Here is a 459248-nt window from a genome sequence, read left to right as displayed (position 1 = left end):
CTCCGCGCGTTCCCGCTCATCCGCAGCTACAGCACCGAGAGCCGTCCGCCGTCGACGCTCGTGATCCGCATCGTCGAGCGCACGCCCGTCGCCGTGATCCAGTCCGGCGCCGGCTTCGACCTGGTGGATCCCGCGGGCATCACGATCGAACGCGCGACGGCCCGCCCCGACGGCTACCCCCTCATCGACCTGCCGAGCGCCGACTTCTCGTCCCCGCGCTTCCAGGCGGCCGCGGCGGTCCTGGTCGCGCTGCCCGCCGACTTCCTGCCGCAGGTCGACAGCATCCAGGCCAACACGACCGACGACGTGATGCTCACCCTCCGCAGCGGCAAGAAGGTGCTGTGGGGGAGCGGCGAGCGCTCGGTCGACAAGGCGCAGGTGCTGCAGGCGCTCGTCAAGGCCCGCGGGGACGTCGGGTCCTACGACGTGTCGGCGCCCGACGCGCCGGTCGCCGGACCCTGATCCCGCCCGGCCTTCGCGACACGCGGCACGGGAGTCGTCGCGCCGACCCCGAGCCCCCTAACGTCGGGATCAGGAAATGCATACTGAGTAAACTCTAAGCCTCCACCGGAGGTCGAAGGTTCTAGCGGAGGCCCGTCGTGTCGAACAACCAGAACTACCTCGCCGTCATCAAGGTCGTCGGCATCGGCGGTGGCGGCGTGAACGCCGTCAACCGCATGATCGAGCTCGGTCTGCGGGGCGTGGAGTTCATCGCGATCAACACCGACGCCCAGGCCCTGCTCATGAGCGACGCCGACGTCAAGCTCGATGTCGGCCGCGAGATCACCCGGGGCCTCGGCGCCGGCGCGGACCCCGAGGTCGGCCGTCGCGCCGCCGAGGACCACGCGGAGGAGATCGAGGAGGCCCTGGCCGGCGCCGACATGGTCTTCGTCACCGCGGGCGAGGGTGGCGGCACCGGCACCGGCGGCGCGCCCGTCGTGGCCCGCATCGCCAAGTCGATCGGCGCGCTCACCATCGGCGTCGTGACGAAGCCGTTCGGCTTCGAGGGCAAGCGCCGCTCGGCCCAGGCCGAGCTCGGCGTCGCGACGCTGAAGAACGAGGTCGACACGCTCATCGTCGTCCCGAACGACCGCCTGCTGGAGATCAGCGACCGCGGCATCAGCATGCTCGAGGCCTTCGCGACCGCCGACCAGGTGCTCCTCGCGGGCGTCCAGGGCATCACCGACCTCATCACCACCCCGGGCCTCATCAACCTCGACTTCGCCGACGTCAAGTCGGTCATGCAGGGCGCCGGATCCGCGCTCATGGGCATCGGCTCGTCCCGCGGTGCCGACCGGTCCATCAAGGCCGCCGAGCTCGCGGTCGCGTCGCCCCTCCTCGAGGCGAGCATCGAGGGCGCCCATGGCGTGCTCCTCTCGATCCAGGGCGGATCCAACCTCGGCATCTTCGAGATCAACGACGCGGCCAAGCTCGTGCAGGAGGCCGTGCACCCCGAGGCGAACATCATCTTCGGCGCGGTCATCGACGACACCCTCGGCGACGAGGTGCGCGTCACCGTCATCGCGGCGGGCTTCGACGGCGGCGAGCCGGCGTCCAAGGTCGAGAACCGCCGCAGCGGCTTCGTCGCCGCGGGCGGGGGAGCGGTCGCCGCTCCCGAGGCCGTCGAGTCCGCGCCGGCGCGCCCGCAGGCGGAGGCGCCCGTCGCGTCCGTCCCCGCGAGCGACCCGACGTTCGAGGACGACGGCGACGACCTGGACATCCCCGACTTCCTGAAGTGACCGACGCTCCGCAGACAGGCGGCGCGCACGCGTCGGACGCCCACCCCGGCGAGGCCCACGCCGGCCTCGCCGAGCGGTGGGCGTCCGTGCAGGCGGACGTCGCCGACGGGATCCGCGAGGCCGGCCGCCGTCCCGACGAGGTGACCACGATCGTGGTCACCAAGTTCCAGCCCGTCTCCCTCCTCCGCGCCCTCGTCGACCTCGGCGTCCGCGACCTCGGCGAGAGCCGGCACCAGGAGGCGCAGGGCAAGGCCGCCGAGCTCGAGGGCGCGGGCGTGGCCTGGCACTTCGTCGGCCAGCTGCAGGGCAAGAAGGCCAGGCAGGTGAGGCGCTACGCCTCGGTGATCCACTCGGTCGACCGCCCGTCCCTCGTCGACGCGCTCGCGTCCGACGAGCAGGAGACGCGCGTCTTCCTGCAGGTCAACCTCACCGACGACGACGGACGCGGCGGCGTCCGGCCCGCCGAGGCCGAGGCGCTGGCTGAGCACGCGGCGGCCGTCCCGGGCATCCGCGTCCTCGGCGTCATGGCGGTCGCGCCCGACGACGGGGAGCCCCGCCGCGCCTTCGCGCGGCTCCGCGGGATCTCGGACGACGTGCGCCGCATCCTGCCCGATGCGGACGCGATCTCCGCCGGCATGTCCGGCGACCTGCGCGAGGCGCTCCTCGAGGGCGCGACACACCTTCGGATCGGGTCGGCAATCACGGGAAAGCGACCCGACGGCCCTTAATGTCGGGAGTGCGGTCCGGTTCGTCAGGCCGAAACGGAAAGAGGAATGATGGCCAACCCACTTCGCAAGACCATGGTGTACCTGGGACTCGCCGACGAGGAGCTCGACTACCAGCAGGGCCAGCAGCCCGCGCAGCAGCAGCAGCAGTCGCCCGTGCAGGCCGTCCCGACGCCCGCCCCCGCTCCCCAGCAGCAGGCGAAGCGCGCACCCGTGACCCCCCTGCACAAGCCCTCGACCACCACAAGGAATGCGGCGCCGGCTGAAATGAACGAGATCCTCACCGTCCACCCCAAGGCCTACAAGGACGCCCAGGTCATCGCCGAGAACTTCCGCGAGGGCGTGCCGGTCATCATCAACCTCTCGCAGATGACGGACGACGACGCCCGTCGCCTCATCGACTTCGCCAGCGGCCTGTCCATCGGCCTCTACGGCAAGATCGAGCGTGTCACGGCCAAGGTGTTCCTCCTGTCGCCGTCGCACGTCGCCGTGTCCGGCGAGCAGTCGGCCACCGAGGCCGAGGTCGAGGCCTCCTTCTTCGGACGCTGATCCACCCAGCACCGCCATGGCGGGCGCCGACGGGACCTCCCATCGGCGCCCGCCATACTTGTGTCCGTGATCATCGTCAACATCGTCGCCACCGTCCTGTGGTTCGCCCTCCTGGCGTTCATCATCTGCATGTGGGGCCGGTTCGTGCTCGACCTGGTCCAGTCGCTCTCGCGGCAGTGGCGTCCGCGCGGTGCGATGCTCATCGTCGCGGAGGCCTCCTACACGGTCACGGATCCGCCCATCGGCTTCGTCCGGCGCCTGATCCCGCCGCTGCGCCTCGGCCCCGTCGCGCTCGACTTCGGCTGGATGATCACGATGCTCGTGGCGATCATCCTGCTCAACGTCGTCCGCGGCTTCACGGGCTGACGCCCGGCGCTCCTTCCGCCGTTCCGCGCTCCCGTCCCCGGAGCGACGCGTTCCGCTGATAGCGTTGGGTCGCACGTTGTCCCGAATCCCCCGTCCGCACCTGCGGACCCCGCTCTACGCACAAAAGAGGTGGCAGGCCATGGCTCTCACTCCTGAAGACGTCGTCAACAAGCGTTTCCAGCCGACCAAGTTCCGCGAGGGATACGACCAGGACGAGGTCGACGACTTCCTCGACGAGGTCGTCGTCGAGCTGCGACGCCTTCACCAGGAGAACGAGGAGCTGCGCCAGCGCCTCGGCTCGGGCGACGCCGCCCCGGCCGCGACCACGGTCATCGAGACCCCCGCTCCCGCCGCCGTCGAGCAGGCCCCCGTCGTCGTCGAGCCCGAGCCCACCCCGGAGCCCGAGCCGGCCCCGGTCGTCGCGCAGGCGCCCGCCGCCCCCGCCGCGGACGTGGACGACGAGACCTCCAGCACGAGCAGCCTCCTCAAGCTCGCCCGCAAGCTCCACGAGGAGCACGTCCGCGAGGGCATCGAGAAGCGCGACGCGCTCGTCGCCGAGGCGCACGCCACCGCGGCCCGCATCGCCGCCGAGGCCGAGGCCGAGCAGCGCTCGAAGACCGCCGTCCTGGAGAAGGAGCGCCAGGTCCTCGAGGGCCGCATCGACGAGCTCCGCACCTTCGAGCGCGAGTACCGCACGAAGCTCAAGGGCTACATCGAGGGCCAGCTCCGCGAGCTCGACTCCGCCGGTTCCAGCGAGGCGCCCGCCACCGCCTCGTTCGGCAACTAGCACCGCACCACCCGCACGCCCGACGGCGGCGCGGGACCCGGCTCAAAGGAGCGACGGGGTCCCGCGTCGCCGTCGTCGTTCGCGCAGCCCGCGTCACCGCCGCACCGCCAGTACCGCACCGGAAGAGGTCACCCGATGGAGCACCGAACCATTCCCGTCCCCGACGGGCTCGACGGGCAGCGCGTCGACGCCGGCCTCGCCCGCCTCCTCGGCTTCTCCCGCAGCTTCGCGGCCGAGGTCGCCGAGGCCGGCGGCGTGACGCAGGACGGCCGGGAGACCGGCAAGTCCGACCGGCTCGTCGGCGGATCCATGCTCGCCGTCAGCTGGCAGCCGAAGCAGGAGCCGACCATCGTGCCGCTCGCGGTGCCCGACCTCGGCATCGTGCACGACGACGACGACATCGTGGTGGTCGACAAGCCCGTCGGCGTCGCGGCGCACCCGAGCGTCGGCTGGACGGGGCCGACCGTGCTGGGCGCGCTGGCCGCCGCCGGGTTCCGCCTGAGCACCTCGGGCGCGGAGGAGCGGCAGGGCATCGTGCACCGGCTCGACGCGGGCACCAGCGGCCTCATGGTGGTGGCCAAGACCGAGCGCGCGTACACGGAGCTCAAGCGGCAGTTCCACGACCGGGAGGTCGAGAAGGTCTACCACGCGGTCGTGCAGGGGCATCCGGATCCGCTCGCGGGCACGATCGACGCGCCCATCGGGCGCCACCCCCGCAGCGACTGGAAGTTCGCGGTCACCGCGGACGGCAAGCCGTCGGTCACGCACTACGAGACGCTCGAGGCGTTCCGCCGCGCGGCGCTGCTCGAGGTGCACCTGGAGACCGGCCGGACCCACCAGATCCGCGTGCACATGGCCGCGCAGCGCCACCCCTGCGTGGGCGACGCGATGTACGGCGCCGATCCCACGATCTCGGCGCAGCTCGACCTGCACCGGCAGTGGCTGCACGCGATGCGGCTCGAGATCACGCACCCCGCCACGGGCGACCGGGCGTCGTTCTCGAGCACCTACCCGGCCGACCTGCAGCACGCGCTGGACGTCCTCGAGGACTGACGCGCGACACGCCCGGAGCGCCTCCGGGAGCCTGCCTATGATTGCTGCACCGCCGACCGATCAGTAGAAGAGACCCGTGCCCCGCAACGACTCGTTCGTCCACCTCCACGTCCACAGCGAGTACTCGATGCTCGACGGGGCGGCCCGCGTCGGCCCGCTCGTGCAGGCCGCGGCCGAGCAGAAGATGCCGGCCGTCGCGATCACCGACCACGGCAACGTGTTCGGCGCGTTCGACTTCTGGAAGCAGGCGAAGGCCGCGGGCGTGAAGCCCATCATCGGCACGGAGGCGTACATCACGCCGGGCACGCACCGCGGCGACCGAACCCGCATCAGGTGGGGAAACGGCGGCCAGGACGACGTCTCGGGATCCGGCGCCTACACGCACCTCACGATGCTCGCCGAGACGACGGAGGGCATGCACAACCTCTTCCGCCTCTCGTCTCGCGCCTCGCTCGAGGGCTACTACTTCAAGCCCCGCATGGACCGCGAGCTGCTCAGCACCTACGCGAAGGGCCTCATCGCCACCACCGGCTGCCCGTCCGGCGAGGTGCAGACGCGCCTCCGCCTCGGCCAGTACGACGAGGCCGTGAAGGCCGCGGCGGACTTCCGCGACATCTTCGGCGCCGAGAACTACTTCTGCGAGGTGATGGACCACGGGCTGGGCATCGAGCGCCGGATCATGACCGACCTCCACCGGCTCGCGAAGGACCTCGGCCTCCCGCTCGTCGCCACGAATGACCTGCACTACACGCACGAGCACGACGCGACCAGCCACGCGGCCCTCCTGTGCGTCCAGTCCGGCACGACGCTCGACGACCCCAACCGCTTCAAGTTCGACGCCGACGAGTTCTACCTGAAGACCGCGCAGCAGATGCGCCACCTCTTCCGCGACCACGAGGAGGCGTGCGACAACACGCTCCTCATCGCCGAGCGGTGCGACGTGCAGTTCAACGAGTCCGCGAACTACATGCCGCGCTACCCGGTGCCCGAGGGCGAGAGCGAGCAGACCTGGTTCGTCAAGGAGGTCGAGCGCGGCCTCGTGCGCCGCTACCCGCGCGGCTTCTCCGACGACGTCCGCAAGCGCGCCGACTACGAGGTCGGGGTCATCGCGCAGATGGGCTTCCCGGGCTACTTCCTCGTCGTCGCCGACTTCATCAACTGGTCGAAGGAGAACGGGATCCGCGTGGGCCCCGGCCGCGGTTCGGGCGCCGGCTCGATGGTCGCGTACGCCATGGGCATCACCGACCTCGACCCGCTGGAGCACGGCCTCCTGTTCGAGCGGTTCCTCAACCCCGACCGCGTCTCCATGCCCGACTTCGACGTCGACTTCGACGACCGGCGCCGCGGCGAGGTCATCCGCTACGTGACCGACAAGTACGGCGACGAGCGCGTGGCGCAGATCGTCACGTACGGCACCATCAAGGCGAAGCAGGCGCTGAAGGACTCCAGCCGCGTGCTCGGCTACCCGTTCTCCATGGGCGACAAGCTCACGAAGGCCATGCCGCCCGCGATCATGGGCAAGGACATCCCGCTGTCCGGCATCCTCGACACCGACCACCCGCGCTACCGCGAGGCGGGCGACTTCCGCGAGGTCCTCGCGATGGACCCCGAGGCGCAGAAGGTCTTCGAGACCGCGCAGGGCATCGAGAACCTCAAGCGGCAGTGGGGCGTGCACGCGGCCGGCGTCATCATGTCGAGCGAGCCGCTCATCGACATCATCCCGATCATGAAGCGGGAGCAGGACGGCCAGATCGTCACGCAGTTCGACTACCCCGCCTGCGAGTCGCTCGGCCTCATCAAGATGGACTTCCTGGGGCTGCGCAACCTCACGATCATCGACGACGCGCTCAACAACATCGAGTCCAACCGCGGCGAGAAGCTGGTGCTCGAGGACCTGGGGCTCGACGACCAGGGCGCGTACGACCTGCTGGCCCGGGGCGACACGCTCGGCGTGTTCCAGCTCGACGGCGGGCCCATGCGCTCGCTCCTGCGCATGATGAAGCCCGACAACTTCGAGGACATCTCGGCCGTCATCGCGCTCTACCGGCCCGGCCCCATGGGCGCGAACTCGCACACCAACTACGCGCTGCGGAAGAACGGGCTGCAGGAGATCACCCCGATCCACCCGGAGCTCGAGGAGCCGCTGCGCGAGGTGCTCGGCACCACGCACGGCCTCATCGTCTACCAGGAGCAGGTGATGTCGGTGGCGCAGAAGCTCGCGGGCTTCACGCTCGCGCAGGCCGACCTCCTCCGCCGCGCCATGGGCAAGAAGAAGAAGTCGGAGCTGGACAAGCAGTTCGAGGGCTTCTCGCAGGGCATGAAGGACAACGGCTACTCGATGGCCGCGGTCAAGGCCCTCTGGGACATCCTGCTGCCGTTCTCCGACTACGCGTTCAACAAGGCGCACTCGGCGGCGTACGGCGTCGTCTCCTACTGGACTGCGTACCTCAAGGCGCACTACCCGGCCGAGTACATGGCCGCGCTGCTCACGAGCGTCGGCGACTCCAAGGACAAGATGGCGCTCTACCTCAACGAGTGCCGCCGCATGGGGATCAAGGTGCTCCCGCCGGACGTCAACGAGTCCATCGGCTTCTTCGCGGCAGCCGGAGCAGACATCCGCTTCGGCCTGGGCGCCGTCCGGAACGTCGGCGCGAACGTCGTCGAGGCGCTCCGTGGCGCGCGCACCGAGCAGGGCGCGTTCGAGTCGTTCGACGACTTCCTGAAGAAGGTGCCGCTGCCGGTGGCGAACAAGCGCACCGTGGAGTCGCTCATCAAGGCCGGTGCCTTCGACTCGCTGGGCGACACCCGCCGGGCGCTGCTCGAGGTGCACGAGGGCATGATCGACGCCTCCGTCAGCGACAAGCGCGCCGCCATGAACGGCCAGGTCGGCTTCGACTTCGACAGCCTGTGGGACGAGCCGCAGCACGCGCGCAAGGTGCCCGAGCGGCCCGAGTGGGCGAAGCGCGACAAGCTCGCGTTCGAGCGGGAGATGCTCGGCCTCTACGTGTCCGACCACCCGCTGGCCGGGCTCGAGATCCCGCTGGCCAAGCTCGCCTCGACGGGCATCGCCGAGCTGCTGGCGACCGACGCGTCGATGGACGGGGAGACGGTGACGCTCGCGGGGCTCCTCACCAGCGTGCAGCACCGCACCGCGCGCAACTCGGGCAACCAGTACGGCATGGTGCAGCTGGAGGACTTCGGCGGCGAGATCACCTGCATGTTCATGGGCAAGGCGTACCAGGAGTTCGCGCCGGCCCTGCAGAGCGACACCGTGGTGGTGATCCGCGGCCGCGTGTCCACGCGCGACGACGGCATGAACATCCACGCCTTCTCGATGTTCCAGCCCGACCTCGGGCAGAGCCTCGGCTCGGGCCCGCTGCTCATCAGCCTCGCGGAGAACCGCGCGACGACGGAGACCGTCATGGGCCTCAACGACGTGCTCATCCGCCACTCGGGCGACACCGAGGTGCGGCTGCAGCTCGTGAAGGGCGACAGCGGGCGCGTGTTCGAGATCCCGTACCCGGTCACGGTGAGCGCCGACCTCTACGGCGAGCTGAAGTCGCTGCTCGGGCCGAACTGCCTGGGGTGATCCGCCGCTCGCCCGATCAGGGCGCCTGCGCTCAGGCCTCGGCGCCCGGCCGGAGGTAGCGGCGCGCGTGGTAGACGAGCGGCTCGTCCTCCACGCCCGCTCCGCCGTCCTCGATCCGCACGATCACGACGATCGCGTCGTGCACGTGGACCCGCTCGACGATCCGGGCGACGAGGAGCGCCGTCCCGCCCGCGAGCACGGGCAGGCCGTGCGGGCCGGCGGACCAGTGGTCGCCCGCGAAGCGCTCGGACGCCGGGCCGCTGAGGCGCTCCGCGAGGTGCCGGTCGCGCGCGCCGAGCACGTGGATCGCGACGTGGTCGGCGGCGGCGATCGCTGCGGCGCTCGACGCCGTGCGCGCCAGGCTGAAGCTGGCGAGCGGCGGATCCGCCGACACGGAGGCGAGCGACGTCGCCGTGAAGCCGACGGGGGAGCCCTGGGGATCGCGGGTCGTGACGACCGCGACGCCCGCGGCGTGGCGCCGGAACGCGGCGCGGAAGGCGGCCTGGCCAGGGGCCTCGGCGAGCGTGGTGGCGGGGTGCGCGTCCATGCCTGGTGACGCTAGCCGCCGGATCCGCCCGGCGCCCGCTCGGTAGACTTCCGGAGTCATGATGCGCATCCAGGACCTCCGCGGCACCACGCCCAGCACCGCCGACCTGCTCGACCTCCTCCCGCGTCCGGTCACCGACGTCGCCGTCGCGCTGGACGTCGCCCGCGAGCTCGTCGAGGACGTGCGCACGCGGGGGAGCGCGGCCCTGCTCGACCAGGCGGAGCGGCTCGACCGGGTCCGTCCAGAGTCGCTGCGCGTGCCCGCCGAGGCGATCGCCGCCGCCGTCGACGGCCTCGACCCCGCCGTCCGCGCCGCGCTCGAGGAGGCCATCCGCCGCGTCCGTCTCGGCTCCGCCGCGCAGGTCCCGCCGGAGACCACCACCACGGTCGTGCCCGGCGGCACCATCGTGCAGCGCTGGCAGCCCGTCCGCCGCGTCGGCCTCTACGTGCCGGGTGGCAAGGCCGTCTACCCGTCGAGCGTGGTGATGAACGTGGTCGCCGCGCAGGTCGCCGGCGTCGCGAGCATCGCCCTCGCCTCGCCCGCGCAGGCCGCGCACGGCGGATCCGTGCACCCCGTCATCCTCGGCGCCGCCGGCCTGCTCGGCGTCGACGAGGTCTACGCGATGGGCGGCGCGGGGGCCATCGGGGCCTTCGCGCACGGCGTCCCGGATCTCGGCCTCGACCCCGTCGACGTCGTCACGGGCCCCGGCAACATCTACGTCGCGGCCGCCAAGCGCGTCGTCCGCGGAGTCACCGGAATCGACTCCGAGGCCGGCACGACCGAGATCCTCGTCATCGCCGACGCGCACGCCGATCCCCGCCTCGTGGCCGCCGACCTCATCAGCCAGGCCGAGCACGACGAGATGGCGGCCTCCGTCCTCGTGACCGACTCGCCGGAGCTCGCGCGCGCGGTCGACGCCGAGGTCGAGGCCCTGGCGGCGACCACGGGTCACTCGGCCCGCGTCGGCCAGGCGCTCACCGGACCGCAGTCGGCGATCCTCGTGGTCGACGACCTCGTCACGGCCGCGCGCTACAGCGACGCCTACGGCCCCGAGCACCTCTCCGTCCAGACCGCCGACCCGGACGCCCTGCTCGCGCACCTGCACAGCGCCGGCGCGATCTTCCTGGGCCCGCACTCGCCGGTGAGCCTCGGCGACTACCTCGCCGGATCCAACCACGTCCTCCCCACGGGCGGCCAGGCCCGCTTCGGCTCGGGCCTCGGCGCGTACACGTTCCTCCGCCCGCAGCAGGTGGTGCGCTACGACGCCGACGCGCTGCGCGAAGCCGAGCCGATGATCGTCGCGCTCAGCCGGGCCGAGGACCTGCCCGCGCACGGCGACGCGGTGACGGCGCGCCTCACGCCCTGACGTATCCTGGCCACACCATGTTCTGCCCCTTCTGCCGCCACCCCGACTCCCGCGTCGTCGACTCCCGCACCAGCGACGACGGCCTGTCGATCCGCCGGCGCCGGCAGTGCCCCGAGTGCGGCCGCCGCTTCAGCACCACCGAGACCGCGAGCCTCAGCGTGATCAAGCGCAACGGCGTGGTCGAGCCGTTCAGCCGGGAGAAGATCGTCACGGGCGTCCGCAAGGCGTGCCAGGGGCGTCCCGTCACCGACACCGACCTCGCGGTCCTCGCGCAGCGCGTGGAGGAGGCGATCCGGGCCACCGGCGCGTCGCAGATCGAGGCCAACGACATCGGCCTGTCGATCCTGCCGCCGCTGCGCGAGCTGGACGAGGTCGCGTACCTCCGGTTCGCCAGCGTCTACCAGGGCTTCGATTCGCTCGACGACTTCGAGTCGGCCATCGCGCAGCTCCGCGTGGCGCACGCCGCGACCCCCGACGCGGACGCGCTCTGACCCGCGGCGGGTCCCACGTCCGTCCCGCGGGACGCCGCCCGCGCAGGCGCTAGCCTGGTGCCGATGTATCCCCTCCTCTTCCGCACGGTCCTGTCGCGCATGGACCCGGAGGACGCCCACCACCTCGCGTCCACGGCCATCGCCCTCCTCCCGTCGTCCGGCCTCGGCTGGATCGCCCGGCGGCTGACGGCACCGGATCCGTCGCTCGCGGTCGACGCCCTCGGCCTCCGCTTCCCGTCCCCGTTCGGCGTCGCCGCGGGCTTCGACAAGGACGCGCGGGCCGTGCTCGGCCTCGGCCAGCTGGGCTTCGGCCACGTCGAGGTCGGCACCGTCACGGCCGAGGCGCAGCCGGGCAACCCGCGGCCGCGCCTGTTCCGCCTGATCGAGGACCGCGCCGTCATCAACCGCATGGGCTTCAACAACGGGGGAGCGGCCGCTCTCGCCGACCGGCTCCGTCGCCTGAGGTCCCGGCGCGACCGGCCCGTGATCGGCGTCAACATCGGCAAGACCCGCGCCGTGGCCGTCGACGACGCCGTCGCCGACTACGTCCGGTCCACGCGCCTCGTCGCCCCGGTCGCCGACTACCTCGCGGTCAACGTCAGCTCGCCGAACACGCCGGGGCTCCGCGGGCTGCAGGAGATCGAGCTGCTCCGGCCCCTCCTCACGAGCATCCGCGACGCCGCGGACGGCGTGCCGGTGCTCGTGAAGATCGCGCCCGACCTGCAGGACGCGGAGGTCGAGCGGATCGCCGAGCTCGCGACGGAGCTGGGCCTCGCCGGCGTCATCGCCACGAACACCACGCTGTCCCGCGCGGATCTCCGCACCGACGCCGCGGTCGTCGAGGCTGCAGGCGCGGGCGGGCTCTCGGGGGCGCCGCTCGCCCCGCGCGCGCTCGAGGTGCTCCGGATCCTGCGCCGCGCGCTGCCCGCCGAGGCCTGCGTCATCTCCGTCGGTGGCGTGGACACCGCGGAGGACGTGCAGGCACGGCTCGACGCCGGCGCCACGCTGGTGCAGGGCTACACGGCGTTCCTGTACCGCGGTCCGCTCTGGGCGAGGTCGATCAACGCCGGCCTCGCGCGGATCCGCCGCACGCGGTGACGCGCACGCGCCGACGGCGCGTGCACGCGATCAGCTGAAGGTGACCTTCTCGCGCCGCTTCACCTGCGGCTTCGGCAGGCGCATCGGTCGCATCTGGATGGTGCGCATGCCCGTGTACCACCGGATCCCGCGCTCGACGCGGTCGGCGCCGACGCGGGCGGCGATGGCGGCCCGGACGCGTCGCCCGGTGAGGTAGGCGTCGATGATCGCGGCGATGACGAACACGTAGATCGACAGCAGCGGGATGGCCGACAGGTTCGGCAGCACGAAGGTGAGCACGACGACGACGCCCATCACGGGGAGCAGCAGCTCGCCGACGCTCCAGCGTGCGTCCACGACGTCGCGGGCGTACCGCTTCTGCGGGCCCTTGTCGCGGACGGGCAGGTAGCGCTCGTCGCCGGCGGCCATGCCGGCGTTGGCCCGGGCGCGCGCCTCGCGCGCCTTCTCCTTGGCCTGCTGCGCCGCGAGCTTGCGGTCCTGGGGCACGAGCGGGCGGAGGTTCGCGGCCTCCCGCTCCCGACGGGTCGGGGTGGGGCCCTTCTTCCCGTCGGCCGTGCGACCGTCGACGGGCGCCGGGGCGCTCGTCTCGGCGGGGGTCTCTGCGGGGGTGTGCTGCTTCGCCACGTCTCTCGTCCTTGCCTGGAGTGAATCTAAGATTACCTGCATGACGCCTCCCGACACCTCCGCAGACGCCGTGACCGCACCGGACCAGGAGGTCGTCGACCGACTCGCCGCCGCCGTCGCGGGAGGGCTGCCCACCACGATCGCCGACCTCTCGGCGCTCGTGCGCATCCCCTCCGTCTCCTGGCCGGCCTTCGATCCGACGCACGTCGCCGCCAGCGCGGACGCCGTCGCAGGGCTCCTCGCCGGGCTCGGCGTCTTCGACGACGTCTCCGTGCACCGCGCCACGACCCCCTCGGGCGACGACGGGCAGCCCGCGGTCCTCGCCATGCGCACCGCGCGGAACGGCAAGCCCACGGTGCTCCTCTACGCCCACCACGACGTGCAGCCCCCCGGAGCTGACGAGCACTGGGAGACCCCGCCCTTCGAGCCGACCCTCCGCGGCGACCGCCTGCACGGGCGCGGCGCCTCCGACGACAAGGCCGGCATCATGACGCACGTCGCGGCCATCCGCGCCCTCGTCGAGGCGGAGGGCGACGACCTCGACCTCGGCCTCGCCGTCTTCATCGAGGGGGAGGAGGAGGCCGGATCCCGCTCCTTCTCCGACTTCCTCGCCACCCACCACGACGCCCTCGCCGCCGACGTCATCGTCGTCGCCGACAGCGACAACTGGGACGTCGACACCCCGTCGATCACGATCGCCCTCCGCGGCAACGTCACGTTCCGCCTCACGGTGCGCACGCTCGACCACGCCTCGCACTCGGGCATGTTCGGCGGCGCCGTCCCCGACGCGATGATGGCGGCCGTCCGCCTCCTCGACTCCCTGTGGGACGAGCGCGGATCCGTCGCCGTCGCGGGCCTCACCTCGACCGACATGGAGACGCCGGACTACGACGACGCGCGCCTCGCCGAGGAGGCCGCGCTGCTGCCGGGCGTCTCCGCGGTGGGCACCGGCCCGATCCTCACCCGCCTCTGGGCGCAGCCGGCCATCACGGTCACGGGCATCGACGCGCCCTCCGTCGCCAACGCGAGCAACACGCTCCTCCCGGAGGTCTCCGTCCGCATCAGCGCGCGCATCGCGCCCGGCCAGACGGCGGCGGACGCGTACCGCGCCCTCGAGGCGCACGTCGAGCGGAACCGTCCCTTCGGCGCGCACGTGGAGATCAGCGACGTCGACCAGGGCGATCCCTTCCTCGTCGACACGACGGGCTGGGCCATGGCCGAGGTCACCGCCGCCATGACCGCCGGCTGGGGCCGCGCGCCCGTGCAAGCCGGCATCGGCGGATCCATCCCGTTCATCGCCGACCTCGTCGAGGCGTTCCCGTCCGCTCAGATCCTCGTGACCGGGGTCGAGGACCCGGACACGCGGGCCCACAGCCCGAACGAGTCGCAGCACCTGGGCGTGCTGCGGCGCGCGATCCTCAGCGAGGCCGTCCTGCTGTCGCGCATCGCCCGCCGCGGCTGACGGGCCCCTCCCGACCGCCGAAAGGATCGGCCCGACGGTCGGGAACACCCGGGTGACTCCCGCGGTTGCACGACGTAGACTCCACCGGAGTCGCCCGACCGCAGATCCCACCACCCGAGGAGTGCTCATGACCGACACCACGCTGACCGAGACCGCCCACGCGGCCCACCGCGTCGGACTCACGGACACCGCGGCGAGCAAGGTCAAGAGCCTGCTCCAGCAGGAGGGCCGCGAGGACCTCCGCCTCCGCGTCGCCGTCCAGCCCGGCGGCTGCTCGGGCCTCATCTACCAGCTCTACTTCGACGAGCGCGAGCTCGACGGGGACGCCACTGTCGACTTCGACGGCGTCGAGGTCATCGTCGACAAGATGAGCGTCCCGTACCTCGACGGCGCCACGATCGACTTCGAGGACACCATCCAGAAGCAGGGCTTCACCATCGACAACCCGAACGCCGGCGGGTCGTGCGCGTGCGGGGACTCGTTCCACTGACACACGGAACGGTAAGCGGATCTGGGCCCGGAAACACGGGGCCCGAGCAGGGAGTCGTCCTTCGGGCGGCTCCCTGTCGCGTAGTGTGGGACCCGTCACATCCGGTTCTTCGAAGGGTCTGCACGTGCGCTTCACTCGCCGTCAACGTTGGCTGACGATCCCCGTCGCCCTGGGCATCTCGGTACTCCTCGCGGGGTGCACGCAGCAGCAGCTCCAGGGCTTCCTGCCGACGGAGCCGGGCACGACCAACCACGTCGACTCGGTCATCGGCCTGTGGGTCACCGCCTGGATCGTCCTCCTCGCGGTGGGCGTCCTCACCTGGGGCCTCACCATCTGGGCCGCGGTCGTGTACCGCCGCCGCAAGGGCCAGACCGGCCTCCCCGTGCAGATGCGCTACAACATGCCGATCGAGATCTTCTACACGATCGTGCCGCTGATCCTCGTCCTCGGCTTCTTCGCCTTCACCGCGAAGGACCAGGCTGCCATCGAGGCCCGCTTCGACAAGCCCGAGGTCAAGGTCCAGGTCTTCGGCAAGCAGTGGGCATGGGACTTCAACTACCTCGGCGGCGAGACCGAGGCCGGCCAGCCCATCGAGGGCGGCGCGTACGAGCAGGGCGTCCAGGCGGTCGACGACCCGAACGGCCCGCAGGGATCCATCGACAAGGACAAGCTCCCGACGCTGTACCTGCCGGTCAACACCAAGGTCGAGCTCGAGCTCAACACCCGCGACACGCTGCACTCCTTCTGGGTCGTGGACTTCCTGTACAAGAAGGACCTCATCTCCGGCAAGACGAACTACATGACGTTCATCCCGGAGAAGGAGGGGACGTACATGGGCAAGTGCGCCGAGCTCTGCGGCGAGTACCACTCCCTCATGCTGTTCCAGGTGAAGGTCGTCTCCGTCGACGAGTACAACGCCTACATCGAGAAGCAGAAGGCCGCCGGCTTCGAGGGAGACCTCGGCAAGGACTACGACCGCCTGCAGAACCTCCCCGGCACCGACGTGCCGGCCACCACCGAGTCGTCCGAGAAGTAGGGCACACACCGTGACATCGACACTCAACCGTCCCACCGCAATCCCCGCGGGACAGGCGAAGGTCCTCGAGGACTCCGGCAAGGCCGAACGGCGTGGGAACGTCGTCGTCAACTGGATCACCTCCACGGACCACAAGACCATCGGGTACCTGTACCTCATCACCTCGTTCCTCTACTTCTGCCTCGGCGGCGTGATGGCCCTCGTCATCCGCGCGCAGCTCTTCGAGCCGGGCCTGCACGTCGTGGAGACGAAGGAGCAGTACAACCAGCTCTTCACCATGCACGGCACGATCATGCTGCTCATGTTCGCGACGCCGCTCTTCGCCGGCTTCGCCAACGTGCTCATGCCGCTGCAGATCGGCGCCCCTGACGTCGCGTTCCCGCGTCTCAACGCCTTCGCCTACTGGCTCTTCAACTTCGGCTCGCTCATCGCGGTCGCCGGATTCCTCACCCCGGCCGGCGCGGCATCGTTCGGCTGGTTCGCCTACGCGCCGCTGTCGAGCACGACGTTCTCGCCAGGGTTGGGAGGGAATCTCTGGGTGATGGGCCTCGCGCTCAGCGGCTTCGGCACCATCCTCGGCGCGGTCAACTTCGTGACGACCATCATCACGATGCGCGCACCCGGCATGACCATGTTCCGCATGCCGATCTTCACATGGAACATCCTCGTGACGTCGATCCTCGTGCTCATGGCGTTCCCGGTCCTCGCGGCCGCGCTCTTCGGCCTCGGCGCCGACCGCATATTCGACGCGCACATCTACGACCCGGCGAACGGCGGCGCCATCCTCTGGCAGCACCTCTTCTGGTTCTTCGGTCACCCCGAGGTGTACATCATCGCGCTGCCGTTCTTCGGCATCGTCTCCGAGGTCTTCCCGGTCTTCAGCCGCAAGCCGATCTTCGGATACAAGACGCTCGTGTACGCGACCATCTCCATCGCGGCCCTCTCGGTCACGGTGTGGGCGCACCACATGTACGTGACCGGGTCCGTCCTGCTGCCGTTCTTCTCGCTCATGACCATGCTCATCGCGGTCCCCACCGGCGTGAAGATCTTCAACTGGATCGGCACGATGTGGCGCGGCTCGGTCACGTTCGAGACGCCCATGCTGTGGGCCATCGGCTTCCTCATCACGTTCACGTTCGGCGGCCTGACCGGCGTCATCCTGGCGTCGCCCCCGCTCGACTTCCACGTGTCCGACACGTACTTCGTCGTGGCGCACTTCCACTACGTCGTGTTCGGCACCGTCGTGTTCGCCATGTTCTCCGGCTTCTACTTCTGGTGGCCCAAGTGGACGGGCAAGATGCTCAACGAGCGTCTCGGCAAGGTCCACTTCTGGCTGCTGTTCATCGGCTTCCACACGACGTTCCTCATCCAGCACTGGCTGGGAGTCATGGGCATGCCGCGTCGCTACGCGACGTACCAGCCCGAGGATGACTTCACGTGGATGAACCAGCTGTCCACCATCGGCGCCGGCATCCTCGCGCTCTCGATGATCCCGTTCTTCCTGAACGTCTGGATCACCGCGCGCACGGCACCCAAGGTCACGGTGAACGACCCGTGGGGCTACGGCCGTTCGCTCGAGTGGGCTACCTCCTGCCCGCCGCCGCGGCACAACTTCACGTCCATCCCGCGTATCCGCTCGGAGGCCCCGGCCTTCGACCTCAACCACCCCGAGGCGGGCATCCCCGTGGGAATCGGTCCGGCCAAGGACGCTCCCGATGCCGCGACCTACGACATCTCCAGCGACAAGGTGAAGTGACGTGCGCGCCAATAGGAACCTCTTCTACGTGCTCGCGGCGTTCTTCGCAGTCGCGGCGGCCGCGTACACGATCTGGCACCTGATCGACCAGAACACGGTCGAATGGGTCGGCACGTTGGCCATCGCCCTCTCTGGCGTGCTGGCCGCGTTCATCGGCTTCTTCGTCGCGCGTCTCTACTCGGCGCAGAACGGGGAGCTCCCGGAGGACCGTAGCGATGCCAACGTCGACGACGGCGACCCGGAGCTCGGGTTCTTCAGCCCGTGGAGCTGGTGGCCCGTGATCCTCGCAGCCGGCGCCGCGTCCGTGTTCCTCGGCCTCGCCGTGGGCATCTGGATCGCGATCATCGGCGGCGGGCTCGCCATCATCGCTCTCGTGGGCTGGACCTACGAGTACTACCGCGGCTACTTCGCGCGCTGATCCCATGGTCGACATCCGGCACGCGCAGGCAACCGACGGGGATGCGGTCTTCGCCCTCTGCCAGCAGCTCGACATGATCAACGCTCCGGCTACCCGGGACGACTTCGACGTCACCTTCTTCCACATCCTCCGGGCCAACAAGGACGAGGGGCGGGACGTCCTGCTCGTCGCGGAAGAGGCGGGGGCGGTCGTCGGATACGCGTACCTCGTCGTGAGCCGCCTGCTCTACGCGGGCGGATTGAGCGCCCACCTCGAGGAGCTCGTCGTCGACGCCGGAGCCAGGAGCGGCGGCACGGGCTCCGCTCTCGTGCGGGCCGTGGAGCGCCTCTGCGGTGATCGGGGCGTCGGGCAGATCACCATGAGCACGCGGCGTGCCGGGGAGTTCTACAAGCGCCTGGGATACGAGCGCACGGCCGAGTTCTACAAGAAGCTCCTGCGGTAGATCCGCTCCGCTCGTCGCGATGCCCGGTCTCCTCGGGAGGCCGGGCATCTGCGCGTCCTGCGGGCATCGTCGCGCCGTCGCGCCGTCGCGCCGTCGCGCCGTCCCGCCGTCGCGCCGTCGCGCCGTGGGCCGTGCGTCCGATGCGCCGCCGGCCCTCGTCGCGCGTACCAGGCGGTGGTCAGCGGGGTGTCGTGGAGGGGAGTCGACGGATCGCCACGACCGTGACGTCGTCCGGTGGCGTGGTCTCCGCGGCGAGGCGGGTGATGCTCGCGACGGCCGCGGCTGCTGTGCTGTCGGCGTCCATCGCCGTCCGGGCGGCGATATCCATGGACGCGATGGTCCCGTCGAAGAGGTCGAGCACGCCGTCGCTGCACACGAGGAGCATGTCGCCGGGGTCCAGCCGCACCGTCGACGGGGACCACCGCTGGGTGCCCAGGGCGCCGAGCGGGAGGTTCCGCGATGGGATGGGCTGGCGGGAGCCGTCAGCACGGCAGACGACGGCGAGGCCATGGCCGGCGTCGACCAGCGCGATGTCGCCGCTCTGCGCGTCGAGCCGGAGATGCAGGAGGGTGACGAAGGCGTCGTTCGCGTCGAGGTCGGATTCGACGGCGCAGTCGACCCCGGCGAGCGTCCGCCCCGGATCCAGGGACGTCGATGCGACCCGCAGCGCGGCACGCACGGTGGCCGCGATCATGGCCGCGCCCACGCCCTTGCCCATGACGTCGGCGAGCGTCACCACGAGGCCGTCGGGGGTGCGTTGCCAGTCGAAGAAGTCGCCGCTCACCGCCCCGCTGGGGACGCACGCGCCGGCGACCTCGTAGCCGGGCAGATCGGGGACGCGCTGGGGGAGGAACCGACGTTGCACGCTGCCGCCGTCCACGAGCTCCTGCCGGGATGTCGCGGCACGTGCGGCGAACATCTTGGCTGCCTGCTCGCCGCTGAGCGAGGCCATGCTGAACGACACGACGACGAGGAGCACCAGCGTGATGAGCGTCGTGCTCGGCGTCCCGAACCAGGTCGTGAAGATGCCGCTCCGAGGACCCGTGGCGAGGAACACCACCAGTCGGATCGCGTAGTACGCGGCGAGGGTCCCTGAGGCGAGGATGAGCGGCCAGCGCGTGCGCGACATGCCCGCGTCCAGCATGACGATCTCCCGGGTCGAGAGCCCGATGAGCCCGGCCATCAGCGCCAGGAACAGCGCACCGCCTGACCAGTCGTTCGTCGCGGGGGAGTCGGTCGCCGACACGGCCACCATGACGGCTGCCGGGGACACGACCAGCCACCACGGTGTCGCGCGGATGCGCAGGGATCTGCTCCCCATCCAGACGCAGGCGGCGCCCGCGACGATCAGCCCGTTCCCGAGCGGGTCGGCCCACGCCTGCGAGGCGGTGCCGTCCTGCAGGTAGGCGAGGGATCCGCTCATGAAGAGCACCAGGGCGGCGCACCACCAGAAGCTGAACGGCGATCGCGTGCCGCGGAACGTGACCAGCGCGAAGAGCAGGAACAGGGTGAGGGTCGTCACGCCGAAGGCGACGCGGAGGGTTATCGAGTCGAGCAAGATGCGGTCCGTGATCCATGGGTCGGGCCGGACGCGATGCCCCGTCGAGGATCAGCCGGTGGATGGAGTGGCGCTGCGATCGGGAGGCACGACACGATGGCGACCGCTTCCCCCCCCGGACAGCAGCTGTGTGACGTCCAACACGCTACTCCGTCACGCAGTCCCCGGTCCGGGGCGGGATGTCGCTGTCGGCGACGACCGTCGTCGAGGGGAGCCCGGCGAACGGGCGGGGTCAGCCGAGGTCGACGTCGTCGCGTCGACGCAGGACGTGGACCATGACGTCGATGGTGACATCGTGCCGAGCACCGCTGCCCGCGGCCGCCTCGACGGTCCCGCGATCGGCCACGGCTGCATGATGCGCGGACGGACCCATCCCCAGCAGCAGGCGGACGTCGTCCTCCGAGAGGCGGAGCACCCGTTCGACCCGCGTCTCCGACTCGGTCTCGAAGTACGGGTCAGCCGCCTCGAGGATCCGCTCCCGTTTGTCCGCCTGCACGCCGACCGCACGCCCCGACGCCCGCAGCTGCTCGAGGTGCTGTGGTCCCGCAGCGACGATCGCGACGCGGCCGCGCGGGGCGAGCACGCGATGGAACTCAGGCAGGTTGCGCGGCGCGAAGACGTCGAGGATCAGGTCGGCGACGCCCTCGCGCATCGGGAGGGCGGTCCAGGTGTCCGCGACGACGCCGTCGACCTCGGGACGGCCGCGGACGGCGATGGCGACCGCCGCAGGGGAGAGGTCGGCGGCGAGGCCGATCGACCCTGGCACGGCGTCCAGGAGGGCCCGGAGGTAGTGCCCGGTGCCGCAGCCCGAGTCGACGACGCGCAGACCTGCATCAAGGTGTGCAGCGCGGGCGACCGCGGGCCGTGACGGCCCATCCGATGCCGGCTCGTGCGGAGTGACCGTCGCGTGGGTCAGGGCGTCGACGAGCGGAGCGTAGTGCCCGCGGTCGAGGAAGGTGCCGCGCGCGGCGAGCATCTCGGCGGTGTCACCGGTGACGCGCGTACCCGGTGCGAGCAGGTTGGCGTAGCCCCGCTTGTTCGCGTCGACGGTGTGCCCGTGTTCGCACCGGAGCACGAGGGGCGGCACGGCATGCAGGTCCGACCCGCAGGAGGGGCAGCGGAGCCAGCTGGCGAGCCGGTCGAGATCCACGGGTCCTCCTGGAGACGATGCGGGCGGCGATCGAGCCGGACGCACGAGAGCCGGTCCGGCGTGACGCCGGACCGGCTCTCGATGCGCGTCCGCGCTGGACGCGGACGGGTCGTGCCTAGTGGTGGTCGCTGTGGCTGCGCTCGACGTCCTTGGTGGTGACCGGGGAGATCCGGTCCTCGAAGAACCACTTGGAGAGCGCCGCGCGGGCCCGCTGGTTGACCGTGATGCGTCCACGGCTGTCCGGGCGGATCATGAGCGGCTTGTAGTCGTCGTAGCTGACCAGGCGCCAGCGCTCGTACTCGTCGAGCTGCTCGTGCACCTCGATGAACTCGCCGCCGGGCAGCTTCACGATGCGGCCCGACTCGACGCCGTGCAGGGCGATCTCGCGGTCCTTCTTCATGAGCGCCAGGCAGATGCGCTTGGCGACCTGGTACGCGATGACCGGCCCGAGGATCAGCAGCGCCTGCAGCGTGTGGATGACGCCCTCCATCGACACCTTGAAGTGGGTGGCGATGAGGTCGGAGCTCGCAGCGGACCAGAGGACCGCGTAGAACGTGACGCCGGCGGCGCCGATCGCGGTGCGCGTCGGGGCGTTGCGCGGGCGGTCGAGGATGTGGTGCTCGCGCTTGTCGCCCGTGATCCACGCCTCGATGAAGGGGTAGAGCGCGACGAGCACGATGAACAGACCCAGGACCGTGATCGGCAGGATGATGTTGAACGAGAACGTGTGGTCGAACAGCACGAACTCGAGTCCCGGCGGGACGAGGCGCAGCGCGCCGTCCGCGAAGCCGATGTACCAGTCGGGCTGCGTTCCCGCCGACACCGGCGACGGGTCGTAGGGGCCGTAGTTCCAGATGGGGTTGATCGTGAAGAACGACGCCATGACGACGATCACGCCGAAGACGACGAAGAAGAACCCGCCGGCCTTCGCGGCGAACGTGGGGAGCACCGGGACGCCGACCACGTTCTCGTTCGTGCGGCCGGGGCCGGCGAACTGGGTGTGCTTGTGCACGACCACGAAGAGCAGGTGGAGCGCGAGGAACGCTACGAGGATCGCCGGCAGCAGCAGGATGTGCAGCGTGTAGAGCCTCGGGATGATGTGCGTGCCCGGGAACTCGCCTCCGAACAGGAGGAACGAGATCCACGTGCCGATGACCGGGATGCCCTTCACCATGCCGTCGATGATGCGCAGGCCGTTGCCGGAGAGCAGGTCGTCGGGGAGGGAGTAGCCGGTGAAGCCCTCGGCCATCGCGAGGATGAAGAGCACGAAGCCGATGAACCAGTTGAGCTCGCGCGGCTTGCGGAACGCACCCGTGAAGTAGATGCGGAGCATGTGCAGGCCGATGGAAGCGACGAACAGCAGCGCCGCCCAGTGGTGGATCTGCCGCATGAGCAGGCCGCCGCGGATGTCGAACGAGATGTCGAGCGACGAGGACATGGCCACGGACATCTCGACGCCCTTGAGGGGCGCGTAGGAGCCGGCGTAGTGCGTCTCCGCCATCGACGGGTTGAAGAAGAACGTCAGCCACGTGCCCGTGAGCAGGATGACGACGAAGCTGTAGAGCGCCACCTCGCCGAGCATGAATGACCAGTGGTCCGGGAAGATCTTCCGCCCGAACTCCTTGACGGCGACGCTGACGCTGGTGCGCTCGTCGAGGTAGGTCGCGGCCGCGGCGGTGAGGCCGCCCCCGCTCTTGGCGGCGGGTGCGGCGGCACCCGTCGTGGTCGGATCAGCTGTTGTAGTCACCACGACGCTCCCAGAAACTCGCCCCTACGGGCTCGGTGAAATCACTCTGTGCAATGAGGTAGCCCTCGTCGTTGACGGCGATGGGCAGCTGCGGCAGGGGCCGCTTGGCCGGTCCGAAGATGACCTCGCAGTGGTTGGTCACGTCGAACTGGGACTGGTGGCAGGGGCAGAGCAGGTGGTGGGTCTGCTGCTCGTAGAGCGCCACCGGGCATCCCACGTGCGTGCAGACCTTGGAGTAGGCGACGATCCCGTCGTAGGACCAGCCCTTGCGCTCCGGGGTCTCGACGAGGTCCTCGGGGCGGAGCCGCATCAGCAGCACCGCGGCCTTGGCCTTCTCCTCGAGCTTGCCCTCCTCCATCTCCATGAGGGAGGCGGGGATGACGTGGAACGCGGATCCGATGGTGACGTCCGACGCCTTGATGGGCGTGCCGGAGGGATCGCGGGTGAGGACCTCGCCCTTCTTCCACAGCGTGTGGCTGAGGGCGGAGGCGGGCTCCTCGGCACTGCCCGGGTACAGGTCGCGGAACAGGATCACGGCCGGCAGCGGGAAGGCGACGAGGGCGCCGATGAGGCTGTTGCGGATGAGGGAGCGGCGACCGAAGCCGGACTCCTCGTTCGCCTGGGCGAAGATCTCGACGGCGCGGGCCTGCGTGGCGGGCGAGCCGCCCTGCGGGTGGCGCTCGTCGATCAGCTCGTGGTCGCTCATGAGGGCCTTGGACCAGTGGATGGCACCGATGCCCAGGCTCAGGAGCGCCAGCGCGATGCCGACGCCGAGGAACAGGTTGTTGAGGCGCACGCTACCCGGGTCGTCCGCGTAGATCGGGAAGCCGAAGTAGGCGCCGATCGCGAAGACGCTGCCCACGATGGACAGGTAGAACCATGTGTAGACGACGCGCTCGGCGGTCTTCGCCTTCTTCGGGTCCTTGTCCGTGACGCGGAGGCGGTGCTCCGGGAAGCCGGGGTTCTGGAACGCGTCGCGCGTGGCGACGGCGGTGCCGCCGGGGAGCACGACGTCACGGCCTGCCGGCTCGAGCTCGCCGGCTTCGTAGCCCGCGGGGACGACGCCCGACTCGTCCTTATCGTCGTGTGCCATGTGCGTGCCTCTCCTGTGTGCTGATGCGGGTCATCGATGCGGGCGTCAGTTGGACCGGGCCGTGAGCCACACGGTCAGGGCGACGATGCCGCCGAGACCGAAGATCCACATGAAGAGCCCCTCGGACACCGGGCCGAGCCCGCCGAGGTTCGCGCCGCCTACCGTGCTGTTCTCCTCGATGTACTGCAGCGACGTGATGATGTCGCGCTTGTCCTCGGGGGAGATGTTGGTGTCGTTGAAGACCGGCATGTTCTGCGGGCCGGTGACCATGGCCTCGTAGATGTGGACCGGGGCGACGCCCTCGAGGCTGGGGGCGAACTTGCCCTCGGTGAGCGCACCTCCCGCCGCGGCCACGTTGTGGCACATGGCGCAGTTGATGCGGAAGAGCTCGGCGCCGTTGGCGGGGTCGCCCTTCCCGTCGAGGTACTGGCCGTCGGGGATGGCCGGGCCGGGAGCGAGCGAGGCGACGTAGGCCGCGAGCTCCTTCACCTGCGTGTCGGTGAACTGCGTGGGCTTCTCCGGCGCCTGGACCGTGGTGCCCTGGAGCGGCATGCGGCCGGTGCCGACCTGGAAGTCGACGGAGGCCGCGCCGACGCCGATGAGGCTCGGGGCGACGCCCGTACCGGTGGCGTCCATGCCGTGGCAGGTGGCGCAGTTGGAGCCGAAGAGCTTCTGGCCCTCGTCGATGGTCTGCGCGGACTTGAGGTCGACCTCGGCCGACGCGCTGCCCGCCTGGATCATCGCGTAGGCGCCGCCCGTGGTGAGCAGGCCGATGGCGAGCAGGGCGATCGTGGTCAGGGGGCTGCGGCGACCGGTTCGACGGGCGCGTGCTGTCTTGGTGCTCATACTGTGGTTGATGCTCCCGCTCGGTGCTATTTGAGGACGTAGATGACCAGGAAGAGCCCGATCCAGACGACGTCGACGAAGTGCCAGTAGTAGGACACGACGATGGCGCTCGTCGCCTCCCTGTGCCCCATCGACCGGACGGCGAAGATGCGCCCGATGACGAGGAGGAAGGCGATGAGCCCGCCGGTGACGTGCAGGCCGTGGAAGCCCGTGGTCATGTAGAACGCCGAGCCGTACGCATTGCTGCTGAGCGTGATGCCCTCGGTGACGAGGGTGGCGTACTCGAAGATCTGGCCCACGACGAAGATGGCGCCGAGGGCGTAGGTGAGGAAGAACCACTCGACCGTGCCCCACTGGCTGGGCTTCCAGCCCGTGGCCCGCGCCTGCAGTCGCTCGGCCGCAAAGACGCCGAACTGGCAGGTGAACGAGCTCGACACGAGGATGAGCGTGTTCACGAGGGAGAAGGGCACGTTGAGGCGTCCTGCCTCGAACTCCCAGAGGGCACCGGACGTGGAGCGGAGGGTGAAGTAGATCGCGAAGAGACCCGCGAAGAACATCACCTCGCTGCCGAGCCACACGATGGTGCCGACGGCGACCGTGTTCGGCCGGTTCACCACCGGCGCGGTCGATACTGGGGAGATTGAGGTGGTCGTCACAGGTTCCATTATGACCCAGGCCGACGACACCCGATGCCCACCCGGCCGCCCGTGAGATCCGATCCAGCCGCTCGTTAGGCTGATCCGCATGCCCTCCGCCCCGACCTGGCCCGCGCTCATCACCACGCTGATCGAGGGGCGCCACCTGTCGGTGTCCGAGTCCACCTGGGCCATGCGCCAGGTGATGCGCGGGGAGGCCACTCCCGCGCAGCTGGGCGGGCTCCTGGTCGCGCTGCGGGCCTCCGGCGAGACCGTCGACGAGATCGTCGGCTTCCGGGACGCCGTGCTCGAGGAGGCGCTGCCGCTCGACGCGGATCCGCGCGCCCTCGACATCGTGGGGACGGGAGGTGACCCTTACGGCGCCGTCCTCAACATCTCGTCGGTGGCGTCCATCATCGCGGCCGCCACGGGCGTGCCCGTGATCAAGCACGGCAATCGCGGCGCGAGCTCCGCCTCGGGCGCGTCCGACGTGCTGACGGCCCTCGGCATCGACCTGACGATCGCGCCCGAGCGCGTGGCAGAGGTGCTCCGCGAGACGGGGATCACCTACGCGCACGCCGCCCTCTTCCACCCTGGCTTCCGGCACGCAGCGGCCACCAGGCGCGAGCTCGGCATCTCGACGCTGTTCAACGTGCTCGGGCCGCTCTGCAACCCGGCGCGCCCGGAGGCGTCGGCGGTGGGCGTGGCCGACCTCTCGCGCGTGCCGCTGATGGTGGGCGTGTTCCGGACCCGCGGCGCCACCGCGCTCGTGTACCGGGGCGACGACGGGATCGACAAGCTCACGACCACCGGGCACAGCCACATCTGGGAGGTCAGCCGCGGTGCGGTCACCGAGCACGACCTCGACCCGCTCGAGCTCGGGATCCCGCGCGCTCCCATCGAGGCGCTCCTCGGCGAGGGCGTGGAGCAGAACGCGGAGGTGATCCGCCGGGTCCTCGCCGGCGAGCCCGGCCCGCAGCGCGACGTCGTGCTGCTGAACGCGGCGGCCGGCCTCGAGGCCTTCGACCTGATGGGGGATCCGACGCGCGTGCAGCAGCCCGTGGCGCGCCGGCTGCGGGAGAAGCTCGCCGTCGCGGCCGACGCCGTGGACTCCGGCCGCGCCGCCGCCAAGCTCGAGGAGTGGGCGGCGGCGACCCGCGCCTGATCGTCATCGCGCTGTCGATGTCGCGCGTGCGGCGGATGATGGACGCATGTGCGGCAGATTCGTGGTGGCGCGGGCGACGGGCGACCTCGTCGGGGACTGGGCGGTCGACGACGTGGACGGCGACGATCCGCCCCCCTCGTGGAACGTCGCCCCGACGACCACGGTCCGCATGGTCGCCGACCGGCACCCGCACGGCGACGCGGACGGCGCGGGCCGCCGGGTGCTGACGGCGGCCCGCTGGGGGATCGTCCCGCCGTGGGCGAAGGCGGTGCAGGGCGCACCGCTCATCAACGCGCGCGTCGAGACGGTCACGGAGAAGCCGACGTTCCGGAGGGCCGTGCTCACGCGGCGGGCGGTCGTGCCGGCCGACGGGTACTACGAGTGGCAGATCACCGCCGCGGGGAAGCAGCCCGTGTACCTCCACGGCGAGGACGAGCGTCCGCTGGCCTTCGCGGCCGTGTACGAGCACTGGAGGGATCCCGCCGTCCCGGAGGGGGAGCCCGGCGCGTGGCTGCGGAGCCTCGCCATCATCACGTCCGCCGCGAGCGACGCGCTCGGTCACATCCACGACCGCACGCCCGTCATCGTGCCGCGCGACCGCCTGGACGACTGGCTCGACGCCGGGACGACGGCGGTCGACGACGTGCGTCACCTGCTCGGTTCGCTGCCGGAGCCCCACCTCGTTCCGCGACTCGTCTCGACCCGCGTCAACAGCGTGCGGAACGACGGACCGGATCTCGTGGCGCCCGTCGACGAGGCGCCCGCGGACGACGGGCAGCCCACGCTCATCTGACGCCGCGGCGAGCCGTCGGATGACCGCCCGGACACGCCGCACGCCCCGTCACCTGGGGCGACGGGGCGTGCGGATCGTGCGGGTGCGGTCTACTGCACGTCGTCGTCGACCCAGTCGAAGGTCTTCGTGACGGCCTTCTTCCAGAGGCGCAGCTGGCGCTCGCGCTCGGCGTCGTCCATGTCCGGCGTCCAGCGGCTGTCCTCCTGCCAGTTCTGGCGGAGGTCGTCGAGGTCCTTCCAGAACCCGACGGCGAGGCCCGCGGCGTACGCGGCGCCGAGCGCGGTGGTCTCCGCGACGACGGGGCGGACGACGGGCACGCCGAGGATGTCGGCCTGGAACTGCATCAGCAGGTTGTTGGCGATCATGCCGCCGTCGACCTTGAGCTCCGTGAGGTCGACGCCGGAGTCGGCGTTGACCGCGTCGAGCACCTCGCGCGTCTGGAAGGCCGTGGCCTCCAGCGCCGCGCGGGCGATGTGGCCCTTGTTGACGTAGCGCGTGAGGCCCACGAGCGCGCCACGCGCGTCCGAGCGCCAGTAGGGCGCGAACAGGCCCGAGAACGCGGGGACGAAGTACACGCCGCCGTTGTCCTCGACGGTGGCGGCCAGCGTCTCGATCTCCGCGGCGCTCGACACGAGGCCGAGGTTGTCCCGCATCCACTGCACGAGCGAGCCCGTGACGGCGATGGATCCCTCGAGCGCGTAGTGCGGCTCCTGGTCGCCCAGCTTGTAGCCGAGCGTCGTGAGGAGGCCGTTCTGCGAGTGGATGATGTCGGTGCCGGTGTTGAAGATCAGGAAGTTGCCGGTGCCGTACGTGTTCTTCGACTCGCCCTGGTCGAACGCGGCCTGGCCGAACGTGGCCGCCTGCTGGTCGCCCAGGATGCCCGCGATGGGCACCTCGCGCAGGAGGCTCGAGGACTCGACCTGGCCGTAGACCTCGGAGGAGCTCTTGATCTCGGGGAGCATCGAGCGCGGCACGTCGAACGCCTTGAGGATCTCGTCGTCCCACTGGAGCGTCTCGAGGTCCATGAAGAGCGTGCGCGACGCGTTGGTGACGTCGGTGACGTGCACGCCGCCGTCGGTGCCGCCGGTGAGGTTCCACAGGACCCAGGTGTCGGTCGTGCCGAACATGAGCTCGCCGGCCTCGGCCTTCTCGCGGGCGCCGTCGACGTTCTCGAGGATCCAGACGATCTTCGTGCCCGAGAAGTAGGTGGCGAGCGGCAGCCCGACGGTGGGCTTGAAGCGCTCGACGCCGCCGTCGGCCGCGAGGCGGTCGACGATCTTCTGGGTGCGGGTGTCCTGCCAGACGATGGCGTTGTAGACGGGCTTGCCCGTGGTGCGGTCCCACACGACGGCGGTCTCGCGCTGGTTGGTGATGCCGACGGCCTCGACGTCATGGCGTGTGATGTCGGCCTTGGACAGCGCCTGGCCGATGACCTCGCGCGTGTTCCGCCAGATCTCCATCGGGTCGTGCTCGACCCAGCCGGCGCGGGGGAAGATCTGCTCGTGCTCGAGCTGGCCGGTGGACACGATGGATCCGCTGTGGTCGAACACGATGGCACGCGTGCTGGTGGTGCCCTGGTCGATGGCGACGATGTACTTCTCGCTCATGTGGTCTCTCCTATGAGGGGTCGGGGGGGGGGAATTAGAGGATGGGGAGCAGCGCGTAGGACGCGAGGCCGGCGAGGACGCCGCCGATGGCGGGCCCGACGACGGGGACCCAGGCGTAGGACCAGTCGCTCGAGCCCTTGCCCTTGATGGGCAGGAACGCGTGCGCGATGCGGGGTCCGAGGTCACGGGCCGGGTTGATGGCGTAGCCGGTCGGGCCGCCGAGGGACGCGCCGATGCCGACCACGAGGAGGGCGACGGGGATCGCGCCGAGGGCGGAGAGTCCGGCGGGGGTGGCCGCGTCCGAGTCGGGGTTGTTCGCGAGGCTGAAGCCGAGGATCACGATGACCAGCACGAAGGTGCCGATGATCTCCGTGACGAGGTTCCAGGCGTAGTTGCGGATGGACGGGCCCGTCGAGAAGACGCCGAGCTTGGTGGCCGCGTCGGGCTCCTCGTCGAAGTGCTGCTTGTAGGCGAGCCAGCAGAACACGGCGCCGATGATGGCGCCGACCATCTGGGCGAGGATGTACACGGGGACGCTCGCCGGGTCCTGGATCTTGCCGGCGGCGAGGAGGCCGAGCGTGACGGCCGGGTTCAGGTGCGCGCCGGACGCGTACGAGACGGTGACACCGGCGAAGACCGCGAGGCCCCAGCCGAAGTTGACCATCAGGGTGCCGCCGGCGAGCCCCTTCGACTTGATGAGCGCGACGTTCGCCACGACTCCGCATCCGAGGAGGACGAGGAGGGCGGTGCCCACCGTCTCCGACAGGAAAATGACTCCAAGATCCACTGCGTGGTGCTCCGATCGTTCGTCGAGGCGCGGGGGCGACCTCTTCCGCATCATCGCGGTGGCTCCAATCTAGTGCCGGTGGGGCGCCCCTCCCTGTCGCGGCTGGCCGCTCGGCGACGCGGATCCCTGCCCCTGAGGGAGGGTCGGCGGGGCTGTCGGAGCCCGTCCTCCCGGGCGTATGTTGGCGACACACCCGAGTCGCCGCCGACCGAGTCCCGTCCTCGATCCGGCTCGGATGCGCGGCTGCCGTCCGGCCGCCCGAGACCCGCGAGGAGCCGGCCGTGAAGAAGCTGATCAACGACCCGAGGGCGGTGGCCGACGAGGCCGTCGCGGGCTTCGCTGCCGCCCACCCCGACCTGGTCGCCCTGAGCGCGGACCCGCTCTTCGTCCGTCGCGCGGAGCCCACCCGCCCCGGGCGCGTGGCGCTCGTCAGCGGTGGTGGCAGCGGGCACGAGCCGCTGCATGCCGGCTTCGTGGGCCACGGCATGCTCGACGCGGCCGTGCCAGGACCCGTGTTCACGAGCCCCACCCCGGATCTGGTCGTCGCCGCCACGCTGGCCGTGGACGCCGGCGCGGGAGTGCTGCACATCGTGAAGAACTACACGGGCGACGTCCTCAACTTCGAGACCGCGGCCGAGCTCGCGGAGGCGGAGGGCGTGCGGGTGCGGACCGTGGTGGTCGACGACGACGTCGCCGTCACCGACTCCCTCTACACGGCCGGCCGCCGCGGGGTCGCGGGGACGGTGCTCGTCGAGCACATCGCGGGCGCCGCCGCGGAGCGCGGGGACGATCTCGACGCCGTGGCCGCGATCGCCGAGCGGGTGATCGGGCGGGTCAGGAGCATGGGCGTCGCCATCCGCGCGTGCACCGTCCCGCACGCGGGCGAGCCGAGCTTCGCGCTCGAGGACGACGAGATGGAGATCGGCATCGGGATCCACGGGGAGCCCGGTCGCGTCAAGCTGCCGCTCGAGCCGGTGGACGCCATCGTGGAGCGGCTGCTCGACCCGGTGCTCGAGGACCTCGCCGCGCCGGCGGGCAGCCGCGTGCTGCTGATGGTGAACGGGATGGGCGCGACACCGCTGTCCGAGCTCTACATCGCGTACCGCCGGGCGGCCGCCGTGCTCGAGGAGGCCGGCCTGACCGTCGCCCGGAGCCTCGTGGGAGACTACGTCACGGCCCTCGACATGGAGGGACTGTCCCTCACGGTGCTGCTGCTCGACGACGAGCTCGTCGACCTGTGGGACTCGCCCGTGCAGACCGCCGCGCTGCGGTGGGGGAGGTAGCTCATGGCACTCGGTACCGACTGGGTCGTCGCCTGGATCACGGAGGCGGCGCGCGTCGTCGCCGACCAGCGCGGTGAGCTCATCACCCTCGACCGCGAGATCGGCGACGGCGACCACGGCGAGAACCTCGACCGCGGCTTCGGGGCCGTCACGGAGAAGCTGGCGGGCCTCGCGCCCGACGCCTCGCCCGCCGACGCGCTGAAGACGGTCGCCACCACGCTGATCTCCACCGTCGGCGGCGCCTCCGGCCCGCTGCTCGGGACGGCGTACCTCAAGGCATCAGCGGCCGTCGCCAGCCTCGCGGACCTCGACGCGTCCGCGATCGCCGACCTCCTCGAGGCGGCGGTGGGCGGCATCGTCCTCCGCGGCAAGGCCGAGCCGGGCGACAAGACGATGGTGGACGCGTGGGGTCCCGCCGCCGAGGCCGCGCGTGCCTCCGCCGACGCGGGATCCGGCCCGGCCGACGCCCTCGAGGCCGCCGCCGACGCCGCCGCGCGCGGGGCGGAGGCGACCGAGCCGCTCGTGGCCCGCAAGGGACGCGCGTCCTACCTGGGCGACCGCGCCATCGGCCACCGCGACCCGGGCGCGCAGTCGTCCGCGCTCATCCTGCGCGCGGCGGCCGTCACCGCCCGCGCCGCGCAGGGGGCGGGGTCGTGAGCGTCGGCATCGTCCTCGTGTCCCACAGCGCCCTCATCGCGCACGGGCTTGCCGATCTCGCGCGCCAGATGGCGCCGACCGTCGCGCTCGTGCCCGCGGGCGGATCCGGCGACGGCACGCGGGACGACGCGGGCATCGGCACGAGCTTCGACGTCGTCTCCGCGGCGCTCGCCGAGGCGGAGGGCGGCGAAGGGGTGGTCGTCCTCGCGGACCTCGGATCCGCGTACCTCACGGCCGAGACGGCGGTCGACATGCTCGACGAGGACGCCGCCGCGCGTGTCCTCGTGGTGCGCGCACCGCTGGTCGAGGGCGCGGTCGCCGCCGCGGTGGCCGCCGAGACGGGCGGTTCCCTCGAGGATGTGGCCGCGGCCGCAGCTTCGGCCGCCGGTGCCGACGCCGTGGATGACGCCGATGCCGGCCTCGCGCCGGATCCGCGCGCCGACGGCTCCGAGCCCGCACCGGCCGGCGCATCGGGCACCGTCCGGGGCGAGGCGACCCTGGTCAACCGCGACGGCCTGCACGCCCGGCCGGCCGCCGACTTCGTCACGCGGGCGTCCGCCTACTCCGCGGCCGTCACCGTCAACGGCCAGAACGCCGCGTCGCTGCTCGGTGTCATGGCCCTCGGCCTGACCCGAGGCGCGCACGTCGTCATCGAGGCGACGGGCGAGGACGCCGAGGAGGCCGTGACCGCGCTGGTCGAGCTGATCGAGTCGGGGTTCGGGGAGGCCTGACTCGGGGCCTCCCGCCGCGCCGCGGTCAGAGGGCGTCGAGGTAGACCCAGGATCCCGCGTGCCGCACGAAGCGGCTCGCCTCGCGCTGGCTGCCGCGCTCCCCGTCGTGCCGGAACGACGCCTCGAAGTCGACGACGCCCGTCGCGTCGTCGGGACCGCCGAGCGACGTGCGGTGGATGGTGAGCCGAAACCAGCGGACGGACGTGTCGAGGTCGATCTCCTCGGGCCGCGAGGACGGGTGCCAGCTGCGGGCGAGGTACGCCGCATCGCCGCGCGCGTAGGCGGCGAAGCGGGAGCGCATCAGCCGCTCGGCGGTCGGCGCGGCCGTGTCGCCCCGGTGCAGCGGGCCGCAGCACGCGCCGTACGCATCGCCGCTCGTGCACGGGCACCAGGCGTCGTCGTCCGGCGTCGACCACGGGGCGTCGGGGGTGAGGCGCGTCATCCTCCGAGCCTCCCACGCCGGCGACCCGGAGCAGGATGGGGGAGCGGCCGCCCCCGCGGACCCGCTCGATCCACGACATGAGGAGCGCACCATGACCCCCGCCACCGACCTGCTCGTGGACGCCTACGGGCGCATCGCCGAGATCGTGCGCGATGCCGTCGACGGCCTCGACGCCGACGACCTCGCGTTCCGCCCGGATCCCGAGGCCAACCCCATCGGCTGGCTCGTCTGGCACCTCGCCCGCGTGCAGGACGCCCAGGTCGCCGACGTCGCCGGCCAGGACCAGACGTGGACGACCGGGGGATGGGCGGCGCGCTTCGCCCTCCCGTTCGAGGAGTCGGCGACCGGATACGGCCAGTCACCCGAGGACGTCGCGGCGCTGGAAGGCGTCACAGCGGAGCTCCTCGTCGGCTACCTCGACGCCGTGCAGTCCGCCACGCTCGCCTACCTCGCGGGACTCGATGACGCCGAGCTCGCCCGCGTGGTGGACGAGGACTGGACCCCGCCCGTGACGCTCGGCGCCCGCCTCGTCAGCGTGCTGTCCGACGACCTGCAGCACGCCGGGCAGGCGTCCTACCTCGCGGGTCTCCTCGCCCGTCGCCGCTGACGGCGGAGGGACGCCTGGACGAGCGCGGATCCGAGGGAGCCGGGCTCAGGCGGGCAGCTCGGCCTCGATCAGCGACACGATCTCGGGTGCGTCCGGCTCGACCGTGGGCCGGAAGCGGTGCACGGCGCCCGACGGCGTGACGACGAACTTCTCGAAGTTCCACTTCACGCGGCCGGCCTTCCCGTCCGCGTCGGGCGTCTTCGTCAGCTCCGCGTAGACGGGGTGGGCGGACCGGCCGTTGACCTTGACCTTCTCCATCATCGGGAAGGTGACGCCCCACGTGGTGGAGCAGTACTCGTCGATGGCCTCCGCGGACCCGAGCTCCTGGAGGAACTGGTTGCTCGGGAAGCCGATGACGGTGAAGCCCCGCTCGCCGTAGGTGCGCTGCAGCTGCTCGAGCTTCTCGTACTGCGGCGCCAGGCCGCAGCGCGAGGCGACGTTGACGACGAGCACGACCTTGTCGGCGTACGCGCCGAACGTGGTGGCCTCGCCCTGGAGGGTGGTGAGCGGGATCGGGTCGAGCCGGGGATTCGTCATGGCCCGAACGTAGCCCCGTCCCCTGACAGCGGCGCCCTCACGACGCGAGGCCGGCCGCCTCTCGGCGACCGGCCTCCCGGGTGCGGATCGGATCCGCCGTGCGTGGTGCTAGTTCGCGAACTCCGTGACGGTCGCGTCGGCCGCGACCTTCGTGGCGCCCACGTCGACGCCGTGGTACGTGCGCAGGGTGTCGACGGTGTCCTGGATCTCCGCGTCGCGCTCGTCGTCGCTCCAGCCGATGGCCTCCTGCAGGACGTCCGCGATCTCCGCGAGCATCTCGTGCGTCACGCCGCCGACGAACGCGAGGTTCGTGCGACGCAGGACGACGTCGGCGAGGTGCACCGCGTCCTCGTGCGTGGCGAAGTACGCGATCTCGGCCCGCGTCAGCTGCGGGTCCGTCGCCAACGGCGTCGACGGCTGTCCGGAGAGGACGTCGATGACGCTCGTGGCACGCGTGCCGTAGCGGTTGAGCAGGCGGTCGACCTGCTCCGTGCCGATGCCCTCGGCGCGAGCGGCCTGCGTCGCGATCCAGCGTGCGCGGGCGGTGCTGGAGGACGGGAAGTCCTTGCCGCCGCCGATGGGCATGCCCGTCGTGTCGACCGAGCGCTCCACGCCGAGGCGCGTGGTGGCCTCGGTGGAGAGGTGCGCGGACAGCGCACGGAACGTCGTCCACTTGCCGCCGACGAGGCTCAGCACCTTGCTGTCGGCGAGGCCCGCGATCTCGGTCTCGACGATGCGGTAGTCGCGCGACACGAAGCCGGGCGCCGTGTCCTCGTGGCGCGGCAGCGGGCGGATGCCCGAGTAGCGGTACACGATGTGGTCGCGGTTCAGCTCGATCTGCGGGAAGACGTGCTTGACGAGGTCGAAGAAGTAGTCGACCTCCTCCTCGGTGCAGACGGCGGGCTCGCTCGGGTCCGCGTCGATGTCCGTGGTGCCGATGAGGACGCGGCCCTTGAGCGGGTAGATGAGGACGATGCGGCCGTCGTTGTTCTCGAAGAAGATCTCGCGGCCCTTGGTGGCCTCGAGCAGCTCGGCGTTGTCGACGACGATGTGCGATCCCTTGGTGCCGCCCATGAACTTCGTGTCGCCGCCCATGGCCTCGTTGGTGAGGTCGGTCCAGGGGCCAGACGCGTTCACCACGACGTCCGCCGTGACGACGAACTCGGTGCCGGAGATCACGTCGCGCAGCTTCACGCCGCCGTCGGCGACGCCCACGGCCTCGAGGTAGTTGGCGCTGCGCGCGTGGTCGCCCGCGGCGAGGCCGTCCTTCAGCACGTCGAGCGCGAGGCGTTCGGGCTCGTGGACGGAGGCGTCGTAGTAGGTGCCGGTGAACTTGACGTCCTTGTTCAGCGCGGGCATGTCCTCGCGGGCCGCCTTGCCGATCCGGAAGCGGTGGCGCGGGACCGAGCCGCCGTCGCGGGAGAAGGAGTCGTACAGGGTCATGCCGACGCTGATGAGGAGCGCGCCGCGCTCCTTGGTGGAGCGCTGCTTGTGGGTCAGCATGCGCAACGGGGCGTTGAGGATGCCGGAGAAGGTGGAGAAGATCGGCATCGTCGTCTGCAGCGGCTTCACGTAGTGCGGCGCGATGCGGATGAGGCCGTTGCGCTCCTCGACGGACTCGCGGACGAGGCGGAACTCGCCGTTCTCGAGGTAGCGGATGCCACCGTGGATCATGTGGGAGCTCGCGGCCGAGGCGCCCGAGCCGTAGTCGGCGCGCTCGACGAGCACGACGTCGACGCCCTGGAGCGCGAGGTCGCGGAACGTCGCGATGCCGTTGATGCCGCCGCCGATTACGAGCACCTTGGCGCTCGGGCGGTCGTGGATGCGGGCGACGTTGTCCCGCAGGTCGGTCTTCTTCGACGTGGTCACGAGGAGGCTTCTCTCTGTTGAGACGTGCGTGGTGCGCGTGCTGTGACACCATCCTGCGCCCGCGAACGGATTCGACCTAGCCCGTGCACGGATGTGCAAGGCTCGCGTCATGGTCGACGGCATCGCGCACGAGCGCACCCAGGACGCCCTGCGCGCGGCGCACCTCTACTACATGCAGGACCTGACGATGGAGGCCATCGCGCGCGAGCTCGGCACGAGCCGCTCGTCGGTGTCCCGGCTCCTCTCGTTCGCCCGGGAGACGGGCCTCGTGGACATCCAGATCCGCTCGCCGCTCGACCTCGCCACGGTGCTGGGGGAGCAGCTGCACGAGCGCTACGGCGTGGTCGCGCACGTCGTCCCCGTGCCGGACCAGACGAGCGACGTCGACCGCGTCGACCGTGTGGCCCTCTCGGCTGCACGGATGCTCACCCAGTACGTCGACTCGAACATGGTCGTCGGCGTCGCGTGGGGCTCCACGGTGAGCGCGGTGAGCCGCTACCTCGTGCCGAAGCCGACGCACAACACCCTCGTGGTGCAGCTCAACGGGGCCGGCAACGTGCGCACCACAGGGATCATGTACGCGAGCGAGATCCTCCGCCGGTTCGGGCAGGCGTACGGCGCCACCGTGCAGCAGTTCCCGGTGCCGGCGTTCTTCGACGACCCGGCCACCAAGCAGGCGCTGTGGCGCGAGCGGAGCACGAAGCGCGTGCTCGAGCTGCAGGAGCGGATGGACATGGTGCTGTTCGGCGTCGGATCCCCGGTCGCGCTCGTGCCCAGCCACGTCTACTCGGGCGGCTACCTCGAGCGGTCCGACCAGCGCGCGCTCGATGCGGACGGCGTGGTGGGCGACGTCTCCACCGTGTTCTTCCGGGAGGACGGGTCTTCGGCCGACATCGCGATCAACGCGCGGGCGAGCGGTCCGGACCTCGCCACGATCCGCAAGGCGCCGCGACGCGTGTGCGTGGTCGCGGGGGCGTCCAAGGCTCGGAGCGTGCGCGGCGCGCTGGCCGCCGGGCTCGTGACGGACATCGTCCTGGACGAGGGGACGGCACGGGCGCTGCTCGCGTGACGCGACGGATCGACCTGTCGAGCGGGAGAGGGGACTGCTTCGGTGGGCGATACCGGACTCGAACCGATGACCTCTTCCGTGTGAAGGAAGCGCGCTACCAACTGCGCCAATCGCCCTGCTCGCACCGCGGACGGTGCGCGTCAATGATGCCATACCGCGGGGGTGGTCGCGGTCACGGGGCGGTGGCGGCTGCACCGCGGGACGGGCGTCGTCGCGACACGCCCGGGTCGTCATCGTGTGCGCGTCCACCGGATCCGCGTGAATACGCGGAGAACGGTGGATGAGCGCCGTGCAGGCAGCCTTCGGGCGGGCGTCGTTTTGCACCCGTGCCAGGAGATCGGCTAGAGTCATCGAGCACGCAGGGTTGCCGGGAAGCCGGGAGCGGCGAGCGAAATGCGGATGTGGCGCAGTGGTAGCGCATCACCTTGCCAAGGTGAGGGTCGCGAGTTCGAATCTCGTCATCCGCTCGAACAGGGGCCCTGAGAGGGGTCCCTTTCGCAAGGTGGGAACCACCGGTGTGGAAGCACCCATGGTGGGGTGGCCGAGAGGCGAGGCAGCGGCCTGCAAAGCCGTCCACGCGGGTTCAAATCCCGTCCCCACCTCCAGCAAGTGCATGAGCGATTGGCGCAGCGGTAGCGCGCTTCCCTGACACGGAAGAGGTCGCTGGTTCGATCCCAGTATCGCTCACCACCAGAAGGCCCCGGGAGACCGGGGCCTTCTTCTTTTCCCGGGCCCCCGCGCGCGCCGCGCTCCTCTCGTCGATGGGGCCCCGTCGCGCGCCGGTAGTCTGGATCGGTTCCCTCCCCGTCCCGCAAGGAGCCCGCAGTGGTAGACGCCGCCCAGCCCGAGATCCACGACGAGGCCGCGCCCGCGGAGACGACCGCCCCCGTGGCGACGCCCGTCGAGGCCACCGAGGCGGGGACCGGGTTCACGCTCTTCTCCGACCGCGCCGTGGTCGCCATGCGCATCGACGGGGAGCTGAAGGACCTCGCGGCCGCGGTCGCCGCAGGCGACGTCGTCGAGCCCGTGCGGATCGACTCGCCCGACGGACTCGCGATCCTGCGCCACTCGGCGGCGCACGTCATGGCGCAGGCCGTGCAGCAGATCAACCCGGAGGCGAAGCTCGGCATCGGCCCGCCCGTCACCGACGGCTTCTACTTCGACTTCGACGTCGCCGAGCCCTTCACGCCCGAGGACCTCAAGGCCATCTCCAAGAACATGGAGCGCATCATCCGGCAGGGCCAGCGCTTCACGCGCCGCGTCGTCTCCGAGGAGCAGGCCCGCGAGCTCATGGCGGATGAGCCCTACAAGCTCGAGCTGATCGGACTCAAGGGCGGATCCGCCGAGGAGCTGGGCGAGGACGGCGAGTCCGTCGAGGTCGGCGGCGCGGAGCTCACGGTCTACGAGAACGTCGACGGCAAGACCGGCGAGGTCTTCTGGCGCGACCTGTGCCGCGGCCCGCATCTGCCGAGCACCCGCATGGTCGGCAACGGCTGGGCGCTGTCGCGCGTTGCCGCCGCCTACTGGCGCGGATCCGAGAAGAACCCGCAGCTGCAGCGCATCTACGGCACGGCGTGGCCGACGAAGGACGAGCTGCGCGCGTACCAGGGCCGCATCGAGGAAGCGCTCAAGCGTGACCACCGCCGCCTCGGCGCCGAGCTCGACCTCTTCTCCTTCCCCGACGAGATCGGCTCGGGCCTCGCGGTCTTCCACCCGAAGGGCGGCATCATCCGCCGTGAGATGGAGGACTACTCGCGTCGCCGGCACGAGGACGGCGGCTACGAGTTCGTCTACTCGCCGCACATCACGAAGTCGAACCTGTTCGAGACGAGCGGCCACCTCGACTTCTACAAGGACGGCATGTTCCCCGCGATGCACCTCGACGAGGCGCGGAACGCGGAGGGCGAGATCACGCGCCAGGGCGCGGACTACTACCTGAAGCCCATGAACTGCCCGATGCACGTGCTGATCTACCGCTCGCGCCAGCGCTCGTACCGCGAGCTGCCGCTGCGCCTGTTCGAGTTCGGCACGGTCTACCGCAACGAGAAGTCCGGCGTGATCCACGGCCTCACCCGCGTGCGCGGCATGACGCAGGACGACGCCCACATCTTCACGACCCGCGAGCGCATGGCCGACGAGCTGAAGGGCACGCTCGAGTTCGTGCTGTCGCTGCTGCGCGACTACGGCCTCGACGACTTCTACCTCGAGCTGTCCACCAAGGACCCGGAGAAGTTCGTCGGATCCGACGAGGTGTGGGAGGAGGCCACCGAGACGCTCCGCCAGGTCGCGGTCGACACGGGCCTCGAGCTCGTGCCGGATCCCGCGGGCGCCGCGTTCTACGGCCCCAAGATCTCCGTGCAGGCGCGTGACGCCATCGGGCGCACGTGGCAGATGTCCACCATCCAGCTCGACTTCAACCTGCCCGAGCGCTTCGGCCTCGAGTACACGGCGAACGACGGCACGCGCAAGCAGCCCGTCATGATCCACCGGGCGCTGTTCGGATCCATCGAGCGCTTCTTCGGCGTGCTCACCGAGCACTACGCGGGCGCGTTCCCGGTGTGGCTGTCGCCCGTGCAGGTCGTCGGCATCCCCGTGGCCGAGGACTACGAGGAGTACCTCGGCGGCGTCCTCGACCGGCTCCGGGCCGAGGGCGTCCGCGTCCAGCTCGACACCTCGGACGATCGCATGCCCAAGAAGATCCGCACGCACACCAAGGCCCGCGTGCCGTACCAGCTCATCGCGGGAGAGGACGACCGGGCTGCCGGATCCGTGAGCTTCCGCTTCCGCGACGGCACGCAGGTCAACGGCGTGCCCGTGGCCGAGGCCGTCGAGCGGATCACGGGCGCGATCGCCCGGCGCGAGCAGGTGGTGACCGCGTGGCCCGTCTGACGATGTCGGACCACGAGCCCGCGGGCGACGACGAGCGGGGGGAGGTGCGCGTCGACGACCCCGGCCATCTCGCGGGCGTCCCGGACGAGTTCCAGCGCCTGTGGACCCCGCACCGCATGGTCTACATCCAGAAGGGCCAGCAGCCGGACCGGGACGAGTGCCCGTTCTGCATCGCGCCGTCGATGTCGGACGAGGACGCGCTCATCGTCGCGCGGGGCGAGCACGCTTACGTCCTGCTCAATCTCTTCCCGTACAACAGCGGCCACCTGCTCGTCTGCCCGTATCGTCACATCGCGACCTACGACCTCGCGAGCCCCGATGAGGTCGCCGAGATCGGCTCCCTCACGCAGACCGCCATGCGGGTCGTGCGCGAGGTGTCGCGGAACGACGGCTACAACATCGGCATGAACCAGGGGCAGGTGGCGGGTGCAGGCATCGCCGAGCACCTGCACCAGCACATCGTGCCGAGGTGGGGGCAGGACGCGAACTTCCTGCCGATCATCGCGAAGACCAAGGCGCTGCCGCAGCTGCTGGGCGACGTGCGCGCATCCATCGCCGCAGCCTGGCCCGCCCCCGCGGGCGAATAGGATAGGGATCACAATGACTGACACCAACACCCCCGGACAGGTCGGCTCGAGCCGCGTCAAGCGCGGACTCGCGGAGATGCTCAAGGGCGGCGTCATCATGGACGTCGTCAACGCCGAGCAGGCGCGCATCGCGGAGGACGCGGGAGCGGTCGCCGTCATGGCGCTCGAGCGCGTGCCGGCCGACATCCGCTCGCAGGGCGGCGTCGCCCGCATGAGCGACCCCGACCTCATCGACCAGATCAAGGCCGAGGTGTCCATCCCCGTCATGGCGAAGGCCCGCATCGGGCACTTCGTCGAGGCGCAGGTCCTGCAGTCCCTCGAGGTCGACTACATCGACGAGTCCGAGGTGCTGAGCCCGGCCGACTACGTGAACCACATCGACAAGTGGGGCTTCACCGTCCCCTTCGTCTGCGGCGCCACCACGCTCGGCGAGGCGCTCCGCCGCATCACCGAGGGCGCGGCCATGATCCGCTCCAAGGGCGAGGCGGGGACGGGCGACGTCTCCGAGGCCACCAAGCACATCCGCACCATCAAGTCCGAGATCCGCGCGCTCAGCGCCCTCACGCACGACGAGATCTACGTCGCCGCCAAGGAGCTGCAGGCGCCGTACGACCTCGTGCTCGAGGTGGCGAGGACGGGCCAGCTGCCCGTCGTCCTCTTCACCGCGGGCGGCGTGGCCACCCCGGCCGACGCCGCGATGATGATGCAGCTCGGCGCCGACGGCGTGTTCGTCGGATCCGGCATCTTCAAGTCGGGCAACCCGGTCGCGCGGGCCAAGGCCGTCGTCACCGCGACCGCGCTGTTCAACGACCCCGACGCCATCGCCGAGGCCTCGCGCGGGCTGGGCGAGGCCATGGTCGGGATCAACGTCGCCGACGTCCCCGCCCCGCACCGCCTCGCCGAGCGTGGCTGGTAGCACCGCGGCTCCGCACGGCGACGGCCCCATGGTGGGCGTCCTCGCGCTGCAGGGAGACGTCCGCGAGCACGTGCGCGTCCTCGAGGGCTTCGGCGCCCGGACGCGGCTCGTGCGTCAGCCGAAGGACCTCCCCGGCCTCTCTGGCCTCGTCATCCCGGGCGGCGAGTCGACCGTGATGGACAAGCTGTCGCGCCAGTTCGGGATCGCGCGGCCGCTGCGTGCGGCCATCGACGACGGCCTGCCCGTCTACGGGACGTGCGCGGGGCTGATCATGCTGGCCGACGAGATCGTCGACGCGATCCACGACCAGCGCGGCATCGGCGGCCTCGACGTGTCCGTGCGGCGGAACGCGTTCGGATCCCAGACGGCGTCCTTCGAGGTCGACCTCGACGTGCCCGCGCTGGGGGATCCGCCCGTGCACGCCGTCTTCATCCGCGCACCCGTGGTCGCGTCGGTCGGGCCGGCAGCCTCGGCCCTCGCCTCGCTCGACGACGGCCGCGTCGTGGCCGTCCGGCAGGGCGCCCTCCTCGGCACCTCGTTCCACCCGGAGGTCACGGGCGACCTGCGGTTCCACCGCCTCTTCCTCGACATGGTCGAGGACGCGGGCCGCACCCTCTGACCCCTCGGGTCCCAGTCGGCGTGCCCCGATGGTCCATCATTGACAGCGAGCAGACGCCGCGTAAGGAGAACCACCCGTGTCCGGACATTCCAAGTGGGCGACCACGAAGCACAAGAAGGCGATCATCGACTCGCGGCGCGCCAAGTCGTTCGCGAAGCTGATCAAGAACATCGAGGTCGCGGCCAAGATCGGCGGCGCCGACATGTCCGGCAACCCGACCCTCGTCGACGCGGTGCAGAAGGCCAAGAAGACCAGCGTCCCGAACGACAACATCGACCGCGCCGTCAAGCGAGGAGCCGGGCTGCTCGGCGAGGTCGTCGACTACCAGACGATCATGTACGAGGGCTACGCCGCCAACGGCGTCGCGATGCTCGTCGAGTGCCTCACCGACAACAAGAACCGCGCCGCCGCCGAGGTCCGCACGGCCATGAGCCGCAACGGCGGCACGATGGCCGACCCGGGCAGCGTGGCCTACAACTTCCACCGCAAGGGCGTCATCGCGGTGCCGCACGACGAGGCGCCGACCGAGGACGACGTGCTCGCGGCCGTCCTCGACGCGGGTGCCGAGGACGTGACCGACCACGGCGAGGTGTTCGAGATCCGCTGCGAGCCGTCCGACATGGTCGCCGTGCGCCAGGCGCTGCAGGACGCGGGCGTCGACTACGACTCCGCCGACGTGGAGTTCGTGCCGCAGGTCAAGGTCGAGGTCGACCTGGAGACCGCGCGCAAGGTCAACAAGCTCGTCGACGCCATGGAGGACCTGGACGACGTCCAGAACATCTACGTCAACAGCGACGTGCCCGCCGACGTGCAGGCCGCGCTGGACGACGACGACGAGGAGTAGGACCCCATCGCCGGGGCGCGGGGGAGCGGCGCGGGTGGCAGCGGCCCGTCCGTGCGGATCCTCGGGATCGACCCCGGGCTGACGCGCTGCGGCGTCGGCGTTGTCGACGTCTACCCCGACCGCTCCGCCCGGCTCGTCGACGTGCAGGTCGTCCGCACCAGCCCGACGGCCGAGCTGCACCACCGGCTGCTCGCGGTCGGCGACGGCATCGAGGAGCTCGTCGACCGGCACCGGCCGTCCGTCGTCGCCATCGAGCGCGTGTTCGCGCAGGACAACCTCTCGACCGTGATGGGAGTGGCGCAGATCACGGGCGTGGCCCTCGTGGGCGCGGCGCGGCGCGGTCTCGACGTCGCCCTCCACACGCCGAGCGAGGTCAAGGCCGCCGTCACCGGGTACGGGCAGGCCGACAAGAGGCAGGTGGCGACGATGGTGGCGCGGATCCTCGGCCTCGACGCGCTGCCGACCCCCGCCGACGCGTCCGACGCCCTGGCCCTCGCGATCTGCGCCGGCTGGCGCGCGGGCATGTCCCGCGCCGGCATCGCCGGGACGCCGGCGCCGACGCCACGGGCGACCGGCCCGGACGCGGCGTCGAGCGCAGGACCGACCGCGGCGCAGACCGCGTGGCTCGCGGCCGAGCGTGCGCAGCGGGGTCGGCGCTAGCTCGTAGGGTTGGGACGTGATCTCCTCCCTCCGCGGCACCGTGCTGTCCGTCTCCGGTCAGACCCTCCTGCTGGAGGTGCACGGGGTGGGCTACGGCGTCTCGGTGACGCCTCGGCACGCGCTCGAGCTGCGGCATGGATCCGAGGCCACCGTGCTCACGTCGCTGGTCGTGCGCGAGGACTCGCTCACCCTCTTCGGCTTCCCCGGGCCGGACGAGCTGCGGGCCTTCGAGCTGCTCTGCGGCGTCACGGGCGTCGGCCCCAAGTCGGCCCTCGCCGTGCTCGAGCACCTGGATCCGGAGGCCATGGCCCAGGCCGTCGCCGCGGAGGACGACGCCGCCTTCCGCCGCGTGTCGGGCATCGGACCGAAGACCGCCAAGCTCATCGTGCTGCAGCTCGCGGGGAAGCTGTTCGTCACGCAGCCGCGCAGCCGCTCGACCGGGTCCGCCGCCTCGACGGTCACCGCCGACGTCGTCACCGCCCTCATCGGCCTCGGCTGGTCCGAGCGCGTGGCTCGCACCGCGGTCGACGACGCCGCGGCCGCGGCTGCCGAGCAGGGCGCGCCCGCCGACATGCCCCGCCTGCTGCGCGTCGCGCTCGGCATGCTCGGGCCGCAGCAGCCCGCGGGCGCGACCCCGACCGGTCAGGCGGCCGACCGGTGAGCGGCCTCGAGCACGGCGACGCGTCCAGCCCCGTCCCGGAGTCCGACGCCGAGCTGGCGTTCGAGGGCGCGCTCCGCCCGCGATCGCTCTCGGAGTTCGTCGGCCAGGTCAAGGTGCGCGGCCAGCTGGAGCTGCTGCTCACGGCCGCGGCCATGCAGAACCGCTCGCCCGACCACATCCTGCTCGCGGGCCCGCCCGGGCTCGGCAAGACGACGCTCGCCATGATCGTCGCGGAGGAGAGCCGCCGGCCCCTGCGGCTCACGAGCGGCCCCGCCATCCAGCACGCGGGCGACCTCGCGGCCGTGCTGTCCGCGCTGGTGCCGGGCGAGATCCTGTTCGTCGACGAGATCCACCGCATGGCCCGCTCGGCCGAGGAGATGCTGTACCTGGCGATGGAGGACTACCGCATCGACATCATGGTGGGCAAGGGCGCGGGGGCGACCTCCATCCCGCTTGAGCTGTCGCCGTTCACCCTGGTGGGCGCGACGACGCGCTCGGGGATGCTGCCGAGCCCGCTCCGCGACCGGTTCGGCTTCACCGCGCACCTCGAGTTCTACGAGACGCACGAGCTCGAGCAGGTGATCGAGCGCGCCGCCCGCATGCTGCACCTGGAGATCGAGCACGAGGCGGTCGCGGAGATCGCCGGTCGGTGCCGGGGGACCCCGCGCATCGCGAACCGCCTGCTCCGGCGGGTGCGCGACTACGCCCTCGTTCACGGCACGGAGGCGGGCCTCGAGTCCGTGCGCGCGGCGCTCGACCTCTACGACGTGGATCCGCTCGGCCTCGACCGGCTCGACCGCGCCGTCATGCGCGGCATCCTCACGCGCTTCGGCGGCGGGCCCGTCGGGCTCAACACCCTCGCCGTGTCGGTGGGGGAGGAGGCGGAGACGATCGAGTCGGTCGTCGAGCCGTTCCTCGTCCGCATCGGCCTGGTGGCGCGGACGCCGAGGGGTCGCGTCGCGACGCCGGCCGCGTGGGAGCACTTCGGCCTCGAGGCCCCCGCGGCGCCGGGCGCTCCCGCCCGCGCATCGGGTGCGTCAGGTGCCGCCGGGGCCCTCTTCGGCGATGAACTATGATTCAAGCTGGCCTCCCGCGGAACGTCGCCGGTTCGTCGTGTCCGTCACCTCCCAGCATCTGAAAGGCCCGTCCCGCATGGACCCGTTCACCTTGATCATGTTCGCCGTCCTGGCGCTGCTCATCTTCTTCATGTTCCGCAACAGCCGGAAGCGCCAGAAGGACCTCGCGTCGCTGCAGACGCAGATGGTCCCCGGCGCCGAGGTCATGACCGCGTCCGGCATCTACGGCACGCTCGTCTCCTTCGACGAGGAGAACAACCTCGCGTACCTCGAGGTCTCGCCCGGCACGGTGCTGAAGCTCCACCGCCAGACCATCGCCCGCGTGGTCGAGCCCACCGTCGCCGACGACGCCTCCGCCCTCGCGGACGACGCGCCCGCCGCGGACGTGGTCGACGAGACCGGCACGAGCGACGTCTCGCGCCGCGTCGACGACGGCGACGCCCCCACCGCGCGCTCCTGATCCTCCGGGCGGGCGGCCACCGGTCGCCCGTCCCTCCGGGCGTCTCCTCGCCCGGACCCGCTCACCCCTCCATCCGGAGCGCCGCGCGGATCCCGCCGGCCCACCGCGAAGAAAGTCGAGTGTCCAGGTGGCCAAGTCGCCCACACCGGTACGCAAGGCCAGGCGCAAGCTCATCTGGCTGCTGGTCATCATCGGCCTCCTGGCCGGCGGCAACGCCGCGAGCGTCGCGTTCAGCAACGGCTCCTGGAGCCCCAAGCTCGCGCTCGACCTCGAGGGCGGCACGCAGATCATCCTCGCGCCGCAGCTCGACGGAGCCTCCTCCGGGCCCACGAGCGAGCAGCTCGCGCAGGCCGTCTCCATCATTCGCCAGCGCGTCGACGCGAGCGGCGTCTCCGAGGCGGAGATCACCACGCAGGGCGGCAGCAACATCGTCGTCAGCCTGCCCGGTGAGCCCGACGCGGCGACCATGCAGCGCCTGCAGTCCTCCGCGAAGCTCGAGCTGCGCCCCGTGCTGATCGGCGCGGCGGGCACGGCGTCGGTCGCCCCGACGCCCACGCCCACGCCCACCGATGGGTCGGCGCCCGCGGATGGCTCCACTCCCGCGGCCGAGACCCCGGCCGCGGAGGCCACCCCGGATCCCTCCACCCTCTCCGACGAGCCCACGGCCGAGCCCACGGGCCCGAGCGACGTCTCGTGGGTCACGCCGCGTCTCCAGGCGGAGTTCGCCGCCTACGACTGCGCGACCGCCCCCGAGAACGACGGGCAGGCGGCACCCGCCGACCGCGCGATCATCGCCTGCTCCGACGACGGCGCCGCGAAGTACGTCCTCGGCCCGGTCGAGGTGGACGGAAGCACAATCTCCGACGCGACGAGCGGCCTCCAGCAGTCGAGCCAGGGCGTCAGCACCGGCACGTGGTCGGTCAACCTGGTCTTCGACGGCGACGGCACGAAGCAGTTCGGCGACATGTCCACCCGCCTCATCACGCTCGAGTCGCCGCGCAACCAGTTCGCGTTCGTGCTCGACAACGAGGTCATCTCCGCCCCGGTCACGCAGGGCGTCGTCACCAACGGCAAGCCCTCCATCACGGGCAACTTCACGCAGGAGAGCGCCAAGGCGCTGGCCGACCAGCTCAAGTTCGGCGCCCTGCCGCTCAGCTTCACGCTGCAGAGCTCGGATGTCATCTCGGCGACGCTCGGATCCTCGCAGCTCACCAGCGGACTGATCGCGGGACTCATCGGCCTCGTGCTCGTGGTGCTCTACTCGCTCGTGCAGTACCGGGCGCTCGGCATGGTCACCATCGCGTCGCTCGTGATCGCCGCGGTGATCACCTACCTCCTGATCACGCTGCTCAGCTGGCGGGAGGGGTACCGGCTGTCGCTCGCCGGGGTGGCCGGGCTCATCGTGGCCATCGGCATCACAGCCGACTCGTTCATCGTCTACTTCGAACGCATCAAGGACGAGCTGCGCGACGGCCGCGGACTCGTCTCGTCGGTCGAGCAGGGATGGAAGCGCGCGCTGCGCACGATCATCGCGTCCGACACGGTGAACTTCCTCGCGGCGGCGGTGCTGTTCATCCTCGCCGTGGGCAACGTCAAGGGCTTCGCGCTCACGCTGGGGCTCACGACGATCATCGACCTCATCGTCGTCTCGCTCTTCACGCACCCGATCCTGCAGCTGCTCGCGAACCGGCGCTTCTTCGCCGAGGGCCACCGCATGAGCGGGCTCGACCCGCGGGCGCTCGGCGCGGTGTACCGGGGCCGCGCCACGTTCCGCACCCCCACGGCCACCACCGGACGCGGTGCCGCGGCGGCCAAGGAGGCGGCGCGCCGGCAGACCATCGCCGAGCGCAAGGCCGCCCAGGGTCAGGCGACCGGATCCACGAAGACCGCGACGATCGACGCGCCGCGGGCCGACGACACGAGCAGGGACGACTGATGGCTGGCTTCTCCGAGTTCGGCAACGACCTCTACACGGGCAAGCGCTCGTTCGACATCGTCGGCCGCCGCCGTCTCTGGTACTCCATCGCGGCGATCTGCATCCTCATCTCGGTCCTGGGGCCGCTCGTGCGCGGCGGCTTCACGTTCGGCATCGAGTTCACGGGCGGATCCGAGTACACGGTGAGCGGGGTGCAGTCGCAGTCGCAGGACATCGCCAGCGACGCCGTCGCCACCGTGACCCCGGTGCCGGCCCGCGTGTCGTCGGTCGGGTCCGACGGCGTCCGCGTCCAGACCGACCAGCTGCAGCCCGCGGACAGCTCCGCCGTGCGGCAGGCGCTCGCGACCGCCTACGGAGTCGAGACGTCCAGCGTCACCGAGTCCTTCATCGGGCCGTCCTGGGGACAGGACATCACCCGGCAGGCGCTCTGGGGCCTCGTGGTGTTCCTCGCGCTGGCCGCGGTCGTCATGTCGGTCTACTTCCGCACCTGGAAGATGTCCGTCGCCGCGATCATCGCGCTGCTGCACGACCTCGTCCTCACCGCCGGCATCTACGGCATCACGGGCTTCGAGGTCACCCCGGCCGCAGTCATCGGCTTCCTCACGATCCTCGGCTACTCCCTCTACGACACCGTCGTGGTGTTCGACAAGATCCGGGAGAACACGGCGGAGGACGGGCAGGAGTCGCGGCGCACGTTCGCGCAGTCGGTGAACCTCGCGGTCAACCAGACCCTCGTGCGGTCCATCAACACGTCGATCGTCGCCATCCTCCCCGTCGGGTCGATCCTCTTCATCGGCGCCGTCGTGCTCGGCGCCGGCACCCTGCGCGACATCGCGCTGTCGCTGTTCATCGGCATCATCGTCGGCACCTACTCGACGATCTTCATCGCGGCTCCGCTCTACGCGCACCTCCGTGAGGGCGAGCCGAAGGTGAAGCGCGGCGACGCCCTCGCGAGATCGGCCGCGAGCCGCGCCCAGGCCGAGCGTGCCGCCGTGACGGTGGAGTCGTGACGAGCTCGCAGGGCGCGGGCGTCCCCGAGGACCTCGACGCCGCCACCGCGAAGGCCCGCACCACCACGGGCGAGTCCTGGCTCCTCGACGTGCGCGAGCCCGACGAGTGGGAGGCCGGCCACTCCGCCGTCGCCCACCACATCCCGATGGGCGAGCTCGAGGCGCGAGTGGGCGAGATCCCGACCGATCAGCACATCGCTGTCGTCTGCCGCTCCGGACACCGGTCGGCCATCGCGACGCAGGCTCTGCTGCGCGGTGGGTTCGCGGCCTCCAACATCACGGGCGGCATGCACGCGTGGTCCGAGATGGGCGGCGACGTCGTCACCGGCGACGGGCAGCCCGGCCGCATCGCCTGAGCCTGACGGCCGGTCGCGTCGCCCGGCCGCGTCGCCCGACTCGGACGGCCGCCCCACGCGTCCTCGGGTGAGGTGCTCATGGAGGCGCTCTGCGCGTCGCCGGACGCCCGCCCGTGGTCGGGAGCTCTCGGGCGCGGTGATAATTTGGTCTCCAGCACACGCCTGGGAGGCTGAACGATGACGGAGACGACCTCGAGCACGGCTTCCCTCCGGCGCCTGGTGCCCCGCCTCTTCTCCCGGGCGCAGCCGGCCGGTGCCGTCGAGCAGCTCATCCGCACCGCGCGCCTGCACCACCCCAAGGCCGACATGAGCCTGATCGAGCGCGCCTACGCCGTCGCCGAGCGGGCGCACGAGGGCCAGAAGCGCAAGAGTGGCGAGCCGTACATCACCCACCCGGTCGCGGTCGCGCAGATCCTCGCGGACCTCGGCATCGGCCCCAAGACCCTCGCGGCCGCCCTCCTCCACGACACGGTCGAGGACACCGACTACACGCTCGACATGCTCCGCCACGACTTCGGCGACGAGATCGCCATGCTGGTCGACGGCGTGACCAAGCTCGACAAGCTGAAGTACGGCGACAGCGCCCAGGCCGAGACGGTGCGCAAGATGGTCGTCGCGATGTCCAAGGACATCCGGGTCCTCGTGGTCAAGCTGGCCGACCGCCTCCACAACGCGCGCACGTGGGGGTTCGTCGAATCCGCGTCCGCCGAGAGGAAGGCCAAGGAGACCCTCGAGATCTACGCGCCGCTCGCGCACCGCCTCGGCATATCGACCATCAAGTGGGAGCTCGAGGACCTCTCGTTCGCGGTGCTCTACCCGAAGATCTACGTCGAGATCGAGAACCTCGTCAAGCAGCGCACGCCGCAGCGCGAGGAGTTCGTCCAGCAGGTGATCGACAGCGTCAACGACGACCTCCGCGCCGCCAAGATCCGCGGCAAGGTGGCCGGCCGGCCCAAGCAGTACTACTCGATCTACCAGAAGATGGTCGTGCGCGGCCGCGAGTTCGACGAGATCTACGACCTCGTCGGGATCCGCGTGCTGGTCGACTCGCTGCGCGACTGCTACGCCGTGCTCGGCGCGATCCACGCCCGCTGGACTCCCGTGCCCGGGCGCTTCAAGGACTACATCGCCACACCCAAGTTCAACCTCTACCAGTCGCTGCACACGACGGTGATCGGGCCCAAGGGCCGCCCGGTCGAGATCCAGATCCGCACGCACGAGATGCACCAGCGCGCCGAGTTCGGCGTCGCGGCGCACTGGAAGTACAAGGAGCGCATGAACGGCGGGCGCACCCCCGAGGTGTCGCCGCAGGGGGACACCGACCTCGCCTGGCTCGCGCACATCTCCGACTGGCAGTCGGAGACCGCCGACCCGGGGGAGTTCCTCGACTCGCTGCGCTTCGAGATCGGCGCGAAGGAGGTCTACGTCTTCACCCCGCACGGCAAGGTGATCGGCCTGCCCGCCGGCGGGACGCCCGTGGACTTCGCCTACGCCGTGCACACGGACGTCGGCCACCGCACGATGGGCGCCAAGGTGAACGGGCGGCTCGTGCCGCTCGAGAACCCGCTCACCACGGGCGACGTGGTGGAGGTGTTCACGTCGAAGAACCCCGACAGCGGACCGAGCAAGGACTGGCTCGCGTTCGTGAAGAGCGCTCGGGCGCGCAACAAGATCAAGCAGTGGTTCACCAAGGAGCGCCGCGAGGAGGCGATCGAGCAGGGCAAGGACGCCATCGCCCGCGCCATGCGCAAGCAGAACCTCCCGCTGCAGAAGCTCATGAACCAGGACGCGTTCTCGGACGTGGCGCAGAGCATGAAGTACGACGACGTCGCGGCGCTCTACGCCGCCGTCGGCGAGGGTCACGTCTCGACCCAGTCGGTGATCGAGAAGGTGCTGTCGTCGATCCAGGGCGACAGCGGCGGCGAGGCCGAGGAGGTCTTCGCGGTCACGCAGCGTTCGCGGGTCTCGCGCAACAGCGACTCCGGGGTCCTCGTGCGTGGGGCGCCGGACATCCTCGTGAAGCTCGCGAAGTGCTGCACGCCCGTGCCCGGGGACGAGATCATCGGGTTCGTGACGCGCGGCGCGGGGGTCTCCGTCCACCAGGCCAACTGCCACAACGTGGACTCCCTGCGCGCGGAGCCCGATCGCATGATCGAGGTGGAGTGGGCGCCGTCGTCCAAGAGCCTGTTCCTGGTGCACATCCAGGTCGAGGCGCTCGACCGTTCCGGCCTCCTCAGCGACGTGACGCGCGTGCTGTCGGAGCACCACGTGAACATCCTCTCGGCGTCCGTCTCGACGTCGTCCAACCGGCTCGCGATCAGCCGCTTCGTGTTCGAGATGGGCGACGTGACGCACCTGGACCGCGTGCTCAACGCGGTGCGCCGCATCGACGCCGTGTACGACGTGTACCGGGTCAACGGGGGCTGACGGGATCCGCTGCCGACTCGCCCTCCGCGAGGTCGGACGATGCCGCGCGGCGTGCCAGCGCATCGAGACGGACGAGCGCGCGTCGCTTGTCGGGGAGGGCACCCGACGCGGCCAGGTGCTCCCGCGCCGCCGCGTCCGTCACCCCGGGCAGCGCCAGCAGCCCGAGGCACGCGGCCTCGTGGGCCGGCGAGAAGTCGGCGACCGTGCGCGCGATGTCGCACAGCGTCCGCAGAGGCGTGGTGACGCGGAGGCCGGCCAGCACGACCGTGTCGCGCTCGTCGAGCACGACCTCGCGGATGCGCACGTTGCGCAACGCCGGAGGATGGCAGCGCGCGACGCTGTCGACGCAGTACTCGTGCGTGCGCGGCGGGGTGCGGACGGCGCCGTGCACCCAGGCCGCCGTCGACCGCTCGGCGATGAGGCGCGAGGGGACCTGCGCGGCGAGCGCCGCGGCGCGGAGCCAGGGCGAGGCCAGCTCGTCGACGGGGGAGTAGCAGGCGTCGACCTCGTACACCTCGCCGTCTAGGCGGGCGGAGCAGAGCTCGGCGAGCGGGAGGTCGAGGACGGACAGGACGGGGGCGAGTCGGGGTGACATGGGCGCACCATGCCATCGGGCATGGGGCCACGGGCGACGGCCCGGGATCCTGTGGAGGATCCCGGGCCGTCGCCGCGCTGCGGAGGGGTCGGGCTAGGAGCCGAGGGCGTCCAGCCACACGCGGCGGGCGGCCAGGGCCTCCTCGGCGTCCTTGATGCGTCGCGCGTCGCCGTCGGCCTTGGCCGCGTCGAGCTCGCGCTGCAGCTTGTCGATGGCGGCGCCGAGCTGCGACGCGAGCCCCTCGGAGCGCGCCTTCGTCTCCGGGTTGTTCTTGCGCCAGAACTCCTCGTCCAGGGTGCGCACGTGCGTCTCGACCTTGCGCAGGCGGTCCTCGACGGTCTTGACGCTGTCCCGCGGCACACGACCGATCGCGTCCCAGCGCAGCTGGACGGCGGTGAGCTTGTCACGAGCGGCCGTGCGCTCCGTGATCTGGAGGATGGGCTCGGCCTCGTCGAGGAGCGCGAGCTTGGCCTGGAGGTTGGCCTGCTGCTCCTCGTCGTCCGCCGCGTCGACCTCGGCCTTGGCGCCGTAGAGCACGTCGCCCGCCGCCTTGAACTGCGCCCACAACGCGTCGTCGTAGCGCTTCCCCGCGCGTCCGGCCAGCTTCCACTCGTCGAGGAGGCGGCGGTAGGCGGGGATGCCGCCGACGCCCTGCGGCTCGAGGGCGCGTGCCTGCTCGACGATCGCCTGCTTCTTCGAGCGGGCGTCCTTGTGCGCGTTGTCGAGCTCGGCGAAGAACGCCTTGCGCTCGGTGTCGATCGTGGAGCGCGCTGTGCGGAAGCGCTTCCAGAGCTCGTTGGCGTCGTTCTTGGGGAGGCGAGGCCCCGTCTGCTGGTGCTGCTGCCACCGGCCGAAGAGCGCGTCGACCTCGGCCGTCAGCTGCTTCCACTGGACCTTCGAGAAGTCCTGGCTCGCGAGGCGCTCGGTCTCCTCGACGATGGCGGTGCGCTCGGCGATGGCGCCCTGCACCACCTGGCGCTGCTCCTCGCCCTGCTTCTCGGTGAGCTCGCCGACGGTGGCGGCGAGGACGTCGAGACGCGTGCGGAGCGCGGCGAGGTCGCCGACGGCGTTCGCACCGTCCACGGCCTCGATGAGGTGCGCGACCGCCTTGGAGACGTCGGCGGCGGGAGCGCCGCGCTTGGCGCGCTGCTCGAGCAGCGTGACCTGCCCGGCGAGGTCCGTGAACTTGCGCTGGAAGTAGGCCAGCGCCTCCTCGGGGGTCCCGTCGGGGTACTGGCCGACGGCGCGTTCACCGTCGCCCTCGCGCAGGAAGACGGTGCCCGTCTCGTCGACGCGGCCCCAGGGGGTCTGATCGTTGTCAGCCACGGATTCCACCTTGTTCGTAGGACCGGACGGACCGGTGCGGAGACGTGCACGTCAGCCTAGAGCACGGGCATCGAGCGGGTTCGCCGCGGGCGGCGGCGGGCTGACCTCTCGATCATGCCCCAGCGCACGTCGCGGTCGCTCGTGTGGCCGCGGATCGGACGCGGCTCGCAGGGGCCCGTGAGGACCGGCCGGCTCCTCGAGCCGTGCCGGCCGTGCGCACGTGGATGAGGGCCTCGCGTCGGCGCTGCGGTCCGGGCTCAGGGCGTCGGCGTGGCGTCCGGCGTCGCGGGGGCGGTCGCGGGGGACGACGGCGATGACGAGGGGGCGGGTGCCGGCGCGGGGGCGCCGGGGCCGGACTCGTACGCGAGCTGCGCGCCGATCGCGAGCGCGGCGACGAGGACCACCGCCACGACCGCGCCCAGGTCGTCGCGACGGCGGCGTCGGACGGCGCGCGCGTGGAGCTCCTGGCGGGCCGCGTAGCGGCGGAGTCGGGCCTGCGCCTCGCGGGCTGCGCGGTCGTTCTTCGGGGCCACGGCGTCCTCACGGTCGGTCCCGCCCGAGGCGGCGGTACGGGAACCATAGCCGGTCGCGCCTACCATCGAGATCATGACCGACACGCGACCGGGCCTCCGTTCGGGGGCGACGCCCCTGGCCGTCCGGATGCGTCCCCGCAGCCTCGACGAGGTCACCGGCCAGCGCCACCTGCTGACGCCGGGCTCGCCCCTCGTGAGCCTGGCGTCGGACGTGGCGGGGGAGCAGGGGTCGGTCTCGATCATCCTGTGGGGCCCGCCCGGGACGGGCAAGACGACGCTCGCCCAGGCCATCGCGCACGGTTCCAGCCGCCGCTTCGTCGAGCTCTCGGCCGTGACCGCCGGCGTCCGCGACGTGCGGCAGGTGATGGAGAAGGCGCTCAGCGACCGCGACCTCTTCGGCGTCTCGACCGTGCTCTTCCTCGACGAGATCCACCGCTTCACCAAGGCGCAGCAGGACGCGCTGCTGCCGGGCGTGGAGAACGGGTGGGTGATCCTCATCGCGGCCACCACGGAGAACCCGTCGTTCTCCGTCATCTCGCCGCTCCTCTCGCGGAGCCTCCTGCTGACGCTGGAGCAGCTCGACGACGACGACCTCGGCGTGCTCGTGGACCGCGCCGTCGCCGACGACCGTGGCCTCGGCGGCCGGTTCGCGCTCGACGACGACGCGCGGGCCATGATCATCCGGCTCGCGTCCGGCGACGCCCGGCGCGCGCTGACGGCGCTCGAGGCGGCGGCGGTGTCGGCGCAGGCGGACGCGTCGGGCAAGGCGCGCGCCGCGGCCGAGGACGAGGACGAGGACGACGACGACGACCAGGACGGCCTGGAGCCCGAGCCCTCCGAGGCTCCCGCGCCGATCCCCATCTCCACCGAGCAGGTCGCGCTCGCGGTCGACCGGGCCCTGCTGCGCTACGACCGCAACGGCGACGAGCACTACGACGTCATCAGCGCCTTCATCAAGTCGATCCGCGGGTCCGACGTCGACGCCGCGCTGCACTACCTCGCGCGGATGATCGAGGCGGGGGAGGACCCGCGCTTCATCGCCCGGCGGATCATCGTCTCGGCCTCCGAGGACATCGGGCTCGCCGACCCCCAGGCGCTCGTGGTCGCGGTCGCGGCCGCCGACGCGGTGCAGCTCATCGGCATGCCGGAGGGGCGGATCCCGCTGGCGCAGGCGGTCGTGCACCTCGCGACCGCGCCCAAGTCGAACGCCTCCTACCTCGGGATCGACCAGGCCATCGCGGACGTGCGCGCGGGAGCATTCGGCCGCGTGCCCCTCCACCTCCGCGACGCGCACTACCCGGGCGCGAAGCGGCTCGGCCACGGCAAGGGCTACCGCTATCCCCATGACGCGGACATCGGCGTCGTGAGGCAGCAGTACCTGCCGGACGAGCTCGTCGGACGCACCTACTACTCGCCCACGCAGCACGGGCACGAGCGGGACCTCTCGGCCCGGCTCGAGAAGCTGCGCCGCATCGTCCGCGGGGGCTGATCCCGGCGCGGCGCATCCCCGGGATCACGCCGATCGCGTGCTACGCTTGCTGACGCCTAGATGGGGTGTCGCGTGCGGCTGCGTCGACATCCAGATCCAAGGGACACGTCCTGTAGCCGGACGACCCGTGGCGAATCCCTCTACTTCCGCAGGACCCGCATCAGCGGGATCGATCGTCGCGCGCCCATGCGTGTGCGCGGACGCCCTGCATCATCCGTAGTCAGAGACTTTCTCCCTGGAAGGAAAACGTGTCCACCAAGTCACGCACCCGCAGCAAGACCCGCCTCTCCCGCGCGCTGGGCATCCCGCTCACGCCGAAGGCGGCCAAGTACCTCGAGAAGCGCCCCTACGCACCGGGCGAGCACGGCCGGTCCAAGCGCAAGCAGGACAGCGACTACGCCGTCCGCCTGCGCGAGAAGCAGCGTCTGCGCGCCCAGTACGGCATCCGCGAGGCCCAGCTCAAGATCGCCTTCCAGGAGGCGCGTCGGACGCAGGGCCTGACCGGTGAGAACCTCGTCGAGATCCTCGAGCAGCGCCTCGACGCGCTCGTCGTCCGCTCCGGCCTCGCGCGCACCACGGCGCAGGCCCGCCAGCTCGTCGTGCACCGCCACATCATGGTCGACGGCAAGATCGTCGACCGTCCCTCCTTCCGCGTGAAGGCCGGCCAGATGATCCACGTCAAGCCGCGCTCCGAGGGCACCGAGCCCTTCCAGGTCGCGGCCGCCGGCGGTCACGCCGACGTGCTGCCGAAGCTCCCCTCGTACCTCGAGGTCGAGCTCGACAAGCTGCAGGCCCGCCTCGTGCGCCTGCCGAAGCGCGCAGAGGTCCCCGTGACCTGCGAGGTCCAGCTGGTCGTCGAGTACTACGCGGCACGCTAGCCACCCCGCTCCACCGTCCGCGAGGCGGGTCGCCCCATCCCGGGGCGGCCCGCCTCGCGTCGTATCCGGCCGCGGCCGCGCCACCCCGGCCCGGGCGGCGCGGACCCCGGCCGGTAGGATCGCCCTCGGCCCCGAAGGCCGCCAGCCCGTCGCGTCACCTCCCGGAAGGGGAGCAGCATGAAGAACCTCGTCCTCATCGTCGTGGGGGTCGTCATCGGCTTCGCGGTCGCCCACGTGGTCGACCGCACCCCGGCCGGGCACCGCCTGTTCCAGGACGTCGACGCCCGGGCCCGCCGCTTCGGCGAGTCCGTCGAGCACGGCTACCGGCGCCGCGAGGCCGAGCTGCGCTCCGCCGTGGGCGAGGCCGAGGACACCATCACCGAGCTGGGAAAGCAGTAGACCGCATGCAGACCGCAGACATCCGCAACGCCTGGCTGACGTACTTCGGCGACCGGGGGCACACCGTCGTGCCGTCCGCGTCGCTCGTGAGCGACGACCCGACCCTGCTGTTCACGGTGGCCGGCATGGTGCCGTTCGTGCCCTACCTCACGGGCGTCGTGCCCGCGCCGTTCCCGCGCGCGACGAGCGTCCAGAAGTGCATCCGCACGCTCGACATCGAGGAGGTCGGCCGCACGCCGCGCCACGGCACCTTCTTCCAGATGAACGGCAACTTCTCCTTCGGCGACTACTTCAAGGAGCAGGCCATCGCGTACGCGTGGGAGCTGCTCACGACGAGCGAGGCCGACGGCGGCCTCGGGTTCTCGCCCGACGACCTCTGGGTCACCGTCTACCACGAGGACGACGAGGCCAGGCAGGCGTGGAAGCGCATCGCGGGCCTGCCGGACGAGCGGATCCAGGGCCTCGGCCGCGACACGAACTACTGGCACACCGGCCAGCCCGGCCCCGCGGGCCCCTGCTCGGAGATCTTCTTCGACCGCGGCCCTGCGTACGGCGCGGACGGCGGCCCGGCGACCGACGACGACCGCTACGTGGAGATCTGGAACCTCGTCTTCATGCAGTACCTGCGCGGGGCCGGCACGGGCAAGAGCGACTTCGAGATCCTCGGCGACCTGCCGAAGCGGAACATCGACACCGGCATGGGCCTCGAGCGCGTCGCGTTCCTCAAGCAGGGCGTCGAGAACATGTACGAGATCGACCAGGTGCGCCCCGTGCTCGACCGCGCGGCCGAGCTGTCCGGCCGTCGCTACGGCGCCGACCACGAGGACGACGTGCGCATGCGGATCGTCGCCGACCACGTGCGCTCCTCCCTCATGCTGATGTCGGACGGCGTGCGGCCGTCGAACGAGGGGCGCGGCTACATCCTGCGCCGCCTGATGCGACGCACCGTGCGCGCGATGCGCCTCATGGGCGTGGACGCCGCGACCTTCGGCGAGCTGTTCCCCGCGTCGCGCGACGCGATGAAGGCCGCCTACCCCGAGGTGTCCGACGACTTCGACCGCATCTCGCGCCTGGCGTACGCGGAGGAGGAGACCTTCCTCCGCACGCTCTCCGGCGGCACGACGATCCTCGACGTCGCGGTCGGCGAGACCAAGGCGAAGGGCGGCGAGCGGATCGCGGGCGACACCGCGTTCCTCCTGCACGACACCTTCGGCTTCCCCATCGACCTCACGCTCGAGATGGCGGAGGAGAACGGCCTCACGGTCGACCGCGAGGCGTTCGACCGGCTGATGCTGGAGCAGCGCACGCGCGCCAAGGCGGACGCCAAGAGCAAGAAGACGGCGTTGGCCGACCTCACCGTCTACAGCGAGTTCCGGGCCGCGGGCGAGACCCGCTTCACGGGCTACGACGAGCTGGAGACCGGGACGACGATCCTCGGGCTCATCGTCGGCGGCCACAGCGTCGACCACGCGGTCGCGGGCGACATCGCGGAGGTCATCCTCCCCGAGACGAGCCTCTACGCCGAGTCCGGCGGCCAGGAGGCCGACGCCGGCAGCATCGTGGGCAACGGCTTCGACCTCGAGGTGCTCGACGTGCAGAAGCCCGTGAAGGGCCTCATCAGCCACCGCGTGCAGGTGCGCTCGGGCGAGGTGGGCGTCGGCGACGCCGCCACGACGGTCGTCGACGCCGACTGGCGCCGCGGCGCGACCCAGGCGCACTCGGGCACGCACCTCGTCCACGCCGCGCTCCGCCAGGTGCTCGGCCAGGACGCGCACCAGTCCGGGTCCTACAACCGGGCCGGCTACATGCGCCTCGACTTCGCGTGGAACCAGACGCTCAGCCCCGAGACGCGCAGCGAGATCGAGGACATCGCGAACGGCGCCGTGCGCGACGACCTGCAGGTCGTGACGCGCGTCATGCCCATCGACGAGGCCAAGCAGCTCGGCGCCATGGCGCTGTTCGGCGAGAAGTACGGCGACACCGTGCGCGTGGTCGACATCGGCGGCCCGTGGTCGCGCGAGCTGTGCGCGGGCACGCACGTGTCCTCCAGCGCGCAGATCGGGCTCATCAACGTCGTGGGGGAGTCGTCGGTCGGATCCACGAACCGCCGCATCGAGTCGCTCGTCGGCCGCGAGGCGTTCCAGGACCTGGCCGTCGAGCGCGCCATCGTGTCGCAGCTCACCTCGAGCCTGAAGACGCCGCGCGAGCAGCTGCCCGACCGCATCGCCGACCTCATGCAGAACCTCAAGACCGCGGAGCGGCGCATCGCCGACTTCGAGGCGCAGGCGCTGCAGCAGCGCGTGCCGGCGCTCCTCGCACAGGGATCGCGCGTCGGAGCCGTGACGCTCATCCAGGAGTCGCTCGGCAGCGTCCGCTCGGCCGACGAGGTGCGCCAGCTCGTGACGCTCGTGCGCGAGCGCGCGGGATCCGAGCCCGTCGTGGTCGCCCTCGCGGGCGACGCGGGCGGCAAGCCGACGGTCATCGTGGCCACCAACCAGGCCGCGCGCGACGCGGGCGCCAAGGCCGGGCAGCTCGCCCGGGCGGCGGCTGCGGCGCTCGGCGGCGGCGGGGGCGGCAAGGACGACCTCGCGCAGGGTGGCGGATCCGACGTCTCGGCCATCGGCGACGCGCTGACCGCGGTGCGCCAGGCGCTCGACTCCTGATGCGGATCGGATCCCGGCTCGCGGTCGACGTGGGCAAGGCCCGCATCGGCCTCGCCCGGTCGGATCCGCACGGGCTGATCGCGACGCCCGTCGAGACCGTGCCGCGCGACGCGGCCGGTTCGGCGGACGTGCGGAGGATCCTCGCGGTGGCCGCCGAGATCGACTGCGCGGAGCTCCTCGTGGGCCTCCCGCTCGCGCTCTCCGGCCGCGCCACGGCGTCCACGGACGACGCGGAGGGGTTCGCCCGGCGGCTCGCGGACGCGACGGAGATCCCCGTGCGGCTGGTCGACGAGCGCCTCTCGACGGTCTCCGCGCAGGGCGCCCTGCGCGCCTCGGGCAGAGGCTCCCGTAAGCAGAAGCCGGTGATCGACCAGGTGGCGGCCGTTATAATCCTTCAACATGCGCTCGAGACCGAGCGCGCCGCCGGCTCCCCACCCGGTGCTCTCGTCCCGAGGAACCGAGTCGATCCTGACCGACACGCCTGAGAACGATCCCACCCGACGCGCCACGGCGGCCGCGGGCGGAGGCGGCGACCCCTTCGAGAGCCTCTTCGGCGAGCAGGCGGCGGCACCCGGACGTCCGTCGTCTCCCGCTCCGGCACCGCGCGGCGAGGGACCGGGCATCGGCACCGGCGCGCCCATGACGCGCCGCGAGCTCCGTGCCCTGCGCGAGGCGGCAGAGGCGCGGGCAGCGGCTCCCGCTCCCGCTGCGGACGGCGCGCCCTCGTCCGCGGCGGCCGACGAGCGTCCCACCGTGCGGGAGACGGCAGCCCGGCCCCCCGCTCACATCCCGCGTCCCGCCGTCGAGGAGCGCCCGCACGCCGCCGCGTCGACCTCCGCAGCGTCGGCCGCCAGCGACGTCTCCGCCGCGTCCGCGTCCGCTGCCGGCATCGCAGCCACCACCACGCCCACCCGCGAGAGGCGGGGTGGCGGACGTCGGACCCCGCCGCCCGCGGCGGCTCCCGTCGCCCCGAAGCCGAAGCGCCGCCATCCCAAGTGGCCGTACGTCGTCCTCCTGCTCGTCGTGCTGTTCGGCGGTGCGGCCGTCATCGCGACGTCGCTGTTCGGCCCCGTCGTGTCGGCCCTGATGACGCCCGCCGAGCCGACCGACTACGACGGCGACGGATCCGGGGAGGTGCAGGTGGTCGTCAAGACGGGCGACACCGGCAGCACCATCGGCGACACGCTCGCCTCGCAGGACGTCGTGAAGACGTCGAAGGCGTTCTACCGGGCCGTCGTCGCGTCCGGCGGCGAGGTCGTGTTCCAGCCGGGCACGTACACGCTGCGGAAGCAGATGAGCGCGGCGTCCGCGCTCGCGCTGCTGCAGGATCCGTCCAGCCAGAGCCAGGCCAAGGTCACCATCCCCGAGGGCCAGACCGCCGCGCAGGCGTTCGAGCTCATCGCGGAGGGCACGGGCACGCCCGTCGCCGACCTCGAGGCCGCCGCGTCGGATCGCGCCGCGCTCGGCATCCCCGCGGAGGCGCCGAACATCGAGGGCTACCTCTTCCCGGCCACCTACGACTTCCCGCCAGGCACCTCCGCGACGGACATGGTGAAGGCGATGGTGAGCCGCACCTTCCAGGCGCTCGACCAGGCCGGCGTCGCGCCCGCCGACCGGCACCGCGTGCTCACGCTCGCCGCGCTCATCCAGAAGGAGGCCCGCTTCGAGGGGGACTTCTACAAGGTGTCGCGGGTGTTCCAGAACCGCATCGCCATCGGCATGCCGCTGCAGTCGGACGCGACGGTCGCCTACGGCGCGAACTCGGTCGGCCGCGTGACGACCACCGACGCCGAGCGCGCCGACGACAACCCGTGGAACACCTACGTGCACCCCGGCCTGCCGATCGGCCCCATCTCCAACCCGGGCGACCTCGCGATCAAGGCCGCGCTGGCGCCCGCCGACGGCCCGTGGCTGTACTTCGTCACCGTCAACACCATCACGGGCGACACCGTCTTCTCGCAGACGTACGAGGAGCACCAGAGGGCCGTCGCGCAGTGGCAGCAGTTCATGAAGGACAACCCGGGCAATGGCTGATGCGCGGACGCCGGCCGTGCGGCTGGCGGTCCTCGGCAGCCCCATCGCGCACTCGCTGTCGCCGCGGCTGCACGCCGCGGCGTACGCGGTGCTCGGGCTCGACTGGACGTACGAGGCGATGGAGTGCACGGGGGCGGACCTCGGCGCGTTCGTCGCGGGTCTCGGATCCGAGTGGCGCGGCCTCTCGCTCACGATGCCGCTCAAGCGCGACGTGCTGCCGCTCCTCGACCTGATCGACGACACGGCCCGGCTGGCGGGCGCGGCCAACACGCTGCTGCTCGAGCGCGACGCTGCGGGGGCCGTCGTCCGGCGGGGCGCGAACACGGACGTCGCGGGCATCGTGCGGGCGCTCGAGGCGGCCGGCGTCGAGCGCTCGGAGAGGGCCGTGGTGCTGGGCGCCGGATCCACGGCGCGCTCGGCCGTCGTCGCGCTGGCCCGCTCGGGCGCGCGCGAGGTCGTCGTCGCGGCCCGCCGGCCGGAGCAGGGGCGGGAGCTCGCCCCGCTGGCCCACGAGCTGGGCCTCGCGCTCCTGACCACCCCGCTCGACGCGGCGGTGGGCGCGCTCCGCGACGCCGACACCGTGGTCAGCACCCTCCCGGGCGACGCCGCCGCGGCCGTGCCGCTGCCCGCCGCCCTGACCGAGACGACGGTGCTCCTCGACGTGACGTACGCGCCGTGGCCCACCGGCATCGCGTCGGCGTGGGAGCGCGCGGGCGGCCGCGTCGTGCCGGGGATCGACATGCTCGTCCACCAGGCGCTCGACCAGGTGCGGCTGTTCGTCGCCGGAGACGCGGAACGGCCGCTGCCCGGCGAGGAGCGCGTGCTGGCGGCGATGCTGGCGAGCGTCAGCCGCGATCCGCGGAGGCCCTGGACCGGCGCCTGACCCGCGGGTCGCTCCCTGCCGCTGCGGGAGGCCCCGGATCGGCGCCTGACCCGCGGGTCCGTCCCTGCCGCTGTGGGAGGATGGGGGCATGCTGCGTTGGCTCACCGCCGGGGAATCCCACGGCCCCGAACTCATCGCCGTCCTGGAGGGCCTGCCCGCGGGCGTGCCCGTCAGCCTCGACGGCATCCGCGCCGACCTCGCCCGTCGCAAGCTCGGCTACGGCCGCGGCGCGCGCATGGCGTTCGAGCAGGACGAGCTGAGCCTCTCCACCGGGGTGGTCCACGGGCGCACGCTCGGCAGCCCCATCGCGGTGCGCATCGGCAACACGGAGTGGCCCAAGTGGGTGGACATCATGAGCCCCGAGCCGGTGGATCCGGAGAAGCTGCAGGGTGCGCGCGCCGCGGCCCTCACGCGTCCCCGCCCCGGCCACGCCGACCTCGTGGGCATGCAGAAGTACGACTTCGACGAGGCGCGACCCGTCCTCGAACGCGCGAGCGCACGGGAGACCGCGGCCCGCGTGGCCCTCGGCGCCGTGGCGCGCGCGTTCCTCGCCGAGCTCGGGATCACGCTGGTCAGCCACACGCTCGCCATCGGGCCCGTCCGCGTGCCCGAGGGCGCGCCGCTGCCCACGCCCGACGACGTGGACGCGCTGGACGCGGATCCGCTGCGCTGCTTCCACCCCGAGACCAGCGCCCGGATGGTCGCCGAGGTCGACGACACGAAGTCCAGCGGCGACACGGTCGGCGGCGTGGTCGAGGTCCTCGCCTACGACCTGCCGCCCGGCCTCGGCTCGCACGTGCACTGGGACCGCCGCCTCGACTCCAAGCTCGCGGCCGCGCTCATGGGCATCCAGGCGATCAAGGGCGTGGAGGTCGGGGACGGCTTCCTCACCACCACGCGTCGAGGATCCGAGGCGCACGACGAGCTCTTCTCCACGGCCGCGGGCATCGGCCGGTCCACGGATCGTGCCGGCGGCACCGAGGGCGGCATGTCGACGGGCACGGTCCTCCGCGTCCGCGCCGGCATGAAGCCCATCGCGACCGTGCCGCGCGCCCTCCGCACCATCGACACCGCCACGGGCGGCGCGGCCCCCGCGAACCACCAGCGCTCCGACGTGTGCGCGGTGCCCGCCGCGGGCGTCGTCGCCGAGGCCATGGTCGCGCTCACGCTCGCCGACGCCGTGCTGGAGAAGTTCGGCGGCGACTCCGTGGGCGAGACCCTGCGCAACCTCCGCGGCTACCTCGACGCGATCCCCGAGGGCCGCCGCACCGGCGCCGACCTCGTGGACGAGGCCGACGCCGCGCCGCCGGCGGCACCCGAGGCCTGAGCGTGCCGGTCGTCCTGATCGGCCCCCCCGGCGCGGGCAAGACCACGGTCGGCCGCCGCGTGGCGAAGGCCCTGGGGCTGCCGTTCACCGACACGGACCGCGCGATCGTCGAGGCGCACGGATCCATCGCCGACATCTTCCGCGAGCACGGCGAGCCGCGGTTCCGCGAGCTCGAGCGAGCCCAGGTCGCCGCCGCGCTCGCGGACGACGGCGTCGTCTCGCTCGGCGGGGGAGCGGTCCTCGACCCCGCGACGCGCGCCGACCTGGAGGCCTGCCGGGTCGTGCTGCTCACCGTGAGCGAGCACGCCGTGCGCTCCCGGATCCGCGGCCACGACCGCCCGCTCGTCGACGGCCTCGAGAGCTGGCGGCGCATCGTCGCCGACCGCGAGGAGCTGTACCGCTCGCTCGCCGACCTGACCATCGACACCTCCGATCGCCCGCTCCCGCGCATCGCGCGCGAGATCGAGCGCTTCGCCCGGGAGAGGCAGCCATGACCGAACCGACCCCCACCGCCGCCGGGAGCGACGCCCTCGAGCCCGCCGCGCCCACCGTGATCCGCGTCTCCGGCACCCCCGGCTACGACGTCACCGTGGGACGCGGCCTCGTCCAGGGCGTGGGCGCCCTGCTCGGCCCGCGCGTGCGCAAGGTGCTCATCGTGCACGCGCCCGCCCTCGCCGAGGAGGCGTCCCGGCTGCGCGAGCGCCTGCAGGGCGACGTGGAGGTGTACCTCGCGGAGGTGCCGGACGCGGAGGGCGCCAAGCGCGTCGAGGTCGCCGCGTTCTGCTGGAAGATCATGGGCACCACCGACTTCACGCGCTCCGACGCCGTCATCACGCTCGGCGGCGGCGCCACCACCGACCTCGGCGGGTTCGTCGCGGCCACGTGGCTGCGCGGCGTGATGCTCATCCAGGTCCCCACGACCGTGCTCGCGATGGTCGACGCGGCCGTCGGCGGCAAGACCGGCATCAACACGTCCGAGGGCAAGAACCTCGTGGGCGCCTTCTACGCGCCGACCGCCGTGATCGTCGACCTCGACCTCCTGGCGACCCTGCCGCGCAACGAGATCGTCACGGGCTTCGCGGAGATCGTGAAGGCCGGGTTCATCGCGGTGCCGGAGATCCTGGACATCATCGAACGCGACGTCGGGCGCGTCACGGATCCCACGAGTCCCGAGTTCCGCCGCGTCGTCGAGCTGTCGATCGCGATGAAGGCCGAGGTCGTGGGGGAGGACTTCACCGAGAAGGGCCGCCGCGAGATCCTCAACTACGGCCACACGCTCGGCCACGCCATCGAGCACGCCGAGCGCTACCGCTGGCGGCACGGCGCGGCCGTCGCGGTCGGCATGGTCTTCGCGGCGGAGCTCTCTCGCCTCACCCGTTCGCTGTCCGACGAGGCGGTCGACCGGCACCGGCGGATCCTCGACTCGCTCGACCTGCCCACCAGCTACCCCGTCGGCCGCTGGCCGACGCTCGTCGCGAGCATGAAGCGCGACAAGAAGGCGCGCGGCGACATGATGCGGTTCATCGTGCTCGACGGCGTCGGCCGCGCGAGCGTGCTCAACGGGCCCGAGGAGGCGCTGCTGTTCGCGGCGTACCAGGAGATCGGCTCGTGACGGATCCCGCGCATCCCGAGACGCCGCATCCCGAGACGCCGCGGCCCGTGGCGCTCGTCACGGGCGTCGGCCGGGTCGCGGGGCTGGGCGCGGCCATCGCGGAGGACCTCGCGCTCGGCGGATGGGACGTCGCCTTCTCGTACTGGTCGGCCTACGACGCGCGCATGTCGTGGGGCCCGCAGCCCGACGACCCCGCGCGGGTCGCCGAGGCGGTCGCGCGCGGCGGCGGGCGCGCGCTCGCGGTCGAGGCCGACCTCATGGACACCGACGCGGCCGAGCGGATCCTCGAGGCCGTCGAGCAGGCGCTCGGTCCCGTCACGGCGCTCGTCCTCTCGCACGCCGAGGGGGTCGACAGCTCGCTGCTGGAGACGAGCGTCGAGAGCCTCGAGCGGCACCTCGCCGTGAACGTGCGGGCGTCGCTGCAGCTGATCCAGGGCTTCGCGCGCCGCTACCGGGCGGTCCCGGGAGCCGGGCGCATCATCGCGCTCACGAGCGACCACGTCGTGGGCAACGTGCCCTACGGCGCCAGCAAGGCGGCGCTCGACCGCATCGTCATCGCGGCGGCGCGCGAGCTCGAGGACGTGCGGATCACGGCGAACCTCGTCGACCCGGGACCCATCGACACGGGCTGGTTCACGCCCGAGATCCGGGCGCACCTGCAGGAGACGACGCCGCGCGGCCGTCTCGCCGAGCCCCGGGACGCCGCCGCGCTCGTCTGCTTCCTCGCCTCGGCGGAGGGCGGCTGGATCAACGGCCAGCGCATCCGCTCCGACGGCGGACAGAGCGTCGGCTGAGCGGGCCCGGGCCGCGCCCTAGGCTTGTGCGCATGTCACGCGTGCTCGTCCTCAACGGCCCCAACCTCGGACGGCTCGGCAGCCGCGAGCCCGACGTGTACGGCACCGGGTCGCTCGACGACCTCCGCCGCGAGCTCGTCGCCTTCGCGCCCGACGACGTCGAGATCGACCTCAGGCAGACCGACGACGAGGCGACCCTCATCGGCTGGCTGCACGAGGCCGTCGACACCCGGAGCCCCGTGATCATGAACCCCGCGGCGTTCACGCACTACTCGTACGCGCTCCGCGACGCCGCGGCGCTCGTCACGAAGGCCGGCATCCTCCTCATCGAGGTGCACATCTCGAACCCGCACGCGCGCGAGGAGTTCCGGCACACCAGCGTCATCTCGCCCGTCGCGACGGGCGTCATCGCGGGGTTCGGGCAGGGCTCGTACCTCCTCGCCCTCGCGCACGTCGTCACCGCCACCCGTTAGGCTGATCCCTCGGATCGCCACGCCGCCCGCACCGGGTCGGCCCCGGCATCCCCGTGCGGCCGCATCGACGCCGCACCTCCCGCTCGTCGAACAGGCAAGGACCCTCCCGCATGGCCTCTACCGCTGACATCAAGAACGGCGTCGTCCTCAACATGGACGGCCAGCTGTGGACCGTCATCGAGTTCCAGCACGTCAAGCCGGGCAAGGGCGGCGCGTTCGTGCGCACCAAGGTCAAGAACGTGATGAGCGGCAAGGTCGTCGACCGCACGTTCAACGCCGGCGCGAAGATCGAGACCGAGACGGTCGACCGCCGCGACTTCCAGTACCTCTACGCCGACGGCGAGAACTTCGTGTTCATGGACACGAGCGACTACGACCAGATCACGCTGTCCGCCGCGCAGGTCGGCGACGCGAAGAACTTCATGCTCGAGAACCAGGACGTCACCGTGGCGCTGCACAACGGCGAGGGGCTCTACGTCGAGCTGCCCGCGTCCGTCGTGCTCACGATCACGTACACGGAGCCGGGCCTGCAGGGCGACCGCTCGACGGGCGGCACCAAGCCCGCGACCGTCGAGACCGGGCACCAGATCCAGGTCCCGCTCTTCCTCGAGCAGGGCACGCGCGTCAAGGTGGACACCCGCACGGGCGACTACCTCGGCCGCGTCACCGACTGACCCGTGAGCGCACGCACCAAGGCGCGCAAGCGCGCCCTCGACGTCCTCTACGTCGCGGACATCCGCGGCGAGTCCATCCCCGCGACCCTCGCGGTCGAGCAGCAGCGCGCCGCCGCCGAGCCCGACCGGCAGGCGTCGTGGCAGTACGCCCGCGAGATCGCCGAGGGGTTCGTCGCGCACCAGGACGAGATCGACGAGCTCATCGAGACGTACTCGGTGAACTGGACCCTCGCCCGCATGCCCGCCGTCGACCGCGCGATCCTGCGCATCGGCATCTGGGAGATCCTCTTCAACGCCGACGTGCCCGACGGCGTCGCCATCTCGGAGAGCGTCGACCTCGCGTCGTCGCTCTCGACGGACGAGTCGGCGTCGTTCGTGAACGGCATGCTCGCGCGCATCGCGGCGACGCAGGCGTAGGCATCGCGCGGCGTGCGTCCCGCCAGCCCGTTACGTCGCGTGACGCCCCGCGACCGCGTGTGACGCGGGACGGTCCGAGTGTGCTCGGGCCGTCCTAGCGTCGGGTCATGCCCGTCACCGCATCCGCCCCGCGACCCGACCGGACGACCGCCGCGTCGCCCGCTCCCGCCCCGGATGCGGCCGCGGGCTCCGCCGGCGCGGTCGAGCTCCGCGGGGTCGGACGGTCGTTCGCCGGCGATGGATCCCGGGCTCCGCGCACGGTGCTGCGGGACGTGGACCTCGACCTCGCCGCGGGCGACGTCGTGGCGATCCTCGGGCCGTCCGGCTGCGGGAAGTCGACGCTCCTGCGCCAGGTGAGCGGGCTCGACCGGCCCGACGCCGGGTCCATCCGCATCGACGGCACGCCCGTGCGCGAGGTCGACCAGCGCTCCGCGGTCGCGTTCCAGGAGCCGCGCCTGCTTCCGTGGCGCACGATCCGCGCCAACGTGCGTCTCGGCCTGCCCCGCGACGTGCCGCGCGACGAGGGCGACGCCCGCGTGCGCGACCTGCTCGAGCTGACCGGCCTCGCCGAGGCCGCCGACCTCCGTCCCCGGCAGGTCTCCGGCGGCATGGCCCAGCGCGCCTCGCTCGCCCGCGCTCTCGCCCGGCGGCCCCGCGTCCTCGTGCTCGACGAGCCGTTCGGCGCGCTCGACGCCCTGACGCGCCTGCGCATGCAGGACCTGCTGCTCGACGTGCACGCCGCGATCCCGACCACGGTCCTCCTCGTCACGCACGACGTGGACGAGGCCCTGCACCTCGCCGACCGCGTGGTGCTGCTCGGCCCGGATCCCGCGGAGGGCGCCGCGCCCGGCGCGACCGTCCGCCGCGTCCTCGAGGTGCCGGGCGCCCGCCCGCGCGACCGCGGCGACGCCACGCTCGCCGCCCTCCGCGCCGAGCTGCTCGAGGGGCTCGGCGTGCCGGGCCACCGGGCGCGCTGAGCCGGACCCGCGCCACCACCACGACCACCCGCACCACCCGACACCGCACCGAGGACCCACCGTGACCCGTCTCCTGCCCCGCAGATCCATCCCCGCCCTCGCGCTCGCGGGCGCCGCCGCGATGCTCCTCGCCGGATGCGCCGCGGGGGAGGGGTCAGCCGTCGCGCCCGCCGCCGAGGCATCCGCGGATCCCGCCGGCTGGAGCGCGGACACGCTCACCCTCGACTGGGCGACCTACAACCCGCTCAGCCTCATCGTGAAGGACCAGGGACTCGTGGAGAAGCGGCTCGGGTCGGACGTGAAGGTCGACTGGGTGCAGTCCGCGGGCTCCAACAAGGCCAACGAGCTGCTGCGCGCGGGAGCCGTCGACGTGGGATCCACCGCCGGATCCGCCGCGCTCCTCGCCAGGGCCAACGGCTCGCCCATCCGCACCATCGACGTGTACTCGCAGCCCGAGTGGACCGCGATCGTCGTGCCGAAGGGGTCGCCCATCACGAGCGTCGACCAGCTCCGCGAGGCCGACATCGCGGCGACGAAGGGCACGGACCCGTACTTCTTCCTGCTGCAGACGCTGGACGAGGCGGGCATCCCGGCGTCCGACGTCACCATCCAGAACCTCCAGCACGCCGACGGCCGGGCCGCGCTCGAGAACGGCTCCGTCGACGCGTGGGCCGGGCTCGACCCGCTCATGGCCGCGAGCGAGGCCGAGGCGGGATCCACGCTGCTGTACCGCAACGTCGACTTCGCGACCTACGGGTTCCTCAACGCCACGCAGTCGTTCCTCGACGCCTCGCCCGACCTCGCGCAGGCCGTCGTCGACTCCTACGAGGAGGCGCGCGCCTGGGCCGTCGACCACCCCGACGAGACCGCGGCGATCCTCGCGCAGGCCGCCGCGATCGACCCGGCCGTCGCCTCCACCGTGATCGACCGCACGAACCTCGGCGTGGATCCCGTGCCCGGCGACGCGCAGCGCGACGTGCTCGAGCGCGTCGGCCCGATCCTCGTGGAGTCCGGCGACGTGCCGGACCAGGGGAAGGTCGACACGGCCCTCGACGAACTGTTCGAACCCCGGTTCGCCGAGGCCGCGGATCCCGCGTCGGGAACGGCCGGATGACCGCGCTCCGGCCCGCGCGGGAGGACGTCCGCACGGGCGGCCGCGCGGGCGCCGACGCCCCGGACGACGACGGCGAGCGCGTCGCGCGCCCGGCGCCCGGCCGCGCGACACGTGGCGTCCTCCTCCGGGTCGCCGTGGGCCTCGTGGTCCCCGTCCTGGTGGTCGGGCTCTGGGCGGTCGTGACCGCCACGGGCGCCGTGCCCGCCCACCTCCTGCCCGCGCCGCTCGACGTGGTGCGCGCCGGGGTGCAGCTGGCCGAGCAGGGGATCCTCGGGCAGTATGTCGCCATCTCGCTGCAGCGCGTGCTGCTGGGCTTCGCGCTCGGGGCCACGGTGGGACTCGTGCTCGGCGCCGTGGTCGGCCTCTCGCGCGTCGGCCGGCTCCTCCTCGCGCCGACCGCGGGCGCGTTCCGCACGGTGCCGTCGCTCGCGTGGGTGCCGCTGCTGCTGCTCTGGATGGGGATCAACGAGGACTCCAAGGTGACGCTCGTCGCCATCGGCGCCATGTTCCCCGTCTACACGACCGTCGCGGGCGCGCTCCGGCACGTGGACCCGCACCTCGTGGAGGTGGGACGCGCGTTCGGGCTCACGCGGATCCCGCTGCTCGTCACCGTGCAGCTGCCCGCCGTGCTGCCCGCCGTCGTCTCGGGGCTGCGGCTCGCGCTCGCGCAGTCGTGGCTGTTCCTCGTGGCGGCGGAGCTCCTCGCCGCGTCGATGGGGCTCGGGTACCTGCTCACGGAGTCGTCGTCGAACGGACGCGTCGACCGGGTGCTGCTCGCGATCGTGCTGCTCGCCGTGCTGGGCGCCGTCACCGACGCGGTCGTGGGCCTGGTCGAACGCGTGCTCGTGCGCCGCTGGGGCTGACCCCGCCCACTCCGTGTCGCCGCGTGACGTCCCGGTTCCTGATCCCGGCCGCGTCGCACGTAGCGTCGGCGCATGACCTCGCAGCGCACCGAGCAGGCCGAGACCGCACCCGATGCCGTGGAGGGCACCGCGACCGAGCAGGCGCTCTTCCCGCCTCCCGCCGCGCTCGCCGCCTCCGCCAACGTGACGGCGGAGGCGTACGCGCGCGCGAAGGCGGATCCGGTCGCCTTCTGGGAGGAGGCTGCCCGCCGCCTCGACTGGGAGACGCCGTGGGAGACCGCGCACACGTGGATCCCGCCGGTCGCCGCCGACGGCACCCCGCAGGTCCCCGCCGCCACGTGGTTCGCGGGCGGACGCCTCAACGTCGCCGCCAACTGCGTCGACCGGCACGTCGCGGCCGGCCGCGGAGAGAAGGTCGCGCTGCACTTCGAGGGCGAGCCGGGCGACCGGCGCACGGTCACCTACCGCGACCTCCAGGACGAGGTGTCCCGCGCCGCCAACGCCCTCACCGCCCTCGGCGTCGGGCCGGGCGACCGCGTCGTGATCTACCTGCCCGTGCTCGTCGAGACGATCGTCGCGACCCTCGCGGTCGCGCGCATCGGCGCGGTGCACTCGCTCGTCTTCGGCGGCTTCTCCGCGGAGGCGCTGCGGTTCCGCGTCGAGGACACGGGCGCGAAGCTGCTCATCACGAGCGACGGCCAGAACCGCCGCGGCACGGCGGTCGCCACCAAGCCGCAGGCCGACGAGGCCGTCGCGGGCGTCGCGTCGATCGAGCACGTGCTCGTCGTCCGCCGTACCGGACAGGACGTGCCGTGGACCCCGGGACGCGACGTCTGGTGGCACGACGCCGTGGGATCCGCCTCTCCGCTGCACGAGCCCCGGGCGTTCGACGCCGAGCACCCGCTCTTCATCATCTACACGTCCGGCACGACCGGCCGCCCCAAGGGCCTGGTGCACACGAGCGGCGGCTACCTCACGCACGCGTCGTGGGCGCACTGGGCCCACTTCGACGCGAAGCCCGACGACGTGCACTGGTGCACGGCCGACCTCGCCTGGGTCACCGCCCACACCTACGAGATCTACGGGCCGCTCTCCAACGGCCTCACGCAGGTGATCTACGAGGGCACGCCCGACACGCCCCACCGCGGCCGGCACCTCGAGATCATCGAGCGGTACGGGGTCACGACCTACTACACGGCGCCCACGCTCATCCGCTCGCTCATGGGCTGGTTCCCCGACGGCGTCTCAAGGCACGACCTGTCGAGCATCCGGCTGCTGGGTTCCGTGGGGGAGGCCATCAACCCCGCCGCGTGGCGCTGGTTCCACCGGGAGCTCGGCGGGGGATCCGCGCCCGTGGTCGACACGTGGTGGCAGTCCGAGACGGGGGCCGCCGTCATCGCCCCGCTGCCGGGCGTCTCGACGCTCAAGCCCGGCGCCGCCGGCCGCGCGCTGCCCGGCTTCCGGGTGGACGTGGTCGACGACGACGGCGAGCCCGCCGCGGACGGGGAGGGCGGCCTGCTCGTGATCCAGCGCCCCTGGCCCGGCATGGCCCGCACCGTGTGGGGCGACCCGGCCCGCTACCGCAGCGCCTACTGGGAGCGGTTCGCCGACCGCGGCTGGTTCCTCGCGGGCGACGGCGCCCGGCGCGACGTCGACGGCGACGTGGCCCTGCAGGGCCGGATCGACGAGGTCGTCAACGTGTCCGGGCACCGCCTCTCCACCATCGAGATCGAGTCGGCGCTCGTCGCGCACCCGCGCGTGGGCGAGGCCGGCGTCACGGGCGTGGCCGACGAGCTCACCGGCCAGCGCGTGGTCGCGTTCGTCGTCCCGCGCGGCGACGACCGCCCCGCGGACGACGACGCGGCCGGCTGGGCGGCGCTCGCCGCGGAGCTGGGGCCGGTCCTCACGACGCACGTCGCGCGCGCGATCGGGCCGGTGGCGAAGCCGCGCCGGATCGTCGCCGTGCCGGACGTGCCCAAGACGCGCTCGGGCAAGATCATGCGCCGCCTCCTCGCCGACCTCGTGGAGGGCCGGATGCTCGGCGACGCCACGAGCCTGCAGGACGCCGCCGTGATCGGCAGGATCCGCGCGGTGCTCGACGCCTCCCGCTGACGGACACCGCGGCCCGTCGAGCCGGGGACCGTGCTCCGAGGGGTGGTCCTGGCGTCGCCCGGGTGATGGGATGAGGACATGTCCATCGTCCTCACTTCCCCCGGTCCGGACGAGCTCGGTCCTGTCGTGGACGCGCTCCGGCGATGGCAGCGCGACGATGCGCCCGTTCAGCTCCACCCGGGCGACATCGGCTGGGCGGAGCGGCACGGGTCGCGTGCGGTCGCCGACGCGCTCCGCGTCTGGCGCGACGACGGCCGGATCGTGGCGATCGGGTTCCTCGACGGGCCTGGCCTCCTCCGGACGACGGTGGCGCCGCAACGGTGGTCGGACCCGGCGCTCGCCGACGTCGTGCGGGCGGACATCGCGGACCCCGAGGCCGGCGTGCTGCCCGTCGGTCGGGCATCCGTCGAGATCCCCGCGGGCACGGCACTCGACGCGGCCCTCGCCACCTCCGGCTGGTCGGCGGGCGAGGCGTGGACCCCCCTGGTGCTCGATCTCTCCGAGCCCGTTCGGATCCCGGGCGGGCTCCGCGTCGAGCGCGTCGTGCCCGGTGCCTCTTCCGCGTTCACGGCCGTCCACCGGTCCGCGTGGGCCAACGCGACCTTCACCGATGCGCAGTGGGCGACCATGGCATCCGGCATCACCGCCCGTCGCGAGACAGGTGCCGACACGGCGTCGATGGTGTGCCTCCTCGGCCGCGACCCCGACGGGGTGCCCGTGGCGGGAGTCACGGTCTGGTCGGCAGGGCAGGGGCGGCCTGGCCTCCTCGAGCCGATGGGCGTGCGCGCGGACCAGCGCGGGAAGGGCCACGGCAGAGCAGTCTGCCGCGCAGCAGCGGCAGCGTTGCGCGAGCTCGGCTCCTCGGCGGCCCTCGTGTGCACGCCGAGTGACCTCCGCGGCGCCGTCGCGACGTACCGCTCGGCGGGATTCGTGGCGCTGCCCGAGCGCCGGGACCGCACCCGCGCGGCGTGACGGTGACCGACGGGCCGACACCCGCTAGAGTGACCCGCGGAACAGACCACCTTTAACATCCGTCCCGAGAGGCGGGGAAGGAGGTCGGATTGCCTCAGCGCATCGTGCTGCAGCCCTCTGACATCACCCGTGCGCTCACGCGCATCGCCCACGAGATCCTCGAGTCGAACCGCGGTCCGCACGGCCTGCTGCTCCTCGGGATCCCCACCCGCGGCACCGTCCTCGCCGAGCGCATCGGCCGGATCATCGCCCGCCTCGAGCCCGAGGCCCCCGCCGACCTGGTGGGGTCGCTCGACGTCACGATGTACCGCGACGACCTGCAGCGGAACCCGACCCGCGCGCCCGCGCCCACGCGTCTGCCCGCAGGCGGCGTCGACGGCCGCACCGTCGTGCTCGTCGACGACGTGCTCTTCTCCGGCCGCACCGTGCGCGCCGCCCTCGACGCGATCGGCGACCTCGGCCGTCCCACGGCCGTGCGGCTCGCCGCGCTCGTCGACCGCGGCCACCGAGAGCTCCCCATCCGCGCCGACTTCGTGGGCAAGAACCTGCCCTCCAGCCTCGCCGAGCGGATCTTCGTCCGGCTCGAGGAGACCGACGGCGAGGAGTCGGTGAGCATCGCCGGCCCGGACGACGCGCCCGCGCCCGCCTCCGACGGCGAAGGGGCGACCCGATGAGGCACCTGCTCTCCACGCGCGACCTGTCCCGGGACGAGGCGGTCCACATCCTCGACGTCGCGGAGGACATGGCCGACGTCGGCACGCGCGAGATCAAGAAGACGCCCGCGCTCCGCGGGCGCACGGTCGTCAACCTCTTCTTCGAGGACTCCACCCGCACCCGCATCTCGTTCGAGGCCGCCGCCAAGCGCCTGTCGGCCGACGTCATCAACTTCAGCGCGAAGGGGTCGAGCGTCTCCAAGGGCGAGAGCCTCAAGGACACCGCGCAGACGCTGCAGGCGATGGGCGCCGACGGCGTGGTCGTCCGGCACCCGTCGTCGGGCGCGCCGCACACGCTCGCCGGCAGCGGCTGGATAGACGCCGGGATCGTCAACGCGGGCGACGGCACGCACGAGCACCCCACGCAGGCGCTGCTCGACGCGTTCACCATCCGCCGCAGGCTGCACGGATCCGCCGCGCGCGGGAAGGGCCTCGACGGCACGCGCGTCGTGATCGTCGGCGACGTGCTGCACTCCCGCGTCGCCCGCTCGAACGCGTGGCTGCTCACGACGCTCGGCGCCGAGGTCACGCTCGTCGCACCGCCCACGCTCGTGCCGGTGGGCGTCGGATCCTGGCCCGTCACGGTGCGGTACGACCTCGACGCGGCGCTCGTCGAGGGCGCGCCCGACGCCGTGATGATGCTCCGCATCCAGGCCGAGCGCATGCGCGCCGCCTTCTTCCCGAACCCGCGCGAGTACGCGCGCATCTGGGGCCTCGACGACGCGCGGCTCGCGCTCCTCGGGCCCGATACGATCGTCATGCACCCGGGGCCCATGAACCGCGGGCTCGAGATATCCGCCGCCGCCGCCGACTCGGAGAGGTCCACGGTGCGCGAGCAGGTCGCCAACGGCGTCTCGGTGCGCATGGCCGTCCTCTACCTCCTGCTGTCCGGCGACGGGAAGGCCGACCGATGACCCAGAACGACACGAACCCCGACGACACCCACCTGATCCGCGGCGCGACCCTGCCGTCGGGCGAGCGGGCCGACATCCTCGTCGCCGACGGGCTGATCCGCGAGATCGGCCCCGACCTCGCGGCGCCCACGGGCGCGCACGTGATCGAGGCCGACGGGCTCATCGCGCTGCCCGGCCTCGTCGACCTGCACGTGCACCTGCGCGAGCCCGGCTACGAGCAGAGCGAGACCGTGCTCACGGGATCCCGCGCCGCGGCCCTCGGCGGCTTCACGGCGGTCTTCGCGATGGCCAACACGATGCCCGTGCAGGACACGGCGGGCGTGGTCGAGCAGGTCAAGGCGCTCGGCGACGCCGCCGGGTACGCGACCGTGCGCCCCATCGGCGCCGTCTCGGTCGGCCTGGCGGGGGAGTCGATGGCGGAGATCGGCGCGATGGCCTCCAGCCGCGCAGCCGTCCGCGTCTTCTCCGACGACGGCAAGTGCGTCTCGGACCCGCTGCTCATGCGCCGCGCGCTCGAGTACGTGAAGGCCTTCGACGGCGTCATCGCGCAGCACGCGCAGGACCCGCGCCTCACCGAGGGCGCCACCATGAACGAGGGCGCGCTGTCCGGCGAGCTCGGCATCACGGGCTGGCCCGCGGTCGCCGAGGAGTCGATCATCGCGCGCGACGTCCTGCTCGCCGAGCACGTGGGATCCCGCCTCCACGTCTGCCACGTCTCCACCGCCGGCTCCGTCGACGTGATCCGCTGGGCCAAGGCCCGCGGCGTCGACGTCACGGCCGAGGTCACGCCGCACCACCTCCTCCTCACCGAGGAACTGGTCGCGGGCTACGACGCGCGCTACAAGGTCAACCCGCCGCTGCGCCGCCGTGAGGACGTCGAGGCACTCCGGGCCGCGCTCGCCGACGGCACGATCGACGTGGTCGCGACCGACCACGCGCCGCACCCGACGGAGGCCAAGGACTGCGAGTGGGACGCGGCCGCGTTCGGCATGGTCGGCCTCGAGTCGGCGCTCTCCGTGGTGCAGCTCGCCATGGTCGACACGGGCCTGATCGACTGGGCCGGCGTCGCGCGCGTCATGTCGCACGCGCCCGCGCGCATCGGCCGCCTCGACGAGCACGGGCACGCCCTGGCCGGCGGATCCCCGGCCGACATCACGCTCTACGACCCGTCCGCGTCGCGCGTCTTCGGGCGCGACGACCTCGGCGGGCTCAGCGGCAACTCGCCCTACCTCGAGATGACGCTGCCCGGCCGCGTCGTCGCGACCTTCCACCGCGGATACCCGACCGTGCTCGACGGCGCGCTCGTCGATCGCGAGACCGTCGCCCGCGCCGCCGTCCTCCGCGACCGCGCGGACGCCGACGCACGCGACGCCGCGACCTCCGCAGGCGTCGCGGAGGCACGCGCATGAGCGGTCGCCTCGTGCCCGCGATCACGGTGATCGCGCTCCTCGTCCTGCTGCTCGCGCTCATGGTGCTCGGCTGGCGCGCGCGCCGACGACGCCAGCGCGCGCTGCCCGAGCCGCCGCGCCCGCCCGCCGGCCTCGGCGCGCCGACGTTCGAGGTCGACGTGCTCTACGTCGCCACGACCACCGCGGGGGAGCCGCTCGACCGGCTGACCGTCGCGCCCCTCGGCTTCCGCGGTCGCGCGGCTGCCCGGGTGCATGACGCGGGCCTCGTGCTCGCGATCGACGGCGAGCGCGAGGTGCTCGTGCCCGCCGACCGCATCACGGGATCCGGGCTCGCGACCTACGCGATCGACCGCGTCGTGGAGGAGGGCGGCCTCGTGGCCGTCACCTGGATCCTCGACGCGGCGGCCGAGACCTCGGTCGACACGTACCTCCGGGTGATCGACCCGCGCGAGAAGACCGCGCTCGTCGACGCCCTCCACCACATCACGCGCCCTGCGCACGACGACGACAACGAAGGGAAGTGACCGACATGGCCCGACACGAACCGGCGGTCCTGGTGCTCGAGGACGGACGGAGGTACGTCGGACGCGCGTACGGCGCCCGCGGCGTGACCCTCGGCGAGGCCGTCTTCGCGACCGGCATGACCGGCTACCAGGAGACGATCACCGACCCGTCCTACGCGGGGCAGATCGTGCTCCAGACGGCGCCGCACATCGGCAACACCGGCATGAACGACGACGACATGGAGTCCCGCCGCATCTGGGTCGCCGGGTACGTCGTCCGCGACCCCTCCCGCGTGGTCTCCAACTTCCGCGGGCAGCGCACGCTCGAGGACGACCTGGTCGCGCAGGGCGTCGTCGGCATCTCCGGCATCGACACGCGCGCGGTCACCCGCCGGATCCGCGACGAGGGCGCCATGCGCGCCGGCGTCTTCTCCGGCGACGCCTTCGCGCTCGGCGACGAGGAGCAGCTCGCGCAGGTGCGCCAGGCGCCCGACATGGCGGGCCGCAACCTCTCCGCCGAGGTCTCCACGCAGGAGACGTACACGATCCCCGCCGTCGGCGAGCGCATCGGATCCGTCGCGGTCCTCGACCTCGGCATCAAGACCGCCACGGTGAAGCACCTGGCCGCCCGCGGCCTCGACGTGCACGTCGTGCCGCAGTCGATCACCACGGCCGAGCTCGAGGAGCTCGCGCCCACGGCGGTCTTCTACTCGAACGGCCCCGGCGACCCCGAGGCCTCGCAGTACCACGTGGAGCTGCTGCAGGACGTGCTCCGCAAGGGCATCCCGTTCTTCGGGATCTGCTTCGGCAACCAGCTCCTCGGCCGCGCCCTCGGGTTCGAAACCTACAAGCTGCCGTTCGGCCACCGCGGGATCAACCAGCCCGTGCTCGACCGCCGCACCGGCCGCGTCGAGATCACGAGCCAGAACCACGGCTTCGCGGTCTCCGCGCCCCTCGACGGACCGGTCGACAGCCCCGCCGGCTTCGGCCGCGCGGAGGTCAGCCACGTCTCGCTCAACGACCAGGTGGTCGAGGGGCTGAGCTGCCTCGACATCCCCGCCTTCAGCGTGCAGTACCACCCGGAGGCGGCCGCGGGTCCGCACGACTCGTCGTACCTCTTCGACCGGTTCATCGAGCTGATCCACGACGCGTCGGGCACCGCACCCGCCGCCGCGACCCCCCAGGAGACCGTGTAATGCCCAAGCGCGACGACATCAACAGCGTCCTCGTCATCGGCTCCGGGCCGATCGTCATCGGCCAGGCCGCCGAGTTCGACTACTCGGGCACGCAGGCCTGCCGCGTGCTCCGCGAGGAGGGCGTGCGCGTCATCCTCGTGAACTCGAACCCCGCCACGATCATGACCGACCCGGGCTTCGCCGACGCGACCTACATCGAGCCGATCACGAGCGAGGTGCTCGAGAAGATCATCATCAAGGAGCGCCCCGACGCGGTGCTCCCCACCCTCGGCGGGCAGACGGCGCTCAACGCGGCCATCCGCCTCGACGAGCTCGGCATCCTCGCCAAGCACGGCGTCGAGCTCATCGGCGCGAAGGTCGAGGCCATCCAGAAGGGCGAGGACCGCCAGCTCTTCAAGGACCTCGTCATCGAGTCCGGCGCCGACGTCGCCCGCTCGCACGTCGCCAAGACGCTCGAGCAGGCCGTCGAGTTCGCCGAGGACCTCGGCTACCCGCTCGTGATCCGCCCCTCCTTCACCATGGGCGGCCTCGGCTCCGGCTTCGCGCACACGCGCCAGGAGCTCGAGCGCATGGTCGCCGACGGCCTCCAGTCGAGCCCCACCACCGAGGTGCTCCTCGAGGAGTCGATCCTCGGCTGGAAGGAGTACGAGCTGGAGCTCATGCGCGACACGGCCGACAACACGGTCGTCGTCTGCTCCATCGAGAACGTCGACCCGGTCGGCGTGCACACGGGCGACTCGATCACGGTGGCGCCGGCCCTCACGCTCACCGACCGCGAGTACCAGCACATGCGCGACATCGGCATCGACATCATCCGCCGGGTGGGCGTCGACACGGGCGGCTGCAACATCCAGTTCGCGGTGGATCCCGTGGACGGCCGTCTCATCGTCATCGAGATGAACCCGCGCGTCTCCCGCTCCAGCGCGCTCGCGTCGAAGGCGACCGGCTTCCCGATCGCGAAGATCGCCGCGAAGCTCGCCATCGGCTACCGCCTCGACGAGATCCCCAACGACATCACCAAGGTCACGCCCGCGAGCTTCGAGCCCACGCTCGACTACGTGGTCGTGAAGGTGCCGCGCTTCGCGTTCGAGAAGTTCCCGGCCGCGGACGCCGAGCTCACCACGACCATGAAGTCGGTCGGCGAGGCGATGGCCATCGGCCGCAACTACTCCACCGCGCTGCAGAAGGCGCTGCGCTCGCTCGAGAAGCGCGGATCCTCCTTCCACTGGGGCGCCGAGAAGCGCTCGGTCGACGAGCTGCTCGAGACGAGCCGCACGCCCACCGACGGCCGCATCGTCACGGTGCAGCAGGCGCTCCGCGCGGGTGCCACGGCGGAGCAGGTCTTCGACGCCACGAAGATCGACCCCTGGTTCATCGACCAGATCGTGCTCATCAACGAGGTCGCCGACGCCGTGCGCGACGCAGGCTCCCTCGACGCGGACACGCTGCGCGAGGCGAAGGACCACGGCTTCTCGGACGCGCAGATCGCCGAGATCCGCGGGCTCACCGAGCAGGAGGTGCGCGACGCGCGCCACGCGGCCGACATCCGGCCCGTCTACAAGACGGTCGACACGTGCGCGGGCGAGTTCCCGGCGCTCACGCCGTACCACTACTCCAGCTACGACTCCGAGACGGAGATCGTGCCGTCCGAGCTCCGCAAGGTGATCATCCTGGGCTCGGGCCCGAACCGCATCGGCCAGGGCATCGAGTTCGACTACTCGTGCGTGCACGCGTCCTTCGCGCTGGCGGACGCCGGGTACGAGACCATCATGATCAACTGCAACCCGGAGACGGTCTCGACCGACTACGACACGAGCGACCGGCTCTACTTCGAGCCGCTCACGCTCGAGGACGTGCTCGAGATCGTGCACGTCGAGCAGCAGGCGGGCGAGCTCGTCGGCGTCGTCGTGCAGCTCGGCGGCCAGACGGCGCTCGGGCTCGCCAAGGGCCTCGAGGCCGCGGGCGTCCCCATCCTCGGCACGAGCCCGTCGGCCATCGACCTCGCGGAGGAGCGGGGCCTGTTCTCCGGGATCCTCGACGCAGCGGGGCTCGTGGCGCCGCGCAACGGCACGGCCGTCGCGATCGACGAGGCCGTCGTCGTCGCGGAGGAGATCGGCTACCCCGTCCTCGTCCGCCCGAGCTACGTGCTCGGCGGCCGCGGCATGGAGATCGTCTTCGACACCTCCACGCTGCATGACTACTTCCTGCGCATGGCCGACCAGGGGATCATCGGCGAGGGCAAGCCCCTCCTCATCGACCGGTTCCTCGACGACGCCATCGAGATCGACATCGACGCCATCTACGACGGCACCGAGCTGTACGTGGGCGGCGTCATGGAGCACATCGAGGAGGCCGGGATCCACTCGGGCGACTCGAGCTGCACGCTCCCGCCCGTGACCCTGGGCCGCGGCCAGATCCAGCAGGTCGTCGACGCCACGCGCGCCATCGCCGAGGGCGTGGGAGTGCGCGGCCTGCTCAACGTGCAGTTCGCGATCGGCGCCGGCGTGCTCTACGTCCTCGAGGCGAACCCGCGCGCGAGCCGCACGGTGCCGTTCGTCTCCAAGGCGCTCGGCATCCCGCTCGCGAAGGCCGCGTCGCTCGTCATGGTCGGCACGTCCATCGCCGAGCTGAAGTCGTCCGGGCTCCTGCCCGAGCGCGACGGATCCGACGTCCCGATGGACTCGCCCGTCGCCGTCAAGGAGGCCGTGCTGCCCTTCAAGCGGTTCCGCACGAAGGACGGCCTCATCGTCGACTCCGTGCTCGGCCCGGAGATGCGCTCGACCGGCGAGGTCATGGGCATCGACCGCGACTTCCCGCGCGCGTTCGCGAAGAGCCAGGAGGCGGCGTTCGGCGGCCTCCCGCTCTCGGGCACGGTGTTCGTCTCGGTCGCCGACCGCGACAAGCGCTCGATCGTGCTGCCGGTGCTCCGCCTCCAGCAGCTCGGCTTCGAGGTGCTCGCGACCGCGGGCACGGCGGAGATCCTCAGCCGCAACGGGATCCAGGCGCGCGTCGTGCGCAAGTACAGCGAGGAGCCCGCCGAGGGCGACTCGCCGTCCATCGTCGACCTGATCAACCGCGACGAGGTGGACGTGGTCATCAACACCCCGTCGGGCCGCACGGCGCGCGCCGACGGCTACGAGATCCGCGCGGCGGCCGTCGCGGCCGACAAGGCGCTGTTCACGACCATCGCGCAGCTCACGGCGGCGGTCGCGTCCTTCGACGCCATCCGCGCCGGCTTCGACGTGACGAGCCTGCAGGACTACGCGATCGCCCGCGAGGCCCGCAGGTGACGACCGCGGACGGCGGGGCGGTTCCCGACGCCCCGTCGTTCGGCGCGCGGCTGGCCCGCACGTTCCGCGCGCACGGGCACCTCTGCGTCGGCATCGACCCGCACCGCTCGCTGCTCGACGCCTGGGGCCTCGCCGACGACGCGCGCGGCCTCGAGGAGTTCGGCCTCCGCGTGGTCGAGGCGACCGCGGGGCGCGCCGGCATCGTCAAGCCGCAGGTCGCGTTCTTCGAGCGCCACGGATCGGCCGGCTACGTCGCGCTGGAGCGCGTGCTGGCCGCCGCGCGCGACGCCGGCCTCCTCGTCATCGCGGACGCAAAGCGCGGCGACATCGGCTCCACCGTCGACGCGTACGGCGCCGCCTGGCTCGCGCCCGACAGCCCGCTGCGCGCCGACGCCGTCACCCTCACGGCGTACACGGGCGTCGGATCCCTCGACGGCGTGCGCGCCGCCGCGGACGGCTGGGGCGCGGGCGTCTTCGTGCTCGCCGCGACGTCCAACCCGGAGGCGCGCGACCTGCAGCGCGCCGTGCTCCCCGGCGACGGGTCCGCGGCCGCCCGCACCGTCGCCCGCGGGATCCAGGACGCGGCCGTCGCCGCGAACGGCGCGCTCGACGACCCGTCGGCCGACCCCGGGTCCTTCGGGCTCGTCGTCGGAGCGACCGTCGACGCCGCCGACGCCGGCCTCGACCTCGCGCGGCTCGTCCGCACCCCGATCCTCGCGCCCGGCTTCGGCCACCAGGGCGCGCTGCTCGGCGATGTCCGGAAGCTGTTCGGCCCGGCCGCCGGCGTTGTGATCGCGGCCGCGTCGCGGAGTATCCTCACGGCAGGGCCACGGCGTGTCGCGGAGGCCGTCACCGACCACGCCGGACGACTCGAAGAGGTGCTGCCATGAGGCCCGAACCACCCGAGGTCGACCGGGTCGCCGCGTCGCAGGCCGCCGTCGCCGCCCGCCGCGCGCGCGCGCAGGTGAAGCACGACATCGTCACGGGGGAGCGGACCCCGCTCGGCGTCCTCGACGCGTCCGCGGATCCCGCGCACCGCGCCGAGGCGACCCTCCGCGTCACCGAGTTCCTCACGAGCATCCCGAACATCGGCCCCACCAAGCTCGAGCGGATCCTCGGCGACCTCGGCATCTCCACCGCCAAGCGCCTCGGCGGGCTCGGCGTCCACCAGCGCGTGCGCCTCACCCGCTTCCTCGAGGAGTGGCAGGCCGCGAAGCAGATCGTCGAGCCCAGCCGGCTCGTGGTGCTCGCGGGACCCACCGCGGTAGGCAAGGGCACCGTCTCCACCTTCATCCGCGAGAACGAGCCCGACGTGCTGCTCTCCGTCTCCGCCACCACGCGCGCGCCGCGTCCCGGCGAGGTCGAGGGCGTCAACTACTTCTTCGTGTCGGACGCCGAGTTCGACCGCATGGACGAGCAGCACGAGCTCCTCGAGTGGGCCACGGTGCACAACGCGCACCGCTATGGCACGCCGCGCGCGCCCATCGACGCCGCGCTGGCCGAGGGCAGGAGCGTGCTGCTCGAGATCGACATCCAGGGCGCGCGCCAGGTGAAGGCCGCGATGCCCGAGGCGCGGCTCGTGTTCCTGCTGCCGCCCACCTGGGAGGAGCTCGTGCGCCGCCTGGTCGGCCGCGGCACCGAGGGACCCGAGGAGCAGCAGCGCCGGCTGGACACCGCGAAGGTCGAGCTGGCCGCCCAGGACGAGTTCGACCACCTCGTCGTCAACCGCGATGTCGCGGAGGCGGCGCGCGAGGTCGTAGACTTGATGAAATCCAGGAAGGCCGTCGGTCCATGACACGGACCCGTGCGGCCTTCTTCCATGCAATGAGGAAGCGGCACATCCATGGTTGACAAGACCCAGGGCATCATCGACCCGCCCATCGACGAGCTCCTCTCGAAGGTCGACTCGAAGTACGCGCTCGTGATCTTCGCCTCCAAGCGGGCCCGCCAGATCAACGACTACTACGCCGACCTGCACGAGGGCAGCCTGTTCGACAACGTCGGACCGCTCGTCGACAGCACCATCGACGACAAGCCCCTCTCGGTCGCCATGCACGAGATCAACGAGGACAAGCTCGTCGCCACGCCCATCGTGGAGCCCGCGGCCTCCTAGCCGCCCGCCGTCCCGGATGCCCCGCGCCGACCGCACGCCGCACGCCGTTCCCGCCCACGGGCCCAGGAGCGCCGCCGCGTGATGGTCGTCGTGGGGATCACGGGCGGCATCGCGGCCTACAAGGCCGTCGGCGTGGTCCGGGGCCTCGTGCTGCTCGGCCACGACGTGCACGTCGTGCCCACCGAGGCGGCGCTCCGCTTCGTCGGGAAGCCCACGCTCGAGGCCGTCAGCCGGAACCCGGTGACGAGCGACCTCTACGACGGCGTCTCCGAGGTCCGCCACGTGGCGCTCGGCCAGAAGGCCGACCTCATCGTCGTCGCCCCCGCCACCGCGCACACGCTCGCCACGATGGCGCTCGGCCTGTCGGACGACCTGCTCGGCACCACGATCCTCGCCAGCCGCGCGCCCCTCGTCGTCGCCCCCGCGATGCACACCGAGATGTGGCAGCACCCGGCGACCCAGGCCAACGCGGCCCTCCTGCGCTCCCGCGGCGCCACCCTGGTCGGCCCCACGTCGGGCCGCCTCACGGGCACGGACTCCGGGCCCGGCCGCATGGCCGAGGTGGAGGACGTCATCGCCGCGGCCCTCGCCGCCGTCCGTCCGGGCGGTCGCGACCTCGAGGGCCGCCGCGTCCTCGTCTCCGCGGGCGGCACGCGCGAGCCGCTGGATCCCGTGCGCTTCCTCGGCAACCGCTCCTCAGGTCGGCAGGGCATCGCGCTGGCCGTCGCCGCGCGCGACCGAGGCGCCGACGTCGTGCTCGTCGCCGCGCACCTCGAGGTGCCCGCGCCCGCCGGCGTCCGCGTGGTGCCCGTCTCGACCGCGCTCGAGCTGTCGGACGCGATGCTCCGCGAGGCGGACGGCGCCGACGTGGTGATCATGGCCGCGGCCGTCGCCGACTACCGGCCGGTGGCCGTGTCCGCGGGCAAGATCACGAAGGAGGAGGCGGGCGACGCGCTCTCCGTCGAGCTCGTGCGGAACCCCGACGTCCTGCAGCGGCTCGCGTCCGACGCGTCCGTGCCGCGCGCCGACGGCACCCGCCGACTGGTCGTGGGCTTCGCGGCGGAGACCGAGGAGGACCCGGCCGAGCGGCTCAGGATCGGCCGCGCGAAGCTCGCGCGGAAGGGCTGCGACTTGCTCGTCCTCAACAGGGTCGGGTGGTCCGAGGGGTTCGCCACGGAGGGCAACACGATCACGGTGCTCGGGAGGTCCGGCGATACACTTGCCGAGGCCTCCGGCTCCAAGGAGCAGGTCGCCCATCGAATTCTCGACGTAGTGGGCGCGCCGACGCAGTAGCGAACGGCGCGCGACCACGCGATCCCCTGGAGGCACCCGTGACCGACCTGCGCCTGTTCACCTCCGAGTCCGTCACCGAGGGTCACCCCGACAAGATCTGCGACCAGATCTCGGACAGCATCCTCGACGCGCTCCTCACGCAGGACCCGACGAGCCGCGCGGCCGTCGAGACGCTCGTCACCACGGGGCTCGTGCACGTCGCCGGCGAGGTCACCACGAGCGGCTACGTCGACATCCCGCAGATCGTGCGCGACCGCATCCGGGACATCGGCTACGACTCCTCCGAGGTCGGCTTCGACGGCAGCAACTGCGGCGTCACGGTGTCCATCGGCGCGCAGTCGCCCGACATCGCGCAGGGCGTCGACCGCTCGTACGAGTCGCGCTCGGGATCCGCGTCCACCGACGCGCACGACCTGCAGGGCGCAGGCGACCAGGGCCTCATGTTCGGCTACGCGTCGCGCGACACCCCCGTCTTCATGCCCCTGCCCATCTACCTCGCGCACCGCCTCGCCGAGCGCCTCGCGGCAGTCCGCCACTCGGGCGAGCTCGCGTACCTGCGGCCCGACGGCAAGACGCAGGTCACCATCGGCTACGAGGGGCTCGTGCCGCGCACGGTCGACACTGTCGTGCTCTCGACGCAGCACGGCCCGCAGGTCTCCCAGGAGGACCTCCGCCGCGAGGTCGAGGAGCACGTGATCCGCCCGGTGCTCGCCGCCGCGGCCGAGATCGGCATCGAGCTCGACTCGCGCGACGCGACGCTGCTCATCAACCCCACCGGCAAGTTCGAGATCGGCGGGCCCAAGGGCGACGCAGGGCTCACCGGACGCAAGATCATCGTCGACACCTACGGGGGATTCAGCCGGCACGGCGGCGGCGCGTTCAGCGGCAAGGACCCGTCGAAGGTCGACCGCAGCGCCGCGTACGCCATGCGCTGGGTGGCCAAGAACGCGGTCGCCGCGGGCCTCGCCGACCGCCTCGAGGTGCAGGTCGCCTACGCCATCGGCAAGGCCGCGCCCGTGGGCCTCTACGTCGAGACCTTCGGCACGGCGCACGTGCCCGAGGAGCGCATCGTGCGCGCCATCCGCGAGACCTTCGACCTGCGTCCCGCCGCCATCGTCGAGCGGCTCGACCTGCTCCGTCCCATCTACGCGCAGACCGCCGCATACGGGCACTTCGGTCGCGAGCTGCCGGACTTCACCTGGGAGGCGCTCGACCGTGTCGCCGACCTGCAGAGCGCCGCGGGCCTCTGACGCGCCCCGCCGCCGGGCTCCCGGCATGACCGGGAGGGTCGGGTGACCGCGGGGGAGGCCGAGCGCGGATCCGCGACACCCGCCGCCGAGGCGGGCACGCGCCCGCCCGTCGTGCGGGTGATGGTCGACTCGCCGCTGCCGCAGCTGGACCGGCTCTTCGACTACGCCGTGCCCGAGGAGCTCCGCGCCACGTGCGTGCCCGGTGTCCGGGTGCGCGTGCCGCTGCGGTCCGCGGGCAGGGTGGCCGACGGCTACGTCGTCGAGGTCGGCGACGGCGGGGGCTACGACGGCGCGCTCAGCGAGGTGGAGCAGGTCGTGTCGCCGCTGCCCGTGCTGCGCCCGGAGATCTGGACGCTCGCGCGGGAGGTCGCCGACCGGCAGGCCGGGACCGCGTCCGACGTGATCCGCCTGGCCGTGCCGCCGCGGCAGGTGCGCGTGGAGAAGGCGCACCTCCAGGCGGTGGCGGCGGCCGACGCGGATGCCGACGGCGCCGCTGGGTCGTCCGCACAGGCGGACGCCACCGCCGCGGACGCCCCGCCGGCGGTAACCTCCCCGGCGGAGACCCCGCCCGCGGACCTCCCGCTCATCGACGGCTACGCGCCCGGCACGCTCGACGCGGCGGTCGACGGCACAGGTCGCGTGGCCGTCGACGCCATCCCCGAGGTCGTCGAGCTGCCCGGCGGCATCTGGGCCGGCCGCTGGTCCGTCACGCTCGCGCAGGCCGCGGCGCGCGTGCTCGCGTCGGGACGCAGCAGCGTCCTCGTGGTGCCCGACTACCGCGACCAGGACCAGCTGGAGGCCGCCCTCGCCGCGCACGCGCCCGTCGGCTCCGTGCTGCGCACCGACGCGCGCCAGTCCGGCCCCGACCGCTACCGCTCCTTCCTCGCGGGCCTGGGCGACGCGCCCCGCATCGTCGTCGGGAACCGCTCGGCCGTCTACGCGCCCGCGCCGCGCCTCGGCCTCGTCGCGATGTGGGACGAGGGGGACCCGCTGCACGCCGAGCCGCTCAGCCCGTACGCCCACGCGCGCGACGTCGCCCTCCTGCGCAGCCGTCAGCAGGGCACTGCGCTCGTGCTGCTCGCGCACTCCCGGAGCACGGAGGTCGAGCGCCTCGTCGCGATCGGCTACCTCACGAGCGTCTCGCCCGCGGCCACCCGGACCCCGCGGGTGATCCCGACCACGTCGCAGACGGGCGACGAGGGCTTCGCCCGGCAGGCCAGGATCCCGTCGGGCGCATGGCGCGCGGCGAAGGACGCCGTCGAGCACGGGCCGGTCCTCATCCAGGTCGCGCGCCCCGGCTACGCGCCGCTCGTCGCGTGCCGCGCCTGCCGCCAGGCCGCCCGCTGCACCGTCTGCACGGGTCCGCTCGGCATGTCGACCGCCACGAGCACGCCCACCTGCGGCTGGTGCGGGCACCTCGCGGGCGACTGGCGCTGCGCCAACTGCGGATCCGACGAGCTGCGCCTCGTCACCATCGGCGCGGGCCGCACGGCGGAGGAGCTCGGCCGCGCGTTCCCCGGCGTGCAGGTGGTGCTGGCGGACGGCGAGCGCCACGTGCAGGAGGTCGACGCCGAGTCGCGGCTCGTCGTCGCCACGCGCGGGGCCGAGCCCGTCGCAGCGGGTGGATACCGCGCGATCCTGCTGCTCGACGGGGAGCGGATGCTCGCGCGCGAGAGCCTCCGGGTGGGGGAGGACGTGCTCCGCCAGTGGTCCAACGCCGCGGCCCTCGCGGCTCCGCGCGCGCCCGTGATGCTCGTGGGCGTCGGCGGCCAGGTCGCGCGCGCCCTCGCCACCTGGCAGCAGGCGAGGTACGCCCGCGAGGAGCTGCTCGAGCGCCGCGCCCTGCGCTTCCCGCCCGCCGTGCGCGCCGCGAGCGTCGAGGGGCTCCCTGATGCGGTCGGCCAGGCGGTCGAGCGGCTCGACGGGATCGAGGGGATAGACGTCCTCGGCCCGGTGCCCACCGAGCAGGGTCGGGTCCGCGCCATCGTCCGGCTCGACTACGCCAGCGGCCCGGACGCGGCGCGCGAGCTCCGCGCCGCCGTCGTGAAGAACGCCTCCAGCCGCCGCAAGCCCGTCGCGGGCCGCACCGGGTTCCGGCCCACGGTCCCGCTCCGTGTACGGTTCGACGACACGGGGCTGTTCTGATGCGCGTCCGTCGAGCCGACCGCGCATCCGGCCCGACAGCTCGTCCCGCATCCACCGCTCGCCCCGCACGCCGTCCCCGGGAGGGAACCGCATGAGACTCGTCTTCGCCGGCACGCCCCGAGCGGCCGTGCCGTCGCTCGTCCGCCTGCACGCCTCGGGCCACGAGGTCGCGCTCGTCGTCACGCGGGCCGACGCGCCCACCGGCCGCAAGCGCCTGCTGACGCCGTCGCCCGTCGCCCGGGAGGCCGAGGGGCTCGGCATCCCCACGCTCCGCACCAACCGGCTGGACGAGGAGGCGACCGCCCGCATCGCCGCGGTCGGGGCCGACCTCGGGGTGATCGTCGCCTACGGCGGCCTCGTGCGGGAGCCGCTGCTGTCCACACCCGCGCACGGCTGGATCAACCTGCACTTCTCCCTCCTGCCCCGGTGGCGGGGAGCGGCGCCCGTGCAGCGCTCGATCATGGCGGGCGAGACCGTCACGGGCGCCAGCGTCTTCCGACTGGAGCGGGGCATGGACACCGGTCCCGTGTTCGCCGTGGAGGAGCGGCCCACGGGCGCGCACGAGACCGCGGGGGACGTGCTGCACGCGCTCGCGATGCAGGGCGCCGACCTCCTCGTGCGCACGGTCGACGGGATCGCCGCGGGCAGCGCCGTCGCGCGTCCCCAGGAGGGCGAGCCGACGCTCGCGCCCAAGACCACCATCGCCGACGGCCGGATCGACTGGGCGCGCCCGGCGGATGCCGTGCTCGCGCAGATCCGCGGCGTGACGCCGGAGCCCGGCGCGTTCACCTCCGTGGACGACGTGCGCGTCAAGGTCCACCGTGCAGCCGAGCTGCGCGACGCCGCCCCGCTCGAACCCGGGCGCATCGAGTCCGTCGGCGGCGCCGTGATGGTCGGCACCACCAGCCATCCCGTCGAGCTCATCCAGGTGCAGCCCGCGGGGAAGAAGCCCATGCCCGCCGCCGACTGGTGGCGCGGCGTCACGACGAGGGACATCACCGCACGATGAGCGACAGCACCGGATCCCCCGCCCGTCGACCGGACGGCCGCCGTCCCACGGGAGGCGCGCGCCGCGCCGCCGACCGCGGGTCCCGCCCCGCCGACGACCGGTCGGCGGTCGGCGGCCCCGCCTCCGTCAGCCCGGCCCGCCGGGTCGCCTACGAGGTCGTGAGCGCGGTCCGCGAGTCGGACGCGTACGCGAACCTGCTGCTGCCGGTCAGGATCCGCCGCGCCGCCCTCAGCGCCCAGGACGCGGCGCTCGCCACCGAGCTCGCCTACGGCACCCTGCGCATGTCCGGCTACTACGACCGCGTGATCGAGCTGGCGGCCGGCCGCCCCGTCGCGGCGATCGACGCGCCGATCCTGGACGTCCTCCGCCTCTCGGTCCACCAGCTCCTCAGCATGCGCGTCGCCACCCACGCCGCCGTCAACGAGGGCGTCGACATGGCGCGCGCGGTCGGATCCCGGTCCGCCACGGGCTTCGTCAACGGCGTCCTCCGCACCATCACCCGCTCGGAGCCCGCCGAGTGGCGGCAGCGCGTGCTCGACAGCGCCGCGAGCGACGACGAGCGGCTCGCCCTCGAGCACTCCCACCCGCTCTGGGTGCTGCGCGCCCTGCGCCAGGCGCTCGCCCGCGAGGGCCGCGCCGACGAGCTCGAGGACCTGCTCCGCGCCGACAACGCGGCGCCCGCCGTGAGCCTCGTCGCGCTCCCGGGCCTCGCCACCGTCGAGGAGGTCGGCGAGCAGCCGGCCGCCTTCTCTCCCGTCGGCGCCTACCTCGAGGGCGGCGATCCCATGGACGCGCCCGGCGTCGCCGAGGGCCGCGTCCGCGTGCAGGACGAGGGATCCCAGCTCGCCGCGCTCGCCCTCAGCCGCGCACGACCCGTCACGCCCGGCGAGCGCTGGCTCGACCTCTGCGCGGGTCCCGGCGGCAAGGCCGCGCTGCTCGCCGCCGAGGCCGGTCGCTCCGGTGCCCTGCTCACCGCCAACGAGCTCGTCCCCGCCCGCGCCGGGCTCGTCCGCGACGCCCTCCGCGCCGTCCCGGGCGACACCGAGGTGTGGGAGGCCGACGGCACGACCGTGGGGGATGAGCACCCGGGCGCCTTCGACCGGATCCTCCTCGACGCGCCCTGCAGCGGCCTCGGCGCCCTCCGCCGCCGACCCGAGGCGCGTTGGCGCAAGACCCCGCGCGACGTCGCGGGCCTCGGCGCCCTGCAGACGGGGCTCATCGACTCGGCGATCGGCGCGCTCGCGCCCGGCGGGATCCTCGCCTACGTCACGTGCTCGCCGCACCTCGCCGAGACGCGCGCCATCGTGCAGGCCGCGCTCCAGCGCCACCCCGACGTGACCGCGCTCGACACGCGCGCCGTGCTCCAGGAGGTGGCCGACGGCGACCTCGAGCTGCCGGAGGCCGACCCCGACGCCGGGACCCGCGGATCCAGCGTGCAGCTCTGGCCGCACCGCCACGGCACCGACGCCATGTTCATCGCCCTGCTGACCCGCCGGTAGGGTCGGGACCATGCCCGTCCGCATCGAACCGAGCATCCTGTCCGCCGACTTCGCGAACCTGGAGCGCGAGATCCAGCGCCTCGCCACCGCCGACCTCGTGCACGTCGACATCATGGACAACCACTTCGTGCCGAACCTCACCTTCGGCCTGCCGATGGTCGAGCGCCTCCAGCAGGTGACCCCGGTCCCGCTCGACATCCACCTGATGATCGACGACGTCGACCGCTGGGCCCCCGGCTACGCGGAGGCGGGCGCCGCGAGCGTCACGTTCCACGCCGAGGCCACGCGCGAGCCCGTCGCGCTCGCCCGGCGGCTGCGCGAGATCGGCGCGCGCGCCGGCATAGCGCTGAAGCCCGGCACGCCCGTCGACGACTACCTCGAGCTACTGCACGAGTTCGACCAGGTGCTCGTCATGACGGTGGAGCCCGGCTTCGGCGGCCAGTCCTTCATGCCCGAGACCATGCCGAAGCTCCGCGCCCTCCGCTCGCGCCTCCGCGAGTCCGGCCACGACGTGTGGCTCCAGGTCGACGGCGGCATCGACGTCGAGACCATCGGCCGCGCGGCCGAGGCCGGCGCGGACACGTTCGTCTCCGGATCCGGCGTCTTCCGCGGCGGCGACCCCGAGTCGGCCATCGCGGAGCTGCGCCGGGCCGCCGAGGCGCACACGCACGCGCACTGACGGAAGGCGCACGCGGATCTGCTTGACTGGATCCATGACCGACACCACCAAGCCCGAGGTCGAGCCCGTCGACGGCCCGGCCCCCGCAGAGCTGACCATCTCCGACATCACCGTGGGCGACGGCCCCGAGGCCCAGCCCGGCGACACCGTCGACGTGCACTACCTCGGCGTCGACTTCGAGTCCGGCGAGGAGTTCGACTCCTCCTGGAGCCGCGGCCAGTCCGTGCGCTTCCCCCTCCGCAGCCTCATCGCCGGCTGGCAGCAGGGCATCCCGGGCATGAAGGTCGGCGGACGCCGCCAGCTCGTCGTCCCGCCTGAGCTCGCCTACGGCCCCGCGGGCGGCGGCCACCGCCTCTCCGGCCGCACGCTGATCTTCGTGATCGACCTGCAGGGCGTCGGCTAGCACGCGTCCTCCGCACGACCAGCACCACCACCGGGAGGCCGGGAGCATCGCGCTCCCGGCCTCCCGTCGTCGTGCCGGGCGCCCGTCGTGCGGCTGTACCCTGGAGCACGTGAAGACCTTCGATGACCTGTTCGGCGAGCTGACCCGCATCGCCGCCGAGCGGCCCGAGGGGTCCGGCACCGTCCGCGAGCTCGACGGCGGCGTGCACGCGATCGGCAAGAAGGTCGTCGAGGAGGCCGCCGAGGTCTGGATGGCGGCCGAGCACGAGTCCGACGACCGCGCCGCCGAGGAGATCTCGCAGCTGCTGTACCACGTGCAGGTCATGATGATCGCGCGCGGCCTCACCCTGGAGGACGTCGGCCGACATCTGTGACGCGCATCCGTCACCTGAGTCGTCCCCTCCATCGGAAGAAGTGATCCCCATGCTCCGTGTCGCCGTGCCCAACAAGGGCTCGCTCTCAGAGACCGCCGCCCAGATGCTCGCCGAGGCCGGGTACGCCGGCCGGCGTGACCCCAAGGAGCTCTACGTCCTCGACGCGCGCAACGACGTCGAGTTCTTCTACCTCCGCCCGCGCGACATCGCGACCTACGTCGGATCCGGCGCGCTCGACGTCGGCATCACCGGCCGCGACCTCCTCATCGACTCCGCCTCGGACGCCTCCGAGACCGCGGAGCTCGGCTTCGCGGGATCCACGTTCCGCTTCGCCGGCCCGGTCGGGCGCTTCGCCGACCTGGCCGACCTCGCCGGGGTCCGCATCGCCACCAGCTACCCCGTCCTCGTGGGCGGCTTCCTCCGCGAGCACGGCGTCGAGGCCCAGCTCATCCGCCTCGACGGCGCGGTCGAGTCCGCCATCCAGCTGGGCGTCGCCGACGCCATCGCCGACGTGGTCGAGACCGGCACCACGCTGCGGAAGGCCGGGCTCGAGATCTTCGGCCCCGTGATCCTCCGCTCCACCGCCGTCCTCATCTCGGGCTCCGAGGAGAAGCCGGGCGCGTCCACGCTGCTCCGCCGCCTCGAGGGCGTGCTCGTCGCGCGCCGCTACGTGCTCATGGACTACGACGTGCCGCTGTCGCTCCTGGACGCCGCCACGGCCATCACGCCGGGCATCGAGTCGCCCACCATCTCGCCGCTGCAGGATCCCGCGTGGGTCGCCGTGCGCTCGATGGTGCCGCGCGACGACACGAACCAGATCATGGACCGCCTGCACGAGGTCGGCGCCCGCGCCATCCTGGTCAGCCCGATCCACGCCGCCCGGATCTGAGCATGGCCGCCTCCGCCACGCCCGGCCCGGCCGCGCAGCTCGCCGTCCGCGTGATCCCGTGCCTCGACGTGGCCGCCGGTCGCGTCGTCAAGGGCGTCAACTTCCTCGACCTGCAGGACGCGGGCGATCCCGTCGAGCTCGCGCGCCTCTACTACGAGCAGGGAGCCGACGAGCTCACGTTCCTCGACGTCACGGCCACGGTCGAGGACCGGTCGACGATGTACGACGTCGTGAGCGCCACCGCCGAGCAGGTCTTCATCCCGCTGACGGTCGGCGGGGGAGTGCGCAGCGCCGACGACGTGGCGCGGCTGCTCGCGAGCGGCGCCGACAAGATCGGCGTCAACAGCGCGGCCATCGCGCGTCCCGACCTCGTCGGCGAGATCGCCGACCGCTTCGGCGCGCAGGTGTGCGTGCTCTCGCTCGACGTCACGCGCGGCGACACGGCGTCCGGCTTCGTCGTCACCACGCACGGCGGCCGCACGCGCACGACGATCGACGCCGTCGAGTGGGCCCGCGAGGCCGTCGAGCGCGGCGCGGGCGAGCTGCTCGTCAACTCCATCGACGCCGACGGCACGCGCGACGGCTTCGACCTCGAGCTCGTGGCCGCGATGCGCGCCGCCAGCCGCGTGCCCGTCATCGCCTCGGGCGGTGCGGGCGAGCTCGACCACTTCGCGCCCGCGATCGAGGCCGGCGCCGACGCCGTGCTCGCCGCGAGCGTCTTCCACTCCCGGCGGTTCACGATCGGCGACGTCAAGGGCGCCCTCGCGGACGCCGGTCAGGTGGTCCGACGATGAGCGCAGCAGCGGCCTCCCCCGACGTGGACGGCGTCCTCGCGCGCGCGTCCTTCGCCGACGACGGGCTGCTCCCTGCCGTGATCCAGCAGCACGACACGCGCGAGGTGCTCATGCTCGGCTACATGGACCGCGAGGCCCTGCGCCGCACGCTCACCACCGGACGCGTCACCTTCTGGTCCCGGTCCCGCCGCGAGTACTGGCGGAAGGGCGACACCTCCGGGCACGGCCAGTACGTGCGCGACGCGGCCCTCGACTGCGACGGCGACACGGTCCTCATCCAGGTCGACCAGGTAGGAGTGGCCTGCCACACCGGCACGCGCACCTGCTTCGACGCCGACCACCTCCACCCCGTCACGGGCGCGCGCCCCGCCGCCGACGAAGGGCCCACCCCATGAGCGAGTCCCCGCGCCCCACCGCGCCGTCCGTCCCCGCACCCGGCACCACCACGCGGGATTCGTTCCGCGCCCTCGCGGCCGACCACCGCGTGATCCCGGTGCTGCGGGAGGTCTTCGCCGACGGCGAGACGCCCGTGGGCGTCCACCGCAAGCTCACGGCGGGCCGCCCCGGCAGCTTCCTGCTCGAGTCGGCCGGCCAGGGCGGCATCTGGACCCGCTTCTCGTTCGTCGGCGTCTCGTCCTTCGGCGTGCTCACCCAGGAGGGCGACTCCGCGCGCTGGCTCGACTACGGCATGGACGCGCGCCGCGCCCTCGGCGACGACGCGCCCGACGGCCCGCTCGCCGCCCTCGCCGCGCTCTACGCACGCTGGGAGACGCCGCGGATCCCGGGCCTGCCGCCCCTCACCGGGGGCCTCGTCGGCTTCATCGGCTGGGAGGCCGTGCGCCAGATCGAGCGCCTGCTCGACCGCCCGCCGGCGGAGGTGCCCGTGCCGGGCCAGGCGCTCAGCTTCGTCTCGGAGCTCGCGGTGCTCGACCACCGCCGCGGCACCGTCACGCTCGTCGCCACAGCGCTCAACGACGGCGTCGACGGCGAGGACGCCATGTGGGCCGACGCGCAGGCGCGCCTCGACCGCATGCAGGCCGACCTCGCGCGCCCGTCGGAGACGTTCCTCGCCGAGGTCGACCTCCAGGCCCAGCCGTCGGCGACGCTCCGGACCGAGCCCGCCGACTTCCACGAGGCGATCGCGCGCAGCAAGCACCACATCCACGAGGGCGACGTCTTCCAGGTCGTCGTCTCGCAGCGCTTCGACCAGCCGACCACGGCCGACCCGATCGACGTCTACCGCATCCTCCGCGTGCTCAACCCGAGCCCGTACATGTACCTCCTCACGCTCGAGGACGCGGACGGCAAGCCGTACTCGATCGTCGGCTCGTCGCCCGAGGCCCTCGTCACGGTCACCGACGACCACGTGTACATGCACCCCATCGCCGGATCCCGCCCGCGCGGCGCGACCGTGGAGGAGGACGTCGCCCACGAGGAGTCGCTGCTCGCCGACCCGAAGGAGCGCGCCGAGCACCTCATGCTGGTGGACCTCGCGCGCAACGACATGCTGAAGGCCTGCGCCCCGGGATCCGTCGAGGTCACCGAGTTCATGCGCGTCGAGCGGTTCAGCCACATCATGCACCTCGTCAGCTCGGTCGAGGGCACGCTGCGGCCCGGCGTCTCGAGCATCGACGTCTTCCGCGCCACCTTCCCGGCCGGCACTCTCTCGGGTGCGCCCAAGCCGCGCGCGCTGCAGATCATCGACGAGCTCGAGCCCGCCCAGCGCGGCGTCTACGGGGGAGTGGTGGGCTACTTCGACTTCGCGGGCGACGCCGACCTCGCCATCGCGATCCGGACGGCCACCATCGTCGACGGCATCGCGCACGTGCAGGCAGGCGGCGGCATGGTCGCCGACTCGGACCCGGACGCGGAGTACCTCGAGTCGCAGAACAAGGCCGCCGCCCCGCTGCGCGCCGTGGCCGTCGCCGAGGCCATGCGGCGCGTGCGCTGATGCGCGTCACCCGCCGCACGAAGTCCCTCGCCCTCCTGCTCGTCCTCGCGACGAGCGCGGCCACGTTCCTGGGATGGTCGCAGGACTGGTCCACGCTCCGCATCGGCGGCCAGGCGCCGACGCTCGTGCCCGTGGCGGGCAGCGTCGCCGCCCCCGCGCTCAGCGCCCTCGCGCTCTCCAGCCTCGCCCTCGCCGGCGCGCTCGCCATAGCCGGCCGCGTGCTCCGCGTGGTGCTCGGGATCCTGCAGGCGCTCATCGGCGCGACGGTGGCGCTCACGGCGTTCGCCGCGACCGCGGGGCCCGTCCAGGCAGGCGAGGCCGCGGTCACGACCGTCACGGGCGTCGCGGGCTCATCGGCCGTTGCGGAGCTCGTCGACGGGTGGACCACGACCCCCTGGGGTCCGGTCACGCTGGTCGCGGGCATCGCGTCCGCGCTCACGGGCCTCCTCGTCGCGATCACCGGACCGCGCTGGCCCACCCGCCGGTCCCGGTACGACGCGCCCGACCAGTCGCCCGCCCGCCGGATCGTCCCGCGCGAGGATCCCGTGGCGGCATGGGACAGCCTGAGCGGCGGCGCGGATCCCACCCGCCGCGAGTCCGGCGACCCCGACGACACCCCGACCGGCGGGACCTCGTGAGGGTCGGCTGACGGCCCCATCCGACCCTCCCCAAGCCGACGGCCGCCCGGACGCCGCCGGGTAGACTCGATCCGTCCCCATCGCACGATCCCCGAGGAGCACGCATGTCCACAGAGTCCGCAGAACCCGGCCACGGCAACTCGCCGGCGGCCTGGACGGCTGTCGTCATCATGCTCGTCGCGTTCACCGTCGGCACCATCGCCTTCTGGTTCGCCATCGAGCCCGTCGTGTGGGCCTCGGCCGTCCTCGCGATCCTCGGCTGGATCACCGGCGGCGTCATGAAGAAGATGGGCTTCGGGGTCGGCGGGCACCGCACGGTCTCCACGCACTCGAAGGCGCACTCCTAGATGCTGGGCGACCTCCTCGCCGGCGCCCTCGAGGACGCGGCCGCACGCCGCGAGACCCGTCCCCTCGCCCAGGTCGAGGCCGACGCGCTCGCGCGTCCCGCCGCCCTCGACGCGCTCAGCGCCCTCGCACCCGCCGACCGCGTGAAGATCATCGCCGAGGTCAAGCGCTCGAGCCCGTCGCGCGGCGCCCTCGCCGAGATCCCGGATCCCGCGCTCCTCGCGTCCCGCTACGAGACCGGCGGCGCCAGCGCCATCAGCGTCCTCACCGAGGGCCGCAAGTTCCGCGGATCCCTCCAGGACCTCGAGCAGGTGCGCGACACCGTCTCCATCCCGGTGCTCCGCAAGGACTTCATCGGCGAGCCGTACCAGGTGCTCGAGGCCCGCGCGTCCGGCGCCGACCTCGTCCTCCTCATCGTCGCCGCGCTCGACCAGAAGACGCTCGTCGAGCTGCACGCGCTCGTGGGCGAGCTCGGCATGACCGCGCTCGTCGAGACCCACTCCGCGGATGAGGTGTCCCGCGCGCTCGACCTCGGCGCGCAGGTCGTCGGCGTCAACGCCCGCAACCTCACCACGTTCGAGCTCGACCGCGACCTCTTCGGCCGCCTGGCCGACTCCATCCCCGCGGGCGTCGTCCGCATCGCCGAGTCCGCGGTGAAGACCGCGGACGACGTGGCGCACTACCGCCGCTCGGGCGCCGACGTCGTCCTGGTGGGCGAGGCGCTCGTCACAGGTGATCCCGTCCGCACGCTGGGCGAGTTCCTGGACATCCGCTCATGACGGACCTGCGCAGCGCGACCGGCCCGTACTTCGGCGACTTCGGCGGGCGATACGTCCCCGAGTCCCTCGTCGCCGCCCTCGACGAGCTGGCCGAGGCGTGGGAGGAGCTCAAGGTCGACCCCGCCTTCATCGCGGAGCTGAAGGAGCTGCACCGCAGCTACACCGGACGCCCGTCGCTCATCACGGAGGTGCCCCGGTTCGCCGAGCACGCGGGCGGCGCCCGCATCATCCTCAAGCGCGAGGACCTGAACCACACCGGCTCGCACAAGATCAACAACGTGCTGGGCCAGGCCCTGCTCACCAAGAAGATCGGCAAGAAGCGCATCATCGCGGAGACGGGGGCGGGCCAGCACGGCGTCGCCACCGCCACCGCGGCCGCGCTCTTCGGCCTCGACTGCGTCATCTACATGGGCGAGGTCGACACCGAGCGCCAGGCGCTGAACGTGGCGCGGATGCGCCTGCTCGGCGCCGAGGTCATCCCGGTCCGCTCGGGCTCGCGCACGCTCAAGGACGCCATCAACGACGCCATGCGCGACTGGGTCACGAACGTCGAGACCACGAACTACGTCTTCGGCACGGTCGCGGGCCCGCACCCGTTCCCGGCCATGGTCCGCGACCTCCAGAAGGTCATCGGCGAGGAGGCCCGCGAGCAGGTCCTCGCGCTCACCGGACGCCTGCCCGACGCCGTGGCCGCATGCGTCGGCGGCGGATCCAACGCCATCGGCATCTTCCACGCCTTCCTCGACGACGCCGACGTCGCGCTCTACGGCTTCGAGGCCGGCGGCGACGGCGCGGACACCCCGCGCACCGCCGCCACCATCACCAAGGGCCGCCCCGGCATGCTGCACGGCGCGCGCAGCTACCTCCTGCAGGACGAGGACGGCCAGACCATCGACTCGCACTCGATCTCCGCGGGCCTCGACTACCCGGGCGTGGGCCCGGAGCACTCCTGGCTGTCGGACCTCGGCCGCGCGTCGTACCGTCCCGTCACGGACGACCAGGCCATGAGCGCTCTGCGCCTGCTCAGCCGCACCGAGGGCATCATCCCCGCCATCGAGTCCGCGCACGCCCTCGCCGGCGCGCTCGAGCTCGGCAAGGAGCTCGGCCCGGAGTCGATCATCCTGATCAACCTCAGCGGCCGCGGCGACAAGGACATGGAGACCGCGGGCAAGTACTTCGACCTCATCGACGCCGGGGCGGAGCAGTCGTGACCGCTCACGCGGCACCGCCCGCGGTCAGCCCCGTCGAGCGGGCCATCGCGGTCCGCCGCGAGCAGGGATCGGGCGCCCTCGTGGGGTACCTCCCCGTCGGCTTCCCCGACCTCGCCACGAGCATCGAGGCGGCCGTCGCGCTCGTCGAGAACGGCGTCGACGTCATCGAGCTCGGCCTGCCGTACAGCGACCCCGTCATGGACGGCCCGGTCATCCAGCGCGCGACGCAGACGGCGCTTGCGCAGGGCTTCCGCCTCCGCGACGGCTTCGACGCGCTGCACGCGATCACCCAGCGCGTCGACGCGCCCGTGCTCCTCATGACCTACTGGAACCCGGTCGTGCAGTACGGCGTCGAGCGCTTCGCGGACGACATCGTCGCCGCGGGCGGCGCCGGCCTCATCACGCCCGACCTCATCCCGGACGAGGGCGCCGACTGGCTGGCCGCGTCCGAGCGCACGGGCCTCGACCGCGTGTTCCTCGCGGCCCCGTCGTCCAGCGAGGCGCGGCTGCACCAGGCGGTCGAGCGCAGCCGCGGGTTCGTCTACGCGGTCTCGACCATGGGCATCACGGGCGCGCGCCAGGACGTCGACCAGGCCGCGCGCGGACTGGTCTCGCGCCTGCGCGACGCCGGCTCCACGAGCGCCTGCGTGGGCATCGGCATCTCCACCGGCGACCAGGTGCGCGAGGTGCTCGACTACGCCGACGGCGCCATCGTCGGATCCGCCCTCGTCGCGGCCCTCGCCGACGGCGGCGTGCCCGGCGTCGCCCGCGCCGCGGCCGATCTCGCGCGGGGAACCGCGCTACAGTAGCCCCCGGCCCGCGGTCCCGCCGCGCCCGCCGACCCCCCTGCGAAAGTGAGCGCCATCCGTTGTTCGACCCGATGAGCATCCCCAGCCCGGATCCGTCCGACACCCGGTTCGACGTCACGGCGTGGCTCCAGGGCTTCGGCATCGACCTGCCGCTCACCTTCGTCATCCACGCGTACGCCGTGTGCATCCTCGTCGGCATCCTCATCGCCGCGTTCCTCACCAACCGCCGCCTGGTGGCGCGGGGCGTGGAGTCGGGCACCGTCATCGACTTCACGCTGTGCGCGCTCGTCCTCGGCATCGTCGGCGCCCGCGCGTTCCACGTGCTCACCCACCCCGGCGACTACTTCTACGAAGGCGCGAACCTCTGGCGCGTGCTCTACGTGTGGGAGGGCGGCATCGCCATCTTCGGCGCCCTCATCGGCGGCGCTGTGGGCGTGTGGCTCGGCTCCAAGTGGACGGGCGTCCGCTTCTGGACCTTCGCCGACGCGCTCGCCCCCGGCCTCCTCCTCGCGCAGGCCGCGGGCCGCATGGGCAACTACTTCAACCAGGAGCTGTTCGGCACGCCGACGACGCTGCCCTGGGGCCTCGAGGTAGACCCGACGAACGCCGCGTTCCCGGCCGGGCTGCCCGCGGGCACGCTCTTCCACCCCACGTTCCTCTACGAGATCGTGTGGAACGTCGCCGGCGCGCTCGTCATCATGGCGCTGGGTCGCGCCGTCCGCCTGCAGTGGGGCCGCGGGCTCGCCGTCTACCTCATGTGGTACGGCCTCGGGCGCATGGTCTTCGAGTCGATCCGCATCGACCCGAGCGAGATCTTCTTCGGCATCCGCACCAACGTGTGGGCCGCCTTCCTCGCGGTCGCCCTCGGCCTCGTCCTCTTCATCGTGCAGACGAGGCGTCACGTCGGCAGCGAGCCGAGCCCGTACCTGCCGGGCCGCACCCCGGAGGACGTAAGCGCCCGTGCGAAGGCGGGCCGCGACGGCGAGGTAGCATCGGTGTACACGGATTCGGATTTCGCCGACGTCGACGACGATCGGGCATCCACCGGTTCGGACTCCCACGCTCTCCCCGCCACAAGCGGACGCGGCGCCTAGTCCCCAGCGCGGGCACCCCCGCGGTCACCGCCTCCTCTCTCTTCCCGCGAGGCGGTCCCCACCACAGGGCCAGCGACGTCCCTCCGCAGTGCATCTAGGACGGTTCCCATGGCGTTCTCCTCCACCTCACCTCCCGGCGGCTCGTTCCCCGCGAAGCAGGGCCTCTACGACCCGGCGTTCGAGAAGGACGCGTGCGGCCTGGCCATGGTGGCCACCCTGCGCGGCACCCCCGGCCACGACATCATCGTCAACGCGCTGGACGCGCTCCGGAACCTGGAGCACCGCGGGGCCATCGGCTCCGACGCGGGCACCGGCGACGGCGCCGGCATCATGACGCAGATCCCGGACGCGTTCCTCCGCGGCGTCGTCGGCTTCGACCTCCCGGCCATGGGGGAGTACGCGGTCGGCATGGCCTTCCTGCCCACCGACGACGCCGAGCGCGAGGAGCTGCAGTCCGGCATCGAGCGCATCGCGGGCGACGAGCGCCTGCGCGTCCTCGGCTGGCGCGAGGTCCCGGTCGACGCGACGCACCTCGGCAACCTGGCGCGCAAGGCCATGCCCTCGTTCCGCCAGCTGTTCCTGACCTCCGACGCGGCGCGGCCGGAGGACCGACCGTCGGGGCTCGCCCTCGACCGCCTCGCCTTCCGCCTGCGCAAGCGCGCGGAGCGGGAGCTCGGCGCCTACTTCATCTCGCTGTCCTCGCGGACCCTCGTCTACAAGGGCATGGTCACCACGCTCCAGCTGGAGCCGTTCTACCCCGACCTCTCCGACGAGCGCTTCGCATCCAAGCTCGCGATCGTGCACTCGCGCTACTCCACCAACACGTTCCCGTCGTGGCCCCTCGCGCAGCCGCTGCGGATGATGGCGCACAACGGCGAGATCAACACGGTCGCGGGCAACCGCAACTGGATGCGCGCCCGCCAGTCCCAGCTCGAGTCGGAGCTTCTCGGCGACCTGTCGCCGCTCATGCCCATCGTCACGCCGGGCGCGAGCGACTCCGCCTCGTTCGACGAGGTGCTCGAGCTCCTCAGCCTCAGCGGCCGCAGCCTGCCGCACGCGATGATGATGATGGTCCCCGAGGCGTGGGAGAAGCAGACCGACATCGACCCCGTCCGCCGCGACTTCTACGAGTACCACTCCATGGTCATGGAGCCGTGGGACGGCCCGGCGGCGCTCACCTTCACCGACGGCACGCTCGTCGGCGCCACCCTCGACCGCAACGGCCTGCGCCCGGGCCGCTACCTCGTCACGCACGACGGGCTCGTGGTGCTGGGCAGCGAGATCGGCGTGCTCGAGATCGACCCCGCGCGCATCATGCGGAAGGGCCGCCTGCGGCCCGGCAAGATGTTCCTCGTCGACACCGAGGCCGGCCGCATCATCGAGGACGACGAGATCAAGTCGGAGCTCGCGGCCAGCGCGCCGTGGGGCGAGTGGCTCCGGAACCGGATCCACCTCGCCGACCTGCCGGAGCGCGAGCACGTCGTGCACACGCCCGCGTCCGTCGTCCGTCGCCAGCGCACCTTCGGCTACACGGAGGAGGAGGTGCGGATGCTCCTCATGCCCATGGCGAAGGTCGGCGCGGAGCCCCTCGGCGCCATGGGCTCGGACACGCCCATCGCGGTGCTCTCGCAGCGCCCGCGCCTGCTGTTCGACTACTTCACGCAGCAGTTCGCGCAGGTCACGAACCCGCCGCTGGACTCCATCCGCGAGGAGGTCGTCACCAGCCTCCGCCTCGGCCTGGGGCCGCAGCGCAACCTCCTCGACGCCGGCCCCGAGCACACGAAGCAGGTCGTGCTCGACTTCCCCGTCATCGACAACGACGAGCTCGCCAAGGTCATCCACATCGACCACCGTCCGGGCAGCCGCACCACCACCATCGTGAGCGGCCTCTACCGCGTCGACGACGGTCCGCTCGCCATGCAGAAGCGCATCGACGCCATGTGCGACGAGGTCGACCGCGCCATCGCGCACGGCGCGCAGTTCATCGTCCTGTCGGACCGTGACAGCAACCGCGACCTCGCCCCCATCCCGTCGCTCCTCATGATCGCCGCGGTGCACCACCACCTCATCCGCAAGCAGACCCGCATGAAGGTCGGCATCGTGGTCGAGGCCGGCGACGTGCGCGAGGTGCACCACATCGCGCTGCTCATCGGCTACGGCGCCTCGGCGGTCAACCCGTACCTGGCGATGGAGTCCTGCGAGGACCTCGTCCGCAGCGGCATGCTCACGGGCGTGACGCCGGAGAAGGCCACGCGGAACCTCATCAAGGGGCTCGGCAAGGGCGTCCTCAAGATCATGTCCAAGATGGGCATCTCGACGGTGTCCTCGTACGCGGGCGCGCAGTGCTTCGAGGCGGTCGGCCTCTCGCAGGGGCTGGTGGACCAGTACTTCTCGGGCACCACCACGCGCCTCGGCGGCGTCGGCATCGACGTCATCGCGGCCGAGAACGCCGCGCGCCACCGCAGCGCGTACCCGACGGACGGCGCCGTGCTGTCCCACGAGCGCCTGCAGACGGGCGGCGAGTACCAGTGGCGCCGCGACGGATCCCCGCACCTCTTCAACCCGGACACGATCTTCCGGCTGCAGCACGCCACCCGCACGCGCCGGTACGACATCTTCCGCGAGTACACGTCCATGGTCGACGCGCAGTCGAAGGACCTCATGACCCTCCGCGGCATGTTCCAGCTGCGCACGGGCACGCGGCCGCCGGTGCCGCTCGACGAGGTCGAGCCCATCAGCGACATCGTGAAGCGCTTCTCCACGGGCGCGATGAGCTACGGATCGATCTCCGAGGAGGCGCACGAGACGCTCGCCATCGCGATGAACCGGCTCGGCGCGAAGTCGAACACGGGCGAGGGCGGCGAGAACGTCGAGCGCCTGCTCGACCCCGAGCGCCGCAGCTCCATCAAGCAGGTCGCGTCCGGGCGCTTCGGCGTCACGAGCATGTACCTCACGCACGCCGACGACATCCAGATCAAGCTCGCGCAGGGCGCCAAGCCCGGCGAGGGCGGTCAGCTGCCGCCCGGCAAGGTCTACCCGTGGGTGGCGCGCACGCGCCACGCGACCGCGGGCGTCGGCCTCATCTCGCCGCCGCCGCACCACGACATCTACTCGATCGAGGACCTCAAGCAGCTGATCTTCGACCTCAAGCGCGCGAACCCGAGCGCCCGGATCCACACGAAGCTCGTCAGCCAGTCGGGCATCGGCGCGGTCGCGGCGGGCGTCGCGAAGGCGCTGAGCGACGTGATCCTCGTCTCGGGCCACGACGGCGGCACGGGCGCGAGCCCGGTCAACTCGCTCAAGCACGCGGGCACGCCGTGGGAGCTGGGCCTCGCCGAGACGCAGCAGACCCTCCGCCTCAACGGCATGCGCGACCGCGTGGTCGTGCAGGTCGACGGGCAGATGAAGTCCGGCCGCGACGTCATCGTCGGCGCCCTGCTCGGCGCCGAGGAGTTCGGCTTCGCCACCGCGCCGCTCGTCGTGTCCGGCTGCATCATGATGCGCGTCTGCCACCTCGACACCTGCCCCGTGGGCGTCGCCACGCAGAACCCGGAGCTACGCAAGCGCTTCCCCGGCAAGGCCGACCACGTCGTCAACTTCTTCGAGTTCATCGCGCAGGAGGTGCGCGAGCACCTCGCTGCCCTCGGCTACCGCTCGCTCGACGAGATCGTGGGCCGCAACGACCTGCTCGGCGTCGAGGACGCGGTCGACCACTGGAAGGCGTCGGGGCTCGACCTCACGCCGATCCTGGTCGGCCCGACCTTCGCCGACGACGAGCCCATGAAGCACGGCCGGTCGCAGGACCACGAGCTCGAGGACCACTTCGACAACGAGCTCATCCGCCTCAGCCGCGACGTGCTCGACCACGGCGGCCGGGTCGAGATCGACCTGCCGGTGCGGAACACGGCGCGCGCGGTCGGCACGATGCTCGGCCACCTGGTCACGAAGGCGCACGGCGAGGACGGGCTGCCGACGGGATCCATCGACGTCACCCTCCGCGGGTCCGCCGGCCAGTCGTTCGGCGCGTTCATGCCGTCGGGGATCACGCTGCGCCTCGTCGGCGACAGCAACGACTACCTCGGCAAGGGCCTCTCGGGCGGCGACATCGTCGTGCGGCCCGACGCGAGGGCCGGCTTCCCCGCGGAGGAGAACGTCATCGCGGGCAACGTCATCGGCTACGGCGCCACGCAGGGCACCATGTTCATCCGCGGCATGGTGGGGGAGCGGTTCCTCGTCCGCAACTCCGGCGCCACCGCGGTCGTCGAGGCGGTGGGCGACCACGCGCTCGAGTACATGACCGGCGGGCTCGCGCTCGTCCTCGGCGGCACCGGCCGGAACATCGGCGCCGGCATGTCGGGCGGCACCGCGTACGTGATCGACCTCGACCGCGACCGCATCAACACCGACGCGCTCGCGTCGGGCGAGCTCGAGCTGCACCCGCTCGGGAGCGCCGACGTCGAGATCGTGCTCGACCTCCTCCGCCGGCACCTCGCCGAGACCGGATCCACCGTGGCCGAGCGCCTGCTCGCCGACCCGGAGACCTCCATGGAACGCTTCACCAAGATCCTGCCGCGGGACTACGCGGCCGTCCTCGCCACCCGCCAGACCGCGGTGGACGAGGGCCTCGACCCCGACGGCGACGTCGCCTGGAAGCGCATCCTGGAGGTGACCGGTGGCTGACCCCAAGGGCTTCCTCAAGGTGACGGAGCGCGAGCTCCCCAAGCGCCGACCCGTCTCGGTGCGGCTCATGGACTGGAAGGAGGTCTACGAGCAGCAGGAGCGCGGCGAGCTCGTGCGCCAGGCCGGCCGGTGCATGGACTGCGGCATCCCGTTCTGCCACCAGGGCTGCCCGCTGGGCAACCTCATCCCGGAGTGGAACGACCTCACGTGGCGCGGCGAGGGCCGCCAGGCCATCGAGCGCCTGCACGCCACGAACAACTTCCCGGAGTTCACCGGCCGCCTGTGCCCGGCGCCCTGCGAGAGCTCGTGCGTGCTCGGCATCAACCAGCCGCCCGTGACGATCAAGCAGGTCGAGGTGTCGATCATCGACGACGCCTTCCAGAAGGGATGGGTCGAGCCGCATCCGCCCGAGCGGCTCACGGGCAAGACCGTCGCGGTCGTGGGATCCGGTCCCGCGGGGCTCGCCGCCGCCCAGCAGCTCACGCGCGCCGGCCACACGGTCGCGGTGTTCGAGCGCGACGACCGCATCGGCGGCCTGCTGCGCTACGGGATCCCCGACTTCAAGATGGAGAAGCGCCACCTCGAGGCGCGTCTCGCGCAGATGACCGCCGAGGGCACCCGCTTCCGCGCGGGCGTCGACATCGGGAAGGACATCACCTGGTCCGACCTGCGCCTCCGCTACGACGCCGTCGTGGTCTGCACGGGCGCGCTCGTGCCCCGCGACCTCGACATCCCCGGTCGCGACGTCGACGGCGTCCACTTCGCCATGGACTACCTGCGCCAGTCGAACCACGCGACGGCCGGCGACCAGGTGCCCGAGCAGATCCACGCGGAGGGCAAGCACGTCGTCGTCCTCGGCGGCGGCGACACGGGCGCGGACTGCATCGGCACCGCGCACCGGCAGAAGGCGGCATCGGTCACCAACCTCGCCATCGGCCAGCAGCCGCCGACGGAGCGACGCCCCGACCAGCCGTGGCCCACGTACCCGACCCTCTTCGAGGTGTCGAGCGCGCACGAGGAGGGCGGCGAGCGCCACTACCTCGCCACCACGGTGGAGTTCCTGAAGGACGACGACGGGCACGTCCGTGCCGTCCGCGTCGCCGAGACCGAGTTCCGCGACGGGCGCCGCGTGCCGAAGTCGGGCACCGAGCGCGAGATCCCCGCCGACCTCGTGCTCCTCGCGCTCGGCTTCACCGGCCCCGAGAAGGCAGCCCTCGAGAGCCAGCTGGAGGTCCCCTTCGACGAGCGCGGCAACGTCGCGCGCGGCGAGGACTACCAGACCGACCAGGCCGGAGTCTTCGTCGCGGGCGACGCGGGTCGCGGCCAGTCGCTCATCGTCTGGGCCATCGCGGAGGGACGTTCAGCGGCCTCCGCCGTCGACCGGTACCTTGAGGGGGACACGGAGCTCCCGTTCCCGGTCCGTCCCACGGACCGCGCTCTCTCCATCTGACCCGGCCGCCGCGCCATGTGCGCGGGCCGCGACCACTCACCCGAACCGCGTCCGTGTGCGACGCAGAAACGCGAGACAGACAGAGCATGACCAGACGAGCGAAGATCGTCGCGACCCTCGGGCCCGCGACCAGCTCCTATGAGAGCATCCGCGCCATCATCGATGCCGGCGTGGACGTGGCCCGCATGAACCTGAGCCACGGCACCTACGACGTCCACGAGGGCATCTACTCCACGATCCGGAAGGCCGCCGACGATGCGGGCCGCGCGGTCGCGGTCCTCGTCGACCTGCAGGGCCCGAAGATCCGGCTCGGCAAGTTCTCGGACGGCCCGCATGACCTGGCCTTCGGCGACACCTTCGTCATCACGGTCGAGGACATCCTCGGCACGAAGGACATCTGCTCCACCACGTACAAGGGCCTCCCCGGCGACGTGAAGCCGGGCGACCCGCTGCTCATCGACGACGGCAAGGTCACGCTCCGCGTGGTCTCCACCGACGGCACCCGCGTCACGACGACGGTCGAGGTGGGCGGCGCCGTCAGCAACAACAAGGGCATCAACCTCCCGGGCGTCGCGGTCAACGTGCCCGCCCTCTCCGGCAAGGACGAGGCCGACCTCCGCTGGGGCCTCCGCCTCGGCGCCGACCTCATCGCGCTGAGCTTCGTCCGGGACGCCTCGGACATCGTCCGCGTGCACGAGATCATGGACGAGGAGGGCCGTCGCGTCCCCGTCGTCGCCAAGGTCGAGAAGCCGCAGGCCGTGGACGCGCTCGAGGAGATCGTCGACGCGTTCGACGCGATCATGGTCGCCCGCGGCGACCTGGGCGTCGAGCTGCCGCTCGAGGCCGTGCCGATCGTGCAGAAGCGCGCGGTCGAGCTCGCCCGCCGCAAGGCCAAGCCCGTCATCGTGGCCACGCAGATGCTCGAGTCCATGATCACGAGCCCCCGCCCCACACGCGCCGAGGCCTCCGACTGCGCCAACGCGGTGCTCGACGGCGCCGACGCGCTCATGCTGAGCGGCGAGACGAGCGTGGGCGAGTTCCCCGTCGTCACGGTCAAGACCATGGCCCGCATCATCGAGTCGACCGAGGAGCACGGGCTGGAGCGCATCCCCAAGCTCGGCACGCGCCCCTTCACGCAGGGCGGCGCCATCACGCTCGCGGCCGCCGAGGTGGCGGAGTTCGTCGAGGCGAAGTTCCTCTGCGTCTTCACCGAGTCCGGCGACTCCGTGCGCCGCATGACCCGCCTCCGGAACGGCATCCCGATCCTCGCGTTCACGCCGAACGAGGGCATCCGCCGCCGTCTCGCGCTGTCGTGGGGCGTCCAGTCCTACCTCGTCGAGCCGGTCACGCACACCGACCAGATGTTCCACCAGGTCGACGACGTGCTCCTCGCGGAGGGCCTCGCGGAGGTCGGCCAGAAGGTCGTCGTCATCGCCGGATCCCCTCCCGGCATCGCGGGCTCGACCAACGAGCTGCGCGTCCACGTCGTCGGCGACGCCGTGAACGAGGCCGCTCCCGCGTACGAGAAGTAGCGCGCGGACGCGGGGGCCCCGGCCCCCGCGGAGACGTCGGAGGGCGGGCGACCTGCGTGGTCGCCCGCCCTCTCGCGTCTCCCTCGCGGGCTGCGGTGCCGGATGTGGGACTCGAACCCACACGCCCTCACGGACAGAGCATTTTGAGTGCTCCGCGTCTGCCATTCCGCCAATCCGGCGCACCCCGGTCGACCCGGGATCTGGCGGGCACCCGCCGTCCCGGCGCGCACCGGCCCGCCCGACGATACCGTAGGCTCCTATCCGTGAGTGACCAGGAAGCAACCCCCGCAGCCCCCCGCCGTGTCGTCGTCGCCGAGGACGAGTCGCTCATCCGCCTCGACATCGTGGAGACCCTCCGCGACAACGGCTTCGAGGTCGTGGGCGAGGCCGGTGACGGCGAGACCGCCGTCGCGCTCGCCACGGAGCTGCGTCCCGACCTCGTCATCATGGACGTCAAGATGCCCCAGCTCGACGGCATCTCCGCGGCCGAGCGGCTGAACCGCAACCACATCGCGCCCGTCGTCCTCCTCACGGCCTTCAGCCAGAAGGAGCTCGTCGAGCGCGCGGGCGAGGCCGGCGCGCTGGCCTACGTCGTCAAGCCGTTCACGCCGAACGACCTGCTGCCCGCGATCGAGATCGCCCTGGCGCGCTACGCGCAGATCATCACCCTCGAGGCCGAGGTGTCCGACCTCGTCGAGCGCTTCGAGACCCGCAAGCTCGTCGACCGGGCCAAGGGCCTGCTCAACGAGAAGATGGGCCTCACGGAGCCCGAGGCGTTCCGCTGGATCCAGAAGGCGTCCATGGACCGCCGCCTCACCATGCACGACGTGGCGCAGGCCATCATCGAGCAGCTGAGCGCCAAGAAGGCCTAGCCGCCGCCGCGCGTGACGCGCGGTACGGGGTCGCCGCGGTCAGCGCCGCGAGCGCTCGCGGATGATGTTCGTGATCCGCACGGTCGAGAGCCGTCGTCCCTCGTCGTCCGTCATGACGATCTCGTGCGTCGTGAGCGTGCCGCCGAGGTGGATCGCCGTGCAGGTGCCGGTGATGGTGCCGGTCGACGCCGAGCGCGTGTGGCTCGCGTTGAGCTCGATGCCGAAGGCGACCCGGTCGGGGCCGGCGTGCACGTTCGCCGACATGGATCCGAGCGACTCGGCGAGCACGACGTACGCGCCGCCGTGCACCACGCCGTACGGCTGCGTGTTGCCCTCGGCGGGCATGGTGGCGACGGACCTCTCGGGGCTCAGCTCCTGGAAGACGATGCCCATCTTCTCGGCGAGCGCGCCCACGTCCTGGGGCTGGCGGAGGAGCCGCGCGGTGGCGGACGGCTCGGATGCGGGCTGGGTCATGGGGGATCCTCCAGGGCCGGTCGGACGTCGGGAGCCCTCTATAGGCTGGACCCGTGCCGAACACGGAAAAGCCTACCCTCCTCGTCATCGACGGCCATTCCCTGGCGTTCCGGGCCTTCTACGCCCTGCCGGCGGAGAGCTTCCAGAACCGCGAGGGGCAGCACACGAACGCCGTGCACGGCTTCATCGCGATGCTCATCAACCTCCTGCAGAAGGAGAAGCCCACGCACGTGGGCGTCGCGTTCGACATCTCGCGCTTCTCGTTCCGCACGCGCGAGTACCCGGAGTACAAGGGCACGCGCGGCGAGACGCCCGTGGAGTTCACCGGGCAGGTGCCGCTGCTCGAGCGCGCGCTGAAGACCATGAACATCCCCACCCTCACCAAGGAGGACCACGAGGCGGACGACATCCTCGCGACCCTGGCCACGCAGGGTCGCGAGCAGGGCTTCCGCGTGCTCGTCGTCTCGGGCGACCGCGACGCCATCCAGCTCGTCAACGACGACGTCACGCTGCTCTACCCGTCCACCCAGGGCGTCTCCCAGCTCACGCGCTACGACGCCGAGAAGGTGTTCGAGAAGTACGGCGTGCAGCCGGAGATGTACCCGGACATCGCGGCGCTCGTGGGGGAGACCAGCGACAACCTCATCGGCGTCGACAAGGTCGGCCCGAAGACGGCCGTCAAGTGGCTCAACCAGTACGGGTCGCTCGACGCGGTCCTCGAGCACCGGGGCGAGATCTCGGGCAAGGTCGGCGACAACCTCCGCGCCCAGTACGAGAACGTCATCCGCAACCGCCGCCTCAACCGGCTGCTCACCGACGTCGAGCTGCCGCTCGGGCCCAGGGACCTCGAGCGGAAGCCCATCGACGAGCCCGCCCTCCGCGAGGTGTTCCAGGTGCTGGAGTTCAAGCAGCTGCTGGATCGGGTGCTGAAGCTGGAGGGATCCGGCGCCTCCGCGTCGAGCGAGGGCACGCCCGTCGGCGTGGTCGAGCAGGAGCCGTCCACGGCCCCCGCCGCCCCGCGGCCGCAGCAGCTGCTCGACGAGGAGCTCGCGAAGTGGATCGAGAGGCAGAGCGCCGCTTCGCCCCACGGCCTCGGCCTCACGGTCGAGACGCAGGACGGGAGGCCCGTCGGCTTCGGCCTCGCGAGCGCGACCGAGGCGGTGACCCTGCCGTGGCAGGAGGGCCGCGCCGACTACGCGCCGTTCGAGCGATGGCTGGCGAGCGACGCGCCGAAGATCATGTCGGACGCCAAGCTGCAGGTGAAAGCGATGCGCCGCGCCGGCCTCGAGGTCCAGGGGCTCGCGTTCGACGTGCTCGTCGCGGGCTGGCTGCTGCGTCCCGGGTTCACCGACAAGACGCTCGCCGCGCTGGTGAGCCGGTACCTCATGGAGGACCTGCCCGAGCCCGACGCCAACCAGCTCGTCCCCGAGACGGAGGCGCTCACGGCGCCGGTCGAGGCCTGGTACACGCTCCGGGTCGAGCACGCGCTGCGCGAGGTGCTCGACGAGCGCACGCTCGGCGTCATGGTCGACATCGAGATGCCGACGCTGCTCGTGCTCGTGGAGATGGAGCTGCGAGGCGTCGCGACCGACCGCGCCGGCCTCGCCGAGCTGTCGGCGCAGCTGCAGGAGCGCATCACCGACCTCGCCCAGCGCGCGTTCGCGGAGATCGGCAAGGAGATCAACCTCGGCTCGCCGAAGCAGCTGCAGGAGGTCCTCTTCGACCAGCTCGGCATGCCGAAGACGCGCGCCAACAAGACCGGCTTCTCCACGGATGCCGGCGCGCTGGCCGACCTCCAGGCGTCGAACCCGCACCCTTTCCTCGACCTGCTGCTCGAGCACCGCGACGCGAGCAAGCTGCGGCAGATCATCCAGACGCTCGAGCGCGGCATCGGCGACGACGAGCGGATCCACACCACCTACGTGCAGACCGGCACGACGACCGGCCGCATCTCCTCGAACGACCCGAACCTGCAGAACATCCCGGTGCGCACGGAGGAGGGCCGCCGCATCCGCAGCGCCATCCGCGTCGGCGAGGGCTACGAGACCCTGCTCACCGCCGACTACTCGCAGATCGAGATGCGGATCATGGCGCACCTCTCCGGCGACGCGGGCCTCATCGAGGCATTCGCGGCGGGGGAGGACCTGCACCGCTTCGTCGGATCCCGCATCTTCGGGGTGGAGCCCGCGGATGTGAGCGCCGAGATGCGCACCAAGGTCAAGGCCATGAGCTACGGCCTCGCCTACGGGTTGAGCGCGTTCGGGCTGTCCAAGCAGCTGCGCATCCCGTCGTCCGAGGCGAAGCAGCTCATGACCGACTACTTCGCGCGCTTCGGGGCCGTGCGCGACTACCTCCGCCAGGTCGTGGAGGAGGCGCGCGCCGCCGGGTACACGGAGACGATCTTCGGCCGCCGCCGCCCGTTCCCCGACCTCAACAGCCCGAACCGCGTCCTCCGCGACAACGCCGAGCGGGCTGCCCTCAACGCGCCCATCCAGGGCTCGGCGGCCGACATCATGAAGATCGCCATGATCCGCATCGAGGCCGACATGCGCGAGCGCGACATGGCGTCGCGCATGCTCCTGCAGGTGCACGACGAGCTCATCCTCGAGGTCGCAGCGGGGGAGTGGGACGCGCTCGAGGCCATCGTGACGGACCGCATGGCCCACGCGGCGGACCTCCGGGTGCCGCTCGAGGTGCAGGTGGGCCGCGGCGACTCGTGGGCCGCCGCCGCGCACTGATCGGCGGATCCCCTCCATCCACCCAGCACGAGGAGCACAGCGCATGACGACAGCACGACTCTCCGACCTCCTCGCGGACGGCGCGATCCGCCTGGACGCGCACGCCGACGACCGCGAGTCCGCCATCCGCCAGGCGGGCGACGCGCTCGTCGCGGCCGGCGCCGTCGAGCCCGGCTACGTCGAGGCCATGGTCGAGCGCGAGCGATCCGTGTCCACCTTCGTGGGCGAGGGCGTCGCGGTGCCGCACGGCACGCTCGCCGCGGGCCGCGACCTCGTCCGGGCCGACGCGATCAGCCTGCTGCGCCTGCCCGACGGCGTCGACTGGGACGGCCACGACGTCCGCATCGTCATCGGCATCGCGGCGACGGGAGGCGGGCACATCGCGCTGCTGTCGCGACTCGCGGAGATCCTGCTCGACCCCGTGCGCGCGGAGCAGCTGCGCGGCGCGACGGATCCGGCGACCGTCCGGTCCCTGCTGGGAGCCGCTACGGTCGAGGGATGACGACGACGCCGAAGGCCCCCCGACCGCAGACGGACATCGACCGGATCGCCGAGGGCTGGATCGACGCCTCGCTCGACCTGCACCCCGAGGAGCGCGTCTACCTCGGCCGCCCCGGACGCGAGGGCGAGTACGGCGACATGTCGCCCGCGGGCCACGCGGCGCACGCCGACGCCGCTCGCGCGGTCGTCCGGCAGCTCGCCCGGGCCACGCCCGTCGACGCGATCGACGAGGTCACCCGCATGGACCTCACCCGGGAGCTGGAGCTCGACGTCGAGATGCACGACGCCGGCGTGCACCTCTCCGACCTCAACGTGATCGCGTCGCCCGCGCAGGGCATCCGCGAGGTGTTCGACATCTCGCCCACCTCCTCCGCGGACGACTGGGAGCGCATCGCGACGCGGCTCGGCAACGTCGCCGGCGCGGTCGACGGCTACATCGCGACCCTGCGCGAGGGCGTCCGCCGCGGGCAGGTGCCGGCGAAGCGGCAGATCCGCGAGGTGCTCGGCCAGGTCGAGCGCCAGGCCGCGCCCGACGGGTTCTTCCGGTCCTTCGCCGACGAGGCGCGACCGGACGACGGCGAGCTGCCCGCGTCCCTCCGCCAGGACCTCGGGGCGCGCGCCGAGGAGGCCAGGTCGGCGTACGAGCGGCTGGCGTCGTTCCTCGGCTCCGAGCTCGAGCCCGCTGGCCGCGACGCCGACGCCGTGGGCCGCGAGCAGTACGCCCTCCGGTCGCGCTCCTTCCTCGGCGCCGAGGTCGACCTCGACGAGACGTACGAGTGGGGCGTGGGCGAGCTCGCGCGCATGGTGGAGGAGCAGGAGGCCATCGCCCGCGAGATCCTCCCGGGCGCGAGCGTGCTCGAGGCCATCGCGCACCTCGACGGCGACGCGTCGCGCAAGCTGCACGGCACGGAGGCCCTCCGTGCGTGGATGCAGGAGACGAGCGACCGTGCGGTGGAGGAGCTCGGCCGCACGCACTTCGACATCCCCCAGGAGATCCGCGCGCTCGAGTGCATGATCGCCCCCACGCAGGAGGGCGGCATCTACTACTCCGGCCCCGCCGACGACTTCAGCCGCCCCGGCCGCATGTGGTGGTCGGTGCCCGAGGGCGTCACGGAGTTCGACACCTGGCGCGAGCTGACGACCGTCTACCACGAGGGCGTCCCCGGCCACCACCTGCAGATCGCGCAGGCCACATACAACAAGGCGGAGCTCAACACGTGGCGCCGCTTCGCCGGCACGTCGGGCCACGCGGAGGGCTGGGCCCTCTACGCCGAGCGCCTGATGCAGGAGCTGGGCTACCTCGACGACCCGGCCGACCGCCTCGGGATGCTCGACGGGCAGCGGATGCGCGCCGCCCGCGTGGTGCTCGACATCGGCGTCCACCTCGGCAAGACGCGCCCCGACGGCGAGGGCGTCTGGGACGCCGACTTCGCGTTCGACTTCATGGGCCGGAACGTCAACATGGATCCGTCCTTCGTGCGCTTCGAGGTCAACCGCTACCTCGGCTGGCCCGGACAGGCCCCCTCCTACAAGGTCGGCCAGCGCATCTGGGAGGACCTCCGCGACGAGTCCCGCCGGCGCGAGGGCGACGCGTTCGACATCCGCGCGTTCCACCGCCGCGCGCTCGACGTGGGCGGCGTCGGCCTCGACACGCTGCGGGCGGCGGTCCTCCGCTGACCGCGGGCGGGGCGGTCGACACGCGCAGGGCCGACGTCCCGCGCGGCGCGGTTGTCCCGCCTCCGCGGCCGGGTCTAAGATCTACTGTCGCACTTCTGCGACGACCCATCCGTCCGCCGCTCGACCGGTACCCGCGCGGGTCCGCGCCAGCGGCCTTATTCATGCCCATCCTGGAGCACTAACTACATGACAATCGCAACGACCGACAAGGCGCCCAAGCAGGTCGCGATCAACGACATCGGATCTGCTGAGGACTTCCTCGCCGCGGTCGAGAAGACACTGAAGTTCTTCAACGACGGAGACCTCATCGAGGGCACCGTCGTGAAGATCGATCGGGACGAGGTCCTGATCGACGTCGGCTACAAGACCGAGGGCGTCATCCCCTCGCGTGAGCTGTCGATCAAGCACGACGTCGACCCCACGGAGGTCGTCAAGGTCGGCGACACCGTCGAGGCCCTCGTCCTCCAGAAGGAGGACAAGGAAGGCCGTCTGATCCTGTCCAAGAAGCGCGCGCAGTACGAGCGTGCGTGGGGCGACGTGGAGAAGATCAAGGAGTCCGACGGCGTCGTCACCGGCACCGTCATCGAGGTCGTCAAGGGCGGCCTCATCGTGGACATCGGCCTCCGCGGCTTCCTCCCGGCCTCGCTCATCGAGCTGCGCCGCGTCCGCGACCTCACGCCGTACCTCGGCCAGGAGATCGAGGCCAAGATCCTCGAGCTCGACAAGAACCGCAACAACGTGGTCCTGTCGCGCCGTGCGCTCCTCGAGCAGACGCAGTCCGAGAGCCGCAGCACGTTCCTCAACAACCTCCAGAAGGGCCAGGTCCGCAAGGGCGTGGTCTCCTCGATCGTCAACTTCGGCGCGTTCGTGGACCTGGGCGGCGTCGACGGCCTCGTGCACGTCTCCGAGCTCAGCTGGAAGCACATCGAGCACGCCAGCGAGGTCGTCGAGGTGGGCCAGGAGGTGACCGTCGAGATCCTCGAGGTCGACCTGGACCGCGAGCGCGTCTCGCTGTCGCTCAAGGCGACGCAGGAGGACCCGTGGCAGGTCTTCGCCCGCACGCACGCCATCGGCCAGGTCGCGCCCGGCAAGGTCACCAAGCTGGTGCCGTTCGGTGCGTTCGTCCGCGTGGCCGAGGGCATCGAGGGCCTCGTGCACATCTCGGAGCTCTCCGGCAAGCACGTCGAGCTCGCGGAGCAGGTCGTGTCCGTCGGCGACGAGGTGTTCGTCAAGGTCATCGACATCGACCTCGAGCGTCGCCGCATCTCGCTGAGCCTCAAGCAGGCCAACGACGGCGTCGACCCCGAGGGCACCGAGTTCGACCCCGCCCTCTACGGCATGCTCACCGAGTACGACGACCAGGGGAACTACAAGTACCCCGAGGGCTTCGACCCGGAGACCAACGAGTGGAAGGAAGGCTTCGAGTCGCAGCGCGAGACCTGGGAGCAGCAGTACGCCGCAGCCCAGGCCCGCTGGGAGGCCCACAAGAAGCAGGTCGCGGCGGCAGCCGAGGCCGAGGCGGCCGACACGGGCATCACGTCCGCCGGCCCCGGCTTCACGAGCGACTCGACGGGCGCCGGCACGCTGGCGGACGACGAGAGCCTCGCCGCCCTGCGCGAGAAGCTGTCCAGCTCGAAGTAGCACCACCGCACGATCACGAGGCCGCTCTCCCTCCGGGGAGGGCGGCCTCCGTCGTCGCCGGGCGAGCCGCCCGCCTAGGCTGGATCCATGCAGGTGATCGGACTGACGGGCGGCATCGCCGCGGGCAAGACGGTGGTGGCCGACCGCCTGGCGGAGCTCGGGGCCGTGCGCATCGACGCCGACCGGCTCGCCCGCGAGGTCGTGGAACCCGGCACCCCCGCCCTCGCGGAGATCGCCCGGCGCTTCGGCCCCGGCGTGATCGCCGCGGACGGCTCCCTCGACCGGCCCGCGCTCGGCGCGGTCGTGTTCCAGGACCCGGACGCGCGACGCGACCTCGAGGCCATCACGCACCCCGCGGTGCGCGCGCTCTCCGCCGCGCGCATGGCCGCGGCGGGAGAGGCGGACGCCGACGCGGTCGTCGTCTACGACATCCCGCTCCTCGTGGAGTCCGGCCGCGTCGACGAGTTCGACCGGATCGTGGTGGTCCACGCGCCGCGCGAGGAGCGCATCCGCCGCCTCGTCGAGCTCCGCGGGATGTCGACCGAGGAGGCCGAGCGCCGCATCGCGTCGCAGGCCACCGACGAGGAGCGCCTCGCCGTCGCCGACGAGGTCGTCGACTCCGGGATCTCGCTCACGTCGACGCTCGCGCAGACGGATCGGCTCTGGGCGAACCTGTCCGGCGGTGTCGGTGGCCGCTCGTAGGCTGATCACATGCAGCCCACCCGTTCCGTGCGCCCGTTCAAGGTCGTCAGCGACTACTCCCCGAGCGGCGACCAGCCCACGGCCATCGCGGAGCTGGCGGGCCGGGTCAACGCCGGCGAGCCCGACGTCGTGCTCCTCGGCGCCACCGGAACCGGCAAGTCGGCCACGGCCGCCTGGCTCATCGAGCAGGTCCAGCGGCCCACGCTGATCCTCGCCCACAACAAGACGCTCGCCGCCCAGCTCGCCACCGAGTTCCGCGAGCTCATGCCGGACAACGCGGTCGAGTACTTCGTCTCCTACTACGACTACTACCAGCCCGAGGCCTACGTCCCGCAGACGGACACCTTCATCGAGAAGGACTCGTCGGTCAACGCCGAGGTCGAGCGCCTGCGTCACTCCACTACAAACTCGCTCCTCAGCCGCCGCGACGTCGTGGTGGTCAGCACGGTGTCGTGCATCTACGGCCTCGGCCAGCCCGAGCAGTACATGAACGCCATGGTCGCGCTCCAGGTGGGCATGCAGATCAACCGCGACACGCTCATCCGCAAGTTCGTCTCCATGCAGTACCAGCGCAACGACGTCGACTTCTCGCGCGGCAACTTCCGCGTGCGCGGCGACACCATCGAGATCATCCCGATGTACGAGGAGCTGGCCATCCGGATCGAGATGTTCGGCGACGAGATCGAGGCGCTGTACCAGCTGCACCCGCTCACGGGCGACGTGGTCCGCAAGATGGACTCCGTGTCCGTGTTCCCGGGATCCCATTACGTGGCGGAGACCGAGGTCATGCGGCGGGCCATCGGCACCATCCAGCAGGAGCTCGAGGAGCGGCTCGCGGTGCTGGAGCGCGAGGGCAAGCTTCTCGAGGCCCAGCGGCTGCGCATGCGCACCAACTTCGACATCGAGATGATGCAGCAGATCGGCTTCTGCTCGGGCATCGAGAACTACTCGCGGCACATCGACGGACGGGACGCGGGGGAGGCCCCGCACTGCCTGCTCGACTACTTCCCGGACGACTTCCTCGTCGTCATCGACGAGTCGCACGTCACCGTGCCGCAGATCGGCGCCATGTTCGAGGGCGACTCGTCGCGCAAGCGCACGCTCGTCGAGCACGGCTTCCGCCTGCCGAGCGCGCTCGACAACCGGCCGCTGAAGTGGAACGAGTTCACGGAGCGCGTGCCGCAGACCGTGTACATGTCGGCGACTCCCGGCAAGTACGAGCTCGGCATGGGCGACGGCGTGGTGGAGCAGATCATCCGCCCGACCGGCCTCATCGACCCGGCCATCGTCGTCAAGCCCACGAAGGGCCAGATCGACGACCTGCTGGAGCAGATCCGCATCCGCGTGGAGAAGGACGAGCGCATCCTCGTCACCACGCTCACGAAGAAGATGGCGGAGGAGCTCACCGACTACTTCGCCGAGGCCGGGGTGCGCGTGCGCTACCTCCACTCGGACGTCGACACCCTGCGCCGCGTCGAGCTGCTCAGCGAGCTGCGGGCCGGCGTGTACGACGTGCTCGTGGGCATCAACCTGCTGCGCGAGGGCCTCGACCTCCCGGAGGTGTCGCTCGTCGCGATCCTCGACGCCGACAAGGAGGGCTTCCTGCGGTCGTCCACGTCGCTCATCCAGACCATCGGCCGCGCGGCCCGCAACGTGTCCGGCGAGGTGCACATGTACGCCGACGTGCTGACGGACAGCATGAAGCGCGCCATCGAGGAGACCGACCGCCGCCGCGAGAAGCAGGTCGCCTACAACACCGAGCACGGCATCGACCCGACGCCCCTGCGCAAGCGCATCGCCGACATCACCGAGATCCTGGCGCGCGAGGGCGAGGACACGAAGAAGATGCTCGAGGGGCGCGGCGGCGGCAAGCGCTCGCCCACGCCGAACCTCCGACGCGAGGGCAAGGCGGCCGCGGGAGCGAACGAGCTGGAGACGATCATCTCCGACCTCAACGACCAGATGCTGCAGGCGGCGGGCGAGCTGAAGTTCGAGCTGGCCGCGCGGCTCCGCGACGAGCTGGGCGACCTGAAGCGCGAGCTGCGGCAGATGGAGAAGGCCGGCCACCTGTCCTGATGCCGAGGGGCGCGCAGCGGACGACCGTCGGTCGCGCGCCCGGGCCGCGGTCGCTGTCGGTGGCGACGCATACGATGGACAGGTGTCAATCTCCCCCGTCGAGTCCTCCTCCCTCCTCAGCGTGCGCGGCGCCCGCGTCCACAACCTCCGGGACGTCGACCTCGACATCCCGCGCGACTCGCTCGTCGTCTTCACGGGTCTGTCGGGGTCGGGCAAGTCGTCCCTCGCGTTCGACACGATCTTCGCCGAGGGCCAGCGCCGCTACGTCGAGTCGCTGTCCGCGTACGCGCGCCAGTTCCTCGGGCAGGTCGACCGGCCCGACGTCGACTTCATCGAGGGCCTGAGCCCCGCGGTCTCCATCGACCAGAAGTCGACGAACCGCAACCCGCGCTCCACGGTGGGCACCATCACCGAGATCTTCGACTACATGCGCCTCCTCTGGGCGCGCATCGGCGTCGCGCACTGCCCCGTCTGCGGGGAGCGCATCTCGCGCCAGACGGTGCAGCAGATCGCCGACCAGCTCATGGAGCTCGAGACCGGCACCAGGTACCAGGTCGTCAGCCCCATCGTGTCGCAGAAGAAGGGCGAGTTCGTCGATCTGTTCGCGGAGCTCGCCTCCGGCGGGTACTCGCGGGCCATCGTCGACGGCGAGCTCATCCAGCTCAGCTCGCCGCCCAAGCTCAAGAAGCAGTACAAGCACGACATCTCGGTCGTCGTCGACCGCCTGGTCGCGAGCGACGACATCCTCGGGCGCCTGACGGACTCGCTCGAGACCGCGCTCCGGCTCACCGACGGCATCGTGATGATCGACTTCGTCGACGTCGACGGCCCCGGAGGCCTGCGGACGTACTCCGAGAAGCTCTCCTGCCCGAACAACCACCCCATCCAGCTCACCGAGATCGAGCCGCGCACCTTCTCGTTCAACGCGCCCTTCGGCGCCTGCCCCGAGTGCTCGGGCCTCGGCACGCGCATGTCGGTGGACCAGGAGCTGCTCATCGGCGACGAGTCCCTCAGCATCGCCGACGGCGTCATCCTCCCGTGGACCACGCAGGGCAAGGGCCTCTTCCAGTACTACGAGAAGCTGCTCGCCGGCCTCGCCCGCGACCTCAAGTTCTCGCTCACGACGCCCTGGCGGAAGCTGTCCGAGGAGGTCCGCGAGGCCGTCCTCCGGGGCAACGACTTCGAGGTCCAGGTCAAGTGGAAGAACCGCTACGGCCGCGAGATGACCTACTCGTCGGGCTTCGAGGGCGTCATGCCCTACATCGAGCGCCAGTTCGCCCAGGCGGAGACCGACAACCAGCGTGCGCGCTGGGGCGAGTACCTCCGCGAGATCCCCTGCCCGGTCTGCGACGGCAAGCGCCTGAAGCCCGAGGTCCTCGCGGTGCTCGTGCACGGGGCGAACATCGCCGACGTCGCCGAGATGAGCCTCTCGGACGCGCAGGAGTTCATGGCGCAGCTCGAGCTGACCGACCGCGAGGCGCACATCGCCGCGCAGGTGCTGCGGGAGATCCGCGTGCGCCTCGAGTTCCTCATCGAGGTCGGCCTGAACTACCTCAACCTCGCGCGTGCGGCGGCGTCGCTCTCCGGTGGCGAGGCGCAGCGCATCCGCCTCGCCACGCAGATCGGCTCGGGGCTCACGGGAGTGCTCTACGTGCTGGACGAGCCGTCCATCGGCCTGCACCAGCGCGACAACCGGCGCCTCATCGAGACCCTCGTCAAGCTGCGCGACCTCGGCAACACGCTGATCGTCGTCGAGCACGACGAGGACACCATCCGCACCGCCGACTGGATCGTCGACATCGGGCCAGGCGCCGGCGTCAACGGCGGAAAGGTCGTCCACTCGGGCTCCTACGAGGGCCTCATGGAGAACCGCGAGTCGCTCACGGGCGACTACCTCGCCGGCCGCCGCGCCATCGCGACGCCCGCCAAGCGCCGCAAGATCGACAGGAAGCGGCAGATCCAGGTCGTCGGCGCGCGCGCCAACAACCTGCAGAACGTGACCGCGTCGTTCCCGCTCGGCACGCTCACGGCCGTCACGGGCGTCAGCGGGTCCGGCAAGTCCTCGCTCGTCAACGACATCCTCTACCGGGTTCTCGCCAACGAGCTCAACGGTGCCCGCAAGGTCCCCGGCAAGCACTCGCGCGTCACCGGTCTCGAGAACCTCGACAAGGTCGTGCACGTCGACCAGAACCCCATCGGCCGCACCCCGCGCTCGAACCCGGCCACCTATACGGGCGTGTTCGACCGGATCCGCAACCTGTTCGCCGAGACGACCGAGGCCAAGGCCCGCGGCTACCTCCCCGGCCGCTTCAGCTTCAACGTCAAGGGCGGGCGCTGCGAGGCGTGCTCGGGCGACGGCACCATCAAGATCGAGATGAACTTCCTGCCCGACGTGTACGTGGCGTGCGAGGTCTGCGGGGGAGCGCGGTACAACCGCGACACCCTCAGCGTCCACTACAAGGGCAAGAGCATCGCCGAGGTGCTCGACATGTCCATCAGCGAGGCGGCGGAGTTCTTCGAGCCGATCCAGGCCATCCACCGCTTCATGAAGACGCTGGTCGACGTGGGCCTCGGCTACGTGCGGCTCGGCCAGAGCGCCACGACGCTCTCCGGCGGCGAGGCGCAGCGCGTCAAGCTGTCCACCGAGCTGCAGCGCCGGTCGAACGGCCGGAGCATCTACGTGCTCGACGAGCCGACCACGGGCCTCCACTTCGAGGACGTGCGGAAGCTCCTCCTCGTGCTGAACGGGCTGGTCGACAAGGGCAACACCGTCATCGTCATCGAGCACAACCTCGACGTCATCAAGTCCGCCGACTGGCTCATCGACATGGGCCCGGAGGGCGGCGCGGGCGGCGGCACGGTGCTCGCCACCGGCACGCCGGAGCACCTGGCCACCGTGCCGGAGAGCTACACGGGCGGCTTCCTCAAGGAGGTCCTCGACGCCGAGGCCGAGGCCTCCGCGGTCGCCTCCCAGCGCGCGCGCGAGGAGCGCGCGGCCGGCTGATGGCCCGCCCCGACACCGTCGGCTACCGCCCGGCGGCGGGGGAGATCCCCACGTCGCCGGGCGTGTACCGCTTCCGCGACGCCGCGGACCGCGTGCTCTACGTGGGCAAGGCCAACAACCTCCGCGCGCGGCTCGCGAACTACTTCGCGCCCCTGGAGAGCCTGCACGAGCGCACGCGCCGGATGGTGACGTCCGCGGCCGGCGTCGAGTGGACCGTTGTCGGCAGCGAGTTCGAGGCGCTCCAGCTCGAGTTCACCTGGATCAAGGAGTTCGACCCGCCGTTCAACGTCAAGTTCCGGGACGACAAGTCCTACCCCTACCTGGCCGTGACGCTCGGCGAGGACTACCCCCGGGTCATGGTCACGCGCAACCGGAAGATCCGCGGCGCCAAGTACTTCGGCCCGTACACCAAGGTCTGGGCCATCCGCGAGACGGTCGACCACCTGCTGAAGGTGTTCCCGATGCGGTCCTGCTCCGAGAGCACGTTCAAGCGTGCCCGGCAGACGAACCGGCCCTGCCTGCTCGGCGACATCGGCCGCTGCGCCGCCCCGTGCGTCGGCCGCGTCTCCGACGAGGAGCACCGCGAGATCGCGGACGACTTCGTGAGCTTCATGGCCGGCAACGACTCGAAGTACGTGGGGCAGCTCACGCAACGGATGAAGGACGCCGCGGCGGAGATGGACTACGAGGCCGCCGCCCGCCACCGCGACGACATCGGCGCGCTCGAGGCGGCCCTGTCCAAGACCGCCGTCGTGTTCGACGACCGGGTCGACGCGGACGTCTTCGGCATCGCGGCCGACGAGCTGGCCGCGGCCGTGCAGCAGTTCATGGTCCGCGGCGGCCGCATCCGCGGCACGCGCACCTGGGTCGTCGACAAGGAGCTCGACATCGGCATCGGCGAGCTCGTCGAGACCGTGCTGCACAACGCCTACGAGGACGAGGCGCACCCTCCGCGTGAGGTCCTCGTCCCCGAGCTGCCCGCGGACGCCGCCGAGCTCGAGCTCTGGCTCAGCCAGCGCCGGGCGGCGGGGGAGGACGACGGCACCGTGCGCCGCGGCCGCCCGAGCTCCTGGCAGGTCGACCTCCGGGTCGCCCAGCGTGGCGACAAGGCGGCGCTCGCGCACACCGCCGCCACCAACGCGCAGAACGCGCTCATGCTCTACAAGACGCGCCGCAGCTCCGACTTCACCACCCGGTCCAAGGCGCTGGCCGACATCCAGGAGGCGCTCGGCATGCCCGACGCGCCGCTGCGGATGGAGTGCTACGACGTCTCGCACCTCAGCGGCACCAACATCGTCGCGTCCATGGTCGTCTTCGAGGACGGCCTGCCGCGCAAGGACCAGTACCGCCGCTTCAACATCGCCGACTCCACGGACGACACCGAGTCGATCCACCAGGTCATCACGCGCCGGCTCGCGTACCTCGGCAAGGAGGCCGAGGTCCCGGCCGACGCCGCGCCGCCCGAGCTCGGCGAGGCGCCGCCCGTGAACAAGTTCTCGTACAGCCCCAACCTGCTCATCGTCGACGGCGGGCAACCCCAGGTGGCCGCGGCGCAGCGTGCGCTCGAGGAGTCGGGCGTGACCGGGATCCAGCTCGCCGGCATCGCCAAGCGCCTCGAGGAGATCTGGCTCCCGGACTCCGACTACCCGATCATCCTGCCGCGCAACAGCGACGCGCTCTTCCTCATCCAGCGCATCCGCGACGAGGCCCACCGGTTCGCCATCACGCACCAGCGGGCCCGCCGGAAGCGCGACATCACGTCGGTGCTCAACGAGATCCCGGGGCTCGGGCCGTCGCGCGTGCAGCGGCTGCTGCAGCAGTTCGGGTCCGTGGCCAAGCTGAAGCAGGCGGAGGTCGAGGAGATCGCGGCCGTCCGCACCATCGGGCCGACGCTCGCGCAGGCCGTCTACGAGCGGCTCCGCTCGTGACCGGCGCCCGGTCGCGTGTCGCGGGTCGCGCCTAGACTGGAGCCACCGACAGCGCGACGAGAGGTGCATGCCCGCATGAGCGTGGAGATCCCCCAGCAGGACGTCATGATCGTGACGGGGATGTCCGGCGCGGGCCGGTCCACCGTCGGCAACGCCCTGGAGGACCTCGGCTGGTACGTGGTCGACAACCTCCCGCCGCAGATGCTCAAGCCGCTCGTCGAGCTGGCCGGCCGCGCGGGCACCTCGCTGCCCAAGATCGCGGCCGTGGTCGACGTCCGCGGCGGCGACTTCTTCTCCGAGCTGCGCGACATCCTGCAGACCTTCGGCACAGGTCCGCGCCTGCGGGTCCTCTTCCTCGAGGCCACCGACGCCGCGCTCGTCCGGCGGTTCGAGCAGGTGCGCCGCCCGCACCCGCTCCAGGGCAACGGCACGCTGCTCGACGGCATCGCGGCCGAACGGGCCCGCATGATCGAGATCCGCGAGGCGAGCGACCTCGTCATCGACACCTCCGAGCTCAACATCCACCAGCTCGCCACCACCATCACCGAGCAGTTCAGCGGCGCGGACGACGCCGGCGTGCGCGTCACCGTGATGAGCTTCGGGTTCAAGTACGGCACCCCGGCGGACGCCGACATGGTGGCCGACATGCGCTTCCTGCCCAACCCGTTCTGGACCCCCGAGCTCCGCCCGCTCACGGGTCGCGACAAGGCCGTCAGCGACTACGTGCTGGGCCAGGAGGGCGCAGAGGAGTTCGTCCACGCGTACGCCCGGGCCCTCGCCCCGGTGCTCGCGGGGTACCAGCGGGAGAACAAGAGACACGCTACGATCGCTATCGGCTGTACCGGCGGCAAGCACCGCTCGGTCGCCGTCTCCGAGGAGCTCTCCAGCCTCCTCCGCGCCCTTCCCGGCGTCGCTGTCAGCACCAAGCACCGCGACCTCGGCCGGGAGTAGGGCACCCATCTCATCAAGGGAGTAAGCATTTGCCTCTGACCTCGGACGTCAAGGAAGAACTGTCACGCGTCGAGGTCAGCAAGACCACGGTGAGGGCCGCCGAGCTGGCGACCATCCTGCGGTTCTCGGGCGGGCTGCACCTCATCTCGAACCGCATCGCCGTCGAGTCCGAGCTCGACACCCCGCTCCTCGCCCGCCGCGTCCGCAAGGACCTGGCCGAGCTCTACGGGGTGCGCAGCGACATCTCGGTCATCCCCGCGTCCGGCATGCGCCGCGCCACCCACTACCTGGTCCGGGTGATGGAGGGCGGCGAGACGCTCGCCCGCCAGACCGGCCTGCTCGACGCGCGGCGCCGCCCCATCCGCGGCCTGCCGAACCGGCTCACCACGGGCTCGCGCGAGGAGATCGCCGCCGTCTGGCGCGGGGCGTTCCTCGCCGCGGGCACGCTGACGGATCCCGGCCGCTCGGCCGCCCTCGAGGTCACCTGCCCCGGCAACGAGGCGGCGATGGCGCTCGTCGGCGCCGCGGGTCGCCTCGACGTCAGCGCCAAGGCGCGCGAGGTCCGCGGCGTCCACCGCGTGGTCATCCGCGACGGGGACGCCATCGGGCAGATGCTCCGCGTCATGGGCGCGCAGGGCACGGTCGTGAACTGGGAGGAGATGCGCCAGCGCCGCGAGGTGCGGGCCACCGCCAACCGCCTCGTCAACTTCGACGACGCGAACCTCCGCCGCTCCGCGCAGGCCGCCGTCGCCGCGTGCGCGCGCGTAGAGCGCGCCATGGAGATCCTCGGCCCGGACATCCCCGACCACCTCAAGTACGCGGGCGACCTCCGTCTGCGCTTCCGCGACTCCAGCCTCGACGAGCTGGGCCACCACGCCGATCCGCCCATGACGAAGGACGCCGTGGCCGGCCGCATCCGCCGCCTCCTTGCCATGGCAGACAAGAAGGCCGTCGACGAGGGCCTCCCCGGCACCGACGCCAATCTCCCCGCCGACCTCGACGACGTCTGATCCGCGACGCGTCCGTCGGCGCTGCACGCGCGCCCCGGCGGGCGGTGATCCGCGGGACGCCGGGCGTCATCCGGCCAGGTGGCGCGGAGGGCCGCCGGACTAGACTCGATCCGTCACCCACCCCCGGCCTCTGGCCGGGAGCCCCCGGGCAATGAAGAGGAGATACACCTATGGCTGACTACACTCTCGTCGACCTCCCGTACGACTACTCGGCCCTCGAGCCGAGCATCAGCGGCCGCATCATGGAGCTGCACCACGACAAGCACCACAAGACCTACGTCGACGGCGCGAACACCGCCCTCGTCAAGCTGCAGGAGGCGCGCGACGCCGGCGACCTCACCTTCGTCAACAAGCTGCAGAAGGACCTCGCGTTCAACCTCGCGGGCCACGTCAACCACACGGTGTTCTGGAACAACCTCAGCCCCGACGGCGGCGACAAGCCCACCGGCGAGCTCGCCGCGGCCATCGACGAGTTCTTCGGCTCGTACGACAAGTTCCAGGCCCACTTCACCGCATCGGCCCTCGGCATCCAGGGCTCCGGCTGGAGCATCCTCGCGTGGGACTCGCTCGGCCAGAAGCTCATCATCGAGCAGCTGTACGACCACCAGGGCAACCTCGCCGCGGCGACCGTCCCGATCCTGCTGCTCGACATGTGGGAGCACGCCTTCTACCTCGACTACGTCAACGTCAAGGCCGACTACGTGAAGGCGTTCTGGAACATCGTCAACTGGGCCGACGTGCAGGCGCGCTTCGACGCCGCCCGCACGAAGACGCAGGGCCTCTTCCTCCTCTCGTAGCCGCATCCGCGGGCGGCCGGCGGGGAGACCCCGGCCGCCCGCGGATCCCGCACGGCAGGACTCCCGCGCACCCCGAACTCCATCACCCACCGCCGCCCCCGAGCGCGCAGAACATCAGGAGAACACGTGACCGTCAAGATCGGCATCAACGGCTTCGGCCGCATCGGCCGCAACTACTTCCGCGCCGCGCTCGCCAAGGGCAGCGACATCGAGATCGTCGCGGTGAACGACCTCACCGACAACAAGGCGCTCGCGCACCTGCTCAAGTACGACTCCATCACGGGCCGCCTCGACGCCACCGTCGAGCTCGACGGGGACAACATCGTCGTCAACGGCAAGGCCATCCGCGTCCTCGAGGAGCGCGACCCCGCGAACCTCCCCTGGGGCGAGCTGGGCGTCGAGATCGTCATCGAGTCCACCGGCCGCTTCACGAAGGCGGAGGACGCGCGCAAGCACATCACCGCCGGCGCCAAGAAGGTCCTCGTCTCCGCGCCCGCCACGGGCGACAACGTCGCGACCCTGGTCCTCGGCGTCAACGAGGGCACCTACGACCCCGCCACGCACGACGTCATCTCCAACGCGTCGTGCACCACGAACTGCCTCGCGCCCCTCGCCAAGGTCTTCCTCGACGAGTTCGGCATCGAGCGCGGCCTCATGACGACGGTCCACGCCTACACGGCCGACCAGAACCTCCAGGACGGCCCGCACAGCGACCTGCGTCGCGCGCGCGCCGCCGCCGTCAACATCATCCCCACGTCGACGGGTGCCGCGAAGGCGCTCGGCCTCGTGATCCCCGAGCTCGTCGGCAAGCTCGACGGCTACGCGCTCCGCGTGCCCGTGCCCACCGGCTCGATCACCGACCTCACCATCGAGACCTCGGCGAACGTCACGGTCGAGCAGGTCAACGCCGCGTACAAGGCAGCGGCCGACGGCCCCCTCAAGGGCATCCTCAAGTACACCGAGGACCCCATCGTCTCGAGCGACATCGTCAACGACCCGCACTCCTCGATCTTCGACGCCGGCCTCACCAAGGTCATCGGCAACCAGGTCAAGGTCGCGTCGTGGTACGACAACGAGTGGGGCTACTCCAACCGCCTCGTCGACCTCACCGAGTACGTCGCCGATCGCCTGTAACCGGCCGTGGCACTCCGCACCATCGACTCCCTCGGGGATCTCCGGGGCCGCCGCGTCATCGTGCGCTGCGACCTCAACGTCCCGCTGAAGGACGGCGTCATCGGCGACGACGGGCGCATCCGCGCCTCGCTGGGGACCCTCACGGGTCTCCGCGAGGCCGGCGCCCGCGTCGTCGTGATCTCGCACCTCGGCCGTCCCGACGGCACGCCGGACGAGAAGTACAGCCTGCGTCCCGTCGCGGCCCGCCTCGGCGAGCTGCTCGGCGCTGACGTGGCCTTCGCGAGCGACACCGTGGGCGACTCCGCCCGCGCGGCGGTCGAGGCCCTCGGCGACGGGGACGTCGTCGTGCTCGAGAACCTCCGCTTCCACGCGGAGGAGACCAGCAAGGACGAGACGGTCCGCCGGGGCTTCGCGGAGTCGATCGCCGAGCTCGGGGACGCGTTCGTGTCCGACGGCTTCGGCGTCGTGCACCGCAAGCAGGCGAGCGTGTTCGAGCTCGCGTCGGCGCTCCCCAGCGCCGCCGGCTCGCTCATCGCGAGCGAGCTCGAGGTGCTCGACCGCCTGACGGAGAACCCGGAGCGGCCGTACACGGTCGTCCTCGGCGGATCCAAGGTGTCGGACAAGCTCGGCGTCATCGGCCACCTGCTTCCGCGCGTCGACTCGCTGCTCATCGGCGGCGGGATGCTCTTCACGTTCCTCAAGGCCCAGGGCCACGAGGTGGGCGCGAGCCTCCTCGAGGAGGACCAGGTCGAGACCGTCAAGGGCTACCTGGCCGAGGCCGAGGAGCGCGGCGTCAAGATCGTGCTCCCCACCGACGTGGTCGTCGCCGACGGGTTCTCCGCCGACGCCGCCCACGAGGTGACGCGCGCCGACGCCATCGAGGGCACGCCTGCGGGCGCGGAGGGGCTGGGGCTCGACATCGGCCCCGAGACCGCCGACGCGTTCGCGACGATCATCCGCGGATCGACCACGGTGTTCTGGAACGGGCCCATGGGCGTCTTCGAGCTGGAGCCGTTCGCGGCGGGCACGAAGACGGTCGCCGATGCGCTCACGCGCGTCGAGGGGCTCTCCGTGGTCGGCGGCGGCGACAGCGCCGCGGCCGTCCGCGCGCTCGGATTCGATGATGACCGCTTCGGTCACATCTCGACCGGAGGCGGCGCGAGCCTCGAGTTCCTCGAGGGGAAGCGCCTGCCGGGACTGGAGGTCCTCGGATGGCAGTGACCGATCGCCCGCAGGGGCGCACGCCCCTCATCGCGGGCAACTGGAAGATGAACCTGGACCATCTCCAGGCCATCGCGTTCGTCCAGAAGCTCGCGTGGAGCCTCAAGGACGCCAAGCACGACTACGCGGAGGCGGAGGTCGCGGTCTTCCCGCCGGCCACCGACATCCGCAGCGTGCAGACGCTCGTCTCGGCCGACAAGCTCGAGCTGGCCTACGGCGCCCAGGACGTGTCCGAGCACGAGTCGGGCGCGTTCACGGGGGAGATCTCCGCGGCGTTCCTGGCGCAGCTCGCCTGCCGCTACGTGATCGTCGGCCACTCCGAGCGGCGCACGCTGCACGGCGAGACCGACGAGCAGGTGGCTGCCAAGTCGGCTGCAGCGGTGAAGCACGGCATCGTCCCGGTGATCTGCGTGGGCGAGACCGCGGCCGACCTCGAGGAGCACGGCGCCAGCGCCGTCCCCGTGGCCCAGCTGCGCGTCGCGCTCGAGGGCCTGCCGAAGGGCGCCGACGTGGTCGTCGCCTACGAGCCCGTGTGGGCAATCGGGTCCGGCCAGGCCGCGACGCCGGAGCAGGCGCAGCAGGTAGCGGCACCGCTCCGCGCGGTCGTCGCCGAGCTCCTGGGCGACGAGGCCGCGAAGGCCACGCGCATCCTCTACGGCGGCTCGGTCAAGTCCGGCAACATCGCGGGCTTCCTCCGAGAGCCGGACGTCGACGGAGCCCTCGTCGGCGGCGCCAGCCTCGACGTGCAGGAGTTCTCCGCGATCGCGCGGTTCCGCTCGCATGTCGGCGTCTGATCCGCGCATCCCCTCGAGCCGCTCGCGTCCATCCGGGCGCGGGCGGCTCGTCGCACTCAGCCGCCCGCTATAATCGACAACGGCCCATCGGCCGTTCACCGGTCGGTCTCGGCCACAGCACCGCGCACCCGAAAGGCCGCACGTGGAAATCCTCCAGGTAGTCCTGCAGGTGGTTCTGGGAATCACCAGCCTCCTGCTGACCATGCTCATCCTCCTGCACAAGGGGCGGGGCGGCGGTCTGTCCGACATGTTCGGGGGCGGCACCACGTCGAGCCTCGGCTCCTCGGGCGTGGCCGAGCGGAACCTGAACCGCATCACCGTCATCCTCGGCCTCGTCTGGGTCACGTGCATCGTGGTCCTGGGGCTCATCACCAAGTTCGACACCGGATTGTAGGGAGCAGCCACATGGCATCAGGAGGAAGCGCCATCCGCGGTTCGCGCGTCGGCGCGGGCCCCATGGGCGAGCAGGACCGCGGCTTCCACGCGGAGCGCATCTCGATCTCGTACTGGGACGCCCTCGGCAACGAGACCGTCCGCCACTTCGCGGCGAACCTGCCGGAGGAGGAGATCCCCGTCACCATCGACTCGCCGCAGTCGGGTCTGCCGGCCGGGCGCGACAAGGCGAACCCGCCGTCGGTCGCGAAGCTCGAGCCGTACAAGACCCACCTCGCGTACGTGAAGGAGCGTCGCAGCGAGGAGGAGGCGAGCCAGCTCCTCGAGGAGGCGCTCGAGCAGCTCCGCGCCCGCCGCGGCACGGTCAAGGCCACCAAGTAGCCCCGACCGCATCCGAACGTCGAACGCCCCCGTCCCGAGGACGGGGGCGTTCTGCGTCTCCTGCGCGCCGGTTGAAGCGACCGCCGACGGCTGCGCGTTCCCAGCCGTGATGCGTCTCCGCGGGGACGACGAAGGGCGGGCCCCGGAGGACCCGCCCGTCGTGTCGCGCGCCGGACCGCGCCGGCTCCCGCGTCAGTACGACGACAGCCGGAGGTTCTCCGGGACGTCGGCGGCGGCCTCGCGGTCGATGAAGAACACCGTGCGCTTGCGGCCCTTGATGCCCGCGACGGGCACCTCGGTCCGGTCGGCGCCCGCGAGCGCCAAGCCGAGCGCGAACGCCTTGTCGGGACCCGCGAGCACCATCCAGATGCGCAGCGACGAGTTCAGCACAGGCAGCGTGAGCGAGATGCGCTCGGCCGGCGGCTTCGGCGAGTTGCGCACGGGGATCACGGCGGCGTCCATGGTGCGGATGCCGTCGCTGTCGGGGAAGAGCGACGCCACGTGCCCGTCCGGCCCGACGCCGAGGAACGTGATGTCGAACCGGGGGAGCGCGGTGTCGCCGTTGGCGTGCGCGGCGAGCTCCGCCGTGTACGCGGCCACGGCCTCGTCGAGGCTCAGACCCGCATCGCTCGCGCCCATGGCGTGGACGTTCTCCGCGGGCAGCTCGAGGTGATCGAGCAGAGCCGCGCGCACCGTGGTGTCGTTGCGCTCGGGGTCGCCGTGGGGCAGCCACCGCTCGTCGCCGAACCAGAAGTGCACGCGCGTCCAGTCGACGCTGTCGCGCGCCGCGGACTCGTTGACGGCCGCGAGGATGCTCGGGCCGACCGTCCCCCCGGTGAGGACGACGTTCGCGGTCTCCTCCTCATCCAGGATGTCGACGAGCTTCGTGAGGAAGCGCGCGGCGACGGAGCCGGTCATGGCCTTCTTGTCGGGGTGCACGAGCACCCTGCGGTCGTTCGTCATCGGTCTCCCGAGTCCTTCCGTGCGGTGGTGGACGCGGGGATGTACCCGTGGCCGGCGTTCGAGCGTTCGAGACCGTGACGGATCACGTCCCCGTAGAGCGCGTCCGGGTCGAGGCGTCGCAGCTCCTCGGCCAGGCAGTCGCGGAGGCTGCGCCGGGGGAGGCTCACGTCGTGCGTCGGCTGGTTCGGCTGCTTGAGCGTCGCCACGTTGGCGATCGGCCGGTCGAGGTCGATGACGCCCGACGCGCGGTGGAGCCGCACGCCATGGATCCCGCTCGAGCCGGTGGCGCGCGTGGTGACCTCGTGGAGCACGGGCACCTGCAGCTGCAGGCCGAGCCACGCGGCGAGCAGCACGGTGGAGGGGGAGTCGGCGGCGCCGGACACCTCCACCTGCGTGACGGGCTCGTACGGCGGCTGGTCGAGCACCGCGGCGAGCAACGCACGCCATAGCGTGAGGCGCGTCCAGGCGAAGTCCGTGTCGCCGGGGGCGTACGTCGCCGCCAGGTGCTGCAGGGCCAGGCGCGGGTTGCTGCTCGTGGACGAGTCCGTGATGCGGCGCTGCGCGATGCGGCCGAGCGGCGACTGGCTGACGACCGCGGGAGCATCGTGCGGCCACCAGGCCACGACGGGAGCGTCGGGGAGGAGGAGTCCCGTGACCAGGCTCTCCTCGTCCTCGGCGGCCGCGCCGTAGACGCGCAGCACGACGACCTCGCTCGCGCCGGCGTCCCCGCCCACGCGGATCTCGGCGTCGACGCGCGCCTTCTCGGTCGTCGTCTCCGCGGCGGCACCGCGCTCGGTGGAGATCACGATGACGCGCATGGGGTGCTCGCGCGAGGCGTCGTTGGCGGCCTCGATGGCCTCCTCCTCGCTGCCGAGGGAGGTGGAGATCACGAGCGTCAGGACGCGACCGAGGGCGACCGCGCCGCCCTCCTCGCGGATCTTGACGAGCGCCTTCGAGATCTTGGCGGTGGTGGTGTTCGGCAGATCGACTCTCATGGCCGCCTCCAGGTCCGTCCGTCGCGGGCGAGGAGCTCGTCGGCCGAGGCCGGCCCCCAGGTGCCCGGACGGTACTGCTCGGGCTGGCCCTGCGTGCGCCAGAATTCTTCGATGGGGTCCAGGATCTTCCAGCTCAGCTCGACCTCCTGGTGGCGGGGGAAGAGCGGCGGGTCGCCGAGCAGCACATCGAGGATGAGCCGCTCGTACGCCTCCGGGCTCGCCTCGGTGAAGGCGTGGCCGTAGCCGAAGTCCATGGTGACGTCGCGCACCTGCATCCCCGCGCCCGGCACCTTGGAGCCGAAGCGGATGGTGACGCCCTCGTCGGGCTGCACCCGGATGACGAGCGCGTTCTGCCCGAGGGCCGACGTCTGGTCCTCCGCGAACAGGTTCTGAGGCGCGCGCTTGAACACGACCGCGATCTCCGTCACGCGGCGGCCGAGGCGCTTGCCCGCCCGCAGGTAGAACGGCACGCCGGACCAGCGGCGCGTGTTGATGTCGAGTCGCATGGCCGCGTAGGTCTCGGTCAGGGACTCGGGGTCCATGCCGTCCTCGTCGAGGAAGCCCACGACCTCCTCGCCGCCCTGCCAGCCGCCGGCGTACTGCCCGCGGGCCGTGGCGGTGGAGAGGTCCTTCGGCAGGCGCACCGCGGACAGCACCTTCTCCTTCTCGTCCCGGAGGCTCGACGCGTCGAACGCGACGGGCTCCTCCATGGCCGTGAGGGCGAGGAGCTGCAGGAGGTGGTTCTGGATCACGTCGCGCGCCGCGCCGATGCCGTCGTAGTAGCCGGCACGGCCGCCCACGCCGATGTCCTCGGCCATGGTGATCTGCACGTGGTCCACGTAGTTGGCGTTCCACAGGGGCTCGTAGAGCTGGTTCGCGAAGCGCAGCGCCAGGATGTTCTGGACCGTCTCCTTGCCCAGGTAGTGGTCGATGCGGAACACCGAGTCCGGCGGGAAGACCGACTCGACGACGGCGTTGAGCTCGCGCGCCGTCTTGAGGTCGCTCCCGAAGGGCTTCTCGATGACGACGCGGCGCCAGTGGCCCTCCTTCTGGTCTGCCAGGCCCGAGCGGCGGAGCTGCTCGGTGACCAGCGGGAAGGACTTCGGCGGGATCGACAGGTAGAACGCGTGGTTCCCCATCGTGCCCCGCTCGCGGTCGAGCTCCTCCGTGATGTCCTTCAGCGTCTGGAACGCCTCGTCGTCGTCGAAGGTGCCCTGCACGAAGCGGATGCCCTGCGCCAGCTGGCGCCAGACGTCCTCGTCGAACTTGGTGCGCGAGTACTGCTTGACGGCCTCGTACACGACCTGCTCGAAGTCCTGGTCCTCCCAGTCCCTCCGGGCGAAGCCGATGAGCGCGAAGCCGGGGGGCAGGAGCCCCCGGTTGGCGAGGTCGTAGACGGCCGGCATCAGCTTCTTGCGCGACAGGTCACCCGTCACGCCGAAGATGATGAGGCTGCTCGGCCCCGCGATGCGGTTCAGCCGTCGATCAGACGGGATCCGCAGTGGATTGAATTCCGGGGTGATATCCACCGGCGACATGTAACTCCTCGATCTGCCGGACGGATCCGGCGATGCGGTCATTCGAGCGTCGAGAGCAGGGCCCGGGCGTCCGTGGTGGGGTCGGTCAGGTTCAGTCGCAGGACGGGACGGCCGTGCTCGGCGAGCACGGTGGCGTCGCCGGCGGCCTGCGCCTGGATGAGCTGGCCGAAGGTGAAGGGGCGGTCGGGGATCTCGAGATCCTCGGCCGCCTCCGCGGTGATCTGCAGGAACACGCCGACGGGGGTGCCGCCCTTGTGGAACTGCCCCGTGGAGTGGAGGAAGCGCGGACCCCAGCCGAACGTGACGGGGCGGCCGACCTTGCGGGCCACCGCGTCGCGCAGGCTCTCGAGCTCCGGCAGCGCGAGGCGGTCGACGAAGGCCTGCACGGCGACGTAGCCCGTGGGGCCGACCTGCGCGAGCAGGGCGTCGATGGCGGAGGACACGTCGGACGCGCCCTCGGTGACCTCGCTCGTGCCGCGCACCTCGATGCCGTCCGTCGTGACGACGGGGGCCTCGGGCGCGGGACGGTCGTCGAGCAGTCCGCGCGCGGCGACCTTGGCGGCCTCCACGTCGGGCTGGTCGAAGGGGTTGATCTCGAGCAGGCGTCCCGCGACCGCGACGGCGTACTCCCACGTGAGGATCTGCGCGCCGAGCGTGCCGCTGATGACGATCTCGCCCTCGACCGCGTCGTGCGCGTCGACGTCGGCGACGAGCCGCGCGATCTGCAGGTCGGCCAGGTCGAGCGACAGCTCGGGGGCGTCGGTCGGCAGCACGACGGGCAGGAGGCCCGTGCCGAGCTTGCCGGTGGACTCCGCGATGAGCTGCTCGACCCAGTCGCCGAAGCCCACGATGTGCGTGCCGTCGGAGACGATGCCGAGCTTGTCCTTGAGCGGCGAGGTGCCGGCGATCGCGGCGCCGAGCACGAGGCCCGGGTTCGACACGTCGTCGACGGCGAGCTGCGCGGACGCGGCCTCCGCCTCGTCGAGCAGGCCGCCGATGTCGGCGCCGGCGAGGCCGGACGGCACGAGGCCGAACGCGGTCAGTGCGCTGTAGCGGCCGCCCACGTCGGGGTCCGCGTTGAAGACCCGGTAGCCGTCGGCGCGGGCAGACTCGTCGAGCGGGGAGCCCGGGTCGGTCACGATGACGATGCGCGTGGTCGGGTCGATGCCCGCCTCGCGGAACGACTTCTCGTAGACGCGCTTCTGGCTGTCCGTCTCGAGCGTGGATCCGGACTTCGAGGAGATGACGACCGCCGTGGTGGCGAGGCGGTCGCCGAGCGCGGCGAGCACCTGGCCCGGGTCGGTCGAGTCGAGGACCGTGAGCTCGACGCCCGCGGTGCGGGTGATGACCTCGGGCGCGAGCGAGGATCCGCCCATGCCGCCGAGGACGATGTGGTCGACGCCCTGGCTGCGGAGCTCCTCGCGGAGCGCCGTGATCTCGGCGACCAGCGGACGGGAGACGGAGACCGCCTGCGTCCAGCCGAGGCGCTTGGTGGCCTCGGACTCGGCGTCCGGACCCCACAGCGTGCCGTCCAGACCGGTGATGCCGGAGGCGACGTGCGCCTCGACGAGGGCGGGGACGTGGGTCTCGACGGCCGTGGCCGCCGCGCCGCTCAGCGCGATGCGCACGCTCACTTGGCGCCGTCCAGGGCGGTCGTGACGGTCTCGATGAGCTCGCTCCACGACACCTTGAACTTCTCGACGCCCTCCTTCTCGAGGAGCTCGGTGACCTCCTTGTAGGAGATGCCGAGCGCGTCGACCCGGTTGAGGACGTCGTTCGCGGCGTCGTAGGAGCCCGTGATGGTGTCGCCCTCGATCACGCCGTGGTCGAACGTGGCATCGAGCGTCTTCTCGGGCATCGTGTTGACGACGTCCGCCGCGACGAGCTGCGTCACGTAGAGCGTGTCGGGCAGGTCGGGGCTCTTGACGCCCGTGGACGCCCAGAGGGGGCGCTGCTTGTTGGCGCCGGCGCCGAGGAGGCCCTGGGCCCGCTCGGACGCGAAGGACTGCTCGAAGGCCTGGTAGGCGAGCTGAGCGTTGGCGACGCCGGCCTTGCTCTTGAGCGCGGTGGCCTCGTCGGTGCCGAGCGCGTCGAGGCGCTTGTCGATCTCGGTGTCGACGCGCGACACGAAGAAGGAGGCGACCGAGTGGATGGTCGACAGGTCGATGCCCGCCGCCTTGGCCTTCTCAAGGCCGGTGAGGTACGCGTTGATGACCTCGCGGTAGCGCTCGAGGCTGAAGATCAGGGTCACGTTGACGCTGATGCCGGCGCCGATGACCTCGGTGATGGCCTCGAGGCCCTCGCGGGTCGCGGGGATCTTGATCATGACGTTGGGCTCGGCGATCTTGTCCCACAGCTTGTGGGCCTCGTCGATGGTCGCCTGCGTGTCGTTGGCGAAGTCGGGGGAGACCTCGATGGAGACGCGGCCGTCGAAGCCGGCCGTGCGGTCGTAGACCGGGCGGAAGATGCGCGCGGCCTCGCCGACGTCGCGGGTGGTGATCTCGAAGACCGCGCGGTCGACGTCCGCGCCGTCGGCCGCGAGCTCGCGGACCTGGGCGTCGTACGCCTCGCCCTTGGCGAGGGCCGACGCGAAGATGGTCGGGTTCGTCGTGATGCCGACGACGTCGCGCTCGGCGATCACCTTCTCGATGCCCTTGGCATCGATGCGCTCGCGAGACAGGTCGTCGAGCCAGATGCTGACGCCCGCGGCGGAGAGCTGCGCGGTGGGGGAAGTGGTGTCGGTCATGTTGCCTTCTTCTCGCTGGTTGTGAGGTTCGGGGGGAGGGGCGCACGCGTGCGCCCCTCCCGGGTACCCGATCGACGCGCCGATGGGCGGGTCGATCGGGGCGGCCGGCGGGGAGCGGAGCAGCTCGGCCGCCCCGCTCCTCGTCAGCTTCTAGAGGGAGGCGATGGACTCCTTGGCCGCCTTGACTACGGCCTCCGTGGTGATGCCGAACTCGCGGTACAGGACCTCGTACTCGGCGCTGGCGCCGAAGTGCTCGATCGAGATGCTGCGGCCGTGGTGCCCGACGTACTGCTTCCAGGAGAGCGAGATGCCCGCCTCGACGGAGACGCGCGCGGCGACCGCCTCGGGGAGCACGTGCTCCTTGTACTCGGCGTCCTGCTCCTCGAACCACTCGAGGCTCGGGGCGCTGACGACGCGGGCCTGGACGCCGTCCGCGGCGAGGGCCTCGCGGGCCTCGACGGCGAACTGGACCTCGGAGCCCGTGGCGATGAGGATCACGTCGGGCGTGCCCTCGGTGTCGGCCAGGATGTACGCGCCCTTGGCCACGCCGGCAGCCGAGGCGAACTCGGTGGCCGTGGCGTCGCCCGTGCCGCGCTCCAGGACCGGGAGGTTCTGGCGCGAGAGCGCGAGGCCCGCGGGGCCCATGCGACGCGTGAGGATCGTCTTCCACGCCTGCGCGGTCTCGTTGGCGTCCGCGGGGCGGATGACGTCGAGACCCGGGATGGCGCGGAGGCTGGCGAGCTGCTCCACCGGCTGGTGCGTCGGGCCGTCGCCACCGAGGGCGACGGAGTCGTGCGTCCAGACGAAGATCGACGGCGCCTTCATGAGCGCGGCGAGACGGACCGCCGGGCGCATGTAGTCGCTGAAGATGAGGAACGTGCCGCCGAAGGGGCGCGTGTTGCCGTGCAGGACGATCCCGTTGAGGATCGCGCCCATGGCGTGCTCGCGGATGCCGAAGTGGAGGACGCGGCCGTAGGGGTCGCCCTTCCACATCTCGGTCGAGCGCTCGGCAGGCACGAACGACGGAGCCGACTCGATGGTCGTGTTGTTCGACTCGGCGAGGTCGGCCGAGCCGCCCCACAGCTCGGGCATGACCTCGGCGATGGCGTTGATGACCTTGCCGGAGGCGGCGCGCGTGGAGACGTCCTTGCCCGCGGGGAACACGGGGAGCGCCTCGTCGAGGCCCGCGGGGGCGTCGCCGGCGAGGACGCGGTCGAGCAGCGTCTTGCGCTCGGGGTTCGCCTCGGCCCACGCGGCGAGCTTCTCGTCCCACTCGCGGTGCTGCTGCTGGCCGCGCTCGACGGCCTGGCGCGTGTGCTCGAGGACGCCGTCCGGCACCTCGAAGCTCTTCTCGGGGTCGAAGCCGACGATCTGCTTGACGGCCGCGAGCTCCTCGGCGCCGAGGGCGGAGCCGTGGATCTTGCCCGAGTTCTGCTTCTTGGGGGAGGGCCAGCCGATGATCGTCTTCAGGATGATCAGCGACGGCTTCCGCGTCTCGGCCTTGGCGGCCTCGACGGCGTCGAACAGCTCCTGCACGTCCTCGACGTACTCGCCCGTCTTCTTCCAGTCGACGTGCTGCACGTGCCAGCCGTAGGCCTCGTAGCGCGCGGCCACGTCCTCGGTGAACGCGATGTCGGTGTCGTCCTCGATGGAGATCTGGTTGCTGTCGTAGATCGCGATGAGGTTGCCGAGCTCCTGGTGCCCCGCGAGGGAGGAGGCCTCGGAGGTGATGCCCTCCTGCATGTCGCCGTCGCCGGCGATCACGTACACGAAGTGGTCGAACGGGCTCTCGCCCGCCGGGGTCTCGGGGTCGAAGAGGCCGCGCTCGTAGCGGGCGGCGTAGGCGAATCCCACGGAGGAGGCGAGGCCCTGGCCGAGGGGGCCGGTGGTGATCTCGACGCCGTCGGTGTGGCCGTACTCCGGGTGACCCGGGGTCTTGGAGTCCCACGTGCGGAGGGCCTGGAGGTCCTCGATCTCGAGGCCGTAGCCGCCGAGGAAGAACTGCGTGTACTGCGTGAGCGAGCTGTGGCCCACCGAGAGGATGAACCGGTCGCGACCGATCCAGGTGCTGTCGGACGGGTCGCGGCGCATGACCTTCTGGAACAGGAGGTAGGCCGCCGGGGCCAGGCTCATGGCGGTGCCGGGGTGACCGTTTCCGACCTTCTCCACCGCGTCCGCGGCGAGGATACGTGCGGTGTCGACCGCCTTGCTGTCGATGGGGTCCCATTGCAATGCTGCCACTTGGTTCTAGCCCTTCTGAAGATGGGGGGAGGCCCAGCCGGACCGCCTATCAGTATAGGGAACACCCACCTCGCCCCAGGTGTTCCGAGCCCGTCCTGGCGGGGCCCCGCGGCTCGGCTCGCAGGGGCCGTGGCCTACCATGGGGAGGGAATGTCCGGCGAGTTAGAGGTGCGATGAACGTTGCGGTGCAGAGTCGGGTCGATCGGGAGACGATCGGCGTGGCGAGGAAGACCAAGGCGTACGTCGCACTGACGAAGCCGCGCGTCATCGAGCTCCTGCTCGTGACCACCGCGCCCGTCATGATCCTCGCCCAGGGGGGATGGCCGAACCCCTGGCTGATCCTCGGCGTCCTCGTCGGCGGCACGCTCAGCGCGGGCAGCGCGAACGCGTTCAACTGCTACATCGACCGCGACATCGACCGCGTCATGAAGCGCACGCAGCGCCGGCCGCTGGTGACGGGGGAGCTGACGGACCGCGAGGCCCTCGTGTTCGCCTGGATCATCGGCGTCGCCAGCATCGTCTGGCTGGGCGTCATCTCCAACTGGCTGGCAGCCGCGCTCTCGCTGGCGGCGATCCTCTTCTACGTCTTCGTCTACACGCTGTGGCTGAAGCGCCGCACGCCGCAGAACATCGTCTGGGGCGGAGCCGCGGGCTGCATGCCGGTCCTCATCGGCTGGGCGGCCGTCACCGGTGACATCTCGTGGGCACCCGTGATCCTCTTCATGATCGTGTTCCTCTGGACCCCGCCGCACTACTGGCCGCTGTCCATGAAGTACCGCGACGACTACGCCTCGGTCAACGTGCCCATGCTCGCCGTCGTGCGCGGTCGCGCGGCCGTCGGCCTGCAGACCATCCTGTACGCATGGGCCACGCTCGCCTGCTCGCTCCTGCTGATCCCGGTCGCGGGCATGGGGCTCGTCTACACGCTCGCCGCGCTCGCGGGAGGCGGCTGGTTCGTCTACGAGACCCACCGTCTGTACGACCTCGCCGTGCGCCATGAGCCCATCAAGCCGATGCGCGTCTTCCACGCGTCGATCTCGTACCTCTCGCTGCTGTTCCTCGCGGTCGGAATCGACCCGCTCCTGCCCTTCTGATCCGCGGTCCCGCTTCGCGGGGTGAGCGTCGCGCGTTCGCGTAGGTCCGGCCGTGCGTTCGCGTTCCGCACCCACGCCGTGCGAGCCGCGTGATGGAGATCCGGTGCACGATCGGGCCCGCGATGGGCATCCGGTCCACGCATGAGCCCCGTCGGTCCGCTGTGCTGAGGCGCCGCACGCGACGACGCCCGCCGCGAGCGGTGCTCGGGCGGGCGTCGGCGGGACGGGCGGGGATCAGCCCACGTGGGCGGATCGCCGCACCTCGGCGGGGGTGAGCCGGAGCGTGTCCGCCCGCCGGGTGGTGCTCAGCAGGGTGGCCGTCATCGCGGACGCGAGCAGGCACGCGAGCACCATGTGCAGCCCCACGAGGAACTCGGGCAGGCCCGTCCGTGCCTGGATGAGGCCCACGGCGATCTGCACGAGCTCGACGGCGAGCAGCACCCGGGTCCAGCGCGAGACGGCCGTCCACCTGTTGCGGGCCGCGATGACGACGAGGGCGATCGTGAGGCCGAAGGTCGTGTAGGCCGGCCAGCTGTGCACGTGCTGCAGCAGCTCCGGGTCGAGCCCGTTGCGCGCGGCGCCCTGGTCGCCCGCGTGGGGGCCGGATCCGGTCACGACGATGCCGACGAGGATCGTGATGCCGACGACGACGGAGGTGATGCGCGCGAGCGTCAGGAAGGACGACGGCACCGATCGCTCGGCCTCGTCGAGAGGGTGGTAGGTGCGCCACACCAGCACGGTCGACAGCACGACGAGCACCACCGACACGACGAAGTGCAGGCCCACGATGTACGGGTTCAGCCCGGTCAGGACCGTGATGCCGCCGATGACCCCCTGCGCGGGGATGCCGAGGCCGATCGCGAGGGCGATGGAGAAGAGGCCGCGTCCTCGGTTCCGCAGCCGCAGCACGGCGAGGAACGTCGCGATCGCGACGATGACCAGCACGAAGGTCAGGAGGCGGTTGCCGAACTCGATGATCCCGTGCACGCCCATCTCCGGCGTCGAGACGAAGGAGTCGGCGGTGCACCTCGGCCACGTCGGGCAGCCGAGCCCGGAGCCCGTGAGCCGCACGAGCCCGCCGGTGCCGACGACGAGCGTCTGCACGACGAGCGTGGTCCAGACGAGGAACCGCGTGACGCGGGTGATCCCGTCCGGCAGCCGCTCCCTCAGCCGCCTGGTGACCATGAGGGTCTGACCTAGCACGCTCCCACTGGGAGACTGCCCCGCATCGGTGCCGTGAGTCACTGCCTGCCTTCCGTGCCCGCTGGATTGCCCGTAGAATCGGGTGGTTCATGGAACACGTCGGGCCTTGCGGCATCCGGCACGTCAGCGAGGACGGCGGGAACAAGTCCACCCGCGTTCGTGTTCATCCTAAGAGGGGTGCGGGGCGTGAAGCCGCCGCATCCCGGACACCCACAGTCTTCCTCTCGTCACCGAAGCGGCGTCGCCGTGCGGGGGGTGAATGCCGATACGGCGCTGATACGCCCAGATCGTCAGGAAAGCAGGTAGCCATGTCAGATGTGCTCATCGACCGACCCGAGCTCGAGAGCCTGGGGCAGTACGAGTTCGGCTGGTCCGACTCCGACGTCGCCGGTGCCTCGGCCAAGCGCGGCATCTCCCCGCAGGTCGTCGCCGACATCTCGCGGCGCAAGAGCGAGCCCGAGTGGATGCTCGCCAACCGCATGAAGGGCTACGAGCTCTTCGGCAAGAAGCCCATGCCGACGTGGGGCGCCGACCTCTCCGGCATCGACTTCGACAACATCAAGTACTTCGTGCGCTCCACGGAGAAGCAGGCCCAGACGTGGGAGGACCTGCCCGACGACATCAAGAACACGTACGAGCGTCTCGGCATCCCCGAGGCGGAGCGCCAGCGGCTCGTCTCCGGCGTCGCGGCCCAGTACGAGTCCGAGGTCGTCTTCCACTCCATCCAGAAGGAGCTCGAGGACCAGGGCGTCATCTTCATGGACACCGACACGGCGCTGCGCGAGCACCCGGAGCTGTTCAAGGAGTACTTCGGCACCGTCATCCCCGCGGGCGACAACAAGTTCGCCGCGCTGAACACGGCCGTCTGGTCCGGCGGATCGTTCGTGTACGTGCCCAAGGGCGTGCACGTCGAGATCCCGCTGCAGGCCTACTTCCGGATCAACACCGAGAACATGGGCCAGTTCGAGCGGACGCTGATCATCGCGGACGAGGGCAGCTACGTCCACTACATCGAGGGCTGCACCGCCCCCATCTACAAGTCCGACTCGCTGCACTCCGCGGTGGTCGAGATCATCGTGAAGAAGGACGCCCGCGTCCGCTACACGACCATCCAGAACTGGTCGAACAACGTCTACAACCTCGTCACCAAGCGCGCGACGGCGGCCGAGGGCGCGACCATGGAATGGATCGACGGCAACATCGGCTCCAAGGTCACGATGAAGTACCCCTCGATCTACCTCATGGGCGAGCGCGCGAAGGGCGAGACCCTGTCCGTCGCCTTCGCCGGCCCCGGCCAGCACCAGGACGCCGGCGCGAAGATGGTGCACATGGCGCCGTACACGCAGTCGTCGATCGTGTCGAAGTCCATCGCGCGCGGCGGCGGCCGGGCCGGCTACCGCGGCGAGATCCGCGTGGACGCGGCGGCGCACCACTCCGCCAACACCGTCCGATGCGACGCGCTGCTGGTCGACACCATCTCCCGCTCCGACACGTACCCCGCGATCGACATCCGCGTGGACGACGTGCAGCTCGGCCACGAGGCCACGGTCTCGCGCGTCAGCGAGGAGCAGCTGTTCTACCTGATGAGCCGGGGCATGCCCGAGGACGAGGCCATGGCCATGATCGTCCGCGGCTTCATCGAGCCCATCGCCCGCGAGCTCCCCATGGAGTACGCACTCGAACTCAACAAGCTCATCGAGATGGGCATGGAAGGATCCGTCGGCTAGATGACGACCCCACTCGCCACCACAGAAGCCCCCGTCCCCGCCGACCAGCACGGCAATCGGGCGCACACCGACGGAGGGTGGGCGACAGTCCCCATCCAGACCCGTTCCGAGCGCTTCACGTCCACGGACGTCGAGGCCTTCGAGGCGGTCACCGGCCGCGAGGCCGTCTGGAAGCTGACGCCCGTCCGCCGGATCGACGACCTCATCTCGGGTGAGCTCGACGGCTCCCGGTACCCGTTCACCAGCTCCGAGGCGGCCGGCACGTCCGTCTCGTGGATCCCGCGGGACGACGCGCGCATCGGCACCGCGGGAGCCCCCGAGGACCGCGCCCAGGCCAACGCCTGGTCGTCCTTCGGCGAGGCGCTCGCCATTGACGTCGCGGGGGAGGAGCGCGTCACCGTCACGGTCGGTCGCTCCGAGCTCGGGTCCGCCCCGCGCGCCGCGCACACCGTCATCACGGCGGCCCCGTTCAGCCGCGGCGTCGTCATCCTCGACAACGCCGGATCCGCGTCGCTCGCCGAGAACGTCGAGATCGTCGTGGGCGACCAGGCCGAGCTCACGGTCGTCACCGTGCAGCAGTGGGACGACGAGGCGCGCCACCTGGCCGCGCACCAGGCCGTCGTCGGCCGCGACGCCAAGCTCAAGCACGTGGTGGTGACGCTCGGCGGATCCATCGTGCGCGTCAACCCCTCGGCGCACCTCTCCCACGAGGGCGCGGACGGCGAGCTCCTCGGCGTCTACTTCGCCGACGCGGGCCAGCACCTCGAGCAGCAGGTCTACGTCGATCACGATGCCCCGAACACCCGCAGCCGCGTCACCTACAAGGGCGCGCTCCAGGGGAAGGGCGCCCGCACCGTGTGGATCGGCGACGTCCTCATCCGCCGCTCCGCGCCGGGCACCGACAGCTACGAGCAGAACCGCAACCTGGTCCTCACGGACGGCACGCGCGCCGACTCGGTCCCGAACCTCGAGATCGAGACCGGCGACATCGCCGGCGCCGGCCACGCGAGCGCCACGGGCCGCTTCGACGACGAGCAGCTGTTCTACCTGCAGGCCCGCGGGATCACGGAGGAGGAGGCGCGACGCCTCGTCGTCCGCGGCTTCCTCAGCGAGATCGTGCAGCAGATCGGCGTCCCCGACCTCGAGGAGCGGCTCCAGGCCGCCATCGAGGCCGAGCTCTCTGCCAGCCCGTCAGCAAGCCCGTCTGCCAGCCCGTCCGCGGCGGTCGACCGATGACCGCCGTACGGATCTGCGGCGTCGACGACCTCGACGTGAACGAGGCGCTCCGCGTCGAGGTCGAGGGCCTCGCCATCGCGATCGTGAAGGACTCCTCCGGCACGGTGCACGCCATCGGCGACACCTGCACGCACGGCGACATCTCGCTGGCCGAGGGCTTCGTCGAGGGCGACACCCTGGAGTGCTGGGCCCACGGGTCGAAGTTCTCCCTCGAGACGGGCAAGCCGCGCACGCTGCCGGCCTACGAGCCCGTCCCCGTCTACCCCGTGTCGATCGTGGACGGCGACATCCACATCGACACCACCCCGAAGAGCTAGAGGAACCGCACGCATGTCAACTCTCACCATCACCGACCTGCACGTCAGCGTCGACACCGAGCAGGGTCGCAAGCAGATCCTCAAGGGCGTCGACCTCACGATCAACGAGGGCGAGATCCACGCGATCATGGGCCCCAACGGCTCGGGCAAGTCCACGCTGGCGTACACGATCTCCGGTCACCCGAAGTACCACGTCGACTCCGGCTCCATCACGCTCGACGGCGTCGAGGTCCTCGACATGACGGTGGACGAGCGCGCCCGCGCGGGCCTGTTCCTCGCCATGCAGTACCCGGTCGAGATCCCCGGCGTCACCACCACCAACTTCCTGCGGACGGCGAAGACCGCGATCGACGGCGAGGCCCCGGCCATCCGCGGCTGGATCAAGGACGTCCGCTCCTCCATGGCGGCGCTCAAGATGGACCCCGCGTTCGCCGAGCGCAACGTCAACGAGGGCTTCTCCGGGGGCGAGAAGAAGCGCAACGAGGTCCTCCAACTCGAGCTGCTGAAGCCGAAGTTCGCCGTGCTGGACGAGACCGACTCCGGCCTCGACGTCGACGCGCTCAAGATCGTCTCCGAGGGCGTCAACCGCGCGAAGGCGAACACGGGCCTCGGGCTCCTGCTCATCACGCACTACACGCGCATCCTCCGCTACATCCAGCCCGACTTCGTGCACGTGTTCGTCGCGGGCCGCGTCGCCGAGCAGGGCGGCCGCGAGCTGGCCGACCGCCTCGAGGAGGAGGGCTACGACCGCTTCCTCACGCCCTCGACGACGGTGGACGCGTGAGCACGCAGAGCACGCTGACCCCGCAGAAGTTCGACGAGGTCGAGGAGGCGCTCAAGGACGTCATGGATCCCGAGCTCGGGATCAACGTGGTCGACTTGGGGCTCATCTACGACCTCGCGTGGGACGACGAGAACGATGCCCTCATCATCCACATGACGCTGACGTCGGCCGGCTGCCCGCTCACGGACGTGCTCGAGGAGCAGACCGCCGAGGCGCTCGACGGCGTGGTGGACGCGTTCCGCATCAACTGGGTGTGGATGCCGCCGTGGGGTCCCGACCGGATCACCGACGACGGCCGCGACATGATGCGGGCGCTCGGCTTCTCCATGTGATCCTCCGCCCGACCGCTCCTCGACGACGGCCCCACCCGCTCCGGGTGGGGCCGTCGTCGCGTCGCCCGGCGATCGTCGGGAGGGGCTGCCGGCCCCGCGTCTCGTACACTGGACCGGTCGGGTCCGATGGACGCCCTCGACCGACCGGGCTCGACCCCCTCTGCTGCGGGTCGCCCCTCTCCCACGGACCGTGGGACATCCGCTCAACAGAAGGACCTCTCACCGTGCTCGCTGTACACGAACTGGAGCTGCGCGTCGGCGCCCGCGTCCTCATGGAGGACGTCTCGTTCCGGGTGAGCCCGGGGGACAAGATCGGCCTCGTCGGCCGCAACGGCGCAGGCAAGACCACGCTCACCAAGATCCTCGCGGGAGAGGGCCAGCCCACGGGCGGCCGCATCGACCGCTCCGGCGAGATCGGCTACCTCCCGCAGGACCCGCGCTCCGGCAACCCGGAGGACCTGGCGCGTACGCGCATCCTCGACGCCCGCGGCCTCGGCACGCTGTCGCTCGACATGCAGCGCGCGATGCTGGACATGGCGTCCACGGACGACAAGGTCTCCGCGAAGGCGATGAAGGACTACGGCCGACTCGAGGAGCGCTTCGTCGCGCTCGGCGGGTACGCGGCCGAGGCCGAGGCCGCGTCCATCGCGAGCAACCTCAGCCTGCCCGACCGGATCCTCGACCAGCCGCTCAGCACCCTCTCCGGCGGTCAGCGCCGCCGCATCGAGCTCGCGCGCATCCTGTTCTCCGGCGCCGACACGATGCTCCTCGACGAGCCCACCAACCACCTCGACGCCGACTCCGTCACCTGGCTGCGCGAGTTCCTCAAGGGCTACCAGGGCGGCCTGATCGTGATCAGCCACGATGTCGAGCTCGTCGGCGACACCGTGAACCGCGTCTTCTACCTCGACGCGAACCGCATGGTCATCGACATCTACAACATGGGCTGGAAGCACTACCAGCGCCAGCGCGCCGCCGACGAGGAGCGCCGCAAGAAGGAGCGCGCCAACGTCGAGAAGAAGGCGGGCGTCCTCCAGCTGCAGGCCGCCAAGTTCGGCGCCAAGGCGTCCAAGGCCGCCGCCGCCCACCAGATGGTGCGACGCGCGGAGAAGATGCTGTCCGGCCTCGAGGAGGTGCGCGCCGTCGACCGCGTGGCCAAGCTGCGCTTCCCCGAGCCCGTGGCCTGCGGCCGCACGCCGCTCATGGCGAGCGACCTCAGCAAGAACTACGGCTCGCTCGAGATCTTCACGGCGGTCGACCTCGCGATCGACCGCGGCAGCAAGGTCGTCATCCTCGGCCTCAACGGCGCGGGCAAGACGACGCTGCTGCGGATCCTCGCGGGCGTCGACCAGCCCGACACCGGCCGGCTCGAGCCCGGCCACGGCCTGCGCATCGGCTACTACGCGCAGGAGCACGAGACCATCGACGTGAAGCGCAGCGTGCTGGAGAACATGGTGTCCTCCTCGCCCGACATCTCCGAGATGGAGGCGCGCCGCGTGCTCGGCTCGTTCCTCTTCACGGGCGACGACTCGGCGAAGCCCGCCGGCGTCCTGTCCGGCGGTGAGAAGACGCGCCTCGCGCTCGCGATGATCGTCGTGTCCGGCGCCAACGTGCTGCTGCTCGACGAGCCCACCAACAACCTCGACCCCGCGAGCCGCGAGGAGATCCTCGGCGCGCTCAACACCTACTCGGGCGCCGTGGTGCTCGTGAGCCACGACTCTGGCGCGGTCGAGGCCCTCAACCCGGAGCGCGTCCTCATCATGCCGGAGGGCACCGAGGACCATTGGAGCCCCGACTACATGGACCTCATCGAGCTGGCCTGACCCGGCCCGGCCGGGGCGATCCGCCCGGCCGCCTGGGGCGTCCGCTCAGCGCGCGTCGTCGAGGATCCGGTCCTCGACGTCCGCGTCCGACGGCTGCTTCCGCGCGCGCTTGGCCTGTCGCGCGCGTTCGCGGTCCTGCTCCTCGGGATCGTCCTGGTTGATGATGCGGTACTCGTTGCGGATCGCGACGCCGAGGCCGACGAACGCGATGACGGCGAACACCAGCCACTGGAACGCGTAGGAGAGGTGCGGGCCCTCGTCCTCCTCGGGGCGCGGGGCCGCGAAGGGCGCGGCCTCGGCGGGCGCGGGATCCTCGGAGATGAGCAGACCGTACGCGCCCGTGAACGTGGGCGACCCGACGCGCTCAGCGATGTCGGGCAGGTTGACGGTGGCGATCTGCCCCTCGGGGGCGGAACGCCCCGGCAGCTCCGGTTCGCCGGCCTTCAGCCGCGCGGTCACCGTGACCTCGCCCGCGGGCGGGGCGGGGACGGAGTCGGGGGAGTCCTGCGAGTTGCCGATGGGCACCCACCCGCGGTCGACGACGAACACCCGCCCGTCGTCGAGTCGCAGGGGCGTGAGGACCTCGAAGCCGGGCTGGCCGTTGAACGGCCGGTTGCGCGCGAGCAGCTGCTCGTCCACGAGGTAGGTCCCGGTCATGGTGACCGGGGTCCACTTCTGCGTGTCGACGTACGCCGACGCGTCGGCGAGCACCTGGTCGACGGGCTGCGGCGCGCGATCCCAGTTGTCCTCGACCTTGGCGATCTCGGCGAGGGCCTCGTCGCGGCGCGCGAACTGCCAGTGGCTGAGGAGCACGCACGCGATGGCGAACACGACGGCGACGGCGAGGTAGCCGGCCCACCTGCGGTTGAGGACGAAGCGCCAGCGGCTCACGCGATCGCTCCCGCGACGGGCGCGTCGATCGCGGCGACGCGCACGGGGAAGTCGCGACCGGCGAGGAAGTCGCGCAGGAAGCCGACGTGCTCGTCGCACGCGGTCCACGTCTTCACCCGCTCGGGTCCGTGGATCCGCGGGTTGCGCCACTCGACCCGCCAGGCGGCGTCGACGCGGCAGCCCGCGCGCGAGCACTCGACGACGTCGGAGGACGGCCCGGCGGATTCGAGGCCCCAGGAGGCGAGCCCGCTCACGCGTCGGTCGGGGTGTCGGGCGCGGCCGCGCCGCCCGCGGTCGAGGGACGGACGTCGGAGGCGCGCGTGGGCTCGGGCGCGCGACCGGTCTCGTAGGTCGTGAACGGCTCGGGCGTGGTGAACGGCTCCGACGCGCGGAACGGCTCCGAGGGCACGTACGGCTCGGCGGGCGGCGGGAAGCCGGAGTGGCGGGCCGACACGACCACCACGCCGCCGGGTCGCTCGACGGCCGTGCCCTGGTTGCCGCCGACGTTCGCGAGGATGACGGCGAAGTACGGGAGCACGATGGCGCCGATGGCGGCGACGGCCAGCCACCAGCCCTGGAGGAAGAGGCAGGACAGGATGCAGACCATGCGGATGCTCATCGCGATGGTGTACTTCACCATGCGGGCATGGCGGTCCTCCTGCGGGGACCGGGGGAGGCTGGTGACCGACTGCTGGGGAGCTGGCATGCGTGGTTGGCGTCCTTCGAGGGAGCGACGCGCTCCCCATCGAGACCAGGGTACGCCGCGCCACCGATAGGCTCGTCCGCGTCCGCGAGCCCCCGCCGAGCCGTAATGGAAGGTCCCCCATGAGCACCGCACGCACCGTCGTCGTCACCGGAGGCAACAGGGGGATCGGGTACGCGATCGCCGAGGAGATGCTGCGTCAGGGCCACCGCGTCGCCGTCACCGCGCGCTCCGGCAATGGCCCCGAGGGCAGCCTGACGGTGCGCGCCGACGTGACGGACGCCGCGTCCGTCGACGCCGCGTTCACGGAGGTCGAGGCCGCGTACGGACCGGTAGAGGTCGTGGTCGCCAACGCGGGCATCACGCGCGACACCCTCATGATGCGGATGAGCGACGACGACTTCACCGAGGTGGTCGACACGAACCTGGGCGGCGCCTTCCGCGTCGTCAAGCGCGCGTCGAAGGGCATGCTCAAGGCGCGCTTCGGGCGCATCGTCCTCATCTCCAGCGTCGTCGGGCTGTACGGCTCCGGCGGGCAGGTCAACTACGCGGCATCCAAGAGCGGGCTGGTGGGCCTCGCCCGCTCCGTCACGCGCGAGCTCGGCGGCCGCGGCATCACCGCGAACGTCGTCGCGCCGGGATTCATCGAGACCGACATGACCGCGGAGCTGCCCGAGGCGACAGCCGCCGAGTACAAGAAGTCCATCCCGGCCGGCCGCTACGGCACCGCCGCCGAGGTCGCGGGCGTCGTGGCGTGGGTGTCCTCCGACGCGGCCGCGTACATCTCGGGCGCCGTGATCCCGGTCGACGGCGGCCTCGGCATGGGTCACTGACGCCGACCGTCGAGGAGAGCGCCGTGTCCGACCTCCTGGCGGCCTGGGACACGGGTCCCGCCGCGCTCACCGAGCTGGGGGCCACCCACAACCACGCATACCGGGTCGACGTCGACAGCGGATCCCTCTACCTGCTGCGACTGCACGTCGCGCGGCGGAAGCAGCGCGAGATCGACCTGGAGCTCGACTGGCTCGATGTGCTGGCCGCGCGCGGCGGGCCCTCCGTGCCGGTGCCGCAGCGCACGCGCGACGGCTCCTGGACGGCGACCGTCGAGGTCGCCGTGCCGGACGACGACGAGATCGGCCTCCGCCGTGCGGTGGTCGGTGCGTCGGGCGGACGAGTGGAGCGGCGTCTCGCGAGCCTGCTTACCTGGCACGACGGCGAGATGCTGAGCAGCCTCCCCGCGTCGGCCGATGCGGGCCCGTTCGCCGAGACGCTGGCCGCCCTGCACGCGGCCGGCGCGGATCCCATCGCCGTCGGGCTGGCGGGCCAGCGTCGCCGATACGACGCGGACTACGCGACCATCCGCCTGGAGCGCCTGGTCGAGGGCTACCCCGGAATCATGTCCGACGGCTCCACCGCCGACGCGCTGGCCGGCGCGATCGAGGAGCTCCGCGCCACCCTCGCGGAGGCCGGGCCGCCGATCATGGTGCACGGCGACTACCACCCGGGCAACCTGATCCAGGGGCCGACCGGCGTCTCCGTCATCGACTTCGACCGGTGCGGCCTGGGGCCAGCCGGCCTCGACGTGGCCGCCGCGATCATGTACCTCGCGCCCCGCCAGCGCGCCCAGTTCCACCGCGCCTACACGGCGGCGGGCGGCAGCACGGGCGTCCCGGACGAGCGCTTCGGCGCGTTCATCTTCCTGGCGTACCTCGACAACGTCACGCACCTGGCGAGCCTGCCGTCGGAGCGTGAGCGGATGCCCGCGAACATCGCCCAGCTCGCCGCGATCGCCCGGGCGGTCGTCACGGGCTGAGGCGCGGACGCGGCGACGCGTCAGCGCGGGAGGCCGAGGAGCGCGAGCACCTGCGCGAGGTCCCGGCGGTCGACGCACACGTCGGCGCGACGGCGGACGGCGGGCTTCGCGTCGAAGGCCACCGAGAGCCCGGCCACGGCCATCATCTCCAGGTCGTTGGCGCCGTCGCCGACCGCGACGACGCGGGCGAGCGGGATCCCGAGCTCGCGGCTCCATTCCTCGACGGCGGCGCGCTTCGCGGCGGCGTCGATGACCGGTCCCGTGACGCGTCCCGTGAGGCAGCCCTCGAGGGCTTCCAACCGGTTGGCGCGCCACAGGTCGAGCCCCATGCGCTCGGCGAGCGGATCCAGGAGCTCGTGGAACCCGCCCGACACGACGGCGACGACGTGGCCGGCGTCGTGCAGCCCCTGGATCATGCGCTCGGCACCCGGCGTGACCCGGATCCGCGCGCCGACCGTCGCGTGCACGGAGGACGGCAGCCCGGCCAGCGTCGCGACCCGCGAGCGCAGGCTCTCCGCGAAGTCGAGCTCGCCGCGCATCGCCCGGTCGGTGACGGCGGCGACCTCGTCGAGGGAGCCCGCCTCGGCGGCGAGCAGCTCGATGGCCTCGTCCTCGATGAGGGTCGAGTCGACGTCGAGCACCACGAGCATGCGCGGCAGGGCAGGGGTGACGGGCGACTCCGACGGGGCGGGCGGCGTCAGCGGGCTGGCGATGCTCACGGGGTGACGCGCACGCCCTTGCCCACGACGGTGATGCCGCCGTCGGTGACCGTGAAGCCGCGTTCGCGGTCACGATCGTGGTCGACGCCGACCGTGGCGCCGGGCTCGACCTCCACGTCCTTGTCGAGGATGGCGCGCGTGACCACGGCGCCCGCCCCGATGTGCACCTTGTCGAACACGATGCTGTCGACGATCCGCGCGCCCGACTCCGCGATGACCCACGGGCCGAGCACGCTGCGCTCGACGTGGGCGCCGCTGATGACGCCGCCGAGCGAGGTGATCGAGTCGATCATGGTGCCCGTGTTGCCCTGCGCGTCGCGGACGAACTTGGCCGGCGGGCTGTTGAGCTGCTGGCTGAAGATCGGCCAGTCCTTGTTGTAGAGGTTGAACACCGGCAGGGCCGAGATGAGGTCCTGGTGCGCGTCGAAGAACGACTCGATCGTGCCGACGTCGCGCCAGTAGTAGCGATCACGGTCGTTGGCGCCGGGCACCTCGTTGCGGTTGAGGTCGTAGACGCCCGCGTTCCCCTGCTCGACGAACCACGGCACGATGTCGCCGCCCATGTCGTGCGCCGACTCCGCGTTCTCGCCGTCGCGGCGCACCGCGTCGATGAGCTGGTCGGTGTCGAAGACGTAGTTGCCCATGGACGCGAGCACCTCGCCGGGGGAGTCGTCGAGGCCCTGGGGGTCCTTCGGCTTCTCGAGGAACGCCCGGATCTGGTAAGGGTTCGCGGGGTCCACGTCGATGACGCCGAACTGGTCGGCGAGCTCGATGGGCTGGCGGATCGCCGCGACCGTGGCTCCGTGGCCGGACGCGATGTGCGCCTCGATCATCTGGCTGAAGTCCATGCGGTAGACGTGGTCCGCGCCGACCACGACGACGATGTCGGGCTTCTCGTCGTTGATGAGGTTGAGGCTCTGCAGGATCGCGTCCGCCGATCCGCTGAACCAGCGCTTGCCGAGGCGCTGCTGCGCGGGCACCGACGCGATGTAGGAGTTGAGCATCTGGTTGAGGCGCCACGTCTGCGACACGTGCCGGTCGAGCGAGTGCGACTTGTACTGCGTCAGCACCACGATCTGCGTGAGCCCCGAGTTGATGAGGTTGGAGAGCGCGAAGTCGATGAGCCGGTACTGCCCGCCGAACGGGACGGCGGGCTTCGCCCGGTCCGCGGTGAGCGGCATGAGGCGCTTGCCCTCGCCGCCGGCGAGCACGATTCCAAAGATCTTCTTCGATGCCATTGCCCCAGCGTAGATGCACGTCGGGGCATGTACTAGCGTTCGACCAATGCGAGCAGACGTGATCACCAAGGAGTATCCGCCCGAGGTCTACGGGGGTGCCGGGGTCCATGTCACGGAGCTCGTCAAGGCGATGCGGCAGCAGACGGAGGTCGTCGTCCGGGCCTTCGGTGCGCCCCGTGACGAGCCTGGCGTGTTCTCCTATCCCGTCCCGTCGGAGCTCGCGGGCGCCAACGCGACGCTGCAGACGATGGCCGTCGACCTCGCGATCGCGAGCGACGTGGCCGGTGCCGACGTCGTCCACTCGCACACCTGGTACGCGAACCACGCGGGTCACGTCGCGTCGATGCTGCACGGCATCCCGCACGTCGTCACCGCGCACAGCCTCGAGCCGCTGCGGCCGTGGAAGGCCGAGCAGCTGGGCGGCGGCTACCGCGTCTCCAGCTGGATCGAGCGCACGGCGTACGAGGCGGCCGACGCCGTCATCGCGGTCAGCGACGGCATGAAGCGCGACATCCTGCGCTCGTACCCCGCGCTCGACGAGGCCCGGGTGCACACGGTCTACAACGGCATCGACCTCGAGGCGTGGTCGCCCGTGCACGACGACGAGCTCGTGCGCTCGCTCGGCATCGACCCGTCACGGCCCTCGGTCGTGTTCGTCGGGCGGATCACGCGCCAGAAGGGCCTGCCCTACCTCCTCCGCGCGGCCGCGCTGCTGCCCGCCGACGTGCAGATGGTGCTGTGCGCGGGCGCGCCCGACACCCCGCAGATCATGGAGGAGGTCACGGCCCTCGTCCGCGGCCTGCAGGAGGAGCGCTCCGGCGTCGTCTGGATCGACCGCCTGCTGCCGCGCCGCGAGCTCTCCGCCGTGCTCACCGCCGGCACCGTCTTCGTCTGCCCGTCGGTGTACGAGCCGCTCGGCATCGTGAACCTCGAGGCCATGGCGTGCGGCGCTCCCGTCGTCGGCACGGCCACGGGCGGGATCCCCGAGGTCGTCGACGACGGCGTCACCGGCCGCCTCGTCCCCATCGACCAGGCCACGGACGGCACGGGCACGCCCACCGATCCCGAGCGCTTCGTGCGGGACCTGGCGGCCGCGCTGACGGAGGTCGTCGCGGATCCCGACGCCGCGCGGCGCATGGGGGAGGCCGGCCGCGTCCGCGCCGAGCGCGAGTTCGGCTGGGACCGCATCGCCCGCCAGACCGAGGCCATCTACGCGTCGATCCTGCGCTGATCGCGGGGCCGTGAGCCGCCGTCCGGTCCGCCCTGCGCATCCCACCGCCGGGCGGCGCGCGGGGCCCGGGCCGGTAGACTCGTGCGCATGAGCCACGTCCTCTCCCTGTCCGGAGTGTCCTTCGTCCGGAACGGGACGACCATCCTCGACCAGGTGGAGTGGACGGTGGACGGCGACGAGCGCTGGGTCGTCCTCGGCCCGAACGGCGCCGGGAAGACGAGCCTCCTGCAGATCGCCTCCGCCATGGCCCACCCGTCCTCCGGCACCGCGACGGTCCTCGACCACGAGCTCGGCCGGGTCGACGTGTTCGAGCTGCGCTCGCGCATCGGCTTCGCGTCCACCGCGATGGCCCGCCGCATCCCCGCGGACGAGACCGTGCTCGACGTCGTGCTCACCGCCGCCTACTCGGTCACGGGCCGCTGGAACGAGGACTACGAGGACATCGACGTGCGCCGCGCCCAGCGCGTGCTCGCGGAGTGGCGACTCGGCCACCTGGAGCAGCGCAGGTTCGGCACGCTGAGCGACGGCGAGCAGAAGCGCGTGCAGATCGCGCGCTCGATCATGACCGACCCCGAACTGCTGCTCCTCGACGAGCCGGCCGCGAGCCTCGACCTCGGCGCGCGCGAGGAGCTGCTGCAGCTCCTCGGCGGCTACGCGTCGGCGCCCGAGGCCCCGGGCATCGTGATGGTCACGCACCACGTCGAGGAGATCCCGCGCGGCTTCACGCACGGCCTGCTGCTGCGCGAGGGCGCGGTCGTCGCCTCGGGCCCGCTCGCGGACGTCATCACCGCCGACAACCTCGGCCGGGCCTTCGGCCTCGCGCTCGAGGTCACGCACGACGACGGCCGCTTCACGGCGCGCGCCGTCCGCTCCTGACCCCATCGGTCGACCCCCGGCGCGCCTGCCCGTTCGCGGCACCCGTCTGGTAGGCTCGTCCACTGGTCCGGTGATCATCCCGGGCACCCACGCTTCCCACGCAGAAACTCGAACCGACGAAGGACACCCCCGATGAAGACCGACATCCACCCCCAGTACGCCCCCGTCGTCTTCCGCGACCTCGCCTCGGGCGAGACGTTCCTCACGCGCTCCACCGTGGGCAGCTCGAAGACCATCGAGTGGGAGGACGGCAACACGTACCCCGTCATCGACGTCGAGATCTCGAGCGCCTCGCACCCGTTCTACACGGGCAAGCAGCGCATCATGGACTCCGCCGGCCGCGTCGAGAAGTTCAACTCGCGCTACGCGGGCTTCGGCACGAAGAAGTAGCAGCCTCCCGCTGCAGCACGAAGGGCGCCCGGCGCCGGCCGGGCGCCCTTCGTCGTCCGGGCGGGGGAGCGGGGTCAGGCTCCGGCGTGCCGCTCGGGCCACGCGCCGGACGTCGTGAACGCCGGATCGCGCGTGCGCCGCATGTAGTCCTGGAAGCTCTCCGCCTGGACGCGCGACCAGTCGACCTGGCGGTCGTGCAGGTCGAGGACGGGGATGTCGAGCTGGTCGGCGTAGCGGCCGGCGATGGCCTGGGCGACCCGACCGGCGGCGATGGCATCGGCTCCCGCGTCGTGCGCGTCGTCGAGCCGGACGCCGTAGTGCTCGGCGGCGACGGACAGGGTGCGCTTGCCGCGGCGGTAGGTGTCCACGGCCTTGTCTATGACGAGCGGGTCGATGACGGGGCCGGTGTCGCGCAGTGGCTCCACGCCGTGACGCACGGCCTCCCGGTTGAGGAGCGTGAGGTCGTAGGGCGCGTTGTAGACCACGAGCGCGAGGCCGCGGGCGAACATCTCGCGGATGGTGGTGACGATCTCGAGGACGACCACCGCGGCGTCGCGCCCCTCGGCGCGGGCCCGCTCCGTGGTGACGCCGTGGATGGCGGCCGCGCCCGCGGGGATCTCGACTCCGGGATCCGCGAGCCAGTCGTGCCGTTCGGTGACCTGCCCGTCCGCGTCGAGGACGACGATGCACGCCGTGACGATGCGGGCGGTCTCGACGTCCACCCCCGTCGTCTCCAGGTCGAACGAGGCCAGGGTGTCGTGCCAGCGGGAGGTCATCCTGTAGATGCTACGGGCGACCGCCGATGGCGGGCGCACCCATGTGCAGCCAGTAGAAGCTCTGCGTCGCGAGCGTCAGCGTGAGCCGGCCGTCGTCGCCGACCGTCGGGAAGACGCCGCCGCCGAAGAGGTCGTAGAGCTGGGATCCCGCGAAGTCGGACGCGTCGATCGTGACCGAGACGGGGTTGTGCGCGAACGAGAAGACGCAGAGCACGTCCTCCGCGCGGTCGCCGAAGTGCGTGCCGCTGCCCTCGTAGGAGCGGACGAAGGCGAGGACGCTCTCGTGGTCGGTCGGGAGCACGCGGATGGTGCCCTGGCCGAAGACCGGGTGGGCCTTGCGGACGTGGATCACGTTCCGCACCCAGTGCAGCAGGGAGCGCGACTGCGCCAGCTGCGACTCGACGTTGATCTGCGCGTAGTTGTAGACGAGCGACTGCACGACGGGCAGGTAGAGCTTGCCCGGGTCGGCGGTGGAGAAGCCCGCGTTGCGGTCAGGGGTCCACTGCATGGGCGTGCGGGACGCGTCGCGGTCGGGCAGCCAGATGTTGTCGCCCATGCCGATCTCGTCGCCGTAGTAGAGGAACGGGCTGCCGGGGAGCGAGAACAGGAGCGCGTGCACGAGCTCGAGCTCGGCGCGGGAGTTGTCCAGCAGCGGCGCCAGGCGGCGGCGGATGCCGATGTTGACGCGCATGCGCGGGTCGTACGCGTACCAGCCGTACATCGCCTGGCGGTATTCCTCGCTCACCATCTCGAGCGTGAGCTCGTCGTGGTTGCGGAGGAAGACGCCCCATGCGGCCGCCTCGGGGATCTCGAACGTCTCGCTCATGATCCGCTTCAGCTCGTCCGCGGTCTGCGAGCGGAGGGAGTAGAAGATGCGCGGCATGATCGGGAAGTCGAACGCCATGTGGCACTCCGGCTCCTCCTCGGTGCCGAGGAACGCGGAGACCTCGCGGGGCCACTGGTTCGCCTCGGCGATGAGGATCCGGCCCGGGTACTCCTCGTCGACCATGGCGCGGAGGCGCTTGAGGAACTCGTGCGTGGCGGGCTCGCCCTCGCCGTTGCCCTCCTCGGTCTCGTAGAGGTAGGGGATCGCGTCGAGGCGGAGGCCGTCGACGCCCATGTCGAGCCAGTGGCGGATGACGCCGTAGATGGCCTCGTGCACCTTCGGGTTGTCGAAGTTGAGGTCGGGCTGGTGCGAGAAGAAGCGGTGGAAGAAGAACTGGCGGCGCACCGGGTCGAAGGTCCAGTTGGACTCCTCGGTGTCGACGAAGATCACGCGGATGTCCTCGTACTTCTCGTCCGTGTCGCTCCAGACGTAGAAGTCGCCGTACGGGCCGTCGGGGTCGGACCGGGACTGCTGGAACCACTCGTGCTGGTCGGACGTGTGGTTCATCACGAGGTCGATGACGATGCGCATGTTGCGCTCGTGCGACTTGGTGACGAGCTCCTTGAAGTCGTCGAGCGTGCCGAACTCGGGGAGCACCGACATGTAGTCGCTGATGTCGTAGCCGCCGTCGCGGAGCGGGGACTGGAAGAACGGGGGGATCCACAGGCCGTCGATGCCGAGCCACTGCAGGTAGTCGAGCTTGGAGATGAGGCCCTGGATGTCGCCGGTGCCGTCGCCGTTCGAGTCGACGAACGAGCGGATCATCACCTCGTAGAAGACCGAGCGCTTGTACCACTGCTTGTCGAGGGTGAGTCCGGGCAGGGTGATGGGGGCGGTGAAGCTCACGGTTCTCCTCATGGGCGCGACGGGGGCGTCGACTCGGGGCGGGAATGCTCGTCCGCAACTCTAGGCGCGGAAGGCCGGGCGGACGGAGCCCGGCGCGCCCGGGGGCCGGGGCGGCGCCCGCTCGTAGACTCGTCCCCGATGACCGTCCACTCGCCCTACGCAGCCCAGCTCGACCGCATCCCCGTGGTCCGCCGCACCGTCGACCTCCTCGGGAGCCGCACCGCCTGGTGGGAGTACGGGCCCGCCGACGCCCCGCAGACGCTCGTCGTCGTGCACGGGTTCCGCGGGGACCACCACGGGCTGGAGCCGGTCGTCGCGCAGCTGCCGGGCGTGCGGATCCTCTCGCCCGACCTGCCGGGGTTCGGCGACTCGGCGCCGCTCGTCGACGCGCGGCACGACATCCCCGGCTACGCCGCATGGCTGCGCGCGTTCGTCGACGCCACCGGCACGCGCGACGCCACCGTGCTCGGGCACTCGTTCGGGTCCATCGTCGTCTCGGCCGCGCTGGCCGACGGCCTGCCGAGCCCGCGCGCGGTCCTGGTCAACCCCATCGCCGCGCCCGCGCTCGAGGGGCCGCGCGGGATCCTCACCCGGCTCGCCGTGCTCTACTACCGCGCCGCCGCAGTGCTGCCCGAGCGCGCGGGCTTCGGCCTGCTGCGCAACCGGGCCATCGTGCGGGTGATGAGCGAGGCCATGGCGAAGACGCGCGACCGCTCGCTCCGCCGGTGGATCAACGACCAGCACGACCGCTTCTTCAGCGCGTTCAGCGACCGCCGCGTCGTGCTCGAGGCGTTCCGCGCGTCGGTGTCGTCGGACGCGAGCACCTACGCGCCCCGCGTCGCAGTCCCCGTGCTGCTGGTAGCCGCCGAGCGCGACGACATCACGCCCGTGGCCGCGCAGCACCGGCTGCAGCGCCTCTTCGCCGACGCCCGGCTCGAGGTGATCCCGCGGGTCGGGCACCTCATCCACTACGAGACGCCCCGGGAGGCGGCCGGCTCCATCCGCGCGTTCCTGGACGAGGGGAGCGCGTCATGAGGCTCGTGTTCGACTGCAGGTACACGCGCATCGGCCGGCATGACGGGATCAGCCGCTACGGCGCCGAGCTCGTCGCGCGGCTGGGCGCGCGCTTCGACGTGACCATGCTCATCAGCGACCACCGCCAGCTCGCGCTCCTGCCCGACCTGCCGTGGCAGCTGGTCAGCTCGCCGACCGGGCCGCGCGAGCCGTGGGTCGCCCGACGCGTGTCGCGCATGCGGCCCGACGTGGTCTACAGCCCCATGCAGACGATGGGTTCCCGCGGCCGCACGTACCCGCTCGTGCTCACGCTGCACGACCTCATCTACTACCGCCACCGGCGTCCGCCGCGCGACCTGCCCGCGCCCGTGCGCGCGCTCTGGCGGGCCTTCCACCTCGCGTGGTGGCCGCAGCGGCTGCTGCTCGACCGGGCCGACGCGATCGTGACCGTGAGCGAGACGACGCGCGGCCTCATCCGCGCGCACCGGCTCACCACGCGGCCCGTGGTCGTCGTGCCGAACGCGGCAGAGCTCGCGCCCGCGCCCGACGGCCGCCCGGACGGGCCGCGCGACGCCCCCGCCGAGCGCACGCTCGTCTACATGGGCTCGCACATGCCCTACAAGAACGTCGAGACGCTCGTGCGCGCGGCCGACGACCTGCCCGACCACGAGCTGCACCTCATGAGCCGCGTCGGCCAGGCGGAGCGGGAGCGGCTCGAGGCGATCGCGGACGGCGCGCGGCTCGTCTTCCGCGACGCCGCGAGCGACGACGAGTACGCGTCGACGCTCCGGCGGGCGACGGCCCTCCTCACCGCGTCGCGGGACGAGGGCTTCGGCATCCCCGTCATCGAGGCGATGAGCGTCGGCCTGCCCGTGGTGGTCAGCGACATCCCGATCTTCCGCGAGATCGGCGGCGACGCGGCCGTGTACGTGGATCCGGACGACGCCGAGGGGTTCGCGGCGGCCGTGCGCGCGCTGGAGGACCCGGACGAGTGGCGGCGACGCTCCGCCGCGTGCATCGCGCGGGCCACCGAGTACGACTGGGACCGGTCGGCGGAGGCGCTCGGCGACCTCCTCGAGCAGGTCGCGCGGACGGGGCGTCGCGGGGCCTGAGGCCGAGGCGGTCGCCGACCGGTCGTCGTCCGCTCGGGTGCGGCGGACCCGGATCAGGCCCGGCGCGCCGGATCGAGGTCCGCGATCGCTCCGAGGTCGGCCACCCCGCCGAAGCGGAGCAGCGACAGCTCGCCGTCGACCACGCCGAACGTGTGCGCCGAGCCGTTCTCGATCATGGGCCCCGGGCGCCTGCCGAGCGACGCGTCGAGGCTCCGCGCCAGCGCCGCGATGACGCCGCCGTGCGAGACCGCGATGATCGACCCGCCGGGGTGCCGCTCCGCGAGCCGGAGGAGCGCCGCTCCCGCCCGCTCGGTCACGGACTCCACGGTCTCGCGGCCGGGCACGTCGCCGTCCGGGAAGCGCGCCTCGATCTCCGCGTGCGTGAGCCCCTCGGCGAGGCCGTAGCGGCGTTCGGCCAGCGCCGGCTCCGGCAGCGGGCCCGTCGCGGGCGCGCCGCCGAGCGCGAGGTGCTCCGCGATGATCGACGCCGTCTCGAACGCGCGGCTGAGCGGGCTCGCGTGCACCGCGTCCCAGCCCGCGCCGCCCGCGCCGCCCGCGACGGCCGCGGCGAGCAGCGCACCCGCGGTGGCCGCCTGCGCGCGGCCGGTGTCGTCGAGCGGGATGTCGCTGGATCCCTGCACGCGCCGCTCCACGTTCCACGCGGTGCGACCGTGGCGCACGAGCACGATCCGCGTCACGACGCGAGCTCCGTCGCGATGGCGCGGAGGATCTCGCTGGTGCCGCCCTCGAGGCGCACCGTGGCGCGGGTGTCGCCCTTCGTGGTGCCGCGGTTGAGGATCACGATCGGCATGCGGCTCCTCCGGGCGATCTCGAGCAGGCGGATCCCGGAGTTGACCGCGAGGGACGACCCGGCGATGAGGAGCACGTCCGCGTCGGACACGATGGCGCCGGCCTCGCGGAAGCGCTCGGTGGGCACGAGCTCCCCGAAGAAGACCACGTCGGGCTTGAGCATGCCGCCGCAGACGCTGCACACGGGGATCCGGAACCGGTCGACGTCGTGCACCTGGGCGTCGCCGTCGGGGTTCAGCTCCACCGCGTCGGGCAGGTCGAGCCAGGGGTTCTCGGCGCTGATGCGGTCGGCGATCGCGGAGCGCGCGTACGCCTGCCCGCAGTCGAGGCAGAGGACGCGGTCGAGCGAGCCGTGCAGGTCCACGACGCGGCGGGATCCCGCGCGCTCGTGCAGGCCGTCGACGTTCTGGGTGACGAGACCGCCCACCACGCCGGCCGCCTCGAGGTCGGCGAGCGCCGCGTGCCCGTCGTTCGGACGCGCGGAGCTGAAGGCCTTCCAGCCGAGGTGCCCGCCCGCCCAGTAGCGGCGACGGAAGTCGTCGCCCTCGCTGCGGAACTGCTGGAACGTCATGGGGTTGCGCTTCGGGGCGCCCTCGCCGCGGTAGTCGGGGATGCCCGAGTCGGTGCTGAGGCCGGCGCCCGTGAGGACGGCGGTGCGGCGGCCGCGCATCAGCTCGACCGCCTCGGCGATCGTGGACCCCGCCGGGGGTCGGGGATCGTCACGGAGAGCGGTGCTCATGGGGCCTCCCGGTGCCGAGCTGGCGCCCCGCCGTGTCGGCGGGCGGCGACGGGGCAGGGCATCATTGTCCTGTCGAGTCTAGACAGCGCATCCCCGCGACGGCTCCGCGTGATGAGGCTCCGCACCCGCGACGGGGCGGACGGAGGAAGGACCGGCGTGCACATCCACCGCATCGAGGACCTCTCCTCCCCGGGCCTCGAGGACTACTCGCGCCTCACCGACGTGGCCCTCCGCCGGGTGAGCGAGCCCGCGGGCGGCCTCTACATCGCCGAGTCCACCAAGGTCATGGGCCGCGCGCTCGCCGCGGGGCACGTGCCGCGGTCGGTCCTCGTGCAGGAGCAGTGGCTCGACGACGTCGCCCCGCTCCTCGAGGGCTTCCCGGACGTCCCCGTGTTCGTGGGCGCGGCCGCCGTGCTCGAGCGGCTCACCGGGTACAACCTGCACCGCGGGGCGCTCGCCGCGATGCACCGTCCGCCGCTGCCCGCGGTCGCCGACGTGCTGCGCGACGCGCGCCGGGTCGTCGTGCTGGAGGACATCGTCGACCACACGAACGTCGGGGCGATCTTCCGCGCGGTGGCCGGCATCGGCGCCGACGCCGTGCTCATCACCCCGCGCTGCGCGGATCCGCTCTACCGGCGGAGCGTTCGCGTCAGCATGGGCACCGTGCTGCAGGTGCCGTGGACCCGGCTGCCCGAGTGGTCGGAGGCCGCGCCGCTGCTGCACGAGGCCGGCTTCCACCTCGCGGCGCTCGCCCTGGAGGACGACGCCGTCACCCTCGACGCCTTCGCGGCGGATCCGCCCGAGCGGATCGCGCTCGTGCTCGGCACCGAGGGCGACGGCCTCAGCCGCCACGCGCTCCGCCACGCGGACTCGACGGTCGTGATCCCGATGCTGCACGGCGTGGACTCGCTGAACGTGGCCGCGGCGAGCGCCGTCGCCCTGTACGCCCTGCGGGTCCCCGCGTGAGCCGCGCCCGCCGCCTCACGCTGGCCGGCGTCGCCGCGGCGCTCGTGGTCTCGGCGAGCGTGTACGTGCCCGTCACGCTCACGGCGGATCCGCCCGCCGCGGTCGCGCAGGTCGACGCGCCGTCGCCCGTGGTCAACGTCCCCACGCCCGAGAGCTGGCCGGCCGAGGGCGTCTCGGCCGTCGGCGCCATCGGCTTCGACGGCGTCCTCGCGACGAACGAGGCCACGCCCGTGTCCCGGCCGATGGCGAGCATCACCAAGACCGTGACGGCCCTCGTCGTGCTGGAGGCGAAGCCGCTCGCGCCCGGGGAGGACGGGCCGCAGGTCACGTTCACGGCCGAGGACGAGGCGCTCCGCGGGGAGATCCTCAAGCAGGACGGGATCGTCGAGCCCGCGGTGCCGGGCACGAGCCTGTCGCAGCGGGACCTGCTCGAGGGCGCGCTGCTCGCGAGCGCCAACAACTACGCGGCGGCGCTCGGGGTCTGGGCGTACGGGTCGAACGACGCCTTCGTCGCGGCCGCGAACGCCTGGCTCGCCGAGCAGGGGCTCACGGGCACGCACGTCGCCGACGCGATGGGGCTCTCGCCGGAGACCGTGAGCACGACGGCCGACCTCGTCCGCATCGGCGAGATGGTGCTGGCCGATCCGGTGCTCTCGGGCATCGTCGACCAGCGCAGCGCCGACGTGGCGGGGGTGGGGACCGTGGAGAACCGCAACCTGCTGGCGGGCGTCCCCGGATTCCGCGGGATCAAGACCGGCACGCTCGAGCAGGCGGGCAAGTGCCTGCTCTGGGCGGTGGACACGAAGGTGGGCGACCGCGACGTGACCCTGGTCGGCGTGACGCTCGGCGCGAAGGACCACGCCGAGCTCGCCCGGCAGGTGACCGCGCTGCTGCCGACGGTCACGGCGAACCTGCACGTGGTGCAGGTGGCCTCCGCGGGGGAGCCCTTCGCCGACTACACGACGGCGTGGGGTGCGACCGCGCAGGCGGTCGCCACCGAGGACGAGTCGCTCCTGGTGTGGGGCGACACGCCGGTGACGACGACCGTCGAGGCGTCCGGATCCGGGGAGGCCGCCGCCGGCACCCAGGTCGGCGCGGCGACCGTCACGGCCGGGCAGCAGGCCGTGCGGGTGCCGCTGGCGCTCGACCGCGCGATCCCGGGTCCCGACGGCTGGTGGCGCCTCGGCAACCCGGGCGAGCTGCTCGGCTGAGGCCCCGCCGGCCCGTCAGCTCCCGGCGTCCACGCGCGTCCACGGAGACGCGTCCGGCCGCTTGGCGGTGCGCCCGTCGCCCGAGGACTGGTGGCGCAGGCGCCGCAGCACCCACGGCACGAAGTACGAGCGCGCCCAGTCGATGTCTCCGGCGCGCGCCTGGCTCCAGGTGCGCGGCGGGAACGGCTCGGGCTTCAACGGCTCGAGGTCGTTCTCGACGGCGAGCGCCTGCAGCACCATGCGCGCGACGGTGTGGTGCCCGAGCGGCGCGAGGTGCAGCCGGTCGACGTCCCACATGCGCGGATCCTGGATCTCGGTGAGCGACCACTGGTCGGCCACGATGCAGTCGTGCCGGGCGGCGACCGCGCGGATGTCCTCGTTGTAGATCGCGACCTTGCCGCGGAGCCGCCCGAACACGGGGGAGAACTTGACGTCCGTGCCCGTGAAGAGCACCACCGTCGCGCCCTCGGAGGAGAGCCGGGCGACCATCGCGTCCAGGCGCTCGGCGAGGCGGTCGGGGTCGGCGCCGGGCCGGAGGATGTCGTTGCCGCCCGCGGAGAGCGAGACGAGGTCGGGGTGCAGCGCGAGAGCGGGCTCGACCTGCTCGTCGGCGATCTGCCCGAGCAGCCGGCCGCGGATCGCGAGGTTCGCGTAGGAGAAGCCCTCGACCTGCCCGGCCAGCACCTCGGCCACCCGGTCGGCCCAGCCGCGGTGCCCGCCGGGGCTGCCCGGCTCGGGGTCGCCGATGCCCTCCGTGAAGGAGTCGCCGAGGGCGACGTAGCGGCGCCAGGGGTGGGGCTGGGTCATGCGGGTCCTTCCGGGTGGGTCGCTCCCATCATAGGAACGCCCTCGGGCGGCCCCGGGAATGCCGACTCGCATCCGTTTGTTGAGCATTCAAGCAATAGGATGCACCACCCGAGGAACGAGGACCCATGCCCGACCTGCTCTCCGCCGCCACGACCATGGGACCCGTGACCCTGCTGGTCGGCGACCTCGACCGGATGACCGCCTACTACCGCGACGCCGTGGGCCTCGAGCAGCTGCACGAGGGCACGGAGTCCACGACGCTCGGGCGCGGGGGAGTGCCCGCGGTCGTCCTCGAACCCGCGAGCGGCCTCGACCTCCCGAGCCCCGGGAACGCCGGGCTCTTCCACACGGCCGTGCTCTTCGACGAGCCCGCCGCGCTCGCCCGCTCCGTCGCCTCGCTCGCGCAGCGCGCCCCCGGCACCTTCGCGGGCAGCGCCGACCACCTCGTGAGCCGCGCCTTCTACTTCACCGACCCCGAGGGCAACGGCGTCGAGCTGTACACCGACCGTCCGCGCGACGAGTGGACGTGGCAGGACGGCCGGATCGTCATGGACTCGCTCCGGCTCGACCCGAACGCGTTCCTCCGGGACGAGCTCGCGCCCGTCTCCGACGCCGCCTCCGACGCTGCCGGCATCGGCCACGTGCACCTGCAGGTGGGCGACACGGAGCAGGCGTCCGCCTTCTACGTCGACACGCTGGGCTTCGAGCTCGTCGCCGGCTGGCACGGATCCGCGATCTTCGTCTCGGCGGGCGGGTACCACCACCACATGGCCATGAACACGTGGAACAGCAGGGGCGCAGGCCGCCGTCCCGCCACGCTCGGGCTCGGCACCGTGCGGATCGAGGTCCCCACGCGCGACGAGGTCGAGGCGGTGGACGCGCGCCTCCGCGCGGCGGGCGTCGCCACGCGCGACGACGGACGGGAGCTCGCCTTCGAGGACCCGTGGGGCAACGCCCTGGTGCTGTCCGCCGCCTGAGCGCCTGAACCCGGCGGGTCTCGCGACGGGCGAGCGGGGGAGACTGGGCGCATGACGCCCGACGCCCCGGCCGACCTGCCCGATCCGCTCGACCCGCTCGCGCACCTCGACGAGGCGCTCCTCGACCGGATCCGCTCCCGCGCCCCCGGGTACGACGCCCGCAACGCGTTCTTCGCGGAGGACCTCGACGAGCTGCGCGCCGCCGGCCACCTCCGGCTCCTCGTGCCGCGCGACCTCGGCGGATCGGGGGCCTCCCTCTGCGACGCCGTGCGCGCGCAGCACCTCCTCGCGCAGGCGGCGCCCGCCACGGCGCTCGGCGTGGGCATGCACCTCGTCTGGACGGCCGTCGCCCGGATCCTCGCCGACCGCGGCGACGACTCGCTCCGCGGCGTCCTCGAGTGCGCGGGGCGCGACGAGCTGCTGGCCTTCGCGATCAGCGAGCCCGGCAACGACCAGGCACTCGCCGACGCGCTCACGCGGGCCGAGCCCGACGCGGACGGCGGCTACCGGTTCACGGGCACGAAGTCGACGTCGAGCATGGCGCCCGCCTGGACCCGGCTCGGCCTCTTCGGGCGCGACGACACGGATCCGGAGCGGCCGCTCCTCGTGCACGCCTTCGTGCCGCGCGACGCGCCCGGCCTCGAGATCCCGCCCGACTGGGACACGCTCGGCATGCGGGCGACGCAGAGCCACACGGTGATCCTCCGCGACGTGCGCGCGGAGCCGGCCGACGTGGTCCGCCGGCGCGAGCACGGCCGCCGCGACGACCCCTTCGTCCTCGCCGTGCTGCAGGCGTTCGAGCTGCTCATCGCCGCCGTGTACGCCGGGATCGGGCAGCGCGCGCTCGACCTCGCCGTCGAGTCGGCGCTCCGCCGCACCTCCCGCGCGGCCGGCGGCGCGACGCTGGCCGCCGACCCCGGGATCCGGCACCTGGTCGCGGAGGCGGCGCTCGCGCAGGACGCGCTCCTCCCGCAGCTCACGGCGCTCGCGGACGACGTCGACCGCGGGGCCGACCACGGCGACCGCTGGGCGTCGCTCCTCGTCGGGGCGAAGGTCCGGGCGACCCGCACGGCGGCCGACGTCGTGCAGCGGGCGATCGCGGTCGCGGGCGGCGGATCCTTCCGCACGGGCGACGAGCTCGGCCGCCTGTACCGTGACGTGCTGGCCGGCGGCTTCCACCCGTCGAGCGACCGGCAGGCCGCCGAGACCATCGCGACGACGCTGCTCGGGCCGGTCCCGCGCGCGTCCTGAGGGGCCGCTCGACGCACGGTGGCAGTCGATCCGGGCCCCTCGCGCGGCGACGCGCCCGGACCGTCTCGGAGGCCCGGATCCGCCCGTCTCGCGCCGCGCCGACGGGAGGCCGCGGACGACGCGGATCCGCTCGCCGCGACGTGCCGGGACGGCTCCGCGATCGACGGGAGCGTCGCCGGGTGCGGGTATCGTGAGGTCGAGTGAGCACCATTCCGACCCCTCCACCGCACGTCGGATCCGTCGCGGCCGAGCACCTCTCGCCGGCCTTCCCGGAGCGCGCCGCCTGGGGCACCGTCAGCAAGCTGCGGGCCTGGCAGGAGGAGGCCCTCACCGCGTACTTCGAGAAGGAGCCGCGCGACTTCCTCGCCAACGCGACCCCGGGCGCCGGCAAGACCACGTTCGCCCTCCGCCTCGCCTCCGAGCTCCTCCACCGGAAGACCATCGACCGGATCACGGTCGTCGCGCCCACCGAGCACCTCAAGAAGCAGTGGGCCGACGCCGGGGCGCGCGCCGGCGTCCGCCTCGACCCCATGTACAGCAACAGCTCGGGCGCCCTCGGCAGGCACTACCACGGGGCCGCGGTGACCTACGCGCAGGTCGCCGCCAACCCCTACCTGCACAAGACGATGACCGAGTCGAGCCGCACCCTCGTGATCCTCGACGAGGTCCACCACGGCGGCGACGCGCTCAGCTGGGGCGACGCCATCCGCGAGGCGTTCGAGCGCGCGACCCGCCGGCTGTCGCTCACGGGGACGCCGTTCCGCTCCGACACCGCGCCCATCCCGTTCGTCAGCTACCTCCGCGACCACCGCGGCGTCCGCCTCTCGCAGACCGACTACGACTACGGGTACTCGCGCGCGCTCGCCGACGGCGTCGTGCGGCCCGTCATCTTCCTCGCCTACGCCGGCAGCATGCGCTGGCGCAACAAGATGGGCGACGAGATGGAGGCGCAGCTCGCCGAGGGCAACACGAAGGACATCACCTCCCAGGCGTGGCGCACGGCGCTCGCCCCCGACGGCGAGTGGATCCCTCAGGTGCTCGCCGCCGCCGACCGGCGCCTCAGCGAGGTGCGGCAGTCCATCCCCGACGCCGGCGGCCTCGTCATCGCGACCGACCACACGACCGCGCGCGCCTACGCGGCGATCCTGCAGCGGATCAGCGGGCAGCCCGTCACCCTCGTGCTCTCGGACGACGTCGAGGCGAGCGCCAACATCGACCGCTTCTCCGCGAGCACGTCGCGCTGGATGGTCGCGGTGCGCATGGTGTCCGAGGGCGTGGACGTGCCCCGGCTCGCCGTCGGCGTCTACGCCACCAGCGCGTCCACCCCGCTGTTCTTCGCGCAGGCCATCGGCCGCTTCGTGCGGGCCCGCCGCCGCGGCGAGACGGCGTCGATCTTCCTGCCGAGCGTCCCGAACCTCCTCGTGCTCGCCAACGAGCTCGAGCGCCAGCGCGACCACGCCCTCGACCGCGACTCCTCGAAGGAGGGCGACCTCTACAACCCCGAGGACGCCATGATGGGCGAGGCGAACCGCAGCGAGAAGGGGTCCGACTCCCTCCTCAGCGAGTTCTCCTTCGAGGCGATGGGCTCCGAGGCCACGTTCGACAAGGTGCTCTTCGACGGCGCTGAGTTCGGGCAGATGGCGGACGTGGGCAGCCTCGAGGAGGAGGAGTTCATCGGGCTCCCCGGGATCCTCGAGCCCGAGCAGGTGCGCGAGCTCCTCGCCCAGCGCCAGCACCGGCAGTCGAGGCACGCGAGCGAGCGCGAGCGCAAGCAGGCGGAGAGCGGCGCCCCGAAGGACCCGGACGACATCCCGCTGTACCGCACGCTCAAGGAGCAGCGGCAGCTCCTCAACAGCCTCGTCGGCATGCGCGCGAAGCTGCACGGCGAGCCGCACGGCCTCGTCCACGCCGAGCTCCGCCGCGTGTGCGGGGGGCCCGCGGTCGGCCAGTGCAGCGTGACGCAGCTGCAGCAGCGCATCGACCAGCTCCGTCGCTGGATGCGCAGCTAGCGCGCGAGGACGGACCGGGGGCAGCTCCGCAGGTGGATGCGCAGCCAGCCGGCTCGGATGGACCGGGGCAGCTGCGCAGGTGGATGCGCAGCTAGCGCGCGATGACGGACCGGGGCAGCTGCGCAGGTGGATGCGCAGCCAGCGCGCTCGGGACACCGGTCGGCTACCGTGACGCGCGTGGACTGGCGCGAGGACCGGATCGGATCGGCCAGGAGAGGCGAGAACCCCACCGTCCTCGCCGAGCTGGATGGGTGTACGCCGTCATCGGCGACGTGCAGTTCCTCCCGGGCCACTGCGTGCTGCTGGGCACGGACCCGGCTGCGACGTCGCTCGCGGAGATGCCGCGGATCGAGCGGGTCAGGTTCCTCGCGGACGCCGACCTCCTCGCCACCGCCGTCGAGCGGGCCTGCCGCGACCTCGTGCCCGGCTTCCGTCGCGTGAACATCGAGGTGCTGGGCAACGCCGACGCGTTCGTCCACGCGCACGTCTGGCCCCGCTACTCCTGGGAGCCGCCGGGGCTCGTCGCGCGCCCGGTCTGGCTCCATCCCGCCGAGCGGTGGCAGGATCCCGCGACCGGGCTCGGCGACGCGCACGACGAGCTGCGCGCGCGGATCCGCGACGAGCTGCGGGAACTCGCCCGGGACGAGGCGGTCGAGGTCAGGGCGCGGTGACGAACCCGTGGTCGACCATGAACTCGAAGGCGACGTCCGCGGGCTCCTCGCCCTGGTCGTCGACGCGGAGGTTCATCTCGCGGAGGGCGTCGTCGGTGATGACGGGGGAGATGCGGTCGAAGACGTCCTGGAGCCCCGGGTACTCGGCGAGGGTCGCCGAGTCGAGGACGGGCGCGACGTTGTATGCCGGGAAGAAGCCGAGGTCGTCCTGGAGGATCGTGAGGCCGAGCTTGTCGATGCGGCCGTCGGTCGTGAAGACCTCGCCGAACTCGCACGTGCCGCGGTCCGTCGCCGTGTAGACCGCGCCCGTGTCGAAGATCGACACGTTGCCGTCGGGCACGCCGTCCGCGGATCCGCGCGGGATGCCGTAGGTCTCCAGCAGCGGCGACAGGCCGTCGGAGCGCGAGTTGAACTCCGCCTCCACGCAGAACGTGCGCTGGTCCACCGGCAGGTCCTTGATCTGCGAGAGCTTCGTGATGCCGAGCTTGTCCGCCTCCTCGCTGCGGATGGCGAGCGCGTACGTGTTGTTGAGCGGGGCCGGCGTCAGCCAGGTGAGCCCGTTGGCCGCGTCGGCGTCGCGCACGGCCTCGTACTGGGCGCGCTGGTCGGGGATGCCCTTCGCCTCGCCCAGGTAGCTGAGCCACGCGGTGCCCGTGTACTCCCAGGTCATGTCGGCGCCGTGGCTCGTCATGAGCTCGCGGGCCGGCACGCTGCCGGGCACGTTCGTCTGGTCGGTGACGTCGAACCCGGCAGCCTTCGCCGCGATGACGGCGATCTTCCCGAGGATCAGCTGCTCGGTGAAGTTCTTCGACGTGACGGTGAGGTGGGCGCCGGCCGGCAGGTCGAGGGGCTGGATGGAGCCGGGCGCGGTGTCCGGGACGTACGCCGTCGCGGGCTGCAGGCCGCAGCCGGTGAGCGTCGCGAGGGCCGCGGTCACGAGCGCGGGCACGCCGAGCGCGCGGCGCAGGCGGGCGGAGCGGGGGAGGGTCGTCACGGTCAGAGTCCCTTCGGGCGGGCGACGTGCTCGACGACGCGGCCGAGCCAGTCGATGGCGAGCGCGAGGAGCGAGATGAGCAGCGCCCCCGAGATCAGCACGGGGTAGAGGTAGAGGTTGACGCCGGTGGTGATGAGGATCCCGAGCCCGCCGCCGTTGACGAACGCGGCGAGCGCCGCGGTGCCGACGAGCAGCACCAGGGCGGTGCGGATCCCGGCGAGCATCACGGGGACGGCGAGCGGGAGCTCGATGCGGAAGAGGACGGACACGCGGCTCATGCCCATGCCTCGGCCGGCCTCGACGAGGCGCTCGTCGACGCCGCGGATCCCGATCATGGTGTTGCGCAGCACGGGGAGCGCCGCGTAGAGCACGAGGGCGACGAGGCTCGCCGCGAAGCCGCTGCCGGTGATCACCATGCTGAGCAGCACGACGAGCCCGATCGCCGGAGCGGCCTGCCCGAAGTTCGCGACCGCGAGGACGGGCGCGGAGTAGCCGCGGAAGCGACCGCGGGTGAGCAGGACGCCGAGCGGGACCGCGATGACCAGCACGATGACGGCCGCGGAGAAGGTGAGGCCCAGGTGCTCCAGGGTCGCCTTGCCGAGCGCGCCCGGCGCGAGCGTGGTGCGCTCGACCGCGGTGAGCGGCGCGACGGCGAGCCATATGAGGTACCCCGCGAGGACCGCCGCGATCGCGACGGGCTGCGCGATGAGCCCGCGCCAGCCCTGCGCGCCGCCGACGGCGTCGGTGCGGGCATCGGTCACGGCGCTCATCCGGCCTGCCCGTCCTGCGCGGCGGGGGAGTCGGCGGCGGGGGATCCGGCGGCCTGCTCGGCTCGCGCGGCGTCGGCGCCCACGGTGCCGATCGTGCCGGTGTTCGTGCCGACGGGAGCGCCCTCGACGCCGCCGGCCGCCGAGGCCCGGGCGCTCGTGATGGCGTCCATGACCGTCTCGACGTCGATCACGCCGAGGAAGGCCCCGCCGCGCCCGGTGACGAGCGCGGCGCCCGCGCTCGAGACGAGCATGGTGTCGAGCGCGTCGTTGAGCGTCGCCCGGTTGCCGATGACCGGCAGCCGCGGCTCCGGGGTGGCGCCGACCACGTCGATCCGGCCGAGCTGGCGGCGCGACGGCCACTGGATGGGGCGCTTCCGGGCGTCGACGACCACGGCGTGCTGGTGGCCGACCTCGTCCATGCGGGCGAGCACGTCGCGCGCGGCGTCGCCCGGGTGCGCGATGACGGCGTCGGCGAGCGGCACCTCGTCCACGCGGCGCAGCGTCAGCTGCTTGAGGCCCGCGCCCGAGCCGATGAACTCCTCGACGAACGCGTCGGCGGGCTCGGCGAGGATCCGCTCCGGGGTGTCGTACTGCACGATGCGTGCGCCCTCGGCGAAGACGACGATCCAGTCGCCGAGCTTCACGGCCTCGTCGAAGTCGTGCGTGACGATGACGATGGTCTTCTGCAGCTCGGCCTGGATGCGGATGAGCTCGTCCTGCAGGCGCTGCCGGGTGATCGGGTCCACCGCGCCGAACGGCTCGTCCATGAGCAGCACGGGCGGGTCGGCCGCGAGCGCGCGGGCCACGCCGACGCGCTGCTGCTGGCCGCCCGAGAGCTCCTTCGGGTAGCGGTCGCGGTACTGCTCGGGGTCGAGCGAGACCAGCTCGAGCAGCTCGTCGACGCGGGCGCGGATGCGGGCGGCGTCCCAGCCGAGCATCTTCGGCACCACCGCGATGTTCGCCGCCACGGTCATGTGCGGGAACAGCCCGCCGGCCTGGATCACGTAGCCGATGCGGCGTCGGAGCTCGTCGCCGTCGATGGCCGTCACGTCCTCGTCGCCGAGGACGACGCGGCCCTCCGTGGGCTCGATGAGCCGGTTGATCATCTTCAGCGTGGTGGTCTTGCCGCAGCCGGACGGGCCGACGAGCATGACGATCTTGCCGGCGGGGATCTCCAGAGTGATGCCGTCGACGGCGGGCTTCGCCTGTCCCGGGTACCGCTTGGTGACGCCGTCGAGCAGGATCGATCGGCCGCTGATCTCGGGGGTGGTGGTTGTCTCAGACACGGATGCCTCTCGGAGTGGTGAGCCGGCCGATGCCGACGAGGACGAGGTCGAGCAGGAGGGCGAGCAGGACGACGCCGATGACGCCCGTGAGGACGGACTCGGTGGCGTTCGCGCCGCCGAGGCGGGAGAGCCCGGAGAAGATGAAGCCGCCGAGCCCGGGGCCGAGCACGTAGGCGGCGACCGCGGCGATCCCCATGACCATCTGCGCGGAGACGCGGATGCCGCCGAGGATGACGGGCCAGGCGAGGGGCAGCTCGACGCGCAGCAGGGTGCGGACGCGCCCCATGCCGATCCCGCGCGCGGACTCCACGATCGCGGGGTCGATCCCCGTGAGGCCGACCACCGCGTTGCGCAGGATCGGCAGCACGGCGAAGAACGTGACGACCGCGACGGCCGGCGCGACGCCGAACCCGAGCGGCGCGATGAGCAGCCCCACCAGCGCGAACGCGGGGAGCGTCAGCCCGATCGCCGAGACGCTGTTGGCCAGCGAGCTCAGCGGGCGGCTGCGGTAGACGAGCGCCGCGATCCCCACGGCGATCACGGTCGCGAGCACGAGGCACTGCACCACGAGGCTGAGGTGCTGCCACGCGGAGAATGCGATCTGGTCGGCGCGGGAGGACAGGAAGTCCCACATGTCGGTCTCCTCAGGATGTGTCGGTCACCGGGAGGGGCATCGGCGGTGGCTCACCTTACGCAGGCGACCCGGATGCGCGAAGTTCGCCAGCGGCCGCCCTCCGGTGGTATCACGCGCGCGCCGCGGGCGGGCGCGCGCGCTGTCGTGCTGTACCGCCGACCGCGCACGCGCGCTCGGGGGTCGTCCAGGCGCGCTCGCATACGCTCGTGATCCTGGGAGCCGCCCGACCGGTTCCCGCGAGGAGCCACCGATGCCCGTCCCGTCGCGCGATGCCGACGCGTACGCCGTGCTCGGCGTCGAGCCGTCCGCGTCCCAGGACGAGATCCGCCGCGCCTACCGCCGCCGCGTGCGCGACGCCCACCCCGACATGGGCGGCAGCGCCGACGCGTTCCAGGCCGTCCGCGACGCGTTCGAGGCCGTGGGCGATCCCGAGAGCCGCGCCCGCTACGAGCGCACGCTCCGCGAGGCCCCGGCCCCCGAGGATCCCGTCGGCCGCGCGCACCCCGCATCCCCGGGCTCCACCTCGGCCGGCGAGGCGTGGGATCCGGCCTCCCGCCGAGGCCGCCCCGGCGCCCCCCGAGCGCGCGGTGCCGCGCGCACCCGCAGCTTCGGGCACCCGGGCGGCTTCGCCCGGCTCCGCTACCTGGCCCTCGTGCGCGAGTGGCTGGCGGATCCCGCGGAGCCGTCCGTGCCCGCGGCCCCGGTCCCGCCCCGCGGGGGCGCGGCGCTGTCCGACCGGCCGGAGCCCTACGTCCGGCGTGCGCGCGCGATCGCACCGCCCGTGCTCGGGCTCCTGCTCGCCCTGATCCTCCTCGTCTCCGGCCTCGGCGCGCTGGCCGCCGTCATCGGACTCATCGCGGGCGCTGTCGCGGGGCTCGCCGCCGCGGGGCCGATCGGACGAGCCTGGTTCCGCTCCGAGGAGCCGCGACGCCGCGCGGCGGAGCGGCTGCAGGAGGAGGCCATCGCGCACGAGCGGGCCCTCCGTGCCTACCCCGACCTCATGGCCGCCTACAGCGCGCGACTCGCCCGCCTCGAGGGGCTGCGCCGGCGCTTCGAGGCCGACGCGTACGCACCGGACCTCGTCGCCGAAGTGCCCGCGGCCGCCTCCGAGGCGCTGCGGGCCGCCGTCGCCCAGGAGGAGACCGCGCGTGAGCTGATGGAGCTCGGGCCGTCCTACGCGTTCTGGAACGGCGTGGCCGTGCCGCGCTCGGGCGACGCGATCGACCACCTCGTGCTCGGCCCGCAGGGGCTCGTCGCGGTCGAGTCGGTGCCCGCGGGATCCGCCGCCGCCACGGATCCGTCGGCGCGCGACGCCGCGCTCCGCGGCCTCGACGCCCGCGCCCGTGCGCTCGCCCGCGAGATGGACGTGCCCGTGGTCGGCCTCGTGCTCTCGCTGCCGTCCGGGGTCCTCGGCGCCGCGCCCGTCGTCCTGCACGCGGCCGACGACCCGCACGCGCTCCCGGCCTACGCGGTCGCCCGCACGCTCCTCGCCGACCACGTCGCCGCCGGCCTGCCCGGCCTGCACGCCATGGATGCGGAGCGCCTGCTGGCGGTCCGCACGCGCCTGGTGCTCGACGCGCGCTTCGTCTAGCGTCCGGGTCAGCGGGGGAGCGGGACGTCCAGATCGCCCGCGCGCACCATCCACTCGACGGCCTCGCGCGCGGCCTCCTCGCTCGTGAACCGCGGCGTGTAGCCGAGGACGTCGCGGGCCTTGTCGATGCTCGCGACGTGGCTGCGGCTGAGGTGCTCCCAGCTGGCGTCGGCGTGATCCGGCTCGGTGCGGGCGCGGAAGCCGTCCCAGTCGAGGTGCTCCAGCTCGGGCTCGCGGCCGAACCAGGCGGCCGCCGCCCGGGCGAAGCCGCGCACCGAGAGCGCGCGGTCCGAGACGGCGTGGAAGCTCTCGCCGACGCTGGTCTCGGGGTTGGCGATCGCGAGCTGCACGACCTGCGCGACGTCGTCGGCGTGCACGTGGTGCATCGTCTCGCTGCCCGAACCCGGCACGGCGAGCCGGCCGCCGGTCGCGAGCGCGGTCCACACCGCGGGGTCGAGGTTGCCCAGGGGCGTGATCACGGGCCAGCCGCCGCCGCTGATGTGACCCGGGTGCACCACCGTGCACGGCACGCCACCCGACCGCGACTCGGCGATCAGGTAGCGCTCGATCTCCGCCTTCTGAACGCCGTACTCGCCGAACGGCTCCTTCGGGTCGTCCTCCCGCAGCGGCAGGGAGGCGCTGAGGCCGTGGGTCCAGATGCTGCCGATGTGCACGAGGTGCCGCACGCGTCCGCGGAGCCCTTCGACGAGGTGGCGCGCGGACTCCGGCGTGAAGCACACCAGGTCGACGACGACCTCGGGGGACAGGGCGGCGATCCGGTCGGCGAAGGTGCCGGCGGCGTCCTCGGCGTCGCGGTCGACGCGCACGCGCTCGACGCGGTCCCATAGGGGGGACTCGCGGTAGGGCTCGCGTGTGCCGCGGCTCACGGCGACGACGTCGTGCCCGGATTCGACGAGACGGGGGACGAGGAAGGTCCCGATGTGGCCGGTGGCTCCGATGACGACGACGCGCATCCCGTCACCCTAGCGCCGCGCCGGACGGCCGACTCGCCCGGGGATCAGATCCAGCCGCGCTTCCGGAACGCGGCGTAGAGGATCACGCCCATCAGGACCATCAGGCCGAGCGCGAGCGGATAGCCGTAGGTCCACTTCAGCTCCGGCATGTTGACGAAGTTCATGCCGTAGATGGTGCCGACGAGCGTGGGCGCGAAGAGGATCGCGGCCCAGGAGGAGATCCGCTTCACCTGGTCGTTCTGGGCGAGGCTCGTCTCGGTGAGCTTCTTCATCTCGTCGTTCTGGCGCTGGCCGACGAGCGTCGTGTGCACGGTGAGCGCGTTCTGCAGCAGCGTGCGGAAGGCGTCGGCGCGCTCGGCGACCCGGATGACGTGGTCGTGCACGTCGCGGAAGCCGCGGCGGAGCTCGAGGTCCACCTCGTGCTCCTCGGCGCGCTGGCGGAGGTCGTCGAGGATGGAGCCGAGCGGCGCCGTCGCCCGCTGGAAGGCGGTGACCTCGCGCATCAGCGCGTAGATGCGGCGGGAGACGTCGGGGTCGGCGCCGAAGATCTGGTCCTCGATCTCGTCGACGTCGTCCTCGAGGCCCGCCGCGACGGGGCCGTACTCGTCGACGACCTGGTCGAGGATCGCGTACATGACGGCGCGCGGCCCGAGCGCGAGGAGCTCGCGGTCCTCCTCGAGGCGGTGCCGGACGGCGGCGAGGTCGGGCGACTCGGCGTGGCGGATGGTGACGACGAAGTCGGGCCCGACGAAGACGTGCAGCTCCCCGAACTCGACGCGCTCGTCGGCGTCGAGGTAGCGCGCCGGGCGGAGCACCACGAACCAGGTGTCGCCGTAGCGCTCCATCTTCGAGCGCTGGTGCCCGCTGAGCGCGTCCTCGACGGCGAGCGGGTGCAGGCCGAACTCGTCGGCGACGCGGTGAAGCTCCTCCGGGTCCGGCCGGTACAGGCCGATCCACGCGAGGCCCTGGCGCTCCCGCATCACCTCGAACGTCTCGTCGAGGCTCTCGGGATCCGCCGTGCGGACCCCCTGGACGTACACGGCGCTGTCGACGACGGTCATCGGATCTCGCTCTCGGGTCGGGGGACCCGCGCGCGGGCCGAGTGCGACTGTAGCCGGGCCGGCCGCGAGAAGAGAGGAGCGGGGCCGAGACGAAGAAGAGCCGGACGGATCCTCATGGATCCGACCGGCTCTCGTGTGTGTCCGAAGGGGGACTTGAACCCCCACGCCCTAATACGGGCACTAGCACCTCAAGCTAGCGCGTCTACCAATTCCGCCATCCGGACAGGATGTGCGGCCCACCGTCTCCGGCTGCCGAGAGACGACATTAGCACGGCCCGGGACGCTCCCCGACCACCCGGCGGCAGGACGCCCGCGTCCGGCCTCGATAGCGTGGACCCATGACCGACACGCTCCCCGACGACCTCGACGCCACCGCCCGGATCGCCCGCGACCTCATCCGGTTCGACACCACCAACCACGGCGAGGGCCGGTCGGAGGGGGAGACGGAGGCCGCGGAGTACGTCGAGCAGCACCTCAAGGACCTCGGGTTGAAGCCCGAGCTCATCGACGCCGCGCCCGGTCGCACGAGCGTCCTCGCGCGCATCCCGGGCCGCAACCGCGACAAGCCGGCGCTCGTCGTCCACGGCCACCTCGACGTCGTGCCCGCCGACCCCGCGAACTGGTCCGTCGACCCGTTCGGCGGCGTCATCAAGGACGGCATGCTCTGGGGCCGCGGCGCCGTCGACATGAAGAACATGGACGCGATGATGATCACCGCGCTCCAGGAGATCATCACGTCGGGCCGCGCCCCGGAGCGCGACCTGATCATGGGCTTCTTCTCCGACGAGGAGGCGGGCGGCGTGCTCGGCTCCGCCTACGTCGTCGAGAACCGGCCCGAGTGGTTCGCGGGCGCGACCGAGGCCATCAGCGAGGTCGGCGGCTACTCCATCGACCTCGCCGGGAAGCGCGCCTACCTGCTGCAGACGGGCGAGAAGGCCCTCGTCTGGATCCGCCTCGTCGCCACGGGCACCGCGGGCCACGGCTCGCAGGTCAACCGCGACAACGCCGTCACGCGGCTCGCGGGTGCGGTCGCCCGGATCGGCATGGAGGAGTGGCCCGTCCACCTCACCGACACGACGCGCCAGCTGCTCGACGAGATCGCCCGCATCGTCGGGGCCGACCCGACGCAGGTGACCCCGGACGACCTCGCGATCGCCACGGGCACGGCGTCGAAGTTCATCGCCGCGACGCTCCGCACCACGACCAACCCGACGCTCCTGCACGCCGGCTACAAGCACAACGTGATCCCCGACACGGCGGAGGCGCTCATCGACATCCGCGTGCTCCCCGGCGAGGAGGACGAGGTGCTCGCGCGCGTCCGGGAGCTCGCCGGCGAGGGCGTCGAGGTGCGCATCGTGCACCAGGACGTCGGCCTCGAGAACCCCTTCGAGGGGCCGCTCGTCGACGCCATGGTCGCGACCCTCGGGGCGCACGACCCGGAGGCCGAGGTCCTGCCCTACATGCTCTCGGGCGGCACCGACAACAAGGCGCTCAGCCTCCTCGGGATCACCGGATACGGCTTCGCGCCGCTCAAGCTCCCGGCGTCCATGGACTTCCCGTCGATGTTCCACGGCGTCGACGAGAGGGTCCCGCTCGACGCACTAGTCTTCGGGAGGCAGGTCCTCCGCGACCTCCTCCTGAACTACTAGATCCGAGCCCCAGGTGGGCCATCCGACACTTGGAGTGCACGCTTGAGCTATCTCGAGGCGATCATCCTGGGCCTCGTCCAGGGTCTGACCGAATTCCTGCCCATCTCCTCGAGCGCGCACCTCCGCATCGCCGGGCTCTTCATGGGCGGCGACCCGGGCGCCACGTTCACCGCCATCACGCAGCTCGGCACCGAGCTCGCGGTCGTGGTGTTCTTCCGGAAGCGCATCGGCAAGGTCCTCTCCGCGTGGACCCGCTCGCTCCGCGGCGGCATGCCGAAGGGCGACCCGGACGTGCGCATGGGCTGGCTCGTCATCATCGGCACCATCCCCATCGGCATCGCCGGGTACCTCTTCCAGGACACGATCCGCTCCACGTTCCGCTCGCTCTGGATCGTCGCGATCGTGCTCATCGTCTTCGGCATCCTGCTCGGCCTCGCGGACCGCTACAGCCGCAGCGACCGCCTCGAGAAGGACATGACGTACGGGCACGGCGTGAGCATCGGCATCGCGCAGGCCCTCGCGCTCGTCCCCGGCGTCTCGCGCTCGGGCGCGACCACCACGGCCGCGCGCGCGTTCGGCTACTCCCGGCCGGTCGCCGCGGAGTACTCGTTCCTCCTCGCCGTGCCCGCCGTGTTCGGCAGCGGCCTGTACGAGCTCGTGAAGAGCTTCGACGAGACCGGGCAGGCCGGCGCCGGGCAGACCGCGGTCGCGACCCTCATCGCGTTCATCGTGGGCCTCGCGGTCATCGCGGGCCTCATGCGGTACATCTCCACCCGCACGTTCATGCCCTTCGTGGTCTACCGCGTCGCCCTCGGCGTCGTGCTCCTGGTGCTGCTCGGCACCGGCGCGATCGCGGCCTGATCCCGTGCGCGCCTGGCCACGCCCCACCGTCCCCGCCGTCGCGGGGGAGCCCCCCGTCCCGACCCTGTTCGACACGAGCGCCGGATCCGTCCGCCCCGCCGAGTGCACGGGCGACGGCCGCGTGGGCCTCTACGTCTGCGGCATCACGCCCTACGACGCGACCCACATCGGCCACGCGTCCACGTACCTCGCCTTCGACACGCTGCAGCGCGTCTGGCTCGACCGCGGGTACGACGTCGCCTACGTGCAGAACGTCACCGACGTCGACGACCCGCTGCTCGAGCGCGCGACCGCCACGGGCGTCGACTGGCGTGACCTCGCCGCATCGCAGGTCGAGCTGTTCCGCACCGACATGGAGGCGCTGCGGATCCTGCCGCCCGACTCGTACGTGGGCGTCACCGAGGTCGTCGACGAGGTCGCGGCCGCGGTCGCGGAGCTCGTCCGGCGCGGCACGGCCTACCCGGTCGCCACGCCCGACGCCGCCGAGGCCGGAGCCCGTGACCTCTACTTCGACGTCGCCCGCGCCGGCGCGGACGGCCCGTGGGCCCTCGGTGACGAGAGCGGCTACGACCGCGACACCATGGCCGCGCTCTCGGCCGAGCGCGGCGGCGACCCCGAGCGGCCCGGCAAGCGCGACCCGCTCGATCCGCTGCTGTGGCGCGCCGAGCGGGCCGGCGAGCCCGCGTGGGACAGCGTCGTCGGGCGAGGCCGCCCCGGCTGGCACATCGAGTGCGCCGTCATCGCGCTGCGGAAGCTCGACCGTCCGGTCACCGTGCAGGGCGGCGGATCCGACCTGATCTTCCCCCACCACGAGATGTCCGCCGGCCACGCGTCCGCCCTCACCGGCGAGGACTTCGCGTGCGTCTACGCGCACAGCGGCATGGTCGCGTACCAGGGCGAGAAGATGAGCAAGTCGCTCGGCAACCTCGTGCTCGTGTCGCGCCTGCGGGCCGCGGGCGTCGATCCTCGCGCCATCCGCCTCGCGCTCCTCGCGCAGCACTACCGCTCGGACTGGGAGTGGACGGACGCGCTCCTCGCGGAATCCGTCGCCCGTCTCGCCGCGTGGGACGCGTGGGCCGCCGACGCGTCGTCGACGGATGCCGACGCGGGGGAGCCCGGCGAGCTCGTGCAGCTCGTCCGCGAGCGCCTCGCCGACGACCTCGACACGCCGGGCGCGATCCTGCTGCTCGACCTCCGTGTCGCGACCGGCATCCCCGCGACGCCCGTCGAGGTGGCCGCGGTCGACGCGCTCCTCGGCGTGGCGCTCGGGAGCCCGGCGGCCTGACCCGGAGCCGGGGCGCTACTGGTCCTTGGGGTCCTTCGGCCGCCACGGCTCCTCGGGCCGGTCGTCGCCGCGTCCGCGCGGCCCGTCGCCCCGCCTGAGGTACTTCTCGAACTCCTGCGCGATGGCCTCGCCGCTCGCCTCGGGGGAGTCGACCGTGTCGCGGGCCTGCTCGAGCTGCTGGATGTAGGACGCCATGTCCTCGTCCTCGCCCGCGAGCTGGTCGATGCCCGCCTCCCACGTCGCGGCCTCCTGGATCAGCTCGCCGCGCGGGATCACCACGTCGACCATCTCCTCCAGCTTGTCGATGAGCGCGAGCGTGGCCTTGGGCGACGGCGCGCTGTGCACGTAGTGCGGCACGGAGGCCCAGAGGGAGACGGTGGGCATGCCCATCTCCTCGGCGCGCTGGGCGATGATGCTGAGGATCCCGACGGGCCCCTCGTAAGTGCTGCGCTCGATGCCGAGCTCGGTGCGCACGGCCGCGTTCTCGCTCGTGGAGTACACGGAGATGGGCCGCGTGTGCGGCACGTCGGCCAGCAGCGCCCCGAGCAGCACGACGCCCTCGACGCCGGCCGCGCGCGCCGCGTCGAGCACCTCGGCGGTGAACGCCGTCCAGTGCCGCGAAGGCTCTACGCCGAGCAGGAGGTGGATGCTGCCGCCGTTGTCGCCGCTCACGCCGAGCTGCGCGTCTGCGGCCAGGTCATGCGCGGGTCGCCGCGGGTCCTTCGGGCCGTAGAGCGTGGCGCCCGGCCACTCGAGCTCGCGCGTGCCGTCCTCCGCGAAGCCGATGGTGGGGCGGTTGAACTGGAAGTCGAAGTAGTCCTCGGGATCCACCGACGACACCCCCTCGAGGTCGAGCAGGTCCTTCAGCGCCCGGACCGCTCCGCTGGCGGCCTCGCCCGCGTCGTTCCAGCCCTCGAAGGCGACGACCAGCAGCCGTCCGCTCACGAACCTCTCGGCATCCGCCACGTGACTCCCGTTCCGTCTCGCCCTCGGACCACCCGGCCGGCGGTCATCGTACGATCCTAGGACGCGGTGCCTCGCCGGTAGACTCGCTCCCCGTGATCAGCAACAGACCCGCGGCCGTCCTCTGGGACATGGACGGCACCATCGTGGACACGGAGCCCTACTGGATGGTGGCGGAGGAGGCGCTTGTCGGCTCCTTCGGCGGCACGTGGACCCACGAGGACGGGCTCCGGCTCGTCGGCAACGGGCTGGACGACTCGGCACGGATCCTGCAGGAGGCGGGAGTCGACCTGCCCGTCCAGGAGATCATCGACCGCCTGAGCGACCGCGTGATGGAGCAGATCCTCGTCGAGGTGCCGTGGCGCCCGGGCGCGCGGGAGCTCCTCCGCGGGATCCGCGAGGCCGGCATCCCCACCGCTCTTGTCACCATGAGCATCGGCCGCATGGCGCGCCAGGTCGCCGACGCCGTGCCGTTCGACGCGTTCGACCACGTCGTCGCCGGCGACGACGTCGCCCGAAGCAAGCCGCACCCCGAGGCCTACCTCGCCGCCGCCGACCTCCTCGGGGTGGACATCCGCGACTGCGTCGCCATCGAGGACTCCGCTCCTGGCGTCGCCTCCGCCACCGCCTCGGGCGCGACCGTCGTCGCGGTGCCGCACCACGTGCCGCTGCCGGCCGACGACGCCTACGTGCTCTGGGACACCCTCGCCGGCCGCACGCTCGCCGACCTCGAGGCGGCCCACGCCGACCGCCGGGCCGCGGCCCCGATCCGCGACGAGGTGGACGCGTGACCGTCGACACCGCCGCCGCCCGCTTCAGCGGCCCGTTCCGCGCGGGCGACCGCGTGCAGCTCACGGGCCCCAAGGGCCGGCTCAACACGATCCTGCTCGAGCCCGGCAAGGTGTTCCACACCCACCGCGGCATGATCGACCACGACGACCTCATCGGCCTGCCCGACGGCAGCGTCGTGAAGAACAGCGCGGGGATCGAGTGCCTCGCGCTCCGGCCGCTTCTCTCGGACGTCGTCATGTCGATGCCCCGCGGCGCCGCGATCATCTACCCGAAGGACGCCGCGCAGATCCTCGGCCTCGCCGACGTGTTCCCGGGCGCCACGGTCGTGGAGGCGGGCGTCGGATCCGGCGCCCTCTCGATGTGGCTGCTGCGCGCCCTCGGGCCGACCGGCACGCTCCTCTCCTTCGAGCGCCGCGAGGAGTTCGCGGACGTCGCCCGCGGCAACGTCTCCAGCTACTTCGGCCACAGCCCGGAGAACTGGTCCATCACCCTCGGCGACCTGGCGGATGCGCTGCCGACCGTCACCGAGCCGCACTCCGTCGACCGCGTGATCCTCGACATGCTCGCGCCGTGGGAGTGCGTCGACGCCGTCGCCGAGGCGCTCACGCCCGGCGGCGTCCTGCTCTGCTACGTCGCCACCGTCACGCAGCTGTCGCGCGTCGCCGAGGCTCTCCGCGACTCCGGGCTCTTCACGAACCCCGACGCGAGCGAGACCATGATCCGCGGCTGGCACGTGGAGGGCCTCGCCGTCCGTCCCGAGCACCGCATGATCGGGCACACCGGCTTCCTCATCACCGCGCGCCGCCTGGCACCCGGATCCGTCCTGCCCCAGCTCAAGCGCCGCGCGTCGAAGTCCGACTTCAGCGACGAGGACATGGAGGCCTGGACCCCCGGATCGCTCGGCGAGCGCAAGGTGAGCGACAAGGTCCTCCGCAAGCGCGTCCGCATCGCGGAGCACGGCGCCCAGCTCGCGGGCGCCCGGGACCAGGCGCAGGCGGGCGACGGGGTCGTCCCCGACGACGCGGCCGACGCGGCCGACGCGGCCTATGCGCCGGAGCCCGGCGACCCCACCGCCTAGGATGACAGGGCCGATCACGCGGGTGCGTGCCGGCCGCCCCCACCACCGAAAGAGGAGTCACGTGCGCCGTTCCGCCGCGCTCACCGTCTGCGCAGGACTCGTCCTGACGCTCGCCGCCTGCAGCCCCTCCGGCTCCTCATCGGATGCGGCGGCGGGTTGCACGCCCCTCGCCCAGGCCGGCACGTCGTCGAGCACGGTCACGGCCACGGGCGACGTGGGCAGCGCGCCCGCCTCGGTCACGTTCCCCACGCCGCTAAAGCCCGCGGGCGTCGAGGTCTCCACCCTCGTCGAGGGCGACGGGGCGCCCGTGCAGCCGAACCAGGGCATCACGGCCGCCGCCTCCATCGTCGACGGCAAGACCGGCAAGGACCTCGCGGACTACGCGCGCATCGCGCCCAACGCCCGCACCACCGGTTCGCCGCTCTTCACCCCGGCCTCCCTGCACGAGTCGCTCCCGTACCTCGAGGACGCGATGACGTGCATGCCCGTCGGCTCGCGTGTCGCGGTGACGGTCCCCGTGTCCACGGTCTTCCCCGGCCAGGACCTCTCGTCCCAGGGCCTCGACGCCACCGACGGCCTCGTCCTCATCGTCGACATCACCTCGTCCTTCCCGGAGAAGGCCACCGGCGAGCCGCGGCCCGCCCAGGCCGGCTTCCCGTCCGTCGTCACGACGGACGACGGCGTCCCCGGCATCACCATCCCGCCGAGCACGCCGCCCACCGAGTACCGCGACGCGCTGCTCCGCGCGGGCGACGGCGCCGAGGTCGGCGACGGCGACACCGTCACGCTGCAGTACACCGGCGTCGTCTGGGGCACGAGCACGTCGGCCGAGAAGCAGGCCGTCTTCGGATCCAGCTGGACCGGCGGCGGCCCCCTGCAGGTGCCCGCGACCGCCACCACGGCGGCGCCCTCCACCGGCGCGGCCTCCTCGCTCGTCGTCACGCCCGGCCTCGCGAAGGCCCTCGTCGGCAAGCACGTCGGCGACCAGGTCATCGCGGTCGTCCCGCCGGCCGACGGATTCGGCGACCAGGGCTCCGCCAAGGTGCCCGCGGGGTCCACGCTCGTCTACGTGGTGGATATCCTCGGGACCAGCACCACCAAGTAACGACGCATCGCCACCGGCCGGGGGCTGCACCGACGTGAGGAACACCGCGTGCCCGAGACATCCCGCCGACCGACCGTGCCCGTCGAGGAGCGCCTGTTCAGCCTCGTGCTGGCGCTGCTCGCCACCGAGCAGGGCCTGACGAAGAACGAGGTCCTCTCGAGCGTCCAGGGCTACCGGCAGCGCTACCGGGCCGGCGGCGACAACGCCAACCTGGAGCGCCAGTTCGAGCGCGACAAGGACGACATCCGCGACCTCGGCGTCCCGCTGGAGACCGTCGAGGCGCCGGGCCAGGAGGGCAACAACCAGCTCCTGCGCTACCGGATCCCGCGCGGCGCCTACGAGCTCCCCGCCGACCTGTCCTTCACGCCGGAGGAGACGACGCTCCTCAACCTCGCGGCCATGGTGTGGCGCGAGGGGTCGCTCTCGGGGGAGTCGCGCCGCGCGCTCATCAAGCTGCGCTCGCTCGGCGTGGAGTCCGACGACCCCGTCATCGGCTACGCACCCCGGCTGCGCACGCGCGAGGCGGCCTTCGCGCCCCTGAGCGTCGCGCTCGAGCGGCACGTCCTCGTCTCCTTCGGCTACCTCAAGCCGGGGGAGCGAGCCGCCCGGATCCGCACGGTCGCGCCCCTCGCGCTCATCCAGCACCAGGGCCGCTGGCACCTGCACGGCATCGACCAGGCCGCCGACGGACCGCGCACGTTCCTGCTGTCGCGCATCGTCGACCGCGTGCGCGTGACGAGCCGCGGCTTCGTCCCCGAGGGGGAGGACCACGCCGAGCGCGCCCTCGCCGACCTGGACCGCGTGTGGGCGAACGGCGTCGGGGAGGTCACTGTGGCCCCTGGATCCGACGCGGAGATCCGCCTCCGCCGTCGTCGCGGCACGGAGGACCTCGGCGACGGGCGCCTCCGCGTGCACTACTCCGACACCAACCTCTTCGCCGACGAGGTCGCGGGCTTCGGCCCGGAGGCACGCGTGATCGCGCCGCCGAAGCTCCGCGACGCCGTGCGCGCCCGCCTCGCGGAGACCGTCGCCGCCCATCGGGAGGACGCATCATGACCGACCGCGCAGCGCCCCTCCAGGCGCAGGACAAGCTGGCGTTCCTGCTGGCCCTCGTCCCGTACCTCACCGACCACGGACGCGTCAGCGTCAGCCAGGCGGCCGCGCACTTCCGGGTGCCGCCCGAGCAGATCCGCCAGGCCGTGCGCCTCATCGCCGTCTCCGGCGTCCCCGGATCCACCGCCTCGTACCAGCACGGCGACCTGTTCGACATCGCGTGGGACGACTTCGAGGACAACGACCAGATCGTCATCACGCACATGGTCGCCATCGACGACTCGCCGCGCTTCTCGGCCCGGGAGGCGGCGGCGCTCATCGCCGGCCTCCAGTACGTCTCCTCCCAGGCGGACGCCAGCGACCTCGACCTCGTCGGCCAACTGATGGCGAAGCTCGCGCGCGGATCCTCGGCGAGCCCCAGCCAGGTCGCCGTAGCGGCCGGGGCGGGCGACGGCACCCGCGACGACCTCCGCCGTGCCATCGCGGAGGAGCGTCGGGTCGAGTTCGACTACCGGAGCCCCCGGGGCGGCACGGAGCGCCGCGTGGTGGATCCGCTCCGCCTCGAGTCGATGGACGAAGACTGGTACCTGCGCGGCTGGGACCTGGCCCGCGGCGCCGTCCGCACGTTCCGCCTCGACCGCCTCGACGAGCTCGTCGTCACCGACCTCCCGCCCGAGCACCGGCCGCAGGACGTGGTGCTCGGCGACACCCTCTTCGAGCCGAGCCCCGACGACCTCCGCGTCACGCTCGAGGTCCAGGAGTCGGCGCTCCCGCTCCTCGGCGACTTCGTGGGCGACGAGCGGCCCGTCCCCGTCGCCGGCCGGCCCGGCCGCGTCGCCGTCACCGTGCGCGTCGCGCATTACCAGGGCCTCGTGCGCCTGGTCGCGGGCATGGCGGGTGTGGTCGTGGTCACCTCGCCGCCGGAGGCGCGGGCGGCGGTGGCCGAGTGGGCCGAGCGGGCCGCGGCCGCCTACGACGACGCCGGCTGAGCCGCGGCACCCAGCGGCACGGTGCCGGGCTCCGAATACCCGGCATCGGGAGGACGCCGCCCGGACCAGTGGTCCGCGCAGGGGAAATCCGGGTGAACCGCAATGCCGCACAGGGTGTCCTGAGGGGTCGCGAAGGTAGACTCATCGCGGATCCCGACAACGACTGTCCGGCCCCCCGACCTGAAGGAACGTGAACCACATGCTCGGAAACCTGACCGGATGGCACCTCGTCATCATCCTCGTCGTCATCGTGCTGCTCTTCGGTTCCACGAAGCTGCCCGCCCTCGCCAAGAGCGTGGGCCAGTCCATGCGCATCTTCAAGGGCGAGGTGAAGACCATGAAGGAGGAGAGCGGCTCCGACCGCCGCGATGACACCCGTGACGAGAACCGCCGCCGCGACGAGGAGCGCTACCGCGCGGACGACCGCGACGCGACGCCGCGCGACTACGTGCGCCCCGGCGAGCCCCGTGTCGACGAGCCCCGCTACGACGCCCCGCGCTACGACTCCCCGCGCGACGGCGGGGACTCCCGCCCCCGCGCCTGATCCGTGAGCACCACCGAGCGTCCCCGCCAGAAGAAGCGCGACGCGGAGGGACGCATGTCCCTCGTCCAGCACCTGCTGGAGCTGAAGAAGCGCCTGTTCATCGCAGGTCTGGCCATCATCCTGGCGATGGTCGTGGGCTGGTTCCTCTCCTCGTTCGTCCTCGAGGCGCTGCGCCAGCCCATCGAGACCATCAACGCGGAGCAGGGGCGGAACGCCAGCCTCAACTTCCCGACCATCACGTCGGCGTTCGACCTGCGCCTGCAGATCGCGCTCTACGTGGGCCTCATCATCTCGAGCCCCGTGTGGCTCTACCAGGTGTTCGCCTTCCTGGTGCCCGGCCTCACGAAGACGGAGCGCCGCTACACGTTCGGCTTCTTCTTCTCCGCCGTGCCGCTGTTCCTCGCGGGCTGCGCCGCCGGCTGGTTCGTGTTGCCGCACATCGTCGCGCTGCTCACGCAGTTCGCGGGAGCGGGGGACTCGTCCTTCATCACCGCGCGCGAGTACTTCGACTTCGTGCTGAAGCTGGTCTTCGCGGTGGGCATCGCGTTCGTGCTGCCGGTGTTCCTCGTGCTGTTCAACTTCATGGGGATCCTCAGCGGCGCGACGATCATCAAGTCGTGGCGCATCGCCATCCTGTTGATCATCCTGTTCTGCGCCATCGCGACCCCGGCCGCCGACGTCATGTCGATGTTCCTGCTGGCCGTCCCGATGACGGTGCTGTACCTCGTAGCCGCGGGCATCGCGCTGCTCAACGACCGGCGCCGCGCGCGCAAGGCCGCCGCGATGACGGACGACCTGCTGTCCTGATCCGCTCGGCTCCGACGCCCGTCCCGCGAGGGGCGGGCGTCGTCGCGTGCGCCCCCGGCCGGCGCGCGGATCCGGAGCCTAGGATGGCGGCATCGTGACAGACCAGCTCTCGCCCGCCGAACGCTACGCGGCCTCCCGTTCGCGCCGCAGCCTCCCGCTCCTCGAGTCGTTCGCGAGCGGCCTGCGCTTCGACCTCGACCCCTTCCAGCGCGCGGCCGCGGAGTCCCTGGAGAACGGGCGCAGCGTCCTCGTCGCGGCGCCGACGGGCGCGGGCAAGACGATCGTGGCCGAGTTCGCGGTGTACCTCGCGATGCAGCGGCCGAGCGCCAAGATCTTCTACACGGCACCGATGAAGGCGCTCAGCAACCAGAAGTACGCCGAGCTCGTGGCCGAGTACGGGCCGGACGAGGTGGGCCTGCTCACGGGCGACACCAACGTCAACAGCCGCGCGCGCATCGTCGTGATGACGACCGAGGTGCTCCGCAACATGCTCTACGCGGACTCCGACCTGCTCCGCGACCTCGCCTTCGTGATCATGGACGAGGTGCACTACCTGGCCGACCGCTTCCGCGGCGCCGTGTGGGAGGAGGTCATCATCCACCTCCCGCAGAGCGTCCGGATGATCTCGCTGAGCGCGACCGTGTCCAACGCCGAGGAGTTCGGCGACTGGCTGCAGGCGGTGCGCGGCGAGACGGACGTCATCGTCTCCGAGGAGCGGCCCGTGCCCCTCGAGCAGCACGTCATCGTGCGGCACCGCATGGTCGACCTCTTCGACTCGTCGGGCCTCGCCGCGACGCACCGCGTCAATCCGGAGCTCGTCCGCATGACGCACGGCGGAGGTCGCGAGGCCGTCCGCGTGCGCGGCGGTCAGGGGCACTCGCGCGGCCGCGCGGGGGCCGTCGGCGGATCCGGCAAGCGGGCACCCGGCCCGTGGGACCGCGGCCGCATGGACCGCCCGGAGGTCGTCGCCCTCCTCGAGGAGCGGAACCTGCTCCCGGCGATCTTCTTCATCTTCAGCCGTGCGGGCTGCGACGCGGCCGTCAAGCAGGTGCTGCGCGCGGGCGTCCGTCTCACCCACGCGCACGAGCGCGACGAGATCCGCGCCGTCGTGGAGGAGCGCTGCCGCACGCTCCGCGACGAGGACCTCGCCGTCCTCGGCTACTGGGAGTGGCTCGAGGGCCTGGAGCGCGGGGTCGCGGCCCACCACGCGGGCATGCTGCCCGCCTTCAAGGAGGTCGTCGAGGAGCTCTTCCAGCGGAAGCTCGTGAAGGCCGTGTTCGCCACGGAGACCCTCGCGCTCGGAATCAACATGCCCGCGCGCACGGTCGTGCTCGAGCAGCTCGAGAAGTTCAACGGCGAGGCGCGCGTGCCGCTGACGCCGGGGGAGTACACGCAGCTCACGGGCCGCGCCGGCCGCCGCGGCATCGACGTGGAGGGCCACGCCGTCATCCAGTGGAAGGACGGGCTGGATCCGCAGGCCGTCGCCTCCCTCGCCTCCCGCCGCACGTACCCCCTCAACTCGAGCTTCCGTCCCACGTACAACATGGCCGTCAACCTCATCGACCAGTTCGGCCGGGAGCGGACGCGCGAGGTGCTCGAGTCCTCGTTCGCGCAGTTCCAGGCCGATCGCGCGGTCGTCGACCTCGCGCGCAAGGTGCGCACGCAGGAGGAGTCGCTCGCCGGCTACGAGAAGGCGATGGTCTGCCACCTCGGCGACTTCCGCGAGTACTCGGGCCTCCGCCGCGAGCTCAGCGACCTCGAGCGCGCGACCGCGGCACGCGCCGACATGCAGCAGCCCGGCCAGCACGGCGAGCGCGACAGGCGTCAGCGCCAGCTGACCGACCTCCGTCGCCGGATGAAGGCGCACCCCTGCCACGCATGCAAGGACCGCGAGTCGCACGCGCGCTGGGCGGAGCGCTGGTGGCGCCTCAAGCGGCAGACGGATGCGCTCGGGCAGCAGATCCGCACCCGCACCAACGCCGTGGCCAAGGTCTTCGACCGCGTCACCGAGCTGCTGCTCTCCCTCGGCTACCTCAAGCGGGCCACGGACGGCCAGGTCGCGCCGACGCCCAACGGCCGGATGCTCAAGCGCATCTACGGCGACCGCGACCTCCTCATCGCGGAGTGCCTGCGCACGCAGGTGTGGGTCGACCTCGATCCCGCTGCCCTCGCCGCCATGGCCGCCTCGTTGGTGTACCAGCCGCGCCGGGACGAGGGCGACCGCAACGACCGCAACCTCCCGCGCGGCGCGTTCCGCGCGGCGCTCGAGCGCACGGAGGAGATCTGGTCGCGCCTCGACGACGTGGAGCGCGAGCGCCGCCTGCCGACGACGGATCCGCTCTCGACCGGCCTGTGCGCGCCGATGCACCGCTGGGCGCGCGGCGGCAGCCTCGATGCCGTGCTCGACGAGGCCGACCTCGCCGCCGGCGACTTCGTCCGCTGGACGAAGCAGACCATCGACCTCCTGGACCAGCTCTCCGTCGTGGCCGACGGGCCCGTCTCCCGGAACGCCCGCACGGCGCTCGACAGCATCCGGCGCGGCATCGTCGCGTACTCCTCGGTGTGACCGCGCTCGCCCGGGCTCCCCGTCGGGAGCGCCCCCTCCTCATGCCCTCGCCCGTGGAGCCCGTCCGTCCGCCGCTGCCGCTGTGGGGCGCGCTCCTCGCCGCCGCGGCCTCCGGACCGGTCATGGACGCGGCGTTCCCCGACCGCGGGCTGTGGCCGCTCGTGTTCCCCGGGATCGCGCTCGTGCTCCTCGCGCTGCGTGGCAGGCGTCCCGGTCCCGCGTTCCTCATCGGGCTCGTGGCCGGGCTCGCCTTCTACCTCACGCACATCGAGTGGGCGTCGCTGTACCTCGGGCCGGTGCCGTGGATCGCGCTGTCGGCCCTGGAGTCGCTGTTCGTCGCCACCGGGGCGGTCGCCATCGCCACGGCGACGCGCTGGATCCCGCGCGCGTTCCCCACGGTCGTCGGCCGGGTGGTGCTGCTGCCGGTCGCGATCGCCGGGCTGTGGACCGCGCGCGAGGCGATCTCCGCGGTCTGGCCCTACGGCGGCTTCGCCTGGGGACGCGTGTCGCTGTCCCAGTCGGAGAGCCCCTTCGCGCCCCTCGTGACGTGGCTCGGCCTCTCCGGCCTCTCCTTCGTGCTCGTGCTCCTCGTCGCGCTGCTGCTCGAGCTCGCCGCGGAGGAGCGCGTGCGGCGCGCGTCCCGGGCGCTCGTCGCGGGGATCGCCGTCGCCCTCGTGCTCGTCGTGCCCGCGTTCCCCGTGACGACGACGGGGACCACGCGCGTCGCCGCCGTGCAGGGGAACGCGAAGGCCGGGTACTTCGACGGCGCGCGCTACGGCGACATCCTGCGCGCGCACCTCGCCGCGACGGCGGAGATCCCGTCGGACGCCGGCGTCGACATGGTGGTGTGGCCCGAGAACGCGGCGGACGCGGATCCGCTGCGGGACCCCGGCTCGGCCGCCGCCCTCGACCGCGTGGTCGCGCGCCTCGGCGCCCCGCTCGTCGTGGGCACCGTCACCGAGCGCGACGGCCGCTACTACAACGAGTCGCTCGTCTGGACCGGGGGAGGGGCGACCGACCACTACGACAAGAAGCACCCCGTCCCCTTCGGCGAGTACGTGCCCGACCGCGCGTTCTGGGAGCCGTTCGCGCCCGACCTCATCGGCCTCATCCAGCGCGAGTACACGCCCGGCACCACGGATCAGGTGATGGACGTCGCGGGGATCACCGCGGGCATCGCCATCTGCTTCGACATCGTCGACGACCAGCTGACGACCGACATGGTCCACGAGGGCGCTGGCCTCATCCTCGCCCAGTCGAACAACGCCGACTTCGGCCGCACCGACGAGAGCGTGCAGCAGCTGGCGATCGCCCGGATGCGCGCGCTCGAGACGGGTCGCAGCGTCGTCAACATCTCGACCGTCGGCACCAGCGCGATCGTCGGCCCGGACGGGCGGGACATCGACCGGCTGCCCTGGTTCACCGCCGGGTCGATGGTGGTCGACGTGCCGACCGCCGACGTCGTCACGCCGGCGATCCTCGTGGGGCGCGACATCGAGTGGCTCGTCTCGGGACTCGGCCTCGGGGCTCTGGCCGTCTCCGGCATCTCGCTCGGGCGCCGCGGGCGCCGAGCCGCGCGCTGACGGGCCGCACCGCCCGCACGCACAGGAGCACCCCCCGGCTGTGCCGAGGGGTGCTCCTGTGTCCGGTTCGCGAGCGGAGGGGTCGGGTCAGGCGCCGATGCGGTGCTGACCGCGCCGCGCGCGGAGGGTGGCGAGGCGCTCCTCGAGGAGCTCCTCCAGCTCGGCGCGCGTCCGGCGCTCGAGCAGCATGTCCCAGTGGCTCCGGGGGACCTTCGCCTCGACCTCGTCGTGGGCGACGGGTGCGCCCTCGGCGTCGAGGAGGCGTCCCTCCAAGCCGCTCTTCGGCGACTCCCACACCTCGGGGACCTCGGCGTCGGCCGAGAACACGACCTCGAACGTGGTGCCGTCGGTCGTGCGGTACGTCTTCCTCTGCCGGGGGGAGAAGCTGACGCCCTCCTCGCTCTGCAGGCTCGTGGACCCGAGCCGCATCCCGCGCAAGCTGCGATCTGCCATGGTGGTCTCCTCTCGCGATGCACTCCCCGTTGTAAACCGTGCGGCTGTGAGGATCCTTTCTCAGGACTCCCGGTTCCCAGGCGAATCCCAGTCCCTGCCGCCGATGGCGGCGAGCGCGAGATCGGGCCGGTCGGTGACGACGCCGTGGATCCCCGACCTGACCAGGCGGATCATCTCGTCGGGGTCGTCCACCGTCCAGACGTGCACCTCGCGGACGGCGCGGGCGAGCCGGCCGACCATCACGGGCGACACTGTGCGGATCCCGATCACCCGACAGGGCATCTGCACGGCGTCGACGCCGCGGAGGGCGAGGCGCACGACCGGCGCGAGCGCGAGCCGCGCGCCGAGGACCGCGAGGACGAGGCGACCCGCGTCGGCGGACGTCGCAGCGCCGGGGAGCAGGGCCAGCGCGCGTCGTCGCCGGGAGCCCGAGAACGACGTGAGGAGCACGCGGTCGACGGCGTCGGCGTCGCGGATCGCCCGAGCGGCGGCGGCTGGGGCGTCCCGGCCCTTCACGTCGACGTTCAGCCGCGCGTCGGGCAGGGCCGCCAGGAGCTCGCCGAGCGTGGCGACGCGCGCGCCGGACCCGAGGTCGATGGCGCGCAGCTCCGAGAGCGTCGCGTCGCGGACGCGACCGGGGCGGCCCGTGAGGCGTCGGAGGTCGGCGTCGTGCCAGAGGATGCACGCGCCGTCGGCCGTGACGTGCACGTCCGTCTCGAGGTGGGTCACGCCGAGCTCCCACGCCGCGCGGAAGGCGTCGAGGGTGTTCTCCACGGCACCGGATCCGGTCCACCCGCGGTGCGCGAGGACGCGGGGCACGGCGCCGTCGAACCAGGCGCTGCGCGTCATGCGGGCCGATCTTCGTCGTCGTCGTCCACGGCAGCTGGGTCGCCCGGTCCGAGGTCGTCGCGCTCGCGACGGCCCTCGACGGGGAGGGCGCGGAGCAGCGCCGGTCGCGCGGATCCGAGCAGAGCGGCCGCGGCCACGAGCGCGACGACCGCCTGCAGCCACCAGCGCGCGCCCACGAGGCCGGAGAGCAGGGCCGCGAGAGCCGCGACGCCGCCGCAGAGACCCATCAGGTCGAGCCGCCGCATCTCCACGACGACCCCCGTGACGATGAGGGCGAGCCAGGCGATCCACGCGTGGTCGTCGAGCAGGACCGTCACCCGCTGCTCCCTCGCTCCGTGGACCGGATGCCCCGAACCTAGCCCACCGCCCGGACGGCGGGCGATAGGCTCTCCTGGCCGTCCGCGTGTGTCCCGCCCGCGCGGCCCGTCCCGCCCCGTCCCTCGCCGGACGACCCGTCGCGCGCATCGGCGCGCACCCCTGGAGGAGTACCGCTGTGAGCACCGTCGACGAGATCCGCCCCTTCGCCCCCGACGAGCTCCGCGGCCGACGCGCGCTCGTCACCGGTTCCTCCCGCGGCATCGGCGCCGACACGGTCGCGTACCTCGCCGAGGCGGGCGCCGACGTCGTCGTCAACTACCGCAACAAGGCCGCGCGCGCCGAGAAGCTCGTCGCGAAGCTGGTCGAGGGCGGCACGAAGGCCATCGCGGTCGGGGCGGACCTCACGGATCCCGAGTCCGTCGACCGCCTCATGGAGACCGTCCGCGCAGACCTCGGCGGTCTAGACGTGCTCGTGCTTAACGCGTCTGGCGGCATGGAGAGCGGCATGGCCGAGGACTACGCCATGACCCTCAACCGCGACGCGCAGCTGAACGTCCTGCGCAGCGCGCTGCCGCTGCTGACCGAGGGCGGCCGGGTCGTCTTCGTCACGAGCCACCAGGCCCACTTCATCCGCACCACCGAGACGATGCCCGAGTACGAGGCCGTCGCGCGCAGCAAGCGCGCGGGGGAGGACGCCCTGCGTGAGCTCATCCCGGAGCTCGACGAGCGGGGCATCGGCTTCGTCGTCGTCTCCGGCGACATGATCGAGGGCACCATCACGGCCACGCTCCTCAGCCGCATGAACCCCGAGGCCATCCAGGAGCGCAAGGAGGCGTCCGGGGGCCTCTACAACGTCTCGCAGTTCGCGGCCGAGGTCGCGCGCGCGGTCGTCGACCCGATCCCCGCCGACCACCTCCGCCTCGTCGGCGACACCAGCAGCTTCCGCCCCGAGTGACCCGGGTCCGGGCGACGGCCCGGGGCTAGGCTCGATCCGATGAAGACCACGGATCTCGACCTCCTCACCTCCGTCTCCCGCCCCGCCGTATCGCCCGACGGCCGCCTGGCCGTCGTCTCGGTGACGCGCCCGCGGGTGCACGCCGACGCGTACACCGGCCAGCTGTGGGAGGTGACCACCGACGGATCCGCGCCGCCACGCCGCATCACGCGCGGCTTCCGCGACACCGCGCCGCGGCTCTCGCCGGACGGGTCGGTCATCGCGTTCCTCCGCGCGGAGCCGAAGGGGCCGCCGCAGCTTCACGTGGTCCGCGCCGCCGGAGGGGAGCCGGTCGCGCTGACCGACGAGCTGCTCGGTGTCGGCGCGTTCGACTGGTCGCCCGACGGCTCGCGTCTCGTCTACGCGTCGCGCGTGGCCGAGCCCGGGCGGTACGGGAGCGTCGAGGGCGTGTCGGCGGCGGCGGAGCCCGCCCGCCGCATCACCACCACGAAGTACCTCGCGAACGGCCTCGGCTGGTCCACGGACCGGCACACCCAGCTCTTCCTCGTCGATCTGCCTGCGTTGGACGCGGAGCCCTTCGTGGCCGCCGTCCCGTCCGGCTACCCGGATGCTGCGGATCCCGCCGTGCGCGGGGACGGCGCCGACGCGAAGCCCTCCGCCGCCGAGCGCGCGGGCGTGCCGCCGATCGTCCGCCTCACCGACGAGCCCGTCGACCACGACGCGCCGCGCTTCTCCGCCGACGGCTCCGAGGTCGTGTTCGTGGCCTCGCGCCACGACGGCCGTGACGACGACCTGCTCTCGGGTGCGTACGCGGTCGCCGTCCCTGGTCCCGGTGACGTCTCGAGCGGCGTGCCCGAGGTCCGCACGGTCGTCTCGCACGAGGCCGGGCTCGGCATCGCGGAGGTCGCGTCCGTCGAGGGCGGCCGGATCTACCTGCTGGCGCAGGAGCTGGGGGAGACGGGCGTCGACTTCGTCGCCCGCAACACCGCGCTCTACGTCCTCGATGCAGACGACGCCGCGCCCCGCGTCCTCACGGACGCCGAGACGGTCGATCTCGGCGGCAGCGGCATCACGGTCGAGGACCGCGACGCCGTCCTCGTGCTCAACGGATCGCGGGGCACCGTGCAGCTGCTGCGCGTGACCGCGGACGGCGCCGTCGAGGCGCTCGTCGACGACCAGGTGGAGGTCACGGGCGTCGGCGTCGGGGGAGGGGCCGTCGTCGTCGCCCTCACCGACCCGCGCACGCACGGCGACCTCGCGCTCGTGCGCACCGACCGCGCGCCCGACGCCGGATCCGCCCTCGTGCCGCTCACCGACTTCTCCGCGCCGCTGCGGGAGACGGGGATCCGGCCGCTGCACGAGCTCGTGGTCGAGGGCCGCGACGGCTACCCGGTGCACGGCTGGGTCGTGCTGCCCGAGGGGGAGGGGCCGCACCCGGTCCTCCTCGTGATCCACGGCGGACCGTACGCGGCATACGGCGTGCACCTCTTCGACGAGGCGCAGGTCTACGCCGATGCCGGCTACGCCGTGCTCCTGTGCAACCCGCGCGGCGCCGCCGGCTACGGCCAGGCCCACGGCCGCGTCATCAAGGAGCGCATGGGCACGGTCGACATGCACGACGTGCTCGACTTCCTCGACGGCGCGATCGCCGTGCACGACTCCATCGACGGATCCCGCGCCGGCATCATGGGCGGCTCCTACGGCGGCTACCTCACGGCCTGGACCATCGCGCACGAGCACCGCTTCCAGGGCGCCATCGTCGAGCGCGGGTTCCTCGACCCGGAGCTCTTCACCGGCACGAGCGACATCGGCACGTTCTTCGGCGAGGAGTACACGGGCCACGACGAGGAGACGCGCCGCGCGCAGAGCCCGCAGGCGTTCGCGCACCAGGTGCGCACGCCGACCCTCGTCGTCCACTCCGAGGACGACCTGCGCTGCCCGCTGTCGCAGGCCGAGCGGTACCACCTGGCCCTCGTGCGCGCGGGCGTCGAGACCGAGATGCTCGTCTTCCCGGGCGAGGACCACGAGCTCAGCCGATCCGGTCGGCCGCGCCACCGCGTGCAGCGCTTCGAGGCGATCCTCGACTGGTGGGCCAATCACCTGCCGGTCGTGCCGGTCGCCGGCGGCGCGCGATGACCGACGGCGAGGTCGTGCGGCACGTCCGCGACACGGCACGGATCCTGCTGGTCGACGAGCGCGACCGGCTGCTGCTCTTCCTCACGAACTACTCCACGGACATCGACCTGCCGCCGCGCTGGCTCACGCCCGGCGGCGGGATCGACCCGGGGGAGTCGCCCGCCCAGGCGGCCCGCCGCGAGCTGTTCGAGGAGACCGGCCTGCGCGTCGAGTCCGTCGGCGAGCCGGTCTGGGAGCACGACTACGCGCGGCGTCGCATCGACGGCGACCTCGACACCGGGCACTCGACGTTCTACCTGGTGCGCACCTCAGCGTTCGCGCCGGTGTCCGACAACTGGATGCCCGACGAGTTCGACGACATCCACGCGCACCGCTGGTTCGCGCTCGACGAGCTCGCTGCGACGGACGAGCCCGTCGAGCCGGCCGAGCTGGTGGACGTCGCGCGCGAGGTGCTGTCCCGCGAACCATGAGCAGCTCGGACGTGACCCCTTTCGGCCGCATGGCTATGCGCCGATAATGCACATTATGTCATGTAGGGCGGATGTCGGGTGCCTGGCTCGCGCGAACGGCCGACTGCCGCAGGCCCTCCACCGAAAGAGTCGCAGCCCCGTCGCGCGTCTCGACGAGGGACCCCGGTCGAGGCGCCGGTCGTCGGACCTCGACGGCGTTCCGCGGGCCGCATCACGGGATCACGGGGACATGGCGATCCCCCGCCGCTCCCGTCCGCGTGTCGTCGCGTCGGTGGCCATCGCGGTGTCCGTGACGCTCGCCGTGACGGGCTGCGTGCAGATCCCGCGGACGTACCCGGCGGCCGTGGCTCGAGAGCAGGACGCCGCGACCCTCGAGCTCGCGGAGGAGCTGCTCGCCACGCAAGGCGGCGCCGCGGCGTGGACGGACGTGAGCACACGCGAGGCCGTGCCCGAGATCGTGGCGTTCACGGGGATCGAGGTCTGCTCGGACCGGACGGTGATGGGCCCGACCGGCGACGCGGGTCAGGCGCAGGAGCTGTACGTCCAGCTGGACGAGCCGCAGCCGCAGGCGCAGGTCCTCGAGGAGCTCCGGACCGTGTGGATGCGCCATGGGCTCACGCATGAGGACGTCGACGACGACCAGGTGCACGTGACCGGTGACGGTCCTTCGCCGGAGCTCTACGTCACGTGGTCCCCGCAGCGGGATCCGCGCCTGGCGCGCTTCAGCATCATCATCAGGTCGGTCTGCGAGCGCCTCTAGCTCTGGTCGATGTCCGCGGGGTCGCTGGCGTCCCGTCCGCCCTCGACCGCCAGGAACTCCGCCAGGCTCGTGGGCCGGCGTCCGAGCACGCGCTCGACGTCGCCGCTCACGTGCTCCATCTCGCCGGCGGCCATGGCGGTGTACGTGCTGATCCAGGCCTCGAGCTGCCACTCGGGCGCGCCCCAGACGGCTCGCGACGCGCGCGCCTCCTCGAGGGTCTCGTCGCGGTACGTGACCGTGCGACCCTGGGCGACGGCGACCGTCGCCGCGATCTCCCCCATCGTCAGCGCCTCCGGCCCGGTCAGCTCGTAGGCGGCACCGGCGTGCGCCCCCGGGTCTCGGAGGATCGTCGCGGCCACCTCGGCGACGTCGGCTCGTGTGACGGCCGCGACGCGGCCATCGCCGGCGGGGCCGCGGATCACGCCGTCGTCACCTACGAGCTGGCTCACGAAGTCGATGTAGAAGGCGTCGCGCAGGAACGTCCAGGCCATGCCGGAAGCGCGGATCCGCTCCTCGGTCGCGTGGTGGTCGCGCGCCAGCGTGAACGTCGCGTCGGGGGCCGCGCCCTGGAAGGACGTGTAGACGACGTGGCGGACGCCCGCCTCCGCCGCCGCGTCGACGAACGCGATGTGCTGGGCCCGCCGGTGCTCGTCCTCGGCAGCGGACACCATGAGCAGCGTCGTCACCCCCGTGAGCGCCGCGACGGAGGCCGAGCGGTACCCGTAGGACACCTCGTGCGCGGTGGCACCGGGCAGCTCGGGAGCGCGCGACGGCGTGCGCGCGAGGAGGCGCAGCGGGATCCCCGCGTCCGCGAGGCGGCGGGCCACCGCTCCCCCGACGGCTCCGGTGACGCCGGTGACGGCGATCGAGGTGGTCTGCGTGGCCATGGTGGTCTCCCCTCAGTGCGTCGGCACCCGCTCCTCCGGGTGGGATCCGGTGCGCCGCGCGATCGCTCGACACTATCCCGGCGCGCGACGCGGCCCCCGTCTCGCGAGGAGGCGGGGGCCGCGTCGCGCGAGCGTCAGCGCGTCACGAGCCGGCGCGCGTCACGACCACGTCGAAGGTGCTCGTCCGGACGTTGCCGGCGCGGTCCTTCGCGGTGCAGGTGACCGTGGTGGTGCCGACGGGGAAGATCCCGCTGCGGGGCGGCGCGCACACCACCCGCACGTTCCCGTCGCGCGTGTCGATCGCCGATGGCAGGGCGTAGGGCACGCGCACGCCCGCGGCCCTCGTCGCGACCGCCGTGATGTCGTCCACGTCCGCGATGCGCGGCGCCGAGAGGTCCGCGGGTCGCGCCGGGAGCTGCCTCGGATCCACGATGCCCCAGTAGGCGGGAGCCGCCTGCAGGTCGTCGTCGAACGGCAGCGGCTGCTCCCACGGACGCGCGATCGGCCACGTGCGCAGCCAGCTGCGCGCGTTGCTCACGCCCCAGAAGGTGACCGAGTCGATGGACGCCGCCTGCTGGCGGATCATCTGGAAGAGGTCGCGGTAGTAGTAGCCGACCTCGGCTCCCGCCTGCGCGTCGTCCGCGTAGACCGGCGTGTACGGATCCTGCGGCGCGCCGCTCACGTCGGCGCCCTCGTTCTGGTTCGACGCGTTCACGTCGAGCTCCGTGATCGCCTGCAGCAGGCGCGTGTCGATGCGCTCGACCGCGCGGATGGAGTCGCGCAGCCACGAGACGGGCCGGGCGAAGTCGACGTGCGCCTGGTGCCCGACGCCGTCGACGGGCACGCCGCGGGCGACGAGCGCGGAGATCAGCTCGAGGTAGTCGGCGCGCTTGGTGGGCAGCTCCGTGTTGTAGTCGTTGATGAACAGCTTCACCCCCGGGAAGTGCGCGCGGGCGAGGCGGAAGCCCTCGTCGACGAACCCCTCCCCCAGCACCTGGTACCAGCGGCTGTCGCGCATGTCGTGCGCGTTGTCGTTGGGGCCGTCGTCGATGACCTCGTTGACCACGTCCATCGCCCAGATCGGGCTGTTCCCGTCCGGGTAGCGCGCGGCGATGTGGTCGGCGATGCCCGTCACGTGCGCCTCCATGCGCGCCTTCAGCAGCGCCTGGTCCGCGGGGCTGTCGGTGAGGGGGCGTTCGCCGTCGAGGAAGAACCACGCGGGCGTCTGCGAGTGCCAGAACAGCACGTGGTAGTAGACCTTCGTCCCCGTCCGGTCGGCGTAGTCGAGCAGCTGGTCGAGCTGCGTGAACGTGAACCGCCCCTCCTCCGGCTGGACGCTCTCGGGCTTGCCGGCATTCTCCGGCGTGAACGCGTTGAACTGCCGGCTCACAAGATCCGCTCCGGCCCCGACGGTCTCGCGGCCGTCGACGGCGACGCCGACGTGCTCGATGCCGCGGGCACCGAGGACGTCCTTGAGCGCGGGGATGTCCGTCTGGACGGGCGTGGCCACGGCCTCGCCGAGCTGGAAGTCGTCGAGGAGGAAGTCGGCGCCGACGGTCCCCTCCACGTAGACCTGCGCCCGGTCGACCGGGCCGCCGAGCGTGTACGTGCCGGTGAGCTCGGTCCAGGCGTCGGCGGTGACCCGCGCGGCGGCTCCCGCCACCCCGTCGTATCCGCTGCCGCCGCCGGTGTCACGCTGCACGGAGACGTTGAGGGACGCGGGCTCCTCCCCCGCGGCCAGGCGCGCCCACACCGTCACCTCGACCTGCTGGCCGACGGCGAGGGCGCTCGTCACGTCGAGCGCGGCGCCGTGCCACTCCTGCGTGCGGTCGGTCACGAGCAGGCTGCCGGATCCGGTGTGCGCGATCGTGCTGGGCGCGATCGCGACGCCGTCGCCGCGCGGGGCCCATCCGTCCGTTCCGGACTCGAAGTCGGATCCGATGCCCGCGGGAGCGGCGGCGTCGGCGGCCTGTGCGGACGGCGCGGCGAGGGCGCCTGCGCCCACGACGAGGCCGAGCGCGGTGATCGCCGCCATGCCCAGGCGGCCGGCGGGACGGGTGCCGGCGGTGCGGCCGCCGGCGGACCTGCTGCGGTCCGGGCGTGGACGGCTGACGTCCACGGACGCTGGCGGGCTGGTGCGGGGAATGCTCATCGTCGAACACCTCTCATGTGTTCCGACTTCGGTGTCGGATGCTCGCACCGTAGGCACCCTCCCCTACGGGGGGCAAGGTATTCGAAAACCTTTGTTGCGTGTGGCAACGAACGCAGTGCGGCCCCCGTCCTCGAGGAGGACGGGGGCCGCGGTGGTCGCTCAGGCGGTGATCAGCCCTTCGGCAGCGGCGGACGCGGGGGGAGCAGGTCCGGCCTCACGATGCCCCAGTACGCGGGCATGGCCTCCTGATGGGTCCCGAACGGGAGCGGCTGGTCCCACGGCTGGTCGATCGACGGGCTGTGCAGCCAGGTCCGCGAGTTGTCGGAGCCCCAGAAGGTGACCGACTCGAGGTTCGCGGCCTCCTGCCGGATCATCGTGAACAGGTCCTTGTAGACCCAGCCCACGGCCGCGGCGGTGTCGTCGGGGTTCGAGTAGATCGGCGCCGTGTGGGCGCGATTCTGGCTGTTGCCGGTCGCGGCGGCCTGCGAGGCGCCGACGTCGAGCTCGGAGATGGCCTGCAGCAGGTCCGGGTCGAGGGCCTTCACCGCGTGGATCGTGTTCCTCAGCTCCTCGATGTTGCTGCGGAGCCCGATGTGGCTCTGCTGCGACACGCCCATGACCGGGATGTTGCGCTTCAGGAGGTCGGAGACGAGCCCGAGGTAGTCGGCGCGCTTGCTCGGCGAGTCGGTGTTGTACTCGTTGATGAAGAGCTTGACGCCCGGGAAGTACTTCTTGGCGAGCTGGAAGCCCTCGTCGACGAAGCCCTCGCCGAGCACCCGGAAGAAGGGCGTGTTCTTCATGTCGTGCGGGTTGCCGTTGGGGCCGTCGTCGATGACCTCGTTGACGACGTCCATGGCCCAGATGGGGCTGTTCCCCTTCGGGTACTTCGCCGCGATGTGGTCGGAGATCGCCTTGACGTGGGCCTCCATGCGCGCCGTGAGCAGCGCCTGGTCGGCGGGGCTGTTCGTGAGCGGACGACCGTGGTCGAGGAAGAACCAGTCGGGAGTCTGCGGCGGCCAGAAGTCCACGTGGAAGTACATCTTCATGTCGTGCGCGTCCGCGAAGTCGAGCAGCTTGTCGAGGCCCGAGAAGTCGAACCGGCCCTCGACGGGCTGGATGGCGTCTGCCTTGCCCTCGTTCTCCGGGGTCATGGCGTTGAAGTGGCGGGCGATGAGGTCGGCCGAGGTGCCCTGCACCTCGCCGCTGCCCATCGCGACGCCGACGTGCTCGATGCCGGCGTCGCCGAGGACGTCCTTGAGGGCGGGGACCTGCATGCCGGGGACGGGCGTGCTGGGCGCGGCCGCGGACGCGGAGCCAGCGGGGATGCCGATGGCGACCGCGGTGAGGACGGCGGCGGCCGACGCGAGGGCGGCGAGGCCGCGGCGGGGGCGACGGCGGGCGTCGCGGTTCGGGAGGGACGGCGTCGTGCGGACGGACGCCTCGGGACGGGGTGGGGTGAAGGTCACTGGTGCCTCTCGTACGGGGATGGGACACAGCGACCCTAGGGAGGACCGACCGGCCGCCGAGGAGGTTGTGGACAGGAGGCAACGAGGTCCGCGACCGGCTGCCGGATGATCCGCGCGCCATGGGGCCCGGGGACATCGGGCCGATCGATCAGCGTGGACGTCGGCCGGTCACGACCCGGGTGCCGTCGTCCTCGTCGCCGTCCGCGGGCGCTGCGAGCGGTTCGGCTCGCGCCTCGAGCCCGGCGGTCGCGAGCGCGTCGAGTGCCGCCGCGAGCTGTCCGTCGGCGACCTCGACGAGGAGGAGCCCGGAGGGCGCGAGCCAGGATCCGCTCCCCCGTGCCACGCGTCGCAGCACGTCGAGCCCGTCGGCTCCGCCGTCCCGCGTGGCCTCCGGCTCGTGGAGGCGCGCCTCGGGAGGCATGAGCGCGAGGCCCGCGCTCGGCACGTAGGGCACGTTGGCGACGAGGACGTCGATCCGGCCGCGCAGGTCGTCCGGCAGGGCGTCGAGCAGGTCACCGCAGTGGACGTCGACGCCGCGCGGGATGAGGTTGGCGGCGGCGCAGGCGACCGCGACCGGATCCACGTCGGCGGCGTGCACGACCGCGCCCGTCGCGTCGTCCGCGAGCACGGCGGCGATGGCGCCCGATCCGCAGCACAGGTCGATGACGACCGGGCCCTCCACCTCGCGCGCCGCGGCGACGGCCGCGCGGGCCAGGCGCTCGGTGCGGCGGCGCGGCACGAACACCCCGGGCCGCACGATGATCCGCCGCCCCGCGAACGCCGCCCAGCCGAGGACGACCTCGAGCGGCGCCCCGTCGATGCGGGCCGCCGTCATCCGCTCGAGCTCGTCCGCGCGGTCCAATCCCCCGCCTCCGGGGCCGTCGTCGGGCTGGCGCTCCGCCGCCTCCGCGGCGAGCAGCGCGGCCTCCTCCTCGGCGAACACGCAGCCCGCCGCCCGCAGGCGCGCGACGAGGTCGTCGCCGCGGCTGTCGCGGGTCGCGCCGTGCCCGCTCAGATGTCGTCCGTGGCGCGGAGGTGCTCGAGCAGCGCGGCGGCGCGCAGGAGGTCGTCGCCGTGGACCGGCGGCCTGGCCAGCCGCGCCGCCTGCTCCAGCCACTCGGCGCGGGCCGTCCGGACGCCCAGGAGGAGCGCCCGTCCGCCGTCGGAGAGGTGCAGGTAGGGCCCGACGGGGTCCTCGGACTCCAGCACGAGGCCCTTCTGCATGAGCGACGCGAGGCTCGGCACGGTGGCGGCGCGAGCGGTGCGGGTGTCGAGCGCGAGGGACGCCCTGTCCATCCGCTCGGTGCCCGAGAGCCGCCGGAGGATGAGGATCTGCACTCCGGTGAGCCCGTCCCAGCTCGCGTCGACGGACGCGTCGATGCGCTCGGACACGGAGCTGAGCGCGGCGGCGAGGCGGGCATGCGGGACGGTGGGATCGATCACGATGCTCCTGACGGTGGGCCGCTCCGGCGGGTCCGAGGCTCTCGCCTCCGGCCTGCGGGAGCGTCGTGTCGCTCACGCTAGCCCTGTCGCGCCCCCGATACGAGCGCGATGTCGTGCGGCGGTGCCGACACGACGACGCCCGCCGCGGCGATGCGCCGGGCGGGCGTCGTTCTGCCGGCATGCCGGCGGGTGGATCAGGACGGGAACTGCGTGAAGTCCGCCGTCGCCGGGTCGGCGCCGAGGCGCGTGCCGGTCTCGAGGGTGTCGATCTCAGCCAGCTCCTCGACCGTGAGCTCCACCTCGATGCTCTGGAAGTTCTGCACGATGCGCTCCGGGGTGACCGACTTCGGGATCACGATGCGGCCCTGCGCGAGGTGCCACGCGAGAACGATCTGCGCGGGGGTGGCGTCGTGCTCCTTCGCGAGGCGCGTCACGATCTCCGACTCCAGGTCGGCGCCCTGGCCGAGCGGGCTGTACGCCTCGACCTCGATGCCGCGCTCGACCGAGAAGGTCGAGAGGTCGTGCTGCTGGAAGGTCGGGTGCACCTCGATCTGGTTCACCGCCGGGACGACATCCGACTCAGCGGCCAGCTTCTCCAGGTGCTCCGGGAGGAAGTTGGAGACGCCGATCGCGCGGATGAGGCCCTCGGCGTGCAGCGCCTCGAACGTCTTCCAGGTCTCGACGTACAGGCCGTGCTTCGGGTAGGGCCAGTGGATGAGGTAGAGGTCCACCGCGTCGACGCCGAGCTTGCGGCGGCTGTCCTCGAACGCGCTGCGGGCGCTGTCCGCGCCCTGGTCGCCGTTGCGGAGCTTCGTGGTGATGAAGAGCTCCTCGCGCGGGATGCCCGTCGCCTTGATGGCGGCGCCCACGCCCTCCTCGTTGTAGTAGCCGGCGGCGGTGTCGATGTGGCGGTAGCCGGCCTCGAATGCGCGCTCCACGGCCTGCTGGGTCTCGGCGGGCGGGGTCTGGAAGACGCCGAAGCCCAGCTGCGGGATGGTGACGCCGTTGTTCAGGGTGATGAGGGGGGATGCCATGTGCTCTCGTCTTCTTCGTCTCGATGGTCACGGGATGCGGCGGCGCCGACGTGCGCGCCCGACCGCTCCGTCCCACCGTACGCGGGGTCGCCATCCGGCCGCCCGTCCGGGACGGCTCTCCGCGGAGGGCGAACAGCGGCCGGACGACGGACGGGCGCCGCCCTCTCGCGAGGTGCGGCGCCCGTCGGGGTCGATCGGCTGAGCGGGTCAGCGGCCGGAGGTCTCCAGCACGTAGCCCTCCTCGCCATGGACGATCGTGTCGATGCCCGCGATCTCGTCCTCGTTCTTCACCCGGAAGCCCATGGTCTTCTGGATGATCGTGCCGATGACGTACGAGAGCACGAACGAGTAGATCAGCACCGCGAACGCGGCGAGGGCCTGCTTGCCGAGCTGCTCGAGCGAGCCCGAGTAGATGAGGCCGACGTTCGTGGCGAAGATGCCGATGTAGAGCGTGCCGATGAGGCCGCCGATGAGGTGGATGCCCACCACGTCGAGCGAGTCGTCGAAGCCGAGCTTGAACTTCAGCTCGATCGCGACGGCGCAGACGGCGCCGGCGATGAGGCCGAGGACGATGGCCCAGGTCGGCGAGAGCGCGGCACACGCCGGGGTGATCGCGACGAGTCCCGCGACCGCGCCGGATGCGGCGCCCACCGAGGTCGGCTTGCCGTCGCGGATCTTCTCGACCACGAGCCAGCCGAGGATCGCGGCGGCGGGAGCGGCGATGGTGTTGAGGAACGCGATGGCCGCGATGCCGTCGGCCGCGAGCTCGGAGCCGGCGTTGAAGCCGAACCAGCCGAACCAGAGGAGGCCGGCGCCGAGGAGCACGAACGGCGGGTTGTGCGGCACGTGCATGCCCTTGGCGAACCCGACGCGCTTGCCGAGGACCAGCGAGAGGGCGAGGGCCGCGGCGCCCGCGTTGATGTGGACCGCCGTGCCGCCCGCGAAGTCGATGGCGCCGACGTTGTAGGCGATCCATCCGCCGTCGACGGTGGCGCCGTCGGCGAGCGTGAAGTTGAAGACCCAGCTGGCGACCGGGAAGTAGACGACCGTGGCCCAGACGCCCGCGAAGACCATCCACGCGCCGAACTTGGCGCGGTCGGCGATGGCGCCGGAGATGAGCGCGACCGTGATGATCGCGAAGGTGGCCTGGAAGGCGGCGAAGGCGAGCGTCGGGTACGCCGACGTCTGGTCGCCGAGGGCCGCGGTGTACGCGTCGCCGAGGCCGAGCTGGCCGAGGTCGATCCCGAGGACGCCGTCGATGCCGACGAAGCGCGGGTTGCCCGCCGCGCCGTCTGGCCCGTTGCCGAACGCGATGGCGTAGCCGTACAGGACCCAGAGCAGCCCGATGAGGCCCATGGCCCCGAAGCTCATCATCATCATGCTGATGACGCTCTTGGCCTTGACGAGCCCGCCGTAGAAGAACGCCAGACCCGGCGTCATCAGGAGGACCAGCGCCGCGGCGATCAGGAGGAAGGCGGTGTTGCCTTGATCCATGGTGTTTCACCTCTCGTAGATCGTGCAGGGGGTCGCACCGGACTGGAGGCGAGCGGCCGCCCGTGTGGTCGGGTGGTTCGGCGCGAGCCGGATGCCGGGTACGCGTCCAGTGTCGGGGGGCGAGGTTTCGCCGGCTCGCCGGACGTGTTTCCGGCGCGTTACACGGGTGGCGCGCGTGTGAACATCGTGTTTCCGGCCGCGGCGGGGATGCCCACGACGGCCCCCGATCCAGGGACGTCGGAGCGCGGTGGGCTAGATGTCGCGTCCGGCCGCGGTGAGCGAGATGAGCCGCGAGATCGCGCGCAGGTACTTCTTGCGGTAGCCGCCCGCGAGCATCTCGGCCGAGAACGCCTCGTCGAACGGCGTGCCCGACGCGAGCAGCGGGATCTGCGCGTCGTAGACCCGGTCGACGAAGGCGACGAAGCGGAGCGCGTCGGTCTGGCCCTGCAGCTGGGTCACGTCGCGGAGCGCGATGACGTCGACGCCCTCGATGACCTTCACGTACTTGGAGGGGTGCAGGCGGGACAGGTGCGCGACGAGCTCCGGGAAGCCGTCGACGGTCACGGCCCGGCCGCCGGCCTGCGCCGCATCGGCCCGCGCGTCGAGGTCGTCGGCGCCCACCGTCATCGCGTGGCCCTCGAAGGCGCGGCGCCGGTAGTCGAGTCCGTCGATGCGGATGGTGTCGAACCGGTCGCTCATCGCCTGGATCTCGCGCAGGAAGTCCGCCGCCGCGAAGCGCCCCTCCCCCAGCGCGTTCGGGGGCGTGTTGCTCGTCGCCGCGATGCGCGTGCCGTCGGCCACGAGGTCGGACAGCAGGCGCGTCATCATCATGGTGTCGCCCGGGTCGTCGAGCTCGAACTCGTCGATGGACACGAGCGTCGCTCCGCGGAGGATCCCGACGGCGCCCTGGTAGCCGAGCGCCCCGACGAGAGCCGTGTACTCGATGAACGTGCCGAAGTACTTCGGTCCCGGCATGGCGTGCCAGAGCGACGCGAGGAGGTGGGTCTTGCCGACGCCGAACCCGCCGTCGAGGTAGACGCCGGGCTTCAGGGCGGGCGCCTTCCTGCGCGAGAACAGGCCGCCGCGGGATCCGGCGCGGTCGCCCGAGAACGCGCGCAGCACCTCGACGGCCTGCGCCTGCGTGTCGTACTCGGGGTCGGGCCGGTAGGTGTCGAACCGGGCGTCGTCGAACTGGCGCGGCGGCACGAGGTGCGCGGCGATCTCCTGGCCGGTGATGCTCGGGGAGCGGCCGACGAGCGCGCCCGGTGCGGTGCCCTCCGCGTCGTGGCTCGGCGATCCGATCTCGGCGTTCGTCACAGGTGGGTCTCCGGCTGTCATGTGGCGGTGCAGGGAAGTCCCGTGCGGGCCGAACCGTTACCGTTGACGGTGGTCGACGCGCGGCGCTTGGTGCCCGCGGAACACCCACCAGACTAATCCGCGTCCCACCCAGCGCGGCCCCTCCGGCCGCGAGATCAGGAGAGCCCCATGGCCGTCGAGCCGGACACCACCCCCAGGTTCGCCGAGTACGCCCACCCGGAGCGCCTCGTCAGCGGCGACTGGCTCCAGGAGCGCCTCGCGGACGGCGCCCTGACGCCCGGTCTCGTGGTCGTCGAGTCCGACGAGGACGTGCTGCTCTACGAGACCGGCCACATCCCCGGCTCCGTGAAGCTCGACTGGCACACCGACCTCAACGACCCCGTCCAGCGCGACTACGTCGACGGCGAGCGGTTCGCCCAGCTGATGTCCGAGCGCGGCATCGCGCGCGACAGCACGGTCGTCATCTACGGCGACAAGAGCAACTGGTGGGCCGCGTACGCCCTCTGGGTCTTCACGCTGTTCGGCCACGAGGACGTGCGCCTGCTCGACGGCGGCCGCGACAAGTGGATCGCCGAGGGCCGCCCGACCACGACCGACCGGCCGGCGGCCACCCCCGTCGAGTACCCCGTCGTCGAGCGCCGCGACGAGGAGATCCGCGCGTTCAAGGACGACGTGCTCGCGCACCTCGGCAACCCGCTCATCGACGTCCGCAGCCCCGAGGAGTACACGGGACAGCGCACGACCGCGCCGGCGTACCCCGAGGAGGGCTCGCTCCGCGCCGGCCACATCCCCACGTCGCAGAACGTCCCGTGGGCGAAGGCCGCGGCGGAGGACGGCTCGTTCAAGACGCGCGCCGAGCTCGACGCGGTCTACCGCGACGGCGCCGGCCTCGGCGACGGCGACGACGTCGTGGTCCTCTGCCGCATCGGCGAGCGCTCGAGCCACACGTGGTTCGTGCTCACGCACCTGCTGGGCTTCGAGGGCGTCCGCAACTACGACGGCTCCTGGACCGAGTGGGGCTCCGCCGTGCGCGTCCCCATCGTCCAGGGCGCCGAGCCCGGGGAGCTGCCCGCCCGATGACCGGTTCCCCCGAGCTGCCCGCGGCGCTCGCCGAGATCCGCGACGACTTCCTCGCGCTGGAGCAGCGCGACCGGCTCCTCCTCCTGCTCGACTTCAGCAACGAGCTGCCCGAGCTGCCGGCGCGGTACGCCGACCACCCGGACCTCCTCGAGCGCGTGGAGGAGTGCCAGTCGCCCGTGTTCATGTTCGTGGAGGTCGTCGACGGCGACGTGCACGTGCACGCCCAGGCGCCGGCCGAGGCCCCGACGAGCCGCGGGTTCGCGTCGATCCTCGCGCAGGGCCTCGACGGGCTCCCCGCCGACGTGGTGCTCGCCGTGCCCGACGACTACCCGTCCACCATCGGGCTCGACGCCGCCGTGTCGCCGCTGCGCATGCGCGGCATGACGGCGATGCTCGGGCGGGTCAAGCGGCAGGTGCGCGAGCGGCTCGCCGGATGAGGATCACGCGGGTCCTCCCCGTGCCGGGGGCCGGAGAAGAATCCGCGCCGCGCGGGCTGGACGACGACGGCACCAGGGAGTGGCTGGAGGACCTCTACCGTCCGGGATCCGCCGGCCACGTCCGCCTCAACTTCGTGGCGTCGGTCGACGGCAGCGTGATCGGCGCCGACGGCACGTCCGACAGCCTCTCCAGCGTCGTCGACCGGCGGATCCTCGGCGTGATCCGCGAGCTCGCCGACGTCGTGCTCGTGGGGGCGGGCACGGTGCGCGCCGAGCGCTACGTGCTCCCCCGCCGGACGCCCCTGGCCGTCGCCACCTCGTCGGGCGATCTGGAGGGTCACCGCTTCGACCCGGACGCCGCGCCGGGCCGCCTCCTCGTGCTCTGCCCGCCCGAGGCTCGCGACCGCGCCGTCGCCACTCTCGGCGCCGTGCCGGCCGAGATCGTGTCCGTGCCCCTGGGCGCCGCGGCCGACGGGCGGATGTCCGGCGACGACGTCGTCGACGCGCTCCGCGGCCGCGGCCTGACCCACGTGGTGTGCGAGGGCGGGCCGGCGCTCGCCGCGTCCCTGGTCGCCGCCGGCCGGGTCGACGAGCTCTGCCTGACCACATCGCCCGAGCTTGTGACGCCGCTGACGCCGCTCGTGCCGGCGGGCTCCGGCATCCACGCGCCGATGCGGCTCGAGCAGCTGCTCGTCGACGACGACCACCGCACCTACGCGCGCTGGGCGATGCGGCGGGGCTGATCCCCTGGTCGCGCGGACATCGAGGGCGGCGCCCGGGCGTCACCGCCGCGGCGTGGCTCCCGGGCCGGAGCGCGGCGGAACATAGTCTGCACACGTGGTAGACACCCGTGACAGCGCCGAGGATCCGCCCGAGTTCCGCGCGGCGCTGGACGCGCTGCGGCGCGCGACCACCCGATCCGAGCTCGTGCTGACCGAGATCCCGTCGCCATCGAGCAACCTGGCGCCGTATGCCGTCGCGCTGGCCGCCGACGTCTCGCCGTCGGGGCACGCCTCCGACTCGGAGCTCGGCACCGGCCGCTTCATCCTGCTGCACGACCCCGAGGAGCCGGACGCCTGGGGCGGCGCCTTCCGCGTCGTCTGCTTCGCGCAGGCGCCGCTCGAGACCGACATGGGGACGGATCCGTTCCTCGCCGACGTCGCCTGGTCGTGGCTGGTCGACGGCCTCGCCTCCCGCGGTGCCCGGTACTCCTCGCCGTCCGGGACCGCCACCCGGATCATCTCGACCGGCTACGGCGAGCTGGCCCGCCAGGGCAGCGGCGCCAAGATCGAGCTGCGCGCCTCGTGGACACCGGCCGACGCCGACGTGACCGCCCATGTGGAAGGCTGGGGGGAACTACTGTGCATGCTCGCAGGGCTCCCTCCCGCGGGCGAAGGAGTGACACTGCTATCAGCGCGACGAACCCGGACGTGAACGCCCCGTCCGACATCCCCGACCCCGACGCGACCGGCGGCGACGCTCCCGTCCCGCCGACTCCCGCCGCCCTGAGCCGCCCGGCCATGGGCGCATCGCTGTTCTCCGACGTGCCGGGATCCACCGCCACCGACGCCGTCGTCGCGCGGACGCGCACCCGGGCGCGGCGGGCGGCGACGGATCCCGTCCCCGACCCGACGCCCGTCGTGGCCGCCGCCGCGGTGACGGAGACCGACGCCCCCGCCCGCACGCCCCTCCGCGAGGCCGCCGCGACGGGCGACCTCACCGTCATCGACACCCGCGAGGAGTACCTGCGCGCCGTCGAGGCGATCGCCGCGGGCACAGGTCCCATCGCGGTCGACGCCGAGCGCGCATCGGGCTTCCGCTACAGCCAGCGCGCGTACCTCATCCAGGTCTTCCGCCGCGGCGCCGGCACCTTCCTCTTCGACCCGCCCGCGGTGGGCGACTTCTCGGAGCTGGACGCCGTGATCCGCGACGTCGAGTGGGTGCTCCACGCCGCGAGCCAGGACCTCGCCTGCCTCCGCGAGGTGGGCCTCGACCCGCAGCGCATCTTCGACACCGAGCTCGCCTCGCGCCTGCTCGGACTGCCCCGCGTGGGCCTCGGCACGGTCGTGGAGGAGCTGCTCGGGATCCACCTGGCCAAGGAGCACTCGGCCGCCGACTGGTCTACCCGCCCGCTCCCCCGCGCCTGGCTCGTCTACGCCGCGCTCGACGTGGAGCTGCTCGTCGACGTGCGCGACGAGATCGCCCGCCGCCTCGAGGAGCAGGGCAAGACCGGCATCGCCGAGCAGGAGTTCGCCGCGACCATCGCCAAGGAGGCGAAGCCCGCCCGGGTGGAGCCGTGGCGTCGGCTCAGCGGCCTGCACGGCGTCCGCGGCGGACGCAACCTCGCGGTCGCGAAGGAGCTGTGGGAGGCCCGCGACGCCTACGCGCGAGAGGTCGACACGAGCCCCGGCCGCCTCGTCCCCGACGGCTCGCTCGTCGCGGTCGCGCGCGTCCTGCCGCAGACCAAGCGCGACCTCGCCGCGGTGCGCGAGTTCTCGGGCCGCGCGAGCCGCAGCGAGATCGACCGCTGGTGGGCCGCCGTGGAGCGGGGCCTCGCCGCGACCGAGTTCCCGCAGCTGCGCGGCACGGGCGAGACCATGCCGCCGCCGAAGGCGTGGGCCGACAAGGACCCCGCCGCCGACCGTCGACTCAAGCGCGCCCGCGTCGCCGTCCAGGAGGTCGCGACCGCGATGGGCGTGCCGCAGGAGAACCTGCTCACGCCGGAGGTCCTGCGTCGCGTCGCGTGGACGCCGCCCGACGACCCCGCGCCCGAGGCCGTCGCGACGGCCCTCGAGTCCTGGGGCGCGCGCCCCTGGCAGATCGAGGCGACGGCCGCTCCGGTGGCGGCGGCCTTTGTCGATGCCGACCAAGCCGACGACGCGACCGACGACGGGGCCTCGTAGGAACAGTCAACGGATTCGGCTCCCGTCCGGCTTCTTCCTAGGGTGGGGGAAATCGATGCGAGGAGGCGTCAGTGGTCGAGAGAGCCGAAGTCCATTTCGTGGACGGGGTACGCACCCCGTTCGGACGAGCGGGTGAGAAGGGCATGTACTGGCGGACCCGCGCCGACGACCTGGTGGTCAAGGCCATGATCGGGTTGCTCGAGCGGAACCCGCAGGTGCCGAAGGACCGGATCGACGAGGTCGCCATCGCGGCCACGACGCAGACGGGCGACCAGGGCCTGACCCTCGGCCGCACGGCCGCGCTCCTGGCCGGCCTCCCGCGCTCGGTGCCCGGCTACGCCATCGACCGGATGTGCGCCGGCGCCATGACGAGCGTCACGGCGACCGCGGGCGGCATCGCGTTCGGCGCCTACGACCTCGCGATCGCGGGCGGCGTCGAGCACATGGGCCGCCACCCGATGGGCTTCGACGCGGACCCGAACCCGCGCTTCCTCGCCGAGCGCCTCGTGAGCCAGGACGCCCTCAACATGGGCAACACGGCCGAGCGGATCCACGACCGCTTCCCGTCCCTCACCCGCGAGCGCGCCGACCGCTACGCGCTCGCGAGCCAGCAGAAGACCGCCCTCGCGTACGCGAACGGCGAGATCCAGCCGGACCTCGTGCCCGTAGCGACCCGCTCGGAGAGCGGTTGGGGGCTCGCGACGCGCGACGAGGCCATGCGCCCCGAGACGACGCTCGAGGGGCTCGCCGGGCTCCGCACCCCGTTCCGTCCGCACGGCCGCGTCACGGCCGGCAACTCGTCTGGCCTCAACGACGGCGCCACGGCCGCCCTGCTCGCGAGCGGCGACGCGGTGAAGGAGCTCGGCCTCACGCCCAAGATGACCCTGGTCTCCTTCGCGTTCGCGGGCGTCGAGCCCGAGATCATGGGCATCGGCCCCGTGCCGAGCACCGAGAAGGCGCTCCGCAAGGCCGGGCTCACGATCGACGACATCGGCCTCTTCGAGCTCAACGAGGCGTTCGCCATCCAGGTGCTCAGCCTGCTCGACCACTTCGGCATCGACGACGACGACCCGCGCGTCAACGAGTACGGGGGCGCCATCGCCGTCGGCCACCCGCTCGCGTCCAGCGGCGTCCGGCTGATGAACCAGCTCGCGCGCCAGTTCGAGCAGCACCCCGAGGTCCGCTACGGACTCACGGCGATGTGCGTCGGACTCGGCCAGGGCGGCAGCGTCATCTGGGAGAACCCGCACTTCACCGGCAAGAGGAAGAGGACCAAGTGACCGACACCAGCCGCTTCCGGGAGCTCGTGGCGCTCGATCCCGACGAGGTCGTCACCCACTCGTACGTCCGCGACGTGCCGCTGCCCTCGGGCGGCGTGTTCGCGCTCGTCACGCTCGACAACGGCCGCGACCACACGCGGCCGTCCACCCTCGGGCCGGCCACGCTGCTGGAGCTCGCGGACGCGCTCGACGGCCTCGCCGCCCGGGCAGCCGCCGGGGAGATCCGCGGCGTCGCGATCACCGGCAAGCCGTTCATCCTCGCCGCGGGCGCGGACCTCAGCAAGGTCGGCGAGATCCCCAGCCGCGAGGTAGGCCGCCAGATGGCGCAGCTCGGGCACGACACCCTGGGCCGTCTGCACCGCCTCGGCGTTCCGTCGTTCACGTTCATCAACGGGCTCGCGCTCGGCGGCGGTCTCGAGATCGGGCTCAACTCGGACTACCGCACGGTCGACGAGTCCGTGCCGGCGGTCGCGCTCCCCGAGGTCTTCCTCGGCATCATCCCCGGCTGGGGCGGGGCGTGGCTGCTGCCGAACCTCATCGGCATCGAGAACGCGCTCAAGGTGATCATCGAGAACCCGCTCAAGAACAACCGCACGCTGAAGGCCGCGGACGTGATGGAGCTCGGCATCGCCGACGCGTCGTTCCCGTCCGCCTCCTTCCTCGAGCAGTCCGTCCGGTGGGCCGACGCCGTCATCTCGGGCGCGATCGAGGTGAAGCGCCCCAACGCACCTGGCCGCCTCGAGCGGATCGCCAAGTGGGACATCGCCGTCGGCATCGCCCGCAAGTCGCTCGAGCAGCGCATCGGCACCGTCGCCCAGTCGCCGTACCGCGCGCTCGACCTGCTGAAGGCGGCCAGGAGCACGACGCGCGAGGAGGGCTTCGCCGCCGAGGACGAGGCCCTCGCGGACCTCATCTCGGGCGACCAGTTCCGCGCCAGCATCTACGCGTTCGACCTGGTGCAGAAGCGCGCGAAGCGGCCCGCGGGAGCGCCCGACAAGGCGCTCGCCCGCAAGGTCACCAAGGTCGGGGTCGTCGGCGCCGGGCTCATGGCGTCGCAGTTCGCGCTGCTGTTCGTGCGCAGGCTCCAGGTGCCCGTGGTCATCACGGACCTCGACCAGGCGCGCGTCGACGCGGGGGTCGCCGGCATCCACGGCGAGATCCGCACGCTCGCCGAGAAGGGGCGCATCTCCCCCGACGAGGCCAACCGGCTCCGGGCGCTCGTCACGGGCACGACCGACAAGGCCGACTTCGCCGACGCGGACTGGGTCATCGAGGCCGTGTTCGAGGAGCTGGGCGTGAAGCAGCAGGTGTTCGCCGAGATCGAGCAGCACGTCTCCGCGACGGCGATCCTGGCGACCAACACGTCGAGCCTGTCCGTCGAGCGCATCGGCGAGCGGCTCGCGAACCCGGAGCGCCTGGTCGGGTTCCACTTCTTCAACCCCGTGGCCGTCATGCCGCTCATCGAGGTCGTGCGCACGCCGCAGACGACGGACGAGACGCTCGCGACGGCGATGCAGGTCGCGAGGACGCTGAGGAAGAACGCCGTCATCACCCGGGACACCCCGGGCTTCGTGGTGAACCGGATCCTCGCGAAGGTGCTGGGCGAGGCCATGCACGCGGTGGACACGGGCACGCCCTTCGAGGTCGTCGACCGCTCTCTCGCGCCGTTCGGGTTGCCGATGACGCCGTTCGAGCTGCTCGAGCTCGTGGGACTCAAGGTGGGTGCGCACGTGCTCGACACGCACCACGCCGCGTTCCCCGACCGCTTCTTCGAGAGCCCCAACCTGCACCGGCTGGCGGACCTCGGGAGGATCTACTCGCGCGACGCCAAGGGCCGCCCCACGGGCTTCGACAAGGAGGCCGTCCGCATCGTGAAGGGCGGCACCGATCCGATGACGGCGGAGGAGATCCGCGCGCGCGTCGAGACCGGCCTCGCGGACGAGGTGCACCGCATGCTCGAGGACGACGTCGTGCACGCGGCCGAGGACATCGACCTGTGCCTCATCCTCGGCGCCGGCTACCCGTTCCAGATGGGTGGCCTCACGCCGTACCTCGACCGCGTCGGGGCGAGCGACCGGGCGTTCGGCGACACGTTCCACCACCCGCCGATCCGCGGCGTGGAGTAGCGCCACCGGCACGACAGGAGGGCCCGGCCGCGTCGGCCGGGCCCTCCTCGCGTGCGACGGGCGATCAGGCCTGCTCGTCGTCCTCCGCGCGGATCGACACGCGCTCCTCGTCCTCCGGCAGCGGCCGTGCCGAGGGCACCCGGCTTCCGAGCACCTGGGCGACGACGTCGCGCGCGATGTGCTGCGGGGTGAGGCCGACGCGCTCGAGGATCTCCGAGCGCGTGCCGTGGTCGAGGAACTCGTCCGGGAGGCCCAGCTCCGTCACGCCCGTGTCGATGCCGGCCTCGCGGAGGTCCTGGCGGATCCGCGTGCCGATGCCGCCGACCACGACGCCGTCCTCGATCGTCACGACGAGGCGGTGGCTGCCGCCGAGCTCGACGACGCTGCGCGGCACGGGCACGACCCAGCGCGGATCCACGACGGTCGCGCCGATCCCCTGCGCGGCGAGGCGCTCCGCGACCTCGATGCCCATGGCCGCCATCGGTCCCACGGTGACGATGAGCACGTCCTGCGATGCCGACTCGTGCAGCACGTCGACCCCGTCGTCAAGACGCCGCAGCGCCTCGATCTCGTCGCCGACGTTGCCCTTGGAGAAGCGCACGACCGTGGGCCCGTCGTCGACCTTGACGGCCTCGCCCAGCTCCTCGCGGAGGCGCGTGGCGTCGCGCGGGGCGCTGAGGCGGATGTGGGGCACGATCTGCAGCAGCGCGAGGTCCCACATGCCGTGGTGGCTCGGCCCGTCGGGGCCGGTGACGCCCGCGCGATCGAGCACGAAGGTCACGCCGGCGCGGTGCAGCGCGACGTCCATGAGCACCTGGTCGAAGGCGCGGTTGACGAAGGTCGCGTAGAGGGCGACGACCGGGTGGAGGCCGCCGTAGGCGAGGCCCGCGGCGCTCGTCACGGCGTGCTGCTCGGCGATGCCGACGTCGTGCACGCGATCCGGGTGCTTCGCGGCGAACCTGTGCAGGCCCACCGGACGCAGCATCGCGGCGGTGATGCCGACGATGCGCGGATCCTCGTCGGCGAGGGCCAGGATCTCGTCCGCGAAGACGCTCGTCCAGCTGACGGCCTGCGACGGGTCGATCGGCTCCCCTGTCTCCGGGTCGATCTGCCCGACGGCGTGGAACTGGTCGGCGACGTCCCGGCGCGCGGGCGCGTAGCCGCGGCCCTTCTCCGTGATCGCGTGCACGATGACGGGCGCGCCGTAGTCGCGGGCCTGCTCGAGCGCCTCCTCCATCGCCTGCTGGTCGTGCCCGTCGATGGGCCCCAGGTACTTGATGTCGAGGTTGGAGTACAGCGCCTCGTTGTCGGTGACGCGCGTGAGGAACCCGTGCAGCCCGCCGCGGAGGCCGCGGTAGAGGCTGTCGCCGGGCGCCCCGAAGACGCTGAACACGCGCTGGCTCGTCTCGTAGAGGCCCCGGTAGGTGCGACGCGTGCGCACGGTGTTGAGGAAGCGCGCCATGCCGCCGATGGTCGGCGCGTAGGAGCGGCCGTTGTCGTTGACGACGATGATGAGCTTCCGCGTGTTGTCGTCGGAGATGTTGTTGAGCGCCTCCCACGTCATGCCGCCCGTGAGGGCGCCGTCGCCCACGACCGCGACCACGTGGCGGTCGGTCTGGCCGGTGATCTCGAAGGCGCGCGATATGCCGTCCGCCCAGCTCAGCGAGCTCGACGCGTGCGAGCTCTCGACGATGTCGTGCTCCGATTCCGCGCGCTGCGGGTAGCCGGCGAGGCCGCCCGACTCGCGGAGCCGGGAGAAGTCCTGCCGGCCCGTGAGCAGCTTGTGCACGTAGGACTGGTGGCCGGTGTCGAAGACGATGGGGTCCTTCGGCGAGTCGAAGACCCGGTGGATGGCGAGCGTCGTCTCGACGACGCCGAGGTTCGGCCCGAGGTGGCCGCCCGTCTTGGAGACCTCGGCGACGAGGAACTGCCGGATCTCGGTGGCGAGCGCGAGCATCTGCTCGCTGCTCAGCCGGTCGAGGTCCCGGGGTCCCGTGATCGTCTCGAGGATTCCCATGCTGACCGCCTTCCATCGGGCGCCATGTGCAGGCACCCGCCTCTTCGAGTGTACGCAGGGCCCTGCATGCACGAAGGAGGCCGGGCGTCGCCGCCCGGCCCCCTCAGGTTGCTGTTACGCGACGAGGCTGCGCAGCACGTACTGCAGGATCCCGCCGTTGCGGTAGTAGTCCGCCTCGCCGGGGGTGTCGATGCGCACGACCGCGTCGAACTCGACCGTCCCCTTGCCCGCGGGCGAGTCGGCCGTGGGTGCCGCGACGACGTGCACCGTGCGCGGCGTCGTGCCCGAGTTCAGCTCCTCGAGCCCCGAGATGCTGATCTCCTCGGTGCCGTCGAGCCCGAGCGAGGCCCAGGTCTCGCCCGCCGGGAACTGCAGCGGGACGACGCCCATGCCGATGAGGTTGGAGCGGTGGATCCGCTCGAAGCTCTCGGTGATGACCGCCTTGACGCCCAGGAGGCTCGTGCCCTTGGCCGCCCAGTCGCGCGACGAGCCGGAGCCGTACTCCTTGCCGCCGAGGATCACGAGCGGGGTACCCGCCGCCTGGTAGTTCTCGGACGCGTCGTAGATGAACGACTGCGGGCCGCCCTCCTGCGTGAAGTCGCGCGTGTAGCCGCCCTCGACGCCGTCGAGCAGCTGGTTGCGGAGGCGGATGTTCGCGAACGTGCCGCGGATCATGACCTCGTGGTTGCCGCGGCGCGAGCCGTAGGAGTTGTAGTCCTTGCGGCCGACGCCGTGCTCGTCGAGGTAGCGGCCCGCGGGGCTGTCCGCCTTGATCGAGCCGGCGGGACTGATGTGGTCGGTCGTGACCGAGTCGCCCAGCTTCGCGAGGACGCGCGCGCCCTGGATGTCGGAGACCGGCGTGATCTCCATCGTGAGGCCCTCGAAGTACGGGGGCTTCCGCACGTACGTGGATTCCGCGTCCCACTCGAACGTCGCGCCCGTGGGGGTGGGGAGCGAGCGCCAGCGCTCGTCGCCGTCGAAGACGCCGGCGTACTGGTGCGTGAACATGCCCGTGTCGATGGAGCTGTCGATCGTCGACTGGACCTCGTCCGCGTCGGGCCAGATGTCCTTGAGGAACACGTCGTTGCCCTCGGTGTCGGTGCCGAGCGCGTCGGAGTCGAAGTCGAAGTTCATCGATCCGGCCAGCGCGTACGCGATGACGAGCGGCGGGCTCGCGAGGTAGTTCATCTTCACGTCGGGGTTGATGCGGCCCTCGAAGTTGCGGTTGCCCGAGAGCACGGCCGTCACGGCGAGGTCGTTGTCCTGCACCGCGGTGGAGATCTCGTCGATCAGCGGGCCCGAGTTGCCGATGCAGGTCGTGCAGCCGTACCCGACCGTGTAGAAGCCGAGGTCCTCGAGGTACGTGGTGAGGCCGGACTTCTCGTAGTAGTCCGTGACGACCTTGGATCCGGGCGCCAGCGTGGTCTTGACCCACGGCTTGGCCTTGAGGCCCTTCTTGCTGGCGTTGCGGGCGAGGAGCCCGGCCGCGAGCATGACCGACGGGTTCGACGTGTTGGTGCACGAGGTGATGGCCGCGATGGCGACCGCGCCGTGGTCCAGCGTGAAGTCGCTGCCGTCCTCGAGGGTGACGTGCGTGGGCTTCGAGACCGAGGAGGGGCTCTGCGACGCGTGGTGGTGCTCGTGGGACGAGTGCTCGTCCTCCGGCTGCAGCTCGCCCGGGTCGGACGCGGGGAAGCTCATCGCCGTGGTGAGGTCGACGATGTCGTGGTCGACCTGCGCGTAGTCGTTGAGGTCGCGCTCGAACTGCGACTTCGCGTCGGTCAGCTCGATGCGGTCCTGCGGGCGCTTCGGGCCGGCGATGGAGGGGACGACCGTGGAGAGGTCGAGCTCGAGGTACTCGCTGAACGCCGGCTCGACGTCGGCGTCGTGCCACAGCTTCTGCTCCTTGGCGTACGCCTCCACGAGCGCGACCTGCTCCTCGCTGCGGCCGGTGAGGCGCAGGTACTCGAGGGTGACGTCGTCGATGGGGAAGACCGCGGCGGTGGAGCCGAACTCGGGGCTCATGTTGCCGATGGTGGCGCGGTTGGCGAGCGGGACGGCGCCGACGCCGGTGCCGTAGAACTCGACGAACTTGCCGACGACGCCGTGCTTGCGCAGCATCTGCGTGATCGTGAGCACCACGTCGGTCGCGGTGACGCCCGTGGGGATCTCGCCGGAGAGCTTGAAGCCGACGACCTTGGGGATGAGCATCGACACGGGCTGGCCGAGCATGGCCGCCTCCGCCTCGATGCCGCCGACGCCCCAGCCCAGCACGCCCAGGCCGTTGACCATGGTGGTGTGCGAGTCGGTGCCGACGCAGGTGTCGGGGTACGCCTGGAGGGCGCCGCCCACCTCGCGCGTCATGGTGACGCGGGCGAGGTGCTCGATGTTGACCTGGTGGACGATGCCGGTGCCGGGCGGGACGACCTTGAAGTCCTCGAACGCCGTCTGGCCCCAGCGGAGGAACTGGTACCGCTCGCCGTTGCGCTCGTACTCGATGTCGACGTTGCGCTCGAGCGCGTCCTCGGAGCCGAAGAGGTCGGCGATGACCGAGTGGTCGATCACGAGCTCCGCGGGTGCGAGCGGGTTGATCTTGGTGGGGTCGCCGCCCAGCTCGCCGACGGCCTCGCGCATGGTGGCGAGGTCGACGATGCAGGGCACGCCCGTGAAGTCCTGCATCACGACGCGCGCGGGCGTGAACTGGATCTCGGTGTCCGGCTCGGAGTCGGGAGCCCAGTCGCCGAGGGCGCTGATCTGGCTGCCGGTGACGTTCTTGCCGTCCTCGGTGCGGAGGAGGTTCTCCAGCAGCACCTTGAGGCTGAACGGGAGACGCTCGTGGCCCGCCACGGTGTCGATGCGGTAGATCTCGTAGTCGGTGTCCCCGACGCGGAGTGTGTCCTTCGCGCCGAAGCTGTTGATTGCAGACACGTGGCCCTCTTCCCTCGCTGGATGGGCGCGGAAGTCGATTCCGCCCGTCATCCGATCTTGGTCGCCCGCCGCGGCCGGGTCCAGTAAGGCGACCCTGATCGGGCACGCCGACGCGAGGCGGGACGGCGCCGATGTATCTCGACGTCGAGATGAATCTAGCATCGCGACGCCGGCATGGACGCCGCGGCGCGCGGCGGCCCGCGCGTCGCGGCGACGGCGAGGAGGAGCGGCGACGGCTCAGCCGGCGGCCGGTGCCGTCGGGTCCTTCGCGTACACGGCGCGCACGAAGAGCCACGACAGGACGAGGAGCACGCCGTAGAGGGGCGTGCCCATCACGAGGCGCGCGACGCCGAGCGCGTCGATCGCGTCGGCGAGGTAGAGCGGGAGCTGCACCGCGAGGCGGAGCGCGAAGAAGCCGACCCACACGAGGGTGAGCAGGCGGAGCGCCCTGGCCTTCCTGCGGTCCTGTCGCCAGGCCGTCCCGTCGCCCATGAGGAAGCCGACGGCGACCCCGACGAGCGGCCAGCCCACGACGACGGAGACCAGGAGCACGGCGAAGTAGGCGCCGTTGGTCCAGAGCCCGAGCGCGTAGAAGTCGCGGCCCTCCCCCGAGCGGAGCGCCAGGAACGCGGAGATGACGATGCCGACGAGGCCGCCCACTGCGGGTGCGACGGCCGACCGCTGCGCGAGTCGGGCGACGACGGCCACGACCGCCACGGCGACCGGCACCGCGACGGACAGCACGACGTCGCGCGTGATCGTGAACGCCACGAGGAAGAGGAGCCCGGGGACGATCGCCTCGAGGACGCCGCGGACGCCGCCCATCGCGGTGAGGAGGGCCGCGGCCGTCATCGTCTCGCCGCGCGCCGCCTGCCCGAGGCCCGCGCGCTCCGCGGCCTGGGCCATGCTCGCGCCGATCGCCTCGCCTGGAGCGGGAGGCGACGCGGATCCGGCCGGGGCGCCGTCGGTCGTGGACGCGTCGTCGCCGGGCGCCGGGCGCTGCGGATCCCCCTCGAGCGGACCCTCGCCCGACACGGTCAGGAGCCCAGCGCGGGTGCCGGGCTCTCGCCGGCCGGAGCCGCGCCCGGGGTGGTGCCGACCTGGGCGGCGGGCATCTTGAGCGGGATGAGGTCGCGCGGGGGCATGGGCGAGGAGCCGCGCACGACGACGACGCTGCGGAACAGGTCCTCGACGGCGGCTGCGGCCTCGGGATCCGTCACGGCGCGGCCGGTGATGACGCCGCGCAGGAACCAGCGCGGGCCGTCGACGCCGATGAAGCGCGCGTCCCGCGTGCTGGCCGCGGGCTGGCCAGGCTGCTGCACGACGGGGATGACGGCGTGCAGCTCGGGGCCGAACGGGCCGTCGGCGAGGCGCGTGGTGCCGCCCTGCCTCTGGATCTGCTCACCGATGGTCGTGCGGATCTCGTGCCACAGCCCGCTCGAGCGCGGCGCCGCGAACGGCTGGACCTGGAGGCTGGACTCGGCGAAGTCGAGGCCGATCGCGACGACCTGCTGGGTGCCCTCGGCGACCTCGAGGCGGAGGTGGAGGCCCTCCCGCGGAAGGATCTTGATCCCGCCCAGGTCGACGTACGGACGCACGGGGTTGGCCTCGGTCTCGTCGAGCGGGCCCTCGTCGGCGCGGTCGTCGGGCGCGGACTTGGCGTCCAGGACGTCCTCGGCGTCGTCCGCGAGGGCGGCGTCGTCCGGCTGGTTCGCGTTCTCGTCGGTCATGTTCGGTCTCCTGGATCTCGGGCGGGGAGGGCGCCGGTGCCCGTGGAGCCGAAGCCCCCCGCACCGCGGTGGCTCCCGGGCAGCTTCTGGACGGGCACGAATCGCACCCGGCTGACCGGCATGACGACGACCTGCGCGATGCGGTCGCCGACCGCGACATCGTACGCGGCGTCGGCATCGGTGTTGAGGAGGGTGACGCGGATCTCCCCGCGGTATCCGGCGTCGACGGTGCCGGGCGCGTTCACGATCGTGATGCCGTGGCGCGCGGCCAGTCCGCTCCGGGGGAGCACGAAGGCCGCGTACCCGTCCGGGAGGGCGATCGAGACGCCCGTGCCGACGGTGGCCCGCTGGCCGGGCTCCAGGCGGACGGCCTCCGCTGCCGTGAGGTCGGCGCCGGCGTCACCGGGATGCGCGTAGGCCGGGATCGGGGCGTCGCCCGCGATGAGGACGTCGACGGGATCGGGCACGGTCCGAGGCTAGTGCAGGAATCTGATCGAATAGGCGCATGCCCGCATCCCCCTACAGCGAGCGGCTGTGGCCGGCTCCCTGGCCCTTCGTCGCCACCGCCCTCGTCATCCCCGCGAGCCTGCTCGTGTTCCTCCCCATCAGCGTCGTCGCCGGGGTGATCGTCGCGATCGTGCTCTACGCGGGGGTCGTCGCGACGCTCGTGCTCACGAGCCCGGTCATCGAGGTGGTCGACGGGCGCCTGCGGGCCGGCCGTGCGTCCATCGACGTCGACCAGCTCGGTGAGCCGGAGGGGTTCCGGGGGGCTCAGGCGACGGCGGAGCGCGGCACGCGCCTGCACGCGCGGGCGTACCTCGTGATCCGCGGATGGGTGGATCCGGTGGTCAAGGTGCCGCTCCTGGACGCGGCGGACCCGGCGCCCTACTGGCTGCTGTCCACGCGGACCCCGGAACGACTGATCGCCGCGATCCGGGGATCGCGGCGATCATGACGTGCGGTGAGGCGCGAGGCCTCCGAGGGGGCCATCGCCCGGCGTCGCTCTAGGCGGCGCACTCCTGGCAGATGGGTCCGAGCTTCTCCTGGTGGTCGATCTGCGAGCGGTGCTTCACGAGGAAGCAGCTCACGCAGGTGAACTCGTCCGCCTGGGGCGGGAGCACCACCGTCTCGAGCTCGAGGTCGGAGAGGTCCGCTCCGGCGAGGTCGAAGCTCCCGGGGTTGTCGGCATCGTCGACGTCCACGACCCCGGACATGCGGTCCGGGACGCGCTCCTTCAGAGCCTCGATCGAGTCGGAGTCGTCCTCCGTCTTGCGCGGGGCGTCGTAATCAGTTGCCATTCCTGTCCACTTCTCGAATAACCGCCGAACGGAATCGGCGGGCACAGTTTGCATGAATCGCATCCGGATAGCAAACCGTCCTGAGGCCCCTGTCGGGGCTCCTGATCGGCGGTTTGGATGCGGGGAGCCGGCCCGTCATCGGGCCGCGGATGCGGACTCACACGGTACACCGTTCGCGCACGAACAACCTGCGCTCGGGGCCCGCGATCTCGCCTTCCGGCGCTCTCGTCGGACCCAAGTCGCGGCGCGCCACGCGTATTCCCCGGAAGAGGGGCCGAGTCGTGCGATCGTGAATCGTCCAGTGAGCGCGAGAGGCGTGGAACCCATGCAGGATCTGAAAATCGTCGGAGTCGAGGACGGCGCCCTCGTCGTCGAGGCCGCAGGCGGTGAGCGGCACCGTCTCGTGATGGACGACTCCTTCCGCTCCGCGCTGCGCCGCCAGTCCGCCGACGGCGGTGCGACGCGCAAGGCCGCGCCGCGCATCATCCAGTCCTTCATCCGCCAGGGCATGAGCGCCGAGGACGTCGCGCGGGAGACCGGCGCGTCCGTGGAGTACGTGCGCAAGTTCGAGGGGCCCGTCGTCGCCGAGCGCGAGCACGTCGTGCGCAGCGCGATGAAGGTGCCCGTCCACACCGCCATCGAGGTCGACCCGATGGGCCAGGGCACGCTGTTCGGGCAGGTCATCGAGGAGCGCCTCGAGTCGCTCGGCGCGCAGGATGTGCGCTGGAGCAGCTGGAAGGAGCAGCTCGGCGGCTGGGTCGTGAAGGTCGCGTTCACGAGCGAGGAGATCGAGCACGACGCGCGCTGGTCCTACGACGCCAAGAAGCACGCGCTCTCCCCCGCCAACAACGAGGCGATCACGCTCTCGCAGCAGGGCGAGATCCGCGGCGCCCTCATCCCCCGGCTCCGGGCTCTGCCGCCCGAGGCCGTGGACACGCACGACGAGGCCGGCGTCACGCGCTTCGACAGCGGGGCGTTCCGCCTGCCCGAGCCGACAGCGTCCAGCACGCAGGACACCGCTCCCCAGCCGTGGGAGACGCCGCGCCGCGACGAGGGCGCGTCCGTCTCGCACCTCGGGCGGCAGGGCAACCACCCCGCCGGCAGCCAGCAGCCGGCGCGCGTCGCGCAGGTCGAGCTGAACGAGACCGCCGACCTGCTCGAGGCCCTCCGCCGCCGCCGGGGCGAGCGCGAGTCCGTGCCGCGCGAGGACGAGGGCGACGACCAGGCCGATGACGCTCCCGCTCCCGTCGCCCGGCGCGACGAGCCGCTGTCCCGCCCGCGCGGCGGTCAGCGCTCCGTGCCGCCGCTGCGGTCCGCGGTGATCCCTGGCATCGGCCGCGTCGACACGGGCCGCGACCGCCCGCGCGACGATGCCGAGGACGAGGGCCTGCGCACGCCCGGCACCGGCGAGGGTCGCGGATCCGGGAAGCCGTCCGGCCGACGCGGGCGGACGGCGATGCCGAGCTGGGACGAGATCGTGTTCGGCGCGCGCAGCGACGACGACCACCTGGCCTGATCCCGCCCGTCGTCCGACGGGTCGCCCTGCAGGCGGCCCGCGATCGTCGGGTGTGTCAGCCGCGGGCGAAGGCTCCGGCGCGGACGAGGGGCACCAGCCGCTCCTCGTCGGAGAACGATCCGTGCTGCCCGATCATGCGACGGGCGCCCTGGTCCCGCGGCCGGCCGTCGTAGTACGCGATGAGCGAGCGCGTCGCGACTACGACGTCGCCGATTCGCGCTGCCACCTCGTCCCGGACCGGCCCGTACCAGTCGGCGGCGATCGCCTCGGCGCGCGTCGCGACATGGGCGCGCGACCCCTCCGAGGCGCGCCAGGCGTCGGCGAGGGCGTCGGCATCCGCGCCCGGCTCCAGGTGGAGGTGCAGGCAGCGCGGCTCCCCCGCCACGTGACGCACGCCCGCGACCAGCTCCGGCACGCGGTCGAACAGCACCTGGGATCCGGAGGGCACGTCGACGATGCCGTGGTCGGCCGTGATCAGGGCTCCCTCCCGGGGGCCGAGCCCGTCGAGGAAGGGACCCGCCGCCTGGTCGAGCTCCTCCAGGCCGCGGAGCCAGCGATCCGACTCCCAGCCGTGCGAGTGGGCGGCCTGGTCGAGCTCGGGCACGTAGAGGTAGACGAGCGCGCGCGGCTCCCTGTCCATGAGCGCTCGCGTGGTCGCGAAGCGATCCGCGATCGACTCGGCCGCGACGTAGGTCGCCCCGCGCAGCGCCGCCCGCGAGAAGCCCGACCCGGCGTAGCGGGCGGATCCGACCACGTACGCGGGGATGCCCGCGGCGACCGCCCGCTCGAACGCGGTCGGGACGGGCTGCCACTCCTCGGGCACGCTGCGGACGTCCCATCCGGACAGCAGCTTGAGGACGCGGTCGTGCGCGGGATCGAGCGCGCTGTACCCGACGAGACCGTGCTCGCCCGCGCGCGCGCCGGTGGTGAGCGACGTGATGCTGGCCGCCGTCGTGGTGGGGAACCCCACGTCCACGACGTCCTTCTTCCGCCAGCCCTGCACCAGGTGGCGGGCGTGCCCGGCCCGGGCGCGGAGGGCGGCGGAGCCGAGCCCGTCCACGAGGACGACCACGGCACGGTCGACGGGCGGGAGGCCAGCTTCGGACTCCTCCCCCGCGAGGGCGGCGAGGCAGCCGGGCATGACCGCGGTGAGGCTCATCCGGCTGGATCCGGGCGCCGGTAGCATGGGGGCCATCCGGCCCAGTCTGCCACAGCAGACCGGCGCGCATCCGCGTCACGACGCCGATCGACGCAGCGCCGACCCCGACCCAGAGAGTCCATGAGTCCCTCCACCACGAACACCACGCCCGACGAGCCCGCCGAGCGGATCGAGGACGTCGACGTCTCCACCGAGATGGAGAACTCGTTCCTCGAGTACGCGTACTCGGTCATCTACTCCCGCGCCCTGCCCGACGCGCGCGACGGCCTCAAGCCCGTGCAGCGCCGGATCCTGTACCAGATGAGCGAGATGGGCCTCCGCCCCGACCGAGGCCACGTGAAGTCGGCCCGCGTCACGGGCGAGGTGATGGGCAAGCTCCACCCTCACGGCGACTCCGCCATCTACGACGCGATGGTGCGCATGGCGCAGTCGTTCACGCTGCGGGTGCCGCTCATCGACGGGCACGGCAACTTCGGATCGCTCGACGACGGTCCGGCCGCCCCCCGCTACACGGAGGCCAGGCTCGCCGCGTCCGCGCTCGCGATGGTCGAGGGCCTCGACGAGGACGTCGTCGACTTCGTCCCGAACTACGACAACGCGTTCATGCAGCCGGCCGTCCTCCCCGCGGCGTTCCCGAACCTGCTGGTCAACGGCGCGAGCGGCATCGCGGTCGGCATGGCGACGAACATGGTGCCGCACAACCTGATCGAGGTCGTGGGCGCCGCGCGCCATCTCATCGACCACCCGGACGCCAGCCTGGACGACCTCATGGCCTTCGTGCCGGGGCCGGACCTCCCCACGGGCGGCACGATCATCGGCCTGTCGGGTGTCAAGGACGCGTACCTCACCGGCCGCGGCAGCTTCAAGACCCGTGCGCGCGTCTCCGTCGAGAGCCTCACGCCGCGGAAGTCGGGGCTCGTCGTCACCGAGCTGCCGTACCTGGTCGGCCCCGAGAAGGTCATCGAGAAGATCAAGGACGGCGTCCAGAACAAGAAGCTGTCGGGCATCACCAACGTCACCGACCTGACCGACCGGACGCACGGGCTGCGGCTCGTGATCGAGATCAAGACGGGGTTCAACCCCGAGGCCGTGCTCGAGCAGCTCTACCGCTACACGCCGCTCGAGGACGGCTTCAGCATCAACAACGTCGCGCTCGTCGACGGCAGCCCGCAGACGCTCGGGCTGAAGGAGCTGCTGCAGGTCTACGTGGCGCACCGGCTCGAGGTGGTCACGCGCCGCACGCGCTACCGGCTCGCCCGCCGGCAGGAGCGGCTGCACCTCGTGCTCGGGCTGCTGATCGCCATCCTCGACATCGACGAGGTGATCCAGGTCATCCGCGGCAGCGACGACACCGAGCAGGCGCGCGCCCGCCTCATGGACGTGTTCGACCTGTCGACGCTGCAGGCCGACTACATCCTGGAGCTCCGCCTCCGTCGGCTCACGCGGTTCAGCCGCATCGAGCTCGAGGAGGAGCGGGACAGGCTCCAGGCCGAGATCGCCGAGCTCGAGGCGATCCTCGCCGATCCCCGCCGGCTCCGGGCCCTCGTCTCGACCGAGCTGCAGGAGGTCGCCGACCGCTTCGGCACGCCGCGCCGCACCCTGCTCACCGAGGCCGCGCCGAGCGTCGCCGGGGCATCGAGCCGCCGTGCCGCGCCCGTCCTCGAGATCGCGGACGTGCCCTGCCGGGTGCTGCTGTCGACGACCGGGCGCGCGGTCCGCGTCGACCTGCCGACGGACGCGCCGGGCACGCCCCTGCAGACCGTCCGCCGCAGCTCCCACGACGCCGTCCTCACGGCGATCGAGACCACGAGCCGCACGCGCATCGGCGCGATCACGAACACCGGCCGGCTCATCACCATGACGCCCGTCGACCTCCCCGTGGTCCCGGTCGCGAGCGTGCAGCTGGGCGCCGGCGTCCGGATCCGCGACTACCTCGGGCTCACCGACAGGAAGGAGCGCGTCGTCGCGCTCGTGGCGCTCGGCACCGACGAGGCCATCGCCCTCGGCACGCGCCAGGGCGTCGTCAAGCGCATCGCCCCGTCGGCCCTGCCCGCGAAGCCCGAGTTCGAGGTCATCGCGCTGAAGAAGGGCGACGAGGTCGTCGGCGCGCGGCAGGGCGCGGAGACGGACGAGCTCGTCTTCGTCACCAGCGAGGCGCAGCTGCTGCACTTCCCCGCGGTGTCCGTGCGGCCGCAGGGCGTGCAGGCGGGGGGCGTCGCGGGCGTCAACCTCGGCGCGGGCGCGCGCGTGCTGTTCTTCTCGTCCGTCGCGCCCGAGGGTGCCCAGGTCGTCACGATCTCGGCGTCGTCCGCCACCATCGCGGGCGTGGATCCCGGCCGCGCCAAGGTCTCCGCGTTCGGCGACTTCCCGCGGAAGGGACGCGCCACGGGCGGGGTCCGCGCGCACGCGTACCTGAAGGGCGAGGACCACCTCGCCCTCGCCTGGGTCGGCCCCGGGCCCGCCCTCGCGGTCGGGGCGGCCGGCGAGGTCAGGCAGCTGCCGCCCACGGGCATGAAGCGCGACGGCTCGGGCATCCCGCTCGAGAAGGCGATCGGGAGCGTCGGCCAGGCGGTCACCCCGGCCGAGGCGCCGGATGCGGCGTCCGGCGCGGCCGCGGGCATCGTCGAGCCGTCGGCCGAGGACGGCTCGGCTCCGCTCGAGACGTAGGCGCATCGGCGCCACCTACGCGGACGGCCGCGGACCCGTGGGGTCCGCGGCCGTCCGCGCATCCGGCACGCAGCCGGTGGATCACACGTCGATGCGGTCCCGCACGGATCCGGCGCCGTCGATGATGAACTCCTTGCGGGGTGCGACGTCGTTGCCCATCAGCAGCTCGAACATGCGCGTGGCGGCCTCGGCGTCGTCGACGCGCACGCGGCGGAGCGTGCGGTTGCGGCGGTCCATGGTGGTCGTCGCGAGCTGGTCGGCGTCCATCTCCCCCAGGCCCTTGTAGCGCTGGATCGGGTCCTGGTAGCGCTTGCCCTGCCGCTTCGCCTGCGCGAGGACCGCGGCGAGCTCCCGCTCCGAGTACGTGTAGATGACGTCGTTCGGCTTCGCCCCCGGGTTCATGACCACCACGCGGTGCAGCGGCGGCACGGCGGCGAAGACCCGGCCCTCGTCGATCATCGGCCGCATGTAGCGGAAGAAGAGCGTGAGCAGCAGCGTGCGGATGTGGGCGCCGTCGACGTCGGCGTCGCTCATGATGATGATCTTCCCGTAGCGCGCCGCCGACAGGTCGAACGTGCGGCCGGATCCCGCACCCAGCACCTGGATGATCGAGGCGCACTCCGTGTTGGAGAGCATGTCGGGCAGCGACGCCTTCTGCACGTTGAGGATCTTGCCGCGGATGGGCAGCAGCGCCTGGTACTCGCTGTCGCGCGCGAGCTTCGCGGTGCCGAGGGCGGAGTCGCCCTCCACGATGAACAGCTCGCTGTTGGCGACGTCGTTCGACCGGCAGTCCACGAGCTTCGCGGGCAGCGACGAGCTCTCCAGGGCGTTCTTCCGCCGCTGCGTCTCCTTGTGCGTGCGCGCCGAGATGCGCGACTTCATCTCGCCGACGACCTTCTCGAGGAGCACGGCGGTCTGCGCCTTGTCCTCGCGCCGGGTCGACGCGAACCGCTCCGTCATGGCCTTCTGCACGACCTGCGACACGATGGCGCGGACGGCCGGCGTGCCCAGCACCTCCTTGGTCTGGCCCTCGAACTGCGGCTCGGGGAAGCGGACCGTGAGCACCGCCGTGAGGCCGGCGAGCACGTCGTCCTTCTCGAGCTTGTCGGTGCCGACCTTGAGCTTGCGCGCGTTGGCCTCGACCTGCGCGCGCACGAACTTGAGCAGGCCCGCCTCGAAGCCGGCCTGGTGCGTGCCGCCCTTGGGCGTCGCGATGATGTTGACGAACGACTTGAAGCGGGTGTCGTACCCCGTGCCCCAGCGGAGCGCGATGTCGACGGCGCACTCGCGCGTGAGCTCCGTCGGCACCATGGCGCCGCCGTCGGTGAGGACGGGCACGGTCTCGGTGAACGTGCCGGATCCCTCCAGCCGCCAGGTGTCCGTCAGCGGCGCGTCGACGGCCAGGTGGTCCACGAACTCGGCGATGCCGCCGTCGAAGCGGAAGGACTCGCGCACGGGCTGCTCGCCGCGGAGGTCCTCGATGTCGATGCTCAGCCCGGGGACGAGGAACGCGGTCTGCCGCGCGCGGCCGAGGAGCTCCTCCGTGAGGAAGGACGCGCCGCGGGTGAAGATCTGCCGGTCGGCCCAGTAGCGGATCCGCGTGCCGGTGACGCCCTTGCGCACCTTGCCGACGACCCGCAGCTCGCTCCCGGACGTGAAGGGGCGGAACGGCGCGTCGGGGCTCGCCTCGCCCTGGTCCTCGAAGATGCCCGGCTCGCCGCGCCGGAACGACATGGCGTACGTCTTGCCGCCGCGGTCCACCTCGACGTCGAGGCGCTCCGACAGCGCGTTCACGACGGACGCGCCCACGCCGTGCAGGCCGCCCGATGACGCGTAGGAGCCGGATCCGAACTTGCCGCCCGCGTGCAGCTTGGTGAAGACGACCTCGACGCCGGAGAGCCCGGTCTTCGGCTCGATGTCGACCGGCACGCCGCGTGCGGTGTCGCGCACCTCGACGCTGCCGTCCGGGTGGAGCCGCACGTCGATGCGGTCGCCGTGCCCGCCGAGCGCCTCGTCGACGCTGTTGTCGATGATCTCCCAGAGGCAGTGCATGAGGCCGCGCGAGTCGGTGGATCCGATGTACATGCCGGGCCGCTTGCGCACCGCCTCGAGGCCCTCGAGGACGGAGAGATGGCGGGCGGAATAATCGGATGCTGCCACGTGCTGTCCTCCATGTACGTCCGGCATTCGCCGGACGCGAGCCGCATCGATCTTAACCGCCGCCCGCCGCCTCCCCCTCCGAATCGCCGTCTCCCGCACCGCGCCCTACGCGCAGAGCGAAACAGGCGGCCGCGGTCGGGTCGACTGCCGGGAGCTCGTGGTCTACTTGATCCATTCGGCTCGACCAGACCCGACCCGGAGGGGAGCATCACATGACACCGACCGCGACCGAGCGTCCCGTGGACGAGCTCGACAACCACCAGCTCACCGCCAACGACCGCTGCGACAGCTGCGGAGCCCAGGCGTACATCCGCGTCGAGGTGAACAGCAGCGAGCTCCTCTTCTGCGCCCACCACGGCAAGAAGTACCAGGAGAAGCTGTCGGCCATCGCCACGAGCTGGCACGACGAGTCGAGCCGCCTGCTCGACGAGCGCGCCTAGGACGACCAGCGCCGATCACATCGGCGGACGACGAAGGGCGCATCCCCGCGGGGATGCGCCCTTCGTCATGTGCGGATGCGGCCGCCTGACGGCCGCGACGAGTCAGTAGTGCGCCGGCCGGGCCATCACGGTGGACCGCGCCTCGCGCGCCCAGGCGTCCAGCCGGTCGAGCGTCCCCGAGATGTCGGCGGGCAGCTCGCGGCCATGCCGCGCGAGGGCTGCGGACAGCAGCTCGTCCGCGAGGCGCGGGTTGAGCGCGAGGACGGGTCCGCCGAGGTGGGTGCCGATGGCGGCCCCGACGCGCACGCCCTCCGGGCCGCCCTGGCCGCCGTTCCCGAAGCCCGCGCGCACCATGCCGAGCGGAGCGTGCGCGCCGATGTCGAGCGTGGATCCGTGGTTCTCGTATCCGACGACCTCGCCCTCTGGCGTGTCGAGCACGAGGTCGCCGACGCGTCGCTCGGCCGTGAGCGTGGTGCGCACGGGCAGGACGCCGGCGCCGACGAGCTCGCCGCCGTCGACGAGCCGCACGGACTCCCCCAGGAGCTGCAGTCCTCCGCCCACCGCGAGGAGCGGGACGCCGGCCTCCTGGAGCGCGACGAGATGCGGGGCGTGCGCGACGAGGTCGGGCAGGACGGCGCGCTGCGCAGTGAGCGGCCCGGAGCCGATGACCACGAGGTCGGCGTCGCCCGGGTCCCCGCCGCCCGGGGAGTGCCGGACGACCTCCGTGCTGATCCCGCGGATGCGCGCGCGCTCGACGAGCACGGTCACGTTGCCGCGGTCGCCGTTGATGCCGAGCTCCTCGGGGTAGAGGTGAAGGATGCGCAGGGCGTCGCTCACGCGGGTCCTCCCTCGAGGTCCGTGTACCCGAGGATGCGGCGGATCGCCATCATCTGCTCGTAGTTGACGATCATGGTCTTGACACCGCGGGACGGCTTCTCCATCGCGAGGAACGCCTGCACGGCGCGGCGCAGGTCGGGCTCGACGCGGCCGACCTCCAGGCCCTCGTATCCGAAGCGCACTGCCAGCTGGTAGCCCTTCGTGCCGGAGACGACGTCGGCGTGCGTGAGCGCGGAGAGGTCGGTGTCGTAGATCCAGGAGGGGTCGGGCGTGCCGTCGTCGACGGCGAGCAGCACCTGCTCGGGGGGATCGTCGAGCGCGTCGAGGTTCATCTGCAGGCTCGCCGGGTTCTTCATCATGATGATCTCGATGTCCTCGTCGCCCGCGCGCAGCATCTCGCCGCGACCGTAGACGGCGGCCACGGATCCCAGCCCCTCGGCCGCGCGAGCGGGGTCGAAGCGGTCGCCGAGGACGCGCCGGGCCGTCGCGAGCGCGCCCGCGGCGTCGACGGCGTAGTGCAGGCCGCGCGACGGGAGCGTCACGGGGAGGTCGCCGGACGACAGGCGGAAGACCGCATCGCGACCCGAGAGCGACACGGCCTCGACTCCGGCCGCGACGTGCACCGGGTCGGGATCCTCGGAGCCGAACCGCGGGGCGGACGCCAGGCCGTGCTTGCTGTCGACCAGGAGCTCCTCGGAGACGCCGAACCAGTCGACGTCGGCCCGGCCGGCGCGCGCGGTGTGCGCGGCGATGGCGTTGACGTGCGCGTCGTCCCGGTTGGCGACCACGGCCTCGGTCGCCGTGGCGGCGATCCGCTCGAGCATGCCCACCACGCGGTCCGGCTCGTGGAAGCGGTTGAGCTGGTCGATCTGGATGTTGAGGAGGAGCACCGTGCGCGGCGTCAGCAGCGCGGAGAGCGCGACGCCGTAGGCCTCGTCGATCTCGAGCACGGCGACGTCGGCATCCAGTCGACCGGACGCGTCGGCGTCCGCGAGCACCGCGGAGGCGATCCCCTGGGGCAGGTTGCCGCCGGACGGGTTCGTGAAGACGCGGAGCCCATGCGCGCGGAGCACGGCGGTGAGCATGTGGGTCGTCGTCGACTTGCCGTTGGAGCCGGTGACGGCGACCACCCCGTGCGGCAGGTCGGCGATCGTGCGCTCGAGGAAGCGCGGCTCGAGGCGGAGGGCGACGACGCCGGGCACGGCGGAACCGCCGCCACGGAGACGGGCGGCCCAGCGGGCGGCCCGTCCCGCGGCGACGGCGAGGCGCAGCGGCACGGCCTACTCGAGGTAGTCGCGCAGCGACTGCGAGCGCGACGGGTGGCGGAGCTTGGCCATGGTCTTCGACTCGATCTGGCGGATCCGCTCGCGCGTGACGCCGAACGTGTCGCCGATCTGGTCGAGCGTCTTCGGCATGCCGTCGCCGAGGCCGAAGCGCATGCGGATCACGCCGGCCTCGCGCTCCGACAGCGAGTCGAGCAGCGACTCCAGCTGCTTCTGCAGCATCGTGAAGCCCACGGCGTCCGCGGGGACGACCGCCTCGGTGTCCTCGATGAGGTCGCCGAACTCGCTGTCGCCGTCCTCGCCCAGGGGCGTGTGCAGGGAGATCGGCTCGCGCCCGTACTTCTGGACCTCGATGACCTTCTCGGGCGTCATGTCGAGCTCGCGCGACAGCTCCTCGGGCGTGGGCTCGCGGCCCAGGTCCTGCAGCATCTGACGCTGGACGCGTGCGAGCTTGTTGATGACCTCGACCATGTGCACCGGGATGCGGATGGTGCGCGCCTGGTCGGCCATGGCGCGCGTGATGGCCTGGCGGATCCACCACGTGGCGTACGTCGAGAACTTGAAGCCCTTGGTGTAGTCGAACTTCTCGACCGCGCGGATGAGGCCGAGGTTGCCCTCCTGGATGAGATCGAGGAACTGCATGCCACGACCCGTGTAGCGCTTGGCGAGGCTCACCACGAGGCGCAGGTTCGCGCCCAGCAGGTGGCTCTTCGCGCGCTGGCCGTCGCGCGCGACCCAGCGCAGCTCGCGCTCCAGCTCGCGTGAGATGCCGGGCGTGTTCGCCAGCTTGTCCTCGGCGAAGAGCCCCGCCTCGATGCGCATGGCGAGCTCGACCTCCTCGGCGGCGTTGAGCAGCGCGACCTTGCCGATCTGCTTGAGGTAGTCCTTGACGGGATCCGCCGTGGCACCGGTGATGGTCGTCGAGTAGACGGGGACGTCCTCGTCCTCCTCCTTGTTCGACAGCACCATGGCGCCGGTGGGGAGCGGCTCGAGCACGACGGGCGGCTTGGCGGCGCCGTCCTCGACGGCCTCGTCATCCGTGTCGTCCTCGGCGACGGGGACCACGACCTCCTCGGCGTCGTCGTCGGACGCCTCTCCGGAGCCCTGGGCCGCCGTCTTCTTCGCTGCGGTCTTGCGCGGTGCCTTCGCCGGTGCGGCGTCACCCGACGCGGCGGCGGCCTTCTTCGCGGCGGCGGCCTTCGCCCGCGCGGTGGGAGCCTTGGCGGGCGCCGCGGGAGCGTCGGCGGAGACCGCCTCGTCGGCCTCGACTGCTGCTGCCTCGGCTGCCGCAGCCTTCGCGGCGGCGGCCTTCGTCGGGGCCTTCGCCGCCGTCGCCGTCTTGGCAGCGGGTGCCTTCGCGGCCGCGGTCTTGCGGGCGGGGGCGCGCTTCGCGGGTGCCTTCGCCTCACCCGTCGCGGCGTCGTCGGCCGTGCCGGTCGCGGATGCCGCGTCCAGGGTGGCGGACGGGGTGGAGGGGGTGGCCATGCGAACACCTTTCGTCCCCACGACGACCGGTCGCGCGCTCCGCGATGCTGCTGCGGGGTGAGCTGCCGGAGGTGGGTCGGGGTTGTTTTCGGACATTGCTAGGACCCATGTCAAGTCCGCTGCTCGTGCGCCACCGAGATGACGCCACCACCGAGGTGATGCGAGATGCAGGACATGAACGGGTCCGTACCTGATTATTGCACGGATGCGCGCGTGGACGAGCCAATGAGGTCCGTGTGCGGGCCGGCGTCACGCGCGGCGTCGGCGCCGCCTGTCGAGGTAGGCAACCCACAGCGGCCCCACCCGTATTCCCTCGTCGGCCAGCAGGCGTCGCGTCCGGCGCCTGGTCCGCAGCAGCATCAGCGTCCCGAAGCCGACCACGATGTACTGCACGGCGAAGGCGACCCGGAAGGAGTCGAACGCGTACAGGTCGCTCGGCGCTCCGCCCGCGACCCGGATCCCGTCCTGCACGTCGAGCGCGATGCCGATGAGCAGCATCATCGTGAAGCTTGCGGTGAATCCCGCGACGTTCACGATCCCGGACGCGGCGCCGAGGCTGCGGGGCGGGTTGAACGTGCGCGCGAAGTCCAGCCCGACCTGGGAGCCGGGCCCGCCGATCCCGATGGCCACGACCACGAGCACCACGACCGCGAGCGGCGGCACGCCCGGCCAGAGGAGCAGCACCGCCCAGGCCGCGCCCATCATCGCGACGAGGCCGAGGACGAGGTTGGAGCGCCGGAACGGGAAGCGCCCGGTGAGGATCCCGATCACGGGCCCCACGACCATCCCCGAGGCCACGATCACGATGAGGAGCCCGGATGCGAGCGCGGGGCCGTACCCCAGGCCGTCGACGAGGAACGGGAATCCCCAGAGCAGGCTGAAGACCGCGCCGGACGACTGGGTGACGAAGTGCGACCAGAAGCCGAGCTGCGTGCCCGGCCGACGCAGGCTCCGGCCGAGCTCCCGCATCGAGTCGCCCCACGGGACGCGAGGGGGCGGTGCCTCCCCGGTCGGCCGGTCGCGCGCTGCCGCGACGACCGCGACGAAGGCCACGACGGCGACGGACGCCGAGCCGAGGAACGCGGGCGTCCACCCCGCCGTGTGCAGCACGAGCGAGAGCGGGATCGCCGACAGCACCTGCCCGAGCTGGCCCACGTTGGCGAACCACTGCGACAGGACCGGGACGCGCGGTCCGGAGAACCAGGAGTTGATGAGGCGGAGGCCCGACACGAAGGTCATGGCGTCCCCGGCACCGACCAGCATGCGTCCCAGGATCGCGACCTCGAGCGAGGTGGCGAGCGCCAGCGTGACCTGCCCGGCCACCATCAGCAGCGCGCCGGTCGCGAGCAGCGCGCGCGGGCCGATCCGGTCGATCAGCACGCCTACGGGGACCTGCAGCGTCGCGTACACCACGAGCTGCGTGACCGCGAGCGTGGAGAGCAGCGACGCCGAGACGTGGAATCGGTCCCCCGCCTCGACGGACGCGATGCCGAGCGAGCCGCGCTGCAGCACCGAGGAGAGGTACGCCACCATGGCGACGCCGAGGACGAGGCGGGCGCGACGGGTGCTCATCGGGACGAGGATACCGACGGCGTGGAGTCCCCGCGGCCGCTCGAGGGGGCCCGCTCGCGGATCAGCCCGAGGGCGTCAGGCCGCGTCGCCGTCGCCGGGGCGACGGCGTGCCAGGAACTTCTCCAGCTCGGCGGCGATCTCGTCGGCGGTCGGCAAGGCGCCGTCCTCGTCCGTGAGCGGCGACTTGAGCGGCGTGTCCTCCATGTAGCTGTCGTAGCGCTCCTCGAGCGTCGTGACGAGGCGGGCCAGCTCCTGGTTGCCCGCCACCTGCTCGTCGATGCGGCCCACGAAGTCGCGGCCCTCCTCGCGGAGGCGGTCGGTCGGGAAGATGAGGCCCGTCGCCGCGCTGATGCTCTCCAGGGCGGCGACCGCGGCGAGGGGGAACTCGGTGTCCGCGAGGTAGTGCGGGACCAGGAGCACGAAGCCCGCCACGGGATGGCCGGCGTCGTGCAGGCGGTGCTCCACCAGGTGCAGCGCGTTCGCCGGCACCTGGGTGTGCGGCTTCCACACGCTGAGCGCGTCGATGAGCTCGGTGCGGTTCCCGCTCACGGTGACGTTGATGTCGCGCGTGTGCGGCACCGGCATGGGGATGGCGTGCACCCACGTCGTCGTGGAGACGCGGTACCGGTCGACGATGCCGAGGACGGCCGCGGTGAAGGCCTCCCACCGGAAGTCCGGCTCGAAGCCCGTGAGGAGGAGGAACGGCTGCCCGATCTCGTCGTTCGCGAGGTACAGCGCCAGCCGGGCCGGACGGTAGTCGGCGAGGTGGTCCTGGTCGAAGTAGATGGTGGGTCGGCGCGCGCGGTAGTCGAGCAGGGTGTCCGTGTCGAAGCGCAGGACGTCGCGGTGGCTCAGGGTGCTCAGCAGGTACTCGCTGACCTGGGAGACTCCGGATCCCGCGTCGGAGAAGCCGGTGAGCCCGGCGACCAGGGGCAGTCCGGTCGGGACCTCGCCGATGTCGGTGTCGATCTCGTACAGTCCGTCCGCATCTGCCATGGATCCACTCTAAGCCGCGCCTCCGACGGCCCCTCCCCGTCGGCGACCGCACCGTGCCGCCGAGAGCGAACACGGTCGCCGACGACGCCCGGCCGCGCAGATCCGAGCGGATCCCAGGACCCCGCGCTCCGGGCTGCGGCGCATGCGCACGTCGGTAGGCTCGTCGCCCATGACCCTCCCCCTTCTCTCCGTGTCCTCCGACCGTGCCGTCGACGTGGAGGCGGACGCGCTCGTCGTCGCCGTCTCCAGCGAGAAGGAGGGGATCCGGGTGCATGCGCCCGAGGGCCTCGAGTTCGACGCGGACGGCCTGTCCGACATCGGCGTCACCGGCGGCCGCGACGAGGTCGTCCGCGTCGCCGGGACGGGTACGGCCGCCCGCGCAATCGCGTTCGTGGGCGTGGGATCCGGGCCCGTGGACGCGGTCGCGCTCCGCTACGCCGTCGGCAGCGCGACCCGCCAGCTGCGCGGCGTCGCCCACGTCGCCGTGGCCGTCCCCGTGTCCTCGCTCGTCGAGCTGACCGCCGTGCTCGAGGGCGCGGCCCTCGGGACCTACTCCTTCGACGCGTACCGCCGGGACTCGCTCGCGGGCCAGAAGCCGCGGGCCACCGCCGTCACGGTGCTCGCGCAGGGCGACTCCTGGACCGCCGATGACGCCGACGAGGCTGTCGCGCGTGCCACCGCGGTCGCCGGCGCGGTGGCGGGCACCAAGGACCTCGTCAACACCCCGCCGCTCGACCTCTATCCCGCGACGTTCGTCGACGCGGTCCACGAGCGCACGGCCGGGCTCCCCGTTGACGTCCGGGTCTGGGACGAGGAGGCGCTCGCGGCCGACGGCTTCGGCGGCATCCTCGGCGTGGGCCAGGGTTCGACGCGCCCGCCCCGCCTCGTGAAGGTCTCCTACTCCCCCGCGGGCGCCACGCGCCACCTGGCGCTCGTCGGCAAGGGCATCACCTACGACACCGGCGGCATCTCGCTCAAGCCCGCCGTGCCGATGATCGGCATGAAGTACGACATGACCGGCGCCGCCACGATCCTCGAGGTCGTCGTGGCGGCGGCACGGCTCGAGCTGCCCGTGCGCCTCACCGCGTGGCTCTGCATCGCCGAGAACATGCCCTCGGGCTCCGCGATCCGCCCGGACGACGTCCTGCGCATGCGCGGGGGCACGACCGTCGAGGTCCTCAACACCGACGCCGAGGGCCGGCTCGTCATGGCGGACGGCATCGTCGCCGCGAGCGAGGAGCACCCGGACGCCATCGTCGACATCGCGACGCTGACGGGCGCGCAGGTCGTCGCGCTCGGCGAGCGGTACTCCGCCGTCATGGGCGAGGACGCGCTCGTCGCCCGCCTCCTCGACGCCGCCCGCGAGCAGGGCGAGAGCATGTGGGGCATGCCGCTCCCGGAGGAGATGCGCGCGCTCCTCAACTCCGACATCGCGGACATCGCCAACGTCAAGCCGGGCAACCCGGCGGGCGGCATGCTCGTCGCGGGCGTGTTCCTCAAGGAGTTCGTCGGCCGGACCGGCGACGCGGACGACGCTCCGCGGATCCCGTGGGCGCACATCGACATCGCGGGGCCGTCGCACAACAAGGGCGGCGGTCACGGCTTCACGGGGAAGGGCCCGACCGGCGTCGCGGTCCGCACGCTCCTGGCCCTGGCCGCGGGTTTTTCACGCGCGTAGTAGGCTCGGAGAGGCCTCCTGAGGGGGTCCCGCGCCTGCCCGGTCGGGCGGTCGCATGAGACGACCTTGATGCATACGAGGGAGATCCTGGGTGTCGGAACAGAACTTTGACGTGGTGGTGCTCGGAGGCGGGAGCGGTGGCTATGCAGCCGCCCTCCGTGCGGTGCAGCTGGGCAAGACCGTGGGCCTCGTGGAGAAGGGCAAGCTGGGCGGCACGTGCCTGCACCGCGGCTGCATCCCCACGAAGGCGCTCCTGCACTCGGCCGAGGTCGCCGACGTCTCGCGGGAGTCGGAGAAGTACGGCGTCAACGTCACGTTCGACGGGGTCGACATCGCGCGTGTCAACGCGTACCGCGAGGCCATCGTCGCGAGCAAGTACAAGGGCCTCCAGGGGCTCATCAAGGCCCGCGGCATCACGGTCATCGAGGGCGAGGGCCGCCTGACCTCAGCCACGACCGTCCAGGTCGGCGATCAGACCGTCACCGGGAAGAGCATCGTCCTCGCGACGGGCTCCTACTCCCGGACGCTCCCCGGCCTCGAGATCGGCGGCCGTGTCATCACGAGCGAGCAGGCGCTCGAGCTCGACTACATCCCGAAGAAGGTCGCGATCCTGGGCGGCGGCGTCATCGGCGTCGAGTTCGCCTCCGTCTGGCGCTCCTTCGGCGTCGACGTGCAGATCATCGAGGCCCTCCCCCACCTCGTGCCCAACGAGGAGGAGTCGATCAGCAAGCAGTTCGAGCGGGCGTTCCGCAAGCGCGGCATCGCGTTCTCGCTCGGTGTGCGCTTCAAGTCGGTCACCCAAGACGACCAGGGCGTCCAGGTCGCCCTCGAGGACGGCACGACGTACGACGCCGACCTCCTGCTCGTGGCCGTGGGCCGAGGCCCGGCGACCCAGGGGCTCGGATTCGAGGAGGCGGGCGTGAAGACCGACCGCGGCTTCGTCCTGACGGACGAGCGGCTCCAGACCAGCGTCCCCGGCGTCTACGCAGTCGGCGACATCGTCCCCGGCCTGCAGCTCGCGCACCGCGGGTTCCAGCAGGGCATCTTCGTCGCCGAGGAGATCGCGGGCAACAAGCCCGTCGTCGTCGAGGACATCAACATCCCCAAGGTCACGTACTCCGACCCCGAGGTCGCGAGCGTCGGCTACAGCGAGGCCAAGGCCGCCGAGAAGTTCGGCGCAGACAAGGTCTCGAGCTACGAATACAACCTCGGCGGCAACGGCAAGAGCTCCATCCTCGGCACGGCCGGTTCCATCAAGGTCGTCCGCGTGCAGGATGGGCCCGTCGTCGGAATCCACATGATCGGCGCCCGTGTCGGCGAGCTCATCGGCGAGGGCCAGCTCATCGTGAACTGGGAGGCCTACCCCGAGGACGTCGCCAACCTGGTGCACGCCCACCCCACCCAGAACGAGGCGCTCGGCGAGGCGCACCTGGCTCTCGCCGGAACCCCTCTGCACGCCCTGTAGCACCCTGCCATCACCGACATACAAGCCGGGTCCGGAGTCGGGCCTGAAGGAGACAACCCCATGAGCGAATCCGTCAACCTCCCCGCACTCGGCGAGAGCGTCACCGAGGGCACGGTGACCCGTTGGCTCAAGAACGTCGGCGACCACGTCGAGGTCGACGAGCCCCTGCTCGAGGTGTCGACCGACAAGGTCGACACCGAGATCCCCTCGCCGGTCGCCGGCGTGATCGAGGAGATCCTCGTCCAGGAGGACGAGACCGTCGAGGTGGGCGCCGTGCTGGTGCGCATCGGCGACGGCTCCGGTGGGGGCGACGCTCCCGCGGAGGAGCCCGCGGCCGCAGCGGAGCCGGAGACGGCGTCCGAGGAGGCCGTCGAGGACACCGTGATCCCCTCCACCGAGGCGGACGACGAGGCCGAGGCGCCTGCTCCCGTAGAACCCGAGCCCGCTCCGGCCGCCCAGGAGGAGACCGCCGCTCCCGAGGCGACCCCCGCACCTGCTCCCGCCGCACCTGCTCCTGTCGCCGCGGCTCCGGCGCCCGCTCCTGCGGCTCCGACGGCTGCGGCGGCCGCGCCCGCCCCGGCTCCTGCGGCGTCCGGCAACGCGGGCTACGTCACCCCGCTGGTGCGCAAGCTCGCCAACGAGCGTGGGGTCGACATCAGCTCCGTGACCGGCACAGGCGTGGGAGGGCGCATCCGCAAGGAGGACGTGCTCGCTGCTGCAGAGGCCGCCGCGTCGAAGAGCGCCCCGACCGCCTCGGCTCCCGCGGCGCCCGCTGCCGCTCCGCTCGAGACGTCACCGCTCCGTGGCACGACCGCGAAGATGTCCCGCATGCGCAAGCTCATCGCCGACCGCGCTGTCGTCTCGATGCAGTCCACCGCGCAGCTCACCTCGGTGGTCGAGGTCGACGTCACGAAGGTGGCCCGCTTCCGCGACCGAGTGAAGGGCGACTTCCTCGAGAAGACGGGCGTCAAGCTCTCGTTCCTGCCCTTCTTCGCCCTCGCCGCCGCCGAGGCGCTCAAGGCGTACCCCGTCGTCAACGCGACGGTCGACGGCGACAGCATCGTGTACCCTGACCACGAGAACATCAGCATCGCGGTCGACACGGAGCGTGGCCTCCTGACCCCCGTCGTGAAGAACGCCGAGGGCAAGAACCTGGCGCAGTTCGCGTCGGAGATCGCCGACCTGGCCGCCCGCACGCGCGACAACAAGCTGTCGCCGGACGAGCTGGCCGGCGGGACCTTCACGCTGACCAACACCGGATCGCGCGGCGCGCTCTTCGACACCCCCGTGGTGTTCCTGCCGCAGTCCGCGATCCTCGGCACCGGCATCGTCACCAAGCGGCCCGTGATCATCACGGCGGATGGCCAGGACACGATCGCCATCCGATCCACCGTCTACCTGGCGCTGTCCTACGACCACCGCATCGTCGACGGGGCTGACGCATCCCGGTTCCTCGTCGCGGTGAAGAACCGCCTCGAGGCTGGTGCGTTCGACGCGGACCTCGGCATCTAGGTCTGACCCGGACCCGATGGCGACCGTCACCGGTCGTCCATCAGGTCCCTGATGCGCCATCCGGCCTCCCCCCTGACGATCAGGAGGGAGGCCGGTCGCCGTTCCGGTGCCGACGCGTCCGTGCGCGCCGCAGGCGTGTCCGATCCGGGACGCAGCTCGATGAGCGCGGTGTCACCGAGTCTCTGAGCCGGGCCGAGGGCATCCGCGACGCGGAGGGCGGCGTCGTCTGGGGCCTCGCTCCCACCGCCGGCGATGGTGCTCCGATCAGCGTCGTCCAGGGCGGAGCCGGCCTCGTCGACATCGCTCACGCAGGTGGCATCGGTGCGGTGCAGGCAGGCTGCCCTGAGGCGGAGGAGCGCAGGAGCGGCGATGTCCGGATCCGGGGATTCCGCAGCGTCGGCGTCCGACGCCGGTGACACGTCCCCGTCTGGCGTCGGCGCCACGTCCCCGTCGAAGCGGGCGTCCGCCGGCGCCGCGGTGCTCGGTGTGCTCGTGGGCACTGCCGTGGCTCCCCGGGCGGGTCCGGTGAGGAGGGGGACGGCGACGACGCCGGCGATCAGCAGCAGGAGCGCGGACGCTCCGAGCGCCCAGATGCGCGGGCGGACCGACGCGAGCTCGCTCCTCACCGAGGTGAGCCGTGCATCGACGGCGTCCGCCCACGGAGCGCGCGCCGCCCGATGCCGGCGATGAGCGCTCCGACGTGAGCGCGAGAAGGGCCGCGGCGCGCGACGGGGTCCCGTGACATGCGCAGCGTGGCCGCTGACGGGGCCGGAACGGACATCGAGGGACATCGCTCCCTGCGACAGGGCACGATCCGCGTCCTCCTCGTGGCGGGCTCCGCCGGCATCGGCCAGCGGTGCCGCATCCGCGACGTCGAGCAGTCGATCAGCGAGGTCGTGGGCGGTGAGGTCGGCCTCTCCGTGGATCGCTCCGTCGAGGAGCGCCAGCCATGCCTCCCACCTGTCAGTCGATGCTCGTCCGCGCGCGTCCCCGGGGTCGCGCAGCGCCTGCACGATGCGCGCGACCCGCCCCAGGTCCTGTTCGACGGGGTCGACGCCCCGAAGGCCCTCTTCGCCCACCTCTCCCGCGATGACGCGGGAGGACCCCAGCCCACCCAGCAGCGGACGGCCCGTGGCGTCGATGAGCACATGGGTCAGATCCACGGCCCCGTGCGCGACGCCCGCGTCGTGCAGGTCACCCAGGCCTCGGAGGACGGAGGCCACGAGGGTCACGATCTCCCCGGACGTGAGGCTGCCTCGCCGGCCGAGCAGGGCCGCAGCGGTGCCGCGGGTGCCGAGCGACTGCACGATGCACAGGCTGCCGTCGGAGAGCGTGGCGACGTCCCGCAGCTCGACGACGTGCTCGGAGGTGACGGCCTGCAGCGCGAGGATCTCCGCCTCTCCGCGGCTGCGTTCCGTCTGCGGCACGATCTTGACGGCGACGTTGTCCATCAGACCGCCCGTGGCATCCGCGGCGCGGCAGGGCCGTGCGAGGTGCACCTCGCAGCGCATGCCCTTACCGACGAGCCGGACGAGGCGATACCCGGCGACAGTGCTGCCGCTGGTCGCCGTGTCCGCGGCCCTGCCCCTCGTCCTCCGCGATGCGCGGGCGGTCGAGGCTCCCGGTCTGCCGTCGGCCGTCTCGCGGCGGGGACCGTCCACACGGCCTCGCTCCCTGGGCGGTCCGACATGCGGCTGAGCGCGTCCGTCTGGCATCGCGTCGCGTCCTCTCCTCGACCCTGCTCCATCAGCGTGAGTCGCCGAGGACCGGGTGCCCGTCCGGGAGTGTGCGGGCAGGCGGGCGGAGAGGGGCGACGAGCGCTGCTCCTGGGGATCTCGTCCGGTCCACGGGCCTGTGAGGGGCAGGACGAGGCGCGATCCCCCTCGGCCGTTCCGGCTGCCTCCCGCGCACCGGTATCCTGGGCACCATGGCCCGCAAGACAGCCTCTCCGAAGGCACCCAAGGAACCCGGCCGCATCAAGCAGATGTGGCAGGTCTTCCAGATGACCCGGCGTTACGACAAGAGCTCGGTCTGGTGGATGCTCCTGGCGCTGCTTGGCCCCATCGTCGTCGGCGTCCTGCTCGCGATCTTCGCGACGGGTGGCAACTGGCTCACCGCCATCCTCTTCGTCATCGCGGGCGTCTTCGCGGGGATCCTCGCCTTCCTCATCGTCCTCGGACGCAAGGCCGAGCGTGCGGCGTACCTGCAGATCAAGGGCCAGCCCGGTGCCGTCGGCGTGGTCCTGCGCAGCTCCCTGAAGCGCGGATGGGTCGGCAGCGAGATGCCGGTCGCCGTCAACGGCAAGTCCCAGGACGCCGTGTACCGCGCCGTCGGGCGCCCCGGCGTCGCCCTCATCGGCGAGGGCCCGAAGAGCCGCACCACGCGCATGCTCGAGGACGAGCGCCGCAAGATCGCCCGCGTGCTCCCCAACGTGCCCGTGCACTTCGTATTCGTCGGCCCCGATGCGGACTCCGTCGAGCTGCACAAGCTGGCCGGTCGCCTGCAGCGGTTCCCCCGCACCATCACCAAGGCGGAGGTCCTGGCAGTGAACAACCGCCTGACCTCGCTCGGGCAGAACAGCATGCCCATCCCCAAGGGCGTCGACCCGTTCAAGGTCCGCCCGTCCCGGGCACGCTGATCCTCGGGTCGCGGGTCGATTGCGCCGTCACCGTGCCCGGCGCAGACTGAGCCCATGGATCAGGCCTCCGCTGCGGCGCTGCTCGGCGTCGCGGCTGATGCGGACCGTGCGACCATCAGCCGCGCGTATGTCAGACGTGCTCGCGAGACCCACCCCGACCGCCTGGCCGGTGCCACGCCCCAGCAGCTGAAGGCCGCGCACGAGCGCTTCGTCCAGCTGACGCTGGCCCGGGATGCTCTGCTCCTCCGCCAGCGGACGGGCACTGGCTCCTCGGGACCCGCCGCTGGGCGCCGCGCGGAACCCCGCCGCGAGCCGGTGCGCTCGGACCCGCCCCGGTCGCAGCCGCAGGCAGAGCGCCTGTCGCCCTACGGACGCTCTCGACGCGAGCGGGCCCGCCGGGGTCTCGGGCCCTCGATCGCCGCGGTCTGCGCATTGGCCGGGGTGCTGGTCGTCGTGGTCAGCTTCCAGGACTCGACGCGCGCGCGGTTCACGACGGTCGGCGCGGACCTCACCCAGGGGGCGACCGTCGTGCCCGTCGACGATCCCGCGTCCCGCGCGAGCGAGTGCATCGACACGACGTCGTGCACGCTCCTCGACATGACCGCGCCGGAGGACTGCAGCGCCGCGCTCGTCCGCTTCGAGGTCACCACCGGGCGCTCCGACGACGGGCGGGAGACCGAGAGCCGCGAGCTCGGCGCCGTCCGCGCGGGCTCCCCCGCCAGGGTCGTGCTCGGCGGCGTCGACCCGGAGCTCGTGTACCTCGGGTGCGAGCCCGGCTGACGCTCCTCGCGACTTGGCGATGCGGTCAGGAGGTGCGCACCAGCACCGTGCCCGAGAACACGTCGTGGAGGCCCCGCTGGTCGGCGTTCCACACGACCGCGGGGAGGACCAGGCACAGCAGCACGGTGCGCAGGGCCGGCCGCCACAGCGACACGTATCCCCCGCCGAGAGGGCGCACGCGCATGCCCAGGACGACGTGGCCGACGCTCCCGCCGAGGGTGATGATCAGCACGTACTGCATCACCGCGAAGATCGCGAGCGTCGCCGTGGGGTCGTACGCGAAGAACGCCCAGGAGACCAGCACGGCGAGGGCCCAGTCGATGCAGATCCCCACGATGCGCCGACCCGCGCGGGCGACGGACCCGCGTCCGCGCTCCGGCAGCCCGAGGCGCTCCCCCGGCCAGCGGTTGCGGCCGGGATCGCCGAGGTCGGGGTTCGTGGGAGTCGCGGGCACCCTGCGATCCTAGGCGCGCGTGAGACGGATCCCCTGGTCGCGCCGACCTGGGAACGGTCGCCGACTCGCCCGGGACAGCCCGCGTAACATCGCGGAAACACGGCGGTTATGGCGAGGTAACCCCTTCCCCCTAGGGTCGGAGAGGCTGAAACCGTCAGTCTCATCCGCTCCGGCCCCCTTTTGGAGACACCACATGTTCAGAGACTCATCCGAGGTGCTCGCGTTCATCAAGGACACCGACGTCAAGTTCCTCGATATCCGGTTCACCGACCTGCCCGGGGTGCAGCAGCACTTCAACATCCCCGCATCCACCGTCGACGAGGAGTTCTTCTCCGTCGGCCAGCTGTTCGACGGCTCGTCCATCCGCGGCTTCGCGAGCATCCACGAGTCGGACATGCAGCTCATCCCGGACGTGACGACGGCGTACATCGACCCGTTCCGCATCGAGCGCACCCTCATCATGGTGTTCGACATCTACAACCCCCGCAACGGCGAGATCTACGCCCGCGACCCGCGCCAGGTGGCCAAGAAGGCCGAGAAGTTCCTCGCCGCGTCCGGGATCGCGGACACCGCGTTCTTCGCGCCCGAGGCCGAGTTCTACATCTTCGACGACGTCCGCTACGAGGTGAACCAGCACACGAGCTTCTACTCGGTCGACTCCGAGGAGGGCGCCTGGAACTCGGGACGTGAGGAGGAGGGCGGCAACCTGGGCAACAAGACGCCGTACAAGGGCGGCTACTTCCCCGTCAGCCCGGTCGACAAGCAGGCCGACCTCCGCGACGACATCAGCCTCAAGCTGATCGACGCCGGCCTCATCCTGGAGCGGGCGCACCACGAGGTGGGCACCGGTGGGCAGGCGGAGATCAACTACCGCTTCGACACGATGGTGCACGCGGCGGACGACATCCTGAAGTTCAAGTACATCGTCAAGAACACGGCCGAGCAGTGGGGCAAGACGGCCACGTTCATGCCGAAGCCGCTCTTCGGCGACAACGGCTCGGGCATGCACACGCACCAGTCGCTCTGGAACGACGGCAAGCCGCTGTTCTACGACGAGGCCGGCTACGGCGGTCTGTCGGATGTCGCGCGCTGGTACATCGGCGGCATCCTCAAGCACGCGCCCGCGATCCTGGCGTTCACGAACCCGACGGTGAACTCGTACCACCGCCTCGTGCCCGGCTTCGAGGCGCCCGTGAACCTGGTCTACTCGGCGGGCAACCGCTCGGCGTCGATCCGCATCCCGATCACGGGCACGAACCCGAAGGCGAAGCGCATCGAGTTCCGCGCGCCCGACGCGTCGAGCAACCCGTACCTCGCGTTCGCGGCGCAGCTCATGGCCGGCATCGACGGCATCAAGAACCGCATCGAGCCGCACGAGCCCGTCGACAAGGACCTCTACGAGCTCCCGCCCGAGGAGGCGAAGAACATCCCGCAGGTCCCCGCGTCGCTCGGCGCGGCGCTCGAGGCGCTCGAGGCCGACCACGAGTTCCTCACCGCGGGCAACGTGTTCACGCCCGACCTCATCGAGACGTGGATCGAGTACAAGCGCGAGATGGAGATCAAGCCCCTCGCGCAGCGCCCGCACCCGTTCGAGTTCGAGCTGTACTACGGCGTCTGATACCGCCGGAGCCCCACGGCGCGCATGACGCACGGGCCGCCCTCCTCCGGGAGGGCGGCCCGTCGTCGTCGGCGCCGAGGAGCCGAGGGTGTCAGGCGCCGCGCGGATCGGGCCGGTCGTCGACCCCGTAGAACAGGCGCTCGAAGACGGCGCGGGAGCGGCGGGTGACGCCGAGGTACTCCTCCTCGAGCACGGACGCTGATCCGGGCGGGTACTCGAGGAGCCGCGCGATGGCGTCGAGCGCGGCGCGCTCGGCGGGCAGGACGTCAGCCGTGCGATTCGTCCAGAGCGTCATCGCGGAGCGGACCCGCGACGCGAGGAGCCAGGCGTCCCGTAGACGCGCCGCGTCGTCCTCGGCCACGAGGTGCGAGGCCACGGCGGCGTCGAGCGCGCCGAGGGTGGTCGGCGTCCGCAGGGCGGTATGCGCGTGAGCGTGCTGCAGCTGGATCAGCTGCACCAGCCACTCCACGTCGCTGAGGGATCCGCGGCCGAGCTTCAGGTGCCGTGTGGGATCCGCACCCTGCGGGAGCCGCTCGTTCTCCACGCGCGCCTTGATGCGCTTGATCTCGCGCACGTCCGCGTCGCCGATGGCCTCGGGGTAGCGGATGCGGTCGGCGAGGGATGTGAAGTCGGCGATGAGGCCGCTGTCGCCGACGACGCCGCGTGCGCGGAGCAGCGCCTGTGCCTCCCAGGTGAGGGACCAGCGCTCGTAGTACGCGCGGTAGGACGCGAACGAGCGCACCACGGGCCCGTTGCGTCCCTCGGGCCGCAGGCCGGTGTCGAGGTCGAGCGGGAGGCGGGAGTCCTCCGTGAGGCGCGTCAGCTCGGTGACGATGAGCTGGGCGCGGCGTTGGGCCAGCTCGGGATCCATGCCGGCGATCGGGCGGAACACGTACATGACGTCGGCGTCGGAGCCGAAGCCGAGCTCCGCGCCTCCGTAGCGGCCCATCGCGACCACGGCGAACTCGGGCCAGGGGCCGTCCTCGCGGCGGATGGCGCGCATGACGCCACGCAGCGTCGCCGTGGTGATGTCGGCCAGGGATGGTCCGAGGGTCTCGACGTGCGTGACGCCCACGATCGCGCCTATGGCGAGTCGGAGGATCTCGCGGCGGCGGAGCGTGCGCAACGCGGCCGCGGCGGCATCGGCTGTGGGATGCCGGTTCACCGTGGCGACGGCCTCCTCCTCGAGGGCCGCCCATGTTCGCGGGCGGAGGTCCTCGTCGCGCGCGAGCCACGCTGCGGTCTCGGGGACGCGGTCGAGCAGCTCCGAGACGAAGCGGGATCCCGAGAGCACCTGCGCGAGGCGCTGGGCGGCACCGGCCGAGTCCCGGAGCATCCGGAGGAACCAGTTCGACTCCCCCAGCGCCTCGCTGAGCCGGCGGAACGCGAGCAGGCCGTGGTCGGGATCCGGGCCGTCCGCGAACCACTGCAGGAGCACGGGGAGCAGGTGGCGCTGGATGGCGGAGCTGCGCGAGACCCCCTGCGTCAGCGCGCGGATGTGCGCGAGCGCCCCACGCGCGTCGACGAATCCGATGGCGGACAGGCGGGCGGCGGCCTGGTCGCTGGTGAGTGCGAGCGACTCCTCGGGCAGCGACGCGACCGCGGCGAGGAGCGGCCGGTAGAACAGCCGCTCGTGCAGCGTGCGCACGGCGGTCTTCGTGGCGGTCCACCGGGCCGTGAGCTCCTCCGCGCGTCCGTCCAAGCCGGTGCTGCGCGCGAGGATCCGCATTCGCTCCTCGTCCGTGGGCATCAGGTGCGTGCGCCGCAGCTGCTCCAGCTGCAACCGGTGCTCGAGGAGCCGGAGGTAGCGGTAGTCCTTCGCGAACTCGCCGGCCTCCGTGCGCCCGATGTAGCCGGCGTCCGCGAGCGCCACCAGCGCGGCGAGCGTGCTGCGGTCCCTGACGGTCTCGTCGCCCTGGCCGTGCACGAGCTGGAGGAGCTGCACCGTGAACTCGATGTCGCGGATCCCACCCGGCCCGAGCTTGATCTGCTGGTGCAGCTGGTCGGCGGGGATGTTGTCCGTGACGCGCGTGCGCATCCGCTGCACCTGTCCGACGAACCCCTCGCGCGACGCGCTCGACCAGACGAGCGGCCCGACGGCGTCGGCGTACCGCCCGCCCAGCTCGACATCGCCCGCGAGCGGACGAGCCTTGAGCAGAGCCTGGAACTCCCAGTCCTTCGCCCATCGCTCGTAGTACGCGAGATGCGAGTCGAGCGTGCGGACGAGCGCGCCGGCCTTCCCCTCGGGCCGGAGGTTGGCGTCCACCTCCCAGAGGGCCGGCTCGATCTCGTGCTCGTCGATGCCCCGCATGGCCAGCACGGCGAGGCGCGTCGCGAGCTCGACCGCACGGGCCGGCTCGATGACGGGCTGATCGTCCGCGTCGGTCGCGGCCTCGGCGACGAAGATCACGTCGACGTCGCTGACGTAGTTGAGCTCGCGGGCGCCCGCCTTGCCCATGCCGATGATCGCGAGGCGCGTCGCGGCGATCTCCTCGGGTCGCGCGCGGCCGAAGCTGCCGGGCGCGGACAGCTCCGCCCGGGCGACGGCGAGCGACGCCTCGAGGGCCGCGCCGGCGAGGTCTGCCAGGGCGGCGGTCACGGGTCGCACGGCCGCGAGCGGATCCGGGTGCACGAGGTCCCACGCCGCGACGCGCGCCACGAGCGCGCGGTAGCGGATCCGCAGGGCCGTCCGCGCGGGCGTGCCGGTGATCCCCGCCACGCCGTCGACCGCCTGGACCGACTCCAGCATGCGGGTGCGGACGTCGACGGGCGCGGGCATCCCCTCGAGCGGACGGGCGAAGGCCTCGAGCTCGTCCGTGTGGCGCGTGAGGAACTCCGCGAGGCCGCGCGACGAACCGAGCACCCGCGCCAACCGATGGCGGGCGTCGGGGTCGGCGAGGACGGCGCGGGTGCGATCGGGATCCTCGCGGAGCAGCCGGACGAGGGCGTCGAGCGCCCCGTCCGGGTCCGCGCTGGAGTGAAGCGCCTCCACGAGGTCGGCCTCGGCCCACCCGCACAGCTCCGCGGCCTCCTCGAGGGCCTCGCCGACCTCGCTGAGACGCGCGAAGCCCGCGCGCGCGAGGGCTCCGAGCAGCGTCTGCCCACGTCTCATGGCTGGCTCCGGCCTCGTCGTCGGATGTCGCTCGTGATGCTCCTGGCTGGGATCCGGATCAGAGCATCTCGAGGTTGGAGCGGAGCTCGTACGGCGTCACCTGGGCGCGGTAGTCGCGCCATTCCTGCCGCTTGTTGAGCAGCACGTAGTTGAACACCTGCTCCCCCAGGGTCTCGGCGACGAGCTCGGAGCGCTCCATGAGCTGGATCGCGTGGTCGAGGCTCGACGGCAGCGGCGCGTACCCGAGGGCGCGGCGCTCGGCGTCGCTCAGCGTCCACACGTTGTCCTCCGCCTCGGCGGGCAGCTCGTAGCCCTCCTCGATGCCCTTGAGTCCCGCGGCCAGCATGAGGGAGAAGGAGAGGTACGGGTTCGCCGCGGAGTCGATGGCGCGGTACTCGACGCGCGAGCTGTTGCCCTTGTTGGGCTTGTACAGCGGCACCCGCACGAGCGCGGAGCGGTTGTTGTGACCCCACGTCACGAAGCTCGGCGCCTCGCCGCCGCCCCAGAGCCGCTTGTAGGAGTTCACGAACTGGTTCGTGACCGCGGTGATCTCGGGGGCGTGCTTGAGGAGGCCCGCGATGAACTGCCGGCCGATCGTGGAGAGCTGGTACTCGGCGCCCGACGCGTAGAACGCGTTGACGTCGCCCTCGAAGAGCGACATGTGCGTGTGCATCCCGCTGCCGGGGTGCGCCGCGAGGGGCTTCGGCATGAACGTCGCGTAGACTCCCTGCTCGATGGCCACCTCCTTGATGACCGTGCGGAACGTCATGATGTTGTCGGCGGTGGTCAGCGCGTCCGCGTAGCGGAGGTCGATCTCGTTCTGGCCGGGGCCCGCCTCGTGGTGGCTGAACTCCACGGAGATGCCGAGGTCCTCGAGCATGCGCACCGAGCGGCGGCGGAAGTCGTGCGCCGTGCCGCCGGGGACGTTGTCGAAGTAGCCGGCCGCGTCCACCGGCTCCGGGCCGTCGACGCCGAACTCGCTCGACTTGAGGAGGTAGAACTCGATCTCGGGGTGCGTGTAGAAGGTGAAGCCGCGGTCGGCCGCCTTCTCCAGCGTGCGCTTGAGGACGTTGCGGGGATCCGCGATGGCGGGCTGCCCGTCCGGCGTCGAGATGTCGCAGAACATGCGCGCCGTCGGGTCGATCTCGCCGCGCCACGGGAGGATCTGGAAGGTCGTCGGATCCGGGTGGGCCAGCATGTCGGCCTCGTACGAGCGGGTGAGGCCCTCGATGGCCGAGCCGTCGAACCCGAGGCCCTCGGCGAACGCGCCCTCGACCTCGGCAGGGGCGATCGCCACCGACTTGAGGGTGCCGGTCACGTCGGTGAACCACAGGCGCACGAACTTGATCCCGCGCTCCTCGATCGTCCGCAGGACGAAGTCACGCTGCTTGTCCATCCACCACCCTCTCGTCGGAGTCCAACCTACCGGCTGACCAGGGGTCGGGCCGAGCGCGCGCGAGGCCGGCCGTAGACTCCGAGGCATGCAGAGCCCCGACGCTGCCGTCTCCCCGTCCGATCCCGCCCGCCTCCCGACCGAGCCCGACGCGGGTCCCCGGCGGGTGCGCATCCGGCACTTCGCCCGGGCGAAGGAGCAGGGCCTCAAGATCACGGGACTCACCAGCTACGACATGCTCACGGCCGGCGTGTTCGACGAGGCCGGCATCGACTTCCTGCTCGTCGGCGACTCCGCCGGGAACACCGTGCTCGGGTACGACACGACCGTCCCCGTCACGGTGGACGAGCTCATCCCGTTGGCGCGCGCGGTCGCCGCCTCGGCCGCCCGCGCGCTCGTCGTGGCCGACCTGCCGTTCGGGTCCTACGAGTCCGGCCCCGACCAGGCGCTCGCCACGTCGGTGCGGTTCATGAAGGAGGCCCGCGCCCACGCCGTGAAGCTCGAGGGCGGCGTGCGCAGCGCGGAGCAGATCCGGCGGGTCGTGAGCTCGGGCATCCCCGTGATGGGCCACATCGGGTTCACGCCGCAGAGCGAGCACGGCCTCGGCGGCCACATCATCCAGGGCCGCGGGGACGCCGCGGAGGCGCTCCTCGCCGACGCGCGCGCCGTCCAGGACGCCGGCGCGTTCGCCGTGGTGCTCGAGATGGTGCCCCAGCAGGTCGCGCGGCGCGTCAGCGAGGAGCTGCGCATCCCCACCATCGGCATCGGAGCGGGGAACGGCACGGACGGGCAGATCCTGGTCTGGACCGACTTCGCCGGCCTCACGAGCGGCCGAGTGCCGCGCTTCGTCCGGCGCTACGCGGACATGCGCGCGGTGCTCCTGGACGCGGCGACGCGCTACCGCGACGACGTCGTCAGCGGCGCGTTCCCCGCGGAGGCGGAGAGCTACTCCGACTGATCCGCGGGATCAGTCGTCGTCGCGGTCCTCCGCCGCCCACTGCTCTGCGCGCTCGCGCAGCCGCTGCGGTGCCCTGGCCGCCTCCTCCGCCGAGGCGAACGGGCCGATCCGATGCGCTGCCGGGGACAGCATCCCCTTCTCCACCTCGCCCGTGCGGTCGTCGTACCAGTACTGCTCGTCGCTGTCGCTCATGCTGCCGATGCTAGGCCCGTCCGCACCGCGCGCGACGGCCGGACCGGGTCGGGCGAGCCGGTAGGGTCGCTTCCATGAGCGAGGACGCGACGACCGCAATCGGCATCGACATCGGCGGGACCGGCATCAAGGGCGCCATCGTGGACGTCGCGACCGGCGAGCTGAAGAGCGAGCGCGTGAAGCTGCCGACGCCGCAGGGCGGCGAGCCCGAGGACATCGTGGCGACCGTGAAGCAGATCATCGACGCGCTCGGCGAGGTCCCCGCCGGCACGCCCCTCGGAGTCTGCTTCCCCGCCGCGATCGTGCACGGCACGACCATGTCGGCCGCCAACGTCTCCCCCACCTGGATCGGCCTCGAGGCCGAGAAGCTGTTCGAGGAGCGCCTGGGCCTCGAGATCACGTTCGTCAACGACGCGGACGCCGCCGGCTACGCCGAGGCCCGCTACGGCGCGGCAAAGGACGTGCGCGGTCTCGTCATCATGACCACGCTCGGCACGGGCATCGGGACGGCCCTGATCCACGACGGCGTCCTCATCCCGAACGCCGAGCTCGGCCACATGGACGTCGCGGGCCGCCGCGACTTCGAGCGCCGCGCCTCGTACGCGGCCAAGGAGCGCGCGCACCTCAACTGGAAGCGCTGGGCCGCCCGGCTGCAGGTGTACTACGGCCAGCTCGAGAAGCTGATGTGGCCGGAGCTGTTCATCGTCGGGGGCGGGGTGTCCAAGAACCACAAGCACTTCCTGCCGCTGCTGCGGCTGCGCACCCCGATCGTGCCGGCGGAGCTGCGGAACAACGCGGGCATCATGGGCGCCGCGGCCCTCGCCGCGCACGCGGTCGGCGCGAGCACGCACGCGCCCGCGGCCGACCTCGTCGACAAGACGAAGCCCGAGGACTGAACCGGAGCGCACGCGACCGCACGACGAAGCGGCCGGATCCCGAGGGGATCCGGCCGCTTCGTCGTGCGGGGTGCGGATGGGCCGGCTGATACGCCGGGTTCTGTCCCGGTGCCTCGCGGCACCATGGACGGCCATCTATCTCGGAGCTGCGTCACCGCAGCCCTCCAGCGGTCTACCCGGGGACTGGACGAGCAGCCTGTGCGTCCCCTGTTCGACCTTGCTCCGGGCGAGGTTTGCATAGCCGACCCGATCACTCGGGCCGCTGGTGGTCTCTTACACCGCCGTTTCACCCTCACCCGCCGCTCGCGCGACGGGCGGTCTGCTCTCTGTTGCACTGTCTCGCGGGTCGCCCCGGGTGGGTGTTACCCACCGCCCTGCTCTACGGAGCCCGGACGTTCCTCGACGCGGTCTCCCCCTCTCGGGTTCCTCCGCGGCGCGACCGTCTTGCCGACCCATCCGCGGGGACGAGTCTAGGGCTGTCGGTGCGCCGGCCTCCCGCTAGAGCCCGGACTCGTCCGTCCGCACGAGGATGGCGTTGCTCTCGGGATCGATGACGACGTCGTCGGGCGCGCGCTTGCGGAGCGCGTCCAGGTCGCTCTGGTGCAGCGCGATGTTGCTGCCGAGGGAGATGCCGCGGTGCAGCATCGCGGCGCCCACGCCGTATCTGGCGCGCTGCTTCTCGTAGAGCGCGAGGAGATCCTCGGGGAAGCGCGTGGCGAGGGCGTCGCGGTCCCTCCGCGCCTGCTCGGCCTGGGCGCGCAGCTCGACGGCCGCGGCATCGCGCTCCGCCTCCACTGCGGCGAGGCGCTCGGCGAGGGCGTCGCGTTCGACGACGACCTCGGCCTGAGCGGCCTGCGCCTCCTCGAGCCGCTGCATCACGTCGAGCTCGACCTCCTCGAGGGTGTCGCGGCGACGCAGCAGCGACTCGAGCTCGCGCTCCAGCGCCTGGACGTCCTTCGAGCTGCCGCCCGCCTCGATGCGGGTGCGGTCGCGGTCCATCCGCGCCTGCACGACCGCCACGTCGGACTCGATGCGCGAGAGCTCCGTCTGGGCGTCCTCCACCACGCCCGTCCGCTCGCCCAGCCGGCGACGCACGAGCTCCATCTCCCGCTGCAGCGCGTCGATCTCCTTCAGCTGCGGGAGCTGCGCCAGCTGCCGCGTGAGGTGCGTGAGCCTGGTGTCGATCTCCTGCAGGTCGAGGAGCTCCTTCTGGATGCTCGGATCGGCTTTCATGCTCTCCCTCTCGTGGTGCGGCTCCGCCTGCGGGAGGCGGGCACGCGGTGCGTGTCGTGGATGCGCGGGCCCGACCGCGCGGCGGGCGGTCACTGCGTGACGGCGAAGTCCCAGGGGTCGGTGCGGACGTCGCTGACTGTGACCTCCACGTCCGGGAGCGCCGAACGCAGCGTGTCCGCGGCCTGGTCGAGCCACAGCCACTCGCTCGCCCAGTGGGAGGTGTCGATGAGGTACGGCGTGCCGCCGCGGAGGGCGGCCGACTCCCGCGCCTCGCTGGCCGGGTGGTGGCGCAGGTCCGAGGTGATGTAGACGTCTGCGGCCACCACGTCGGGGGCGCCGAGCAACGAGTCCCCCGCTCCGCCGCAGAGGGCCACGCGGGTGACGGGCGCGTCATAGGGTCCGGCGACGCGGATCCCCGTCGCCGTGGGCGGGAGGATGCGGGCGAGCTCCCCCGCGAGGCGGCCGAGCGTCGTCGGTGCGGGCAGGTCGCCGACGCGGCCGATGCCGCGCACGCCGCCCGGGGCGGCGTCGATCGGACGGATGGTCTCCGGCACCAGGCCGAGGAGCGCCGCGAGCCGTCCCGAGGTGCCGTCCTCGACGACGTCTGCGGTGGTGTGCGCGGCGTGCAGGGCGCAGCCGGCGCGGATCAGGTCGGAGAGGAGCGCGCCCTTGTAGCCGGTCTCGGCGATCGTGGTGACACCGCGGAGGAGCAGGGGGTGGTGGACGAGCAGCAGGTCGGCGTCGGCGGCGACAGCCTCGTCCACCGTCGCGCGCACGGCGTCGACGGCGAGGTGGATGCGGCGGACCCGTCCACGCGGGTCCCCCGAGACGAGCCCCGAGGCGTCCCAGTCCGATGCGCCGGCGGGCGGCCACGCGTCCTCGACGACACGGACGACGTCGGCGAGGGTGGGGATCACCTGGCCATCGTAACGAAGGGGCGACCGCGGCCCGTCACCGGGCGCCCGCGCATCAGGCTCGGCGCGAGCTGCGGCGGGTCCGTCCGTCGTCGCGCGCCGCGTCGGGCGCGACTCCGGGTGACGGCACGAGCGGCTCCAGCGGCCAGAGGCTCCGCTGGGCGGATCCGCGATGGGCGCTGGACCCGTGCGTCGCGGCGTCGACCACCGACCAGGCGGCGGCGTCGTCGGCCGTGTCGGAGCTCATGGGTGGATGCTAGCGCGACACGCCCGCGGCGACCCGGCCCGCGCGGCCCGTGGACATCGCGATCGGGGCGCACCCGCCTCGGCCGTCACCTGACGCCGCGCGCGGTGAGCGCATCGCCGAGCTGATCCGCGTGCTTCAGGGCGAGCACGAGGAAGGGCACGACGAAGGTCCGGAGGCCGGGCCGCGCTCCGCGCGCCCGCTGCGCCTCGCGGACGTCGGCGGCCAGGCGGCCGAGGACCGGGACGGTGCCGGCCGTCAGCGTCAGGAGCAGGGACATCCGCTCCGTGTCGACGCCGAACCTCCGGAGCGGACGCAGGCCGCGCTCGATGCTGTCGAGGAGCGCGGTCATCGAGGTCGTGAGGACGAGCAGACCGGCGATGGCGATCGCCGCCGTGACGCGGGCGGTGTTCGCCACCGCAGGCTCCGGCCCGAGCAGCACGAGCTGGCTGACGAGGGTGAACAGCATCACCCAGCGCACGGACCGCACCTGGCCGGCGAGCCGGCGCAGGCCCAGGAGGCCGTCGCCCAGCTGCGCGACGGCGTAGGCGAGGACCGCCACGGCGATCGCGGTGCCTGCGGCCCACCAGGTGGACGGCAGGAGCGAGACCCCGAGCACGACGGCCAGGAGCGCCATCAGCTCCGGCCCCGCCGGCATGCGCTCGAGGCGCCCGGGACGTCGTGGCTCGACGGGCGTCACCCGAGCGTCGCCTCGTACTCGGCGATGACGTCCTCGGGCGCGCCCGTGCGGACGAGCCGGCCGCCGGCGAACAGGACGGCGGCATCGCACCGGGCGGCCGCGGCGAGGTCGTGGGTGACGAGGACGAGCCGGTGGCCGTCCTCGAAGAGGTGGTCCGCGACCCGGCGGGCGTTCCTGGCGTCGAGGTACGCCGTCGGCTCGTCGGCGATGACGAGCTCGGGACGCCGGACGAATGCCCCCGCGAGCGCGAGCAGCTGCTTCTGGCCGCCGGAGAGCTCGTGCGACGAGCGGTCGGCGAGGTGCTGGATGCCGAATCGGCGGAGGCACTCGGCGACGCGTGCATCCGACTCGGCGCGCGACAGGCGCTCGGGACGCAGCGAGAACGCGACGTCCTCGGCGACGGTGGGCATGACGATCTGGGCGTCCGGATTGCTGAAGACCAGGGCCACGCGTCGCCTCAGCTCGCGGGATCCGCGGTCGGGATCGACGCCCAGCACCCGCAGCTCCCCCGCCGTGCGCGCGACGAGGCCCCCCGCCAGCCGGGCGAAGGTGCTCTTGCCCGAGCCGTTCTCGCCGATCACGGCGAGCGTGCGCGCGTCCATGTCGAGCGAGACGTCCCGGAGGGCGTCGACGTCGCCGAGGCGCACGCCGACGTCGGTGAGACGCAGGGCCGCGGGGTCCGCGCACTCCGGCGGGGTCACGGGGCCGTCGTCGCGTCGACGTCCCGCGGGGCCGTGGTCCAGCCCGAGGCGCGTCGGAACGCGCGCGGGTAGCCGCGCACCAGGGTCATCACGATGGCGGTGGCGACGGCCGCCTTGATCAGGTCGCCCGGGAGGAAGAAGAGGCTGGTGTACGCGGTCTCGGTCAGCGGCAGGCGCGTCACGAGGCTCTGCACGGGGATCCCGACCGCGTAGATGACGACGATCCCGCCGACCAGCATGGCCACGGCGGTGCGCACCGCGGTAGGCCGCCTGCCGCCGAGGTGGACGATGCACCCGACAGCTGCGGCCCCGAGGATCCAGCCCACGAGGTAGCCGGCGGAGGGGCCGAGGAAGACGCCGAGGCCGCCGGTCCCGCCGGAGAGGAGCGGCAGCCCCACCGCGACGAGCGCGAGGAGGACGGTGAGGGCGAGCGCGCCCAGCCGGGCCCCGAGCACGGCGCCCGCGAGCATCACGCCCAGCGTCTGCGCGGTGATGGGGACGCCCCCGATCACGCTGATGCTCCCCGGCAGGCCGAGCACCGCGACGACCGCGGCGAGCACGGCGACCCGCGCGAGGTCGGTGGCGTCCAGGCGCGCACGACGGTCGGCCCCGAGGGGCAGGGAGCGGGACGGGGTCATGGGCTACCTCCTGCGTGACGCGACGGTCATCGACCTGAACGATGTTCACCTGAACGGCGTTCACTATAGTGGGGGCCATGGTGCGGGCGCATGCGGCAGGGCGGCACAGCCGTGACGACGTCGCCCGCATGGCCCTCCGGATCCTCGACGAGCACGGCCTCCCGGACTTCACGATGCGCCGGCTCGGCGCCGCCCTCGACGTGCAGCCGAGCGCCCTCTACTGGCACTTCCCGGACAAGCAGAGCCTCCTCGCCGAGCTGGCGGACCGCATCGTCGCCGAGGCCGAGGCCGAGACCGAGAACGCGGCTGATCGGCGCACCGACTGGCAGGAAGGGGTCCGGCACGCCGCTGCGGTCCTCCGCGCGGCGCTCCTCGCCCATCGCGACGGCGCCGAGGTCGTGGCCAGCACCACCGCGATGGGGCTCGGCGCGACGGCGGCGCGCCGCTCGCTGTCGGCGGCCGTCGCGGCAGGCGGGTTCGGGGAGGCCGACTGCGCACGCGCGGCATCGGCGCTCCTGCACTTCGTGCTCGGCCACGTGGCGCACGAGCAGCAGCGCATCCAGCTCGATCTGCTCGGCCTGCTGCCCGGCCACGCACGCGACGAGGATCCCGCCCGTGACTTCGCCTTCGGGATCGACCTGCTGGTGCGGGGCCTCGCGACCCGCGTCTGACCTCCCGCCGCGGGGCGCTCGGCGGCGCAGCGTGCGCGCGGTGGGCCCTGCCGGGCTCGAACCGACGACATCCACGGTGTAAACGTGGCGCTCTACCAACTGAGCTAAAGGCCCTCAACGCCCGGTCGTCGAGCGCCCCGCCATGCTAGCCGACCGCATCGGCGCGTCCCGGCCGTGCCGCGGGCGCGGGCCGTAGCCTCTCCCCCGTGCCCATCCACCCCTCCCGCCGGACGGTCGCGGAGCCGCGCTGGCCCGCCGCCGTCGGGCTCGTCGTCGCCGTCGTCCTCTACGCGATCGCGCCGACCGCGGTCCCGACCGGCGTCCGCGTCGCGGTGGTGGCGATCGCCGTCGCCCTGCTCGTGCCGCTGGTCGCGCTCAACCCGCGGCGGTTCACCCGGGAGACCCCGTGGTCCCGCGGTCTCGGGGTCGGGCTCGGCGGCCTGCTGGTGGTCGCCAACCAGGTCAGCCTCGTCGTCCTGGTCGTCGCGCTGGTCGATGCCTCGGAGGCGGGACCGGAGCTGCTGCTCACGGCCCTGCAGGTGTGGGGGACCAACGTGCTCGCGTTCGCGCTCGTCTACTGGGAGCTCGATCGCGGCGGGCCGGTCGCGCGGCGGACCCACGCGCGCGCCGTGCTCGCGCCCGCCGACTTCCGCTTCCCGCAGGACGAGGACTCCGGCGCCGTGTCCGAGGTCGCCCGCCGGTCGTCGGAGCACGCCGACTGGGTCCCGGGATTCGTCGACTACGCGTACTTCTCGCTGACGAACTCGATGGCGTACAGCCCCACGGACGTCATGCCGCTGTCGCATGGCGCCAAGGCGCTCATGGCGCTGGAGGCGTTCGCCGGCTTCGTGATCCTCGCGCTCGTCATCGCCCGCGCGGTGAACATCCTGAGCTGACGACCGCGGCCGGCGCGACCTCGCCGGATCAGGCCGGGACGAGCGCCAGGTCGCGGATCGCGGTGCGGTACGCCTCGAGCTCGCGCGCCTCGCCCGGCGCCGTGATGAAGCTGCCGCGGATGATGCCGCGCGTGTCGATGAGGAAGGTCGCCCGGTTGGCGAAGCCCTTCTCCTCGAGGAACACGCCGTACTCCTTGGCCACCTGGCCGTGCGGCCAGAAGTCGGCGAGGAGCTGGAAGTCGATGCCCTGCTGCTGCGCCCACGCGCGCAGGGTGTGCTTGCTGTCGACGCTGATGCCGATGAGCTCCACGCGGCTGTCGGCGAAGAGGCCGAGGTTTTCCTCCAGCTGGCACATCTCGCCGGTGCACGTGCCGGAGAAGGCGAGGGGGAAGAAGACGAGGGCGACCGCGCGGTGTCCGCGGTACTCGCTCAACCGGACGCGCTCGCCGAACTGGTTGGCGAGCTCGAAGTCGGGAGCCTGTGTGTCGTTGGCCAGGGCCATGGGGTGCGGATCCTTCCGTGCCGGCAGATGTCCCCTGTCTGGCACGAGGATCCACACTACGCCCGGGATCCGCGAAGTCCAGCGCTACGCGGTCAGGGCGGGCCGGCGGGACGCGCCGCCCACCGTCCGTGACCGTCGGCCGTCATGGGTAGGCTGGCCCTCGGCGTACGCGCGGTCTCGCACCCTTCGAGCCCCGTGGCACCGAAGACGATGTCTGCACACCACAGGAAGAGGTCGAGGGTGACTGTCAACGACCAGGATCCGTACTCGGTGAACCACACCGACCAGGATCCGGAAGAGACCGCCGAATGGAACGAGTCGCTCGACGGGCTCGTGGAGACGCAGGGCCGGGGTCGCGCGCGCGACGTCATGCTCAGCCTCCTGAAGCGCTCCAAGGAGCTGCACCTGGGTGTGCCGATGGTCCCGACCACGGACTACATCAACACCATCGCGCCGGAGAACGAGCCCGACTTCCCCGGTGACGAGGACCTCGAGCGCCGCTACCGCGCATGGATCCGCTGGAACGCGGCCGTCACGGTGCACCGGGCCCAGCGTCCCGGCATCGCGGTCGGCGGGCACATCGCCACCTACGCGTCCTCGGCCGCGCTCTACGAGGTCGGCTACAACCACTTCTTCCGCGGCCAGGATCACCCCGGCGGCGGCGACCAGGTGTTCGTCCAGGGCCACGCATCCCCCGGCACCTACGCGCGCGCCTTCCTCGAGGGACGTCTGAGCGAGCACCAGCTCGACGGCTTCCGCCAGGAGAAGAGCCACTCGGGCGGAGGGCTTTCCTCCTACCCGCACCCGCGTCTCATGCCGGAGTTCTGGCAGTTCCCCACGGTCTCGATGGGCCTCGGTCCCATCAACGCGATCTACCAGGCGCAGGCGAACAAGTACCTCACCAACCGCGGCATCAAGGACGCGTCCGACCAGCAGGTCTGGGCGTTCCTGGGCGACGGCGAGATGGACGAGGTGGAGAGCCGCGGCCAGCTCCAGGTGGCGGCGAACGAGAAGCTCGACAACCTGAACTTCGTCATCAACTGCAACCTGCAGCGCCTCGACGGCCCCGTCCGCGGCAACGGCAAGATCATCCAGGAGCTCGAGAGCTTCTTCCGCGGCGCCGGCTGGAACGTCATCAAGGTGGTCTGGGGCCGCGAGTGGGACGACCTCCTCGCCCGCGACACCGAGGGCGCGCTCCTCGACCTGATGAACCGCACGCCGGACGGCGACTACCAGACCTACAAGGCGGAGAGCGGCGCCTACATCCGCGAGAACTTCTTCGGCCGCGACGAGCGCACCGCGAAGCTCGTCGAGGGCTACACCGACGACCAGATCTGGAACCTCAAGCGCGGCGGCCACGACTACCGCAAGGTGTACGCGGCCTTCAAGGCGGCGAGCGAGCACACGGGCCAGCCCACGGTGATCCTCGCGAAGACCGTCAAGGGCTACGGGCTCGGCCCGAGCTTCGAGGGCCGCAACGCGACCCACCAGATGAAGAAGCTCACGCTCGACAACCTCAAGCAGTTCCGCGACGAGATGCGCGTGCCGATCACGGACGCCCAGCTCGAGGAGAACCCGTACCTGCCGCCGTACTACCACCCCGGCCAGGACGACGAGGCGATCCAGTACATGCAGGAGCGCCGCCGCGCGCTCGGCGGGTACTCGCCCGAGCGACGCACGAAGCACACCGCGATCACGCTTCCGGACGACTCCGCGTACCGCATCTCCAAGAAGGGATCGGGCACCCAGGAGATCGCCACGACCATGGCGTTCGTCCGGCTCCTGAAGGACCTCATCCGCTCCAAGGACTTCGGCAACCGCGTCGTCCCGATCATCCCGGACGAGGCCCGCACGTTCGGCATCGACGCCTTCTTCCCGACGGCGAAGATCTACAACCCGAACGGCCAGCACTACACGTCGGTCGACCGCGAGCTGCTCCTGTCCTACAAGGAGAGCCCGCAGGGCCAGATCGTGCACGTGGGCATCAACGAGGCGGGTGCCCTGGCGGCGTTCACGAACCTCGGCACCACGTACTCGACGCAGGGCGAGCCGCTCATCCCGATCTACGTCTTCTACTCGATGTTCGGGTTCCAGCGCACGGGCGACGCGATCTGGGCGGCCGGTGACCAGATGGCGCGCGGCTTCCTCATCGGCGCCACCGCGGGACGCACCACGCTCACGGGCGAGGGGCTACAGCACGCCGACGGCCACTCGCTCGTCCTGTCGCAGACGAACCCGGCCATCGTGTCCTACGACCCGGCGTACGCCTACGAGATCGGGCACATCGTGCGGTCCGGCCTCGAGCGCATGTACGGCGGGGAGCACGAGGACCCGAACGTCATGTACTACCTCACGGTGTACAACGAGCCGATCATCCACCCGAGCGAGCCCGAGGGCGTGGACGTGGACGGCATCGTCCGCGGCGTCTACAAGCTCAAGGACGGCTGGGTCGACGGACCCAAGGCGCAGCTCATGGCGTCCGGCGTGGCCGTCCCGTGGGCCCTCGAGGCGCAGCAGCTGCTGGCCGACGACTGGGGCGTGTCCGCCGACGTGTGGTCCGTGACCTCGTGGGGCGAGCTGCGCCGCGACGGCCTCGCCGCCGAGGAGCACAACATGCTCCACCCGCACTCCGAGACCCGGGTCCCGTACCTGGAGGAGAAGCTGCGTCATGCCGAGGGCCCGTTCGTCGCGGTCACCGACTTCTCGCACGCGGTCCCCGACCAGATCCGCCAGTTCGTCCCCGGCGACTACTCGACGCTCGGCGCAGACGGCTTCGGCTTCTCGGACACCCGTCCGGCCGCCCGCCGCTTCTTCGCGATCGACGGTCCGTCGATGGTCGTGAAGACGCTGCAGCGGCTCGCGAAGCAGGGCAAGGTCGACCAGGACGCGCCGAAGTGGGCGATCGACAAGTACCGCCTGCTGGATGTGAACGCCGGCACGACCGGATCGGCGGGCGGCGAGGCGTGAGCTGCGCCGACCTGACGTGACACCGAGCGACCGGCACGACACCGACGTGGAGACCGGGGAGACGAAGGCGGAGACGCTGACGTGGCTCCGGTCCCTGTCGGGCGAGCTCGCGAGCGCGACGCTGAAGCGGCTGGAGGACACGCTGCCCTGGTACGGCGACATGCCGCCGGGGCGGCGGTCCGCCGTGGGGCTCGTCGCGCAGGCCGGCATCACCTCGTTCATCCACTGGTACGACGACCCCGACTCCACCCCGTGGATCGCGGCGGACGTGTTCGGGGCCGCGCCCCGCGAGCTGCTCCGTTCGGTGAGCCTGCAGCAGACGCTGCAGCTCATCCGCGTCACGGTCGAGGTCGTCGAGGACCGCGTCCGCGACCGCCACCGCACGGTGCGCGACGCGATCCTGCTGTACTCGCGGGAGATCGCCTTCGCGGCCGCCGACGTCTACGCACGTGCCGCGGAGGCCCGCGGGCTCTGGGACGCCCGGCTCGAGGCGCTCGTCGTCGACAGCATCCTGTCCGGCGAGTACGACGACGAGCTGCCGTCGCGCATCGCCGCGCTCGGTTGGCACGGCCACGGGGAGGTCTCCGTCCTCGTGGGCACGGCGCCCGCGGTGCTCGACGTCGATCAGCTGCGTCGCACCGCGCGGCACCTGGAGGCCGACGTGCTCATCGGCGTGCAGGGCAGCAGGCTCGTCCTCGTCATCGGACGCGCGTCCCCCGCGGTGGTCGACCCGGAGGCCGCCGCGCCGGAGGCACCCCCGGTCTCCTTCCTCGAGATCGCGACGCAGCTCGAGCCCGGGTTCGGGGCGGGCCACCTCGTGCTCGGCCACGAGGTCCCCAGCCTCGTCGAGGCATCGCGGAGCGCCCGGGCGGCCCTGGCGGGCTTCGCCGTCGCGCGGTCGTGGCGGAACGCCCCGCGGCCGACGCTCGCCGACGACCTGCTCCCGGAGCGTGCCCTGGCCGGCGACCCGCTCGCGCGCTCCACCCTCATCAATCGGATATACAAGCCGCTGCAGGCGCACTCCACCGAGCTGCTCGCGACGCTCTGGTGCTACCTCGACACCGGCCGCTCCCTCGAGGCGACCGCGCGGGAGCTGTTCGTGCACCCCAACACCGTCCGCTACCGCCTCAAGCGCGTCTCCGACGTGATCGGGTGGGATGCCACGGGCGCGCGCGAGGCGCTCATCCTGCAGGCCGCGCTCATCATCGGCAGCATCGCCGAGGCGGGCACGACCGTCCCCAAGCAGCAGGGGTCGGGTCGCGCCCGCCCCAAGCGCCAGGCGGCGCGTTGACGCACGCGGCGTGTGGCATCGGCACAATGTCGAGGCGGATCCTCTGTCGGATGTCGACTCCGATGCACCTCGCGGCGGACGGGAGGATGGACGGATGATCATCGTCGTCTGCCCGGGCCAGGGCTCCCAGAAGCCCGGCTTCCTCTCGTCCTGGCTCGAGCACCCCGAGCACGCGCGCCGGCTGGGCGAGCTGGGCGACGCGGCGGGCCTCGACCTCGTGACCCACGGCACGACGTCGGATGCCGACACCATCCGCGACACCGCCGTCGCGCAGCCGCTCATCGTGGCCGCCGGCATCGTCGCCCTGCACGCTCTCCTCGCCGACGGCCGTGACGCCTACGTAGCCGGCATCGCTGGCCACTCGGTCGGCGAGATCACGGCGGCCGCGGGCGCCGGCATCCTCACTGACGACGAGGCCATGCGCGTCGTGCGCACCCGCGGCGACGCGATGGCGGAGGCCGCTGCGATCACCCGCACGGGGATGAGCGCCGTCGTGGGCGGAGACCAGGACGCAGTCCTCGCGCGGCTCGCCGAGCTCGACCTCGAGCCCGCCAACTTCAACGGCGGGGGCCAGATCGTCGTCGCCGGAGCGCCCGACGCCCTGGCCGCGTTGCAGGCCGAGCCGCTCCGTGGGACGCGGGTCATCCCGCTCCAGGTCGCCGGCGCGTTCCATACGCACCACATGGCGCCCGCGGTCGACGCGCTGCGCGCCGCCGTGGCGCCGCTCGCGCCCCGCGACCCGCGCTTCCCCGTCTGGACCAACCGCGACGGCAGCCGCGTCGGGTCCGGCGCCGCGTACCTCGATCTCATCGTGGGCCAGGTCGCGAGCCCCGTGCGCTGGGACCTCTGCATGGAGGCCTTCGCCGCCGCGGGCGTCACCGGCCTCATCGAGGTCGCCCCCGCCGGTGCGCTGACCGGCCTGGCCAAGCGCGGCCTCAAGGGCCTCCCGACGCTCGCGCTCTCCACACCCGACGACCTCCCGGCGGCGATCGACATGCTCGACGCGCACGCCTGATCCCGCCTCACCGACACCGAACAGGCACCCATGACCGACCAGCCCCGCCCCACCATCCGGACCGCGCCCGTGGTCGAGCGCTTCACCCGCATCTGGGGCCTCGGCGCCGCCCGCGGCGAGCTCGACGTGCCGAACGACGACCTCGTCGGCCCGATCGACTCCTCCGACGAGTGGATCCGCCAGCGCACCGGCATCATCACCCGCAAGCGCGCGGGCGCCGACGTCGACGCGGTCGACCTCGCGACCACGGCGTCGCTCGAGGCGATAGCGAAGGCCGGCATCCGTCCGGAGCAGATCGGCATCGTCCTCGTCAGCACCGTGAGCAACACGGTGCAGACGCCGTCGATGGCCGCGCTCCTGGCCGACCGCATCGGCGCGAACCCGGCTCCCGCATACGACATCTCGGCCGCCTGCGCCGGGTACACCTACGGCATCGCGCAGGCCGACTCCTTCATCCGGTCGGGCCTCGCGGAGTACGTCCTCGTGGTCGGCGCGGAGAAGCTGTCCGACATCGTCGACCCCACCGACCGCTCCATCTCGTTCCTGCTCGGCGACGGCGCGGGCGCCGCGATCGTCGGCCCGAGCGACACCCCCGGCATCTCGCCGACCGTGTGGGGCTCGGACGGCTCCAACTGGGACGCGGTCGGCATGACCGGCACCCTGAAGAGCATGCGCGACGGATCCGCGTGGCCCACGCTCCGCCAGGACGGCCAGAAGGTCTTCCGCTGGGCGGTCTGGGAGATGGTCAAGGTCGCCAAGGAGGCGCTCGACCGCGCGGGCGTCACCCCCGAGCAGCTCGCCGCCTTCATCCCCCACCAGGCCAACATGCGCATCGTCGACGAGTTTGCGAAGCAGCTCGGCCTCCCCGAGTCCGTCGCCATCGCGCGCGACATCGCCACCACGGGCAACACCTCCGCCGCGTCGATCCCGCTCGCCACCCACCGCCTGCTCGAGGAGGACCCGTCGCTCTCCGGCGGCCTCGCCCTGCAGATCGGCTTCGGCGCAGGACTCGTCTTCGGCGCGCAGGTCGTCGTCCTGCCCTGAGCCCCACCGCCCCATAAGCTGTTCCGGTCATCACGAACCACGAGGAGATACACATGGCACTGTCCACCGAAGAAGTCCTGGCCGGCCTGGCCGAGCTCGTCAACGACGAGACCGGGATCGCCACCGACACCGTCGAGATGGACAAGTCGTTCACCGACGACCTGGACATCGACTCGATCTCGATGATGACGATCGTCGTCAACGCCGAGGAGAAGTTCGACGTCAAGATCCCCGACGAGGAAGTCAAGAACCTCAAGACCGTCGGCGACGCGGTCACGTTCATCACCAACGCGCAGTCCTGACCGCGCGGAGCATGGCCGGTCCCGATCACGGGGCCGGCCATCTCCCTCCCCTGTTCCCGACGTCGAGGAGACGCCACGCATGACCACCCCCAAGAAGATCGTCGTCACCGGCATCGGCGCGACGTCTCCGCTCGGCGGCACCGCCGAGGACACCTGGCAGGCGCTCCTCCGCGGCGAGTCTGGCATCAGCACCCTCGAGCAGGACTGGGTCGCCAAGTGGGAGATACCCGTCACCTTCGCCGGGCAGGCCAAGGTGCCGTCCTCCGAGGTCATGCAGCGCATCGAGACCAAGCGCCTAGACCCGTCGAGCCAGTTCGCGCTCACGGCCGCGCGTGAGGCGTGGGCCGACGCCGGCTCCCCCGAGGTCGACCCGCTGCGCTTCGCCGTGGACTGGGCGACCGGCATCGGCGGAGTGTGGACGCTCCTCGACGCCTGGGACACCCTCCGCGAGAAGGGCCCCCGCCGGGTCCTCCCCATGACGGTCCCGATGCTCATGCCCAACGGCCCCGCGGCCGCGGTCGGCATGGACCTCGGCGCGCGCGCCGGCATCCAGACCGTCGTCTCCGCGTGCGCCTCCAGCACCGAGTCCATCGCGAGCGCCTACGAGCACCTCCAGGCCGGCCGCGCGGACATCATCGTCGCCGGCGGATCCGAGGCCTCCATCCACCCGCTGCCCATCGCGTCGTTCGCCGCGATGCAGGCGCTCTCCAAGAGGAATGACGACCCCACGCGCGCGTCGCGTCCCTACGACATCGCGCGCGACGGCTTCGTGCTCGGCGAGGGCGGCGCCGCCCTCGTCCTCGAGACCGAGGAGCACGCGAAGGCACGCGGCGCCCGCATCTACGCCGAGCTCGTGGGCGGCGCCGTCACGAGCGACGCGTTCCACATCACGGCCCCGGACCCCGAGGGCACGGCCGCCGCGCGCGCCATGATCCAGAGCATCGAGGGCGCGGGCTACTCGCGATCCGACGTCTCGCACATCAACGTGCACGCGACGAGCACGCCCGTCGGCGACATCGCCGAGTACAAGGCCCTCGAGCGGGTGTTCGGCGACGCCGTGCACGGGATCCCGGTGAGCGCCACGAAGGCGTCGACGGGCCACCTCCTCGGCGGGGCGGGCGCCATCGAGGCGGTCTTCACCGTGAAGGCGCTCGCGGAGCGCACCGCTCCCCCGACGATCAACCTCACGGAGCAGGACCCCGACATCCCGCTCGACGTGGTGACGTCGCCCCGGTCGCTGGGCGACGGCGACCTGCTCGCGATCAGCAACTCGTTCGGCTTCGGCGGGCACAACGCGGTCATCGCGTTCCGCAGCGTCTAGCGGCACACGCGACGAGAGGCCCCGACCGGATGGTCGGGGCCTCTCGTCGTGGGGCCGGCGGGGAGGAGCCGCGCGCCCAGTGGGGTGCGGGTCAGCCGACCTTGTGCAGCCAGACGACCGGGCTGAAGTCGCTCGCGTGGCGGAACGCCTCCAGCTCGTCGTCCCAGGCCTGGCCCATGGCGAGGCGGAGCTCGCGGTGGAGCTCCAGCGTGTTGGATCCCGCGACGTCGAGGGCGTAGCGGATGCGGTCCTCGGGGATGACGGTGTTGCCTGCCGTGTCGGTCTGGGCGAAGAAGACGCCGAGGTCGGGAGTGTGCATCCAGCGTCCGCCGTCGCGGCCGGGTCCGGCGTCCTCGGTGACCTCGTAGCGGAGGTGCTCCCAACCGCGGAGGCCGCTGGCGATGGCGGCGCCGGATCCCTCCGGGCCCTCCCAGTAGTACTCCGCGCGCATGGCGCCCTTCAGCACCGGCTGCGGGTCCCACGTGAAGTTCACGGCGTGACCGAGTGCACGACCGGCGGCCCATTCGACATGGGGGCAGAGCGCGCGAGGGGAGGAGTGCACGTAGAGCACTCCTCGAGCCGGTCTTGAGTTGGCGACGGGTGCTTCCATGGGTCTCCTCCATCCGATCAGATGCGTCTTCCCCAACGATCTGCGTGCGATGGACGAGCTCCACACCTGCCGGTGCGGCCGGCGCGAGCGCCGACGGATCCCATCATGGCGGGTGATCCTGTGCGCGGGCAACATGCGGGTGACGACGCGCCGCAGCGGGTTCGCGCGCGCTTCCGCGGATGCGGCGGGTCCGACCGCGATGCATGCCGGGAATGCCTATGCTCCAGGTGTCGGCCCGCCGTGGCCGGGAGAAGGGGCGGGGATGTCGGTGCGGCACGCGCTCCTCGCGATCCTCACGGAGGGCACCTGCTACGGCTACCAGCTGCGTACCGAGTTCTCACGACGGACGGGCACCTCAGCGCCCCTCAACGTCGGCCAGATCTACAACACCCTCGACCGGCTGGAGCGCGACGGCATGGTCGTCAAGGGCGCCACGGACGAGGCGGGTCACGTGCCCTACACGATCACCCGGGCCGGGGACGCGGAGGTCGAGGCGTGGCTGGCCTCGCCCGTCGGCCCCGTCGGGGCTCGCGACGAGCTGCCGGTGAAGGTCGCGCTCGCGCTCTCGCTCCCCTCGGGCGACGCCCTCGAGGTCGTGCGGGCCCAGCGGGAGGGCTCGCTGACCGAAGCGGCCGAGCTCGCGCGGATCCGCTCGGAGCTCGAGGCGGACGTCGGCGAGGTCGCGATCGCGCGCCTGCTCGCGGTGGATGCGCAGGAGGCGCAGGTGGCCGCCCGGCTGACGTTCCTCGACGCGGCCGAGCGCCGCATCGGGGACGCGCGCGCGACGGGCGCGCGACCCGCCGGGCTGGCCGCGGCGCCCCGCCGAGGACGTCCCGCGCGCCACCCGGGCGGATCCGCGCACTGACCTAGTGCAGGAGGCCGCCGCCCTTCGCGAGCACGTTCTTCTCCCCCGCCTCGATGGGCACGGCGAATCGGTTCTGCTTGGGCGGCATCGGGCAGTTGAAGTTGTAGCTGAAGGCGCACGGGGGCAGGTAGGCGCGGTTGAAGTCGAGCGTGATCGTGCCGTCAGGCGACGGCGCGACCATGAGGAAGCGGCCCACGCCGTACGTGGACTCGCCGCTCGTGGCGTCCGAAAAGACCAGCAGGAGCGCGCGGCCCTCGCGGAAGGCGGCCAGCGAGTAGTCGACCCCGTCCTTGGTGAACGTGATCTCGCCGGGCACGACCTTGTCCTTGGTGGCGCCGTCGTCCTTGAGGTGCTCGAAGCCCATCGCGCGGCCGCCCTCGATGGGCGTGAAGTCGGCCGTGACGACCCACTCCTCGGAGTAGGGGAAGGCGTCGATGCCGCCGAAGTCGCGGATCGCGTCGGACTGCGCGTCCCAGACGCGGAGCGCGTACGTCCCCTCCTCGCTCGCGATGACGAACGCCGACACGGTGTCGCTGGCGACGACGGAGGACGGCTGCGGGTCGTCGCGGCCGCGCACGATGGCCTCGCCGTCGACGAGGACGCCGTCGACGCGCAGGCCGTCCGCCGCGGTCGCGCGCACCCGCAGGCCGGAGACGCCGGGCTCGAGCGGCGACCAGGTGCCGGGGATCCCGTAGACGGGCTGCGGTGCGGCGTCGTGGGAGATCCACTGCGTGTTGACGAGGGCCAGGTTGCCCTGGGGCAGGACCACCATCTGCTCGCGTCGCGAGCGGTAGACGGCGAGCACCTCCGCCGGGTCGGTGGGAGCGGGGGCGGCGGTGGCGGGATCGGTCATGGACCCATCCTCGCGGCCAGCAGGGCGCCGACCAAGTCGGGAGCGCGTCAGGCGGGCGGGGTTCCCCGTGTCGCACCGCGAGCGTACGGTCGGGGCATTAGCACAGATCACGAGAGCACCTCGACCGACGACGACGGCACGACGACGCACACCGAGGAGCACGTCGAGACCTCCACCTCGGTCACGACCGAGAGCGGCTCGGACGGATCCACCCCCGACGGGTCGGGCAGCAACACGGGCGAGGGCGACGACCACTCGGGCGACGTCGCCTCCGGCGGCTGATCCTCCCCACCTGCGAGCGACGCCCGGTCCCACGAGGGGCCGGGCGTCGTCATGTCCGGGCTCGTCTCACTTCGCCTGCGCGTAGTCGTCGACCACCGCGATCGTGACGGGGAAGTCGACGGGCGCGTCGCCGAACAGCAGGCGGCCGGCCTCCGCGGCGGCCTCGGACACGGCCACGCGGACCTCGTCGACGCGGTCGTCCGGCGCGTGCACCATGACCTCGTCGTGGAGGAAGAAGACGAGGTGCGGGCGGGATCCGGGCCGCTCCATCGCGGCGAGGCGGCGCCGGAGCCCGGCGAGCCAGCAGAGCGCCCACTCGGCGGCGCTGCCCTGGACGACGAAGTTGCGGGTGAACCGGCCCTGGTCGCGGGCGGACGTGCGCGCGCGGGCGGCATCCGCGCCGGACGCCTCGCCCGCGCGGCCGATCTGCTGCACGTCGACCCACGCGTCGCCAGGCGGCGGCGAGGACCTGCCGAGCCGCGTGCTCACGACGGCGCCGCTCTCGCCCGCCCGCGCCGCGCGCTCCACGTAGCCGGTGGCGCGCGGGTAGGCCCGGACGAGCCGCGGCATCAGGCGCCCGCTCTCGCCGGAGGTGGCGCCGTACATGGCGCCGAGCATCGCGACCTTGGCGTGCGCGCGGGTGTCCACGACGCCGGCGTCGACGAGGCCCTGGTAGAGGTCGGTGCCGCGACCCGCGTCGGCCATGGCGCGGTCCTCCGCCAGCGCGGCGAGCACGCGCGGCTCGAGCTGGGCGGCGTCGGCCACCACGAGCCGCCAGCCGGGATCCGCGCGGACGGCGGACCGGATCTGCCGCGGCAGCTGCAGCGCTCCGCCGCCGCTGGCTGCCCAGCGCCCCGTGACGACGCCGCCCGGCACGTACTCGGGGTGGAAGCGGCCGTCGCGGATCCACGTCTCCATCCAGGTCCACCCGTTGGCCGTGAGCAGGCGGGAGAGCTTCTTGTGCTCGAGCAGCGGCGCGATGACGGGGTGGTCGATCTCCTGCAGCTCCCACTGCCGGGTGCTCGCGGCGTCGATGCCGACGCGGCGCAGGGCACGAAGCACGTCGGGCGGGCTGTCGACGTTGAGGTCAGGCGCTCGGAGGATCTCCCGGATGCGCGCCGCGAGCCGCAGGAGCGCGGGAGGCGCTCCGCCGTGCGCGGGCCGTCCGCCGAGCAGGTCTACCAGGAGCGCGTCGTGGACGGCCGTGTCCCAGGGCAGGCCGTCGGCGGACATCTCCGCGGCCACGAGGGCGCCCGCCGACTCCGCCGCGAGCAGGAGTCGCAGGCGGCCGGGCTCGGCGCTGGCCGCGACCGCGTCGAGCTGGAGACGGAGCTCGGCGATCAGCTCGTCCGGCGAGCCGCCGTCGGACGTGTCGAGGTCGTCGAAGAGCGTGGCGGACGCGGACGGCTCCCGCTCGGACGGGGCAGCCCGGTCCCAGGGGCCGGCGGGCAGCCGCGCGAGCTCGCTGTCGGCGGTCTGCGTCGAGAGCCGGAGGATCGCGTGGCAGAGGCGGAGGTCGTGGCAGCGCGCGACGCGCACGCCGGCGGCGATGAGGGTCCTGGCCCACGCCGCCGTGTCGTCCCAGACCCAACGCGGGGAGGGCGTGGCCCGCTCGCGGGCGGCGACCACCGCGGGCCATTCGGTGAAGGGGACCTCGCGGGTCCCCGTGACGTTCCCGGTCGCGTCGAGGTCGACCAGCCGGACGCCGGAGGGCGTCCGCGCGACCAGGATGTGCATGCCCCCATCATCCCGCGCACGTCCGACGTCGGATCGCCGGCCGGGCTCCGCGCCGCTCCCCCACATGGCGTCACGGAGGGAAACACCCGACGCGAATGTGCGCGCATCCCCCGCTGGCGCGGTTTCACCCGCTAGGGTTGGTCACAAGTCGTCAGGTCCTCACGATCCGCCCGGTCCGCCGGAGGGGTCACGAGGGGCAGGCGACCCGCGGTCCCGGGTCCCGGGGTCGATGCATCTCTTTTTGAAGGAAATTTCGTCATGGCAACAGGCACCGTCAAGTGGTTCAACGCTGAAAAGGGCTTCGGCTTCATCGCTCCCGACAACGGAACCGCGGATGTGTTCGCTCACTACTCCGCGATCGCGACGGGCGGCTACAAGTCGCTCGACGAGAACCAGAAGGTCGAATTCGAGGTCGCCCAGGGCCCCAAGGGTCCCCAGGCTGAGAACATCCGCCCGCTCTAATGCCACCCGCTCGCCTCTGGTGAGCGCAGCACGCTGAGCTTCCGAGAACGGCTCCGACCATGTGGTCGGAGCCGTTCTCCATTTAACGCGACGTCCGCGCGTGCGCGACCATGGACGGTGCCCTCCTACCGCATCACCATGACCGTCGGCGCGCTGCGCCCCGGCGCCGATCCCGCCGCCGTCCTCCCCGCGGCCGCCGATGAGGCGGCCCGCATCGCCACCCTCGAGGCGAACGACATCCAGGTCGTGCGCGGCGAGCCCCGGCTCACGGTCCGGTTCACCGCGGACGACGACGCGGCGGCCGAGCGCATCGCGGGCGCGGTCCGCGCTCGTACGGCCGGGCTCGTCGAGATCCCCCGGGCGAGCATCACGCGTCGCGACGGAGGCGCCTGGACCCGGATCTGATCCGCCCAGCCCCCTGCTGTCCCCCGACGGTCCCTCCCGGCGGCACGTCATGGACCCACCGCCGAGCATCGACGGCAACGCCTGTAGTCTCGATCCCAAGAGCCGACGGTGCCTCAGGGGGACGCAACATCGGCTTGGGGGGACGATGATCGAACAGAAGACCACGCACGACACGGCAGCACGGGAGACCGGCGCACGTCGGCGCATCACGGACAGGTCCGCGAAGGGCCTGCGCGCCGACGCCGGGCCGCTCACCGAGGCGGACGGCCTCAGGGCCCACGACTGGCGACGCACCTACGCGCTGGGGCTCGTCGTCACGGATCTCCTCGTCCTCATCTGGGTGGTCTTCGGCGTCCAGATCGCGTGGTTCGGGTTCGAGACCTCCGACGTCGCCTTCAACGGCGACTACGAGGGCGTCGCCGTGAGCTACTCGCTCATCTCGCTCGTGATCATCGCGAGCTGGATGGTGGCCCTCGGCCTGTACGGCACCCGCGGCTACCGCGTGCTGGGCACGGGGCCGCAGGAGTACCGGCTGATCCTCGACGCCACCGTGCGGCTCTTCGGGCTGCTCGCCATCGTGGCCTTCCTCGGTCGCATCGACTTCGCCCGCGGCTACATCATCATCGCTCTGCCGCTCGGGCTCGTGACCCTCGTGCTCAGCCGGTGGATGTGGCGGCAGTGGCTGAACGTGCAGCGCGCCAAGGGCCGCTACTCGTCCCGCGTGCTGCTGATCGGATCCGAGGCGTCGACGGGCTTCCTCGCCCGCGAGCTCGCGCGCCAGCCCTACGCCGGCTACCACGTGGTCGGGGCGTGCATCCCCTCGGGCGTCATCGCGGCGACGCTGCCGGGCACCGGGATCCCCGTGCTCGGCAAGCTCGCCGACCTGCAGGCCGCCATGCGCGCGGTCGACGCGGACACCATCGTCATCGCCAGCAACGACGAGCTGTCGCCGGAGCGGATCCGCGAGCTCAGCTGGTCGTTGGAGCCCGGTCGCCAGCACCTCGTGGTCGCGCCTAGCCTCACCGACATCGGCGGCCCTCGCATCCACACCCGGCCCGTCGCGGGCCTCCCGCTCATCCACGTGGAGACGCCGCGCTACGAGGGCACCAAGCTCTTCGCCAAGCGGGCGTTCGACATCGTCGCGAGCACCCTGATCCTCGTCGTCGCCTCTCCCCTCTTCCTCGCCATCGCCATCACCATCCGGCTGAGCACGCCGGGACCCGTCCTCTTCCGCCAGGAGCGCGTGGGCATCAACGGGCACCCGTTCCAGATGCTGAAGTTCCGCACCATGGTGACTGACGCGGAGGCGCGTCTTCTGGAGCTCGAGAAGCAGTCGCGCGACGCGGGCAACTCCGTGCTCTTCAAGATGAAGGACGACCCGCGGGTCACGCCCATCGGCCGGTTCCTCCGCCGCTACAGCCTCGACGAGCTGATGCAGCTCGTGAACGTCCTCAACGGCAGCATGTCGCTCGTGGGACCACGCCCGCCGCTCGCCCGAGAGGTGGAGGCCTACGAGACGAAGGTGCACCGGCGTTTCCTCGTCAAGCCCGGCATCACGGGGCTCTGGCAGGTGAGCGGCCGCTCGAACCTCTCGTGGGAGGACAGCGTCCGGCTCGACCTCTACTACGTGGAGAACTGGTCGATCGTGGGCGACCTCGTCATCCTCTGGAAGACCGCGAAGGCCGTGCTGGCGCGCGAGGGGGCGTACTGAGCGGGTCCGCGCTCAGGACGCGCGCCGCCGTCGGCGCATGATGACGGCGAACGCGAGCACCGCGATGATCCCGCCCATGCCGAGGTCGAGGACGGTCTCGACGAGGCTGGAGTCGACGAGCTCGCCTACCACGATGCAGACGAGGGCGGTGAGGCCGCCCAGCCCGATCGCCATCGGCAGCAGGCGCGCCAGGAACAGCCGACGGGGCACCGCGCCGAGCATGCACCACGCGGTGATGGTGATGGCGGGCGAGACGATGAACGAGTTGATCACGAGCACACCGGCGAGGCCGCCGGTGAGTGCGCCGACGACCACGCCCGCGAGCACGGTGTAGTTGAGGACGGCGTCCACCGTCAGGGCCCGTGAGTGGTGGCCGGCGACGAGGGCCCACCGTGCCGGGATGGCGACGATCATCGACGCAGCGAGCCCCCATGACAGCGGCATGAGCGCGCCCGCCGTGCGCCACTCGTCGCCCAGGAGCACCTGCACGAGGTGCGGGCCGCTGAGGGAGATCGCGAGCGCGAACGGCACGCCGACGGCGATGACGACGGCCGCGAGGCGCCGGAGCTGGTCGTCGGCGCGACCTGCCAGCCGCGCCACCGCGAGGTCGCGGATGGCCATGGGGTTGAGCGCCTGCTGCGCCTGCTGGAGGGGCCCGATGAGGAACGAGTACGCGCGCGAGTACTGCGCGAGGGCGACCGGGCCGAGAAGGATGCTGACGAGCAGGTTGTCGCCGTTGCGGGCGGCGAATCCGGCGAGCTGGCTCTGGTAGGTGCCGTGCATCGACGTGTAGAGCTGACGCGCGGCCGGGCGGACGGGGACGCGCGAGGGCAGGTCGGCACGTCCGCGCCGGATCCAGGCGGCCTCGAACGCCAGCCAGCGCACCGCCGCGATGACGAGCTGGCTGCTCGCGGCCGCCCACAGGCTGTCCGTGAGGAGGAGGGCGCCGATCGCGACGACGTTGCCGACGAGCACGCTCGAGAGGTCGACCAGCGAGACGTAGCGGAGCTGCCGGGCCGCGATGAGGAAGGCGCGGGGCGTCATGGACGCCATCGTGATGGGCAGCGCGGCGCAGAGGACCACCCACATCGCATCGGCGTCGAGGGATGTGCCGACCACGAGCGCGACGGCGGCGGTGAGCGCCGCGGCGGCCGCGGCCACGACCACGGCCATGCGACGCCAGGTGCGCGCGGACTCGAGGTAGCCGGGGGTGTGCGTGAGCACGGCCTGCGGGACGCAGATGTCGAACAGGACCGCGACGCATGCCGTGACGGTGAGGGCGAGGAAGTAGACGCCGTAGTCGGAGGGGCCCAGGAGCCGGGCGGCGAGCGTCGCGGCGACTAGGCCGACGGCCGCGATGATCGCCTGCGCGGCGAGCGGCCACACCGAGGAGTCGCGGCTCCGGGCGCCCCGGGCCGCGCGGTCGTCGACGCTCATCGCGCGCTCGGCCGGGCGGCGGCGCGGGATCCGGTCACAGCACCCGTCCCGGGACGCCGACGACGGTGGCGCCTGCGGGGACGTCGCGCAGCACCAGGGTCATGGCGCCGATGGTGCTGCCGTCGCCCACGTGGATGGGGCCGAGGATCTGGGCGAACGCTCCCACCTGCACGTCGTCTCCGATGACCGGCACGTCGTCGCCCTTCTTGGCGCCGATGGTGACCCCGTGACGCATCGTGAAGCGTGCGCCGATGCGCGCCTGCGGGTGGACGATGACCGTGCCGAAGTGGTGGATCATGATGCCCGGTCCGATCTCGACCGAGCGCGGGATGTCGATGCCCGTCACGAGCCGCACCACGCTGTAGAGCCCGACGTACAGCACGTGGGCGGGCAGGCGCACGGCCCGCGAGCACGTGCGGGTCCAGCGTCCGTACCGGTAGACGGACACGGCCCAGAAGGACGGCTGCAGGAGCCAGGCCCCGCGGCCGTAGCGCGCGCGGTCGGCGGCCCAGCGGCCGCGCTCGTCGGGGGCGCTCACGAAGTCTGCACCGTGCGTCGGATGCGGCTCGCCGCGTGCAGCGCCCGACTCGCCCAGCGGACCGGCACGGGCGTGCGCAGCGTCTCCGCCTGCACCCGCGCGGCCTCGACGGCGATCTCCTTGGCGCGCACCTGCGACATGCCGCCGGCCGCGAAGACCGCGAGGGGCACGTGCACGACGACCGGGCGGACGCCCGATCGCAGCAGGCGGGCCGTGAGCTCGTAGTCGCCGACGACGCGGAAGCGGAGGTCGTAGCGGGCGCCGCGGATCCGGGAGCCGGGGTACAGGATCGCCTGATGCGAGGTGGGCAGCCCGTGGTGGATGTAGATGGGCGGCCGGGCCTTCCGCAGGATCTCGCCGCGCCCGGTGTCGAGCAGGTAGTCGCCGAGGAGCAGCTCGTCGTCGCCCGCGGCCCGCAGGATGCCGGACAGCAGCTCCCAGGACTCGACATGCGACCGGTCTCCGCCGTTGAGGAACCAGACGAACCTGCCCGTCGAGCGGGAGATGCCCTCGTTCATCGCGTCGTAGATGCCGTCGTCGGGCCCGCTCGAGAGGTCGACGGGGACGCCCGACGAGCTCACGACGGCGTCGAGCCCCTCCCCCGTCCCGCCGTCGACGACGATGACCTCGATCGCGTCGCCCGCGTCATGGACGAGCTGGCGCACCGACCGGAGCGTGCTGCCGAGCCCCGGCAGGTCCCGGAAGGTGACCACGACGACGGACAGGAGCGGAGGGGGTACCGGCATGGGGAGCGACCAGGCTTTCGTTGCAGGCGACGAGCGTCGCGATGAGGAGGGCGGTCATGACGGCGTACTCGGGCAGCATGATCCCGCCGGAGAAGAATAGGGTCCCGAAGAGCCACAGCGGGGCCACGGCTCCCCAGGTGGAGCGGCCGCTGCGCAGCATCGCCCGCAGCGCCATGACGGCGAGGGCCGCGATGAGCACCAGCCCGATCCAGCCGAAGTAGAACACCAGCACGTAGAGGCCGTTGTCGAGCGAGGTGCCGAGCTCCGCGCCGTTGTAGAGGTCGTAGCCCAGCAGGATGTTCGACACCGAGCCGAGCGCATGGCCGATGGGCGTGTGCAGCAGCGTGTCCCCGAGGACCTGCAGCGGCGCCACGAGCCGGTAGTTCGTGCTGGATCCGGAGGTGCTGAAGCTCTCCAGGCGCGACTGGAGGTAGGTGCCGCTGGCGACGCCCACGACCGCGAGGCCGCTGAGGACGACGATGCTCGCGCCGGGTCGGGAGCGGAGCGCGACGACGACGCCGATGATGAGCAGGAGCAGGAGCCCCGTGGCGGAGCGCGACATGAGGACGCCGAGGATGCCGACCGCGATGGTGCCCCGGAAGTGGCGGCCGGTGAGCAGCGAGATGAGCGTGAGGGTCCCGATGACGAACGCGTCGTATGACGGCTCCAGGAAGAAGCCCTGCGCGCGCGGGACGGGGTTGAACTGGAGGTAGGGCTGGTACTCGTACAGGTACTGGAAGCGCCCGAACGGGTTGAAGAGCGCCTCGCTGCCGAGCGTCCCCGCGGCCACCTGGAGGACGGACAGGCCGACGACCAGCAGCAGGGTGACGGAGATCGCGGTGGAGAAGGCCCTCGAGCCGATGAACCCGGGGTCCAGGCCCGCGGATCCGGCCACGATCACGATGACAGCGAGGATGAACAGCGCGAGCGTGCGCAAGAACGACAGCGGGTCGCTGCCCTCCATGCCGGTCATGAGCGCCGCCGACGCCGTGAGCGCCACGACCGCGCAGAGCGCGAGGATGAGGCGGCTCGCGTACCCGCCGCGCGACAGCAGGAGGATGAGCGGCACGCCCACCACCAGCCCGAGCGTCACGGGGTAGCCGGCCGCCTGGACGATCATGAAGTGCTGGCCGATGATGGCGACGCCCATCAGCCACGCCTCGCGCCGGTAGCTGCGGGTCACGCGGACACCAGCTCCTCGTACACGGCGCGGTACTCGTCGGCCATGCGCCGCGGGTCGAAGCGTCGGACGTCGCGCGTCTGGCGATCCGCCCGGCCGCCCGCGCGCTCGTCCGCGAGGAGCGCCGCCGCGAGCTCGGATCCCGTGCCCACCACGGTCACGTCCGGGTGGTCGCCGAACTCGCGGATGGCCGGCGAGTCGACGGCGAAGACCCGCATGCCCGCCGTGAGCGCCTCGGAGACGGTGAGCGGGAAGTAGTCGACCCGGGAGGTGAAGACGAGGCGGTCGTGGCGGCGCATCACCCGCGCCAGCTCGACGCGGTCGCCGGTGGCGGGCAGGCGCTTGGCGCCGGGCGCGTCCTCGGGTGCGTCGTCTCCCATGATGGTGAGCCCTTCGGTCGTGTCCGCGGCGATGGCACGGAGCGCGTCCCAGTCGACCTTCGCCGGATCCCGGAGGTCGCGGCAGATGAACAGCGCCCCCGAGCGCGGTGCGTCCGATGCTACCCGTGCCGCCGTCGCCTCCGACCAGAACGCGCGGTCGACGGAGTTCGTGATCGTGCGCACGTCGTCGAAGCCCGCCGTGGCGGCCTCGGCGGCGAGCCAGTGCGCGCAGGCCACCACGGCGGAGGGCACGGCCCGGCGGAGGGCGGCGATGTCGTCGCGCCTGCGGGTGAAGACGCGCGCCGCGTTGTCGACGCGGGCGGGCGGGTAGGCCGCCAGGTCCGGGCAGCGCGGGCAGCCGTCCTCCCAGAGCCGGCACGTGCCGGGCTGGGCGCAGCGGCCCGTCATGATCCACTGGTCGTGCAGCGTCCACACCACGGGGGTGCCGGCGTCGGCGATCTCGCGGAACAGCCACCTCGGCGGCAGCCAGTAGCTGTGGACGATGTGCAGGTGCACGACGTCGGCGGCCGCGATGGCCGCGCGCAGCTCCTCGCGTCGGCCGGCCGCCGGACGCACGACCTCGGTGCCGACGACGAGGTGCGCCGCCATGTTGAGGGCCGCGCGCGGGCGGGACGTGACGCGGAGCGACGAGCGGGCGTCCGCTCCGCCGGAGTCGCGACCGCCGGGGCCGTAGCCGTAGGCGAACGAGCCGTCCACGCCCAGCTCGGCCAGCTCGTGCATCAGCGTCCGCGCGACGCCGGCCGCGCCGCCCTCGCCGAGCCGCACGCTGAGGTGCAGGACGCGGAGGGCCGGGGCCGCGGAGCTCGGCTGCGGGGCGGGGGCGCCGTTCATCCGGCCACCGGGAGCTGCGCCTTCCAGGCGGTGATCTGGTCGTACGGGAGCCGCACGTCCAGCGGCGCGCGGCGCGCGACCGTCGCGCGGATCGCGTCCCTCTCACCGCGGGCGTGCACGGGGAGGCCGGTGTCGCGGCTGATCTCCAGCGCCCGGTTGTCGACGGCGACGATGACGCCCCACGCCCCCGTCTCGAGCGCGCGGACGCCGCCGTGGAGGCGCGTGCCGATGTAGTCGGAGTCGCCGGCGGCCAGCAGCGCGTCGTACGCGGCGAGCGTCGGCTCCGCGATCGTGAAGTCGCCCTTCAGGGTCCGCGCGTAGGCGGCGTCGCGGATCGACTGCGGCCAGATCACGACGCGCTCGTAGTGCTCGGCGGCGAGGGCGATGAGCCACTCGTCCTCGGCGACGTCGCGGTTGTAGTCGGTGAGCGTCAGGATCGCCTGCGCGGGCCGCGTGCTCTCGACGCCGTTGTGCCGGTCGAGCCCCCACATGGTCGGGCACGCCGTGTTCACGACGTGGAAGCCCATCCGCTCGAGGCGCACCTTTGTGTACTCGTCGCGGACGGAGTGCACGAGGTCCGGGGCGAGGACCTCCTTGAGCATGCGCGTGGTGTAGCGGTTCGGCTCGTCCTGGTACTGCCACCAGCCGACGCCGAGGAGGACGACCTTGTGCTTGAGGCTGCGCGCCACGAGCGGGTCGAGCTTCCACTGGCGGTACCAGGGCATGTTCGAGGAGAGGAGGTTCGTGCCGCCCACGATCGCCAGCTCGGCGTCGGCGGCGGTCCGGCGCTGGCTGCGCGTCAGGCGCGTCTGCGTGGGGAGGCTGCCGGTGATCGGCACGACGCCGTCGAGCGCACGGAGGACGTTCTCGCGGATGATCTGGTCGCCGATGTTGGCCGACGAGATGGAGGGATCGAGCAGGAGTCCGTTCATGATGGAGCCTTCGTTCGGGGCGGCGACGCGCAGGTGCGGTCGCCGGCGGAAAAGGAGGTGGGCGCGATGCGCCGGGCGCGCCGGAGGCGCGGAGACGTGAGCGTCAGCGGCGTCCGGCGAATCGCGAGCCGACCACGGCGCAGTCCGGGCCGGACACGATCGCATCGGCGGGCACGTCGCCCGCCACCACGGTCATCGGCCGGGCGAGCGCCGAGCGGCCCACGTGCGCGCCGCCGAGGACCAGGCAGCGCGACGTGATCCACGCGCCCGGCTCGATGACGATGGGGCGCGTGATCAGGGCCATGTCGCGCCGGTGCGCGTGGCTGCCCGTGGTGAGCATCGTCTCCTGGGAGAGGACGACGTCGTGGCCGACCGTGATGAGGTCCTGGTTGTGGAACCAGACGCCCTCGCCGATCCACGAGCGGTCGCCGATGCGCAGCTTCCACGGGAACTTCACCCGCGTGCGCGGCCGGAAGACCACGCCGTCGCCGATCTCGGCGCCGAACGCCCGGAGCGCGCGGACGCGGAGCGACGAGCTGATCTGCCACGGGTTCGTGACGAGGAGCAGCTCGACCACGGCCCACAGGTAGACGGTGCGCTTCGGGCGGTCCCAGGCCTGGTGCTCGCCGGGGGCGCGCGACAGGTCGATCACGGGCACGTCGGTCGAGGGATCCTGCGCCGCCGTCACGCGCGGACCCCGGCGCCCAGGGTGGCCAGCGACTGCGCGAACCGCACGTACCTGGCGTGGGCGCTGACGGGCGAGTACCGGTTCTGGTACATCCGCTGCGCGGCGGTCGTGAGGACCTGGGCGCCCTCGGTGTCGCAGCGCAGGTCCTGCGCCGCCTGGAGGAGCCGCTCCGGGTCGCCCGGCGGGATGATGGCCGCCGCCCCGTGCTCGCGCACGACGCTCTCCGTGATGCCGCCGTCCTCGACCGCGGCGATGATCGGGCGCCGGCTGCTGGTGTACGACGTGAGCTTCGACGGCATGCTCATCTCGCGCACGCCCGGCTTCTCGTTCAGCAGGAGCGCGTCGGCCGCGGCCAGCGCGTACGGGTAGTCGTCGCCGTCGAGCGGCGGGACGAAGCGCAGCGAGCGGATCCCGGCACCCTGCGCCTCGAGGGCGGCCCGCTGGTTGCCGTCGCCCACGAGCACGAACTCGATGCCGAGGTCGCGATCGTCCGAGAGGCGCGCGGCCTCGACGACCGACTCCAGCCCCTGCTTCATGCCCATGTTGCCGGTGTGGACCACGGTGAACGCGTCGCGGGTCCAGCCGAGCCGGGTGCGGGCGGCCGCGGTGGAGACGTCCACCGGCGTGATGTGCGTGAAGTTCGGGAGCCCGGATATGGACGCGTCGGGCAGGCCCTGCTGGATGAGCAGGTCGCCGAAGCGCGGCGTGATGACGCCGATGCGGTCGGCCCGGCGGAGGAGCGCGTACTCCCCCGACGCGATGAGGCGCGATGCGCGGCCCCCCGTGGTGCCGGACTCGCCCGCGGCGTTGCCCGTGAGGTCCTGCACGAGCACGCCGAACGGACGACGGCCGCGACCCAGCGCTCCGGCGGCGAGGCCGGCGAGCGACGGCGTGACCGCGATGACGACCTCGCTCGTGTCCCTCCGCACCTCGCGGAGCGCTCCGCGAAGGAAGCTCGCCTCGAGCTTGGCCCGGCCCGCGAGGTCCGGCGTCTCCGGGATGGTGTGGCGGACGCGGGTGATGCGGACGCCGTCGCGCATCTCCTCCCATCGCCTGCCCTCGGCGTACCGCTCGTCCTGCAGCTTCCACTGCGGGTAGTGCGGTATCCCGGTGACCACGTGCACCGACGCCCCCGCGTCGGTGAGCGCCTCGGCCATCGCGGTCGTGTACGGCGCGATGCCCGTGGTCTCCGGCCAGTAGTTGATGCCGACCAGGCAGACCGTGAGGCCCCCCAGGTCCGCCGTCTGCGTGCGCGCAGCGTCGGTCGTGCTCAAATCCCCCATGGCCCCATTCTGGTGCCTGGAGGTTTCGATGTCGTTAACGGACCGCGCGGCGTCGTACCCCGATTCCCCCCGGGAGGCGCGGTCACGTTAGATTCGACCGGACGGACGGCCGCGCCGGGCGACTGCCCCGCCGTCGTCGCGTCGCATCGCATGAGAATCTGGGGGGATCCATGGCCAAGAAGGCTTTCATCACCGGCATCACCGGGCAGGACGGCTCGTACCTGGCGGAGCTGCTGCTCGCCAAGGGCTACGAGGTCCACGGCCTCATCCGCCGCTCGTCGACGTTCAACACGTCCCGCATCGACCACCTGTACCAGGACCCGCACGAGGACGGCGCGAAGCTCTTCCTCCACTACGGCGACCTGAGCGACGGCTCGCGCCTCACGACGCTGATGATGCAGATCCAGCCCGACGAGGTCTACAACCTCGCGGCCCAGTCGCACGTGCGGGTCTCGTTCGACGAGCCGGAGCACACCGCCGACACGACGGGCACCGGCACCATCCGGCTGCTCGAGGCCGTGCGCCTCTCGGGCATCGAGACCCGCTTCTACCAGGCCTCCTCGAGCGAGCTGTACGGGGCGACTCCCCCGCCGCAGAGCGAGACCACGCCGTTCTACCCGCGCTCGCCGTACGGGGCCGCGAAGCTCTACAGCTTCTGGATCACGAAGAACTACCGCGAGGCGTACGACATGTTCGCCGTCAACGGGATCCTTTTCAACCACGAGTCGCCCCGCCGCGGAGAGACGTTCGTGACGCGCAAGATCACGCGCGCGGTCGCCGCCATCAAGGCCGGGAAGCAGGACCACGTCTACCTCGGCAACCTCGACAGCATCCGCGACTGGGGCTACGCCGCCGAGTACGTCGAGGGCATGTGGCGGATGCTGCAGGCCGACGAGCCCGACGACTTCGTGCTCGCCACCGGCGGCAACTTCACCGTGCGCGACTTCCTCGAGACGGCGTTCTCGCACGCCGGCCTCGACTGGTCCGAGCACGTGCGGTTCGACCCGCGGTACCTCCGCCCCACCGAGGTCGACGCGCTGGTGGGCGACGCCACGAAGGCCCACGAGAAGCTCGGCTGGAAGGCCACGGTCGACACCACGATGCTCGCCAGGATCATGGTCGACGCGGACATCGCCGCGCTCGAGGCCGAGGGGCGCCCGTGGATCGACTCCGTGAAGCTCGCGAGCTGGGGCACGGCCGAGCCGACCGCGGCCGACGCGTGAGCGCCTCCGCCGCGTCCGCCGCCGACGAGCGGGACGCCGTCGCGTTCACGCCCGCGCCGCTCGACCGCTCGGCCCGCGTCTACGTGGCCGGCCACCGCGGGCTCGTCGGGTCGGCGATCGTCCGCCGGCTCGAGGCCGAGGGCTTCACCGACGTGATCGGCCGCACCTCCGCCGAGCTCGACCTCAAGGACCGCGACGCGGTCTTCGCGTTCTTCGCCGCCGAGAAGCCGGTCCACGTCGTGCTCGCGGCCGCGAAGGTCGGCGGGATCCTCGCGAACAGCACCTACCCGGTCGACTTCCTCAGCGACAACCTCCGGATCCAGGTCAACGTGCTCGACGCCGCGCTCGCGCACGGCGTCGACCGACTCCTGTTCCTCGGCTCCTCGTGCATCTACCCGAAGCTCGCGCCGCAGCCGATCACCGAGGACACCCTCCTCACCGGCCACCTCGAGCCGACCAACGACGCCTACGCGATCGCGAAGATCGCGGGCATCATGCAGATCCAGGCCGTGCGCCGCCAGTACGGGCTGCCGTGGATCTCGGCGATGCCGACGAACCTCTACGGGCCGGGCGACAACTTCTCGCCGCAGGGGTCGCACGTGCTGCCCGCGCTCATCCGCCGCTACGACGAGGCGCGCGCGTCCGGCGCGGCGTCGGTGACGAACTGGGGCACCGGCACGCCGCGCCGCGAGTTCCTGCACGTCGACGACATGGCCGCGGCGTGCCTCCACCTGCTGGAGCACTACGACGGGCCCGAGCAGGTCAATGTGGGCACGGGAAGCGACGTCACGATCCGCGAGATCGCGGAGACCATCGCGCGCGTCGTCGGCTACGAGGGCCGCACGGAGTGGGACACCTCGAAGCCGGACGGCACCCCGCAGAAGCTGCTCGACGTGTCCAAGCTCGCCGACGCCGGGTGGACCTCGTCCATCGGGCTCGACGAGGGCCTGCGCTCCACGGTCGAGTGGTACCGGGAGCACATCACGACGCTGCGGGAGTAGCCGCTCCCGTTCGATCCGACGGCCGTCGCGCACCCGCGCGGCGGCCGTCGTCGTCGTGCGCGCGGGCGAGGACGGATGCGCCCGGCCCGTGCGCGTGGATCAGGCCGGGACGCCCGCCAGCGCCTCGTCGAGCATCTGCCGGAACGCCGGCGTGATGACGGCCGCGTACTGCGGCGTGGTGTGGACGCTGTCGCGCTTCGTGGGCGTGCTGCCGACGAAGGACGGGCAGCGCTCCTCCCAGCAGAACAGCGACGAGGTGTCGACGTAGGCGATGCCCATCGCTGTGGCCGCATCCTCCTGCGCGCGGTCGCCCACCTTCCAGGCGCCCGGGATCGAGGCCTGGCAGTCGGCGGGCGTCGAGACCTTCGTGGCGCAGGTCTCGAGCGGCTGCCCGGTGGGAGGCGACGAGACGAGGACGACCTTGCCGACGCTGTCGCGGACCTGGCCGACCGTGCTCTGGACGCCCGCGGACCACTCGGCCACCGCGTCGTCGCCGGTCGCCTTGGACGCGAGCTTGAGGATCTGCCCGTAGCTGTTGCTGACGAACAGGATCTCCGGCTTCTCCTCCTGGATCGCGGCGATCGCCTGCTCGCGGAAGTCCAGGCATCCGCCCTTGGTGGACGCGTCGGGGAAGTCCCACTCGACGTCCATGACGGCGCAGCCGGCGAAGGTGAGGCCGCGGATGTGGTGCGTCGCCTCGAACATCGCCCGCACCGTGGGCAGCAGCGTGATGCCGGTCGAGTCGCCGAGCACCATGATCGTGGGCTTCCGGCTGTCGCCGAAGGAGCAGGAGCGCGGGTTCGCCACGTCGGTGCGGCCGCAGCCCTGACCGTCCTCGACGGGGACCGCGGACTTCTCCAGGCCGTCGATCGCCGGGTCGAGCGCGGGCCAGCTGGTGGCTCCGAGGGCGTCCCGGATCTGCACCTGCAGCGCGCCGAGGTCGCCGGCCGCGAGCACGGCTGGGTCAGCGGCGTCGGCCTCGCCGGACGCGGCCGGGCCCGGGGCGATGCGCGACGCCTCCTGGATCTCCTGCTGCCGGACGACGGCGAGGCTGATGAACGTGACCGTGAGGAGCGCCGCCGTCCCGAGGGCCGCGACCTTCGTGCCCGTGGACGCGCCGAACCCGGGACGGCGGCGCGCGCGCTTCTTCCTCCTGCGCGCCGCGGCGCCGGGCTCGAGCCAGTGCGAGCGCCGGATGGGGTCCTCGAGGCCGTGGTACGAGAGCACCGAGAGGCCGAGGGTGAGCACGAGCACGATGACCGGGTAGCCGAGCCCCGCGGTGTCGGAGACGGCCGCGAGGATCACGATGACCGGGAAGTGCCACAGGTACAGCGAGTACGAGATGTCGCCGAGGTAGCGCGATACCGGGTTCGTGAGCGGCCAGAGGAAGCGCTGGGCGCCGCCCGTGCCGCCGGCGATGACGAGCGCGGCGCCGACGACGGGGATCGCGGATCCGGGCGCGGGGATCGGCGACTCGCTGCTCAGCGCGAACAGCCCGTAGGCGATGACGGCGAGGCCGGCGTACGCCATGACGGGACGCACGGCGTCCGGGATGCGGCGCAGCAGCGGCGTGCCGACCGCGAGCAGCGCGCCGACGCCGAGCTCCCAGGCGCGGGACAGCGTGGAGAAGTACGCGACCGCGGCGTTGCCCGCGGTGTCCGCCATGGCCCAGGCGAACGAGCCGACCGTGACGACGACGAGGATCGCGGTGAGGATGCCGCGGTAGCGGCCCGGCCCGCGGAACCGGAGCGAGAGCGCGAGGCCGAGCGTGAGGAGGATCGGCCAGACGACGTAGAACTGCTCCTCCACGCCGAGCGACCAGTAGTGCTGCACGGGCGAGACGGCGCTGTCGGCGGCCCAGTAGTCGGTGTCGGTCGCGGCGAAGCGCCAGTTGGCGACGAAGAAGAACGCGGCGACGCTGTCCCACGCGATCGCCGAGGCGCGGCCGGAGAGGAACACCATCCAGCTCGCGAGGACGGTGACGAGCAGCACCGCGGTCGAGGCCGGGAGGATGCGCTTCACGCGCTTGCGGTAGAAGTCGGCGAACGAGATCCGGCCGCGCTTGTCGTGCTGGCGCAGCAGGAGCGACGTGATGATGAAGCCGGAGATCACGAAGAAGACGTCGACGCCGAGGAAGCCGCCGGACGGCCAGGCGAGGAGGTGGTCGAGGATGACCGCGATCACGGCGAGGGCGCGGAGGCCCTGGATGTCGCCGCGGAACGATCTGGTGCTGGATCCCTCCGGCGCGACCGTCGTGGATCGGCTCGTGCGGTTGGGTCGCGTGCGCGTCATCGTGTCCTCGCGGGTGGCGGCGGGCCCGACGGGTGCGCTGGGGCATCGTCGGCGGGTGGCCGATTGCAGTCGTCGGCGGCCCTCGGGAGCCCCGCGACCGGGGTGATTTCGATACCCATGGTAATAGAGCGGACATCGCCGTGGCGGTCCGGGCGGCATCGTGCTAGTGCGGCGGCGCACCCCAGTCCGAGGGTCGCAGGCGAGCGGACGGGCCGCGGGAGGGCCGATCAGATGCGTGCACGGGACCGTCCTCGCGGAGCCGGGCGGTGCTCGCGGAGCCGGGCTGTGCGGGAGTAGGGCGGATGGGACTTGAACCCATGACCGACGGATTATGAGTCCGCTGCTCTGACCAGCTGAGCTACCGCCCCGAACGGCGTGCTTAGACGGCGCCGTGGCCGTCCGTGCGTCCGCGTGCCTCGTCCGTGACCGGCGCGGCCACGGACTCGCCACGATACAGGCTCTCGAACGTCGAGATCGTGCGCTCGATGTCGTGCGTGGCGACCACCGCGAGGCTCTCGCGCTTCATGCGCTGGAGCTCCTCCTCGGGGAGCTCGAGCACCCGCCGCAGCTTCGCCGCGAGGTCGTCGACGTCGCCGGGACGGAAGAGGTAGCCGTTCTCACCGTCGTGCACGAGGTGCGGGAGGGCCATCGCGTCGGCGGCCACGACGGGCAGGGCGGAGGCCATCGCCTCCATCGTGACGATGGACTGCAGCTCGGCGATGCTCGGCATCGCGAGCACGGTGGCACGCGTGTACGCACGGCGCAGCTCCTCGTCGGAGACGTAGCCGGTGAAGGTGGTGCGGTCGGCGATGCCGAGGTCGGCGGCGAGCTTCTCGAGGTTCGCCTTCTGGTCGCCGCCGCCCACGATCTCGAGCTCGGCGTCGAGCGCCTGGGGCAGGATCGCGAACGCGCGCAGCAGCACGTCGATCTGCTTCTCCCCCGTCACCCGGCCGACGAAGACGATGCGGTTGCGGGTGCGCGGCGCGAAGTCGGGCGTGTAGTTCGCCGCGTCGATGCCGCAGGAGATGGCGATGACGCCGGAGAGTCCCGTGTAGCGCTCGAGGAACTGGGCGGCGCGGCGCGTCGGCGTCGTGACGGCCTCGGCGCGTCCGAAGGTGCGGCGCGCGGCCTTCCACGCCATGGAGATGGCCTTGTCCTGCCACGCGACCGGCAGCAACGTGTGCTGGAGCATGTTCTCCGGCATGAAGTGGTTGGTGCCGATGATGCGGATGCCGCGCTTCTCGGCCTCGATGCTGAGGCCGCGGCCCGTGACGATGTGCGACTGGAAGTGCACGACGTCGGGCTGCACGGCGTCGAGGATCCGCGCGCTGTTCTGGTTGATGTTCCACGGCAGGGCGAACCGCAGCCAGTCGTGCGGGTACCAGCGCCAGCTGCGCAGGCGGTGCGCCGTCATCTCCTGGCCGTCGTGCACCTCGGTCCACGTGCCGTGCTTGCGGCTGGCCGCCGGGGCGACGATGTGCACCTCGTGGCCGCGTCGGACGAGGCCTCCCGCGAGCCGCTCGGCGAAGCGCGCGGCCCCGTTCACGTCCGGCGGGAACGTGTCCGCGCCGATGAGGATGCGCAGCGGTCGACCGGGGGTCGCCGGCTCGCGCGGGGTCTGCCCTGAGGTGTTCGGCAAGAAGTGTCTCTCCAGTGGTGTCGGCGTCCGGCGCGCGTCACGTGGATCGGGGTGGCGCTGGCCGGGTGTCGCAGAGCAACGTATCGCACGGGCCCCGGGACGGCCCGACGGCGCACCGGGGTCGGGGCAGCCGCCTCCGGGCGCCCGGGGCTCCCCTCGGCGCCCGGGCAAGCAGGCGGGTCAGGACGCGTGCGGGTGGTGCTTCGCGAGCTGGAACACGCCGATGACCGCCACCGCGCCCGCGACGAGGAAGGCCACGCCGGCGTAGAGCGGCGCGTCCGCTGCCTCGCCGAGGACGGTCACGCCGATGCAGACGGCCACGAGCGGGTCGACCACCGTGAGCCCCGCGATGACGAGGTCGGGCGGTCCCGACGAGTACGCGGTCTGCACGAAGTACGCGCCGAGCAGGGTCGCCGCGACGAGGGCCACGATGCAGACGCCGGTGAGCACGTCGAAGTCGCCCGTCGTGAGGCGGTTGATGACGACCTTGGCGAGCGTCGCGACGAAGCCGTAGAGCACGCCCGCGCTGATGATGTAGAAGATCGCGCGCACGTGCCTGCGGAAGTAGAGGAAGAGGCCGCCGAGGAGCGCGAGCACGACCGCGAGGATCACCAGGATCGTGATGAGCTCGGGCGTGCGGATGGGCGTCTCCTTCGCGAAGACGGCCGCGAAGACCACGAACAGGCCCACGCCGCCGATGCAGAGACCGACCGCCCGCTTGGCCTTGAGGTCGAGCCGCTTCCCCGTGGCCCGGGAGTTGAGGACGGCCGTGACCACGAGCGCCACCGCCCCGAGCGGCTGCACCACGATGAGCGGCGCGAGGCGCAGGCTCGCGAGCTGGAACACGATGGCGAGGCCGAGCATCACGGTGCCGGCGACCCACGAGGGGCGGCCGAGCAGCGCGCCGAGCTGGCGCAGGCTGAGACCCGCGGTGCTCTTCTTCCCGCGCGCCTCCATCTTCGCGACGCCTTGCGACTGCAGCTGCGCGCCCAGGGACAGGAACACGGCGCCGACGAGCGCGATCGGGATGCCGAGCGCCTGGTACGGGGTCAACGAGGCGGCCTGGAGAACGGGGCTGGCGTCGAAGGGCACGCCCCGACCCTACCCGGCGGCCCGCCTATCATCGGCAGCATGGCCGTCCTCCCCATCCGGATCACCGGAGACCCCGTCCTGCACGCCCCGGCCCGCGAGGTGGAGGCGTTCGACGACGACCTGCGCACCCTCGTGGCCGACATGTTCGACACCATGGACGAGGCGCCGGGCGTCGGCCTCGCGGCGCCCCAGGTGGGCGTGCCGCTGCGCGTGTTCGTCTACTCCTACGAGACCGACGAGGGCGAGCCGCTGCGGGGCGTCGCCGTGAACCCCGACCTCTTCATCACGCCCGTCGCCGTGCGCGAGGCCGACGAGGACACCGAGGAGGAGGGCTGCCTGTCGTTCCCGGGCGAGCGCTTCCCGCTGGTGCGCGCCGACCGGGCGATCCTCCGCGCGGTCGACCTCGACGGCCGCCCGTTCGAGATCCAGGCGGCCGGGTGGTTCGCGCGGATCCTGCAGCACGAGTTCGACCACCTCGACGGCCTGCTGTACACCGACCGGCTCGAGCACGAGCACGTGAAGCCGGTGGCGAAGATCATCCGGAAGAGCGGCTGGGGCGTGCCCGGGCAGTCGTGGCTGCCGGGGCGCGACCACCTCGAGGACTGAGGGACGCGCCCGGGTCGCCGCCGGTGATCGGAGGCGCCTGAATTCTTTGCTACGCTTTCCAGGTTGCTCCACGTGATCCTCGATAGCTCAATTGGCAGAGCAGCCGGCTGTTAACCGGCAGGTTGTTGGTTCGAGTCCAACTCGGGGAGCGAAGGCCTCGCGGCTCCACCCGCGGGGCCTTTTATTTTGCGCGCGCCTCCCTCCCCCTCCGCGCCCGGTAGCGTCGCGTCATGGGGATGTTCGAGATCGTGGTCGCGCGTCCGAACGACGCGGACCGGCTCTGGCCGCTGCTCGACGAGGATCTCCGCTCCCGCGACGACGCCGTGGCCGACGACCCGGTGGCCGCCGCGATCCTCCTCCGCCCGGACGACGGGCCCGCCGACACGCTGCCCGTGCTCGAGGCCAGGCGCGAGCGCATCGTGCGTCTCGTGTCGGATCCCGCGGCCCCCGTGCTCATCGCCTACTCGGGGATCCGCGCGGTCGGCTTCGCCCTGATGGACCGCAACGGGGTCGGCGGCCGCGCGTTCACCTCCGGGGGCTGGCGCGGGCTCGGGGTCGAGGAGGAGATCCGGGCGGCCGCTCCCCTGCTGCTGCGCTGAACGCCGCAGGCGCCGCGGGTCAGGCCAGGGGCAGCAGGTAGGTCGGGCTCGGCACGGCGATCATTGCGGGCGCCGCGGTGGGCAGCGCCGTCGCCGGATCGAGCCGGAAGGAGGCGACCGTGCCGGATCCCTGGTTCGCGACGTGCAGACGGTCGTCGACGATCACGTGGTGCCGCGGCATCTCGCCGCCGCAGTCGAACGCGGCCACGGGGGCGAGCGTGCCGTCGGCGGCGATGCCGACCACGGCGATCCGGTCGGAGCCGCGGAGGCCGACGTAGGCGAGCCGCTCGTCCGCGGACACCTGCACCTCGGCGGCGGAGTCGCGCGCATCGGGCACGGCCGCGCACGCCGCGGACGCCGCCACGCGCCAGGACGCGCCCTGGCCCTCGAGCGCGTGCAGGGTGCCGTCGAGCTCGCCGACGAGGAGCACGCGGCCCGACGACAGGAGGGCCATGTGCCGGGGCCCCGTGCCCGCGGGGAGGGCGACAGCGCCGATCCGGTCCAGGCGTCCGTCGCGGATGGCGTGGACGTGCACCTCGTCGGTGCCGAGGTCGGCGCTGAGGACGGTGCCCCCGCCCACGTGGAGGGTGGCGTGCGCGTGCGCGCCGTCCTGCTGCGGGCGCGGGCCGGATCCCTCGGCCGTCAGGAGCTGCGTCGCCTCGCCGATGGAGCCGTCGGCCGCGAGCGGGTGGACGGCGACGGTGCCGTCCCCGTAGTGCGAGGTGAGGAGCAGGTCGGCGACGACGTGCAGGTGGCAGGGGCCGGATCCGCCGCTCGGCTGGCCGCCCGCCCACTGCAGCGAGCCGCCCGGTCCGCGGCGGAACGCCTCCACGCGGTCGGTCGCCTCGCCCACCGCGTAGACCATGTCGCCGCGCGCGAGGAGGAAGGAGGGCGACGGCGTCTCCACCGCGGTTCCGACGACCGCGAGGTCGCCCGTGATGGGGTCGACCGTGAGGCCCGTGATGCCGATGCCCGATCCGCCGGCGTCGGCGGTGTAGCCGCCCGCCCACATCGAGACCTCGGGCACGGCGGCTTCCTCGGGCGTCATCACGACGACGAGCCTACGGGGCGCGCCCGACGCGGCGCGGGCGGGCGGGCGACGGGCGCGACGGCGTCAGTAGCCCGAGGACGGCTCGACGATGCCGACGAAGTCGCCCGTCCGGAGGAACGCCTCCGTGTTGAGCCGGATCCGCTCGGCCAGCAGCGGCCGCACCATGTCCGGGGTGTCGGCGGTGTGCGGCGTGACGATGCAGCGCGGCTCGGAGAACAGGGGGTGGCCGTCCGGCAGCGGCTCGGGCGACGTGACGTCGAGGCCCGCGCCGTGGATCGCGCCCGAGCGGAGCGCGTCGAGCAGCGCGTCGGGGTCCACGAGCGCGCCGCGGGCGATGTTGACGAGGACGGCCGTGTCCTTCATCGCCGCGAGCTGCGCGGAGCCGATGAGCCCGGCGGTGTCGTCGGTGCTGGCCGCGGCCAGCATAACGACGTCGGCGCCCGGCAGCACCTCGTCGAGCCGGTCGGCCGTGACGGTGCGATCCGCGCCCTCCACGGGGTCGCCGCTGCGGCGCACGACCGTGACGGTGCAGTCGAACGGGGCGAGCAGCCGGATGTACTCCAGCGCGATGCCGCCGGCACCGACGACCACGACCTCCGCACGGTAGAGCGAGAGGCCGGCGGAGGATCCCCAGGAGGTCGCCCGCGCGCGCTCCGGCAGCTGCCGCAGGGACGCGAGGGTCAGCGCGAGCGCGTGCTCGGCGACCGGCTCGGAGTAGGCGCCCTTCGCGCTCGTCCAGACGAGGTCGGGCCGGTCGCACTCCCGGAGGGTGTCGGCGAAGGCGTCGACGCCCGCGAACGGCAGCTGCACCCACTGGACCTGCGGGTTGGCGGCGAGCGTGTCGGTGAGCTCGGCGGCGCGGCGGATGGAGAGCCAGACGATGCCGCGCGTGTCCTCCGACAGCTCGGCCACCTCGCCGCCGCCGGCGCGGACGGCCTCGAGGTACGCGTCCTCCGTGCGCGGCAGCATGGCGATCGGGCCAGGCGTCGGCCGCGCGTCGCCCGTCAGGCGGTGCGGCGTGGCGCCGTCGACCGCGCGGTGATTGCGGCGAGCGGCGGAAGCGGATGCGGTGGTGTCGGTCATGCGAGGGGCCTCCGGGGGTGCGGGACGCGGGCGGGCGGTTCGGGGGAACGCAGGACGGCCTCAGGATCGGGGTCGCCTTCGTCGGGCGCGGGCTCGGCGGCCGTGCGCGACTCCGCGAGCCCCTGCACGTACGGGTGCGTGGGATCCGCGAGCACGTCGTCGATGGCGCCGTAGCCGACCAGCGTCCCGCGGTTCAGGACCGCGAGGCGGTCGGTGAGGCGCTCGACGACGGCGAGGTCGTGGCTGACCACGAGGGCCGAGAAGCCGCCGCGGGACTGGAGGTCGCGCAGCAGGTCGAGCACGGCGACGCGGCTCATCACGTCGACGCCCGACGTGGGCTCGTCGGCGATGAGGAGGCGCGGGCCGAGCACGAGCGCGCGCGCGAGGGCGACGCGCTGGCGCTGGCCGCTGGAGAGCTCGTGCGGGTAGCGGTCCTGCGTGCCCGGCGGCAGGTCGAGCGCCGTGAGCAGGGTGACGACGCGGCGCGCGGCGACCTGGCTGTCGAAGCGGCGGTCGCGGGAGAAGATAGGCTCCGCGATCGCCTCGCTCGCCGTGAGCTGCGGGTGCAGCGTGGTGCCGGCGTCCTGCGGCACGTAGCCGATGCCGTACGTGGTGCGCGTGCGCGCACGGCGGCCCATGCGGCGGAGGCCCTGGCCGAGCACGGAGGCGTCGCCGCCCGTGATCCGCGGCACGGCCGCCCCCTCGTCGCCCGACGGGACGAGGCCCGCCAGGACGCGCGCGAGCGACGACTTCCCAGATCCGCTCGCGCCGACCACGCCGAGCACCTCGCCCGGCATGATCCGGAGGGTGATCCCGTCGACGGCCGGCGGCGTCTCCGCTCCGCGGCGGGCGGGGTACGCCAGCCGCAGGTCGCTGACGTCGAGCACGGGCTCGGCGGGTCCGCCGTCCGCGTCGGCGTCTCGGGGGGTGTGCGTCATGCGCTGCTCCGTCCTCGGCGTGGTCGTGCGGCAGGCCGGCGTGACCGGCCGCACGACGGATGCGGGTTCCGACCCATCATGCCCGGGGTCGGCCGGGCGCCGCTCCGAGCCGCCTATCCGGCGGTCCGCTCCGCGGCCCGGAGCGCGTGCAGCCGCACGCGGCGCTCGGCCTGCTCGGCCGGGTCGGGCACGGGCAGCGACGCCAGCAGGCGCTGCGTGTACGGGTGCTGCGGGCTGCCCAGCACATCGGCGCCCGTCCCCTCCTCCACCAGCTCGCCGCGGTACAGCACGGCGATCCGGTCGGCGAGCAGGTCGACGACGGCCAGGTCGTGGCTGATGAACAGCGCCGCGAACCCGAGCTCACGCTGCAGCTCGGCGAAGAGCTCCAGCACGCGCGCCTGCACCGAGACGTCGAGCGCGCTCGTCGGCTCGTCGGCGACGAGCAGCGACGGCTCCAGCGCGAGGCCGCGGGCGAGGCTCGCGCGCTGGCGCTGCCCGCCCGAGAGCTCGTGCGGGTACCTGTCGCCGAAGGCCTTGGGCAGCTGCACGGCCTCGAGCAGCTCGTCGACCCGGCCGCGGGCGGCCTGCGGCGACTTCGCGCGACCGTGGACGATGAGCGGCTCGGCCACGCACTCGGCGATGGTGAGGCGCGGGTTGAAGCTCGTCGCCGGATCCTGGAACACGAACCCGATGTCGGCGCGCTTCTTGCGGAAGTCGCGCTCGCGCACGCCGAGCATCTCGGTGCCGAGGACCTTGAGCGATCCGCCGGTCACGTTGGTGAGCCCCGCGATGGCGCGCCCGATGGTGGTCTTGCCCGAGCCCGACTCCCCCACGAGCCCGAGGACCTCCCCGGCCTCGATGCGCAGGTCGACGCCCTTCACGGCGCGGAACGCGGGCGACCCGAGGCGACCCGGGTACTCGATCTCCAGCCCCTCCGCGACGACGACGGGCGCCGCCTCCGTGGTGGACGCCGCGCGTGCCCGCGTGCGCACCGCGGCGCGCTCCACGGTCGCGGCGACGCCCTCGCCGAGCTTCGGCACGGACGCGAGGAGGTTCCGCGTGTACTCCTCCTTCGGCGACGCGAAGAGCGTGGCCACGTCGGCCTGCTCGACGAGCCGCGAGCGGTACATGACCGCCACGCGGTCGGCGAGGTCGGCCACGACGCCCATATTGTGCGTGATGAGGATGACGGCGGCGCCGAACTCGTCGCGGCAGCGGCGCAGCAGGTCGAGGATCTCGGCCTGCACGGTCACGTCGAGGGCCGTCGTCGGCTCGTCGGCGACGATGAGCCCGGGATCCAGCACGAGGGCCATCGCGATGACGACGCGCTGCTTCTGCCCGCCCGAGAACTGGTGCGGGTAGTGGTCGACCCGGGTCTCGGGGTCGGGGATGCCCACGCGGCGGAGGATGTCGATCGCCTTCGCGCGGCCCTCCTTCTTCGAGACGCGGCCGTGGGCGCGGAGGCCCTCGACGATCTGCCAGCCCACCGTGTGCACGGGGTTCAGCGCCGTGGACGGCTCCTGGAAGACCATCGCGACGTCGCGGCCGCGCGCCCGGCGCAGCTCGTCGGCGGAGATGGAGAGCACGTCGACCGCGCCCGCGCCCTTCCGGTCGCTGAGGAGCACGGCGCCGTCGGTGACGGCCGTGTCGGGCAGGAGGCCGAGGATCGTGCGGGCGGTGACGGACTTTCCCGACCCCGACTCCCCCACGATGGCGAGGATCTCGCCGGGCGACACCGTGAGGGACACCCCGTCGACCGCGCGGACGTCGCCGCCGTCGGTCGCGAAGGTCACCCCGAGGTCGCGGATCGAGACGACGTCGCTCATGCGGACACCTTCTTCTTCTCGGCGCGCTTGCGGGCGCGCAGCTTGGGGTCGGAGATGTCGTTCACGCTCTCACCCACGAGCGTGAGCCCGAGGACGAGCATGACGATGGCGACGCCGGGGAAGACGCCCGTCCACCAGACGCCGCTCGCGGTGTCCGCGAGCGCGCGGTTGAGGTCGTAGCCCCACTCGGCTGCCGACGTCGGCGAGATGCCGAAGCCGAGGAAGCCAAGGCCCGCGAGCGTGAGGATGGCCTCGGACGCGTTGAGCGTGAGGATCAGCGGCAGCGTGCGGGTGGAGTTCCGCAGCACGTGCACGAACATGATCCGCGGCGTCGACGTGCCGATGACCTTGGCGCTCTCGACGAACGCCTCCGCCTTCAGCCGCACGACCTCGGCTCGGATCACCCGGAAGTACTGCGGGATGTAGACGACCGTGATGCTCACGGCCGCCGCCAGGATGCCGCCCCAGAGGCTCGACTGCCCGCCGGTCAGCACGATGCTCACGACGATGGCCAGCAGGAGCGTCGGGAACGGGTAGATGGCGTCGGCGATGACCACGAGGATCCGGTCGAGCCACCCGCCGAGGTAGCCGGAGACGACGCCGAGCAGCACGCCGGCGAACAGCGACAGGACCACGGCGATCACGACGACGGACAGCGCGGTCTGCGTGCCCCAGACGACGCGGGAGAACACGTCGTAGCCGCCGACGGTGGTGCCCCAGATGTGCGCCGCGTCCGGTGCGGCCTGGCGCGTGAAGGAGCCCGCGTCGTCCCGGTCCTGGTCGAAGCCGAAGGGCGCGATGAGCGGCGCGAACGCCGCGAGCAGGATGAAGATCCCGGTGATGACCATGCCGGCGACGAGCATGCCGCGCTGGAGGCCGACGCTCTGCCGCACGTGCGAGACGAGCGGGAGGCGCTGGAGCAGGGAGCGGCGCGCCGGGGCGGGCGCGGGCGCTGCGGTGGTGGTGTCGGTCATGTCAGTACCTCACTCGCGGGTCGATGAGCGCCGCGACGACGTCGACGATGAAGTTGGTCACGGCCACGATCACGGCCAGGAGCGCCACGATGCCCTGCACGGCGACGAAGTCGCGCGCCGCCAGGTACTGCGCGAGCTGGAAGCCGAGGCCCCGCCACTCGAACGTGGTCTCCGTGAGGACCGCGCCGCCGAGCATGACGGCGATCTGGAGGCCCACGACCGTGATGATCGGGATGAGCGCGGGCTTCAGCGCGTGCCGCGTCGTGAGCCGGAACTCGCCGACGCCGCGCGAGCGCGCCGCGTCGACGTACTCGGTGCCGAGCGTGGAGATCACGTTGGTGCGCACGAGCCGCAGGAAGATGCCGGCGGTGAGGAGGCCGAGCGCGAGCGCCGGGAGCACCGCGTGCTCGAGCACGTCGCTCACGGCCGTGGGGCTGCCGAGGCGGAGCGCGTCGATCAGGTAGATGCCGGTCGGGTTGTCCAGCCTCCCCAGCGCGACCTCGACGCGCGTGTCGGCGCGGCCGGACAGCGGGAGGATCCCGAGCCAGACGGAGAAGACGAGCTTGAGCAGCAGGCCCGCGAAGAACACGGGCGTGGCGTAGGCGAGGATCGCGAGGATCCGCAGCACGGCGTCGGGCGTGCGGTCCTTGAAGTAGGCCGCGACGAGGCCGAGCGGGATGCCGATGACGAAGGCGACGATCAGCGAGTAGATGACGAGCTCGAGCGTGGCCGAGCCATACTGCAGCAGCACCTCGCTGATGAGCCGGTTGTCGGTGAGCGAGCGGCCGAAGTCGCCGGTGGCGATCTGGCCGAGGTACTCGAGGTACTGCACGATGATCGGCCGGTCGAACCCGGCGGTCGCCAGGCGCTCCTGGAGCTGCTCCGGGGTGAGGCGGTCGCCCACGGCGGCGGAGATCGGGTCGCCCACGATGCGCATGAGGAAGAAGACCAGCGTCACGAGGATGAACACGGTCGGGATGATGAGCACGGCGCGGATGAGGATGTACTGGCCGAGCCCGATCCCCTGCTTCCGGGCCTTGGGCTGCTGCGCCCCGGGGGGCGCGGACGCGGGGCTCGCGTCCGGGATGACGGTCACGGCGGGTGGGCCTTTCGGGTCGTCGTACGGGTGGTGCGCCTGGTCGGGATGCCACGACGGGTGGCATGGGGATGGGGCGTCCCGCCGCAGCGGGACGCCCCATCCGTGGAGGTCGTCAGTCTAGGAGACGCCCTCCGCAGGGCTGCTAGCCCTTGGTGATCGGCGCGTAGCGGAACTTGAAGGAGGCGTCGAGCGTCACGCCCTTCACGTCCTTGCCGGCGACCGCGACCTGCGAGCCCTGGAGCAGGGGCAGGGTCGGCAGGTCGGCGGCGACGTCGTCCTGGATCTGGCCGATGATCTCGGCGCGCTTCGTGGAGTCGGACTCCGACAGCTGCTGCGTGATGAGGTCCGTCACGGTGGCGTTGTCGTAGTGGTTCTTCACGAAGGACTGCGGGGAGAAGAACGGCGTCAGGTAGTTGTCCGCGTCCGAGTAGTCGGGGAACCAGCCGAGCTGGTACGCCGGGTACTCGTCGTTGACGCGGGCCTTGCTGTACTGGTCCCAGATCGTGGACTGCAGGTTGACCTGGAACAGGCCGGTCGCCTCGAGCTGCTGCTTGATGAGCGCGTACTCGTCGTCCGAGCCGGCGCCGTAGTGGTCCGGGTTGAACTGGAGCTGCAGGGCGACGGGCGTCTGGACGCCCGCGTCGGAGAGGACCTTAGCGGCCTTGTCAGCGTCCGGCCCGCCGTTCCCGTCGCCGTACATGCCCTTGAGGGCCTCGTTGGCGCCGGAGAGGCCGTCGGCCACGTAGGAGTACAGCGGCGTGTAGGTGCCGTTGTAGACCTGGGTCGACAGCTCGTCGCGGTCGACGAGGTCGGCGGCCGCCTGGCGCACGGCGAGGGCCTTGGCCTCGTCGGCCTCGCCGGTGGTCTTGCCGAACGGCTGCGTGTTCAGGTTGAACGTGATGTAGCGGATCTCGCCGCCGGGTCCCTCGACGACCTGGACGGAGTCGTCCTTCTTGAGGTCCGCGATGTCGGTCGCGCCGAGCGAGCGGCCCGCTACGTCGATCTCGCCGTTCTGCACGGCGAGCTTCATCGTGGTCTCGTCCGCGTAGTAGCGAGCGGTCACGCCGCCGTTCGCGGGCTTCGGCAGGACGCCCTGGTAGTCGGCGTTCGGCGCGTAGGCGACGAGCTGGTTGAGCTGGAAGTCGGTGATGACGTACTGGCCCGCGAAGGCGTTCGCCGCGACGATGGCGGCCGGGTCGGCGAGCGCGTCGGCCGGGAAGACCTCCTCGTCGACGATGGGGCCGGCGGGGCTGGAGAGTACCTGCTCGAACGTCTGGTCGTTCGCGGTCTTGAGCGTGAAGACGACGGTGGTGTCGTCCGGCGCCGCCACGGACTCGACGTTCGCGAGCAGCGACGACGGGCCGTTGCCGTTGTCGGCGCCGTTGGCCGCGATGGTCGCGATGCGGTCGAACGTGAACTTGACGTCGCTCGCGGTGAGCGCGTGGCCGTTCGCGAACTTCAGGTCGGGCTTCAGCTTCACGGTGAAGTCGTTGGGCGACGTGTACTCGCCGGAGACGGCGAGGTCGGGCTCGACGTCCGGGCTGCCGTACGGGCTGTTGAACAGGAACGGGTAGACCTGGTTCTGCACCGCGAACGAGCCGTTGTCGTAGGAGCCGGCCGGGTCGAGCGAGAGGACCTTGTCGGTCGTGCCGACGACGATGGATCCGCCGCCTGAGGCGCCGTCCTCGGCGAGCGGGTCGCCGGATCCGCCGGAGCAGCCGGCGAGGACGAGGGCCGCGGCGGAGAATCCGGCCGTGGCGAGCAGGACGCGTGAGCGCCGGGGGAATGCGGACGTCATGTTCCGAGTGCCTCTTTCATGAAGGGGATCGCGCCCGCGCATCGGGAAGACACGGACGCTGTGCTGTGAATGATTTCTAACACACGGGAAACAGCAGCCCGGACCCGGGGGACGCGCGACGACGCTTCTTCACACGAATGAAACATGGCGAGCGCGCGTGAATCCGGTGCGGATCGCGGTCGGCGCGGCGGAATCCGCCCTATTCGCGGAGCGCGCGGCGCTCGGCCTCGACCTGCATGAGCTCGCGCTGGATCTCCTGGTAGCGCTCGCGATCGTGCGTCGCGTCCGTGCGCTGCAGCCGCCCGATGAGGTCGGCCTTGCGGCGCAGCAGGTCACGCCCGACGAGCTCGGCCGTGACGCCCTTCACGTAGACGGCGAGCTTGTCGGCGTCGCCGCGGTTGGGCAGCGGGGCGACGCCGAGCTGCTTCACGAGCGTGGCGAACGACTCGGGCACCTCGAGGGCCACGCGCGAGAGCCAGTCGGCGCCGCCGAGGGCGTCCATGCTGCCGATGACGCCGTCGCGGACGACCGCGAGGCTCTCGTTGACGAACGTGACCTGCGCGGCGCGCATGACGAGGTCGTTCCCGACGAGCTCCGGGTGCTGCAGCATCGCCATGAGGGCGTCGCGTTCGAGGCGGGTGGCGAGGTCGGTGGGCAGGTCCATGAGCGACATGGAGCGGGAGGCGTCGCCTGCGCCGTCGTCGTCCGGGCCGTGCCCGCCCTGCGCGTGGCGGCCCTGCGGCGAGCCGCCGGAGCGGTCGGCGCCGTCGGCGGGCATGCTGCGGCCAGCGGTCTGGACGGCGCGGCCGACCTCGGTGAGGTCCATGCCGAGCCATCCCGCGAGCTCGCGGGCGTACCCCGGGCGGAGCGACGGGTCGCGGATGTCGGCGACCACGGGCGCGGCGGCCCGGAGCGCGGCGACGCGGCCCTCGACGGTGTCGAGGTCGTGGTCGGCGAGGATCTGCTTGATCGCGAACTCGAACATGGGCTTCTTGCCCTGGATCATCCGGCGCACGGCGTCGTCGCCGCGCGTGAGGCGCAGGTCGCAGGGATCCAGCCCCTCGGGGCCGACCGCGACGTAGGTCTGCGCGGCGAACCGGCGCTCCTCGGAGAACGCGCGCATGGCCGCCTTCTGCCCGGCGGCGTCGGGGTCGAACGTGAAGACGACCTCGCCGAGGCCGCTGTCGTCTCCGAGCACGCGGCGGAGCACCTTGATGTGGTCGACGCCGAACGACGTGCCGCACGTGGCGACGGCCGTCGTGATCCCCGCGAGGTGGCACGCCATCACGTCGGTGTACCCCTCGACGACGACCACCTGGCGGCCGCGGCTCACGTCGCGCTTGGCGAGGTCGAGCCCGTAGAGCACCGAGCTCTTGTGGTAGACGGGCGTCTCGGGGGTGTTGAGGTACTTCGGGCCCTTGTCGTCCTCGCGCAGGCGGCGCGCGCCGAAGCCGACGGTGGCGCCGGTGAGGTCGCGGATCGGCCACACCAAGCGGCCGCGGAACCGGTCGTACGCGCCGCGGTCGCCCTGGCTGAGGAGGCCCGCGGTCACGAGCTCGGCCTCCGTGTAGCCCTTGGCCTTGAGGTGCGAGGACAGCGCGTCCCAGCTCTGCGGGGCGAAGCCGACGCCGAAGCGCTGCGCCGCGCCCTGGTCGAAGCCGCGCTCCCCGAGGAAGGTGCGGCCGATCTCCGCCTCCTCGGATCCGAGCTGCTCGACGAAGAACTCCGCCGCGGCCTCGTTCGCGCCGAGGAGCCGCGAGCGGTTGCCCTGGTCGGTGGCGGCCTGGCCGTCCTCGTAGTGCAGCTGGTAGCCGATGCGCTGCGCCATGCGCTCGACGGCCTCCGCGAAGGTCACGTGGTCCATGCGCTGCAGGAACGTGTAGACGTCGCCGCCCTCGCCGCAGCCGAAGCAGTGGTAGAAGCCGACCTGGGGCCGCACGTGGAAGCTCGGGGTGCGCTCGTCGTGGAACGGGCAGAGGCCCTTGAGGGATCCGACGCCGGCGGACTTGAGGGTGACGTACTCCCCCACCACGTCGCCCAGGTTGACCCGGGAGCGGACCTCGTCGATGTCGCTCTTGCGGATCAGTGCCATCGGCTCATCCTACGTCCGGGGTCGCCGGCTGATCCGGGCCCGATGCCGCGACCCTCGGGCATCAGAAGACGGGCCGCGCGCACAGGCGCTCGTACCAGGCGATGGCCGACTGGTCCGTGAGGCTGGCGACCTGGTCGACGATGACGCGCTTGCGCGCGCCGTCGTCCGCGGCCTCGCGCCAGTCGCCCGCGAAGCCGGGGTCGAGCTCGTCGGCGCCGCGCGCGTGCAGCGCGTCCGCGAGGCCCGCGAGCACCTCGCGCTGGCGGGCGTAGATGGGCTGGCGCGTGTTCTTCGACATGACGAACGCCGCGACGATGCCCTTGAGCACTGCGATCTCCGCCTGGATGGCGCGCGGCACCACCACGTGCGCGCCGAAGCGGATGAGGCTGCGGTCGGTGTGGGTGGCCCGCGTGAGCTGCGTCGCGGCGCCCGCGAACCGGCCGATGAGCTGGCTCGTGAGGTCCTTCAGCGCCGCCTGCGCGCCGCGGCCGCCGTCGTACTCGTCCACCCACACGTCCAGGGAGTCGAGCCGGTCGAAGGCCTGGATGAGCTCCTCGTGCGAATGCGCGCCGCCGATCCACGCGACCATCGAGTCGACGAGCTCCTCGTGGTCGACCCGGGCGCCGAGCGCGCGCACGTCGACGTAGCCGCCGACGATGGCGTCCTCGAAGTCGTGCACGGAGTACGCGATGTCGTCGCTGAGGTCCATGACCTCGGCCTCGATGCAGCGGCGGCCCGTGGGCGCGCCCTCGCGCAGCCACTCGAACGCCGCCACGTCGTCGTCGTAGAAGCCGAACTTGCCGCGGCCGGACGGATCCGGCACCGACTGGGAGCTCGGCCACGGGTACTTGCAGCTCGCGTCGAGGCTGGCGCGCGTGAGGTTGAGGCCGTACGGACGCCCCTCCGGCCCGATGACCTTGGGCTCGAGCCGGGTGAGCAGGCGCAGCGTCTGCGCGTTGCCCTCGAAGCCGCCGATGTCGGCCGCCCAGTCGTTGAGGGCCCGCTCGCCGTTGTGGCCGAAGGGCGGGTGGCCGATGTCGTGCGCGAGGCACGCGGTGTCGACCACGTCGGGATCCAGGTCGAGGCTGGAAGCCAGCTCGCGCCCCACCTGCGCCACCTCGAGGGAGTGCGTGAGGCGGTTGCGCGCGAAGTCGAGGCCGGCCATGGGGCTCAGCACCTGCGTCTTCGCGGCCAGGCGGCGGAGCGCGCTGGAGTGCAGCAGGCGCGCCCGGTCGCGCGCGAAGTCGCTCCGACGGGACGAGTGCTGCTCGGGGAACCACCGCTCGGCGTCGGTGGCGCTGTACGCCGACCGCTCCTGCATGCTCTCAACCACCACTGTTGTGGATCTCCCCATCCGCGATGTCCATCGCATCCTGCGCGTCGATGTCGCGGCTCTCGAGCCAGCGGTCCGGCAGCGCCGTGCGCTTCATGCTGCCCTGGCGGCCGCGCGCGCCCTCGGCACCGGCGCCCGGGTAGGGCTGGTCGCGGTCGAGCGTGGCGAGCAGGCCGTCGATCTCCTCGAGCGAGGACGCCGACGCGAGCGCCGCCCGCAGGTCGCCGCCGACGGGGTAGCCCTTGAAGTACCAGGCGACGTGCTTGCGTGCGTCGCGGCAGCCGCGCTCCTCGCTCTCGAAGAACTCGGCGAGGAGCTCGACGTGGCGGCGGAAGGTGTCGGCGACCTGGCCCTGCGACGGGTGCGCGCGGGGCGTGTCGGCGGGGTCGAGGCCGGCGGCGCGCGCGTGGAAGGCGGCCGCGAGGTCGCCGAAGAGCCAGGGGCGGCCGAGGCAGCCGCGGCCGACGACCACGCCGTCAGCGCCCGTCTCGTCCATCATGCGGATGGCGTCCTCCGCGGCCCAGATGTCGCCGTTGCCCAGCACGGGCACGCTCTCGATGGCCTGCTTGAGCTTCGCGATGGCGGACCAGTCGGCGTGCCCGCTGTAGTAGTCGGCGGCCGTGCGCGCGTGCAGCGCGATGGACGCGACGCCCGCGCCCTCGGCGGCGCGTCCGGCCTCGAGGTAGGTGAGGTGGTCGGCGTCGATGCCCTTGCGCATCTTGACCGTGAGCGGGATGTCGCCCGCCGCCTTCACGGCGCCCTCGACGATGTCGGTGAAGAGCCCGAGCTTCCACGGCAGGGCCGCTCCCCCGCCCTTGCGCGTGACCTTGGCGACAGGGCAGCCGAAGTTCAGGTCGATGTGGTCGGCGCGGTCCTCCGCGACGAGCATGGTGACGGCCTCGCGCACGGTCTTCGGATCCACCCCGTAGAGCTGGATGGAGCGCACCTTCTCCGAGGGGTGGTGCGTGATGAGCCGCATGGACTCGGGCGTGCGCTCGACGAGCGCGCGGCTCGTGATCATCTCGCTGACGTAGAGGCCCGCGCCGAACTCGCGGCACAGGCGCCGGAACGCGGTGTTGGTGATGCCCGCCATGGGCGCGAGCACGACGGGCACGTCGAGCGGGATGCCGCCGATGCGGAGGGCGGGCTCGGCGGCGGGCGCGGTCGCGGGAGCGCCGGGCGCGTGGGCCGCGGAGGGGACGGGGACGAGGGTCGGAGAGGACATGACGGCTCGATTCTCCCAGACGGGACGGCGGGCGGCGGACGCGGGACGGGATCCCCGCGGGGAGCAGGCGGCGGGCGCCTGGGGAGGGCGGGTCAGATGGCCCGACCGGCGTCGATGGCGTCGCGGACGCGCGCGAGGTCGGCGGCCGGTGAGGCGTCGGCGGTCGCCCCGGGCACGAGGCACGCGTCGCCCTCGCAGGCGGCGGCGTCCGCGGATCCGAGCATCGCGAGGAGGGGCGTCGCGACGGGCATCGCGCCGGTGGCGGGCGCGGCGCTCATCGGGTCGCCTCCTCGCCCGCGATGACGCGGACCGTGTCGCCGTCGCGTGCCGCCAGCGCCTCGCCCAGGGCGGACGCGAACACCATCGGGTCCTGCGCGCCGGAGATGCCGAAGCGCTCGTCGATCACGAAGAAGGGCACTCCCTGGATCCCGTAGGCGACCGCCTGCGCCTGGTCGGCGCGCACGTCATCGAGGTGGCGGTGCGTCTCGAGGGCCTCGCGCACCTCGTCGGCGTCGAGGCCGACCTCGACCGCGAGCTCGACGAGGTCCGGCACGCGGCCCACGTGGCGCCCCTCGGTGAAGTACGCCTTCAGCAGCCGCTCCACCATCTCGAGCTGGACGCCGCGCACGCGCGCGAGGTGCAGCAGCTCGTGGGCCAGCACCGTGTTGGTGTGCTGCAGCGCGTCGTAGTCGTAGGCGAGGCCCTCGGCGGCGGCGAGCCGGGTCATGTCCTCGAGCATCGTGGCGACGCGGTCGGCCGGGATGCCCTTGTGGCCCGCGAGGAAGTCGACCTCGGTGCCCTGGAAGTCGACTGGGGTGTCGGGCGCGAGCTCGAAGGAGCGGTAGGTGATCGTGATCTCCGGGGCGCCCGGCGTCCGCGCCTGGAAGTCGCGCGCTCCGGCCTCGAAGCGGCGCTTGCCGACGTAGCACCACGGGCACGCGATGTCCGACCAGACGTCGACGCGGATGGCGGGCAGGGCGGGGGCGGAGGAGTCGGTCACGGGTGGGCAACCGGTCGGGAAGGCGGGGCATTCCCGCGGTGTTGCCCGAGCATGGCCGACAGCTCCCCCACCCCCGCCCGTCCCGCATCCGACGACGCCGCTCCTCAGGGCCGCGCCCGCGTGCTCGCCCACGCCGCGCGCCTCGGGATCGACGTCGAGGTCGTCGACCGCCCGGACGCAGGATCCCTCGAGGAGGCGGCGCGCGGCCTCGGCATCGCGCCGTCGCACCTCGTGAAGTCGCTCGTGGTCAAGCGTCACGACGGGGCCCTGCTCATCGCGCTCGTGCCCGGCGACCGGCAGATCAGCTGGGCGAAGCTGCGCGCGCTCGTAGGCGTGAACAAGCTCTCGATGCCCGCGCCCGAGGTCGCGCTCGAGGCGACCGGGTACGAGCGCGGCACCATCACGCCGCTCGGCGCCGGCGGCGAGCTGCCCGTCTACGCGGACGAGCGGATCGCGGGCCGGCGGATCGGGATGGGCGGCGGCGAGCACGGCGTCTCGGCCCTGGTGGACGCGGACGCGCTCGTCGACGCGCTCGGCGCGACGGTCGGCGACATCACGGACGAGCTGACGATCCGCCGCCCCTGATCCCGCGCGAGCGGGGCCGGGACGGCGGATCGGCCGTGCGGGTGGAGCGGATCAGGCCCCGATGAGCTGCCCCGCGAGGTACCCCATGAGGTCGTCGAGCGGGATGCGCTCCTGCGCCATGGTGTCGCGCTCGCGCACGGTGACGGCGCGGTCGTCGAGGGTGTCGAAGTCGACCGTGACGCAGAACGGGGTGCCGATCTCGTCCTGGCGCCGGTAGCGGCGGCCGATGGCGCCCGCGTCGTCGAACTCGATGTTCCAGACCTTGCGCAGCTCCGCGGCGAGCTCGCGCGCGACCGGCGACAGCTTCTCGTTGCGCGACAGCGGCAGCACGGCGACCTTGACGGGCGCGAGGCGCCGGTCGAGGCGGAGGACCGTGCGCTTGTCCACGCCGCCCTTCGCGTTCGGGGCCTCGTCCTCGTGGTACGCGTCGACGAGGAACGCCATCATCGACCGGGTGAGGCCGGCCGCGGGCTCGATGACGTACGGGATCCAGCGCTCGTTCTTCGTCTGGTCGAAGTACGAGAGGTCCTGGCCGGACGCCTCCGAGTGCGTGCGGAGGTCGTAGTCGGTGCGGTTCGCGATGCCCTCGAGCTCGCCCCACGCGCCGCCGGTGAACCCGAAGCGGTACTCGATGTCGACCGTGCGGGTGGAATAGTGCGACAGCTTCTCGGCCGGGTGCTCGAAGAGGCGGAGGTTCTCGGGGTCGATGCCGAGGTCGGTATACCAGGCGTAGCGGGCGTCGATCCAGTACTGGTGCCACTCGGCGTCGGTGCCGGGCTCGACGAAGAACTCCATCTCCATCTGCTCGAACTCGCGCGTGCGGAAGATCCAGTTCTGCGGCGTGATCTCGTTGCGGAAGCTCTTGCCGATCTGGCCGATGCCGAACGGCGGCTTCTGGCGCGCGGCGCTCAGGACGTTGGCGAAGTTGACGAAGATGCCCTGCGCGGTCTCGGGGCGGAGGTAGTGCATGCCCTCCTGGTTGTCGACGGGGCCGAGGAAGGTCTTGAGGAGGCCCGAGAAGTTCTGCGGCTCGGTCCAGGATCCGGGCTGGCCGGTGTCCGGGTCCTTGATGTCGGCGAGGCCGTTGACGGGCGGGTGGCCGTGCTTCGCCTCGTACGCCTCGAGCAGGTGGTCGGCGCGGTAGCGCTTGTGCGTGTGCAGCGACTCGACGAGCGGGTCGCTGAAGACCTCGACGTGGCCGGACGCCTCCCACACGCGGCGGGGCAGGATCACCGAGGAGTCGAGGCCCACGACGTCGTCGCGGCCGTTGACCATGGTCTGCCACCACTGGCGCTTGATGTTCTCCTTCAGCGCCACGCCGAGCGGCCCGTAGTCCCACGCGGAGCGGGAGCCGCCGTAGATCTCACCCGCCTGGAAGACGAACCCGCGCCGCTTGGCGAGGTTGATGACCGGGTCGAGACGCGAGGGGGTTGCCACGTTTGCTCCAAGGTGTGGGCCGGACTGGGTGCCCGGTCGGCGGACGGCGACCGGCCGGCGGATGCCGGCATCGCCGGGAAAGGCGGCCCCCAGTCTACGGGCGCTCCGCGCTCAATCCTCGTCGCCTGCGGTCCGTCGGTGCGCGAGCTCGACGATGCGGACGGTCTCGAGGGAGTCGCGCGGGTCCACCGGCACGGGCCCGCGACCGCGGACGGCGTCGGCCATCGCAGCGTAGTAGTCGGCGTAGCGGCCGCGCTCGGTGGGGATCCGCTCCCCCGCCGGATCGCCCGCCGCCTCGACGAGCGTGCCCCACTCCGCCTCGGGCGCCTCGCCGAAGCCGGGGTCGGTGGGCGCCGCGCCCTCCTTGAGGAGCGGCTCCTGCGGATCCAGCCCGTGCACGGCGTACGCGCCCGCGGTGCCGAGGACGCGGAAGCGGGGGCCGGCCAGCGCGGCGACGCGGCTGACGGTGATGTGCGACTGGACGCCCGACTCGTGCAGCAGCGAGTAGAAGGCGTCGTCGTCGCTCGCGGACCCGTCGCGCACGGTGGCGAGCTCGGCCGCGAAGTCGGCGACGGGTCCGAACAGCTCGAGCGCCTGGTCGACGAGGTGGCTGCCGAGGTCGTAGGAGATGCCCGCCGCGTCGGCCGGCGTCTCGCGGTCCTGCCAGCGATCGCGGACGGGGCCGCCCCAGCGCTCGAACGTCGACTCGAAGCGGTGGACCTCGCCGAGACGGCCGGAGGCGATGAGCGCCTTCACGGTGAGGAAGTCGCCATCCCACCGCCGGTTCTGGAACACCGAGAACGGGACCCCGAGGGCCTCGGCGCGCTCGATGAGCATGAGCGCCTCGTCCACGGTCGCGACGAACGGCTTGTCCATCACGACGGCGAGGTGCGCGTCCAGCGCCTGCAGCCCCTGGCGGAGGTGCGCGGAGGCGGGCGACGCGATGACGACCATGTCGAGCTCGGCCGAGCGCGCGAACAGCTCGTCGGCGGACGCGACCACGTCGGCGCCGGGATGGCGCTCGCGGACCTGCGCGGCGCGGGCCGCGTCGGAGGTCGAGACGAGGGCGATCCGGTAGTCGGGGCTCGCCTGGAGGAACGGCGCGTGGAAGACGCGGCCGGCGAGGCCGTAGCCGACGATCCCCACGCGGATGGGCACGTCGCCGCCCTCGGCGGAGGCGACGGGGGCGGACGGGCGGGGCGCGGTGTCGGGTGTGCTCACGTCCCGATGCTACTGAGCGGCGGTGTCGCGGTCGCCCTCGACCTCGGCGTCCGGATCCTCGGCGGACCCCGTGTCCGCGTCGGCCGCGTGCGCGTCGACCGCGCCGCCGAACCGCCGGTCGCGGTGCACGTAGCTCTCGACGGCGTCCCACAGGTCCTTGCGGCGGAAGTCGGGCCACAGCCGGTCGAGGAACACCATCTCCGCGTACGCCGACTGCCAGAGCAGGAAGTTGCTCGTGCGCTGCTCCCCCGAGCTGCGGATGAAGAGGTCGACGTCGGGCACGTCCGGCAGGTAGAGGTAGCGCTGGATCGTGCGCTCGTCGACGCGCGACGCCTTGAGCCGCCCCGCGTCCACGTCCTCGGCGATGCGCTTCACGGCGTCGCCGATCTCGGTGCGCCCGCCGTAGTTGATGCACATGGTGAGCGTCATGCCGGTGTTGTCCTTCGTCATCTCCTCCGCCACCTGGAGGTCGTCGATGACGCTGCGCCAGAGGCGGGGGCGGCGGCCGGCCCAGCGGATCCGGACGTTCCAGGCGTTCAGCTGGTCGCGGCGGCGGTGGATCACGTCGCGGTTGAAGCCCATGAGGAAGCGCACCTCCGCGGGCGAGCGCTTCCAGTTCTCGGTCGAGAACGCGTAGACGGACAGGTGCGTCGCGCCCAGCTGCACGGCGCCGGCGACGGTGTCGAACCAGGCCTCCTCGCCCGCCTGGTGGCCGGCGGTGCGGGGCAGGCCGCGCTGGTTGGCCCAGCGGCCGTTGCCGTCCATGACGACGGCGATGTGCTTCGGCACGAGGTCGGCGGGGATCGCGGGCGGCTGCTCGCCGGTCCAGTCGAGCGGCAGGTCGGTACGGCCGGGGACCTCGGGGCGTCGGCTCATGGGGTCGTCTCCTGTGCTCGGGGGCGGTCGGCGGGGGTGGCGGGCAGGGCGTCGGGGTCGGGCTCCGGGTCGCGCGGGGTCGCGCGCACGACGGACGCGGTCGCGGCGGCGAGGGCCGCGGCGGGATCCGGGTCGGCGCCGTCGAGGTCGGGCGCGTCGAGCGGCACGGGATGCTCGGTCGGCGGCAGGAGCTGGCGCGCGTCGCTGCGGTCGACGAGGCCGAGCGAGCGGATCCCCCGGTCGAGGTGCCACTGCGCGTACGCCGCCACGACCCCGCTGGCGCGGGCCTGCGATCGCAGCGTCGCGGCCTCGGCGTGCGGCCAGTCGCCCGTGAGGAGGGCGGAGAGGAGCGCTAGCGTGTCGGGGTCGAGCCGCGGGGATCCGGGCGGGGCGGCGGCATCCGCGACCACGCCGCCGAGCTGGACGACGAAGGCGGAGTGCGGCCCGGGCGCGCCCGTCACCGCGCAGTCCTGGAAGCTCGGCGCCCAGCCGGCCATCGACAGGCTGCGCAGCAGGTACGAGTCGAGCGTGAGGCTCGCGCCGTGCTCGCGGCGGCTGAGGGACCGGAGCGCGCCGACGAGGAGCAGGTACTGCTGGAGCGAGCCCTCGTCCTCGGTGACGCGGTCGGCCGTCTCGACCATCGCGCTGGCGGCGGTGTAGCTGCCGTAGTCGGCCGCGATGAGGGCGCCGTAGGAGGCGATGGACTCGGCCTGCGTGATGATGTCGAGCGTCCGGCCCTCGAAGAACTGCGCGTCGGCGACCATGAACGGCTCGAGCCGCGCGCCGAACTTCGACTGCGTGCGGCGCACGCCCTTCGCCACCGCGCGGATCTTGCCGTGCTGCCGCGAGAGCATCGTGACGATCCGGTCCGCCTCGCCCAGCTTGTGGGTGCGCAGGACGACGATCTCGTCACGGTAGAGGGGCACCCCTCGATTATCCGCCCCGCGCGCCGGCTCCCCCTCCGCCGCCGCGCGGGGCGGGCACGGTCCGCGCGGCGTCACGCGGCCGGGCGGGGCACCCGCGCTGTGCTATCAAGGGGAGGCCATGGATCCCGTCCCCCTCACCATCCCGCTCTGGGCGGACCTCCTGGCGGTCAGCATCGGCAGCCTGCAGGGCGCCATGTTCGCTGCGGGCTTCCGCGACCGCCGCCTCGACCTGCTCGGCGTCGCCATCATCGGCACGGCCACCGGGCTCGGCGGAGGGCTCCTCCGCGACGTGTTCCTCAACGTCACGCCCGCCGCGCTCTCCAGCAACTGGCTCATGCTCATCGCGGTCGCCGCGGCCCTCGGCGGCATGCTGCTCGAGCGCATCTTCACGCGCCTCGACGCCGTCATCACGGCCCTCGACGCCCTCACCATCGGCCTGTTCTGCGCCATCGGCACCTCGAAGGCGCTGGCCGCGGGGGTGCCGGAGGTGCCCGCCGTCTTCATCGGGGTCGTCTCCGCCGTCGGCGGGTCGTTCGTGCGCGACCTCCTGCTCAACCTGCCCATCGCGATGATGCACGTGGGCTCGCTCTACGCCGTCGCCGCGGGCGTGGGCGCGGTCATCGTCGTCCTGCTCGCGGCGTTCGGCGTGCCCATGTGGGTCGCGGCCATCGTGTGCGTGGCGGTCACGGCCACCACGCGGCTCCTCGCCGTGCGCTTCGGCTGGAGCCTGCCGGAGCAGCGCGCGCTGAGCCGGCTGCGGTTCACGGCGCTGCGCCGGCCGCGTCCGCGGCGCTGATCCCGCGGGCGGGCGCGCGCATCCACCGCCGCGCACGACGACGGCCGGGCGTCGCCGCCCGGCCGTCGTGATCGCGCGTCAGGCGGGAGGGATCAGACCGCGGCGAGCTCCGGCTCGCGCACCGTGCGGCGGATCGCCCGGTTGACCCCGGAGACGATGGCCTCGAGCGACGCCGTCGAGCTGTCCTCGTCGATGCCGACGCCCCAGAGGCGCACGCCCTCGACCTCGAGCTCCACGTAGGACGCGGCCAGCGCGTCGCCGCTCGCGCTGAGCGCGTGCTCCACGTAGTCGAGGAGGCGCACGTCGACGCCCTGGTCGGCGAGCACCTTCAGGAACGCGGCGATCGGGCCGTTGCCGGATGCGGACGCCTCGCGCACCCGGTCGCCGTCGCGGAGCTCGACCTCCAGCGACACGGATCCGCCCATGTCGCTCGACGTGCGGGTGGAGGTGAGCTCGAACCGGCCCCACTTCTCCTCCACGCGGTCGAGCGGCGCGGGCAGGTACTCGTCCTGGAAGATCGACCAGATCTGCGCGCTCGTGACCTCGCCGCCCTCGGCGTCGGTCTTGGCCTGCACGACGCCGGAGAACTCGATCTGCAGGCGACGAGGCAGGTCGAGCGAGTGGTCGGCCTTCAGCAGGTAGGCGACGCCGCCCTTGCCCGACTGCGAGTTGACGCGGATGACGGCCTCGTAGGAGCGGCCGAGGTCCTGCGGGTCCACCGGCAGGTACGGCACGGCCCACGGGATCTCGTCCACGGTGACGCCCTGCGCGGCCGCGTCGACGGCCATGGCCTCGAAGCCCTTCTTGATGGCGTCCTGGTGGGATCCGCTGAACGCCGTGTAGACGAGGTCGCCCGCCCAGGGGCTCCGCTCCGGCACGGCCAGCTGGTTGCAGTGCTCGGCCGTGCGCTTGATCCCGTCGAGGTCGCTGAAGTCGATCTGCGGGTCGATGCCCTGCGTGAACAGGTTGATCCCGAGCGCGACGAGGTCGACGTTGCCGGTGCGCTCCCCGTTGCCGAAGAGGCAGCCCTCGATGCGGTCGGCGCCGGCCAGGTACCCGAGCTCGGCGGCGGCGACGGCCGTGCCGCGGTCGTTGTGCGGGTGCAGCGAGACGAGGACCTCGTCGCGGCGGTCGAGGTGGCGGCACATCCACTCGATGGAGTCGGCGTAGACGTTCGGCGTCGCCATCTCGACGGTCGCGGGCAGGTTGAGGATGACCTTGCGCTCGGGGGTCGGGTCGAAGACCTCGACGACGCGGTTGCAGATCTCGGCCGCGAACTCGAGCTCGGTGCCCGTGTAGCTCTCGGGCGAGTACTCGTAGTAGACGTCCACGTCGGGGATCGTCTCCTCGTACCGCTTGCAGAGGCGCGCGCCCTCGAGCGCGATGTCGATGATGCCCTGCTTGTCGGTGCGGAACACGACCTCGCGCTGGAGCACGCTCGTCGAGTTGTAGAGGTGCACGATCGCCTGCTTCGCGCCGCGGATCGACTCGTAGGTGCGGGCGATGAGGTGCTCCCGGGCCTGGGTGAGGACCTGGATCGTCACGTCGTCCGGGATCGCGCCCTCCTCGATGAGGCTGCGCACGAAGTCGAAGTCCGTCTGGCTGGCGGACGGGAAGCCGACCTCGATCTCCTTGTAGCCCATGCGAACCAGCAGGTCGAACATGATGCGCTTGCGCTCGGGGCTCATCGGGTCGATGAGCGCCTGGTTGCCGTCGCGGAGGTCGACCGCGCACCAGCGCGGCGCCTCGGTGATCCGGCGGGCGGGCCACGTGCGGTCCGGCAGGTCGACGGCGATCTGCTCGTGGAACGGGCGGTACTTGTGGATGGGCATCCCGCTGGGGGTCTGCGTGCTCTTCATGGTCGTCTCCTCGTCGAATTCGGGTCAGCCGTGACGGGACTCCGCGACGAGGAGGGCCGGATCAGGCCTCGCCGCGGCGACTAAGGAGGAGGCGGCCGGACTGCATGCGACCACGGTACACCGGCGCCGCGAGGGTCCGCACCCGCGGCGGCCGACGGACGGCGCTCACCGCGCGGAGCGGAGCACGCGCGTCAGGTCGCGCACCGACGTCGACGGCAGGTACGCGCGCGTCAACGCGAGGCCGACGGTCGGCAGGGCGGTCGCGTCCGGGTAGGCCATGATCAGCGGCACGAGCTCCGGCTGGAACTTGCGCTTGAACTCCAGCAGCGAGCGGAAGCCGTAGACCGGCTCCAGAGAGTCGGCGAGGAACTCGAGGATCCGCTCCACCGCGCTCTCCTGGCGCTCCGCTCCGGCATCCGCCTGCTCGCCCGCGGTCGAGGTCGAGGCCGCCCGCGTCTGCGCGAGCGGCGCGGCGGACAGGCTCATGAACTCGATGCCGTCCTCCTTCATCCGCATGGCCGAGCGGGCGATGAGGAACTCCATCACGCCGTTGATCCCGTCGGGGCGGCGGCGCATGAAGTCGAGCGTCCAGCCGACCACCTCGCCGTCGCGCCAGGTGGGCAGCCAGCTGGTGGCGGCCTGGACGTGGTCGTCCGCGTCGATCGCGAGCATGAGCCGCACGGCGGGATCCCGGAGCTCCTCCACGCCGCCGAGCGTGAAGCCCATCTCGGGCAGCTCCTTCTCCGCGACCCACTCCTCGGACATCTGCTCGATCTGGCTGGCCCAGGCGAGGGGCAGCTCGGCCCAGGTGGTCCACTCGGCGCGGATGCCCGCGCGATCCGCCCGGTTGATGGACGTGCGCACGTCCTGCCACTTCTTGCCCGTGGTCTGCCAGGTGCCCGGGCGCACGACGGTCTCCTCGGCGACGACCAGCGTCTCCCAGCCCATCTCGCGGAACAGCGGTGTCATCGACGCGGGGACGCTGTAGAAGACGGGCGTCCACCCGTTGTCGTCGGCGAAGCGCGCGAACTGGCCGAGGACGTCGCGGAGGGCGCGGTCGTCCTCGGGCGGTCCGAGCGGCGCGGCCGTGGTGATCGCGACGCTGCCGACCACGCGGTAGGCCACGACCGTCTGCCCGTCGGCGGCGATCCAGTACGAGTTGCCCGGCCACGTCGCCATGTGGGACAGCGAGCCGATCGCCCCGCGGCGGAGGGCAGGCATGACGCGCGCCTGCGCCCGGGGAACGGCGGCGATGCGGACGTCGGCGATGGCGCGCAGGCTCGCGATCACCAGGATGATCCAGAAGACCGGCCCGACACCGCGGTAGACGACGTCGGTGATGGGGTCGGTAGGCAGGAAGTCGAGCGACTCGCCACGCAGGAACGACGCCGGGATGAAGCGGTCGGGCGCCTCGGCCAGGAGGTCGTTGAGGTCGACCGGCCGCGTGAAGGCGTCGGAGAGCGCGAGCCCCGTGGCCACGAACAGCGCCATGAGGCCGGCCAGGGCGACGCCCGTGGTCACGAGGAAGCGCCGGATCGCGGGGGCCGTCGAGAGGATGGTGAAGTGCCGCCGCAGGAGCACCAGGATGATGGCGCTGCCGAGCGGCAGCGCCACCGACGCGACGAGCGCGGCCACCGCCTCCGGGTGCGCGGACGGGGACGCGGACAGGCGAGGCGACACCATGTCGCGGTGCACCAGCATCCCGAACGCGTAGGCGGAGAGCACGGCGAGCAGCACGTTGACGCTCACGGCCAGCCACACGGCGAAGCGACGCCCGCGCGCCAGGCCGTACGCGGCGACCAGCAGCGCGAGCAGCGGCGCCACCGACAGGAGGATGGGACCCACCCCGCCGCCGATGCGCGCCAGCATGATCTCCTGCAGGCAGTCGTGCGTGAAGTCGCTCGACAGGCAGCGGGTGGAGATCGCGTCGCCCGGCACCCGGTCGTCGACGAACAGCAGCGCGATGGGGGCGAGCGGGCCGTAGCGGCTGCGGGACAGGAGCGCGATCGCGGGTCCGGTGCCGAGGATCGCCACGACCGCCGCGAGGATCACGCGCACCTCGTGGTGGGAGCTGCGCTGCCACAGCGCTCCCCCGGCCGGCCGGTGCAGCAGGGCGCCGACGACGCCGCCGACCAGGATCGCGAGGAGCCGGTAGAGGTCGCTCGGCTGGCCCGAGTAGAGCAGGAACACGAGCACCACGACGACGAGCACCACCCGGATGCGCCGCCGCCACAGGACGCCGGCCCACGCGCTCGAGAGCGCGAGCACGCCCGCGACCGCCGTGAGCGGATCCGCCGTCGCGATGCCCCGCACGCCGTGGGACCACAGCTCGCCGTCCACGAGCCCCAGCGCCTGGACGGCGATGCCGAGGAGCGAGCCGACGGTGCCGGTGAGCACGAACCCGAGGAGCGTGCGCCACCAGCCCATGAGGTGCTCCGCGACGCCGACGAGCACCAGCACGGCGAGGAGCGAGACGACGAGCTCCACGGGGCCGTCGGTGAGGAAGGCCGCCGTGGCGGTGGTCCACCAGTGGCCGCGCTCGACGACCGCCTCGTATCCGGTCGCCAGCTCGTGGTGGACGACGCGCCGCCACGTCGCGGAGACGGCGGGCAGCACGGCGAGCAGGAGGATGACCGCGGCGATGCCGAGGGTCACGGGCTGGGCGACGAGGCGCGACAGGAGGGCGCGGGCGGCGCCCTGCAGCGTGAGGATGCGGGGGCGCGCGGTCATCGGGTGAGCCCCAGGCGCTGGCCGAGGGTGGGGAGGGCGTCGGCCGTGCACCACTTCACGGTGCCCCAGTCGTGCGAGCTGCCGGGCGCGATGCTCAGCCGGGCGTCGATCCCGGCGGCGACCGCGGCCGCCTCCACCTGCTCCACGCCCGGACGGTACCCGGAGTCCTCCTCGCCCACGCAGAACACGGCCTGGGTGTCGGCGTAGGGGGCGCGGCTCGCCATGACGGCCGAGGGGATCGACGCCGCGTACCTGTCGTGCGAGCCGCCGAAGGCGACGTCGATGGTCTTCGGGCCGGCCCACGGGCCGATCTCGCCGGAGATGTCGACGAAGGAGCCGTAGACGTCGGGATGCGCGGCCCCGAGCTGCGCGGCGCACGTGCCGCCCTGCGAGAAGCCGAGCAGGGACCACGACGTCCGGCCGTCCAGCACGCGGAGGTTCGCGCGGATCCACGCGGGCACGTCGACCGTGAGGTACGTCTCCGAGTTCCCCAGGGACGAGTCGATGCACATGGGGTTCGCGTCCGACGCGCCCAGCTGGTCGGGCATGACCACGATGGGCGCGAGGCCGTGGTGGTCCGCGGCGTAGGAGTCGAGGATCGACTCGAAGCGGCCGGACGCGAGCAGGTCGAGCGGCTTGCCCGGCTGCCCCGACATCGCGATGAGCACGGGCAGCTCGGGGGCGTCCGGCACCAGCGCGGCCGGCGGCAGGTAGACGATGGCGTCGCGCGCCGTGAAGCCGGACTGCCTGCCCGGGATGCTCACGGATCCGACGCGGCCGTGCGAGGGGAGCTCCTCGCCCTGCGTCCACGACTCCTCGATGGGCACGGTGGAGTCCGGGGCCGGCTCCCCTTCCGCGGGCTGGGCCGACGGGAGGTCGGACGTGTCGAGCGGACCGACGCGGGTGAGGCCGAACGCGGCCGCCACGTTCGGGTACTCCTGCAGGTCCGCGTTGATGCCGATGGCAGAGGTGAGCACGACCAGGGGCACCACGAGCACGGCCAGCACGCGGTGCAGGACGCGGAGGCGGCGCGCCGGCCGCCCGGTGCCGCCGACCCCGGTGACGCTGCGGCCGCTGCGCACGACGGCGACGACCAGGATCCCGAGCCCCATGCCGCCGATCGCCGTCCAGCCGCGTGTAGGCAGGGACAGGACCACCCCGAACAGGTCCATCAGGTCGCCGAGCGCGAAGGCGAGGGCCAGGCCGCCCAGCGCGCCGAGGAGGGCGCCGAGTGCGAGCTCGCCCGCGGTGCGCCGGGGGTCCGCGGCGCGCGCACCGGTCGCCTGGCGCGCGCGCCGCGCCACGACGGCCAGGAGGACGAGGCCGATCACGGGCGCGAGCGTGGTGGCCGTGACCGTCGAGGCGCTCAGCAGCGACAGGTCTTCGAGATCGTGGAGCACGGTGGTCCTCTGGCGACGGGAGCGGGACAGGCGAAGGGAATCTAGCCGACGGGGATGCGAGCGGGCCCCGGGCGGTCGGGAGCGGCTAGCCCTGGGTCGGGGATCCGTTCAGCCGGTGCTCGAAGGCGAAGACCACGAGCTGGACGCGGTCGCGGAGGCTGAGCTTCGCGAGGATGCGGCTCACGTGCGTCTTGACGGTCGCCTCGCTGAGGAACTCCGCCTGCGCGATCTCCGCGTTGCTGAGGCCGCGCGCCGCGAGGACGAAGATCTCCCGCTCGCGCGAGGTGAGCGACATGAACGCGGGCGGCGCGACCCGCGGCCGGGATCCCGGGTCGAAGTGCTCGAGCAGCTGGCGCGTGGCCGACGCCGCGATGACGGAGTTGCCCGCGTGGACGGTGCGGATCGCGGCGAGCAGGAACTCGGGGTCGGCGTCCTTCAGCACGAAGCCGCTCGCGCCGGCCCGGATGGCGCGCGCGGCGCTCTCGTCGAGGTCGAAGGTGGTGAGCACGAGGACGCGCGGCGGGCGCTCGCCGCGCGCGTCCGCCGCGCGCAGGACCTCGGCCGTGGCCTGGATCCCGTCCATCACCGGCATGCGGATGTCCATGAGGATCACGTCGGGGCGCTCGGCGCGCGCGAGCTCCACGGCCTCCTGCCCGTTGGCGGCCTCGCCGGCGAACTCCAGGTCGGGCTGCGAGGAGATGAGCATGCGGACGCCCGTGCGGAACAGGGCCTGGTCGTCGACCAGGGCGACGCGGATGGGTGGGGTGGGCACGGGGGTCCTTCGATCGGGGTCGGCGTGGGGAGGTTATCGCGGCGCGCGGCGGGTCAGGATCCGGCTGGCCGGTCGTCGCGCCCGCGGCGCGCCGCGGAGGCGGCTGCCCCGCGGGCGGCCGCCGTGCGGTGCGGGCTGACGTGCGCGGCAGGCGCTCCGGGCGTCGCGGTACCCGCGGCCGCGGCCTCCGGCGGGAACAGCTCGTCGAGGGTCAGGGGGCGGCTCGGCGCGTCCGCTCCCGTGCCGACGGCCGCGCCGGCGACGGGCACGCGGGGCACGGGGCGGGTCGCGGGCGCGAACGGGATCCACGCGGAGACGGTCCACACGCCGTCGCGGACGCCCGCCGAGAAGCGGCCGCCGGAGAGCGTCGCGCGCTCGCGCATCCCGGCCAGGCCGTGGCCGACCGGCTGCGCGGGCGTCGCGGGCGCGGGCGGCAGCACGGGGAGGGCGATGATGCCCGTCGTGGTGCGGGCGGGGCGCACAGGATCCGGGAGCGTCCGGCTCCGCACCGACACCGAGACGCCGTCCGGCTCCCACGCGAGCTCGACCTCGACGGGGTGCCCGACGTCGCCGTGGCGCAGCACGTTGGTGAGGGCCTCCTGCACGATCCGGTACACGGCGAGCTGCTGTCCCGTGCCGAACTCGCCCGGCTGGCCCGTCTCCACGAACTCGATGGTGAGGCCCGTGGAGCGCATCTGGTCGATGAGGTCGCTCAGCTCCTTGAGCTCGGGCTGCGGGGCGTCGTCCTCGCTGTGCCGGAGCTGCGCGAGGAGGATCCGCACGTCGCCGAGCGCCTGCCTCGCGGTAGTGGAGATGGTGCGCAGCGCCTCGTCCGCGGCCTCGGGATCCACCAGCCGGGCGTAGCGCGCGCCGTCGGCCTGCGCGATCACGACGGCGAGCGAATGGGCGACGACGTCGTGCATGTCCCGCGCGATCCGGTTGCGCTCCTGCTCGACGACGACGTCCTGCAGCGCTCGGGCCTGGTCGCGCTCTGCGGCCTCCTGGGCGTCCCGGCTCGCGTGCGACGCGCGGGACGCGACCACGAGGCGTCCGGCCGTCCACGACGCCAGCAGCACGCTCCACGCGCAGAGGAGGAGGAACAGGAAGAGGGTCGCGAACGCGGTCCACTCCCCCGTGCTGAAGGCCGCGCTGCCGACGGGGACTCGGCCCGACGCGTAGGAGAGGTAGCAGGCGGCGACCACGCCGCCGACGATGGCGGAGGCGAGGCCCAGCGCGCGGACGACGCGGCCTCCGTACGCCGCGGTGCAGTACACGACGCCCGCGACGGCCAGGTCGCCTGGCTCGACGCCCGCGCCCGCGCCCATCTGGACGATCGCGCCCGTCCACGCGACGGCGAGGGAGAGCCCGGGCGAGACGCGGCGCACGGCGAGGGCGGCCCCCATGACGAGCACGAGGACGACGGAGATCTCGGAGGTGGTGGACGCGAAGACGCCGAACGCGCTCGCGGCCGCCACGCCGATCGACCCGGGGGCGAGGAGGGCCACGAACGCGACGGCGAGGACGACGTCGAGGACGAGCTGGTACCTCGGGATCCGTCGGAGCATGCGACCACCGTACGTGCCGCGTGCGCCCGCCGAGCTCCCGGTGGGCGATGATCCCCGTGCAGGCGATCCGATCTCATCCGCGGGATGTACGCGCGCCGCCCGCACGGATCAGAAGCCGAGGCGGCCGAGCAGCTTCGGGTCGCGCTGCCAGTCCTTGGCGATCTTCACCCGCAGCGAGAGGAAGACGCGCGTGCCGACGAGCGGCTCGATCTGCGCGCGCGCCACCTGCCCCACGTGCTTGAGCCGGGACCCCTGCGCGCCGATGACGATGCCCTTCTGGCTGTCGCGCTCGACGAAGAGGTTCGCGTAGATCTCGAGGAGCTCCTTGTCCTCGCGCTGGATCATGTCGTCGATCGTGACGGCGAGCGAGTGCGGCAGCTCGTCCTGCACGCCCTCGAGCGCGGCCTCGCGGATCAGCTCCGAGATGCGCGCCTCGAGCCCCTCCTCGGTGACGGCGTCGGACGGGTATAGCTGCTCCGAGACGGGCAGCGCCTTCAGCAGCTCTCCCACGAGCGCGTCGAGCTGGATTGCCTCGACGGCGGAGACGGGCACGATCGCGTCCCAGTCGCGCAGCTCCTGCACGGCGAGGAGCTGCTCGGCGACCGCGTGGCGCGACGCGGAGTCGGTCTTCGTGACGATCGCGATCTTGCGGGCGCGCGGGTACTCGTCGAGCTGCTCGTTGATGAAGCGGTCGCCCGGGCCGATGCGCTCGTCGGCGGGGATGCACAGCCCGATGACGTCCACGTCGCCGAGCGTGGTCTGCACGAGCGCGTTCAGCCGCTCGCCGAGGAGCGTGCGCGGGCGGTGGATCCCGGGGGTGTCGACGAGGATGAGCTGCCCGTCCGGCCGGTGCACGATCCCGCGGATGGCCTTGCGCGTCGTCTGCGGCTTGGAGCTCGTGATCGCGACCTTCTCCCCCACCAGCGCGTTCGTGAGGGTGGACTTCCCCACGTTCGGGCGGCCGACGAACGAGACGAAGCCCGCGCGGTACGCGGGCGCTCCCCCGCGCGGCTTGCGCTTCGCGCGCGACGGCTCCGCGGCGCGGTCGATGCCCCAGGCCTCGTCGGACAGCGGGGCGGGCTCGGCGGCCGTCCCGGCTGCGGCCGTCCCGGCTGCGGGCGTCCCGTCCGCCGCCGTCTCCTCGACGGGCGTCGCGTCGTCGCGGGGATCAGTCATGGTCGTGTCCTCTGCTGGCGGCGGCGCCCGCGGGAGCCGCCTCGTGGTCGTCGTCGGGGTCGTCGGCGCGGTCGCGCTCGACGAGGATCGTGCTGATGCGCGTGCGCCGCCCCTCGACCCGGTCGGCCGTGAGGACCAGCCCGCCGACGCGCACCACGGATCCGCGCTCGGGCAGGCGCCCCAGGGTCTTCGCGAGGAGGCCGCCGGCGCTGTCCACGTCGTCGTCGTCGAGCTCGAGCCCGAACAGGTCGCCCAGCTCGTCGATGGGCAGCCGGGCGCTCACACGGTACACGCCGTCCCCGAGGTCCTCGAACTCGGGCACGTCGCGGTCGTACTCGTCGCTGATGTCGCCCACGAGCTCCTCGATGAGGTCCTCGAGCGTGACGAGCCCGGCGATGCCGCCGTACTCGTCGACGACCATGGCGAGGTGGTTCGACTCGAGCTGCATCTGCCGGAGCAGCGCGTCGGCCTTCTGCGACTCGGGGACGAAGACGGCGGGGCGCGCGAGCTGGTCGACGGTCGTCCGCTCGGCCTCCTCGGGCCGCTCGTAGACCATGCGCGCGAGGTCGCGGAGGTACAGCACGCCCTCGATCTCGTCGGAGTCGCGTCCCGTCACCGGCGCCCGGGAGATGCCGCGGGACAGGAAGAGGCCGAGCGCGGAGCCGACGTGCGCGGTCTGCTCCACGACCACCATGTCGGTGCGCGGGATCATCACCTCGCGCACGACCGTGTCGTTGAACTCGAAGATGGAGTGGATGAGCTCCCGGTCGTCCTCCTCGAGCACCTCGAGCTCGGTGGCCTCGTCGACCATGCTGAGCAGCTGCTCCTCGCTCGTGAACGTCGCGACGGTCTTCGGGCGGCCGGGCGTGACCCGGTTGCCGAGGGCCACGAGCGCGTCGGCGATGGGCCCGATGGCCACGCGGATCACGCGCACGAGCAGCGCCGTCCACGCGAGCAGCGGGCGGGCGTGGACGCGGCCGACCGAGCGCGGGCTCGCGCCGACGAGCACGAAGGAGACGGCCGTCATGATCGCGGCGGCGACGAGCAGCGTGATCCACCACTCGTCGATCGTGGAGGCCAGCGCGAGCGTGACGAGCACCGCGGCGCCGGTCTCGGCGATGATCCGCACGAAGCCGAGCGCGTTGATGTACGCCCCGGTGTCGGTGGAGATGGCGAGCAGCGCGCGTCGTGCGCGCGCGGTGGCCGCGAGCTCCTGGATGTCCGCGCGGGACAGCGACGAGATGGCGGACTCGGCCGCGGCGAACAGGCCGCCGAGGACGACGAGGAGGAAGGCGGGGAGGAGGAGGGCGAGCATCGAGGCGGTCAGCGCCCGCGCTCGCTCATGGCGAACCCGATCAGGATGTCGCGCTGCAGCCCGAACATCTCGCGCTCCTCGTCGGGCTCGGCGTGGTCGAAGCCCAGCAGGTGCAGGATGCCGTGCGCCGTGAGCAGCAGGATCTCCTCCATCGTGGAGTGCCCCGCCGTCACCGCCTGCTCGGCCGCGACCTGCGGGCACACCACGATGTCGCCGAGGAGGCCCGCGGGCGTCGGCCGGTCCTCGGTGCCGGGGCGCAGCTCGTCCATCGGGAAGCTCAGGACGTCGGTGGGCCCCGGCTCGTCCATCCACTGCACGTGCAGCTGCTCCATCGCGCCCTCGTCCACCATCACGATGGCGAGCTCGGCGTCCGGGTGCACGTGCAGGGTGTCGAGCGCGTACGTCGCGAGCCGCTGGATGAGCGGCTCGTCGACCTCGATCGCCGACTCGTTGTTGATCTCGATGCTCATCGGGTGCTCCCGGGGGTCGATCGGCGCTCGGCGCTGAGGTGGTCGGCGGCCTGGCGCTCCGCGTCGTAGCGCGTGTACGCGTCCACGATGCGGCCGACCAGGGTGTGCCGCACGACGTCGTCGCTCGTGAGGCGGGAGAAGTGGATGTCGTCCATGCCGTCCAGCACGCGCGTGACGAGCTGGAGGCCGCTCGACCCGGTGGGCAGGTCGACCTGGGTGATGTCGCCCGTCACCACCATCTTCGAGCCGAAGCCGAGGCGCGTGAGGAACATCTTCATCTGCTCAGGCGTGGTGTTCTGGGCCTCGTCGAGCACGACGAACGCGTTGTTCAACGTGCGGCCGCGCATGTAGGCGAGCGGGGCGACCTCGATGGTGTTCGAGGCCATGAGCTTCGGGACGAGCTCCGGATCCATCATCTCGTTGAGCGCGTCGAAGAGCGGGCGCAGGTACGGGTCGATCTTGTCGGTGAGCGAGCCGGGCAGGTAGCCGAGCCGCTCCCCCGCCTCGACGGCCGGGCGCGTGAGGATGATCCGCTCGACCTCCTTGCGCTGCAGCGCCTGGACGGCCTTCGCCATGGCGAGGTAGGTCTTGCCGGTGCCGGCGGGTCCGATGCCGAACACGATGGTGTTCTCGTCGATGGCCTGCACGTACTGCTTCTGGCCCTGCGTCTTCGGGCGCACGACGCGGCCGCGCGACTGCACGATGGCCTCGCTCAGCACGTCGGACAGGGTCCGCGCGTCGTCCTCGCCGAGCCGGCGTGCGCTCGTCTCGATCTCCTGGGGTTCCACGTGCTGTCCGTCCTCCACCATCGCCACGACCTCGTCGATGAGCCGACGGGCCGCTGCCACGTCCGCCCGCGTGCCGACGAGCGTGATCTCGTTGCCGCGGACCCGGACGTCGACGTCCGGGTGCTCGCGCTCGATCTGCCGGAGCAGCCGGTCCTGCGGCCCCAGGAGGCGCACCATGAGCACGCCGTCCATCGTCGCCGTCTGCTCGACGCGGTCATCCTCCGTGGATGCGGCGCGCCGCGGGTCAGAGCCCGACATGGTCCCCCTGGTCGAAGCCGGCGAGCACGTGCGCGTGCACGTGGAAGACGGTCTGGCCGGCGTCAGCACCCGTGTTGAAGAGGAGGCGGAACTGGCCGCCCGCGCGCTCGGCGGCGATGCGCGACGCGACCTCGACGACCTCCGCGAGGAGCGCCGGGTCTCCCGCGGCGAGCTCGACGACGTCGCGGTACGCGGCCGTCTTGGGCACCACGAGGACGTGCACGGGGGCCTTGGGCGCGATGTCCTCGAAGGCGATGACGCGGTCGGTCTCCGCGACGATCTCGGCCGGTATCTCGCGCGCGACGATGCGCTCGAAGACGGTGGGCTCTGCGCTGCTGGTCATGCGCCCAGCCTACGCGGGACCCGCGACGTCACCAGCGCCCGAGCGCGGCGTTGACGAGCGCGAGAGCGGCGGGCCCCGCGGTCGACGTGCGGAGGATCCCCGAGCCGAGCGCGACCGGGATCGCCCCCGCCTCTCGGAGCGCCTCGACCTCCGCGGGGGCGATGCCGCCCTCGGGTCCGACCACGAGCAGGACGTCGGTCGCGCCGTCGCCGCCGACCGTCGCCAGGTCGAGCCGCGACAGCCGCGCGTCGGCCGTCGGGTCGAGCACGAGCACGCGCGTGGTCCCGGCCATGCGCACGAGGTCCTTCGTCGTCGCGAGCGCCTCCACCTCGGGCACGCGGGGCCGGATGGACTGCTTCACGGCCTCGCGGACGATCGCGCGCCAGCGATCCCGCCCCTTGGCGACCTTCTGGCCCTCCCACCGGGAGACGGAGCGCTGCGCCTGCCACGGGATCACCGCGTCGACGCCCAGCTCGGTGGCCGCCTGCACGGCGAGCTCGTCGCGGTCGCCCTTCGCGAGGGCCTGCACCAGGACCACGCGCGGAGTCGGCTCGGGGTGCGCCTCGACTGAGTCGACGCGGAGCTCCAGGCGCTGCGGCTCGGCCGACGTGACCGTGCCGGAGGCGATGGTGCCGCGTCCGTCCCCGACGAGGATCCCCTCGCCTGCGCGCACGCGGCTCACCGTCACCGCGTGCCTGGCCTCCTGCCCGGCGAGCACGAGCATGCGGCCGACCGCGAGGTCGGACGCGCCGATGTCGTCGGCCAGGTAGAAGTGCGCCACGGTCAGACGTTGAGGAAGCGGTCGCGGAGCTTCTGGAACAGACCCTGCTGGAAGTGCGCGAGGTGCGGCGCGGGCGCCTTGTTGCGGCGCGCGAACTGCTGGATGAGGTCGCGCTCCTTGTGGTCGAGCTTCTGCGGCGTGACCACCTGGATGCCGATCTTGAGGTCACCCCGCCCGGAGCCGCGGAGCTTCGTGACGCCGCGGCCGCGCACCGTGATGATCTCGGCGCTCTGGATCCCGGGGCGCAGCTCCAGGTCGACGTCGCCGTCGAGCGCCTCGATGTGGGCGTCGCTGCCGAGGATCGCGTCGACCATGCTCACCTCGACCGTGGCGAGCAGGTCGTCGCCGTTGCGGCTGAAGACCTCGTGGTGCTTGACCTTGATCTCGAGGTAGAGGTCGCCGTTGGGGCCGCCCGCGGGACCGACCTCGCCGGAGCCCGGCATCTGGAGGCGGAGGCCCGTGTCGACGCCGGCCGGGATGTCCACCGGCACGGTGCGGCGCGCGCGGACGCGGCCCTGGCCCTGGCACGTGGGGCACGGGTGCGGGATGACGGTGCCGTAGCCGCGGCAGGTGCCGCACGGGCTCGAGGTCATCACGTTGCCGAGGAGCGAGCGCACCTGGCGCTGGATGCTCCCGGATCCGCGGCAGATGTCGCACGTGACGGCGCTCGTGCCGGGCTGGGCGCAGGATCCGTGGCACGTGTCGCAGACGACCGCCGTGTCGACCTCGAGGTCGCGGTGCACGCCGAAGATGACCTCCTCGAGCTCGACCTCCACGCGCAGCAGCGCGTCCTGGCCGCGCTCCTGGCGGGAGCGCGGACCGCGTCCGCCGCCGCCCTGCTGACCGCCGAAGAACGTCTCGAAGATGTCGCCGAACCCGCCGAAGCCTTGGCCGCCCTGCCCGCCGAACCCGGCCTGAGGACCGAGGTCGTATTGCTGGCGCTGCTGCGGATCCGACAGCACGTCGTACGCGTGCGTGACGAGCTTGAACCGCTCGGCGGCGTCGGGGGCGTCGTTGACGTCCGGGTGGAGCTGGCGCGCCTGCTTGCGGTACGCCTTCTTGATCTCCTCTGGCGTCGCCTCGCGGCTCACGCCGAGTACTTCGTAGTGGTCAGCCACGTCGGGCCCTTCGGTGGTGATGGTCGTGGGAACTGGGGGCGGTGCGCCGGCGTGCGGCGGTCACCGCTCCTCGAGTAGGCGCGAGAGGTAGCGCGCGACCGCGCGCACCGACGCCATGTTGGTGGAGTAGTCCATGCGGGTCGGACCCAGCACGCCGAGGCGCGCGAGCACCCCGCCGGACGAGCTGTAGCCGCTGGTGAGCACGCTCGTCTCACCGAGGCCGAACGGGGCGTTCTCCCGGCCGATGCTCACCGAGACTCCGTGCTGGTCGGCCTCCATCTCGCCGAGCAGGCGCAGGAGCACCACCTGCTCCTCGATGGCCTCGAGGACGGGCGAGATGCTCCCGGGGAAGTCGCGCTCGGTGCGGGCGAGGTTCGCGGATCCGGCGAGCAGCAGCCGCTCCTGCCGGTTGGCGAGCACCTGCTCGACGAGCGTGCCCGCGAGCACGGATGCCGCGGCGCGCTGGGCCGGCTCGACCTCGTCGGACAGCGTCTCGAGCCGGGTGGCCGCCTCGGCGAGGCCGAGACCGCCGACGGCCTGGTTGATCCGCGTGCGCATGACCGCCAGGAACGCGTCGTCCGGGTCGCCCGTCAGCTCGACGACGCGCTGCTCGACGCGGCCCGTGTCGGTGATGAGCACGGTGAGCACGCGCGTGGTGGACAGCGCGACGAGCTCGACGTGCTTGACGTGGCTCGTCGCGAGCGACGGGTACTGCACGAGCGCGACCTGGTTGGTGAGCTGCGCGAGGAGGCGCACGGTGCGCGCGAGGACGTCGTCGAGGTCGACCGACTCGCCGAGGAACACGTGGATGGCCTGGCGCTGCGCGGGCGTGAGCGGACGCACGTCGGCGAGCTGGTCGACGAAGAGGCGGTACCCCTTGTCGGTCGGCACGCGACCGGACGACGTGTGCGGCGCCGCGATCAGCTCCTCCTCCTCGAGGAGGGCCATGTCGTTGCGGATGGTGGCGGCCGAGACGCCGAAGGCGTGGCGCTCCACGATGGACTTGGAGCCCACGGGCTCCCGCGAGGACACGTAGTCCTGCACGATCACCCGGAGGACGTCGAGCCCGCGTTCCGAGACCATGGCGGCTCCCTCCTGGCACTCGTCGGTTCTGACTGCCAATCGTACCGCGGCTGCGGCGGTGGTCGGCGTTGCCGGTCGCGCGTCGTCGGCGGTAGCGTGGACGGGCCAGGCGTCGCCCGGCCCACCCACGATCCGCTCGCGTCCGCCGGTCCCCGGCCGTCGCGTGGCACCGAGAGGCTCCCCGCGATGTCCGCACCCGATCCCCACCCGTACGGCGCGCCCGCTCCGCTCACCCCGAGCGAGGACCGCCTCTGGGCGTCGCTCACGCACTTCCTCGCGATCCTCATCGTGCCGTCGTTCATCGTCTGGCTCGTGTTCCGCGAGCGCGGCCGGTTCACCGACCAGGAGGGCAAGGAGGCGACCAACTGGACCATCAACGTCGCGGGCGCGCTCGTCATCCTCAACGTGCTGCAGGCGATCTTCATCGTGATCCCCATCCTCGGGATCATCCTCAACCTCCTCCTCGGCCTCGTGATCTTCGCGGTGGTCGTGGTCAACATCGTGTTCGCGATCATCGGCGGCACGCGCGTGCAGGCGGGCCGGCCCTACCGCTACCCGCTCAACATCCGGTGGATCAAGTAGGCGGATGCCCGTGAGCGCGAGGATCCGGCACGTCGCGATCGACTGCCTCGACCCGCACGCGCTCTCCCTCTTCTGGGCCGGCGTGACGGGCTTCGCGGAGGATCCGGACGAACCGAACCTCCCGGGCCAGGACGCCGCGTGGCTGGGCGACCCCGTCTCCGGGCTGGGCATCATCCTGCAGCGCGCGGACGCGCCGAAGGCCGGCAAGAACCGCGTGCACCTCGACCTCGCGCCCGACGACCGCACGCGCGACGAGGAGGTCGACCGCGTGCTGGCGCTGGGAGCCGCGCTCGTGGCCGACCGGCGGAACGCGGACGGCAGCGGCTGGGTCGTGCTCGCGGATCCCGAGGGCAACGAGTTCTGCGTGGAGCGCAGCGACGCCGAGCGCGAGGCCGGCGACGTGGTGGGCGCGGTCGTCCTCTGACGACCGGCCGGGCGGCCGCCTAGTCCTCGAGCAGCCGGCGCACGACGGCGTCGGCCAGCAGGCGCCCCTGCAGCGTGAGCACCAGCGTGCCGGAGAGAGCGGCACGCGGATCCACCAGGCCGTCCGCGATGAGCCCCGCGACCTGCCGGCGCCCCTCCGTCGTGAGGGTCGGGATGGCCAGTCCGTCCCGGATCCGCGCGCCGAGGAGCACGCGCTCCACCTCGCGCGTCGCATCGTCGAGCGATTCGCGACCCGCGCCGGGCGACGCCCCCGCGAGCACGCGGTCGGCGTACGCGGCCGGGTGCTTGACGTTCCACCAGCGGACGCCGCCCACGTGGCTGTGCGCGCCCGGTCCCACGCCCCACCAGTCGTGGCCCTGCCAGTAGGCGAGGTTGTGGCGGCTGCGGCGGCCGTCGCGCGCCCAGTTGCTCACCTCGTACCACTCGTAGCCGGCCTCGCCCAGCATGCGGTCGGCGAGCTCGTACATGTCGGCCTGGAGGTCCTCGTCGGGCTCGGGCACCTCACCGCGGCGGATCTGCCGCGCGAGCTTCGTCCCCGGCTCGACGATGAGCGCGTAGGCGGAGAGGTGGTCGGGCTCCTGCGCGATCGCCTGCTCGAGCGAGGCGCGCCAGTCGTCGATGGTCTCCCCCGGCGTCCCGTAGATGAGGTCGAGGCTGACCTCGAGGCCGGCGGCCCGGGCGCCGCGGACGACGGGGGCGATCCGGGCGGGATCGTGGGTGCGCTCGAGCGTGGCGAGCACGCGCCGCACGGCGGACTGCATGCCGAAGGACACGCGCGTGAACCCACCCGCAGCGAGGGCCGCGAGGTACGCGTCGTCGACGCTGTCGGGGTTCGCCTCCGTCGTCACCTCGGCGTCCTCGGCGATGCCCCACGTGTCGCGCACGGCGTCGAGCATCCGGACGAGGTCCTCCACGGGGAGGAGCGTCGGCGTGCCGCCGCCGAGGAAGACGGTGGACGCGGGCCGGACGGGCACGCCGGAGTCGCGGAGGGCGGACCCGGCGAAGCGCACCTCCTGCACGGCCTGCGACGCGTAGTCGGACTGCTTCACGCCGCGGAGCTCGGGCGCCGTGTAGGTGTTGAAGTCGCAGTAGCCGCAGCGGACGCGGCAGAACGGCACGTGCAGGTAGACGCCGAACGCGCGGGTCTCGGCGTCGACCGACGCGGAGGCGGGGAGCAGGCCGTCGGCGGGGGCGGGATCGGCGAGGGGCAGGGCGGACGGCATCCGTCCATCATCCCCCGGCCGGGAGGCGCCCGGGTCCGCCTCCGTCGAGGCCCGCCGAGTCCTCCGGCAGGATGGGGGCATGACCGACGCCCCCTCGCCCCGGCCCCTGCACGTCCTCTGGGACGTCGACGGCACGCTCCTGCTCAACGGCCCGCGAGCGGGCAGCATGTACCACCGCGCGATCGAGCTCGCCGCGGGCGTCGAGCTCGAGGACCGCACGGTCCACGCGCACGGGAAGACGGACGGGCAGATCATCTGGGAGACCCTCGACCTCTACGGCCTGCCGGCGTCGCTGCACGCGGCCGTCCGGGAGCAGCTCGAGGGGATGTCCCGCGTCGAGCACTACGGCGCTGGTCGGCGTGAGGTGCCGGTCGGCGTGCCGCGGCTCGTCGCCGACGTCGACGGGCGCGGCTGGGTGAACGCGTTGCTCACCGGCAACTCGCCGCTCCGCGCGCGCTACAAGCTCGACGGCGCGGGGCTCGACGTCGACCTGTTCGACTGGGACGCGTCGTTCTTCGGGCACGAGGCCAGGATCCGCAGCGACCTCACGCGCCGCGCCGCGGACGCGCTGGCCGGGGCGACCGTCGTGATCATCGGCGACACCCCCGCCGACGGCGTCGCGGCCGAGGCGGCCGGCTTCCCGTTCGTGGCCGTAGCCACGGGCGCCTACGACGTCGAGCAGCTGCGGTCGCCGGATGCCCATGCGGCCGTCGTGGTGCTCGATCTCGCGGTGGGCCACGACGAGGTCACGGCCTACCTGGACGGGCTCGCCGCGCGCTGACGCGGCTCGGCCGCTCAGCGGATCAGGCGGACGCGACCGCCGGGTGCAGCGACCGCAGGTAGCGGCGCATGAAGACGCCCTGCACGATGCGCAGGACCGGGCTCGCGAGCCGCATCGGCCACGACGCCGGTCTCGAGAAGACGCGGAGGGTGAGCCACACGCTGCCGTCGGGCTCCCGGGAGACGAGGAACGCCTCCTCGCCGCTCAGCGGGTGACCGTGCACCGTGCCGTAGGCGAAGCCGACCCGGTCGGTCTCCTGCACGGTGTACACGACGCGGACGGGTGCCTCGGGGTGGAACGGACCGAACGGCATGCGGAGCACCGCCGAGGTGCCCGACGTGATCCATGCGGTGCCGTCGTCGCCGTACAGCGTCTCGCGCGGGCGGTCGACGGGCACCTGGGGCACCCCGTCCTCGTCGAACTCCAGCCCCTGGTAGCCGGGGTCGTCCGGGACCTCCTGCTCGATGCGGGTGACCTCGATCCCGCTGCCCCGCTGGACGCCCCACGTCATGAGGAGGGCGACGGCCTGCTCGAAGCGCTCGTCGCCGCTGCCGAGCCGGGCGCTGGCCTCGGCGGGACGGTAGCCCTCGGGCGGGTAGGTCATGAGGTCGACGGCCTGGGTGCCGCCGACGGAGCCGTACGTGACGGCGGTCGCGGTGTAGGTGCTGCGGCGCATGCGGATCAGACTACGGCGTGTCGCTGGGCGTCCCCGCGCGCGCCAGGTAGGGCACGCCGGGTCGACCCCTGACGCCCCGTGCGGGGGCGGCGGTGGGGGACCGGCGCCGCCCGAGGAGCCCGACGTCATCCGCCCGGATTACCCGCCCCATCAGGTCTTCATCCCGGCGGTGTACGGGGTCCCGGTCCGTCATCGGATCGTGACCTGGGCGCCCATCGCCGTTCCCCGCGGAGCCATAGCCTTCACTCGACGCCGGGCTCCCCGAGCGCCGCCCCCCATTCCCGACGCTCGTCGTCGCTCCCCGGAAGGCCCTCCCGTGCTCCGCTCCCTCACCGCCCTCGCCGTCGCCGGCACCCTCGCCGTCGGCGGGCTCTCGGTCGCGACCCCCGCATCCGCCGCCACGAACGGCGCCTTCTACTCGGTGCCCTACGACTCCACCCTCTTCCAGGTGACGACCGTCGACGGGCGCCCGCACGCGGACCCCGCCACGTTCCAGGACTGGTCGGCCGCCGGCCGCCCTGCGCCCCGCGCCGCCACCACCGTCTACGTGCGCTTCACATGGGAGTCCACGGTCCAGGCCGACAGCACGGCCGGCGGCGCGCGGTTCTCGATCTCGCTGGACTACGACGAGTGGCGCCGGGCCGGATCCCCCACGCCGCGGACCGACCGCGTACCGGCCGCGTCGTCCATCCTCCAGTACAGCGGTTCGGACGAGATCTTCGTCGTCCAGGGCTCCTCCTCGTTCACTGACGAGCCGGGCTATCACCAGCTGACCTTCGCCGAGTACGCGCACCTCGGCTACCCGGCGGTCGACCGGACCTCGCCGCGCATCTTCACGAAGCTCTCGTGGAACCCGACGCTCGTCGGGCCCATCTCCAGCACGGGCGAGACCGGCCCGGTGCCGTTCGACGTGTGGGACTACTTCGCCCGCCCCACGCCCGCCGTGGTCGCTTCCTACGATGGCGACAAGTTCTGCCAGGCTGCCGGCGCGGACGAGATCCGCTACATCGGCCAGGCCGCTCCAGATGGCATGGCTCTGACGTTCAGCGAGTGGGTCGCCGCCGGATCGCCGAAGCCCGCCACCTGCTGACCACTCCCGCAGCGCCATGACGCGCCCCTGCCTCTCGAGGCAGGGGCGCGTCTTCGCGTTCAGGCGCCGTCCGGCTCGCGCGCACAGCAGGTCCAGGCGCCGCGCGCATCCCTCCCGTGGTTGCTGCCCCTCATCCACTGGTCCAACCCCCTCCCGGGGGTGGTCCTCGACGTGATGAAACCTTGATCAGAGCGGTATTCCGCGACGGTGGAAAGCGGATACGTTGAGCCTGCGAGGCCGAGCCGGAACAGGCGGAACCTCGGTCCGCTCGACCCCCCTCGACGCCTCGGCGTCGCCCATCGGAAGGCCACACCATGAACCGCTCCCTGCCCGCCCTCGCCCTCGTCGGGGCCCTGGCCCTGGGCGGCACGCTGCTCGCCGCGGCGCCCGCCCAGGCGGCACCCGGCACCACCTACTACTCGGTGCCATTCAGCGACTCGCTGATCTCCGTCGCCGGGGACGACGCGGAGGATCCCGGCTCCGCCCTCGCCACCTACGCCGAGTGGAAGGCGGACGGATTCCCCCGTCCCGTCCCCGCGAAGGTCGCTTACCGTGCCCTCCCCTGGGACGGCACGGTGTTCGCGGACGTGCAGGGAACTGTCGTGAGCCTCGCGCTCGACCTCGCCGAGTGGCGCCGTGCGGGATCCCCGACGCCCACGCGCAACGTCCTCCCCGGCGCGTCCCTCGTGATCCAGAACGCGACCTCCGACGAGCTGCTCGTCCGCACGGGCCTCGGCTGGGGCACGGACGCCGCGGAATGGCACACGATGACGTTCGGCGAGTGGCGGAGCCTCGGCTACCCCGCGATCGACATCCACAGCGGGAGCAAGTACGAGCGCCTCGCCTGGCTCGACACCATCGTCGGCGACGACCCGTACACGGGCGAGTCCGGTCCGATCACGTTCGACACGTGGCTCGACGCCGGCCGCCCGACACCCAAGGTCGTCCAGGCCTTCGCGCTCGACGAGTACTGCTCCACTCCGGGCGGCGCGGAGATCCGCTACGTCGGCCTCGCCGCTCCCGAGGGCCTCTCGATGACCTTCCGCCAGTGGGTCGTCGCCGGCTCGCCGAAGCCGGTCACCTGCTGACGCACCATCCCGCACGCACGACGCGCCCCCTGCCTCTCGAGGCAGGGGGCGCGTCGCGCCTCCGGGACTCGGACAGCCGATCGGGACGTAGCACGGGTCGGATCCCGTGTCATCACCCCACGTGGTGACGGCCTCTCATCCCCTCGCGCCACCCCGTCCAGGGGTCATTTCCTACGTGATGAAACCGTGATCAGAAAGGGATTCCGGCGACGCGGGGAACCGCTAGCTTGAGCGTGCGACGGCAAGCCGGAACGGGTCGGAGCGGATCGGATCACCCCGATGCGCACGTGCCACATGGACGCCGCAGCTCCTGTTCCCCTCCACCCCATCCACCCTCTCCGACGCTCGTCGTCGACCACCGGAAGGCCACCATGAACCGCTCACTGCCCGCCCTCGCCCTCGTCGGGGCGCTCGCCCTCGGCGGATCGCTGCTCGCCGCGGCGCCCGCGCAGGCCGCCGCCGGGGGGACCTACTACTCGGTCCCCTTCAGCGACTCCCTCGTCCACGAGTCTTCCATCTCCGCCGACGAGCCCGGCATCGGCTATGCGACCTTCGCGGAGTGGAAGGCCGACGGCTTCCCGCGTCCCGTGCCCGCCGATGTGGAGTACCGCGTCCTCCCCTGGAGCAGCACCGTCTTCGCGGACGTGATCGGGACGCACTCCGGCCTCACCGCGTCGCTGTCCGGCGCCGAGTGGCGCCGCGCGGGATCGCCGACCCCCACGCGCAACGTGCTCCCGATCTCCTCCCTCGTCTTCCAGTACCCCACGTCCGACGAGCTCCTCGTCCGCACCGGCACGCTCTGGGGATCGGACGCCGCCGAGTGGCACACGATGAGCTTCGCCGAGTGGCGCACCCTCGGGTACCCCCCGGTCGACGTGCGTGCCGACAGCGGCTACTCGCGTCTCGCCTGGCTCGAGACGATCGTCGGGCAGGACCCCATCACGGGCGCGGACGGACCCATCAGCTACGACACCTGGCTTGACGCGGGGCGCCCGACGCCGAAGGTCCTGCAGGCCTTCCCGTTCGACAAGTACTGCTCCGCCCCCGGCAGCACCGAGATCCGCTACATCGGCACGGCCGCTCCGGAGGGCCTGTCGCTGACGTTCCGCCAGTGGGTCGCCGCCGGCTCCCCGACGCCGACCGTCTGCTGACGCACCGCCCCGCACACACGACGCGCCCCCTGCCTCTCGAGGCAGGGGGCGCGTCGTGCGTGCGGGAGTCGGCTACTTGGCCTTCTTCTCCGTGTCGCCCGAGAGCGCGGCGATGAACGCCTCCTGGGGGACCTCGACGCGGCCGACCATCTTCATGCGCTTCTTTCCCTCCTTCTGCTTCTCGAGCAGCTTGCGCTTGCGGGTGATGTCGCCGCCGTAGCACTTGGCGAGCACGTCCTTCCGCATGGCGCGGATGGACTCGCGGGCGATGATCCGCGCGCCGATGGCGGCCTGGATCGGCACCTCGAACTGCTGGCGCGGGATGAGCTCGCGGAGGCGGCCGGTCATCAGCACGCCGTACGCGTACGCCTTGTCGCGGTGCACGATGGCGCTGAACGCGTCGACCTGCTCGCCCTGCAGCAGGATGTCGACCTTGACGAGGTCGGAGTCCTGCGAGCCCGCGGGCTCGTAGTCGAGCGATGCGTAGCCGGCGGTCTTGCTCTTGAGGTTGTCGAAGAAGTCGAACACGATCTCGCCGAGCGGCATCGTGTAGCGGATCTCCACCCGGTCCTCGCCGAGGTACTCCATGCCGAGCAGGATCCCGCGGCGCGACTGGCACAGCTCCATGATCGTGCCGACGTAGTCCTTGGGCGCGAGGATCGCGGCCTTCACGACGGGCTCGGAGACGCTCACGATCTTGCCGCCCGGGAACTCGCTCGGGTTGGTGACGGTGACCGTCTTCTTGTCCTCGCTCGTGACCTCGTAGATAACGCTGGGCGCGGTCGTGATGAGGTCGAGGCCGAACTCGCGCGACAGGCGCTCGGTGATGATCTCGAGGTGCAGGAGGCCGAGGAAGCCGCAGCGGAAGCCGAAGCCGAGCGCGACGGAGGTCTCGGGCTCGTAGACGAGCGCGGCGTCGGAGAGCTTGAGCTTGTCGAGGGCGTCGCGGAGGTCGGGGTAGTCGGATCCGTCGATCGGGTAGAGCCCGGAGAACACCATCGGCAGCGGCTCGGTGTAGCCCGGCAGCGCCTCCGTCGCGGGGCGCGCGGCCGTCGTGACCGTGTCGCCGACCTTCGACTGGCGCACGTCCTTCACGCCCGTGATGAGGTAGCCGACCTCGCCGACGCCGAGGCCGTCGGAGGGCGTGGGCTCGGGCGAGCTGACGCCGATCTCGAGGATCTCGTGGGTGGCGCGCGTCGACATCATCGAGATCTTCTCGCGCGGGCTGAGCTTGCCGTCGATCATGCGGACGTAGGTGACGACGCCGCGGTAGGCGTCGTAGACCGAGTCGAAGATCATGGCGCGCGCGGCGGCGTCGGGGTCGCCGACGGGCGCGGGGATGGTGCGCGAGACGCGGTCCAACAGGTCCTCGACGCCGGCGCCCGTCTTGCCGGAGACGCGCAGCACGTCGGACGGGTCGCCGCCGATGAGCGAGGCGAGCTCGGCGGCGTACTTGTCCGGATCCGCCGCGGGGAGGTCGATCTTGTTGAGCACCGGGATGATCGTGAGGTCGTTCTCGAGCGCGAGGTAGAGGTTCGCGAGCGTCTGCGCCTCGATGCCCTGCGCCGCGTCGACCAGGAGGATGGCGCCCTCGCACGCGGCGAGCGAGCGGGAGACCTCGTACGAGAAGTCGACGTGGCCCGGGGTGTCGATCATGTTGAGCGCGTACGTCTGGCCGTCGAGCTCCCAGGGCATGCGGACGGCCTGGCTCTTGATCGTGATTCCGCGCTCGCGCTCGATGTCCATGCGGTCGAGGTACTGGGCGCGCATGGAGCGCGAGTCGACGACGCCCGTCATCTGCAGCATGCGGTCGGCCAGCGTGGACTTGCCGTGGTCGATGTGGGCGATGATGCAGAAGTTGCGGATGGACGCGGGGTCGGTCGCGGCGGGCCGGAGGGCCTTCGAAGCTAGGGGGCTCACGCGTTCCTTACGGGTCTTGTCGGTGGAGCGGAACCACGATCATCCCATGGCACGCCCGCCGAGCCGTCGTCGCGCCGAGCGACCTGCCCCGCGGTCGCGCGCCGCGGCGCGGTCAGCGGCGCACGATGTCGGCGACGGCCGCGTCGAGCTCGGGCCACCGGAAGCGGTAGCCCGCGGCCTCGAGCGTCTCCGGCACGACCCAGCGGCTCTTGAGGACGAGCTCCGGCTCCGTGCGGAACAGCCACATGCCGACCTCGAGCATCCACCGGTTCGCGGCGAGGCCGACGGGCATGCCGACGGCGTGGCGGAGGACCTTCATCAGGCGGCGGTTGGTGACGGGCGCGGGGCTCGACGCGTTGACCGGACCCTCGAGCGTCGGGGTGTCGCGCACGAAGCGGATGATGCCGACCAGGTCGTCGATGTGCAGCCAGCTGAAGACCTGGCGGCCGTGGGTCGGCTGGTACACGTGGTGCGCACCGGCCCGGATCCTGGACGGCCGACCGGGGAACCGCCCGTCGAGCTGCGGTCCGCCGAGGCCGAAGCGCGCGAGGCCGAGGAGCGGCTGCAGGGCGCCGTCTCGGCCGAGCACGATCGCGATCCGCAGCGCGACGCGTCGCGTGGACGGCAGGTCGGGCGCGAAGAACGCGCGCTCCCAGGCGCGGCCGACGGACGGCGAGAAGTCGTCGCCGAGCTCGCCGGTCGACTCCGTCTGCGGGTGGTCGGTCGCGTGCCGGTAGACGGTGGCGGTGGAGGCGTTGATCCAGACCGGCACGGGCCGCGCGCTGTCCGCGACGGCGCGGGCGAGCTCGGCCGTCGTCTCCACGCGCGAGCGCAGGATCTCCCGGCGGTTCGCCACGCCGTAGCGGCAGTTCACGCTCTTGCCCGCGAGGTTCACCAGGAGGTCGGCGCCGTCGAGGAGCCGGCGGATCCCCTCGGCATCGCCCCAGCGCGCGTCGGCGCCGGAGCGGCCGATGGTGCGGACCAGGTAGCCCTCGTCGGCCAGCTCGCGCACGAGAACCTGCCCGATGAAGCCGGACGCGCCCGCGACGACCGCGGTGCGCGGGGCGGTCGACCCCGGTGCGTCGCTCATGCGCCGAAGCGCGCGCGGCGCTCGACCGTCGTGCCCTGGCCGTCGGCCCAGGTGTAGACCGTGCTGCCGCCGATGATGACGTGCTCGGCGCGGGACTGGACGTCGAGCGGGTCGCCCGACCAGATCACGACGTCGGCGTCGAGGCCCGGCGTGAGCGCGCCGACGCGGTGGTCGAGGCGGAGGATCGCGGCGGGGTTCGCCGTGATGGCGCGGATCGCGACGTCGGCCGGCAGCCCGTCCTTCACGGCGAAGGAGGCCTGGTGCACCAGGAAGTCGATGGGGACGACGGGCGCGTCGGTCGTGATCGCGACGAGGACGCCGGCGCGGTGCAGGGCGGCCAGGTTCGCGACGGCGCGGTCCCGGAGCTCGACCTTGGAGCGCGAGGTGATCATGGGGCCGAAGATCACGGGGATGCCGCGCTCGGCGAGGACGTCCGCGATCTTGTCGCCCTCGGTGCCGTGGTTGACGACGAGGCGGTAGCCGAACTCGTCGGCGAGGCGGATCGCGGTGGCGATGTCGTCGTGGCGGTGGGTGTGCTGGTCCCAGGCGAGCTCGCCGTCGAGCACGCGCACGAGCGTCTCCTTGCCGAGGTCGCGGGAGAACGGCTTGCCCTCCTCCGCGGCGTGGTCGCGGGCGGCGCGGTAGTCCTCGGCGTCGCGGAAGGCCCGGCGGATCACCATGGCCACGCCCAGGCGCGTCGACGGCGTACGGTCCTTGGCGCCGTAGACGCGCTTCGGGTTCTCGCCGAGGGCGCTCTTGACGCTCACGGAGTCGCTGACGAGCTGCTCGTCGATCGTGCGGCCGCCCCACGACTTGATGGCGACGGACTGGCCGCCGATCGGGTTGCCCGAGCCGGGCTTGACGACGATGGTCGTGACGCCGCCCTTCAGCGCGTCGCGGAACCCCTCGTCGTCGATGTCGATCGCGTCGATGGCGCGCACCGAGCTCATGTCGGGGTCGGTCATCTCGTTGGTGTCGTTGCCCGCGGGGCCGTTGGCCTCCTCGTGGATGCCGACGTGGCCGTGCGCCTCGACGAAGCCCGGCAGGACCCAGCGGCCGCTCGCGTCGATGACGGTCGCGCCCTCGGGCACCTCGACGTCGCCGGCCTGGCCGACCGCGGCGACGAGGCCGTCGCGGAGGAGGACGGTGCCGCCCGCGATCGGGGCGCCGTCGACGGGGACGACGTGGCCGCCGACGATGGCGGTGACGGAGGATGCGGACGCGCGGACGGGAGCGGTGCTGTCGGAGAGGGGCATGGTCCGAGCCTAGGACGCGGGCCGGTCTCTGCCGGCGGGGCGGCGTGTCCGCGGGCCCGTCGACGCCTCCGCGGTCAGGTCGTGGCGCCTCCGCGGGCGGATCGTGGCGCCGCGGGGTGTCGGTACGCTCGCGGGATGGGCATCCCCGACTTCATCGTCTCCCTCCGCGAGCGGGTCGGCACCGCTCCCCTGTGGCTCTCGGGCGTGACCGCGGTGATCCTCGACGGCCCCCGGGTCCTCCTCGTCCGCCGCGGCGACACCGGCGCGTGGGCGCCCGTCTCGGGGATCCTCGAGCCCGGGGAGGAGCCCGCCGTCGGCGCCTGGCGCGAGGCCGAGGAGGAGACCGGCGTGACCGTGGAGGTCGAGCGGCTGGTCGCCGTCGGGACGACGGACGAGATCACCTACCCGAACGGCGACCGCGCCAGCTACCTCGACCTCACGTTCCGGTGCCGCTACGTCTCGGGCGAGGCGCGCGTCAACGACGACGAGTCGCTCGAGGTCGCCTGGTGGCCGGTGGACGCGCTGCCGGAGATGCCCGCCGACTTCCTCGGGCGGATCCGGCACGCGGTCGACGACGCGCCCGAGACCCGGTTCGTGCGCCCCGGCGACGACGTCCCCCGGCTCGCCCGCGACGCGCGCGGCCCCGCGGCCTGATTTCCCGGCCGCGACCTGGTATCGTCGCCTGTTGGCTTGCGTGTGATCCTCCCCGATCACGCGGTATCGCCGCAGGCGCCCTCTCTCGCTGAGCGGCAACTCATACGACGACAACTCGAACGGAAGACATAACACGTGGCAAACATCAAGTCGCAGATCAAGCGCATCGGCACCAACAAGAAGGCCCAGGAGCGCAACAAGGCCGTCAAGAGCGAGCTGAAGACGGCCATCCGCTCCGTCAAGACCGCCGTCTCCGCGGGCGACAAGGACGCGGCCGTCAAGGCCGTCAGCCTCGCCGGCAAGAAGCTCGACAAGGCCGCCAGCAAGGGCGTCATCCACAAGAACCAGGCCGCGAACCGCAAGGGCGCGATCGCCAAGCAGGTCGCCAAGATCGGCTGACCTCCCCTGGTGTGAACGACGGGCTCCGCGCATCGCGCGGGGCCCGTCGTCATGTCCGGAGGTGGATCCGACGGGTGAGCCGCCCGGCGGCCCGGCCGCCGTCAGTCGCGACCGCGCGAGGCGACGGTGCGCACCATGCGCTCCAGCGAGTAGACGGGATCGCGTCCGCCGCCCTTGACCTGCGCGTCCGCCTCGGCGAGGGCCTCGATGGCCCGGCCGAGACCCGCGTCGTCCCAGAGCTGCAGGTCGCGGCGGGCGCGGTCGACCTGCCACGGTGCCATGCCGAGCTTCGATGCCAGCTGGCCCGACGCGCCCGAGACGCCCGAGACCTTGGCCATCGTGCGGATCTTCATCGCGAAGGCGGCGATGAGCGGCACGGGGTCCGCGCCCGAGGTGAGCGCATGGCGGAGCAGGACGAGCGCCTCGCCGCCGCGGCCGGCGATGGCCGAGTCCGCGACCGCGAATGCGTTGATCTCGACCCGACCGCCGTAGTACTGGTCGACCGTGACCTCGGTGATCTCGTGCGCGGTGTCCGAGATGAGCTGCTGGCAGGCCGACGCCAGCTCGCTCACGTCGTCCTGGAACGCGGCCACGAGCTGCCGCACCGCGCCGGGCGTGATCGAGCGCTTCGCGGCCCGGAACTCGGCCACGGCGAAGTCGTGCTTCTCGCTGTCCTTCTTGAGCTCCGCGCAGACGACCTCGATGCCGCCGCCGGTGCCCGAGCGCACGGCGTCGAGCAGCTTCTTGCCGCGCACTCCCCCGGCGTGCCGGAGCACCACGTAGGTATCGTCGGCGGGCTGGTCGAGGTACGCCACCGCGTCGAGCAGGAACTGGTCCGAGCACTTCTCCACGTTGACGACCCGGATGAGCCGCGGCTCCGCGAACAGGGACGGGCTCGCGAGCGTGATGAGCTCGCCGGGCGCGTAGGAGTCGGCCTCGATGTCGGAGACCTCGATGCGGGGATCCTCCGCCGTGAGGATGTCGCGGAGGCGTCGCATCGCCCGGTCGGCGAGGAGGGCCTCGGTGCCGGACACGAGGACGACGGGCGCCGGCCGCACCGCGTCCCAGGAGAGCTGCGGGATGGCCGCGGAGGGCTTCGCCGCCGTGCTGCGGGACGTCCTGGTGGCCATGCGGGTCCTTCCGGAGGGTGCGGGTGCGGGTGCCCGGGGTGCGGATGCCCGTAGCCGGGTGGGCCGACGGTCGGGCGGATCCAGGTTAGCCGTCGGGTGGGACATCCCCCGGCCCGGGGACGGCCGCTGCGTGCGGCGGCGGGGAGGCCGGACGACCGAGCGCCACCACCGCGATCACCAGGGCGATCGCGACCGTGAGCGCGATGACGCCCGCGGGCCCGGCCGCCCAGGGCACGCGGCCCGCGGGGAGACGGGACATCACGGAGGCGACCGCGGCGATCCACGACGCGGGCAGCCAGGCCAGCCGCAGCACGAGACCGCCCGCCGCCGGCCAGAGCGGCAGGACGACGCAGGCGACGAGCCCGCCGATGGTGGCGGGCGCGGCGGCGGGCTCGGCGAGCACGTTCGCGAGCACACCGTGCACGGGCAGGCCGGGTTGCAGCACGAGGAGCACCGGCTGGCACGCGACCTGCGCGGCGACGGGGATCGCGAGCGCCTCGGCCAGGCGACGCGGCATGCGGCGTGACATGCGGTCCGCGAGCGGGGGCGCCAGGACGAGGAGCCCGGCCGTCGCCAGCACGCTGAGGGCGAAGCCGAGGTCGCGTGCCAGCCAGGGATCGCCCGTGAGCAGGACGACCACGGCCACCGCGAGGGCGGGCAGGCCGCGGGAGGGCCGACCGGATGCGGTGGAGACGATGAGCACGGCGGCCATGACGGCGGCGCGCAGCACGCTGGGCTGCGGCGTGACCAGGATCACGAACGCGCCGAGGGCGGCCAGCGCCGCGACCGCTCGCGCCGGTCGCCGCAGCCCGACGGCGGAGGCCAGCGCGAGCACGAGTCCCACGATGACCGCGCAGTTCGCACCGGAGACGGCCGTGAGGTGCGTGAGCGAGCTGTCCTTCATGGTCTGCGCGAGGGCGGGCGTCACCGCCGACACGTCCCCGATCGCGAGCCCGGGCAGCAGCTCGGCCCCCGGTCCGCGGAGGTCGGCGGCGGCGTCGGCGAGGCGCGCGCGGAGGGCGTCGGCGAACCCGAGCGGGCCGGCGGGCCCGCCCGCGATCTCGGGCGCCCCGCGGGCGACGAGGAGGTAGGCGGCGCGATCGCCCGGATCCGCGGCGCGGACGGCGGCGCTCACGCGCAGGAGGGTGCCGACCCCCGGGCGAGCGTGCGCGGATCCGTCGTGCCGTTCGTCGGCGCCCGTGGCGAAGACGACGACGGGCACTGTGGCCGGCAGCCGCAGCGTGGCGTCGACCGTCCGTCCGCCCGCATCGCGGCCGACGTGGATGGCGGTGAGGTGCGCGACGATCCGCACCCGATCGGCGAGGCCCGGTCCGCTCCCGGAGTGCGAGGCGACCGGGGCGGGAGGCTCGTCGACGACGGCGTCCGCGACCACCATGCCGTCCGCGTGCGCGGCGGCCTCGAGGACCTCCGGGTGCCGCGACGGCTCGTGGGCGGCGGCGGCGGCGAGGAGCATCGCCGTGACCCCTGCGGCGACCGCCAGCGCGGCGGCGGCGCGGCGGAACCGGGCCGCAGGCGCGTCCGCTCGGCGAGCCCGTCGACGGCGTGGGACGCACGCCCCGGCGTCCCGGGATCCCGTCGGAGTCGCACGCGCCCTCGCGCGCACGGCCGACCCGACGGCGATCCCGGCGCACACCACCGCCGCCGTCGCGGCGGCGACGGCCGTCGGTGCGGCCGCACCGCGGATGCCGATGGCTGCCGCCGTGGTCGTCCAGCCGGCGGCCGCGGGGATCGCGAGTCGGAGGTCGACGTGCGCCGCGGCCGCGCCCCACCGCCCTCGCGCCGGCCCGCGCGAGCCGCGGCCGGCACCCGACCTCGGCATCACACCCGCACCAGCGGGGTGAGCGACGCGAGCGTGCGATCGCCGATGCCCGGGACCCTACCGAGGTCGGCGACGTGCGCGAAGCGACCGTGCGCGGTGCGCCAGGCGATGATCCGCGCGGCCAGGGACGGGCCGACGCGCGGGAGCGTCTCCAGCTGCTCCGCCGTCGCCGTGTTGAGGTCCACCGGTGTCGACGGGCTCGCGGACCCGCCTGCGGCTCCGGGAGCGCCCGACGTCGCGGGCACGGCGGGGGCCTCCCCCTGGCGCGGGACGACGAGCTGCTCCCCGTCGGAGAGGACGCGCGCGAGGTTGACGCCCGCGGTGTCCGCTCCGTCGGCGAAGCCGTGCGCGGCGGCGAGGGCGTCGACGACGCGGCTGCCCGGGGACAGGGGGTACAGCCCCGGGGAGACGACCGCGCCGACCACGTGCACGTAGATGGGCGTGCGCGCGCCGTGGGCGGATCCGCCGGTCCCGCCGTCCGCGTCGCTCGCGTCGGACGCGTCCCCGGCGCCCGTCTCCACGCTCGCGTCGCCGTCCCCGGATCCGTCGGATGCGCCAGCGCCTGCGCTCGTGTGCGCCGACGAGCTCGGGCGCGCCGCGGGGACCGCAGTCGGGGAGGCGACGCCGGCCGACTGGACGGCGGTGACGAGGATCGTCACCACGAGCGCCGCGCCGACCAGCACGACCGCGGCCCCGATGCCGACGCGGAGCCGGATGCGCACCCGCTGACCGAGCAGCGGATGCACCTCGTCGGGTGCGGAGCGGCCAGGGACGCCGTCGTCTGCCGGGTCGGCGTCACCGTCCGCTCGTGATGGGGGCACGGCGTCCGAGGGCCACTCGGCGTCGGGTTCCCACCCGTCGTCCGTCCACCCCGTGGGTTCCCGGTGCTCGGCGGCATCGGGTCCGGGATGGGGGCGGCGGAGGGGGCGCATGCGGGCACGGTAGGCGGTGCCCGAGGGCGTCCGGCCTGCGGGTCCGGGTCTGGGGATCGCCGTCGTGGATCCGCCCTGGGATGGAGCGAGGGCGGCCCGTCGCCGGACCGCCCTCGCCTCACCGCGACGTCGGGTCGCGGGCCGTCCCTCAGGGAGCGGTGGTGGTGATGCTCACGATCTTGGGCGCGCGGACGATGACCTTGTCGATCGTGCGACCCGCGGTGGACCGCTTGACGCCCGCGGTCTCGCGCGCGAGCGCCTCGAGCTCGTCCGCCCCGATCTTCGCGTCGACCTCGAGCTTGTCGCGCACCTTGCCGTCGACCTGCACCACGGCCGTGACGGTGCTCTGAACGAGCAGGTTGCGCTCGGCCTTGCGCCAGCCGGCGAACGCCACGGACCCCTCACGGCCGAGGCGCCTCCACATCTCCTCCGCCGTGTACGGCGCGAACAGGCTGAGCGCGATGGCGACGACCTCCGTCGCCTCGCGCACGGCCGCGTCGCCGCCGCCTGCACCCTGGTCGATGGTCTTGCGGATGGCGTTGACGAGCTCCATGGTGCGGGCGATGACGACGTTGAACTTGAACGCCTCGAGCATGCCGGGCGCCTCGGCGAGGAAGCGGTGCGTGACGCGGCGGAGAGCCTCGTCGCCCGTCTTCCACTCGATCTCCGGCGCGCTCGTGATGTCGCCCGTGAGGCGCCAGGCGCGCGCCAGGAACTTCGCGGAGCCGGACGGGGAGACGTCCTCCCAGTCGATGTCGTCCTCGGGCGGACCGGCGAACGCCATCGTGAGGCGGATGGCGTCGACGCCGTGGCGGTCCATCTCGGAGCCCAGGTCGACGCCGCCCTTGCTCTTCGACATCTTGCTGCCGCCGGAGAGCACCATGCCCTGGTTGAGCAGCGCGCTGAACGGCTCGGTGAAGGTGACGTAGCCGAGGTCGAACAGGACCTTGGTGATGAAGCGGGAGTACAGCAGGTGCAGGATCGCGTGCTCCACGCCGCCCACGTACTGGTCGATGGGCGCCCAGCGGTCGGCGTCGGCCGGGTCGAACGCCTTCGTGGCGTCGTTCGGGGACAGGAAGCGCAGCCAGTACCAGGAGCTGTCCATGAAGGTGTCCATGGTGTCGGGGTCGCGCGTGGCCGGGCTGCCGTCGACGGGGCTCGGCACGTTCGTCCACTCCGTTGCGGCCGCCAGCGGCGACTTGCCCTTCGGCGTGAGGTCGAGCCCCTCGGTGTCGGGCAGCCGGACGGGCAGCTGGTCCTCGGGGACGCGGATCTCGTTCCCCTCGGCGTCGTAGACGATCGGGATGGGCGTGCCCCAGAACCGCTGGCGCGAGATGAGCCAGTCGCGCAGGCGGTAGTTCTTCGCCGCGCGGCCGCGGCCCTCCGCCTCCAGCTGCTCGATGACGCGCTTGATGGCGGGCTGCTTGCTCAGGCCGTTCAGCGACCCGGAGTTGATGAGGCGGCCCTCGCCGGGCAGCGCCACGCCCGTGCGGCCGGGCAGCACCTCCTCGAGGTCGGGCAGCTCGCCGTCCTCCGGGATGATGCGGATGGCGCCCGTGACGGGCTGCGTGGTGTCGACGACGACGCGCACCGGCAGGTCGAAGGCGCGCGCGAAGTCGAGGTCGCGCTGGTCGTGCGCGGGGACGGCCATGACGGCGCCCGTGCCGTAGTCGGCGAGCACGTAGTCGGCGGCCCAGACGGGGATCCGCTCGCCGTTGACCGGGTTGATCGCAGTGCGGCCGAGCGGGATGCCGGTCTTCGGACGGTCGGTCGTGGAGCGCTCGATCTCGTTGAGGCGCTGCGTGCGCTCCAGGTAGCCGCGGAACTGCTCGCGGACCTCGTCCGAGGCGCCCTCGACGAGCTCCGCCGCCAGGTCGCTGTCGGGCGCGACGACCATGAAGGTGGCGCCGTGCAGCGTGTCCGGACGCGTGGTGAAGACCGTGACGGGCTCGTCCCGACCCTCGACGACGAAGTCGACCTCCGCGCCGATGGACCGTCCGATCCAGTTGCGCTGCATGCTGATGACCTTCGCCGGCCACGTGCCCTCGAGCTGGTTGAGGTCGTCGACGAGGCGGTCGGCGTAGTCGGTGATGCGCAGGTACCACTGCGTGAGCTTCTTCTTGACGACCACGGCGCCCGAGCGGTCGGACGTGCCGTCCGGCAGGACCTGCTCGTTGGCGAGCACCGTCTGGTCCACCGGGTCCCAGTTGACCCAGCTGTCCTTGCGGTAGGCGAGGCCCTTCTCGTGCATCTTCAGGAACAGCCACTGGTTCCACCGGTAGTACTCCGGGTCGCTCGTGTGCAGCTCGCGCTCCCAGTCGAAGGACAGGCCGTAGCGCTTCATCGACTGCTTCTGCGTCTCGATGTTCGCGTAGGTCCACTCGCGCGGGTCGACCCCGCGCTTGATGGCCGCGTTCTCCGCGGGCAGGCCGAAGGAGTCCCAGCCGATGGGGTGGAGGACGTTGAAGCCCTGCTGGCGCCAGTAGCGCGCGACCGCGTCGCCGAGCGCGAACGCCTCCGCGTGACCCATGTGCAGGTCGCCCGAGGGGTACGGGAACATGTCGAGGATGTACTTGCGGGGGCGGGTGTCGCTCGCGTCCGGCGTGCGGAACGGCTGCTCGCGCTCCCACACCTCCGACCACTCGGCCTCGATGGCGCGGAAGTCGTAGGTCTCGCCGGGGGTGTCGGGGGTCTCGTGTGCCAAGGGCGCTCTCGATTCGATGCGGGGGTCGCGGCCGTGAAGGCCTCGACAAGACTAGTGAACGCGCGCGGCCCCTCCCGAACCGGTGGGAGGGGCGCGGATCAGGCCGGCTCCGGCGCCCTGGGGAGGGCCGGACGCGGTGCGGCGTCGGCGTCGTCGGGTGGCGGCACGCGTCCGGCCCGGACGGCGGCGAGGAGTGGCGCGGCCTTCACGCGCACCTCCTCGAGCTCCTCCTCGGGGACGGACAGCGCCGTGATCCCGCCGCCGGCGCCGACCGTCGCGCGGCCGCCCGTGACGACGACCGAGCGGATCACCATGGCGAGGTCGACGCGCCCGTCGTCGCCGAACCAGCCGAACGCGCCCGCGTAGACGCCGCGCGGGCCGCCCTCGAGCGCCTGGAGGATGCCGACGGCCGCGGACTTGGGGGCGCCCGTCATGGATCCGGCGGGGAACAGGGCCCGCACCGCGTCGACGGCCGACACGCCCGGGGCGAGCTCCCCCTCGACGCGGCTCACGAGCTGGTGGACCTGGGCGTAGGCCTCGACGGCGAACAGGCTCGTGACGCGCACGGACCCCAGCACGCACACGCGGCTGAGGTCGTTGCGCATGAGGTCGACGATCATGACGTTCTCGGCGCGTTCCTTGTCGCTCGCCAGGAGCTCGGCGCGCGCCCGGGCGTCCGCGGCGGGATCCGCGTGGCGGGGCCTGGTGCCCTTGATGGGCAGCGTGCGCAGGGTGCCGCGCGCGTCGACCTCGACGAACCGCTCGGGCGACGCGCTGACGAGCACCGTGCCGCCCGCGCGGAGGAACGCGCCGTGGTGGGTGGGGCTGAGCGCACGCAGCGCCAGGTGCACGCGGACGGGGTCGACGTGCCCCGGCACGGCCGCGCTGTTCGTGAGGCAGAGCTGGTAGGCGTCGCCGCGGCGGATGGACTCCTGGCAGGAGCGGATGAGGTCGAGGTAGGCCGCGTCGTCGTGCTGCCAGACGGGGGGCGCGGCGGCGGCGTCCTCCGGGGCGCGCGCGACGGGACGGGCGCCGGCGGGGTCCGCGCGGTCCAGCTCCTCCTCGACGAAGAGCGGCCACGGATCCCCCGCTCGTGCGACGGCCCACACCTCGCCCGCGGCGTGGTCGAAGGCGAGGAGGCGGTCGACGCGGAGGGCGGCGGCCGGGACGGGGCCCGTGGCGTCCGCGGGCGCGCTCGGCGGCGCGTGGTGGAGCGGGACGGTCTCGGTCCAGGCGTCGTGCGGGATCCAGCCGACGAGCCCCAGTCGGAAGGCGAGGCCGTCCGGCAGAGGGTCGGCATCGGGCGCGGCGGATCCGGCGGGCCACACCTCGGGCGCCGACGCAGGCAGCAGCTCCGCCAACCCCGCGAACACGCCCCGCGGCCACGCCGTCACGGTGTCGGCGGACGCCGCGAGGTAGCTCCACCCCTCCCCCGCCGAGTCGTCGAGCCAGGCGACGTCGCCGGCGGACTCCGCGGCGAAGAGCGCCAGGAACACCGCCTCCGGGTCGTGCCAGCGGCCCAGCCGGCGGCCGACGACCTCCGCGGCGGCGCGCGCGTCGCCCTCGTGCATGCTCGGCCTCCCGGTGTCGTGAGCGCACCCGGCGGCCGCCTAGCCTCAAGGGTATGAGTTCCGAGACGATCCTCCGGTGGAGCGCGGCCGGGTGGGCGACGACGGCCGCGGATCCCGCCGGTGGAGGGGCCGAGGAGGCGCGACCGGCCGGGCACCGGGTGCTCGCGGCCGACTCGTTCCTCGTCGAGGAGGGCCGCGTGCTCGCGCTCGACGTCCATCGCCAGCGGTTCCTCGCGTCGCTGCGCCTGCAGTCCGCGGCCGTGCCGGATCCTGCCTCCTTCCTCGACGCCGCGGTCGACGCGCTGCCCCGCGACGGCGCGTGGTTCCCGCGCGTGGAGGCGCTCCGCGGGCCCGACGGCGACGTGGCCCGGCTCCTCGTGCGACCGGCGCCCGAGCGCACGGCGTCGGTGGTGCTGCGCGACCACGACGGCCCGGATCCGCGCACGATGCCCCGCGTCAAGGGACCCGACCTGCACGCGCTCGGCGCCCTGCGCAGCCGCGCCTCCCGACACGGCGCGGGCGAGGCGGTGATCCTCGCGGCCGACGGCACGATCGTGGAGGGCGCCTACAGCGCGATCCTGTGGTGGCATGGCGACGCGCTCGCGGTCGTCGAGGGCGACGTGCCGCGGATCCCGAGCGTCACCGAGCGCAGCATCGTCGCGTTGGCCACGGCCCTCGGCGTCGACGTGCTGCACGAGCGGGCGCGGCCGGCGGACCTCGACGGGCGCGAGGTGTGGGCCGTGAGCGCGCTGCACGGGATCCGCCTGGTGCGCGGCTGGATCGACGGCCCGGCCACCGCGGCCGAGCCCGGTCGTGCGCGTGCCTGGCGCACGCGGCTGGATGCGCTGCGGCGGGAGCTGCCCGCGGGCTGACGCGCGCGCGGGTCAGGACACGGGCAGCAGCTCGATGGTCCGGTCCACGAGGTCGCCCGGCACCTCCGTGTGCGTGAGCAGCAGCACCCCGCGTCCGCTGGCGCGCGCCGCCGTGAGCACGTCGCGCAGCACGGCGTGGGCGCGCTCGGCGTCGACGTCCGCCGTCGGCTCGTCGAGCACGAGCACCGGGAAGTCGGCGAGGAGCGCCCGTGCCAGGGCGATGCGCTGGGCCTGGCCGCCCGAGACGAGGCCGCCGCGGTCGCCGACGCGCGCGTCGAGCCCGCCCCGCTCGGCCGTCCAGTCCGCGAGGCCCACGCGCGCGAGGACGCCGACGAGCTCGTCGTCCGTCGCGTCGTCGCGGGCGAAGAGCAGGTTCTGCCGGATGCTCGCGTCGAAGAGGTGCGGCGCCTGCTCGCAGAGGCCGACGATCCGGCGCACGGCGGACGGGGCCATCGACCGCGCGTCCCGGCCGTCCAGCTCGTAGGCGCCGCGCGACTCGAGGAACCGGGCGAGGGTGGCCGCGAGCGACGACTTGCCGGATCCGCTCGGGCCGCGCACGACGACCGTCTCCCCCGGCCGCACCACGAGCGACACCGGGGCGAGGGCGTCGTGATCCGCTCCCGGCCAGCGCGTGACCAGGTCCCGGACCTCGAGCGTCGTGCCCGCGGTCGGCGCGTCGGCGTGCGCGGTCTCCGCGTCGGCGTCGTCGGGCTCCCGCGGGATCTCGTCGGGCACCGTCCCCGGCACGACGCCCGCCACGCGCTCCGCGCTCGTGCGCACGCGCCGCCACGCCTGCACCGCGAGCGGCACGGCCGTCGCCTGCTCGACCAGCGCGAGCGGCACCAGCGCGGCCAGCGCGAGCCAGGCGGGATCCAGCGCCCCGGACGCGAGGCCCGGCACGCCCTGCAGCACGGTCCAGCCGGCGACCGCGCCGGTGCCGGCGAGCACGACGCCCGTGGTGACGCCCGCCGCGGCGGCGCTGCGCAGCTCCGCGCGCCGGAGGTCGGCGGCGGCGCGGTCGATCGCGGCGAGTCGGTCGTCCACCACCCCGAACGCGGTCAGCACGTCGAGGCCGCCGACCAGGTCGAGCACGAGGTCCTGCAGCCGGGCGCGCAGCGGCGCGATGCGCGTCTCGGCGCGTCCCGCGAGCGCGGTCGTCGCGCCGATCCCGACGGCGAGCGAGACCGCGAGCACGACGAGCAGCGCGATCCCCGCCGCGGGCAGCACCGCCCATACGACCGCGACGCTCGCGGCCTGCACGAGCACCGACACCGCGAGCGGCTGCACCACGCGCAGGGGGAGGTCCTGGAGCCGGTCGACGTCGCCCACGAGCCGGGTGAGGAGGTCGCCGCGGCGCGTGTCGCGGAGGCCGGCGGGCGCGAACGGGAGGAGCCGTTCGAAGACCCCCACGCGGAGCGTCGCCAGGGCGCGGAAGGCCGCGTCGTGGCTGGTGATGCGCTCCAGGTAGCGGAACGCGGCCCGCCCGAGCGCGAACGCCCGCACCCCGACGATCGCCATGCCGAGGAAGAGGATGGGCGGCTGCTCGGACGCGCGCGTGATGAGCCAGGCGGAGGTCGCGAGGAGCGCGACCGCGCCGACTGCGCTCGCGAGGCCCGCGAGGAGCCCGGGCAGGGCGCGGCGCGCGGGCGGCTGCGCGAGCCGGAGGACGTCGTCGCGGTTCACGGCGCGACCTGCGCGCGCCATGCGGGCTCCGGGGCGATGCGCGCGGGCATCTCGGCGGCGGGTACGCGCGCGCCGAGGGCGGGCGGTGTCGCGTCCGCGGCGGATCCCCCGCCCAGCCGCAGCTCGGCGTCGGCCGCCCGCACGAGCGCGCCGCGGTGCGTGACGACCACGACGGCCCGGCCCTGGTCGGCGAGCACGCGGATCCCGTCGGCGAGGCGCGCCTCGGCAGCGGCGTCGAGCGCGGAGCTCGGCTCGTCGAGGAGGACGAGCGGGCAGTCGAGGGCGAGCGCACGGTGCACGGCCCGGGCGACGGCGACGCGCTGCGCCTGCCCTCCGGACAACCCCTGCCCGCCGACGCCGAGCTCCAGGTCGGGGTCGATGCCGTCGGCCGCCGCGAGCGCGAGCGCGCGTCGGACGAGCGCGTCGTCCGCATCCGCGACGCCGAGCGCCACGTTCGCCCGCACCGTGCCCGCCATGAGCCCAGGCCGCTGCCCCGCCCAGGCGACCTCGGTCGGGAGCGGCGCGCGCGGCGCGGGGGCGGCGATCTCGCCGACCCAGCCGACGGCGCCCTCGGCGGGCAGCTGCCCCAGGATCGCCTGGAGGAGCGACGACTTCCCGACGCCGCTCGGCCCGGTCACCGCCGTGACGCGTCCCCGGGGGAAGGTCGCGGAGAGCCCGGCCAGCACGGGACGGTCGCCGCGCGTGACGACCAGGTCGCGGATCACGAGCGCGTCGCCCGCGGAACCTCGCGCAGCCGCAGCCGCAGCCGCGGCCTCGACCTCGGCCCGCGGGACGGCCCGCGCCGCCCGTGTGGCCCGCTCCTCCTCGAGGATCCCGAGCACGTCGTCCGCGGCCGCGACCCCCTCGGCCGCGGCGTGGAACTGCACGCCCACCTGCCGGATCGGCAGGAACGCCTCGGGCGCGAGCAGCAGCACGAAGAGCCCCACCTCGAGGTCGAGCTGCCCGCCGATGAGGCGCACGCCCACCGACACCGCGACCAGCGCGACCGACAGCGACGCCGCGAGCTCCAGCACGAAGCCGGACAGGAACGAGATCCGGAGCACGCGCATGGTCTCCACGCGGTACTCCTCCGTCACCCGGCGGATCCGCGCGGTCTGCCGCCGCGCGCGCCCGAAGACCAGGAGCGTCGACAGCCCGTCGACCACGTCGAGGAAGCCCGACGCCAGCTCCGTGAGGCGCGACCACTGCCGCCGCTGCACCTCCTGCGTCGCCCAGCCGACGAGCACCATGAAGACCGGGATCACGGGCAGCGTCACGAGGACGGTCACGCCCGTGAGCGGGTCGGCCAGGAAGAGCACCACGACGACGATCGGCGTCGCGAGCGTCGTGAGGATCAGCTGCGGCACGTAGCGGGCGAAGTACGGGTCGAGCGCGTCGAGTCCCGGCCCGACGATGGTCGCGAGGCGCCCGCGGCTGCGGCCGGCCGTCCACGCGGGCCCCAGGTCGGCGATCGCCCGGAGCGCGCGGCGACGCAGCTCCGCGGTGACACGCGCCGCGCCGCGCGCGCCCACCACGTCGAGGAGCCACGCCGAGGCTCCGCGGACGACGGCGGATCCGACCACGAGCGCGAGCACCGGCCCGAGCTCCGACGCGGTCGCGCCGCCTATCGCCCGCACGACGAGCTGCGTGAGCGACCAGCAGAAGGCGACGAGCGCCACGGTCTGCACGACGCCGACGACGGCGCCCACGGCCAGCATCGCCCGGGCTGACGCGGAGTGCCGCAGCAGGCGCGGATCCAGGGGCTTCACGGCGCGCCTAGTGCGCGGCCTGGGCGATCACGGCGCGCGTGATGCGCTTCCGGAACACCCAGTACGTCCACGCCTGGTAGGCGAGGATCAGCGGAAGCGCGAACCCGGCGGCCCACGTCATGATCGTGAGCGTGTAAGGCGACGAGGACGCGTTCTCGAGCGTCAGCCCGAACGCGGGATCGTTCGACGCCGGCATCACGAACGGGTGCAGCGCCGTGAAGAGGCTGGCCACCGCGAGCGCGATTGTCGCCGCGAGCAGCCCGAACGCCCAGCGCTCCCGACCCCGCACGTTCGCGAGGTACGACCCGACGAGAGCCACGGCCGCCAGCGCGGACACGAGCCCCGACAGCGCCGACCCGTGCGCGAGCGTCGTCCAGACCAGGAAGGTCGCCGCGATCACGATGGTCACCGCGCCGACGCGCATCGAGAGCAGCCGGGCACGCGCCCGGATCGGCCCGTCGGTCTTGAGCGCCGCGAACTGCAGGCCGTTGACGAGGAACAGCGACAGCGTCGTGAGCCCGCCGAGGAGCGCATAGGGGTTCAGCAGGTCGAGCGTGGATCCCGTGTAGTCGTGGTGCCGGTCCATCGGCACGCCGCGCACCACGTTCGCGAACACGACGCCCCAGAGGAACGACGGCACCACGGATCCGACCACGATCATCGCGTCGAACCACCCGCGCCACCGGTCCGACGCCCCCTGGTGCCGGAACTCGAACGAGACGCCGCGGAGGATCAGCGTGATGAGGATGGCGACGAGCAGCAGGTAGAACCCGCTGAACATGGTCGCGTACCACTCGGGGAACGCCGCGAAGAGCGCGGCCCCCGCGACGATGAGCCAGGTCTCGTTGAGGTCCCAGACCGGGCCGATGGTGTTGATGAGCACGCGGCGGTCGGTGTCGTCCTTCGCGAGGAACGGCAGGCTCATCCCCACGCCGAAGTCGAAGCCGTCGAGCACGAAGTAGCCGACGAAGAGGAAGGCGATGACGCCGAACCAGATGGTGGGCAGGTCCATCAGTACACGCTCGCTTCCCGCACGACCTCGCCCGTCACCGGGTCCGGCTCCCGCTCGGCCTCCGGACCCTTCTGCGCCGCCTTCAGGATCAGGCGGAACTCGACCACCGCGAGCGATCCGTAGACGACCGTGAACGCGACGAGCGAGAGCAGCACCTGGATCCCGGTGACGTTCGGCGAGACCGCGGACGAGGTCTGCAGCAGGCTGAAGACGATCCAGGGCTGGCGGCCCATCTCCGTGAAGATCCAGCCGACCGTCATCGCGAGCAGCGGCAGCGGGGCGGCCCAGATGGCGACCTTCCACATCCACGGCTTCGTGATGCGGCGGCCCCTGCGGGTGAACCAGAGGCCCGCGACCGCGACCGCGATGGCCGCCATGCCGAAGCCCATCATCCAGCGGAACGCCCAGTAGGTGACCCAGATGGTGGGCGTGTAGTCGCCGGGGCCGTAGCTCGCGACGTACTGCGCCTGCAGGTCGTTGATGCCCTGGACCGTGCCGTCGAGCGTGTGCGTCGAGAGGAACGACAGCAGGTACGGGATCCGGATGGAGAACAGCTCGCTCGACCCGTCCGGCGTGCCCCACGTGAAGAGCGAGAACGACGCGGCGGCGCCGGATGAGGTGTCGTAGTGCGCCTCGGCTGCGGCCATCTTCATGGGCTGCGTCTGCACCATCGCCAGTCCGAGCTGGTCGCCGGAGAGGATCGTGAGCGCGCCCGAGACGACCATGAACCACATGCCGAACCTGAGCGCCGGCATCATCGTCTCGAGGTGCTGGTTGCGCGACAGGTGCCAGGCGGCGACCGAGATGATGACGGCGGCCGCGCACATGAAGGCCGCGAAGATCGTGTGGGGGAACGCGGCGAGCGCGACCTTGTTGGTGAGGAGCGCCCAGATGTCGGTGAGCTCGGCTCGTCCCCTGGCCTCGTCGATGCGGTACCCCACCGGGTTCTGCATGAAGGCGTTGGCCGCGAGGATGAAGTACGCCGACAGGATCGACGCGACCGACACCACCCAGATCGACGCGAGGTGCAGCCTCTTCGGCAGCTTGTCCCAGCCGAAGATCCAGACGCCGATGAACGACGCCTCGAGGAAGAACGCCAGCAGGCCCTCGAGCGCGAGCGGTGCGCCGAACACGTCGCCCACGAAGCGGGAGTACTCGGACCAGTTCATGCCGAACTGGAACTCCTGCACGATGCCGGTGACGGTGCCCATCGCGAAGTTGATGAGGAAGATCCTCCCGAAGAACCGGGTGAGCCGCAGGTAGTGCTGCTTCCCGGTGCGCACCCACGCCGTCTGGTACAGCGCGCAGACGAACGCCATCCCGATCGTGAGCGGCACGAAGAGGAAGTGGTAGACGGTCGTGAGGCCGAACTGCCAGCGGGAGAGCAGGAGCGGGTCGAGGAGGTCGTTCACTCGGGGCGACCGCTCTGGCGGCGGCCGGGTGCGGGGTGGTCTGCGGGAACGGGGTGCGGTGTCATGGCGACCGGATGCGCTTCCTGTGGATGGCGGATCGTGCGGGCTGAGGCTCCATCGCGACCCCTCGATTCTACGACTTGTAGACGATCGGCGCGAGCCCTGCGCGCGGATCCCGGCCGCGTCGCGTTGGCCGGCCGGCGGCGCGCGCGACACCCGTCGTTCACCCGGCCGGGCGAGGGTCGGACCACGCATCCGGATCGGCGTCGACCCGGTGCGCCCACGCGCGGGCCGGCATCGGCTCCGCGCCCGCCGTCGGCCCTCGGATCCGGCACCGCACCCACCCGCACCGCGCACGTCGACCGAAGGGCCGCCGCCATGACCTCACCCGCTCCCGCCTCGCCGGCATCCGACCTCACGATCGGATCCGCGACGACCGCCGCCGGCGCTCCCGCATCCACGTACGTCGCCCTCCTCGTGGCCGACGGCGCCCACCTCACGGGGCGGGTCGCCGAGGCGGCGGACCTGCTCGGGGCCGGCGCGCCCGCGGCCCGCTACGACGCCCGCACCGCGTCCGCCGAGGACGCGCTCGTCGTCGCCCTCGCGCTCGTGGCGGGCGGGCTCGACGTCCGCGACGCCGCCCAGCACGCCGTCGACGGGGATCCCGCGCCCGTCATCCAGGCGTTGCACTCGCTGGCCGGTCGCGGCGGCGTGGAGCCGTACCTCCTCCGCAACGGACTGACGGTCGACCACTTCCACGCGCTGCGCGACGCCGTGGTCGCCGTCGGCGGACGCGAGCTCGACGAGTCCCAGGACTGACGCCGCCCGTCCGGCGCACCCCGGACCCGACCGCGCCCCTCCTTCTGGGGCCACGCTCCGGTGTCCGCATAAATGAGGACCCGGCTAGAGTCGTGAATGAGCGCACGGCCCTTACCCCCCCCCTTGGGCCGGGTGCTCGCAACCCGACGAGCACGTCCGTCCACTCCCCCCGGATCGGACGGCTCCCGGACCACGGAGATCACCCGTCCCCCGAAGGACCGTGATCCCCGGAGAGGCCCGGCACCCGTGGCGTTCCCGCGCACCGTGCCGGGCCTCTCGATCGTCCGCCGTGCGGATCCGCCGCGCGGCCATCGCCCTCTGCTAGGCGGAGGCCCCGTCGTCGACCAGCGGCAGGTGCAGGATCGCGAGGTCGAGCGGGCGGCCGAACTTCCAGCCGATGCCGGGCAGCAGCCCCACCTGCCGGAAGCCGAGCCGCTCGTGCAGCCGGATGGAGCCGGTGTTTCCGGCCTCGATGTCCGCGAACACCGCGCGCTTCCCGGCCGCTCGTGCGTGCTCGACGACCGCCTCGACGAGCGCGCGGCCGACGCCCTGCCCCTGGAAGGCGTCGCGCACGTAGACCGAGTCCTCCACCGAGAAGCGGTAGCCGGACAGGCGCCGCCAGGGCCCGTAGGTGCCGTAGCCCGCGAACTCCCCGTCGACCTCGGCGACGAGGATCGGGTCGCCCGCGTCCGTCGTCTCCCGGAACCACGCCTCGCGCTCGGCGCGGTCGACCGGCTCCTCCGTCCAGAGGGCGGTGCCGGTGAGGATCGCGTGGTTGCGGATCTCCAGCAGGTCGTCGATGTCACGCGGCTCGGCGGGGCGGATCCTCATGCAAGCAGGGTAACGGAGCGCTCGGCGGGCGCCGTGCGGCAGGATCGACGCATGGACCTCACCATCTCGCGGGTCGCGTGGGACGACGACGACGCGACCTCCCTCCGTGCCGCCCAGCGCGCCGAGCTCGACCTCCGCTACGGCGGCGACACGGAGCCCGGCGCCAAGCCGACCGCCGCCGACATGGCCGCGTTCCTCGTCGCGCGCGACGCGGACGGGACGCCCGTCGGCTGCGGCGGGATCCGGCCGCTCGGCGCCCGCGGCGACGGGACGCCGTGGGCGGAGCTCAAGCGCATGTACGTGGTGCCCGCCGTCCGCGGCACGGGCGTCGCGACGGCCGTCCTCCCCGCTCTCGAGGAGACGGCACGCGAGCTCGGCGTGGTCGACCTGGTGCTGGAGACCGGCCCGGAGCAGCCCGACGCCATGCGGTTCTACGTCCGTGAGGGCTGGACCGAGATCCCCCGCTTCGGCGCCTACGCCGACTCCGAGGGCTCCCGCTGCTACGCGCTGACGCTCGCGTGATCCGCCGGCTCCGCCTCCTCGCGCTCTCCTCGCACCCGGGGCCGACGGCGACCGTCACGGTGCTCGCCGCGGTGCTCGCGATCGCGCTCGGCTACGGGCCCGGGCGCGTGGTCGCGGTGGCGGTGGCCGTGCTCCTCGGGCAGCTGTCCATCGGCCTCTCCAACGACTGGATCGACGCCGAGCGCGACCGCAGCGTCGCCCGCGCCGACAAGCCCGTCGCGCGCGGCGAGGTGACGGTCGGGCAGGTCCGGGCGGCGGCCCTCGTGACGGTGGCGGCATGCGGCGTGGCGTCGGCCGCGCTCGGTCCGGCGTTCCTCCTCGCGCACGGCGTGCTCGTGGGCGCGGGCTGGGCCTACAACGCCGGGCTGAAGCGGACCGCCGTGAGCGTCCTCCCCTTCGTCGTGGCCTTCGGGATCCTGCCGACGGTGGTCGCCCTCGGCGGCGTGGATCCGGTGCCCGCGGCCGCGTGGGCGATGGCGACCGGCGCGGTGCTCGGCGTCTCCATCCACTTCACCAACGTGCTGCCCGACCTCGAGGACGACGCCCGCACGGGCGTGCGGGGCCTGCCGCACCGGCTCGGGCGCGTGCCGTCGGGCCTCGTCGCGTTCGGGGCGCTCGCGTTCGGGGCGGTCGTCGTGGCCGTGGGCCCCGTGCTCGTGGATCCGGCGCACGCGATCACGCCGCTCGCGGTCGGCGGGCTCGTCGTCACGCTGGGCATCGCCGCGTGGGGCGCCGTGCGCGTCGTCACGCGGCCGCCGGGGCGCCTGCTGTTCCAGCTGATCATGGCGGCGTCGCTGCTGCTCGTCGCCCAGATCGCGCTGAACGCGACCCGCCTCACCTGACCCGCGCGCCCGCGTCCCGGCCCATGGCGTAGACGGAGGCGAGCCCGGCCCCGGCCGGCGAGGCGAGCACCGCGCGGAGCCCCGCGTCGCGCACGAGGCGGGTGAGCCCCCGGACGGGACGCCCGAGCGCCGTGTTGATCTCCGACTGCACCGCCGCGCGGCGCGCGCTCGCGAGCCGGTCGCGCTCCCAGCGGGCGAGGCGCACGGGATCCGGCACGCCGCGGCGCGCGCGGACGGCGTCGACGAGGATCGGCGCGAGGGCGTCCGCGTCGAGCCAGCCGAGGTTCATCCCCTGCCCGCCGATGGGACTGATCTCGTGGGCCGCGTCGCCGATCAGCACGCCGCGCTCGGCGACCATGCGGTGCGCGAGGCGACGGCGCACGCCGAAGCCGCTGACCGGATGCAGCTCCTCGGCCGACACGACGTGCCCGGTGCGCTCGCGCACCGCGCGGGCGAGGAGCGACGCCCGATCCCCGTCGTCCTCCCCCGCGCGGAGCCCCACGACGAAGCGCCGCAGGCCGCCGGGCAGCGGGAAGGACTCGACGACGCCGTCCGGATGCAGGGTGACGACGGCGTCGTCGCCTCCGTCGGTGCGGTCGGGCGCGTCGGCCATGAGGAACCGGTCGGGCAGGGGGCGCTCGTCGACGCCGATCCCGAGGAGCCCGCGGACCCGTCCGCGCGTGCCGTCCGCGCCGACGACGAGGGACGCGGCGACCTCGACGGGCTCACCGTCGGCCTTCCCGCTCGCGCGGACGACCCCGCCCGGCGCACCGGCGGGATCCGCGTCGAGCCCGGTGAGCGTCACGCCGCGCCGCAGGGCGTCGGGCGCGAGGCCGGCCAGGCGCCTCGTGAGGATCGCCTCCGTGCGCCACTGCGGCAGCGCCGCGACGTACGGGTGCGTGGCCGAGACCCCGGCGAACGAGACGCGCCCGAGCTCGCCGTGGGGCCCCATCGCGATGCCCGTCCGGACGAGGACCGCCTCAGCGACCATCTCGTCCGCGACGCCGAGCCGGTCGAACGCGTCGAGCGACGGCGCGTGGATCCCGATGGCGCGCGACAGCAGGGCGGGCGCCGGCCGCGCCTCCCACACGTGCACGTCGAGGCCCGCCTGCGCGAGGAGCGCCGCGAGGTGGATCCCCACGGGCCCGCCGCCCACGACCAGCGCGTCGACGCGGGTCATCGGCCCGGGAGGTCGACGGGGTCCGCGCGGCCCGTGGACGGGTCGCGGACCACGAGCACGCGGAACGGCACGGCGCCCTCGACGCGCCAGCCGGGCGGCACCCGGAGGGCGAGCTCCACGGGCGTCCAGCTGCGGCGGATCGACCGGAGCCCGTCCACGTGCACGAACGAGCCGCGCGCGACGAGCCGGGAGGCCGGCCCGTAGAGGGCGTAGGCCAGGCGCCCGCGCGCGATGTCGCCGTGGATCGCGCGCGGGGCGAGCGCCGCGGAGTCCGCCAGGAGCGCGTCGAACGCGGCGGCGTCGAGGTGGTGGAGCACGTGGTTGCTCGTCACGAGGTCGAAGCGGCGGCCGGCGGCGACGAGGTCCCCGCTCGACGACGCGAGGAACGCGACGTCGGGGTCGCGGGGCCGGGCGCCCGCGAAGGCGGCGGCGCGCGGATCCGGGTCGATGCCCGTGACGGTGAGCCGCAGCCCGTCGCGCCGAGCCCACCGCGCGAGGGCGAGCGGCACGTCGCCGCCGCCCGACCCGATGTCGAGGAGCGTCGTCTCCCGCTGGGCGGACAGCAGCGGGCGGATCCGGGACCGGTAGACGCCGCGCCATCCGGCGACCACGCGGTTCACGATGCCGAACCGCGCGTAGGTGCGGTCGAGCGCGACGGCGTCGCAGTCCGGGTCGTCCATGAGCTCGGTGAGACCGGTGTCGCGCCGGGAGAGGTCCATCAGGCGGTCCGGCGCGTCATGAGCGCCGTCTCGACCGTGAGGCCGGGGCCGAACGCCATCGCGCACACACGCCCTGAGCCGGGCCCGGACGAGACGACGGGTGCGGCCTCCGCGACGTCGGGTCGACCCGGCACGTCCGCGGGAGGCGTCCGGTGCAGGATCCGCCGGAGCACGAACAGCACCGTCGCGCTCGACATGTTGCCCACCTCCGCGAGCGTCGAGCGCGATGCCTCGAGCTGCGCGGGCGCGAGCCCCAGCCGGTCCTCGACGCGGTCGAGGATGCTGCGGCCGCCCGGGTGGATGGCCCAGTCCTCGATCTCCGCGGGGGCGACGCCCTCGACCGCGGGGACCTGCGCCCACAGCGGCTCGAGGGCGCCCGTGATGTGCTCGTCGATGATCCTCGGCACGTAGCTCGACAGCACCATGTCGAAGCCCTGGTCGCCGATGGTCCACGCCATGTCGTCCTCGCCGACGGGCGTGAGGACGGTCTCGAACGCGTCGAGGTCGAGCACGGTGGATCCGGCGGGCGCGGGTCGCGCGGTCACGACCGCGGCCGCCGCTCCGTCCCCGAAGACGGACGAGGCGACGATCGTGTCGGCGTCGTTCGACGAGTGCAGGTGCAGCGAGCAGAGCTCGACGCACACGACGAGGACGACGGCGTCCGGGTCGGCGGCGCAGAACTGGGCGGCCATGCGGAGCGCCGGGAACGCGCCGTAGCAGCCCATGAAGCCGAGGTGGAAGCGCTGGGTGGACGCGCCGAGCCCGAGGCCGCGCACGACCTGGTAGTCGGGTCCGGGCGCGTAGAAGCCGGTGCAGGAGACGGTGACGACGTGCGTCACGTCGGAGGTCTCGACGCCTTCGGCCTCCTCGACCGCCTGCCGCGCCGCCTCGAGCAGCAGAGCGGGGGCCTCGCGGATGTACGTGTCGTTCCGCGCGCCGGTGCCCGGCGTGAGGATCCGCCCGCTCGCCCGGTCGTAGAAGACGGGCCCGGCGTCGGCGTCCTCGACGGGTGCGTCCGCGCCCGCCATCCCCGGCGCGGTGCCGAGCTCGCGGATCACCGTGTGCCGCGTGCGGATCCCCGACGCGTTGAAGGCCGCGGACACGAGCCTCGTCCCGAGCCGCCCGAGCTCGGGCTGGCTGCCGAAGAGGTCGCGCACGCCGTCCTGCGCGAGGACGGTCGGCGGCACGGCCGTGGCGATCGAGCGGATGGAGGCGATCAGCGTCGGCCGCCGGAGACGACGGCCGCGCCCACCGCGAGCACGACGGCGACGGCGCCCGCGCCGATCGACGCGGCGACGGCCGGGTCCTTCTTCGTGAACGCGCGCGTGCGGCGCGAGAGGTCCCGGCCGGTCGTGCGGACGCGCGTCGTGACGTCGTCGCGGATGGCGCGGGCGCGGGCCGAGGCGTCGGCCTTCAGCTCGGAGGCGCGGGCCGGCACGTCGAGCGCGGTCTCGAGCTCCCGCACGGTGCGCGCGAGCTCGTCGCGTCCTGCCTGGATGTCGCGCTTCAGCTCCTCGGGGCTGCGCTTGGGCGCGGGCGGGATGTTCGCGCCCTCGCCGTGCGGCGCCGACTCGGCGACCGTCTTGTGCTTGCGGACCTCGCGGGCGACCGTGGTCACCGCGCCGAGGACGCTGACCTCGCCGGTCGGGGACTTCTTCTTGGCCATGCGCGGGCTCCTGCCATCGGGGAAGTACTTGCGGTGGATCCATCATGCTCCGTCGTGCCCGGGCCGGGCACCCACGGACGGCGCGAGGGGCCGGCGCTCGCGCGTCGACCCCTCGCGGGTGCCGGGCGTCGCCGCCCGGTCGGCGCCTCCTAGAAGAGGGCCTTCTCCTTCAGCCAGTCGGCGGCGATCGCGGCCGGCTCGGCCTTCTCGTCGCCCTGGTTGCGGCGGTTCATCTCGGTGAGGTCGTCGGTGGTCAGCGCGGCCGACACCTTGTCGAGGATCGCGGTGACGTCGGGGTTCATCTTCGCGGTGTTCACGAGCGGCACGACGTTCTGCGCCTTGATGAGGTTCTCGGGGTCCTTCAGCGTCACGAACCCGTTGTCGAGGATCGACGGCGTGGTCGAGTAGATGTTCGCCATGTCGACCTGGCCGTCGAGCAGGGCCTTGACGGTGTTGGGGCCGCCCTGGTCCTCGATCGTGACGAGGCTCGCGTCGATGCCGTACGTGCCCGTGAGCCCGCGGATCCCGTACTCGCGGTCGGTCAGCACCGCGCCGCCGCCCACGCGGACGGTCTTGCCCTTGAGGTCGGAGAGGCTCGTGACGCCGTTCGTCTCCGAGTACTCCTTAGTGACGTTGTACGAGTCCTTGTCCTCGGCGGGCGACTCGTCGAGCACCTCGAAGCCGTCCGGCAGAGCGGCGCCGAGGGCGGCGAACACGTCGTCGCTGGAGGTGGCGGTCGAGTCGGCGTCGTACGCGGCGAGCAGGTTGCCCGTGTACTCGGGGATGAGGTCGATGGACCCCTCCTCGAGCGCCTTGAGGTAGACCTCGCGCTCGCCGATCTGCAGGTTGCGCGTGACCTTCACGTCGTTGGCCTCGAGGGCCTGCGCGTAGACCTCGGCGAGGATGACGTTCTCGCCGAACGCGGCCGAGCCGACGGAGATGGTGTCGGTGGGGGCGGCCGAGGCGGACTGGCCGCCGGTCGGGTCGGTGGGGTCGCCGGACGCGCAGCCGGCGAGGGCCATCGCGGTGCCGACCGCGACGGTGCCGAGGAGGACCCGGCGGGAGATGCTGAGGGACATTGCTGTGTTCCTTTCAGGAGGTGGTGCTGACCGCCGGCCTCGACGAGGCACGGGCGGAGTCGGAGTGACGGCCGGCCGCGGCGACGACGCCCCGGGGGACGACGAGGCGCTGGACGATGGCGAGCACGCCGTCCACGACCAGCGCGAGGGCGGTGACGAGGATGGATGCGGACACCATGAGCGGGTAGTTCCGCGTGGTGAGGCCGGTGAAGATGTCGGGCCCGAGGCCGCCGAGCCCGAGGTAGGCGCCCAGCGTGACGGTGCTGATGACCTGCAGGGTCGCGGCCCGGAAGCCGCTGATGATGAGCGGCAGGGCCAGGGGGATCTCCACCTTCCCGAGGATCTGCCACTCCGTCATGCCGACGGCGCGGGCGGCGTCGACGGTCGCCCGGTCGACGGCCTGGAGCCCGGCGTAGACGCCGGCGAGCAGCGGCGGGATGCCGAGGATCGCGAACGTGATCATCGGGCCGGTCAGCCCGATGCCGAACACGAGCCCGAAGAGGACGAGGACGCCGAGCGTGGGCAGGGCGCGGAACCCACCCGAGAGCGAGACGGCGATGGTGCGTCCGCGCCCGGTGTGGCCGATGTAGAGCCCGGAGGGGACCGCGACGAGCGCGGCGAGGAAGATGGCGAGGAACGTGTAGGAGAGGTGCTCCACGAGCCGGACGCCCGTGCCTGTCGGCCCGCTCCAGCGGCTCGCGTCGAAGATGAGGGCGAACGCCTCGGCGAACAGGTTCACGGCAGGCCTCCGGTCACGGCTATCGGGGATGCTGCGGCGGAGCGGCGCCGACGGGCCCCAGCCGACGTCGAGCGCGACCAGGGCATGAGCGCACGGCCGACCAGCACGAGGATCAGGTCGAACACCAGGGCGATGACGAGGATGCCGACGACGCCGGTGAAGATCTCGGTGTAGAAGGACCTCCGGTAGCCGCTGAGGATCATGGTGCCGAGGCTCTGCACGCCGACGAGCGAGCCGACCGTCACCATGCTCACCGTGCTCACGGAGACGACGCGGAGGCCCGCCAGCAGCACGGGCCCGGCCAGCGGGAGCTCCACGCGCCAGAACCGTGCCCAGCCGGCGTAGCCCATGGCGGTGGCCGACTGCTTCACGTCCGCGGGGACCGAGGCGAGCGCGTCCGTGGTGATGCGGACCATGAGGGCGACGGCGTAGACGGTCAGCGCGATGACGATGTTGCGGGGATCCAACAACGTGGTGCCGATGAGCCCGGGCACCACGAGGATCAGCGCGATGGACGGGATCGTGTACAGCAGCCCGCCCAAGGTGAGGAGGAGGCCGCGGACCCGGGTGTAGCGGTTCGCGAGCCAGCCCAGCGGGAGTGACAGGAGGAGCCCCAGGACGATCGGCGTCGCGGCCAGCGCCACGTGCGCGACGGCCAGGTCGAGCACCGTCTGGATGTTGGCGATGACCCAGTTCACGCGGGTCCCGCACCCTGCGCCGGAGCACCGGGGGCGTGCGCGGCCCCCGCCTCGGTCGGAGCGGATGCGGATCGGGCGGCGGCGCTGCCCTCGTCGTCGAGCACGCCCACGAGCCGGCCGTCGCGGTCGACGAGCACCTGTCCCGTGCCGGTGTCCTCGACGTGCAGCGCGCGCTTGCCCTTGTCGGCGCCCACGAAGTCGCGGACGAAGTCGTTCGCCGGGTTCGAGAGGATCTCCTGCGGCGTGCCCTGCTGGGCGATGCGGCCGCCCTTCTCGAGGATCACGACCTGGTCGCCGAGCAGGAACGCCTCGTCGATGTCGTGCGTGACGAAGACCACGGTCTTGTCGAGCTGCGTGCGCAGGCGGATGAGCTCCTGCTGGAGGTCGTCGCGCACGAGGGGGTCGACGGCGCCGAAGGGCTCGTCCATGAGCAGGATGTTCGGGTCCACCGCGAGGCCGCGGGCCACGCCCACACGCTGCTGCTGGCCGCCGGAGAGCTGCGACGGGTAGCGGTCGGCCATCGAGCGGTCGAGGCCGACGGTGTCCATGAGCTTCAGGGCGCCCTCGCGCGCGGTGCGCTTGTCGACGCCGGTGAGGCGCGGCACGGTCGCGATGTTGTCGACGACCTTGCGGTGCGGGAGGAGGCCGGAGTTCTGCATCACGTAGCCGATGCTGCGGCGGAGCTTCACGGCGTCCTGGGTGGCGATGTCGGTGCCGTCGATCTCGATGCGGCCGGAGGTGGGCTCGACCATCCGATTGATCATGCGCATGAGGGTCGTCTTGCCGCAGCCCGAGGATCCGACGAGGACCGTCGTGGTCTGCGAGGGGACGACGAGGCTGAAGTCCTCGATCGCGAGCGTGCCGTCCGGGTACTGCTTGCGGACGTGGTGGAACTCGATCATGGGTGGCTCATTCCTCGTAGGCACTACGAATCGACACTTGCCAGGCACACCAGCGAACCACGGTCGCGGCGGAACGGCCGCACCGGGTCGTCCCCTGTCGCCACTTCGTAACAAATCGATGCTTCCGCGGATAGCCCCCGGATGCCGCGCGCGCGTCGGTCGGCACACGGCGCGTCGGCCAGGATGGAGGGCATGACGCGCATCCTCGCCAGGTCCTCGACCGCCGACGACCTGGTCGGGCTCCTCGACGTGGATCATGCGGGAGAGGCCGTGCCCGCGCCGTCCTGGCGCATCGAGCCGGGCCAGCGCGTGGCGGTCCTGGTCGACACGCTGCCCCGCCGCGCGGAGGGCGACACGGAGGAGCAGGTGCCCGTGCGGCGCCTCGAGCCCGCCAGGTGGGGCCTCGTCCTCGCGGGATCGCCCGGACCGGACCAGGGCCCGCCGCTAGGCGAGGTCCCCGCCGAGCAGCTCGGCTCACGGCCGGAGCTCCTGCAGGCGCTCGTGTCCCGGCGCGCGGCGATCCCGGTGTCCGGCTACTACGAGCACCACCAGACCGACGACGGTCTCCGCACGCCCTACCTGGTCGGCGCGGGCGACGGCATCGTGCTGCTCGCGGCGCTGTACGGGTGGTGGCGGGATCCGGCGCGCGCCGCCGACGACCCGGCCCGCTGGGTGCTGACCTGCGCTGTCCTCACCCGGCCGGCGGCCGGCACGGTGGAGGCGCTCGCGGAGCGCATGCCCGTCGTGCTCTCCCCCGACGTCGTCGAGGAGTGGCTCGATCCCACGGCCGAGGGCTCCCCCGACCTGCTCCGGGCCGTCGCCGCGCAGGCGGAGGACGTGATCGAGCAGCTGGCGATGGACGAGGTCGGACCCGGCATCGACCAGGGCGCGCCCGACACGGCGGAGCTCGCACGGCCCGTGTGACGCCCGGCCGTCTCCCCACGTCTGGTTGACTGTGCCCGTGGCCCCCTCCTCGAAGAAGAAGAAGCACGCGACCCGCACGCTCCTCGAGTCACCGGCCGCCGCACCCGTGCTGCACCGGGCGGCGCGCATCGAGGACCGCATCCACGAGATCCGCGAGGGCCGTGCCCGCAAGCGCGGGCTGAAGCCCACCGTCATCCCGTACGCCGGCTACGGATCCGTGCGCTGGGTCCGCGTCCTCTGCCGGGTCCTCCTCACCGACCCGAAGAGCAAGCGCGCGCTGGCCGGCGACAAGGTCGTCCGCGGGTGGCGGAGCTTCACGAGCGTCCCGCTCACCGACGTCGACGTCGTCGTCGAGATCGACGGCACCGAGCACCACGTGCGGGCCGACCGCGGCGGCGTCGTCGACCAGGTCGTCGAGGCGAGCCTGCGGAGCGGCTGGCACACCATCCGCATCCGGGCGCAGGGGTCCGAGACCGTCGAGGCGCCCGTCTTCATCGTGGGCGACGACGTGCGCACCGGGATCCTCAGCGACATCGACGACACCGTCATGGTCACCGCGCTCCCCCGGCCGTTCCTCGCCGCCTGGAACACGTTCGTGCTCGACGAGCACGCGCGCACGCCCACCCCGGGCATGGCCGTGCTCTACGAGCGCCTCCGCCTGCAGCACGAGGGCGCGCCCGTCCTCTACCTCTCCACGGGGGCGTGGAACGTCGCCCCGACGCTCACGCGGTTCCTGTCGCGGAACCTCTACCCGCCGGGACCGATCCTCCTCACCGACTGGGGTCCCACCGTCGACCGGTGGTTCCGCAGCGGCATGGAGCACAAGCGCAACAACCTGCGGCGCCTCGCGGCCGAGTTCCCGCACGTCAAGTGGATCCTCGCGGGCGACGACGGCCAGCACGACGAGCTGCTCTACGGCGAGTTCGCCGAGCGGCACCCCGACAACGTCGAGGTCGTCCTCATCCGGCAGCTCTCGGCGGGCGAGGCCGTGCTCGCGGGCGGACGGGCGAAGGCGGAGAAGCGCGCCCTCGACAGCTCGATCCCGTGGGTCTACGCCCCGGACGGGGCGAGCCTGCTCGCTCAGCTCGACGACCTCGGCCTCGCCGACGACTCGGGCACCCGGATCGGCACCTGACCCGGACGCCGACCGGCACGACGAAGGGCCCCGCGATCCGCCGCGGGGCCCTTCGTCGTCGTGCGGTGGATCAGACGGCGTCGGTGAGCGCCTGGAACTCGTCGTCGGTGAGCTCGATGCCCGCCGCGGCGATGTTGTCCTCGACGTGGCCGACCGACTTGGTACCGGGGATAGGCAGCATGACGGGCGAGCGACGCAGGAGCCAGGCGAGCGCGAGCTGCGAGGCGCGCGCGTCGTGCTGCTTCGCGAGGGCGTCGAGCGGGCCGCCGTCCTTCGCGAGCTCGCCGGTCGCGAGCGGGAACCACGGGATGAAGGCGAGGCCCTCGGCCTCGGCGTAGTCGAGCAGCGGCTCGGCGTCGCGCTTGGCGAGGTTGAACAGGTTCTGCACCGAGACGATCTCGGCGATCTCCCGAGCGGCCTTCACGTCGTCGACCTGCACCTCGGAGAGCCCGATGTGGCGGATCTTGCCCTCGGACTGCAGGTCCTTGAGCACGCCGATCTGGTCGGCGAGCGGCACGGCGGGGTCGATGCGGTGCAGCTGGTAGAGGTCGATGCGCTCGAGGCCCAGGTGGCGGAGGCTCAGCTCGGCCTGCTGGCGCAGGTACTCGGGGCGGCCGACGGGCTGCCAGTCGCCGGGGCCGGGGCGCGTGAGCCCGCCCTTGGTCGCGATGACGACGTCGTCGGCGTACGGGTGGAGCGCCTCCTTGAGGAGCTCCTCGGCGACGAACGGGCCGTACGAGTCGGCGGTGTCGAAGAACGTGACGCCGAGCTCGGCGGCGCGGCGGATGACGCGGATGGCCTCGGCCGGATCCTCGGGGGCGCCCCAGACGCCCTCGCCGGTCAGCTGCATGGTGCCGTAGCCGAGCCGGACGACGGGCAGGTCGCCGCCGATGGTGAACGTGCCGGAGGCCCCGGCGGGGCGTGTGGTGGTGTCGGTCATGTGGACCCTCCTCGGGTGTCGATGACGAGGGGGCGTCTGCCGCCCTCGGGACACCGGGGCCAACGCGGCGGGCGGCGGATCCATGCCCGATGCGCGCGATCCGGACCCGACCCTCAGGCTCCGGTCGAGGGTGAGGTGGATCCGCCCGCTCCCCTCGTGGATGTCGGCGGGCGTTCCTACACTCGGATCAGACGTTCGAACATCCGTTCGAACGCGGGAGCGCGGCCGGCGCGACGGGCGAGAGGAGCGGCACCATGCGGATCGACGAGGACGTGGAGGTCGAGCTCTCGAACGACGGATCGCCGCTGCGGTTCACCTGGCGGGGCGTGGTCTACGGGGTGGTGAGCTCGCCCGAGCGGTGGATCGCGCGAGTCGACTGGTGGCAGCGCACGGGCCGCGCGCCCCGCGGCGCGAGCGCCCACCTGCTGGAGCTGTCGATGTGGCGCGTCGAGGCCGTGCCGCTCACCACGGGCGCGCGCCGGGTCGACGGCTCGTTCGACCTGAGCGTGGACGCGCGCGGCCGCTGGTCGCTCGTCACCGCATCGGACGAGGAGCTCGACGTGCGCCTGTTCGCCTGAGGCCGCCTGTTCGCCTGAGGCCGCATCGGCACCGGCTGCCGGCCCCGGGCGGGCCCGGGGAATAGCCGGGGACACCCGCGCCTTCACCCCATCGGCGCCGCGCACGGCGCCCCGCACGCAGGTCACCCGGACCGCGGCGCACGGAGGGATCCCGCATGGCGGCACTCGAGTGGCTGTTCGACGCGCAGCTCCGCATCGGCGACCAGACCATCCTCTGGCGCGAGATCGTCGGCAACCTCTTCGGCCTCGCCAGCGCGCTCGGCGGCATGCGCCGGAAGGTCTGGGCGTGGCCCGTCGGCATCGTCGGCAACGTGCTCCTCTTCACCGTCTTCCTCGGCGCGGTCTTCGGCACGCCGAACCCCGTCAACCTGCTCGGCCAGGCCGGCCGCCAGGTCATGTTCATCGCCGTGTCGGTCTACGGCTGGTACCGCTGGCAGCAGGCCAGGCACGGCGGCGCTCCTGTCGTGCCGCAGTGGGCGTCCGGTCGCGAGCGGATCCTGCTCGTGGTCGCGCTCGTCGGCGGCACCGCGCTGCTCACCCCCGTCTTCCGCGCGCTCGGCTCCTACGAGCCCGTCTGGGCCGACGCCTGGATCTTCGTCGGCTCGCTCCTCGCCACCTACGGCATGGCCAAGGGCTGGGTCGAGTTCTGGCTGGTCTGGGTCGCCGTCGACCTCGTCGGCGTGCCGCTGCTGGTGAGCGCCGGCTACTACGCGTCCGCCTTCATGTACGTCTTCTACGGCGCGTTCACGCTCACGGGCTTCTTCGTCTGGATGCGCGCCCGCGGCACCGACGCGCCCGCGGTCGAGACGGCCTTCCCGGATCCCCGGATCGTCGAGGCGCCCGCCGAGCGCTAGCCGCAGGCGGCGGGCGCGATCGAGCGGATCAGCCCTGGCCGTTGGAGCAGGTGCTCTGCGCCGCGGTCTGGCCGGTGATGCTCGGGTCGAGCACCTCGGCCGTCGCGGTGGGCGGCGTGGTCGGTGCCGATGCGTCGGCCGGCGGCGCGGTCGCGGGCGGCGTGGTCGTGCCCTCGGCCGGGACGCTGCCGGCCTCGTCGGTCGCGGCCGGCTGACCGAGCGAGAAGTCCGCGTCGGAGGCCAGCAGGCTCACGAGCTGCGCGGCCGCCGCCTCATCCGGCTGGACGCGCCCGTTCGCGAGGACCGTGCCCGGGTACTGCAGGAACACGACGTCGTCGAGCGGGATGTCCTTGAACGTGAGCGCGACCGAGACGAGCGTGTCGAGGTCGGCGAGCGACGTGGACAGCTGCATGTTGTCGACCACGGCGCGCGCGATGCCGTAGAGCTTCGCCGGGTTGGTCAGCGTGTCCGTGCTCTTGATGGTGCGCACGAGCGCGCTCAGGAACACCTGCTGGTTGCCGATGCGCGAGATGTCGCTGCCGTCGCCGACGCCGTAGCGCGTGCGGAGGAACTGCACGGCGTCCTTGCCCTTGAGCGTGTGCAGGCCGGGATCGAGCGACAGGTCGGTCTTCTTGTCGTAGATCCCGTTGGCCACGCAGACCTCGACACCGCCGACCGCGTTGGACATCTCGACCACGCCGTTGAACTGCACGACGCCGCCGTACGGGATGTCGAGCCCGGTGAGGCCCTCGACCATCCGCACGGTGCACTCGAACCCGCCGCGGGAGAGCGACTCGTTGAGCTGCGCGCGCGAGCTGGCGGCGTACTTCGTGCCGTCGGGGCCCTCGCACTCCGGGATGGGCACGAGCATGTCGCGAGGGAAGGAGATGACCGTCGCGCGGCTGCTGTCCTGGCTGATGTGCAGCAGCATCGTGACGTCGTTGAGGGTGGCCGTGCCCACGTCCTTCGCCGCGCCGTAGCCGTCGCCCTGGCCGGCGCGGCTGTCGCTGCCGACGATGAGGATGTTCGCGCCGCCGTCGATGCCGCCGAGCGAGGGCGGGAGCGTCTGGCCGCCCGAGATGTCGACCGTGTTGTCGGCGACGGTTCGGGAGAGGTCCCAGGCGGCGATGCCCACGACCGAGATCGTGCTCGCCAGGGCGACCGCCACGGTCATGCCGATGCCCCTCATCACGGTGCGCCCCGCGCTCGGGGTGCGCAGGCGGCCGTGGCGGGCGATGCCGCGGACGCGGGCCCGGTCGGCGCGGGTCCTCTGGGGGGCGTGCTGCATGGGTGGATCTCTCGTCGCCGGGCGGGGAGGGTCGGGCGCGGGGACCCGGATCCTCCACAGGCTAGCCGAGGCCGGTGGAGAGTCCCCTCGGCGCGCGGGCCCGATGCGCTATGCCCCCGTGCGCTCCTCGCCGCGCAGGTGGGCGTCGAGGAACGCGTCGATCCGGCGCCAGGCGTCCGCCGCGGACGCGGGCTCCGGGCCCATGCCCACCGCGCGCAGCACCGGGCGGAGCGGCCGGGGACCCATCTCGGCGTCGTTGAGGAAGGAGTGCCCGGCGGCGGCGTACTCCCGCACGTCGTGGTCGATGCCGTGCGCGACGAGCGCGGCCTCGAGGCGGTCGGCGGATCCCGCGAGCTGCCGGTCGCGGCCGCCGTAGCTCGCGACGATCGGGCACGCGCCGTCCAGCACCCCGTCGAGGTCCTCCGGGAGCATCCCGTAGTTCACGCTCGATGCGTCGAAGCCGCGGGAGGCCGCCGCGAGGGCGAACCCGCCGCCCATGCAGAAGCCGATGACGCCGACGCGGCCCGTGCAGTCGGCGCGGGCGAGGAGCGCGCGGCGGGCGGACTCGACGTCGACGAACGCCCGGCCCTCCCCCGCCGCGAGCGTGCGGAAGGTCGCGACCAGGCAGCGGCGCGCGCCGCCGGCGGAGAAGAGGTCGGGCATGAGCGCCAGGAAGCCGGCGTCGGCGAGGCGCTCGGCCTGGCGGCGCATGACGTCGGTGACGCCGAAGGCCTCGTGCACCACCACGACCGCGGGCCACGGCCCCTCGCCATCGGGCACCGCGAGCACGCCGTGCAGCCCGGGCGACGCATCCGGCGAGGCCGCGGGCAGGGGGATCTCGGTGAGGATCACGGGCATGCCCTCACGCTAGGACGCGGCGAGGGCGCCGCCGCCGGGAGGCGACGACGCCCAGGGAGCCGTCATGCGGGCCCGCCATGCGCGGCGGGAGCACCGCGCGGTCAGCGCCAGGCGGTCGGCCCCGCGGATCCGGCGCGGTACTCGGCCATGGGCACGCGGTCGCCCTTCCAGGCGCGCATGACCGGTGCGACGATGCGCCAGCAGCGCTCGGCCACGTCGCCGCGGACCGAGAGGCGCGGGTCGCCCGCGAGGATGCCGTCGAGCACCTCGCCGTACGGCGTGAGCTCGGGCTCGGCGAACTCCGCGCGGAACGTGGACTGCGTGAGCGTGAAGGGCTCGCCCGTTCCGTCCATCGTGACCTCGAGCGAGATGCCGTCGGGCTTGAGGTCGATGATCAGCCGGTCGGGCCGGGCGGATCCGTGCAGGCCCCGCGGCAGGTGCGCCACCGGCTTGAAGGTGACGACGATGCGCTTCGACGCCTCCTTGAGGGCCTTGCCCGAGCGGAGCCGGAACGGGACGCCCGCCCAGCGCGCGTTCGCGACGCCGAAGGTGACCTCGGCGAGCGTCTCCGTCTCGTTGGCCGGATCCACCCCCTCCTCCTTCGCGTACGCGGGGATGCGCGTGCCGTCCACCGTGGCGGCGGTGTAGCGCGCCCTGCGGCTGTGCGCGATGGGGTCGTTGTCCCAGACCTCGGTGGCGCGGAGGACCGAGGCGATGTTCGAACGCAGGTCGTCCGGGTCGATGCTCGCCGGCGGCTCCATCGCGAACACCGCGAGCACCTGCAGCAGGTGGCTCTGGATCATGTCGACGAGCGCGCCCGACTTGTCGTAGTAGCCCGCGCGGCCCTCGAGCGCCAGCGTCTCGTCGTAGAGGATCTCGACCTTCTCGATGTCCTTCGCGCTCCACACCGACTCGAAGAAGCGGTTGGCGAAGCGCAGCGACACGAGGTTGAGCACCGTGGAGAGGCCGAGGAAGTGGTCGGTGCGGTGGATGCGGTCCTCCGGCACGAGCTTCAGCAGCTGGCGGTTGAGCTGCGCGGCGCTGCGGCTGTTCGACCCGAACGGCTTCTCGAGCGCCAGCGTGGTGCCCTCCGGCAGGTCGAGCTTCGCGAGCTGCTCGCACACCTGGATGGAGATGGCCGGCGGCAGCGCGAAGTAGAGGGCGGGCGCGCCCTCGCACGCCTCGAGGATGCGCTTCAGGTCGTCGAGGTCCGTGGGGTCGGCCTGGATGTACTTCGTGGACGAGACGATGCCCGCCGCCCGGCGTCCCGTGGCGTCCACCGAGTCGAACGCGGTCTTGACCGTCTTCGTCCACTCCGACGCCGTGCGCTCGCTCCGGCCGGTGCCGATGAGCTGGATCCTGCGCCCCCGATCGCTCGCCACGAGGCTGCCGAGACCCGGCAGGAGGAGGCGTTCCGTGAGGTCGCCGCTGGCGCCGAGGATGACGAGGGTGGAGGGTTCGCTGGTCATCCTCCGAGACTACGGGTCGCGGCCGTCGGGCAGCCGACCTACACTGGGCGAGTCGAACATCCGTTCGAACATCGCGCCCGGGGAGGACGCGGGCGGACATCGAGGGAGGCGCGCGTGAGCTTCACCCACCTGCACGTCGCGTCCGCCTTCTCCGCCCACTTCGGCACCTCGGCGCCCGAGGCCCTCGTCGACCGGGTCGCCTCCGAGGGCGCGTCGGCCGCGGCGATCACCGACCGCGACGGGCTGTACGGCGCCGTCCGCCACATCCGCCGCTCCCTCGCCGCCGGGGTCTCCCCCGTGGTCGGCGCGGAGCTCGGGCTCACGGGCGAGCACCCCGGCCGGATCACGGTGCTCGCGCACGGCGGCACGCGCGGCCAGGGCTGGGCCGCCCTCAGCCGGCTCATCAGCGCGAGCCACGGGCGCGGGACGGCGAGGAGCACCGCCCGGAGCGCCCAGGCCGGCATCGCGCGCACCCGGCCGCCCGCGTTCCTGCTCGGCGAGGAGGGACCCGTCGGCACCGTCATGCTCGGGCCCGACTCGGACGTCGGCCGCGCCGTCGCGGCGGGCGACCACGCGCTCGCCTCCCGCCACCTGGCCGAGTGGGCCAGGCTCCTGCCCGGCGCGGTCGTCGTCGAGGTGGTCTGCCACTTCACCGAGCCGGGCGAGTCCGCGAGCCTCCGGCACGCCGCCCGCATGCTGGAGCTCGCCGAGGCCCACCGCGTCCCCGCGGTGCTCACCAACGCCGTCCGCTACCTCGAGCCCGACGACGCGCTCACGGGCGACGTGCTCGACGCCGCGGGAACGCTCCGGCCGCTCGGGTCGTTCCGGCCGCAGCCCAACGGCCAGGCGTGGCTCAAGACCCCTACCGAGATGCAGGGGATCGCGCGGGAGGTCGCGGGCGCGTCGTCGCTCGACCGCCGGGCGGGCGAGGCGCTGCTGCGCGCCACCGAGGAGCTCGCCGACCGCTGCCGGCTGGATCCGGACGCCGACCTCGCCTGGCGGAAGCCGAAGCTGCCGGAGAAGTCCGTCATCGGCGTCACGGGCGACCCGGACGAGGCGCTCTGGCGGAAGGCCGAGGCCGGGGTCACCGAGCGGTTCGGCCACGTGGACGAGTCGATGCGGCAGCGCGTGCTCGCCCGGATGCGCACGGAGCTGCAGACCATCACGGGCTTCGGCTTCGCCACCTACTTCCTCACCGTCGCCGACGTGTGCGCGCTCATGCGCGACATGGGCGTCCGCAACCAGGCCCGCGGATCCGGCGCGGGCAGCCTCGTCAACTACCTGCTGCGCATCTCCAACGTCGACCCGCTCGAGCACGACCTGCTGTTCGAGCGCTTCCTCGGCAAGGTGCGCTCGACGCTGCCCGACATCGACATCGACGTGGAGTCGGCGCGCCGGCACGAGGTCTACCACCGCGTGTTCGAGAAGTACGGCAGCAACCGGGTCACCCTGCTGTCGATGCAGAACACCTACCGGGCCCGCGGGGCCGCGCGCGACGCGGGGCTCGCGCTCGACCTCGACGAGCAGCAGATCGACTTCATCGCCAAGAACATCTGGCGCTTCAACGCGCGCGAGTTCCGGGCGGTGCTCGAGACGAAGCCCGAGCTCAAGCCCATCGCCGACCTCGTGCGCGACGACCCGAGCATCGACCTGCTCGTCGACCTCACGGAGCGGCTCGACCGGCTCCCCCGGCACATCTCCATGCACCCGTGCGGCGTGATCCTCGGCGACTCCGACCTGCTGAGCACGAGCCCCGTGCAGCCGAGCGGCATGGGCCTGCCGATGAGCCAGTTCGACAAGGACGACATCGACGACATGGGGCTCCTGAAGCTCGACATCCTCGGGGTGCGGATGCAGAGCACCATGGCGTACGCGCTGGACGAGATCCACCGCATCCACGGCACGCGCTCGGCGGTCGCGGGCGGCATCCCGGTCGACGCGCGCTACGTGCACCGCGACGGGCGCATCGAGCTCGACGAGATCCCCCACGACGACGAGGAGACCTTCGCCGCCATCCGCACCACGCACACGCTCGGCATGTTCCAGATCGAGTCGCCCGGGCAGCGCGAGCTCATCGGCAAGATGCAGCCGGACGTCTACGAGGACCTCATCGCCGACATCTCGCTGTTCCGGCCCGGCCCCATGAAGGGCAACATGGTCGCGCCGTTCCTCGACACCAAGCACGGCATCACCCGGCCCGACTACCTGCACCCGCGGTTCGCGCCGTTCCTCGCGCCCACCTTCGGCGTCGTCATCTACCACGAGCAGGTCATCCGGATCTTCGCCGACTGCATGCAGGTCTCCCTCGCGGAGGCGGACGAGCTGCGCCGCAACATGGAGCGGATGGACACGGTGGTCGAGCAGGCGTTCCGGGAGCGCACCGCCATGCACGTCGACGGGCGCACGGGCCGGCGCCCCTTCTCGGACGCCGACGTCGAGCGCATCTGGAAGGCGCTCAAGGGCTTCGGCTCGTTCGGGTTCTGCAAGGCGCACGGCGCCGCGTTCGCGCTGCCCACCTGGCAGAGCGCGTGGTTGAAGACGCACTACCCGGCGGAGTTCCTCGCGGGGATCCTCACGCACGACCCCGGCATGTACCCCAAGCGCCTGCTCCTCACCGAGGCCCGTCGCATGGGGGTGCCCGTGCTGCCGCTCGACGTGAACCGGTCGACCGGCGTCTACCGGGTGGAGCGCGTCGAGGGCGGGGAGACGACAGGGCGCACGCGCATCGGCGAGCTGGGCATCCGGCTGTCGCTGCAGGACGTGCACGGCATGAGCGAGGCGGAGCTGGAGCGCATCGAGCGGGGCCAGCCCTACGACTCCATCAGCGACTTCTACGCGAAGGCGCAGCCGTCGCGCGCGCTGCTGGAGCGGCTCGCGGCGGTCGGCGCGCTCGACTCGCTCGCCACGAACGAGGACGACCGGGCGGCGCGCGGGGCCGCGTCGCGCGGCGACGTCATGGCGTACGCGCGGCGGCTCACCGCGCGGGCGGCCCGGCCCGCGGATCCGGCCGGCCAGCTCCCGCTCTTCGTCGACGACCGCGACCTCATCCCGCGCGGCTCCCCCGACCCCGACGGCCGCGCGCGCGTCGCCGCCGAGCTCGACATCCTGCAGATGGAGGTCACCGAGCACGTGCTCGAGAGCTACCGGCCCATGCTCGACGAGCTCGGGGTGATCCCGGCGAGCCAGCTGCTCGAGGTGCGCAGCGGGTCGGAGGTGGTGGTCGCGGGGATCCGCATCGCCACGCAGACGCCGCCCATGCGCAGTGGCAAGCGCGTGGTCTTCATCAGCCTCGACGACGGCACGGGCTGCTCCGACTCCACCTTCTTCGACGAGGCGCAGCAGAAGGCCGGGCCCATGCTCTTCGGCACGCGGCTGCTCGTCATCCGGGGGCGCACCCGGCGCACGGGCGAGCGGGGCGTCTCCATCCAGGCGGAGGACGCGTGGGACCTCAAGGAGATGTGGGCGCGCTGGCAGGACGCCAGGCGGCAGGGCGGCGCGGGCGACGACGGGGCCGACGGGATGGACGACGCGGCCCAGGTGGCCTGAGGTCCCCCGCCCGCGGGATGATGGGGGCACCCGAGACGGAAGCCCGAGGCCGCACGTGCGCATCACCACGACCGTCCGCACCACCACGCGGATCCCGTTCGTCCAGGTGGTCAAGACGTCGGTCGCCGCGATCATCGCCTGGTTCGTGTGCATCGCCCTGCTGCCCGCGCAGCTGCCCATCTTCGCGACCATCGCGGCGCTGCTCGTGGTGCAGCCGAGCATCAACCAGACCTTCGGCAAGGCGGTCGAGCGCAGCCTCGGCGTGATCACGGGCGTGCTGCTCGCGCTCGGGCTCGGCCTCGCGCTCGGCACGTCGAGCGGGGTGGTGCTCCTCGCGGTCGTCGTGGCGGTGCTGGTGGGCTGGGTCTTCCGGCTGACGCCGGGGTCGAGCACCCAGATCCCCATCAGCGCGATGCTCGTGCTCGCCATCGGCCAGCTCTCGCCCGTGTACGCCGTCGACCGCATCGTCGAGACGATCCTCGGCGCGGCCATCGGCGTGGTCGTCAACATCGCGATCGCGCCGCCCGTCCTGCACGAGGCGAGCCGGCGCGCGGTGGTCGGCCTCGCGGGCGACTGCGCCGCGGCCCTCGACCGGCTCGCCGGCGCGCTGTCGGAGCCGGTCGACCGCGTGGAGCTCGACCGCATGCTCGTCCGCGCGCGCGAGCTCCGGCCGCGGCACACGAAGGCGGTCGCCGAGGTCGACAGAGGGCTCGAGAGCCTCACCCTCAACCCGCTCCGGCGGCGGCACCGGGCGCTGCTCGAGGCCGACCGCGAGCTGCTCGCGACGCTCACCGTGCTCGTCAACCGCGTGGTCGGCATGACGCGCGCCGTGCACGACCGCTACGACCCGTCGCTCGCCGAGGAGCCCGTGGTGCGCGGGATCGCGACCGAGCTGACGCGCGCCGCCCACGACGTGCGGCTCCTCGCGGAGCACGCGCTGCCGGGCGACGCCCGCGCGGACGGCGCCGACCCGCGGGAGGAGCCGGCGCTCACGGCCCCGCTCGTGGTGCTGCAGCCGAGCGACGAGCACTGGATCCTCATCGGCTCGCTGCTGGAGGACATCCGCCGCATCCGCTCGGAGATCATCGGCGGCGCCGAGTGACCCGGCCCCTGCCCGGCTACAGCCCGCTCGAGCTCGATGCGGATCCCGCCGGATCCGGCCTCGTGCGCGGCACCACGCCCACCGGGCTCGGCGTCGTCCGGCACCACCACGTGCGGGTCCGCGGCTCGGACACCGCGACGGTGCTGCTGCACGGCGCCGCCGGATCCTGGACCACCTGGACGCCGCTGATCCGCACCGCGCGCGACGCGGGCGTCCCGTTCGCCGACGTCGTCGCCATCGACCTGCCCGGCTGGGGCGGCTCGGAGCTCGACGCGACCGACGACGAGGCGACGGTGGACGCCATCGCCGACGCCGTCCGCGCCGTGGTGGACGGCCTCGGCTACGCGCGCTGGCGGCTCGTCGGCCACTCGATGGGCGGGTTCATCGCGCTGCACATCGCAGCCGGCGATCCCGACCGCGCGGTCTCCGTCGCGCTCGTCTCGCCCACCACGTACTCCGTCATCGCGTCCGTCGCGCACCCCGTGCGGGAGTTCCCCCTCATCCCCGGCTTCACGATGATGCTCGGCGTGATGCGCACCATGCGCCGGCTCGGCCGCCCCGGCACCGCGCTCATCCGCGGCGTCGGCCGCATCGGCCTCATGCGGCCGATCGCCCTGCCGCTCTTCGCGCACGGCTGGCACGTGCGCCGCTCGATCGTCGACGCCATCGCGACCGAGGCGCGCCCTCGCGCGTTCTCGCTCGCGGCGGAGGTCACGCGCGGCTACGACGCGGACGGGCTCTGGTCGCGCATCGCCTGCCCGGTGGTCGCGGTGCGCGGTGACGACGACGTCTTCGTGTCCCGGGACGACCTCGACCTGCTGGCGCGCGCCGTGACCTCGCTGCGCTCCGCCGTGATCCGCGACGCCGGCCACTTCGCGCACGTGGAGCGCCCCGTCGAGACGCTGCGGGCGCTCGGCCTCGACGTCTGAGGCGCTCCTCGTCCCCCGGCGGACGGGGCGGCCGGACCTGGGGAGGGGGCCCGCGCCGCGGGACGACCGTCCGCGAGCATGTGCGGATCCTCGTCCCGCTCCGGAGGCCGTCCCGTGCGCATCCCCCCGCCCCGTCCCCGTCCCCGTCCTGAGGGATCCGCCCGCGTCGTCGACGTCGGTCGGTCACCGAGTCCCCTGGCTCCACCCGACCACGGCTACTGCCCCTCCGAGCTCGACCCGGATCCGCGCGCCTCGGGCCTGGTCGCGGGGGCGACCGACACGGCGCTCGGCCTCGTCCGGCACCACCACGCGCCGACGCGTCGCTCGGAGACGGCCACCGTGCTTCTCCACGGCGCGGCCGGCTCGTGGACCACGTGGACGCCCGCCCTCCGCGCCGCCCGGGACGCCGGTCATCCGATCGAGGACGTCGTGGCCGTCGACCTCCCCGGCTGGGGCGCCTCCGCGGGCCCCGCCGACGACGCCCTCTTCACCCCGATCGCCGTGGCCGACGCCGTGATCCGCGTGCTCGACGACCTCGGGTACGTCGGCTGCCGCCTGGTCGGGCACTCGATGGGCGGCTTCCTCGCCCTCGACCTGGCCGCCAGGCATCCGGGCCGCGTGCGCTCCGTGGCCCTGGTGTCGCCCACCCTGTACTCCGTCATGCGCAGCGCGGCCCACCCGATCCGGCGCTTCGGCACGCTGCCGGGGTTCAGCATGATGCTCGGCTCGATCCACGTGACGCGCATCCTCGGCGCGTCCGGGCTCGCGCTCGTCCGGATGCTGCAGCGCAGGGGCCTCCTGCGTCAGCTCACCCGGCCCCTGTTCGCGCACGGAGGGCGGGTGCGCGGGTCGGTCATCGCCGCGCTGGCCGTGGAGGTGCGGCCCCGCGGGTTCCTCCGCGCCACGGAGATCGCCGTCGCCTACCCCGCGGGTGACCTGTGGCCGCGGATCGCGTGCCCGGTCACGGCCGTGCGGGGCCGCCGCGACGTCTTCGTCACGCCGGATGACCTGGCCCGACTCGCATGCGACGTCCCGGGTGCCTCCTCCGCGGTCGTCACCGACGCCGGCCACTTCGCGCACGTCGAGCGCCCCACCGAGACGCTCCGGGCGCTCGGCCTGCTGCCCTGACCGGACGCACCCCTGACGGGTCGCGCACTGGCCCGACGCGTCCGCGCACGACGACGCCCCCGGTCCGGCGAGGGGAACGGGGGCGTCGGATCCGCGCGTGGCGGAGGCGGCCGGACGGATGCCCGACCGGCGCGAGCTAGGCCGCGGGGGTCGCGAGGACCGCCTGGATGTCGAGTGTGATGGTGACCTTGTCGCCGAGCAGCACGCCGCCGGTCTCGAGGGCCGCGTTGTAGGTTAGGCCGAAGTCCTCGCGGTTGATGACCGTGGTGGCCGTCGCGCCGAACTTGGTCTGGCCGTAGGGGTCGCCGCCGAAGCCGCCGAACTCGACGTCGAACGTGACGGGCTTGGTGACGCCGCGGACGGTGAGCTCGCCGTCGACCTTGGCGTCGCCGTCCTTCTCGACGCGCACGGCGGTCGAGACGAAGTCGATGGTGGGGTTGTTCTCGGCGTCGAAGAAGTCGTTCGTGCGGAGGTGCTGGTCGCGGTTCGGCTCGTTGGTGTCGATCGAGGCGATGGTCGCGTGGGCCTTGACGGAGCTCTGCTCGGGGGTGGCGCCCGTGACGATCTCGGCGTCGAAGTCCTTGAACGTGCCCTTGACCTTGCTGATCATGATGTGGCGGATGCTGAAGCCGACCGAGCTGTGCGTCTTGTCGATGGTCCAGGTGCCGGCGATGTAGCCGGGGACGGTGCTGGTGTCGCTCATGTGCGTGCCTTTCGTACAGGGGTCATGGGTGCGGGCCGACGGCCTCGAAGGTATGCAAGCGCATGGATCGGAGTCCTATTCCCGGATTCAGTTGCGAGTTCATGTACTTCTGGGGGCGGCCGGATGCGGCACGCGGCGGGCGTACCGTGGCGGGATGCGCGCGATCACCTTCCCCTCCCCCGGCTCCCCCGACGTCCTCTCCCTCACCGAGCTGCCGGATCCGGTGGCCGGTCCCGGCGAGATCCTCATCCGGGTGGCCGCCGCCGGCGTCAACCGCGCCGACCTCAGCCAGCGCGAGGGTGCCTACCCGCCGCCCGCCGGCGCGCCGACGCACCTCGGGCTCGAGGTGTCCGGCACGGTCGAGGCGACAGGCGCGGGCGCGACGCGCTGGAGCGTCGGCGACCGCGTGTGCGCGCTGCTCGCCGGCGGCGGCTACGCGGAGCTCGTCGCGGTCGACGAGCGCCACGTCCTCCCGGTGCCCGACGGGCTCGACCTCGTCGAGGCGGCGGGGCTGCCCGAGGTGGTGGCGACCGTGTGGTCGAACGTCGTGCTCGACGCCGGGCTCGCGCCGGGCGAGACCCTGCTGGTGCACGGCGGGTCGAGCGGCATCGGCACCATGGCGATCCAGCTGGCCGCCCGGCTCGGCGCCCGCGTGGCCGTCACCGCCGGCAGCCCGGCGAAGCTCGAGGCGTGCCGGGCGCTCGGCGCGGACATCCTCATCGACTACCGCCAGCAGGACTTCGTGGCGGCGCTCCTCGAGGCCACCGACGGACACGGCGCCGACGTGGTGCTCGACGCGATCGGCGGCGACTACATCGACCGTGACATCCGTGCTCTCGCGCGCGACGGCCGGATCATGGTCATCGGCGCGCAGAGCGGAGCCCCCACGAGCATCGCGCTCGGCCAGCTGATGGCACGCCGCGGACGGATCTGGGGCACGACGCTCCGGGCCCGCGACGCCGACGACAAGGCGCGCATCGTGGCCGCGATCCGCGCCGACGTGTGGCCGGCGGTGGCCGACGGATCCGTGCGGCCGGTCGTCGACCGCGTGTTCCCGCTCGCCGAGGCCGCCGCCGCGCACGCGCACGTCGCGTCGTCGCAGCACGTGGGCAAGGTGCTGCTGGCCGTCTAGCCCGCCGCGTCGCCCGAGGCAGGGGCAGCGGCCACGGCGCGGCGCGAGCGGATCCCGACGAGGGACACCAGCCCGCCCGCGATGAGCAGCGCCGCCGTCACGAGCACCACGCGGTGGAAGGCGGCCACGTCGAGGTCAGGCCCGGCGACCAGGCCGATGGCGGCGATCGCGACGAGCCCGGCGACGCGCGACACGGCGTTGTTGACGGCCGACGCGATGCCCGCCTGCGCGGACGGGACGGCCTCGAGGATCGTCGCGGTCAGCGGCGCGACCGTCATCGACAGGCCCAGGCCGAAGACGAGGATCCCGGGGAGCAGCTGCCCCCAGTAGTCGACGGGCTCGGCGACGCGCAGCATCAGCAGGTAGCCGCCGCCCGCGACGATCGGACCGATGCCCATCAGGAGCCGCGGGCCGATGCGCCCGGCGAGGGCCCCGAACCGGGTCGACAGCAGCAGCATGATCACGGTGGTCGGCACGAGCGCGAAGCCCGCGGCCGTCGCGGACAGCCCGCCGGTCTGCTGCAGGAAGACCGCGATCACGAAGCCGCCGAGCGACAGCGCGCCGTAGATGCCGATCGTCGCGATGTTGCCTACGAGGAAGTCCCGCTCGCGGAAGAGCGACAGCGGCAGCATCGGGTGCGGGGTGCGCCGCTCGCGCACCACGAAGAGCACGAGGCACGCGACGCCGACGACGAGGCTGCCGACGACGAGCGGGTGGCCGAGGCCGAGCCGCGACTGCTCGATGAGCGCGAAGACGGGGCCGCCGATCCCGAGGGCGCCGAGCACCGCGCCCGGCACGTCGACGCGCGTGCCGTCCGCCACCGGCGCGTCGTGCGGGAGCCGCGCGAGGAGCACGAGCGTCACCGCGATGGGCAGCACGTTGATCCCGAACACGAGCCGCCAGTCGAGCGCGTCCACGAGCACGCCGCCGAGCACGGGGCCGATGAGCATCGCGGTGCCGGTCCACGCCGTCCACGAGCCGATGGCCCGCGCCTGAGCGGGACCGCGGAAGGCCTGCGCGATCAGGGCCAGCGAGCTCGGCACGAGCAGCGCCCCTGCCGCGCCCTGGGCGGCGCGCGCGGCGATGAGGATGACGGCCGTCGGCGCGATCGCGCACACGAGCGACGTCACGCCGAAGCCGACGAGACCCCAGCGGAGCACGCGGACGCGGCCGAAGGCGTCGGAGAGCGAGCCGGCCAGCAGGATCAGCGCGCCGAGGGTGATGAGGTACGCGTCCACGACCCACTGCTGCACGACGAGGCCGCCGCCGAGGTCCGCCCCGATGGCGGGCAGCGCGACGTTGACGACCGTGCCGTCGAGGAACGCGACGAAGGAGGCGAGGATCGCGACCGCCAGCACCGTGCGGCCGCGGCCGTCGGCGGTGCTGTCCGGGTGGCCGCCAGCGGAGCCGCCGGCGCGAGCGGCGGCGGCGGGGTCGGGCATGTGCCCAGTATGCGCCGCGCCGGAGCCGGGTCAGGCGGCGGGCGGCGCCGGGGTGCCGGTGCGGTCGATCGCGGCCTCGACGCGGCGCAGCACGTCCTCGTCGCCCATGATCCGGAAGTGCCCCGACGCCCGGACGCGCTCGTCCGTCGCGCCATCGAGCGCGCTCCCCCCGGGGATGTGCGGGTCGAAGCGCGCGAAGAGGCTCGTGATCCGCGCGTTGACCTCGCGCGATCGGCCCAGCTCCACCAGCGCGGCGTCGCGCGGCGAGAAGTCGCGGATGCTGCGGACGGGGAAGAGGCGCGCGTACGAGGATCCGCCGAACGGCGCGTTGATCGCGACCATGGCACGGATCCGCCCGTCCGGGTCGCCGAACGCCATGAGGTGCTTCCCGATGAGGCCGCCCTTGCTGTGCGCGACGATCACGACGTCGCGCAGGTCCTCGGCCTCGATGTAGGCGCGGGCGCGGCGCGACATCTCGGCGATCCGGCCCACGTTCGCGCCGAGCGCGCCGACCACGTGCACGCCGTGCCCGCGCGCGTGCAGCCGCCGGATGATCGGGAGCATGAACTGCCAGCGCTCGTAGACGCCCGGCAGCACGAGGATCGTCGGCCGGTCGTCGCGCCCGTCCTCGAATGAGCCGGCGTCGTCGCGGGAGAGCGTGGCCGCGATCTGCCAGCGGAGGACGTAGGCGTAGTCGAGGGCCCAGTCGAGCGCCTTGCGGAGGAGCGGGAGCGGCGGGAGCGGGTCGGGTCCTGCGGCGGTCACCCGTCCATCCTGCCCGGGCGCGACGGGCGTGACCGGCGCGCGGTGCGTCGGCCGCGCATCCGCCGCCTCAGCTGGCCCGGGCATGCTCCACGATCGCGCGCGCGACCCCGAGCGGATCCGTGTACATCACGACGTGCGGGCCGCGCGCCACGCGGTACGTCCCGCGCGGGATCCGGGCGGCGAGGTCGCGCGCGAACGGGCGGTCGACCACGGCGTCCCGGTCGCCCACCAGGACGAGCGTCCGCGCGCGGATCCGCGGCGCCCGCTCCTCGATCGCGTCGTCGATGAGGTGCGGCAGCTGCCGGAGGTAGTACCGGATCCCGCAGCGCAGGAAGTAGTCGCCGAGCACCACGGCGTTCGCCAGCAGCGGCTCGCGGAGGGTGTCGACCGCGAGCGCGACGGCCGCCCGCACGATGCCGCGCGTCCGCGGCGGGAGCGTGGGGGCGATGAGCACGATGCGGTCGGCGACCTCGGAGTGGTCGAGGGCGAGCCGCGTCACGATCTGCGTCCCCATCGAGTGGCCGACGACGACGGGGTCGACGAGGCCGTGCATCCGGATCACCTCGGCCACGACGGACGCGTGGTCGTCGAGCGTCACGTCCCGGTGGACCCTGGGCGACTCGCCGTAGCCCGGCAGGTCGATCGCGTACACGGTGCCGTGCTCGGCGAGGAACGCGGCCACGGGGTGGAAGTAGCGCGAGGAGACGCCGATCCCGTGCACGAGCACGAAGGCGGTACGGGCGGCCACGGCACCCGGCGAGCCGTCGCGCGAGGGGGCGGCCGCCAGGATGCGACCGGTGTTCGCGCCCGACGACCGGAACACCTTGATCGCCACCCGGAAGCCGAGCACGGTGCGCCGTTCGAGGTCGTGCTCGACGGGGATCGCCCGCGACCCGTAGCGGCGGGACAGCAGGAGCCAGCGCGGCGGCGCGGACTCGGTGCGGTGCACGTCCCCCGGGAGCCGCACGCGCGCTAGCCGGGCGAGGGGGGAGCGCATCCGTCGACCCTAGCCGCCCCGCGCCGGGCGTCCGCCTGCCCGGTCGATGGGAGGATGGTGACCCGCCCGAACCCGAGGAGACCCATGAGCCCCGACTGGTCCGAGACCACCCTCGCCGACCTGCCCCTCCGCGACGGGATCCGCGGCGAGGAGCCCTACGGTGCCCCGCAGCTCGACGTGCCCGTGCTCCTCAATGTGAACGAGAACCCGTACGCGCTGCCCGAGGAGGTCGCGGTCGCGGTGAGCGAGGCCGTGCTCGAGGCCGCGCGCGGGCTCAACCGCTACCCCGACCGCGAGTTCCTCGAGCTGCGCACCGAGCTCGCCGAGTACCTCACGGCGGACAGCGGCCTGGAGCTCGGCCCCGAGAACGTCTGGGCGGCGAACGGATCCAACGAGGTCCTGCAGCAGGTGCTCCAGGCCTTCGGCGGCACCGACCGCGTCGCGCTCTCGTTCGCGCCGCACTACGCGATGTACCCGGAGTACGCGCGCAACACGCTGACGCGCTGGGTCTCGGGCCGCCGCCAGGAGGACTTCACGCTCGACCTCGCGAACGTCACGGCGCTCGTCGAGCAGCACCAGCCGAGCGTGGTGTTCCTCACCTCGCCGAACAACCCCACGGGAACGGCGCTCACGACCCGCGAGATCGAGCACGTGCTCTCCGTCGCGCCGGGCGTCGTGGTGATCGACGAGGCGTACGCCGAGTTCCGTCGCGAGGGCGTGCCGACGGCGATCTCGCTGCTGCCGGAGCACCCGCGCCTCATCGTGTCGCGCACCATGAGCAAGGCGTTCGCGTTCGCGGGCGGCCGGCTCGGCTACCTGGCGACCTCCCCCGCGGTCGTCGACGCGCTCCGCATCGTGCGCCTGCCGTACCACCTGTCGCGGATCACGCAGGTGAGCGCGACCGCGGCCCTCCGGCACAGCGGGGTGCTGCTCGCGCAGGTCGCGTCCCTCCGCGAGGAGCGCGACGGGCTCGTGGAGTGGCTGCGCGGCCGCGGCTTCGAGGTGGCGCCCTCGGACGCGAACTTCGTCCTCTTCGGCCGGTTCCCCGACCGGCACGCGGTGTGGCAGGGACTGCTCGACCGGGGCGTCCTGATCCGCGAGACCGGGCCCGAGGGCTGGCTGCGCGTGTCCGTCGGCACCCCCGAGGAGACGTCGGCGTTCCGCGACGCGCTCGACGACGTGCTCGGGACACCGCGGGGCTGAGCCGGCGGGCCTCGTCAGGGCCGGAAGCGGATCCCTGTCGCTTCCTCGGCGGCCGCCCACAGCTGCTCGGCGACGGCCCGCGATCGCGCGTGCTCCGCGACGAACGCGGGAGCAGATGCGCCCTTCAGCTCGAGCGGGCCTGCGGGTCCCCAGAACGCACCGCCCGTGACGCCGTCCGCGGCCGCGGCGTGCGCCACCGGCCACGCGCCGGCGTCCTTGCCCTGCACCAGGACACGGCCGGCCCTCGCGAGCCGGCGGCGCGCCGCGTCGAGTCCGCGCGCACGGTCGGCCGGATCCTGCGGCGGCGTCAGCGCGTCCACCGAGTAGCCGGGGTGCGCCGCGAGTGCGACGCGGTCGGATCCCGCGGCCCGCCACCGCCGGTCGAGCTCGGCCGCGATCACCATGCACGCCGTCTTCGACCGGCCGTAGCGCACGAGCGCGGGCATGCGCCGCTCTCCCGCGAGGTCGCCGAGGTCGAGCGGCGAGAAGCGATGGGCGAGGGATCCGAGCATCACCACGCGTCCACCCGCCCGCAGCCGGGGCGCGAGCCCGGCGACGAGCGCGAAGTGGCCGAGCGCGTTGGTGCCCATGAGCTCCTCGAACCCGTCGATGGTCGTCCGGCGGTGGCGCGCGCGGCCGCCCGCCGGGGTGAGGCCCGCGTTCGCGACGATCGCGTCGAGGTCCTCCCGCACGGCGGCGACGCAGGCGTCCACGCTGGCCAGGCTCGCGAGATCCAGGGACACGACCTCCACGTCGGCCCCCGGCACGCGCGCCCCGAGCGCCCGGGCGGCGGCGTCACCGCGCTCGGCGGAGCGGCAGGCGAGCAGCACGCGGGCGCCCGCGGCCGCGAGCTGCGCGGAGGTCCAGAACCCGACGCCGCCGTTCGCGCCGGTGACGAGGATCGTCCGCCCGGCGAGTTCGGGCAGGCGCGGCGCGGCGCTCACGAGAGGGTGCCCACGCGCGTCACGCGCACGACGGCCTCGCCGGCCTCGTTCGACGCGTCGAGGTCCACCGTCGCCTCGATCCCCCAGTCGTGGTCGCCCTCGGGATCGTGCAGCGCCTGCCGCACTGTCCACGCGGTCGGGCCCTCCTCGATCGTGACGAGCGCCTGGCTGCGGGCGTCGCCGTCGGTGAGGATGCGGTCGTACTCGCCGAAGTAGCCGTCGAGCGCGTCGCCCCACGCGTCCGCGTCGAAGCCGGACGCGGCGTCGAGCTCGCCGAGCGCCTGCAGGTCCTCGCGGGCCGCGAGCTGCACGCGGCGGAACAGCTCGTTGCGCACCAGGATCCGGAACGCCCGCGTGTTCGACGTGAGGAGCTTCGGCGCGGGCGGCAGCACGGGCGCGTCGCCGGGCGCCTGGGTCGGGTGCGACAGCTCCTCCCACTCGTCGAGGAGGCTCGAGTCGACCTGGCGCACGAGCTCCCCCAGCCACTCGATGACGTCGAGCAGCTCCTCGGTCTTCGCCTCGTCGGGGATCGTCTGCCGCAGCGCCCGGAACGCGTCGGAGAGGTAGCGGAGCACGAGGCCCTCGGAGCGCATGAGGCCGTAGAAGGAGATCAGCTCGCTGAAGGACATCGCGCGCTCGTACATGTCGCGGACGACCGACTTCGGGCTGAGCGCGAAGTCGCCGATCCACGGCTGGCTCGCGCTGTAGGTCGCGAACGACTGGTCGAGCAGCTCCTCGAGCGGCTTCGGGTGCGTGACCGCCTCGAGCAGCTCCATGCGCTGGTCGTACTCGATGCCCTCGGCCTTCATCGCCTGCACGGCTTCGCCGCGGGCCTTGAACTGCTGCTGGGACAGGATCGGCCGCGGGTCGTCGAGGGTCGCCTCCACGACGCTCACCATGTCGAGCGCGTACGTGGGCGACTCCCGGTCGAGGATCTCGAACACCGCGACCGCGAACGGCGACAGCGGCTGGTTGAGCGCGAAGTCGGCCTGCAGGTCGACCGTCAGCGTGATCCGGGTGGGCCCGCCGTCCGGGTCCTCGACCTGCTCCACGATCCCGGCCGTGCGCAGCGTCCGGTAGATGGCGAGGGCGCGGCGGGCGAGCGCGAGCTGGCGGATCCTCGGCTCGTGGTTGTCCTCGACCAGCGCGCGCATGTTCTGGAACACGTCGCCGCCGCGCGCGATGACGTTGAGCATCATCGCGTGGCTCACCTGCATGCTCGACGTCAGCCGCTCGGTCTCCGCGTCGATGAGCTTCCGGAAGCTCGGCTCGCCCCACGAGACGAAGCCCTCGGGCGCCTTCTTCCGCACGAGCTTGCGGCGCTTCTTCACGTCGTCGCCCGCGCGCTCGAGCATCTTGATGTTCTCGGTCTCGTGCTCGGGGGCCTGCGCCACCACGGTCCCTGCGGTGTCGTAGCCGGCCCGTCCCGCCCGCCCCGCGATCTGGTGGAACTCGCGCGCGTTGAGCTGCCGCATCCGGGTGCCGTCGTACTTGGTGAGGCCCGTGAAGAGCACCGTGCGGATCGGGACGTTGATGCCGACGCCCAGGGTGTCGGTGCCGCAGATGACCCGGAGCAGGCCCTGCTGGGCGAGCTGCTCGACGAGCCGCCGGTACTTCGGCAGCATGCCGGCGTGGTGCACGCCGATCCCCGCGCGCACGAGCCGCGAGAGCGTCTTGCCGAACGCCGTGCTGAACCGGAAGCCGCCGATGATCTCCGCGATCTCGTCCCGCTGCTCGCGCGTCACGATCTTGATGCTCGAGAGCGCCTGCGCCCGCTCGAGGGCCGCCGCCTGCGCGAAGTGCACGATGTAGACGGGCGCCTGCTTCGTGTCGAGCAGCTCCTCGACGGTCTCCTGCACGGGCGTCACCGCGTAGTGGAAGAAGAGCGGCACGGGCCGCTCGATGCCCGTGATGCGCGCCGTCGGACGCCCGGTGCGGCGCGTGAGGTCGTCCGCGAGGTCGGTCACGTCGCCGAGCGTCGCCGACATGAGCACGAACTGCGCGTGCGGCAGGAGCAGGAGCGGCACCTGCCAGGCCCAGCCGCGCTGCGGATCCGCATAGAAGTGGAACTCGTCCATGACCACCTGGTCGACGGGCGTGTCCGCGCCGCCGCGGAGCGACCGGTTGGCGAGGATCTCAGCGGTGCAGCAGATGATGGGCGCGTCCGGGTTGACGGAGGAGTCACCCGTGACCATGCCCACCTGCGCCGCGCCGAACAGCTCCACGAGCGCGAAGAACTTCTCGGAGACGAGCGCCTTGATCGGGGCCGTGTAGTACGAGCGGCGTCCCCGGGCGAGCGCCGCGAAGTGCGCAGCGACGGCGACGAGCGACTTCCCCGTGCCCGTCGGCGTCGAGAGGATGAGGTTCGCGCCCGACGCGATCTCCAGCGCCGCCTCGTCCTGCGCCGGGTAGAGCTCGATCCCGCGTGCGATCGCCCACTCGGCGAACGCGTCGTAGATGGCGTCGTCGGTCGCCCCGTCCACGGCCAGCCGGGCCGCCTCCTCGGTGAGCGTGGGGGCGAGCGCGGTGTCCGACATGATGCGTCCATCCTCCCCCACGCATCCCGCCGCGGAGTTCTCCACAGGCGGCAGGGTCCTCGGGGCGCCAGCGCGTACGGTCGCCGGATGCCGTCCCTCCCGCTCGATCCGCGTCCCGACCGCGCCCCGCTGCACCCGACCCCGGCATCGACGCCGCCCGCCGACACGGACGAGGCCACCGCGGGCCATGTCGCGGACGGCGCGACCGCCGGCGTCGCCGCCCCGGAGTCCGTCCCCGTCGACCCCGAGACCGAGCGGGCGCGGTGGCGCGACCGCCGCACCGGGGTCATCGCGCTCGTGGTCGTCACTATCGCGCTCTGGGCGGTCATCGCCGCCGCGGTGGGCTTCGCCACCACGATGTAGGCGACGCCCGGTCCCCGGCGGCCCCGCCGCCCGGCGCCCGGGAGCCGCCGAGGTCCCGGGTATCATCTCCTGTGCCCTCCGACGCCCTGCCCGACGACCCCGCCCGCCTCGCGGATCCCGTCACCCCCATGCCCGATGCCGCCGCCTCCCCCGACCGGTCGGCCGCCCCCGGGTCGGCCATCGACCCGGACGACCTCGCCGTCGCCCTCCGCGTGCTCGGCTCGCTCGCCGACATCGACGAGGAGCACCCCGACTTCGTCGCCGTCCGCCGCGCCACCGCCTCCATGTTCAAGCAGGTGAAGAAGGCCCGCCGGCTCGAGAAGCGCGAGGCCGTCGCCAGCGCCGACCGCGCCGTCGTCGCCGCCACCGCCACGGGCGCACCCGACCGCATCGACGACGAGACCCGCGGGATCCCGCTCGCCATCACCACCGCGAAGCCCACCGCCGGCACGCTCCTCCGGTCGCGCCCCTGCTACATCTGCAAGCAGCACTACACGCAGGTCGACGCCTTCTACCACCAGCTCTGCCCGGACTGCGCGCTCCTCAACCACGCGAAGCGCGAGGCCCGCACCGACCTCACGGGCATGCGCGCGGTCCTGACGGGCGGCCGCGCCAAGATCGGCATGCACATCGCGCTGCGCCTGCTCCGCGACGGCGCGCACACCACCATCACCACGCGCTTCCCGCGCGACGCCGTGCGCCGCTTCGCCGGCCTGCCGGATGCGCACGAGTGGGTGCACCGCCTCCGCATCGTGGGCCTCGACCTCCGCGACCCGGCGCAGGTCATCGGGCTCACGGACGCGGTGGCCGCCGCCGGTCCGCTCGACATCCTCATCAACAACGCCGCGCAGACCGTGCGCCGCTCCCCCGGCTCGTACGCGCCGCTGTCGGAGGCCGAGGCGGCGCCGCTGCCCGACGGCGACCTCCCCGAGCTCCTCACCTTCGGCCACACGGCCGACGCGCACCCTGCTGCCCTCGCCGCCTCGGTGGCGGCGCACCCGATCCTCTCCACGGCGACCGGGATCACGGCCGCCGAGGTCACCGAGCTCGCCATGACCGCGGGCTCGTCGTCGCTCGCGCGCCTCGCGGCCGGCACCGCGATCGACGCGGGCGGCCTCGTGCCCGACCTGCACGACGCGAACAGCTGGACCCAGGTGGTGCACGAGGTGGATCCGCTGGAGATGCTGGAGGTCCAGCTCGCCAACGTCACGGCGCCGTTCCTGCTCGTCAGCAGGCTGCGCCCCGCGATGGCCGCGTCGGCGTCGCGCCGGAAGTACGTCGTCAACGTGAGCGCCATGGAGGGCCAGTTCGCCCGCGCGTACAAGGGCCCCGGCCACCCCCACACGAACATGGCGAAGGCCGCGCTCAACATGATGACCCGCACCTCGGCGCGCGAGATGCGCGAGACCGACGGCATCCTCATGACGAGCGTCGACACCGGCTGGATCACCGACGAGCGACCGCACCCCACCAAGGTGAGGCTCGCCGAGGAGGGCTTCCACGCCCCGCTCGACCTCGTCGACGGCGCCGCGCGCGTGTACGACCCCATCGTCATGGGCCAGGCCGGCGAGGACATCTCCGGAGTGTTCCTCAAGGACTACCGCGTCGCCGAGTGGTGACGCCGCACGCCGCAGCCGCCTGACACGACGAGAGGCCCGGACCCGCATCGCGGTGTCCGGGCCTCTCGTCGTGCGGATGGCTACTCGACGGCGTCGAGGTCGCTCTCGAGCAGCGCCGCGAGCTCGTCGAGCGCGGCGTCCGCGCCGTCGCCCTCGGCCGTGAGCACGACCTGGTCGCCGTTGGCGGCGCCGAGGCTCATGAGCGACAGGATGCTCGTCGCGTCGAGCGGCGTGCCGCCCGGCTTGCTGATCTTCACCGGCACCCCGGTGCGGCGGACGGCCTCGATGAACAGGGATGCGGGTCGGGCGTGCAGGCCCACGCGGCTGCCGATGGTGGCGGTGCGCTCGGTCATGGACGTTCTCCTTCTGGGTGTGCGGATGGGACAGACGGGATCAGGCGGTTCGGGTTCAGGCCGCGACGGGGACGCCCTGGTCGGCGGCGGACGTCTCGACGACGGCCTCGGGGCGCTTCGTCGTGAAGCGCTTGAGGAGCACGACGAGGAAGGCGGAGATCACCGCGCCGACCGCGACGGACGCGAGGAAGCCGAGGAACGTGCCGTTCATCGCGAAGAGCACGAACACGCCGCCGTGCGGGGCCTGCGACACGACGCCGAGCCCCATCACCATGGCGCCCGTGACGGCACCGCCGACGATGCTGGCGGGGATGACGCGCAGCGGGTCGACCGCGGCGAACGGGATGGCGCCCTCGGAGATGAACGCGGCGCCGAGGAGCCATGCGGCCTTGCCGTTCTCGCGCTCCGCCGGGCTGAACAGGCGGCGGTCGATCACGGTGGAGGCGAGCGCGAGGGCGAGCGGCGGGACCATTCCGGCGGCCATGACCGCGGCCATGATCTCCCACGGCGTCTGGTCGGTGATGGATCCGGCGCCGAGGCCGGCGACCGCGAACGAGTAGGCGACCTTGTTGATGGGGCCGCCGAGGTCGATGCACATCATGACGCCGAGGATGATGCCGAGGACGATGGCCGACGTGCCGGTGAGGCCGGAGAGGAACCCGTTGAGGCCGCGCGTGAGGGCCGCGATCGGGCCGCCGAGGACCATGACCATGAGGCCGGACGCGACGATCGAGGCGAGCAGCGGGATGATCACGACGGGCATGAGGCCCCGCAGCCAGCGCGGCACGTCGATGCGGCCGATGGCGTAGGCGATGCCACCCGCGACGAGACCGCCCACGAGGCCGCCGAGGAAGCCGGCGCCCATGATGACGGAGATGGATCCCGCGACGAACCCGGGCGCGATGCCCGGCCGGTCCGCGATGGCGTAGGCGATGTAGCCGGCCAGCGCCGGCACGAGGAACGCCATGGACGCGTTGCCGATGACGAACGCGACCGCGCCGAGGTACTGGCCGAGGCCGCCCGCGGGCAGGTTCGCGAGCGAGTTCTGGAGGACGACATCGGACGCCGTCTCGGTGATCCGGTAGCCGCCGAGGAGGAAGCCCAGCGCGATGAGCAGACCGCCGCCCGCGACGAACGGGATCATGTAGCTGACGCCCGTGAGCAGCCAGCGCTTGAGGCGCGCGCCCACCGACTGCGACGCCTGCGGGGAGGCCTGCTCGGATCCGGATGCGGACGACGCGCCGCCCGGCACGCGCGGGGCGTTCGGGTCCTTCGCGGCCGCGACGGCCTCGGCGACCATCTGGTCGGGCTGGTCGATGCCGCGCTTGACGGGCGACTGGATGACGGGCTTGCCGGCGAAGCGCGCGCGATCGCGCACGTCCACGTCGACCGCGAAGATCACGGCGGTCGCCCGCGCGATGATCGCGGGGTCGACGGGCGTGACCGAGGAGGATCCCTGGGTCTCGACGTGCAGCTCGACGCCCGCGCGCTTGGCCGCGGCGACGAGCGAGTCGGCCGCCATGTAGGTGTGCGCGATGCCGGTGGGGCACGCGGTGACGGCGATGAGCACGGGCGCGTCCGCGGGGGCCGCGGCGGGAGCGGATGCCGACGCGGCGGGAGCGGCGGCTGCCGGGGCGCCCGTCGAGGAGGCGGGCTCGTCCACGAGCGCGCCCTCCACGAGCGACACGACCTGGTCCTCGTCGGTCGCCGAGCGCAGCGCCTCGACGAACTCCGGCTTGATGAGCGAGCGGGCGAGGCGCGACAGCAGCACGAGGTGCTCCTGGTCGGCGCCGTCGGGCGCGGCGATGAAGAAGACGAGGTCGGCGGGGCCGTCCGGGGCGCCGAAGTCGACGGCGGGCTCCGGCCGGGCCATGACGAGCGTGGCCTCGGTCACCGCGGCGGAGCGGCAGTGCGGGATCGCCAGCCCGCCGCCCATGCCGGTGTCGGTCTTCGACTCGCGCTCCCATGCGTCGGCGAAGAGGGCGTCGGCGTCGGTGGCGCGGCCCTCGGCGACGACGCGCTCGGCGAGCGTGCGGACGGCGTGCTCGCGGTCGGCACCGAGGTCGGCGTCGAGGAGCACGAGGCGGTTCGTGATGAGCGATGGCATGTTCTTCTCCAGGTGGGACGGGTCAGCGATCGGCGGCGATCGGGAGGAGCGGCTGGACGGTGACGCTGTCCGGCCGTGTCTGGTCGGGGGACGGCATGGTGCTGCCGGGCAGGGACGCGGCGGCGGATCCGTGGGCGACGGCCTGCGCCAGCCGCCCCTCGGGTGCTGCCCCGCGGTGGTCGGCGAGCAGGTAGCCCGCGAGCGACGAGTCGCCCGCGCCCACGGTGCTCACCGGCACGATCGGGGGCATGGTGGCGAGCCACCCGCCCTCCGCCGTGGTGAGGACGGCGCCCCGCGCGCCGAGGGTCGCGAGGACCGCCCGGCAGCCGCGCGAGACGAGGGAGCGGGATGCGTCGTGGGCGAGCCGGGGGTCGGCCTCGAGCGCATCCGGGTCGGGGAGGCCGACGAGCTCGGCGAGCTCCTCGGCGTTGGGCTTGACGAGGTCCACGACCGCGCCGGACGCGACGAGCGCGGCCATGGGCGCGCCCGACGAGTCGACGGCGATCCTCGGCGCGGCGTCGCCGAGCTCGGCGCGTACGGCCTGCACCACGCGGGCGTGGAAGTCGTCGTCGAGGCCGGGCGGCAGCGATCCCGCCAGCACGAGCCAGCTCGCCCGGCGCGCGTGCCGGATGACGAGCGCGACGAGCGCGTCCGCCTCGGCCGCGGAGAGCACGGGCCCCGGCTCGTTGACCTTGGTCGTCGTGCCGTCGGGCTCCGTCAGCGTGACGTTCTGGCGCACGCGGCCGTCGATGTCCAGGTGGTCGAGCGGGATCCGCTCGGCGGCCAGGGCCACGAGCATGGGGTCGTCGAGGCGCCCGGGCAGCAGCGCGATCGTGTCGAGGCCCGAGGCGATGAGCGCGCGCGAGACGTTGACGCCCTTGCCCCCCGGCTGCTCGGCGACGCCGCGGGCCCGCTGGACGGCGCCGCGCGCGAGGGCGCCGGCGAGGTCGATGGTGCGGTCGAGGCTGGGGTTGGCGGTGAGGGTGAGGATCACGCGACCATCACCTCCACCTCGGCGGCCGCCAGCGCCGCGGCCAGCTGCCCGTCGGGCGCGACGTCGGTCACGAGCGCGTCGAGGTCGTCGAGGGCCGCGAAGCCGACGAGCGCCTCCTCCCCCGACTTCGACGCGTCGACGAGCGCCACGGCGCGTCGGGATCCTCGGGTCAACGCAGTCTTCACGGCCGCCTCCTCCTCATCGGGTGTGCTCAGGCCGAACTCCGCGTGGATCCCGTTCGCGCCGATGAAGGCGATGTCGGGTCGCAGCCGCGCGAGCTGGCCGAGGGTGGCGGGGCCGACGGCCGCGCTCGTGATGCCGCGGACGCGGCCACCGAGCAGCTGCACCTCGACGGCGGGGTTGCGGGTGACGGTCTGCGCGACCGCCATGGAGTGGGTGACGACCACGAGCGTGCGGCCGGGGACGTCGGGCCGCCAGGCGGCGACGCGCTCCGCGACGAGGCCGGTGGTGGTACCCGCGTCGAGCGCGATGGATCCCTCGAAGCTCGCGGGCAGGAAGGCCATCGCCGCGTCGGCGATGCGTGCCTTGGCCGCCGTGTTGCGCGCCCCGCGGGTGTCGAGGCTCTCCTCGGCCCGGGTGGACCGGTCAGCCCGGACGGCGCCGCCGTGCACCCGGCGGAGCACGCCGCGACTCTCGAGCTGCGCCAGGTCCCGGCGCACGGTCTCGGTCGTCACGTCGAAGTCGCGGGCCAGGCCGAGGACCGCCACGCGGCCGGTGCGCTCGAGGAGGGCGACCACCCTGTCCTGGCGCTCTTCGGCGTACATGGGCGGTCTCCTTCGACTCCGTGGGGCACTGGCGCCTCGCGTCCTCGCACTGTAGCCCTGATCCGCGGCAGAAGCAACACGATCCCACAGGAACCCACACGAACCCAGAATCACCCTCCCGGGCCGCGGCGAGGGTCAGCGGCCGAGCGCCGTCGCCTCCTCGCGCAGCACGCCCGCGATGGCACCCGACTCCCACTCCAGTCCGGCCGCGTTGGGATGGAGGGGCACGTCTCCCGCGCTGCCGCCGAGCCCTGCGACGTACGGATCCCCCGCGTCGCCGACGCATGCTCCGTGCTCGGCGGTCGGCGTCTCCTGGTCCACGAATCGCGCGCCCGCGTCGGCGGCCGCCCGCGCGATCGCGCCGTCGAGCTCGCGCTGGATCCCCGCGAGCCACGCCGCGTCCCGGTCGGCGAGGAGCACCTGGCCGTTGACCGCCGACGACGCCGTGGCGCGCAGGCAGCCCTCGGCCGGGAGCGCATCCGGGTCGCCGAGCACGGTCAGGTAGCCGAGCGCGACGATGCGGGCGTCGGGCGCCGCCGCCCGGATCCGCGCGAAGGCCTCGGCGAGACGCGTCGCCACCTCGCCGGCGATGCGGGCGCGGACGGCGTCGGTCCCGCCCGCGGGCGCGAGCGCGTCCACGCACGTCGTCGGACCCGCGGCCACAGGTCCGTCCGGATCCCGGGCGAGGCATCCGCCGACGAGGGCGGGGAAGCCGAGGTCGTTGCCCCCGAGGCGCACGAGGACCACGTCGGCCCCGTCGGCGAGGGCGTCCAGCTGCGCGGGCACCGTCTGTCCTCCGCGCTCGCGCGGGGCGACGAGGTCCGCGGTGCTGGCGCCGTCGCAGGCTGCGTCGACGAGATCCGCGCCGACCGCGGCCGCAGCGACCCGGATGGACGAGGCGACGGTGCGCCCGCACACCCCCGCGTCGCCGGGCAGCGGCTCGGCCGGTCCCGTGCCCGTGGAGTAGGAGTCCCCGAGGGAGACCACCCGGAGCGGGGCGGCGGGAGCGGTCGGGAGGACGACATCCGGTGCTGTGCAGCCGGTCGCGATCAGGAGCAGTGCCGCCATCGCGCCGACGAGGGACGCTCCATGGAGACGGGAGCGAGAGGCCGACGCGTGGCGCCGACTCGAGCGTGAGGCGGTGTGGCGAGGCATCCCCTCGACCCTACGCGCGCGCGGGATCAGGGTCGGTCGGGTTCAGTCCTCGACGTGGCGCTGCCGCGCGTAGACGACGACGGCCACGATCAGCCCGACGAGGAGGCCGGCAGCCAGGGGGAAGAGGAACCCGCCCGGGCCGATCTGCGTCACGACGCTGCCGTGGTCGATGCGGGTGTCGACCACGCCCGGCACGTCGAGTCCGGGGTAGCCCTCGGTCCCCTGCGCGAAGGAGGTGATGAGGAGCGTCACGATCACGGCCGCGCCCACCACGAACGCGGACAGGAAGCCCAGCACCGCGGAACCGACCACCGACGTGCGGTGCGGGTCGGTGGTGTGCGTGCGGTGCAGGGTGGCGTGCGACATTGTGGAGCTCCAGGGGTCGATGACCTGAGCAACGGTACGCCGGTCCTCCAAGTGGAGGACAGTCCCCCGATCGGGGAGCGGATCCCGCGCGGACGGGAGCCCTCGTGCTTGCCTGACCCCATGCAGATCGTCGCCTGGACCCTCGTCGTCCTGCTCCTCGTCGCCATCGCCGTGCTGGTCCGGATCGGCCGCCGCATCGACGCGCGTCGCACCGAGGCCGCGCGAGAGGAGAGCGAGCTCCACGCACGGCGGGTCGCCGAGCTCGTGGCGGGGCATGCGTCGCTCCTCAGCTCCCGCTCGACCGCCCATGCGCGGGAGCTCGCGCTGCTCGACGAGCGTCTCGCCGCGGCTGTCGCCGACGCGGAGGAGGCCCATGGCCGGTTCGCCACCACCTGGGAGGGCGAGGCGGTCTCCCATGCGCTGATCGCCGCGTCCTGCGCCGCCGCGCGTCTGCCGGGCCTGCTTGCGACCAACGTGGTCTTCGTCGTGACGGAGGACGAGAGGCGCTTCATGGCGCAGGTCGACCACGTGCTGGTCACTCCGCGGGGTGCGCTCATCATCGAGAGCAAGCACTGGGCGGGTGTCGTCTTCGACGGCGTCCGCCCGTCCTCCGTGCACGCGTCGTTCGGCGCGCTCCTGCAGCTGCCCGAGGGCGCAGAGACCTCGGCCGTGCAGGTGCGGCCGGATCCGCAGACCGGGACGCTCATCGTCCGCACCCACATCGGAGCGAAGGCGCCCGTCAAGCAGGTGCGCATCCAGTCGGAGCGGCTGCGAGCGCACCTCGTTCGGGAGGTCGGCTCGGCGCCCTGGTTCCAGACCGTCGTGCTGTACAGCCACGCGGACGTCGTCCTCCATGCGGCCGCCGAGCAGCGTCCGGGTCAGTCGCGGGTGCCGACCCACGTCGTGCGCGGGGCGGGCGGGCTGAGCGCCGTCCTGGCGGGCCTCGAGAGGGGACGGGCCTCCGAGGTGGAGGAGTCCGTCATCGAGCGGCTGGAGCGGCTGCTCTCGAGCAACGGGGCACACGTCGAGCGCGTGGGGCCGGCCCGAGCGTCCTGATCCTCCCGGCGAGACGCGAAGAGCCCCGCGCCTCCGAGAGGAGGAGCGGGGCTCGAGGGTGGATCTGAGGGGATTCGAACCCCTGACCCCCTGCATGCCATGCAGGTGCGCTACCAACTGCGCCACAGACCCATGAACCGCTTCCCTGCGGAAGCGACTCGTCTACATTACTACACATTCCGACCACCCCATGACCAGGGCATCCTCATCCACGGGCGGCCGGCGGAGACGGCTCAGTCGAACAGCTCGCTGAGCCAGCTCTCCTTCTTGCGGCGCTTCCCGCCGTACCCGCCGCTCTGCTCGAAGCCGCCCGCCGCCGGATAGCCGGAGCCGCCGCGGTCGCCGTATCCGTCGATCCGGGACCCGTACGACCGATCGCGGTCGTCCTCGCGGCGGCGCTCGTCCCCGCGGCGGTCGTCCCCGCGCCGGTCGTCATCCCGGCGCCGGTCGTCGCGATCCGGGTCCGGGTACCCGCCGAGCGGCGCCGCCGGTGGCACGGGCGATGCGGGCGTCGCGGCCGCCGGGGCGGACCGCATCTCCTGCTCCGCACGATCGAGGATCTTGTCGAGCTCGCCGCGGTCGAGCCACACGCCGCGGCAGTCGGGGCAGTAGTCGATCTCGACGCCGGCCCGCTCGCTCATCACGAGGGTGGCCGAGTCGTTGGGGCACTTCATGCGAGCTCCTCGCGGGACGCGTGGCGGAGGATCAGGATGCGGAGGCCGTCGGCTCGATCTCGAGGGCGACGACGGGGCAGTCCTTCCAGAGGCGCTCCAGCGAGTAGTACATGCGGTCCTCCTCGGTGAAGACGTGGGCGACGACGTCGCCGAAGTCGAGGAGGATCCAGCGTCCCTCGCTCTTCCCCTCGCGGCGCAGCGGCTTGGCGCCGGCCTCGATCATCTTGTCCTCGATCTCGTCGGCGACCGCCTGCGCGTTCCGCTCGTTGCGGGCCGAGGCGATGAGGAAGACGTCGGTGAGGGGCAGGGGCCCGGAGACGTCGAGCGCGACCAGGTCGATGGCCTGCTTGGAGTCGGCAGCGAGGGCGGCGACCTTGAGCAGGTCGAGGGCGCGGGGAGAAGCGGTCACAGAGTCCTTCCGGGACGGATGGGATGGTGCATCAGACGATCAGAATACATTCGTCATGAACGCGACGATGACGAGGCCGGCGCCGATGACGGCGACTCCGCCGGCCGCGACGGCCGCGACGACCGGCGCGGTGAAGCGCTTGCGGGGCGGCGGCTGGACGACGGCGCGCGTCGAGGTGTGCGTGCTGACGGCGCGGCTGGCGCGGACGGGCTCCGAGTCGGTGCCGCCCGGCGCGTGGTCGTGGTCGTCGCCCTGCTCGAGGATGCGGTCCATGTCGGCCGTGTCGAAGCGGTCCGGGTGCGTGCCCATGGAGCCGAGGCTGCGCGGCAGGTCGATGGAGCCGGTGATGATGATCTCGCCCGTGCTGTTGAGCGCCTGCTGCATGTCGTTGGCGTGCGGCACGGTCGGGAGGATGAAGTGGTTGCCGGTGTGGGGCTGGTCCTCGTCGACCTGGTCCTGCACGGACCAGTGACCCGTCGGCGGGGTGAACGGCGCGCGGGCGTCGGGCGCGGCGGGGGCGGCGGAGTCCGTCGGGGCGGTCACGGTCGATGCGGAGTCGGCGTCCGGCGTCTCGGTCCCGTCCTCCGGGAGGGCCTCGGCGGCGGACGCGCGCGTGCCGAACGCCGGCTCGAGGGACGGCTCGGCGGATCCCGTGACCCACGGCGTCGCCTCGAGCGAGGGTGCGGGGCGCGGATCCTCGTCGGAGCTCGGGGCATGTGCCGCGAGGGGCGGGACGGTCGGCTGCTCGCCCGACGCGTCCAGGTCGCGACCGGCGGCGTCGCCCGAGGGGACGATCGGCGCGAACGGCCAGGCCGACGGCGTATCGGCGGGGGTCGCCGCGCGGTCGGCCGGCGAGGGCGCGTCGGGTGCATTGGCCGGCGCCTCGTCCTCCGCGGCAGGTGCGGGTGCGTCCGTCGCCTCTGCGGCGGTCGCCCGACGGTAGGCGCTCCCGTAGGGCGCGCGGGGCCGCGGCGTCGCGCGCGATCCTCGGCCGTACCGCGCGTACGGCGGGACGGACGTCTCGGACGAGGACGGGGGCGCGTCGTCCACGGCCGCGGCGGTGGGCTCCGCGTCGGACGGCGTCGAGCCCGTGTCCGAGCCGGCGGGCGTCGCCTGCGCGTCCTCGTGCTCGGACCCGCGCTGCTCGCGGGCGGCCTCCTCGGCCTCGCGGATGGCGCGGAGCTGGCGTCGCGTGAGCACTCCGCCCGACAGCAGGATGGCCGAGGTGTCGGGGCCGATGCCCGGGGCGGTCAGCGGCGCGGCCGGAGGCGTCGTCGCCTCGTCGGACCGGGACCCCGATCCGTCTCCACGCGAGGGAGACGAGGTGTCGGCTTCAGTGTCCGCAGGGACCGGCGTCGCGGCGCGCTCGTCGTAGGGACCGGCGGTCGGGCCGTCCGCGACGGCGGCGGGCTCGCCCGCGGGGGCGTCGTCCGCCTCGTCGATGCCGAGCGCCAGCGCGCGGGCGCGCTCCGCGGCGCGCATCTCGCGGCGGCTGAGGCCGAGGGTCGCGGGAGCGGGACCGTCGTCGAACGAGGTCGGCCCGGTGTCGGGCGCGTCGTGGGAGGGGGTCATTGCGGGCTCCGATACAGGTGGTGCTTGGAGATGTACTGGACGACTCCGTCGGGGACGAGGTACCACACGGGGAAGCCCCGTCCGACGCGGGCTCGGCAGTCGGTCGAGGAGATCGCCAGCGCCGGGACCTCCAGCAATCTTACGTCGGCGTGCGGGAGGCCGCTCTCGGTCAGGTCGTGCCCGGGCCGGGTGACGGCGACGAAGTGCGCCAGGTCCCACAGCTCGGCGACGTCCTTCCAGCCCAGGATCTGCTGGATGGCGTCCGCTCCCGTGATGAAGAACAGCTCCGCGTCCGGATGGGTGCGCCGGATGTCGCGGAGCGTGTCGATCGTGTACGTGGTGCCCGCGCGGTCGATGTCGACGCGGCTGACGGTGAAGCGCGGGTTGGCCGCGGTCGCGATCACGGTCATCAGGTAGCGGTGCTCGCCGTCCGTGACGGTCTGCTTCTGCCACGGCTGGCCGGTGGGGACGAAGATCACCTCGTCGAGCTGGAGATGCTGCTGCACCTCGCTCGCGGCGACGAGGTGGCCGTTGTGGATGGGGTCGAACGTGCCGCCCATGACCCCGATGCGGAGGCGCGGGGCGGCGGCCGTCGTCATGTGGTGGGTGCTCGCGCTCAGTGGGTGGAGTCGGCGGTGCCGTGGCCCTGCTCGGCGACCGGGGGCTTGCCCCACTTCTCCGAGTGGCGGTTCGCCACGTCGCGGAAGCTGAACATGACCACCCCGAGCGCGAGGAACGCGACCGCCGCGACGGCCGGGAACACCCAGAGCGGAGCGGCGAGCTCCATGGCGTGCTCGGTCTCGGCGAGGATGGTGGTGGTCAGCGCGTGCATGTGATCTCCGTTCGTGGCACGCCCCGTCGAGCGGAGGCGGCGCCTGCCATCCTACCGGCGGGCCCCCGCACGGGGCGCACGCCAGCCGGGCGTGCCGTCAGCCGCGGACCTGCCCGCTCCCCCGCACGATCCACTTGGTGCTGGTGAGCTCCTGCAGTCCCATCGGACCCCGCGCGTGCAGCTTCTGCGTGGAGATGCCGACCTCGGCGCCGAAGCCGAACTCGGAGCCGTCGGTGAAGCGCGTGGACGCGTTGACCATGACGACGGCCGAGTCCACGGCGGCCAGGAAGCGCTCGGCGACGGCGAGGTCGGACGTGACGATGGACTCGGTGTGGTGCGTCGACCAGCGGGCGATGTGGGCGACCGCATCCTCCACGGAGTCGACGACGCGCACCGCGAGGTCGAGCGACAGGTACTCGGCCGCCCAGTCCTCGTCCGTGGCGGGGACGGCGTCCGGCCACAGCTCGCGCACTGCGGCGTCGCCGTGCACCGTCACGCCCCGGTCGCGGAGGGCGTCGAGCACTGCGGGGAGGATCCGGGACGCGGCGTCGCGGTGCACCAGCAGCGTCTCCATCGCGTTGCACACGCTCGGGCGGCTGACCTTGGCGTCGACCGCGATGTCGACGGACATGCGCGCGTCGGCCGACGCGTCGAGGTAGACGTGGACGACGCCGGCCCCGGTCTCGATGACGGGCACGGTCGACTCCTCGACGACGGTGCGGATGAGCTCGGCGGATCCGCGCGGCACGAGCACGTCGACGAGGCCGCGTGCCCGCATGAGTCGCGCGGCACCCGCGCGGCCGTGCGCGTCGACCGTCTGCACCGCATCCGCGGGGAGGCCGACGCGCTCGAGGGCGGCGCGCATGACGTCGACGAGGACGGCGTTGGTGCGCAGCGCCGCGGATCCGCCGCGCAGCACGACGGCGTTGCCGCTCTTCAGGGCGAGCGCGGCGATGTCGACCGTGACGTTGGGGCGAGCCTCGTAGATCGCGCCGACCACGCCGAAGGGGACGCGCACCTGGGAGAGCAGCAGGCCGTTCGGGAGCGTGCAGCCGCGGACGACGTGGCCGAGCGGGTCGTCGAGCCCGCGGATCCCGGTGACGGCGTCGGCCAGGGACGCCACGCGCCTCGCGTCGAGCGTCAGCCGGTCGAGGAGGCCGGCTGCCAGCCCGGCATCCCGGCCCGCGGCGAGGTCCCAGGCGTTGGCCGCGACGATGCGATCGGCTCCGGAGACGAGCGCGGCCGCGACGGCGTCGAGCGCGGCGTCGCGCTGGACGGAGGTGCTGGCGGCGAGGGAGATGGATGCTGTGCGGGCGGCCTCGAGGATCCGCTCGAGCTCGTCGGCGGGGAGGACCTCGGCGGTGATGGTCGGGGCGACGGGCGCGTTCGAGGGCATGCACGGCAGCCTACTGACGCGCCGTCGGCCCGACGGGGTGCCGGGCGTTCAGCCGCGGGGCGCGAACCAGGTGCCGACGTGCTCGCCGGCGAGGGCCGCATGGACCTGCGCGGTCGACGTGAGGAGTACCCCGGTGCCGGCCTCGGCGGCGAGGCGCGCGGCGGCGACCTTGGTCACCGCTCCCCCGGTGCCGACTCCCGTGCCGGTGCTGCCGATCTCGACGCCGTCGAGCTCGTCGCCGAACCCCACGTGCTCGATGCGGAGGGCGCCCGGCTCCTCCGGCGGTCGCGTGTAGAGGGCGTCCACGTCCGAGAGGAGCAGCAGCAGGTCGGCGTCCACCAGTCGGGCGACGAGCGCCGCCAGCCGGTCGTTGTCGCCGAAGCGGATCTCGTGCGTGGCGACGGTGTCGTTCTCGTTGACGATGGGCAGCAGGCGGAGACCGAGCAGCCGCTCCATGGCGCGCTGCGCGTTCTCCCGGTGGTCGGGCGCGGCGAGGTCGCCGGCCGTGAGGAGCACCTGGCCCGCGACGATGCCGTACCGGTCGAGGCTCTCCTGGTAGCGGAAGATCAGCACGCTCTGGCCGACCGCGGCCGCGGCCTGCTGGGTGGCGAGGTCGGCGGGGCGGTCGTCGAGGCGGAGGAAGGGCATCCCCGTGGCTATGGCGCCGGAGGACACGAGGACGACCTCGGCACCGCGCGCGTGCACGGACGCGATGGCGTCCACGAGCGGCGCGATCTGCCCGGCGTTGCCCCCGCTGATGGACGACGACCCGACCTTCACGACGATGCGCCGCGCCGACGCGATGCCCGCGCGCGAGGCCGTCCCCATCCGCTAGGCCTTCGCGTCCGAGGACGCGTCCTCGTCCGTCCCGTCCTCGTCCGCCCACAGGCCGGCCTCGCCCTCGCGCACGAGCTGCGCGCGCGCCTCGGCCTTGGCGTCCATGCGGGCGAAGTAGTCCTCGCGGCGCGCCTGGTTGGTGCGGCGGCTGATGGGGTCGACGCGGGCGTCGGCGCCGCGAGGGCTCGTGATGAGCTCCGCGGTCGACGTGAGGGTCGGCTCCCAGTCGAAGACGATGCCGTCGCCCTCGCCGATGACGACGCTGGATCCGGCCACCGCGCCGGCCTTGAACAGGCCGTCCTCGACGCCGAGCTTGGCGAGGCGGTCGGCGAGGTAGCCGACGGCCTCGTCGTTGGTGAAGTCGGTCTGCTGCACCCAGCGCTCGGGCTTGGTGCCGATGACGCGGTAGATGTCGCCGTAGCTGCCGCCGTCGACGCGGATGGTGAACGGCTTCTCGTTGACGGCGCGGGGACGCAGCACGATCCGCGGTGCCTCGGGCTCCTCGGCGGCCTTCGTGCGGGCGTCCTCGACGAGCTCCGCGAGGGCGAAGGACAGCTGGCGCAGGCCGTCGTGGCTGACCGTGGAGATGTCGAACACGCGGTAGCCGCGGGCCTCGAGCTCAGGCCGCACGAGCTCTGCGAGCTCCTGGGCCTCGGGGACGTCGATCTTGTTCAGCGCGATGAGCTGCGGGCGATCGAGCAGCGGCACCTGGCCGTCGGGCACGGGGTACGCCGCGAGCTCCGTGAGGATGATGTCGAGGTCCGAGATGGGGTCGCGGCCGGGATCCAGCGTCGCGCAGTCGAGCACGTGCAGGAGGGCCGAGCAGCGCTCCACGTGGCGGAGGAACTCGAGGCCGAGTCCCTTGCCCTCGCTCGCGCCCTCGATGAGGCCGGGCACGTCCGCCACGGTGTAGCGCGAGTCCGCGACCTCGACGACGCCGAGGTTCGGGTGCAGCGTGGTGAACGGGTAGTCGGCGATCTTCGGCTTCGCGGCCGAGATGGCGGCGACGAGGCTCGACTTGCCCGCAGACGGGTAGCCCACGAGCGCCACGTCGGCGACGACCTTGAGCTCGAGGACGACGTCGCCCTCGTAGCCGCGCGTGCCGAGCAGCGCGAAGCCGGGGGCCTTGCGCTTCGTGGTGGCGAGCGACGCGTTGCCGAGCCCGCCCTGGCCGGCCTCGGCGGCGATGAACCGCATGCCCGGCGTGGCCATGTCGGCGAGCTCGTTGCCGTCGGCGTCCTTGACGACGGTGCCGACCGGGACGGGGAGCTCGAGCGCCTCGCCGAGCGTGCCGTGGCGGTGGTCGCCCATGCCGGGTCCGCCGTTGCGCGAGGAGCGGTGCGGTCCGCGGTGGTAGGCGAGGAGCGTGGTGACCTGGGGGTCCGCGACGAGGACGATGTCCCCGCCGTTGCCGCCGTTGCCGCCGTCGGGTCCCGCCAGGGGCTTGAACTTCTCGCGGCGCACCGAGACGCAGCCGTTCCCGCCGTTTCCCGCCCGCAGGTGGAGGGTCACGGTGTCGACGAATGTCGCCATGGCTGTAGCTCGTTTCTTCTAGAGGTGTTCCCTGCGGAACGCAGACAAGGGCGGGCCGAGGCCCGCCCTTGAAGTGCTGCGCGGCAGTGCCGCCGCAGCGTCCGTGCTGTCGGCCTGCGCTAGGCCGGGACGACGATGTTGACGACCTTGCGGCCGCCCTTGACGCCGAACTGCACCGAGCCGGCGGAGAGGGCGAACAGCGTGTCGTCGCCGCCACGGCCGACGTTGACGCCGGGGTGGAAGTGCGTGCCGCGCTGGCGGACGATGATCTCGCCGGCGCCGACGACCTGGCCGCCGAAGCGCTTCACGCCGAGGCGCTGGGCGTTCGAGTCACGGCCGTTGCGGGTAGAGCTCGCGCCCTTCTTGTGTGCCATCTGTTTCTCCCTGCGGTCTCGGTGCTAGTTGATCTCGGTGACCTGGACGCGCGTGAGGTCCTGGCGGTGCCCCTGGCGCTTCTTGTACCCGGTCTTGTTCTTGAACTTCTGGATGACGATCTTGGGACCGCGGAGGTCGTTCAGGATCTCGGCGCTGACGGTGACGTCGGCGAGCTTGGCGGCGTCCGTGGTGATGGTGTCGCCGTCGACGAGCAGGACCGCGGGGAGCACGACCTTGCCGCTCTGCTGGTTCTTGACCCGGTCCATCGTCACGATGGTCCCGACCTCGACCTTCTCCTGCCGACCGCCGGCGCGCACAACTGCGTAAACCACTTTTCCGTACCTGTTTTCTCTCGCGGGCTTGACTCACTGGGGACTTGACGCCCTGTGGCCCGAATCATTGGAGGAAGTCTGCCGCAGGCGCACGATCTCTAGGGATCGGCGCATGCCAGCGACTCACGTTACCGGAACGCCGGACAGGGGTCAAACTCCGGACCCCCGGCGTCCTCGGTCGATCATACGCGAGCCGGCGGCGTCCTCGCCGCATGCGCGCCGGGCGCGTCGTCGCCGACCCCAAGGGCTCGGCGGTGCACCCACCGGCGACTGGCCTGCCTAAGCTCGCATGATGAGCGTCCTCCTCGATCGACCGGCCTGGCCCGCGCACGGGCGGCTCTGGGCGCACCTGGTGAGCGACGCGTCCCTCGAGGAGCTGCACGCCTTCGCCCGGGCGGCCGGTGTCCCCGAGAAGGCCTTCGACCGCGACCACTACGACGTGCCCGAGGAGTGGCACGCGGAGCTGGTGGCACGTGGCGCCGTGGCGGTCTCGAACCGCGATCTCGTCCGGCGGCTGCAGGCGAGCGGGCTGCGGGTCACCCAGCGCGAACGGCGCGGGCTGGGATCCTGACGCGGCGAACGCCAGGCCGCACGAGGGAGGGCCCGGAGCATGCGCTCCGGGCCCTCCCTCGTGCGGCTGCCTGACGGGCAGCCGGCGCGTCAGCTGGCGTCGTCGGCCGGGGCCGGCGTCGTCAGCGTCTGCGTGGAGACCCGGCGGCTGCGCGAACGCCCCTGTCCGGGCTCCTTGGGCTGCGGCAGCGCGTCGAGGACGGAGCCGAGGAGCTGCTCGGCGTCCGCCGAGCTGACGCGGCGCGGTGCTGTGCGCGCGCTCGCGACCGGGATGTCGAGGATCTGCACCGGCTCGAGGCGGATGGCCTCGCGCGGCTCGAGCGTCGACAGCGCGGGCTCCTCGACCGGCGCGTCGGCCGGCGTCGGGTCCTCGACCTGAGCGGACGGCGCCTCGGCGGCGTGGGCCTGCGGCTCCGAGCGATCCTGCGCCTCGACGGTCGCGGACGACGCGCGTCCCCGGCCCCCGCGGCTCCGACGCGGACGGTCGCCGCGGGTCTGCTCCTCGCCGGGAGCCGACTCGGCCTGCACGGCCGGGTCCACGGTCTCGTCGGGCGTGCGCACGACGTCCTCGACCCGGTCGATGGCCTCGTTCACCGTCTGGATGGTGCTCGTGGCGATCTTGGCGAGGGCGGAGCGCGCGTCGTCGGTGATGCTGTGCGTGCTCGCCGCGGGCGTGCGCTGCTGCTGCTGCTGCGCCTGGCCGCCGCCGTTGCCGCGACCGCCGCCGTTGCCCCCGTTGCCGTTGCCGCCGTTGCCGTGCTCCTGCTGGCCCTTGCCGCCGCGGCGGCGCCCCTGGCTCTGCACGGGCTCCTGCGGCGTCTGCTTGTGGGCCATGAGCGGGTCGTGGTGGATGATGATCCCCCGCCCGGCGCACGTCTCGCAGTTCTCCGAGAACGACTCGAGCAGCCCGAGGCCGAGCTTCTTGCGGGTCATCTGCACGAGGCCGAGCGAGGTGACCTCGGCGACCTGGTGCTTGGTCCGGTCGCGGCTGAGGCACTCCACCAGACGGCGCAGCACGAGATCGCGATTGGTCTCGAGCACCATGTCGATGAAGTCGACGACGATGATGCCGCCGATGTCGCGCAGGCGCATCTGGCGGACGATCTCCTCGGCGGCCTCGAGGTTGTTCTTGGTGACGGTCTCCTCGAGGTTGCCGCCGGATCCGACGAACTTCCCCGTGTTGACGTCGACCACGGTCATGGCCTCGGTGCGGTCGATGACGAGCGAGCCGCCGGAGGGCAGCCAGACCTTGCGGTCGAGCGCCTTCTCGATCTGCTCGCTGACGCGGTAGTGGTCGAACGAGTCCTTCTCACCCGAGTACGTCTGCACCCGGTCGATGAGGTCGGGGGCCACGCCGCGGAGGTAGCCCTCGATGATCTCCTGCGCGTCGCCGCCGTCGATCACGAGCTCGCGGAAGTCCTCGTTGAAGACGTCGCGGATGATCTTCAGCAGCAGGTCGGGCTCCGAGTGCAGGAGCGCGGGCGCCTGCGCCTTCTCGACCTGGCGGCTGATCTCCGCCCACTGCGAGGTGAGGCGCTCGACGTCGAGCTTCAGCTGCTCCTCGGTCGCGCCCTCGGCCGCGGTGCGGACGATGACGCCCACGTTCTCGGGCAGCACCTCCTTGAGCGTCTTCTTGAGTCGCGCGCGCTCGGTGTCGGGGAGCTTCCGGCTGATGCCGTTCATGGACCCGTTGGGCACGTACACGAGGTAGCGGCCCGGGAGGCTCACCTGGCTCGTGAGGCGGGCGCCCTTGTGGCCGACCGGGTCCTTGGTGACCTGGACGAGCACGCGGTCGCCGGGCTTCAGCGCGACCTCGATGCGGCGCGCGTGGCTCCCGCCGCCCTTGTCGGCGTTCGCGGCCTCCCAGTCGACCTCGCCCGAGTAGAGCACGGCGTTTCGGCCGCGGCCGATGTCGATGAAGGCGGCCTCCATGCTCGGCAGCACGTTCTGCACGCGTCCGAGGTAGACGTTGCCGATGAGGGATGCCTCGTCGGCGCGGGCCACGTAGTGCTCGACGAGGACCTGGTCCTCCAGCACGCCGATCTGGATCTTGCCGTCGCGCGAGCGCACGATCATGCTGCGGTCGACCGACTCGCGGCGCGCCAGGTACTCGGACTCGGTGAGGACGGGGCGGCGGCGGCCGGCGTCGCGACCGTCGCGGCGGCGCTGCTTCTTGGCCTCGAGGCGCGTGGATCCCTTGATGCGCTGCGGCTCGGTGATGAGCTCGGGCTCGCGGGGCGTGCGGACCTTGACGACCGTGCCGGGCGCGTCGTCGCCGTCGCGGCCCTCCTCGCCGGAGCGGCGGCGCGCACGGCGGCGGACCGACGGGGAGTCGTCCTCGTCGTCGTCGTGCTCGTCATCTCGGGTGTCGCGTCCACGGCCGTCGCGGCTGACGCCGCGGTCCTGGCTGCGGTCCTGGCCGCGGCCGCCGCGGCGCGACGAGCGCGAGGGGCGGTCGTCGCGGTCCAGGTCGTCGTCCTCGTCGCGGGATCCGTCGCGACGGTCGTCCCGCTCGCGGCGGGGAGGAAGCGGCGCGATGTCCGGCGCCTGGAAGAAGACGGAGAGGGAGGGGACGGCGCGCGCCGGCGCGACGGGCGCCTCGGCGACGGGCTCGGCGATCGGAGCGGCGGGGGCGGACTCCGCGGTGGGCGCCTCCGTGTCGGGTGCGTCGGCCGGGGCCGCCTCCTGGTCGGCCGCGACGGCGGCCTTGCGCGGGGCGCGCTTCCGCGGGGCGCGGGCGGCCGGCGCGGCGGGCTGCTCGGCGGCCTGGGCCTGCGCGTCGGCGTCGCCGGCGGGAGCGGATGCCGAGGTGGACGCGTCGACGCTGGCGTCGTCCGGCTGGGCGGCCGCGGGCGCGGATGCGGGGGTGCTCGCGCGGCGGGAGCGGCGGGCGACCGGCGCCTCCTGCTCGGCGGGCGTGGTCCGGGTGTCGTCGTTCTCGTTCAGGGTGTGGCCCTTCGCTTCGGAGGCGGCGGGCGTGCCGCTCGCCTCGGGGGTCGCGGACGCGGGGAGCGCGGGCGTGCCGCCGGTCCCCGTCGCCGCGGTCGTGTCGGCGCGGCGGCCCGTGAGCCGCTCGAAGAGGCTGGGTCGCCTCCTGCCGGTGTTCTCGTCTCTCTCCACCATCTCTGGTGCACTCCTCAACCGGTCGGTACGGCCGCGCCGTACCCCGGTAGCTCTCCGAGTGGATCCCCGCGTACGCGGCTCTCCGTCGATCCTGGTCTGCGACGGCCGGCCCGAGGCTTCGGTCGTGCGCACTGGTACGGAACTGGCTATCCGCCGCCGGACGTGCCTGGCGGCCCGGGTCTGCCCCGGGAAAGACTCTTCATGGCGGTCGTGCCGCGCGGCGGTCCGACCTGCCTGCCAGTATCGCACGCCGACGCCCACCCGGCCGTCAGGGTCAGCGCTCCCCCGTCTGCCATGATCGCCGCATGACCGCGACCCGGGCCCCCGCGCACCCCCGCTCCCTGGCCGTCCTGCTCGTCGTCACGGGCGTCGTCGGCTGGATCGGCGCGTTCGTGCTCGTGCTCGACCGGCTGCACCTCCTCGAGAACCCGGGCGCGTCGCTCTCGTGCGACATCAACCCGTTCATCTCCTGCGCCACCGTCATCGAGTCGCGCCAGGGGTCGCTGTTCGGCTTCCCCAACCCGCTCATCGGGGTAGCCGCGTTCGTGGTGCCGATCGTGATCGGCATGACCCTGTTCGCGGGAGCCCGGTTCGCGCGCTGGTTCTGGACGCTGTTCGCGGTGGGGACGTTCGCCGGCTGGGTCTTCGTGACGTGGCTGTTCACCCAGAGCGTCTTCGTCATCGGCGCGCTCTGCCCCTACTGCCTGCTCGTGTGGAGCGCGATGATCCCGCTGTGGTGGGGCACGCTGTCCGCCACCGCGCGCGCGGGCCTGCTGCCGGTCCCCGCGGGGATCCGCCGTGCCGCGGACGCCGTGGCGCCGTACACGTGGGCGGTCGTGGTGCTCAACTACGCGGTCATCGTGGTCGCGATCATCGCGACGTTCCCCGCCCTCATCCCGACGCTGCTCGGCTGAGGCGCCGGGACGAGGAGAGGGGCCGACCGGATGCCCGTCGGCCCCTCTCCTCGTGCGCGTCCTAGAACCAGAGCGCGAGCTCGCGCGCGGCGGACTCGGGCGAGTCGCTGCCGTGCACGAGGTTCTGCGCGACGGCGAGGCCCCAGTCGCGGCCGAGGTCGCCGCGGATCGTGCCGGGGGCGGCGCCCGTCGGGTCGGTCGTGCCGGCGAGCGAGCGGAAGCCCTCGATGACGCGGTTCCCGGCGACGCGGACGGCGACGATCGGGCCCGACTCCATGAACTCGACGAGCGGCTCGTAGAACGGCTTGCCCTGGTGCTCCTCGTAGTGCTGCTCGAGCAGGGCGCGCTCGGCCTGCACCATGCGGAGGTCGACGATCTGGTAGCCCTTGGCCTCGATGCGGCGGAGGATCTCGCCGGTGAGGCCGCGGGCGACGCCGTCGGGCTTGACGAGGACGAGGGTCTCCTGGACGGGAGCGGACATGGGTGCCTCCTACGGGGTGGGAGCCGGCGGCTCGGTGGTCGGTCGGTGGTCGGTGGGACGGTCGTCGCCCGGGGCCGGGGCGTCGCCCGCCGCGGCCTGCTCGTCGAGCATGGCCTGCTCCCACGCGCCTCGCGCGGCCGCCTTCTCGCGGTCGATCCGGGCGCCCTGCACCATGGCGTAGATCCAGAGCAGCAGGAAGAAGCCGCCGACGGCGAACATGGCGGGCAGCACGAAGCCGGTGAGCACGACGAGGACCTGCACGATCCAGCCGGCGCGGATGCCGAGAGGGGTGCGGAGGGCGCCGACGACGGCGAGCATGGCGAGCACGAGGAGCGCGCCCCCGCCGAGCGCGGGCAGCGGCGGCAGGGAGCCGAGGCCGAACGCCACGAGGCTCGCGAGGAACACGACGATGACCTGGAAGCCCATGACGATCGATCCGAGGATCTCGACCGTCGTGCGGGGCGGTCGGGGTCGCCTGGTGCGGGCCGGGCGGCCGTCGGCGCTCACGCGGTCTTCCAGCCCTCGTCGGCGGCGTGCGCGATGGCCTCCCCGACGAGGAGGATCGAGCCCGTGACGAGCGCGGCGCCCTTCTCGGTCTCGCCCGCGGAGTCGCGCGCGTCCTCGAGGGCCGTGCGCAGGTCGGGCTCGACCGTCACGCGGTCGCGGCCGACGACGTCGACGACGATGCGCGCGAGCTCGTCCGGATCCACCGAGCGCTCGGACTGGGAGCGCGTGACGATGAAGTGGTCGACCACGGGCGCGAGCTCGCGCACGATGCCCTCCGCGTCCTTGTCCGCGAGCACGCCGATCACGGCGGTGACGCGGTCGAACGTGAAGTAGACGGGCAGCGCGGCCGCGAGCGACGCCGCTCCCGCGGGGTTGTGCGCCGCGTCGACCAGGACGGTCGGCTCGGTGCCGACGACCTGCAGGCGGCCGGGGCTCGTCGCCGTGGCGAGGCCCTCCGCGAGCACGTCGTCGTGGATGGCGTGGTCGCCGCCGCCGAGGAACGACTCGACCGCGGCGATCGCGACCGCGGCGTTCTGGGCCTGGTGCGCGCCGAACATCGGGAGGAACACGTCGCGGTACGTGCCCGCGAGGCCCTGCACGCTGATGACCTGGCCGCCGACCGCGAGGGTCGTGTCGAGGAGGCGGAACCTCTCGCCCTCGATCGACCAGGTGGACTCCGTGAGCTCGGCCGCGCGCGTGAGCTCGGCCACGACCTCGGGGAGCTGCGCGCTGGACACGACGTCCGCTGCGGGCTTGACGATGCCGGACTTGGTGCGCGCGATCTCCGCCACGGTGGATCCCAGGCGCTGCGTGTGGTCGAGCGAGACGGGCGTGAAGACCGCGACCTGGCCGTCGCCGACGTTGGTGCTGTCCCACTCGCCGCCCATGCCGACCTCGATCACGGCCACGTCGACGGGCGCGTCGGCGAACGACGCGAACGCGAGCACCGTCAGCGCCTCGAAGAACGTCACGGGCTCCTCGCCCGCGGCGACGAGCTCCCGGTCGACCAGGTCGATGAAGGGCTCGACGTCGGCCCAGTTGCGGCTGAGCGCCTCGTCGGTGATGGGCAGGCCGTCGACGACGATGCGCTCGTTGAAGCGGACGAGGTGCGGGCTCGTGAAGAGGCCCGTCCGGAGGCCGGCGGCGCGCAGGATGCTCTCGGTGATCCGGCTCGTCGACGTCTTCCCGTTGGTGCCGGTGACGTGCACGATCGGGTACGCGCGCTGCGGGTCGCCGAGCAGTTCGACGACGCGGCGCGTGGCGGACAGGCGCGGCTGCGGCGCCTGCTCCCCCATCCGCGCGAGGAGCGCCTGGTACACGGCGTCGCCCTCGCGCTCGAAGTAGTTCTCATCGTCGACCTCGCGGCCGGCCACGATCGACTGCTCGGCCTCGCGGCGGAGCTCGGCCGCGTCGTCGGCGAAGAGCTGGTCGTCGCTCAGGCCGTCGACGTCGGGGTCGAGGGCGCGCGCCGCGGCGTCGACGCCCTCGTCCGTCTCCGGCTCGAAGTCGTCGTCGCGCCGGACGTCGTCCGCGTCGTCGTCGAAGGGCTGTCCGCCCCGCTGGTCGCTCATGCTCGCTCCACCTCGATGTACAGGGGCGATCCGCCGCCGACGGTGATGCCGGACTCCGTCGCCTGGTCGTCCGCGTCGATCCGCAGCGCCACCGCCAGGGTCTCACGGGCGATGAGGTCGCGGAACCGCTCGGCCTGCTCGGCGCCCGCGGCGTCCAGCCGGATCACGAGGGAGATGCGGTCGCTCACGTCGAGCCCCGCGCCCTTCCGCGCGTCCTGCACGTTCCGGACGACGTCGCGCGCGAGGCCCTCGGCCTCGAGCTCCGGGGTGAGCGCGGTGTCGAGCAGCAGGAACCCGCCGCCAGGCAGGAGCGCGAGCGCCTGGTCGGCGCGGTCGCCCGCCACCTCGAGCACCAGCTCGTACTCGCCGGCCACGAGCGGCACGCCGCCCGCCACGACCTCGCCGTCCGCCTCCGCCCAGTCGCCCGCACGGGCGGCCTGGATCACCTGCTGCACGCCCTTGCCGAGGCGCGGGCCGGCGACCCGCGCGTTGACGGTGAGGCGGCGCGTGATGCCCGCGTCCGAGGCGCTCGTGGGGGTGAGCTCCTCGACGGCGACGGCCTTGACGTTGAGCTCGTCGCGCAGGATGTCCTCGAACCGGGCGAGCCCGTCGGCGTCGTCGCTCACGACCGTGAGGCGCGCGAGCGGCTGGCGGACGCGGAGGCCCGACTGCTTGCGGAGCGAGAGCGCGGTCGAGGCGACCTGGCGGACCCGGTCCATCACCTCGACGAGCCGGTCGTCCGCGGGCAGTTCGTCGGGCTCGGGCCAGTCCTCCAGGTGGACGCTGCGCCCGCCCGTGAGGTCCTTCCAGATCCGCTCGGACACGAGCGGGAGGAGCGGGGCCGCGACGCGCGTCACGGTCTCCAGGACCGTGAACAGGGTGTCGAACGCGCGTGTGTCCCCCGCCTCCGTGCCCGCCCAGAACCGGTCGCGGCTGCGGCGCACGTACCAGTTGGTGAGCACGTCGGCGAAGTCGCGGAGGGACGCGGCGGCGAGCGTGGAGTCGAGCGCGGTCATGTGCTCCGTGACCTCGGTGACGAGGCGGCGCGTCCGGGCCAGGATGTAGCGGTCCAGCACGTCGTCGCTCGACGTGTCGCGGTGCGCCTCGTAGCCGCCGGGCTGCGCGGAGTTGGCGTAGAGGGAGAAGAAGTACCAGGTGCTCCAGAGCGGGAGCAGCACCTGGCGGACGCCCTCGCGGATCCCCTCCTCCGTCACCACGAGGTTGCCGCCGCGGAGCACGGGGCTCGCGAGGAGGAACCAGCGCATGGCGTCGGAGCCGTCGCGGTCGAACACCTCGTTGACGTCCGGGTAGTTGCGGAGCGACTTGGACATCTTCTGGCCGTCGTTGCCGAGGACGATGCCGTGGCTCACGACGCTCGAGAACGCCGGGCGCTCGAACAGCGCCGTCGACAGCGCGTGCAGCGTGTAGAACCAGCCGCGGGTCTGGCCGATGTACTCGACGATGAAGTCCGCCGGGCTGTGCGCGTCGAACCACTCGCGGTTCTCGAACGGGTAGTGCACCTGGGCGAACGGCATGGATCCCGAGTCGAACCAGACGTCGAGCACGTCCTCGATCCGGCGCATGGTGCTCTTCCCCGTCGGGTCGTCGGGGTTCGGGCGCGTGAGCTCGTCGATGAACGGGCGGTGCAGGTCCGTCGGCCGCACGCCGAAGTCGGCCTCGAGCTCGTCGAGGCTGCCGTACACGTCGATGCGCGGGTAGGCCGGGTCGTCGCTCTTCCACACCGGGATGGGGCTGCCCCAGAACCGGTTGCGGCTGATCGACCAGTCGCGGGCGTTGCCGATCCACTTGCCGAACTGGCCGTCCTTGACGTTCTCGGGCGTCCACGTGATGTCCTGGTTGAGGCGCACCATGTCGTCGCGGAAGTCGGTGACGCGCACGAACCAGCTGGAGACCGCCTTGTAGATGAGCGGGTTCTTGCAGCGCCAGCAGTGCGGGTAGGAGTGCTCGTAGCTGGCCTGGCGGATGAGGCGGCCCTGCGCCTTGAGCATGCGCGTGAGCGTCTTGCCGGCGTCGGACCACAGCTCGCCCGCGACCTCGGGCACCGTGTCGACGAAGCGGCCGCCCTCGTCGAGCGAGAGGATCACGGGGATCCCGGCGGCGGCGCAGACCTGCTGGTCCTCCTCGCCGTAGGCCGGGGCCTGGTGGACGATGCCGGTGCCGTCGGTCGTCGTGACGTAGTCGGCGACGAGCACCTGCCACGCGTTCTCCGTGCCGAAGACCTCCGTGTCCGCGTAGAAGTCCCAGAGGCGGTCGTACGCGACGCCCTCGAGCTGGCGGCCGAGCACGGTGCGGGATACGGCGGCGCGGGCCTCGTCGGCGGAGGCGTAGCCGAGGTCCCTGGCGTAGTTCCCCACGAGGTCCTGGGCGATGAGGTACTCGGATCCGAGCACCTCGGCCGCGAGCTGCACCGACGAGTCGCGCGGCAGCGAGTCGGGCGCCTCGGCGTCGGGCGTGCCCGCGGGACCGGCGGGCACCACGGCGTAGACGATGTCCGGCCCGACCGCGAGCGCCATGTTCGTCGGGAGGGTCCAGGGCGTGGTCGTCCACGCGAGCGCGCGCACGGCGGTGAGGCCGAGCGACTCGGCCTTCGCGCCGACGAGCGGGAACGTGACGGTCACGGACTGGTCCTGGCGCATGCGGTAGACGTCGTCGTCCATCCGCAGCTCGTGGTTGCTCAGCGGGGTCTGGTCGTGCCAGCAGTACGGCAGCACGCGGAAGCCCTCGTAGGCGAGGCCCTTGTCGTGCAGCTGCTTGAACGCCCAGATCACCGACTCCATGAAGTCGACGTCGAGCGTCTTGTAGTCGTCCTCGAAGTCGACCCAGCGGGCCGAGCGGGTGACGTACTCCTCCCACTCCCCCGTGTACTCGAGCACCGAGCGGCGGGCGACGGCGTTGAACGCCTCGACGCCCATCTCCTCGATCTCGCTCTTCTCGGTGATCCCGAGCTGGCGCATCGCCTCGAGCTCGGCGGGGAGGCCGTGCGTGTCCCAGCCGAAGCGGCGGTGCACCTGCTTGCCGCGCATGGTCTGGAAGCGCGGGAAGGCGTCCTTCGCGTAGCCCGTGAGGAGGTGCCCGTAGTGCGGGAGGCCGTTGGCGAAGGGCGGGCCGTCGTAGAAGACCCACTCGTCGCAGCCCTCGCGCCGCTCGACCGAGGCGCGGAAGGTGTCGTCGCGCTTCCAGAACGCGAGGATGCCCTTCTCGACGTCCGGGAAGCGCGGGCTCGCGGCCACCTGGTCGGGGGCGCTCGGGTCGTCGGGGACGGGACGGGGGTAGGTCATGGCATCTCCTGCGGGGACGGGCTCTCCGCGAGGACGCCCGGATCCCTCATGCGGATCCCCGAGCGCGGTACCACCCCGCTTGCCACGCGATGCGCGACCACTCTCCTGAAGGCGATGACGGGCCCTGTCCGTTCGGTTCTACTCGCCACCTCTTCCGCGGCTTTCTTCCGAAGGCTCCCCGGTGATGGCCGGATCGGCGCCTGTGCTGACGATCCTAGCGCCCGTCGGACCGCAGCCCGTGGGCGCTCATCCGCCGAGCTGGGCGCGGTACGCGTCGGCGCGGTACGGCAGGTCGAGCGCGTCGCGGCCCGCGGTGTCCGGGTGGCCGGCGAGGAGGGTCCGGATGTCGTCCAGCACGCGGGCGCGCTCCTCGTCGGGCAGCGTGCTGATCCGGCTGATGGATCCGGCGAGGTCCACCACGTCCTCGGGGGTCACGCGGTGCACGTGGGCGAAGGACGCGTGCTCGACGGGGCCGAAGCCGGGGAACGGGCCGGGCTCGGGTGCCCGTCCGCCGTGTCGCCGGCCCCCCTCGATGATGGCGTCCAGCTCGCGGACCCACTCCACTTCGCCGTCCATCATGTTCCAGACGATCCCGAGGCGACCGCCCGGCCGGAGCACGCGCGCGGCCTCCCGGGCCGCCTCGCCCGCGTCCATCCAGTGCCAGGCCTGCGCGACGAGCACGGCGTCCTCCTCGCCGTCGCCCACCGGGATGGCCTCGCCGCTGCCGGCCCGGACGTCGAGCTCCGGCGAGGCCGCCTGGAGGACGTGCCGCATCTGGGCGTCGGGCTCGACCGCGGTGACGGCGAGGCCGCGCCCCGCGAGCAGGCGGGTCAGCTTGCCGGTGCCCGCTCCGAGGTCGACCACGCGGCGGGCGCCGGCCGGGAGCATCCAGTCGACGGCGTCGTCGGGGTAGCCGGGGCGGACCCGGTCGTACTGGTCGGCCACCGCTCCGAACGAGGAGGCGAGGGCGGAGCGGGCGGGCGTGCCGGGGGCGTCGGAGGTCATGCCGACATCCTGGTCCCGGCACGGGCACCAGGCGCGGCGGATCCCCACCGCCGCGCCACGCGCGACCGCGTCAGCCGAGCCGCACGGAGGACCGCTGGAGGCGCATCGGGTCGAGCGCGATGCCCGCGACCGTCGCCGAGCGCCCGGTGACATCGGTGACCCGCACTGTGTACGGGCCCGCACCGACCCCCGACGCCGCGAGCCAGTAGCCGTAGGACGTCCGCGAGAGCGGGACCCAGCGCGTGCCGACCCGCACCTCGACCGAGCGGAGCTCCGTCCCAGCGTCGACGACCTGGATCGCCGCCCAGTACGCGGACGAGCCCTCCTTCAACCGGAACGCGAGCGGCGGCACGGTCGGGGCGGCGACGGGCGCCCACGAGATGGGGATGATGCCGGCGTCGAAGTCGCCGACGGCGCGGAATGCCTCCTCGCTGAGGTCGAGGTGGGTCCCGTCGCACTCGTGGCAGAGGTCGGCGACCTCGACGCGCACCGTGCCGCGCGGACCCGTGACGTCGAGGTAGGTTCCGCAGGCCGCGCCGCCGGCGTACGCAGCCGGTCCGACGGCCACGTACAGCCGGCCGGCCGGGATCGCCGGGAGCGAGCAGTCGCCGTTCGTCGTCCTGCCGTCGGGGCCGAGCGAGTAGTGCGTGGCCCGGCCGGATCCCGCAGCGACGGCGGACGCGGACGCGGCCGGCGCGACGACCACGAGCCCGGCGACCGCGACCAGGAGCGCGAGCGCCGCGGGGACGAGCCGGTGTCGGCGGGTGCGGCCGTGGCCCGACGGGACAGCGGTCAGCGGTGCGCGGCGGGGGAACGCGGGCGTGCGGGGCATGGCGTCTCTTCTCGTCGAGGGAGCGGACGCGGTCGCGCCGCGCGGCCACGCTACGACCGGAGTCCGCGGTCGCGCGCGTCCCATGCGCAGGCGCTGCGCGGGACGCGGCGACGGGTCGGCGCGACGATCAGCCCAGCGCGGACGAGAGCGCCGTGCGGAGCGGATCCAGCGCCCGGCGCACGGCGTCCTCCAGAGGACCCCGTCCCACACCGTCCCCGGCCCACGCGACGACGGCCGCGGCGGTGGCGGCGGCGATCACGGCGGCGGCGATCCGCACCGGGGCGACCGATGCACGGCAGCCGGACGCCCGGGCGAGGGCCTGGGCGACGGGATCCACGAGCGGCGCCGCGCGCGCCACGCCCTCCCCCTGCACGTCGGAGCCGAGGCCCATGACCTCGTGCTGCGTCAGGGCGAGGGGCAGCCAGCCCACGCCGCGGGAGCAGGCCGCGCCGATCAGCGCGTCGACGACGCCGTCGACGGGCGACCCGGCGGGGCCCACGGCGGAGAGCGCGTCGCCGAAGGCGCGGAGTGTGTCGTCGAGCCCCGCCCACAGCAGGTCGGCCTTGGACGCGAAGTAGTTGAAGAAGGTCGCGCGGCTGACCCCGGCGCGCTGGGCGATCTGCTCGACGGTCGTGGCGGCGTAGGTGTTCTCGAGGAAGAGCTCGGCAGCGGCCTCCTCGAGTGTCGCGCGCGACGAGCGACGCGGACGACCGGCGGGACGGGCGGGAGTCATGCGCCCATCCTGGTGCACCGGGGTGACGGCGGGCGCGTATTGTTGGACGCGGTACAGAAACACCCGCACCAGCGCTCGCAGCGGCGCGTCCATCGGAAGCACCCATGATCCACACCCCACGCACCCGCGCGCTCGCGGGCCTCGGCGCCCTCGCCACGACCGCCCTCCTCCTCACCGGATGCACGCCCGCCACCCCCGAGGCGTCGAGCACGCCCGTATCCGGCGGCACGCTCGTCTACGCGTCCGGCGACGCCGAGCCCGACTGCCTCGACCCCCACGTCGGCGGCAACTACCCGCAGGCGCTCGTCTCGTCCCAGTTCCTCGAGCCGCTCGTGTCGCTCGACGGGAAGGGCGGTATCACACCATGGCTCGCCGACGGCTGGACCTGGACCGACGACGGCCTGGGGCTCGAGCTGAAGCTGCGCCAGGGCGTGACCTTCACGGACGGCACGCCGTTCGACGCCGACGCGGTGGTCGCGAACATCCGCCACGTGCAGGATCCTGCGACGCTCTCCTCAACGGGGTACCTCGCGCTGCAGGCCGTCACGGACGCGACGGCGGTCGACGCCTCCACCGTGCGGCTCACCCTCTCGACGCCCGACAGCGCGCTGCTCGAGTCGCTCTCCCAGCCGTGGCTCGCGATGGAGTCGCCTGCGGGGATCGCCCGCGGCACCGACGCGAACTGCGCCCAGCCCATCGGCACCGGCCCCTTCAGCGTCGAGCGCTGGGACCGCCAGCAGTCCATCTCGCTCGTGCGCAACGACGCGTACGCGTCGCCGCCCACCGACGCCGCGCACACCGGCCCCGCGTACCTGGAGCGCATCGACTGGCGCTTCCTGCCGGACGCGGCCTCCCGGTACGCGGCCCTGCAGAGCGGCGAGGTCGACGTGATCGACAACGCGCAGCCCGACGCGATCGTCTCCGCCACGGCGGGCGGCGCGCTCGGCGAGCTCGACGCCCCGCGGCCGGGCGCCTCGAACCGCATCGAGCTGAACTCGGGCCAGGCGCCGTTCGACGACGAGCGCGTGCGCGAGGCGTTCATCCGCTCGGCCGATGTCGACGCGGGGATCACCGCCCTCTTCCAAGGCACCGCCGAGCGCTCGTACTCGCCGCTGGCGAGCACCGAGCCGGCCGCGGTCTCCGACCCGGACCTGTTCGGCATCGACGTCGACCGCGCGGAAGCGCTGCTCGACGAGGCCGGCTGGTCCGCGAAGGGCGCAGACGGGATCCGCACGAAGGACGGCGCGCGCCTGACGCTGCGCTTCCCCGTGAGCACCAACCAGTCGATCCCGGCCGAGCAGTCGCTGTTCGAGCAGATCCAGGCGAACGTCAAGGCCGTGGGCTTCGACGTGCAGCTCGAGCCCATGGACCTCGGCTCCTGGTACGAGGCGCTCGGCGACGACGCGTACGAGCTCGTCAGCGCGCCGTACACGAAGGCGGGTCCCGACGTGCTGCGGATCCTCTACGACACCTCCGGCATCACGCCCGCGCCGAGCGGCTACTTCGCCAACCACGCCAAGGTGTCGGTGCCCGAGATCGACCAGGCGCTCGCCGAGGCGCGGGCGACGACCGACCTCGACCGGCGGAATGCGCTCTACGCGGACGTGCAGCAGCGCGTGATGGCCGGGTACTGGATCCTGCCGCTCTACGACCAGCAGAACCACTTCCTGCACGGCACGGCGGTCCAGGGGCTCCGGGCGCTGCCCTCCGTCGCGACGCCGACGATGTACGACACCTGGCTCGACCGGTGAGGCGCGGCCGCGCCGTCCGCGCGTCCGGCTCCCGTCGACCGGCGCTCCTCCGCGCCGTCGGGGCACGGATCGGCGGCGCGGTCCTCGTGCTCTGGGCGGTCGCGACCGTCACGTTCCTCGCGGTGCGGCTGATCCCGGGCGACCCGGCGCAGGCGATCCTCGGCGGCCCAGGCTCGCAGGCGCCGCCCGAGGCCGTCGCCGCGGTGCGCGCCGAGTACGGGTTCGACCAGCCGCTCCTCGTGCAGTACCTCGCGCAGCTCGGGCGGCTCGCGCAGGGCGACCTCGGCCGGTCGTACGCGCTGCGCGAGGACGTCGTCGCGGTGCTCGCGCGGCAGCTGCCGGGCACGCTGCTGCTGGCCGTCCTCGCGCTCGCCGTGGCGTGGATCCTCGCGCTCGGCCTCGCCCTCGTCTCGACCGGCGCGGGCCGCGTGGCCGGGGCGATCGGCGCGGGCGTCGAGATCGTGGCGGCGTCGCTGCCGCACTTCTGGATCGGCGTGGTGCTGATCCTCGTGTTCTCCACCGGCCTCGGCTGGCTGCCGGCCGTGAGCGGATCCTCGCCGGCCGGCCTCGTGCTGCCGGTGCTCACCCTCGCGATCCCCCTCGCCGGGTTCCTCGGGCAGATCATGCGCGAGGCGCTGCTCGACGCGCTCGACTCCCCGTTCGCGCTCGCCGCCCGCGCCCGCGGCGAGTCGGAGACGGGCGTCCGGCTGCGTCACGCGCTGCGGCACGCGGCCGCTCCCGGTATCGCGCTGTCCGGCTGGGCGTTCGGCTTCCTCATCTCGGGTGCCGTGGTGGTCGAGCAGATCTTCGCCCGGCCCGGCCTCGGACGCACCGCCCTCTCGGCCGTGACCAGCAGGGACGTGCCGGTCATCGTCGGCGTGGTGCTCGTGGTGGCGGTGATCTACATCGTGCTCACGGCGGTGACCGACCTGCTCGCGCGGATCGTGGATCCGCGGCTCGTCGACGCGCGCCCGGGAGACGTGCACGCGGACCCGAGCGCTCCCGTCCCCACGGGCGCTCCGGGTGCTCCGGTCGCTCCCGGTGCTCCGGTCGCTCCGGTCGCGGACGCCGAGCCGCCGGCGTCCGACGTCCCGGCACCCGACGTCCCCGCACCCGATGTCCCCGCACCCGATGTCCCGGCGGCCGCGCGATGAGCGACCCCCGCGCCGCCGCGCTCCTCGCCGCAGCGCCCTCCAAGCCGGACGCCCGCATCCTCGCCGCCGCCGGGACGACGGGCGCCGCGATCGTGGTCGTCCTGCTGCTCGTGGCCGCCGTCGCCCCCGGGATCCTCGCGCCCGGCGACCCGCTCGCCATCGCCCCCGCCGAGGCCTTCCGCGCGCCCGGAGCCGGGCACCTCCTCGGCACCGACGAGTCCGGCCGCGACGTTCTCACGCGCGTCGTGCACGGCGCCGGCCCCAGCCTCGTGATCGGCGTGAGCGCCACGGCCATCGGGCTCGGCCTCGGCGTGGTCCTCGGGCTCGCCGCCGCGCTCCTCGGCCGCGTCGCCGACTTCGCCGTGAACCGCGTGATCGAGGTGGTCTTCGCGTTCCCCGGCCTCCTGCTCGCGCTCTTCCTCATCGTGATCCTCGGCCCCGGCATCAGCAGCGCCACCCTCGCCGTCGGCATCTCCGCCGCGCCCGGATACGCGCGCATCATCCGCGGCCGGGTCATGTCGGTGCGCCGATCCGCCTACGTGGAGGCCGCCACCGTGCTCGGCCGCCCGCCGCTCGTGGTGCTCGCGCGCCACATCCTGCCGAACACCGCCGCGCCGCTCTTCGTGCTCGGCACGCTCGGCGTCGGGCAGGCGATCGTGTGGGCGTCGTCGCTGAGCTACCTCGGGCTCGGGACGGTGCCGCCGGATCCCGAGTGGGGCGCCATGCTCGCGGCCGGCCGCACCTACATCGGCTCGGCGCCGTGGCTCACGGTGGTGCCCGGTCTCATGATCGTGCTGACGGCGACCGCGTCGACCGTGCTCGGCCGGGCGCTCGAGCGACGGGTCCGGGCGTCGTGAGCGCCGGAGCCGGTCGCGCCACGCCCGCGCCGCCGCCCGCCCTGCGCGTCGAGGATCTGCGGGTCTCCTTCGACGGCGTGCCCGTCGTGCACGGCGTCTCGCTGCGGATCGCGCCGGGCGAGTGCCTCGCGCTCGTCGGCACGTCCGGCTCAGGGAAGAGCGTGACCGCGCGGAGCCTCCTCGGTCTCGCCGGCCCGGGCGCCGACGTCCGGGCGGACGTCCTCGAGATCGGCGGCCGCGACCTCCGCGCCGCAGGCCCACGCGAGTGGCGACGTGTCCGCGGATCCGGCGTCGGCCTCGTGCTGCAGGACGCGCTCTCCTCGCTCGACCCGCTCCGCCCCATCGGCCGCGAGATCGGCGACGCCCTCCGGATCCAGGGGATGCGGGACCCGCGCGCCCGACGGGAGCGCGTCCTCGAGCTGCTCGAGCGGGTCGGCATGCCGGATCCCGCGACGCGCGTGCACCAGCGCTCGGGCGAGCTCTCCGGCGGACTGCGGCAGCGGGCGCTGCTCGCTGCGGCGCTCGCCCTGGATCCGCCGCTCCTCGTCGCCGACGAGCCGACGACCGCGCTCGACGCGACGGTGCAGGCCCGCATCATCGACCTGCTCGCCGACCTGCGCTCGCGCGGCCAGGCGACCCTGCTCGTCAGCCACGACCTCGCCGTCGTCGCGCGGCTCGCCGACCGCGTCGCCGTGATGCACGACGGCCGCGTCGTGGAGGAGGGCCCGACCGCGGAGATCCTCCGCGCGCCCGCCCACCGCCGGACGCGCGCGCTCGTGGCGGCCGTGCCGACGGGCGTCCCGCGCGGCACGCCCCTCTCGGAGGCCCGGCTCGAGGCAGCAGCACCGGCACAGGCACCGGCACCGACCGCCGCACCGCGCACGGACGACCGCGTGGTCCTCCGTGCCACCGGCGTCACCCGCTCCTACCGGGGCCCGGGCGGATCCGCGCGCACCGCCGTCGACGACGTCTCCCTCGAGGTCCGCCGCGGCCGCACGCTCGGCCTCGTCGGGGGATCCGGCTCGGGCAAGACCACGGTCGCCCGTCTCCTGCTCTCGCTCGAGGAGCCGGACGCCGGCGACGTGACGCTCGACGGCGAACCGTGGAGCGGCGTCCCGGAACGCGAGCGCCGGAGCCGACGCGCGCGGATCGGCGCCGTCTACCAGGACCCGCTCGCGTCCTTCGACCCGCGCTGGAGCGTCGACCGGATCCTGCGGGACGCCCTCGCCGTCGCCGGCCTCCGCGGCGCCACCGCCTTCGACTCCCCCGGGACGCTCCTCGCGCAGGTGGGCCTGGATCCCGCGCTCCTCCCCCGCCGTCCCGCGCGGCTCTCCGGCGGCCAGCGGCAGCGCGTCGCCATCGCGCGCGCCCTCGCGGCACGCCCGGACGTGCTCATCTGCGACGAGCCCGTGTCCGCCCTCGACATCGCCGTGCAGGCCCAGGTGCTCGACCTCCTCGACGAGCTGCAGCGCCGTCTCGGCCTCGGTCTCCTGCTCATCTCGCACGACCTCGGCGTCGTCGCGCACATGAGCGACGAGGTCGCCGTCATGTCCGACGGGCGGATCGTGGAGCGCGGAACCGCCGACGACGTGCTCATCCGCCCGACGCACCCCGTCACCCGGGCGCTCCTCGCCGCCGTCCCGCGCCTGGATCCGGACGCCGCGCCGCGATAGCCGACGCGGGTCCGCGCGTCACGCCCCCGCGTGCCGGTCGAGGAACGCGTACAGCTCGCGGTCGTCCACGCCGGGAAAGGATCCGCGTGGCAGCGGAGCGAGGATGTGCGCGTGCAGCCGGGCGCTCGGCCACGCGCGGTCGCGCCACCGGCCGGCGTCCTCGGGATCGGCGCGGCGGCAGCACGACTCGTCCGGGCAGCGGGAGACGCTCCTGGCCGTCGTCTCGCGTCCGCGGAACCACTTCGCGTGCGCGAACGGCACGCCGAAGGAGATGGAGTACTCCCCCTCGGCCGTGGATCCCGTCTGCGTCGAGCACCAGAACGTCCCCGCGGGCGTGTCCGTGTACTGGTGGAACTCGGTCGTGCGGTTGGTGCGGTCGAACGCGCCGCGCGCCGCCCACTCCCGGCACACGGGCTGGCCCTCGACCGCGCCCGTGACGTCGACGGGCAGCGGCAGGCCGTCGTTCTCGTACGCCTTGTAGACCGCGCCGTCGCCGCCCACGCGCAGGAAGTGCACGCGGAGGCCGAGGTGCGTGGTGCTGATGTTCGTGAGGCGGAGCGCCGCCGCCTCGTGCGTCACGCCGAACGCGTCGCGGAAGTCCTCCACCGCGAGGTCGCGCCGGGACTTCGCCTCGCTGAGGAACTCGACCGACTGCGTCAGCGGCATGAGGCACGCGGCGGCGAAGTAGTTGATCTCGAGCCGCTGCCGCAGGAAGTCCGCGTAGCTGGCGGGCTCCTCGTGCCCGAGGACGCGGTGCGCCATCGCCTGCAGCGCCATCGAGCGGAGGCCGTGGCCGCCGGGGATCGACGCGGGCGGCAGGTAGATCCGTCCCTCACCGAGGTCGGTGACCGAGCGCGTCGACCGCGGCAGGTCGTCCACGTAGATGAGCTCGAAGCCGAGCCCCTCCGCCATGCGGCTCACGCTGCGGTGCGACAGGGCGCCGCTCCGGTGGCCGACGTCGGCGAGCATCCGCTCGGCCAGCTCCTCGATCGCGGGGATGTGGTTGTCCTGCTGCCGCATCACGAGGCGCTGCTCGGTGTTCGCCCGCCTGGCCTCCTCTGGCGTCGCGATCGACTCCCGCTCGCGACGCGCGAGCTCCCGGTGCAGGCCGACCAGCGCCTCGAGCGTCTCCTGCGGGAGCGTCCGGCTCGCCGGCACCGCGGGGAGGCCGAGGCCGCCGTAGAGCGACGATCGCTGCGCCCGGTCGAGCTCGATCTCCAGCGCCGAGCGCGCGTCCGGCGCGTCGGCCGCGAGCAGGTGCGTGACGTCGACGCCGAGAGCGCCCGCGATCCGCCCGAGCGTCGACAGCCGCGACTCGCGCCTGCCGTTCTCGATCATGCTCAGCTGGCTCGGCAGGATCCCCGCCCGCTCCCCCAGCGCCTGCAGCGTGAGCCCGGCGCCCTTCCGCGCGTGCCGGATGCGCCGGCCGATGACGAGCTGGTCCATGCATTCACCTCTCCGTGAACATCCGCGCTTCTTCACGCGGATGGATCCTCGAACCCCATCCTGACCGGTCGCAGGCTGGAACAACAGACCGATCGACGAGGACGGACCGACATGACCACCATCCAGGACGCACCCCCGCTCACCGCCGACCGCCCGCGCGGCAGCCGGACCGGCACCGAGACCGCCGGCGCGGCACCCGACGCCCGGCCGCTCCCGCCCGGCGCGGCCGCCCCCGCCCGCTGCCGCGATCCCCGCATCGCCGATTGGGTGGCCGAGGTCGCCCTCCTCACGCTGCCGGACCGAGTCGTCTGGTGCACGGGCAGCGTCGCCGAGTACGACCGCCTCACGCGCGAGATGGTCGACGCCGGCACGCTCATCCGACTGAACCCCGAGTGGCGCCCGCACAGCTTCCTCGCGCGCAGCGACCCGGCCGACGTGGCGCGAGTCGAGGACCGCACCTTCATCTGCTCGGAGGATCCCGCCGACGCCGGCCCCACGAACAACTGGCGCGACCCCGCCCAGACGCGAGCGGAGCTCCGCGAGCTGTTCGCCGGATCCATGCGCGGCCGCACCCTCTACGTAGTCCCGTTCTCGATGGGCCCGCTCGGCGGCGCGATCTCGCAGCTCGGCGTGCAGATCACCGACAGCCCCTACGTCGTCGCGAGCATGGCGCTCATGACCCGGATGGGCGACGACGCGCTCCGCCTCATCGGCCCCGACACCACGTGGGTCCGCGCGCTGCACGGCCTCGGCGCGCCGCTCGTCGACGACGCCGGGATCCGCCGCACGGACGTCGCGTGGCCGCACAACGCCGACAAGCGCATCTGCCACTTCCCCGAGGAGCGCGAGATCATCTCGTTCGGCTCGGGCTACGGCGGCAACGCGCTGCTCGGCAAGAAGTGCTTCTCCCTCCGCATCGCCTCCGTGATGGCGCGCGACGAGGGCTGGCTCGCGGAGCACATGCTCCTCATCCGGATCACGAGCCCCGAGGGCCGCCGCTTCCACGTCGCGGCCGCGTTCCCGTCGGCGTGCGGCAAGACGAACCTCGCGATGCTCACGCCCACGATCCCGGGCTGGACGGTCGAGACGCTGGGCGACGACATCGCCTGGCTCCGCTCCGATGCGCGGGGCCGCCTCCGCGCCGTGAACCCCGAGCGCGGCCTCTTCGGCGTGGCGCCCGGCACGGGCGAGAGCACCAACCCCGTCGCCATGTCGACCGTCTGGGGCAACGCGATCTTCACGAACGTCGCGCTGCGCCCCGACGGCGACGTGTGGTGGGAGGGCATGACGCCGAGGCCGCCCGCCGGCCTCGTCGACTGGCAGGGGAAGGCCTGGTCGCCCGGATCCGGCACTCCCGCCGCGCACCCGAACGCCCGCTTCACCGTGGGGATCGAGCAGTGCCCGTCGCTCGCGGACGATTGGGACGACCCCGACGGCGTCGTGGTCGACGCCATCCTCTTCGGCGGCCGCCGCGCGACCAACGTCCCGCTGGTCGCGGAGGCGGACGACTGGGAGCACGGCGTCTTCGTGGGCGCCACCATGGCGTCCGAGCAGACGGCCGCCGCCGAGGGCCGGGTGGGCGAGCTCCGCCACGACCCGTTCGCGATGCAGCCCTTCTGCGGATACGACATGGCCGACCACTGGCGGCACTGGCTCGAGGTCGGACGGGGTCTCGGCGACGGGGCACCCCGCGTCTTCCAGGTCAACTGGTTCCGCAAGGGCGACGACGGGTCCTTCCTCTGGCCGGGCTTCGGCGAGAACGCCCGCGTCCTCGAGTGGATCGTCCGCCGCCTGGAGGACCGCGTGCCCGTGGTGCCGAGCCCCGTCGGCGGGCTGCCGCTGCCGGAGGACCTGGACGTGCGGGGCCTCGACCTCGCCGACGGCGCGCTCGACGAGCTGCTCGCGCTGGATCCCGACCTCTGGCTCGAGGAGCTCGACGCCGTGGAGGCGCACTTCGCGCGCTTCGGCGGTCGGGTGCCGGCCGCGCTGACGGCTCGCCTCGACGCCATGCGCGTGGCCTTCCGGGAGACCGCGACGACGTCACCCGCCTAGCCGGGAGGCCCGATGCGCGGGGCGAGACCGCCCCCGCATCCGGCCTCCGCGCCCCCATCCGGTAGCGTGAACCCCGCACAGAAGGCACCTCACCATCGACACGGTGCCGTCCACATCGAGGGAACCGGAGCACGCATGGCTGACGAACGACGTCCGGACACCGCGCAGGGAGCGACCGGAGAGGTCGCCCGGGTCCCCGACAAGCCCGCGCTCGAGGGCCTCGAGGCCAAGTGGGGCGGACGCTGGCAGGCCGACGGCACGTACGACTTCCGCCGCGACGAGGCCGCGGCAGGCACCGTCTTCTCGATCGACACCCCGCCGCCCACGGCGAGCGGATCCCTCCACATCGGCCACGTCTTCAGCTACACGCACACCGACGTCATCGCCCGCTACCGCCGCATGCGCGGGGAGAGCGTCTTCTACCCGCTCGGCTGGGACGACAACGGCCTGCCCACCGAGCGCCGCGTCCAGAACTTCTACGGCGTCCGCTGCGACCCGACGCTCCCCTACGACCCGGCGTACCAGCCGTCCGAGACCGGCGGCACGTCGAAGCCGGGCGACCAGCAGCCCATCTCCCGCCGCAACTTCATCGAGCTGTGCGAGCGCCTCACCGAGGAGGACGAGAAGCAGTTCGAGGACCTCTTCCGCACTCTCGGCCTGAGCGTCGACTGGCGCCAGAGCTACCGCACCATCGGCGCCGAGGCGCAGGTCGCCTCGCAGCGCGCGTTCCTCCGCAACCTCGCCCGCGGCGAGGCGTACCAGGCCGACGCGCCGACGCTGTGGGACGTCACGTTCCGCACCGCGGTCGCGCAGGCCGAGCTCGAGGACCGCGAGCAGCCGAGCGCGTACCACCGCCTCGCGTTCCACCGCCCGGACGGCGACGACGTCATCATCGACACCACGCGCCCCGAGCTCCTCGCCGCGTGCGTCGCCCTCGTCGCGCACCCCGACGACGAGCGCTACCAGGGCCTGTTCGGCACCACCGTCACCACGCCGGTCTTCGGCGTCGAGGTGCCCGTGCTCGCGCATCACCTCGCCCAGCCCGACAAGGGATCCGGCATCGCCATGGTCTGCACCTTCGGCGACCTCAACGACGTCGTCTGGTGGCGCGAGCTGCAGCTCGAGAACCGCGCGATCATCGGCTTCGACGGCCGCATCGTCTCGGAGGCACCCGCCGCGATCACGTCGGGGTCCGGACGCGCGGCGTACGCCGCCCTCGCCGGCAAGACCGTCTTCTCCGCGAAGGCCGCGATGGTCGAGCTCCTCACGGAGTCCGGCGAGCTGATCGGCGAGCCCCGCAAGATCACCCACCCGGTCAAGTTCTACGAGAAGGGCGACAAGCCCCTCGAGATCGTCTCGACCCGCCAGTGGTACATCCGCAACGGCGGCCGCGACGAGGAGCTCCGCGCGGGCCTCATCGGCCGCGGCCGCGAGATCGGCTTCGTCCCCGACTTCATGCGCGTGCGCTACGAGAACTGGGTCGGCGGCCTCAACGGCGACTGGCTCGTCTCCCGCCAGCGCTTCTTCGGCGTGCCGCTGCCGGTCTGGTACCCGCTCGACGCCGACGGCAACCCGGAGTTCGAGAAGGCCATCACGCCGACCGAGGACCAGCTCCCCGTCGACCCGTCGTCGGATCCCGCGCCTGGCTACACGGAGGACCAGCGCGGCGTGCCCGGCGGCTTCCAGGGCGAGCTCGACGTCATGGACACCTGGGCCACGTCCTCCCTCACCCCGCAGCTCGCGGGCGGCTGGGAACGCGACCCCGAGCTCTTCGACCTCGTCTTCCCGTTCTCGATGAGGCCGCAGGGCCAGGACATCATCCGCACGTGGCTGTTCTCCACGGTCCTCCGGGCCGAGCTGGAGCACGGCTCCGCGCCGTGGAAGACGGCCGCGATCTCGGGCTGGATCCTCGACCCCGACCGCAAGAAGATGTCGAAGTCCAAGGGCAACGTCGTGACCCCCGCGGCCACGCTCGAGCAGTTCGGCTCCGACGCGGTGCGCTACTGGGCCGCGTCCGCCCGCCTCGGCGTGGACGCCGCGATGGACCCGCAGAACCCGACGCAGATCAAGATCGGCCGCCGGCTCGCGATCAAGGTCCTCAACGCGGCGAAGTTCATCCTCTCCTTCGAGGCCCCCGAGGGCGCCCGCGCGACGCACGCCATCGACGTGGGCATGCTCGCCGCCCTGGCCGAGGTGGTCGAGACGGCGACCACCGCGCTCGAGGAGTACGACCACGCGCGCGCCCTCGAGGTCACGGAGAGCTTCTTCTGGACCTTCTGCGACGACTACCTGGAGCTCGTCAAGGACCGCGCCTACTCGGCCGACGCCGACCCGGCCGACCGGGGATCCGCGGTGGCCGCGCTCCGCGAGGCCCTCGACGTCCTGCTGCGCCTGTTCGCGCCCTTCGTGCCGTTCGCGACGGAGGAGGCGTGGAGCTGGTCGCACGACGGCTCGATCCACACCGCCGTGTGGCCGACGCCGCCTGCACCGTCCGCCCCGGCGTCCGGTGGCACGGCCGACCCGCGGCTGCTGGCCCTCGCCGGCCGGGCGCTCGTGGGCATCCGCCGAGCCAAGACCGACGCGAAGGCCTCGCAGAAGACGCCGGTGGCCGAGGCCGTGGTCTCCGCGTCGCCCGAGGACATCCGCTCGCTCGAGCTCGTGGCGCGGGACCTCCGCGCCGTGGGCCGCATCACCGACCTGACCTTCACCGAGGGGGACGGACCCACCGTCACAGGCATCACGCTCGCCCCCGCCGAGCAGCCCGAGGAGAACCGCGCATGACCATCTCGATCCGTCCCGTCCGCGACGGCGACTTCTTCCCCTGGTTCGACCTGTTCGCGGGCTACGCCGAGTTCTACGGCACCGAGCTCACGGACGAGGCGGCCGTGCTCGCCTGGAGCCACCTCACCGGCGAGGGGCACGCGAGCTCCGCGCTCGTCGCCGTCGACGACGCGCACGAGGGCGCCCTCGTCGGGCTCGCGCACTTCCACCGCTTCGCGCGCCTGGCGCGCGGCACCGACGGCCTGCTCGTCGACGACCTGTACGTGCGGGAGGTCTCGCGCCGCCAGGGCGTCGGCGAGCAGCTCATCGCCGCCGTCGCCGAGCTCGGGCGCCACGACGGTGCGAGCATGCTCCGGTGGATCACCGCCGAGGACAACGCCGACGCGCAGCGCCTCTACGACCGGGTGGCCCGCCGGACCACGTGGGTCACCTACGAGCAGGACGTCTGATGCAGCTCGGCACCCGCTGGCCCGTCGGCGGCTCCGCCCCGGTCGACCTGCCCGAGGTCGTCCTCCTCGCCGTGAAGGCCGTCGAGTCCGACGTGGCGGCCCTCGAGGCCGACACGTCCGCGTGGCGATGGACTCTCACCTGGCTCGAGCGGAAGCCGGTCGTCGAGCTCGACGACGGCACCGTCATCCGCTACGACCCGATCGAGGACGCGGCGACCATCACGATCCCCGGCGAGTCGACGGACGACCCCTTCGACGACTGAGCGTCCGTTCGACGACCGGGTCTCAGCGCCGGGCGAGGATCTCGCCGTGCGGCATCGCGAGGAAGCCGTCGTCGTCCGCGGCCCACTCCTGCCAGCCGGCGCGGATCGCCTGCAGGTCGTTGTCGGTGGCGAAGCCGCCTTCGCGCGCCTGGCCCGCGAACGACGAGGCGACCGCGCGGTCGGCCCACGCGCCGCCCCACCAGGCCCGCTCGTCGTCGGAGGAGAAGCACCACACGGATGCGCTCGAGGCGATCTCCGTGAACCCCGCCTGGCGCGCCCACGCCTTGAGGCGGGATCCCGCGTCGGGCTCGCCGCCGTTCGCCCGGTGCACCGGCAGGTACACGTCGGCCCAGAGCCGCAGGCCGTCCGACTCGGGGAACAGGGCCACCTTCGAGTAGATGACGTCGCGTGCCGCCACGAGCCCGCCGGGGCGCGTGACGCGGCGCATCTCCGCCAGCGCGCGGACGGGGTCGCCCACGTGCTGCAGCACCTGATGCGCGTGGACGACGTCGAACGACGCGTCGGGGTAGGGCAGCTCGTAGACGGATCCGGTGACGAACTCCACGTTCCCGGTGCCCCGCGACTCCGCCAGCTCCGACGCGTGCCGCACGACCTCCTCCGACATGTCCAGGCCGACCACGCGGCCGGGCGCGACGAGGTCGGCGAGCTCCACCGTGATGGTGCCCGGGCCGCTGCCGACGTCCAGGACGTCGAGCCCGGGCCGCAGGTGCGGCTCCAGGTAGGCGGCGGAGTTCCGGACGGTCCGCGCGCTGTGCACGCGGAGGACGCTCTCGTGGTGGCCGTGGGTGTATCGCTCGCTCTTCACCCTCCGAGCCTAGGTCGGCGCCCGGCCTAGGCTCGCCGTATGACGACGCCCCCGAATCCCTTCCTCGAACCGAGCACCCTCCCCTACGGCATGCCCCCCTTCGCCGACATCCGCGAGGAGCACTTCCGCCCCGCGTTCCAGGCCGGGATCGCCGAGCACCTGGCCGAGGTCCGCGCCATCGCCGACTCCCCCGAGCCGCCGACCTTCGAGAACACGCTGGTCGCCCTCGAGCGCGCGGGCCGCACGCTCGACCGCGTCGGCCACGTCTTCTTCACGCTCTCCTCCGCCGACAGCTCCCCCTTCACGCGCGAGCTCGACGCCGAGATCGCACCCGAGCTGGCCGCGCACGAGGACGCAATCCGCCTCGACGCGGCGCTCTACTCCCGGATCCGCTCCGTCCACGACACCCGCCACGAGTCCGGGCTCGACGCCGAGTCCGTCTACCTCGTCGAGCGCTACCTGGCCGAGTTCACGATCGCGGGCGCGGGCCTCGACGACGACGCCAAGGACCGCCTGCGCGACCTGAACCGCCGCCTGTCCGTGCTCACCACGCGCTTCGAGTCGAACCTGCTCGAGGACACCAACGACCTCGCCGTCGTCGTCGACGACCCGGCGCAGCTCGACGGGCTCGGGGCGAGCGCCATCGCCGCCGCCGCGCAGGCCGCCGCCGACCGCGGGGTGGAGGGGAAGCACCTCATCACGCTCGTCCTCCCCACCGGTCACCCGTACCTGTCGCAGCTGACGGACCGGGGGCTGCGCCAGCGGATCATGGAGGCGTCGCTCGCCCGCGGCGCCCGCGGGAACGACCACGACAACCGCCCGCTCGTGCTCGAGATCACCCGCCTCCGCGCCGAGCGAGCGGCCCTCCTGGGCTTCCCGAGCCACGCGGCGGCGGTGACCGCGGACCAGACCGCGCGCACCCCGGAGGCCGTCGCCGACATGCTCGGCCGGCTCGCGCCGGCCGCGGCGCGGAACGCCCGCGCCGAGGCCGTCGAGCTGCAGCGCGTGATCGACCGGACGCAGGAGGAGCTCGGCGAGCCGACGTTCGAGCTCGCCGCCTGGGACTGGCCCTTCTACAGCGAGAGGGTGCGCACCGAGCGCTACGACGTCGACACCGAGCGGATGCGCCCCTACCTCGAGGCCGACCGCGTGCTGCGCGACGGCGTGTTCCGCGCGGCCACCGCGCTGTACGGCGTCACCTTCGCGGAGCGCGACGACATCCCCGCCTACCACCCCGACGCGCGCGTCTTCGAGGTGCGCGACGAGGACGGATCCCCCGTCGGGCTCTACGTGCTCGACCTGCACACGCGCGACTCGAAGCGCGGCGGTGCGTGGATGAACCGGCTCGTCCAGCAGAGCGCGTTGCTCGACACGCCCACGGTCGTGCTCAACAACCTCAACGTGCCGAAGCCGCCGGCCGGCCAGCCGACCCTGCTCAGCCACGACGAGACGACCACCCTCTTCCACGAGTTCGGCCACGCGCTGCATGGGCTCTTCGCCCGCGTGACCTACCCGCGCTTCGGGGGCACGAGCGTGTTCCGCGACTTCGTCGAGTTCCCCAGCCAGGTCAACGAGATGTGGATGCTGTGGCCCGAGATCCTCGCGTCCTACGCCGTGCACCACGAGACGGGCGAGCCGATGCCGGCCGAGCTCGTCGCCGCAGTGCAGGCGTCCAGCGCCTTCAACGAGGGCTTCCTCACCTCCGAGTACCTGGGCGCCGCGCTCCTCGACCAGGCGTGGCACCGCATCGGCGCCGACGACCGGATCGAGGACGTGGACGCGTTCCAGGCCGAGGCGCTGGCCGCCGTCGGGCTCGACGTGCCGGCCGTCCTCCCCCGCTACGCGTCGAGCTACTTCCAGCACACGTTCGCGGGCGGCTACGACGCCGGCTACTACTCCTACATCTGGAGCGAGGTGCTGGACGCCGACACGGTCGAGTGGTTCCGCGAGAACGGCGGACTCACGCGCGAGAACGGCGACCGCTTCCGCTCGCTCCTCCTCGGCGTCGGCGGATCGAAGGACCCGCTGGAGGCGTACCGCGACTTCCGCGGGCGCGACGCCGTCATCGAGCCGCTGCTCGAGCGCCGGGGCCTCGCAGACTGACCCACACCCCGCACGACGAGAGCGCCGCGCCCCTCACGGGGTGCGGCGCTCTCGTCGTGCGGCGGCGGGAAGGACGGATCAGGCGGACTTTTCCGCGCGCAGCATGGAGGCACGCGGCACGATGGTGGGCGCGGCGTTCTGCACGACCGACTCGCGCGTGATGACCACGCGGCCCACCTCGTCGTCCGAGGGGATGTCGAACATGATCGGCCCGAGCACCTCCTCCAGGATGGCGCGCAACCCGCGAGCGCCCGTCTGGCGGAGGACGGCGAGGTCGGCGATCGACTCCAGGGCGCCCTGCTCGAACTCCAGCTCCACGCCGTCGAGCTCGAACATGCGCTGGTACTGGCGGACGAGCGCGTTGCGCGGCTTCGTGAGGATCTCCATGAGCGCGCGCTGGTCGAGCTGCGTGACCGTCGTGACGACCGGGAGGCGCCCGATGAACTCCGGGATGAGGCCGAACTTGTGCAGGTCCTCCGGCAGCACCTCGCCGAACACGTCGGCGTTGACGTCCTTGCGGTGCAGCGGGGCGCCGAAGCCGATGCCCTTCTTGCCCGCGCGCTGGCTGATGATGTCCTCCAGGCCGGCGAACGCGCCGGCGACGATGAACAGCACGTTGGTCGTGTCGACCTGGATGAACTCCTGGTGCGGGTGCTTGCGGCCGCCCTGCGGCGGCACCGAGGCGACCGTGCCCTCGAGGATCTTCAGCAGCGCCTGCTGCACGCCCTCACCCGACACGTCGCGCGTGATGCTCGGGTTCTCGGCCTTGCGCGCGATCTTGTCGACCTCGTCGATGTAGATGATGCCGGTCTCGGCGCGCTTCACGTCGTAGTCGGCGGCCTGGATCAGCTTCAGCAGGATGTTCTCGACGTCCTCGCCGACGTAGCCCGCCTCGGTGAGGGCGGTGGCGTCGGCGACGGCGAACGGCACGTTCAGGCGCTTCGCCAGCGTCTGCGCGAGGTAGGTCTTGCCGCACCCGGTGGGCCCGATGAGGAGGATGTTGCTCTTGGCGATCTCGATCTCGTCGCCCACGGTCTCGGCCGGCCCGATGGTGCTGACGGCCCGCACGCGCTTGTAGTGGTTGTAGACCGCGACGGACAGCGCGCGCTTGGCGGCCTCCTGCCCGATGACGTACTCGTCGAGGAAGCCGAAGATCTCCTTCGGCTTAGGCAGCTCGAACTCGCCCGTCGTCTCCTCGCTGGCCTCGGCCAGGCGCTCCTCGATGATCTCGTTGCAGAGCTCCACGCACTCGTCGCAGATGTAGACGCCCGGTCCCGCGATCAGCTGCTGGACCTGCTTCTGGCTCTTCCCGCAGAAGGAGCACTTGAGCAGATCCGCGCTCTCGCCGATGCGTGCCATGAATTCCTCCCCGGAAACCGTGCGGTGTGGGACGAGCCTAACCCGAGCGCCCGACATCTTCCGGACCCCTGGGGGCGCGGCCCGTCGGAGCACCCGATGTGCGACACTCCGCCGTCACACTGCGCAACACGAGGGAACGCTCCCGGCTGCGTCGCCCACCATGTGCGCATGACCGACGACACCTCTCCCGCATCCCCCGACGCGCTGTCCTTCGCCTACTGGGTCCCGAACGTCTCGGGCGGCCTCGTGACGAGCGACATCGAGCAGCGCACCCACTTCGACTTCGACTTCAACGTCCGCGTCGCGCAGCTCGCCGAGCGCAACGGATTCGACTACGCCCTGAGCCAGGTGCGGTACGCCGCGTCCTACGGCGCCGACCAGCAGCACGAGTCGACCTCCTTCTCGCTCGGCCTCCTGCTCGCGACCGAGCGGCTCAAGGTCATCGCGGCCGTGCACCCGGGCCTCTGGCACCCGGGCGTGCTGGCCAAGTGGATCATCACGGCCGACCACATGTCCCACGGCCGCGCGGCCGTCAACGTCGTCTCCGGATGGCTGAAGGACGAGTTCGTCGGCTTCGGCGAGCCCTGGCTCGAGCACGGGGAGCGCTACCGCCGCACCGAGGAGTTCATCCGCGTCCTCCGCGGCCTCTGGACGGAGAAGGAGTTCACGCACCTGGGCGACTTCTACCGGATCCACGACTTCACGCTCAAGCCGCCGCCCGTCGACGTGCCAGGGCGCGCGCACCCGGAGATCTTCATGGGCGGCAACAGCACGGACGCCCGCGAGATGGGCGGCCGCGTGACCGACTGGTACTTCTCCAACGGCAAGGACTTCCAGGGCTTCGAGGAGCAGCGCGCCGACGTCCTCGCATCGGCCCGCGCCGCCGGCCGATCCGAGCGCGTCAGGTTCGGCCTCAACGGCTTCGTGATCGCGCGCGACACCGAGCAGGAGGCGCAGGATGTGCTCGAGGAGATCATCGCCAAGGCGAACCCCGACGCCGTCGAGGGCTTCCGCCAGGCGGTCAAGCAGGCCGGGGCGTCGACCGGCGACGGCAAGGGCATGTGGTCCGACTCGACCTTCCGCGACCTCGTGCAATACAACGACGGCTTCCGCACGGGCCTCATCGGCACGCCGGAGCAGATCGCGCGCCGCATGGTCGAGTACCGCAAGCGCGGGGTGGACCTGCTGCTCCTCGGCTTCCTGCACTACCTCGAGGACATCGAGCAGTTCGGGACGCAGGTGCTGCCCATCGTGCGGGAGCTCGAGCGGGAGGCGATCGAGCAGGGCGAGATCGCGGAGCCCGCGACCTGACGCACGAGGCTTGAGAAGAGGGGCGGTCGGCTGATGCCGACCGCCCCTCCTCCGATGTGCGGGCCTAGCGGGCGGGGATCGCCGCCGTCAGGTTCTTGCGGGAGGTGAGCACCTGGTCGATGAGGCCGTACTCCAGCGCCTCGTCGGCGCCCAGGATCTTGTCGCGCTCGATGTCGCGGTTGATCTGGGCGCGGTCGCGGTTGGTGTGCTTCGCGAGCGTGTCCTCGAGCCAGGAGCGCATGCGCATGATCTCCGCCGCCTGGATCTCGATGTCGGACGCCTGGCCTCCGCTGGACTCGCCCGTGGCGGGCTGGTGGATGAGCACGCGCGCGTTCGGGAGGGCGAGGCGCTTGCCCGGGGCGCCGCCGGCGAGCAGCACGGCCGCGGCGGAGGCGGCCTGGCCGAGGCAGACCGTCTGGATCTGGGGCGAGACGTACTGCATGGTGTCGTAGATCGCCGTCATGGCCGTGAACGAGCCGCCGGGCGAGTTGATGTACATCACGATGTCGCGGTCGGGGTCCATCGACTCGAGCACGAGCAGCTGGGCCATGACGTCATCGGCCGACGCGTCGTCGACCTGCACGCCGAGGAAGATGATGCGGTCCTCGAAGAGCTTGGCGTAGGGGTCCTGGCGCTTGTAGCCGTAGGCCGTGCGCTCCTCGAAGCTGGGGAGGATGTACCGCGACGACGGGCTCGTGGCGGTGGAGCCGGCGCCGCGGGCGCCGCCGAAGGTGGGGAGTTCCATGTTCTCTTCTCTTACCTGTCTCGAATGTCGCGGGCTCTAGGAGGTCTCGGTGCCGCCGCCGCCGACGACGTCGGTGGCCGACTCGCGGATGTGGTCGACGAATCCGTACTCGAGGGCCTCCTGGGCGGTGAACCAGCGATCGCGGTCGCCGTCCTCGTTGATCTGCTCGACGGTCTTGCCGGTCTGGCCCGCGGTGATCTCGGCGAGCCGGTGCTTCATCGCGAGGATGAGCTGGGCCTGGGTCTGGATGTCGCTCGAGGTGCCGCCGAAGCCACCGCTCGGCTGGTGCAGGAGCACGCGGGCGTTGGGCGTGATGTAGCGCTTGCCCTTGGTGCCGCTCGTGAGGAGCAGCTGCCCCATGGATGCGGCCATGCCGATCCCGACGGTGACGATGTCGTTGGGGACGAACTGCATGGTGTCGTAGATGGCCATGCCCGCCGTGACGGAGCCGCCGGGCGAGTTGATGTACAGGAAGATGTCCTTCTCGGTGTCCTCCGCCGCCAGCAGCAGGATCTTCGCGCAGATCTCGTTCGCGTTGTCGTCGCGGACCTCGGATCCGAGCCAGATGATGCGGTCCTTCAGCAGTCGGTCAAAAACACCGGGTACCAGTGTCGGTTCGGCCATTGTTCGAGCTCCCATTCATTCGTCGCTTCGAGTCATGAATCTATCGGAGCGGATACGCGCCTACGCCCGTGTTCGCCGCGGGCGGAGAGGCACGGCCGCCGCACGCACGAGGGCCCGGGGAGCTGATGCTCCCCGGGCCCTCGTGATGCCGACCGCGCAGGCGGTCGGCGGGTGGCGACTACTCGGAGTCGGCGGCCTTCTCGGCGGCCTTCTTCTTCGCGGGCGCCTTCTTCTTCGGCTTCTCGGCCGGGGCCTCCTCGGCGGCGGGGGCCTCCGCGGCCTCCTCTGCGGGGGCGTCGGCCGTGACGGCCTCGGCGTCCGCGTCGGCCGCGGGCTCCTCGGTCGCAGCGTCGGCATCCCGCACGACGGGCTTCGTGAACTCGGTCACGTCGACTACCTTGCCGTCGGCGTCCACGACCTTCGCCTTGTCGAGCACGACCGCGAGGGCCTTGTTGCGCGCGACCTCGCCGACCATGGCGGGGATCTGGTTGTTCTGCTGCAGCACCTGGACGAACTCGTTCGGCTCCATGTTGTACTGCTGAGCGCCCTGGATGAGGTACTGGGTCAGCTCGTCCTGGCTGACCTTTAGCTCCTCCTTCTCCGCGATGACGTCGAGGAGCAGCTGCTGGCGGAACGCCTTCTCGCTGGACTCCTTGACCTCGGCGCGGTGCACGTCGTCCTCGAGGCGGTTCTCGTTCTCGAGGTGGCGCTGCACCTCGTCCTCGACCAGCTTCTCGGGGACGGGGATCTCGACGCCCTCGAGGAGCTTGTCGACGATCTGGTCGCGGGCCTGGGTGACCTGGCCGAAGACCTTGGACTTGCCGACCTGGACCTTCAGGTCCGCGCGCAGCTCGTCGATGGTGTCGAACTCGCTGGCGATCTGCGCGAAGTCGTCGTCGGCCTCGGGCAGCTCGCGCTCCTTGACGGACTGGACGGTGACGGCGATCTCGGCCGTCTCGCCCTCGTTGTCGCCGCCGAGCAGCTTCGACTCGAACGTGGTGCTCTCGCCGGCGGTGAGGGACTCGAGGGCCTCGTCGATGCCGTCGATGAGGTCGCCCGAGCCGAGCTCGTAGGAGATGCCGCTCGCGGTGTCGACGGCGTTGCCCGCGATGGTCGCGGTGAGGTCGATCTGGACGAAGTCGCCCGTCTTCGCGGGGCGGTCCACCGTGATCAGCGTGCCGAAGCGGCTGCGCAGGCTGTCGAGCTCGGTCGCGACCTCGTCGTCGGTGACCTCGACGGAGTCCACGGTGAGCTCGAGGCCCTCGTACGCGGGCAGGTCGAACTCGGGGCGGACGTCGACCTCGATCTCGAGGAGCAGGTCGCCGGTGAGGTCCTTGCCGGGCCACTCCTTGACGTCGGCCTCGGGGCGGCCGAGGGGACGGATGTCCGTCTCCTTGACGGCGGCCTGGTAGAAGCCGTCCATGCCGTCGTTGACGGCGTGCTCCAGCACGGCCTCGCGGCCGACGCGCTGGTCGATGATGGGCGGCGGCACCTTGCCCTTGCGGAAGCCGGGGATGGCGACCTGCTCGGCGATGTGGCCGTATGCGTGGTCGATGTGCGGCTTCAGGTCTTCGGGGGTGGCAGAGATCGCGAGCTTGACGCGCGTGGGGCTCAGCTTTTCGACCGTGGTCTTCACGTGTGGAGTTCTCCTGTAATCGCGGTACGCGCCTCGGCTGAGACGGCATTTCGTCGTCGGGGATGTGGTCGGGGCGACAGGACTCGAACCTGCGGTCTTCCGCTCCCAAAGCGGACGCGCTAGCCACTACGCTACGCCCCGGCTGCCACGCATTCCCTCGGTCGAGGCGGGCGCCGTGCCCCTATTCGTGCAGGCGCGCGGAAGCCGATCCGACCGTGGCACAGCCTATCCGACTCGTGCCGGGCGCTGGTCACCGGCGACGGGAGGCTGCGCTACGCTGGATCCCGCGCATCCGGCGCACGGCCCCTCGGGGGCGGTAGTCCGGCGTCGCGGGGATGTAGCTCAATGGTAGAGCCTCAGTCTTCCAAACTGATCACGCGGGTTCGATTCCCGTCATCCCCTCCATCGTGCTCCCGTCGGGACTCCCGTGCTCCCGTCGGCACTCCGTCGGCCCTCCTCCCCAGACCCTGCGTCGCCTCGTCCATCCCCCGTTCGGGGCGACCCGGCGCCGCCGCCCACGTCGACCCGGATAGCTTGCCGATCCGTGGATAGCCTGGGAGCTTCCGCATCGGGCGAGCTCGGGGGGCTGCATGGTCGAGGACGACGCACGTGGATCGCGGATCCCGGCGCAAGCGTGGGCCGCGTCAGCGGACGACCTCGTGCGCACGGATCTCTGCCCGGGCTGCCTCGCGCCCCTGGGCGCGCTGGTCTGCGGGAGCTGCGGTCTCGACGTCCGCGCGCCCGGGGCCGCCGCCGTGCTCGAGGCGTCGTACCGCGTCGTCGAGGCGATCGCGGAGCGCGAGCGCCTCGTCGATGCCATGCGGCGCTGGAGCGAGGAGGCGGTGCGTCGCCGTGGGGCCGTGGTCGTGGCCTCCGCCGTGGCCCTCGTCCCGGAGTCCGCCGCGACCGCGATCCCCGATCCGCGGCGAGCGGCGCCGCTGCCCACGGCCGAGGCATCGTCGGACACCGCTCCCGCGATCCCCGCGCCGACCGGCCCCGCCCCCGAAGCAGACGCGCGACGGCTGCAGCGGACGCCGATCGAGTTCCATGCCCCTGAGCCAGCCGTGCCCGCGGCACCCCGGCGCCGCATCAGCGTCCCGGCCGTGCTGCTCGCCATCGGCGTCGTGCTGCTCTCGGTCGCGGCCGTGTTCTACGTTGTCTACGCCTTCGTGACCTACGGGCTGGTCGTCCGCGCGGCGATCACCGCGGCCGTCACCGTGGCCGCGCTCGCGGCAGCGGCTGTCCTCGCCCGGCGCCGCCTGCCCGGCACCGCGGAGGCCGTGGGCGTCGTAGGCATCGTGCTGCTGCACCTGGACGTCTGGGCCGTGCGGTCCTACGACCTGGCCGGAGCCGCGTCGAACGACCCGTTCGTCCACTTCGGCGTCGGGACGCTCGTCGTGTCGGCGTCGCTCCTCGTCCTCGCTCCCCTGCTCCGCATCCGCGCGGCGGGCATCGCCGGTTGGGCCGGGCTGACGGTCGCCGCCGGCCTCCTGGTCGGCGCAGTGCCGGCAGCCGACGTCTGGACCCGCGTCGCGCTCGCGCTGGCGGCCGCCTCAGCCGTCGCCCTCGTCCACGCCGCGCCCCGGTCGCGCGCGGCCGCCCTCCCGGACGCACTGGAACGCGTCATCCTCCGGGTCGTGGGCGTCGTGACCGCGACCGCCGCCGTGATCGCGGGAGCCGCCAGCGCCGCTGCACCCGACGCGGTCCCGGCTCTCCCCCTCCTCGTCGCGGCCGTCGCCAGCGGCGCGCACGCGTGGGCGCTCGCGCGTCCCACCTCCCGCGCGGAGCTCCGCGGCGACGTCGCAGACGTGGATGTGGCCGCGCCCGCTGACGACGTGCCGCCACCCGCCGAGGCAGCGGCCGAGCAGGTCACGTCGCATGGCGGCGCGGCCGACACCGCGCCGGCATCGGCTGATCCGCTGCGTGTCCTCGCCGCCGCCGTCGCGGGAGTCGGAGCATCGGCCGCGCTGCCGGTCACCGCGCTCATGGGCGGACCCGCCGTGCTCACGTTCGGCATTCAGCTCGTGGTGGCGGCGGCGGTGGCAGCCGGGCTCGACGTGCTTTCTCGGCGGCTGCACGACCCCGTCGTCGCCGCGACGGCCCGAATGTCCGCCGTCGCCGCGCTGGTCGTCACCGTGGTGGCCGGGCTGCCCGCCGCGATCGCCGGCCTCGGCGGCATCACGGCCGTGCTGCTCCTCGGCCTGCCCGCATGGGAGCACGGGGCCCTCGACGACGCGGTGGTCGTGCTGAGCAGGACGAGCGACGTCGCCGATCTGCCCGGAGATGTCCGCGCGGCGGCAGTCGGCCTCGTCGTCGTCTGGGTCCTCGCGGCGGCCGCCGCGCTCGTGACCGGCCGCCTGCAGGCCCGTCGGCGCCTCCTCGCCTGGACAGGGGCGGCCGTGGTGATCGCCGCGATCCCCGCCCTGGGTCCCGTCGCGGTCGTGGCCGGCGCGTACCTCGTCGCCTCCGCGGGCGCTCTCGCCTGGCGTGTGCGCTCGCGTCGCGATCCCGGCCCCGCCGTCGTCCCCACGGCCCCGCTCGTGGCGCTGTCGGTGACGGCGGGTGCCCTCGCGTGGGCCGCATCCTGGGCGAGCACGAGCACGTGGTGGGTGGTCGCTCCGGCCGTCGTCCTCCTCCTCGTCGCCGGATCCCGGACCGCGCGCACGGAGGGCTCAGCGCGCCTCGCGACGGCAGGGGCCGCCCTCGTCGGCCTGGTAGTGGTCGCCGCCCTCGCACCGTCGCTCACGGCTGGGCGCGTCATCGGATCCGCGCCCTTGACGAGCGCGCTGGACTCGGCCGGCGATCCGGTCGTGCTCGTGCTGCTCGCCAGCGGGCTGGCGGCCTCGGTGGCCGGTGCGCTCCCCGGGCGTCCGGGCGTGCGGCGACGCGCGCTGCTCGCGACGGTCCTGCTCCCCGCGGGCCTCGCGGCGCCCCTCGTGGCGATCGCCGGCGCCGACCGCGTCGGCGGCGCGCTCACCGGATCGCCGATCTGGTCCATCGCGGCGCAGGCGGTCCTCCTGGCCGGCCTCGTGGCATGGACCGTGGGCGGTGCCCGCGGCGTCCCCCTGCCCGCGCATGCGCCCCGCGCCGACGTGCAGGACGACGTGCCGCGACCACCGGGGACCACCGCCCTGCGTCGCTGGCGGCTCACGACCGCGGCCCTCGTCGCGCCCTCGCTGCTGCTCGCCGTCCTCACCGCCAGCGCGCTGGTCGACCGCGGCGCGACTCCCCACGGCGTGATCCCCGCCGCCGTGGCACTCGTCGTCGCGGTCGCCGCCCTGCTCTGCTACCGGCGCACGTCCCCGGCGCTCCGCATTGCGCTGGATGCGGGCACGACCGCCGTGGCGACGGGGGCGATGCTCGTCGCCGTCTCGTTCGACCCGACGCGCGAGGGCCGAGAGCTCCTGTGGATCCCCCTGCTTACGCTCGCCGGCACGGCGTGCACCCTGTCCTACGCGCGCGACGGCCTGCTCCTGTCGCGCAGCGCCCGCCGCGCGTGGGGCTGGACGGCGCTCGCCACGGGGATCGCGGCGTCGTGGTCCCGGCTGCTCGCGGGCGCCGTGACCTCGCCGGAGGCGTACTGGCTGCCGATCGGAGGCGCGCTGCTGCTCATCGCGGCGCTCATGCACCGCGCCGCGGTGGGCGTCGACCGTGACGGCGATGTGACGGGGTCGACGGTCGGGCCACGGGTCCGCCGCGGCGTCACGGCCCTGACCCTCGCGGGCATCCTCACGGCCGTCCTGCCGCTCGTCGCCGCAGGTCGTCCCGACGACGTGCTCCGGCCGTATCTCCTGACCGGGATCTGCGCGGCCCTCGCCCTCGGGGGCGCCGCGCTGCTGCGGCACGCCGCGTCCCCCGTGCGTCCACTGCTGCGGGCCGTCGTGATCGGTGCGGGCATCGGGATCCTGGCCGTCGGCGGCGTGCGTGCGCTGCGCCTATCGGCCGGATCCGTCGGGCGCGAGACGGCCGTCGACGTGCAGCTGGTCGTCACGGCCGTGCTGCTCGTCGGGCTCGGGGCGCTCGTCCTCCGCGGCGCCCGCAGCGCAGAGGACGCGCGCCTCGCGGGCTCGGCCTGGGTGGGCACGAGCGTCCTCGTGGCGGTCGTCATGGCGGCATCCGTCGGCTCCGGGGAGGGCGTCGTCCGCCCGCTCGTCGTGAGCGTGGCGCTCGTCGCGGGTGCGGGGGTCCTCCTCGTCCTCCGGTCCGTGCATCGAGAAGTGCTCGCGGCGTCCGCGGCGATGGCGCTCGTCGGTGCCGTGGTCGTCGGGCTCCTCGCCTGGCGCGGCGGCTACACGGCGCTCGACCCCGCAGCGCTGGTCGTGCCGGCGATCGTGGCCGTGCTCGTGGCTGCGGTCGGTGCCGCCGATCGCCTGAGGAACCCGGCACCGGTGGTCGTCCCCGGACGCGCGCCCGGAGCGGTCGCCGGCCCCATCCGGCATGCGGCCGACGCCGCGACGGGCGCGCTCGTGGCCGGCACGGTCGCGGTAGGCGCGGCCTCCGGCGGCCCCGGGCTCCCCGTCGCCCTGCTCCTCTCGGCGGTGGCCGTGCTCGTCGCGTCATCGGCGCCGGGCTCGCGTGCGCGGCGCCATGCGGGCTGGATGGCCCTCGCCCTCGGCACCGCGGCGCTGTGGGTCGCGCTCGGCCGCGGACGCATCGACGCCGTGGAGCCCTACGTCCTGCCGCCCGCCGGCGTGCTGCTCGCCGTCGCGGCGCTCCTCCAGCGGGGGCTCCCCCGCGGGCTCCGCCACGGGCTCCGCCACGACGCGACGCAGGTCCCCGGCCGGACATCCGGCGCGGCGCCCGTCCTCCTCGGCGCGCTCCTCCTCGCCGCCCTACCCACCGCGGTAGCGTCGTGGACGGGGACGCCCGTCCGGGCGCTCGTGCTCGGGGGTGCCGCCGGTGCCGTCCTCCTCCTGGCTGCGGCCGCCCTCCGTGGGACGGACGCCGCCTCGCCGACGGGGCCCCTGCTCCTGGCGACCGCGGTGGCGTCCGGCCTCGTCGTCCCTCTCGTCGGCTTCGGACGCGCGGTGTCCGCGCTGGTCGCGCAGGATCCGGCCACGTTCGCGCGCACCGATCTCTGGACGCTCTCGGCCGCCGCCGTCCTCGTCCTCGCCGTCGGCCTCCTGCCCCGACGCGCGGAGGACCTCCTCCGACGGGATCATGCCGTGGGCGTGCCCGCGAGCGGTCCTATCGGGAAGGCATCCGACGCGTGGACGCCGGGGAACGCATCAGACGGCGCGCGACCCACCACGGACACCCTGCTCCGCGCAGCGCCACGTGTCGCCGGGCTGGTCGCGCTGATCGGTGCGGGATCCGCGGGTGCCGCCGGCATCCTCCTCGCCCACGCCGAGCGCATGGACGGGGTCGGCCTCCGCGCCGCGCTCCTCGTCAGCGTCATCGCCGCCATGCACATCGCGTGCTCCCCGTCCGGGTCGACGACGACCGGCGCCCGGCCCGACGAGGCGGGACAGCGTCCCGCCTCTCCCCCGTCGCGCGACCGCGTCCTCGCGCTCGTTGCGCTCGTCGTCAGCGGGCTGGTCGCCGCGATCCTCGTCATCTCGGGAGCCGCGGACCCGGTGGAGACCGTCACCGTGCCGATCGCGGCGGCGCTGCTCGTGGTCGGCGCCCGACGTCTGATCCGCGACGCGACGGCCGGCAGCGTGCGGCACATGTCGCCCGGGCTCCTCGTCCTGCTCGGGCCGCCGCTCCTCGCCGACCTGGGGCCGAGCCCGGCGTGGCGCATCGTCGGGCTCGGGGTCCTCGCGCTCGCCACGCTGCTCACGGGAGCCCGCCTGAGGCTCCGCGCGCCGTTCCTCATCGGCGCTGGCGTCCTGCTCGTGCACGCCGTCGCCCAGCTCTGGCCGTGGATCCGCGAGGCATCGACGACCGTCCCCTGGTGGGCGTGGGCGGGGATCGGCGGCGTGGTCCTCATCGCGGTCGCCGCCCGCTACGAGCGCCGCATCCGGGACGTCAAGGAGGTCGCGGCCCGCGTCTCGGCGCTCCGCTGACCGTGTCGGAGTCGCCGCCGGGAACGGGTCCGGGAGCCCTGTCGACCCGGTAAGCCATGCCTCAGCTTGCTTGCGGGCGGCCGACGGATGCGCGAGATTGGCGACATCGTCCGCAGCCCGCAGACTCGTCCCGCCGCTCGAGGAGAGAACCCATGACCGACACCGTCCACGTCCCCACCAGCTCCGCATCGGCCGACGTCGCCGCCGGCGTCGCCCAGTTCCTCAGCCCCGTCGTCGTCAACCTCCAGGCCCTCGCCGTCAACGGCAAGCAGGCGCACTGGCACGTGCGCGGCGCGAACTTCATCGGCGTCCACGAGTTCCTCGACGTCCTCGTCGCCCACGCGCAGGACTGGGCGGACACCGCCGCAGAGCGCGTCGTCGCCCTCGGCCTCCCGATCGACGCCCGCATCGAGACGGTCGCCGCGTCCACCACCACCGCGCCCCTCACGCCCGGCTTCCGCCCGTCGAGCGCCACGATCGCCGAGGTCATCGCCCAGATCGACGCCACGATGGAGCTCGTGAACCGCGCCGTGCAGGAGCTCGGCGAGATCGACGTCAACAGCCAGGACGTCGCCATCGAGATCGCGCGCGGGCTCGAGAAGGACCGCTGGTTCCTCTTCGCCCACATCAGCGAGTAGCACCGCCCGCGGCAGCAGCACGCCGACGGTCGAGGGGCCCGGATCCGATCGGATCCGGGCCCCTCCGTCGTCTCGCACCGGACCACCGGCAACTCGAGGCAGCGACAGCATCGGATCACCGGCAGCCCCGGAGCGGCAGCCCCGGCTCAGGCCCCGCGGACCGTCACGCCTGGCAGTACGGGCACCAGTACAGCTTCCGGCCGGCTGCCTCCTCCATCACGACGTTCGTGCCGCACACCCGGCACGGCAGCCCCTCGCGGTGGTACACCCAGTGCCGGTCCGCGCGGTTGCGGAGCGCCGCGTCGAGCCTCTTGCCGCGCAGGCCGTCCATCGTCATCATCTGGCCGACCTCGACGCCCTTGCGCAGGAGCTTCGACCAGTCCTTCCACAGCCCCCGCACGACGTCCTCGGGCACGTCGCGCCCCGGCGTGTGCGGGTTCTGCCGTGCGCGGAACAGCAGCTCGGCGCGGTAGACGTTGCCGATCCCGCTGACGACGGCCTGGTCCATCAGGAGCAGGCCGATCGCCGTCGGCTTCTTGCGCACGGTCGCGGTGAAGCGGTCCTCGGAGCGCTTCCCACCGTCGACGAGGGGATCCGGCCCGAGCTTGTCGATGGCCTGCCGCACCTCCTCGGGGCTGGCGACGACGCACGCGGTGGGACCGCGGAGGTCCGCCACGGCGTGCTCGGTGAGGAGCCGCACGCGCACCTGGCCCACGGGCTCCGGCGGCCATGCGTCGCCCGAGAACGGGTCGTGCACCTTCTCCTGCTCGGCCATGCGGAGGCGCGCCCGGCGGGGCGCGCCGATGCTCGCGAGCGAGTCCTCGGCGTCGGAGTCGACCGGCGCGTCGTCGACGCGGTCGTCGACGGGCACGTCCCCGCGCATGCCGTTCTGGCCCATCCGGTTGAGCGTCGTGACGTCGCCCGCGAAGTCCCACGCGCCGTAGAGGCCGAGGTGCACGCGGAGCCAGACGTCGCCGTCGAACTCGAGGAACATCTGCTTGCCCACGGCCTTCGCGGCGACGAGTCGTCGCCCGTCGAGCACGGCCGCGCCCTCGGCGAACCGGCCCTGTGGTGACGACGCCTGCACGACGTCGCCGACGAAGTGCGCCTCGAACTGCTTCGCGATCCGGTGGATCGAATGCCCCTCGGGCATGACGGCCTAGTCGGTGACGGGGTGACCGGCGATGGCCCCCGTCGTCTCGTACTCGGCCAGCTGCGCGATGCGGCGCGCGTGCCGCTCCTCCGCGGAGAACGGCTCGGCGATGAAGGCGTCGATGAAGGCGGTCGCCTCCTCGACGGTGTGCTGGCGCGCGCCGATGGAGATGACGTTGGCGTCGTTGTGCTGGCGCGCGAGGACCGCGGTCGACAGGTTCCAGACGAGCGCGGCGCGCACTCCCTCGACCTTGTTCGCGGCGATCTGCTCGCCGTTGCCCGACCCGCCGAACACCACGCCGAGCGCGGTCGTGCCCTCGCGCTGGTCGGCGACGACGGCGCGGGCCGCGCGGATGCAGAACGACGGGTAGTCGTCGAGCGCGTCGTAGGCGGTGGGCCCGTGGTCGACGACGTCGTGGCCGGCGTCGGTCAGGTGCCCGGTGAGGTACCTCGAGAAGTCGAGGCCCGCGTGGTCGGTCGCGATGTGGATGCGCATCGGTGCATCCCTCCTGCCGCGCGTCGCGGCGTCGTGCCCGCTGCGCGGGCGGTGCCGGGCGCACGGCGGCCGGACGCCCATGGACGCCCGGCCGCCGCGCACGCGACGGGAAAGGGTCAGTCGAAGATGGGGCCGACGGTGCGCGAGCGCTTGATCTCGAAGAAGCCCGGGTACGCGGCGACGGCGACGACTCCGTCCCACAGCTTGACGGCCTCCGCGCCCTTCGGCGCGGGCGAGATGACGGGACCGAAGAACGCGACGCCGTCGACCGCGATGACGGGCGTGCCGACGTCCTGGCCGACGCGCTCGATGCCGTCGAAGTGGCTGGCGCGCATCTGCTCGTCGTAGCGGTCGGTGCGGCTCGTCTCGGCGAGCTCCGCGGGGAGGCCCAGCTCCGCGAGGACCTCGGGGATCACGACGTCGGCGTCCTTCTGGTCGCGGAGGTGGATCCGGGTGCCCAGCGCGTCGTAGAGCGGCTTGACGTGCTCCGCGCCGTGCTCGGCCTCGACCGCGGCGACGAGGCGCGTGAAGCGGAGCGCGCGCGGCAGGAACGCGGCGAAGTTCGGGTCGTCGGCCTTGTCCTCGTTGAGGACTGCGAGGCTCATGACGCGCCAGGTGATGTCGAGGTCGCGGTGGCGGGCGACCTCGTCGACCCAGCGGGAGGTCATCCACGCCCAGGGGCAGGACGGGTCGAACCAGAACTCGACGGCGGTGGTGCGGGGGCTGTTCTCAACGTCGGACATGCCGCAAGCCTAGGTCAGCCGACGCAATAGGATCGGCTCCGAAAGCGGCGCCGCTCCGCCCGCACCCGCGGTCCTCGACCGCCAGGTGCTCCATCCCGCGAGGCGCGTCCGCACGCACGGCCCACCCACCTCACGGACGAGCAGGAGCACCATGCCAGGAGAGAACCTCACCCGCGTCGAGGCCGAGGAGCGCGCCGCGCTGCTGGCCGTGTCCGAGTACGACGTGACGCTCGACCTCACCCGGGGCGCGGAGGTGTTCGGATCCACCACGACCGTGCGCTTCACGGCCACGGCGGGCGCGTCCACGTTCATCGACGCGATCACCCGCACGGTGCACGCCGTGACCCTCAACGGCCGCGAGCTCGACCCCGCCGACGTCAGCGACGGCGTCCGCATCCGCCTCGACGACCTCGCGCAGGAGAACGAGCTCACGGTCGTCGCCGACGCCATGTACACGAACACGGGCGAGGGCCTGCACCGCTTCGTGGATCCCGTCGACGACGAGGTCTACCTCTACTCGCAGTTCGAGGTGCCGGACTCCCGCCGCATGTTCGCGGTGTTCGAGCAGCCCGACCTCAAAGCGGTCTTCCGCTTCACGGTCACGGCTCCCTCGCACTGGGAGGTCGTGTCGAACTCCCCCACGCCCGAGCCCACGGCCGCCGCCGATGGCGCCTCCACGTGGACCTTCGAGCCGACGCTCCGCATGTCGAGCTACATCACGGCGCTCATCGCGGGCCCCTACGGCGTCGTCCGCAGCGAGCTCACCTCGAGCGACGCCCGCACGATCCCGCTCGGCGTCTTCGCCCGCAAGTCGCTCATGGAGCACCTCGACGCCGACTACGTGTTCGAGAAGACCCGCGAGGGCTTCGCGTTCTACGAGGAGCGCTTCGACTACCCGTACCCGTTCCCGAAGTACGACCAGCTGTTCGTCCCCGAGTTCAACGCGGGCGCGATGGAGAACGCGGGCGCCGTCACGTTCGTCGAGAGCTACGTCTTCCGCTCCAAGGTCACCGACGCGGTGAAGGAGCGCCGGGTCACGACGATCCTGCACGAGCTCGCGCACATGTGGTTCGGCGACCTGGTCACCATGAAGTGGTGGGACGACCTGTGGCTCAACGAGTCCTTCGCGACCTACATCTCGACCCTGGCCACGGCCGAGGGCACCGAGTGGACGGGCGCCTGGACCACGTTCAACGCCGGCGAGAAGTCGTGGGCGTACAACCAGGACCAGCTGCCGAGCACGCACCCCGTGTACGCGACCATCAACGACCTGGAGGACGTGCAGGTCAACTTCGACGGCATCACGTACGCCAAGGGCGCGTCGGTGCTGCGCCAGCTCGTCGCCTACGTCGGCCAGGACGAGTTCCTCGCCGGCGTCGCCGCGTACTTCCAGCGCCACGCGTTCGGCAACTCGACGCTCCGGGACTTCACCACGGAGCTCGAGGGCACGAGCGGCCGCGACCTCGAGCGCTGGACCGACCTGTGGCTGAAGACCTCGGGCGTGAACACCCTGCGTCCCGAGATCTCGACCGACGAGGACGGCGCCATCACGTCGTTCGCCGTGCTGCAGGAGGCCGCGGAGGACTACCCGACGCTCCGCCCGCACCGCCTCGCGATCGGCTTCTACGAGCTGCGCGACGCGAAGCTGGTCCGCACCGACCGGTTCGAGCTGGACGTCGACGGCGACCGCACCGAGGTCGCCGAACTCGTCGGGCGCCAGCGCCCCGCGCTCGTGCTGCTGAACGACGACGACCTCACCTACGCGAAGATCCGGCTGGATCCCGCGTCGCTCGAGGTCGCGATGCGCCACCTCGCCACGTTCGAGGACTCGCTCGCCCGCTCGCTCGTCTTCGCCTCGGTGTGGGACGCGACGCGCGACGGCGAGATCCGCGCCCGCGACTACGCGCGCCTCGTGCTCGACAACGTCGCGACCGAGGACGAGTCGACGGCCCTCCGCTACGCGCTCGCGCAGCTGACGGTCGCCGCCACGACGTACTCGGCGCCCGACCACCGCGACGAGCTGCTCGCGACGGTCGCGTCCGAGCTGTGGGCGCTCACGGCGCAGGCGGCGCCCGGATCCGACAACCAGTTCCAGTTCCTGCGCACCTTCGCGCAGGTCGCGCAGGAGCCGACCCAGCTGGATCACGTGCAGGCGCTGCTCGACGGCACGGAGACGCTCGAGGGCGTCGAGATCGACGCCGACCTCCGCTGGGAGCTGCTGACCGCGCTCGTCGCGGGCGGTCGCGCCGGCACCGCCGAGATCGACGCGGCCCTCGCGGCCGACCGCACGGCCACGGGCGCGCAGTCGGCTGCCCAGGCCCGCGCCGCGTTGCCGACGGCCGAGGGCAAGCGCGCGGCGTGGGCATCCGTGTGGGAGGCCGACACCGAGCCGAACACGATCGTCCGCACGACGGGCCTCGGCTTCCGCCGCGCAGCCGACACCGAGCTGCTGCGCCCGTACGTTGGCGCCTACTTCGACGCGCTCCAGGGTGTGTGGGAGTCGCGGAGCTACGCCATCGCGGCGGCCCTCATCGGCGGCTTCTACCCGTCGCCGCTCGCCGACGAGGAGCTGCGCGACGCGACCGTCGCCTGGCTCGACGCGAACCCCGAGCCGCCGGCGCTCCGCCGCCTCGTCAGCGAGCTGCTGTCGGGCGTCGAGCGGGCGCTCCGCGCGCAGGCGAAGGACGCCGAGTAGCAACTCGCTCCACCAGAGGGGGACGGTCGCGCATGCGGTCGTCCCCCTCGTCGTCCACCCCGCTCCTGCGGACGGACCCAGGACCGGCCGGGGAGGCCGCCGGTACACTCGGCCGGATGACCTCCCCTCTCCTCACCCCCGTCGGAAGCGCGTCGCGATGGACCTGAGCATGGTGTGCTGCGGTGACGGCTCGTTCTTCTCCACGTGGGGTGTGCTGATCAGAGTCATCTCCTACGTCCTCGGCGGCATACTCCTCCGCTGGATCCTGCTGGTCGTCATCCGCCACACCGTCGACCAGATCGTCACGGGCGTGAAGAAGCGGCAGAACGTCGACGACACGCAGTCGATCCAGGCATCACCGCTCACGGCCGTCCGCGTCGTGCAGCGCACCCGGACCCTCGGCAGCGTGCTGAGCAACATCACCACCGTCGTAATCGTCGTCATCGTGCTCGCGAGCGTGCTCTCCGAGGTGGCCCCCAACGTCACCAGCTCCCTCGCCCTCCTCACCGCCGCCCTCGGCGCGGGCCTCGGCTTCGGCGCGCAGAACATCGTCAAGGACATCCTCAACGGCCTGTTCATGGTCGTGGAGGACCAGCTCGGCGTGGGCGACGTCGTCGACGTGGGGCCCGCGACGGGCGTCGTCGAGACGGTCGGCATCCGCATCACGACCCTCCGCGACGTCAACGGCACGCTCTGGTTCGTCCGCAACGGCGAGATCCTCCGCGTCGGCAACATGTCGCAGGGCTGGGCCCGCGTCGTCATCGACCTCGCCGTCCCGTACGACGCCGACGTGCAGGCCGTGCAGGAGCGCATGCTCGCCACCGCGACGGAGCTCGCGTCCACCCCGAAGTGGCGCTCGCGCATCGTCGAGAAGCCCGAGCTCTGGGGCATCGAGTCGATCTCCGAGTCGGCCGTCGTGATCCGCGTGGTCGTCAAGACGCGCAGCAACGCACGCGACGACGTCTCCCGCGAGCTGCGCGGCCGGCTCAAGGCGAGCCTCGACGCGATGGGCGTCACCCTGCCGTCCCTCTCCGCCGTGGTGCTCACCGGCTTCGACAGCGCGGCGAGCGTCGGTGGGGCGCATCCCCCGCGCACCGCGTCGACGCCCGTGCAGCAGCCCGAGCAGCCGGCTCCCCGCAAGCGCGCCGCCCGGAAGGTCGCGCAGCGACAGCCCGGGTCCCCTGCGGCCGGATCCGCGTCCCCCGTCGTCCGCGGCGCGGCGGGCTCGCGTCCCGACCCGCGCGCGACCCAGATGATCCCCGCCCAGGATCCGGCGCCCGCGCAGGATCCCGACGAGGACGAGGTCACCGCCGCCTGGACCGTGCTCCCCGAAGATCCGACGCCCGCGCCGTCGTCCGACACGTCCACCGACGCGTCCACCGGATCCGGCGACGCCGCTCCCCCGAAGCCGCCGCGCGCCCCGCGTCAGCCCCGGAAGCCCGCGACGCCCCCCGAGGGGTCCTGATGGCCGACCTGCTCGGGAGCTCGTTCTACGAGGACGTCGGCGGCCGCCCGACCTTCGAGAGGCTCGTCCGCGAGTTCTACCGGGGCGTCGCCGAGGACCCGGTGCTCGTCGCGATGTACCCGGAGGAGGACCTCGAGGGCGCGATCCAGCGCCTCACCGGTTTCCTCGAGCAGTACTGGGGCGGTCCCACGACGTACAGCGACGAGCGCGGCCACCCGCGCCTGCGGATGCGGCACATGCCGTTCCGCGTGAACCCGGATGCGCGCGATCGCTGGCTCGCGCACATGCGCGTGGCCGTCGACGCGCTCGACCTGTCGCCGATGCACGAGGCGCAGCTCTGGGACTACCTCGAGCGCGCCGCGCACGCGATGGTCAACACCTTCGACGAGTCCTGAGGACGGCGGCACCGGGACGCGCGCGGGCCGGAGGGCGCGCTAGAGCCGGCGCACGAGCGCGTGCCCGCGCATCATGGTGAGTCGCGTCCACGGACCCGTGCGGAAGACGGCGACCGGCGGCTCCGCGTCGTCGGCCTCGGCGTCATCCGCCGGATCCGGCCCGAGGAACCCCAGGCTGTAGGCCGCGAAGGCGCCGCCGGCGACCACGTCGGGCGCGCCCACGACGGGACGTCCCCACACCTCGCCGCGCACGCGCGTGACGATCTGCTCGCCGATCCCCGAGGGCACGGCCGCCGCGACCTCGTCGATCCCGGCCCGCGCGGCCGCGCGGAGGGCGGCGGCGGGCACGTCGGCAACACGCTCCCAGCCGGCGCGCGGCGGCGAGATGCCCGCCCAGGGCGCCGTGGCGGTGTCCGGCGGCACGAGCACGCCGACGGGCTCGCCCGGGGATCCGGTCGCCGGCCCCTCGAGGCGCGCGAGGCGGTCGAGGAGCGCGCGGATCGGGACCACGCTGTCCACGGGCGCCTGCGTCTCGGCCGCGAAGGTGCGGAGGCCCAGGACGGTAGGCGACCGGTCGAGGAGGCCGGCGGGCTGCAGCACCGAGGTGTAGACGGCGAGGACGCCGCCGGATCCGATGAGGCGCACGGCACCGTCGTCGACGCGGGCGGAGCGCCCGAGGAAGGTCTGCAGATCGCCGAGGGCGAGGGCGTCCCGGAGGGCGAAGGAGGGCGTCATGGCCTGTCTAAGCTACTGGATGCGCCCGCGCGATCCGCCGGGCGCCCGGCCGCCCGACGCCGGACCCGCCAGGCGGAGGACCCATGACCGACCACGCATCCGACATCCCGGACGACGGCCCGCTCGCCGGCCTGCTCACCGCCCTCGACCTCACCGACACGGGTGCGCGCACGAGCGAGGACATCTCGACCGGCCCGTCGCAGTGGATGCCCATGGGCCGTGTCTTCGGCGGCCAGGTGCTCGCGCAGTCCCTCGTCGCGGCCATGCGCACCACCGAGGCCGACCGCCGCCCGCACAGCATGCACGGCTACTTCCTGCGTCCCGGCGACGTCACGAAGCCCATCACCTTCTCGGTGGACCGGATCCACGACGGCCGCTCGTTCTCGACCCGACGCACGCAGGCCTACCAGGACGGCCGCCCGATCCTCTCGATGATCGCCTCGTTCCAGGACGCGGACGAGGGCCTCGAGCACCAGGCGCCCATGCCCGAGGGGATCCCCGAGCCGGAGTCCCTGCCGAGCGCGCGCGATGTGCTGTCCCGCATCGACCACCCCGTCGCCGCGCACTGGGCCAACGACCGCCCCTTCGACATGCGCCACGTCGAGCAGCCCGTCTACTTCGGCGCCGCGCCCGACCGCGTCGCCCACCAGGCCGTGTGGATCCGCGCGATCGGCCGCCTGCCCGACGACCCGGCCGTGCACCTCGCCTCCCTCGCCTACGCGAGCGACTACTCGATCCTCGAGTCCATCTACCGCAGGCACGGCCTCTCGTGGGCCACGCCCGGCATCAAGGCCGCGAGCCTCGACCACGCGATGTGGTTCCACCGCTTCGGCCGCGCCGACGAGTGGATGCTCTACGTGCAGGAGTCGACGAGCGCCCAGGGCGGCCGTGGCCTGTCCCTCGGCCGCATCTACTCGCGCGACGGCGTGCTGCTCGCGAGCGTGGCCCAGGAGGGCATGGTGCGGGTGCCGCGCTGACCGCGTCGCGCGACACCGCGACACCGCGACGTCGAGGCGTCAGCCGCGCCGCCCCAGGGCCACCGGCTCCTCCAGGAGCGTGGCCCATTCGGCGCGTTCCTCGTCGCTGATGCGCCGCGGCCGACCGCTCGCCGCGTCGACGAGCACGATCGTGGTCGAGGCGCGCGCGTAGAGGACCTGGGGCTCCGAGCCAGCGGGCGACCGCACCTCGTAGCACGCCTCGAAGCTGGAGCCGCCGAGCCGCCCCAGCCACACCTGCACGTCGAGCGGCTGCCTGCCGTAGGAGATGGGCAGGAGGTACTCGATCTCCTGGCGCGCGATCATCGTGAGGGTCGGTGCACCCGCGGACGCGTCGATGAGCGCGAGACCGGGATCCGCGTCCCCACCGCCCGGCTCGGTGAGCCAGAAGGCGCGGACGCGGGCCTCCTCGAGGAGGCGCACCACCTCCACGTTGTTGACGTGGTTGTAGGCGTCCAGGTCGGCCCACCTGAGGTGGATGGGGACGTGGATCCGGGTCACGGCGGGCAGCCTCAGTCGCGCGTCAGCTTGCGGTACGCGGAGCGGTGCGGCTTCGCGGCGTCCGCGCCCAGGCGCTCGATCTTGTTCTGCTCGTACGCCTCGAAGTTCCCCTCGAACCAGTACCAGTTCGCGGGGTCCTCCTCGGTGCCCTCGTAGGACAGGATGTGCGTCGCGATCCGGTCGAGGAACCACCGATCGTGGGTGATGACCACGGCGCAGCCGGGGAACTCGAGCAGCGCGTTCTCGAGGCTGCCGAGCGTCTCGACGTCCAGGTCGTTGGTGGGCTCGTCGAGCAGCAGGAGGTTGCCGCCCTGCTTGAGCGTGAGCGCGAGGTTCAGGCGGTTGCGCTCGCCACCCGAGAGGATGCCGGCCTTCTTCTGCTGGTCCGGCCCCTTGAACCCGAAGGTGGAGACGTAGGCGCGCGCGGGCACCTCCTGCTTGCCGACCTGGATGTAGTCCTGGCCGTCGGAGACGACCTCGAACAGCGACTTCTCGGGGTCGATGCCGCCGCGGCTCTGGTCGACGTAGGAGATGTCGACGGTGTCGCCGACCTTGAGCTCGCCGGAGTCGAGCGACTCGAAGCCGACGATGGTCTTGAAGAGCGTGGTCTTGCCGACGCCGTTCGGGCCGATGACGCCGACGATGCCGTTGCGGGGAAGCGTGAAGGAGAGGTCGTCGATGAGCACCCGCTCGCCGAACTGCTTGTGCAGCTTCTTCGCGTCGATGACCTGCGAGCCGAGCCGCGGACCCACGGGGATCTGGATCTCCTCGAAGTCCAGCTTCCTCGTGCGCTCCGCCTCGGTCACCATCTCCTCGTAGCGGGCGAGGCGCGCCTTGGACTTCGCCTGGCGGCCCTTGGCGTTGCTGCGCACCCAGTCGAGCTCCTCGGCGAGGCGCTTGGAGAGCTTGGCGTCCTTCTTGCCCTGGACGCTCAGGCGCTCCTGCTTCTTCTCGAGGTAGGTCGAGTAGTTGCCCTCGTACGGGTAGAGGCGACCGCGGTCGACCTCGGCGATCCACTCGGCCACGTGGTCGAGGAAGTACCGGTCGTGGGTCACGGCGAGGACGGCGCCCGGGTACTTGGAGAGGTGCTGCTCGAGCCAGAGCACGCTCTCGGCATCGAGGTGGTTGGTGGGCTCGTCGAGGAGCAGCAGGTCGGGCTTCTGGAGCAGGAGCTTGCAGAGCGCCACGCGGCGCTTCTCGCCGCCCGAGAGGTTCGCGACGGAGGCGTCGCCCGGCGGGGTGCGGAGCGCGTCCATCGCCTGCTCGAGCTGCGAGTCGAGCTCCCAGCCGTCGGCGGCGTCGATGGCCTCCTGCAGCGTGCCCATCTCGGCGAGCAGGGTGTCGAAGTCGGCGTCGGGCTCGGCCATGGCCGCGGCGATCTCGTTGTAGCGGTCGACCTGCGCCTTCAGCGGGCCGACGCCCTCCTGGACGTTCTCGAGCACGGTCTTCGACTCGTCGAGCTCCGGCTCCTGCATGAGGATGCCGACCGAGTAGCCGGGCGACAGCTTGGCCTCGCCGTTGCTGGGGGTGTCGAGACCCGCCATGATCTTGAGGATCGTCGACTTGCCCGCGCCGTTCGGCCCGACGACGCCGATCTTCGCGCCGGGGATGAACGACATGGTGACGTCGTCGAGGATCAGCTTGTCGCCGACCGACTTCCGGGCGCGGACCATCGAGTAGATGTATTCAGCCATGGGCACGAGTCTATTGAGTGCCGCGGGTGCCGGATGCCGCGCCAGGGCCCGTCGGCCCGGGCATCACCAGTCGATCGCGCGCGTCTGGCCGACGAGGCACCTGCCGGACGAGAGCGCCGGCTCGACGTGCGCGCTGAACCCGTCCTTCGCCCGCTGCCCGACGAGGCACGCGTCCGGCATGTGCACGGAGACCAGGATCGAGTCGACCGCGTTGCCGAGGGGCGTCGCGTCGGCGGTGACCTCCATGCGGTCCTTGGGGAAGCCGGCTGCCACGAGCGCGTCCACGAGGGCGCGCCCCTGCGCGTTCGCATCCGCGGCCACGACCCCGCCCGCCGTCGCCTCGAAGACGGGGAGGGCAGCCTCGGCCGTGCCCTCGGGATCGAGCGGCGCGACGGTGGGCGCAGCGGAGGCGGCACCGGGGGTCGCCGTGACGGCGGCGGGTGTCGGGTCCGGCGCGGGGGCCGACTGCGTGCAGGCCGAGAGGAGCAGGGCACCGAGGAGCGCCGGCGCCAGGAGCGCGCGGGGAGCGCGGATCACGCGGCGGACTCGTCGGCGCGGGCCGGGTAGTCGTCGCGGTCG

412 protein-coding genes, 12 tRNA genes, 1 other RNA gene and 1 pseudogene (2 of these 426 cut by a window edge) are annotated in these 459248 nt (G+C 72.6%); 225 read left to right on the top strand and 201 right to left on the bottom strand.

From position 1 onward, the window contains the following. From NL142_RS09775 to dnaE, 8 genes are all read left to right on the top strand, one after another. On the top strand, positions 1-462 hold the 3' end of the coding sequence (locus NL142_RS09775; RefSeq protein WP_435079117.1) for a cell division protein FtsQ/DivIB. Its footprint begins 744 nt before the window's first position; 462 of the gene's 1206 nt are visible here — the last part of the coding sequence; the start codon falls outside the window, past its left edge; its stop codon occupies positions 460-462. A gap of 137 nt (positions 463-599) precedes the next feature. Then, on the top strand, positions 600-1739 hold the full coding sequence (gene ftsZ / locus NL142_RS09770) for a cell division protein FtsZ (RefSeq protein ID WP_012038543.1): 1140 nt from the start codon (positions 600-602) through the stop codon (positions 1737-1739). Next, complete coding sequence (locus tag NL142_RS09765) at positions 1736-2467, top strand: YggS family pyridoxal phosphate-dependent enzyme (protein ID WP_435079114.1); 732 nt, start codon at positions 1736-1738, stop codon at positions 2465-2467. The genes ftsZ and NL142_RS09765 overlap by 4 nt, the downstream gene beginning before the upstream one ends. A gap of 48 nt (positions 2468-2515) precedes the next feature. Next, on the top strand, positions 2516-3013 hold the full coding sequence (locus NL142_RS09760) for a cell division protein SepF (RefSeq protein WP_104234855.1): 498 nt from the start codon (positions 2516-2518) through the stop codon (positions 3011-3013). A gap of 66 nt (positions 3014-3079) precedes the next feature. Further along, positions 3080-3379, top strand: coding sequence for a YggT family protein (locus NL142_RS09755; RefSeq protein ID WP_043561739.1), 300 nt, complete (start codon positions 3080-3082; stop codon positions 3377-3379). A 139-nt stretch (positions 3380-3518) separates the two neighbouring features. Beyond that, positions 3519-4166 carry a DivIVA domain-containing protein gene (locus tag NL142_RS09750; RefSeq protein ID WP_194682391.1) on the top strand — a complete coding sequence of 216 codons (648 nt, stop codon included), beginning with the start codon at positions 3519-3521 and terminating at the stop codon, positions 4164-4166. A gap of 135 nt (positions 4167-4301) precedes the next feature. Continuing rightward, the gene (locus NL142_RS09745) at positions 4302-5219 is read left to right on the top strand and encodes an RluA family pseudouridine synthase (protein ID WP_435079110.1); all 918 of its coding nucleotides are present in this window, start codon (positions 4302-4304) and stop codon (positions 5217-5219) included. Between the two features lie 127 nt (positions 5220-5346). After that, the gene (gene dnaE, locus NL142_RS09740) at positions 5347-8808 is read left to right on the top strand and encodes a DNA polymerase III subunit alpha (protein ID WP_050976373.1); all 3462 of its coding nucleotides are present in this window, start codon (positions 5347-5349) and stop codon (positions 8806-8808) included. Between the two features lie 31 nt (positions 8809-8839). On the opposite strand, the gene NL142_RS09735 is transcribed toward dnaE, so the two are convergent. Then, positions 8840-9355 (bottom strand): flavin reductase family protein, encoded by a 516-nt coding sequence (locus NL142_RS09735; protein ID WP_435079108.1) that lies wholly within the window; start codon positions 9353-9355, stop codon positions 8840-8842. 61 nt (positions 9356-9416) lie between these two features. On the opposite strand from NL142_RS09735, the gene hisD reads away from it, so the two are divergent. The 3 genes from hisD (at position 9417) to NL142_RS09720 (ending at position 12310) form a co-directional block, all read left to right on the top strand. Next, positions 9417-10721 (top strand): histidinol dehydrogenase, encoded by a 1305-nt coding sequence (hisD, locus tag NL142_RS09730; protein ID WP_435081592.1) that lies wholly within the window; start codon positions 9417-9419, stop codon positions 10719-10721. A gap of 17 nt (positions 10722-10738) precedes the next feature. Next, positions 10739-11212, top strand: a complete 474-nt coding sequence (gene nrdR / locus NL142_RS09725) for a transcriptional regulator NrdR (RefSeq protein ID WP_012038534.1) — start codon at positions 10739-10741, stop codon at positions 11210-11212. Between the two features lie 63 nt (positions 11213-11275). Beyond that, complete coding sequence (locus NL142_RS09720; protein WP_435079106.1) at positions 11276-12310, top strand: quinone-dependent dihydroorotate dehydrogenase; 1035 nt, start codon at positions 11276-11278, stop codon at positions 12308-12310. 30 nt (positions 12311-12340) lie between these two features. Here NL142_RS09720 and NL142_RS09715 read toward each other — a convergent pair whose 3' ends face one another. After that, entirely contained in the window at positions 12341-12934 is a 594-nt protein-coding gene (locus NL142_RS09715; RefSeq protein ID WP_435079104.1) for a DUF3043 domain-containing protein, read from the bottom strand. 40 nt (positions 12935-12974) lie between these two features. Here NL142_RS09715 and NL142_RS09710 point away from each other — a divergent pair, with 40 nt between their 5' ends. The 6 genes from NL142_RS09710 to NL142_RS09685 all read left to right on the top strand — a co-directional run bounded on the left by NL142_RS09710 (position 12975) and on the right by NL142_RS09685 (position 18538). Further along, complete coding sequence (locus tag NL142_RS09710; RefSeq protein WP_435079102.1) at positions 12975-14396, top strand: dipeptidase; 1422 nt, start codon at positions 12975-12977, stop codon at positions 14394-14396. 127 nt (positions 14397-14523) lie between these two features. After that, on the top strand, positions 14524-14886 hold the full coding sequence (gene erpA / locus NL142_RS09705; protein ID WP_435079100.1) for an iron-sulfur cluster insertion protein ErpA: 363 nt from the start codon (positions 14524-14526) through the stop codon (positions 14884-14886). 124 nt (positions 14887-15010) lie between these two features. After that, a complete protein-coding gene (gene ctaC, locus NL142_RS09700; protein WP_104234845.1) occupies positions 15011-15922 on the top strand; it encodes an aa3-type cytochrome oxidase subunit II in 912 nt (303 codons plus the stop codon). 10 nt (positions 15923-15932) lie between these two features. Next, the gene (ctaD, locus tag NL142_RS09695) at positions 15933-17678 is read left to right on the top strand and encodes an aa3-type cytochrome oxidase subunit I (RefSeq protein WP_194682398.1); all 1746 of its coding nucleotides are present in this window, start codon (positions 15933-15935) and stop codon (positions 17676-17678) included. Position 17679: 1 nt separating this feature from the next. After that, complete coding sequence (locus tag NL142_RS09690) at positions 17680-18096, top strand: cytochrome c oxidase subunit 4 (protein ID WP_435079097.1); 417 nt, start codon at positions 17680-17682, stop codon at positions 18094-18096. 4 nt (positions 18097-18100) lie between these two features. Then, a complete protein-coding gene (locus NL142_RS09685) occupies positions 18101-18538 on the top strand; it encodes a GNAT family N-acetyltransferase (protein ID WP_194682400.1) in 438 nt (145 codons plus the stop codon). Positions 18539-18716: 178 nt separating this feature from the next. On the opposite strand, the gene NL142_RS09680 is transcribed toward NL142_RS09685, so the two are convergent. From NL142_RS09680 to ctaE, 6 genes are all read right to left on the bottom strand, one after another. Continuing rightward, positions 18717-20096 (bottom strand): PP2C family protein-serine/threonine phosphatase, encoded by a 1380-nt coding sequence (locus NL142_RS09680; RefSeq protein ID WP_435079094.1) that lies wholly within the window; start codon positions 20094-20096, stop codon positions 18717-18719. A gap of 232 nt (positions 20097-20328) precedes the next feature. Next, positions 20329-21246 (bottom strand): methyltransferase domain-containing protein, encoded by a 918-nt coding sequence (locus tag NL142_RS09675; RefSeq protein ID WP_435079092.1) that lies wholly within the window; start codon positions 21244-21246, stop codon positions 20329-20331. 115 nt (positions 21247-21361) lie between these two features. Then, a complete protein-coding gene (gene qcrB, locus NL142_RS09670) occupies positions 21362-22993 on the bottom strand; it encodes a cytochrome bc1 complex cytochrome b subunit (RefSeq protein ID WP_119374015.1) in 1632 nt (543 codons plus the stop codon). Next, positions 22977-24086, bottom strand: a complete 1110-nt coding sequence (gene qcrA, locus NL142_RS09665; RefSeq protein WP_086507402.1) for a cytochrome bc1 complex Rieske iron-sulfur subunit — start codon at positions 24084-24086, stop codon at positions 22977-22979. Before qcrA ends, qcrB begins: the two co-directional genes overlap by 17 nt. Positions 24087-24131: 45 nt before the next feature. After that, a complete protein-coding gene (qcrC, locus tag NL142_RS09660; protein WP_194682404.1) occupies positions 24132-24932 on the bottom strand; it encodes a cytochrome bc1 complex diheme cytochrome c subunit in 801 nt (266 codons plus the stop codon). A gap of 26 nt (positions 24933-24958) precedes the next feature. Continuing rightward, positions 24959-25597 carry an aa3-type cytochrome oxidase subunit III gene (ctaE, locus tag NL142_RS09655; RefSeq protein WP_079533409.1) on the bottom strand — a complete coding sequence of 213 codons (639 nt, stop codon included), beginning with the start codon at positions 25595-25597 and terminating at the stop codon, positions 24959-24961. Positions 25598-25676: 79 nt separating this feature from the next. On the opposite strand from ctaE, the gene trpD reads away from it, so the two are divergent. Together trpD and NL142_RS09645 are read left to right on the top strand one after the other, a co-directional pair. Then, complete coding sequence (trpD, locus tag NL142_RS09650) at positions 25677-26732, top strand: anthranilate phosphoribosyltransferase (protein ID WP_435079091.1); 1056 nt, start codon at positions 25677-25679, stop codon at positions 26730-26732. Positions 26733-26778: 46 nt separating this feature from the next. Beyond that, positions 26779-27525: an SOS response-associated peptidase gene (locus tag NL142_RS09645; RefSeq protein WP_435079089.1), complete on the top strand. Its 747-nt coding sequence runs from the start codon at positions 26779-26781 to the stop codon at positions 27523-27525. An 89-nt stretch (positions 27526-27614) separates the two neighbouring features. Here NL142_RS09645 and glpK read toward each other — a convergent pair whose 3' ends face one another. Both glpK and NL142_RS09635 read right to left on the bottom strand, forming a co-directional pair. Further along, positions 27615-29132 carry a glycerol kinase GlpK gene (glpK, locus tag NL142_RS09640; RefSeq protein WP_012038518.1) on the bottom strand — a complete coding sequence of 506 codons (1518 nt, stop codon included), beginning with the start codon at positions 29130-29132 and terminating at the stop codon, positions 27615-27617. Between the two features lie 34 nt (positions 29133-29166). After that, entirely contained in the window at positions 29167-29973 is an 807-nt protein-coding gene (locus NL142_RS09635; protein WP_182480720.1) for an MIP/aquaporin family protein, read from the bottom strand. Positions 29974-30200: 227 nt separating this feature from the next. Here NL142_RS09635 and dhaK point away from each other — a divergent pair, with 227 nt between their 5' ends. From dhaK to dhaM, 3 genes are read left to right on the top strand one after another with little or no spacing between them, the layout of a single operon-like run. Next, positions 30201-31202, top strand: coding sequence for a dihydroxyacetone kinase subunit DhaK (gene dhaK / locus NL142_RS09630; RefSeq protein ID WP_435079086.1), 1002 nt, complete (start codon positions 30201-30203; stop codon positions 31200-31202). Positions 31203-31205: 3 nt separating this feature from the next. Further along, entirely contained in the window at positions 31206-31859 is a 654-nt protein-coding gene (dhaL, locus tag NL142_RS09625; RefSeq protein WP_435079084.1) for a dihydroxyacetone kinase subunit DhaL, read from the top strand. After that, positions 31856-32590 carry a dihydroxyacetone kinase phosphoryl donor subunit DhaM gene (dhaM, locus tag NL142_RS09620; protein ID WP_435079082.1) on the top strand — a complete coding sequence of 245 codons (735 nt, stop codon included), beginning with the start codon at positions 31856-31858 and terminating at the stop codon, positions 32588-32590. Before dhaL ends, dhaM begins: the two co-directional genes overlap by 4 nt. Before the next feature lie 25 nt (positions 32591-32615). Here the strand turns inward: dhaM and NL142_RS09615 are convergent, their stop codons facing one another. Then, positions 32616-33032 (bottom strand): YchJ family protein, encoded by a 417-nt coding sequence (locus NL142_RS09615; protein ID WP_435079080.1) that lies wholly within the window; start codon positions 33030-33032, stop codon positions 32616-32618. Positions 33033-33123: 91 nt separating this feature from the next. Here NL142_RS09615 and NL142_RS09610 point away from each other — a divergent pair, with 91 nt between their 5' ends. After that, positions 33124-33639: a mycothiol transferase gene (locus NL142_RS09610; protein WP_435079078.1), complete on the top strand. Its 516-nt coding sequence runs from the start codon at positions 33124-33126 to the stop codon at positions 33637-33639. A 45-nt stretch (positions 33640-33684) separates the two neighbouring features. On the opposite strand, the gene NL142_RS09605 is transcribed toward NL142_RS09610, so the two are convergent. Both NL142_RS09605 and NL142_RS09600 read right to left on the bottom strand, forming a co-directional pair. After that, a complete protein-coding gene (locus NL142_RS09605; RefSeq protein ID WP_043586528.1) occupies positions 33685-34176 on the bottom strand; it encodes a glutathione peroxidase in 492 nt (163 codons plus the stop codon). A 108-nt stretch (positions 34177-34284) separates the two neighbouring features. Continuing rightward, positions 34285-36045 carry a glycerol-3-phosphate dehydrogenase/oxidase gene (locus NL142_RS09600; RefSeq protein WP_435079076.1) on the bottom strand — a complete coding sequence of 587 codons (1761 nt, stop codon included), beginning with the start codon at positions 36043-36045 and terminating at the stop codon, positions 34285-34287. A gap of 109 nt (positions 36046-36154) precedes the next feature. On the opposite strand from NL142_RS09600, the gene NL142_RS09595 reads away from it, so the two are divergent. Then, a complete protein-coding gene (locus NL142_RS09595; RefSeq protein ID WP_104234830.1) occupies positions 36155-37114 on the top strand; it encodes a sugar-binding transcriptional regulator in 960 nt (319 codons plus the stop codon). A 43-nt stretch (positions 37115-37157) separates the two neighbouring features. On the opposite strand, the gene NL142_RS09590 is transcribed toward NL142_RS09595, so the two are convergent. Then, a tRNA-Val gene (locus NL142_RS09590) sits at positions 37158-37230 on the bottom strand. A 279-nt stretch (positions 37231-37509) separates the two neighbouring features. Here NL142_RS09590 and NL142_RS09585 point away from each other — a divergent pair. The 16 genes from NL142_RS09585 (at position 37510) to NL142_RS09510 (ending at position 51555) form a co-directional block, all read left to right on the top strand. Next, positions 37510-37581 (top strand) — tRNA-Gly (locus tag NL142_RS09585). A gap of 64 nt (positions 37582-37645) precedes the next feature. Next, positions 37646-37719, top strand: a tRNA-Cys gene (locus NL142_RS09580). A 10-nt stretch (positions 37720-37729) separates the two neighbouring features. Next, positions 37730-37804 (top strand) — tRNA-Val (locus NL142_RS09575). A gap of 135 nt (positions 37805-37939) precedes the next feature. Then, the gene (gene thrS / locus NL142_RS09570) at positions 37940-40003 is read left to right on the top strand and encodes a threonine--tRNA ligase (protein ID WP_435079073.1); all 2064 of its coding nucleotides are present in this window, start codon (positions 37940-37942) and stop codon (positions 40001-40003) included. Between the two features lie 2 nt (positions 40004-40005). Continuing rightward, on the top strand, positions 40006-40590 hold the full coding sequence (locus NL142_RS09565; protein ID WP_050976305.1) for an HIT family protein: 585 nt from the start codon (positions 40006-40008) through the stop codon (positions 40588-40590). Between the two features lie 13 nt (positions 40591-40603). After that, on the top strand, positions 40604-41506 hold the full coding sequence (gene pdxS, locus NL142_RS09560) for a pyridoxal 5'-phosphate synthase lyase subunit PdxS (RefSeq protein ID WP_119382817.1): 903 nt from the start codon (positions 40604-40606) through the stop codon (positions 41504-41506). Then, positions 41496-42125 (top strand): pyridoxal 5'-phosphate synthase glutaminase subunit PdxT, encoded by a 630-nt coding sequence (gene pdxT / locus NL142_RS09555; RefSeq protein WP_435079071.1) that lies wholly within the window; start codon positions 41496-41498, stop codon positions 42123-42125. Before pdxS ends, pdxT begins: the two co-directional genes overlap by 11 nt. Positions 42126-42201: 76 nt before the next feature. After that, the gene (locus tag NL142_RS09550) at positions 42202-42969 is read left to right on the top strand and encodes a YebC/PmpR family DNA-binding transcriptional regulator (protein ID WP_435079069.1); all 768 of its coding nucleotides are present in this window, start codon (positions 42202-42204) and stop codon (positions 42967-42969) included. A 51-nt stretch (positions 42970-43020) separates the two neighbouring features. Next, positions 43021-43629 (top strand): crossover junction endodeoxyribonuclease RuvC, encoded by a 609-nt coding sequence (gene ruvC / locus NL142_RS09545; protein WP_435079067.1) that lies wholly within the window; start codon positions 43021-43023, stop codon positions 43627-43629. A gap of 16 nt (positions 43630-43645) precedes the next feature. Beyond that, positions 43646-44290 (top strand): Holliday junction branch migration protein RuvA, encoded by a 645-nt coding sequence (ruvA, locus tag NL142_RS09540; protein ID WP_104234824.1) that lies wholly within the window; start codon positions 43646-43648, stop codon positions 44288-44290. Next, on the top strand, positions 44287-45366 hold the full coding sequence (gene ruvB / locus NL142_RS09535) for a Holliday junction branch migration DNA helicase RuvB (protein WP_435079064.1): 1080 nt from the start codon (positions 44287-44289) through the stop codon (positions 45364-45366). Before ruvA ends, ruvB begins: the two co-directional genes overlap by 4 nt. Positions 45367-45442: 76 nt before the next feature. Beyond that, complete coding sequence (gene yajC / locus NL142_RS09530; protein ID WP_234424493.1) at positions 45443-45826, top strand: preprotein translocase subunit YajC; 384 nt, start codon at positions 45443-45445, stop codon at positions 45824-45826. Between the two features lie 127 nt (positions 45827-45953). After that, positions 45954-47762, top strand: a complete 1809-nt coding sequence (secD, locus tag NL142_RS09525) for a protein translocase subunit SecD (RefSeq protein ID WP_435079062.1) — start codon at positions 45954-45956, stop codon at positions 47760-47762. Beyond that, a complete protein-coding gene (gene secF / locus NL142_RS09520; RefSeq protein WP_012038498.1) occupies positions 47762-48772 on the top strand; it encodes a protein translocase subunit SecF in 1011 nt (336 codons plus the stop codon). The genes secD and secF overlap by 1 nt, the downstream gene beginning before the upstream one ends. After that, positions 48769-49128, top strand: coding sequence for a rhodanese-like domain-containing protein (locus NL142_RS09515; RefSeq protein ID WP_435079059.1), 360 nt, complete (start codon positions 48769-48771; stop codon positions 49126-49128). The genes secF and NL142_RS09515 overlap by 4 nt, the downstream gene beginning before the upstream one ends. A gap of 177 nt (positions 49129-49305) precedes the next feature. Further along, positions 49306-51555, top strand: coding sequence for a RelA/SpoT family protein (locus tag NL142_RS09510; protein WP_104234818.1), 2250 nt, complete (start codon positions 49306-49308; stop codon positions 51553-51555). On the opposite strand, the gene NL142_RS09505 is transcribed toward NL142_RS09510, so the two are convergent. The 3 genes from NL142_RS09505 to NL142_RS09495 form a co-directional block, all read right to left on the bottom strand. Next, entirely contained in the window at positions 51542-52150 is a 609-nt protein-coding gene (locus NL142_RS09505; protein WP_435079057.1) for a type IV toxin-antitoxin system AbiEi family antitoxin, read from the bottom strand. The two genes, NL142_RS09510 and NL142_RS09505, sit on opposite strands and share 14 nt — an antisense overlap. Positions 52151-52243: 93 nt before the next feature. Further along, the gene (locus NL142_RS09500) at positions 52244-53476 is read right to left on the bottom strand and encodes a DUF349 domain-containing protein (protein ID WP_435079055.1); all 1233 of its coding nucleotides are present in this window, start codon (positions 53474-53476) and stop codon (positions 52244-52246) included. Positions 53477-53733: 257 nt separating this feature from the next. Further along, positions 53734-54009, bottom strand: coding sequence for a dioxygenase (locus NL142_RS09495; protein ID WP_435079053.1), 276 nt, complete (start codon positions 54007-54009; stop codon positions 53734-53736). 73 nt (positions 54010-54082) lie between these two features. On the opposite strand from NL142_RS09495, the gene NL142_RS09490 reads away from it, so the two are divergent. The 49 genes from NL142_RS09490 to pyk all read left to right on the top strand — a co-directional run bounded on the left by NL142_RS09490 (position 54083) and on the right by pyk (position 108651). Continuing rightward, positions 54083-55498 (top strand): replication-associated recombination protein A, encoded by a 1416-nt coding sequence (locus NL142_RS09490; protein WP_435079050.1) that lies wholly within the window; start codon positions 54083-54085, stop codon positions 55496-55498. A 248-nt stretch (positions 55499-55746) separates the two neighbouring features. Then, positions 55747-56376, top strand: coding sequence for a 30S ribosomal protein S4 (rpsD, locus tag NL142_RS09485; protein WP_012038492.1), 630 nt, complete (start codon positions 55747-55749; stop codon positions 56374-56376). Between the two features lie 177 nt (positions 56377-56553). After that, positions 56554-56775, top strand: a complete 222-nt coding sequence (locus NL142_RS09480; RefSeq protein ID WP_012038491.1) for a hypothetical protein — start codon at positions 56554-56556, stop codon at positions 56773-56775. Between the two features lie 5 nt (positions 56776-56780). Then, positions 56781-59438 (top strand): alanine--tRNA ligase, encoded by a 2658-nt coding sequence (alaS, locus tag NL142_RS09475; RefSeq protein WP_435079048.1) that lies wholly within the window; start codon positions 56781-56783, stop codon positions 59436-59438. After that, positions 59438-59923, top strand: coding sequence for a Holliday junction resolvase RuvX (gene ruvX / locus NL142_RS09470; protein WP_194682427.1), 486 nt, complete (start codon positions 59438-59440; stop codon positions 59921-59923). Before alaS ends, ruvX begins: the two co-directional genes overlap by 1 nt. A gap of 154 nt (positions 59924-60077) precedes the next feature. Then, the gene (gene mltG, locus NL142_RS09465) at positions 60078-61472 is read left to right on the top strand and encodes an endolytic transglycosylase MltG (protein WP_435081591.1); all 1395 of its coding nucleotides are present in this window, start codon (positions 60078-60080) and stop codon (positions 61470-61472) included. Then, positions 61465-62355, top strand: coding sequence for a shikimate dehydrogenase (locus NL142_RS09460; protein WP_435079046.1), 891 nt, complete (start codon positions 61465-61467; stop codon positions 62353-62355). Before mltG ends, NL142_RS09460 begins: the two co-directional genes overlap by 8 nt. A gap of 88 nt (positions 62356-62443) precedes the next feature. Next, positions 62444-63682, top strand: a complete 1239-nt coding sequence (gene aroC / locus NL142_RS09455; protein ID WP_435079044.1) for a chorismate synthase — start codon at positions 62444-62446, stop codon at positions 63680-63682. A gap of 2 nt (positions 63683-63684) precedes the next feature. Then, the gene (locus tag NL142_RS09450) at positions 63685-64176 is read left to right on the top strand and encodes a shikimate kinase (protein WP_435079042.1); all 492 of its coding nucleotides are present in this window, start codon (positions 63685-63687) and stop codon (positions 64174-64176) included. Continuing rightward, positions 64173-65294, top strand: coding sequence for a 3-dehydroquinate synthase (aroB, locus tag NL142_RS09445; RefSeq protein ID WP_435079040.1), 1122 nt, complete (start codon positions 64173-64175; stop codon positions 65292-65294). Before NL142_RS09450 ends, aroB begins: the two co-directional genes overlap by 4 nt. Beyond that, positions 65291-66088, top strand: coding sequence for an SDR family oxidoreductase (locus tag NL142_RS09440; protein ID WP_435079038.1), 798 nt, complete (start codon positions 65291-65293; stop codon positions 66086-66088). Before aroB ends, NL142_RS09440 begins: the two co-directional genes overlap by 4 nt. A gap of 32 nt (positions 66089-66120) precedes the next feature. Next, positions 66121-66561: a type II 3-dehydroquinate dehydratase gene (locus NL142_RS09435; protein ID WP_194682433.1), complete on the top strand. Its 441-nt coding sequence runs from the start codon at positions 66121-66123 to the stop codon at positions 66559-66561. 110 nt (positions 66562-66671) lie between these two features. Beyond that, on the top strand, positions 66672-67235 hold the full coding sequence (efp, locus tag NL142_RS09430) for an elongation factor P (protein ID WP_012038481.1): 564 nt from the start codon (positions 66672-66674) through the stop codon (positions 67233-67235). A gap of 3 nt (positions 67236-67238) precedes the next feature. Next, positions 67239-67652, top strand: a complete 414-nt coding sequence (gene nusB / locus NL142_RS09425; protein ID WP_079533354.1) for a transcription antitermination factor NusB — start codon at positions 67239-67241, stop codon at positions 67650-67652. Positions 67653-67759: 107 nt separating this feature from the next. Next, a complete protein-coding gene (locus NL142_RS09420) occupies positions 67760-68629 on the top strand; it encodes an ABC transporter ATP-binding protein (protein WP_435079034.1) in 870 nt (289 codons plus the stop codon). A 61-nt stretch (positions 68630-68690) separates the two neighbouring features. Next, positions 68691-69743 carry an aliphatic sulfonate ABC transporter substrate-binding protein gene (locus NL142_RS09415; protein WP_435079032.1) on the top strand — a complete coding sequence of 351 codons (1053 nt, stop codon included), beginning with the start codon at positions 68691-68693 and terminating at the stop codon, positions 69741-69743. Next, complete coding sequence (locus tag NL142_RS09410; RefSeq protein WP_435079030.1) at positions 69740-70606, top strand: ABC transporter permease; 867 nt, start codon at positions 69740-69742, stop codon at positions 70604-70606. The genes NL142_RS09415 and NL142_RS09410 overlap by 4 nt, the downstream gene beginning before the upstream one ends. Before the next feature lie 72 nt (positions 70607-70678). Next, the gene (gene acs, locus NL142_RS09405; protein ID WP_435079028.1) at positions 70679-72718 is read left to right on the top strand and encodes an acetate--CoA ligase; all 2040 of its coding nucleotides are present in this window, start codon (positions 70679-70681) and stop codon (positions 72716-72718) included. Between the two features lie 78 nt (positions 72719-72796). Further along, complete coding sequence (locus tag NL142_RS09400; RefSeq protein ID WP_194682437.1) at positions 72797-73690, top strand: GNAT family N-acetyltransferase; 894 nt, start codon at positions 72797-72799, stop codon at positions 73688-73690. An 89-nt stretch (positions 73691-73779) separates the two neighbouring features. After that, complete coding sequence (gene pyrR / locus NL142_RS09395; protein ID WP_194682438.1) at positions 73780-74364, top strand: bifunctional pyr operon transcriptional regulator/uracil phosphoribosyltransferase PyrR; 585 nt, start codon at positions 73780-73782, stop codon at positions 74362-74364. Next, positions 74361-75317 (top strand): aspartate carbamoyltransferase catalytic subunit, encoded by a 957-nt coding sequence (locus NL142_RS09390; protein WP_194682439.1) that lies wholly within the window; start codon positions 74361-74363, stop codon positions 75315-75317. Before pyrR ends, NL142_RS09390 begins: the two co-directional genes overlap by 4 nt. Further along, positions 75314-76726 (top strand): dihydroorotase, encoded by a 1413-nt coding sequence (locus tag NL142_RS09385; protein WP_435079025.1) that lies wholly within the window; start codon positions 75314-75316, stop codon positions 76724-76726. Before NL142_RS09390 ends, NL142_RS09385 begins: the two co-directional genes overlap by 4 nt. Continuing rightward, entirely contained in the window at positions 76723-77250 is a 528-nt protein-coding gene (locus NL142_RS09380) for a PH-like domain-containing protein (RefSeq protein WP_435079023.1), read from the top strand. Before NL142_RS09385 ends, NL142_RS09380 begins: the two co-directional genes overlap by 4 nt. Before the next feature lie 5 nt (positions 77251-77255). Continuing rightward, positions 77256-78425, top strand: coding sequence for a glutamine-hydrolyzing carbamoyl-phosphate synthase small subunit (gene carA, locus NL142_RS09375; RefSeq protein WP_435079021.1), 1170 nt, complete (start codon positions 77256-77258; stop codon positions 78423-78425). Then, positions 78425-81715: a carbamoyl-phosphate synthase large subunit gene (gene carB, locus NL142_RS09370; RefSeq protein ID WP_435079019.1), complete on the top strand. Its 3291-nt coding sequence runs from the start codon at positions 78425-78427 to the stop codon at positions 81713-81715. The genes carA and carB overlap by 1 nt, the downstream gene beginning before the upstream one ends. Then, positions 81712-82605 (top strand): orotidine-5'-phosphate decarboxylase, encoded by an 894-nt coding sequence (pyrF, locus tag NL142_RS09365; RefSeq protein WP_435079017.1) that lies wholly within the window; start codon positions 81712-81714, stop codon positions 82603-82605. Before carB ends, pyrF begins: the two co-directional genes overlap by 4 nt. Beyond that, the gene (gene gmk, locus NL142_RS09360; RefSeq protein WP_435079015.1) at positions 82602-83510 is read left to right on the top strand and encodes a guanylate kinase; all 909 of its coding nucleotides are present in this window, start codon (positions 82602-82604) and stop codon (positions 83508-83510) included. Before pyrF ends, gmk begins: the two co-directional genes overlap by 4 nt. 48 nt (positions 83511-83558) lie before the next feature. Next, on the top strand, positions 83559-83828 hold the full coding sequence (gene rpoZ, locus NL142_RS09355; protein WP_012038467.1) for a DNA-directed RNA polymerase subunit omega: 270 nt from the start codon (positions 83559-83561) through the stop codon (positions 83826-83828). 78 nt (positions 83829-83906) lie between these two features. Then, a complete protein-coding gene (gene coaBC, locus NL142_RS09350; protein WP_435079013.1) occupies positions 83907-85121 on the top strand; it encodes a bifunctional phosphopantothenoylcysteine decarboxylase/phosphopantothenate--cysteine ligase CoaBC in 1215 nt (404 codons plus the stop codon). 38 nt (positions 85122-85159) lie between these two features. Then, complete coding sequence (gene metK, locus NL142_RS09345) at positions 85160-86371, top strand: methionine adenosyltransferase (protein ID WP_012038465.1); 1212 nt, start codon at positions 85160-85162, stop codon at positions 86369-86371. Between the two features lie 42 nt (positions 86372-86413). Then, positions 86414-88516 carry a primosomal protein N' gene (locus tag NL142_RS09340; protein WP_435079010.1) on the top strand — a complete coding sequence of 701 codons (2103 nt, stop codon included), beginning with the start codon at positions 86414-86416 and terminating at the stop codon, positions 88514-88516. 91 nt (positions 88517-88607) lie between these two features. Then, positions 88608-89525: a methionyl-tRNA formyltransferase gene (fmt, locus tag NL142_RS09335; protein ID WP_435079008.1), complete on the top strand. Its 918-nt coding sequence runs from the start codon at positions 88608-88610 to the stop codon at positions 89523-89525. Beyond that, positions 89522-91024 carry an RsmB/NOP family class I SAM-dependent RNA methyltransferase gene (locus tag NL142_RS09330; RefSeq protein WP_435079006.1) on the top strand — a complete coding sequence of 501 codons (1503 nt, stop codon included), beginning with the start codon at positions 89522-89524 and terminating at the stop codon, positions 91022-91024. The genes fmt and NL142_RS09330 overlap by 4 nt, the downstream gene beginning before the upstream one ends. A 10-nt stretch (positions 91025-91034) precedes the next feature. Next, positions 91035-91703 carry a ribulose-phosphate 3-epimerase gene (rpe, locus tag NL142_RS09325; RefSeq protein ID WP_435079004.1) on the top strand — a complete coding sequence of 223 codons (669 nt, stop codon included), beginning with the start codon at positions 91035-91037 and terminating at the stop codon, positions 91701-91703. A 34-nt stretch (positions 91704-91737) separates the two neighbouring features. Beyond that, the gene (locus NL142_RS09320) at positions 91738-92106 is read left to right on the top strand and encodes an FKBP-type peptidyl-prolyl cis-trans isomerase (RefSeq protein WP_012038460.1); all 369 of its coding nucleotides are present in this window, start codon (positions 91738-91740) and stop codon (positions 92104-92106) included. Between the two features lie 109 nt (positions 92107-92215). Beyond that, on the top strand, positions 92216-92479 hold the full coding sequence (locus NL142_RS09315; RefSeq protein ID WP_012038459.1) for a phosphoribosyl-ATP diphosphatase: 264 nt from the start codon (positions 92216-92218) through the stop codon (positions 92477-92479). Positions 92480-92528: 49 nt separating this feature from the next. Beyond that, positions 92529-93368, top strand: coding sequence for an ATP phosphoribosyltransferase (gene hisG, locus NL142_RS09310; RefSeq protein ID WP_194682450.1), 840 nt, complete (start codon positions 92529-92531; stop codon positions 93366-93368). A 2-nt stretch (positions 93369-93370) separates the two neighbouring features. Continuing rightward, positions 93371-94162, top strand: a complete 792-nt coding sequence (gene hisF, locus NL142_RS09305; protein WP_435079000.1) for an imidazole glycerol phosphate synthase subunit HisF — start codon at positions 93371-93373, stop codon at positions 94160-94162. Continuing rightward, positions 94159-94557 (top strand): phosphoribosyl-AMP cyclohydrolase, encoded by a 399-nt coding sequence (gene hisI, locus NL142_RS09300; protein ID WP_435078998.1) that lies wholly within the window; start codon positions 94159-94161, stop codon positions 94555-94557. The genes hisF and hisI overlap by 4 nt, the downstream gene beginning before the upstream one ends. Next, positions 94554-96113: an anthranilate synthase component I gene (locus NL142_RS09295; RefSeq protein ID WP_435078996.1), complete on the top strand. Its 1560-nt coding sequence runs from the start codon at positions 94554-94556 to the stop codon at positions 96111-96113. The genes hisI and NL142_RS09295 overlap by 4 nt, the downstream gene beginning before the upstream one ends. Further along, positions 96113-96751, top strand: coding sequence for a Trp biosynthesis-associated membrane protein (locus tag NL142_RS09290; RefSeq protein ID WP_435078994.1), 639 nt, complete (start codon positions 96113-96115; stop codon positions 96749-96751). The genes NL142_RS09295 and NL142_RS09290 overlap by 1 nt, the downstream gene beginning before the upstream one ends. A 104-nt stretch (positions 96752-96855) precedes the next feature. Further along, entirely contained in the window at positions 96856-97098 is a 243-nt protein-coding gene (locus NL142_RS09285) for a DUF6704 family protein (protein WP_012299337.1), read from the top strand. Next, positions 97099-97875: an indole-3-glycerol phosphate synthase TrpC gene (gene trpC, locus NL142_RS09280; RefSeq protein ID WP_435078991.1), complete on the top strand. Its 777-nt coding sequence runs from the start codon at positions 97099-97101 to the stop codon at positions 97873-97875. After that, the gene (trpB, locus tag NL142_RS09275) at positions 97872-99086 is read left to right on the top strand and encodes a tryptophan synthase subunit beta (protein ID WP_194682455.1); all 1215 of its coding nucleotides are present in this window, start codon (positions 97872-97874) and stop codon (positions 99084-99086) included. Before trpC ends, trpB begins: the two co-directional genes overlap by 4 nt. Next, complete coding sequence (gene trpA, locus NL142_RS09270; RefSeq protein ID WP_043586633.1) at positions 99083-99895, top strand: tryptophan synthase subunit alpha; 813 nt, start codon at positions 99083-99085, stop codon at positions 99893-99895. Before trpB ends, trpA begins: the two co-directional genes overlap by 4 nt. A gap of 71 nt (positions 99896-99966) precedes the next feature. After that, positions 99967-100989: a prolipoprotein diacylglyceryl transferase gene (gene lgt, locus NL142_RS09265; RefSeq protein WP_194682456.1), complete on the top strand. Its 1023-nt coding sequence runs from the start codon at positions 99967-99969 to the stop codon at positions 100987-100989. 108 nt (positions 100990-101097) lie between these two features. After that, entirely contained in the window at positions 101098-105669 is a 4572-nt protein-coding gene (gene gltB / locus NL142_RS09260) for a glutamate synthase large subunit (protein ID WP_435078988.1), read from the top strand. Continuing rightward, positions 105662-107119 (top strand): glutamate synthase subunit beta, encoded by a 1458-nt coding sequence (locus NL142_RS09255; protein ID WP_043586640.1) that lies wholly within the window; start codon positions 105662-105664, stop codon positions 107117-107119. The genes gltB and NL142_RS09255 overlap by 8 nt, the downstream gene beginning before the upstream one ends. 86 nt (positions 107120-107205) lie before the next feature. Continuing rightward, a complete protein-coding gene (pyk, locus tag NL142_RS09250) occupies positions 107206-108651 on the top strand; it encodes a pyruvate kinase (RefSeq protein WP_194682459.1) in 1446 nt (481 codons plus the stop codon). 96 nt (positions 108652-108747) lie between these two features. Here pyk and NL142_RS09245 read toward each other — a convergent pair. Then, a tRNA-Leu gene (locus tag NL142_RS09245) sits at positions 108748-108830 on the bottom strand. 84 nt (positions 108831-108914) lie between these two features. Between NL142_RS09245 and NL142_RS09240 the strand changes: the two genes are divergently transcribed. Then, positions 108915-109523, top strand: a complete 609-nt coding sequence (locus NL142_RS09240) for an ANTAR domain-containing response regulator (RefSeq protein ID WP_012299329.1) — start codon at positions 108915-108917, stop codon at positions 109521-109523. A 39-nt stretch (positions 109524-109562) separates the two neighbouring features. Here NL142_RS09240 and NL142_RS09235 read toward each other — a convergent pair whose 3' ends face one another. Beyond that, positions 109563-109997, bottom strand: coding sequence for a PaaI family thioesterase (locus NL142_RS09235; protein ID WP_435078985.1), 435 nt, complete (start codon positions 109995-109997; stop codon positions 109563-109565). 53 nt (positions 109998-110050) lie between these two features. Here NL142_RS09235 and polA point away from each other — a divergent pair, with 53 nt between their 5' ends. The 16 genes from polA to NL142_RS09155 all read left to right on the top strand — a co-directional run bounded on the left by polA (position 110051) and on the right by NL142_RS09155 (position 130945). After that, positions 110051-112735: a DNA polymerase I gene (polA, locus tag NL142_RS09230; protein WP_435078983.1), complete on the top strand. Its 2685-nt coding sequence runs from the start codon at positions 110051-110053 to the stop codon at positions 112733-112735. Positions 112736-112778: 43 nt separating this feature from the next. Continuing rightward, positions 112779-113237 (top strand): PTS mannitol transporter subunit IIA, encoded by a 459-nt coding sequence (locus tag NL142_RS09225; protein ID WP_012038442.1) that lies wholly within the window; start codon positions 112779-112781, stop codon positions 113235-113237. Beyond that, the gene (locus NL142_RS09220) at positions 113234-114913 is read left to right on the top strand and encodes a DUF885 domain-containing protein (RefSeq protein ID WP_435078981.1); all 1680 of its coding nucleotides are present in this window, start codon (positions 113234-113236) and stop codon (positions 114911-114913) included. Before NL142_RS09225 ends, NL142_RS09220 begins: the two co-directional genes overlap by 4 nt. Before the next feature lie 186 nt (positions 114914-115099). Then, on the top strand, positions 115100-116554 hold the full coding sequence (gene rpsA, locus NL142_RS09215) for a 30S ribosomal protein S1 (protein ID WP_012038440.1): 1455 nt from the start codon (positions 115100-115102) through the stop codon (positions 116552-116554). Between the two features lie 87 nt (positions 116555-116641). Continuing rightward, on the top strand, positions 116642-117256 hold the full coding sequence (gene coaE, locus NL142_RS09210) for a dephospho-CoA kinase (RefSeq protein WP_194682463.1): 615 nt from the start codon (positions 116642-116644) through the stop codon (positions 117254-117256). A gap of 9 nt (positions 117257-117265) precedes the next feature. After that, positions 117266-119332 carry an excinuclease ABC subunit UvrB gene (gene uvrB, locus NL142_RS09205; RefSeq protein ID WP_045528132.1) on the top strand — a complete coding sequence of 689 codons (2067 nt, stop codon included), beginning with the start codon at positions 117266-117268 and terminating at the stop codon, positions 119330-119332. Between the two features lie 82 nt (positions 119333-119414). Beyond that, positions 119415-122336 (top strand): excinuclease ABC subunit UvrA, encoded by a 2922-nt coding sequence (gene uvrA, locus NL142_RS09200; RefSeq protein ID WP_435078977.1) that lies wholly within the window; start codon positions 119415-119417, stop codon positions 122334-122336. After that, positions 122336-124264 (top strand): excinuclease ABC subunit UvrC, encoded by a 1929-nt coding sequence (gene uvrC, locus NL142_RS09195; RefSeq protein ID WP_435078975.1) that lies wholly within the window; start codon positions 122336-122338, stop codon positions 124262-124264. Before uvrA ends, uvrC begins: the two co-directional genes overlap by 1 nt. A 75-nt stretch (positions 124265-124339) precedes the next feature. After that, complete coding sequence (gene rapZ / locus NL142_RS09190) at positions 124340-125215, top strand: RNase adapter RapZ (RefSeq protein WP_012038435.1); 876 nt, start codon at positions 124340-124342, stop codon at positions 125213-125215. 29 nt (positions 125216-125244) lie between these two features. Further along, entirely contained in the window at positions 125245-126225 is a 981-nt protein-coding gene (gene whiA / locus NL142_RS09185) for a DNA-binding protein WhiA (RefSeq protein WP_194682466.1), read from the top strand. A gap of 170 nt (positions 126226-126395) precedes the next feature. Continuing rightward, positions 126396-127022, top strand: coding sequence for a superoxide dismutase (locus NL142_RS09180; protein ID WP_012038433.1), 627 nt, complete (start codon positions 126396-126398; stop codon positions 127020-127022). Between the two features lie 126 nt (positions 127023-127148). Further along, positions 127149-128156, top strand: a complete 1008-nt coding sequence (gene gap, locus NL142_RS09175) for a type I glyceraldehyde-3-phosphate dehydrogenase (RefSeq protein WP_012038432.1) — start codon at positions 127149-127151, stop codon at positions 128154-128156. A gap of 6 nt (positions 128157-128162) precedes the next feature. After that, positions 128163-129377 carry a phosphoglycerate kinase gene (locus tag NL142_RS09170; protein WP_435078971.1) on the top strand — a complete coding sequence of 405 codons (1215 nt, stop codon included), beginning with the start codon at positions 128163-128165 and terminating at the stop codon, positions 129375-129377. Then, complete coding sequence (gene tpiA, locus NL142_RS09165) at positions 129368-130171, top strand: triose-phosphate isomerase (protein ID WP_194682468.1); 804 nt, start codon at positions 129368-129370, stop codon at positions 130169-130171. The genes NL142_RS09170 and tpiA overlap by 10 nt, the downstream gene beginning before the upstream one ends. Before the next feature lie 142 nt (positions 130172-130313). Beyond that, positions 130314-130565 (top strand): preprotein translocase subunit SecG, encoded by a 252-nt coding sequence (gene secG / locus NL142_RS09160; protein ID WP_012038429.1) that lies wholly within the window; start codon positions 130314-130316, stop codon positions 130563-130565. 11 nt (positions 130566-130576) lie between these two features. Further along, a complete protein-coding gene (locus NL142_RS09155) occupies positions 130577-130945 on the top strand; it encodes an RNA polymerase-binding protein RbpA (RefSeq protein WP_012038428.1) in 369 nt (122 codons plus the stop codon). Positions 130946-131137: 192 nt separating this feature from the next. Here NL142_RS09155 and pgl read toward each other — a convergent pair whose 3' ends face one another. From pgl to tkt, 6 genes are all read right to left on the bottom strand, one after another. Continuing rightward, positions 131138-131908 (bottom strand): 6-phosphogluconolactonase, encoded by a 771-nt coding sequence (gene pgl / locus NL142_RS09150; protein WP_194682469.1) that lies wholly within the window; start codon positions 131906-131908, stop codon positions 131138-131140. After that, positions 131905-132903: a glucose-6-phosphate dehydrogenase assembly protein OpcA gene (locus NL142_RS09145; RefSeq protein WP_043586688.1), complete on the bottom strand. Its 999-nt coding sequence runs from the start codon at positions 132901-132903 to the stop codon at positions 131905-131907. The genes pgl and NL142_RS09145 overlap by 4 nt, the downstream gene beginning before the upstream one ends. Next, complete coding sequence (gene zwf, locus NL142_RS09140) at positions 132900-134441, bottom strand: glucose-6-phosphate dehydrogenase (protein ID WP_012038425.1); 1542 nt, start codon at positions 134439-134441, stop codon at positions 132900-132902. Before zwf ends, NL142_RS09145 begins: the two co-directional genes overlap by 4 nt. Before the next feature lie 38 nt (positions 134442-134479). After that, positions 134480-136075 (bottom strand): glucose-6-phosphate isomerase, encoded by a 1596-nt coding sequence (locus NL142_RS09135; RefSeq protein WP_435078965.1) that lies wholly within the window; start codon positions 136073-136075, stop codon positions 134480-134482. Then, positions 136072-137187: a transaldolase gene (gene tal, locus NL142_RS09130; RefSeq protein ID WP_204574921.1), complete on the bottom strand. Its 1116-nt coding sequence runs from the start codon at positions 137185-137187 to the stop codon at positions 136072-136074. The genes NL142_RS09135 and tal overlap by 4 nt, the downstream gene beginning before the upstream one ends. A gap of 150 nt (positions 137188-137337) precedes the next feature. Next, complete coding sequence (gene tkt / locus NL142_RS09125; RefSeq protein WP_435078962.1) at positions 137338-139428, bottom strand: transketolase; 2091 nt, start codon at positions 139426-139428, stop codon at positions 137338-137340. Between the two features lie 173 nt (positions 139429-139601). Here tkt and NL142_RS09120 point away from each other — a divergent pair, with 173 nt between their 5' ends. Next, entirely contained in the window at positions 139602-140522 is a 921-nt protein-coding gene (locus NL142_RS09120) for a heme o synthase (RefSeq protein WP_012038421.1), read from the top strand. Between the two features lie 234 nt (positions 140523-140756). Here the strand turns inward: NL142_RS09120 and NL142_RS09115 are convergent, their stop codons facing one another. Beyond that, positions 140757-141767: a COX15/CtaA family protein gene (locus NL142_RS09115; protein ID WP_194682472.1), complete on the bottom strand. Its 1011-nt coding sequence runs from the start codon at positions 141765-141767 to the stop codon at positions 140757-140759. 266 nt (positions 141768-142033) lie between these two features. Between NL142_RS09115 and sufB the strand changes: the two genes are divergently transcribed. From sufB to NL142_RS09085, 6 genes are all read left to right on the top strand, one after another. Next, on the top strand, positions 142034-143452 hold the full coding sequence (gene sufB, locus NL142_RS09110; protein ID WP_012038419.1) for a Fe-S cluster assembly protein SufB: 1419 nt from the start codon (positions 142034-142036) through the stop codon (positions 143450-143452). Continuing rightward, a complete protein-coding gene (gene sufD, locus NL142_RS09105; protein WP_435078959.1) occupies positions 143453-144688 on the top strand; it encodes a Fe-S cluster assembly protein SufD in 1236 nt (411 codons plus the stop codon). Then, positions 144685-145005: a non-heme iron oxygenase ferredoxin subunit gene (locus tag NL142_RS09100; RefSeq protein WP_043586697.1), complete on the top strand. Its 321-nt coding sequence runs from the start codon at positions 144685-144687 to the stop codon at positions 145003-145005. Before sufD ends, NL142_RS09100 begins: the two co-directional genes overlap by 4 nt. Positions 145006-145018: 13 nt before the next feature. Beyond that, on the top strand, positions 145019-145789 hold the full coding sequence (gene sufC, locus NL142_RS09095; RefSeq protein ID WP_012038416.1) for a Fe-S cluster assembly ATPase SufC: 771 nt from the start codon (positions 145019-145021) through the stop codon (positions 145787-145789). Further along, positions 145786-146121 carry a metal-sulfur cluster assembly factor gene (locus tag NL142_RS09090; RefSeq protein WP_012038415.1) on the top strand — a complete coding sequence of 112 codons (336 nt, stop codon included), beginning with the start codon at positions 145786-145788 and terminating at the stop codon, positions 146119-146121. Before sufC ends, NL142_RS09090 begins: the two co-directional genes overlap by 4 nt. Positions 146122-146345: 224 nt before the next feature. Next, positions 146346-147944 (top strand): ABC-F family ATP-binding cassette domain-containing protein, encoded by a 1599-nt coding sequence (locus NL142_RS09085; RefSeq protein WP_043586702.1) that lies wholly within the window; start codon positions 146346-146348, stop codon positions 147942-147944. 45 nt (positions 147945-147989) lie between these two features. On the opposite strand, the gene NL142_RS09080 is transcribed toward NL142_RS09085, so the two are convergent. The 3 genes from NL142_RS09080 to NL142_RS09070 are packed head-to-tail and all read right to left on the bottom strand — an operon-like array spanning position 147990 to position 149541. Next, positions 147990-148835, bottom strand: a complete 846-nt coding sequence (locus NL142_RS09080; protein WP_435078955.1) for an SURF1 family cytochrome oxidase biogenesis protein — start codon at positions 148833-148835, stop codon at positions 147990-147992. Further along, entirely contained in the window at positions 148832-149089 is a 258-nt protein-coding gene (locus NL142_RS09075) for a hypothetical protein (protein WP_435078953.1), read from the bottom strand. The genes NL142_RS09080 and NL142_RS09075 overlap by 4 nt, the downstream gene beginning before the upstream one ends. Next, on the bottom strand, positions 149086-149541 hold the full coding sequence (locus tag NL142_RS09070; RefSeq protein ID WP_194682478.1) for a DUF3099 domain-containing protein: 456 nt from the start codon (positions 149539-149541) through the stop codon (positions 149086-149088). Before NL142_RS09070 ends, NL142_RS09075 begins: the two co-directional genes overlap by 4 nt. A 119-nt stretch (positions 149542-149660) precedes the next feature. On the opposite strand from NL142_RS09070, the gene fabG reads away from it, so the two are divergent. Continuing rightward, positions 149661-150371: a 3-oxoacyl-ACP reductase FabG gene (fabG, locus tag NL142_RS09065; RefSeq protein WP_194682479.1), complete on the top strand. Its 711-nt coding sequence runs from the start codon at positions 149661-149663 to the stop codon at positions 150369-150371. Positions 150372-150394: 23 nt separating this feature from the next. Then, a complete protein-coding gene (locus tag NL142_RS09060; protein ID WP_435078950.1) occupies positions 150395-151351 on the top strand; it encodes a phosphotransferase enzyme family protein in 957 nt (318 codons plus the stop codon). Positions 151352-151371: 20 nt separating this feature from the next. Here NL142_RS09060 and serB read toward each other — a convergent pair whose 3' ends face one another. Both serB and NL142_RS09050 read right to left on the bottom strand, forming a co-directional pair. Next, entirely contained in the window at positions 151372-152070 is a 699-nt protein-coding gene (gene serB / locus NL142_RS09055; RefSeq protein ID WP_435078948.1) for a phosphoserine phosphatase SerB, read from the bottom strand. Next, on the bottom strand, positions 152067-153308 hold the full coding sequence (locus NL142_RS09050; RefSeq protein ID WP_435078946.1) for a glucose-1-phosphate adenylyltransferase: 1242 nt from the start codon (positions 153306-153308) through the stop codon (positions 152067-152069). Before NL142_RS09050 ends, serB begins: the two co-directional genes overlap by 4 nt. 46 nt (positions 153309-153354) lie before the next feature. Here NL142_RS09050 and glgA point away from each other — a divergent pair, with 46 nt between their 5' ends. The 3 genes from glgA to NL142_RS09035 all read left to right on the top strand — a co-directional run bounded on the left by glgA (position 153355) and on the right by NL142_RS09035 (position 155805). Next, positions 153355-154539: a glycogen synthase gene (glgA, locus tag NL142_RS09045; protein ID WP_435078944.1), complete on the top strand. Its 1185-nt coding sequence runs from the start codon at positions 153355-153357 to the stop codon at positions 154537-154539. A gap of 87 nt (positions 154540-154626) precedes the next feature. Next, entirely contained in the window at positions 154627-155415 is a 789-nt protein-coding gene (locus tag NL142_RS09040) for an ABC transporter ATP-binding protein (protein WP_435078942.1), read from the top strand. Between the two features lie 132 nt (positions 155416-155547). After that, complete coding sequence (locus NL142_RS09035; protein WP_086513528.1) at positions 155548-155805, top strand: type B 50S ribosomal protein L31; 258 nt, start codon at positions 155548-155550, stop codon at positions 155803-155805. A 74-nt stretch (positions 155806-155879) separates the two neighbouring features. Here NL142_RS09035 and NL142_RS09030 read toward each other — a convergent pair whose 3' ends face one another. Then, entirely contained in the window at positions 155880-156581 is a 702-nt protein-coding gene (locus tag NL142_RS09030; RefSeq protein WP_435078939.1) for a 3'-5' exonuclease, read from the bottom strand. A 10-nt stretch (positions 156582-156591) separates the two neighbouring features. Beyond that, positions 156592-158325, bottom strand: a complete 1734-nt coding sequence (gene treS, locus NL142_RS09025) for a maltose alpha-D-glucosyltransferase (protein WP_174239530.1) — start codon at positions 158323-158325, stop codon at positions 156592-156594. 126 nt (positions 158326-158451) lie between these two features. On the opposite strand from treS, the gene NL142_RS09020 reads away from it, so the two are divergent. Beyond that, complete coding sequence (locus NL142_RS09020; protein WP_435078936.1) at positions 158452-159348, top strand: alpha/beta fold hydrolase; 897 nt, start codon at positions 158452-158454, stop codon at positions 159346-159348. Next, positions 159345-160439 (top strand): glycosyltransferase family 4 protein, encoded by a 1095-nt coding sequence (locus tag NL142_RS09015; RefSeq protein WP_435078934.1) that lies wholly within the window; start codon positions 159345-159347, stop codon positions 160437-160439. The genes NL142_RS09020 and NL142_RS09015 overlap by 4 nt, the downstream gene beginning before the upstream one ends. A 53-nt stretch (positions 160440-160492) precedes the next feature. Here NL142_RS09015 and NL142_RS09010 read toward each other — a convergent pair whose 3' ends face one another. Beyond that, complete coding sequence (locus NL142_RS09010) at positions 160493-161137, bottom strand: histidine phosphatase family protein (protein WP_435078932.1); 645 nt, start codon at positions 161135-161137, stop codon at positions 160493-160495. Then, positions 161134-161988: a Sir2 family NAD-dependent protein deacetylase gene (locus NL142_RS09005; RefSeq protein WP_012038398.1), complete on the bottom strand. Its 855-nt coding sequence runs from the start codon at positions 161986-161988 to the stop codon at positions 161134-161136. The genes NL142_RS09010 and NL142_RS09005 overlap by 4 nt, the downstream gene beginning before the upstream one ends. 156 nt (positions 161989-162144) lie before the next feature. On the opposite strand from NL142_RS09005, the gene NL142_RS09000 reads away from it, so the two are divergent. Then, complete coding sequence (locus NL142_RS09000) at positions 162145-162954, top strand: TrmH family RNA methyltransferase (RefSeq protein ID WP_043586732.1); 810 nt, start codon at positions 162145-162147, stop codon at positions 162952-162954. Then, positions 162951-164165, top strand: a complete 1215-nt coding sequence (locus tag NL142_RS08995; protein WP_435078929.1) for a D-alanyl-D-alanine carboxypeptidase family protein — start codon at positions 162951-162953, stop codon at positions 164163-164165. Before NL142_RS09000 ends, NL142_RS08995 begins: the two co-directional genes overlap by 4 nt. 15 nt (positions 164166-164180) lie before the next feature. On the opposite strand, the gene NL142_RS08990 is transcribed toward NL142_RS08995, so the two are convergent. Continuing rightward, a complete protein-coding gene (locus NL142_RS08990) occupies positions 164181-164972 on the bottom strand; it encodes an SGNH/GDSL hydrolase family protein (RefSeq protein WP_435078927.1) in 792 nt (263 codons plus the stop codon). Positions 164973-165097: 125 nt separating this feature from the next. Between NL142_RS08990 and NL142_RS08985 the strand changes: the two genes are divergently transcribed. The 4 genes from NL142_RS08985 (at position 165098) to NL142_RS08970 (ending at position 169880) form a co-directional block, all read left to right on the top strand. Continuing rightward, entirely contained in the window at positions 165098-165949 is an 852-nt protein-coding gene (locus NL142_RS08985) for a VOC family protein (RefSeq protein ID WP_435078925.1), read from the top strand. 51 nt (positions 165950-166000) lie between these two features. Then, complete coding sequence (locus NL142_RS08980) at positions 166001-167200, top strand: acyl-CoA dehydrogenase family protein (RefSeq protein WP_435078923.1); 1200 nt, start codon at positions 166001-166003, stop codon at positions 167198-167200. A gap of 200 nt (positions 167201-167400) precedes the next feature. Next, a complete protein-coding gene (locus tag NL142_RS08975) occupies positions 167401-169209 on the top strand; it encodes a DEAD/DEAH box helicase (protein ID WP_435078921.1) in 1809 nt (602 codons plus the stop codon). A 251-nt stretch (positions 169210-169460) separates the two neighbouring features. After that, positions 169461-169880, top strand: a complete 420-nt coding sequence (locus NL142_RS08970; RefSeq protein WP_435078919.1) for an HIT family protein — start codon at positions 169461-169463, stop codon at positions 169878-169880. Here NL142_RS08970 and NL142_RS08965 read toward each other — a convergent pair. The 4 genes from NL142_RS08965 to NL142_RS08950 are packed head-to-tail and all read right to left on the bottom strand — an operon-like array spanning position 169867 to position 173564. Then, positions 169867-170874, bottom strand: a complete 1008-nt coding sequence (locus NL142_RS08965) for a glycine betaine ABC transporter substrate-binding protein (RefSeq protein ID WP_435078917.1) — start codon at positions 170872-170874, stop codon at positions 169867-169869. The genes NL142_RS08970 and NL142_RS08965 overlap by 14 nt on opposite strands. A 2-nt stretch (positions 170875-170876) precedes the next feature. Then, on the bottom strand, positions 170877-171644 hold the full coding sequence (locus NL142_RS08960) for an ABC transporter permease (RefSeq protein ID WP_435078915.1): 768 nt from the start codon (positions 171642-171644) through the stop codon (positions 170877-170879). Then, positions 171641-172930 carry an ABC transporter ATP-binding protein gene (locus NL142_RS08955; RefSeq protein ID WP_194682492.1) on the bottom strand — a complete coding sequence of 430 codons (1290 nt, stop codon included), beginning with the start codon at positions 172928-172930 and terminating at the stop codon, positions 171641-171643. The genes NL142_RS08960 and NL142_RS08955 overlap by 4 nt, the downstream gene beginning before the upstream one ends. Continuing rightward, a complete protein-coding gene (locus NL142_RS08950) occupies positions 172923-173564 on the bottom strand; it encodes an ABC transporter permease (protein ID WP_043586755.1) in 642 nt (213 codons plus the stop codon). The genes NL142_RS08955 and NL142_RS08950 overlap by 8 nt, the downstream gene beginning before the upstream one ends. Positions 173565-173814: 250 nt before the next feature. Between NL142_RS08950 and NL142_RS08945 the strand changes: the two genes are divergently transcribed. Beyond that, entirely contained in the window at positions 173815-175155 is a 1341-nt protein-coding gene (locus NL142_RS08945) for a DnaJ domain-containing protein (RefSeq protein WP_435078912.1), read from the top strand. Between the two features lie 8 nt (positions 175156-175163). On the opposite strand, the gene NL142_RS08940 is transcribed toward NL142_RS08945, so the two are convergent. The 3 genes from NL142_RS08940 to NL142_RS08930 form a co-directional block, all read right to left on the bottom strand. Next, complete coding sequence (locus tag NL142_RS08940; protein WP_435078910.1) at positions 175164-176129, bottom strand: NAD-dependent epimerase/dehydratase family protein; 966 nt, start codon at positions 176127-176129, stop codon at positions 175164-175166. Positions 176130-176173: 44 nt separating this feature from the next. Then, positions 176174-177190, bottom strand: a complete 1017-nt coding sequence (locus NL142_RS08935; RefSeq protein WP_194682496.1) for a magnesium and cobalt transport protein CorA — start codon at positions 177188-177190, stop codon at positions 176174-176176. Positions 177191-177328: 138 nt separating this feature from the next. Continuing rightward, positions 177329-177414: transfer RNA gene (locus NL142_RS08930), tRNA-Leu, on the bottom strand. A gap of 114 nt (positions 177415-177528) precedes the next feature. Here NL142_RS08930 and NL142_RS08925 point away from each other — a divergent pair. Genes NL142_RS08925 through mshC form a run of 3 tightly spaced genes read left to right on the top strand, consistent with a single transcriptional unit; the run spans position 177529 to position 180985 of the window. Beyond that, positions 177529-178839 (top strand): M20/M25/M40 family metallo-hydrolase, encoded by a 1311-nt coding sequence (locus NL142_RS08925; RefSeq protein ID WP_435078908.1) that lies wholly within the window; start codon positions 177529-177531, stop codon positions 178837-178839. A 42-nt stretch (positions 178840-178881) separates the two neighbouring features. Next, on the top strand, positions 178882-179700 hold the full coding sequence (locus NL142_RS08920) for an undecaprenyl-diphosphate phosphatase (protein ID WP_194682498.1): 819 nt from the start codon (positions 178882-178884) through the stop codon (positions 179698-179700). Positions 179701-179704: 4 nt separating this feature from the next. After that, positions 179705-180985: a cysteine--1-D-myo-inosityl 2-amino-2-deoxy-alpha-D-glucopyranoside ligase gene (gene mshC / locus NL142_RS08915; RefSeq protein ID WP_435078905.1), complete on the top strand. Its 1281-nt coding sequence runs from the start codon at positions 179705-179707 to the stop codon at positions 180983-180985. A gap of 15 nt (positions 180986-181000) precedes the next feature. Here mshC and NL142_RS08910 read toward each other — a convergent pair whose 3' ends face one another. Then, positions 181001-181951 carry a PAC2 family protein gene (locus tag NL142_RS08910; protein ID WP_435078903.1) on the bottom strand — a complete coding sequence of 317 codons (951 nt, stop codon included), beginning with the start codon at positions 181949-181951 and terminating at the stop codon, positions 181001-181003. A gap of 92 nt (positions 181952-182043) precedes the next feature. Here NL142_RS08910 and NL142_RS08905 point away from each other — a divergent pair, with 92 nt between their 5' ends. The 9 genes from NL142_RS08905 to lnt all read left to right on the top strand — a co-directional run bounded on the left by NL142_RS08905 (position 182044) and on the right by lnt (position 192465). Beyond that, positions 182044-182739 carry an HAD family hydrolase gene (locus NL142_RS08905; RefSeq protein ID WP_435078901.1) on the top strand — a complete coding sequence of 232 codons (696 nt, stop codon included), beginning with the start codon at positions 182044-182046 and terminating at the stop codon, positions 182737-182739. Next, on the top strand, positions 182736-183818 hold the full coding sequence (locus NL142_RS08900; RefSeq protein WP_194682502.1) for a tRNA (adenine-N1)-methyltransferase: 1083 nt from the start codon (positions 182736-182738) through the stop codon (positions 183816-183818). The genes NL142_RS08905 and NL142_RS08900 overlap by 4 nt, the downstream gene beginning before the upstream one ends. 61 nt (positions 183819-183879) lie before the next feature. Further along, positions 183880-184923, top strand: coding sequence for an FKBP-type peptidyl-prolyl cis-trans isomerase (locus NL142_RS08895; protein ID WP_435078899.1), 1044 nt, complete (start codon positions 183880-183882; stop codon positions 184921-184923). Positions 184924-184971: 48 nt separating this feature from the next. Next, entirely contained in the window at positions 184972-185979 is a 1008-nt protein-coding gene (locus NL142_RS08890; protein ID WP_435078897.1) for a helix-turn-helix transcriptional regulator, read from the top strand. Next, positions 185976-186965, top strand: coding sequence for a helix-turn-helix transcriptional regulator (locus tag NL142_RS08885; RefSeq protein ID WP_194682505.1), 990 nt, complete (start codon positions 185976-185978; stop codon positions 186963-186965). Before NL142_RS08890 ends, NL142_RS08885 begins: the two co-directional genes overlap by 4 nt. A gap of 199 nt (positions 186966-187164) precedes the next feature. After that, positions 187165-187509: a Sec-independent protein translocase subunit TatA gene (tatA, locus tag NL142_RS08880; protein WP_194682506.1), complete on the top strand. Its 345-nt coding sequence runs from the start codon at positions 187165-187167 to the stop codon at positions 187507-187509. Positions 187510-187563: 54 nt separating this feature from the next. Next, a complete protein-coding gene (gene tatC, locus NL142_RS08875; RefSeq protein ID WP_435081590.1) occupies positions 187564-188316 on the top strand; it encodes a twin-arginine translocase subunit TatC in 753 nt (250 codons plus the stop codon). A gap of 94 nt (positions 188317-188410) precedes the next feature. Then, positions 188411-190882: a DEAD/DEAH box helicase gene (locus NL142_RS08870; RefSeq protein ID WP_435078894.1), complete on the top strand. Its 2472-nt coding sequence runs from the start codon at positions 188411-188413 to the stop codon at positions 190880-190882. A gap of 41 nt (positions 190883-190923) precedes the next feature. Further along, entirely contained in the window at positions 190924-192465 is a 1542-nt protein-coding gene (gene lnt / locus NL142_RS08865; protein WP_435078892.1) for an apolipoprotein N-acyltransferase, read from the top strand. Positions 192466-192552: 87 nt separating this feature from the next. Here lnt and NL142_RS08860 read toward each other — a convergent pair whose 3' ends face one another. Genes NL142_RS08860 through NL142_RS08850 form a run of 3 tightly spaced genes read right to left on the bottom strand, consistent with a single transcriptional unit; the run spans position 192553 to position 194084 of the window. Further along, the gene (locus NL142_RS08860; RefSeq protein WP_012038371.1) at positions 192553-192918 is read right to left on the bottom strand and encodes an RNA polymerase-binding protein RbpA; all 366 of its coding nucleotides are present in this window, start codon (positions 192916-192918) and stop codon (positions 192553-192555) included. A 60-nt stretch (positions 192919-192978) separates the two neighbouring features. Then, positions 192979-193767: a glycerophosphodiester phosphodiesterase family protein gene (locus NL142_RS08855; protein WP_435078890.1), complete on the bottom strand. Its 789-nt coding sequence runs from the start codon at positions 193765-193767 to the stop codon at positions 192979-192981. After that, positions 193764-194084: a hypothetical protein gene (locus NL142_RS08850; RefSeq protein WP_194682510.1), complete on the bottom strand. Its 321-nt coding sequence runs from the start codon at positions 194082-194084 to the stop codon at positions 193764-193766. The genes NL142_RS08855 and NL142_RS08850 overlap by 4 nt, the downstream gene beginning before the upstream one ends. A gap of 176 nt (positions 194085-194260) precedes the next feature. Between NL142_RS08850 and NL142_RS08845 the strand changes: the two genes are divergently transcribed. From NL142_RS08845 to NL142_RS08830, 4 genes are all read left to right on the top strand, one after another. After that, on the top strand, positions 194261-195040 hold the full coding sequence (locus NL142_RS08845; RefSeq protein WP_435078887.1) for an SDR family oxidoreductase: 780 nt from the start codon (positions 194261-194263) through the stop codon (positions 195038-195040). Between the two features lie 39 nt (positions 195041-195079). Continuing rightward, the gene (locus NL142_RS08840) at positions 195080-197176 is read left to right on the top strand and encodes a S9 family peptidase (RefSeq protein WP_435078885.1); all 2097 of its coding nucleotides are present in this window, start codon (positions 195080-195082) and stop codon (positions 197174-197176) included. Beyond that, complete coding sequence (locus NL142_RS08835; protein WP_435078883.1) at positions 197173-197646, top strand: NUDIX hydrolase; 474 nt, start codon at positions 197173-197175, stop codon at positions 197644-197646. Before NL142_RS08840 ends, NL142_RS08835 begins: the two co-directional genes overlap by 4 nt. Before the next feature lie 229 nt (positions 197647-197875). Then, on the top strand, positions 197876-198406 hold the full coding sequence (locus NL142_RS08830) for a hypothetical protein (protein WP_435078881.1): 531 nt from the start codon (positions 197876-197878) through the stop codon (positions 198404-198406). On the opposite strand, the gene NL142_RS08825 is transcribed toward NL142_RS08830, so the two are convergent. From NL142_RS08825 to zapE, 8 genes are all read right to left on the bottom strand, one after another. After that, positions 198403-199293, bottom strand: a complete 891-nt coding sequence (locus NL142_RS08825; protein WP_435078879.1) for an SDR family oxidoreductase — start codon at positions 199291-199293, stop codon at positions 198403-198405. The genes NL142_RS08830 and NL142_RS08825 overlap by 4 nt on opposite strands. A gap of 142 nt (positions 199294-199435) precedes the next feature. After that, entirely contained in the window at positions 199436-201445 is a 2010-nt protein-coding gene (locus tag NL142_RS08820; RefSeq protein ID WP_435078877.1) for an endo-1,4-beta-xylanase, read from the bottom strand. Positions 201446-201615: 170 nt separating this feature from the next. After that, positions 201616-202911 carry an endo-1,4-beta-xylanase gene (locus NL142_RS08815; protein ID WP_194682523.1) on the bottom strand — a complete coding sequence of 432 codons (1296 nt, stop codon included), beginning with the start codon at positions 202909-202911 and terminating at the stop codon, positions 201616-201618. A gap of 148 nt (positions 202912-203059) precedes the next feature. Then, positions 203060-203926, bottom strand: coding sequence for a putative protein N(5)-glutamine methyltransferase (locus NL142_RS08810; RefSeq protein WP_435081589.1), 867 nt, complete (start codon positions 203924-203926; stop codon positions 203060-203062). Further along, a complete protein-coding gene (locus NL142_RS08805) occupies positions 203923-204354 on the bottom strand; it encodes a MarR family transcriptional regulator (protein ID WP_435078874.1) in 432 nt (143 codons plus the stop codon). The genes NL142_RS08810 and NL142_RS08805 overlap by 4 nt, the downstream gene beginning before the upstream one ends. Before the next feature lie 194 nt (positions 204355-204548). Next, positions 204549-205388 (bottom strand): aldo/keto reductase, encoded by an 840-nt coding sequence (locus tag NL142_RS08800; RefSeq protein ID WP_194682525.1) that lies wholly within the window; start codon positions 205386-205388, stop codon positions 204549-204551. Between the two features lie 207 nt (positions 205389-205595). Further along, positions 205596-206882: an ammonium transporter gene (locus tag NL142_RS08795; RefSeq protein WP_012038357.1), complete on the bottom strand. Its 1287-nt coding sequence runs from the start codon at positions 206880-206882 to the stop codon at positions 205596-205598. Between the two features lie 252 nt (positions 206883-207134). Further along, the gene (gene zapE / locus NL142_RS08790; protein WP_435078871.1) at positions 207135-208199 is read right to left on the bottom strand and encodes a cell division protein ZapE; all 1065 of its coding nucleotides are present in this window, start codon (positions 208197-208199) and stop codon (positions 207135-207137) included. Positions 208200-208367: 168 nt separating this feature from the next. On the opposite strand from zapE, the gene NL142_RS08785 reads away from it, so the two are divergent. From NL142_RS08785 to NL142_RS08755, 7 genes are all read left to right on the top strand, one after another. Further along, a complete protein-coding gene (locus tag NL142_RS08785; RefSeq protein ID WP_435078869.1) occupies positions 208368-209279 on the top strand; it encodes a sulfurtransferase in 912 nt (303 codons plus the stop codon). Continuing rightward, a complete protein-coding gene (locus NL142_RS08780; protein ID WP_043586825.1) occupies positions 209276-209716 on the top strand; it encodes a SufE family protein in 441 nt (146 codons plus the stop codon). Before NL142_RS08785 ends, NL142_RS08780 begins: the two co-directional genes overlap by 4 nt. Beyond that, a complete protein-coding gene (locus NL142_RS08775; protein ID WP_435078866.1) occupies positions 209713-210459 on the top strand; it encodes a dihydrofolate reductase family protein in 747 nt (248 codons plus the stop codon). The genes NL142_RS08780 and NL142_RS08775 overlap by 4 nt, the downstream gene beginning before the upstream one ends. A gap of 94 nt (positions 210460-210553) precedes the next feature. Continuing rightward, on the top strand, positions 210554-211150 hold the full coding sequence (locus NL142_RS08770) for a DUF3000 domain-containing protein (protein WP_119373099.1): 597 nt from the start codon (positions 210554-210556) through the stop codon (positions 211148-211150). Next, on the top strand, positions 211147-212619 hold the full coding sequence (locus NL142_RS08765) for a ribonuclease D (protein WP_435078864.1): 1473 nt from the start codon (positions 211147-211149) through the stop codon (positions 212617-212619). The genes NL142_RS08770 and NL142_RS08765 overlap by 4 nt, the downstream gene beginning before the upstream one ends. 71 nt (positions 212620-212690) lie before the next feature. Continuing rightward, a complete protein-coding gene (locus NL142_RS08760) occupies positions 212691-213899 on the top strand; it encodes a thiolase family protein (protein WP_194682530.1) in 1209 nt (402 codons plus the stop codon). After that, on the top strand, positions 213896-216025 hold the full coding sequence (locus NL142_RS08755) for a 3-hydroxyacyl-CoA dehydrogenase NAD-binding domain-containing protein (protein WP_435078861.1): 2130 nt from the start codon (positions 213896-213898) through the stop codon (positions 216023-216025). Before NL142_RS08760 ends, NL142_RS08755 begins: the two co-directional genes overlap by 4 nt. Positions 216026-216089: 64 nt before the next feature. On the opposite strand, the gene dxs is transcribed toward NL142_RS08755, so the two are convergent. From dxs to dut, 5 genes are all read right to left on the bottom strand, one after another. Further along, positions 216090-218042, bottom strand: a complete 1953-nt coding sequence (gene dxs, locus NL142_RS08750) for a 1-deoxy-D-xylulose-5-phosphate synthase (protein ID WP_435078859.1) — start codon at positions 218040-218042, stop codon at positions 216090-216092. Between the two features lie 114 nt (positions 218043-218156). Continuing rightward, positions 218157-220970, bottom strand: a complete 2814-nt coding sequence (acnA, locus tag NL142_RS08745; protein ID WP_308726657.1) for an aconitate hydratase AcnA — start codon at positions 220968-220970, stop codon at positions 218157-218159. A 237-nt stretch (positions 220971-221207) separates the two neighbouring features. Next, positions 221208-222005, bottom strand: coding sequence for a DUF3159 domain-containing protein (locus NL142_RS08740; RefSeq protein ID WP_194682534.1), 798 nt, complete (start codon positions 222003-222005; stop codon positions 221208-221210). A gap of 2 nt (positions 222006-222007) precedes the next feature. Further along, a complete protein-coding gene (locus tag NL142_RS08735) occupies positions 222008-222700 on the bottom strand; it encodes a DUF3710 domain-containing protein (protein WP_043586839.1) in 693 nt (230 codons plus the stop codon). Continuing rightward, the gene (dut, locus tag NL142_RS08730; RefSeq protein ID WP_043586840.1) at positions 222697-223167 is read right to left on the bottom strand and encodes a dUTP diphosphatase; all 471 of its coding nucleotides are present in this window, start codon (positions 223165-223167) and stop codon (positions 222697-222699) included. The genes NL142_RS08735 and dut overlap by 4 nt, the downstream gene beginning before the upstream one ends. Before the next feature lie 38 nt (positions 223168-223205). On the opposite strand from dut, the gene NL142_RS08725 reads away from it, so the two are divergent. Further along, a complete protein-coding gene (locus NL142_RS08725) occupies positions 223206-223655 on the top strand; it encodes a DUF3093 domain-containing protein (RefSeq protein WP_435078856.1) in 450 nt (149 codons plus the stop codon). A 49-nt stretch (positions 223656-223704) separates the two neighbouring features. On the opposite strand, the gene NL142_RS08720 is transcribed toward NL142_RS08725, so the two are convergent. Further along, the gene (locus NL142_RS08720) at positions 223705-223998 is read right to left on the bottom strand and encodes a DUF4193 domain-containing protein (RefSeq protein ID WP_012038342.1); all 294 of its coding nucleotides are present in this window, start codon (positions 223996-223998) and stop codon (positions 223705-223707) included. A gap of 325 nt (positions 223999-224323) precedes the next feature. Between NL142_RS08720 and sepH the strand changes: the two genes are divergently transcribed. Next, positions 224324-225514: a septation protein SepH gene (gene sepH, locus NL142_RS08715; RefSeq protein WP_435078853.1), complete on the top strand. Its 1191-nt coding sequence runs from the start codon at positions 224324-224326 to the stop codon at positions 225512-225514. 55 nt (positions 225515-225569) lie between these two features. Here the strand turns inward: sepH and NL142_RS08710 are convergent, their stop codons facing one another. Next, a complete protein-coding gene (locus NL142_RS08710; RefSeq protein WP_435078851.1) occupies positions 225570-226709 on the bottom strand; it encodes an alkaline phosphatase family protein in 1140 nt (379 codons plus the stop codon). Between the two features lie 84 nt (positions 226710-226793). On the opposite strand from NL142_RS08710, the gene NL142_RS08705 reads away from it, so the two are divergent. Next, complete coding sequence (locus NL142_RS08705; protein WP_435078849.1) at positions 226794-229340, top strand: DNA gyrase/topoisomerase IV subunit A; 2547 nt, start codon at positions 226794-226796, stop codon at positions 229338-229340. Between the two features lie 81 nt (positions 229341-229421). Here NL142_RS08705 and NL142_RS08700 read toward each other — a convergent pair whose 3' ends face one another. Further along, on the bottom strand, positions 229422-231500 hold the full coding sequence (locus NL142_RS08700) for a DNA gyrase/topoisomerase IV subunit B (protein ID WP_194682541.1): 2079 nt from the start codon (positions 231498-231500) through the stop codon (positions 229422-229424). Positions 231501-231712: 212 nt separating this feature from the next. Here NL142_RS08700 and NL142_RS08695 point away from each other — a divergent pair, with 212 nt between their 5' ends. Continuing rightward, positions 231713-231940 (top strand): DUF7455 domain-containing protein, encoded by a 228-nt coding sequence (locus NL142_RS08695; protein WP_012038337.1) that lies wholly within the window; start codon positions 231713-231715, stop codon positions 231938-231940. A gap of 102 nt (positions 231941-232042) precedes the next feature. Here NL142_RS08695 and NL142_RS08690 read toward each other — a convergent pair whose 3' ends face one another. From NL142_RS08690 to NL142_RS08670, 5 genes are all read right to left on the bottom strand, one after another. After that, the gene (locus tag NL142_RS08690) at positions 232043-232777 is read right to left on the bottom strand and encodes a type 1 glutamine amidotransferase (protein WP_435078845.1); all 735 of its coding nucleotides are present in this window, start codon (positions 232775-232777) and stop codon (positions 232043-232045) included. Then, entirely contained in the window at positions 232774-234054 is a 1281-nt protein-coding gene (locus NL142_RS08685) for a MurT ligase domain-containing protein (protein WP_435078843.1), read from the bottom strand. The genes NL142_RS08690 and NL142_RS08685 overlap by 4 nt, the downstream gene beginning before the upstream one ends. 3 nt (positions 234055-234057) lie before the next feature. Then, entirely contained in the window at positions 234058-235545 is a 1488-nt protein-coding gene (locus NL142_RS08680) for an RNA polymerase sigma factor (RefSeq protein WP_435078841.1), read from the bottom strand. A gap of 249 nt (positions 235546-235794) precedes the next feature. Then, entirely contained in the window at positions 235795-237117 is a 1323-nt protein-coding gene (locus NL142_RS08675) for an MFS transporter (RefSeq protein ID WP_435078839.1), read from the bottom strand. A 75-nt stretch (positions 237118-237192) separates the two neighbouring features. Next, a complete protein-coding gene (locus tag NL142_RS08670; RefSeq protein WP_194682546.1) occupies positions 237193-238113 on the bottom strand; it encodes a proteasome assembly chaperone family protein in 921 nt (306 codons plus the stop codon). A 169-nt stretch (positions 238114-238282) separates the two neighbouring features. Here NL142_RS08670 and NL142_RS08665 point away from each other — a divergent pair, with 169 nt between their 5' ends. The 3 genes from NL142_RS08665 to sucB all read left to right on the top strand — a co-directional run bounded on the left by NL142_RS08665 (position 238283) and on the right by sucB (position 242768). After that, positions 238283-239791 carry a leucyl aminopeptidase gene (locus tag NL142_RS08665; RefSeq protein ID WP_194682547.1) on the top strand — a complete coding sequence of 503 codons (1509 nt, stop codon included), beginning with the start codon at positions 238283-238285 and terminating at the stop codon, positions 239789-239791. A 91-nt stretch (positions 239792-239882) separates the two neighbouring features. Beyond that, on the top strand, positions 239883-241256 hold the full coding sequence (gene lpdA / locus NL142_RS08660) for a dihydrolipoyl dehydrogenase (RefSeq protein ID WP_086503668.1): 1374 nt from the start codon (positions 239883-239885) through the stop codon (positions 241254-241256). A gap of 60 nt (positions 241257-241316) precedes the next feature. Then, positions 241317-242768, top strand: a complete 1452-nt coding sequence (gene sucB / locus NL142_RS08655) for a 2-oxoglutarate dehydrogenase, E2 component, dihydrolipoamide succinyltransferase (protein ID WP_435078836.1) — start codon at positions 241317-241319, stop codon at positions 242766-242768. Positions 242769-242794: 26 nt separating this feature from the next. On the opposite strand, the gene NL142_RS08650 is transcribed toward sucB, so the two are convergent. Then, a complete protein-coding gene (locus tag NL142_RS08650; protein WP_435078834.1) occupies positions 242795-244279 on the bottom strand; it encodes a protein kinase domain-containing protein in 1485 nt (494 codons plus the stop codon). A 416-nt stretch (positions 244280-244695) separates the two neighbouring features. Here NL142_RS08650 and NL142_RS08645 point away from each other — a divergent pair, with 416 nt between their 5' ends. Beyond that, on the top strand, positions 244696-245406 hold the full coding sequence (locus NL142_RS08645) for a DUF4191 domain-containing protein (RefSeq protein WP_012038327.1): 711 nt from the start codon (positions 244696-244698) through the stop codon (positions 245404-245406). Between the two features lie 54 nt (positions 245407-245460). Continuing rightward, positions 245461-246186 (top strand): J domain-containing protein, encoded by a 726-nt coding sequence (locus NL142_RS08640; RefSeq protein ID WP_194682550.1) that lies wholly within the window; start codon positions 245461-245463, stop codon positions 246184-246186. A 25-nt stretch (positions 246187-246211) separates the two neighbouring features. Here the strand turns inward: NL142_RS08640 and NL142_RS08635 are convergent, their stop codons facing one another. Beyond that, a complete protein-coding gene (locus NL142_RS08635; protein ID WP_435078831.1) occupies positions 246212-246640 on the bottom strand; it encodes an RDD family protein in 429 nt (142 codons plus the stop codon). A gap of 193 nt (positions 246641-246833) precedes the next feature. Between NL142_RS08635 and glnA the strand changes: the two genes are divergently transcribed. After that, a complete protein-coding gene (gene glnA / locus NL142_RS08630; RefSeq protein ID WP_012298985.1) occupies positions 246834-248258 on the top strand; it encodes a type I glutamate--ammonia ligase in 1425 nt (474 codons plus the stop codon). Between the two features lie 91 nt (positions 248259-248349). Here the strand turns inward: glnA and NL142_RS08625 are convergent, their stop codons facing one another. Then, on the bottom strand, positions 248350-251370 hold the full coding sequence (locus tag NL142_RS08625) for a bifunctional [glutamine synthetase] adenylyltransferase/[glutamine synthetase]-adenylyl-L-tyrosine phosphorylase (RefSeq protein ID WP_435078829.1): 3021 nt from the start codon (positions 251368-251370) through the stop codon (positions 248350-248352). 58 nt (positions 251371-251428) lie between these two features. Further along, positions 251429-252766 carry a glutamine synthetase family protein gene (locus NL142_RS08620; RefSeq protein WP_012038322.1) on the bottom strand — a complete coding sequence of 446 codons (1338 nt, stop codon included), beginning with the start codon at positions 252764-252766 and terminating at the stop codon, positions 251429-251431. Between the two features lie 85 nt (positions 252767-252851). On the opposite strand from NL142_RS08620, the gene panB reads away from it, so the two are divergent. Further along, complete coding sequence (gene panB / locus NL142_RS08615; protein ID WP_194682553.1) at positions 252852-253721, top strand: 3-methyl-2-oxobutanoate hydroxymethyltransferase; 870 nt, start codon at positions 252852-252854, stop codon at positions 253719-253721. Between the two features lie 9 nt (positions 253722-253730). Here panB and NL142_RS08610 read toward each other — a convergent pair whose 3' ends face one another. Further along, positions 253731-253913: a hypothetical protein gene (locus NL142_RS08610; RefSeq protein WP_012038320.1), complete on the bottom strand. Its 183-nt coding sequence runs from the start codon at positions 253911-253913 to the stop codon at positions 253731-253733. Positions 253914-253987: 74 nt separating this feature from the next. On the opposite strand from NL142_RS08610, the gene ppgK reads away from it, so the two are divergent. Continuing rightward, the gene (gene ppgK, locus NL142_RS08605) at positions 253988-254809 is read left to right on the top strand and encodes a polyphosphate--glucose phosphotransferase (RefSeq protein WP_043586874.1); all 822 of its coding nucleotides are present in this window, start codon (positions 253988-253990) and stop codon (positions 254807-254809) included. A gap of 73 nt (positions 254810-254882) precedes the next feature. Here ppgK and rnpB read toward each other — a convergent pair. The 7 genes from rnpB to NL142_RS08570 all read right to left on the bottom strand — a co-directional run bounded on the left by rnpB (position 254883) and on the right by NL142_RS08570 (position 259239). Continuing rightward, positions 254883-255264: RNase P RNA component class A (rnpB, locus tag NL142_RS08600), an RNA gene on the bottom strand. Positions 255265-255307: 43 nt separating this feature from the next. After that, a complete protein-coding gene (locus tag NL142_RS08595) occupies positions 255308-256042 on the bottom strand; it encodes a zinc ribbon domain-containing protein (protein ID WP_435078825.1) in 735 nt (244 codons plus the stop codon). An 89-nt stretch (positions 256043-256131) separates the two neighbouring features. Next, positions 256132-256959: a Nif3-like dinuclear metal center hexameric protein gene (locus NL142_RS08590; RefSeq protein WP_435078823.1), complete on the bottom strand. Its 828-nt coding sequence runs from the start codon at positions 256957-256959 to the stop codon at positions 256132-256134. Positions 256960-257011: 52 nt separating this feature from the next. Further along, on the bottom strand, positions 257012-257203 hold the full coding sequence (locus NL142_RS08585) for a hypothetical protein (RefSeq protein ID WP_435078821.1): 192 nt from the start codon (positions 257201-257203) through the stop codon (positions 257012-257014). An 85-nt stretch (positions 257204-257288) separates the two neighbouring features. Continuing rightward, a complete protein-coding gene (locus NL142_RS08580) occupies positions 257289-257900 on the bottom strand; it encodes a CbiQ family ECF transporter T component (protein ID WP_435078819.1) in 612 nt (203 codons plus the stop codon). Further along, positions 257897-258601, bottom strand: a complete 705-nt coding sequence (locus tag NL142_RS08575; RefSeq protein WP_435078817.1) for an energy-coupling factor ABC transporter ATP-binding protein — start codon at positions 258599-258601, stop codon at positions 257897-257899. The genes NL142_RS08580 and NL142_RS08575 overlap by 4 nt, the downstream gene beginning before the upstream one ends. Then, the gene (locus NL142_RS08570; RefSeq protein ID WP_435078815.1) at positions 258598-259239 is read right to left on the bottom strand and encodes a biotin transporter BioY; all 642 of its coding nucleotides are present in this window, start codon (positions 259237-259239) and stop codon (positions 258598-258600) included. The genes NL142_RS08575 and NL142_RS08570 overlap by 4 nt, the downstream gene beginning before the upstream one ends. Positions 259240-259316: 77 nt before the next feature. Between NL142_RS08570 and NL142_RS08565 the strand changes: the two genes are divergently transcribed. After that, on the top strand, positions 259317-259910 hold the full coding sequence (locus NL142_RS08565) for a TetR/AcrR family transcriptional regulator C-terminal domain-containing protein (RefSeq protein WP_435078813.1): 594 nt from the start codon (positions 259317-259319) through the stop codon (positions 259908-259910). A 41-nt stretch (positions 259911-259951) separates the two neighbouring features. Here NL142_RS08565 and NL142_RS08560 read toward each other — a convergent pair. Next, positions 259952-260024: transfer RNA gene (locus tag NL142_RS08560), tRNA-Val, on the bottom strand. Between the two features lie 92 nt (positions 260025-260116). Here NL142_RS08560 and NL142_RS08555 point away from each other — a divergent pair. After that, positions 260117-260806 carry a hypothetical protein gene (locus NL142_RS08555; RefSeq protein WP_435078811.1) on the top strand — a complete coding sequence of 230 codons (690 nt, stop codon included), beginning with the start codon at positions 260117-260119 and terminating at the stop codon, positions 260804-260806. A gap of 28 nt (positions 260807-260834) precedes the next feature. Here the strand turns inward: NL142_RS08555 and NL142_RS08550 are convergent, their stop codons facing one another. Next, positions 260835-261308, bottom strand: coding sequence for a peroxiredoxin (locus NL142_RS08550; protein WP_012038310.1), 474 nt, complete (start codon positions 261306-261308; stop codon positions 260835-260837). A 240-nt stretch (positions 261309-261548) separates the two neighbouring features. On the opposite strand from NL142_RS08550, the gene aceE reads away from it, so the two are divergent. From aceE to NL142_RS08520, 6 genes are all read left to right on the top strand, one after another. Next, a complete protein-coding gene (aceE, locus tag NL142_RS08545) occupies positions 261549-264275 on the top strand; it encodes a pyruvate dehydrogenase (acetyl-transferring), homodimeric type (protein ID WP_435078808.1) in 2727 nt (908 codons plus the stop codon). A 16-nt stretch (positions 264276-264291) separates the two neighbouring features. Further along, positions 264292-265566 carry a PucR family transcriptional regulator gene (locus tag NL142_RS08540; protein ID WP_043586891.1) on the top strand — a complete coding sequence of 425 codons (1275 nt, stop codon included), beginning with the start codon at positions 264292-264294 and terminating at the stop codon, positions 265564-265566. A 94-nt stretch (positions 265567-265660) separates the two neighbouring features. Beyond that, on the top strand, positions 265661-266581 hold the full coding sequence (locus tag NL142_RS08535) for an ACP S-malonyltransferase (RefSeq protein ID WP_435078805.1): 921 nt from the start codon (positions 265661-265663) through the stop codon (positions 266579-266581). A gap of 30 nt (positions 266582-266611) precedes the next feature. Beyond that, positions 266612-267625 carry a beta-ketoacyl-ACP synthase III gene (locus tag NL142_RS08530; protein ID WP_194682565.1) on the top strand — a complete coding sequence of 338 codons (1014 nt, stop codon included), beginning with the start codon at positions 266612-266614 and terminating at the stop codon, positions 267623-267625. Between the two features lie 53 nt (positions 267626-267678). Beyond that, entirely contained in the window at positions 267679-267927 is a 249-nt protein-coding gene (locus NL142_RS08525; protein WP_012038305.1) for an acyl carrier protein, read from the top strand. 79 nt (positions 267928-268006) lie between these two features. Next, positions 268007-269248: a beta-ketoacyl-[acyl-carrier-protein] synthase family protein gene (locus tag NL142_RS08520; RefSeq protein ID WP_116055441.1), complete on the top strand. Its 1242-nt coding sequence runs from the start codon at positions 268007-268009 to the stop codon at positions 269246-269248. 91 nt (positions 269249-269339) lie between these two features. Here the strand turns inward: NL142_RS08520 and NL142_RS08515 are convergent, their stop codons facing one another. Further along, positions 269340-269858, bottom strand: a complete 519-nt coding sequence (locus NL142_RS08515; RefSeq protein ID WP_012038303.1) for a DUF3145 domain-containing protein — start codon at positions 269856-269858, stop codon at positions 269340-269342. Between the two features lie 262 nt (positions 269859-270120). Between NL142_RS08515 and NL142_RS08510 the strand changes: the two genes are divergently transcribed. Beyond that, positions 270121-270723, top strand: a complete 603-nt coding sequence (locus tag NL142_RS08510; protein WP_435078802.1) for a helix-turn-helix transcriptional regulator — start codon at positions 270121-270123, stop codon at positions 270721-270723. Position 270724: 1 nt separating this feature from the next. Here the strand turns inward: NL142_RS08510 and NL142_RS08505 are convergent, their stop codons facing one another. The 3 genes from NL142_RS08505 to NL142_RS08495 all read right to left on the bottom strand — a co-directional run bounded on the left by NL142_RS08505 (position 270725) and on the right by NL142_RS08495 (position 273595). Further along, on the bottom strand, positions 270725-271576 hold the full coding sequence (locus tag NL142_RS08505; protein WP_435078800.1) for a DUF1684 domain-containing protein: 852 nt from the start codon (positions 271574-271576) through the stop codon (positions 270725-270727). Between the two features lie 107 nt (positions 271577-271683). After that, positions 271684-271911: a hypothetical protein gene (locus NL142_RS08500; protein ID WP_435078798.1), complete on the bottom strand. Its 228-nt coding sequence runs from the start codon at positions 271909-271911 to the stop codon at positions 271684-271686. Between the two features lie 13 nt (positions 271912-271924). Next, positions 271925-273595, bottom strand: a complete 1671-nt coding sequence (locus NL142_RS08495; RefSeq protein ID WP_435078796.1) for a bifunctional 3'-5' exonuclease/DNA polymerase — start codon at positions 273593-273595, stop codon at positions 271925-271927. A gap of 258 nt (positions 273596-273853) precedes the next feature. Between NL142_RS08495 and NL142_RS08490 the strand changes: the two genes are divergently transcribed. From NL142_RS08490 to NL142_RS08480, 3 genes are all read left to right on the top strand, one after another. After that, complete coding sequence (locus tag NL142_RS08490; protein WP_012038298.1) at positions 273854-274057, top strand: cold-shock protein; 204 nt, start codon at positions 273854-273856, stop codon at positions 274055-274057. A gap of 117 nt (positions 274058-274174) precedes the next feature. Continuing rightward, positions 274175-274462, top strand: coding sequence for a hypothetical protein (locus NL142_RS08485; protein ID WP_435078792.1), 288 nt, complete (start codon positions 274175-274177; stop codon positions 274460-274462). Positions 274463-274607: 145 nt separating this feature from the next. Beyond that, on the top strand, positions 274608-276173 hold the full coding sequence (locus NL142_RS08480) for a sugar transferase (RefSeq protein ID WP_435078790.1): 1566 nt from the start codon (positions 274608-274610) through the stop codon (positions 276171-276173). Positions 276174-276185: 12 nt separating this feature from the next. Here the strand turns inward: NL142_RS08480 and NL142_RS08475 are convergent, their stop codons facing one another. From NL142_RS08475 to NL142_RS08440, 8 genes are all read right to left on the bottom strand, one after another. Beyond that, complete coding sequence (locus NL142_RS08475; protein ID WP_435078788.1) at positions 276186-277610, bottom strand: oligosaccharide flippase family protein; 1425 nt, start codon at positions 277608-277610, stop codon at positions 276186-276188. 34 nt (positions 277611-277644) lie between these two features. After that, positions 277645-278148: a serine O-acetyltransferase gene (locus tag NL142_RS08470; protein ID WP_104294094.1), complete on the bottom strand. Its 504-nt coding sequence runs from the start codon at positions 278146-278148 to the stop codon at positions 277645-277647. Continuing rightward, positions 278145-278813 carry a glycosyltransferase family protein gene (locus tag NL142_RS08465; protein ID WP_435078786.1) on the bottom strand — a complete coding sequence of 223 codons (669 nt, stop codon included), beginning with the start codon at positions 278811-278813 and terminating at the stop codon, positions 278145-278147. The genes NL142_RS08470 and NL142_RS08465 overlap by 4 nt, the downstream gene beginning before the upstream one ends. Then, entirely contained in the window at positions 278794-280077 is a 1284-nt protein-coding gene (locus NL142_RS08460; RefSeq protein ID WP_435078784.1) for a putative colanic acid polymerase WcaD, read from the bottom strand. The genes NL142_RS08465 and NL142_RS08460 overlap by 20 nt, the downstream gene beginning before the upstream one ends. Beyond that, positions 280074-281306: a glycosyltransferase family protein gene (locus NL142_RS08455; RefSeq protein WP_435078782.1), complete on the bottom strand. Its 1233-nt coding sequence runs from the start codon at positions 281304-281306 to the stop codon at positions 280074-280076. The genes NL142_RS08460 and NL142_RS08455 overlap by 4 nt, the downstream gene beginning before the upstream one ends. Then, positions 281303-282238 (bottom strand): polysaccharide pyruvyl transferase family protein, encoded by a 936-nt coding sequence (locus NL142_RS08450; protein ID WP_435078780.1) that lies wholly within the window; start codon positions 282236-282238, stop codon positions 281303-281305. The genes NL142_RS08455 and NL142_RS08450 overlap by 4 nt, the downstream gene beginning before the upstream one ends. Positions 282239-282341: 103 nt before the next feature. Then, positions 282342-282926 (bottom strand): LbetaH domain-containing protein, encoded by a 585-nt coding sequence (locus tag NL142_RS08445; protein ID WP_435078778.1) that lies wholly within the window; start codon positions 282924-282926, stop codon positions 282342-282344. Continuing rightward, positions 282923-284209 carry a glycosyltransferase family 4 protein gene (locus NL142_RS08440; protein ID WP_435078776.1) on the bottom strand — a complete coding sequence of 429 codons (1287 nt, stop codon included), beginning with the start codon at positions 284207-284209 and terminating at the stop codon, positions 282923-282925. The genes NL142_RS08445 and NL142_RS08440 overlap by 4 nt, the downstream gene beginning before the upstream one ends. Positions 284210-284379: 170 nt before the next feature. Here NL142_RS08440 and gmd point away from each other — a divergent pair, with 170 nt between their 5' ends. Continuing rightward, a complete protein-coding gene (gene gmd / locus NL142_RS08435; protein ID WP_104294090.1) occupies positions 284380-285432 on the top strand; it encodes a GDP-mannose 4,6-dehydratase in 1053 nt (350 codons plus the stop codon). Then, on the top strand, positions 285429-286433 hold the full coding sequence (locus tag NL142_RS08430; RefSeq protein WP_435078773.1) for a GDP-L-fucose synthase family protein: 1005 nt from the start codon (positions 285429-285431) through the stop codon (positions 286431-286433). Before gmd ends, NL142_RS08430 begins: the two co-directional genes overlap by 4 nt. A gap of 99 nt (positions 286434-286532) precedes the next feature. On the opposite strand, the gene NL142_RS08425 is transcribed toward NL142_RS08430, so the two are convergent. The 4 genes from NL142_RS08425 to NL142_RS08410 all read right to left on the bottom strand — a co-directional run bounded on the left by NL142_RS08425 (position 286533) and on the right by NL142_RS08410 (position 291456). Further along, on the bottom strand, positions 286533-288725 hold the full coding sequence (locus NL142_RS08425) for an acyltransferase family protein (RefSeq protein ID WP_435078771.1): 2193 nt from the start codon (positions 288723-288725) through the stop codon (positions 286533-286535). Positions 288726-289019: 294 nt separating this feature from the next. Then, a tRNA-Ile gene (locus NL142_RS08420) sits at positions 289020-289093 on the bottom strand. A gap of 11 nt (positions 289094-289104) precedes the next feature. Further along, complete coding sequence (locus NL142_RS08415) at positions 289105-290364, bottom strand: glycosyltransferase (RefSeq protein ID WP_435078769.1); 1260 nt, start codon at positions 290362-290364, stop codon at positions 289105-289107. A gap of 180 nt (positions 290365-290544) precedes the next feature. Continuing rightward, positions 290545-291456, bottom strand: coding sequence for a DMT family transporter (locus NL142_RS08410; protein ID WP_194682582.1), 912 nt, complete (start codon positions 291454-291456; stop codon positions 290545-290547). Positions 291457-291495: 39 nt separating this feature from the next. Between NL142_RS08410 and def the strand changes: the two genes are divergently transcribed. The 3 genes from def to NL142_RS08395 all read left to right on the top strand — a co-directional run bounded on the left by def (position 291496) and on the right by NL142_RS08395 (position 292661). Beyond that, positions 291496-292062 (top strand): peptide deformylase, encoded by a 567-nt coding sequence (gene def, locus NL142_RS08405; protein ID WP_194682583.1) that lies wholly within the window; start codon positions 291496-291498, stop codon positions 292060-292062. Positions 292063-292138: 76 nt separating this feature from the next. Beyond that, positions 292139-292211: transfer RNA gene (locus NL142_RS08400), tRNA-Asn, on the top strand. Between the two features lie 81 nt (positions 292212-292292). Further along, entirely contained in the window at positions 292293-292661 is a 369-nt protein-coding gene (locus tag NL142_RS08395; protein ID WP_435078766.1) for a hypothetical protein, read from the top strand. A 19-nt stretch (positions 292662-292680) separates the two neighbouring features. On the opposite strand, the gene NL142_RS08390 is transcribed toward NL142_RS08395, so the two are convergent. From NL142_RS08390 to NL142_RS08335, 12 genes are all read right to left on the bottom strand, one after another. Then, positions 292681-293709 (bottom strand): lactonase family protein, encoded by a 1029-nt coding sequence (locus NL142_RS08390; RefSeq protein WP_435078764.1) that lies wholly within the window; start codon positions 293707-293709, stop codon positions 292681-292683. Positions 293710-293775: 66 nt separating this feature from the next. Next, positions 293776-294681 (bottom strand): D-isomer specific 2-hydroxyacid dehydrogenase family protein, encoded by a 906-nt coding sequence (locus NL142_RS08385; protein ID WP_435081588.1) that lies wholly within the window; start codon positions 294679-294681, stop codon positions 293776-293778. Between the two features lie 110 nt (positions 294682-294791). Further along, positions 294792-295733 (bottom strand): ABC transporter ATP-binding protein, encoded by a 942-nt coding sequence (locus NL142_RS08380; RefSeq protein ID WP_435078762.1) that lies wholly within the window; start codon positions 295731-295733, stop codon positions 294792-294794. A 113-nt stretch (positions 295734-295846) separates the two neighbouring features. Beyond that, positions 295847-297559 (bottom strand): dipeptide ABC transporter ATP-binding protein, encoded by a 1713-nt coding sequence (locus tag NL142_RS08375; protein WP_435078760.1) that lies wholly within the window; start codon positions 297557-297559, stop codon positions 295847-295849. After that, a complete protein-coding gene (locus tag NL142_RS08370) occupies positions 297556-298533 on the bottom strand; it encodes an ABC transporter permease (protein WP_435078758.1) in 978 nt (325 codons plus the stop codon). Before NL142_RS08370 ends, NL142_RS08375 begins: the two co-directional genes overlap by 4 nt. A 1-nt stretch (position 298534) precedes the next feature. Further along, the gene (locus tag NL142_RS08365) at positions 298535-299629 is read right to left on the bottom strand and encodes an ABC transporter permease (protein WP_194682589.1); all 1095 of its coding nucleotides are present in this window, start codon (positions 299627-299629) and stop codon (positions 298535-298537) included. Between the two features lie 145 nt (positions 299630-299774). Continuing rightward, entirely contained in the window at positions 299775-301430 is a 1656-nt protein-coding gene (locus NL142_RS08360) for an ABC transporter substrate-binding protein (RefSeq protein WP_194682590.1), read from the bottom strand. Positions 301431-301629: 199 nt separating this feature from the next. Next, a complete protein-coding gene (gene dnaG, locus NL142_RS08355) occupies positions 301630-303522 on the bottom strand; it encodes a DNA primase (RefSeq protein ID WP_194682591.1) in 1893 nt (630 codons plus the stop codon). A 61-nt stretch (positions 303523-303583) separates the two neighbouring features. Further along, positions 303584-304843: a deoxyguanosinetriphosphate triphosphohydrolase gene (locus tag NL142_RS08350; RefSeq protein ID WP_435081587.1), complete on the bottom strand. Its 1260-nt coding sequence runs from the start codon at positions 304841-304843 to the stop codon at positions 303584-303586. Positions 304844-304847: 4 nt separating this feature from the next. Further along, a complete protein-coding gene (gene dusB / locus NL142_RS08345; RefSeq protein ID WP_435078755.1) occupies positions 304848-306080 on the bottom strand; it encodes a tRNA dihydrouridine synthase DusB in 1233 nt (410 codons plus the stop codon). A gap of 92 nt (positions 306081-306172) precedes the next feature. Next, entirely contained in the window at positions 306173-306358 is a 186-nt protein-coding gene (locus NL142_RS08340) for a hypothetical protein (protein ID WP_435078753.1), read from the bottom strand. Further along, complete coding sequence (locus NL142_RS08335; RefSeq protein WP_435078751.1) at positions 306355-307080, bottom strand: DsbA family oxidoreductase; 726 nt, start codon at positions 307078-307080, stop codon at positions 306355-306357. The genes NL142_RS08340 and NL142_RS08335 overlap by 4 nt, the downstream gene beginning before the upstream one ends. A gap of 51 nt (positions 307081-307131) precedes the next feature. On the opposite strand from NL142_RS08335, the gene NL142_RS08330 reads away from it, so the two are divergent. Next, a complete protein-coding gene (locus tag NL142_RS08330; RefSeq protein ID WP_435078749.1) occupies positions 307132-307665 on the top strand; it encodes an aminoacyl-tRNA deacylase in 534 nt (177 codons plus the stop codon). A 51-nt stretch (positions 307666-307716) separates the two neighbouring features. Here the strand turns inward: NL142_RS08330 and NL142_RS08325 are convergent, their stop codons facing one another. The 4 genes and pseudogenes from NL142_RS08325 to recO all read right to left on the bottom strand — a co-directional run. Beyond that, positions 307717-309102, bottom strand: coding sequence for a glycine--tRNA ligase (locus NL142_RS08325; protein WP_435078747.1), 1386 nt, complete (start codon positions 309100-309102; stop codon positions 307717-307719). 111 nt (positions 309103-309213) lie between these two features. After that, positions 309214-310323 carry a Gfo/Idh/MocA family protein gene (locus NL142_RS08320; RefSeq protein WP_194682597.1) on the bottom strand — a complete coding sequence of 370 codons (1110 nt, stop codon included), beginning with the start codon at positions 310321-310323 and terminating at the stop codon, positions 309214-309216. Positions 310324-310332: 9 nt separating this feature from the next. Then, complete coding sequence (locus tag NL142_RS08315) at positions 310333-311199, bottom strand: isoprenyl transferase (protein WP_194682598.1); 867 nt, start codon at positions 311197-311199, stop codon at positions 310333-310335. 212 nt (positions 311200-311411) lie between these two features. Further along, positions 311412-312125, bottom strand: a pseudogene (gene recO, locus NL142_RS08310) (DNA repair protein RecO); the annotation flags it as partial. Positions 312126-312243: 118 nt separating this feature from the next. Here recO and NL142_RS08305 point away from each other — a divergent pair. Continuing rightward, entirely contained in the window at positions 312244-312921 is a 678-nt protein-coding gene (locus tag NL142_RS08305; RefSeq protein WP_043586970.1) for a trimeric intracellular cation channel family protein, read from the top strand. A gap of 92 nt (positions 312922-313013) precedes the next feature. On the opposite strand, the gene leuA is transcribed toward NL142_RS08305, so the two are convergent. From leuA to hrcA, 13 genes are all read right to left on the bottom strand, one after another. Then, positions 313014-314780, bottom strand: a complete 1767-nt coding sequence (gene leuA, locus NL142_RS08300; RefSeq protein ID WP_435078744.1) for a 2-isopropylmalate synthase — start codon at positions 314778-314780, stop codon at positions 313014-313016. Positions 314781-314945: 165 nt separating this feature from the next. Beyond that, positions 314946-317510, bottom strand: a complete 2565-nt coding sequence (locus NL142_RS08295; RefSeq protein WP_435078742.1) for a bifunctional lysylphosphatidylglycerol flippase/synthetase MprF — start codon at positions 317508-317510, stop codon at positions 314946-314948. Continuing rightward, positions 317507-318910 (bottom strand): alpha/beta hydrolase, encoded by a 1404-nt coding sequence (locus tag NL142_RS08290; protein WP_435078740.1) that lies wholly within the window; start codon positions 318908-318910, stop codon positions 317507-317509. Before NL142_RS08290 ends, NL142_RS08295 begins: the two co-directional genes overlap by 4 nt. An 85-nt stretch (positions 318911-318995) precedes the next feature. Then, positions 318996-319682: a response regulator gene (locus NL142_RS08285; protein ID WP_012038260.1), complete on the bottom strand. Its 687-nt coding sequence runs from the start codon at positions 319680-319682 to the stop codon at positions 318996-318998. 53 nt (positions 319683-319735) lie between these two features. Continuing rightward, complete coding sequence (locus NL142_RS08280) at positions 319736-321247, bottom strand: sensor histidine kinase (protein ID WP_435078737.1); 1512 nt, start codon at positions 321245-321247, stop codon at positions 319736-319738. A 108-nt stretch (positions 321248-321355) separates the two neighbouring features. Beyond that, positions 321356-322423 carry a GTPase Era gene (era, locus tag NL142_RS08275; protein WP_194682604.1) on the bottom strand — a complete coding sequence of 356 codons (1068 nt, stop codon included), beginning with the start codon at positions 322421-322423 and terminating at the stop codon, positions 321356-321358. Continuing rightward, positions 322416-323738: a hemolysin family protein gene (locus NL142_RS08270; RefSeq protein WP_194682605.1), complete on the bottom strand. Its 1323-nt coding sequence runs from the start codon at positions 323736-323738 to the stop codon at positions 322416-322418. The genes era and NL142_RS08270 overlap by 8 nt, the downstream gene beginning before the upstream one ends. Before the next feature lie 8 nt (positions 323739-323746). Then, complete coding sequence (ybeY, locus tag NL142_RS08265) at positions 323747-324208, bottom strand: rRNA maturation RNase YbeY (protein WP_043669058.1); 462 nt, start codon at positions 324206-324208, stop codon at positions 323747-323749. Beyond that, positions 324205-325254: a PhoH family protein gene (locus tag NL142_RS08260; protein WP_435078734.1), complete on the bottom strand. Its 1050-nt coding sequence runs from the start codon at positions 325252-325254 to the stop codon at positions 324205-324207. Before NL142_RS08260 ends, ybeY begins: the two co-directional genes overlap by 4 nt. Next, complete coding sequence (locus NL142_RS08255; protein ID WP_012038254.1) at positions 325241-325597, bottom strand: histidine triad nucleotide-binding protein; 357 nt, start codon at positions 325595-325597, stop codon at positions 325241-325243. Before NL142_RS08255 ends, NL142_RS08260 begins: the two co-directional genes overlap by 14 nt. A gap of 28 nt (positions 325598-325625) precedes the next feature. Further along, positions 325626-326378, bottom strand: coding sequence for a 16S rRNA (uracil(1498)-N(3))-methyltransferase (locus tag NL142_RS08250; protein WP_435078732.1), 753 nt, complete (start codon positions 326376-326378; stop codon positions 325626-325628). Positions 326379-326380: 2 nt separating this feature from the next. After that, positions 326381-327496, bottom strand: a complete 1116-nt coding sequence (gene dnaJ / locus NL142_RS08245; RefSeq protein WP_104236776.1) for a molecular chaperone DnaJ — start codon at positions 327494-327496, stop codon at positions 326381-326383. A gap of 60 nt (positions 327497-327556) precedes the next feature. Further along, a complete protein-coding gene (gene hrcA, locus NL142_RS08240) occupies positions 327557-328579 on the bottom strand; it encodes a heat-inducible transcriptional repressor HrcA (RefSeq protein ID WP_194682608.1) in 1023 nt (340 codons plus the stop codon). Between the two features lie 186 nt (positions 328580-328765). Here hrcA and NL142_RS08235 point away from each other — a divergent pair, with 186 nt between their 5' ends. Both NL142_RS08235 and NL142_RS08230 read left to right on the top strand, forming a co-directional pair. Further along, entirely contained in the window at positions 328766-329161 is a 396-nt protein-coding gene (locus tag NL142_RS08235) for a DUF4870 domain-containing protein (protein WP_194682609.1), read from the top strand. A 10-nt stretch (positions 329162-329171) separates the two neighbouring features. Continuing rightward, on the top strand, positions 329172-329585 hold the full coding sequence (locus NL142_RS08230) for a VOC family protein (protein ID WP_104236779.1): 414 nt from the start codon (positions 329172-329174) through the stop codon (positions 329583-329585). Between the two features lie 19 nt (positions 329586-329604). Here NL142_RS08230 and hemW read toward each other — a convergent pair whose 3' ends face one another. Continuing rightward, on the bottom strand, positions 329605-330828 hold the full coding sequence (hemW, locus tag NL142_RS08225) for a radical SAM family heme chaperone HemW (RefSeq protein WP_435078728.1): 1224 nt from the start codon (positions 330826-330828) through the stop codon (positions 329605-329607). A 79-nt stretch (positions 330829-330907) separates the two neighbouring features. Here hemW and NL142_RS08220 point away from each other — a divergent pair, with 79 nt between their 5' ends. Continuing rightward, positions 330908-331609, top strand: coding sequence for an HAD family hydrolase (locus NL142_RS08220; protein ID WP_435078726.1), 702 nt, complete (start codon positions 330908-330910; stop codon positions 331607-331609). Between the two features lie 22 nt (positions 331610-331631). Here NL142_RS08220 and NL142_RS08215 read toward each other — a convergent pair whose 3' ends face one another. After that, positions 331632-332285, bottom strand: coding sequence for a DUF1990 domain-containing protein (locus tag NL142_RS08215; protein WP_194682613.1), 654 nt, complete (start codon positions 332283-332285; stop codon positions 331632-331634). 316 nt (positions 332286-332601) lie between these two features. Between NL142_RS08215 and NL142_RS08210 the strand changes: the two genes are divergently transcribed. From NL142_RS08210 to NL142_RS08200, 3 genes are all read left to right on the top strand, one after another. Further along, complete coding sequence (locus NL142_RS08210) at positions 332602-333375, top strand: hypothetical protein (RefSeq protein ID WP_435078724.1); 774 nt, start codon at positions 332602-332604, stop codon at positions 333373-333375. Between the two features lie 314 nt (positions 333376-333689). After that, complete coding sequence (locus NL142_RS08205) at positions 333690-334463, top strand: hypothetical protein (RefSeq protein ID WP_435078722.1); 774 nt, start codon at positions 333690-333692, stop codon at positions 334461-334463. Between the two features lie 371 nt (positions 334464-334834). Beyond that, positions 334835-335614 (top strand): hypothetical protein, encoded by a 780-nt coding sequence (locus NL142_RS08200; protein ID WP_435078720.1) that lies wholly within the window; start codon positions 334835-334837, stop codon positions 335612-335614. 72 nt (positions 335615-335686) lie between these two features. Here the strand turns inward: NL142_RS08200 and lepA are convergent, their stop codons facing one another. The 3 genes from lepA to NL142_RS08185 all read right to left on the bottom strand — a co-directional run bounded on the left by lepA (position 335687) and on the right by NL142_RS08185 (position 339880). Beyond that, positions 335687-337534, bottom strand: a complete 1848-nt coding sequence (gene lepA, locus NL142_RS08195) for a translation elongation factor 4 (protein ID WP_086505868.1) — start codon at positions 337532-337534, stop codon at positions 335687-335689. Between the two features lie 112 nt (positions 337535-337646). After that, complete coding sequence (locus tag NL142_RS08190) at positions 337647-338624, bottom strand: epimerase (RefSeq protein WP_435078717.1); 978 nt, start codon at positions 338622-338624, stop codon at positions 337647-337649. Continuing rightward, positions 338621-339880: an amidohydrolase gene (locus NL142_RS08185; protein ID WP_435078715.1), complete on the bottom strand. Its 1260-nt coding sequence runs from the start codon at positions 339878-339880 to the stop codon at positions 338621-338623. Before NL142_RS08185 ends, NL142_RS08190 begins: the two co-directional genes overlap by 4 nt. Before the next feature lie 135 nt (positions 339881-340015). On the opposite strand from NL142_RS08185, the gene NL142_RS08180 reads away from it, so the two are divergent. Next, positions 340016-340534 (top strand): NUDIX hydrolase, encoded by a 519-nt coding sequence (locus NL142_RS08180; protein WP_435078713.1) that lies wholly within the window; start codon positions 340016-340018, stop codon positions 340532-340534. A gap of 135 nt (positions 340535-340669) precedes the next feature. After that, on the top strand, positions 340670-340933 hold the full coding sequence (gene rpsT, locus NL142_RS08175; RefSeq protein ID WP_043587013.1) for a 30S ribosomal protein S20: 264 nt from the start codon (positions 340670-340672) through the stop codon (positions 340931-340933). A 101-nt stretch (positions 340934-341034) separates the two neighbouring features. Here rpsT and holA read toward each other — a convergent pair whose 3' ends face one another. The 5 genes from holA to NL142_RS08150 form a co-directional block, all read right to left on the bottom strand. Further along, the gene (holA, locus tag NL142_RS08170) at positions 341035-342063 is read right to left on the bottom strand and encodes a DNA polymerase III subunit delta (protein ID WP_435078710.1); all 1029 of its coding nucleotides are present in this window, start codon (positions 342061-342063) and stop codon (positions 341035-341037) included. 85 nt (positions 342064-342148) lie between these two features. Beyond that, a complete protein-coding gene (locus NL142_RS08165) occupies positions 342149-343537 on the bottom strand; it encodes a ComEC/Rec2 family competence protein (protein WP_435078708.1) in 1389 nt (462 codons plus the stop codon). Positions 343538-343902: 365 nt separating this feature from the next. Continuing rightward, positions 343903-344835: a ComEA family DNA-binding protein gene (locus tag NL142_RS08160; RefSeq protein WP_435078706.1), complete on the bottom strand. Its 933-nt coding sequence runs from the start codon at positions 344833-344835 to the stop codon at positions 343903-343905. Between the two features lie 148 nt (positions 344836-344983). Beyond that, positions 344984-347539, bottom strand: a complete 2556-nt coding sequence (gene leuS, locus NL142_RS08155) for a leucine--tRNA ligase (RefSeq protein WP_435078704.1) — start codon at positions 347537-347539, stop codon at positions 344984-344986. Between the two features lie 98 nt (positions 347540-347637). Next, positions 347638-349110: an anthranilate synthase component I family protein gene (locus NL142_RS08150; protein ID WP_435078702.1), complete on the bottom strand. Its 1473-nt coding sequence runs from the start codon at positions 349108-349110 to the stop codon at positions 347638-347640. A gap of 53 nt (positions 349111-349163) precedes the next feature. On the opposite strand from NL142_RS08150, the gene NL142_RS08145 reads away from it, so the two are divergent. After that, positions 349164-349982, top strand: coding sequence for an aminotransferase class IV (locus NL142_RS08145; RefSeq protein WP_435078700.1), 819 nt, complete (start codon positions 349164-349166; stop codon positions 349980-349982). Between the two features lie 12 nt (positions 349983-349994). Here NL142_RS08145 and cydC read toward each other — a convergent pair whose 3' ends face one another. The 4 genes from cydC to NL142_RS08125 are packed head-to-tail and all read right to left on the bottom strand — an operon-like array spanning position 349995 to position 355858. After that, complete coding sequence (gene cydC / locus NL142_RS08140; RefSeq protein WP_435078698.1) at positions 349995-351665, bottom strand: thiol reductant ABC exporter subunit CydC; 1671 nt, start codon at positions 351663-351665, stop codon at positions 349995-349997. Next, a complete protein-coding gene (cydD, locus tag NL142_RS08135; protein WP_435078696.1) occupies positions 351662-353434 on the bottom strand; it encodes a thiol reductant ABC exporter subunit CydD in 1773 nt (590 codons plus the stop codon). The genes cydC and cydD overlap by 4 nt, the downstream gene beginning before the upstream one ends. A 7-nt stretch (positions 353435-353441) precedes the next feature. Beyond that, positions 353442-354446, bottom strand: a complete 1005-nt coding sequence (gene cydB, locus NL142_RS08130; protein WP_194682626.1) for a cytochrome d ubiquinol oxidase subunit II — start codon at positions 354444-354446, stop codon at positions 353442-353444. After that, positions 354446-355858: a cytochrome ubiquinol oxidase subunit I gene (locus tag NL142_RS08125; RefSeq protein ID WP_435078694.1), complete on the bottom strand. Its 1413-nt coding sequence runs from the start codon at positions 355856-355858 to the stop codon at positions 354446-354448. Before NL142_RS08125 ends, cydB begins: the two co-directional genes overlap by 1 nt. A 378-nt stretch (positions 355859-356236) precedes the next feature. Here NL142_RS08125 and NL142_RS08120 point away from each other — a divergent pair, with 378 nt between their 5' ends. After that, entirely contained in the window at positions 356237-356677 is a 441-nt protein-coding gene (locus NL142_RS08120; protein ID WP_194682628.1) for a hypothetical protein, read from the top strand. Positions 356678-356998: 321 nt separating this feature from the next. Here the strand turns inward: NL142_RS08120 and NL142_RS08115 are convergent, their stop codons facing one another. Beyond that, the gene (locus NL142_RS08115) at positions 356999-357508 is read right to left on the bottom strand and encodes a GNAT family N-acetyltransferase (RefSeq protein WP_435078691.1); all 510 of its coding nucleotides are present in this window, start codon (positions 357506-357508) and stop codon (positions 356999-357001) included. A gap of 51 nt (positions 357509-357559) precedes the next feature. Between NL142_RS08115 and NL142_RS08110 the strand changes: the two genes are divergently transcribed. Then, positions 357560-358030 carry a GNAT family N-acetyltransferase gene (locus tag NL142_RS08110; RefSeq protein WP_435078689.1) on the top strand — a complete coding sequence of 157 codons (471 nt, stop codon included), beginning with the start codon at positions 357560-357562 and terminating at the stop codon, positions 358028-358030. Beyond that, positions 358027-358872: a UbiA family prenyltransferase gene (locus tag NL142_RS08105; protein ID WP_435078687.1), complete on the top strand. Its 846-nt coding sequence runs from the start codon at positions 358027-358029 to the stop codon at positions 358870-358872. The genes NL142_RS08110 and NL142_RS08105 overlap by 4 nt, the downstream gene beginning before the upstream one ends. Here the strand turns inward: NL142_RS08105 and NL142_RS08100 are convergent. The 9 genes from NL142_RS08100 to NL142_RS08060 form a co-directional block, all read right to left on the bottom strand. Continuing rightward, positions 358865-360052, bottom strand: coding sequence for an FAD-dependent oxidoreductase (locus NL142_RS08100; protein ID WP_435078685.1), 1188 nt, complete (start codon positions 360050-360052; stop codon positions 358865-358867). The two genes, NL142_RS08105 and NL142_RS08100, sit on opposite strands and share 8 nt — an antisense overlap. Continuing rightward, on the bottom strand, positions 360049-360771 hold the full coding sequence (locus tag NL142_RS08095; RefSeq protein ID WP_435078683.1) for a class I SAM-dependent methyltransferase: 723 nt from the start codon (positions 360769-360771) through the stop codon (positions 360049-360051). Before NL142_RS08095 ends, NL142_RS08100 begins: the two co-directional genes overlap by 4 nt. Beyond that, positions 360771-361991 carry a type III polyketide synthase gene (locus tag NL142_RS08090; protein WP_435081586.1) on the bottom strand — a complete coding sequence of 407 codons (1221 nt, stop codon included), beginning with the start codon at positions 361989-361991 and terminating at the stop codon, positions 360771-360773. The genes NL142_RS08095 and NL142_RS08090 overlap by 1 nt, the downstream gene beginning before the upstream one ends. Next, positions 361988-362437, bottom strand: a complete 450-nt coding sequence (locus tag NL142_RS08085) for a DUF3618 domain-containing protein (RefSeq protein ID WP_234424634.1) — start codon at positions 362435-362437, stop codon at positions 361988-361990. The genes NL142_RS08090 and NL142_RS08085 overlap by 4 nt, the downstream gene beginning before the upstream one ends. Before the next feature lie 149 nt (positions 362438-362586). Beyond that, positions 362587-363516 carry an ABC transporter substrate-binding protein gene (locus tag NL142_RS08080; RefSeq protein WP_435078681.1) on the bottom strand — a complete coding sequence of 310 codons (930 nt, stop codon included), beginning with the start codon at positions 363514-363516 and terminating at the stop codon, positions 362587-362589. A gap of 13 nt (positions 363517-363529) precedes the next feature. Then, positions 363530-364255, bottom strand: coding sequence for an ABC transporter permease (locus NL142_RS08075; protein ID WP_435078679.1), 726 nt, complete (start codon positions 364253-364255; stop codon positions 363530-363532). Next, positions 364252-364953 carry an ABC transporter permease gene (locus NL142_RS08070; RefSeq protein ID WP_435078677.1) on the bottom strand — a complete coding sequence of 234 codons (702 nt, stop codon included), beginning with the start codon at positions 364951-364953 and terminating at the stop codon, positions 364252-364254. Before NL142_RS08070 ends, NL142_RS08075 begins: the two co-directional genes overlap by 4 nt. Continuing rightward, entirely contained in the window at positions 364950-365855 is a 906-nt protein-coding gene (locus NL142_RS08065; RefSeq protein ID WP_435078675.1) for an ABC transporter ATP-binding protein, read from the bottom strand. The genes NL142_RS08070 and NL142_RS08065 overlap by 4 nt, the downstream gene beginning before the upstream one ends. A gap of 23 nt (positions 365856-365878) precedes the next feature. Beyond that, positions 365879-366049, bottom strand: a complete 171-nt coding sequence (locus tag NL142_RS08060; protein ID WP_156032224.1) for a hypothetical protein — start codon at positions 366047-366049, stop codon at positions 365879-365881. Here NL142_RS08060 and NL142_RS08055 point away from each other — a divergent pair. Together NL142_RS08055 and NL142_RS08050 are read left to right on the top strand one after the other, a co-directional pair. Then, entirely contained in the window at positions 366048-366779 is a 732-nt protein-coding gene (locus NL142_RS08055; protein ID WP_435078672.1) for an SOS response-associated peptidase, read from the top strand. The genes NL142_RS08060 and NL142_RS08055 overlap by 2 nt on opposite strands. Positions 366780-366816: 37 nt before the next feature. Further along, complete coding sequence (locus NL142_RS08050; RefSeq protein WP_435078670.1) at positions 366817-367914, top strand: App1 family protein phosphatidate phosphatase; 1098 nt, start codon at positions 366817-366819, stop codon at positions 367912-367914. A gap of 70 nt (positions 367915-367984) precedes the next feature. On the opposite strand, the gene NL142_RS08045 is transcribed toward NL142_RS08050, so the two are convergent. Beyond that, positions 367985-368854 carry an aldo/keto reductase gene (locus NL142_RS08045; protein WP_435078668.1) on the bottom strand — a complete coding sequence of 290 codons (870 nt, stop codon included), beginning with the start codon at positions 368852-368854 and terminating at the stop codon, positions 367985-367987. A 254-nt stretch (positions 368855-369108) separates the two neighbouring features. Here NL142_RS08045 and NL142_RS08040 point away from each other — a divergent pair, with 254 nt between their 5' ends. Together NL142_RS08040 and pnuC are read left to right on the top strand one after the other, a co-directional pair. Then, entirely contained in the window at positions 369109-369432 is a 324-nt protein-coding gene (locus tag NL142_RS08040) for a DUF6504 family protein (protein ID WP_435078666.1), read from the top strand. Between the two features lie 155 nt (positions 369433-369587). Continuing rightward, on the top strand, positions 369588-370286 hold the full coding sequence (gene pnuC, locus NL142_RS08035) for a nicotinamide riboside transporter PnuC (protein WP_043587065.1): 699 nt from the start codon (positions 369588-369590) through the stop codon (positions 370284-370286). Positions 370287-370314: 28 nt separating this feature from the next. Here the strand turns inward: pnuC and NL142_RS08030 are convergent, their stop codons facing one another. The 3 genes from NL142_RS08030 to NL142_RS08020 form a co-directional block, all read right to left on the bottom strand. Further along, positions 370315-371574 carry an LCP family protein gene (locus tag NL142_RS08030; protein ID WP_435078664.1) on the bottom strand — a complete coding sequence of 420 codons (1260 nt, stop codon included), beginning with the start codon at positions 371572-371574 and terminating at the stop codon, positions 370315-370317. A 108-nt stretch (positions 371575-371682) separates the two neighbouring features. Continuing rightward, a complete protein-coding gene (locus NL142_RS08025) occupies positions 371683-372432 on the bottom strand; it encodes a dienelactone hydrolase family protein (protein WP_194682641.1) in 750 nt (249 codons plus the stop codon). 101 nt (positions 372433-372533) lie between these two features. Next, positions 372534-373901, bottom strand: coding sequence for a glucose-6-phosphate dehydrogenase (locus tag NL142_RS08020; RefSeq protein WP_194682642.1), 1368 nt, complete (start codon positions 373899-373901; stop codon positions 372534-372536). Between the two features lie 114 nt (positions 373902-374015). On the opposite strand from NL142_RS08020, the gene NL142_RS08015 reads away from it, so the two are divergent. The 4 genes from NL142_RS08015 to NL142_RS08000 all read left to right on the top strand — a co-directional run bounded on the left by NL142_RS08015 (position 374016) and on the right by NL142_RS08000 (position 380606). Next, entirely contained in the window at positions 374016-377447 is a 3432-nt protein-coding gene (locus NL142_RS08015) for a DNA polymerase III subunit alpha (RefSeq protein WP_435078661.1), read from the top strand. A 55-nt stretch (positions 377448-377502) separates the two neighbouring features. Continuing rightward, positions 377503-378549, top strand: coding sequence for an FUSC family protein (locus NL142_RS08010; RefSeq protein WP_435078659.1), 1047 nt, complete (start codon positions 377503-377505; stop codon positions 378547-378549). Next, positions 378546-379478, top strand: coding sequence for an alpha/beta fold hydrolase (locus NL142_RS08005; RefSeq protein WP_435078657.1), 933 nt, complete (start codon positions 378546-378548; stop codon positions 379476-379478). Before NL142_RS08010 ends, NL142_RS08005 begins: the two co-directional genes overlap by 4 nt. Positions 379479-379592: 114 nt before the next feature. Continuing rightward, complete coding sequence (locus NL142_RS08000) at positions 379593-380606, top strand: alpha/beta fold hydrolase (RefSeq protein ID WP_435078655.1); 1014 nt, start codon at positions 379593-379595, stop codon at positions 380604-380606. Positions 380607-380742: 136 nt separating this feature from the next. Here NL142_RS08000 and NL142_RS07995 read toward each other — a convergent pair whose 3' ends face one another. Continuing rightward, positions 380743-381309, bottom strand: a complete 567-nt coding sequence (locus NL142_RS07995; protein WP_086522406.1) for a YceI family protein — start codon at positions 381307-381309, stop codon at positions 380743-380745. Between the two features lie 154 nt (positions 381310-381463). Between NL142_RS07995 and NL142_RS07990 the strand changes: the two genes are divergently transcribed. Further along, positions 381464-382441: an NAD(P)H-quinone oxidoreductase gene (locus NL142_RS07990; protein ID WP_194682646.1), complete on the top strand. Its 978-nt coding sequence runs from the start codon at positions 381464-381466 to the stop codon at positions 382439-382441. Here NL142_RS07990 and NL142_RS07985 read toward each other — a convergent pair. The 3 genes from NL142_RS07985 to NL142_RS07975 form a co-directional block, all read right to left on the bottom strand. Continuing rightward, the gene (locus tag NL142_RS07985; RefSeq protein ID WP_435078652.1) at positions 382438-383883 is read right to left on the bottom strand and encodes an MFS transporter; all 1446 of its coding nucleotides are present in this window, start codon (positions 383881-383883) and stop codon (positions 382438-382440) included. The two genes, NL142_RS07990 and NL142_RS07985, sit on opposite strands and share 4 nt — an antisense overlap. Before the next feature lie 30 nt (positions 383884-383913). Next, complete coding sequence (locus NL142_RS07980) at positions 383914-384648, bottom strand: esterase/lipase family protein (protein ID WP_435078650.1); 735 nt, start codon at positions 384646-384648, stop codon at positions 383914-383916. Positions 384649-384715: 67 nt separating this feature from the next. Beyond that, positions 384716-385645 carry an alpha/beta fold hydrolase gene (locus NL142_RS07975; RefSeq protein WP_435078647.1) on the bottom strand — a complete coding sequence of 310 codons (930 nt, stop codon included), beginning with the start codon at positions 385643-385645 and terminating at the stop codon, positions 384716-384718. An 84-nt stretch (positions 385646-385729) separates the two neighbouring features. Here NL142_RS07975 and NL142_RS07970 point away from each other — a divergent pair, with 84 nt between their 5' ends. After that, positions 385730-386848, top strand: coding sequence for a histidinol-phosphate transaminase (locus NL142_RS07970; RefSeq protein WP_435078645.1), 1119 nt, complete (start codon positions 385730-385732; stop codon positions 386846-386848). 14 nt (positions 386849-386862) lie between these two features. Here NL142_RS07970 and NL142_RS07965 read toward each other — a convergent pair whose 3' ends face one another. Then, positions 386863-387792 carry an SDR family NAD(P)-dependent oxidoreductase gene (locus NL142_RS07965; protein ID WP_435078643.1) on the bottom strand — a complete coding sequence of 310 codons (930 nt, stop codon included), beginning with the start codon at positions 387790-387792 and terminating at the stop codon, positions 386863-386865. Next, positions 387789-390329, bottom strand: a complete 2541-nt coding sequence (locus NL142_RS07960) for a DEAD/DEAH box helicase (protein WP_435078641.1) — start codon at positions 390327-390329, stop codon at positions 387789-387791. The genes NL142_RS07965 and NL142_RS07960 overlap by 4 nt, the downstream gene beginning before the upstream one ends. 87 nt (positions 390330-390416) lie before the next feature. Between NL142_RS07960 and NL142_RS07955 the strand changes: the two genes are divergently transcribed. Both NL142_RS07955 and NL142_RS07950 read left to right on the top strand, forming a co-directional pair. Continuing rightward, entirely contained in the window at positions 390417-390692 is a 276-nt protein-coding gene (locus NL142_RS07955) for a hypothetical protein (protein ID WP_435078639.1), read from the top strand. Positions 390693-390820: 128 nt separating this feature from the next. Continuing rightward, a complete protein-coding gene (locus tag NL142_RS07950) occupies positions 390821-392311 on the top strand; it encodes an SDR family NAD(P)-dependent oxidoreductase (RefSeq protein ID WP_435081585.1) in 1491 nt (496 codons plus the stop codon). Between the two features lie 80 nt (positions 392312-392391). Here NL142_RS07950 and NL142_RS07945 read toward each other — a convergent pair whose 3' ends face one another. From NL142_RS07945 to NL142_RS07920, 6 genes are all read right to left on the bottom strand, one after another. After that, on the bottom strand, positions 392392-392664 hold the full coding sequence (locus tag NL142_RS07945) for an HPr family phosphocarrier protein (protein ID WP_086514791.1): 273 nt from the start codon (positions 392662-392664) through the stop codon (positions 392392-392394). A gap of 55 nt (positions 392665-392719) precedes the next feature. After that, positions 392720-394771 carry a PTS fructose transporter subunit IIABC gene (locus NL142_RS07940; protein WP_435078637.1) on the bottom strand — a complete coding sequence of 684 codons (2052 nt, stop codon included), beginning with the start codon at positions 394769-394771 and terminating at the stop codon, positions 392720-392722. A gap of 22 nt (positions 394772-394793) precedes the next feature. Next, positions 394794-395765, bottom strand: coding sequence for a 1-phosphofructokinase family hexose kinase (locus NL142_RS07935; protein ID WP_435078635.1), 972 nt, complete (start codon positions 395763-395765; stop codon positions 394794-394796). Next, positions 395762-396550 carry a DeoR/GlpR family DNA-binding transcription regulator gene (locus tag NL142_RS07930; RefSeq protein WP_194682656.1) on the bottom strand — a complete coding sequence of 263 codons (789 nt, stop codon included), beginning with the start codon at positions 396548-396550 and terminating at the stop codon, positions 395762-395764. Before NL142_RS07930 ends, NL142_RS07935 begins: the two co-directional genes overlap by 4 nt. Positions 396551-396685: 135 nt before the next feature. Then, complete coding sequence (locus tag NL142_RS07925) at positions 396686-397618, bottom strand: SGNH/GDSL hydrolase family protein (protein ID WP_435078632.1); 933 nt, start codon at positions 397616-397618, stop codon at positions 396686-396688. 129 nt (positions 397619-397747) lie between these two features. Next, on the bottom strand, positions 397748-398071 hold the full coding sequence (locus NL142_RS07920) for a hypothetical protein (protein ID WP_041465260.1): 324 nt from the start codon (positions 398069-398071) through the stop codon (positions 397748-397750). Positions 398072-398191: 120 nt separating this feature from the next. Between NL142_RS07920 and NL142_RS07915 the strand changes: the two genes are divergently transcribed. After that, a complete protein-coding gene (locus NL142_RS07915; protein WP_435078630.1) occupies positions 398192-399127 on the top strand; it encodes a nuclease-related domain-containing protein in 936 nt (311 codons plus the stop codon). Positions 399128-399186: 59 nt separating this feature from the next. On the opposite strand, the gene NL142_RS07910 is transcribed toward NL142_RS07915, so the two are convergent. The 11 genes from NL142_RS07910 to rplU all read right to left on the bottom strand — a co-directional run bounded on the left by NL142_RS07910 (position 399187) and on the right by rplU (position 407087). After that, positions 399187-399259, bottom strand: a tRNA-Ala gene (locus NL142_RS07910). 101 nt (positions 399260-399360) lie between these two features. Beyond that, positions 399361-399801, bottom strand: a complete 441-nt coding sequence (locus NL142_RS07905) for a TFIIB-type zinc ribbon-containing protein (protein WP_435078628.1) — start codon at positions 399799-399801, stop codon at positions 399361-399363. 31 nt (positions 399802-399832) lie between these two features. Continuing rightward, entirely contained in the window at positions 399833-400210 is a 378-nt protein-coding gene (rsfS, locus tag NL142_RS07900) for a ribosome silencing factor (RefSeq protein ID WP_012038183.1), read from the bottom strand. Between the two features lie 39 nt (positions 400211-400249). Then, positions 400250-401782 (bottom strand): hypothetical protein, encoded by a 1533-nt coding sequence (locus NL142_RS07895; protein ID WP_435078625.1) that lies wholly within the window; start codon positions 401780-401782, stop codon positions 400250-400252. Beyond that, complete coding sequence (gene nadD / locus NL142_RS07890; protein ID WP_104236492.1) at positions 401779-402381, bottom strand: nicotinate-nucleotide adenylyltransferase; 603 nt, start codon at positions 402379-402381, stop codon at positions 401779-401781. Before nadD ends, NL142_RS07895 begins: the two co-directional genes overlap by 4 nt. 17 nt (positions 402382-402398) lie before the next feature. After that, complete coding sequence (locus tag NL142_RS07885; RefSeq protein ID WP_012038180.1) at positions 402399-402614, bottom strand: hypothetical protein; 216 nt, start codon at positions 402612-402614, stop codon at positions 402399-402401. Positions 402615-402711: 97 nt separating this feature from the next. Then, a complete protein-coding gene (locus NL142_RS07880; protein WP_435078622.1) occupies positions 402712-404010 on the bottom strand; it encodes a glutamate-5-semialdehyde dehydrogenase in 1299 nt (432 codons plus the stop codon). A gap of 48 nt (positions 404011-404058) precedes the next feature. Continuing rightward, a complete protein-coding gene (gene proB / locus NL142_RS07875) occupies positions 404059-404838 on the bottom strand; it encodes a glutamate 5-kinase (RefSeq protein WP_435078620.1) in 780 nt (259 codons plus the stop codon). A gap of 3 nt (positions 404839-404841) precedes the next feature. Continuing rightward, on the bottom strand, positions 404842-406380 hold the full coding sequence (obgE, locus tag NL142_RS07870; RefSeq protein WP_435078618.1) for a GTPase ObgE: 1539 nt from the start codon (positions 406378-406380) through the stop codon (positions 404842-404844). 119 nt (positions 406381-406499) lie between these two features. Beyond that, positions 406500-406754, bottom strand: coding sequence for a 50S ribosomal protein L27 (rpmA, locus tag NL142_RS07865; RefSeq protein ID WP_012038176.1), 255 nt, complete (start codon positions 406752-406754; stop codon positions 406500-406502). 24 nt (positions 406755-406778) lie between these two features. Then, complete coding sequence (rplU, locus tag NL142_RS07860) at positions 406779-407087, bottom strand: 50S ribosomal protein L21 (protein ID WP_012038175.1); 309 nt, start codon at positions 407085-407087, stop codon at positions 406779-406781. A gap of 292 nt (positions 407088-407379) precedes the next feature. Between rplU and NL142_RS07855 the strand changes: the two genes are divergently transcribed. Continuing rightward, positions 407380-407658 (top strand): DUF4031 domain-containing protein, encoded by a 279-nt coding sequence (locus NL142_RS07855; RefSeq protein ID WP_435078615.1) that lies wholly within the window; start codon positions 407380-407382, stop codon positions 407656-407658. An 89-nt stretch (positions 407659-407747) separates the two neighbouring features. Here the strand turns inward: NL142_RS07855 and NL142_RS07850 are convergent, their stop codons facing one another. Next, positions 407748-410780, bottom strand: a complete 3033-nt coding sequence (locus NL142_RS07850; protein ID WP_435081576.1) for an Rne/Rng family ribonuclease — start codon at positions 410778-410780, stop codon at positions 407748-407750. A gap of 305 nt (positions 410781-411085) precedes the next feature. On the opposite strand from NL142_RS07850, the gene NL142_RS07845 reads away from it, so the two are divergent. Beyond that, positions 411086-411694, top strand: coding sequence for a vitamin K epoxide reductase family protein (locus tag NL142_RS07845; protein WP_435081575.1), 609 nt, complete (start codon positions 411086-411088; stop codon positions 411692-411694). Between the two features lie 61 nt (positions 411695-411755). Here NL142_RS07845 and ndk read toward each other — a convergent pair whose 3' ends face one another. From ndk to NL142_RS07810, 7 genes are all read right to left on the bottom strand, one after another. Next, positions 411756-412175 (bottom strand): nucleoside-diphosphate kinase, encoded by a 420-nt coding sequence (gene ndk / locus NL142_RS07840; RefSeq protein WP_012038171.1) that lies wholly within the window; start codon positions 412173-412175, stop codon positions 411756-411758. A 9-nt stretch (positions 412176-412184) separates the two neighbouring features. Continuing rightward, a complete protein-coding gene (locus NL142_RS07835) occupies positions 412185-412682 on the bottom strand; it encodes a DUF4233 domain-containing protein (RefSeq protein ID WP_435081574.1) in 498 nt (165 codons plus the stop codon). Continuing rightward, a complete protein-coding gene (locus NL142_RS07830; protein ID WP_435081573.1) occupies positions 412679-414253 on the bottom strand; it encodes a bifunctional folylpolyglutamate synthase/dihydrofolate synthase in 1575 nt (524 codons plus the stop codon). Before NL142_RS07830 ends, NL142_RS07835 begins: the two co-directional genes overlap by 4 nt. After that, positions 414250-417552, bottom strand: a complete 3303-nt coding sequence (gene ileS, locus NL142_RS07825) for an isoleucine--tRNA ligase (protein ID WP_435081572.1) — start codon at positions 417550-417552, stop codon at positions 414250-414252. Before ileS ends, NL142_RS07830 begins: the two co-directional genes overlap by 4 nt. A 246-nt stretch (positions 417553-417798) precedes the next feature. Beyond that, entirely contained in the window at positions 417799-418557 is a 759-nt protein-coding gene (locus tag NL142_RS07820; protein WP_435081571.1) for a class I SAM-dependent methyltransferase, read from the bottom strand. Between the two features lie 70 nt (positions 418558-418627). Next, positions 418628-419389 (bottom strand): expansin EXLX1 family cellulose-binding protein, encoded by a 762-nt coding sequence (locus NL142_RS07815; RefSeq protein ID WP_435081570.1) that lies wholly within the window; start codon positions 419387-419389, stop codon positions 418628-418630. A gap of 127 nt (positions 419390-419516) precedes the next feature. Beyond that, positions 419517-420122, bottom strand: coding sequence for a TetR/AcrR family transcriptional regulator (locus tag NL142_RS07810; RefSeq protein WP_435081569.1), 606 nt, complete (start codon positions 420120-420122; stop codon positions 419517-419519). 104 nt (positions 420123-420226) lie between these two features. Here NL142_RS07810 and NL142_RS07805 point away from each other — a divergent pair, with 104 nt between their 5' ends. From NL142_RS07805 to NL142_RS07790, 4 genes are read left to right on the top strand one after another with little or no spacing between them, the layout of a single operon-like run. After that, positions 420227-421873 carry an ABC transporter substrate-binding protein gene (locus tag NL142_RS07805; RefSeq protein ID WP_435081568.1) on the top strand — a complete coding sequence of 549 codons (1647 nt, stop codon included), beginning with the start codon at positions 420227-420229 and terminating at the stop codon, positions 421871-421873. After that, entirely contained in the window at positions 421870-423027 is a 1158-nt protein-coding gene (locus NL142_RS07800) for an ABC transporter permease (RefSeq protein WP_435081567.1), read from the top strand. The genes NL142_RS07805 and NL142_RS07800 overlap by 4 nt, the downstream gene beginning before the upstream one ends. After that, positions 423024-423884, top strand: a complete 861-nt coding sequence (locus NL142_RS07795; RefSeq protein WP_435081566.1) for an ABC transporter permease — start codon at positions 423024-423026, stop codon at positions 423882-423884. Before NL142_RS07800 ends, NL142_RS07795 begins: the two co-directional genes overlap by 4 nt. Then, positions 423881-425557, top strand: a complete 1677-nt coding sequence (locus NL142_RS07790; protein WP_435081565.1) for a dipeptide ABC transporter ATP-binding protein — start codon at positions 423881-423883, stop codon at positions 425555-425557. The genes NL142_RS07795 and NL142_RS07790 overlap by 4 nt, the downstream gene beginning before the upstream one ends. An 18-nt stretch (positions 425558-425575) precedes the next feature. Here NL142_RS07790 and NL142_RS07785 read toward each other — a convergent pair whose 3' ends face one another. Beyond that, positions 425576-427003: a helix-turn-helix domain-containing protein gene (locus NL142_RS07785; protein WP_435081564.1), complete on the bottom strand. Its 1428-nt coding sequence runs from the start codon at positions 427001-427003 to the stop codon at positions 425576-425578. A gap of 111 nt (positions 427004-427114) precedes the next feature. Between NL142_RS07785 and NL142_RS07780 the strand changes: the two genes are divergently transcribed. The 4 genes from NL142_RS07780 to NL142_RS07765 all read left to right on the top strand — a co-directional run bounded on the left by NL142_RS07780 (position 427115) and on the right by NL142_RS07765 (position 432548). Then, a complete protein-coding gene (locus NL142_RS07780; protein ID WP_435081563.1) occupies positions 427115-429055 on the top strand; it encodes a phosphoenolpyruvate carboxykinase (GTP) in 1941 nt (646 codons plus the stop codon). A gap of 135 nt (positions 429056-429190) precedes the next feature. Beyond that, on the top strand, positions 429191-431836 hold the full coding sequence (gene valS, locus NL142_RS07775; RefSeq protein ID WP_435081562.1) for a valine--tRNA ligase: 2646 nt from the start codon (positions 429191-429193) through the stop codon (positions 431834-431836). Further along, complete coding sequence (locus NL142_RS07770) at positions 431833-432285, top strand: GNAT family N-acetyltransferase (protein WP_435081561.1); 453 nt, start codon at positions 431833-431835, stop codon at positions 432283-432285. Before valS ends, NL142_RS07770 begins: the two co-directional genes overlap by 4 nt. Further along, entirely contained in the window at positions 432285-432548 is a 264-nt protein-coding gene (locus NL142_RS07765; RefSeq protein ID WP_435081560.1) for a hypothetical protein, read from the top strand. Before NL142_RS07770 ends, NL142_RS07765 begins: the two co-directional genes overlap by 1 nt. 22 nt (positions 432549-432570) lie before the next feature. Here the strand turns inward: NL142_RS07765 and NL142_RS07760 are convergent, their stop codons facing one another. After that, a complete protein-coding gene (locus tag NL142_RS07760; protein WP_435081559.1) occupies positions 432571-433374 on the bottom strand; it encodes a methyltransferase domain-containing protein in 804 nt (267 codons plus the stop codon). Positions 433375-433413: 39 nt separating this feature from the next. On the opposite strand from NL142_RS07760, the gene NL142_RS07755 reads away from it, so the two are divergent. After that, the gene (locus NL142_RS07755; RefSeq protein ID WP_435081558.1) at positions 433414-435477 is read left to right on the top strand and encodes a M3 family metallopeptidase; all 2064 of its coding nucleotides are present in this window, start codon (positions 433414-433416) and stop codon (positions 435475-435477) included. 78 nt (positions 435478-435555) lie between these two features. Here the strand turns inward: NL142_RS07755 and clpX are convergent, their stop codons facing one another. Next, positions 435556-436836, bottom strand: coding sequence for an ATP-dependent Clp protease ATP-binding subunit ClpX (clpX, locus tag NL142_RS07750; RefSeq protein WP_012038153.1), 1281 nt, complete (start codon positions 436834-436836; stop codon positions 435556-435558). 168 nt (positions 436837-437004) lie between these two features. Between clpX and sfnG the strand changes: the two genes are divergently transcribed. Continuing rightward, positions 437005-438147 (top strand): dimethylsulfone monooxygenase SfnG, encoded by a 1143-nt coding sequence (gene sfnG, locus NL142_RS07745; protein WP_435081557.1) that lies wholly within the window; start codon positions 437005-437007, stop codon positions 438145-438147. Positions 438148-438211: 64 nt separating this feature from the next. Here the strand turns inward: sfnG and NL142_RS07740 are convergent, their stop codons facing one another. From NL142_RS07740 to NL142_RS07725, 4 genes are all read right to left on the bottom strand, one after another. After that, positions 438212-438892 carry an ATP-dependent Clp protease proteolytic subunit gene (locus NL142_RS07740; RefSeq protein WP_043587152.1) on the bottom strand — a complete coding sequence of 227 codons (681 nt, stop codon included), beginning with the start codon at positions 438890-438892 and terminating at the stop codon, positions 438212-438214. A 36-nt stretch (positions 438893-438928) separates the two neighbouring features. Next, entirely contained in the window at positions 438929-439516 is a 588-nt protein-coding gene (locus NL142_RS07735) for an ATP-dependent Clp protease proteolytic subunit (RefSeq protein WP_015490151.1), read from the bottom strand. Positions 439517-439694: 178 nt separating this feature from the next. Beyond that, positions 439695-441152: a trigger factor gene (gene tig / locus NL142_RS07730; RefSeq protein ID WP_435081556.1), complete on the bottom strand. Its 1458-nt coding sequence runs from the start codon at positions 441150-441152 to the stop codon at positions 439695-439697. 65 nt (positions 441153-441217) lie between these two features. Next, positions 441218-441293 (bottom strand) — tRNA-Pro (locus NL142_RS07725). A 190-nt stretch (positions 441294-441483) separates the two neighbouring features. On the opposite strand from NL142_RS07725, the gene NL142_RS07720 reads away from it, so the two are divergent. From NL142_RS07720 to NL142_RS07710, 3 genes are all read left to right on the top strand, one after another. Continuing rightward, positions 441484-441557 (top strand) — tRNA-Gly (locus NL142_RS07720). Between the two features lie 185 nt (positions 441558-441742). Further along, the gene (locus NL142_RS07715; RefSeq protein WP_435081555.1) at positions 441743-447160 is read left to right on the top strand and encodes an SCO7613 C-terminal domain-containing membrane protein; all 5418 of its coding nucleotides are present in this window, start codon (positions 441743-441745) and stop codon (positions 447158-447160) included. Positions 447161-447312: 152 nt separating this feature from the next. Then, positions 447313-447798 (top strand): Dps family protein, encoded by a 486-nt coding sequence (locus tag NL142_RS07710; protein WP_012038147.1) that lies wholly within the window; start codon positions 447313-447315, stop codon positions 447796-447798. Positions 447799-447961: 163 nt separating this feature from the next. Here NL142_RS07710 and NL142_RS07705 read toward each other — a convergent pair whose 3' ends face one another. From NL142_RS07705 to NL142_RS07695, 3 genes are all read right to left on the bottom strand, one after another. Beyond that, positions 447962-448951 carry an Fpg/Nei family DNA glycosylase gene (locus NL142_RS07705; protein WP_435081554.1) on the bottom strand — a complete coding sequence of 330 codons (990 nt, stop codon included), beginning with the start codon at positions 448949-448951 and terminating at the stop codon, positions 447962-447964. A 6-nt stretch (positions 448952-448957) separates the two neighbouring features. After that, the gene (locus NL142_RS07700) at positions 448958-449446 is read right to left on the bottom strand and encodes a ribose-5-phosphate isomerase (protein ID WP_435081553.1); all 489 of its coding nucleotides are present in this window, start codon (positions 449444-449446) and stop codon (positions 448958-448960) included. 116 nt (positions 449447-449562) lie between these two features. Further along, positions 449563-450189 (bottom strand): mycothiol-dependent nitroreductase Rv2466c family protein, encoded by a 627-nt coding sequence (locus NL142_RS07695; protein WP_435081552.1) that lies wholly within the window; start codon positions 450187-450189, stop codon positions 449563-449565. Positions 450190-450340: 151 nt separating this feature from the next. Between NL142_RS07695 and pepN the strand changes: the two genes are divergently transcribed. From pepN to NL142_RS07680, 3 genes are all read left to right on the top strand, one after another. Beyond that, positions 450341-452884 carry an aminopeptidase N gene (gene pepN / locus NL142_RS07690; protein WP_435081551.1) on the top strand — a complete coding sequence of 848 codons (2544 nt, stop codon included), beginning with the start codon at positions 450341-450343 and terminating at the stop codon, positions 452882-452884. 157 nt (positions 452885-453041) lie between these two features. Beyond that, positions 453042-454349, top strand: a complete 1308-nt coding sequence (locus NL142_RS07685) for a mechanosensitive ion channel family protein (RefSeq protein WP_435081550.1) — start codon at positions 453042-453044, stop codon at positions 454347-454349. Then, positions 454349-454744, top strand: coding sequence for a globin (locus tag NL142_RS07680; protein WP_435081549.1), 396 nt, complete (start codon positions 454349-454351; stop codon positions 454742-454744). Before NL142_RS07685 ends, NL142_RS07680 begins: the two co-directional genes overlap by 1 nt. 39 nt (positions 454745-454783) lie before the next feature. Here NL142_RS07680 and NL142_RS07675 read toward each other — a convergent pair whose 3' ends face one another. Next, positions 454784-455479 carry a DUF8185 domain-containing protein gene (locus NL142_RS07675; protein WP_435081548.1) on the bottom strand — a complete coding sequence of 232 codons (696 nt, stop codon included), beginning with the start codon at positions 455477-455479 and terminating at the stop codon, positions 454784-454786. An 83-nt stretch (positions 455480-455562) separates the two neighbouring features. Here NL142_RS07675 and NL142_RS07670 point away from each other — a divergent pair, with 83 nt between their 5' ends. Beyond that, complete coding sequence (locus NL142_RS07670; RefSeq protein WP_194682693.1) at positions 455563-456456, top strand: acyl-CoA thioesterase; 894 nt, start codon at positions 455563-455565, stop codon at positions 456454-456456. A 39-nt stretch (positions 456457-456495) separates the two neighbouring features. Here the strand turns inward: NL142_RS07670 and NL142_RS07665 are convergent, their stop codons facing one another. The 4 genes from NL142_RS07665 to NL142_RS07650 form a co-directional block, all read right to left on the bottom strand. After that, positions 456496-456975 carry an acyl-CoA thioesterase gene (locus NL142_RS07665; protein WP_435081547.1) on the bottom strand — a complete coding sequence of 160 codons (480 nt, stop codon included), beginning with the start codon at positions 456973-456975 and terminating at the stop codon, positions 456496-456498. 11 nt (positions 456976-456986) lie between these two features. Next, a complete protein-coding gene (gene ettA, locus NL142_RS07660) occupies positions 456987-458669 on the bottom strand; it encodes an energy-dependent translational throttle protein EttA (RefSeq protein ID WP_435081546.1) in 1683 nt (560 codons plus the stop codon). 63 nt (positions 458670-458732) lie between these two features. Further along, on the bottom strand, positions 458733-459206 hold the full coding sequence (locus tag NL142_RS07655) for a DUF6993 domain-containing protein (protein WP_194682695.1): 474 nt from the start codon (positions 459204-459206) through the stop codon (positions 458733-458735). After that, positions 459203-459248: the final stretch of a MarR family winged helix-turn-helix transcriptional regulator gene (locus NL142_RS07650; RefSeq protein WP_435081545.1), read on the bottom strand. It continues 518 nt past the right edge of the window; the window shows 46 of its 564 coding nt (coding positions 519-564); its start codon lies off the right edge, out of view; it ends in the stop codon at positions 459203-459205. Before NL142_RS07650 ends, NL142_RS07655 begins: the two co-directional genes overlap by 4 nt.

Source organism: Clavibacter quasicaliforniensis, assembly GCF_051201715.1.
Taxonomy (GTDB): domain Bacteria; phylum Actinomycetota; class Actinomycetes; order Actinomycetales; family Microbacteriaceae; genus Clavibacter; species Clavibacter seminis.
Note: the sequence above shows the minus strand (reverse complement) of the source record. Positions and strands in the feature narration are given on the sequence as shown.

What these genes read in the sequence shown, in the direction of transcription:
- NL142_RS08515 (WP_012038303.1), bottom strand. Translation starts at nt 269,858, where the DNA reads ATGGAAGCACCCGTCGCCAACTCAAGACCGGCTCGAGGAGTGCTCTAC.
- treS (WP_174239530.1), bottom strand. Translation starts at nt 158,325, where the DNA reads ATGAGGAGAACCGTGAGCTTCACCGCCCCCATCACCCTGCCCGGACTC.
- trpD (WP_435079091.1), top strand. Translation starts at nt 25,677, where the DNA reads ATGCCCTCCGCCCCGACCTGGCCCGCGCTCATCACCACGCTGATCGAG.
- NL142_RS08165 (WP_435078708.1), bottom strand. Translation starts at nt 343,537, where the DNA reads ATGCTCCTCGCCGCCGCCGCCGCCCACGAGCCGTCGCGGCACCCGGAG.
- NL142_RS07805 (WP_435081568.1), top strand. Translation starts at nt 420,227, where the DNA reads ATGATCCACACCCCACGCACCCGCGCGCTCGCGGGCCTCGGCGCCCTC.
- rpe (WP_435079004.1), top strand. Translation starts at nt 91,035, where the DNA reads ATGCCCGTCCGCATCGAACCGAGCATCCTGTCCGCCGACTTCGCGAAC.
- NL142_RS09460 (WP_435079046.1), top strand. Translation starts at nt 61,465, where the DNA reads ATGGCTGATGCGCGGACGCCGGCCGTGCGGCTGGCGGTCCTCGGCAGC.
- obgE (WP_435078618.1), bottom strand. Translation starts at nt 406,380, where the DNA reads ATGGCGACATTCGTCGACACCGTGACCCTCCACCTGCGGGCGGGAAAC.
- NL142_RS09420 (WP_435079034.1), top strand. Translation starts at nt 67,760, where the DNA reads ATGCCCGTCACCGCATCCGCCCCGCGACCCGACCGGACGACCGCCGCG.
- NL142_RS08305 (WP_043586970.1), top strand. Translation starts at nt 312,244, where the DNA reads ATGGATCCCGTCCCCCTCACCATCCCGCTCTGGGCGGACCTCCTGGCG.
- NL142_RS08120 (WP_194682628.1), top strand. Translation starts at nt 356,237, where the DNA reads ATGACCTCACCCGCTCCCGCCTCGCCGGCATCCGACCTCACGATCGGA.
- NL142_RS07970 (WP_435078645.1), top strand. Translation starts at nt 385,730, where the DNA reads ATGAGCCCCGACTGGTCCGAGACCACCCTCGCCGACCTGCCCCTCCGC.
- NL142_RS08375 (WP_435078760.1), bottom strand. Translation starts at nt 297,559, where the DNA reads ATGAGCGACGTCGTCTCGATCCGCGACCTCGGGGTGACCTTCGCGACC.
- NL142_RS09720 (WP_435079106.1), top strand. Translation starts at nt 11,276, where the DNA reads ATGTATCCCCTCCTCTTCCGCACGGTCCTGTCGCGCATGGACCCGGAG.
- dxs (WP_435078859.1), bottom strand. Translation starts at nt 218,042, where the DNA reads ATGGGAATCCTCGAGACGATCACGGGACCCCGGGACCTCGACCGGCTG.
- NL142_RS09220 (WP_435078981.1), top strand. Translation starts at nt 113,234, where the DNA reads ATGACGACGACGCCGAAGGCCCCCCGACCGCAGACGGACATCGACCGG.
- NL142_RS09180 (WP_012038433.1), top strand. Translation starts at nt 126,396, where the DNA reads ATGGCTGACTACACTCTCGTCGACCTCCCGTACGACTACTCGGCCCTC.
- NL142_RS09120 (WP_012038421.1), top strand. Translation starts at nt 139,602, where the DNA reads ATGAACGTTGCGGTGCAGAGTCGGGTCGATCGGGAGACGATCGGCGTG.
- NL142_RS09145 (WP_043586688.1), bottom strand. Translation starts at nt 132,903, where the DNA reads ATGAGAGTCGATCTGCCGAACACCACCACCGCCAAGATCTCGAAGGCG.
- NL142_RS08025 (WP_194682641.1), bottom strand. Translation starts at nt 372,432, where the DNA reads ATGCCCGTGATCCTCACCGAGATCCCCCTGCCCGCGGCCTCGCCGGAT.
- NL142_RS07885 (WP_012038180.1), bottom strand. Translation starts at nt 402,614, where the DNA reads ATGCACGCGCTGACCACCACCATCCTCGCCGAGACCGAGCACGCCATG.
- NL142_RS09480 (WP_012038491.1), top strand. Translation starts at nt 56,554, where the DNA reads ATGAAGAACCTCGTCCTCATCGTCGTGGGGGTCGTCATCGGCTTCGCG.
- mltG (WP_435081591.1), top strand. Translation starts at nt 60,078, where the DNA reads ATGACGCGCCGCGAGCTCCGTGCCCTGCGCGAGGCGGCAGAGGCGCGG.
- clpX (WP_012038153.1), bottom strand. Translation starts at nt 436,836, where the DNA reads ATGGCACGCATCGGCGAGAGCGCGGATCTGCTCAAGTGCTCCTTCTGC.
- ybeY (WP_043669058.1), bottom strand. Translation starts at nt 324,208, where the DNA reads ATGAGCATCGAGATCAACAACGAGTCGGCGATCGAGGTCGACGAGCCG.
- glnA (WP_012298985.1), top strand. Translation starts at nt 246,834, where the DNA reads ATGTTCAGAGACTCATCCGAGGTGCTCGCGTTCATCAAGGACACCGAC.
- NL142_RS08350 (WP_435081587.1), bottom strand. Translation starts at nt 304,843, where the DNA reads ATGCAGGAGCGGTCGGCGTACAGCGCCACCGACGCCGAGCGGTGGTTC.
- nrdR (WP_012038534.1), top strand. Translation starts at nt 10,739, where the DNA reads ATGTTCTGCCCCTTCTGCCGCCACCCCGACTCCCGCGTCGTCGACTCC.
- NL142_RS09030 (WP_435078939.1), bottom strand. Translation starts at nt 156,581, where the DNA reads ATGACCTCCCGCTGGCACGACACCCTGGCCTCGTTCGACCTGGAGACG.
- leuA (WP_435078744.1), bottom strand. Translation starts at nt 314,780, where the DNA reads ATGAAGAGCACGCAGACCCCCAGCGGGATGCCCATCCACAAGTACCGC.
- erpA (WP_435079100.1), top strand. Translation starts at nt 14,524, where the DNA reads ATGACCGACACCACGCTGACCGAGACCGCCCACGCGGCCCACCGCGTC.
- NL142_RS09225 (WP_012038442.1), top strand. Translation starts at nt 112,779, where the DNA reads ATGACGACAGCACGACTCTCCGACCTCCTCGCGGACGGCGCGATCCGC.
- NL142_RS08270 (WP_194682605.1), bottom strand. Translation starts at nt 323,738, where the DNA reads ATGCTCGCCCTCCTCCTCCCCGCCTTCCTCCTCGTCGTCCTCGGCGGC.
- NL142_RS08550 (WP_012038310.1), bottom strand. Translation starts at nt 261,308, where the DNA reads ATGGCCCTGGCCAACGACACACAGGCTCCCGACTTCGAGCTCGCCAAC.
- NL142_RS08475 (WP_435078788.1), bottom strand. Translation starts at nt 277,610, where the DNA reads ATGAGCGTCGACGACCGCGCGGCCCGGGGCGCCCGGAGCCGCGACTCC.
- NL142_RS09750 (WP_194682391.1), top strand. Translation starts at nt 3,519, where the DNA reads ATGGCTCTCACTCCTGAAGACGTCGTCAACAAGCGTTTCCAGCCGACC.
- NL142_RS09605 (WP_043586528.1), bottom strand. Translation starts at nt 34,176, where the DNA reads ATGACGAATCCCCGGCTCGACCCGATCCCGCTCACCACCCTCCAGGGC.
- NL142_RS08840 (WP_435078885.1), top strand. Translation starts at nt 195,080, where the DNA reads ATGAAGACCACGGATCTCGACCTCCTCACCTCCGTCTCCCGCCCCGCC.
- NL142_RS08160 (WP_435078706.1), bottom strand. Translation starts at nt 344,835, where the DNA reads ATGCGCCCCCTCCGCCGCCCCCATCCCGGACCCGATGCCGCCGAGCAC.
- NL142_RS08255 (WP_012038254.1), bottom strand. Translation starts at nt 325,597, where the DNA reads ATGACCAGCAGCGCAGAGCCCACCGTCTTCGAGCGCATCGTCGCGCGC.
- NL142_RS08570 (WP_435078815.1), bottom strand. Translation starts at nt 259,239, where the DNA reads ATGACCCCGTCCCGCTCCCTGCCCCTCGGGGCCGACCGTCGTGCGCGC.
- NL142_RS08505 (WP_435078800.1), bottom strand. Translation starts at nt 271,576, where the DNA reads ATGACCGATCCCGCCACCGCCGCCCCCGCTCCCACCGACCCGGCGGAG.
- NL142_RS08645 (WP_012038327.1), top strand. Translation starts at nt 244,696, where the DNA reads ATGGCCCGCAAGACAGCCTCTCCGAAGGCACCCAAGGAACCCGGCCGC.
- NL142_RS09070 (WP_194682478.1), bottom strand. Translation starts at nt 149,541, where the DNA reads ATGCCAGCTCCCCAGCAGTCGGTCACCAGCCTCCCCCGGTCCCCGCAG.
- NL142_RS07685 (WP_435081550.1), top strand. Translation starts at nt 453,042, where the DNA reads ATGGACCTGAGCATGGTGTGCTGCGGTGACGGCTCGTTCTTCTCCACG.
- glpK (WP_012038518.1), bottom strand. Translation starts at nt 29,132, where the DNA reads ATGAGCGAGAAGTACATCGTCGCCATCGACCAGGGCACCACCAGCACG.
- NL142_RS09330 (WP_435079006.1), top strand. Translation starts at nt 89,522, where the DNA reads ATGAGCGACAGCACCGGATCCCCCGCCCGTCGACCGGACGGCCGCCGT.
- NL142_RS08830 (WP_435078881.1), top strand. Translation starts at nt 197,876, where the DNA reads ATGGCGATCCCCCGCCGCTCCCGTCCGCGTGTCGTCGCGTCGGTGGCC.
- NL142_RS07755 (WP_435081558.1), top strand. Translation starts at nt 433,414, where the DNA reads ATGACGACGCCCCCGAATCCCTTCCTCGAACCGAGCACCCTCCCCTAC.
- NL142_RS07680 (WP_435081549.1), top strand. Translation starts at nt 454,349, where the DNA reads ATGGCCGACCTGCTCGGGAGCTCGTTCTACGAGGACGTCGGCGGCCGC.
- tatA (WP_194682506.1), top strand. Translation starts at nt 187,165, where the DNA reads ATGCTCGGAAACCTGACCGGATGGCACCTCGTCATCATCCTCGTCGTC.
- carB (WP_435079019.1), top strand. Translation starts at nt 78,425, where the DNA reads ATGCCCAAGCGCGACGACATCAACAGCGTCCTCGTCATCGGCTCCGGG.
- qcrA (WP_086507402.1), bottom strand. Translation starts at nt 24,086, where the DNA reads ATGGCACACGACGATAAGGACGAGTCGGGCGTCGTCCCCGCGGGCTAC.
- NL142_RS08330 (WP_435078749.1), top strand. Translation starts at nt 307,132, where the DNA reads ATGGCCGACAGCTCCCCCACCCCCGCCCGTCCCGCATCCGACGACGCC.
- sepH (WP_435078853.1), top strand. Translation starts at nt 224,324, where the DNA reads ATGCAGGATCTGAAAATCGTCGGAGTCGAGGACGGCGCCCTCGTCGTC.
- NL142_RS07820 (WP_435081571.1), bottom strand. Translation starts at nt 418,557, where the DNA reads ATGACCTCCGACGCCCCCGGCACGCCCGCCCGCTCCGCCCTCGCCTCC.
- NL142_RS08710 (WP_435078851.1), bottom strand. Translation starts at nt 226,709, where the DNA reads ATGGCCCCCATGCTACCGGCGCCCGGATCCAGCCGGATGAGCCTCACC.
- NL142_RS08190 (WP_435078717.1), bottom strand. Translation starts at nt 338,624, where the DNA reads ATGAGCGACGCACCGGGGTCGACCGCCCCGCGCACCGCGGTCGTCGCG.
- NL142_RS08040 (WP_435078666.1), top strand. Translation starts at nt 369,109, where the DNA reads ATGCGGATCGACGAGGACGTGGAGGTCGAGCTCTCGAACGACGGATCG.
- lgt (WP_194682456.1), top strand. Translation starts at nt 99,967, where the DNA reads ATGAGCATCCCCAGCCCGGATCCGTCCGACACCCGGTTCGACGTCACG.
- hisG (WP_194682450.1), top strand. Translation starts at nt 92,529, where the DNA reads ATGCTCCGTGTCGCCGTGCCCAACAAGGGCTCGCTCTCAGAGACCGCC.
- NL142_RS08370 (WP_435078758.1), bottom strand. Translation starts at nt 298,533, where the DNA reads ATGACCGACACCACCACCGCAGCGCCCGCGCCCGCCCCGGCGCGCCGC.
- NL142_RS08450 (WP_435078780.1), bottom strand. Translation starts at nt 282,238, where the DNA reads ATGAACGGACTCCTGCTCGATCCCTCCATCTCGTCGGCCAACATCGGC.
- NL142_RS08735 (WP_043586839.1), bottom strand. Translation starts at nt 222,700, where the DNA reads ATGACCGACGAGAACGCGAACCAGCCGGACGACGCCGCCCTCGCGGAC.
- rapZ (WP_012038435.1), top strand. Translation starts at nt 124,340, where the DNA reads ATGAGCGTGGAGATCCCCCAGCAGGACGTCATGATCGTGACGGGGATG.
- NL142_RS08455 (WP_435078782.1), bottom strand. Translation starts at nt 281,306, where the DNA reads ATGAACGGCGCCCCCGCCCCGCAGCCGAGCTCCGCGGCCCCGGCCCTC.
- NL142_RS09710 (WP_435079102.1), top strand. Translation starts at nt 12,975, where the DNA reads ATGACGCCTCCCGACACCTCCGCAGACGCCGTGACCGCACCGGACCAG.
- NL142_RS08280 (WP_435078737.1), bottom strand. Translation starts at nt 321,247, where the DNA reads ATGCTCCGACGGATCCCGAGGTACCAGCTCGTCCTCGACGTCGTCCTC.
- NL142_RS08045 (WP_435078668.1), bottom strand. Translation starts at nt 368,854, where the DNA reads ATGACCGACACCACCACACGCCCCGCCGGGGCCTCCGGCACGTTCACC.
- NL142_RS07950 (WP_435081585.1), top strand. Translation starts at nt 390,821, where the DNA reads ATGCCCGATGCCGCCGCCTCCCCCGACCGGTCGGCCGCCCCCGGGTCG.
- tal (WP_204574921.1), bottom strand. Translation starts at nt 137,187, where the DNA reads ATGACCGACACCACTTCCCCCACCGCGCAGCTCTCCGCCGCGGGCGTC.
- NL142_RS08705 (WP_435078849.1), top strand. Translation starts at nt 226,794, where the DNA reads ATGAGTCCCTCCACCACGAACACCACGCCCGACGAGCCCGCCGAGCGG.
- NL142_RS09380 (WP_435079023.1), top strand. Translation starts at nt 76,723, where the DNA reads ATGAGCGGTCGCCTCGTGCCCGCGATCACGGTGATCGCGCTCCTCGTC.
- qcrC (WP_194682404.1), bottom strand. Translation starts at nt 24,932, where the DNA reads ATGAGCACCAAGACAGCACGCGCCCGTCGAACCGGTCGCCGCAGCCCC.
- NL142_RS09685 (WP_194682400.1), top strand. Translation starts at nt 18,101, where the DNA reads ATGGTCGACATCCGGCACGCGCAGGCAACCGACGGGGATGCGGTCTTC.
- NL142_RS09235 (WP_435078985.1), bottom strand. Translation starts at nt 109,997, where the DNA reads ATGACCCAGCCCGCATCCGAGCCGTCCGCCACCGCGCGGCTCCTCCGC.
- NL142_RS08675 (WP_435078839.1), bottom strand. Translation starts at nt 237,117, where the DNA reads ATGAGCACCCGTCGCGCCCGCCTCGTCCTCGGCGTCGCCATGGTGGCG.
- NL142_RS08925 (WP_435078908.1), top strand. Translation starts at nt 177,529, where the DNA reads ATGACCGACACGCTCCCCGACGACCTCGACGCCACCGCCCGGATCGCC.
- dhaL (WP_435079084.1), top strand. Translation starts at nt 31,206, where the DNA reads ATGGCACTCGGTACCGACTGGGTCGTCGCCTGGATCACGGAGGCGGCG.
- NL142_RS09645 (WP_435079089.1), top strand. Translation starts at nt 26,779, where the DNA reads ATGTGCGGCAGATTCGTGGTGGCGCGGGCGACGGGCGACCTCGTCGGG.
- aroC (WP_435079044.1), top strand. Translation starts at nt 62,444, where the DNA reads ATGCTGCGTTGGCTCACCGCCGGGGAATCCCACGGCCCCGAACTCATC.
- NL142_RS09745 (WP_435079110.1), top strand. Translation starts at nt 4,302, where the DNA reads ATGGAGCACCGAACCATTCCCGTCCCCGACGGGCTCGACGGGCAGCGC.
- NL142_RS08980 (WP_435078923.1), top strand. Translation starts at nt 166,001, where the DNA reads ATGACGCCCGACGCCCCGGCCGACCTGCCCGATCCGCTCGACCCGCTC.
- NL142_RS08530 (WP_194682565.1), top strand. Translation starts at nt 266,612, where the DNA reads ATGACCGACCAGCCCCGCCCCACCATCCGGACCGCGCCCGTGGTCGAG.
- sufD (WP_435078959.1), top strand. Translation starts at nt 143,453, where the DNA reads ATGACGACCCCACTCGCCACCACAGAAGCCCCCGTCCCCGCCGACCAG.
- NL142_RS08235 (WP_194682609.1), top strand. Translation starts at nt 328,766, where the DNA reads ATGTCCGCACCCGATCCCCACCCGTACGGCGCGCCCGCTCCGCTCACC.
- era (WP_194682604.1), bottom strand. Translation starts at nt 322,423, where the DNA reads ATGACTGATCCCCGCGACGACGCGACGCCCGTCGAGGAGACGGCGGCG.
- NL142_RS07985 (WP_435078652.1), bottom strand. Translation starts at nt 383,883, where the DNA reads ATGCCCGACCCCGCCGCCGCCGCTCGCGCCGGCGGCTCCGCTGGCGGC.
- NL142_RS08855 (WP_435078890.1), bottom strand. Translation starts at nt 193,767, where the DNA reads ATGACGCGCAGCGCCTGGTTCGACGGCGCCGTGCCCCGCGTCCTCGCG.
- zwf (WP_012038425.1), bottom strand. Translation starts at nt 134,441, where the DNA reads ATGTCGCCGGTGGATATCACCCCGGAATTCAATCCACTGCGGATCCCG.
- NL142_RS08625 (WP_435078829.1), bottom strand. Translation starts at nt 251,370, where the DNA reads ATGAGACGTGGGCAGACGCTGCTCGGAGCCCTCGCGCGCGCGGGCTTC.
- NL142_RS08390 (WP_435078764.1), bottom strand. Translation starts at nt 293,709, where the DNA reads ATGACGCCCGAGGAAGCCGCCGTGCCCGAGGTCTCGATGTGGGCGGGC.
- proB (WP_435078620.1), bottom strand. Translation starts at nt 404,838, where the DNA reads ATGGGGACGGCCTCGCGCGCGGGCATCGCGTCGGCGCGGCGCATCGTC.
- NL142_RS07975 (WP_435078647.1), bottom strand. Translation starts at nt 385,645, where the DNA reads ATGCGCTCCCCCCTCGCCCGGCTAGCGCGCGTGCGGCTCCCGGGGGAC.
- sufC (WP_012038416.1), top strand. Translation starts at nt 145,019, where the DNA reads ATGTCAACTCTCACCATCACCGACCTGCACGTCAGCGTCGACACCGAG.
- pdxS (WP_119382817.1), top strand. Translation starts at nt 40,604, where the DNA reads ATGACTGACACCAACACCCCCGGACAGGTCGGCTCGAGCCGCGTCAAG.
- ettA (WP_435081546.1), bottom strand. Translation starts at nt 458,669, where the DNA reads ATGGCTGAATACATCTACTCGATGGTCCGCGCCCGGAAGTCGGTCGGC.
- NL142_RS08315 (WP_194682598.1), bottom strand. Translation starts at nt 311,199, where the DNA reads ATGAGCCGACGCCCCGAGGTCCCCGGCCGTACCGACCTGCCGCTCGAC.
- NL142_RS08385 (WP_435081588.1), bottom strand. Translation starts at nt 294,681, where the DNA reads ATGCTGCCGCGCACGGAGGACGCGTACCTCGAGGCCGTCCGCGCCGGC.
- NL142_RS07880 (WP_435078622.1), bottom strand. Translation starts at nt 404,010, where the DNA reads ATGCCCTCGAACGCGCCCGTCGCCCCGACCATCACCGCCGAGGTCCTC.
- NL142_RS09100 (WP_043586697.1), top strand. Translation starts at nt 144,685, where the DNA reads ATGACCGCCGTACGGATCTGCGGCGTCGACGACCTCGACGTGAACGAG.
- NL142_RS08095 (WP_435078683.1), bottom strand. Translation starts at nt 360,771, where the DNA reads ATGGACCTCTCCCGGCGCGACACCGGTCTCACCGAGCTCATGGACGAC.
- NL142_RS08520 (WP_116055441.1), top strand. Translation starts at nt 268,007, where the DNA reads ATGACCACCCCCAAGAAGATCGTCGTCACCGGCATCGGCGCGACGTCT.
- sucB (WP_435078836.1), top strand. Translation starts at nt 241,317, where the DNA reads ATGAGCGAATCCGTCAACCTCCCCGCACTCGGCGAGAGCGTCACCGAG.
- NL142_RS07915 (WP_435078630.1), top strand. Translation starts at nt 398,192, where the DNA reads ATGCAGATCGTCGCCTGGACCCTCGTCGTCCTGCTCCTCGTCGCCATC.
- NL142_RS07765 (WP_435081560.1), top strand. Translation starts at nt 432,285, where the DNA reads ATGCAGCTCGGCACCCGCTGGCCCGTCGGCGGCTCCGCCCCGGTCGAC.
- NL142_RS09635 (WP_182480720.1), bottom strand. Translation starts at nt 29,973, where the DNA reads ATGATGCGGAAGAGGTCGCCCCCGCGCCTCGACGAACGATCGGAGCAC.
- NL142_RS08820 (WP_435078877.1), bottom strand. Translation starts at nt 201,445, where the DNA reads ATGAGCATTCCCCGCACCAGCCCGCCAGCGTCCGTGGACGTCAGCCGT.
- rpmA (WP_012038176.1), bottom strand. Translation starts at nt 406,754, where the DNA reads ATGGCACACAAGAAGGGCGCGAGCTCTACCCGCAACGGCCGTGACTCG.
- gmd (WP_104294090.1), top strand. Translation starts at nt 284,380, where the DNA reads ATGGCCAAGAAGGCTTTCATCACCGGCATCACCGGGCAGGACGGCTCG.
- NL142_RS07810 (WP_435081569.1), bottom strand. Translation starts at nt 420,122, where the DNA reads ATGACTCCCGCCCGTCCCGCCGGTCGTCCGCGTCGCTCGTCGCGCGCG.
- NL142_RS08380 (WP_435078762.1), bottom strand. Translation starts at nt 295,733, where the DNA reads ATGACGCACACCCCCCGAGACGCCGACGCGGACGGCGGACCCGCCGAG.
- NL142_RS09015 (WP_435078934.1), top strand. Translation starts at nt 159,345, where the DNA reads ATGAGGCTCGTGTTCGACTGCAGGTACACGCGCATCGGCCGGCATGAC.
- NL142_RS08020 (WP_194682642.1), bottom strand. Translation starts at nt 373,901, where the DNA reads ATGACCAGCGAACCCTCCACCCTCGTCATCCTCGGCGCCAGCGGCGAC.
- NL142_RS09400 (WP_194682437.1), top strand. Translation starts at nt 72,797, where the DNA reads ATGTCCATCGTCCTCACTTCCCCCGGTCCGGACGAGCTCGGTCCTGTC.
- NL142_RS08205 (WP_435078722.1), top strand. Translation starts at nt 333,690, where the DNA reads ATGAACCGCTCCCTGCCCGCCCTCGCCCTCGTCGGGGCCCTGGCCCTG.
- yajC (WP_234424493.1), top strand. Translation starts at nt 45,443, where the DNA reads ATGGACCCGTTCACCTTGATCATGTTCGCCGTCCTGGCGCTGCTCATC.
- hrcA (WP_194682608.1), bottom strand. Translation starts at nt 328,579, where the DNA reads ATGGTCTCGGAACGCGGGCTCGACGTCCTCCGGGTGATCGTGCAGGAC.
- holA (WP_435078710.1), bottom strand. Translation starts at nt 342,063, where the DNA reads ATGGCCACCAGGACGTCCCGCAGCACGGCGGCGAAGCCCTCCGCGGCC.
- NL142_RS08085 (WP_234424634.1), bottom strand. Translation starts at nt 362,437, where the DNA reads ATGGCCAAGAAGAAGTCCCCGACCGGCGAGGTCAGCGTCCTCGGCGCG.
- NL142_RS08585 (WP_435078821.1), bottom strand. Translation starts at nt 257,203, where the DNA reads ATGAGCTCCGACACGGCCGACGACGCCGCCGCCTGGTCGGTGGTCGAC.
- NL142_RS09040 (WP_435078942.1), top strand. Translation starts at nt 154,627, where the DNA reads ATGAGCCACGTCCTCTCCCTGTCCGGAGTGTCCTTCGTCCGGAACGGG.
- hemW (WP_435078728.1), bottom strand. Translation starts at nt 330,828, where the DNA reads ATGCCGTCCGCCCTGCCCCTCGCCGATCCCGCCCCCGCCGACGGCCTG.
- cydB (WP_194682626.1), bottom strand. Translation starts at nt 354,446, where the DNA reads ATGGACCTGCCCACCATCTGGTTCGGCGTCATCGCCTTCCTCTTCGTC.
- NL142_RS08935 (WP_194682496.1), bottom strand. Translation starts at nt 177,190, where the DNA reads ATGACCGTCGTCGACAGCGCCGTGTACGTCCAGGGGGTCCGCACGGCG.
- NL142_RS08725 (WP_435078856.1), top strand. Translation starts at nt 223,206, where the DNA reads ATGCCCGCATCCCCCTACAGCGAGCGGCTGTGGCCGGCTCCCTGGCCC.
- NL142_RS07850 (WP_435081576.1), bottom strand. Translation starts at nt 410,780, where the DNA reads ATGGTGGAGAGAGACGAGAACACCGGCAGGAGGCGACCCAGCCTCTTC.
- sfnG (WP_435081557.1), top strand. Translation starts at nt 437,005, where the DNA reads ATGACCGACGACACCTCTCCCGCATCCCCCGACGCGCTGTCCTTCGCC.
- NL142_RS08610 (WP_012038320.1), bottom strand. Translation starts at nt 253,913, where the DNA reads ATGAGCGACAGCGACGAGCAGTACTGGTACGACGACCGCACGGGCGAG.
- coaE (WP_194682463.1), top strand. Translation starts at nt 116,642, where the DNA reads ATGCAGGTGATCGGACTGACGGGCGGCATCGCCGCGGGCAAGACGGTG.
- trpB (WP_194682455.1), top strand. Translation starts at nt 97,872, where the DNA reads ATGACGGACCTGCGCAGCGCGACCGGCCCGTACTTCGGCGACTTCGGC.
- NL142_RS07845 (WP_435081575.1), top strand. Translation starts at nt 411,086, where the DNA reads ATGACCGCGACCCGGGCCCCCGCGCACCCCCGCTCCCTGGCCGTCCTG.
- trpC (WP_435078991.1), top strand. Translation starts at nt 97,099, where the DNA reads ATGCTGGGCGACCTCCTCGCCGGCGCCCTCGAGGACGCGGCCGCACGC.
- rpoZ (WP_012038467.1), top strand. Translation starts at nt 83,559, where the DNA reads ATGGTTGACAAGACCCAGGGCATCATCGACCCGCCCATCGACGAGCTC.
- NL142_RS08985 (WP_435078925.1), top strand. Translation starts at nt 165,098, where the DNA reads ATGCCCGACCTGCTCTCCGCCGCCACGACCATGGGACCCGTGACCCTG.
- NL142_RS08425 (WP_435078771.1), bottom strand. Translation starts at nt 288,725, where the DNA reads ATGACGCGCACGCGACCCAACCGCACGAGCCGATCCACGACGGTCGCG.
- NL142_RS08180 (WP_435078713.1), top strand. Translation starts at nt 340,016, where the DNA reads ATGGGCATCCCCGACTTCATCGTCTCCCTCCGCGAGCGGGTCGGCACC.
- NL142_RS08115 (WP_435078691.1), bottom strand. Translation starts at nt 357,508, where the DNA reads ATGAGGATCCGCCCCGCCGAGCCGCGTGACATCGACGACCTGCTGGAG.
- NL142_RS08595 (WP_435078825.1), bottom strand. Translation starts at nt 256,042, where the DNA reads ATGAAAGCCGATCCGAGCATCCAGAAGGAGCTCCTCGACCTGCAGGAG.
- NL142_RS08295 (WP_435078742.1), bottom strand. Translation starts at nt 317,510, where the DNA reads ATGACCGCGCGCCCCCGCATCCTCACGCTGCAGGGCGCCGCCCGCGCC.
- uvrB (WP_045528132.1), top strand. Translation starts at nt 117,266, where the DNA reads ATGCAGCCCACCCGTTCCGTGCGCCCGTTCAAGGTCGTCAGCGACTAC.
- NL142_RS08650 (WP_435078834.1), bottom strand. Translation starts at nt 244,279, where the DNA reads ATGCGCTGCGAGGTGCACCTCGCACGGCCCTGCCGCGCCGCGGATGCC.
- NL142_RS09735 (WP_435079108.1), bottom strand. Translation starts at nt 9,355, where the DNA reads ATGGACGCGCACCCCGCCACCACGCTCGCCGAGGCCCCTGGCCAGGCC.
- fmt (WP_435079008.1), top strand. Translation starts at nt 88,608, where the DNA reads ATGAGACTCGTCTTCGCCGGCACGCCCCGAGCGGCCGTGCCGTCGCTC.
- NL142_RS07770 (WP_435081561.1), top strand. Translation starts at nt 431,833, where the DNA reads ATGACCATCTCGATCCGTCCCGTCCGCGACGGCGACTTCTTCCCCTGG.
- NL142_RS08110 (WP_435078689.1), top strand. Translation starts at nt 357,560, where the DNA reads ATGGACCTCACCATCTCGCGGGTCGCGTGGGACGACGACGACGCGACC.
- dnaE (WP_050976373.1), top strand. Translation starts at nt 5,347, where the DNA reads ATGCTCGACGGGGCGGCCCGCGTCGGCCCGCTCGTGCAGGCCGCGGCC.
- NL142_RS07715 (WP_435081555.1), top strand. Translation starts at nt 441,743, where the DNA reads ATGGTCGAGGACGACGCACGTGGATCGCGGATCCCGGCGCAAGCGTGG.
- pepN (WP_435081551.1), top strand. Translation starts at nt 450,341, where the DNA reads ATGCCAGGAGAGAACCTCACCCGCGTCGAGGCCGAGGAGCGCGCCGCG.
- NL142_RS07830 (WP_435081573.1), bottom strand. Translation starts at nt 414,253, where the DNA reads ATGAGCGACCAGCGGGGCGGACAGCCCTTCGACGACGACGCGGACGAC.
- tatC (WP_435081590.1), top strand. Translation starts at nt 187,564, where the DNA reads ATGTCCCTCGTCCAGCACCTGCTGGAGCTGAAGAAGCGCCTGTTCATC.
- hisF (WP_435079000.1), top strand. Translation starts at nt 93,371, where the DNA reads ATGGCCGCCTCCGCCACGCCCGGCCCGGCCGCGCAGCTCGCCGTCCGC.
- NL142_RS08145 (WP_435078700.1), top strand. Translation starts at nt 349,164, where the DNA reads ATGAGTTCCGAGACGATCCTCCGGTGGAGCGCGGCCGGGTGGGCGACG.
- valS (WP_435081562.1), top strand. Translation starts at nt 429,191, where the DNA reads ATGGCTGACGAACGACGTCCGGACACCGCGCAGGGAGCGACCGGAGAG.
- NL142_RS09505 (WP_435079057.1), bottom strand. Translation starts at nt 52,150, where the DNA reads ATGTCACCCCGACTCGCCCCCGTCCTGTCCGTCCTCGACCTCCCGCTC.
- NL142_RS07920 (WP_041465260.1), bottom strand. Translation starts at nt 398,071, where the DNA reads ATGTCGCACGCCACCCTGCACCGCACGCACACCACCGACCCGCACCGC.
- NL142_RS08620 (WP_012038322.1), bottom strand. Translation starts at nt 252,766, where the DNA reads ATGGACAAGCAGCGTGACTTCGTCCTGCGGACGATCGAGGAGCGCGGG.
- NL142_RS09285 (WP_012299337.1), top strand. Translation starts at nt 96,856, where the DNA reads ATGTCCACAGAGTCCGCAGAACCCGGCCACGGCAACTCGCCGGCGGCC.
- NL142_RS08940 (WP_435078910.1), bottom strand. Translation starts at nt 176,129, where the DNA reads ATGCGCGTCGTCGTCATCGGAGCCACCGGCCACATCGGGACCTTCCTC.
- ctaE (WP_079533409.1), bottom strand. Translation starts at nt 25,597, where the DNA reads ATGGAACCTGTGACGACCACCTCAATCTCCCCAGTATCGACCGCGCCG.
- panB (WP_194682553.1), top strand. Translation starts at nt 252,852, where the DNA reads ATGCAGAGCCCCGACGCTGCCGTCTCCCCGTCCGATCCCGCCCGCCTC.
- NL142_RS07695 (WP_435081552.1), bottom strand. Translation starts at nt 450,189, where the DNA reads ATGTCCGACGTTGAGAACAGCCCCCGCACCACCGCCGTCGAGTTCTGG.
- acs (WP_435079028.1), top strand. Translation starts at nt 70,679, where the DNA reads ATGACCTCGCAGCGCACCGAGCAGGCCGAGACCGCACCCGATGCCGTG.
- NL142_RS09295 (WP_435078996.1), top strand. Translation starts at nt 94,554, where the DNA reads ATGAGCGAGTCCCCGCGCCCCACCGCGCCGTCCGTCCCCGCACCCGGC.
- sufB (WP_012038419.1), top strand. Translation starts at nt 142,034, where the DNA reads ATGTCAGATGTGCTCATCGACCGACCCGAGCTCGAGAGCCTGGGGCAG.
- NL142_RS09035 (WP_086513528.1), top strand. Translation starts at nt 155,548, where the DNA reads ATGAAGACCGACATCCACCCCCAGTACGCCCCCGTCGTCTTCCGCGAC.
- NL142_RS08510 (WP_435078802.1), top strand. Translation starts at nt 270,121, where the DNA reads ATGTCGGTGCGGCACGCGCTCCTCGCGATCCTCACGGAGGGCACCTGC.
- ndk (WP_012038171.1), bottom strand. Translation starts at nt 412,175, where the DNA reads ATGTCCGCTCCCGTCCAGGAGACCCTCGTCCTCGTCAAGCCCGACGGC.
- NL142_RS09760 (WP_104234855.1), top strand. Translation starts at nt 2,516, where the DNA reads ATGGCCAACCCACTTCGCAAGACCATGGTGTACCTGGGACTCGCCGAC.
- NL142_RS09435 (WP_194682433.1), top strand. Translation starts at nt 66,121, where the DNA reads ATGTCACGCGTGCTCGTCCTCAACGGCCCCAACCTCGGACGGCTCGGC.
- NL142_RS08030 (WP_435078664.1), bottom strand. Translation starts at nt 371,574, where the DNA reads ATGCAGCACGCCCCCCAGAGGACCCGCGCCGACCGGGCCCGCGTCCGC.
- nadD (WP_104236492.1), bottom strand. Translation starts at nt 402,381, where the DNA reads ATGACGACGGCCGCCGCCCCGCGCCTCCGCATCGGGGTCATGGGCGGC.
- hisI (WP_435078998.1), top strand. Translation starts at nt 94,159, where the DNA reads ATGAGCGCAGCAGCGGCCTCCCCCGACGTGGACGGCGTCCTCGCGCGC.
- pgl (WP_194682469.1), bottom strand. Translation starts at nt 131,908, where the DNA reads ATGACGAACGACCGCAGGGTGCTCGTGCACCCCGACAAGAAGGCCATG.
- glgA (WP_435078944.1), top strand. Translation starts at nt 153,355, where the DNA reads ATGCGAGCAGACGTGATCACCAAGGAGTATCCGCCCGAGGTCTACGGG.
- NL142_RS07795 (WP_435081566.1), top strand. Translation starts at nt 423,024, where the DNA reads ATGAGCGACCCCCGCGCCGCCGCGCTCCTCGCCGCAGCGCCCTCCAAG.
- NL142_RS07905 (WP_435078628.1), bottom strand. Translation starts at nt 399,801, where the DNA reads ATGAAGTGCCCCAACGACTCGGCCACCCTCGTGATGAGCGAGCGGGCC.
- NL142_RS07960 (WP_435078641.1), bottom strand. Translation starts at nt 390,329, where the DNA reads ATGTCGGACACCGCGCTCGCCCCCACGCTCACCGAGGAGGCGGCCCGG.
- NL142_RS08360 (WP_194682590.1), bottom strand. Translation starts at nt 301,430, where the DNA reads ATGACGTCCGCATTCCCCCGGCGCTCACGCGTCCTGCTCGCCACGGCC.
- NL142_RS08535 (WP_435078805.1), top strand. Translation starts at nt 265,661, where the DNA reads ATGATCATCGTCGTCTGCCCGGGCCAGGGCTCCCAGAAGCCCGGCTTC.
- gltB (WP_435078988.1), top strand. Translation starts at nt 101,098, where the DNA reads ATGGCGTTCTCCTCCACCTCACCTCCCGGCGGCTCGTTCCCCGCGAAG.
- NL142_RS09410 (WP_435079030.1), top strand. Translation starts at nt 69,740, where the DNA reads ATGACCGCGCTCCGGCCCGCGCGGGAGGACGTCCGCACGGGCGGCCGC.
- NL142_RS09320 (WP_012038460.1), top strand. Translation starts at nt 91,738, where the DNA reads ATGACCGACACCACCAAGCCCGAGGTCGAGCCCGTCGACGGCCCGGCC.
- ileS (WP_435081572.1), bottom strand. Translation starts at nt 417,552, where the DNA reads ATGACCTACCCCCGTCCCGTCCCCGACGACCCGAGCGCCCCCGACCAG.
- NL142_RS09565 (WP_050976305.1), top strand. Translation starts at nt 40,006, where the DNA reads ATGTCGGACCACGAGCCCGCGGGCGACGACGAGCGGGGGGAGGTGCGC.
- tpiA (WP_194682468.1), top strand. Translation starts at nt 129,368, where the DNA reads ATGGCAGTGACCGATCGCCCGCAGGGGCGCACGCCCCTCATCGCGGGC.
- NL142_RS07735 (WP_015490151.1), bottom strand. Translation starts at nt 439,516, where the DNA reads ATGGCCGAACCGACACTGGTACCCGGTGTTTTTGACCGACTGCTGAAG.
- NL142_RS08480 (WP_435078790.1), top strand. Translation starts at nt 274,608, where the DNA reads ATGATCGAACAGAAGACCACGCACGACACGGCAGCACGGGAGACCGGC.
- NL142_RS08220 (WP_435078726.1), top strand. Translation starts at nt 330,908, where the DNA reads ATGACCGACGCCCCCTCGCCCCGGCCCCTGCACGTCCTCTGGGACGTC.
- NL142_RS07940 (WP_435078637.1), bottom strand. Translation starts at nt 394,771, where the DNA reads ATGCCATCGCTCATCACGAACCGCCTCGTGCTCCTCGACGCCGACCTC.
- NL142_RS08565 (WP_435078813.1), top strand. Translation starts at nt 259,317, where the DNA reads ATGGTGCGGGCGCATGCGGCAGGGCGGCACAGCCGTGACGACGTCGCC.
- pyk (WP_194682459.1), top strand. Translation starts at nt 107,206, where the DNA reads ATGACCAGACGAGCGAAGATCGTCGCGACCCTCGGGCCCGCGACCAGC.
- NL142_RS07955 (WP_435078639.1), top strand. Translation starts at nt 390,417, where the DNA reads ATGCCGTCCCTCCCGCTCGATCCGCGTCCCGACCGCGCCCCGCTGCAC.
- NL142_RS09390 (WP_194682439.1), top strand. Translation starts at nt 74,361, where the DNA reads ATGAGGCACCTGCTCTCCACGCGCGACCTGTCCCGGGACGAGGCGGTC.
- NL142_RS07670 (WP_194682693.1), top strand. Translation starts at nt 455,563, where the DNA reads ATGACCGACCACGCATCCGACATCCCGGACGACGGCCCGCTCGCCGGC.
- NL142_RS07705 (WP_435081554.1), bottom strand. Translation starts at nt 448,951, where the DNA reads ATGCCCGAGGGGCATTCGATCCACCGGATCGCGAAGCAGTTCGAGGCG.
- NL142_RS08780 (WP_043586825.1), top strand. Translation starts at nt 209,276, where the DNA reads ATGACCGGTTCCCCCGAGCTGCCCGCGGCGCTCGCCGAGATCCGCGAC.
- NL142_RS08395 (WP_435078766.1), top strand. Translation starts at nt 292,293, where the DNA reads ATGGGGATGTTCGAGATCGTGGTCGCGCGTCCGAACGACGCGGACCGG.
- NL142_RS08945 (WP_435078912.1), top strand. Translation starts at nt 173,815, where the DNA reads ATGCCCGTCCCGTCGCGCGATGCCGACGCGTACGCCGTGCTCGGCGTC.
- NL142_RS08800 (WP_194682525.1), bottom strand. Translation starts at nt 205,388, where the DNA reads ATGGCATCCCCCCTCATCACCCTGAACAACGGCGTCACCATCCCGCAG.
- NL142_RS08885 (WP_194682505.1), top strand. Translation starts at nt 185,976, where the DNA reads ATGACCGACCGCGCAGCGCCCCTCCAGGCGCAGGACAAGCTGGCGTTC.
- secF (WP_012038498.1), top strand. Translation starts at nt 47,762, where the DNA reads ATGGCTGGCTTCTCCGAGTTCGGCAACGACCTCTACACGGGCAAGCGC.
- NL142_RS08720 (WP_012038342.1), bottom strand. Translation starts at nt 223,998, where the DNA reads ATGGCAACTGATTACGACGCCCCGCGCAAGACGGAGGACGACTCCGAC.
- def (WP_194682583.1), top strand. Translation starts at nt 291,496, where the DNA reads ATGGCCGTCCTCCCCATCCGGATCACCGGAGACCCCGTCCTGCACGCC.
- NL142_RS08640 (WP_194682550.1), top strand. Translation starts at nt 245,461, where the DNA reads ATGGATCAGGCCTCCGCTGCGGCGCTGCTCGGCGTCGCGGCTGATGCG.
- NL142_RS07995 (WP_086522406.1), bottom strand. Translation starts at nt 381,309, where the DNA reads ATGAGCGACACCAGCACCGTCCCCGGCTACATCGCCGGCACCTGGACC.
- NL142_RS08795 (WP_012038357.1), bottom strand. Translation starts at nt 206,882, where the DNA reads ATGGATCAAGGCAACACCGCCTTCCTCCTGATCGCCGCGGCGCTGGTC.
- NL142_RS08775 (WP_435078866.1), top strand. Translation starts at nt 209,713, where the DNA reads ATGAGGATCACGCGGGTCCTCCCCGTGCCGGGGGCCGGAGAAGAATCC.
- NL142_RS08680 (WP_435078841.1), bottom strand. Translation starts at nt 235,545, where the DNA reads ATGGCCACCCCCTCCACCCCGTCCGCCACCCTGGACGCGGCATCCGCG.
- NL142_RS09595 (WP_104234830.1), top strand. Translation starts at nt 36,155, where the DNA reads ATGGTCGACGGCATCGCGCACGAGCGCACCCAGGACGCCCTGCGCGCG.
- rpsA (WP_012038440.1), top strand. Translation starts at nt 115,100, where the DNA reads ATGACAATCGCAACGACCGACAAGGCGCCCAAGCAGGTCGCGATCAAC.
- NL142_RS08500 (WP_435078798.1), bottom strand. Translation starts at nt 271,911, where the DNA reads ATGACGACGCCCGGCCCCTCGTGGGACCGGGCGTCGCTCGCAGGTGGG.
- NL142_RS08440 (WP_435078776.1), bottom strand. Translation starts at nt 284,209, where the DNA reads ATGGGGGATTTGAGCACGACCGACGCTGCGCGCACGCAGACGGCGGAC.
- NL142_RS08665 (WP_194682547.1), top strand. Translation starts at nt 238,283, where the DNA reads ATGACCCTCCCCCTTCTCTCCGTGTCCTCCGACCGTGCCGTCGACGTG.
- lnt (WP_435078892.1), top strand. Translation starts at nt 190,924, where the DNA reads ATGCCCTCGCCCGTGGAGCCCGTCCGTCCGCCGCTGCCGCTGTGGGGC.
- NL142_RS09290 (WP_435078994.1), top strand. Translation starts at nt 96,113, where the DNA reads ATGCGCGTCACCCGCCGCACGAAGTCCCTCGCCCTCCTGCTCGTCCTC.
- dusB (WP_435078755.1), bottom strand. Translation starts at nt 306,080, where the DNA reads ATGTCCTCTCCGACCCTCGTCCCCGTCCCCTCCGCGGCCCACGCGCCC.
- NL142_RS07740 (WP_043587152.1), bottom strand. Translation starts at nt 438,892, where the DNA reads ATGGAACTCCCCACCTTCGGCGGCGCCCGCGGCGCCGGCTCCACCGCC.
- NL142_RS08785 (WP_435078869.1), top strand. Translation starts at nt 208,368, where the DNA reads ATGGCCGTCGAGCCGGACACCACCCCCAGGTTCGCCGAGTACGCCCAC.
- NL142_RS07930 (WP_194682656.1), bottom strand. Translation starts at nt 396,550, where the DNA reads ATGTACGCCGAAGAGCGCCAGGACAGGGTGGTCGCCCTCCTCGAGCGC.
- NL142_RS09615 (WP_435079080.1), bottom strand. Translation starts at nt 33,032, where the DNA reads ATGACGCGCCTCACCCCCGACGCCCCGTGGTCGACGCCGGACGACGAC.
- NL142_RS08990 (WP_435078927.1), bottom strand. Translation starts at nt 164,972, where the DNA reads ATGACCCAGCCCCACCCCTGGCGCCGCTACGTCGCCCTCGGCGACTCC.
- efp (WP_012038481.1), top strand. Translation starts at nt 66,672, where the DNA reads ATGGCCTCTACCGCTGACATCAAGAACGGCGTCGTCCTCAACATGGAC.
- NL142_RS08055 (WP_435078672.1), top strand. Translation starts at nt 366,048, where the DNA reads ATGACGCGCATCCTCGCCAGGTCCTCGACCGCCGACGACCTGGTCGGG.
- NL142_RS07855 (WP_435078615.1), top strand. Translation starts at nt 407,380, where the DNA reads ATGAGCGTCCTCCTCGATCGACCGGCCTGGCCCGCGCACGGGCGGCTC.
- NL142_RS07990 (WP_194682646.1), top strand. Translation starts at nt 381,464, where the DNA reads ATGCGCGCGATCACCTTCCCCTCCCCCGGCTCCCCCGACGTCCTCTCC.
- NL142_RS08525 (WP_012038305.1), top strand. Translation starts at nt 267,679, where the DNA reads ATGGCACTGTCCACCGAAGAAGTCCTGGCCGGCCTGGCCGAGCTCGTC.
- NL142_RS07700 (WP_435081553.1), bottom strand. Translation starts at nt 449,446, where the DNA reads ATGCGCATCCACATCGCGACCGACCACGCGGGCCTCGACTTCTCGAGG.
- pnuC (WP_043587065.1), top strand. Translation starts at nt 369,588, where the DNA reads ATGGCGGCACTCGAGTGGCTGTTCGACGCGCAGCTCCGCATCGGCGAC.
- NL142_RS08060 (WP_156032224.1), bottom strand. Translation starts at nt 366,049, where the DNA reads ATGCCCTCCATCCTGGCCGACGCGCCGTGTGCCGACCGACGCGCGCGC.
- NL142_RS07675 (WP_435081548.1), bottom strand. Translation starts at nt 455,479, where the DNA reads ATGACGCCCTCCTTCGCCCTCCGGGACGCCCTCGCCCTCGGCGATCTG.
- NL142_RS08960 (WP_435078915.1), bottom strand. Translation starts at nt 171,644, where the DNA reads ATGAGCGCCGTGACCGATGCCCGCACCGACGCCGTCGGCGGCGCGCAG.
- NL142_RS09510 (WP_104234818.1), top strand. Translation starts at nt 49,306, where the DNA reads ATGACGGAGACGACCTCGAGCACGGCTTCCCTCCGGCGCCTGGTGCCC.
- NL142_RS09005 (WP_012038398.1), bottom strand. Translation starts at nt 161,988, where the DNA reads ATGAGCACCGCTCTCCGTGACGATCCCCGACCCCCGGCGGGGTCCACG.
- NL142_RS07785 (WP_435081564.1), bottom strand. Translation starts at nt 427,003, where the DNA reads ATGGACCAGCTCGTCATCGGCCGGCGCATCCGGCACGCGCGGAAGGGC.
- NL142_RS08950 (WP_043586755.1), bottom strand. Translation starts at nt 173,564, where the DNA reads ATGTGGGACTTCCTGTCCTCCCGCGCCGACCAGATCGCATTCTCCGCG.
- dnaG (WP_194682591.1), bottom strand. Translation starts at nt 303,522, where the DNA reads ATGGCACTGATCCGCAAGAGCGACATCGACGAGGTCCGCTCCCGGGTC.
- ppgK (WP_043586874.1), top strand. Translation starts at nt 253,988, where the DNA reads ATGAGCGAGGACGCGACGACCGCAATCGGCATCGACATCGGCGGGACC.
- NL142_RS08495 (WP_435078796.1), bottom strand. Translation starts at nt 273,595, where the DNA reads ATGCACATCCTGGTCGCGCGGACGCCCTCCGGCGTCCGGCTGGTCGAC.
- NL142_RS08215 (WP_194682613.1), bottom strand. Translation starts at nt 332,285, where the DNA reads ATGCGCCGCAGCACCTACACCGCGACCGCCGTCACGTACGGCTCCGTC.
- NL142_RS08260 (WP_435078734.1), bottom strand. Translation starts at nt 325,254, where the DNA reads ATGTCGGGCTCTGACCCGCGGCGCGCCGCATCCACGGAGGATGACCGC.
- NL142_RS09155 (WP_012038428.1), top strand. Translation starts at nt 130,577, where the DNA reads ATGGCATCAGGAGGAAGCGCCATCCGCGGTTCGCGCGTCGGCGCGGGC.
- NL142_RS07815 (WP_435081570.1), bottom strand. Translation starts at nt 419,389, where the DNA reads ATGCCCCGCACGCCCGCGTTCCCCCGCCGCGCACCGCTGACCGCTGTC.
- NL142_RS07780 (WP_435081563.1), top strand. Translation starts at nt 427,115, where the DNA reads ATGACCACCATCCAGGACGCACCCCCGCTCACCGCCGACCGCCCGCGC.
- NL142_RS09050 (WP_435078946.1), bottom strand. Translation starts at nt 153,308, where the DNA reads ATGGCATCGAAGAAGATCTTTGGAATCGTGCTCGCCGGCGGCGAGGGC.
- hisD (WP_435081592.1), top strand. Translation starts at nt 9,417, where the DNA reads ATGCGCATCCAGGACCTCCGCGGCACCACGCCCAGCACCGCCGACCTG.
- NL142_RS07925 (WP_435078632.1), bottom strand. Translation starts at nt 397,618, where the DNA reads ATGGCGGCACTGCTCCTGATCGCGACCGGCTGCACAGCACCGGATGTC.
- NL142_RS08200 (WP_435078720.1), top strand. Translation starts at nt 334,835, where the DNA reads ATGAACCGCTCACTGCCCGCCCTCGCCCTCGTCGGGGCGCTCGCCCTC.
- NL142_RS07945 (WP_086514791.1), bottom strand. Translation starts at nt 392,664, where the DNA reads ATGACCGAGCGCACCGCCACCATCGGCAGCCGCGTGGGCCTGCACGCC.
- NL142_RS08490 (WP_012038298.1), top strand. Translation starts at nt 273,854, where the DNA reads ATGGCAACAGGCACCGTCAAGTGGTTCAACGCTGAAAAGGGCTTCGGC.
- carA (WP_435079021.1), top strand. Translation starts at nt 77,256, where the DNA reads ATGGCCCGACACGAACCGGCGGTCCTGGTGCTCGAGGACGGACGGAGG.
- NL142_RS09490 (WP_435079050.1), top strand. Translation starts at nt 54,083, where the DNA reads ATGACCGACACGCGACCGGGCCTCCGTTCGGGGGCGACGCCCCTGGCC.
- gmk (WP_435079015.1), top strand. Translation starts at nt 82,602, where the DNA reads ATGAGGCCCGAACCACCCGAGGTCGACCGGGTCGCCGCGTCGCAGGCC.
- fabG (WP_194682479.1), top strand. Translation starts at nt 149,661, where the DNA reads ATGAGCACCGCACGCACCGTCGTCGTCACCGGAGGCAACAGGGGGATC.
- NL142_RS08185 (WP_435078715.1), bottom strand. Translation starts at nt 339,880, where the DNA reads ATGCCCCTCTCCGACAGCACCGCTCCCGTCCGCGCGTCCGCATCCTCC.
- NL142_RS08860 (WP_012038371.1), bottom strand. Translation starts at nt 192,918, where the DNA reads ATGGCAGATCGCAGCTTGCGCGGGATGCGGCTCGGGTCCACGAGCCTG.
- NL142_RS08670 (WP_194682546.1), bottom strand. Translation starts at nt 238,113, where the DNA reads ATGGCAGATGCGGACGGACTGTACGAGATCGACACCGACATCGGCGAG.
- NL142_RS08825 (WP_435078879.1), bottom strand. Translation starts at nt 199,293, where the DNA reads ATGGCCACGCAGACCACCTCGATCGCCGTCACCGGCGTCACCGGAGCC.
- NL142_RS08340 (WP_435078753.1), bottom strand. Translation starts at nt 306,358, where the DNA reads ATGAGCGCCGCGCCCGCCACCGGCGCGATGCCCGTCGCGACGCCCCTC.
- ruvX (WP_194682427.1), top strand. Translation starts at nt 59,438, where the DNA reads ATGCGGATCGGATCCCGGCTCGCGGTCGACGTGGGCAAGGCCCGCATC.
- NL142_RS09020 (WP_435078936.1), top strand. Translation starts at nt 158,452, where the DNA reads ATGACCGTCCACTCGCCCTACGCAGCCCAGCTCGACCGCATCCCCGTG.
- NL142_RS08150 (WP_435078702.1), bottom strand. Translation starts at nt 349,110, where the DNA reads ATGCACGAGGGCGACGCGCGCGCCGCCGCGGAGGTCGTCGGCCGCCGG.
- uvrC (WP_435078975.1), top strand. Translation starts at nt 122,336, where the DNA reads ATGGCCCGCCCCGACACCGTCGGCTACCGCCCGGCGGCGGGGGAGATC.
- NL142_RS07895 (WP_435078625.1), bottom strand. Translation starts at nt 401,782, where the DNA reads ATGACCCCCTCCCACGACGCGCCCGACACCGGGCCGACCTCGTTCGAC.
- NL142_RS08100 (WP_435078685.1), bottom strand. Translation starts at nt 360,052, where the DNA reads ATGACCCGCGTCGACGCGCTGGTCGTGGGCGGCGGGCCCGTGGGGATC.
- NL142_RS09385 (WP_435079025.1), top strand. Translation starts at nt 75,314, where the DNA reads ATGACCCAGAACGACACGAACCCCGACGACACCCACCTGATCCGCGGC.
- NL142_RS08835 (WP_435078883.1), top strand. Translation starts at nt 197,173, where the DNA reads ATGACCGACGGCGAGGTCGTGCGGCACGTCCGCGACACGGCACGGATC.
- NL142_RS08695 (WP_012038337.1), top strand. Translation starts at nt 231,713, where the DNA reads ATGACACCGACCGCGACCGAGCGTCCCGTGGACGAGCTCGACAACCAC.
- NL142_RS09610 (WP_435079078.1), top strand. Translation starts at nt 33,124, where the DNA reads ATGACCCCCGCCACCGACCTGCTCGTGGACGCCTACGGGCGCATCGCC.
- NL142_RS07710 (WP_012038147.1), top strand. Translation starts at nt 447,313, where the DNA reads ATGACCGACACCGTCCACGTCCCCACCAGCTCCGCATCGGCCGACGTC.
- aroB (WP_435079040.1), top strand. Translation starts at nt 64,173, where the DNA reads ATGACCGAACCGACCCCCACCGCCGCCGGGAGCGACGCCCTCGAGCCC.
- alaS (WP_435079048.1), top strand. Translation starts at nt 56,781, where the DNA reads ATGCAGACCGCAGACATCCGCAACGCCTGGCTGACGTACTTCGGCGAC.
- NL142_RS08065 (WP_435078675.1), bottom strand. Translation starts at nt 365,855, where the DNA reads ATGATCGAGTTCCACCACGTCCGCAAGCAGTACCCGGACGGCACGCTC.
- NL142_RS08080 (WP_435078681.1), bottom strand. Translation starts at nt 363,516, where the DNA reads ATGTCCCTCAGCATCTCCCGCCGGGTCCTCCTCGGCACCGTCGCGGTC.